Annotated in this window: 439 protein-coding genes, 4 tRNA genes, 8 pseudogenes and 1 riboswitch (2 of these 452 only partly in view); of the genes and pseudogenes, 269 read left to right on the top strand and 182 right to left on the bottom strand. The window is 63.5% G+C overall.

Annotated elements, in window-relative coordinates:
- The 7 genes from nrdR to AB7008_RS29220 all read left to right on the top strand — a co-directional run.
- Window positions 1-275, top strand: partial view of a transcriptional regulator NrdR gene (gene nrdR, locus AB7008_RS29250; RefSeq protein WP_007603426.1) — the 3' portion only. 208 nt of this gene lie to the left of the window's left edge; the window shows 275 of its 483 coding nt (coding positions 209-483); its start codon lies off the left edge, out of view; the stop codon is at window positions 273-275.
- Window positions 272-1,420, top strand: a complete 1,149-nt coding sequence (gene ribD, locus AB7008_RS29245) for a bifunctional diaminohydroxyphosphoribosylaminopyrimidine deaminase/5-amino-6-(5-phosphoribosylamino)uracil reductase RibD (protein WP_441259916.1) — start codon at window positions 272-274, stop codon at window positions 1,418-1,420. Before nrdR ends, ribD begins: the two co-directional genes overlap by 4 nt.
- Window positions 1,420-2,031, top strand: coding sequence for a riboflavin synthase (locus AB7008_RS29240; RefSeq protein WP_028155101.1), 612 nt, complete (start codon window positions 1,420-1,422; stop codon window positions 2,029-2,031). The genes ribD and AB7008_RS29240 overlap by 1 nt, the downstream gene beginning before the upstream one ends.
- An 87-nt stretch (window positions 2,032-2,118) precedes the next feature.
- Window positions 2,119-2,610, top strand: a complete 492-nt coding sequence (gene ribH, locus AB7008_RS29235) for a 6,7-dimethyl-8-ribityllumazine synthase (protein ID WP_441259915.1) — start codon at window positions 2,119-2,121, stop codon at window positions 2,608-2,610.
- Between the two features lie 3 nt (window positions 2,611-2,613).
- On the top strand, window positions 2,614-3,111 hold the full coding sequence (gene nusB, locus AB7008_RS29230) for a transcription antitermination factor NusB (protein ID WP_028155103.1): 498 nt from the start codon (window positions 2,614-2,616) through the stop codon (window positions 3,109-3,111).
- A gap of 175 nt (window positions 3,112-3,286) precedes the next feature.
- Window positions 3,287-4,285, top strand: a complete 999-nt coding sequence (gene thiL, locus AB7008_RS29225) for a thiamine-phosphate kinase (protein WP_441259914.1) — start codon at window positions 3,287-3,289, stop codon at window positions 4,283-4,285.
- Window positions 4,286-4,522: 237 nt separating this feature from the next.
- The gene (locus AB7008_RS29220; RefSeq protein WP_028155105.1) at window positions 4,523-6,643 is read left to right on the top strand and encodes a sodium-translocating pyrophosphatase; all 2,121 of its coding nucleotides are present in this window, start codon (window positions 4,523-4,525) and stop codon (window positions 6,641-6,643) included.
- A 197-nt stretch (window positions 6,644-6,840) separates the two neighbouring features.
- Here AB7008_RS29220 and AB7008_RS29215 read toward each other — a convergent pair whose 3' ends face one another.
- Window positions 6,841-7,842, bottom strand: coding sequence for a Bug family tripartite tricarboxylate transporter substrate binding protein (locus AB7008_RS29215; RefSeq protein ID WP_441259913.1), 1,002 nt, complete (start codon window positions 7,840-7,842; stop codon window positions 6,841-6,843).
- A gap of 117 nt (window positions 7,843-7,959) precedes the next feature.
- Entirely contained in the window at window positions 7,960-8,445 is a 486-nt protein-coding gene (locus tag AB7008_RS29210) for an outer membrane protein assembly factor BamE (protein WP_028155107.1), read from the bottom strand.
- A 98-nt stretch (window positions 8,446-8,543) separates the two neighbouring features.
- Between AB7008_RS29210 and AB7008_RS29205 the strand changes: the two genes are divergently transcribed.
- From AB7008_RS29205 to AB7008_RS29150, 12 genes are all read left to right on the top strand, one after another.
- Window positions 8,544-9,107: a ubiquinol-cytochrome C chaperone family protein gene (locus AB7008_RS29205; protein ID WP_304490110.1), complete on the top strand. Its 564-nt coding sequence runs from the start codon at window positions 8,544-8,546 to the stop codon at window positions 9,105-9,107.
- Entirely contained in the window at window positions 9,104-9,673 is a 570-nt protein-coding gene (locus AB7008_RS29200; RefSeq protein ID WP_304490109.1) for a YceD family protein, read from the top strand. The genes AB7008_RS29205 and AB7008_RS29200 overlap by 4 nt, the downstream gene beginning before the upstream one ends.
- 297 nt (window positions 9,674-9,970) lie before the next feature.
- On the top strand, window positions 9,971-11,032 hold the full coding sequence (plsX, locus tag AB7008_RS29195) for a phosphate acyltransferase PlsX (RefSeq protein WP_304490108.1): 1,062 nt from the start codon (window positions 9,971-9,973) through the stop codon (window positions 11,030-11,032).
- The gene (locus AB7008_RS29190; RefSeq protein WP_014494784.1) at window positions 11,029-12,009 is read left to right on the top strand and encodes a beta-ketoacyl-ACP synthase III; all 981 of its coding nucleotides are present in this window, start codon (window positions 11,029-11,031) and stop codon (window positions 12,007-12,009) included. Before plsX ends, AB7008_RS29190 begins: the two co-directional genes overlap by 4 nt.
- Window positions 12,010-12,143: 134 nt before the next feature.
- Window positions 12,144-12,485 carry an integration host factor subunit alpha gene (locus tag AB7008_RS29185; RefSeq protein WP_028152484.1) on the top strand — a complete coding sequence of 114 codons (342 nt, stop codon included), beginning with the start codon at window positions 12,144-12,146 and terminating at the stop codon, window positions 12,483-12,485.
- 24 nt (window positions 12,486-12,509) lie between these two features.
- A complete protein-coding gene (locus AB7008_RS29180) occupies window positions 12,510-13,091 on the top strand; it encodes a MerR family transcriptional regulator (protein WP_441259912.1) in 582 nt (193 codons plus the stop codon).
- Between the two features lie 110 nt (window positions 13,092-13,201).
- Window positions 13,202-13,279 (top strand) — tRNA-Pro (locus AB7008_RS29175).
- Between the two features lie 248 nt (window positions 13,280-13,527).
- The gene (locus tag AB7008_RS29170; RefSeq protein WP_049808087.1) at window positions 13,528-13,734 is read left to right on the top strand and encodes a helix-turn-helix transcriptional regulator; all 207 of its coding nucleotides are present in this window, start codon (window positions 13,528-13,530) and stop codon (window positions 13,732-13,734) included.
- 53 nt (window positions 13,735-13,787) lie between these two features.
- Window positions 13,788-13,991 (top strand): hypothetical protein, encoded by a 204-nt coding sequence (locus AB7008_RS29165; RefSeq protein WP_304490106.1) that lies wholly within the window; start codon window positions 13,788-13,790, stop codon window positions 13,989-13,991.
- On the top strand, window positions 13,988-14,251 hold the full coding sequence (locus tag AB7008_RS29160) for a hypothetical protein (RefSeq protein WP_304490105.1): 264 nt from the start codon (window positions 13,988-13,990) through the stop codon (window positions 14,249-14,251). The genes AB7008_RS29165 and AB7008_RS29160 overlap by 4 nt, the downstream gene beginning before the upstream one ends.
- Window positions 14,229-16,691, top strand: coding sequence for a DUF3987 domain-containing protein (locus AB7008_RS29155; protein WP_441259911.1), 2,463 nt, complete (start codon window positions 14,229-14,231; stop codon window positions 16,689-16,691). Before AB7008_RS29160 ends, AB7008_RS29155 begins: the two co-directional genes overlap by 23 nt.
- A gap of 1,558 nt (window positions 16,692-18,249) precedes the next feature.
- On the top strand, window positions 18,250-20,622 hold the full coding sequence (locus AB7008_RS29150) for a PAS domain S-box protein (protein ID WP_441259910.1): 2,373 nt from the start codon (window positions 18,250-18,252) through the stop codon (window positions 20,620-20,622).
- A gap of 56 nt (window positions 20,623-20,678) precedes the next feature.
- Here AB7008_RS29150 and AB7008_RS29145 read toward each other — a convergent pair whose 3' ends face one another.
- Window positions 20,679-21,104 carry a hypothetical protein gene (locus tag AB7008_RS29145; RefSeq protein WP_304494788.1) on the bottom strand — a complete coding sequence of 142 codons (426 nt, stop codon included), beginning with the start codon at window positions 21,102-21,104 and terminating at the stop codon, window positions 20,679-20,681.
- Window positions 21,105-21,883: 779 nt separating this feature from the next.
- On the bottom strand, window positions 21,884-22,069 hold the full coding sequence (locus tag AB7008_RS29140; protein WP_441259909.1) for a LuxR C-terminal-related transcriptional regulator: 186 nt from the start codon (window positions 22,067-22,069) through the stop codon (window positions 21,884-21,886).
- 252 nt (window positions 22,070-22,321) lie between these two features.
- Here AB7008_RS29140 and AB7008_RS29135 point away from each other — a divergent pair, with 252 nt between their 5' ends.
- Window positions 22,322-22,483, top strand: a complete 162-nt coding sequence (locus AB7008_RS29135) for a DUF6894 family protein (protein WP_414643529.1) — start codon at window positions 22,322-22,324, stop codon at window positions 22,481-22,483.
- A gap of 331 nt (window positions 22,484-22,814) precedes the next feature.
- On the opposite strand, the gene AB7008_RS29130 is transcribed toward AB7008_RS29135, so the two are convergent.
- Window positions 22,815-23,144, bottom strand: a complete 330-nt coding sequence (locus tag AB7008_RS29130; protein ID WP_038937292.1) for a hypothetical protein — start codon at window positions 23,142-23,144, stop codon at window positions 22,815-22,817.
- Between the two features lie 1,112 nt (window positions 23,145-24,256).
- Here AB7008_RS29130 and AB7008_RS29125 point away from each other — a divergent pair.
- Both AB7008_RS29125 and AB7008_RS29120 read left to right on the top strand, forming a co-directional pair.
- Window positions 24,257-24,757 (top strand): YciE/YciF ferroxidase family protein, encoded by a 501-nt coding sequence (locus AB7008_RS29125; protein ID WP_071911038.1) that lies wholly within the window; start codon window positions 24,257-24,259, stop codon window positions 24,755-24,757.
- 158 nt (window positions 24,758-24,915) lie between these two features.
- Window positions 24,916-25,758, top strand: a complete 843-nt coding sequence (locus tag AB7008_RS29120; RefSeq protein WP_071911040.1) for a ribonuclease HII — start codon at window positions 24,916-24,918, stop codon at window positions 25,756-25,758.
- A gap of 4 nt (window positions 25,759-25,762) precedes the next feature.
- Here AB7008_RS29120 and AB7008_RS29115 read toward each other — a convergent pair whose 3' ends face one another.
- The gene (locus AB7008_RS29115; RefSeq protein ID WP_441259908.1) at window positions 25,763-26,008 is read right to left on the bottom strand and encodes a hypothetical protein; all 246 of its coding nucleotides are present in this window, start codon (window positions 26,006-26,008) and stop codon (window positions 25,763-25,765) included.
- A gap of 322 nt (window positions 26,009-26,330) precedes the next feature.
- Complete coding sequence (locus AB7008_RS29110; RefSeq protein ID WP_245303268.1) at window positions 26,331-27,167, bottom strand: hypothetical protein; 837 nt, start codon at window positions 27,165-27,167, stop codon at window positions 26,331-26,333.
- A 132-nt stretch (window positions 27,168-27,299) separates the two neighbouring features.
- On the opposite strand from AB7008_RS29110, the gene AB7008_RS29105 reads away from it, so the two are divergent.
- The 3 genes from AB7008_RS29105 (at window position 27,300) to AB7008_RS29095 (ending at window position 28,676) form a co-directional block, all read left to right on the top strand.
- Window positions 27,300-27,758: a low affinity iron permease family protein gene (locus AB7008_RS29105; protein ID WP_071911042.1), complete on the top strand. Its 459-nt coding sequence runs from the start codon at window positions 27,300-27,302 to the stop codon at window positions 27,756-27,758.
- On the top strand, window positions 27,758-28,279 hold the full coding sequence (locus AB7008_RS29100; protein ID WP_014494401.1) for a DUF1003 domain-containing protein: 522 nt from the start codon (window positions 27,758-27,760) through the stop codon (window positions 28,277-28,279). Before AB7008_RS29105 ends, AB7008_RS29100 begins: the two co-directional genes overlap by 1 nt.
- Window positions 28,280-28,436: 157 nt before the next feature.
- Window positions 28,437-28,676 (top strand): GlsB/YeaQ/YmgE family stress response membrane protein, encoded by a 240-nt coding sequence (locus AB7008_RS29095; protein ID WP_028170171.1) that lies wholly within the window; start codon window positions 28,437-28,439, stop codon window positions 28,674-28,676.
- 65 nt (window positions 28,677-28,741) lie between these two features.
- Here the strand turns inward: AB7008_RS29095 and AB7008_RS29090 are convergent, their stop codons facing one another.
- The 4 genes from AB7008_RS29090 to AB7008_RS29075 are packed head-to-tail and all read right to left on the bottom strand — an operon-like array spanning window position 28,742 to window position 31,528.
- Window positions 28,742-29,485 (bottom strand): hypothetical protein, encoded by a 744-nt coding sequence (locus tag AB7008_RS29090; RefSeq protein WP_014494403.1) that lies wholly within the window; start codon window positions 29,483-29,485, stop codon window positions 28,742-28,744.
- A complete protein-coding gene (locus AB7008_RS29085; protein ID WP_014494404.1) occupies window positions 29,482-29,898 on the bottom strand; it encodes a phage holin family protein in 417 nt (138 codons plus the stop codon). Before AB7008_RS29085 ends, AB7008_RS29090 begins: the two co-directional genes overlap by 4 nt.
- The gene (locus AB7008_RS29080) at window positions 29,895-30,554 is read right to left on the bottom strand and encodes a hypothetical protein (protein WP_441259907.1); all 660 of its coding nucleotides are present in this window, start codon (window positions 30,552-30,554) and stop codon (window positions 29,895-29,897) included. Before AB7008_RS29080 ends, AB7008_RS29085 begins: the two co-directional genes overlap by 4 nt.
- Before the next feature lie 11 nt (window positions 30,555-30,565).
- The gene (locus AB7008_RS29075; RefSeq protein WP_441259906.1) at window positions 30,566-31,528 is read right to left on the bottom strand and encodes a DUF3618 domain-containing protein; all 963 of its coding nucleotides are present in this window, start codon (window positions 31,526-31,528) and stop codon (window positions 30,566-30,568) included.
- A gap of 992 nt (window positions 31,529-32,520) precedes the next feature.
- On the opposite strand from AB7008_RS29075, the gene AB7008_RS29070 reads away from it, so the two are divergent.
- Entirely contained in the window at window positions 32,521-32,769 is a 249-nt protein-coding gene (locus tag AB7008_RS29070; RefSeq protein ID WP_223153919.1) for a hypothetical protein, read from the top strand.
- Window positions 32,770-33,075: 306 nt separating this feature from the next.
- On the opposite strand, the gene AB7008_RS29065 is transcribed toward AB7008_RS29070, so the two are convergent.
- From AB7008_RS29065 to AB7008_RS29040, 6 genes are all read right to left on the bottom strand, one after another.
- Window positions 33,076-33,285: a response regulator gene (locus AB7008_RS29065; protein ID WP_441259905.1), complete on the bottom strand. Its 210-nt coding sequence runs from the start codon at window positions 33,283-33,285 to the stop codon at window positions 33,076-33,078.
- A 130-nt stretch (window positions 33,286-33,415) separates the two neighbouring features.
- Window positions 33,416-33,640, bottom strand: a complete 225-nt coding sequence (locus tag AB7008_RS29060; RefSeq protein ID WP_071917266.1) for a hypothetical protein — start codon at window positions 33,638-33,640, stop codon at window positions 33,416-33,418.
- Window positions 33,640-33,981 (bottom strand): hypothetical protein, encoded by a 342-nt coding sequence (locus tag AB7008_RS29055; protein WP_441259904.1) that lies wholly within the window; start codon window positions 33,979-33,981, stop codon window positions 33,640-33,642. The genes AB7008_RS29060 and AB7008_RS29055 overlap by 1 nt, the downstream gene beginning before the upstream one ends.
- 72 nt (window positions 33,982-34,053) lie before the next feature.
- Window positions 34,054-34,512 (bottom strand): small heat shock protein HspD, encoded by a 459-nt coding sequence (hspD, locus tag AB7008_RS29050; protein ID WP_014494411.1) that lies wholly within the window; start codon window positions 34,510-34,512, stop codon window positions 34,054-34,056.
- A 182-nt stretch (window positions 34,513-34,694) separates the two neighbouring features.
- Window positions 34,695-35,615, bottom strand: coding sequence for a non-homologous end-joining DNA ligase (ligD, locus tag AB7008_RS29045; RefSeq protein WP_441259903.1), 921 nt, complete (start codon window positions 35,613-35,615; stop codon window positions 34,695-34,697).
- 3 nt (window positions 35,616-35,618) lie between these two features.
- On the bottom strand, window positions 35,619-35,969 hold the full coding sequence (locus AB7008_RS29040) for a hypothetical protein (RefSeq protein WP_014494413.1): 351 nt from the start codon (window positions 35,967-35,969) through the stop codon (window positions 35,619-35,621).
- Between the two features lie 116 nt (window positions 35,970-36,085).
- Here AB7008_RS29040 and AB7008_RS29035 point away from each other — a divergent pair, with 116 nt between their 5' ends.
- Window positions 36,086-36,310 carry a hypothetical protein gene (locus AB7008_RS29035; protein WP_014494414.1) on the top strand — a complete coding sequence of 75 codons (225 nt, stop codon included), beginning with the start codon at window positions 36,086-36,088 and terminating at the stop codon, window positions 36,308-36,310.
- A 58-nt stretch (window positions 36,311-36,368) separates the two neighbouring features.
- On the opposite strand, the gene AB7008_RS29030 is transcribed toward AB7008_RS29035, so the two are convergent.
- Complete coding sequence (locus AB7008_RS29030; RefSeq protein WP_155794997.1) at window positions 36,369-36,521, bottom strand: hypothetical protein; 153 nt, start codon at window positions 36,519-36,521, stop codon at window positions 36,369-36,371.
- Between the two features lie 253 nt (window positions 36,522-36,774).
- Between AB7008_RS29030 and AB7008_RS29025 the strand changes: the two genes are divergently transcribed.
- Complete coding sequence (locus AB7008_RS29025) at window positions 36,775-36,996, top strand: hypothetical protein (protein ID WP_141378549.1); 222 nt, start codon at window positions 36,775-36,777, stop codon at window positions 36,994-36,996.
- Between the two features lie 883 nt (window positions 36,997-37,879).
- Here AB7008_RS29025 and AB7008_RS29020 read toward each other — a convergent pair.
- Both AB7008_RS29020 and AB7008_RS29015 read right to left on the bottom strand, forming a co-directional pair.
- Window positions 37,880-37,990: pseudogene (locus tag AB7008_RS29020) on the bottom strand (DNA ligase); the annotation flags it as partial.
- Between the two features lie 2 nt (window positions 37,991-37,992).
- Complete coding sequence (locus AB7008_RS29015) at window positions 37,993-38,220, bottom strand: hypothetical protein (RefSeq protein ID WP_223153920.1); 228 nt, start codon at window positions 38,218-38,220, stop codon at window positions 37,993-37,995.
- Window positions 38,221-38,455: 235 nt separating this feature from the next.
- Between AB7008_RS29015 and AB7008_RS29010 the strand changes: the two genes are divergently transcribed.
- From AB7008_RS29010 to AB7008_RS28970, 9 genes are all read left to right on the top strand, one after another.
- Window positions 38,456-38,686: a hypothetical protein gene (locus AB7008_RS29010; protein ID WP_038960229.1), complete on the top strand. Its 231-nt coding sequence runs from the start codon at window positions 38,456-38,458 to the stop codon at window positions 38,684-38,686.
- Between the two features lie 435 nt (window positions 38,687-39,121).
- Entirely contained in the window at window positions 39,122-39,508 is a 387-nt protein-coding gene (locus AB7008_RS29005) for a DUF1236 domain-containing protein (RefSeq protein WP_014494417.1), read from the top strand.
- 402 nt (window positions 39,509-39,910) lie between these two features.
- Window positions 39,911-40,117 carry a hypothetical protein gene (locus AB7008_RS29000; RefSeq protein WP_441259902.1) on the top strand — a complete coding sequence of 69 codons (207 nt, stop codon included), beginning with the start codon at window positions 39,911-39,913 and terminating at the stop codon, window positions 40,115-40,117.
- Between the two features lie 38 nt (window positions 40,118-40,155).
- Window positions 40,156-40,401 (top strand): hypothetical protein, encoded by a 246-nt coding sequence (locus tag AB7008_RS28995; protein WP_014494419.1) that lies wholly within the window; start codon window positions 40,156-40,158, stop codon window positions 40,399-40,401.
- Window positions 40,402-40,452: 51 nt separating this feature from the next.
- Window positions 40,453-40,836: a hypothetical protein gene (locus AB7008_RS28990; RefSeq protein WP_014494420.1), complete on the top strand. Its 384-nt coding sequence runs from the start codon at window positions 40,453-40,455 to the stop codon at window positions 40,834-40,836.
- A 92-nt stretch (window positions 40,837-40,928) separates the two neighbouring features.
- Window positions 40,929-41,330 carry a response regulator gene (locus AB7008_RS28985; protein ID WP_441259901.1) on the top strand — a complete coding sequence of 134 codons (402 nt, stop codon included), beginning with the start codon at window positions 40,929-40,931 and terminating at the stop codon, window positions 41,328-41,330.
- A gap of 8 nt (window positions 41,331-41,338) precedes the next feature.
- Window positions 41,339-41,701, top strand: a complete 363-nt coding sequence (locus AB7008_RS28980; RefSeq protein WP_014494422.1) for a response regulator — start codon at window positions 41,339-41,341, stop codon at window positions 41,699-41,701.
- A gap of 607 nt (window positions 41,702-42,308) precedes the next feature.
- Window positions 42,309-42,578: a DUF6894 family protein gene (locus AB7008_RS28975; RefSeq protein ID WP_441259900.1), complete on the top strand. Its 270-nt coding sequence runs from the start codon at window positions 42,309-42,311 to the stop codon at window positions 42,576-42,578.
- Window positions 42,579-43,740: 1,162 nt separating this feature from the next.
- A complete protein-coding gene (locus AB7008_RS28970) occupies window positions 43,741-43,938 on the top strand; it encodes a hypothetical protein (RefSeq protein ID WP_085399401.1) in 198 nt (65 codons plus the stop codon).
- 517 nt (window positions 43,939-44,455) lie between these two features.
- On the opposite strand, the gene AB7008_RS28965 is transcribed toward AB7008_RS28970, so the two are convergent.
- Window positions 44,456-44,872, bottom strand: coding sequence for a PRC-barrel domain-containing protein (locus AB7008_RS28965; RefSeq protein WP_441259899.1), 417 nt, complete (start codon window positions 44,870-44,872; stop codon window positions 44,456-44,458).
- Between the two features lie 124 nt (window positions 44,873-44,996).
- Between AB7008_RS28965 and AB7008_RS28960 the strand changes: the two are divergent.
- Window positions 44,997-45,201, top strand: a pseudogene (locus AB7008_RS28960) (CsbD family protein).
- Between the two features lie 327 nt (window positions 45,202-45,528).
- Entirely contained in the window at window positions 45,529-45,702 is a 174-nt protein-coding gene (locus AB7008_RS28955; RefSeq protein ID WP_166341164.1) for a hypothetical protein, read from the top strand.
- A gap of 275 nt (window positions 45,703-45,977) precedes the next feature.
- Here the strand turns inward: AB7008_RS28955 and AB7008_RS28950 are convergent, their stop codons facing one another.
- Both AB7008_RS28950 and AB7008_RS28945 read right to left on the bottom strand, forming a co-directional pair.
- Window positions 45,978-46,217: a hypothetical protein gene (locus AB7008_RS28950; protein WP_441259898.1), complete on the bottom strand. Its 240-nt coding sequence runs from the start codon at window positions 46,215-46,217 to the stop codon at window positions 45,978-45,980.
- A gap of 98 nt (window positions 46,218-46,315) precedes the next feature.
- A complete protein-coding gene (locus AB7008_RS28945) occupies window positions 46,316-47,026 on the bottom strand; it encodes a Crp/Fnr family transcriptional regulator (RefSeq protein WP_063712130.1) in 711 nt (236 codons plus the stop codon).
- A gap of 538 nt (window positions 47,027-47,564) precedes the next feature.
- On the opposite strand from AB7008_RS28945, the gene AB7008_RS28940 reads away from it, so the two are divergent.
- From AB7008_RS28940 to AB7008_RS28930, 3 genes are all read left to right on the top strand, one after another.
- Entirely contained in the window at window positions 47,565-47,744 is a 180-nt protein-coding gene (locus AB7008_RS28940; protein WP_038958795.1) for a hypothetical protein, read from the top strand.
- 188 nt (window positions 47,745-47,932) lie between these two features.
- Window positions 47,933-48,130: a hypothetical protein gene (locus AB7008_RS28935; protein WP_071910747.1), complete on the top strand. Its 198-nt coding sequence runs from the start codon at window positions 47,933-47,935 to the stop codon at window positions 48,128-48,130.
- Window positions 48,131-48,419: 289 nt separating this feature from the next.
- Window positions 48,420-48,572, top strand: coding sequence for a hypothetical protein (locus tag AB7008_RS28930; RefSeq protein WP_441259897.1), 153 nt, complete (start codon window positions 48,420-48,422; stop codon window positions 48,570-48,572).
- Between the two features lie 372 nt (window positions 48,573-48,944).
- On the opposite strand, the gene AB7008_RS28925 is transcribed toward AB7008_RS28930, so the two are convergent.
- The gene (locus AB7008_RS28925) at window positions 48,945-49,217 is read right to left on the bottom strand and encodes a hypothetical protein (protein ID WP_028156228.1); all 273 of its coding nucleotides are present in this window, start codon (window positions 49,215-49,217) and stop codon (window positions 48,945-48,947) included.
- A 748-nt stretch (window positions 49,218-49,965) separates the two neighbouring features.
- Between AB7008_RS28925 and AB7008_RS28920 the strand changes: the two genes are divergently transcribed.
- Complete coding sequence (locus AB7008_RS28920; protein WP_166341759.1) at window positions 49,966-50,247, top strand: hypothetical protein; 282 nt, start codon at window positions 49,966-49,968, stop codon at window positions 50,245-50,247.
- A 264-nt stretch (window positions 50,248-50,511) separates the two neighbouring features.
- Here AB7008_RS28920 and AB7008_RS28915 read toward each other — a convergent pair whose 3' ends face one another.
- The 4 genes and pseudogenes from AB7008_RS28915 to AB7008_RS28900 all read right to left on the bottom strand — a co-directional run bounded on the left by AB7008_RS28915 (window position 50,512) and on the right by AB7008_RS28900 (window position 54,171).
- Window positions 50,512-50,970, bottom strand: coding sequence for an ATP-dependent DNA ligase (locus AB7008_RS28915; RefSeq protein WP_441259896.1), 459 nt, complete (start codon window positions 50,968-50,970; stop codon window positions 50,512-50,514).
- 100 nt (window positions 50,971-51,070) lie between these two features.
- Window positions 51,071-51,351: pseudogene (locus tag AB7008_RS28910) on the bottom strand (tyrosine-type recombinase/integrase); the annotation flags it as partial.
- A 486-nt stretch (window positions 51,352-51,837) separates the two neighbouring features.
- Entirely contained in the window at window positions 51,838-52,119 is a 282-nt protein-coding gene (locus AB7008_RS28905; protein ID WP_441261257.1) for a c-type cytochrome, read from the bottom strand.
- A 117-nt stretch (window positions 52,120-52,236) separates the two neighbouring features.
- Window positions 52,237-54,171 carry an AI-2E family transporter gene (locus AB7008_RS28900; protein ID WP_231142103.1) on the bottom strand — a complete coding sequence of 645 codons (1,935 nt, stop codon included), beginning with the start codon at window positions 54,169-54,171 and terminating at the stop codon, window positions 52,237-52,239.
- A 483-nt stretch (window positions 54,172-54,654) separates the two neighbouring features.
- Here AB7008_RS28900 and AB7008_RS28895 point away from each other — a divergent pair.
- Window positions 54,655-55,782: pseudogene (locus AB7008_RS28895) on the top strand (TAXI family TRAP transporter solute-binding subunit); the annotation flags it as partial.
- 583 nt (window positions 55,783-56,365) lie between these two features.
- Window positions 56,366-57,490, top strand: a pseudogene (locus tag AB7008_RS28890) (transposase).
- Here AB7008_RS28890 and AB7008_RS28885 read toward each other — a convergent pair.
- The 4 genes from AB7008_RS28885 to AB7008_RS28870 form a co-directional block, all read right to left on the bottom strand.
- Entirely contained in the window at window positions 57,455-58,057 is a 603-nt protein-coding gene (locus AB7008_RS28885) for an ATP-dependent DNA ligase (RefSeq protein WP_441259895.1), read from the bottom strand. The pseudogene AB7008_RS28890 and the gene AB7008_RS28885 sit on opposite strands and share 36 nt — an antisense overlap.
- Before the next feature lie 290 nt (window positions 58,058-58,347).
- A complete protein-coding gene (locus tag AB7008_RS28880; RefSeq protein WP_441259894.1) occupies window positions 58,348-58,587 on the bottom strand; it encodes a hypothetical protein in 240 nt (79 codons plus the stop codon).
- A complete protein-coding gene (locus AB7008_RS28875) occupies window positions 58,587-58,946 on the bottom strand; it encodes a hypothetical protein (protein ID WP_441259893.1) in 360 nt (119 codons plus the stop codon). The genes AB7008_RS28880 and AB7008_RS28875 overlap by 1 nt, the downstream gene beginning before the upstream one ends.
- Window positions 58,947-59,273: 327 nt before the next feature.
- Window positions 59,274-59,450, bottom strand: a complete 177-nt coding sequence (locus AB7008_RS28870) for a hypothetical protein (protein WP_259225300.1) — start codon at window positions 59,448-59,450, stop codon at window positions 59,274-59,276.
- 990 nt (window positions 59,451-60,440) lie between these two features.
- Between AB7008_RS28870 and AB7008_RS28865 the strand changes: the two genes are divergently transcribed.
- The 3 genes from AB7008_RS28865 to AB7008_RS28855 all read left to right on the top strand — a co-directional run bounded on the left by AB7008_RS28865 (window position 60,441) and on the right by AB7008_RS28855 (window position 63,613).
- Window positions 60,441-62,312, top strand: a complete 1,872-nt coding sequence (locus tag AB7008_RS28865) for a S41 family peptidase (RefSeq protein WP_247305619.1) — start codon at window positions 60,441-60,443, stop codon at window positions 62,310-62,312.
- A gap of 660 nt (window positions 62,313-62,972) precedes the next feature.
- A complete protein-coding gene (locus tag AB7008_RS28860) occupies window positions 62,973-63,323 on the top strand; it encodes a hypothetical protein (protein ID WP_259225310.1) in 351 nt (116 codons plus the stop codon).
- A gap of 44 nt (window positions 63,324-63,367) precedes the next feature.
- Window positions 63,368-63,613 (top strand): DUF4142 domain-containing protein, encoded by a 246-nt coding sequence (locus AB7008_RS28855; RefSeq protein ID WP_259225312.1) that lies wholly within the window; start codon window positions 63,368-63,370, stop codon window positions 63,611-63,613.
- Window positions 63,614-64,375: 762 nt separating this feature from the next.
- Here AB7008_RS28855 and AB7008_RS28850 read toward each other — a convergent pair.
- The 3 genes from AB7008_RS28850 to AB7008_RS28840 form a co-directional block, all read right to left on the bottom strand.
- Window positions 64,376-64,552, bottom strand: a complete 177-nt coding sequence (locus AB7008_RS28850) for a hypothetical protein (RefSeq protein WP_354118306.1) — start codon at window positions 64,550-64,552, stop codon at window positions 64,376-64,378.
- Between the two features lie 736 nt (window positions 64,553-65,288).
- Window positions 65,289-67,718, bottom strand: a complete 2,430-nt coding sequence (locus AB7008_RS28845; RefSeq protein ID WP_441259892.1) for a DUF4238 domain-containing protein — start codon at window positions 67,716-67,718, stop codon at window positions 65,289-65,291.
- Window positions 67,719-67,845: 127 nt separating this feature from the next.
- A complete protein-coding gene (locus AB7008_RS28840) occupies window positions 67,846-68,208 on the bottom strand; it encodes a hypothetical protein (protein WP_354077572.1) in 363 nt (120 codons plus the stop codon).
- Between the two features lie 125 nt (window positions 68,209-68,333).
- On the opposite strand from AB7008_RS28840, the gene AB7008_RS28835 reads away from it, so the two are divergent.
- Window positions 68,334-68,573, top strand: a complete 240-nt coding sequence (locus AB7008_RS28835) for a hypothetical protein (RefSeq protein ID WP_354098894.1) — start codon at window positions 68,334-68,336, stop codon at window positions 68,571-68,573.
- Here AB7008_RS28835 and AB7008_RS28830 read toward each other — a convergent pair.
- The 3 genes from AB7008_RS28830 to AB7008_RS28820 form a co-directional block, all read right to left on the bottom strand.
- Entirely contained in the window at window positions 68,563-68,799 is a 237-nt protein-coding gene (locus AB7008_RS28830) for a hypothetical protein (RefSeq protein ID WP_354077576.1), read from the bottom strand. The genes AB7008_RS28835 and AB7008_RS28830 overlap by 11 nt on opposite strands.
- A 4-nt stretch (window positions 68,800-68,803) precedes the next feature.
- A complete protein-coding gene (locus AB7008_RS28825) occupies window positions 68,804-69,136 on the bottom strand; it encodes a hypothetical protein (protein ID WP_354077578.1) in 333 nt (110 codons plus the stop codon).
- Between the two features lie 650 nt (window positions 69,137-69,786).
- Window positions 69,787-70,077: a hypothetical protein gene (locus tag AB7008_RS28820; RefSeq protein ID WP_441259891.1), complete on the bottom strand. Its 291-nt coding sequence runs from the start codon at window positions 70,075-70,077 to the stop codon at window positions 69,787-69,789.
- A 1,252-nt stretch (window positions 70,078-71,329) separates the two neighbouring features.
- Here AB7008_RS28820 and AB7008_RS28815 point away from each other — a divergent pair.
- Both AB7008_RS28815 and AB7008_RS28810 read left to right on the top strand, forming a co-directional pair.
- Window positions 71,330-71,578, top strand: a complete 249-nt coding sequence (locus AB7008_RS28815) for a DUF768 domain-containing protein (RefSeq protein WP_038945191.1) — start codon at window positions 71,330-71,332, stop codon at window positions 71,576-71,578.
- A gap of 373 nt (window positions 71,579-71,951) precedes the next feature.
- Entirely contained in the window at window positions 71,952-72,113 is a 162-nt protein-coding gene (locus tag AB7008_RS28810) for a hypothetical protein (RefSeq protein WP_157790218.1), read from the top strand.
- A gap of 98 nt (window positions 72,114-72,211) precedes the next feature.
- Here AB7008_RS28810 and AB7008_RS28805 read toward each other — a convergent pair whose 3' ends face one another.
- From AB7008_RS28805 to AB7008_RS28790, 4 genes are all read right to left on the bottom strand, one after another.
- Window positions 72,212-72,397 (bottom strand): hypothetical protein, encoded by a 186-nt coding sequence (locus tag AB7008_RS28805; RefSeq protein ID WP_028152632.1) that lies wholly within the window; start codon window positions 72,395-72,397, stop codon window positions 72,212-72,214.
- A gap of 66 nt (window positions 72,398-72,463) precedes the next feature.
- Window positions 72,464-73,705 (bottom strand): tyrosine-type recombinase/integrase, encoded by a 1,242-nt coding sequence (locus AB7008_RS28800; RefSeq protein ID WP_038953071.1) that lies wholly within the window; start codon window positions 73,703-73,705, stop codon window positions 72,464-72,466.
- 1,751 nt (window positions 73,706-75,456) lie between these two features.
- Window positions 75,457-75,732 (bottom strand): hypothetical protein, encoded by a 276-nt coding sequence (locus AB7008_RS28795; RefSeq protein WP_244464211.1) that lies wholly within the window; start codon window positions 75,730-75,732, stop codon window positions 75,457-75,459.
- 94 nt (window positions 75,733-75,826) lie between these two features.
- Window positions 75,827-76,450 carry a TetR/AcrR family transcriptional regulator gene (locus AB7008_RS28790; protein WP_028155882.1) on the bottom strand — a complete coding sequence of 208 codons (624 nt, stop codon included), beginning with the start codon at window positions 76,448-76,450 and terminating at the stop codon, window positions 75,827-75,829.
- A 121-nt stretch (window positions 76,451-76,571) separates the two neighbouring features.
- Here AB7008_RS28790 and AB7008_RS28785 point away from each other — a divergent pair, with 121 nt between their 5' ends.
- A complete protein-coding gene (locus AB7008_RS28785) occupies window positions 76,572-77,546 on the top strand; it encodes an alpha/beta fold hydrolase (RefSeq protein ID WP_441259890.1) in 975 nt (324 codons plus the stop codon).
- 122 nt (window positions 77,547-77,668) lie between these two features.
- Here AB7008_RS28785 and AB7008_RS28780 read toward each other — a convergent pair whose 3' ends face one another.
- Complete coding sequence (locus AB7008_RS28780; RefSeq protein WP_014494790.1) at window positions 77,669-77,908, bottom strand: hypothetical protein; 240 nt, start codon at window positions 77,906-77,908, stop codon at window positions 77,669-77,671.
- A 342-nt stretch (window positions 77,909-78,250) separates the two neighbouring features.
- Between AB7008_RS28780 and AB7008_RS28775 the strand changes: the two genes are divergently transcribed.
- From AB7008_RS28775 to AB7008_RS28765, 3 genes are all read left to right on the top strand, one after another.
- On the top strand, window positions 78,251-79,159 hold the full coding sequence (locus AB7008_RS28775; protein ID WP_028155884.1) for a dihydrodipicolinate synthase family protein: 909 nt from the start codon (window positions 78,251-78,253) through the stop codon (window positions 79,157-79,159).
- Window positions 79,160-79,303: 144 nt separating this feature from the next.
- The gene (locus tag AB7008_RS28770; protein ID WP_304490064.1) at window positions 79,304-80,275 is read left to right on the top strand and encodes an SDR family NAD(P)-dependent oxidoreductase; all 972 of its coding nucleotides are present in this window, start codon (window positions 79,304-79,306) and stop codon (window positions 80,273-80,275) included.
- Between the two features lie 309 nt (window positions 80,276-80,584).
- Window positions 80,585-81,703 carry an alpha/beta hydrolase family protein gene (locus AB7008_RS28765; RefSeq protein WP_304490063.1) on the top strand — a complete coding sequence of 373 codons (1,119 nt, stop codon included), beginning with the start codon at window positions 80,585-80,587 and terminating at the stop codon, window positions 81,701-81,703.
- Window positions 81,704-81,819: 116 nt separating this feature from the next.
- On the opposite strand, the gene AB7008_RS28760 is transcribed toward AB7008_RS28765, so the two are convergent.
- Window positions 81,820-82,326 carry a MarR family winged helix-turn-helix transcriptional regulator gene (locus tag AB7008_RS28760; protein ID WP_028152624.1) on the bottom strand — a complete coding sequence of 169 codons (507 nt, stop codon included), beginning with the start codon at window positions 82,324-82,326 and terminating at the stop codon, window positions 81,820-81,822.
- A 407-nt stretch (window positions 82,327-82,733) separates the two neighbouring features.
- On the opposite strand from AB7008_RS28760, the gene AB7008_RS28755 reads away from it, so the two are divergent.
- Window positions 82,734-84,263, top strand: coding sequence for a porin (locus AB7008_RS28755; RefSeq protein WP_041959508.1), 1,530 nt, complete (start codon window positions 82,734-82,736; stop codon window positions 84,261-84,263).
- 266 nt (window positions 84,264-84,529) lie between these two features.
- On the opposite strand, the gene AB7008_RS28750 is transcribed toward AB7008_RS28755, so the two are convergent.
- The 3 genes from AB7008_RS28750 to AB7008_RS28740 all read right to left on the bottom strand — a co-directional run bounded on the left by AB7008_RS28750 (window position 84,530) and on the right by AB7008_RS28740 (window position 86,445).
- A complete protein-coding gene (locus AB7008_RS28750; protein WP_441259889.1) occupies window positions 84,530-85,033 on the bottom strand; it encodes a GcrA family cell cycle regulator in 504 nt (167 codons plus the stop codon).
- Window positions 85,034-85,105: 72 nt separating this feature from the next.
- Window positions 85,106-85,303, bottom strand: a complete 198-nt coding sequence (locus tag AB7008_RS28745; protein ID WP_007603456.1) for a hypothetical protein — start codon at window positions 85,301-85,303, stop codon at window positions 85,106-85,108.
- Window positions 85,304-85,503: 200 nt separating this feature from the next.
- The gene (locus tag AB7008_RS28740) at window positions 85,504-86,445 is read right to left on the bottom strand and encodes an acetamidase/formamidase family protein (RefSeq protein ID WP_166342046.1); all 942 of its coding nucleotides are present in this window, start codon (window positions 86,443-86,445) and stop codon (window positions 85,504-85,506) included.
- Window positions 86,446-86,677: 232 nt separating this feature from the next.
- Between AB7008_RS28740 and AB7008_RS28735 the strand changes: the two genes are divergently transcribed.
- The 4 genes from AB7008_RS28735 to AB7008_RS28720 are packed head-to-tail and all read left to right on the top strand — an operon-like array spanning window position 86,678 to window position 90,606.
- Complete coding sequence (locus tag AB7008_RS28735) at window positions 86,678-87,394, top strand: YdcF family protein (RefSeq protein WP_304490061.1); 717 nt, start codon at window positions 86,678-86,680, stop codon at window positions 87,392-87,394.
- 60 nt (window positions 87,395-87,454) lie between these two features.
- Complete coding sequence (locus AB7008_RS28730) at window positions 87,455-88,237, top strand: DUF169 domain-containing protein (RefSeq protein WP_028155890.1); 783 nt, start codon at window positions 87,455-87,457, stop codon at window positions 88,235-88,237.
- 9 nt (window positions 88,238-88,246) lie between these two features.
- Window positions 88,247-89,425, top strand: coding sequence for a saccharopine dehydrogenase family protein (locus tag AB7008_RS28725; RefSeq protein ID WP_028155891.1), 1,179 nt, complete (start codon window positions 88,247-88,249; stop codon window positions 89,423-89,425).
- Window positions 89,426-89,430: 5 nt separating this feature from the next.
- Window positions 89,431-90,606 carry a saccharopine dehydrogenase family protein gene (locus tag AB7008_RS28720; protein ID WP_441259888.1) on the top strand — a complete coding sequence of 392 codons (1,176 nt, stop codon included), beginning with the start codon at window positions 89,431-89,433 and terminating at the stop codon, window positions 90,604-90,606.
- 115 nt (window positions 90,607-90,721) lie between these two features.
- On the opposite strand, the gene AB7008_RS28715 is transcribed toward AB7008_RS28720, so the two are convergent.
- Window positions 90,722-91,918: an FAD-dependent monooxygenase gene (locus tag AB7008_RS28715; RefSeq protein WP_304490060.1), complete on the bottom strand. Its 1,197-nt coding sequence runs from the start codon at window positions 91,916-91,918 to the stop codon at window positions 90,722-90,724.
- A gap of 146 nt (window positions 91,919-92,064) precedes the next feature.
- On the opposite strand from AB7008_RS28715, the gene AB7008_RS28710 reads away from it, so the two are divergent.
- Window positions 92,065-92,535, top strand: a complete 471-nt coding sequence (locus AB7008_RS28710) for a MarR family transcriptional regulator (protein ID WP_304494216.1) — start codon at window positions 92,065-92,067, stop codon at window positions 92,533-92,535.
- Here AB7008_RS28710 and AB7008_RS28705 read toward each other — a convergent pair.
- The 3 genes from AB7008_RS28705 to AB7008_RS28695 form a co-directional block, all read right to left on the bottom strand.
- Entirely contained in the window at window positions 92,510-93,763 is a 1,254-nt protein-coding gene (locus AB7008_RS28705; RefSeq protein WP_304490059.1) for an O-antigen ligase family protein, read from the bottom strand. The two genes, AB7008_RS28710 and AB7008_RS28705, sit on opposite strands and share 26 nt — an antisense overlap.
- A 161-nt stretch (window positions 93,764-93,924) precedes the next feature.
- Window positions 93,925-95,475: an undecaprenyl-phosphate glucose phosphotransferase gene (locus AB7008_RS28700; RefSeq protein WP_304490058.1), complete on the bottom strand. Its 1,551-nt coding sequence runs from the start codon at window positions 95,473-95,475 to the stop codon at window positions 93,925-93,927.
- Window positions 95,476-95,595: 120 nt separating this feature from the next.
- Window positions 95,596-96,729, bottom strand: a complete 1,134-nt coding sequence (locus AB7008_RS28695; protein ID WP_304494785.1) for a glycosyltransferase family 4 protein — start codon at window positions 96,727-96,729, stop codon at window positions 95,596-95,598.
- Between the two features lie 201 nt (window positions 96,730-96,930).
- Between AB7008_RS28695 and AB7008_RS28690 the strand changes: the two genes are divergently transcribed.
- The gene (locus AB7008_RS28690) at window positions 96,931-99,207 is read left to right on the top strand and encodes a GumC family protein (RefSeq protein ID WP_441259887.1); all 2,277 of its coding nucleotides are present in this window, start codon (window positions 96,931-96,933) and stop codon (window positions 99,205-99,207) included.
- A 313-nt stretch (window positions 99,208-99,520) separates the two neighbouring features.
- Here the strand turns inward: AB7008_RS28690 and AB7008_RS28685 are convergent, their stop codons facing one another.
- Window positions 99,521-100,702: a GNAT family N-acetyltransferase gene (locus AB7008_RS28685; RefSeq protein WP_304490055.1), complete on the bottom strand. Its 1,182-nt coding sequence runs from the start codon at window positions 100,700-100,702 to the stop codon at window positions 99,521-99,523.
- Between the two features lie 112 nt (window positions 100,703-100,814).
- On the opposite strand from AB7008_RS28685, the gene AB7008_RS28680 reads away from it, so the two are divergent.
- Window positions 100,815-101,858: a polysaccharide deacetylase family protein gene (locus AB7008_RS28680; protein WP_304490054.1), complete on the top strand. Its 1,044-nt coding sequence runs from the start codon at window positions 100,815-100,817 to the stop codon at window positions 101,856-101,858.
- Here AB7008_RS28680 and AB7008_RS28675 read toward each other — a convergent pair.
- Window positions 101,855-102,070, bottom strand: a complete 216-nt coding sequence (locus AB7008_RS28675; RefSeq protein WP_014494810.1) for a DUF2842 domain-containing protein — start codon at window positions 102,068-102,070, stop codon at window positions 101,855-101,857. The two genes, AB7008_RS28680 and AB7008_RS28675, sit on opposite strands and share 4 nt — an antisense overlap.
- A 110-nt stretch (window positions 102,071-102,180) precedes the next feature.
- Here AB7008_RS28675 and AB7008_RS28670 point away from each other — a divergent pair, with 110 nt between their 5' ends.
- On the top strand, window positions 102,181-103,257 hold the full coding sequence (locus AB7008_RS28670) for a COX15/CtaA family protein (RefSeq protein WP_441259886.1): 1,077 nt from the start codon (window positions 102,181-102,183) through the stop codon (window positions 103,255-103,257).
- Window positions 103,258-103,262: 5 nt separating this feature from the next.
- Here the strand turns inward: AB7008_RS28670 and AB7008_RS28665 are convergent, their stop codons facing one another.
- From AB7008_RS28665 to AB7008_RS28650, 4 genes are all read right to left on the bottom strand, one after another.
- Entirely contained in the window at window positions 103,263-103,607 is a 345-nt protein-coding gene (locus AB7008_RS28665) for a hypothetical protein (RefSeq protein ID WP_028155902.1), read from the bottom strand.
- Window positions 103,608-103,788: 181 nt separating this feature from the next.
- A complete protein-coding gene (locus tag AB7008_RS28660) occupies window positions 103,789-105,069 on the bottom strand; it encodes an O-acetylhomoserine aminocarboxypropyltransferase (RefSeq protein ID WP_441259885.1) in 1,281 nt (426 codons plus the stop codon).
- 137 nt (window positions 105,070-105,206) lie between these two features.
- Complete coding sequence (locus AB7008_RS28655) at window positions 105,207-105,791, bottom strand: CoA-binding protein (protein ID WP_441259884.1); 585 nt, start codon at window positions 105,789-105,791, stop codon at window positions 105,207-105,209.
- 111 nt (window positions 105,792-105,902) lie between these two features.
- Window positions 105,903-106,727 carry an enoyl-CoA hydratase gene (locus AB7008_RS28650; RefSeq protein ID WP_041959520.1) on the bottom strand — a complete coding sequence of 275 codons (825 nt, stop codon included), beginning with the start codon at window positions 106,725-106,727 and terminating at the stop codon, window positions 105,903-105,905.
- Window positions 106,728-106,813: 86 nt separating this feature from the next.
- On the opposite strand from AB7008_RS28650, the gene AB7008_RS28645 reads away from it, so the two are divergent.
- The 6 genes from AB7008_RS28645 to AB7008_RS28620 all read left to right on the top strand — a co-directional run bounded on the left by AB7008_RS28645 (window position 106,814) and on the right by AB7008_RS28620 (window position 110,486).
- Complete coding sequence (locus AB7008_RS28645) at window positions 106,814-107,242, top strand: PaaI family thioesterase (protein ID WP_028155906.1); 429 nt, start codon at window positions 106,814-106,816, stop codon at window positions 107,240-107,242.
- 158 nt (window positions 107,243-107,400) lie between these two features.
- Entirely contained in the window at window positions 107,401-107,865 is a 465-nt protein-coding gene (gene rplM / locus AB7008_RS28640) for a 50S ribosomal protein L13 (RefSeq protein ID WP_008137961.1), read from the top strand.
- A gap of 1 nt (window position 107,866) precedes the next feature.
- Complete coding sequence (gene rpsI, locus AB7008_RS28635; protein WP_007611021.1) at window positions 107,867-108,346, top strand: 30S ribosomal protein S9; 480 nt, start codon at window positions 107,867-107,869, stop codon at window positions 108,344-108,346.
- A 229-nt stretch (window positions 108,347-108,575) separates the two neighbouring features.
- The gene (locus tag AB7008_RS28630) at window positions 108,576-109,796 is read left to right on the top strand and encodes a GGDEF domain-containing protein (RefSeq protein WP_028155907.1); all 1,221 of its coding nucleotides are present in this window, start codon (window positions 108,576-108,578) and stop codon (window positions 109,794-109,796) included.
- A gap of 58 nt (window positions 109,797-109,854) precedes the next feature.
- Window positions 109,855-110,091: a hypothetical protein gene (locus AB7008_RS28625; RefSeq protein ID WP_441259883.1), complete on the top strand. Its 237-nt coding sequence runs from the start codon at window positions 109,855-109,857 to the stop codon at window positions 110,089-110,091.
- 98 nt (window positions 110,092-110,189) lie between these two features.
- Window positions 110,190-110,486, top strand: coding sequence for an antibiotic biosynthesis monooxygenase family protein (locus AB7008_RS28620; RefSeq protein WP_014494819.1), 297 nt, complete (start codon window positions 110,190-110,192; stop codon window positions 110,484-110,486).
- A gap of 59 nt (window positions 110,487-110,545) precedes the next feature.
- Here the strand turns inward: AB7008_RS28620 and AB7008_RS28615 are convergent, their stop codons facing one another.
- A complete protein-coding gene (locus tag AB7008_RS28615) occupies window positions 110,546-111,679 on the bottom strand; it encodes an AI-2E family transporter (RefSeq protein WP_441259882.1) in 1,134 nt (377 codons plus the stop codon).
- 138 nt (window positions 111,680-111,817) lie between these two features.
- Here AB7008_RS28615 and AB7008_RS28610 point away from each other — a divergent pair, with 138 nt between their 5' ends.
- Window positions 111,818-112,534: a hypothetical protein gene (locus tag AB7008_RS28610; RefSeq protein ID WP_441259881.1), complete on the top strand. Its 717-nt coding sequence runs from the start codon at window positions 111,818-111,820 to the stop codon at window positions 112,532-112,534.
- Window positions 112,535-112,624: 90 nt separating this feature from the next.
- On the top strand, window positions 112,625-113,398 hold the full coding sequence (locus tag AB7008_RS28605) for a gamma-glutamyl-gamma-aminobutyrate hydrolase family protein (RefSeq protein WP_028155911.1): 774 nt from the start codon (window positions 112,625-112,627) through the stop codon (window positions 113,396-113,398).
- Between the two features lie 50 nt (window positions 113,399-113,448).
- Here AB7008_RS28605 and AB7008_RS28600 read toward each other — a convergent pair whose 3' ends face one another.
- A complete protein-coding gene (locus AB7008_RS28600; RefSeq protein ID WP_441259880.1) occupies window positions 113,449-114,426 on the bottom strand; it encodes a GlxA family transcriptional regulator in 978 nt (325 codons plus the stop codon).
- A gap of 151 nt (window positions 114,427-114,577) precedes the next feature.
- Here AB7008_RS28600 and AB7008_RS28595 point away from each other — a divergent pair, with 151 nt between their 5' ends.
- The 4 genes from AB7008_RS28595 to AB7008_RS28580 all read left to right on the top strand — a co-directional run bounded on the left by AB7008_RS28595 (window position 114,578) and on the right by AB7008_RS28580 (window position 118,383).
- Window positions 114,578-114,835 (top strand): tautomerase family protein, encoded by a 258-nt coding sequence (locus tag AB7008_RS28595; RefSeq protein WP_441259879.1) that lies wholly within the window; start codon window positions 114,578-114,580, stop codon window positions 114,833-114,835.
- A gap of 171 nt (window positions 114,836-115,006) precedes the next feature.
- Window positions 115,007-116,410, top strand: coding sequence for an NfeD family protein (locus AB7008_RS28590; protein WP_248878125.1), 1,404 nt, complete (start codon window positions 115,007-115,009; stop codon window positions 116,408-116,410).
- A complete protein-coding gene (locus tag AB7008_RS28585) occupies window positions 116,407-117,168 on the top strand; it encodes a slipin family protein (RefSeq protein WP_248878123.1) in 762 nt (253 codons plus the stop codon). Before AB7008_RS28590 ends, AB7008_RS28585 begins: the two co-directional genes overlap by 4 nt.
- Before the next feature lie 81 nt (window positions 117,169-117,249).
- Window positions 117,250-118,383 carry an asparaginase gene (locus tag AB7008_RS28580; protein ID WP_441259878.1) on the top strand — a complete coding sequence of 378 codons (1,134 nt, stop codon included), beginning with the start codon at window positions 117,250-117,252 and terminating at the stop codon, window positions 118,381-118,383.
- A 113-nt stretch (window positions 118,384-118,496) separates the two neighbouring features.
- On the opposite strand, the gene glnA (AB7008_RS28575) is transcribed toward AB7008_RS28580, so the two are convergent.
- Window positions 118,497-119,906 (bottom strand): type I glutamate--ammonia ligase, encoded by a 1,410-nt coding sequence (glnA, locus tag AB7008_RS28575; protein ID WP_014494828.1) that lies wholly within the window; start codon window positions 119,904-119,906, stop codon window positions 118,497-118,499.
- Between the two features lie 152 nt (window positions 119,907-120,058).
- The gene (locus tag AB7008_RS28570; protein ID WP_007603495.1) at window positions 120,059-120,397 is read right to left on the bottom strand and encodes a P-II family nitrogen regulator; all 339 of its coding nucleotides are present in this window, start codon (window positions 120,395-120,397) and stop codon (window positions 120,059-120,061) included.
- 383 nt (window positions 120,398-120,780) lie between these two features.
- Here AB7008_RS28570 and AB7008_RS28565 point away from each other — a divergent pair, with 383 nt between their 5' ends.
- Window positions 120,781-122,280, top strand: coding sequence for a bifunctional ADP-dependent NAD(P)H-hydrate dehydratase/NAD(P)H-hydrate epimerase (locus tag AB7008_RS28565; RefSeq protein WP_028155917.1), 1,500 nt, complete (start codon window positions 120,781-120,783; stop codon window positions 122,278-122,280).
- Window positions 122,280-122,714, top strand: coding sequence for a GNAT family N-acetyltransferase (locus AB7008_RS28560; RefSeq protein ID WP_041959536.1), 435 nt, complete (start codon window positions 122,280-122,282; stop codon window positions 122,712-122,714). The genes AB7008_RS28565 and AB7008_RS28560 overlap by 1 nt, the downstream gene beginning before the upstream one ends.
- Window positions 122,715-122,769: 55 nt before the next feature.
- On the opposite strand, the gene AB7008_RS28555 is transcribed toward AB7008_RS28560, so the two are convergent.
- A complete protein-coding gene (locus AB7008_RS28555) occupies window positions 122,770-124,122 on the bottom strand; it encodes a multicopper oxidase domain-containing protein (RefSeq protein ID WP_441259877.1) in 1,353 nt (450 codons plus the stop codon).
- A gap of 153 nt (window positions 124,123-124,275) precedes the next feature.
- Here AB7008_RS28555 and AB7008_RS28550 point away from each other — a divergent pair.
- From AB7008_RS28550 to AB7008_RS28525, 6 genes are all read left to right on the top strand, one after another.
- Window positions 124,276-124,360: transfer RNA gene (locus AB7008_RS28550), tRNA-Leu, on the top strand.
- 173 nt (window positions 124,361-124,533) lie between these two features.
- Window positions 124,534-125,895, top strand: a complete 1,362-nt coding sequence (tig, locus tag AB7008_RS28545; RefSeq protein WP_441259876.1) for a trigger factor — start codon at window positions 124,534-124,536, stop codon at window positions 125,893-125,895.
- A gap of 303 nt (window positions 125,896-126,198) precedes the next feature.
- Complete coding sequence (locus AB7008_RS28540; RefSeq protein ID WP_014494833.1) at window positions 126,199-126,831, top strand: ATP-dependent Clp protease proteolytic subunit; 633 nt, start codon at window positions 126,199-126,201, stop codon at window positions 126,829-126,831.
- A gap of 461 nt (window positions 126,832-127,292) precedes the next feature.
- On the top strand, window positions 127,293-128,564 hold the full coding sequence (clpX, locus tag AB7008_RS28535) for an ATP-dependent Clp protease ATP-binding subunit ClpX (protein WP_014494834.1): 1,272 nt from the start codon (window positions 127,293-127,295) through the stop codon (window positions 128,562-128,564).
- Window positions 128,565-128,888: 324 nt separating this feature from the next.
- A complete protein-coding gene (lon, locus tag AB7008_RS28530) occupies window positions 128,889-131,312 on the top strand; it encodes an endopeptidase La (protein WP_014494835.1) in 2,424 nt (807 codons plus the stop codon).
- Between the two features lie 69 nt (window positions 131,313-131,381).
- Window positions 131,382-131,786 carry a GFA family protein gene (locus AB7008_RS28525; protein ID WP_441259875.1) on the top strand — a complete coding sequence of 135 codons (405 nt, stop codon included), beginning with the start codon at window positions 131,382-131,384 and terminating at the stop codon, window positions 131,784-131,786.
- 91 nt (window positions 131,787-131,877) lie between these two features.
- Here the strand turns inward: AB7008_RS28525 and AB7008_RS28520 are convergent.
- Window positions 131,878-131,954: transfer RNA gene (locus tag AB7008_RS28520), tRNA-Val, on the bottom strand.
- A gap of 235 nt (window positions 131,955-132,189) precedes the next feature.
- Here AB7008_RS28520 and AB7008_RS28515 point away from each other — a divergent pair.
- Window positions 132,190-132,381: a hypothetical protein gene (locus AB7008_RS28515; RefSeq protein WP_014494837.1), complete on the top strand. Its 192-nt coding sequence runs from the start codon at window positions 132,190-132,192 to the stop codon at window positions 132,379-132,381.
- Between the two features lie 171 nt (window positions 132,382-132,552).
- Window positions 132,553-133,413 (top strand): methyltransferase domain-containing protein, encoded by an 861-nt coding sequence (locus AB7008_RS28510; protein WP_441259874.1) that lies wholly within the window; start codon window positions 132,553-132,555, stop codon window positions 133,411-133,413.
- 230 nt (window positions 133,414-133,643) lie between these two features.
- On the opposite strand, the gene AB7008_RS28505 is transcribed toward AB7008_RS28510, so the two are convergent.
- The 7 genes from AB7008_RS28505 to AB7008_RS28475 form a co-directional block, all read right to left on the bottom strand.
- Window positions 133,644-134,618: a cation diffusion facilitator family transporter gene (locus AB7008_RS28505; protein WP_441259873.1), complete on the bottom strand. Its 975-nt coding sequence runs from the start codon at window positions 134,616-134,618 to the stop codon at window positions 133,644-133,646.
- 2 nt (window positions 134,619-134,620) lie between these two features.
- Window positions 134,621-137,839, bottom strand: coding sequence for an efflux RND transporter permease subunit (locus AB7008_RS28500; RefSeq protein WP_441259872.1), 3,219 nt, complete (start codon window positions 137,837-137,839; stop codon window positions 134,621-134,623).
- Window positions 137,832-138,809 carry a divalent metal ion exporter adaptor subunit IhpB gene (gene ihpB, locus AB7008_RS28495; RefSeq protein ID WP_248878101.1) on the bottom strand — a complete coding sequence of 326 codons (978 nt, stop codon included), beginning with the start codon at window positions 138,807-138,809 and terminating at the stop codon, window positions 137,832-137,834. The genes AB7008_RS28500 and ihpB overlap by 8 nt, the downstream gene beginning before the upstream one ends.
- Window positions 138,806-140,080: a divalent metal ion exporter subunit IhpA gene (ihpA, locus tag AB7008_RS28490; protein ID WP_441259871.1), complete on the bottom strand. Its 1,275-nt coding sequence runs from the start codon at window positions 140,078-140,080 to the stop codon at window positions 138,806-138,808. Before ihpA ends, ihpB begins: the two co-directional genes overlap by 4 nt.
- A gap of 55 nt (window positions 140,081-140,135) precedes the next feature.
- Window positions 140,136-140,504, bottom strand: a complete 369-nt coding sequence (locus AB7008_RS28485) for a hypothetical protein (protein ID WP_441259870.1) — start codon at window positions 140,502-140,504, stop codon at window positions 140,136-140,138.
- Window positions 140,505-140,631: 127 nt separating this feature from the next.
- Window positions 140,632-140,838 carry a GDCCVxC domain-containing (seleno)protein gene (locus tag AB7008_RS28480; RefSeq protein WP_248883439.1) on the bottom strand — a complete coding sequence of 69 codons (207 nt, stop codon included), beginning with the start codon at window positions 140,836-140,838 and terminating at the stop codon, window positions 140,632-140,634.
- Between the two features lie 18 nt (window positions 140,839-140,856).
- Window positions 140,857-141,228: a hypothetical protein gene (locus AB7008_RS28475; protein ID WP_441259869.1), complete on the bottom strand. Its 372-nt coding sequence runs from the start codon at window positions 141,226-141,228 to the stop codon at window positions 140,857-140,859.
- A gap of 322 nt (window positions 141,229-141,550) precedes the next feature.
- On the opposite strand from AB7008_RS28475, the gene AB7008_RS28470 reads away from it, so the two are divergent.
- Entirely contained in the window at window positions 141,551-142,267 is a 717-nt protein-coding gene (locus AB7008_RS28470; RefSeq protein ID WP_441259868.1) for a cation transporter, read from the top strand.
- Window positions 142,268-142,443: 176 nt separating this feature from the next.
- Here AB7008_RS28470 and pepT read toward each other — a convergent pair whose 3' ends face one another.
- The 8 genes from pepT to AB7008_RS28430 all read right to left on the bottom strand — a co-directional run bounded on the left by pepT (window position 142,444) and on the right by AB7008_RS28430 (window position 149,840).
- Entirely contained in the window at window positions 142,444-143,694 is a 1,251-nt protein-coding gene (gene pepT / locus AB7008_RS28465) for a peptidase T (protein WP_441259867.1), read from the bottom strand.
- A 117-nt stretch (window positions 143,695-143,811) separates the two neighbouring features.
- The gene (locus AB7008_RS28460) at window positions 143,812-144,141 is read right to left on the bottom strand and encodes an HU family DNA-binding protein (protein ID WP_028155929.1); all 330 of its coding nucleotides are present in this window, start codon (window positions 144,139-144,141) and stop codon (window positions 143,812-143,814) included.
- 204 nt (window positions 144,142-144,345) lie between these two features.
- Window positions 144,346-144,422, bottom strand: a tRNA-Asp gene (locus AB7008_RS28455).
- Window positions 144,423-144,544: 122 nt separating this feature from the next.
- Window positions 144,545-145,141, bottom strand: a complete 597-nt coding sequence (locus AB7008_RS28450) for a hypothetical protein (protein ID WP_441259866.1) — start codon at window positions 145,139-145,141, stop codon at window positions 144,545-144,547.
- Window positions 145,135-146,472, bottom strand: a complete 1,338-nt coding sequence (locus AB7008_RS28445; protein ID WP_441259865.1) for a YadA family autotransporter adhesin — start codon at window positions 146,470-146,472, stop codon at window positions 145,135-145,137. Before AB7008_RS28445 ends, AB7008_RS28450 begins: the two co-directional genes overlap by 7 nt.
- Window positions 146,473-146,887: 415 nt before the next feature.
- Complete coding sequence (locus AB7008_RS28440) at window positions 146,888-147,091, bottom strand: hypothetical protein (RefSeq protein ID WP_028155931.1); 204 nt, start codon at window positions 147,089-147,091, stop codon at window positions 146,888-146,890.
- 142 nt (window positions 147,092-147,233) lie between these two features.
- Window positions 147,234-148,529: a spinster family MFS transporter gene (locus AB7008_RS28435; RefSeq protein WP_028155932.1), complete on the bottom strand. Its 1,296-nt coding sequence runs from the start codon at window positions 148,527-148,529 to the stop codon at window positions 147,234-147,236.
- Between the two features lie 120 nt (window positions 148,530-148,649).
- Window positions 148,650-149,840 carry a Rieske 2Fe-2S domain-containing protein gene (locus AB7008_RS28430; RefSeq protein WP_441259864.1) on the bottom strand — a complete coding sequence of 397 codons (1,191 nt, stop codon included), beginning with the start codon at window positions 149,838-149,840 and terminating at the stop codon, window positions 148,650-148,652.
- Window positions 149,841-150,022: 182 nt separating this feature from the next.
- Between AB7008_RS28430 and AB7008_RS28425 the strand changes: the two genes are divergently transcribed.
- The 26 genes from AB7008_RS28425 to mtnK all read left to right on the top strand — a co-directional run bounded on the left by AB7008_RS28425 (window position 150,023) and on the right by mtnK (window position 175,134).
- A complete protein-coding gene (locus tag AB7008_RS28425) occupies window positions 150,023-150,538 on the top strand; it encodes a MarR family winged helix-turn-helix transcriptional regulator (RefSeq protein WP_028155934.1) in 516 nt (171 codons plus the stop codon).
- Between the two features lie 175 nt (window positions 150,539-150,713).
- On the top strand, window positions 150,714-152,966 hold the full coding sequence (locus AB7008_RS28420) for a TonB-dependent siderophore receptor (RefSeq protein ID WP_441261256.1): 2,253 nt from the start codon (window positions 150,714-150,716) through the stop codon (window positions 152,964-152,966).
- 22 nt (window positions 152,967-152,988) lie between these two features.
- On the top strand, window positions 152,989-154,125 hold the full coding sequence (locus AB7008_RS28415) for a PepSY-associated TM helix domain-containing protein (protein WP_248877946.1): 1,137 nt from the start codon (window positions 152,989-152,991) through the stop codon (window positions 154,123-154,125).
- Window positions 154,125-154,355 carry a hypothetical protein gene (locus AB7008_RS28410; RefSeq protein WP_038958772.1) on the top strand — a complete coding sequence of 77 codons (231 nt, stop codon included), beginning with the start codon at window positions 154,125-154,127 and terminating at the stop codon, window positions 154,353-154,355. Before AB7008_RS28415 ends, AB7008_RS28410 begins: the two co-directional genes overlap by 1 nt.
- 248 nt (window positions 154,356-154,603) lie before the next feature.
- Entirely contained in the window at window positions 154,604-154,969 is a 366-nt protein-coding gene (locus AB7008_RS28405; RefSeq protein WP_007603535.1) for an NADH-quinone oxidoreductase subunit A, read from the top strand.
- Window positions 154,960-155,547 carry a NuoB/complex I 20 kDa subunit family protein gene (locus tag AB7008_RS28400; RefSeq protein WP_014494855.1) on the top strand — a complete coding sequence of 196 codons (588 nt, stop codon included), beginning with the start codon at window positions 154,960-154,962 and terminating at the stop codon, window positions 155,545-155,547. The genes AB7008_RS28405 and AB7008_RS28400 overlap by 10 nt, the downstream gene beginning before the upstream one ends.
- Before the next feature lie 11 nt (window positions 155,548-155,558).
- A complete protein-coding gene (locus tag AB7008_RS28395) occupies window positions 155,559-156,170 on the top strand; it encodes an NADH-quinone oxidoreductase subunit C (protein ID WP_014494856.1) in 612 nt (203 codons plus the stop codon).
- Between the two features lie 2 nt (window positions 156,171-156,172).
- On the top strand, window positions 156,173-157,369 hold the full coding sequence (locus AB7008_RS28390) for an NADH-quinone oxidoreductase subunit D (RefSeq protein WP_014494857.1): 1,197 nt from the start codon (window positions 156,173-156,175) through the stop codon (window positions 157,367-157,369).
- Window positions 157,369-158,331 carry an FkbM family methyltransferase gene (locus tag AB7008_RS28385; RefSeq protein ID WP_028149051.1) on the top strand — a complete coding sequence of 321 codons (963 nt, stop codon included), beginning with the start codon at window positions 157,369-157,371 and terminating at the stop codon, window positions 158,329-158,331. The genes AB7008_RS28390 and AB7008_RS28385 overlap by 1 nt, the downstream gene beginning before the upstream one ends.
- A 10-nt stretch (window positions 158,332-158,341) precedes the next feature.
- Window positions 158,342-158,953 (top strand): NADH-quinone oxidoreductase subunit NuoE, encoded by a 612-nt coding sequence (nuoE, locus tag AB7008_RS28380; protein ID WP_014494859.1) that lies wholly within the window; start codon window positions 158,342-158,344, stop codon window positions 158,951-158,953.
- Window positions 158,953-159,153, top strand: coding sequence for a hypothetical protein (locus tag AB7008_RS28375; protein WP_028149053.1), 201 nt, complete (start codon window positions 158,953-158,955; stop codon window positions 159,151-159,153). Before nuoE ends, AB7008_RS28375 begins: the two co-directional genes overlap by 1 nt.
- A gap of 15 nt (window positions 159,154-159,168) precedes the next feature.
- Complete coding sequence (gene nuoF / locus AB7008_RS28370) at window positions 159,169-160,494, top strand: NADH-quinone oxidoreductase subunit NuoF (protein ID WP_028155937.1); 1,326 nt, start codon at window positions 159,169-159,171, stop codon at window positions 160,492-160,494.
- A 5-nt stretch (window positions 160,495-160,499) separates the two neighbouring features.
- Entirely contained in the window at window positions 160,500-162,575 is a 2,076-nt protein-coding gene (gene nuoG / locus AB7008_RS28365; RefSeq protein WP_028155938.1) for an NADH-quinone oxidoreductase subunit NuoG, read from the top strand.
- A gap of 4 nt (window positions 162,576-162,579) precedes the next feature.
- Window positions 162,580-163,647, top strand: coding sequence for an NADH-quinone oxidoreductase subunit NuoH (gene nuoH, locus AB7008_RS28360; RefSeq protein ID WP_014494863.1), 1,068 nt, complete (start codon window positions 162,580-162,582; stop codon window positions 163,645-163,647).
- An 8-nt stretch (window positions 163,648-163,655) separates the two neighbouring features.
- Window positions 163,656-164,150 (top strand): NADH-quinone oxidoreductase subunit NuoI, encoded by a 495-nt coding sequence (gene nuoI, locus AB7008_RS28355; protein WP_014494864.1) that lies wholly within the window; start codon window positions 163,656-163,658, stop codon window positions 164,148-164,150.
- Window positions 164,151-164,159: 9 nt separating this feature from the next.
- Window positions 164,160-164,798, top strand: a complete 639-nt coding sequence (locus AB7008_RS28350; RefSeq protein ID WP_028155939.1) for an NADH-quinone oxidoreductase subunit J — start codon at window positions 164,160-164,162, stop codon at window positions 164,796-164,798.
- The gene (gene nuoK, locus AB7008_RS28345) at window positions 164,795-165,103 is read left to right on the top strand and encodes an NADH-quinone oxidoreductase subunit NuoK (protein WP_008136131.1); all 309 of its coding nucleotides are present in this window, start codon (window positions 164,795-164,797) and stop codon (window positions 165,101-165,103) included. Before AB7008_RS28350 ends, nuoK begins: the two co-directional genes overlap by 4 nt.
- An 8-nt stretch (window positions 165,104-165,111) precedes the next feature.
- Window positions 165,112-167,184, top strand: a complete 2,073-nt coding sequence (gene nuoL / locus AB7008_RS28340; RefSeq protein WP_028155940.1) for an NADH-quinone oxidoreductase subunit L — start codon at window positions 165,112-165,114, stop codon at window positions 167,182-167,184.
- Entirely contained in the window at window positions 167,185-168,693 is a 1,509-nt protein-coding gene (locus AB7008_RS28335; RefSeq protein WP_264621245.1) for an NADH-quinone oxidoreductase subunit M, read from the top strand.
- Window positions 168,694-168,715: 22 nt separating this feature from the next.
- Window positions 168,716-170,152, top strand: a complete 1,437-nt coding sequence (nuoN, locus tag AB7008_RS28330) for an NADH-quinone oxidoreductase subunit NuoN (RefSeq protein WP_014494868.1) — start codon at window positions 168,716-168,718, stop codon at window positions 170,150-170,152.
- 1 nt (window position 170,153) lies between these two features.
- Window positions 170,154-170,960 (top strand): biotin--[acetyl-CoA-carboxylase] ligase, encoded by an 807-nt coding sequence (locus AB7008_RS28325; protein ID WP_304490029.1) that lies wholly within the window; start codon window positions 170,154-170,156, stop codon window positions 170,958-170,960.
- Window positions 170,960-172,630: a ribonuclease J gene (locus tag AB7008_RS28320; protein WP_441259863.1), complete on the top strand. Its 1,671-nt coding sequence runs from the start codon at window positions 170,960-170,962 to the stop codon at window positions 172,628-172,630. Before AB7008_RS28325 ends, AB7008_RS28320 begins: the two co-directional genes overlap by 1 nt.
- A 41-nt stretch (window positions 172,631-172,671) precedes the next feature.
- A complete protein-coding gene (gene mce / locus AB7008_RS28315; RefSeq protein ID WP_014494871.1) occupies window positions 172,672-173,076 on the top strand; it encodes a methylmalonyl-CoA epimerase in 405 nt (134 codons plus the stop codon).
- An 11-nt stretch (window positions 173,077-173,087) separates the two neighbouring features.
- The gene (locus tag AB7008_RS28310) at window positions 173,088-173,363 is read left to right on the top strand and encodes a DUF1467 family protein (protein WP_014494872.1); all 276 of its coding nucleotides are present in this window, start codon (window positions 173,088-173,090) and stop codon (window positions 173,361-173,363) included.
- A 46-nt stretch (window positions 173,364-173,409) separates the two neighbouring features.
- On the top strand, window positions 173,410-173,757 hold the full coding sequence (locus AB7008_RS28305; protein ID WP_014494873.1) for a hypothetical protein: 348 nt from the start codon (window positions 173,410-173,412) through the stop codon (window positions 173,755-173,757).
- 90 nt (window positions 173,758-173,847) lie between these two features.
- Window positions 173,848-175,134 (top strand): S-methyl-5-thioribose kinase, encoded by a 1,287-nt coding sequence (gene mtnK / locus AB7008_RS28300; RefSeq protein ID WP_304490027.1) that lies wholly within the window; start codon window positions 173,848-173,850, stop codon window positions 175,132-175,134.
- Window positions 175,135-175,147: 13 nt separating this feature from the next.
- Here the strand turns inward: mtnK and AB7008_RS28295 are convergent, their stop codons facing one another.
- Window positions 175,148-176,023: a hypothetical protein gene (locus AB7008_RS28295; protein ID WP_304490026.1), complete on the bottom strand. Its 876-nt coding sequence runs from the start codon at window positions 176,021-176,023 to the stop codon at window positions 175,148-175,150.
- A gap of 210 nt (window positions 176,024-176,233) precedes the next feature.
- Here AB7008_RS28295 and AB7008_RS28290 point away from each other — a divergent pair, with 210 nt between their 5' ends.
- The 5 genes from AB7008_RS28290 to AB7008_RS28270 are packed head-to-tail and all read left to right on the top strand — an operon-like array spanning window position 176,234 to window position 181,647.
- Window positions 176,234-177,823: an ABC transporter substrate-binding protein gene (locus AB7008_RS28290; protein ID WP_439711252.1), complete on the top strand. Its 1,590-nt coding sequence runs from the start codon at window positions 176,234-176,236 to the stop codon at window positions 177,821-177,823.
- Window positions 177,824-177,883: 60 nt separating this feature from the next.
- Complete coding sequence (locus AB7008_RS28285; protein WP_304490025.1) at window positions 177,884-178,807, top strand: ABC transporter permease; 924 nt, start codon at window positions 177,884-177,886, stop codon at window positions 178,805-178,807.
- The gene (locus AB7008_RS28280) at window positions 178,804-179,625 is read left to right on the top strand and encodes an ABC transporter permease (protein WP_038936568.1); all 822 of its coding nucleotides are present in this window, start codon (window positions 178,804-178,806) and stop codon (window positions 179,623-179,625) included. The genes AB7008_RS28285 and AB7008_RS28280 overlap by 4 nt, the downstream gene beginning before the upstream one ends.
- Window positions 179,622-180,602, top strand: coding sequence for an ABC transporter ATP-binding protein (locus AB7008_RS28275; RefSeq protein ID WP_248877926.1), 981 nt, complete (start codon window positions 179,622-179,624; stop codon window positions 180,600-180,602). The genes AB7008_RS28280 and AB7008_RS28275 overlap by 4 nt, the downstream gene beginning before the upstream one ends.
- Window positions 180,595-181,647: an ABC transporter ATP-binding protein gene (locus AB7008_RS28270; protein ID WP_304490024.1), complete on the top strand. Its 1,053-nt coding sequence runs from the start codon at window positions 180,595-180,597 to the stop codon at window positions 181,645-181,647. The genes AB7008_RS28275 and AB7008_RS28270 overlap by 8 nt, the downstream gene beginning before the upstream one ends.
- A 102-nt stretch (window positions 181,648-181,749) precedes the next feature.
- On the opposite strand, the gene AB7008_RS28265 is transcribed toward AB7008_RS28270, so the two are convergent.
- The 4 genes and pseudogenes from AB7008_RS28265 to AB7008_RS28250 all read right to left on the bottom strand — a co-directional run.
- Window positions 181,750-181,941, bottom strand: a complete 192-nt coding sequence (locus tag AB7008_RS28265; RefSeq protein ID WP_152621461.1) for a hypothetical protein — start codon at window positions 181,939-181,941, stop codon at window positions 181,750-181,752.
- A 182-nt stretch (window positions 181,942-182,123) separates the two neighbouring features.
- Window positions 182,124-182,366 (bottom strand): PilZ domain-containing protein, encoded by a 243-nt coding sequence (locus AB7008_RS28260; protein ID WP_080669483.1) that lies wholly within the window; start codon window positions 182,364-182,366, stop codon window positions 182,124-182,126.
- A gap of 606 nt (window positions 182,367-182,972) precedes the next feature.
- Complete coding sequence (locus AB7008_RS28255) at window positions 182,973-185,489, bottom strand: arylsulfatase (protein ID WP_304494211.1); 2,517 nt, start codon at window positions 185,487-185,489, stop codon at window positions 182,973-182,975.
- Between the two features lie 24 nt (window positions 185,490-185,513).
- Window positions 185,514-185,749: pseudogene (locus tag AB7008_RS28250) on the bottom strand (SUMF1/EgtB/PvdO family nonheme iron enzyme); the annotation flags it as partial.
- 562 nt (window positions 185,750-186,311) lie between these two features.
- On the opposite strand from AB7008_RS28250, the pseudogene AB7008_RS28245 reads away from it, so the two are divergent.
- Window positions 186,312-186,497, top strand: a pseudogene (locus tag AB7008_RS28245) (hypothetical protein); the annotation flags it as partial.
- A gap of 134 nt (window positions 186,498-186,631) precedes the next feature.
- Complete coding sequence (locus AB7008_RS28240) at window positions 186,632-186,850, top strand: hypothetical protein (protein WP_248877920.1); 219 nt, start codon at window positions 186,632-186,634, stop codon at window positions 186,848-186,850.
- A gap of 150 nt (window positions 186,851-187,000) precedes the next feature.
- Here the strand turns inward: AB7008_RS28240 and AB7008_RS28235 are convergent, their stop codons facing one another.
- The gene (locus AB7008_RS28235; RefSeq protein ID WP_369525485.1) at window positions 187,001-187,273 is read right to left on the bottom strand and encodes a phosphatase PAP2 family protein; all 273 of its coding nucleotides are present in this window, start codon (window positions 187,271-187,273) and stop codon (window positions 187,001-187,003) included.
- Between the two features lie 118 nt (window positions 187,274-187,391).
- Between AB7008_RS28235 and AB7008_RS28230 the strand changes: the two genes are divergently transcribed.
- Window positions 187,392-187,667, top strand: coding sequence for a hypothetical protein (locus tag AB7008_RS28230; RefSeq protein WP_304490023.1), 276 nt, complete (start codon window positions 187,392-187,394; stop codon window positions 187,665-187,667).
- A 109-nt stretch (window positions 187,668-187,776) separates the two neighbouring features.
- On the opposite strand, the gene AB7008_RS28225 is transcribed toward AB7008_RS28230, so the two are convergent.
- Entirely contained in the window at window positions 187,777-188,403 is a 627-nt protein-coding gene (locus AB7008_RS28225) for a LysR family transcriptional regulator (protein ID WP_441259862.1), read from the bottom strand.
- Window positions 188,404-188,532: 129 nt separating this feature from the next.
- Here AB7008_RS28225 and AB7008_RS28220 point away from each other — a divergent pair, with 129 nt between their 5' ends.
- From AB7008_RS28220 to AB7008_RS28205, 4 genes are all read left to right on the top strand, one after another.
- Window positions 188,533-189,402 carry a VOC family protein gene (locus tag AB7008_RS28220; RefSeq protein WP_441259861.1) on the top strand — a complete coding sequence of 290 codons (870 nt, stop codon included), beginning with the start codon at window positions 188,533-188,535 and terminating at the stop codon, window positions 189,400-189,402.
- Window position 189,403: 1 nt separating this feature from the next.
- Window positions 189,404-189,790, top strand: coding sequence for a RidA family protein (locus AB7008_RS28215; RefSeq protein WP_304490020.1), 387 nt, complete (start codon window positions 189,404-189,406; stop codon window positions 189,788-189,790).
- Window positions 189,791-189,831: 41 nt separating this feature from the next.
- On the top strand, window positions 189,832-190,536 hold the full coding sequence (locus AB7008_RS28210; RefSeq protein WP_304490019.1) for an L-2-amino-thiazoline-4-carboxylic acid hydrolase: 705 nt from the start codon (window positions 189,832-189,834) through the stop codon (window positions 190,534-190,536).
- A 196-nt stretch (window positions 190,537-190,732) separates the two neighbouring features.
- Window positions 190,733-191,776, top strand: coding sequence for a medium chain dehydrogenase/reductase family protein (locus AB7008_RS28205; RefSeq protein ID WP_304490018.1), 1,044 nt, complete (start codon window positions 190,733-190,735; stop codon window positions 191,774-191,776).
- Window positions 191,777-192,018: 242 nt separating this feature from the next.
- Here AB7008_RS28205 and AB7008_RS28200 read toward each other — a convergent pair whose 3' ends face one another.
- The 4 genes from AB7008_RS28200 to AB7008_RS28185 form a co-directional block, all read right to left on the bottom strand.
- Window positions 192,019-193,047: an ABC transporter permease gene (locus AB7008_RS28200; protein ID WP_028149079.1), complete on the bottom strand. Its 1,029-nt coding sequence runs from the start codon at window positions 193,045-193,047 to the stop codon at window positions 192,019-192,021.
- Between the two features lie 12 nt (window positions 193,048-193,059).
- Window positions 193,060-194,562 (bottom strand): sugar ABC transporter ATP-binding protein, encoded by a 1,503-nt coding sequence (locus AB7008_RS28195; protein ID WP_304490017.1) that lies wholly within the window; start codon window positions 194,560-194,562, stop codon window positions 193,060-193,062.
- 6 nt (window positions 194,563-194,568) lie between these two features.
- Complete coding sequence (locus tag AB7008_RS28190) at window positions 194,569-195,591, bottom strand: sugar ABC transporter substrate-binding protein (RefSeq protein ID WP_028155964.1); 1,023 nt, start codon at window positions 195,589-195,591, stop codon at window positions 194,569-194,571.
- Between the two features lie 139 nt (window positions 195,592-195,730).
- Window positions 195,731-196,135 carry a globin gene (locus AB7008_RS28185; RefSeq protein WP_304490016.1) on the bottom strand — a complete coding sequence of 135 codons (405 nt, stop codon included), beginning with the start codon at window positions 196,133-196,135 and terminating at the stop codon, window positions 195,731-195,733.
- A gap of 478 nt (window positions 196,136-196,613) precedes the next feature.
- On the opposite strand from AB7008_RS28185, the gene AB7008_RS28180 reads away from it, so the two are divergent.
- From AB7008_RS28180 to AB7008_RS28130, 11 genes are all read left to right on the top strand, one after another.
- Window positions 196,614-196,988, top strand: coding sequence for a DUF2946 domain-containing protein (locus AB7008_RS28180; RefSeq protein ID WP_028155966.1), 375 nt, complete (start codon window positions 196,614-196,616; stop codon window positions 196,986-196,988).
- Window positions 196,989-197,072: 84 nt separating this feature from the next.
- Complete coding sequence (locus AB7008_RS28175) at window positions 197,073-199,484, top strand: TonB-dependent receptor family protein (protein ID WP_441259860.1); 2,412 nt, start codon at window positions 197,073-197,075, stop codon at window positions 199,482-199,484.
- A 29-nt stretch (window positions 199,485-199,513) separates the two neighbouring features.
- Window positions 199,514-200,728 (top strand): sialidase family protein, encoded by a 1,215-nt coding sequence (locus AB7008_RS28170; RefSeq protein WP_441259859.1) that lies wholly within the window; start codon window positions 199,514-199,516, stop codon window positions 200,726-200,728.
- Window positions 200,725-201,222, top strand: coding sequence for a TlpA family protein disulfide reductase (locus tag AB7008_RS28165; protein WP_441259858.1), 498 nt, complete (start codon window positions 200,725-200,727; stop codon window positions 201,220-201,222). Before AB7008_RS28170 ends, AB7008_RS28165 begins: the two co-directional genes overlap by 4 nt.
- 28 nt (window positions 201,223-201,250) lie before the next feature.
- Window positions 201,251-201,772 (top strand): copper chaperone PCu(A)C, encoded by a 522-nt coding sequence (locus tag AB7008_RS28160; protein WP_304490012.1) that lies wholly within the window; start codon window positions 201,251-201,253, stop codon window positions 201,770-201,772.
- Window positions 201,772-202,206 (top strand): hypothetical protein, encoded by a 435-nt coding sequence (locus AB7008_RS28155; RefSeq protein ID WP_304490011.1) that lies wholly within the window; start codon window positions 201,772-201,774, stop codon window positions 202,204-202,206. Before AB7008_RS28160 ends, AB7008_RS28155 begins: the two co-directional genes overlap by 1 nt.
- 20 nt (window positions 202,207-202,226) lie before the next feature.
- The gene (locus AB7008_RS28150) at window positions 202,227-202,745 is read left to right on the top strand and encodes a YcnI family copper-binding membrane protein (RefSeq protein ID WP_304490010.1); all 519 of its coding nucleotides are present in this window, start codon (window positions 202,227-202,229) and stop codon (window positions 202,743-202,745) included.
- The gene (locus AB7008_RS28145) at window positions 202,745-204,307 is read left to right on the top strand and encodes a copper resistance CopC/CopD family protein (RefSeq protein WP_304490009.1); all 1,563 of its coding nucleotides are present in this window, start codon (window positions 202,745-202,747) and stop codon (window positions 204,305-204,307) included. Before AB7008_RS28150 ends, AB7008_RS28145 begins: the two co-directional genes overlap by 1 nt.
- A 151-nt stretch (window positions 204,308-204,458) precedes the next feature.
- On the top strand, window positions 204,459-205,778 hold the full coding sequence (gene proS, locus AB7008_RS28140; RefSeq protein WP_208087109.1) for a proline--tRNA ligase: 1,320 nt from the start codon (window positions 204,459-204,461) through the stop codon (window positions 205,776-205,778).
- 73 nt (window positions 205,779-205,851) lie between these two features.
- The gene (locus AB7008_RS28135; RefSeq protein WP_028155974.1) at window positions 205,852-207,132 is read left to right on the top strand and encodes a lipoprotein-releasing ABC transporter permease subunit; all 1,281 of its coding nucleotides are present in this window, start codon (window positions 205,852-205,854) and stop codon (window positions 207,130-207,132) included.
- Window positions 207,133-207,139: 7 nt separating this feature from the next.
- Window positions 207,140-207,844 carry an ABC transporter ATP-binding protein gene (locus tag AB7008_RS28130; RefSeq protein WP_248877891.1) on the top strand — a complete coding sequence of 235 codons (705 nt, stop codon included), beginning with the start codon at window positions 207,140-207,142 and terminating at the stop codon, window positions 207,842-207,844.
- Between the two features lie 130 nt (window positions 207,845-207,974).
- Here AB7008_RS28130 and AB7008_RS28125 read toward each other — a convergent pair whose 3' ends face one another.
- Complete coding sequence (locus tag AB7008_RS28125) at window positions 207,975-209,054, bottom strand: alcohol dehydrogenase catalytic domain-containing protein (protein ID WP_441259857.1); 1,080 nt, start codon at window positions 209,052-209,054, stop codon at window positions 207,975-207,977.
- A 110-nt stretch (window positions 209,055-209,164) separates the two neighbouring features.
- Between AB7008_RS28125 and AB7008_RS28120 the strand changes: the two genes are divergently transcribed.
- Window positions 209,165-209,938, top strand: coding sequence for a helix-turn-helix transcriptional regulator (locus AB7008_RS28120; RefSeq protein WP_304490007.1), 774 nt, complete (start codon window positions 209,165-209,167; stop codon window positions 209,936-209,938).
- A gap of 90 nt (window positions 209,939-210,028) precedes the next feature.
- Here the strand turns inward: AB7008_RS28120 and AB7008_RS28115 are convergent, their stop codons facing one another.
- Window positions 210,029-210,328 carry a hypothetical protein gene (locus AB7008_RS28115; protein WP_028155978.1) on the bottom strand — a complete coding sequence of 100 codons (300 nt, stop codon included), beginning with the start codon at window positions 210,326-210,328 and terminating at the stop codon, window positions 210,029-210,031.
- Between the two features lie 525 nt (window positions 210,329-210,853).
- Here AB7008_RS28115 and AB7008_RS28110 point away from each other — a divergent pair.
- The 4 genes from AB7008_RS28110 to AB7008_RS28095 all read left to right on the top strand — a co-directional run bounded on the left by AB7008_RS28110 (window position 210,854) and on the right by AB7008_RS28095 (window position 214,992).
- A complete protein-coding gene (locus AB7008_RS28110; protein ID WP_441259856.1) occupies window positions 210,854-212,287 on the top strand; it encodes a DUF1254 domain-containing protein in 1,434 nt (477 codons plus the stop codon).
- A 489-nt stretch (window positions 212,288-212,776) separates the two neighbouring features.
- Window positions 212,777-213,520: a hypothetical protein gene (locus AB7008_RS28105; protein ID WP_304490005.1), complete on the top strand. Its 744-nt coding sequence runs from the start codon at window positions 212,777-212,779 to the stop codon at window positions 213,518-213,520.
- A gap of 194 nt (window positions 213,521-213,714) precedes the next feature.
- A complete protein-coding gene (locus AB7008_RS28100) occupies window positions 213,715-214,176 on the top strand; it encodes a YybH family protein (protein WP_304490004.1) in 462 nt (153 codons plus the stop codon).
- A gap of 222 nt (window positions 214,177-214,398) precedes the next feature.
- Window positions 214,399-214,992, top strand: coding sequence for a DUF6647 family protein (locus AB7008_RS28095; RefSeq protein ID WP_441259855.1), 594 nt, complete (start codon window positions 214,399-214,401; stop codon window positions 214,990-214,992).
- Window positions 214,993-215,371: 379 nt separating this feature from the next.
- On the opposite strand, the gene AB7008_RS28090 is transcribed toward AB7008_RS28095, so the two are convergent.
- Both AB7008_RS28090 and pdxR read right to left on the bottom strand, forming a co-directional pair.
- Entirely contained in the window at window positions 215,372-216,643 is a 1,272-nt protein-coding gene (locus AB7008_RS28090) for a hypothetical protein (protein WP_441259854.1), read from the bottom strand.
- Window positions 216,644-216,779: 136 nt separating this feature from the next.
- On the bottom strand, window positions 216,780-218,189 hold the full coding sequence (gene pdxR / locus AB7008_RS28085; RefSeq protein ID WP_304490001.1) for a MocR-like pyridoxine biosynthesis transcription factor PdxR: 1,410 nt from the start codon (window positions 218,187-218,189) through the stop codon (window positions 216,780-216,782).
- Between the two features lie 107 nt (window positions 218,190-218,296).
- Here pdxR and AB7008_RS28080 point away from each other — a divergent pair, with 107 nt between their 5' ends.
- Entirely contained in the window at window positions 218,297-218,758 is a 462-nt protein-coding gene (locus tag AB7008_RS28080) for a carboxymuconolactone decarboxylase family protein (protein ID WP_028155985.1), read from the top strand.
- Window positions 218,759-218,807: 49 nt separating this feature from the next.
- The gene (locus AB7008_RS28075; protein WP_304490000.1) at window positions 218,808-219,446 is read left to right on the top strand and encodes an HD domain-containing protein; all 639 of its coding nucleotides are present in this window, start codon (window positions 218,808-218,810) and stop codon (window positions 219,444-219,446) included.
- A gap of 8 nt (window positions 219,447-219,454) precedes the next feature.
- Here the strand turns inward: AB7008_RS28075 and AB7008_RS28070 are convergent, their stop codons facing one another.
- The gene (locus AB7008_RS28070; protein ID WP_441259853.1) at window positions 219,455-220,774 is read right to left on the bottom strand and encodes an MFS transporter; all 1,320 of its coding nucleotides are present in this window, start codon (window positions 220,772-220,774) and stop codon (window positions 219,455-219,457) included.
- A 653-nt stretch (window positions 220,775-221,427) separates the two neighbouring features.
- On the opposite strand from AB7008_RS28070, the gene AB7008_RS28065 reads away from it, so the two are divergent.
- From AB7008_RS28065 to AB7008_RS28050, 4 genes are all read left to right on the top strand, one after another.
- Window positions 221,428-223,305, top strand: a complete 1,878-nt coding sequence (locus tag AB7008_RS28065; RefSeq protein ID WP_441259852.1) for an adenylate/guanylate cyclase domain-containing protein — start codon at window positions 221,428-221,430, stop codon at window positions 223,303-223,305.
- 49 nt (window positions 223,306-223,354) lie between these two features.
- The gene (locus tag AB7008_RS28060) at window positions 223,355-224,200 is read left to right on the top strand and encodes a phosphatase PAP2 family protein (protein WP_441259851.1); all 846 of its coding nucleotides are present in this window, start codon (window positions 223,355-223,357) and stop codon (window positions 224,198-224,200) included.
- A gap of 113 nt (window positions 224,201-224,313) precedes the next feature.
- The gene (locus AB7008_RS28055) at window positions 224,314-224,874 is read left to right on the top strand and encodes a papain-like cysteine protease family protein (protein ID WP_304489996.1); all 561 of its coding nucleotides are present in this window, start codon (window positions 224,314-224,316) and stop codon (window positions 224,872-224,874) included.
- 29 nt (window positions 224,875-224,903) lie between these two features.
- Window positions 224,904-225,554, top strand: a complete 651-nt coding sequence (locus AB7008_RS28050) for a hypothetical protein (protein ID WP_304489995.1) — start codon at window positions 224,904-224,906, stop codon at window positions 225,552-225,554.
- 89 nt (window positions 225,555-225,643) lie between these two features.
- Here the strand turns inward: AB7008_RS28050 and AB7008_RS28045 are convergent, their stop codons facing one another.
- Together AB7008_RS28045 and AB7008_RS28040 are read right to left on the bottom strand one after the other, a co-directional pair.
- Window positions 225,644-225,898, bottom strand: coding sequence for a DUF3551 domain-containing protein (locus AB7008_RS28045; protein WP_038955334.1), 255 nt, complete (start codon window positions 225,896-225,898; stop codon window positions 225,644-225,646).
- A 1-nt stretch (window position 225,899) separates the two neighbouring features.
- The gene (locus tag AB7008_RS28040; protein WP_304489994.1) at window positions 225,900-226,220 is read right to left on the bottom strand and encodes a DUF3551 domain-containing protein; all 321 of its coding nucleotides are present in this window, start codon (window positions 226,218-226,220) and stop codon (window positions 225,900-225,902) included.
- Window positions 226,221-226,474: 254 nt separating this feature from the next.
- Between AB7008_RS28040 and AB7008_RS28035 the strand changes: the two genes are divergently transcribed.
- The 15 genes from AB7008_RS28035 to fabZ all read left to right on the top strand — a co-directional run bounded on the left by AB7008_RS28035 (window position 226,475) and on the right by fabZ (window position 247,114).
- The gene (locus AB7008_RS28035) at window positions 226,475-227,194 is read left to right on the top strand and encodes an outer membrane protein (protein ID WP_014494930.1); all 720 of its coding nucleotides are present in this window, start codon (window positions 226,475-226,477) and stop codon (window positions 227,192-227,194) included.
- 485 nt (window positions 227,195-227,679) lie between these two features.
- Window positions 227,680-231,183 carry a DNA polymerase III subunit alpha gene (dnaE, locus tag AB7008_RS28030; RefSeq protein WP_441259850.1) on the top strand — a complete coding sequence of 1,168 codons (3,504 nt, stop codon included), beginning with the start codon at window positions 227,680-227,682 and terminating at the stop codon, window positions 231,181-231,183.
- Between the two features lie 328 nt (window positions 231,184-231,511).
- Window positions 231,512-232,282 carry a carbonic anhydrase gene (locus AB7008_RS28025; RefSeq protein ID WP_441261255.1) on the top strand — a complete coding sequence of 257 codons (771 nt, stop codon included), beginning with the start codon at window positions 231,512-231,514 and terminating at the stop codon, window positions 232,280-232,282.
- A 175-nt stretch (window positions 232,283-232,457) separates the two neighbouring features.
- Complete coding sequence (locus AB7008_RS28020; protein WP_441259849.1) at window positions 232,458-234,932, top strand: caspase family protein; 2,475 nt, start codon at window positions 232,458-232,460, stop codon at window positions 234,930-234,932.
- A 230-nt stretch (window positions 234,933-235,162) separates the two neighbouring features.
- The gene (locus AB7008_RS28015) at window positions 235,163-236,158 is read left to right on the top strand and encodes a 30S ribosomal protein S2 (RefSeq protein WP_028155996.1); all 996 of its coding nucleotides are present in this window, start codon (window positions 235,163-235,165) and stop codon (window positions 236,156-236,158) included.
- A gap of 134 nt (window positions 236,159-236,292) precedes the next feature.
- On the top strand, window positions 236,293-237,216 hold the full coding sequence (gene tsf, locus AB7008_RS28010) for a translation elongation factor Ts (protein ID WP_028155997.1): 924 nt from the start codon (window positions 236,293-236,295) through the stop codon (window positions 237,214-237,216).
- Window positions 237,217-237,276: 60 nt separating this feature from the next.
- The gene (gene pyrH, locus AB7008_RS28005) at window positions 237,277-237,993 is read left to right on the top strand and encodes a UMP kinase (RefSeq protein WP_028151698.1); all 717 of its coding nucleotides are present in this window, start codon (window positions 237,277-237,279) and stop codon (window positions 237,991-237,993) included.
- A 63-nt stretch (window positions 237,994-238,056) separates the two neighbouring features.
- Window positions 238,057-238,620 carry a ribosome recycling factor gene (gene frr, locus AB7008_RS28000; RefSeq protein WP_014494937.1) on the top strand — a complete coding sequence of 188 codons (564 nt, stop codon included), beginning with the start codon at window positions 238,057-238,059 and terminating at the stop codon, window positions 238,618-238,620.
- Between the two features lie 91 nt (window positions 238,621-238,711).
- Window positions 238,712-239,470 (top strand): isoprenyl transferase, encoded by a 759-nt coding sequence (locus AB7008_RS27995; RefSeq protein ID WP_014494938.1) that lies wholly within the window; start codon window positions 238,712-238,714, stop codon window positions 239,468-239,470.
- Window positions 239,467-240,309 carry a phosphatidate cytidylyltransferase gene (locus AB7008_RS27990; protein ID WP_175627359.1) on the top strand — a complete coding sequence of 281 codons (843 nt, stop codon included), beginning with the start codon at window positions 239,467-239,469 and terminating at the stop codon, window positions 240,307-240,309. The genes AB7008_RS27995 and AB7008_RS27990 overlap by 4 nt, the downstream gene beginning before the upstream one ends.
- Window positions 240,310-240,313: 4 nt before the next feature.
- Complete coding sequence (gene dxr / locus AB7008_RS27985) at window positions 240,314-241,537, top strand: 1-deoxy-D-xylulose-5-phosphate reductoisomerase (protein ID WP_028155999.1); 1,224 nt, start codon at window positions 240,314-240,316, stop codon at window positions 241,535-241,537.
- A gap of 44 nt (window positions 241,538-241,581) precedes the next feature.
- Complete coding sequence (gene rseP, locus AB7008_RS27980; protein WP_028156000.1) at window positions 241,582-242,733, top strand: RIP metalloprotease RseP; 1,152 nt, start codon at window positions 241,582-241,584, stop codon at window positions 242,731-242,733.
- A 174-nt stretch (window positions 242,734-242,907) separates the two neighbouring features.
- Window positions 242,908-245,460, top strand: a complete 2,553-nt coding sequence (gene bamA, locus AB7008_RS27975; RefSeq protein ID WP_028156001.1) for an outer membrane protein assembly factor BamA — start codon at window positions 242,908-242,910, stop codon at window positions 245,458-245,460.
- A 128-nt stretch (window positions 245,461-245,588) separates the two neighbouring features.
- Entirely contained in the window at window positions 245,589-246,656 is a 1,068-nt protein-coding gene (gene lpxD, locus AB7008_RS27970; protein WP_028156002.1) for a UDP-3-O-(3-hydroxymyristoyl)glucosamine N-acyltransferase, read from the top strand.
- Window positions 246,653-247,114, top strand: a complete 462-nt coding sequence (gene fabZ / locus AB7008_RS27965; RefSeq protein ID WP_028156003.1) for a 3-hydroxyacyl-ACP dehydratase FabZ — start codon at window positions 246,653-246,655, stop codon at window positions 247,112-247,114. Before lpxD ends, fabZ begins: the two co-directional genes overlap by 4 nt.
- Before the next feature lie 6 nt (window positions 247,115-247,120).
- Here the strand turns inward: fabZ and AB7008_RS27960 are convergent, their stop codons facing one another.
- Window positions 247,121-247,465, bottom strand: coding sequence for a KTSC domain-containing protein (locus AB7008_RS27960; RefSeq protein ID WP_304489990.1), 345 nt, complete (start codon window positions 247,463-247,465; stop codon window positions 247,121-247,123).
- Between the two features lie 277 nt (window positions 247,466-247,742).
- Here AB7008_RS27960 and lpxA point away from each other — a divergent pair, with 277 nt between their 5' ends.
- Genes lpxA through lpxB form a run of 3 tightly spaced genes read left to right on the top strand, consistent with a single transcriptional unit; the run spans window position 247,743 to window position 250,604 of the window.
- Window positions 247,743-248,537 carry an acyl-ACP--UDP-N-acetylglucosamine O-acyltransferase gene (gene lpxA, locus AB7008_RS27955; protein WP_304489989.1) on the top strand — a complete coding sequence of 265 codons (795 nt, stop codon included), beginning with the start codon at window positions 247,743-247,745 and terminating at the stop codon, window positions 248,535-248,537.
- A 19-nt stretch (window positions 248,538-248,556) separates the two neighbouring features.
- A complete protein-coding gene (locus tag AB7008_RS27950) occupies window positions 248,557-249,414 on the top strand; it encodes an LpxI family protein (RefSeq protein WP_304489988.1) in 858 nt (285 codons plus the stop codon).
- A complete protein-coding gene (lpxB, locus tag AB7008_RS27945) occupies window positions 249,411-250,604 on the top strand; it encodes a lipid-A-disaccharide synthase (protein WP_304489987.1) in 1,194 nt (397 codons plus the stop codon). Before AB7008_RS27950 ends, lpxB begins: the two co-directional genes overlap by 4 nt.
- A gap of 83 nt (window positions 250,605-250,687) precedes the next feature.
- Here the strand turns inward: lpxB and AB7008_RS27940 are convergent, their stop codons facing one another.
- The 9 genes from AB7008_RS27940 to gltX form a co-directional block, all read right to left on the bottom strand.
- A complete protein-coding gene (locus tag AB7008_RS27940; protein WP_304489986.1) occupies window positions 250,688-251,455 on the bottom strand; it encodes an SDR family NAD(P)-dependent oxidoreductase in 768 nt (255 codons plus the stop codon).
- Window positions 251,452-252,561: an ABC transporter ATP-binding protein gene (locus AB7008_RS27935; RefSeq protein ID WP_304489985.1), complete on the bottom strand. Its 1,110-nt coding sequence runs from the start codon at window positions 252,559-252,561 to the stop codon at window positions 251,452-251,454. The genes AB7008_RS27940 and AB7008_RS27935 overlap by 4 nt, the downstream gene beginning before the upstream one ends.
- Before the next feature lie 10 nt (window positions 252,562-252,571).
- Window positions 252,572-253,429 (bottom strand): carbohydrate ABC transporter permease, encoded by an 858-nt coding sequence (locus AB7008_RS27930; protein WP_304489984.1) that lies wholly within the window; start codon window positions 253,427-253,429, stop codon window positions 252,572-252,574.
- The gene (locus AB7008_RS27925; protein WP_028153748.1) at window positions 253,422-254,342 is read right to left on the bottom strand and encodes a carbohydrate ABC transporter permease; all 921 of its coding nucleotides are present in this window, start codon (window positions 254,340-254,342) and stop codon (window positions 253,422-253,424) included. Before AB7008_RS27925 ends, AB7008_RS27930 begins: the two co-directional genes overlap by 8 nt.
- On the bottom strand, window positions 254,339-255,625 hold the full coding sequence (locus AB7008_RS27920; protein ID WP_014494953.1) for an ABC transporter substrate-binding protein: 1,287 nt from the start codon (window positions 255,623-255,625) through the stop codon (window positions 254,339-254,341). The genes AB7008_RS27925 and AB7008_RS27920 overlap by 4 nt, the downstream gene beginning before the upstream one ends.
- A gap of 59 nt (window positions 255,626-255,684) precedes the next feature.
- Entirely contained in the window at window positions 255,685-256,863 is a 1,179-nt protein-coding gene (locus tag AB7008_RS27915; protein WP_304489983.1) for an ROK family transcriptional regulator, read from the bottom strand.
- Between the two features lie 123 nt (window positions 256,864-256,986).
- On the bottom strand, window positions 256,987-257,391 hold the full coding sequence (locus AB7008_RS27910) for a GFA family protein (RefSeq protein WP_304489982.1): 405 nt from the start codon (window positions 257,389-257,391) through the stop codon (window positions 256,987-256,989).
- Window positions 257,392-257,561: 170 nt separating this feature from the next.
- Window positions 257,562-258,866 carry a citrate synthase gene (gene gltA, locus AB7008_RS27905; RefSeq protein WP_028156013.1) on the bottom strand — a complete coding sequence of 435 codons (1,305 nt, stop codon included), beginning with the start codon at window positions 258,864-258,866 and terminating at the stop codon, window positions 257,562-257,564.
- Between the two features lie 157 nt (window positions 258,867-259,023).
- Window positions 259,024-260,451, bottom strand: a complete 1,428-nt coding sequence (gltX, locus tag AB7008_RS27900; RefSeq protein WP_212451093.1) for a glutamate--tRNA ligase — start codon at window positions 260,449-260,451, stop codon at window positions 259,024-259,026.
- A gap of 143 nt (window positions 260,452-260,594) precedes the next feature.
- On the opposite strand from gltX, the gene AB7008_RS27895 reads away from it, so the two are divergent.
- Window positions 260,595-262,271 (top strand): glutamine--tRNA ligase/YqeY domain fusion protein, encoded by a 1,677-nt coding sequence (locus tag AB7008_RS27895; RefSeq protein ID WP_441259848.1) that lies wholly within the window; start codon window positions 260,595-260,597, stop codon window positions 262,269-262,271.
- A gap of 13 nt (window positions 262,272-262,284) precedes the next feature.
- Window positions 262,285-262,671, top strand: a complete 387-nt coding sequence (locus AB7008_RS27890; RefSeq protein WP_304489980.1) for a nuclear transport factor 2 family protein — start codon at window positions 262,285-262,287, stop codon at window positions 262,669-262,671.
- A 75-nt stretch (window positions 262,672-262,746) separates the two neighbouring features.
- Here AB7008_RS27890 and glnA (AB7008_RS27885) read toward each other — a convergent pair whose 3' ends face one another.
- Both glnA (AB7008_RS27885) and AB7008_RS27880 read right to left on the bottom strand, forming a co-directional pair.
- Window positions 262,747-264,177: a type I glutamate--ammonia ligase gene (gene glnA / locus AB7008_RS27885; protein ID WP_304489979.1), complete on the bottom strand. Its 1,431-nt coding sequence runs from the start codon at window positions 264,175-264,177 to the stop codon at window positions 262,747-262,749.
- 162 nt (window positions 264,178-264,339) lie between these two features.
- A complete protein-coding gene (locus tag AB7008_RS27880) occupies window positions 264,340-264,522 on the bottom strand; it encodes a hypothetical protein (RefSeq protein WP_028156018.1) in 183 nt (60 codons plus the stop codon).
- A gap of 250 nt (window positions 264,523-264,772) precedes the next feature.
- Between AB7008_RS27880 and AB7008_RS27875 the strand changes: the two genes are divergently transcribed.
- Window positions 264,773-265,135, top strand: a complete 363-nt coding sequence (locus AB7008_RS27875; RefSeq protein WP_028156019.1) for an SPW repeat protein — start codon at window positions 264,773-264,775, stop codon at window positions 265,133-265,135.
- Between the two features lie 80 nt (window positions 265,136-265,215).
- Here AB7008_RS27875 and AB7008_RS27870 read toward each other — a convergent pair whose 3' ends face one another.
- Window positions 265,216-266,541 (bottom strand): MFS transporter, encoded by a 1,326-nt coding sequence (locus AB7008_RS27870; RefSeq protein ID WP_028156020.1) that lies wholly within the window; start codon window positions 266,539-266,541, stop codon window positions 265,216-265,218.
- A gap of 387 nt (window positions 266,542-266,928) precedes the next feature.
- Between AB7008_RS27870 and AB7008_RS27865 the strand changes: the two genes are divergently transcribed.
- Together AB7008_RS27865 and AB7008_RS27860 are read left to right on the top strand one after the other, a co-directional pair.
- Window positions 266,929-267,162, top strand: coding sequence for a DUF2171 domain-containing protein (locus AB7008_RS27865; RefSeq protein WP_028149639.1), 234 nt, complete (start codon window positions 266,929-266,931; stop codon window positions 267,160-267,162).
- 95 nt (window positions 267,163-267,257) lie between these two features.
- Window positions 267,258-269,552, top strand: a complete 2,295-nt coding sequence (locus AB7008_RS27860; protein WP_441259847.1) for a ComEC/Rec2 family competence protein — start codon at window positions 267,258-267,260, stop codon at window positions 269,550-269,552.
- Window positions 269,553-269,561: 9 nt separating this feature from the next.
- On the opposite strand, the gene AB7008_RS27855 is transcribed toward AB7008_RS27860, so the two are convergent.
- The 8 genes from AB7008_RS27855 to AB7008_RS27820 form a co-directional block, all read right to left on the bottom strand.
- Complete coding sequence (locus AB7008_RS27855) at window positions 269,562-270,503, bottom strand: GAF domain-containing protein (RefSeq protein ID WP_441259846.1); 942 nt, start codon at window positions 270,501-270,503, stop codon at window positions 269,562-269,564.
- 224 nt (window positions 270,504-270,727) lie between these two features.
- Window positions 270,728-271,162: a hypothetical protein gene (locus AB7008_RS27850; protein ID WP_441259845.1), complete on the bottom strand. Its 435-nt coding sequence runs from the start codon at window positions 271,160-271,162 to the stop codon at window positions 270,728-270,730.
- A gap of 75 nt (window positions 271,163-271,237) precedes the next feature.
- Complete coding sequence (locus tag AB7008_RS27845) at window positions 271,238-271,561, bottom strand: hypothetical protein (protein ID WP_441259844.1); 324 nt, start codon at window positions 271,559-271,561, stop codon at window positions 271,238-271,240.
- Between the two features lie 207 nt (window positions 271,562-271,768).
- Window positions 271,769-272,470: a transcriptional repressor LexA gene (gene lexA / locus AB7008_RS27840; RefSeq protein WP_041959687.1), complete on the bottom strand. Its 702-nt coding sequence runs from the start codon at window positions 272,468-272,470 to the stop codon at window positions 271,769-271,771.
- Between the two features lie 176 nt (window positions 272,471-272,646).
- Entirely contained in the window at window positions 272,647-273,858 is a 1,212-nt protein-coding gene (locus AB7008_RS27835; protein ID WP_028156045.1) for a molybdopterin molybdotransferase MoeA, read from the bottom strand.
- A gap of 231 nt (window positions 273,859-274,089) precedes the next feature.
- Complete coding sequence (locus tag AB7008_RS27830; protein WP_028149633.1) at window positions 274,090-274,284, bottom strand: hypothetical protein; 195 nt, start codon at window positions 274,282-274,284, stop codon at window positions 274,090-274,092.
- 154 nt (window positions 274,285-274,438) lie between these two features.
- Window positions 274,439-275,065, bottom strand: coding sequence for an HAD family hydrolase (locus AB7008_RS27825; protein ID WP_441259843.1), 627 nt, complete (start codon window positions 275,063-275,065; stop codon window positions 274,439-274,441).
- Window positions 275,066-275,078: 13 nt separating this feature from the next.
- Window positions 275,079-276,212, bottom strand: a complete 1,134-nt coding sequence (locus tag AB7008_RS27820) for an alpha-hydroxy acid oxidase (RefSeq protein ID WP_028156047.1) — start codon at window positions 276,210-276,212, stop codon at window positions 275,079-275,081.
- Between the two features lie 307 nt (window positions 276,213-276,519).
- Between AB7008_RS27820 and AB7008_RS27815 the strand changes: the two genes are divergently transcribed.
- The gene (locus AB7008_RS27815) at window positions 276,520-277,857 is read left to right on the top strand and encodes a S41 family peptidase (protein ID WP_028156048.1); all 1,338 of its coding nucleotides are present in this window, start codon (window positions 276,520-276,522) and stop codon (window positions 277,855-277,857) included.
- 176 nt (window positions 277,858-278,033) lie between these two features.
- Here AB7008_RS27815 and AB7008_RS27810 read toward each other — a convergent pair whose 3' ends face one another.
- The gene (locus AB7008_RS27810) at window positions 278,034-280,766 is read right to left on the bottom strand and encodes a bifunctional diguanylate cyclase/phosphodiesterase (RefSeq protein WP_441261254.1); all 2,733 of its coding nucleotides are present in this window, start codon (window positions 280,764-280,766) and stop codon (window positions 278,034-278,036) included.
- A 311-nt stretch (window positions 280,767-281,077) separates the two neighbouring features.
- On the opposite strand from AB7008_RS27810, the gene AB7008_RS27805 reads away from it, so the two are divergent.
- Window positions 281,078-281,242, top strand: coding sequence for a Flp family type IVb pilin (locus tag AB7008_RS27805; RefSeq protein ID WP_038955365.1), 165 nt, complete (start codon window positions 281,078-281,080; stop codon window positions 281,240-281,242).
- Here AB7008_RS27805 and AB7008_RS27800 read toward each other — a convergent pair.
- Window positions 281,223-282,479 carry an MFS transporter gene (locus AB7008_RS27800; RefSeq protein ID WP_441259842.1) on the bottom strand — a complete coding sequence of 419 codons (1,257 nt, stop codon included), beginning with the start codon at window positions 282,477-282,479 and terminating at the stop codon, window positions 281,223-281,225. The two genes, AB7008_RS27805 and AB7008_RS27800, sit on opposite strands and share 20 nt — an antisense overlap.
- Window positions 282,476-283,891 carry an amidase gene (locus tag AB7008_RS27795; protein WP_441259841.1) on the bottom strand — a complete coding sequence of 472 codons (1,416 nt, stop codon included), beginning with the start codon at window positions 283,889-283,891 and terminating at the stop codon, window positions 282,476-282,478. The genes AB7008_RS27800 and AB7008_RS27795 overlap by 4 nt, the downstream gene beginning before the upstream one ends.
- 141 nt (window positions 283,892-284,032) lie before the next feature.
- On the opposite strand from AB7008_RS27795, the gene AB7008_RS27790 reads away from it, so the two are divergent.
- Window positions 284,033-284,626 carry a CGNR zinc finger domain-containing protein gene (locus tag AB7008_RS27790; RefSeq protein ID WP_441259840.1) on the top strand — a complete coding sequence of 198 codons (594 nt, stop codon included), beginning with the start codon at window positions 284,033-284,035 and terminating at the stop codon, window positions 284,624-284,626.
- Between the two features lie 12 nt (window positions 284,627-284,638).
- Here AB7008_RS27790 and moaC read toward each other — a convergent pair whose 3' ends face one another.
- From moaC to AB7008_RS27770, 4 genes are read right to left on the bottom strand one after another with little or no spacing between them, the layout of a single operon-like run.
- Window positions 284,639-285,157: a cyclic pyranopterin monophosphate synthase MoaC gene (gene moaC / locus AB7008_RS27785; RefSeq protein WP_441259839.1), complete on the bottom strand. Its 519-nt coding sequence runs from the start codon at window positions 285,155-285,157 to the stop codon at window positions 284,639-284,641.
- Window position 285,158: 1 nt separating this feature from the next.
- On the bottom strand, window positions 285,159-285,980 hold the full coding sequence (gene trpC, locus AB7008_RS27780) for an indole-3-glycerol phosphate synthase TrpC (RefSeq protein WP_441259838.1): 822 nt from the start codon (window positions 285,978-285,980) through the stop codon (window positions 285,159-285,161).
- 7 nt (window positions 285,981-285,987) lie between these two features.
- The gene (gene trpD / locus AB7008_RS27775) at window positions 285,988-287,001 is read right to left on the bottom strand and encodes an anthranilate phosphoribosyltransferase (protein WP_028156056.1); all 1,014 of its coding nucleotides are present in this window, start codon (window positions 286,999-287,001) and stop codon (window positions 285,988-285,990) included.
- A gap of 14 nt (window positions 287,002-287,015) precedes the next feature.
- Window positions 287,016-288,914, bottom strand: a complete 1,899-nt coding sequence (locus AB7008_RS27770) for a SurA N-terminal domain-containing protein (RefSeq protein WP_441259837.1) — start codon at window positions 288,912-288,914, stop codon at window positions 287,016-287,018.
- Window positions 288,915-289,136: 222 nt separating this feature from the next.
- Here AB7008_RS27770 and tpiA point away from each other — a divergent pair, with 222 nt between their 5' ends.
- The 3 genes from tpiA (at window position 289,137) to AB7008_RS27755 (ending at window position 292,217) form a co-directional block, all read left to right on the top strand.
- The gene (tpiA, locus tag AB7008_RS27765) at window positions 289,137-289,892 is read left to right on the top strand and encodes a triose-phosphate isomerase (RefSeq protein WP_441259836.1); all 756 of its coding nucleotides are present in this window, start codon (window positions 289,137-289,139) and stop codon (window positions 289,890-289,892) included.
- A gap of 140 nt (window positions 289,893-290,032) precedes the next feature.
- The gene (gene secG, locus AB7008_RS27760) at window positions 290,033-290,419 is read left to right on the top strand and encodes a preprotein translocase subunit SecG (protein ID WP_014494986.1); all 387 of its coding nucleotides are present in this window, start codon (window positions 290,033-290,035) and stop codon (window positions 290,417-290,419) included.
- A gap of 166 nt (window positions 290,420-290,585) precedes the next feature.
- Complete coding sequence (locus AB7008_RS27755) at window positions 290,586-292,217, top strand: CTP synthase (protein WP_014494987.1); 1,632 nt, start codon at window positions 290,586-290,588, stop codon at window positions 292,215-292,217.
- Window positions 292,218-292,221: 4 nt separating this feature from the next.
- Here AB7008_RS27755 and AB7008_RS27750 read toward each other — a convergent pair whose 3' ends face one another.
- The 3 genes from AB7008_RS27750 to AB7008_RS27740 form a co-directional block, all read right to left on the bottom strand.
- Window positions 292,222-292,884: a class I SAM-dependent methyltransferase gene (locus tag AB7008_RS27750; RefSeq protein ID WP_028156060.1), complete on the bottom strand. Its 663-nt coding sequence runs from the start codon at window positions 292,882-292,884 to the stop codon at window positions 292,222-292,224.
- A gap of 109 nt (window positions 292,885-292,993) precedes the next feature.
- Complete coding sequence (locus AB7008_RS27745) at window positions 292,994-294,370, bottom strand: sensor histidine kinase (RefSeq protein WP_441259835.1); 1,377 nt, start codon at window positions 294,368-294,370, stop codon at window positions 292,994-292,996.
- Window positions 294,367-295,041 carry a response regulator transcription factor gene (locus tag AB7008_RS27740; RefSeq protein WP_063983064.1) on the bottom strand — a complete coding sequence of 225 codons (675 nt, stop codon included), beginning with the start codon at window positions 295,039-295,041 and terminating at the stop codon, window positions 294,367-294,369. The genes AB7008_RS27745 and AB7008_RS27740 overlap by 4 nt, the downstream gene beginning before the upstream one ends.
- Window positions 295,042-295,225: 184 nt before the next feature.
- Here AB7008_RS27740 and AB7008_RS27735 point away from each other — a divergent pair, with 184 nt between their 5' ends.
- From AB7008_RS27735 to AB7008_RS27720, 4 genes are all read left to right on the top strand, one after another.
- Window positions 295,226-295,552 (top strand): NIPSNAP family protein, encoded by a 327-nt coding sequence (locus AB7008_RS27735; protein WP_014494991.1) that lies wholly within the window; start codon window positions 295,226-295,228, stop codon window positions 295,550-295,552.
- Between the two features lie 124 nt (window positions 295,553-295,676).
- A complete protein-coding gene (gene kdsA, locus AB7008_RS27730; RefSeq protein ID WP_014494992.1) occupies window positions 295,677-296,528 on the top strand; it encodes a 3-deoxy-8-phosphooctulonate synthase in 852 nt (283 codons plus the stop codon).
- The gene (locus AB7008_RS27725) at window positions 296,528-297,739 is read left to right on the top strand and encodes an MFS transporter (protein WP_441259834.1); all 1,212 of its coding nucleotides are present in this window, start codon (window positions 296,528-296,530) and stop codon (window positions 297,737-297,739) included. Before kdsA ends, AB7008_RS27725 begins: the two co-directional genes overlap by 1 nt.
- A 142-nt stretch (window positions 297,740-297,881) precedes the next feature.
- Complete coding sequence (locus tag AB7008_RS27720) at window positions 297,882-299,975, top strand: methyl-accepting chemotaxis protein (RefSeq protein ID WP_441259833.1); 2,094 nt, start codon at window positions 297,882-297,884, stop codon at window positions 299,973-299,975.
- Window positions 299,976-300,052: 77 nt separating this feature from the next.
- On the opposite strand, the gene AB7008_RS27715 is transcribed toward AB7008_RS27720, so the two are convergent.
- From AB7008_RS27715 to AB7008_RS27695, 5 genes are read right to left on the bottom strand one after another with little or no spacing between them, the layout of a single operon-like run.
- Window positions 300,053-300,958: an HpcH/HpaI aldolase/citrate lyase family protein gene (locus tag AB7008_RS27715; protein WP_014494995.1), complete on the bottom strand. Its 906-nt coding sequence runs from the start codon at window positions 300,956-300,958 to the stop codon at window positions 300,053-300,055.
- Window positions 300,955-302,217, bottom strand: coding sequence for a CaiB/BaiF CoA transferase family protein (locus tag AB7008_RS27710; protein WP_304489966.1), 1,263 nt, complete (start codon window positions 302,215-302,217; stop codon window positions 300,955-300,957). The genes AB7008_RS27715 and AB7008_RS27710 overlap by 4 nt, the downstream gene beginning before the upstream one ends.
- Entirely contained in the window at window positions 302,201-303,304 is a 1,104-nt protein-coding gene (locus AB7008_RS27705; protein ID WP_304489965.1) for an ABC transporter ATP-binding protein, read from the bottom strand. Before AB7008_RS27705 ends, AB7008_RS27710 begins: the two co-directional genes overlap by 17 nt.
- The gene (locus AB7008_RS27700) at window positions 303,297-305,036 is read right to left on the bottom strand and encodes an ABC transporter permease (RefSeq protein WP_304489964.1); all 1,740 of its coding nucleotides are present in this window, start codon (window positions 305,034-305,036) and stop codon (window positions 303,297-303,299) included. The genes AB7008_RS27705 and AB7008_RS27700 overlap by 8 nt, the downstream gene beginning before the upstream one ends.
- Complete coding sequence (locus tag AB7008_RS27695) at window positions 305,026-306,144, bottom strand: ABC transporter substrate-binding protein (protein ID WP_224517275.1); 1,119 nt, start codon at window positions 306,142-306,144, stop codon at window positions 305,026-305,028. The genes AB7008_RS27700 and AB7008_RS27695 overlap by 11 nt, the downstream gene beginning before the upstream one ends.
- A gap of 132 nt (window positions 306,145-306,276) precedes the next feature.
- On the opposite strand from AB7008_RS27695, the gene AB7008_RS27690 reads away from it, so the two are divergent.
- A complete protein-coding gene (locus AB7008_RS27690) occupies window positions 306,277-306,921 on the top strand; it encodes a GntR family transcriptional regulator (protein WP_248877782.1) in 645 nt (214 codons plus the stop codon).
- 63 nt (window positions 306,922-306,984) lie between these two features.
- Here AB7008_RS27690 and AB7008_RS27685 read toward each other — a convergent pair whose 3' ends face one another.
- The 3 genes from AB7008_RS27685 to AB7008_RS27675 form a co-directional block, all read right to left on the bottom strand.
- Window positions 306,985-307,782: a substrate-binding domain-containing protein gene (locus AB7008_RS27685; RefSeq protein ID WP_441259832.1), complete on the bottom strand. Its 798-nt coding sequence runs from the start codon at window positions 307,780-307,782 to the stop codon at window positions 306,985-306,987.
- A gap of 16 nt (window positions 307,783-307,798) precedes the next feature.
- Window positions 307,799-308,275 (bottom strand): preQ(1) synthase, encoded by a 477-nt coding sequence (gene queF, locus AB7008_RS27680; RefSeq protein WP_041960296.1) that lies wholly within the window; start codon window positions 308,273-308,275, stop codon window positions 307,799-307,801.
- Window positions 308,276-308,408: 133 nt separating this feature from the next.
- The gene (locus tag AB7008_RS27675; protein ID WP_304489963.1) at window positions 308,409-309,386 is read right to left on the bottom strand and encodes a Vgb family protein; all 978 of its coding nucleotides are present in this window, start codon (window positions 309,384-309,386) and stop codon (window positions 308,409-308,411) included.
- Between the two features lie 174 nt (window positions 309,387-309,560).
- On the opposite strand from AB7008_RS27675, the gene eno reads away from it, so the two are divergent.
- The 17 genes from eno (at window position 309,561) to AB7008_RS27590 (ending at window position 327,877) form a co-directional block, all read left to right on the top strand.
- Window positions 309,561-310,844: a phosphopyruvate hydratase gene (gene eno, locus AB7008_RS27670; RefSeq protein WP_028149603.1), complete on the top strand. Its 1,284-nt coding sequence runs from the start codon at window positions 309,561-309,563 to the stop codon at window positions 310,842-310,844.
- Window positions 310,845-310,878: 34 nt separating this feature from the next.
- The gene (locus AB7008_RS27665) at window positions 310,879-312,018 is read left to right on the top strand and encodes a zinc-binding dehydrogenase (protein WP_441259831.1); all 1,140 of its coding nucleotides are present in this window, start codon (window positions 310,879-310,881) and stop codon (window positions 312,016-312,018) included.
- A 110-nt stretch (window positions 312,019-312,128) separates the two neighbouring features.
- Entirely contained in the window at window positions 312,129-313,124 is a 996-nt protein-coding gene (locus AB7008_RS27660; protein WP_304489962.1) for an MBL fold metallo-hydrolase, read from the top strand.
- Between the two features lie 190 nt (window positions 313,125-313,314).
- Complete coding sequence (locus AB7008_RS27655; RefSeq protein WP_248877771.1) at window positions 313,315-313,866, top strand: NADPH-dependent FMN reductase; 552 nt, start codon at window positions 313,315-313,317, stop codon at window positions 313,864-313,866.
- 193 nt (window positions 313,867-314,059) lie between these two features.
- Window positions 314,060-314,377, top strand: a complete 318-nt coding sequence (locus AB7008_RS27650) for an FtsB family cell division protein (RefSeq protein ID WP_028149600.1) — start codon at window positions 314,060-314,062, stop codon at window positions 314,375-314,377.
- Between the two features lie 215 nt (window positions 314,378-314,592).
- Window positions 314,593-315,552, top strand: coding sequence for a GAF domain-containing protein (locus AB7008_RS27645; RefSeq protein ID WP_441259830.1), 960 nt, complete (start codon window positions 314,593-314,595; stop codon window positions 315,550-315,552).
- Window positions 315,553-315,708: 156 nt separating this feature from the next.
- The gene (gene adh, locus AB7008_RS27640) at window positions 315,709-317,226 is read left to right on the top strand and encodes an aldehyde dehydrogenase (RefSeq protein WP_441259829.1); all 1,518 of its coding nucleotides are present in this window, start codon (window positions 315,709-315,711) and stop codon (window positions 317,224-317,226) included.
- Window positions 317,227-317,417: 191 nt separating this feature from the next.
- Complete coding sequence (locus AB7008_RS27635) at window positions 317,418-318,770, top strand: glycerophosphodiester phosphodiesterase family protein (protein ID WP_441259828.1); 1,353 nt, start codon at window positions 317,418-317,420, stop codon at window positions 318,768-318,770.
- 254 nt (window positions 318,771-319,024) lie between these two features.
- Window positions 319,025-320,047 (top strand): pyruvate dehydrogenase (acetyl-transferring) E1 component subunit alpha, encoded by a 1,023-nt coding sequence (pdhA, locus tag AB7008_RS27630; RefSeq protein ID WP_014495012.1) that lies wholly within the window; start codon window positions 319,025-319,027, stop codon window positions 320,045-320,047.
- A gap of 29 nt (window positions 320,048-320,076) precedes the next feature.
- Window positions 320,077-321,477 (top strand): pyruvate dehydrogenase complex E1 component subunit beta, encoded by a 1,401-nt coding sequence (locus tag AB7008_RS27625; RefSeq protein WP_441259827.1) that lies wholly within the window; start codon window positions 320,077-320,079, stop codon window positions 321,475-321,477.
- Between the two features lie 3 nt (window positions 321,478-321,480).
- A complete protein-coding gene (locus AB7008_RS27620) occupies window positions 321,481-321,783 on the top strand; it encodes a DUF5076 domain-containing protein (RefSeq protein WP_028149595.1) in 303 nt (100 codons plus the stop codon).
- Between the two features lie 2 nt (window positions 321,784-321,785).
- Window positions 321,786-322,238, top strand: coding sequence for a nucleoside deaminase (locus tag AB7008_RS27615; RefSeq protein WP_441259826.1), 453 nt, complete (start codon window positions 321,786-321,788; stop codon window positions 322,236-322,238).
- Window positions 322,239-322,295: 57 nt separating this feature from the next.
- Window positions 322,296-323,651 (top strand): pyruvate dehydrogenase complex dihydrolipoamide acetyltransferase, encoded by a 1,356-nt coding sequence (locus AB7008_RS27610; RefSeq protein WP_039148145.1) that lies wholly within the window; start codon window positions 322,296-322,298, stop codon window positions 323,649-323,651.
- 8 nt (window positions 323,652-323,659) lie between these two features.
- Complete coding sequence (locus AB7008_RS27605; protein WP_063983083.1) at window positions 323,660-323,893, top strand: hypothetical protein; 234 nt, start codon at window positions 323,660-323,662, stop codon at window positions 323,891-323,893.
- A gap of 17 nt (window positions 323,894-323,910) precedes the next feature.
- Window positions 323,911-325,332 (top strand): dihydrolipoyl dehydrogenase, encoded by a 1,422-nt coding sequence (gene lpdA / locus AB7008_RS27600; protein ID WP_441259825.1) that lies wholly within the window; start codon window positions 323,911-323,913, stop codon window positions 325,330-325,332.
- A gap of 204 nt (window positions 325,333-325,536) precedes the next feature.
- Window positions 325,537-326,778 (top strand): threonine synthase, encoded by a 1,242-nt coding sequence (locus AB7008_RS27595; protein WP_441259824.1) that lies wholly within the window; start codon window positions 325,537-325,539, stop codon window positions 326,776-326,778.
- A gap of 127 nt (window positions 326,779-326,905) precedes the next feature.
- On the top strand, window positions 326,906-327,877 hold the full coding sequence (locus tag AB7008_RS27590; RefSeq protein WP_304489956.1) for a tripartite tricarboxylate transporter substrate binding protein BugD: 972 nt from the start codon (window positions 326,906-326,908) through the stop codon (window positions 327,875-327,877).
- A gap of 79 nt (window positions 327,878-327,956) precedes the next feature.
- Here the strand turns inward: AB7008_RS27590 and AB7008_RS27585 are convergent, their stop codons facing one another.
- From AB7008_RS27585 to AB7008_RS27575, 3 genes are all read right to left on the bottom strand, one after another.
- Window positions 327,957-328,343 carry a response regulator transcription factor gene (locus tag AB7008_RS27585; RefSeq protein WP_028149588.1) on the bottom strand — a complete coding sequence of 129 codons (387 nt, stop codon included), beginning with the start codon at window positions 328,341-328,343 and terminating at the stop codon, window positions 327,957-327,959.
- An 86-nt stretch (window positions 328,344-328,429) separates the two neighbouring features.
- On the bottom strand, window positions 328,430-329,107 hold the full coding sequence (locus AB7008_RS27580; protein ID WP_441259823.1) for a response regulator transcription factor: 678 nt from the start codon (window positions 329,105-329,107) through the stop codon (window positions 328,430-328,432).
- Window positions 329,104-331,530 carry a PAS domain-containing sensor histidine kinase gene (locus AB7008_RS27575; protein WP_441261253.1) on the bottom strand — a complete coding sequence of 809 codons (2,427 nt, stop codon included), beginning with the start codon at window positions 331,528-331,530 and terminating at the stop codon, window positions 329,104-329,106. The genes AB7008_RS27580 and AB7008_RS27575 overlap by 4 nt, the downstream gene beginning before the upstream one ends.
- A 700-nt stretch (window positions 331,531-332,230) precedes the next feature.
- Here AB7008_RS27575 and AB7008_RS27570 point away from each other — a divergent pair.
- The 3 genes from AB7008_RS27570 to AB7008_RS27560 all read left to right on the top strand — a co-directional run bounded on the left by AB7008_RS27570 (window position 332,231) and on the right by AB7008_RS27560 (window position 333,185).
- Window positions 332,231-332,629 carry a hypothetical protein gene (locus AB7008_RS27570; RefSeq protein WP_244464259.1) on the top strand — a complete coding sequence of 133 codons (399 nt, stop codon included), beginning with the start codon at window positions 332,231-332,233 and terminating at the stop codon, window positions 332,627-332,629.
- Entirely contained in the window at window positions 332,626-332,814 is a 189-nt protein-coding gene (locus AB7008_RS27565; protein ID WP_084795121.1) for a hypothetical protein, read from the top strand. Before AB7008_RS27570 ends, AB7008_RS27565 begins: the two co-directional genes overlap by 4 nt.
- Window positions 332,815-332,882: 68 nt before the next feature.
- Window positions 332,883-333,185, top strand: a complete 303-nt coding sequence (locus AB7008_RS27560) for a hypothetical protein (RefSeq protein ID WP_304494205.1) — start codon at window positions 332,883-332,885, stop codon at window positions 333,183-333,185.
- A 90-nt stretch (window positions 333,186-333,275) separates the two neighbouring features.
- Here the strand turns inward: AB7008_RS27560 and AB7008_RS27555 are convergent, their stop codons facing one another.
- Entirely contained in the window at window positions 333,276-335,462 is a 2,187-nt protein-coding gene (locus tag AB7008_RS27555; RefSeq protein WP_304489954.1) for a lytic transglycosylase domain-containing protein, read from the bottom strand.
- A gap of 324 nt (window positions 335,463-335,786) precedes the next feature.
- On the opposite strand from AB7008_RS27555, the gene AB7008_RS27550 reads away from it, so the two are divergent.
- From AB7008_RS27550 to AB7008_RS27515, 8 genes are all read left to right on the top strand, one after another.
- The gene (locus AB7008_RS27550; protein WP_441259822.1) at window positions 335,787-337,523 is read left to right on the top strand and encodes an adenylate/guanylate cyclase domain-containing protein; all 1,737 of its coding nucleotides are present in this window, start codon (window positions 335,787-335,789) and stop codon (window positions 337,521-337,523) included.
- 126 nt (window positions 337,524-337,649) lie between these two features.
- Entirely contained in the window at window positions 337,650-337,826 is a 177-nt protein-coding gene (locus tag AB7008_RS27545) for a hypothetical protein (protein ID WP_014495028.1), read from the top strand.
- A 152-nt stretch (window positions 337,827-337,978) separates the two neighbouring features.
- Window positions 337,979-338,191 (top strand): hypothetical protein, encoded by a 213-nt coding sequence (locus AB7008_RS27540; RefSeq protein ID WP_441259821.1) that lies wholly within the window; start codon window positions 337,979-337,981, stop codon window positions 338,189-338,191.
- A 102-nt stretch (window positions 338,192-338,293) separates the two neighbouring features.
- Window positions 338,294-338,551, top strand: a complete 258-nt coding sequence (locus AB7008_RS27535) for a hypothetical protein (protein WP_248877749.1) — start codon at window positions 338,294-338,296, stop codon at window positions 338,549-338,551.
- Window positions 338,552-338,679: 128 nt separating this feature from the next.
- Window positions 338,680-338,901, top strand: a complete 222-nt coding sequence (locus AB7008_RS27530) for a hypothetical protein (protein WP_028156094.1) — start codon at window positions 338,680-338,682, stop codon at window positions 338,899-338,901.
- Between the two features lie 75 nt (window positions 338,902-338,976).
- Window positions 338,977-339,190: riboswitch (cobalamin riboswitch) on the top strand.
- Between the two features lie 114 nt (window positions 339,191-339,304).
- Window positions 339,305-341,419, top strand: coding sequence for a TonB-dependent receptor plug domain-containing protein (locus tag AB7008_RS27525; RefSeq protein WP_441259820.1), 2,115 nt, complete (start codon window positions 339,305-339,307; stop codon window positions 341,417-341,419).
- Window positions 341,420-341,436: 17 nt separating this feature from the next.
- A complete protein-coding gene (locus AB7008_RS27520; protein WP_304489950.1) occupies window positions 341,437-342,447 on the top strand; it encodes a DUF6925 family protein in 1,011 nt (336 codons plus the stop codon).
- Between the two features lie 46 nt (window positions 342,448-342,493).
- A complete protein-coding gene (locus AB7008_RS27515) occupies window positions 342,494-343,075 on the top strand; it encodes a hypothetical protein (RefSeq protein WP_304489949.1) in 582 nt (193 codons plus the stop codon).
- A gap of 120 nt (window positions 343,076-343,195) precedes the next feature.
- On the opposite strand, the gene AB7008_RS27510 is transcribed toward AB7008_RS27515, so the two are convergent.
- Together AB7008_RS27510 and AB7008_RS27505 are read right to left on the bottom strand one after the other, a co-directional pair.
- Window positions 343,196-343,411 (bottom strand): hypothetical protein, encoded by a 216-nt coding sequence (locus tag AB7008_RS27510; protein WP_304489948.1) that lies wholly within the window; start codon window positions 343,409-343,411, stop codon window positions 343,196-343,198.
- Window positions 343,411-343,851, bottom strand: coding sequence for a hypothetical protein (locus AB7008_RS27505; protein WP_304489947.1), 441 nt, complete (start codon window positions 343,849-343,851; stop codon window positions 343,411-343,413). The genes AB7008_RS27510 and AB7008_RS27505 overlap by 1 nt, the downstream gene beginning before the upstream one ends.
- A gap of 85 nt (window positions 343,852-343,936) precedes the next feature.
- On the opposite strand from AB7008_RS27505, the gene AB7008_RS27500 reads away from it, so the two are divergent.
- The 5 genes and pseudogenes from AB7008_RS27500 (at window position 343,937) to AB7008_RS27480 (ending at window position 348,041) form a co-directional block, all read left to right on the top strand.
- The gene (locus tag AB7008_RS27500; protein WP_304489946.1) at window positions 343,937-344,347 is read left to right on the top strand and encodes a MerR family transcriptional regulator; all 411 of its coding nucleotides are present in this window, start codon (window positions 343,937-343,939) and stop codon (window positions 344,345-344,347) included.
- 18 nt (window positions 344,348-344,365) lie between these two features.
- Window positions 344,366-344,506, top strand: a pseudogene (locus tag AB7008_RS27495) (ribonucleotide-diphosphate reductase subunit beta); the annotation flags it as partial.
- Between the two features lie 75 nt (window positions 344,507-344,581).
- Window positions 344,582-345,040 carry a GNAT family N-acetyltransferase gene (locus AB7008_RS27490; RefSeq protein WP_304489945.1) on the top strand — a complete coding sequence of 153 codons (459 nt, stop codon included), beginning with the start codon at window positions 344,582-344,584 and terminating at the stop codon, window positions 345,038-345,040.
- Window positions 345,041-345,499: 459 nt separating this feature from the next.
- Entirely contained in the window at window positions 345,500-347,224 is a 1,725-nt protein-coding gene (gene ilvD, locus AB7008_RS27485; protein ID WP_014495038.1) for a dihydroxy-acid dehydratase, read from the top strand.
- The gene (locus AB7008_RS27480) at window positions 347,211-348,041 is read left to right on the top strand and encodes a tetratricopeptide repeat protein (protein WP_028156100.1); all 831 of its coding nucleotides are present in this window, start codon (window positions 347,211-347,213) and stop codon (window positions 348,039-348,041) included. Before ilvD ends, AB7008_RS27480 begins: the two co-directional genes overlap by 14 nt.
- A gap of 82 nt (window positions 348,042-348,123) precedes the next feature.
- Here AB7008_RS27480 and xth read toward each other — a convergent pair whose 3' ends face one another.
- Window positions 348,124-348,921 (bottom strand): exodeoxyribonuclease III, encoded by a 798-nt coding sequence (xth, locus tag AB7008_RS27475; RefSeq protein WP_014495040.1) that lies wholly within the window; start codon window positions 348,919-348,921, stop codon window positions 348,124-348,126.
- A gap of 134 nt (window positions 348,922-349,055) precedes the next feature.
- Between xth and AB7008_RS27470 the strand changes: the two genes are divergently transcribed.
- The gene (locus AB7008_RS27470; RefSeq protein ID WP_441259819.1) at window positions 349,056-351,386 is read left to right on the top strand and encodes an ATP-binding protein; all 2,331 of its coding nucleotides are present in this window, start codon (window positions 349,056-349,058) and stop codon (window positions 351,384-351,386) included.
- A gap of 76 nt (window positions 351,387-351,462) precedes the next feature.
- Here AB7008_RS27470 and AB7008_RS27465 read toward each other — a convergent pair whose 3' ends face one another.
- Window positions 351,463-352,365: a hypothetical protein gene (locus tag AB7008_RS27465; protein ID WP_304489941.1), complete on the bottom strand. Its 903-nt coding sequence runs from the start codon at window positions 352,363-352,365 to the stop codon at window positions 351,463-351,465.
- Between the two features lie 247 nt (window positions 352,366-352,612).
- Window positions 352,613-352,942 (bottom strand): iron-sulfur cluster insertion protein ErpA, encoded by a 330-nt coding sequence (gene erpA / locus AB7008_RS27460; RefSeq protein ID WP_014495044.1) that lies wholly within the window; start codon window positions 352,940-352,942, stop codon window positions 352,613-352,615.
- Between the two features lie 123 nt (window positions 352,943-353,065).
- Here erpA and AB7008_RS27455 point away from each other — a divergent pair, with 123 nt between their 5' ends.
- The 12 genes from AB7008_RS27455 (at window position 353,066) to surE (ending at window position 365,227) form a co-directional block, all read left to right on the top strand.
- Entirely contained in the window at window positions 353,066-354,274 is a 1,209-nt protein-coding gene (locus tag AB7008_RS27455) for a deoxyguanosinetriphosphate triphosphohydrolase (RefSeq protein ID WP_441259818.1), read from the top strand.
- A 9-nt stretch (window positions 354,275-354,283) separates the two neighbouring features.
- Window positions 354,284-356,074, top strand: a complete 1,791-nt coding sequence (gene argS / locus AB7008_RS27450; RefSeq protein ID WP_441259817.1) for an arginine--tRNA ligase — start codon at window positions 354,284-354,286, stop codon at window positions 356,072-356,074.
- A gap of 141 nt (window positions 356,075-356,215) precedes the next feature.
- Entirely contained in the window at window positions 356,216-357,763 is a 1,548-nt protein-coding gene (locus AB7008_RS27445; protein ID WP_441261252.1) for an SPOR domain-containing protein, read from the top strand.
- A 46-nt stretch (window positions 357,764-357,809) separates the two neighbouring features.
- Window positions 357,810-358,838: a beta-N-acetylhexosaminidase gene (gene nagZ / locus AB7008_RS27440; RefSeq protein ID WP_441259816.1), complete on the top strand. Its 1,029-nt coding sequence runs from the start codon at window positions 357,810-357,812 to the stop codon at window positions 358,836-358,838.
- Window positions 358,835-359,674: a segregation and condensation protein A gene (locus AB7008_RS27435; RefSeq protein WP_014495049.1), complete on the top strand. Its 840-nt coding sequence runs from the start codon at window positions 358,835-358,837 to the stop codon at window positions 359,672-359,674. Before nagZ ends, AB7008_RS27435 begins: the two co-directional genes overlap by 4 nt.
- Window positions 359,675-359,695: 21 nt before the next feature.
- Window positions 359,696-360,445, top strand: coding sequence for an SMC-Scp complex subunit ScpB (gene scpB / locus AB7008_RS27430; RefSeq protein WP_014495050.1), 750 nt, complete (start codon window positions 359,696-359,698; stop codon window positions 360,443-360,445).
- Window positions 360,446-360,611: 166 nt separating this feature from the next.
- Window positions 360,612-360,848, top strand: a complete 237-nt coding sequence (locus AB7008_RS27425; protein WP_028156107.1) for a twin-arginine translocase TatA/TatE family subunit — start codon at window positions 360,612-360,614, stop codon at window positions 360,846-360,848.
- Between the two features lie 86 nt (window positions 360,849-360,934).
- A complete protein-coding gene (gene tatB, locus AB7008_RS27420) occupies window positions 360,935-361,462 on the top strand; it encodes a Sec-independent protein translocase protein TatB (protein ID WP_441259815.1) in 528 nt (175 codons plus the stop codon).
- Window positions 361,459-362,271, top strand: a complete 813-nt coding sequence (gene tatC / locus AB7008_RS27415; protein ID WP_014495053.1) for a twin-arginine translocase subunit TatC — start codon at window positions 361,459-361,461, stop codon at window positions 362,269-362,271. The genes tatB and tatC overlap by 4 nt, the downstream gene beginning before the upstream one ends.
- Before the next feature lie 192 nt (window positions 362,272-362,463).
- Window positions 362,464-363,795: a serine--tRNA ligase gene (serS, locus tag AB7008_RS27410; RefSeq protein WP_248877735.1), complete on the top strand. Its 1,332-nt coding sequence runs from the start codon at window positions 362,464-362,466 to the stop codon at window positions 363,793-363,795.
- A 197-nt stretch (window positions 363,796-363,992) separates the two neighbouring features.
- Window positions 363,993-364,355, top strand: coding sequence for a hypothetical protein (locus AB7008_RS27405; protein WP_028152467.1), 363 nt, complete (start codon window positions 363,993-363,995; stop codon window positions 364,353-364,355).
- 104 nt (window positions 364,356-364,459) lie between these two features.
- Window positions 364,460-365,227, top strand: a complete 768-nt coding sequence (surE, locus tag AB7008_RS27400; protein ID WP_014495056.1) for a 5'/3'-nucleotidase SurE — start codon at window positions 364,460-364,462, stop codon at window positions 365,225-365,227.
- Between the two features lie 3 nt (window positions 365,228-365,230).
- On the opposite strand, the gene AB7008_RS27395 is transcribed toward surE, so the two are convergent.
- Window positions 365,231-365,602, bottom strand: coding sequence for a response regulator (locus tag AB7008_RS27395; RefSeq protein WP_028152469.1), 372 nt, complete (start codon window positions 365,600-365,602; stop codon window positions 365,231-365,233).
- Between the two features lie 237 nt (window positions 365,603-365,839).
- Between AB7008_RS27395 and AB7008_RS27390 the strand changes: the two genes are divergently transcribed.
- From AB7008_RS27390 to AB7008_RS27360, 7 genes are all read left to right on the top strand, one after another.
- A complete protein-coding gene (locus tag AB7008_RS27390; RefSeq protein WP_028156109.1) occupies window positions 365,840-366,490 on the top strand; it encodes a protein-L-isoaspartate(D-aspartate) O-methyltransferase in 651 nt (216 codons plus the stop codon).
- A 109-nt stretch (window positions 366,491-366,599) separates the two neighbouring features.
- Window positions 366,600-367,982 (top strand): peptidoglycan DD-metalloendopeptidase family protein, encoded by a 1,383-nt coding sequence (locus tag AB7008_RS27385; protein ID WP_441259814.1) that lies wholly within the window; start codon window positions 366,600-366,602, stop codon window positions 367,980-367,982.
- A gap of 401 nt (window positions 367,983-368,383) precedes the next feature.
- Window positions 368,384-369,379 (top strand): formylglycine-generating enzyme family protein, encoded by a 996-nt coding sequence (locus AB7008_RS27380; protein ID WP_441259813.1) that lies wholly within the window; start codon window positions 368,384-368,386, stop codon window positions 369,377-369,379.
- Between the two features lie 126 nt (window positions 369,380-369,505).
- Window positions 369,506-371,179: an arylsulfatase gene (locus tag AB7008_RS27375; protein WP_441261251.1), complete on the top strand. Its 1,674-nt coding sequence runs from the start codon at window positions 369,506-369,508 to the stop codon at window positions 371,177-371,179.
- 180 nt (window positions 371,180-371,359) lie between these two features.
- Complete coding sequence (locus AB7008_RS27370; protein WP_100214021.1) at window positions 371,360-373,138, top strand: arylsulfatase; 1,779 nt, start codon at window positions 371,360-371,362, stop codon at window positions 373,136-373,138.
- Between the two features lie 150 nt (window positions 373,139-373,288).
- Entirely contained in the window at window positions 373,289-374,998 is a 1,710-nt protein-coding gene (locus tag AB7008_RS27365) for an arylsulfatase (protein WP_441259812.1), read from the top strand.
- Between the two features lie 151 nt (window positions 374,999-375,149).
- Window positions 375,150-376,127 (top strand): HAD family hydrolase, encoded by a 978-nt coding sequence (locus AB7008_RS27360; protein ID WP_441261250.1) that lies wholly within the window; start codon window positions 375,150-375,152, stop codon window positions 376,125-376,127.
- Between the two features lie 238 nt (window positions 376,128-376,365).
- Here the strand turns inward: AB7008_RS27360 and AB7008_RS27355 are convergent, their stop codons facing one another.
- Entirely contained in the window at window positions 376,366-377,805 is a 1,440-nt protein-coding gene (locus AB7008_RS27355; RefSeq protein ID WP_441259811.1) for an outer membrane protein, read from the bottom strand.
- A gap of 160 nt (window positions 377,806-377,965) precedes the next feature.
- Window positions 377,966-378,304 carry a hypothetical protein gene (locus tag AB7008_RS27350; protein ID WP_441259810.1) on the bottom strand — a complete coding sequence of 113 codons (339 nt, stop codon included), beginning with the start codon at window positions 378,302-378,304 and terminating at the stop codon, window positions 377,966-377,968.
- Window positions 378,305-378,700: 396 nt separating this feature from the next.
- Here AB7008_RS27350 and AB7008_RS27345 point away from each other — a divergent pair, with 396 nt between their 5' ends.
- Window positions 378,701-379,819, top strand: a complete 1,119-nt coding sequence (locus tag AB7008_RS27345) for a SphA family protein (protein WP_028156118.1) — start codon at window positions 378,701-378,703, stop codon at window positions 379,817-379,819.
- Between the two features lie 271 nt (window positions 379,820-380,090).
- Here the strand turns inward: AB7008_RS27345 and AB7008_RS27340 are convergent, their stop codons facing one another.
- On the bottom strand, window positions 380,091-381,095 hold the full coding sequence (locus tag AB7008_RS27340) for an ATP-binding protein (protein ID WP_441259809.1): 1,005 nt from the start codon (window positions 381,093-381,095) through the stop codon (window positions 380,091-380,093).
- A gap of 181 nt (window positions 381,096-381,276) precedes the next feature.
- Here AB7008_RS27340 and yajC point away from each other — a divergent pair, with 181 nt between their 5' ends.
- From yajC to AB7008_RS27310, 6 genes are read left to right on the top strand one after another with little or no spacing between them, the layout of a single operon-like run.
- A complete protein-coding gene (gene yajC / locus AB7008_RS27335) occupies window positions 381,277-381,651 on the top strand; it encodes a preprotein translocase subunit YajC (RefSeq protein ID WP_028152339.1) in 375 nt (124 codons plus the stop codon).
- 46 nt (window positions 381,652-381,697) lie between these two features.
- Window positions 381,698-383,302, top strand: coding sequence for a protein translocase subunit SecD (gene secD / locus AB7008_RS27330; RefSeq protein ID WP_028152340.1), 1,605 nt, complete (start codon window positions 381,698-381,700; stop codon window positions 383,300-383,302).
- A gap of 11 nt (window positions 383,303-383,313) precedes the next feature.
- Window positions 383,314-384,333: a protein translocase subunit SecF gene (secF, locus tag AB7008_RS27325; protein WP_028156120.1), complete on the top strand. Its 1,020-nt coding sequence runs from the start codon at window positions 383,314-383,316 to the stop codon at window positions 384,331-384,333.
- Between the two features lie 60 nt (window positions 384,334-384,393).
- Window positions 384,394-384,777, top strand: coding sequence for an Mth938-like domain-containing protein (locus AB7008_RS27320; RefSeq protein ID WP_028152342.1), 384 nt, complete (start codon window positions 384,394-384,396; stop codon window positions 384,775-384,777).
- On the top strand, window positions 384,774-385,637 hold the full coding sequence (locus AB7008_RS27315; protein ID WP_304489929.1) for a phytoene/squalene synthase family protein: 864 nt from the start codon (window positions 384,774-384,776) through the stop codon (window positions 385,635-385,637). Before AB7008_RS27320 ends, AB7008_RS27315 begins: the two co-directional genes overlap by 4 nt.
- A gap of 45 nt (window positions 385,638-385,682) precedes the next feature.
- Window positions 385,683-386,927 carry a threonine ammonia-lyase gene (locus AB7008_RS27310; RefSeq protein WP_248877726.1) on the top strand — a complete coding sequence of 415 codons (1,245 nt, stop codon included), beginning with the start codon at window positions 385,683-385,685 and terminating at the stop codon, window positions 386,925-386,927.
- A gap of 11 nt (window positions 386,928-386,938) precedes the next feature.
- Here the strand turns inward: AB7008_RS27310 and AB7008_RS27305 are convergent, their stop codons facing one another.
- Window positions 386,939-388,117 carry an aminotransferase class V-fold PLP-dependent enzyme gene (locus tag AB7008_RS27305; protein ID WP_304489928.1) on the bottom strand — a complete coding sequence of 393 codons (1,179 nt, stop codon included), beginning with the start codon at window positions 388,115-388,117 and terminating at the stop codon, window positions 386,939-386,941.
- A gap of 229 nt (window positions 388,118-388,346) precedes the next feature.
- Between AB7008_RS27305 and AB7008_RS27300 the strand changes: the two genes are divergently transcribed.
- The 5 genes from AB7008_RS27300 to AB7008_RS27280 all read left to right on the top strand — a co-directional run bounded on the left by AB7008_RS27300 (window position 388,347) and on the right by AB7008_RS27280 (window position 393,490).
- Window positions 388,347-389,276, top strand: coding sequence for a LysR family transcriptional regulator (locus AB7008_RS27300; protein WP_441259808.1), 930 nt, complete (start codon window positions 388,347-388,349; stop codon window positions 389,274-389,276).
- 113 nt (window positions 389,277-389,389) lie between these two features.
- Window positions 389,390-390,583, top strand: a complete 1,194-nt coding sequence (locus tag AB7008_RS27295) for a CaiB/BaiF CoA transferase family protein (protein WP_441259807.1) — start codon at window positions 389,390-389,392, stop codon at window positions 390,581-390,583.
- Window positions 390,580-391,521, top strand: a complete 942-nt coding sequence (locus AB7008_RS27290) for a hydroxymethylglutaryl-CoA lyase (protein WP_304489927.1) — start codon at window positions 390,580-390,582, stop codon at window positions 391,519-391,521. The genes AB7008_RS27295 and AB7008_RS27290 overlap by 4 nt, the downstream gene beginning before the upstream one ends.
- Before the next feature lie 39 nt (window positions 391,522-391,560).
- Window positions 391,561-392,895 carry an MFS transporter gene (locus AB7008_RS27285; RefSeq protein WP_304489926.1) on the top strand — a complete coding sequence of 445 codons (1,335 nt, stop codon included), beginning with the start codon at window positions 391,561-391,563 and terminating at the stop codon, window positions 392,893-392,895.
- 121 nt (window positions 392,896-393,016) lie between these two features.
- Complete coding sequence (locus tag AB7008_RS27280; protein WP_038933037.1) at window positions 393,017-393,490, top strand: VOC family protein; 474 nt, start codon at window positions 393,017-393,019, stop codon at window positions 393,488-393,490.
- Between the two features lie 12 nt (window positions 393,491-393,502).
- On the opposite strand, the gene AB7008_RS27275 is transcribed toward AB7008_RS27280, so the two are convergent.
- The 4 genes from AB7008_RS27275 to AB7008_RS27260 form a co-directional block, all read right to left on the bottom strand.
- Window positions 393,503-394,066, bottom strand: a complete 564-nt coding sequence (locus AB7008_RS27275) for a CAP domain-containing protein (RefSeq protein WP_248883429.1) — start codon at window positions 394,064-394,066, stop codon at window positions 393,503-393,505.
- 91 nt (window positions 394,067-394,157) lie between these two features.
- Window positions 394,158-395,252, bottom strand: coding sequence for an AMP-binding enzyme (locus tag AB7008_RS27270; protein WP_248877718.1), 1,095 nt, complete (start codon window positions 395,250-395,252; stop codon window positions 394,158-394,160).
- Between the two features lie 7 nt (window positions 395,253-395,259).
- A complete protein-coding gene (gene trmFO / locus AB7008_RS27265) occupies window positions 395,260-396,687 on the bottom strand; it encodes a methylenetetrahydrofolate--tRNA-(uracil(54)-C(5))-methyltransferase (FADH(2)-oxidizing) TrmFO (RefSeq protein ID WP_248877717.1) in 1,428 nt (475 codons plus the stop codon).
- A 126-nt stretch (window positions 396,688-396,813) separates the two neighbouring features.
- Window positions 396,814-396,966 carry a DUF1127 domain-containing protein gene (locus AB7008_RS27260; RefSeq protein ID WP_007590701.1) on the bottom strand — a complete coding sequence of 51 codons (153 nt, stop codon included), beginning with the start codon at window positions 396,964-396,966 and terminating at the stop codon, window positions 396,814-396,816.
- A gap of 640 nt (window positions 396,967-397,606) precedes the next feature.
- Here AB7008_RS27260 and AB7008_RS27255 point away from each other — a divergent pair.
- Window positions 397,607-397,933, top strand: a complete 327-nt coding sequence (locus AB7008_RS27255; RefSeq protein WP_014495083.1) for a hypothetical protein — start codon at window positions 397,607-397,609, stop codon at window positions 397,931-397,933.
- A 60-nt stretch (window positions 397,934-397,993) separates the two neighbouring features.
- Here the strand turns inward: AB7008_RS27255 and AB7008_RS27250 are convergent, their stop codons facing one another.
- Window positions 397,994-398,818 (bottom strand): lytic murein transglycosylase, encoded by an 825-nt coding sequence (locus AB7008_RS27250; protein ID WP_028156130.1) that lies wholly within the window; start codon window positions 398,816-398,818, stop codon window positions 397,994-397,996.
- A gap of 127 nt (window positions 398,819-398,945) precedes the next feature.
- The gene (locus AB7008_RS27245; RefSeq protein WP_028156131.1) at window positions 398,946-399,854 is read right to left on the bottom strand and encodes a DUF2189 domain-containing protein; all 909 of its coding nucleotides are present in this window, start codon (window positions 399,852-399,854) and stop codon (window positions 398,946-398,948) included.
- Window positions 399,855-400,186: 332 nt separating this feature from the next.
- Here AB7008_RS27245 and AB7008_RS27240 point away from each other — a divergent pair, with 332 nt between their 5' ends.
- Window positions 400,187-400,585, top strand: a complete 399-nt coding sequence (locus tag AB7008_RS27240) for a DUF3597 domain-containing protein (protein WP_028156132.1) — start codon at window positions 400,187-400,189, stop codon at window positions 400,583-400,585.
- 56 nt (window positions 400,586-400,641) lie between these two features.
- Here AB7008_RS27240 and AB7008_RS27235 read toward each other — a convergent pair whose 3' ends face one another.
- Entirely contained in the window at window positions 400,642-400,911 is a 270-nt protein-coding gene (locus AB7008_RS27235) for a GNAT family N-acetyltransferase (RefSeq protein WP_014495087.1), read from the bottom strand.
- A 104-nt stretch (window positions 400,912-401,015) separates the two neighbouring features.
- Here AB7008_RS27235 and AB7008_RS27230 point away from each other — a divergent pair, with 104 nt between their 5' ends.
- On the top strand, window positions 401,016-401,963 hold the full coding sequence (locus AB7008_RS27230; RefSeq protein WP_304489925.1) for a tetratricopeptide repeat protein: 948 nt from the start codon (window positions 401,016-401,018) through the stop codon (window positions 401,961-401,963).
- A gap of 169 nt (window positions 401,964-402,132) precedes the next feature.
- A complete protein-coding gene (locus tag AB7008_RS27225; RefSeq protein ID WP_028156135.1) occupies window positions 402,133-402,531 on the top strand; it encodes an SPW repeat protein in 399 nt (132 codons plus the stop codon).
- A gap of 49 nt (window positions 402,532-402,580) precedes the next feature.
- Here AB7008_RS27225 and AB7008_RS27220 read toward each other — a convergent pair whose 3' ends face one another.
- The 3 genes from AB7008_RS27220 to AB7008_RS27210 all read right to left on the bottom strand — a co-directional run bounded on the left by AB7008_RS27220 (window position 402,581) and on the right by AB7008_RS27210 (window position 403,837).
- The gene (locus tag AB7008_RS27220; RefSeq protein ID WP_304489923.1) at window positions 402,581-402,856 is read right to left on the bottom strand and encodes a GNAT family N-acetyltransferase; all 276 of its coding nucleotides are present in this window, start codon (window positions 402,854-402,856) and stop codon (window positions 402,581-402,583) included.
- Between the two features lie 11 nt (window positions 402,857-402,867).
- Window positions 402,868-403,383, bottom strand: coding sequence for a DUF3828 domain-containing protein (locus tag AB7008_RS27215; protein WP_304489922.1), 516 nt, complete (start codon window positions 403,381-403,383; stop codon window positions 402,868-402,870).
- Window positions 403,384-403,474: 91 nt separating this feature from the next.
- Entirely contained in the window at window positions 403,475-403,837 is a 363-nt protein-coding gene (locus AB7008_RS27210; RefSeq protein ID WP_248877714.1) for a hypothetical protein, read from the bottom strand.
- 94 nt (window positions 403,838-403,931) lie between these two features.
- On the opposite strand from AB7008_RS27210, the gene AB7008_RS27205 reads away from it, so the two are divergent.
- The 3 genes from AB7008_RS27205 to AB7008_RS27195 all read left to right on the top strand — a co-directional run bounded on the left by AB7008_RS27205 (window position 403,932) and on the right by AB7008_RS27195 (window position 407,012).
- Window positions 403,932-404,429 (top strand): hypothetical protein, encoded by a 498-nt coding sequence (locus AB7008_RS27205; RefSeq protein WP_304489921.1) that lies wholly within the window; start codon window positions 403,932-403,934, stop codon window positions 404,427-404,429.
- A gap of 105 nt (window positions 404,430-404,534) precedes the next feature.
- Complete coding sequence (locus AB7008_RS27200; protein WP_304489920.1) at window positions 404,535-406,142, top strand: acyl-CoA synthetase; 1,608 nt, start codon at window positions 404,535-404,537, stop codon at window positions 406,140-406,142.
- 9 nt (window positions 406,143-406,151) lie between these two features.
- On the top strand, window positions 406,152-407,012 hold the full coding sequence (locus AB7008_RS27195; RefSeq protein ID WP_304489919.1) for a PCC domain-containing protein: 861 nt from the start codon (window positions 406,152-406,154) through the stop codon (window positions 407,010-407,012).
- Between the two features lie 16 nt (window positions 407,013-407,028).
- Here the strand turns inward: AB7008_RS27195 and AB7008_RS27190 are convergent, their stop codons facing one another.
- Window positions 407,029-409,101, bottom strand: a complete 2,073-nt coding sequence (locus AB7008_RS27190) for a DUF1217 domain-containing protein (protein WP_304489918.1) — start codon at window positions 409,099-409,101, stop codon at window positions 407,029-407,031.
- Window positions 409,102-409,344: 243 nt separating this feature from the next.
- Here AB7008_RS27190 and AB7008_RS27185 point away from each other — a divergent pair, with 243 nt between their 5' ends.
- From AB7008_RS27185 to AB7008_RS27175, 3 genes are all read left to right on the top strand, one after another.
- Window positions 409,345-410,112 carry an AAA family ATPase gene (locus tag AB7008_RS27185; RefSeq protein WP_304489917.1) on the top strand — a complete coding sequence of 256 codons (768 nt, stop codon included), beginning with the start codon at window positions 409,345-409,347 and terminating at the stop codon, window positions 410,110-410,112.
- 448 nt (window positions 410,113-410,560) lie between these two features.
- Window positions 410,561-411,130, top strand: a complete 570-nt coding sequence (locus AB7008_RS27180; protein ID WP_014495099.1) for an SRPBCC family protein — start codon at window positions 410,561-410,563, stop codon at window positions 411,128-411,130.
- 2 nt (window positions 411,131-411,132) lie between these two features.
- Window positions 411,133-412,086: a YVTN family beta-propeller repeat protein gene (locus tag AB7008_RS27175; protein WP_441259806.1), complete on the top strand. Its 954-nt coding sequence runs from the start codon at window positions 411,133-411,135 to the stop codon at window positions 412,084-412,086.
- A 95-nt stretch (window positions 412,087-412,181) separates the two neighbouring features.
- Here the strand turns inward: AB7008_RS27175 and AB7008_RS27170 are convergent, their stop codons facing one another.
- From AB7008_RS27170 to AB7008_RS27140, 7 genes are all read right to left on the bottom strand, one after another.
- Window positions 412,182-413,102 carry a nucleoside hydrolase gene (locus AB7008_RS27170; RefSeq protein WP_304489915.1) on the bottom strand — a complete coding sequence of 307 codons (921 nt, stop codon included), beginning with the start codon at window positions 413,100-413,102 and terminating at the stop codon, window positions 412,182-412,184.
- Window positions 413,103-413,137: 35 nt separating this feature from the next.
- Window positions 413,138-413,779 carry an HAD-IA family hydrolase gene (locus AB7008_RS27165; protein WP_304489914.1) on the bottom strand — a complete coding sequence of 214 codons (642 nt, stop codon included), beginning with the start codon at window positions 413,777-413,779 and terminating at the stop codon, window positions 413,138-413,140.
- Window positions 413,780-413,999: 220 nt separating this feature from the next.
- Entirely contained in the window at window positions 414,000-416,978 is a 2,979-nt protein-coding gene (gene uvrA / locus AB7008_RS27160; RefSeq protein ID WP_304489913.1) for an excinuclease ABC subunit UvrA, read from the bottom strand.
- Window positions 416,979-417,279: 301 nt separating this feature from the next.
- A complete protein-coding gene (locus AB7008_RS27155) occupies window positions 417,280-418,038 on the bottom strand; it encodes an outer membrane protein (RefSeq protein WP_248877704.1) in 759 nt (252 codons plus the stop codon).
- Between the two features lie 144 nt (window positions 418,039-418,182).
- Complete coding sequence (locus AB7008_RS27150) at window positions 418,183-418,935, bottom strand: outer membrane protein (RefSeq protein WP_248877703.1); 753 nt, start codon at window positions 418,933-418,935, stop codon at window positions 418,183-418,185.
- 226 nt (window positions 418,936-419,161) lie between these two features.
- Complete coding sequence (locus tag AB7008_RS27145) at window positions 419,162-419,833, bottom strand: outer membrane protein (protein WP_028156149.1); 672 nt, start codon at window positions 419,831-419,833, stop codon at window positions 419,162-419,164.
- Between the two features lie 234 nt (window positions 419,834-420,067).
- Window positions 420,068-420,823: an outer membrane protein gene (locus AB7008_RS27140; protein WP_028156150.1), complete on the bottom strand. Its 756-nt coding sequence runs from the start codon at window positions 420,821-420,823 to the stop codon at window positions 420,068-420,070.
- A 451-nt stretch (window positions 420,824-421,274) separates the two neighbouring features.
- Here AB7008_RS27140 and AB7008_RS27135 point away from each other — a divergent pair, with 451 nt between their 5' ends.
- The 3 genes from AB7008_RS27135 (at window position 421,275) to gyrA (ending at window position 425,270) form a co-directional block, all read left to right on the top strand.
- Window positions 421,275-421,769, top strand: a complete 495-nt coding sequence (locus tag AB7008_RS27135; RefSeq protein ID WP_028156151.1) for a single-stranded DNA-binding protein — start codon at window positions 421,275-421,277, stop codon at window positions 421,767-421,769.
- A 201-nt stretch (window positions 421,770-421,970) separates the two neighbouring features.
- Window positions 421,971-422,369 carry a DUF2306 domain-containing protein gene (locus AB7008_RS27130; protein ID WP_041960270.1) on the top strand — a complete coding sequence of 133 codons (399 nt, stop codon included), beginning with the start codon at window positions 421,971-421,973 and terminating at the stop codon, window positions 422,367-422,369.
- Window positions 422,370-422,537: 168 nt separating this feature from the next.
- Complete coding sequence (gene gyrA, locus AB7008_RS27125) at window positions 422,538-425,270, top strand: DNA gyrase subunit A (RefSeq protein WP_304489912.1); 2,733 nt, start codon at window positions 422,538-422,540, stop codon at window positions 425,268-425,270.
- A 103-nt stretch (window positions 425,271-425,373) separates the two neighbouring features.
- On the opposite strand, the gene AB7008_RS27120 is transcribed toward gyrA, so the two are convergent.
- The 3 genes from AB7008_RS27120 to AB7008_RS27110 all read right to left on the bottom strand — a co-directional run bounded on the left by AB7008_RS27120 (window position 425,374) and on the right by AB7008_RS27110 (window position 428,674).
- On the bottom strand, window positions 425,374-426,126 hold the full coding sequence (locus tag AB7008_RS27120) for a hypothetical protein (RefSeq protein ID WP_441259805.1): 753 nt from the start codon (window positions 426,124-426,126) through the stop codon (window positions 425,374-425,376).
- Between the two features lie 244 nt (window positions 426,127-426,370).
- Window positions 426,371-428,224 (bottom strand): potassium transporter Kup, encoded by a 1,854-nt coding sequence (locus AB7008_RS27115; protein WP_304494201.1) that lies wholly within the window; start codon window positions 428,222-428,224, stop codon window positions 426,371-426,373.
- Window positions 428,225-428,416: 192 nt separating this feature from the next.
- On the bottom strand, window positions 428,417-428,674 hold the full coding sequence (locus tag AB7008_RS27110) for a hypothetical protein (protein WP_014495112.1): 258 nt from the start codon (window positions 428,672-428,674) through the stop codon (window positions 428,417-428,419).
- Between the two features lie 249 nt (window positions 428,675-428,923).
- Here AB7008_RS27110 and coaD point away from each other — a divergent pair, with 249 nt between their 5' ends.
- Genes coaD through AB7008_RS27090 form a run of 4 tightly spaced genes read left to right on the top strand, consistent with a single transcriptional unit; the run spans window position 428,924 to window position 430,916 of the window.
- Window positions 428,924-429,421, top strand: coding sequence for a pantetheine-phosphate adenylyltransferase (coaD, locus tag AB7008_RS27105; RefSeq protein ID WP_014495113.1), 498 nt, complete (start codon window positions 428,924-428,926; stop codon window positions 429,419-429,421).
- Between the two features lie 38 nt (window positions 429,422-429,459).
- On the top strand, window positions 429,460-430,035 hold the full coding sequence (locus AB7008_RS27100) for a peptidylprolyl isomerase (protein ID WP_041960267.1): 576 nt from the start codon (window positions 429,460-429,462) through the stop codon (window positions 430,033-430,035).
- Window positions 430,036-430,044: 9 nt separating this feature from the next.
- Window positions 430,045-430,455 (top strand): hypothetical protein, encoded by a 411-nt coding sequence (locus tag AB7008_RS27095; protein ID WP_304489910.1) that lies wholly within the window; start codon window positions 430,045-430,047, stop codon window positions 430,453-430,455.
- Complete coding sequence (locus tag AB7008_RS27090; RefSeq protein WP_248877691.1) at window positions 430,452-430,916, top strand: peptidylprolyl isomerase; 465 nt, start codon at window positions 430,452-430,454, stop codon at window positions 430,914-430,916. Before AB7008_RS27095 ends, AB7008_RS27090 begins: the two co-directional genes overlap by 4 nt.
- Before the next feature lie 75 nt (window positions 430,917-430,991).
- Here AB7008_RS27090 and AB7008_RS27085 read toward each other — a convergent pair whose 3' ends face one another.
- Window positions 430,992-431,471 carry an ester cyclase gene (locus AB7008_RS27085; RefSeq protein WP_304489909.1) on the bottom strand — a complete coding sequence of 160 codons (480 nt, stop codon included), beginning with the start codon at window positions 431,469-431,471 and terminating at the stop codon, window positions 430,992-430,994.
- 84 nt (window positions 431,472-431,555) lie between these two features.
- On the opposite strand from AB7008_RS27085, the gene AB7008_RS27080 reads away from it, so the two are divergent.
- Both AB7008_RS27080 and queA read left to right on the top strand, forming a co-directional pair.
- Window positions 431,556-432,473, top strand: coding sequence for a LysR family transcriptional regulator (locus tag AB7008_RS27080; RefSeq protein WP_304489908.1), 918 nt, complete (start codon window positions 431,556-431,558; stop codon window positions 432,471-432,473).
- A 13-nt stretch (window positions 432,474-432,486) separates the two neighbouring features.
- Window positions 432,487-433,560 (top strand): tRNA preQ1(34) S-adenosylmethionine ribosyltransferase-isomerase QueA, encoded by a 1,074-nt coding sequence (gene queA, locus AB7008_RS27075; protein WP_028156159.1) that lies wholly within the window; start codon window positions 432,487-432,489, stop codon window positions 433,558-433,560.
- A 96-nt stretch (window positions 433,561-433,656) separates the two neighbouring features.
- Here the strand turns inward: queA and AB7008_RS27070 are convergent, their stop codons facing one another.
- The 4 genes from AB7008_RS27070 to AB7008_RS27055 all read right to left on the bottom strand — a co-directional run bounded on the left by AB7008_RS27070 (window position 433,657) and on the right by AB7008_RS27055 (window position 437,806).
- Window positions 433,657-434,694: an aspartate-semialdehyde dehydrogenase gene (locus tag AB7008_RS27070; RefSeq protein WP_248877682.1), complete on the bottom strand. Its 1,038-nt coding sequence runs from the start codon at window positions 434,692-434,694 to the stop codon at window positions 433,657-433,659.
- 218 nt (window positions 434,695-434,912) lie between these two features.
- Window positions 434,913-435,518, bottom strand: a complete 606-nt coding sequence (locus tag AB7008_RS27065) for a PepSY domain-containing protein (protein WP_248877680.1) — start codon at window positions 435,516-435,518, stop codon at window positions 434,913-434,915.
- 251 nt (window positions 435,519-435,769) lie between these two features.
- Window positions 435,770-436,516 carry a TetR/AcrR family transcriptional regulator gene (locus AB7008_RS27060; RefSeq protein WP_248877678.1) on the bottom strand — a complete coding sequence of 249 codons (747 nt, stop codon included), beginning with the start codon at window positions 436,514-436,516 and terminating at the stop codon, window positions 435,770-435,772.
- Window positions 436,517-436,651: 135 nt separating this feature from the next.
- Entirely contained in the window at window positions 436,652-437,806 is a 1,155-nt protein-coding gene (locus tag AB7008_RS27055) for a patatin-like phospholipase family protein (RefSeq protein WP_441261249.1), read from the bottom strand.
- Window positions 437,807-438,050: 244 nt separating this feature from the next.
- On the opposite strand from AB7008_RS27055, the gene tgt reads away from it, so the two are divergent.
- On the top strand, window positions 438,051-439,199 hold the full coding sequence (tgt, locus tag AB7008_RS27050) for a tRNA guanosine(34) transglycosylase Tgt (protein WP_304489906.1): 1,149 nt from the start codon (window positions 438,051-438,053) through the stop codon (window positions 439,197-439,199).
- Here the strand turns inward: tgt and AB7008_RS27045 are convergent, their stop codons facing one another.
- Window positions 439,200-439,418, bottom strand: a complete 219-nt coding sequence (locus tag AB7008_RS27045) for a hypothetical protein (RefSeq protein ID WP_304489905.1) — start codon at window positions 439,416-439,418, stop codon at window positions 439,200-439,202.
- Between the two features lie 223 nt (window positions 439,419-439,641).
- Here AB7008_RS27045 and cysK point away from each other — a divergent pair, with 223 nt between their 5' ends.
- Together cysK and AB7008_RS27035 are read left to right on the top strand one after the other, a co-directional pair.
- On the top strand, window positions 439,642-440,619 hold the full coding sequence (cysK, locus tag AB7008_RS27040) for a cysteine synthase A (protein WP_304489904.1): 978 nt from the start codon (window positions 439,642-439,644) through the stop codon (window positions 440,617-440,619).
- Between the two features lie 3 nt (window positions 440,620-440,622).
- Window positions 440,623-440,862, top strand: coding sequence for a BrnA antitoxin family protein (locus AB7008_RS27035; protein ID WP_304489903.1), 240 nt, complete (start codon window positions 440,623-440,625; stop codon window positions 440,860-440,862).
- A 42-nt stretch (window positions 440,863-440,904) separates the two neighbouring features.
- Here the strand turns inward: AB7008_RS27035 and AB7008_RS27030 are convergent, their stop codons facing one another.
- The 5 genes from AB7008_RS27030 to solA form a co-directional block, all read right to left on the bottom strand.
- Window positions 440,905-441,657, bottom strand: a complete 753-nt coding sequence (locus AB7008_RS27030) for an amino acid ABC transporter ATP-binding protein (protein ID WP_304489902.1) — start codon at window positions 441,655-441,657, stop codon at window positions 440,905-440,907.
- Between the two features lie 9 nt (window positions 441,658-441,666).
- Complete coding sequence (locus tag AB7008_RS27025; protein ID WP_304489901.1) at window positions 441,667-442,509, bottom strand: amino acid ABC transporter permease; 843 nt, start codon at window positions 442,507-442,509, stop codon at window positions 441,667-441,669.
- Window positions 442,506-443,249 (bottom strand): amino acid ABC transporter permease, encoded by a 744-nt coding sequence (locus AB7008_RS27020; RefSeq protein WP_014495130.1) that lies wholly within the window; start codon window positions 443,247-443,249, stop codon window positions 442,506-442,508. The genes AB7008_RS27025 and AB7008_RS27020 overlap by 4 nt, the downstream gene beginning before the upstream one ends.
- A gap of 98 nt (window positions 443,250-443,347) precedes the next feature.
- Window positions 443,348-444,160, bottom strand: coding sequence for a transporter substrate-binding domain-containing protein (locus AB7008_RS27015; RefSeq protein WP_304489900.1), 813 nt, complete (start codon window positions 444,158-444,160; stop codon window positions 443,348-443,350).
- 76 nt (window positions 444,161-444,236) lie between these two features.
- Window positions 444,237-445,406, bottom strand: a complete 1,170-nt coding sequence (gene solA / locus AB7008_RS27010; RefSeq protein ID WP_304489899.1) for an N-methyl-L-tryptophan oxidase — start codon at window positions 445,404-445,406, stop codon at window positions 444,237-444,239.
- A gap of 125 nt (window positions 445,407-445,531) precedes the next feature.
- Here solA and AB7008_RS27005 point away from each other — a divergent pair, with 125 nt between their 5' ends.
- Window positions 445,532-446,491 (top strand): LysR family transcriptional regulator, encoded by a 960-nt coding sequence (locus tag AB7008_RS27005; protein WP_028156170.1) that lies wholly within the window; start codon window positions 445,532-445,534, stop codon window positions 446,489-446,491.
- Window positions 446,492-446,547: 56 nt separating this feature from the next.
- Here AB7008_RS27005 and AB7008_RS27000 read toward each other — a convergent pair whose 3' ends face one another.
- A protein-coding gene (locus tag AB7008_RS27000) for a caspase family protein (protein ID WP_248877668.1) crosses the window boundary here: on the bottom strand, window positions 446,548-447,515 show its 3' portion. Its footprint extends 460 nt past the window's final position; the window shows 968 of its 1,428 coding nt (coding positions 461-1,428); its start codon lies beyond the right edge, outside the window — the gene reads right to left on this strand; its stop codon occupies window positions 446,548-446,550.

Here is a 447,515-nt window from a genome sequence, read left to right as displayed (position 1 = left end):
TGTCGATCTCCTTGCGCAAGCGGCAGGTCGAGCCGGAGCGGGTCGAGAAGATGGTCTCCACCATCGTCCGCGAGCTCGAGACCGGCGGCGAGGCCGAGATCTCCTCCGAGGTGATCGGCGAGACCGTGATGGAGCATCTGCGCACGCTCGACGACGTCGCCTATGTGCGCTTTGCCTCGGTCTATCGCAATTTCCGCGAGGCCAAGGATTTCGCCGACGTGCTCGGCGAGCTCTCCGGTGAGGAGGAAGCGCGGCTCGCCGCGATCCGCAAATGATCTTCCGGATACTGGAGGATCAGTTCGCGCAGAAGGCCCGCGACTCCAAGGACGCCGATCGCCGCTTCATGCAGCTGGCGCTTGCACTGGGCAAGCGCGGGCAGGGGCGTACCTGGCCCAATCCTGCCGTGGGCGCTGTCATCGTCAAAGACGGGGTCATCATCGGCCGCGGCTGGACGCAGCCAGGCGGGCGACCGCATGGCGAGCCCGAAGCGCTGCGCCGGGCCGGCGAGGCGGCGCGCGGCGCCACGCTCTATGTCACGCTGGAGCCATGCTCGCATTTCGGCAAGTCGCCGCCTTGCGCAGACGCGGTGATCGCCGCCGGCATAACGCGGGTGGTCGCGGCGATCGAGGATCCCAACCCGGAAGTCGCGGGCCAGGGTCATGCGCGCTTGCGCGCCGCCGGCATCAATGTGGATGTAGGTCTGTGCGCGGCGGAGGCCGCATTCGACCATGCCGGGCATTTCCGCCGCATCCGTGACAAGCGCCCGCATGTGATCCTGAAGCTCGCGGTCTCGCCTGACGGCAAGATCGGTGCGGCTGGCGGCAAGCCGCTTGCGATCACGGGCGAGGCCGTGCGCGATCGCGTGCATCTGCTCCGCGCACAGAGCGACGCCATCCTGGTCGGCATCGGCACGGTGCTGGCGGATGATCCGCAGCTCAACTGTCGCCTGCCGGGCATGGAAGCACGTTCTCCGATACGCGTCGTGCTCGACCAGAATCTGCGCATTCCGGCCGCGAGCCAGCTTGGTCGTTCCGCGCGGGAGACGCCGCTCTGGGTGATCGGCTCCGAGCTTGCTGAAGCCGCCGCCGCTACGCGGCTCGGAGCGGCCGGCGCTCAGATCATCCGCGTACCGCCGGGAAACGCTTCCGGGCTTGATCTTTCGGCCGTGCTGCATGTGCTGGCGGAGAAGGGCATCACGCGGCTGATGGTCGAGGGCGGCAGCCATGTCGCGGCGTCCTTCGTCGCGGCCGATCTCGCCGACGAGATCTGGCTGTTCCGCGGAGCGGAAGAGGTCGGCCCGGGCGGCGTCGATGCACTCGATGCATTGCCCCTGTCGAAAATCACGCAGTCGCGGGCCTATAAGGTTCATGCTAGCGAGACATTCGGCAAGGATACTCTCACCATCTACGAGCGCGCGTAATGTTCACTGGCATTGTCACCGATATCGGCGAGATCGTCGGCTTCACGCCAACGGCGCAGGGCCAGTTGCACAGGCTGCGCATCGCTTGCCGCTACGATCAGACCACCATCGCCGACGGCGCCTCGATCGCCTGCAACGGCGTCTGCCTGACGGTGGTTGCTTCCGGCGTCGAAGGCGGCAGAACCTGGTTCGACGTCGATGCCGCCGCGGAGACGCTGGCGCTGACGACAGCGAAGCACTGGAAGGTCGGCACGAGGCTCAATCTCGAGCGCGCGCTCAAGATCGGCGACGAGCTCGGCGGCCATATCGTCGCCGGCCATGCCGACGGTGTCGCCACCCTCGTCAGCCGCGAGGACCTGCCTGACATGGCGCGGTTCGAGCTCTCGACCACGCGGGAGCTCGCGCGCTTCATCGCCACCAAGGGCTCGATCACGCTCGATGGCGTGTCTCTGACGGTCAATACGGTGAGAGACGTGACCTTTTCGGTGCTGATCATCCCGCATACGCTGACGGTCACGACGATCGGCGGCTGGAAAGCGGGCGCCGAGGTGAATATCGAGGTCGACCTGATGGCCCGCTATGCGGCGCGGCTGACGGAAATGACGGTTTAAAACTTGGCTTACCCGCTCGCGGCGACTACATAACGCGCCGACACAAGAGACTAACCAAGAGACGACTTAACTCAACGGATTGAGACGATGGCAGACGCGCGACGCGCACCCCTGAAGGACCAGACCGACATTTCCGGCGCACGCGCGCTGATTGTCGAGGCGCGGTTCTATGACGATCTCCAGGATGCGCTTCTGGACGGCGCGGTGACCGAGCTGAAGGCGGCGGGGCTGACGCATGACGTCATCACGGTTCCCGGCGCGCTGGAAATCCCGGCGGCGGTCGCCATCGCGATCGATGCCGCTGCGGCGAACGGCAAGCCCTATGACGCGGTGATCGCGCTCGGCTGCGTGATCCGCGGCGACACCATCCATTTCGAGATCGTCTCGCAGGAATCCTCGCGCGCGCTGATGGATCTTGCGGTTTCGCGAAAGCTGCCGCTCGGCAACGGTATCCTCACCGTCAATACCGAGGCGCAGGCCTGGGCGCGGGCGCGCGCCAGCGAGCTCAACAAGGGCGGCGATGCCGCGCGCGCCGCGCTCGCGATGTTACGCATAAAACACCGCGTGGCGCAGGCCTGAGCCATGGCTGACAACACCAAGAAACCGGCGGGGCTCACGGAGAAGAAAGCAAACCGGCGCGGTGCCGCGCGGCTCGCGGCCGTGCAGGCGCTGTACCAGATGGACATCGCCGGCGCCGGGATCAACGACATCTTTGCGGAGTTCGAGAGCCACTGGCTCGGCAACGAGGTCGAGGGCGATACCTATCTGCCGGCGGAAGCGGCGTTCTTTCGCGACGTGGTCTCCGGCGTCGTGCGCGACCAGAAGATGCTCGATCCCCTGATCGACGAAGCGCTGTCGAAGGGCTGGCCCCTGAAGCGGATCGAGGCCATCCTGCGCGCGGTGCTGCGGGCAGGGGCCTATGAGCTCCAGCATCGCAAGGACGTGCCGGGCCGCGTCGTGGTGTCCGAATATGTCGACGTCGCGAATGCATTCGTCGACCGCGAGGAGACCGGCATGGTCAACGCCGTGCTCGACCAGATCGGCCGCCAGTTCCGCGGCGACGAGTTCGGGCGGGGGTAGTTATCCACGAGGGCGGTGAAGAGATGCGATGCGGCTGCCCCATACTCCGCCGTCATCACCCGCGAAGGCGGGTGATCCAGTACGCCGCGGCGGTCGTAATTCATCACTGCCGTCTCGGCGTACTGGATCGCCCGGTCAAGCCGGGCGATGACAGCATTGGGTGTGGCTAAGGCCGATGGCAGACCCTCAGAACCCCTCCGCCGAAGACTCCCTCATCGCGCGCTATTTCAAGCCGCTGGCGACCGACCCCGGCGCGTTCGGGCTGGTCGATGATGCCGCGGTCCTGTCCTCGTCCGGCGACGACATCGTCGTCACCACCGACGCCGTCGTCGAGGGCGTGCATTATCTTGCCACCGATCCGCCCGACACCATCGCGCGCAAAGCACTGCGGGTGAACCTGTCCGATCTCGCAGCCAAAGGCGCGGCGCCCGCCGGCTTCGTGCTGACGCTGGCGCTGCGCGGCAAGGAGGATGGCTGGCTCAGGCCGTTCGCCGATGCGCTCGGCGAGGACAGCAGAACTTTCGCGTGCCCGCTGCTTGGCGGCGACACGGTGTCGACGCCGGGGCCACAGATGATCTCGATCACCGCCTTCGGCCGCGTGCCGAAGGGACGGATGGTCGGCCGTACCGGCGCGCGGCCCGGCGACCGCATCCTGGTGACGGGGACAATCGGCGACGCCGCGCTCGGCCTCGACGTGCTCACAGGCGGCGCCGCGGCCGGGGCGCTCGCGTCCGAACCGCAAGCGAAGGAGATGCTGGTCTCGCGCTATCGCGTGCCGCAGCCGCGCAATGTGCTGGCGCAGGCCGTGCGGGACCACGCGACGGCCGCGATGGATGTCTCCGACGGGCTCGCCGGCGATCTGACGAAACTCTGTGCGGCGTCCGGCGTCTCGGCCAGGGTTGACGTCGCGAACCTGCCGCTCTCGGCTGCTGCGGCCGGCCTGGTCGCGGGCAACGTCGTTTGCGTTGAGGCGCTGCTCGCCGGGGGCGACGATTACGAGGTGCTGTGCACGGTGCCGCCGGCGCAAAGCGATGCGCTGATTGCCGCAGGCCAGGCGGCGGGTGTGGCCGTCACGGCGATCGGTACGATCGTCGCGGGCCGCGAGCGGCCGCGCTTCCTGGACGGGCGGGGTCACGAACTGACCTTGAAGCGCCTGTCCTACAGCCACTTCTAGGAATTGCGCCAGGGCGGCGGCCAAGCGCTCGGGATTAGGTCTAAATACTTGCCGAGATCGGCTTTTTCGGCCTCATCCGGCGTTGCACCCTCAATTTGATTTTGGCAAGCTTGTGACCGACCAGGGCCACACCTTCGTGCAAGGGGCGGCCCTGTTCAACATAAGGGCGCCCACCGCATGACGGAAAAACAAAAGGCGCCGGGGGTACGTACATCAAGGATCTGAGGCAAAAATCACATGACAGCATTATGGTTGATAGTGCTCTGCGGAGTGCTTTCCGTCGTCTACGCGATTTGGGCGACGTCTTCGGTGTTGAGTGCGGATGCGGGGTCGCCGCGCATGCAGGAGATCGCGGGAGCGGTGCGTGAGGGCGCACAGGCGTATCTCCGGCGCCAGTACACCACGATCGGCATCGTCGGCATCGTCATCTTCGTGCTGCTTGTCTATTTCCTCGGGCTTTATGTCGCGATCGGTTTTGCCATCGGTGCCATCCTGTCGGGGGCGGCCGGCTTCATCGGCATGAACGTCTCGGTTCGCGCCAATGTGCGCACCGCCCAGGCAGCGACCACGTCGCTTGCCGGCGGGCTCGAGCTCGCCTTCAAGGCAGGCGCCATCACGGGCATGCTGGTGGCGGGTCTCGCGCTGCTCGGCGTGACCCTCTATTTCGGCTTCCTGGTGCACTCGCTGAAACTCGCGCCCGATAGCCGTCTCGTGGTCGACGCCCTGGTGGCGCTCGGCTTCGGTGCCTCGCTGATCTCGATCTTCGCCCGTCTCGGCGGCGGCATCTTCACCAAGGGGGCGGACGTCGGCGGCGACCTCGTCGGCAAGGTCGAGGCCGGCATTCCCGAGGACGATCCGCGCAATCCGGCCACCATCGCCGACAATGTCGGCGACAACGTCGGCGACTGCGCCGGCATGGCCGCCGACCTGTTCGAGACCTATGCGGTGACCGCGGTCGCCACCATGGTGCTCGCGGCGATCTTCTTCGCCAAGACGCCGATCCTCGCCAACATGATGACGCTGCCGCTCGCGATCGGCGGCATCTGCATCATCACCTCGATCATCGGTACCTTCTTCGTGAAGCTCGGGCCGAGCCAGTCGATCATGGGCGCGCTCTACAAGGGCCTGATCGCAACCGGCATCCTGTCGCTGATCGGCATCGCCGGCGTGATCTACTATCTGATCGGTTTCGGCAAGCTCGACGGCGTCGACTACACCGGCATGTCGCTGTTCCAATGCGGCATCGTCGGCCTCGTCGTCACCGCGCTGATCATCTGGATCACCGAATACTATACCGGCACCGACTATCGTCCGGTGAAGTCGATCGCCCAGGCTTCGGTGACCGGTCACGGCACCAACGTGATCCAGGGTCTCGCCGTCTCGATGGAAGCGACCGCGCTGCCTGCGATCGTCATCATCGCCGGCATCCTGGTCACCTACAGCCTGGCCGGCCTGTTCGGCATCGCGATCGCGACTGCCACCATGCTGGCGCTGGCCGGCATGGTCGTCGCCCTCGACGCCTTCGGCCCGGTCACGGACAACGCGGGCGGCATCGCCGAGATGGCGGGCCTGCCGAAGGAGGTGCGCAAATCGACCGACGCGCTCGACGCGGTCGGCAACACCACCAAGGCGGTGACGAAGGGTTACGCGATCGGCTCCGCCGGTCTCGGCGCCCTCGTGCTGTTCGCGGCCTACAACCAGGACCTCAAGTTCTTCGTCGCGGGGTCCGCGCAGCATCCGTACTTCGCCGGCGTCAATCCGGACTTCTCGCTCAACAATCCCTACGTGGTTGTTGGCCTGCTGTTCGGCGGCCTGCTGCCGTACCTGTTCGGTGCGATGGGCATGACGGCGGTGGGCCGTGCGGCCGGCGCGATCGTCGAGGAGGTGCGTCGTCAGTTCCGCGAGAAGCCGGGCATCATGCAGGGCACCGACAAGCCTGATTACGGCAAGGCGGTCGACCTGCTGACCCGCGCGGCGATCAAGGAGATGATCATCCCCTCGCTGCTGCCGGTGCTGTCGCCGATCGTCGTCTACTTCCTGATCTACGTCATCGCGGGCGGCGGCGCGGCAGGCAAGTCGGCGGCGTTCTCGGCCGTCGGTGCGATGCTGCTCGGCGTGATCGTGACGGGCCTGTTCGTCGCGATCTCGATGACCTCGGGCGGCGGCGCCTGGGACAACGCCAAGAAGTACATCGAGGACGGCCATTTCGGCGGCAAGGGCAGCGATGCCCACAAGTCGGCCGTGACCGGCGACACCGTCGGCGATCCCTACAAGGATACGGCGGGACCGGCCGTGAACCCGATGATCAAAATCACGAACATCGTGGCCTTGCTGCTGCTGGCGATCCTCGCGCACTGAACGGCGCAAGCGACACACGAAAAAACCCCGCGGCGCGAGCCGCGGGGTTTTTGTTGGTAGACTTCACTCGACCCGCGTTCCCCGGACGCTGCGCAGCGCGAAGTGGTGCGCTGCAGATCCGGGGTCCATATCCGAGAGGCTGGGTCCCGGCTCAGCGGCGCAGCGTTGCACGCTGCACCGCGTCCGGGACACGAGACCTACTGCACGTCCATCTGCAGGCCTTCCTTCTGGATGATGCCGGCGAACTTCTTCGTCTCGGCGTCCACGAAGTCGGCGAACTGCTGCGGCGTGCCGTAGTCGGCGCGGGCGCCCATGGCGGCGATGTTCTTCTTGATGTCGTCGCGCTCCAGCATCGCCTTGACCTGAAGATTGAGCGCTTCCAGCACGGCGGGCTGCACCCCCTTCGGCAGGAACACCGAGAACCACGACGACACGTCGAAATTGGCCAGCTCCGGCGCGCTCTCGCGCATGGTCGGCAGGTTGGGCGCGAGGTCGCTGCGGTCGGTCGTGGTGACGCAGAGGCCGGTGAGGGGGCCGTTCTGCACCTGCGGCAGGCTCGGATAGAGATTGTCGAACAGGATCTGGATGTCGCCGGCGAGCGCGGCCTGGAGTGCGGGGCCCGCGCCGCGGAACGGGATGTGCGTCATCTTCAGTCCGGTGAGCTGGAGGAACCAGGCGCCCGTGAGGTGAGGGCTCTGGCCGACGCCGGACGAGGCGTAGCTGAGCTTGTCCGGGTTGGTCTTCAGATACGCGATCAGCTCGGCGATCGACTTGATGCCGGTCTTCGGATGCGCCGAGACGATGTTCGGGATCCGGATCATGTTGGAGACCGGTTGGAGCTGGTCCGGCTTGTAGGTGAGGTTCTTGAAGATGCTGTAGGCGATCGCGTTCGGCCCGGGGTTGCCGATCAGGATGGTGTGGCCGTCAGGCTTGGCGCGGACGGCCTCGGCCGTGCCGATCGTACCGCCGCCGCCGGAGCGGTTCTCAACGACCGCCGACTGGCCCCAGGCGGTCTGCAGATGCGCGGCCAGGAGACGGCCCATGACGTCGGTCGAGCCGCCGGCCGCAGCCGGCACGATGATGCGGACGTTTTCGGTGGGCTTCCAGTCCGCCAGGCTCGATCGCGGCAGGATCGCTGCGGCCGAGAGGCCGGCAGCACCGGCGAGTACGCGACGGCGGGACAACAAAGTCTTGGGCACGAATCCACTCCCTGCTTCTTGTTTTGCAGGGAGCGTATGGAACCGAGCGCGCAACGGCAAGCCGCACGCGACGGCAAGTGCCGCGCGGAGGGCGGCACGACGCCGCAGGCTGAAGACTCAGTTAAAGCTGAGCAGCTTGAACAGCGGCGCGAGGTAGCTCATCTCCTGACCCGACGTCGCCGTGGTCCGGCTGATGAAGTCGAAGATCTTGCCGTCCTGAAGGCCGTAATTCGCCAGCCGGCGCACGCGCCGGTTCTTGTCGAAATAGACCGCGATGACGCGCTGGTCGACCACCTTCTGGTTCATGAAGGCGACCATCCGCTCCGAGCGCTGCGAGATGTAGTAAAACACCTCACCGTCGAGGGTTGCGACCGTGGAGGGCGTGCCCATCACGATCAGCACCTGGTCTTGGCTCGCGCCGATCGGAATCTGCTCCAGCGCGCCGGGCGGCAGGATGTAACCCTTCTGGAACTGCTCGCCGGTGCAGCCGGCAAGGGCGGTGCCGACCAGAGCGACGGCCGCGAGCATGCGCAAACCGCGCCAGCGTGCATGGAGGCCGCGCGGCTTGTTGGCGCGCAGGCTGGTCTGGTTCGTTATCGTCATAGTGGAACTGATTCCGTCCCCTTGCGTCGCGCGAGGCGCTGAAGTACCGGGCGGAGACTGCAATTGCAACACGCGCACGCCCGCTTGCGGAACCCACAATGGTTTGGCCGTTCAATCACTTTAGGAAACCCCGGCAAGCCCCGCGCGGCACCATTGAAGCCATCTATGGCATGATCGTGACGCAGGCGCGAGAACCCATATTTTACCGCGACTTGGGCGTGCCCGATACGGTTAACGGGCGTTTCGACCTGTTGCTGCTGCATCTCTGGCTGCTGCTGCGACGCCTGCGCACGGTCCAGAGCGCCAACCAAGGCGCCACGGAACTGTCGCAGGCGCTGTTCGACCGCTTCTGCGAGGACATGGACGACAATCTGCGCGAGATGGGGATCGGCGACCAGACCGTGCCGAAGCGGATGCGCGCTTTCGGCGAGGCGTTTTACGGTCGCGTCCAGGCCTACGACCAGGCCATCGAAGCCGGCGGCGAGGCGCTGGCAGCCGCCATCTGCAAGAATATCCTGAATGGGACCGACATGGACCAGGCGCGGCGGCTCGCAGCCTACGCCCGGGCCACCGAGACCGATCTCGGCCGGACCGACGAGGCCACGCTGCTGCGCGCGTCTTTCAAGTATCCCCCAGCGCTCACGGAGGACATCACGCCATGAGCCGACCGAACGCCGAATCCAGACCCGATCCCTGGCGCTCTCCCGTCATTGTCGCGCAAATCCCCGACACCGGCCTGCATCGCAAGCTCGAGGCCTCCGCCCTCGAGCGGCAGGCCATGGCCGAGGTTGCGGGCTTGCGGGAGGTCCTTTCCGCCCAGGCCGACCTCGAAATCGTGCCGAAAAGCGGCGGCCGCTTCCAGGTCACGGGCAGCGTCCGGGCGCGGATCGGCCAGACCTGCGTCGTCACCCTCGATCCGATCGAGAACGAGATCGAGGAGGAGGTGGACCTGGTGTTCGCCCCCGAAGCCGAGGTTCGGAAGATGGCCGACCTGATCGAGGAGGGGCAGGACGACACGGGGCCGCCAGAGGTGATCGATCCGCCGGAGGCGATCGTCAATGGAATCATCGACCTTGGCCGGATCGCGACCGACGCGCTGTTCCTGGCGGTCGATCCCTATCCGCGCAAGGAGGGAGCCGTATTCGAGGCCGAAGTCACCGCCCTCGATCCGGAGGACCATCCGTTCGCGGCGCTGAAGGCGCTTCAGGACAGGAAGAAAGGCAAATAGCTGGGCATTCCCCGTAAGACCCGCTTTGCTAGGGGTGCGAGGCGCTTGCAGGAGTCGGTTGAAAGGGCGGCTTATCTATCTGATTTCGATATGTTTCTTTTGAAATCGCGCTGTCGCCCGCAGATCGCCCCGAATGCAAAAGGCTGGGGGCAAGAGGTTGTTTCGGGATAACAAAACGCTATTGTCGCGCCCCGGTCCGGGCGCGGCGTGGCGCTAGGCCGGTCGCCATGTCCATGGCGAATCCATTTGCGGCCCCGCTCGTTCAAGACCGCACCAGACCAGGTTTCCAGGACTTTTATGCCAAGCAAGGTTCGCATCGCGCTTGACGCCATGGGGGGCGACATCGGCGCCGCCGTGGTCATTCCAGGCGCCGCCATCTCGCTTCACAGGCATCGCGAGATCGAATTCCTGCTGGTCGGCGACCGCGCCAAGATCGAGCCCGAGCTCGAGAAGCATCCCGCCCTCAAGGCTGCTTCGAAGATCATCCATACCGACGTCGCCGTCAGCATGGAGGACAAGCCGAGCCAGGCGCTGCGGCGCGGGCGCAGAACCTCCTCGATGTGGCTCGCCATCGATGCGGTCAAGAAGGGCGAGGCGGATGTCTCGGTCTCCGCCGGCAATACCGGCGCGCTGATGGCAATGTCGCGCTTCCACCTGCGTACGCTGCCGGGGATCGACCGCCCGGCGATCACCGGAATATGGCCGACCAAGCGTGGCCAGTCTGTCGTGCTTGACCTCGGTGCGACCATCGGCGGCGATGCACACCATCTGGTCTCGCTCGCGCTCATGGGCGCGGCCATGGCGAGCGTGCTGTTCGACAAGAAGCGGCCCACGGTCGGCCTGCTCAATATCGGGACCGAGGAGATCAAGGGGCACGAGGAGATCCGCGAGGCCGGAGAAATCCTGCGTGCCAGAAACCTGCCGGAGCTCGACTATATCGGCTTCGTCGAGGGCGACGGCATCGGCAAGGGGCTCGCCGACGTCATCGTCACCGAAGGTTTCAGCGGCAATATTGCCCTGAAGGCCGCCGAGGGAACCGCCCGGCAGATGGCGGAATTACTCCGTAACGAGATGCAGCGGAGCTGGCTGTCCAAGCTCGGCTATCTCTTTGCACGCAGCGCCTTCCAGGCCCTGCGCGACAAGATGGACCCGAACAAGTCCAATGGCGGCGTGTTCCTGGGTCTGAACGGACTGGTGGTCAAGAGCCACGGCGGAATCAGCGCCGAAGGCTTTGCCTATGCGATCGATGTTGGCTATGAGATGGCTCACTACGATCTCCTGAACAAGATCAATCAGATGCTCAACCGCGAGGGTGGTGCACTTAGTTCCGTGCAGGCCGCGCAGGAGGCTGTTTCGTGACTCAAATTCGTTCGGTCGTGCTGGGCTGCGGCTCTTATCTGCCGGAGCAGGTGGTGACCAACGCCCAGCTGGCGGCGCGCATCGACACGTCCGACGAATGGATCGTGCAGCGCACCGGCATTCGCGAGCGGCATATCGCGGCCGAGGGCGAGTTCACCTCGCATCTGGCGATCAAGGCGGCGCAGGCTGCGCTCAGCGACGCCGGCGTGGATGCACAGTCGATCGAGCTGATCGTGCTGGCGACCTCGACGCCTGACAACACCTTCCCCGCAACCGCGGTCGCGGTGCAGCACGCGCTCGGCATCAACCATGGCGCGGCGTTCGATCTCCAGGCCGTGTGCTCGGGCTTCGTGTTCGCGCTCGCCACCGCCGACAATTTCCTGCGCACCGGCGCCTTCAAGCGCGCGCTGGTGATCGGCGCCGAGACCTTCTCGCGCATCCTCGACTGGAACGATCGCGGTACCTGCGTCCTGTTCGGCGACGGTGCCGGCGCGGTGGTGCTGGAGGCGCAGGAGCAGCCGGGCAATGCCGCGACCGACCGCGGAATCGTGACCACTCACCTGCGCTCCGACGGCCGCCACAAGGCAAAGCTATTCGTCGATGGCGGTCCGTCCTCGACCCAGACGGTCGGCCATCTGCGCATGGAGGGCCGCGAGGTCTTCAAGCACGCGGTCGGCATGATCACCGACGTGATCGTCGACGCCTTCCAGACCACCGGGCTCAATGCCGACAGCATCGACTGGTTCGTGCCGCACCAGGCCAACAAGCGAATCATCGACGCCTCCGCCCACAAGCTCCACATCGCGCCGGAGAAGGTGGTGCTGACGGTGGACCGCCACGGCAACACCTCGGCGGCCTCGATCCCGCTGGCGCTGTCGGTGGCGCGCAAGGACGGCCGCATCAAGCGCGGCGACATGGTTCTGCTGGAGGCGATGGGCGGCGGGTTCACCTGGGGCTCCGCGCTGGTGCGCTGGTAGAGCCACAATCGATAAAATTTTGCCCGAATCAGCCGCGATTATCGATGCGCCTGCATTGATGAGCGCTGTTGACCGCCGTATCGTAACCTCATAATTTCAGACAACAATTGTTCGCCGTGATGTGGGGCAGGGCGATGACCGACCAAAGCAAAACCGTAACGCGTGTTGATCTCTGCGAGGCCGTCTACCAGAAGGTGGGCCTGTCGCGCACGGAATCGTCTGCGTTCGTGGAACTCGTCCTGAAGGAGATCACCGACTGCCTCGAGAAGGGCGAGACGGTGAAATTGTCCTCTTTCGGCTCCTTCATGGTCCGTAAGAAGGGTCAGCGTATCGGCCGCAATCCGAAGACCGGCACCGAGGTGCCGATCTCGCCGCGCCGCGTCATGGTGTTCAAGCCGTCGGCGATCCTGAAGCAGCGGATCAACACCCAGCATCGCGGCAATGGCGACGCCAGCAAGGCTCAACCCGAGGCGTAACCGCCTGCGCGAAGGATTTGGCATTTGGACAAGGCGCCGGATGCGTTCCGAACCATCAGCGAAGTAGCGCAGGAACTCGACATTCCGCAGCACGTGCTGCGGTTCTGGGAGACCCGATTCGCCCAGATCAAGCCGATGAAGCGCAGCGGCGGCCGCCGCTACTACCGCCCCGACGACGTCGACCTGCTCAAGGGCATCCGCCGCCTGCTCTACGGGGAGGGCTACACCATCCGCGGGGTGCAGCGGATCCTCAAGGAGCACGGCGTCAAATCGGTGCAGGGCCTCGCCGACGGCGCGGCCGCGGTCTCGTTCGGAGCCATCGAGGATGCCATCGGCCAGAGCCTGATGGAGCCCGACGACGACGAGGCGCTCATCAAGGGCGTCACGGATGCCGATGAAGACGACTACCAGGGCGACGAGGAGGAAGGCATCGACTTCCGCTTCACGGAGGTCGACGACGAGGACATCCTCACCACCTTCCGCAAGGGCGGCACTCCCGCCGCACCTGCCGGGCCCAGCGCGCTGGACCGGGAGCGGCTCGGACGGGTGCTCGCCGACCTCGTCGCGTGCCGGGAGATGCTGGATCAGGCGCTGAAGGACGGCTAGGGGCGCTTTTCGCGAGCTTGGCCGGCAGTTCCGGGGCTGTGGGCACGGACGCCAAAATGCTGCGACCTCGCCTTGCGCAAAGCGGCGATCCTAGCTAATGGAACGACGTTCGGAGCGTGGCGCAGCCCGGTTAGCGCACTAGTCTGGGAGACTAGGGGTCGGAGGTTCAAATCCTCTCGCTCCGACCATTAAAATCAAAGACTTAGCCGGAGGTCTGAAGAGCTGGCTAAAAGATTTTTAGCCACTATGTAGCCAGCGCCTACCTCCCATGTGTGGAATGGCCCGCGCGATTGACTTCCTCGCCCAAGAGGCGGCAAAAACCCCAGTCGCAATAACGTTTAGTTTCAAAGCGATTGCAATTACGGTTTGTGCCCTATTTGTTCGAATTTGATTTGATATCCATTGTGCTTCCAACGCCAACACACGGAGGCAACTAGTGGCGAACATCAGGGTTCGGGAGGCGGCCGAATATCTCGGCGTTTCGAAATCCTTTCTGGATAAAGCACGCTGCTACGGGACCAGCGGTCCCGCGTTCATGCGTTTCGGCAAAGCCGTAGTCTATTCTACCGAAGCACTCGACGAATGGGCGCGGACCTGCACCATCGCCAACGACAATTCAAAGAGCGGCACCCAAGCCGCCTAGCACGACTGGCCCTTTAGCCAGGTGCACCCGTAACCAAACTAGGAAATCCAAACATGACGGGCACGCCAGATTCCGGCGACAGCAAATCCGCGCGCATTGCTGCCCAAATCGATGCACTGGAGGACGAAATGTTACGGGCCGCGCGGGCGAGTATCCCCGACGCAACGCTGAGCGATTGCAGCGAGTTCGATGTGTGGAAGCACGACCAGTTGTGCGCGGCGTATTTTAAGGCCGTAGAGGAAGACGGGAAACGGTGAAAATCCTATCCATCCGCCCGGCACCGCCTGGAGAGGGAAAGACGTTGGCTCGCTTTGATATTGAGCTGACGCCAGAACTGCGAATGTACGACCTAAGACTCGTGCAGACCGAAAGCGGTCGTCGCCTCACTTACTCACAGAACGCCGCGGGACGGCGTACCGCGACCTTCGTTGGCACCTTTGCCGATGAAATTACGCAACTTGCCAGCAATGCATTTGATGGGGGCTTGAACGCCAGTGACGAGATTCGCCGCAGCTAAGATCACCGACAATACCGATCCGATCCGCACGCACTGCGAAATGCTGCATGGGCTTGCTAAGAGCGTTGACGGCGTGTTCGTTGTGTCTGCGTTCAATGCCAATCTTAAGGGCGACAAGGGCACCATCACGCACCACAGGGTGGGCGACGTTGACGGCATGGTCGAGGCCATCCTGGCGCATCAAGATACGCCTGGCGCGAACGTCTACACCGCCCCCCACATCATGAAGCGGGGCTTGCCGCGCGGTAAACGCGGAACGAAGGCCGACATCGTCGTCGTGGTCGGTTTGACGGCAGACATGGACGCGGACACGGGCAACGCTGGCGACTTGCCGCTCGAGCCCAACTATATCGTCGAAACCAGCCCCGGCAATCAACAGCCATGCTGGTTGTTTGACCGGCCATTGTCTGTGGCCGAGGCTGCGCCGCTCGCGTTGGCCCTGAAGCGCGCAACAGGATCTGATCACGGCACCGCTGATGTCGACCACGTGTGGCGCGTTCCGGGAACAAAGAATTGGCCAAATGAAGCCAAACTGAAGCGCGGTCGATCACCAGATCCAGCTCCGGTGCGCTATCTGCAAGAATGGTGCGGAGATCTGACTAACGTGGATGCCTTCCGCGGGGCGCTGGCGCCTTGGGCATCTCCACCAGCGACGGAGGCAAAGCCCATGGAGCTTGGCGACCTCCCCGATATTGACGGCATCGTGGTGTCGGAAAAGCTGGCGGCGATGCTTGCGGCCAACGATGTTGGCAACCGTTCTGACTACGCGGCAGTGGTCGTCGAGCAGATGGCCTTCGACGGTCACAGTGCTGAGGCCGCGGCGGCTCTCTTCTTATCAGCTAGGGGCAATTGGTTTGCCCGCTATAGCTCTGAAGACCGTGCTCGCGTGGACTTCACGCGCCTCTGGGGCAAATACGGAGAGAGGCATGCGGAGATGCGTGAGGCTGGAGCAGCGCTTGCGTCGTCTCTGACGGCGGCCAATGACAACGTACCTCCGGTGGACCTTTGGCAGCGTCGTGCGCACCCACCGCTTCCCTTTGGGCTTCTTCCGCCAGTCATTGAGGAGTTCGCCTTGGCACAGGGCGAACTGATGGGTGTTGATCCCGGCGGCCTGGCGGCTGCTGCCCTTGCGGTATGTGCAGCTGCAATTCCCGATTCCATTCGGTTGAGGGTTAAGCGCCATGATCCGAATTGGCTGGAATCTGCTCGCCTGTGGGTCGCGCCAATTGGTGACCCATCCACGAAGAAATCCCCGCTGATTTCCGCTGCTGCCGCGCCACTAAAACGGCTCGATCGCGATATGTTTCGTACTTACGAAGAGGCGCGGCGCAAGTATGATTCTCAGTCACCAGCAGACAAGAAGGACGCGCCCGCACCCAAGCATGTTCGTCTGCGCCTAGAAGACACAACGATCGAAGCTGCACAGGAAGTCCTAAAGGATAGTCCTGATGGTGTTCTGTGCCTGCAGGATGAGTTATCGGGCTGGTTTGGGTCTATGGACAAGTACAGTTCCGGCCGTGGCTCTGCGAAGGACCGGGGCTTCTGGCTGCAATCATTCAATGGCGGCCCGTACACGGTGAATCGCATTGGGCGCGGCGCCGTGCTGATTGAGAACCTGTCGGTTTCGCTCTTAGGCGGCATCCAGCCCGAGCCAATCCGCGCTCTCGCTGCCGAAGCCCATGACGATGGTTTGCTTCAGAGGCTATTTCCCATCGTTCTCGGCGCCGCCGGTGCCGGTGTCGATAAGCCCATGCCAGATGCCGCTGCCGCATATGAGGCTACCGTGGCCCGCCTGACGCGATTACGCAGGCCGACAGGAGAGGGTGCGCTCAGTACCTATGTTGAAGTGCCGCTGCAGTTCGATGACGCCGCGCAGGATCTGCGCAGCTCGCTAGCGCAGAAGTACTTCGAGATGCAGTGTGCGTGGGAGGCGGTGAATAAGAAACTTGCTTCGCACCTCGGGAAATATGACGGCCTATTCGCTCGTCTTTGCATCGTGTTTCACTGCATTGAGAGCGACGGTGCGCGACCGGCATCCGTCATCAAGGAAGACACCGCGAGCCGGGCCGCTGCGTTCCTTGAGCAGTTCCTGTTTCCGCACGCTGTCGCGTTCTACGTCGATATCCTCGGACTCTCGGATCGGCATGACATGGTGTTGGCGGCGGCTGGGTTTATTCTAGCGCGCAAGCTGGAGACTATCTCGGTGCGAGACGTCAGGCGAGGTGACCGCATAATGCGGGGGATGGACGTAGACCAGGCCCAGGCGGTTCTGGAGCAGTTGGATGCCTTTGGCTGGCTAGAGCCCGTGCAAACAGGCCGACGCGACTCCTTGACATGGCAGGTGCTGCCATCGGTCCACAAACTGTTCGCTGACCGTGCCGAGGCAGAGAAGGCACGCCGTGAAGAGGTCCGCCGGATTATCTCCGGCTCGTTGCAGTAATAGCAAGTGGCCGCAACTGGCCCTTGCGCGCGCGTCACATAGAGCAAATCCCGTTCTTTTCTATCTTCAAGGGACATTCTCAATCTTACTGACTCGCGCGCGCAATGGACTCTCGCGGCCACTTCACGAAGGGGACGATATCGAAGACGCCGAGGAATGCGATGGCGAGGCGCTGCACGCATATGGGCGCGACGTCGCCACTGGCGAGTGGACATGGGAATGGGTTGCGGTGGAGTCGCTTATGGAGGGTGGCCTCGGCGATCTGCTACCGTGGCTGGCTGCATAGGGGTGGGGCCGACTCAATCTCTCCCACCGTGGGCCTTAACTTCCGCCCGTACAATCCAACGCGTCATCCCGCAGAATTCGAGGAAAATTTTGGCCTGTGTCATTTTTCGAAAACCTGCGGCGTCGCGTCCGCAGGTGCCCATACCGGGATGGTGACGAACCGCCCGAGGGTTTGAAGCCACCCCACCCAACACTCGATCGGCGTGCAGACGTCGACGAAACGAAGAGCCGCACAAACGGCCATATCAGCAAGTCCCGAGAGACCATCCTATGCACCACGCAAACGACAACCAGCCACATACCGCGCCGATCATCACCCGCCTTCGCCGCGCCGGCCGGACAGCGCCGGGTGCAACGCTGTCTGACGGTGAGCGCGGGGTAGAGGCCGTGACGGGGGGTGGGTCAGATCCTTCCGACCTTCGTCCATAGCTACCGGACGCCCCCAAAAATTCGCGCATCTGCAATTCGGAACATTGGGTATCTTAGGTTGCATTGTCTAGCAACGCAGCTGACGAGAGGTCCGCGCCGTGTGAAAGAGAGCGAAGATCAGCGCTCCCGCTCCGAAGTCGAAGAAGAGATCCTTCTGAAGCCACCGGCAATCGATCCGATCGGCCCGGAGCCGTCTCCGTGGATCTCCTCGCGGAGGACATCGGCGCGTTGTTTGGGGGGCACCGAAGAGATGATACCGGCTGCCGCGAGCGGCAATGGCCTGATCCGGCTAATTTCGTGGAGACGGAGGACTTTCTCGTCGCCCATCAGAGCCGAGGGGAATGGGCCGCTGCGGATCGCGCCAACGTTCGTCCTCGAACTAATCTCGGAGCAGGAACGTCGGGTTGCGGGTATCGAGCGGACTCCGAGGCTGGCTGCATGAGCCACGTGGCCGCGGACGAGACGGCTGGCGAGAGCGACGCAGATCCGCAAATTCCCCGAGGGACAAGGCGTAAGGCCGCCTCAGTTGGCGACCTCTATCATCATTGCCACACGTCTTTGCCCGGTGGTGTTTGTGTCGCTGTTGTCGCTGGTCGAGAAGGTGATGCCTGAGCCGGCCAATGTCGCGCGCCGATATGCTCAAATCCGCAGCCAACTATCCGGCGTTCGTTAAACTCGCACCAATCCGCCTTTGGTTGCGAGCTAATGAGCCCACGCCTTACACGCCGTGTGACCCTGGACAAATGCCAGAGGTCAGCTGCATGACCGAAGGCTAGGAACTCAAACGTCTTAGTATTGTTTTACCTCAACCCTCCAGCTATCGGCGGGGCTGGATAGGACCCGAATGGAAAACTCAAACCGCTTCGAAGCTGCGCAATCCAGCGAGGGGCGTTATCGGCTTCTTGTTGAGGCTATCACCGACTACGCGATCTATATGCTGGATCGCGACGGGCATGTCACTAGCTGGAATCCGGGAGCGAAGCGCTTTAAGGGCTATGAGGCTGAGGAGATCATAGGGCACCACTTCTCGACATTCTATACGGAGACCGAGCGGGAGCAGAAAGTGCCTGCGTTGGCGCTGGAGGAGGCGGAGCGAACTGGACGCTTCGAGCGAGAGGGTTGGCGCGTGCGCAAGGACGGCACGCAGTTCTGGGCCCATGTCGTCATTGACGCGATCCGTTCGCCTAAGGGCGAGCTTGTAGGTTTCGCCAAGATCACCCGGGATCTGACCGAGCGAAGGGCGGCCGAGGCCAAATTACGCGAAAGCGAGCAGCAGTTCCGGCTAATGGTCCAAAGTGTGACGGACTACGCCATCTACATGCTGGACGTGGAAGGCAATGTGGCGAGTTGGAACGCTGGGGCCCAGCGCATCAAGGGGTACGGACCCGAAGAGATCATCGGCCGCCACTTCTCCAATTTCTATACGGAAGAGGATCGCGCCGCGGGCCTCCCGCGAACAGGCCTGCAGACCGCATCCCGTGACGGACGGTGGGAGCATGAAGGTCAAAGGGTACGAAAGGACGGCACTCGCTTTTGGGCGCATGTCGTGATCGACGCGATTCGAGACGACGATGGGAAGCTCGTAGGATTCGCCAAAGTGACCCGGGACATTACAGAACGGCGTGAGGCGGAAGCCGCGCTCCAGGCGGCGCAAGCAACGTTGATCCGGTCCCAGAAGCTGGAAGCGATCGGCCAACTTACTGGCGGCGTTGCCCACGACTTCAACAATCTATTGCAGGTGATTAGCGGAAACCTGCAGCTGCTCAGCAAGGACATCGCGGGTAATGCCCGAGCGGAGATGAGAGTCCAGAGCGCTCTTGCCGGCGTCGCGCGGGGATCGAAACTTGCTACCCAGTTGCTCGCCTTCGCGAGGCGCCAGCCGCTGGAGCCGAGGGTGGTGAACGTCGGTCGCCTGATCAAAGGCATGGATGAACTGCTGCGTCGCGCCATCGGCGAGGAGATCGAGGTCGAGACGGTCGTCGGCGGTGGGCTGTGGAACAGCCTCATCGACCCCGATCAACTCGAGAATGCCATTCTCAACCTCGCGATCAACGCCCGCGACGCGATGAACGGCGATGGTCGGCTGACCATCGAGGCCAGCAATGCCTTCTTGGACGACGAGTATGTCCGCCACTACGATGATCTGATTGCGGGGCAATATGTGATGATCGCGGTAACTGACACGGGCATCGGCATTCCGTCAGATATCCTGGAGCGGGTCTATGAGCCCTTCTTCACGACCAAGGCGGAGGGCAAGGGCACTGGCCTTGGCCTTGCCATGGTCTACGGTTTTCTTAAGCAATCCGGCGGACACGTCAAAATTTACAGCGAGATCGGCGCCGGAACGACGGTGAAGCTATACTTCCCGCGAGAAATGGCCATCGAGGATACGCTAGTTAGTGCCACCTCCGGTGACATCAAAGGCGGCGAGGAAACCGTACTGGTGGTCGAGGATGACGATGAAGTGCGCGAGGTCGCGGTGTCGATGCTCTCCGATCTTGGCTACCGCGTGGTGAAGGCGAGAGATGCGGTGGCCGCGCTAGCCATCGTCGACAGCGGCATACCAATCGACCTGATCTTCACCGACGTGATGATGCCCGGCGCCCTGCGCAGCCCGGAGTTGGCGCGGAAAGCCAAGGAACGGCTGCCCAACGTTGCAGTCCTTTTCACATCAGGCTACACGCAGAACGCCATCGTGCACGGAGGACGGCTCGACCCGGGAGTGGAGCTTTTGGCCAAGCCCTATACGCGGGAAGCGCTTGCGCGGAAGATCAGGCATGTGCTTGCCAACCATGCTCAACGGCGTCTCGCGGCTACGGAATCGCGTCAGCCCACAAGCGAAGACGCCGTCAAGGGTGCGACCGTGTTGCTCGTCGAAGACGACGAACTGATCCGCCTGACAGCAACGGAGATGTTGAACGATCTGGGCTGCAAGGTGATGGAGGCCAGCTCCGCCGAAGAGGGGTTGAAAGCCCTGGATCAGGCTGCCGTGGATATCCTCGTGACCGATGTCGGCCTCCCCGGAGTGTCCGGCCTGCAACTCGCAAAGGACGCCCGCTCGCTGCGACCCGACTTGTGCATTGTTGTGGCGACAGGTGACAGCGGGATCCAATCCGAAGCCGAGCTCTTGGACGCGGTGCTCGTCGTGAAGCCCTACGCGCCGGCAACTCTGCGCCGCAGCCTCGAAAATGCGCTGCAGGCAAAATCGCGACCCTAAACAGGGGTCGACAGCGCTTACAGCGGAGGGCGTCCGAGCTGCCAAAATTGCGAAGCTCAATGGAGATTCCCGAAGACTTCGGAACATTGCTTAGCGCATTCTGTATTTGCGCTCGATTGGGGCGACAGGCAGGGCTTTCCGCTGAGGTTAATTGATCCGGGCGGGCTTTCGTAGATTGGCAACTCGCAGCGCATTCGGGGCTCGGTCGGACGATCAACGAGCTCGTTACTGTCTTGCCCGAAGCGCCGCGCGGACATCCTAACCTCGTTCATATTCGACAGCCAAAAAGACACCGCCGCTGGTAGTGCTGCAACCAGTCCTGCCATCATCACGGCAAACGGGTCGATGAAGGGAAATCCAATGCATAAGGCCGCAGCATAGCCGAGAGCGGCTCCCGCGATCGTCGTTGCCAAAAGACGGCTTTGCCACCAATCAACCGCAGCCAACAGCCACGCCGGAAGGATCGCCATCACGTATGCCATTTGCAAAGCGCGTCGACAAATTCTCCGGCATAAGTAGGCAGATGGCGCCGCTGACGCTGCCATCGCCTATTTTACGATTGCACATCCGGCCATGTATTTGCTTCTAGGTGCGGATTGCAAGGAACTAGGTGAACGGCAAAGTGCACATAATGCGGATTGGCTTAGGCCCTGCGACCCGCCACGTAGGCGAAGGTTCTGGTCTCGTCAGACTCACATTGCACCTCTAGTACAATGCCCCAGGGGCACCCCTTATTATCGGCGAGGTGCGGTTCTTGGGGCAATTGTTTGAGTCAATGCTGCCGGAAATGTATTCGACGTTGGTGGAGAGATGCGGCAAACGATCCGGGGCGCGGGGTGGCCGTGAGGTCAGTCGAAACTGATCGACACAGCCTGGTAGCCCGACTGCGCCAAGCTGCCCGTTCCCAGCCCGCAGCGTCTTGCCCCACTGACTCGCCGGGGCTTCCCTCGGCCGCTCCAAAGGCGTACACGCGGTGCAGCAGCAACTCGGCGGTGTCGATCTGGCCGATGTTCAAATCGCGAGATACCGGGGCAGCTTCCTTCAGCCTCAACATGTGGACCTCTTTTTAGGTCACCCCCATTGCAACCTCCCAGATCCGGCTTAATCATTCGTTAACCTTGGGCCAGTGGCAGCGGCGCAGATGATCTTTGATCCTAGCCCAATGAATCGTCTGGTGTGCGCCGACCGTTCCTACAAGAGACGTGCGCTTGGTTTCGCGGGCGAAATTCTACGTGATGCCTCGATAGCCCGGCCACTTCGCTCACTGCTTTGCTGCATCGGCGATCTCGTCGGGCGAATTGATCTGCAATCGCGCAAGCAGCCGGGCTTTCTGCTCTGAGATTTGCTTGGCAGTACCGCCCAGTCGCTCCGCGATCTCCGCGTCAGTCTTTTCGGCAGCCAAGCGCCTCAATAATCGCTTCTCACGCGGACTAAGCAAGTCGCGCATCGTGTGTCCCCACCGCCGACAACCTCGCGCATTTTGTAGCGCCGTTTCGCGGCACGTACATGATCAGCGCGCGACTGCCCCAAGCGTCGCCGGGAGGAGAACAACAAGAGCGGGACGCTGGGGCCGCGAGCGCGCCGCTTGCCCAGCGCACCGAAGTGAGCATGTCCCACCACCGCCTGTTCCATCTGTTCACTTGTGCACCGTAGGCGTCCCGCTTATTCGCGGGATGGTTGATCCAAATCAACGTCCTAAATGCCAGTTCGCCGCGAATTCGTGCCGCGCTATTTCTTCCACGTCACCCACAAACGCCGCGAACTCGACCGCGAAGGCTATGAGCTACCTGACGAGCACGCCGCTTGGAAGGAAGCCACAGTAACGGCTGGGCATATACTCCAAGGCCTCCATGAAAGTTAACGCCCGACCGCGAATGGCGGATCGAAGTCGTGGATGAGTCCCGAAACACGCTCTATGTCCTGCGTATTAATGCCGAGAAGCGAACGTAAGCCCTGGCTCAGTTGGCGGATTCATCGTGCTGTTCTAGTAAAAGAACCACAGCGCGATGATGATGAGCGATCCCAGAAACATCACCGACACCACCGCCGCTCCGAGACAACCACCACTCTGGTTCAATGCCGACCTGCCTTCACGGGAGCAAGCAGGTCGGAGACAAGGAAAACGGCGAGCGAAGCGCCGCTGATTTCAGGCCCCAAGCCGGGCTCGGTATGGCACTGCCGGTCGGGCCAGCTCATTTGCGTTCGAGCAGTTTGGTGAAGGTCAGCCCCGGATTGATCGCCAGCATATTGATGATGTCGGGGAGCGGCATCTCGGGCGCATCCACCATCACCTCGAAATGACAGCCGGGATGCGCGACGTCGAAGTCGCGCAGATGTTGCAGCCACGCCTGTTGCAGGGATTCCGGGACGTGGGCGATGGTGAGGATCTTGACGTCAGCGGGGGCATAGTCGCGCGCTTCGGCATCCTCCGGTGACGGACCTTGCTGGCGATGGACTTCAGCGCCTTGCTTCACTTTCTCCATCCAGCCATCGACCCACGCTTTGAGATCGGGATTCTCCATATGGTCGCCTCCGTTTCATGAAATGGTCTTCGGGGCCGGGCGCACAGAGCGAAACCAGATTGATAAGACGGGCACACCTTGAGCGCACCCGTCCCCTCCAACAGCGCCGGAAGCTTGGGGGCGGCCGTGGAGGCGCGACCCTAACGGATTACGCCGGGTTCTGGTTTCAAATGGGTCGGGGCGGACGTGCCACTACGGGACGCAGGGTTGCCTTCGGCAAGGCCGGCGGCGGTGGCCGTCGAAGCCATGACGTGAGCGCAGAGCTTTTCGAGCGCGCGGCACCTGCGCGAAGCTAACGCAGCGGGCCGAGCGCCTCGTCGGGGAGTGGCCCCTCTCTTAGGAACGACCGGCCAGTTGCAAGGTTTTCCCGAGCCCCCACGAGGGGGCGAACCCGTCGTGACTGGCCTCTCAGCGCACTGTCCGGCAACAGTGCGCTGGGGCCGTTTCCGCCTCGACGGCTTGCGCATCCGCAGCCCCGCCGCGCTCCTGAATGCCGTTGCGAGCTGGCCGATCTTCCCGAGCAGCAGCGCCACGTCCTCATGGTTTGAGGTCGGGCGTCTGAAGCCAGCGATCATTTCGCAGACATTCGCGTGACCGAACTCCACCGCGACGGCCACAGCTATCGCCCAGATTTCGTCTGCAAAGCGGTTGAAGATGCATACCGTATCGCTGGTGTAGCTGATGTGGGGAAAGCCGCAATCCGCTCCGTGCCGCGCAATGTCCCGCGTGTGCCTTGAGGTTCGCGTCGAACCACGACTGAAAGCTCATTGCGCGGATGCGCAGGGACTTGCGTTGGCGGGACCGGTTTGACATTTGAAGCTCCTTCGCTTTCTGAGCCGCCCTGAGTGGCGGTCTCGATGCCTAGCGAAGGCGCGGAACAAGCGGATGCGGAACTTCGCCGCAGGTGAAGCGGCCCGGCTTGCCGGAAGCCGAGGGTTTAGCCCTTGAAGCGTGCGCGCCCCAGCGCAGATTGGCATCCTGAAAGAGACCCCCGGGGGCTCCCGTATCCAGACGGAAGGCGACCGGAATTGGAACGACTCAAAGGCAGCCCCGTTAGCCGCCGAGCTTCACCAGCGGTGATGCGACAACCTCAAAACATTGGAGAAGCGCAAATGGCAAAAGAGCCGAAGACTCTCGACGACCTGTTCCACGATACCCTCAAGGATATCTACTTCGCTGAGAAGAAAATCTTGGCCACCCTGCCGAAGATGGCAAAGGCTGCTCAGAACGAAGAACTGAAAGCAGCATTCGAAAAACATCGCACCGAGACGGAAGGCCAGATCGAGCGGCTGGAGAAGGTGTTCGCCGTGATCGAGAAGAAGCCGCAGGGTAAAACCTGTGCAGCGATCGTCGGCATCACGGATGAGGGCGCCGAGATTATGGAAGAATATAAGGGCTCGCCCGCTCTCGACGCCGGCCTCCTCGCCGCCGCTCAGGCCGTCGAGCACTATGAGATTTCTCGCTACGGCACGATGATTGCCTGGGCCGAAGAGCTTGGCCTCGACGATGCGGTCTCGCTCCTTGAGGAAACCCTCGAAGAGGAAGAGGCGACCGACGAGGCTCTGACTGAAATCGCAAAGATGGCGATCAATCAGGAGGCTAAAGCAGCCTGACACTTACGGTGAGTTAGAAAAATGCCCCGCAATGCGGGGCGTTTTTTTAGGTCCTCCGTCTAAGCGCGGGCGCCTAGTTCCATTTCCTTGACAGTGAATTTCAGACATTCGCCACAAAGCTTGGCGACACCTCCGCCAGTCCCTGCATCGAGGCTGCCGTGACCCGCTATTCACTGGACGAACTACGTCAGCGCTATGTCGTCGAGGGCAGGCCGCTTGAGGCGAGCGTCGAAGAAATCCTGCGCGCTGACAGCCGCGGGGGAGCGCGCGCGATCCTCGTTGCGATTGAAAAGCGGCGCTTTGAAAACCGATCCGAAGGACAGCGGCTTCGCAGGATGCTCCGCTATGAAACGCTTCTCTGGGATCAGGGGCAGGATGCCGTTGCTGGTATCGATGAGGCCGGAATGAGCCCGCTCGCAGGGCCGGTCTCGGCTGCCGCAGTTATCTTGAAGCCCGGCACGCGCATAATCGGTATCGACGATTCGAAAAAGCTCGATGCGAATTCGCGTGAGGCTCTCGCGATCGAGATCAAGGAAAAGGCGGCTTCATGGTCTGTCGCCTTTGTCGAAGTCGAGGAAATCGACACCATCAACATCTACTGGGCCGGTATCCTCGCAATGCGGCGGGCTGTTGAAGGGCTTGGGTTCACCCCGCAGCATCTCCTGATCGACGCGAAACGCCTTAAAGATATCGCGATCCCGCAGCAGCCGATCATCAAAGGGGACACCAAATCCGCGAGCATCGCTGCCGCTTCCATTTTGGCCAAGGTCTCGCGCGATGCGCTGATGCGGACACTCGACATGCGTTACCCAGGCTACGGCTTCGCCGATCACAAAGGCTACCCTGTGCGCGCCCACTATGCCGCCCTAACACGGCTTGGCGCATGTGCCGCGCATAGACGCTCGTTCGGTCCCGTGCGTGAAGTCCTCGGCTTGCCGCCACTGCCGCCGTGGCCCTTGGCATCGGAACGTGTCGATGCCCTGTCAGGGCCCGAGGCTTAACGCCCTATCGGCTGCAGGCACTGGCCATTTCAGACTCTCGAAAATCCCTACTTGGCGGGCGCCCCTGTCGGAGTTGGCTGGACGGCGCGGTCACCGTCACGTCATGGCCCTGCCGGAGCGCGATTGAAGCGGCCGCAATTACGGCCTCGAAGGCGGCTTCCTTCGTGGCGTATTCATTCTCCGCCTTGCCGTCATGACGCACGCGCCACGTGCCGTCGGTACCAAAAATCTCGTATTTCGCGATGCCCATAAGGCGCTCTACTAACCGGCGTCGTCGACTGTTTTCGGCGGCTGGGTGTTGCTTGGCGGATCGGATGCCGGGAAGCTGTCCTTCAATCCCCTTTTCAGCTCGTCATCCGCCTTCTTGTCGCCGGCCGAGCGCTCTTTCGGCGTATCTGCATATTTGTCGGTCGGCCCGGATCGAATTTGTCTGCCATGGCATCTTCTCCGCTCAGCGGCCCCGGTCGCGCGCCGCTGACGCATCCCAATTAACGCAGCAGAAGGATCAGGATGATGAGCGGGATCGGAATTCCAAGGAGCCAGAGTAAAATCGGCATGATGTTTCCTTTCGTTTATCGGCGGCGTTTCCAGGTGCCGTCGCGAAGGCCGCCGCCTTCGGTGGCTGCAAGGCTGGCGCAGAAGGCGCCGAGAAGAAGCGAAGCCGTGATCCAGAATGCGAGCGAAGCGGTTGCTTTGCGTGCGGCATCGATGTCGGCCTTAATCTGCGTGACGACGTCATTGACCCGCTTTTCCGCGTCCTGCTGGCTCAGGCCCGTTCGGGCGGCCACGACCTTGACGGTGTAATCGCGGTCAGGTGCCTTGAGTTCGCCGCCGTTGCGAAAACTTCGCGTGAAAAGGCGGACTACCTCGCCGCGGGCATCGGCGGGGTTAGCGTTTTGTGCTGCGGGATCGCCCCGCAGGATAGTGTCGACATAACCGTCCATCGGACTGCTAGATTGAGCGGCGCTCGTGACCGCCCCCTGGCTTACCCCGGCTGCGGTGCCGCCAATTAGGCTTGTCGCCGGGCTGGCGAGCACGGCGGCGCCGAGTACCGAAGCTAAAGCCCACGCGATAAACCCGTGCGCCGTATCTCGGAAGTAAACTTCATCCGCATGCACGCCCTCCCATGCCGTGCGCAGACGCCCGGCGAGATACCCGCCTATCGACGACGAGATCATGGCGATGACGATCAGATAAAGCCCGGTCGTAATTTTGAAAGTGGTGGCCGAAACGCCTGAGCCTGCCCACGGCGAGATTGCGCTAAGGCCAAGTCCGGTGCCGAAGGCGAGCAGTACGAGGGTCATCGCGCACGCGACGACCGCGCCCGCGATGATGGAAGGCCAGGACACGCCCGTTCCCGGCGAACCCGCGGGCCCTCCCGGTGCAACCACGACAGTATCGATCATCATATTCGCTCCGCAAATGACCGCGCCGCGCGCCGTCTGCCGCAATAATGAGCATGCGAGGGGTTAGTTCCTGGCGAATGGAACTTTAGGGCGCAGTACCGATTTATCCCGGCGGCTGACACAGGGGCGACATTCATGAAGGGCAAAGCAAAAGCTAAAGAGCCGTCCGCGGTTTCGAAGTTTTTCGGCGACCTCGCCAACAAAACTTCGCTGGCGGCAGGCCGGGCTTCAACGTTCATTATCGCGGCCGGCATCGTCATCGTATGGGCGGTAAGCGGACCGCTCTTCGGTTTCTCCGATACGTGGCAGCTGGTGATCAACACAGGAACGACCATCGTCACGTTCCTGATGGTGTTTCTCATCCAGAATTCTCAAAACCGCGATAGCGCCGCGATCCAGGTCAAGCTCGACGAATTGATCCGGGTCGGCGCGGCCCGGAATTCATTGGTCGGTATCGAACATCTGACGGACGACGAGATCGAGGATCTGCGCGGCAAATGCGAGGCGAGGGCGCGCGCTGAAAAATCGGCCGACAAGAGTGTCGACAAAACGCGGAAGTCGGCGCGACGGGCCGCAGAAAAGGTCGCAAATTGATGCGGGCGGGCACTCAGTCAGCGAGGCCCGCCGCCCAAAGCATCGACGCAATCCTTCGCCTTGAAAAGCAGGATGAAGAAACTCTGGCGGTTCATCACCGTCTGTTTCACTGGATCGGCTGGTTCGTCGGCACCATTCAGTTTATCGTTCTTCAATGCGCGTTCGTGATCGGCTGGATCATCCTCAGCCACTTTTTCCCGCATCACGCTTTCGACGAATATCCGTTCCCGCTGCTCGCGACGATCCTCGCGCTCGAAGCCGTTCTCCTCACCTCCTGCGTGCTGATCCGCCAAAGCCTGATCGACCGAACTCTGGAACGGCGCGATCACCTGGAGCTGCAGATCAATCTCCTTGCAGAGAGGGAGGCGACCCAGTCGTTGCGCATATTGCAGCGCATCGCGAAGAAATTGGATGTCGAGGACATCGAGAATGGTAGGCCGGATGAGCTTGCAAGCGAAACGTCGGTTGATCAGATAGCGCAAGACTTGAAAGACCGCCAGGACGAAGACGCGAAGCAGTAGACGGTTACGAGAGGCCACGCTTTCGACCGTTCCCACCCTTCGATCGCGTATCGATGCGCCCTTCTCGGTTTTGGACCACGTCTAAACCGCATTACGTGATGTCAGCTCGATACCGCTCGTTTGTCTTGCGCCTTGGACTGCCGCCTTGGCCTCCGGCATGGAAACGGGTCAGGTGATCTGCTCCATGGTGCACTGTTTCGGTGCCAACGAACCAGCCGGGTTCATCCTAACGACCATCCTCGGGATCGTTGGTGCCTTCGTTGCGACTTACCTTGGGCAAGCCCCTGGCTGGTATCGTCCTGGCGAAGGCACAGGATTGATCGGCGCCGTGGTCGACGCGGTCATCGTGCTGCTTGTCTATGGCTTTGTGGTCGGCAGACAACGGCGCACAATCTGAGAAGACACCTCAGGGGTGCACTCCGCACCTCGCTGCAGATCCACGTGATCACGACCACCGCAACCTTAGCCCGGCTGGGGGGACCCTACTTTGGCGGTGGCTGCCTCGGCGGCATCCATGCCGGTTTGCTTTACCCTATCCAGGGCTTCGGCACCTTTGTCGCCGACTTCTGCGATCACTGTATCTGAGGCTTCACGCAAGGCCTGCGATACCGCGCCGGCGCGACGATTAAGGTCGGCCTTCATTTCGTCGGCGACTTTGCCGATATATTCGTTCTCAATTTCGGAAGCGCGAAACGCGCCTGCGACTGCTGCCCCGATCGCCATGCCCACAATCCCAAGCACCAGGGGTTGTCTTTCAAGCAACTCAGTTAGTGACGATTGCGCACCGGTGAGTGCTTCCTTACCTGGAAGCGCATTGCCGAGCTTGCCAAAGTTCTCCTGCAAGAAGGCGACGCCATCGTCGAACCGATCCTGAACGCTGTCGGCAGCTCCTGAGACTGCATCGGAAGCCGCTGCGGTGGCGCCGCGCAAAGTTTCGCCGACGCCCAGCGATCCCTCGTCGTCCATTTCAGGTGCCGTTGGAGGCGCCACAGTCTGCTTAATAGCCGATGCTGGCGACCTGAGAGGACTCGTTCCAGCATCGGCCACGGGTGAAACTGCATCCACAGCCGAGCGGGTCGCGGTCTTCAGCTTCTGGTCGCCAGCCAACAGCCAAAGCGCTCCACCTCCGATAAGCGCCGCGGCAAGGGGGTTTTCCCGGGCCGCCGTCACCAAATTGTCGATAAAGCCGCTCTTTGTGTTGCTCATCGCACCATTCCTTTCATGGTGTCCTTATCCTTTTCAAGCTGGCCGATCGTTTCTTTAGGTGCCAGATTGCGCATATCAAGTCGTTTGACGCCGACTGCAAAGAGCACGGCAGAGATTACCGCCGCTATGAACGCCGATGCCAGATACGATACCGGTTGTGACCATCCTGCGGAGACCAACGCCGCGGACAGGGCAAACAGTGCCATGACGATCGCCGGAATCACCAGAACGGCACCGCCTGCAATCAAACCCAGCGCGCCACCGAGTTTCTGAAGCTTGTCGACAACCTCCGCCTTGGCCAAGTCTATTTCGTTCTGGAAGAGCTTGGCAAACTGCGACATGGTATCGCCCAACAGCGTCGAGACGGCCCGAAACTCGCCCCGGCTAGTTTTGATATCGTGCTCGATACTCATCGTACGGTGTTGCCCTGTGAGGATGACGTTTGTTGCGAACTCGGACTAGGCCGCGCGGAACTCGCCGAGAACAGGGGGCCATCGGACTTCTGAACGTCTTCCGACGACGATTTATCCGTTGTGCCGCTCCGCTTCGATGATGACGATTGCTCGCCAGATGCTTTTAGGATGCGGACTGCTGCGAATCCTGCCAGCACAGATATTCCGAGAAAGGCCGCGGGCTGACGCTTGGCGAAATCAGTTGCGCCTTCGACGAGATCCCGGAAGCTGCCATCGCGGATCTTCTGGGCGGCTTCTTCGACATAGTCCGCAGCAGAACCGATGCCGCGTGCAGCGAACGGTACGTCGCTCTCGAATGCTCGGCCGGCTTCACGCATGTTGCCTGCGAGGCGCTCAACGAAATCCGCGCCCGACCGCTGCTGCTCGCGGGCTTGGCTCTGGATTTGGTCCACAGTCCCTTCCGTCACCCCTTTGGCCGCATCCGCCGCTTCACTGAACTTGTCCCGCGCGAGATCGGCCGTTGCCTGAAAGGCATCGCCAGCGCGCTGCTTCATCTCTGCGCCGGCTTCACCGATCTGTTCCTTCAGATCCTTCGAGAGTCCCTTGTCTCGGTTCGGCGCGAACTGCGTAATATTGTTCGGGTCCACATCGTTCATGATGGTTTCCTTCAGGTGTTGGTGTTTTGGGAGGGGCTAAAGGCGGCTTTGACGACGTCGTCCGCAGCCTCTTTCAGAATGCCCGCCACATCCTGCGTCATACGACTAGCGTGGGTGCCGAGATCGGCCTCGGCGACCTTCTGCGCCGCCGCGTCGGCTGCCGACGTGGTCGTCTCTTTCGCTGCCTCAAATCCGGATTGGGCCGCAGCGGCCGCAGCCTGCTTCACGCCATCGCTGGCCCGACCCATCACGTTGCCTTCAACCTTGGTCTCGGGAAGAGCCGCAGCGATGATGGCACCGATCGCGATGCCCAGGCCTCCGATCAGAGCAGCATTGTCGCCGATGGTCTGACGGGCCTGGTCCGGCGCGTTCGTCGCCGCATCCTTGGCTGCGTCGATGCCACTCTTGAGCTTTTCACCTGCAAAACTGGCAGCCTTTGTTGCGCCTGTCCGCAGGTCATCCGCAAGGCCGGCGGCCCGATCTTGTGCGTCTTCAGCCATGCCAGCGGCTTGGCTTCGAGCGGAGGATAGCTTTTCTGTCGCGTCGCCCTGCATGGCCTGGGCACCCTCCGTCAACTCCTCGAGCATTTCCCCCGCTCCATCCCTTACCGGACCGGACACGTCCGCAGCGCGATCACGCACTGTCTTCGAGGTCAGGGCAAGCCCGGCGCCGATCATGAGAAGTGGCAACGGGGCACCTCGCGCCAATCGCAGCAGCGGAATTCCTACCGCAGCGCCCGCGGCCACTGCGCGCATGGGATTGCTCATGATCTGCTGCTTGAGCCCTTCAATCCAGCTTTGGGTCTTGTGGCTGACGTATGCGGAGACTTCGGATTTAATGTGCTGCGGCGAGACCTTGTGGCGGATGTCCTCGGCGGTGTCCGATATCTGCTCCCTTAGTCGCCCTACCGTAGCCGCCAGCTCTGCGCGGTTGCGCTCGGACTCACGCCTCAACTCCTCCACTGATCGCGCCATCGCTTTACCTCTTGCTTTATTTCTTGTGCTTTATTTCTTGGATCTAAGGACGAACACACGCTTTGTTGAATCGTTCCTAGCTGAACAAGGATGACGTGCCGCCGGCCAAACTCTCCGCTGCGCGCAAGACTTTAGTACGTGAAAAAATCGGAGCGGCGGTGCCGAGAAGAGAGCTCGGGGAATGTCGCGTCCGATCGAAGGATCTCAGGACTCGCGCTTGAGCAGACGGGCGCAATCGATCCGATAAGATCGGCCGCACCGCCTGCCTTGTTAAAGTTATCGCAGGTCAAATAGAGACATTCTGCCGCGGCTTGCGGAAATGCGTTCGGGCAAATTCGCTTCCCACCTAAGCCGGGGCCCTGTGGTTGTTACCGGGCATTGGTGCGCATGCTCGTTGACCGGTTCGGCGAGTCGGTCGGCGAGCCCCTCAGTCTCGGCAGGTGCGACCGGCTCGCTTTGATCCTCGACCTCCACGGGGAAGTCGTCTGCTGTAAGTGAACCTGCCCGTGCGGTACCTCGACGCGTTTGGTCCTGCTCCAGCTTAGGAACGAAGGTTACAGCGGTCGGTTGCAAGCAAATCATGAAGATTGGCAAGATGGCGCTCGTAGCTGCACTTGTGTTCGGATCGATCGCTGCCGCCTCCGCGCAGGGTGGCGCTGGGGGCGGGGCCGGAGGAGCGGGCGGAGCAGGGGCCGGCGCGGGATCGGGCGGAGCCGGCGGCGCGGGTGCGGGATCAGGGGACGGCGGAGGCGCAGGTGCGGGATCTGGGGGCGGCGGCAATTCTCCAGCCGCGACCAGCGGTCAAGGGGCATCGAGCAGCCCGAGTTCGGCTAACCCGGGGGCGACCATGAATGACCCGAAGATGAAAGGGAAATAGAAGCGAAAGAAATAGCCCGCTGACATGATCGATCGGGCCGTTTTTCATAAAGCTGTCGCGTAGCGATTGAGGCTGCGTTAGGCCGGCCGGGAGGAGACCGGTGGCAAGAACGTTGGTGTCCAAGGCCGATCTCGAACTGATCGCTCTTCAGGAGATCCGGCACGTTCCCGGCGGGGAGCTCGTTATCTCCGTCGAGATTGAACACGACGACGCGGAACCCGATGGCCTGAATTGGCGACTGCTCGTGATTGCTAAAGACGGCGCGAACCTCGATCGCCTCCAAAACGCCGCTACTACAACGAGCCATCGGCTGAAGCGTCGATACCAACTTGTCATCAAGAGCGGCAACTCGGCGGGTGGCTGAGGCTAGAGACTGGCCCCAACACCAACAGAACGGCACCGATTGCCGCAAGGAGAATGCCCGGCCAGTTCGCCCAAGAATCGCACGCCGCGCCGCGTCGGCTCTAGTGTATCGCCAGCGAACCGACTAAGCGATCCTCGCCAAACCAGCGCCAACATGCGGCGCCTGGTGAAGGAGCTCAGCCCGCTCAGCCAACTTAGGACGCGCCTAGCCGTCGGGCGCGTCCCCTAGCCACAACGCACTGCTATGCGCGAATGCGTTGCGTCTGTTTGCAGAAGTCCTCATCCATCGCGCCACTCACACCGAACTTCAGTTGGGCGGCTTCAGCTCACCGGCGAGCCAGCCTACCGCGTCCGTTTTCATCGGATCCACGGCGGAGCGGACCACTTCGGTACGCTCGCAAGTCGAGCACTCGAAGGTGCGCGCATCGAATCCGCGGGGGCCGGGAGAGATGCGCGCCAACGCCATCCGGTGCTTGCACACAGGACACATCGGACGCTCGTTGGTCGAGACAGCCATCCCTGAAATCTCCACCGCCGATGATACGCCGTCCGCAGCTGGAGTCTTCAATATTCGCGCACGAAGAACCTTCCGAGGAGCGCCAAAGAGAACGAACCGGAGCCCGGTCGGCCTGGGTTGACGGTCGTGCTCATGGCATCACCTCTGCAACCGGCAGCGGTCGACCGGGCCCTGGCTCCTTGAAGGCGATCGGGAAGGTCGAAGCAGAAAGGCTTTGCAGAGCGGCCTCCTCCTCGGAAAGCCGCCTTTCGATAAACTGCCGTTCCAAAGGTGAAAGCTTGGTACGCAGGAGCCGGCGGTAGCGGCTGATGTTGTTGTGATGGGCACGAAGGAGGGCCAGGTTCTCGTCCATCATCATCTGGGCCTCCGAACCTCCGCCGCCGCAGCCGCACGTTCGGTCGAACGGAGACGGTAAGGCTTTCCGCCGGGCGGCATCCGGGGGCCACCGTCCAGGGCGCGCAACGCGTCCAAGATCTCGTCGATCGACACCGGCTTCTTGAGGCCCGCGGGTGCGCGCATGGATGGGCAAGAGGCGATCGCGGACGCGTCGGACGCCCATGATGCCAGGATTGCGCGCTTCTCGGCCAACGTCAGGGCCGGATGATCCAGCACGTCTCTCGGTCCTTCAAACACGGTGCCGGGATGAAGAAGAGCGTTGAAATCGAAAACGTTGTCGTCGGCGGTCGTCGGCCGCATGGTCCTCTCCTTTTCATTGACAATGGATGGAGCCGCACGATTTGTCGCGCGGCTCCAATGGCATCTGGGCGGCTAGGCGGCGGCCTTAGCTTCCAGCTTTCGCATGTTGCTGGCCGAGGCATCACCGATGGCAATTCGGCGCGGCTTCATGGCTTCCGGGATCTCGCGAACAAGCTCGATGGTCAGCAAGCCGTTGTCGAACGCGGCGCTTTTTACCTGGACATATTCGGCCAGGTTGAACTGCCGCTTGAAACCGCGGGTCGAGATGCCGCGATAGAGAAAATCGCGCTCGGTCTTGTCGGATTTGCTGCCTTCGACCGTCACCACATTCTGTTCGGCGGTGATGCCAATGTCCTCGGGCGAAAACCCGGCGACCGCGAGCGAGATTTGATAGCGATCGTCAGCCAGCCGTTCGATGTTGTAGGGTGGATAATTGTCCTCGCTGGCCCGCTGAGCCATTTCTGCGAGGTCGAAAAGGCGGTCGAAGCCAATGGTCGAGCGCCAGAGGGGTGCAAAATCGTAGGTGCGCATAGCCAAATCCTCCTGAGAGCAAGATGTCTACGAGCGGCACCGGACACAACCGGTGCCCGTCTCTTGGCCCGGGCCCATGAGGCACCCGGACGCCATCGTTGGATGGCGACAAAAAAATTAGCAAAGCCGGTTTTGGTTTCAAGAGGGGGCTGGAAAAAATTTCGCCACCGATCGCCGCGCCGTTATAGGTCCTCACGCAACCCCTTAAAGAACGGATGTCGCACTTTTCCTTCGGCCGACTTGGCCCGGTACTCGATCTCGGCGAGCAGCTTCGGTTCGACCCAGATGCCCCTGTGCGCGATGCGCTTGGCGTAGGGCTGCGTCGGTCGGATCAACGGCTTCAGGCGCTTTTGGAGTGCAGCGGCCGAGACCTTGTCGAAGCCGTGGTCGACCTTGCCGGCATAGATCAGGTCGTCGCCCCTGCGCCGCGCGAGATAAATGCCGTCCCATTTGCCATCATCGAGCGCGAAGCCGGCAATCGTCAGCGTCTCGCGTTGGGCGCAGGTCTTCTTGACCCAGTTGTTGCCCCGGCCGCTCGCGTAGATGCTGTCACGCACCTTCGAGACCACGCCTTCGAGCCCGACCTTGCAGGCGTGCATGAACATCTCGCGGCCGTCGATCTCGAAGCTTTCGCTAAATTGGACGTCGCTGCCGGCTATGATCTTCTTCAGCGCGGCCTTGCGCTGGAGCAGGGGGACTTTCCGTAGATCCCGGCCGTTGAGATACAGCAGGTCGAAGGCGACGAGCACGATCTTAGTCGAGGTGCCCTTTAGCTCGTTCTGCAAGACGGAGAAATCGGTGCTGCCGCCGGCGGCCGGCACCACGGCCTCGCCGTCGATGATCGCCGAGCTCGCCTTAATGTGCCATGCGTCGTCGGCGACCTTCTTAAAGCGTTTGGTCCAGTCGTGCCCGCGGCGGGTGAAAACGGTGACAGCTTCGTTGGCGAGATGCACTTGGACGCGATATCCGTCGAACTTGATCTCATGAATCCAGCGCTCGCCGGATGGCACGCGGTCGATCGAGGATGCCAGGGCCGCCTCGATGAAGCCGGGGAAGGGTGCCTTGACGCCTAGCGCTTCTGGCTTTTTTCGCTGGAAGGCCACGATCTAGACCAGGCGCAAACTGTACTGCCGGGTGTCCTGGGCAGCGTAGCGATCGACGAATTCCTGGAGATGCGAAGGAACGTCGGTGAGCTGCAGATTGCACCGATGCTGGATCTCGCGAGCAACGTCCTCGGAAACGTCTTCTGACCAGCGCTCGGACGTGTTGAAGGCAATAACCTTGATCGGACGTCGATACTCGCCGGCGAGGAGGTCCTGGATGACCGTCTCGAGGTCTGCCGATTCCATGTCGGTTTCGCGCCAGGCGCTGCCTGCGCGCCCGAAGTCGTCCGCCACTAGATACACGGTCGGTTCATCGGCCGGGACGATGGAAGGGGTCCACCGGGACTGACGCATACGCAACTCCACGCAACAGAACCGGGATTCAATTTGATCCGCGCCGATTTGTTCCTCTGGTTGGAACTGCGAGTTACGCTGCGCTTTTATAGCGAGAGGCAACCAGCGGAGAAAACATGGCAGTCAATAAACCGACCGGCGACAACGCTCGCAAGGGCGCGGTGAAGAAACGCTCGCAGACCAAAACGACAATTGGCGGAGCTACCGGATATACAAAGCGCGACAGAACGTCCGGCGAGTTCATGGCCGTGAAGAAACCGAAAAAGGCGAAGAAAGCTGCCAAGAAATTCAAAGGCGTGCGGGTCGAAAGAGCCAAGAAATCCGCCAAGCGGGGGCGCTAGACGTCGGTGGCCGAGGTTTGATCGTCTGATGGACACCGAGGCCGCCGACTGACGCGGCCTACTCGTCGATTTCGCGGAGCTTGTCTTCCAGTTCCCGAACGAGCGTCTGGATACGCTCATAGGTCTGTGGGTCATGCGCAAAACGTCTGGCTATTTGCCGATAGCGGAGTATCCGCATTTCCAGCTCAACGCGTTCGTTCTTGGACTGCACGGCACCAATTCCATCACCTTTCTTTAAGTATGCCGGAACAGCCGTTTAGTTTCGATTTAGGCCACCGCCCGTTTGCCGAACGCCAAGCCGTCGCGCTTGGGACGAGGCGCTCTGGATATTTAGGAGTACTTCCGCGAAATTATCAGAAGTTGCGCCGAAAGATGATGCAAGGCCGCCTCGGTGGTGGCGCCGCCCGTTAGTCATCGACCTTCGCCCATGTATGTTTACAACCATGAAGGGAAGGGCGATCCTCATGGCAGACCGCTTTGTCGTTCGGTACGAGCATCCCAAGAACGGCCGATTCACAGTGCTGGACACTTCAATAGATCAGCCTGCAGTCACGCCGGACGGGACGCCTTTAACTGGACTCTCTCATTCAACGGCAGAGGTTGTGGCCGAGAACCTGAACAAGGGCGACGCTCCGCCCGCCCTCAATCGTAAAAAAGGCAGCAGGCTGCGCCTGCACATGACTTGAAGAATCAAAAGTTGAGCGCTGCCTGGTCACGCTGCTTGGGCCCCAGCATCGGGCCGGGGGGCTTAATGATGCTGGGGCCTCCGGACAGGCTCTTGTCTCTCAAGGAAACAGTCACCGCAAACACAAGCCGATCACTGACAGAGCGTTCCTAAGTGGGGTTGCTTGACACACTCGTGGATGCAGCTCGTGAAGCAGTCATCGCAGGGTCTCTGGATCAGCGCTTTGCTATCGAGGTCCGCAATGGAATGGGGCCTGTTCTCGAAGTAACGGCCATCTTCAATTCCAGGATTGTTAGAAGGCAATGAAGAGGCCGCCTCAGTTGGCGGCCTCTTCATTCGCGCTGTTGGCTTATTCGCCAACAGCGGCGCAGAAGCCCGACGCTTCATGAAGACCGCTTGGGGCCAAGTGGGGACACGCTGCTAACGCGACGAGCGCGGTTCTAGCGTTCGACTGGCCGGAAAGAGCAAGCACTGTGCTCCGGACCGTGGGCCAAGGCGGGCGGCTTTAATTCATCTTCTCACGGAGTTTTCTTATTATCTCGCGCAGGTCGTTAGCGTACTCCTCAATGATCCGGCGAGCGTCCTCCAAGCGCGTTGGCTTGGGCTCGGGCTTATCGGATTGGGAGGGCTTGTTCATGGCAGAGCCTTGAACCTAGCTCGCCGGCAACCCCATTGAGCTATATCAAAGGACTAATCGCTTTAGCTCTCTCAATAGGCAGTCGCGGTCATCGATGTGGAGGGATTGTCTATCCCTCATCGTCGCCGAACGGCCCCTCGCGCCTTTTGGTATCAGGGTTGTGCCGGACCCTGCGGATCGAATTCGGCAAGCCGTCGCCTACCGAACTGCTCGCCGATTCCTCCGACGATACTGTCAGACTGAATGGGCGTTCGCCGGATGGCACGCGGTCGATCGAGGATGCCAGGGCCGGCTCGATGAAGCCGGGGAAGGGTGCCTTGACGCCTAGCGCTTCCGGCTTTTTTCGCTGGAAGGCCAACGCTACACGAGGCGCAGGCTGAATTGCTGCAGGTCTTGTGGTGAGTAGCGATCCACCAACTCCTGCAGGTACGACGGCACGTCGCTCAGGTGCAGATTGCAACGACGCTGGATCTCTCGGGCGATGTCCTCGGAAACATCTTGCGACCAGCATTCGGCTGTGTTGAAGGCGACTACCCGGATCGGCTTGCGATATTCTCCGGCCAGCAGATCCTGGATGACGGTCTCCACCGCGCTCTCCAGGTCTGCTTGCACCAAGCGCTGCCATTGCGGCCGGAGTTGTCTGCAACCAAGTAGACAGTCTCGTCGCTGTTCGGGGCGATCGACAAAAGCCATCGGAACTGACGCATAAGCAACTCACCCAACGGAACCCGGATTCAATTTGACGCGGACCGATTCGTTCCTGAAGTTAGAAAAGGCACTGCAAGGCAGGATTCGCAAGTCTAAGTTGCCTCAGGGAGGAAACATGGCGGTCAACAAGCCCACCGGCGACAACGCTCGCAAAGGTGCGGTCAAGAAGCGTTCGCAGACGAAGACGACATTGGGTGGAGCTTCCGCCTTCACTAAGCGCGACAAGGCGTCCGGCGAATTCATGGGCGTCAAGAAGCCCGCGAAGGGCAAGAAGGCCGCAAAGAAATTCAAGGGCGTGCGGCTTGAGAAGAAAGCTACCAAAAAGAAAAAGGCAAAGAAGAGCTAGGCGGCTCTTCACGTGCGCCCTGATCTGGACGTTCGCTCAATCCTGATCTCAACATAGCCCGTCAGAGTAACGCGAGCGGACAACGAGTTGCCGGGAGGAATTACCCGAACCCACCCTTCTTCGGATTTGCCGCAGTGGTATTCGATTTGCTACGCGTCGTTCAAGAAAACGCGGATTTCGAATCCGTCGAGCAAAAGATTGCAATAATGCGATAGCCTTCTTCGTCGCAACTTCTTGCAACCGGCCCATGATACTGCGGCTTTCCAATCAAGAGCTACCCGTCTTAGCAACGTATGCCTGACAGCAACGCTGCGCCGCCGCGGCTTGAACTGTTACGCAGTAACATTCTCCAGACGCGCCTTTCATCGGAGGAACCGGAACAATGCTCTGGCCCAGCGGTTGACGGCGCATCAACAACCACTGGAGAGAGTGGACATGAAAACCCGTCTTGCGATTTCATTGGCTGCTGTGTCGCTGCTGGCGGCGTCGAGTACAGCCTTTGCCCAGTCGACGACCGAACAGGGCGCTAGGGACGGCGTGCGTGCGGGTGGCGAAATCGGTGGCCCGGTCGGCGCGATGGTCGGCGGCACCGTCGGTGCGGCCGTTGGCGCCGGCCTCGAAATTCCGAATGCCGTGCTCGGCGGAATCCCGCGCGACGACTCCGTCGTGATCCACGAGCGCGTCGTCGTCGGCGAGCCCTTGCCCCCGACCGTGGTCTTGCGCCCGGTGCCGAACTACACCGAGTATCGCTACGCGGTCGTGAACGACCGCCGTGTCATCGTCGAACCGCGCACGCGCCGGGTCGTGAAAATCATCGACTGATCGGTCAAGGCGTGTAGGCTTTAAGAGGCAAGGCCCCGCGGAGCGTCACTCCGCGGGGCCTTAGTTCGTCATTGCCGAATTGGCGCGAACCGCCGGTGCGGTTGGGAGATCGTCGTTGCGAGAAGGCCGCCAGGCAACTGTGGCGGGCTTCTCGTGCTCGAGGCCGCCGAGCCGGGTGTACGATAATGGCGGAGAGACGGCCCCGGCTGCAGGTGCCGGCGAGCCAGCGACGACTCAAATAATTGCCCGCGCTCGTCGTCCCTATTGGGGCCATTCTTCCAAAAATGGGCACTGGCTTTTGTCCGACCTTAGGCACTGGCCGTACTTATTGGTGCGGGAACAAGTGGCAATTCCACGGGTTTTCGAACCGTCTGTGTTGCATGGTTATGCGCCGAGGCATCGATGAAGACCAAGCGATCCGGGAAGTTGTCGCACTACGATAAGATGGCCGCCTCCGCTCAGCAATTTTTCACGGAGGCGACGGCCTGTCGCGAGGAGGCGGCTCGGAGCCTCGACCAGGTCGATCGAGAAGGCTGGTTGAAGCTTGCGCGCGAATGGACTGAGCTCGCGCTCGCGGCCGAGCAGGGCCAGATTTTCCGCCGGGATTAGTGGGGCCGTCTCACACCGTTGTCATATCGGAGTAACGTATGCGTTCCTCGCCCTCGATCGTGCCGGCCGGCCGCCTCGACCACAACATTGCTGAGTGCCGCGAACATGCGGATCACTACAAGAGACTTTCTGACCACTACAAGAGACTTTCTTCCGCGAGCGGGATCTCCAAGGACCGCGCCACCGCACTGAGAAACATCGCCCGAACCTATGTCGGTTTGGCTGGCCAACTGGATAGACTGGCGTCTCTCGCGAGGAACGAGCAGACAATGGAGGTGAAGTAAGGCGGCACTGGCCTGCTTGCAACTTCACGGGCGCTGTTCGTATTTCAAAATTTGCCAACTTTTCCCGACCGCGGTTACTACCTTTTAGTTGATCGGGAATATAACGGCGGGATCACTTCTGTTTACCCGATGCCCGCAGAAAAAGAGCAAGAAGACCGAAGGGTCACCTTCGAGCATCCGTTGCCAGCGCAAATGATGGCCATCGATGGCACGTGGCGTCGCGCGTGCACGCTTAAGGAGGTCTCAAATGTCGGAGCGACACTTCAAGTTGAGACCTCGATTGAGGGGCTGACCCTGAACGAGTTCTTTCTTCTGCTTTCGTCCACTGGACTTGCCTATCGTCGCTGTCAGCTCGAACGAGTAAACGGCGAAGAGTTGCGGGTCAGCTTCATCCGCGAAAAGGTCAAGGCCAAAAAATCCTCCGACAGGAGCTAGACCCCGGATTTCAAGAGTGCCAGACTTTCCCGGGAACCTTTGGCTTGTGTGCACTTTGTAACCTCCAGTTTGCACGTGCTCGGGGTAGAACTATGACGGAAGTGCTGCCGACGGTTCTTCTGGTAGAAGACGACGATGCGATCCAAGGCATTGTCGAGGATGCATTGAGGGAGGGGGGCTTCGAGTCCACCAGCGCCAAGAGCGGCGAGGAGGCGGTAACTCTGCTCAAGAGTCGGCTCGTTGAATACTGCGCTCTAGTGACTGACATCAATCTGTTAGGAAGCCTCGCCGGCTGGGAGGTCGCGCGGGCTGCGCGCGAGACCGATCCCAATTTGCCCGTGATCTACATATCGGGCGCAGCGGCCCACGACTGGCCGGCGCAAGGCGTTCCCAACAGCATAATTCTTCAGAAACCGTTTGCCCTCGCGCAGCTTACAACGGCGGTCTCTCAGCTCCTTAACGAGCGCTCGGCGGCCGATTTAGGCAAGGCTTGAGGCGAGACATGACGCAGGCGTCAATACTCCTTGTGGAAGATGAGGCGCTTATTCGAATGATGCTTGTCGAGATGGTCGAGGAACTCGGACACAGGGTCATCGCTGAAGTGGGGAATATAGATGATGCGCGATCTATTGCTGAGATCGAAGGATACGATCTCGCGATCCTCGACATCAATTTGCATGGTACGAACGTGGGGCCCGTTGCCGAAGCAATAAGGAGACGAGGGCTGCCGTTCTTTTTCTTGAGCGGATACGGCAGCAGCGGCGTGCCGCACGGATTTGAAGGAACGCCCGTCTTAGTCAAACCGTGCACGCTGGATAAGCTCAAGCACACAATCGATACTGTTTTGCCGAACGGAGAAACTTAAAAGCGCAAGACAACCGTTGCGGTTGCCCTTTGCGAAGCAAGGCCGCCTCAGTTGGCGGGCTACCCCGCCCAGCACCTTTCTATTTGCTCCCCGGGCGGCGTCCCGCTTTCATGCTTCGATAACCAGCGGCTCGATCGCGTATCTGAGCCCGGCGCCAATCCGCTTCAATTCATCTTCTCACGGAGCTTTCGGATGAACTCGCGAAGGTCATTCGCTTACTGGGGCGGAGAGAGGGCCCCGGCTCCGGGGGGCAAGGGGGTTAGGCCGGGGCCGCTCCGCCAGCTCTGGCAGCAAGCCAGCGACGACTCAAATATTCGCCTGCTCTTGTCGTTCCCCTTGAGTCCCTTGTCCCGGAAGAAAAGGGCCCCAGCTCAAATGGGGGATGAGCCGGGGCCTAGAGGTTAACCCTCGGCGAGCCCGAGGGCGTTGGGAAAACTTGGCAAAAACCACGATGTTCCTAGCTCGGTCAGAACCCCGCGGCCAACAAACGGTGGCCTAATTAGGAACGCCGTCCGGTATCTGCTCTTGTCCTCTATCACCGGGACCGATCAAGGCGCCCCCTGACTGAGAAACGCGCTGCGCTCCCCACCCAAACGGAGGACCGCCTATGCCGCGCTATTACTTCCATATTTTGAACGGAAAAATGCTGATCGATGACGTCGGCGTTGAAGTGGCCGATACCGAAGCAGCGAAACTTGAAGCAGTGAAGTACGCGGGTACTGTCCTGACCTCCGAGCATCCCACCGACATGTGGAAGGGGATACCATGGGAGATGAAGGTCACGGACGGCCCTTTCCCAAATGAAGGTCGGACTTTGCTCACCCTCACGCTAACCGCTGAAATCAACTCCAATTTAGGTGTTGTTGTCGGTCGCTAATTTGGAAACTTAACATTCGACAAGGAAAATCAAATCCGCTCCCTACGATTATCCACTCATCACAGAACGGAACTTGGCTTTTATCTGTGACGATAACGCCACTTGCGCTCCCGCCTTCCTCGAACGGGAAAGGAGCATGGCATGTCCCAGCGGCGTCGTTTCAAACAACACCTTCCGCTTCAAGATCGATTGGCCGAATGGGCGAAAGAGGTTCTCAGCATGGCTCAGGTGTTTCCACTTGGTCCCGAGCGAGACGCCCTTATCAGGAAGGCTCGTCAAGCCGACATTGCGAACCATCTGGACGATTGGGCCAAGTCACCGGGCTTGCAGCCGCCGAGGTGAGGGCCATGATCGAACAGCCCCATCTCAATCGGTATTCAGTTCACGCACGCGTCTGCCTTGGCATTGCAGCCTTTGGCGCCGCACTGTTTGTCGCGGCGCTGTTCATGGGCATGCGGTAAGGACGCCTCGGTGGGCTAGTTTGAAAGTAGCGGTGGCCTAGTTTGAACGAATCTGACTTTCGATGGTCCAATAGGGGAGACCGTCGGAATGTCTGTCGTGCCCCATCAAAACGAGCGCGTAGAACTAGCGATGAAGCTTTTGGACTGCCGCCAAAAGCTGCGGCGGACTGGCTGGGACGTGGAACGGGCCAAGAGCTTACGCGACGAGATGGACCGGCTAGAACAGAAGCTCCGCGAGATAGACGAGTAAGGGGCGCCTCAGTTGGCGGCCTCTTTCCTCCTGCTTCGTCCCCACGTGTGATGCCTCCGTGCTGCTTGATCGGGTCCGGTCATCTGCTCCTGGGCGCGCTAATGGGCAAAAATGACGTAGAGGAGTGCACCCCCAGCAAAACTCCCAAAATCGTGTTGGCATCCGGGGCATGCTGGGGCCTCCGGACAGGCTCTTGCCTCGTTAGGGAAGCAGTCACCGCAGACACAAGCCTTCCACCGACAGTCTGTTCCTCGGTGCGTCTACTCTGCGAGCGTGAGCGGCCCAACCGCCTTGAGGGCTGGATAGGACGGAGACGCCAGGACCGCCTCACGCACCGGCTTGCGGCGGCACGCGCAACGAGGATGTTCCGCTAGAAGAGAGCGCCAGATGTAATGTTCCCGGATTGAACAGTTGAAATCCCGAAAGAGTTGGTGTGCGGGAGGATGTTCAAATGAAACGCGACCGGTTCAAACAGGATAGAGCGTTAGGCGAACGGCTCATCGAAGAAGCTAGACAAGCACGGGAAGGGGTAGAGCAGTTGCCCCCGGGGACGGAACGGGAGGACCTTTTGAGGAAGGCCCGCGCAGCCGATATCACCGCCCATATTGACGAATGGCTGAAATCGCCGGACTTGCAGCCACCGAAGTAGTGTCATGCAAGACATGCCTCCGTTCTGACAAGAGCGCAGTCGTCGCACTTGAACAGCCGGCTTTCGGCTTGATCGCCTACGTGCCTCATTGGCTTCATGCAAAGCTCACACCGATGGACGGGGAGAGCGCGGCCGCCATCGCTGAGACGCAGCTTCACTACCAGGCCCCCTGCGCCTTTGCGCATAGGAATTTGATTTGTGCCGAAGTGGAAAATCATCATGCTTCAAGCCCTTCTCGTAATGCGAGGTATTCGGGCGGCGGTGGCGCGTTTGAAGGTCGCCGACGGTTTCTCCCCAGGCAATGCGCCGCCGGCTAAAAATACGCTGTCCCGGCGGCAATGCTCAGACCAGCCCCGAGGTGGAGGGACAAAAATCTCGGATGCTCATTGGTGTAGAACGACGATGCAAAGGTTCAAGGAATGAACCCGATGCGGGCAAACATCATGGAGTAGCGCTAGGCAGCGAGCAGCCGCACACTGCCGAGCTGGCGACTGTCGAGGCCTTTCGACAGAGTTACCTAGTACTTGAACTCTGGCATCGACTTGAGTTGGTCTTTCGTGACGTTGATAACGGCGCGATCGGGAAACCATTCGCGCGCAGTCTGGGACGTCATTCCTTCGGTCGTTTTCCCAGCCTTATTAGCGAATTTGAGGCTGTTCATCGCGACCGGCACATAATGCGTGCCCATTCCCAAAAAGCCGCCTGCCTCGATGACGAGACCCCTCACCCGGCCCTGAGAGTCGATGATGATGTCATAAACGTCTCCGACTTTGTCGTTGGCTTCATTGTAAACGTTGACGCCCTTCATTTTTGCTGCGCTCCAGTCTCCCGCAGCGGCGATTGGCGCGGCTGCTTCGGACGCCGTGTGAGCGGGAGTCTGGGCGAACGCCGCGGAAGCAAAGAGCAGAGCAGTGATGGTGGCCAATGTTCTCACGATATCCTCCCTAGCTGGAACCTAAAAAACAGAAGCGCTCGGCATTCGTTCCTAGTGATGCGCAGGAACGGCTTTCACTAGTATTCGTTGATGCTGCACCGATTAAACCGATCAGCAGGAGGTCATGGATTGGAACCAAGGTCGAGGGAAACTGGAAGCAGGTCAAAGGCAAGATCAAAGAGCAATGGGGAAAGCTCACTGATGACGATCTCGACGTGATCGACGGGAAGCGAGATCAACTCGAAGGCAAAATTCAGGAGCGATACGGCTATCAGAAAGACCAGACGAAGAAAGAGGTCGATGATTGGTACGGACGTCAGACTTGGTGAGCAGTTGATTTGAAGAGGCGGGCCCGGTGAGGTGAGGGCGGAGTGCCCTCCGTCGCGCGTGATGGGCCGCAGGCGCATCCACTGAGTTGCGCCTGGGCCGACGCCGCTACCCTCCGCCAGCTCGGCGGCGAGCCAGCGACGACTCAAACATTCGGCTGCCCTTGTGTTCCTTTATGCTAGCCAACAGGGCGTGTGCCGCGCCGATCGTGCGGAACGTCGGATGCCGACCGAAATAGGCCACTCGCGAACGAGAATTAGGTCCATTGGTAGGAACCAAGGGATTGCTCGCCCTGTTGCATGTTGTTCCTCTCTCTAAGGAACAGCCTTATGGCCGACGACAACAACAAAAATCCAAATGAGAAACAGCCCGGCGAGAATCCGGACGGCAAGTACCATTTCAATCCTGGGAACATGGCCGGGAAGAAGCCCGGGGATTCGGAGCAGACTGCCGAAAACCGTGGCGAGCAGCCGCACGAGGACAAAGAAAAACCCGCCGGCTAGGTGCTGGCCACTCGCAGATGCGAATAGGCCGGGCGAAGGCTGGCGTCATCTTCTTTCGCAGATCGGACATGCCGTCGTGATCCAAACCGCGCGCGAGAAGCACGGTCCCGGGCGTTTCCTCACGTGCCATTGTACAAGGCGATTTTACGATGCCCATCGGGGCGGCGTGATTCCTCCCGCCGCCGCTCTAGAGCGCGAGATTGTTGGGCTTGGTGTCGAAGAAAAGCAGAAGGATAAGGCGCGCGGCGAGTTTTCGAATTTCCCGACCGCGAATCTCATTTGCTCCGGTCTTTTTCAGCCTTGTTAGCGGCGGAAAGCTTGTCTCTTATGTATTTCGTCAGGTCGCCAACTTCGTTGGTCATGGCTTCCTCAGAGATACCTTGACCGCTTGCCCCCTCGACGAGGCGGCGCACGAGATCGTGCACGTTTTGCGATGCGCCGGGAGTCGAATATTGCTCCGCGGCGTTAACGCTGTTCTCAACCCAAAAATCGATGTACTCGCGGACCTTGCTCACCGAACGCCTCGTACTTCTTTCCCGGGCAGACGCTAAAGTTGGGAAGAAGACATAGCAAGGCCGTCTCGGAAGGCGCTGTTACCAGAGACTGCTTCGACCTATCTGCTCAAGCTCTTCGATTGCTCCACCAGCGTCGTGTAACATTCGCAAGATAAACGTTCCAGAATCTGCCGATCGAGGATGCTGATTTCTCCACGGGCGTAGTGAATGGCGCCGGTGTTCTGTATTTTTCTTGCGACCTCTGTGACCGAGGTGCGCCGCACGCCCAGCATCTCGGCCAGGAACTGTTGGGTTAGATTAATGGTGTTGCTTCCTGCGGTGTCAGCCGTTTGGAGGAGCCATCGGCAGAAGCGCGCTTCAATGACATGAACCGCATTGCAAGCGACATTGATCCGGGCTTGGGATAACAGGATTTCGTTGTAGCCTACGCAGAGGTTTCGCAGCGTGGTGCTTTCTCCCGTTGCCTTTCGAAATCGGCTTGCCGGAATTCTTGTCACCTCGGCTTTGAGCTGCACAACGACCCGAACAAGAGAAATATGCGCGCCCAGTCCGGCCATGGCTCCAACAACGCCTTCCCGGCCAACGGTCGCGGTTTCGATCGCCCTGCCGTCCTTCAAGACGGCTAGCAGCGAGAGCATGCCCAGGTGTGGGAAGTAGACGTTTTCCGTCTCGTCTCCGGCTTCGATGAGGATTACACCCTGGTCGAGTTGCTCGACGACCATGTAAGGTGAGAGCAAACTAAATTGAGCGTGCGGCAAAGATCCGAGAAGATTGTTGGTATGTTTCGCCGAAGCGCTGTTTTTGGCCAATGCGGCTCCCGCCCGGTCGGTCGGGCCGATCTCCGCGGGACGGATGCGCTCCGAGAGCACGCAAGCGGGAATAGCTTGTATAGGGAACGTTAGGTCAGCCTGTCGGTCCGATTTCCGTCACAGCGACGCTACAGGTCGGGGAAACTCACGACGGGAAAAACCCTCTACATAGGGCAAAGTCTAGGGCGAGACTTCGTTCCTGGCCGCAGCGAAGTATTTTGGACTCGCTTTTCTTGGTCCGATATCGGACACTCAGGGGGTCATCGCGAGGACATTGGCTGTTATCGGTGATGAGAACGCCGGTTGCGCTCCCGCCCTCTCTCACAGGGAGCAGCGCCATGCAGCAGCAGCGACGCCGTTTCAAACAAATACTCTCACTCGAAGGACGTCTCGCTCAAGAGGCGAAGCGCCTGCGAGAAGAAGCCGAGAGTCTTCCACCTGGCAGGTTACGCGACGAAGCCATTCGCCGAGCGCGCCAAGCGGAGACCGGCTCCCACGTAAGTGAGTGGCTGCTGTCTCCCGGACTTCGCGCGCCCACGTGAAGGATTACCGCGCGTACCTCCTCGATCAGGACGGACACATTTTCAGCGCCCATGGCTTCGATGCTGTGGACGATGAAGAAGCCTTGCAAAAGGCAACGCGCCTCGTCGACGGTCACGACGTCGAGATCTGGCAACTCGCGAGAAAAGTCGGGCAAATCAAGGCCGCGATTGACTAGCTGCTCGTCCTGCTTTGAGTTTGGCAGCTCCAGAGTCTGTTTCATTAACTTTTGGCGTTGGTGCAAAAGTGAACTTATGTCCGGTATCGAACAATGCTAACGTCGGTCATCACCGCACGGTCCTCGGCTCTTATCGGTGATGAGAACGCCATTAGCGCTCCCGCCTTCCTCAGGAATGGAGCAGCGCCATGCAGCGACGCCGTTTCAAGCAAACAGTCCCCCTTGAAGATCGCCTTGCAGATGAGGCGAAGCGCCTTCGTGAGAAGGCTCGCTCGCTTCCGCCAGGTATCGAGCGGGAGCGCGCAATCCGCAAGGCTCGGCAAGTAGAGACCGGCTCTCAAATGAGTGAATGGTTGAGGTCGCCCGGCTTACAGGCCCCGAAATGAGACCGGCCGAAGAGGTACCTGAAGGTACGCCCCTGATTGAAGGCGCTGCACAACTGCTGCGGCGCGCTCGCGAACTTCCCATCGGCGGGGCCAGAAACGAGCTTCGACAAATAGCGAGGGTCATGATCAAACTTCATCGGATCGGTTTTCGCGACTACATAGAGATCATGAGAAAACCCACGATGCATTGAGGCAAATCCGGCGTCGCGCTGCGTCCGCTACCGTACACTGCTGATTCAATTGAACAATTTTGCTTCTCCCTCGTCATATATAAAACGGGGAGAGTAAGGTGGCCATAAAGAACGAGCGCGTCGAACTCGAAGTGAAGATCATGAAGTACCGCGCATTCCTCCGAAAGATGGCATTAGACCCCGAGACAGAGGCGCGCATCCAAGAGCTGATCGCGGATCTGGAAAGCCGGCTGCGATCCATCGACGAGTAAAGCCGCCTTAGTTGGCGGCTTTTTTCGATCATCAGCTTCGTTTTTCCGCATAGGCCAGCGGCCTTAATGGGGTCTCTTGCTTGGAACCGATTGGCAAGCGATCGATTGTCACCGCATCATCGGCCATACTCCGCCTTAGGCGTCGGTGACTGAGAGACCGATTGGGCTCCCGCCTGCGTAGCATGGGAGCGTGCCTTGGTCGAACAGCCCCACATCAATCCGTATTCAGTCCACGCGCGCATCTGCCTTGGCGTTGCAGCCTTTGGCGCCGCACTGTTCGTTGCGGCGCTGTTCATGGGCATGCGGTAGGGCCGGCTGCGCCAGCATGGAAAAGCGGCGCGGCCGTAGAAGTAAAGCCAGGAAGAGACTGGCTTACTTCATGTTACCTGGCGCCACTTTCGTGCCGCCTTGGTCGCTGCCGGGACCAGAGCCGCCCTGGCCGGATGCATCGGGTTTCACCATTCCGCCCTTGGCCATGCCGTCTTTGCTCATGCCGGTGGTGCCTTTGGTCATCGAACCTTTGTCCGTATTGTGCATGCCGGGCTTCTGCATGTTGTCGGACTGCGGAGCGGGCCTGGAATTCTGAGCGAAGGCGGTACCGCACATAAGGCCGAGGGCGGCGGTAGCGATAATGATCTTCTTCATCGAAAACTCCTGTTTGGATTCGTGCGGGGCCAACGGGAGCGCAGAAGCCACGTTCCTAAACCATCCGTTCAGAAGGAAAGAAAATCTGCCAGGGGGTTCTGAAACCAATCTGGGTCGGGACCGTACCGCCCAGGCTTTCGGGAGAGCCACCAGTATTTGCGGGTCAGCAGGTCTTCGCTGGGTGGCATCATTTTCACATACGTGCCGCTCTCGTGCTTCGAAAACTACGCCGCGCTCGATCGCGTGTTTGAGCCCGGCGCCGAACTCGCTGCCACTGCCCTTCAGCTTGAACAAGAAGGGCACGTTGATCCGTTGGCGAGCGCGCCGCTGATCGCAGGTCGGGCGACGCTAATTAGCTTCGACCAAGTGAGGCCCGTCGGTTCACGCTGGCGGGCCTAGTACTCCCGGCGCGCTACGCAATTGGATCGGCTGCCGGGAGCATTGGGGCTGGAGGGCATGCCGTGCCATGGCTGCCTTCTAAATGACAATACGTAGAACGTCGGACTCCGGTAGTTGTCCGGACTCCATTTTCGGAACGGGGTGTTCTACTGAAGGAACACCGGCGCGATTTGAGCACCAAGTTTTTTCGTTATTCCGGGAATGCCGCAGTGGGGCTGGTACCACGCTGCGGCTTTTCCCATTGGACCCCGCGTCACTGATCACGCGGTTGAGGCTGGCAGGCCCACCACATCACACCCGGAGTTTTGCGCTATCCACCGGGGCTGGCGCACGCCGGCTTTTTAACTCAATGGTGCTGCGCTATTTTAAAGCCATGCCGCGTAACACAAACCGTAACCTGCCGAGATCTGCGGACCTATTGGCCGCCAAGGACGAGCTTCTTGCTGGTCGACGGATCGTCATTGCTTCTTTGGCTGGACCGCGTCTTAGCGGTAAGAAAGGCATCGTTCTTGGTCAGGGAGCGACGGCCACTCAGGTCAAGGTGCTCTTAGACGGTGCCAAGGGCTACGTGATTCTCCATGCGCGATACGTTGATCTATTCGAGGATCGATCCGCTACCGAGGGGGTCTAGAATGACCGAAATGAAGGCGCGGTACGTTGTTTGGTATGAGCGACCGGTAACCGGCCGGTGCACCATACTGGATCTTTCACTAGATGTGCCTGCGATCGGAAAAGGCGGGAAGCCTCTGTCTGGCTTGTCGCACTCCACTGCTGAAGCAGAGGCCGATAGACTGAACGCTGCCCGCAGCCGACCGAGGGGCCCAGAAAGGGGATGGACGGAAAGGGGCAATTGAACCGCCGGGCCCGATTGGGCAGGAGGCGCGCGACCGAACGCTCAGAATTCTCGCGTCATTGCCGGATGGGTCCGGTTCTTCACCTTGATCCAGTCTTTCGAGCGGCCGGCGCCATAACGCCGGTCGCGGCGTTTCGAGACCAGGCCCTCGAGGCCCATGCGGCAGGCGGCGGCGAATAGATCCGGACCGATCTCGGCAGCCTCGAACGGCGCGACGAATATGCCATCAGGCCGGCCGTGCTGCAGCCGCGTCAAATTGGTCTTGCGCATCGTCAATGGCAGCTGGCGCAGGTCCTCGCCGCCAAGCGCGAGGATGTCGAACGCATAGAGCTGAACCTCGTGATCATGCTTGCGCGAGTGCAGGGCGTTGAAGTCCGAGGCGCCGTCGACGCCGAGCACCAGGGCCTCGCCGTCGATGGCGAATTGCTGCTCGCGGTTGTTCAGCGCGGCCTCGACGATCCAGGGGAACCACTTCTCTTTTTTGCCTTCGCCGGTATCCACGGGCGATGAAGTGATTGAATGACGCAGCGCGACTTCCGTTTCGGGCCCGCAACCTCCTGTAACGGAGGGGCAGGGCAGGTCGGCTCTGCCAGGGCAGCCAGACGTCCACCTGTTCTGCTATTGCGAGTGCGTCATCGACCTCTATTCCGAGGTAGCGGTGCTCTCGATTTTTGTATGCCCCAACAGGAGCTGCACGGCTCGCAAGTTGCCGGTGCGACGATAGATGAGCGTCGCCTTGGCTCGTCGGAGTGAATGCGTTCCGAACAGGTGAGGGTCCAATCCTATACCGGCCAGCCAGTCCGATCGCAGGCGTGCATACTGCCGTGTCGTCAAGCTGCGGTCCGGCCCTCTGCGGCCCGTGAATAGACGATCTCCTGGCTTCAGAGCGCCAAGGATAACTCCTCAATGACTCGCTCTACGTGCTGTTTAAATCGTGCGGCTGACTTCGCGTCCATAGAACCTCCCGCGGGAACAGGGCCTGCCTTGCAAATGGCAACATACCCGCCTTTGGACCAAGAAGCCTTCCAAATAGCGAGAGCGCGACTGTTCCGCTAATGGCCCGTTTGAGACATGCCGGTCCGATCTGACGAGTCCGCTTATCAGGCTAGAGCGGAAGTCAGCGGCTCGCGGGAAAACCGACAAGATTGACCCAGAACAGACGTCGATTGTTCAGGCAAAGGGACTGTTTGGCTCTTTCAAGGCAGCAAATTGCGTCGCTGACCGCACATGGTGGGTGTACAGTAGACCAATCTTCGGCAGCAGATGGGCGCGCTGCGGACTTCTTGAACTCGACCACACTTTGTCGGTCATCAAGCGCGGAACGTTCGGGATCGCGCGTGCTCCGCGTCGGCGGCGTGTTTTCTGCTGCTACTTGAGTGTCCCGATATAGGCGGCGATATCTGACGCTTCATCCCTGCTGAGCTGCATATTAGGCATCTTCGGGTGTGGATCGAGCAAGAAGAACGCTAGCTTGGCGGGGTCGAAATCCGGCCTCGCTGCGATGGACGCGAACGTTGGAGCGTCGGCTCTCGCGCCCTTCTGATCGGCTGCGACAAGATGGCAGCCTGCGCACCATCGTTTGACGAGATTTTCGCCTTGATCAGGGTTAGCCGCGAAGGCCGAAGTCGTGGTGATTGTCGCGCACACCATCAAGACGCAGCGAATTCGATTAGATTGTTCCACACTCAAATAACCTTTCCAGCATTGGGCATATGCCGACAACGTCTGCCTGATTTCACGACGGGAAATCTGGCCATGAGGGAAACTTCACGCAGCTACTGTTGCGGACATTTCCTGCTTGGAGGCTTCCTGGTCCTTCACTCCCGTCGCCTCGATGCACAGCTTGACCGCCTCACCGAGGCTCGCGGCAACGAGGTCGGCTTTCGCGCCTTCCCGCAACAATTCCAGCGCAGCCGGGTCGATTTCCTTGACCCAACAGCCTAGGATAATGGTTGCCTTCGGTAACTTTCGCCTTAGGCGTCGAACGGAGTAACGCATGTGCGCTGGTCCATTGGCATCGAGATAGACCAGGCATACGATCGCAACGCCGGTGGTATCAAGGCGGAAGACATTCGTCGTGGAGAGCGCTTCCGCCCCTTCCACTCGCGCCGCCAGGCCGTGCGTCGTCGAGAGCTGAGCCAGCATGATCGCGGCCGCCTCATCGATGCGACTGCGCCCCGCCACGCAGAGGACGGGATGTTCACCCTGCCATCCCGGCGGGAGGGATTCCTTGCTGAGAATGGGCAACGTTTCATTTGTCGCATTTTCTGCAACGCTTTCCACCGCGGACGATGCTTCCGCGTCGGTGGTTGAATTGCTTTTCGCCGGCGGCCGGTCCTCCTGATCCGAAAGGTCGCTGGCAAATTCGTTCACCGCGTCTCGAATCTTCGTTAGACGTTCCTGGTCAAGCGCGCCGCGCTCGGCATCGGCTTGCGCTAGCTGCAAACCCTTCAAGGCGACTTCATCATAGTACGAGGCCAGCGAGCGTTCTTTCAGAAATTCTTCGGCCTTTTCGGCGGCTTCCGTCGGATCACCAGCCAGCATCCGCTGGTAAAATATTTCGGGGGGAGAAAGGGCCGGCCGGTCCCCGAACATGACATCAAGAAATTCCAGACGTTCCACATGACGCCCTAGCACGACAAGGCACACCGTCAGCGGCGTCGCGAGGACGAGCCCGATTGGACCCCATAGTGCAGTCCAGAACGTTGCCGACACGACCACGGCAACTGGAGAAAGCCCTGTGCTGTGGCCGTAAACCATCGGCTCGATGACATGGCCCACGACCGGCTCCACAACTAGGAAAAGCGCGAGCGTCCATAGCAGCATCGACCAGCCGGGATCGATGGCTACTGCCAACGCAAGCGGGAACGCGCCCGCGATGACGGCGCCGATGTAGGGAACGAAGCGGAGAGCTGCCGCCAGGATGCCCCAAAGGATCGCGCTTGGAATCCCGATGAGCCACAGACCTATCCCGATCACCACGCCAAATGCGCCGTTCAAGATGAGCTGAGTCAGGAACAGCCGGCTAAGGCGGCTCGCCGCGTCGTCGAGCGCCGCCGTCGTACGTTGGAGATCGGATGACCCCGCCAATCGAATGAGACGATTACGAAGATCTTCGCGTTGAAGCAGAATGAAGATGACGAAAATAATGATGATGCCGGTTGTCGCGAGAGGATGAACCAGCGGCGAGATCAGAGTCCGCAAGCTTTCCAGCGCGCCAGGATCGGGCTGGCGTACTTCTACCGGAACCGGCGTCAGCGGCGCGGGCGTGTTGAAACCAGCGACAGAGCCTGAGCCACGTGCGGATGGCGCATCCTTTGGCTTATCAAGTTCTTTGCTGAGATCCTTCAGCATGTCGGAGGCGCGTTCCAGCGTGCCCCTGCCGGCTTTTGTGTCCCGGAAGGACTGAATTTTTTCGCTTATCGTCGATTGGTAACGCGGGAGGTCTCCCGCGAGTTGCGTCAGTTGCGTGGCGAGGAGACTCCCCATCGCGAAAATCAGCGTGAAGGCAAGTATAACCACGCTCACGACGGCTAATCCGCGGGGGACATGGATACGCTGCAGTATTCCGACCAGCGGCGCCAGCACGAAGCTGAGTAGAATAGCCAAAGCAACGGGCACAAAGATATCCCGGCCAAAATAGAGCATCGAGATAATGATGACCGCAAGAATTGCAGTAGCTACTGCGCTGAGCAGCGCCATAAGTTCTTCGGTGGTACGTGCCCTAAATGGCTGTCTCGCTAAAGGCCTCATCTGCTTTCGTCCCAAACCTCGGAACCTGCTGATGCGCTGATAAGGACACGGCGCGATCTGCATGAAAAAGCCGCTCGGGCATTGCTCCGCGCGGCTTTCTCAGACGGCTGCCGTTTTCCGGTTCCGCCGCTACACATACCAATAGATGAGCAGCGTAAAGGTTTCGTGCCGCGAGAAAGATAAAGCCGCGCTCGGCACTGGCCGGTCTCGGGAAGACTTTTGCTGGTGAGCAAATGTCTCCTGTTGGCCCATCAGCGAAGTGGCGACACGCCTCACTGAGGTCAGCTTAGTGGGGCGTAGCGGACGAGATTGGCTCACGCTGAGTTCTTCGCCTTTTGACCCGGAGCAGAAGTGTTCGACAGTGACATGGGAACGATCAACGATTCGAGAGGTTGTGTCCGTGTGGCAGGTTCCACATGCCAGGAGGATGTTGTGCGTCAACTCCTTGGAATGATTGCCGCGATGATCTTGATGGCTTCTGGATTTGCGGCCCATGCCGGACAGACCGAGTATGACCCGGCCAAGGTTAGTGACAGCCTGAAGGCAGTCTTCCAATTCGGCTCGGTCTCGACCAAGAAGGCAATGAACGCCAACACGGTCACGCTGCTTACTGGTACGATCGGCGGCACCTATGTGCAGTTCGGTGCAGACCTCGCTTCCGTGCTCGACGACGACGGTAAGCTGCGCGTCCTGCCGATCACCGGTCGAGGCTCGGTGCAGAGCATCGCCGACATCCTCTTTCTTAAAGGCGTCGATCTCGGCATCGTGCGCGCCGACACGCTCGACTATCTCGAGAAGAAGGGCTTCGCCAACAACATCAAGAAGCAGTTCACCTATGTGACCAAGCTCTACAATGAGGAGATGCAGGTCATCGCACCGAAGGCAGTCAAGACTCTGAGCGATCTCGAAGGTAAGACGGTGAGCGTCGACCTGCCCAATGGCGGCACGTTTGTGACTGCACTGACAGTTTTCGAGCGGCTCGGGATCAAAGCGAACTTCGTCTATATCGAGCAGCGGATCGCAATGGAAAAGTTGAAGAAGGGCGAGCTAGACGCCGTCATCGTGGTGGGCGGCAAGCCATACCTGTCTGTCACTGCCTTCAAGAATGACGGCCCCTTTCATCTTGCTGCGGTCGCCTATTCGAAGCCCCTGCAGAGCGATTATCTGCCGGCGACGTTGACCTCGAAAGACTATCCGAACCTGATTCCCGAGGGAGAAACGGTGGAAACGATCGCGGTGCCGGCGGTGCTCGCAGCATACAATTGGGCTCCCAACACTGAACGCCGTCGCAAGCTCGCCCTGTTCGTTGACGCCTTCTTCACGAAATTCGCCGCTTTGCAGAACCCGCCCTTTCATCCCAAGTGGAAGGAGGTCTCCCTGACGGCACCACTCGCCGGCTGGAATCGCCTGCCGCTCGCACAGCAATGGCTCGACCAACACGGCCTCGAACCGGTAAAGCGAGAACGCTTTGAGGCATTCCTGCAAGAGACCCCCGCCGTCGCCAACATCCAGTCGGAGGCCGATAAGGAAGCGCTATTCCGGCAATTTCAGACCTGGGAACAAGGGAGAAACGCGCAGGCACGGATGAACTCCCAGGTGGACTCCAAGAAGGTTCGAGACCGGGACTATACCTCCCACTCCGCAATGCAAGCTGCACCTCCACGCCACCCGCCCCGCCGATCACATCCTGCAAGGCGGGCACTCGGTAGCTTGACGGGGCAAGACTCGGTGAGCAAATGCAGCCATCCGGATTTCTGCAATCGCACAAGTGAGGAAGCTTGGCGGAACCCATTCCCCGGCGCCACTCCGCCCCCCAATCGAGGACTCTCAACTTCCGATGATCCGTTTCGGAGCTCCGCTCCGACACAGCCTGTATTCAGATAACGGAAGCCCTCCGATCACGCGCTGATGTTCGTCGACGGGCGCTTGTCGCCAGTTATTGCGCCCTCCTTCAAGACACGCCGCACCGCGCGGCGCGTGACGTTGCCGGAGGTCCGCTGCTCGCCCATCTACGAAGTAGCGGAAGCGTTTCGTTGAGGTCCGCTTAGTATGGCAAGGCGGACGAGATTTGCTCCTGCTGAGTTCTTCGCGTTTTGACCCTGGCTGTGGGAAAACGCCGTGCCTGCTATGATTCCCGCACTGAATCGGCGGGGCTGGCACGACTCGTTTCGTTCAAGGAGCTGATCGCGGGCAATCTACTTTGTTGCCGGAATGCCTGGACGACTGGGTTGCAGATGACAATCCGGTTCGCGTGATCGACGCCTTCGTTGCAGCCCTCGATCTTGCTGAACTTGGGTTTGGTGGCGTTGAGCCTGCCGGCACAGGTAGGCCGTCGTATCATCCGGCCGCGCTCTTAGGGCTCTACATTTACGGTTATCTCAACCGTGTCCATTCGAGCCGCCGGCTTGAGCGTGAAGCTGGCCGCAACGTCGAAGTGATGTGGCTGCTCGCCAGGCTTGCGCCCGATCACAAAACGATTGCCGATTTCCGCAAGAACAATGGTCCCGGCATCAAAAAGGTCTGCGCGCGCTTCGTCGAGGTGTGCCGCAAGATGGGCTTGCTCGCGACAGCCAGCGTTGCCATCGACGGCAGCAAATTCAAAGCAGTCAATAATCGCGATAAGAACTTCACGCGCGGCAAAGTCGAGCGGCGGCGCACGCAATTGGAGGAGAGTGTTGCGCGCTATCTCGCTCAGCTCGATACCACCGACCGGCAGGAGCCGTCGGAAACACTGGAGTTAAAAAAGACGCGGATCGAAGAACGGCTCGAAAATCTGACCGTTGAAATGGCGAAACTCGCAGCGATTGAAAACAGGGGGTTCTGGCGTCGCCCGATCAGCAGATATCGTTCACTGATCCCGACAGCCGTTCGATGGCCACGAGCGGCCGTGGTTCTGGGGTCGTCGGCTACAACGTGCAGACGGCGGTCGATACAGAAAGCCATCTGATCGTCGCGCACGAGGTGACAACAAGCGGCTCAGACCGGTCGTAACTTGCAAACAAAGCCCGGCAAGCCAAAGTGCACGCCGAGCCCACAACGCCGTATCAAGCGATGGGTGTACGAGGACGCTCTCGAACGCGCTCAGGCGCGGCTCGACAAGAATCCAAACGCCATGCGCACACGCCGCGAGACCGTCGAGCATCCGTTCGGCACACTGAAGATGCGCATGGGCGCGACGCACTTCTTGTGCGTGACGCTGCCGAAAGTTGCGACCGAGATGGCGCTGTGCCTTTCAGCCATTTCGCTCTCCGCGAGTTATATGCAGTAGCAGCCTATGGGACAGTCGGTCACAGCTCGCCCCCCATCGCTGGGTGGCTCCGGTTCTCACTTTAATCCAGTGCTTCTGCCGGCCGCGGCGATACGGCCGATCGCGATGCTTTGAGACCAGGCCCTCGACGCCCATGCGGCAAGCGGCACGGTACAGATCCGGACCGATTTCGCCGCGCTCGAATGGCGCCACGGTGATCCCATCCGGCCGTCGCGCAAAAAGCCGTTCAACGTTTGTCTCGCGCAAATGCAGCGGCAGATCGCGCAGGTCGTCGCCGCCCATCGCGAGGACATCGAAGGCATAGAGCTGCACCTCGTGATCATGCTTGCGCGAGTGCAGGGCGTTGAAGTCCGAGGCGCCGTCGACGCCGAGCACCAGGGCCTCGCCGTCGATGGCGAATTGCTGCTCGCGGTTGTCCAGCGCGGCCTCGACGATCCAGGGGTATCGCTTGGTCCAGTCGTGGCCGTTGCGGGTGAAAAATCGCACGGTCTTGCCCTGGCGCTCGACGCGCAGGCGATAGCCGTCATATTTGATTTCGTGGATCCAGTTGGGCCCGGCCGGCACCACCTTGGCGACCGTGGGCAGACAGAACTCAAACGCTTTCGACATAGTCGAGAGATACGCGCGGTTTCATGGATTGCGAATCCGGAACCGTCCTGAATCGATATCGGCTTGACACTGTTAGTGGCGGCGGGTGTAAATAAACACGCGCAGCGTGCTGTTCGCCGGAGGCTACGAAACCGGATGGACTGGATCGCTTATACGGTTATCGGGCTGTTGCTGCTCTTTGTGGCAGGTAAGTTGTTTTGGAAATGGCTCAACCGAGGGATCTGGCGGAGTTAAATTCCGAAACGACGTCAGTGTCGCCAGCCGTCCTTGTCGACCTCCACCTGAAATCCTTCCGGCATGCGCGGCGCTTCCGCTTCGCCAGTAGCGTTGCAGGCCGGGCAGGTCGCGCCAGCGCCGCCACAGGTGCAGGCGCGCGGGCCATCCCAGGGGCGGTCCGGGTGGTTCTCGCAAACCCAGCCGAGATCGTCACAGTTGACGCACGTCGTGGTCGTTGCACCGGCGGCCGCCGGCTTCTCCTCGCTGGACATCAGGCGACCCCGCGCAAGGGTAGCGCGAGCTGCATGTCGAAGCGCATTGTGGCGTTGGCGGCGATGAAGTCTTGCAGTGCAGAGGAGATCTCGGCGTCGGAGTCGGCTGCGCGCTGGGCCAGTGCGTCGGCGACGTCAGAAGTCGCATCCCGCGACCACCCCTCGACGGGATTGAAAGATACAATTCGGACTGGATAGGCGTACTGGCCGGACAAGAGTTGCAGGATCGTCTCGAAGTCGGTGTCAGCTTCATCCGTTTCACGCCAGGCGCAACCGGCGCGCGCGCCGAAGTCTTCAAGCACTAGATAGATGTCGCGGTCGAGGCGGTCAGCCGGCACGATCGAGGGCGAGGAACGCATACGCTACTCCGATACGACAAACGGCGAAGAGACGGCCCCGGCTGCGGGGGGATCAAGGGGGTAGGCCGGGGCCGCTCCGCCGGCTATGGCAGCGAGCCAGCGACGATTCAAATATTCGGCCGCGCTTGTGTTCCTTTATGCTATGCCACTCCGCCATGTGCCTGGCTCCATGCCGGGATACAAACCGACCGACCATTCCCATTGATCGGCGTGCACAGGCACTCCGGCGCGCCGCGCCGATGGTCCCGATGCGGACGTCGCCGGAATAGATGTGCCAAGTCTCGTCATGCGGATTGTCGGCGCGGGGGCGGGTGAGGGCGGTGTTGATCATGGCGACAGGATAGGGGCTAGCCGAGCCTTGAGCCAGCCGCTGGGGCCACCTGTAATTCTGTTCACCGTGATCGCTTCGATTTCCCGATCCGGATAGCGTGCCGCAACAAATGTGTCGCTTATTTCGGTGTCTTTGTAGGTGAAGCCGTCAGCCTTTAGTGTGCGCTTGGTCAAGTCAATCTCAAGCACGACTTCGAAAGCACTGGTATTGTTTTCCGAATATCCGTTCCCGAAAGCAAGAATCCTGAGGGTACCCTTACAAACCAGTCTGACTATGCCTGCACCGCTCGCACTTTTGGCTTGGCTCTCTGGAGCCTGTACCGGCGCTGGAGATGGGCTACGCGGAGCTCCCAGATGAGGCTTGTCAGAGTAGAAATTCCATGCTCGGGTGAGCTTGAGCGAGAAACTGCAGGGCTTCCGGCGAACCCTCATTGCCCCAAAATTCAGCGACGGCTCCATAGGCTGCAGCTCGCGACGCTACCGCCAGAAGGACCGCGATGATAAAACTTGCGATCCGTTTCGAGCCTACTTGCAAGCCCTCATACATGTGGACCCCAGTCAAACGCCGCCCGCTCACAGTTTGCCCTCTCGCTCGCGTTTGACCATCGAGCGCACTGCGCCTTCTGCGAGCTGGATTCAAGGGTGCAATAGTTGCAACTTGGTTTTGTGGATCCGTCCCCTCCTGGGCCTTCTCCCTGATACCGTTTGCGCGATTGCGGGTGTCAAAAAATCAACAGGGCCAAAATAACAATTCCCACTCTCACGGCATCACCCACTCGTTGGTAGGAAAGCGACGATGCTACCTGCGCAGGTGGCGCCGGCAAATGCGACAACTTGGACCAAAATGTCACGAGGCCTGCCTGATCCGTGGCGAGAACCTCAGGGCAAAAACTCGGTGACGACCTCGCGACTTAACTCTTGCAATCGTAGCCAAAGAGGAAATCCCGTTCTGGTCACGTGGATCTAAAGTTCATCGTGTCGTCACCTTAAAGCCGACGTCTTGGGTCGGGCGGGACCGGCGTGCGAGTGTGTTGCGGGGCTTGCAACTGGATTGCCTGTTCGGTATGCTTTCGGCTCACCGCTTAGGGGTGCGATCTACACTGGCCGCATCAACATGACTGACCGCGACCCGGTCGAGTCTGTTGTGCAGAAGGCGAGGTAGAGATGGCCGCGAACCAAGCCGACGGCGGGAATACGTGGACCATTCCGCTCGAAATCAGCGTGCGGGTCGGTGCGGGCATTGAGTTGGTGCAGGTCCAGCCGCCCTCCGCGCCGTATCCCGCGGTGGGACCACTCGCGCCGCCTCCTCCTTCGTCGACAACGGGTTCTGGAACTCTCGACTCTCTCGCCGCGTCCGCGGACGACAGCGTGCGAGGCGTCTTGCAGGGCGGACATGGCCTGCACCACTACCTCGCCGGTATCGACAAGCTCAGCCCCGAGGAACGCATGAGCATTGTCGACCAAGCCATCCTTCTGCTCGACGGATACTATGCGCATCTGCAGCTCAAGAAGGCGATGCACGGAATTGATCCGGTGCAGCGGCTGCGGCTCCTGCGTCGACGGCTCCGCCGCTACGAGTCCGAGATATCTTTCCACAACGAGCTGACCGATATCTTCACCGGCCTGCGCGACCTGCACACCAACTACATACTGCCGGAGTATTTCGCGAAGGCCGCCGCATTCCTGCCGTTCCGATTGAAGCACTGCTACGAGAACGGGAGTCGCGTCTACATCGTCACGGAGACGATGAAGGGCATCGGTGACGCGAACTTCAACAAGGGCGTCAGAATCAACTACTGGAACGCGGTGCCCATCGATCGCGCGGTCGAGATCGCAGCCAACTACCACGCCGGCAGCAACCCGGACGCACGCCATGCCCGCGGCGTAGACGGGCTGACGCAACGCGCTCTGCTGATCTCAGCACCGCCGGACGACGAGTGGGTCATCGTAGGCTACACGGATCTGGCGGGAGTGCAGCGAGAGTTCCGCGCGGAATGGTCGGTGGTGGACGTGCCCCAGCCCGAGGACGAGGGGAGCGTTCAGTCGGCGGGCGCCGCACTGGCGCTCGGCCTCGACCTCGAAGGCGACGTTCGTCGGCGGATAAACGCCCTCCTGTTCTCTCCGGAGAAGCTCGCCGAGCGCAGCCGGATTCGCCGGGCGCGCGCGAGCGCAGGCTACACGACCGCAGGAGGTAGCACGCCCGAGGAGGCTACGGCCATCGCCGCCGCCGCCGCTGTGCAGGGATTGAAGTCGGTGATGCCGGACGTATTCGACGTGCAGATGCTCAATCTGGGAGGAAAGAGGGTCGGCTACCTGCGCATCCGCACCTTCTCCGTCCAGCGCGACGAGCCGTTCGTGAACGAGGTTGTTCGCCTGCTCGAGCATCCGGACTTCCCGAAAGAGCGCATGATCCTCGACGTCCGCGGTAACGGAGGCGGTCTGATCTGGGCCGGCGAGCGGCTGCTCCAGCTCTTCACGGCGAAGCGGATCGAACCGACGCGTGCGCAGTTCGCAGTCACGCCACTGACGGTGGAATTGGCCAAGGCGGACGGGCAGCTCGCGGTGTGGATACCTTCGCTCGAGCGTGCGGTTGAGACAGGTGCGGCCTTCTCCGCCGCCTTTCCGATCACAGATCCCGAGCGTTGCAACGACATCGGCCACCGCTACAAGGGGGCGGTCGTGCTCATCATCGATGCTCGCTGCTACAGCACGACGGACATGTTCGCCGCGGGGTTCAAGGACCATGGCATCGGCAAGATCCTGGGGGTGGACAACAACACGGGCGCCGGCGGGGCCAACGTCTGGACCATCGATCTGTTACGACAGCTGCTGCACGGCGCGGGGGCACTGCAGCCGTTGCCCAAGGGCGGTAGTATGCGTGTCGCGATCCGGCGCACTCTGCGCGTCGGTGCCCAGGCCGGTACCGAAATCGAGGACCTCGGCATCGAGCCCGACAAGATACATGAGCCGACCCTCCAAGATCTGCTGAACAACGACGTGGATTTATTCCAGGCGGCCGCCGAACTGCTACCGTAGGGACCGGCGGCGGTCTGAGAGATGCCCCTGACATCATAGCCCACGCAGTTAGACACACGGCATTACTGGACTCGGTACTGGCCGACGGGAGAAACGCTGCGGATTGGTCCCGTGCACCTCGCGAAGGGCGGCCACACGCTGCCACCACGATCTCAGAAAACCAAAACGAGTCCAACAAATAGAAGTGCCACAAGCCAATTCATGGAGCCCCCGCTTGAGGCCGCCTCAGTTGGCGGCCTATTTCTTATCGGGCAATTTTTGCGGAGTCGCTTGGGTCTCGCAATGAGCAAGCCAAGAAATTTCGACCGCGAAACTATCCTCCACAAAGCCAGACAAGCCGAGACTGGATTACATGTCAGTGAGGGGCTGCGGTTCCCGGGCTCGCAGGCACCGAAATAGCTCGCACAACAAAGCATCCGCCTTGTTCGGATAAGCCACCGGCGGCACTGCAGGGTCTGAACATCCTGAGGCGGCCGGTTCACGACGAAAGGATTGCTCGGCGGTGTGGGGCTATCCGTACAAGCTAGGCCACCTCGTGGCACTCCGGCGCACTGAGATTTCGGCGAGTGATCCACCATCAACGTGGTGGCCTGGAGAGCGCCCTTAGGAACTTTCGGAGGTGCAACTCATTGAGCGGTCATTCAAGTAGAGGACCGCTCTGTGAACCACATCGCCGTTATCTTGATCTTACTCTTTGGCGGCTCGTCGCTCGCATTGGCCCAGAGTACGGGTGGATCGAGCAGTAGCGGCTCGGCGGCGAGTGGAACTGCGGCCACCGGCTCCAAAGGTTATGCGGGCGGCAACCTATCGACCGGGCATACCATAAGCGGCACTGCGGGCTCCTCCAGTCCCAACGTGGGCAACGCGCTCAGCCACGCAGCGACCGGCGACGTGGATGCTTCCTCTGTTAGTCCGGCTCCAACTTCCCACGACAACGCGGTGGATACGCCCGCCGCCGAACGCGCCATTAAGAATTTGGGCAACACCGATATCGGCATTCTCAAGAAGTAGACCATGCTACAAGTCGGCTCGGTCTTGGCGTTGGAGCCAAGGCTATGCAGGCGGCAGGTGACAGCATTGAGCACAGGATAGTCTGTCAGCCGAGCTTTCGGATGAACTCACCAAGCGGACCGAATGCGAAGCAAAAAGCCGAACATGACAAGATGTCAAAGATGTCCGGCGCAGGCTTCGATAAAATGTTCGCGACTCACATGGTCGCAGACCACCAAAAGGATATCGCCGAGTACAAAAGGCATCAAAAAGTAAGGATGCTGCTGGAGAATATGCTTCCGACTAGATAGACGTTGCAAAAGCACCGGGACACCGCAAAATCGTTGAAGACCGGTAATTGATCCGACAGCGGAAGTCTCAAGTAGCTCTTCCAGAATTTGGCCAAACATCCGAGGCCCCATTTGCCGGGGGCGGCTCAGCTTTTTAGTTGAGCCTGCTTCTTTAAGTTGGAATAGCGAGCTTCGACTGATGCCTGGCTACGGCCGAGATCTGCTGCATGTCGCTGAATGACGCTCCGCTCGCCTGCATATGTAAAAGCATTTCTTCGTCCTCTGCGGACCAGATCGTCGAACTTTTGGAGTTCCGGTTCGGACCATTTCCGCCCTGCGCGATCATCCAAAAGGTGGAACGCTTCAGACAAATTATGGCAACCGGCATCCCACAACGACCTCTTACAGGTTGGGCAGTCGTACACGCGCACGCCGGAGGGGGGCAGCAATCCGCTGCGGCCCTTAGACGACCAGTTAGGCCGAACTGGCACATCTTGGTCTTGAACATTGACCGGACACGGCCCCAAGTCCCCGCGGGTTTTAGGAGTACGCGCCCCTGAGCCCGTAATGGCCTATCGTCAAATTTCCTTCGATTTCCTCGTCGCCATCCTCATTTGGTTCGCTGGGGAGTCGAATGATGAGCGAGGAAGAAGCTGATCGCTATCGAACCGAAGCTGAGGAATGCCGCCGTTTGGCCGATAGAGCAATTAGACAGCCGACAATGAAGCCTGGTTGAGGCTGGCCGAAGGCGCCAGCATGCTAGTGGAGCGCAAGGGGTGAGCGCTATCGCCTGCTGAGCGAAACGCCCAGCAATGAGGCCTTCACCATCGTCGCGCCTGGCGTCCGCTTCAGCACTTTTGCAATTTTTGTGGCACCAGCCTTTTGCTTGGCCAGCGACTTCAGTGTTTTCACATCATCTTTCGTCCATTCGCGACGAACAGTTTTCTTCTTCTTGGCCAACTCGGCGCTCCTTCAATGTTGAAGAGCGCCGTCTAACACATGAGGCGTGGCGTGCAAACCCGCGTGAGGAAATTCATTGCCCAACGATCATTTCAACGCGCCTCACTGCTAAACTCAGGCCTTAGGCTCGTCCGGAAAATCGAAGCTGAGAAAAATGAGTGCGAAAGCTCCGACGATCACGAGCGCAACGCATAGCGCCGCGATTCCGTAGGGCCACACCGGCTGATCTCCTTTGGGAAAAACGAAGCCGACGCACCCAGTATGATGGCGCGCCGACTTCGCTAGGCTGAAGCCGGACAGGGCAACTCATCCGGCCATGACAGCGTAACTGCAAAGGCGAGCGGCGCAATCGAAGCCTGAAATTAAGCTTGAACAGTAGAGTAAACTACCGCTGATGGCCCAGGCCGAAACCCAATACGAGAGCCTTCTGGCGGAGCGCGCCCTCGGTTCGCTTGGTCATCTTGGCTATTTTGACCACAGGCGTCCGCGCCTTGGAGTGCGCCTTCAGGTCCTTGATATCTGCAGCGGTCCACTCGCGACGAACAGCTTTCTATTTCTTCTTAGCCAAGACGCGCTCCTTCAGTGTTGATGGCGCGGTCTAGCACACGGAAGGTACGACCGTCACGCGGGATGGTGTGACGCAACGCGCGGTGCACACCTGGCCTGAGGATAGAGCGGGAAGGCCGGTGAGGCCGCGACAAGCGGTGAGGGCGAGGAGGGCGACGCGCAAAGTTGGTCAATCCTGTCGGGAAATTAGGAAAGCCATCGGAACGCTAGAGAGATGGTGCTCGGAGCTAGACATCAGCAGAAGACGATTAACGTTGTTATGTTGTATGCCGCCTGACGGAAACGCGCTGGTGATCTGCGAAGCGATCGGCCATTTCATTTTTTTCCCAAGCGATGTTTGTGCGGTCGAATGCAATCGCGAAAACCGCGCGGCGAGGCGATCTTCCACGTTGGGCTTTGGCATGCCGCTATTGTTCGCTCTGAGTAGATATTTGAAGATATCAGCCATCAGGGCCGGATAGGTCGCGGTAGCTCCTTCATCTATCAAATTTACGGCATCGACTACCGTTGTTGGCATCTGGAACGTGGTGCTTTTGAAGTTGGATGAAAGCTTAGCGAGGCGCGCTTCCTTGCTGGCAATAGCGCCTCTGATCTCGCGCCATCGATACGCGCTGTCGGTAAAAATGCTCGACCCCGTCAGTTGGGCGAGATAAATCGTTATCTCAAAATTCGGCGTCATTTTCATTAGATTGAGCAAGCCCGCGGTTTGCCCCTGACTTGTAGCATCAGCGGCTTGCAGTATCGCCAGCGGGTCGCTTTCTTTTGAGCGCTGGATATGATCGATCACGCTTTCAAGAAGTGGCTCCTTCATGTCAGGCTTAAAGCGCAGCAGTTGCCGGCGCAAAACCTGATCGGGAAATGACAGGATCATCCGTTTGGTGTCTTCCTCCGCCAGCTTCTCGAGCCGCTCCTGCTCGTTACGATCGTAGAGCGGATTTTGCGCATTTCGCATTTCGGCCATATCCATCATCTGACGCCGCAAGTGAGCGTCGAAGATGCAAGGGTCTGGAAAAAGGTTGATGTAGCCGAGATCGATTAGTGGGAAGAGCGTGACGAAGATCAAAATGTCTTTGAGAAACTCCTGGCGGTAGGCGCTTGGATTGTCGACCGGGCTAAACTTTGGTTTTACCGTCCCAGCATGTTGGAACGGGTGCTGCATTAAGACAGTTCCGAAATACAATGCGCCGGTCACGGCCATCGGCGCGATCGTCGTCGGATGAATGAGGCCGGTAAAAATAGATCGTGGTTTGCCGTCTGGCTTAGGTAAAAGGCCGACAAGGTCCGTTTCTAACGGCCAGAGTGCTTGATACAAAAAATAGACGTCTCGGATCTTGTCGTCCGTGATACCGCGGCGCACTTGGGTCCAATCCTTGGCATTTTCCAAATCGAGAATCTTGGTGATGCCAATGTAGAGCCGGATGTTTCGTTCGCGTATGCTGAGTTCTTTCCAAGAGGGGCGCAAGAATGGTGGCTTCTTTTCGCAGCACGCGCCAAAGGGCTTGCCAGAGCCGCAGCCGCAAGGATGCTTTGAGCTTTGTGGAGCTGATAAGTCCTTGAACAGAAAGTCACGCTGTTTTTCGGTTCGACCGAATTGGTCTTGGTAGTAGACCCGGCCGTCAGAAAATTTTGCAAACATCTCTCCGCCGAAGTGCCAAAGCTCGTCTTTGGGCGGCAGCAATGTTTGTGCGATCGCCTCCCACGGCTCTGCGCTTTGGCTTTCCGGGAACAGCCACTCTTTTCGTCCAGCCGCGACGTAGCGTTTCGCTCTAGCTTTGATAACGCGATTCACTCTCAGCACTTCGAAGGAGCGAAGTTTGCGCGCGCGAATAAATGCGTCTGTGCGCACCATCGAATTCCTGAAATTCTTGGCGAACGTCCGCTTTTCAAGCGGGTCAGTTGAGGCGTTCTGCGCGTATTCGAGATTGGTCAGTATCAAGCAATAGTTTCTCGATAGGGGGAAAATGGTCTGGGAAGCCTTCAAAGCAATACTGGGGTCGTCGGGATAGGTGCACAGCAGCGCGTCCGGCGGACAAGCATAGTTGTATACCGTCACAGGGTGGTCGCTGAGGATGAATTTTACATCGCTATCTTCAGCAGACACAATCTCTCGAACGCCTTCGGTCCAGATTGTGCAATGAAGCGCGCGGATCCCTTGCATCTCTAGCATAAGTTCGTTTTGAGACGGCTTCGGGTAATGCCGGCGTAGCCAATCGAGCCCCTTAGGGGTGCGCACCTTCTGGATGTCTATGTATTCGAAGAGAGTTTGAAAGTGACGATGCCACTCGCTTATTTCATTGCCTTGGAAAGCTCGAATTGCCTGAGAGCCCTTGCGATCAATGTCGCCAAACATCTTTCGCTCAATCTCGTCATTGACTGACGTTCCGAAGAACGTCGAGTAAAGATCGCGCTGCATGAAGGCGAGCGAAGTCGGCCGATGTTCAAAAGCATTGAAGGTAATTGTGCGGCCGTCTGCCAGCACCGTTTCGTCTGGTGTCAAATCGAGGTAAGCGAGAACGTTTCGCCTCTCCTCGAAGAACCCTTCTTGGTGCCATTGCGGGACATAGTGATTGTTTCGTGTTTTAGCTGCGCTGGGAATCATCGAACATAAGACTTGATCAGGCTCGCGCAGTAAGGAGCAACGCTCTGCTCTGAGCGAGGATCGGGAAGGCAATAGAGGCAATAGCGCGCCGCATCCTCACCGGAATAATCGGGGTCTGACGCGCCACTCAGCATGATGGTCGCCGTGTTGAATCGCACGTCAAAAATGAAACCTCGCGAACCGACATAGCCCCATAGCTGTTTTTGGAATTCACTGCCCCGCAAACGAACTCACCCTCTTTGGTCTTTACCTTGAAGAGATCGGCCCACTGTGCGGACATGGGGTCTTTTAGTTTGCGCTCTATGACGCCTTTTGCTGCGGTGAATTCAGGGGCCGCGACAACGTTTTTAACGCTATGGGGCTTCTGCGCCACAGGCCGGTCAAAGCACGCCAAGCGCGCCTGTGGATCGGCGATAGATTTGCAGTCGGCTGCATTGGCTGAATTGGCGCACACCGCAAGCAGCGCGAGCGTTGAGAAAAATATCTTCATTGAAATCCCCCAGACCCACCGCAACTTTACGGCGTCAGTACGGGGTTGGGCAACTAGGATTTTGGTCGACCGTGACCTGCGACGGTATCTCCGATAGACTTTCGCCGGAAGCATGGAGTGCCGTGATGGCGAATGAGCGGGATAATTGGGCGGGCCAAATTGCGCGGATCGAAATCGACGAGTCTGCGGCGATCTGCGTTGAGCAAATCGACGACGAAATCACCGTTGCCATCGCGAGTGTTGTCGGCAGTCATTTCCAGGCGACGGCGGATCAGGCGCTTGAGTTGTCTCGGGCCTTAGCTGTAGCCGCTGAAAACGCGGCGAAACCCCGCGTGAGAGTCGGGTTCGTAGTGGCTACTTCTTAATGGAGTGCTCCCACATATAGCGCGCAGCCCTAACGCGCGCTCGTTCCAACATATCCTCCTTCGCTTTAGCGGCGGCTAGGTCTGATTCAAGGCGCTCGAAGTGCGGCAGATAGACTTCACCGCCTTGTGGCGCGCGGCGCATTTCATAGGCCAACCGGTCGAGGCACCGTTCAAGCAGGTCGATTGTGATTGGTTCGTCGGCGGAAAGCGGCTTGTGCCTGCCCATTTTGTTACTCGTTATACAAACTTTCGTACCGCCACTTACACGCCCCGAGGGCCTTCTTGATTTCGTCCATCGGGATTTCGGCGTCTTTTGTAGACCTGTTGGCCTTGAACGTGATTTTTCCGTTCGGATCACCCGGATTCATAGACAAGCTGACTACGGTGCCATCACCGAAGCTCTTTGTAGCGAAGCAGTCGGCTTCAGTGTCCCACGCTTGCCCGAGAACAATCCATCCCTTCACGTCCTTCTTATCGAAGACACTAGCTTTCGAGTGCGCGGAGCCCGTAAGCGCTACAAACATAGCTGCGGCAATCAGCGGAACGCGGTTAACGAAGGGCATGGGCTTCGACAACTTGACGCTATTGGTTCTGGTAATTGAACAGTTCATTTTGATGATCGGTCCCGGAATCGGCCGCCGCTGACGCGATAACTATAGGGAGCCGGGTGGGATGCGAAAGTGCCACGTTGCGAGATCAACCTTGGGAAAAATACGGGTAACGCCCTAACGTGCAACGTCTAGCCGTAAAACCCCACGATAAAACGGATGGCAAAGAACGCCCCAGCGGCGACGGCCATTGTCGCGCCGATCGCAAGCATCACCCTCAAGCTCTCGTCCATGGTACCTCGCATGCAGAACGGCCCCCGCGGGGGCAACGCGGAGGCCGCTGTTAAGGCGCCTCAGGCCGGGGAAACCTGAAGCAAGAGAGAAATCTCTGGCCCGCAGGATGGTTCCTCTGCCTTTGACGGCGAAATGCGAATCAGCTCTCGGCGCTAGGGTATCTTGACGCGCAGGGCAGCGAGGCCTGCTGGCGTGATCCGGTACGCTCCTGCCGTGCTCCCACGTTCAATCCAGCTCTTCGACAGCATGTTTGCGATGGTGCGCTGACCGGTGGGCTCAAGGGCTCTCAGTGTCAGCTCGCGACCCGCGCGTAGTTTTTGCAATGCATCTCGCTCCGAGCTGGTCGGCAGATGACTGGCACGCGCTGGCATCTATTTCTTGGCCTTCAGTCCGATCTCCACCAGCCGGCGGATGGCCTCTGGCCGGCCGGGCAGATCCTCTTGGCGACGGCGCCAGTCGTCTAATTCCTTGGCCATGTCGGGCTGGATACGGACCATAACCGGGGCCCCGGTCACAGCAGGCCGCTTCTGTGGAAGCGTGCGATCATTCGTTGTTTTCTTCATGAAATCATGATGCCACGAAATCATGTCCTCTGAATGCTCGCGGGACGGGGGTAGGGAAATAATACCAATGACTAATCTTAGCGGCGGCGCCACCATCAAAATCGACCCATCCAGACCTTTCTTTGCGAAGACCTTTATTCCGGGCTAAGAGCTAAGGGCTGCGACCCCGTTGTTCACAAGGGCGGTCTTCACGTCCTTCTCAAGGGGGCATCCACAGACAGCCTAAACACGTGGGCCGCGAGCCACGATCGGGACGGTTCGCTCCGGCTAGAACACGCACGCGCTGCGTGGGCGAAGCGAACTTCGGATGATGAGGTGATTCTGCTTGGCGCGCGCCAGTAGGGCCGTTGACCGCGCCGCCGTAGCGCCTCACCCGCGAGGGTGGGCGTTCCCGCTGCAACGCGCATTAACCGGCGGCTGAGCTGAAAAGCTAAGCCGAGGCGGTTTGCGGGTGTTGCGTTCGATGAACGCGAAGCGAGAGCTTCAACTTCGAAGCTTCCACCATGACAGCACCTTCGCTCCGGCCCAGTTTAGCGGCAATCTGGCCAACTGGCATCTTCCCCGCCAGGCTCTTGAGCTCGGAGATATCTTCTTCACTCCACCGCCGATGTGACTCGGGCATCTGCGATACTCCTCCTGGGATACCTCCCTGAAACTCCTTAAAATCGGACTTTAAGAAAGGTTCCGTGCGGAGGCATGCCGCCGTAGCGCCTCACCCCGCAAGGGTGGGGCGCATGCTTCTGTTTTTGAGTTACCAGCCGGCGTAAATTGGACGTCCCCATCCGCCATAGTACCGAGGACCATAGTATCCGCCCCAAGCGTATGGCCTGTAATAAACGCGGGGTCGGTAATAACCCGGGCCATAGTAACCATACCGCGGGCCGTAAGCGGGACCATAGTAGTAGGGAGAGGCCGCAGCTGCGGCGCCAAAGGCGAGTGCTCCAGCGGCGAGACCAAAGCCAAGTCCTGGACCCCAGCCACCGCCGTGCCAACCGCCACGCCAATGGGCTTCGGCGGGAGCGACAGCGGCGACGGAGATCGCGCCGGCAGCCAATGCTGCTAGTGCAATTTTTCGCATTCACATCTCCATGTTCGAATAGGGCGACAAATCAATGCAATGCGATGAGGGCTCGTTCCTACGACTTTCGCCTGCGGCGGGCCTGTCTGTAGGTGGGAGAGCCGGTCGCGCTATAATCGCGCGAGCGCGAGCCGAGCGCGCAGCATGCCGCAGCGCAGGTTGAGGCGGGCTACCGCTTTCCCAGGAGCCTTTCATTTACTCACACGGGAACCGTGATTTCGATTGTCCCTTTTGAGAAGGGCGCGCTAAGCGTGTCCCAGCAGGGGACGTCACATGTCAGACAGGGCCCGCGAGTTTATCGATTTCTGGGTAGAGAACAGCATACATGCTGTCGAACAGGACCATACTGCGGGCGCGTCGCAGGATGTGCCGGAACTCTCGCGACGTCTCATCGAGGCTGCCAAGGGGCAGGGCATTCCGGAGGCCGACTTGCGGGCTGCGATTGGCGACATCGCCGCCTATATCGAAGAGCTTCTGAGGGCAGCGAACAGCGCTGAAAGCGAGCGGCGTACGCCTACGTAGGCGCCCTGCAACCTCTGGACATCACCAGGCTGAAGGTTAAGCTCTTCAAACATTCCCTGCTGCTCTGCGGTGATCGGGACATCTAAAACAGCTGCAGTCCAGCCTTCTGGAACGGCGGCGAGTACCAGGGTCGGCGCCTGGCTCGGCTTAACCAACGCAATCCATATCTCAGTTTTTGCGTCGTCCGAGGCTACCTCAACGACAGTAAAACTGTTGCCGAACGGCTCCGCCATCCACCCCTAATTCCACAGCTCGCTACTCGTTTCTACTTGCGCAGATAAGAAACCGCAGCATGGCCGATTGGCCTGTTGAGTGAGAGTAGCCCCGTTGAACTAATCGGGCCTTCGATGATCCTAATAGGGGACCATCGGAAATGCCCACCGTGCCCCACCAGAACGAGCGCGTAGAACTCGCGATGAAGATTCTGGAGTGTCGCCAAAAATTGCGGCGAGTTGGCTGGGATTTAGAGCAAGCCGAACGCCTGCGCGCCGAGATGGACCGTCTAGAACGCAAGCTCCGCGAGATCGACGAGTAACGTCGCTCCGCACCACCGTAGCTCGTCTAACGCTAGCCGGAAGCACCGCCTCCCTGGCCTCGTTTTTCCGTTCGGCCGGGCTCCAGCGCCGTCGACAACTACAACCCCAGCGACCTTTCGCTGACGTGAGTGCCAGTCTCAGCCTGACGGGCGCGCCGGAGAAGGGCATCTTTCTCGACCCCCGGAGGCATCGCCTTAGCCCGCTCCCGCAGTTCCGCGGCTTGCTCAACCAGACGTTCTTCAGCAGATTGAATTTGTTCGAAGCGGCGGCGGATTTTTCGCATGGGGTTCTCCGTGCAGTTCCAGCCCGGCAGGAATCAAATCTTGCGGGCTGGTTTAGGTTCCTCGGGCTATTTTCCACTCAGCGCAGCGGCGATCTTACCGCCGATGGCCTCAACCGCGCGGCGGGCTGCCTCGTCGGCCAGGTGAGCGTATCGGTTTGTCGTACTCGGATCGGCGTGACCGAGCAGGGTGCCGATCACCGGGAGGCCCATCTGGTCACCGATCCCGACGCTGGCAAAACTGTGCCGCAGATCGTGGATCCTGACACCGGTCACGCCAGCCCGCTTGCAAATGGCTGCCCATGGGCGCTTCAGGTCCGCGCGCGGTTTCTCATTCTTGGTACCGGCCGATTCTCCAGCGATGACGAAAGCACCCAGCTTGGTCAGGCCCTTGATGATGTCGATTGCCGCAGCCGGTAGATAGATCGTCTTTCTGCCAGTCTTCGAGTCGGGCAACCGCAACACACCGCGATCCAGATCAGCTTCGTCCCAGCGCAAGTGCAGGATCTCCCGCAAGCGCGCGCCGGTCAGCATAAGAATCCGGATTGCGGCGGTGGCGTAGGGCGACATTTTCACAAGCTGCCCGACAGGCGCGTGCTTGGCGTCACCGGCCTCAACAGGCAGGCCAACGGTCTCCGCCTCTATCATGGCGTTGCCAATCGCCAGTAGCTCGGCGGTCGTTAAATAGCGCTCGCGGCCTTCCTCTTCGTTCAGCTTCGCGCCGGAGGCAGGGTTCGTACCTTCCGGCACGTGGCCATGCCGCGATCCCCAACCGTACGCCGCAGACACCAGCTTGATTGCCCGGTTAGCGGATATGCGGGCTTCGCGCGTCATTAGAGAGTGCGCGCGTTGTACATCAACTCGGGTCAGCACCACTGCCTTAGTCGAGCCCATCCGAGGCTTGACGTGCTTCTTTAGGAGCATGCGGTAAAGGCCCGCGGTGGACGCTTTTTTGTGCTCGGCGACGTATTCCTCGATGTATTTCGAGACCAATTCCTCAACCGTTAGGCTGGCCCGCTCGTCGCTCCGATTTTGGGCAAGGTCTTTCCCCAATGCGGCGTTCGCGATCGCCTTGCGGGCCGCCTCGCGGGCCTCATTGGCCTTCAGGGTGCCGACCCGGCCCAACTTCAATCGCTTCTTGCTGCCGCCGGCTACGGGGCGGAATTCGGCGAAGTAGGTGCCGGTGCCCGTGGTGGTGCGGTAGAGACCGAAGCCCGCAAGATCGTCGTCGAAATAGTAGGTCGTCTTGTTGGGAACCGCAGACTTCATGAGCGCCGCTACGCTATCGGTCGAAATCCTGATCGTTGCCATGCCCCACCAAATTTATAGCCAGTATGTAGCCAGCAGTCTGGCTATTGGCTCGGAAAAGGCAAGTGGTCTTTGGTTGGATTACGTTTGATTTACAGCGATTTGTTGCGCGCCATCCAACGTCAGGAATGGCTATAAATCAGGTCGTTTATAACTGGGAGACTAGGGGTCGGAGGTTCAAATCCTCTCGCTCCGACCATTTTTTCCAAATCATCGGTGGATTGACCGTCGGCGTGGAGCCTGCTCCCGCTGCGTGACGACCGGTAGCGGGCGGCTGCTTCTGGGGCGGAAAATTAAAATGTCGAAAACAACCCCATGCACAGTAGCGAACCCATTGACGAATTTTATTTTTCCGAATCGATTGGACGCGTCGGGCAAGCCAGAAGCATGATGTCACCATGCCAGCCTGTGGGACGGGGGAATATTCACGACAGCTGCTTCAATGCGTTGCGTCGCAGGGACCTGGGAGGCGCGACGTCCGGAGCGGAGTTGTCTTCTCCCCGCGCCATGATGCGTAACCCGTCCTGGCGGCAAGCAAGTAGCGTCCGCGCCGCGCGCGAGTTTCACGGTAGCCCACCTCCCGGTTGCGAAAGGCGCTCGGCCTAGTGCTTCCAACTTCCGTCCTGAGTGTCGGGGGCGACGCCAGGAGAAGCTACTGAACTAGATCAGACAGCGCGACTTACCGAATGTCCGTGCGTTGGGCCATTGGGTCCTGAAGTTCAACGACGACTTGCGCTGGCGCGAATTCCCTTTGGGACACGATGCCCCGACGGACACAACCCGCTCTCGGAGCCGTTGCGCGCGCGTCGCATGGTCGGTGGGTGCGCCTAATGACCGTCAATGGCTTCGCAGGCATGATCCAACTGAACGGCACCTGCGGACGCGGGGGGCGCTGGGATCGGTAGCTAGTCCGCCACCCTTGGCGAGGTCGCAATCATGTTTAAATGGTTTGGTAAGAATGGAGTCTTGATACTGGGACGGGCCTGGGGACTCACGGGGTCCCTTAGATGGAGCGTTCAGCGCGATCCAAACGAAAAGTAAGTCGAAAGCGCTGGGTTGTTTGTTACGGTAATTTTTCTATTGAATGTCGAGACGAAGAGGGCGCGAAGAGTTTGGCAGCCAAGCTGCATAAGCGCCGATACCGTGTCACAGCCCGGACAGCCGATGGCGTCTCGCCTTCGTGGCGAGTAGAGCCAGACGAAATCGACGCGTGGATATCTTCACCCACGCGCAATAGTCGCTCGCCGCGGGTTCGGCCTACGAAGAATCGATGATTTGCGAAACACTCGAGTTGGATAGTGGCTTCAGCACGTTGGTTTCGCCCGCGTCTAGTTCAACTTCGGACACACTCTAGCCCCGATTTGGCTGCTGGAATGCTGGCTCTCGCGACTCATCTGGAGTTGCAGCCAACCTGGGTCGAGATTGGTTCCGCAGGAGGAATGAGCGCTCCTGCAGCTATCCGGCGATCGGTCTTGCGTGTGATCCATCGCAAGGCCTGTCAAGGCCCCAGTCTTCCCCATTGGCTGGGGCCTTCCTTTTGCGCCAGATCACAAAAATATTGGCATCGCGGCGTCTGAGGAACGACTCTTCAAGGGAGAGATTGAAAAATCGGTCTGTGGCGAATCTGGACCTCCTCAAGGTCTCGCCATCCACCCGGAACGGCCCCACCGTCCGACGCGCGTTTGGCGATGGGCCGGTTTTCGTAGGTATTCACTCAACTCCCGCCGGCTCACAAAGTCGGCGGGGTTTTTGAGCTAGCCGTCTTGGCATCGAACTCCGAAGTCGTCGCAGGTGCGTGCGAAGGCATCTGTAGCATTTGCGTCTTCAAAGCAAAAAAGTGTGCCGACGTCGGCACGATCGATCCACCAGTCGACCTTGTTCGCCTTCGCAATGCGGGAAGCCTCTCCGCGCAGCAGGTCGAGCTGTCTTCCGGCGGCATGGACTATCAGGCAATTTTTCTTGGGCATATGTTTTGTCCTCAATTGGAAAGCTGAATTGATCGCCATCAAAAATGGAAAACTCATGGCCATGGGCTCGGCTCTATGCAGCCCGCAGATCAATCAACTGCTTAGCAGGATGCCCGCTCTCCCGTGTCGAGCGGGCATGAGGCGACGTTTTCGCAAACTACCTCAAATATCCCACCACCATCCGCGTCGTCTCGTCCACCAGCGTCCGCACCATCTTCTCCGACAGCATCTCGGCCGGGTTCAGCACCGTGTTGTGCGCGACTGCCTCGATCGCGCTGACGCACATGAAGGCTGCCAGTCCTGGATCGATCTTGCGCATCTCCTTGCGGTGGTTTTCGAGATAGGTGCGGACGAGGCCGTGGACCTCGTGATTGAAGGCTTCGACCTCGGCGAGCCGGCCGGAGCGTGGAATCTGCTCGGCGAGGACGCGGTGCAGGTCCGGGTCGATGTGATGGGCCTCGATCGCGACGGTGACGAGCCGGCGCACGGCCTTTTCGATCGGCATGTCAGCGACCTCGACGAACGCGGCGCGGACGATTTGCATGATCTCGTCGTTGTGGCGATCGATGACAGCGACAACCAGCGCCTCCTTGCTGGGAAAATACTGGTAGAGCGAGCCGACGCTGACGCCGGCGATTTCGGCGATGCGGTTGGTGCTGGTCTTCTCGAAACCTTCACGGACCAGAATGCGAGCGGTTGCCTCGACTAGCGCGTCGACGGTGGCGCGGGATCGCTCCTGCGACGCATTTTTCCGGGGTTTTGTCGGCGGTTTGCGGGCCACGGCCTTGTGATCTGAATGCGAGTAGGAAAAGCGAGTGAATGCTCGCATTATATCCGCAAGTGACGGCGGGTCGGCAAGCCTCTTTGTCGCCGTGTCGAAAGAGCCAGATGGGGATGTGGCCATGAGCGTTGCCAGAATCGTGTCGGCCTTGCAGTTCTGTCCGGGCGGTTGCGTCTTCGGCGCCCCGGCCCGGCGCGATCCCGCGCCAAGCCTGCAAAGCCGTGCCCTCAACCTGCTCCTGCGGCAGCTTCCGTACAAGCAACAGCTCGCGTCCGCCGACGCCGTGCAGGAGCATGTCCAGAAGCTCGCCTTGCAGGCGGTCTCGTTCGAGCCGCCGAATCTGGGCCGCGGCGTCGAGGTGACATTGACCAAGATGGGCGGATGGCCGGTCTATTACACGGCACCGTCTTCGGGCCATGAGGGCTGCAACCACGTCATGTTCCTGCACGGCGGTGGCTTCATCAACGAGATCGTGCCGGCGCATTGGCGCTTTGTCGCACAGATGACGCGCAAGGCGCGCGTCGTGTGCGTCGTGCCGATTTATCCGCTTGCGCCGCGCGCGACAGCGAAGGATGTCGTGCCGGCGACGGCCGAGCTGTTGCGGATGCTGCTGGAGGATGCCGGGCCCTCAAAGGTGACGGTGGTCGGCAATTCCGCCGGAGCTAGCCTGGCGCTCGCCGCCTGCCAGTGGCTGCGCGACCGCGGGCATCGGCAGCCGGGCCGGCTGATGCTGATCTCGCCGGCGGCCGATGCATCGGTCAGCCGCCCGGAGCAGGTCGAGATCGCGGCGCGCGATCCGATCCAGGACATTCCGGGAATACTTGAGGCAGGGCGGCTCTATGCCGGCGAGCTCGATGTCGGTCATCCCTTTGTCAGCCCGCTCAACGGCGCCTTCCGCGCGCTGGCGCCGATGACGATCTTCTCGGGCACGCGCGACCTTCTCTATCCCGATAGCGTCGATCTCGCGGAGCGGGCGAGGGCGGCGGGCGTGGCGGTCGAGTTGCATCTGCTCCGTGACCAGCCGCACAATTATGCGCTGATGCCGACTCCGGAAGGGCGACGGGCGCGTGCGATCATTCTGCGTGCAGTGGCTTAAAGGGAAGGCGTGATCGTCGTCACAGGCGCGCGCCGCCGCAATGGGGTCTGGCGCTAGCGGTGCCCGCGCGGAGAGACCAGGCGGTCCCCGGGGCGTTTCCTCATCCGTAGTCTTGCGGGGCCTTAGGCGTGGCCCTTGATCTCATAGTGGCCGGGCACGCATTTGTAGCGCTCGAGGCGCCAATTGGCGTGATAGATCGGATGCTCGCCCATCCATTTGGCAAGCGGGGCCTGCGCGCCGATCGCGCACTGCATCATCGATATCTCGGGCGTCATGTTGCTGTCGGTCACGATTTCCTCGATGCAACTGCCTGAGCTGGCTGCGCTCAGCCGGCAGAGCACGGCAACCACGGTCACGAACATTCCTGTCACCTCATCGGTAGTTTCAGACCACGAAGAGGATGCAAGCGGAGTGCCAGAGCCTGTGACACAAACAACACGCTGGCCTGGCCGACCCGCCCCAGCGTCCATCCCCATTTGGCGATTCGGATTGTAAAAAAATTGCCCCTAAACCGAAGCCGGGCAAATACGGGGAATCCACAAGGAAAAGGACGCGGAAGGATCGCAGGAATGAGCGATTGTGGGGGCAGCGCCGCGCGAACCGCCCCTTCACAAGGCCTGCGCAGCCGATAGGCTCGGAAGCGGGCGGATACTCGCCAAAAGAGCGGGACCGCCACAGGACCAAAGGAAACGCGAGGGCAGACCATGAAGGCACGACCGACCGGCGTGATCCCGCCGATGACGACGCCGTTCCGGAAAGACGGCGAGATCGACTTTGGGCTCGTGGCGCCCCAGGTCGACTGGATGATCGGCGCCGGCGCGCATGGCGTAGCGGCCGGCGGCTCGACCGGCGAGGGCCACACGCTCGATCACGAGGAATATCGCGACCTGATGGCCGCGACGGTCGAGGCGGTGAAGGGGCGCATTCCCGTGATCGCCGGCATCATCGTGGACTCCACGCGCGATGCGATCCGCCGCGGCAAGCTCGTGCGCGACATGAATGTCGCAGCACTCCAGGTCACGCCGGTGCATTATCTGTTCAAGCCCGACGACGAGGCGATGGTTGCGCACTTCCGCGCCATGGCGGACGAGACCGGCATGCCCATCATCATCTACAACGTGGTGCCGTGGTCCTATCTGTCGCCGGCACTGCTGGTGCGGATCATGACCGAGGTGCCGCTGGTGGTCGGCGTCAAGCAGAGCGCGGGCGATCTCAAGCTGTTCGCGGATCTCATGATGATGGCGCCGGACAAGCTGATCTACAGCGCGGTCGATGCCCTGATGTATCCGTCCTACACGCTCGGCGCCCACGGCTCGATCGCCGCGATCCTGACTGCGGCACCGCATGCCTCCGTCGCGCTGTGGGATGCGGTGAAGGCGGGCGACCATCCGCGCGCGCTCGACCTGCACAAGAAGCTGTTGACGCTGTGGAACGCCGTTATCGCCGACAATCTGCCGGCCTGCACGCGTTACGCCCAGACGCTCCAGGGCTTGCCCAGGACCTATCCGCGCGCGCCGATGCCGGAGGCCTCGCCGGCGCAGCAGGCCGCCACCCGCAAGGCGCTGGAGGCGCTCGGCGCGTTGAACGGGGTGCGTGTCGAAGCGGCCGAATAGTCCACCAGCCGAAATTATCGATGTCGAATGGCAACGCCGATCCGCTTTTACCTGCGGATGCGGCGCTGCTACATTTTGCGCACGCCGCGATGCGCGGCGCCAGCTGTGAAGAAACATACCGACAAGGGGAGGGACCGAAGTCCCATGAAGGATTTTGCAGGAAAGATCGCCGTCATCACCGGCGGCGGCACGGGGATGGGACGCGAGCTCGCGCGGCAGCTCGTCGCGGAGGGCTGCAATGTCGCGATGTGCGACGTCTCGGAGGCCGCGATGGCCGAGACCAAGCGATTGTGCGAGGTCGAGAAGCTGCCGCAGGGCCTGCGGGTCACGACCCATGTCGCCGACGTTTCGATCGAGGATCATCTCAAGCGGTTTCGCGATGAGATCGCCGAGCAGCAGAAGACCGATCGGATCCATCTCCTGTTCAACAATGCCGGCATCGGTGGCGGCGGCAGCCTGTTCACCAACACGCGCGAGCAGTGGGAGCGTACCTTCAACATCTGCTGGGGCGGCGTCTATCTCGGCGTGCGCACCTTCCTGCCGATGCTGGTGGCGGCGGACGAGGCCCACATCGTCAACACCGCGAGCGTCAACGGCTTCTGGGCCTCGATCGGCATGAACCAGGCGCACACCGCCTACAGCTCGGCCAAGTTCGCGGTGAAAGGATTTACCGAAGCGCTGATCAACGACCTTCGCCTGCACGCACCGCATGTCAAATGCTCGGTGGTGATGCCCGGCCATATCGGCACCTCGATCGTCTCCAATTCGCGCAAGGTGCAGAGCGCCGACGGGTCGGAGCGGCTCAATGCCGACGAGGTCGCGCTGACCCGCAAGCGCATGGTCGCGGCCGGCGTGCCGGATGCTGACAAGATGTCGGACGAGGACATCCAGGCTGCGTTCGCCGAACGCGCCCGCAGCTTCCTCGAGGACGCGCCGACGACGGCTGCGCAGGCCGCGAAGATCATCCTCGACGGGGTCAAGGCGGAGCGGTGGCGCATTCTTGTGGGCGAAGACGCAAAGCGCCTTGACGAACGCGTGCGCGCAACGCCGGAGCAGGCCTATGACCGCGCCTTCTATGAAAGCTTTACGCAGGAAGTTGGCTGGCGGCTCGGTTGAGTCCGATTGGCTGAGACTGTCAACGAGCGTCGGCCTATGTAGGTATGACGATCATCATGGCAAGAGGTGCGGACGTATTATTACGCAGGTAATTTACATGTTACGCAGGTAACTTTACGTGCCACCTCTTGCCATTTTCCGACGCCTTATGACGATTTGGAATGTCACGCATGCGACATGCTCCGTCGTTCAAGTAATGTTCAAGCGATGGTGATGTGAAACGGGTCTCATTGGGCGCACGGCAGCTTGGTTGGTGAACCAAAATAGTTTAGTCAATCAGGGGTAACGCCATCATAAAGCGTAGCTCCGATGATACCCGCATGCCTCTCCGACGACTGGATCCTCTGCCCGGAGAGAGAGGATATTTCCGCTGAATTCACGCGGCTCCTCACCGCGGCGCAGGAGGGTGGCGCCACCATCGCAGAATGCCTGATGATCGCGCGGCAGCTCAAGCAGGGCGGCGAGCAGTCCTGGCACCGCGAGTGGAAGCGGCTGGCGCAAGCCAACCGGCAGCGTGCCGAGGCGGCGTTCGCGGAGGGCCACATGGCGACTGCGCAGCGCAACTGGCTGCGAGCGATGAACTACTACGGCGCGGCCGCGATGCCGCTCGACCAGGCCGACGAGCGCCGCTGGGTCGCCGTGCTCGCCATGCAGGAATGTGCGCGCCGCTTCCTCACTGCGCGCAGTCCGGCTGGCGAGGTCGTCACGATTCCCTGGGCCGACGACGGACACGTTTTGCAAGGCTATTTCCTGCCTGCGTCCCCGGGCAGCAAGCGGGCTCCGACCGTGATCTGCATCGGCGAGCCCGGACACCGCAAGGAGGAATTCCTGTTCAAGCTCGCGCCGCATGCGCGTGAGCGTGGATTGTCGATGCTCGCGCTGGACCTGCTCGGCGACCAGCGTGACGACTATACCGACACGCTCCTGCAGCGCCGCGACCTCGAGAGCTCGATTGCCAGCGTCATGGATTATCTGGAGACGCGCGGCGACGTCGATTTCGATCGCGTTGCCATCGTGGCCGACGGGTGGGGCTCTTCCTTCGTCGCGCGCGCGGTGTTGCAGGAGCCGAGGCTCGCCGCGGCCGTCTGCGACGGCGGTCTGTGGGACCTGCACGAACGATCCTTCTTCGCCAGCCGCTTTGCGATGAGCGATCTCAGCATCGTCCCGGTGCCGTCGGCGCCGTTGATGGCCTCGAGTGCCGACTGTCCGGTGCTGATCACACTCGGCGAGGACGGCTGGCTCAAGGCCGACCGGGCGCGCCAGATCGTGCAGAAGTCGCGACTCGGCAGCTCCGACATCGTGCTGAAGGTGTTCACCGCGCAGGAGACCGGCGCGGCGCAGGCCCACGCGGACAATCCCAGCCTTGCCAACGAATACATCTTCGACTGGCTGGAATCGCAGCTCGGCGCCGCGGGGCGGCGGATCTGAACGCCGCCTGCTGCCTTAAAGCGCGATGAGATTGGGATGAATCGTCATCGCGCTTCAGGTTGTCGTTTGGGCATGATCTTTTCGGAAAACCGCTTCGCACTTTTCCGGATCATGCTTCAGTAGTCGAGGGAGATCCTGACGCAGGCCTTTTCGAGCCGGGTCTTCAGCGTCGCGAGCTTGCCGGTGAATTCGGTCAGTTCGTTCTCGTCGAATTCCTGGAAGACGAATTCGCGAATCGTCTTGTACTGCTCGTTGAGGCTTGCGATGTGCTTCTGCGTCTTCTCGACCAGGGACAGCCGCACCACGCGGGCGTCGGTCGGCGAGGGCCGCCGGCGCAGCAGGCCCTTCTTCTCCAGCAGCTTGGACTGGGTGGTGACGAAGGACGGATCGACGTGGAGCAGCTTGGAGACCACGTTGACGGGCACGCCGTCGTCCTTGTCGAGGTCGGAGATCGCCATCAGGATCAGCCATTGCGGACCGCTGATGCCCAGCGTTCTCGCCCAGAACTGACGCAACTCCTCCAGATACATGTTGATCGACGATATCTCCCAGGTGAAACGCCTGATGATATCGAGATTGCCGATGGAGCGGAGGCGCGCTCCTTCCTTCCTCGTCGCTGACACAGCGTCACTCCCGTGATCTGATTCTTTTCCGGCCGGTGTCTTGCACGGCCATAGTCCACGCAAGTCTGCCCTGACGCAAGTGCAGAGCAGGGTAATTTTGTCACTAAAATTACAAAGATGATCAGCTCAGCATATTCCCCCGCCTGCGGTGTTGCGCGCGGGGCACAGGTTTAGTGAAACAACAAAGCTAACTAAATAAACTATTTTGATTAGCGGAACGGCGCAGGCATATTGGCCCGTGACGGTGGGGGGTACTCAATCGTCCCGTTGCAGGTGGTTCGCTCACGTCCCTCGCGTCGATGCGGGTGTGTCCAAAAGCGCGAAGCGGCCGAGCGGATTTTAAGAGACGGGGATCTGGGGGGCCTCACGGTCCGGTCTCCGTAAAATGAGCAACTTGGAGGTTTTAAATGAAAGTGGTGAAGAGCCTTTTGCTCGGCACTGCGGCGGGTCTGATCGCCGTCGGTGGAGCTCAGGCGGCCGATCTTCCGGTCAAGGCCAAGGCGGTCGAGTACGTGAAGATCTGCACGCTCTACGGCGCGGGTTTCTACTACATCCCGGGCAGCGATACCTGCATCAAGCTCGGCGGCTATCTGCGTGCTGAAGTCGCGCTGAATGCCGGCGGCAACTACAGCGGCTCCTACAACAGCGTTTCCGCCTCGAATAACCGCCTGACCAACTACTACTCGGCGCGCGCTCGCGAAGACCTCAACATCGATACACGTACCGCGACCGAATACGGCGTGGTTCGTACTTATTTTGACGCCGTGTTCACCTGGACGACCGATTTCACGACGGGAAGCGGCACGACACCGGGTGCGACGGTTTACTCACAACTCGGAAGCACCGGGGTGTCTGCGCCGAACAACGCAAACGCGGGCAATATCTCGGGCGGTACGCTCGGCGTCTACTACGCCTTCATCCAGTTCGCCGGCTTCACGATGGGTAAGGCCGTGTCGCAGTTCGACGCGCCCTGGATCAACTATCCCGGCAACAACTTCGACCAGCTGGTCGGCGGCAGCGGCACGACCAACGGCGTTGCCCAGTTCACCTACACCGCTGATTTCGGCCAGGGCGTGACGGCTGCGTTCTCGGCGCAGGATCAGACCCAAGCCTTCCAGACCAACATCTGGAACACCGCGGGCATAACCACCTCCGGCGTTCTCGGCGGCGCTTACGGTTCGAGCGACTTTGGCGGCACCCGGTCTCCCGACCTCGTCGCCATGGTCCGTGTCGACCAGGCCTGGGGCCTGTTCCAGGCGTCGGTGGCCGCGCACGACAACCACGTCGCCTACTACGGCGCGACGGAAGTCACCGGTCATCCGGAAGACAAGTGGGGTTGGGCTGTGCAGCTCGCTCTGCAGATCAAGAACATCCCGACCGGCGCCGGCGACGTGATCAACATCTCGGGCGTCTACACCGAAGGTGCGAGCCGCTACAACTTCCAGGAGCTGGCTGCGACCAGCTACTCGATGTTCGGCGGTTCGGGCAGCGCGTATCAGAGCATCGGCTTTGCCGGCGTGTCTGACGCGGTGTTCGGTCCCAACGGCCAGCTCGAGCTGACCAAGACCTACGGCTTCCGTGGTGCCTACACCCACAACTGGAGCCCGTACTGGAACACGGCGCTCTACGGCGCGTGGGCTGCGGTCAACTACAGCGGCACGGCCAAGTCCATGATCTGCGGCAGCGCCGCGTTCGCGACCCTGACCGGCACCTGCAACCCGGACTTCAACATCGGCCAGATCGGTGTCATCACCCGCTGGACGCCGGTGAAGAACCTGACCTTCTCGGCTGACTTCACCTACAGCCACCTCGACCAGAAGTACTCGGGCGTGATCACCAGCCCGGCGCTGACGTCGGTTGCCAAGCCTGCGGCAACCTACGAGCTGAAGGACCAGGACACCTACAGCCTGCTGCTGCGCGCCCAGCGCAACTGGTAAGCTCAAGTCCGTTCCAATCTGAGAGAGCCCCGGCGGGAAACCGCCGGGGCTTTTTCATGAAAGCTGACTTCGGAAATCCGGCAACGCGTTGCAAGCGACGAAGACGAGCTATGCGATTCGATCGTCCTCAAATTTATTTACTTACCTGAGTTGATCAGCTATCTTGTTTTCAGCCGATTACGAAAGTCGCGGCTCTTAGCTTCATGCTAAGCCTCCAGAAACCTCCGGCGATGCCCCGCCGGAGGTTTTTCGTTTTGGGATTTCCTTCAGCCGCGCATCACGCGGGCGCGCGAGTTCGGCCGGTAGGCTAGGCGGCTGTGGCCGACGCAGTAGGGCTGGCCGTCGGGCGCGGTATTGCCGCAGAAGCAGAAGTCGTCCGCACCTGGCGTCGAGATCGGCCAGCGGCAGCAGTTCTCCGAGAGCTCCAGCAGCGAGCAGCGGTTGGCATCGTCGATTGGACCCGCGACCACAGGTGTGTCGGTGTCGCCGTAGATCGTGGCGAGCATCTCATATTGCAGCCGCGGTACGGCTCGCGTCCCGCGCCGCGGCGCGAGGCTCCGCTCGAGCTTGCGCTCGTCGCTCGTCCTGCCGCGCGTGAGATTGAGCCGGGACAGCTTGCCGATCACCGCGTTGCGGCTGACGCCGATGTCGGCAGCGATCTCGCTGCAGGTGAGGCCGGCCTCGAAGTGCTGCTTCAGAAGTTCAATTCGTTCGTTGGTCCAAGTCGGCGAAGAAGCAGTCGGTGAAGAAGTTGGTGAGAGAACAGGCATTGTAACGGTCCCAGGTTGCAGATGTCGGCCATCCGCCTTGCGAGATCCGTCCGCCTCACGTCCGGCGCGTGCTCAGGTTCTGCCGTTGTCGCGAATCGACAGAAGCCCGTCCTTGATGGCGAGACGGATGCCTTCCTCGATCAGTGTGCGTGCGACGCCGGGAACGCTGGTGCCGTGGGTGCCCTGTCTCACCAGTTTCTCCAGATAGGTGATGGTCGAGAGCGCCAAGGTTACGGGAATGCGGTCAGTCTCGGCTTTTTCGGTGGCCATGGCCCGAACGCTAGCCTCTTACTAAGGTACATAAAAGTAACGATTAAGACTCTATTTAGGTTCAGGGGTCGGAGTCAAATCCGGGCAAGACCGGTGTTTCAGCTCATTGGAATCACTAGGGAAATCAGGCGCAGCTCCGCGCGCCGCGCGGGATGCCGAGCGGCGGCGGAGTGGAGACGGGGCCGGGCAGGCGGGTGCGGCTAGCCGTGCACGATCGCCTTTTCGATCATGCAATGGATGCCCTTGCAGCCGTTGACGGTCTGCGTCACCCGCAGGTCGGCGGCCAGGCTGCACAGCGTGTAGGCGTCCTCGCGCGACAGGTTTCGCGTCTCGCCGAGCAGCACGATCATGTCGCGCAGCGCGCGCACCGCGCACTGGTCGAGGTCGGGGTCCATCGCCATGGTCATGTAATGCGTCGCCGTTTCGGCGCGGGGATAGTCGAACCTGAGATCCTTGCGCAGCGTCAGGCGGAAGCGGCCCTGGAGCGCGGTCTCGATCGCGGTGACGCAGACTTCGCCGTCGCCCTGCACGCCGTGGCCGTCGCCGCAGGAGAACATCGCGCCCGGGACGAATACCGGCAGATAGAGCGTCGCACCGGCCCCGAGCTCCTTGTTGTCGAGATTACCGCCCATCGCGCGCGGCACGAGCGAGGAGATGCGACCCCAGGCCGGCGGCGGCGAGACGCCCATCACGCCGAAGAACGGCTTGAGCGGCAGATCGAGGCCCCAGGGCATGCGGCCGACCATCCGCGACCGGTCGAGCGGGATGTTCAGGATTCGCGTTTCGTGGAAATCGTCGGGCAGGGTGCCGGACAGCGGCTTGATCATGTTCCAGCCCCAATCCTGCCGGAGCTGGACGTCGAGGATCTCGACCGCGAGCACGTCGCCGGGCTCCGCGCCCTCGACTGCGATGGGGCCAGTGAGGATGTGGCCGGGCAGCATGCGCTCGTTCTTGGCGTGAACCTCAAACATCTCCGGCGGAATGTGAAATTTGTTGCGGTCGGGCAGCATGTCGGGTCCGCCGCTGATGGTGTCGACCGTCACCTCATCGCCGCTTTTGACGGTGAGGACGGGCTTGAGCGCGGCTTCGAAGAAGCCCCAATGGCAGGTCTCGGGGCTTGAATGCAGGTGGTGATGGGTCATTGGCCGCGTCCAATCGGTTTCATCAGAACTGGTCATGAGAACCTGTTATGCCCGGGCTTGACCGGGCGATCGATCCTCTTTCAAGAAGATTTCTGAAGATGGACGGGCCGGTCAAGCCCGGCACGATCATTCCAGCGAGGCTCCCCTGTATTTCGTTCTTTCCAAGACCCTCGGCACCGCTCTGCTGCCGATCAATCTCCTGATCGAGCTCGGAATCCTGTCGCTGCTGCTGATGGCGACGCGGTTCGCTGCGGTCGGCCGCAAGCTTGCCGTGACCACGCTGGTGCTGCTGGCGCTGGTCGCGTTCTCGCCGATCGGCAATCTTCTGCTCTATCCGCTGGAGTCGCGTTTCCCGGCGTGGGACCCGTCGCGGGGCGCCCCCGACGGCATCATCGTGCTCGGCGGCTCGATCGACACCGATCTGTCGGCGGCGCATCGCACGCCGGTGGTTGCGCACGCGGCCGATCGCATGCTGGCGCCGGCCGAGCTCGCGCGGCGCTATCCGAACGCGCGTATCGTCTTCACCGGCGGCTCGCCGAACCTGGTCGCGACGGGGGCGAGGGAGGCCGACTACACCGCGCCGATCCTGGAAAGCCTGGGCATACCGAAGGAGCGCCTGATCCTCGAGCGCGACTCCCGCAACACCTGGGAGAACGCGGTCTTCACGAAGCAGCTGGTGACGCCGAAGCCGGGCGAACGCTGGCTTCTGGTCACGTCGGCGTTCCACATGCCGCGCGCAATGGGGATGTTTCGCAAGGCCGGATTCGATGTCGAAGCCTATCCGGTGGATTGGCGGATGGGCGGGCGCCACGGGCTCTTCGCCTTCACCCGCAACGGGGCCGATGGTCTCGGCAAGACCGACGTCGCCGTGCGCGAATGGATCGGCCTTTTGGCGTCTCGCATCATGGGGCGGACCGGCGAGTTGCTTCCGGGACCGGGCAAGGACTAAAACGGGAGCCGCAAAACAAGAACAGAGTACCGGCGCGCGATCGCCGGTCGGGAGGACGCCATGCAGCAGCAGAGCGCAGACAGGATCGATCTTGCCGGCCTCGTCGCCGACCTCAACAGCCTGCTGCGGCTGAAGACGACGGTGATCGGCATGAAGCTGTTCGCGCGCACCGCCGACATGGAGGCGATCCCGAAAATCCGGCGGCCGAACGCGGTCCACACCACCGACCAGATCGTCAGCATGGCTGCACGTCTGGGCTGGACGGTCGGCATCACCGCCGACGATCTTGTCGGTGCGCAGTGTCGCGCCGTGATCGGGCTTGCGCCGCAGGACGAAAAATGGCTCGCCGGCGAAAACTATGTCGGGGTCTGGCACGGCACCGCCGAGGACGCGCGCAAGCGCCAGGAGGCGCTGGACGTGGTTCCGTTCGGGCAGTATCAGGCGCTTGCGGTCAGTCCGCTCGCGAGTGGGCGGCTCGATCCGCCCGACATCTGCCTGGTCTATGCAACGCCCGGGCAGATGATCATCCTGATCAACGGGCTGCAATATACCGGCTACAAGAAGTTCGAATGGGGCGTCGTCGGTGAGACCGCCTGCGCGGATTCCTGGGGGCGGGCGCTGAAAACCGGCGAGCCCAGCCTGTCCTTGCCATGCTATGCCGAACGGCGCTATGGCGGCGTGCCGGACGAGGAGATGCTGATGGCCTTGAAGCCCTCTCATCTCGCCAAGGCGATCGAGGGCATGAAGGCGCTGGCCAAGAACGGCCTGCGCTATCCGATTCCGCCCTATGGGATTCAAAGCGACGTCCGCGCCGGCATGGGCGTGAGCTACGCGAAGAAGTAAAGGTCGACCATGAGCTCAGCGAAATTTGACATCGTCGTCTACGGTGCGACCGGTTTCACCGGCCAGCTCGTCGCCGAATATCTGACTCAGCACTACAAGGGCGACCACACGCTCAAATGGGCGATGGCGGGCCGTAGCCTCGGCAAGCTCAAGTCGGTACGTGACGCGATCGGCGCGCCCGGGAATACGCCGCTGATCGTCGCGGACGCGTCGGACGCGGCCTCGCTGAAGGCGATGGCGGAGCAGACGATGTCGGTGATCACCACCGTCGGCCCGTATCAGCTCTATGGCGAGGAACTGCTCGCGGCCTGCGTCGCCACCGGCACCGATTATTTCGATCTCTGCGGCGAACCGATCTGGATGCGGCAGATGATCGACAAGTACGAGGCGGCCGCCAAAGAGAGCGGCGCGCGGATCGTGTTCTCATGCGGTTTCGATTCCGTGCCGTTCGAGCTCGGTGCGTTCTTCGTGCAGGAAGAGGCCAAGCGCGTGTTCGGCGCTCCGGCCGCGCGTGTGAAAGGCCGCGTGCGCGACATGCGCGGTACGCTCTCGGGCGGCACCGCGGCGAGCGCCAAGGCGACCTTCGATGCGGTCGCAAAGGACATCAGCCTGATCGCGATCCTGAACGATCCGTTCGCGTTGACGCCGGGCTTCACCGGCCCGAAGCAGCCGAAGGGCAACAGGTCGCTGCTCGAGGAGGACCTGCAGTCCTGGGCCGCGCCGTTCATGATGGCGCTGATCAACACGCGCAACGTCCATCGCTCCAACATGCTGATGGGCTTTCCCTACGGTCAGGACTTCGTCTACGACGAGATGGTTCTGACGGGTCCCGGCGAGAAGGGCGAAGCCAACGCGCAGCGCGTGGTGGCCGCCAACGCCGAGAAGACCGGTCCGAACGCGCCGAAGCCGGGCGAGGGGCCCTCGAAGGAAGAGCGGGAGAACGGCCGCTTCGACCTGCTCTATGTCGCGATCGCGCCCGACGGACGCATGGTTCGCGCCGGCGTCACCGGCGACCGCGATCCCGGCTACGGCTCAACCTCGAAGATGATCTCCGAATGCGCGATGTGCCTGTTGCGCGATGTGACAGACGTCCCGGCCGGATTCTGGACGCCGGGCGCGGCGATGCAGCACAAGCTGATCAAGCGCCTGCGGGACAATGCTGGGCTGACGTTCGGAGTGGAAGCGTAAGGTCCGTGTCCGCGAAGTTCGACATCGTCGTTTACGGCGCGACCGGATACACTGGCCAGCTCGTCGCCGAATATCTCGCTGCAAGCTACGCCGGTGACGGCGCGCCGACATGGGCGATGGCCGGGCGCAGCGGGGACAAGCTCGCCTCCGTTCGCGATGCGATCGGCGCACCCGCTGACACGCCGCTGATCGTGGCGGACGCAGCCGATCCGGCTTCGTTGCGCGCGATGGTCGATCAGGCGAAGCTGGTCATAACCACTGTCGGTCCCTACCAGCTCTACGGTTCCGATCTGCTCGCCGCCTGCGTCGCGTCGGGCACCGACTACGTGGATCTCTGCGGTGAGCCGATCTGGCTGAAGCAGATGATCGACAAGCATGAGGCGGCAGCCAGGGCGAGCGGCGCGCGCATCATGTTCTCCTGTGGCTTCGATTCCATCCCGTTCGAGCTCGGTGCGTTCTTCGTGCAGGAGGAAGCCCGGCGCGTGTTCGGAGCGCCGGTGCCGCGCGTCAAGGGGCGCGTCCGCGACCTCAGCTGGAAGTTCTCCGGCGGCACCTCGGCGAGCGCGAGGGTCACCTTCGAAGCAGTCGCGCAGGATCTCAGTCTGGTGTCGATCCTCAAGGACCCCTTCGCATTCACACCCGGCTTCGAGGGGCCGAAACAGCCGCGCGGCAACAAGCCTATTTTCGAGCAAGACCTGCAATCCTGGTCTGCCCCGTTTGCTATGGCGACGCTGAACACGCGCAACGTCCATCGCTCCAACATGCTGATGGGATTCCCATATGGCCGGGATTTCGTCTACGACGAGATGGTGCTGACGGGGACGGGGGACGAAGGGCAGGCCAACGCGAAGCTCGTCATGGCCGCCAATAGCGAAAAGACCAGCCCCAAAGCGCTCAAGCCCGGCGAGGGGCCGTCGAAGCAAGAGCGCGACAACGGTCATTACGACCTGCTCTATGTCGCGATCGCGCCCGACGGCCGTCAGGTTCGCGCGGCGGTGAAGGGCGATCTCGATCCCGGCTATGCCTCAACGGCGAAGATGGTCTCCGAATGCGCGATCTGCCTGCTGCGCGACACGCCTGATGTCCCGGCCGGTCTCTGGACGCCGGGCGCAGCGATGCAGCACAAGCTGATCAAGCGGCTGCGGGAGAATGCAGGGCTGAGGTTCGAGGTGGAAGGCTAGTTCAGCCATCGTAGGGTGGGCAAAGGCGCAACGCGCTGTGCCCACCGTCTCCCCGCGGTTTCACTTCGCAAGTGGTGGGCACGCTCCGCTTTGCCCGCCCTACGGCACCGTGCCTCTACGCCGCCCGCGCATCATACGCGTACATGAACTCCATGCTCTTCGATCCCAGCGGCAACAGCCATTTCATCATCTGATTGCGGACCCATGCGCCGGTGGCGCTGAACTCGCGCTTGCTGTTGCCGTTGCGGCGCGCCATCGCGACGATCTTTTCCGTGCGCGGGCGCCGCTCGGCCTCGAAGGCCTGGAAGGTGGCGCCGAGCTCCTGGCCCTCCTGCATCAGCCGCGCGAGCCGCATCGCATCCTCGAGCGCGAGCGAAGCGCCCTGGCCGGCGTGGGGGCTGGTCGCATGCGCGGCATCGCCGATCAGCAGCGAGCGCTTGCGCGACCAGGTCGGCAAGGTCGCGACGTCGAGCGTGTCGGTGACGACGATGTTCTCGGCCGCGTCGATGATGTCGGGGATCGGATCGTGCCAGCCGTGATGGAAGCCGCGCAGATGCTGCTTCAGCGTCGCGTGGTCGAGCGCGCGGAACATCGCCGCGTCCATGCCGTGCGCGGGCTGCGTGCTCCACCACATCACGCCGTCGTTCGGATCCGGGCTGCAATAGCCATAGCCGAAGAACCCGCTCTTGCCGAACGTGGTCTCGACGTGCCGGCCGATCGGCCTGCCATCGAGGACGGCGTGCGGCACGAAGCCGCCGAACCCGATCAGTCCGGTGTCGAACGGTTGCGGACCGTCCGGTACGACCTGGCGGCGCACGACCGAGTGCACGCCGTCGGCGCCGATCAGGAAGTCGCCTTCGGCCGTGGTGCCGTCGGAGAAGTAGGCGATGATCGGCTGGTCGCCGCGGTCCTCGATCTTGATCAGGCGCTTCTCGAAATAAAGCGAGACGCAAGCGCACCAGGCCTTGTCGATCAGGATTTCGTTCAGCGTGGAGCGGCAGACGTTCACGGCCGGCTGGCCGAAGCGCCGCGCCATGTCGCGGTTGATCGAGCCGAGCCGTTCGCCGCTCTGCGAATAGAAATCGAAGGATTCGGCGATCGAGCCGCGGCTGATCAGCTCGTTCGCGAGCCCGATCTCGTCCATGACATGCATGCCGTTCGGTGCGATCTGGAGGCCGCCGCCGATACCCTTCGAGTAGGGCCAGGCCTCGTAGATCGCGGATTCGATGCCGGCACGGCGCAACAGGATCGCGGTGACGGGCCCGGCGATGCCGGCGCCGACGATCAGGGCCTTGCGGGGACGGTTGGACATGGCTTGCTCCCGACGTTTCCGTGGTGCTAGGAAAATTACGATTGCTAAATCTCTTAGCTACTAAGATATATATCGAGTAAGATAAGGAGCCGACCTTGTCAAGGACGAAGGCGCGCGCGGCGCTGTTGCAGGAGCTCGAAGAGGCGATGCGGCGGTCGTCCGCGCAGGGCGTGCTCTATGGCCAAACGGTTGCGAATGTTGCCGGAATTGCCAATTCCGACCTCGAATGCATGGACATCCTCTATCTGGAGGGCCGCGTCACTGCGGGCCGGCTCGCCGAGGTCACGGGGCTGACGACGGGCGCCATCACCGGCGTCGTGGACCGACTCGAGAGGGCCGGGCTGGTGCGCCGCGAACGGGACGAGAAAGACCGCCGCAAGGTCTTCATTTCCGTCGTGCCCGAGACGGCGATGAAGATCGGCCAGCTCTACGTGCCGATGCAGCAAGCGATGGAGAAGGTGTTTGGCGCCTATTCCGACGAAGAGCTGCGCCTGCTGCTGCGCTTCGCGACCGAGGGCTACAAGGGCGTGCTCGCGGCAACCGAGGCGCTGAAGGGCCTGCTCGACACGCCGCCGGAAAAGCGCCCCGATCTCAAGCTGAAGAAACTTCGTCGCTAGTCTTCTTATAGACCTGCGCAGCCGCGATCATGCCCCACATCGCGCCCAGCATCATCCAGAAGTGGCGCCAGTGGTCGGTGTCGATCACAAAACTCTCGCCGACAGTACCGACGAAGGCGGAGAAGATCGCGAGATAAGCGCGCTGCCAGGGCACACGGACGAAGATGTGCCGGAAGCCCATAATCACCGTGGTGAAGACCAGCGCGGGGTAGCACACGCCGGACAGCCAGCCGCCGGACATGAAGGCGTTGAGATAGGAGTTGTGGGTGTCCTCGGGGAAGTAGCGGTGGAATTGCAGGGGGCCGATGCCGAACGGCAGGTCGAGCGCCATCTCTGCGCCGAGGATGTGTCGGCCGAACCGGCCGAAGCGGCCTTCGTCATAGCTCTGGTCGAAGCTCGCGCGCTGCCTGAACATCTCGGCGGTGGAATCGAACGACAGCAGCACCGCGATCAGCGCGAGGCCCAGCACCGCGGCGACGATCGCCATGACGACGATGCGTGAGCGCTGCGCGTTGGTGCGGCTGGTCAGCACCATCAGCGCCAGCATGAAGGCGGAGGTCAGCACCAATCCGCCCCAGGCGGCACGGGAGAACGCGAGCAGGATCGCCAGCGACATGATGCCGAAGGCGATCACGTTGCGGAACGCCTTGGCCAACTTGTCGGAGACCACGCTCTGGAGCGCGAATAGCGCCGGCAGGATCAGGAAGGCGCCGAGCACGTTCGGGTCCTTGAACGTGCCGCGCGCGCGCCCGTAGAGGGTGAGGAGATCGTCTCCGCCGGGAACCAGATGGAAGTAGCCGGCGACCGCAGACAGCGAGGCTACCATCGCGCCGACCACGAGGCCGCGGCGGAGCATGTCGAGCCGGGCCGCGGTGTCTTCCGAGGTGACCATCGCGAAGAACACGACGGTGACCGCCATGTACCAGGAGGTCGCGATCCAGCTCGCCACCTCGGACTGTTCGAACAGCGGGACCGCGCTGATCGTGTAGCCGACATTGAGCAGGACCAGCATCAGGATCAGTGGCATCAGCACGAGCCGCAGGCGCAGGCCGGTCGCGAAGAAGGCGACGGCAGCCAGCAGCGTCACGATCTCGTAGGGGCTCGGCTCGATAAAGACGATGGCGCCGGAGGCGCCGACCAGCCACACCAGCGCGCGCTGGATGGCCAGCACGCCGGGCGCAGCCGGTGCGGCTAATTTCACTCCACCGGCTGTCGCCGCATACGCCATCACATGCTCATACGCTTACGCAACTTGTACGCCACAAACACGGCGATCATCGCCCGGCTTGACCGGGCGATCCAGTACTCCGCGGCGCCTATTGCGGAAACGGCTGACGCCGCGGAGTACTGGATGCCCCGCCTTCGCGGGGCATGACGGAAGGACAAAACTCAATACGCGTTCTCGTTCTTGGTCAGCAGCGAGACCGGCGTCTTCAGGAGAATGACGAGGTCGAACAGCACCGACCAGTTCTCGATGTAGTAGAGGTCGAATTCGACGCGCTTCTGGATCTTCTCTTCATTGTCGATCTCGCCGCGCCAGCCGTTGATCTGGGCCCAGCCGGTGATGCCGGGCTTGACGCGGTGACGAGCGAAATAGCCGTCGACGGCTTCGTCGAACAGGCGGCTCTGAAGCTTGCCCTGCACCGCATGCGGACGCGGGCCGACCAGGGACAAATTGCCCGAGAACACCACGTTGAAGAGCTGCGGCAGCTCGTCGAGGCTGGTCTTGCGGATGAAGCGGCCGACGCGGGTGACGCGCGGATCGTTCTTGGTCACGACCTTGGAGGCGGTCGGGTCGGCCTGATGGTGGTACATCGAGCGGAATTTGTAGACGTCGATACGCTCGTTGTTGAAGCCGAAGCGCTTCTGACGGAACAGCGCCGGGCCGGGGCTGTCGAGCTTCACCGCCAGCGCCACCAGTCCCATCACCGGCAGGGCTGCGAGCAGCGCGAGGCCGCCGACGATGCGGTCGAACAGCCACTTCATCACCAGGTCCCAGTCGGTGATCGGCGCCTCGAACACGTCGAGCGTCGGCACCTCGCCGAGATAGGAATAGGAGCGGGGACGGAAACGCAGCTTGTTGGTGTGCGCGGAGAGCCGGATGTCGACCGGCAGGACCCAGAGCTTCTTCAGCATCTCCAGGATGCGCGTCTCCGCCGAGATCGGCAGCGCGAACAGCACGAGGTCGACGCGGGTGCGGCGGGCGAATTCGACGATGTCGTCGACCTTGCCGAGCTTGCGCGCGCCGGCGCAGGTGTCGAGCGCGCGACTGTCGTTGCGGTCGTCGAACACGCCGAGCACGTGGATGTCGGAATCCTCCTGGGCATTCAGCGCCTCGACCAGTTGCTCGCCGTTGCTGTCGGAGCCGACGACGATGGTGCGGCGGTCGAGCCGGCCCTGGCGTGCCCAGGCGCGCACCAGCGAGCGCAGCACCAGACGTTGGGAGATGAGCGCGGCGAGCCCGAGGAAGTAGAAGGCGGCGAGCCACAGCCGCGACATTTCGCTGCCGAACTTGGCGAAGAAGGATACGCCGATGAACAGCAAGAAGACGAACGACCAGGAGGAGATCATCCGCGTCATCTGCCGGAGCTGGCCGCGGAACAGCTGGACCTGATAGATGTCGGCGGCCTGGAAGCAGACCACGGCGGCGACCGCGACGGCGATGATCTCTGCGGGATAAACCCAGCTGAAGGAGCCGGCGAGCGGCATGACATAGCCGACATAGAGCGCGATGCCGACGAGGCTCAGCAGCGCGAAATCGGCCAAGCGGACGAATCCGGTGATCACGATCGGCGAATAGGCGCGGGCGACCTTCTGGTTGACGACTTGGAGCGCGGCGGGCGAGAGCCGGCGACGGCGTTCCACAAAGGGTTGATCAGCCGGCTTCGTCGCGGCGCTTGTGGCGGCGTCGAGCATCGAGCGTGCGTTGAGCGGTTCCACGGGCGTCCACGTCCATTCCAAAAAACCCGCGGGTCGCAGCGTTGCGCCCCGGGCGAGCATCCCCTGGCACGTCGATTATCGGACAAATCGGAAGATTCTCTAAAGCGGTCTTAAGGATGGTTAATGATTGGCAAATGCGTCGCGATAACCCGCGAGCACGCCGTCAACCATCGCCTGCTGGGAGAAATGCGCGGAGATGCGCTCGCGCAGGGCGGATGCGCGCTGCGAGGTCGCCTGCGGATCGTCGAGGGCGGCCGCGATCGCTTCCGCCATGGCCTCGGCGTTGCTCGCCGCAAACAGCGCCGGGCTGTCAGGCCCGAAGATCTCGGGGATGCCGCCGACGCGGGCCGCGATCATGGGAACGCCGGCCGCACCGGCCTCGATCACGACATAGGGCATGGAATCGCCGCGCGAGGGCACGACCAGAAGCCGCCCCTTGGAGAATCCGTAGCGCGCCTTGACGTGACCGATGAAGCGGATGGCGTTGGAGAGACCGAGCTTCTCGACCTGCGCCTTCAGCGCCGCAGTCTCCTCGCCGTCGCCGCCGAGCGTGAGCGTGACCTTCTTGCCGCCCTCGTGCAGGCGCGCCACCGCATCGACCAGCAAATCCGCGCCCTTGATGTGCCTGAACTCGCCGACATAGGCGAGATCGGTGGCATCGTCGGCGATGCCAACAGGTTCGAACTCTTCCGGCGTCACGCCATTGAAGACGCAATGCACCACGCCCTTGGGCGTGCCGACGATGCGCTGATAGGTGTCGCGCGCAAACGCGCTCTCGAACAGGAACAGGTCCGTCGCGTCCATCAGCGTGCGTTCGAGCCGCGCGTAAAACTCGCCCTTGAAGGTGTTGAGGGGATAGTGCAGCGAGCCGCCATGCGGAGTATAGATGCGGATGGTGTCGTCGGATCGCCGCCGCATGCGGACGAAGGCGCCGGCCTTGGCTCCGTGGCCGTGCGTGACGTCGGGCTTGAGCGCGGCGATCAGGCGCCGCATCCGCAGCCACACCAGAAAATCGTCAGGCGACGGTTCGCGGCGGATCGCCAGCCGGTGCACGCCGAGCTTCAACCGCGGTGCGAGCTCGGCCAGCGCCTTCTCCGCGCGCTCGCCGCCGGTGAGGCTGTCGGCGAGAATCCCGACGTGATGACCGCGATCGACCTGACCGTTGGCGAGATCGAGGATGTGGCGGAAGATGCCGCCCACGGGAGCGCGCACGGCGTGCAGGATGCGGAGCGGCCGGTCGGGAGAGGGGGGCATGATCAGAACCAGCGCTCGACGGCGAATGCTCGAACAATTCTCGAAATATCGAGATGGATTAAGAGCCCTCGTGGTTAACAAACGGTGTCGGCGCCGTGCGCGCCGGTCGCGGCAGGGCGCGATTAACCCAGCAGCAACCTTAATGGAGTGTAATCGCCCCGGTTGAGGTAGAGTCGCAGCGTTTCCCTGCGGGAGTGTTCGATGCGTTTAGCGTTCTGGCGTGCCGGCAAGGACAAGGCGGTGGTCGAGCGGGCTATTTCGAAGCCCAAGACCGAAGCCAAATCGACCGAAGCCGCGCGAAAGATTGAAGCAGAGCCTGCGCCCGTTGCTGCGAAGCAGGCACAAGCCGAATCCGGCGACATCGATTTGCACGCGCTCGGCGCGGTGCTCGCCCGCAAGCGCGGCTGGATCATCGTGCCGACGGTGCTGGCGCTTGTCGCGTCGATCGCCGCCGTCAATCTCGTCACCCCGCGTTACAAGTCGGAATCCCGCATCCTGATCGACGGCCGCGAGAACGTGTTCCTGCGGCCGAGCAGCGACCGCAGCACCGAAGAGCGGCAGTCGCTCGATCCCGAGGCGGTGACTAGCCAGGTGCAGCTCGTGCTGTCGCGCGATCTCGCGCGCGAGATCATCAAGAAGAACAAGCTCGCGGAGCGCCCCGAATTCGATCCGGTACTGCAAGGCATTTCGCCGCTGAAGTCGCTCGCGGCGCTGATCGGCATCGGCCGCGATCCGTTCTCGATGACGCCGGAAGAGCGGGTGCTGGATGCCTATTACGAGCGGCTCCAGGCCTACGCCGTCGACAAGTCGCGCGTGATCGTGGTCGAATTCCAGTCTGCGGATCCCGACCTTGCCGCGCGCGTCGCCAATTCGATCGCCGACGGCTATCTCGTGCTCCAGCAGAATGCGCGCCAGGACCAGGCCCGCAGCGCCAGCCAGTGGCTTTCGGGCGAAATCGAAAATCTGCGCAAGAAAGTTTCCGACGCCGAAGCCAAGGTCGAGGACTTCCGTTCCAAGTCGTCGCTGTTCGTCGGCACCAACAATACCACGCTCTCGAACCAGCAGATGGGCGAGGTCAATACCCAGCTCAACAACGCACGCTCGATGAAGGCGGATGCTGAATCCAGGGCGCGGCTGATCAAAGAGATGCTCCAGAGCGGCAAGCCGATCGAAGCGTCCGAGGTGGTGAACTCCGAGCTGATGCGGCGGCTGTCTGAGCAGCGGGTGACGTTGCGGGCGCAGCTTGCCGAACAGTCATCGACGCTGCTCGGCAATCACCCGCGGATCAAGGAGCTGAAGGCGCAGCTTGGCGACCTCGACAACCAAATTCGCGACGAAGCGGCCAAGATCTCGCGCTCGCTCGAAAGCGATGCGCGGATTGCCAGTGGCCGGGTCGACGGCCTGACGGCGAGCCTCGAGCAGCTCAAGAAGCAGGCAACCTCGACCAACGGTCAGGACGTCCAGCTCCGCGCGCTCGAGCGCGAAGCCAAGGCCCAGCGCGACCTGCTCGAGACGTATCTTGGGAAGTATCGCGAGGCCAGCACCCGCGAGAGCATCGATACAGCGCCGGCGGAAGGCCGAATCATCTCGCGCGCCATCGTCTCGAATACACCGGCCTATCCGAAGAAGCTGCCGATCGTGCTGATCGCGACGATCGCGACGCTGCTGCTCTCGTCCGGCGTCGTCGTCACCGGCGAGCTGCTGCGCCAGACCGCGCCGCGCGCGGTGGCCGTGTTCACGCCGGCGCAGGCGCCGGTGCGCCAAGAGCCGGTAGTCGAGCCGATGGTCCAGCCGGTGGCCGAACCGATGCTCGATCCGGTTGTGGAGGACCTTGCGCCGCTTCAGCCCGAGATGACGGCCGATGCCGACGTCACTGAATTCGCCGAGATCGAGCATCTCGCCGACAGCCTGCGCACTGCGGGACCGGCGGCGAAGAAGGTCACGGTGCTCGGCACCGCGGCCGGCGAAGCCATCACGCTGTCGACGCTGACGCTGGCCCGGCACCTGGCGCGCGATGCGCGCGTCGTTGTGGTCGATCTCGCCGCATCCTCGCCGACCATCGCCGCGGTGTCCGTCGATGCTTCGGCTCCCGGCCTCGCCGAGCTGATGCAGGGCGAGGCCTCATTCGCGCAAATCATCACCCGGGACAAGCTCTCGCGGCTGCATCTGGTCATGGCCGGCCGTCACGGCTTCGACCGCAGCCTGCTGCAATCGCCACGGGTGACGCTCGCGATCGATGCGCTGCTCCGCGCCTACGACCACGTGCTGGTGGACGCCGGCAGCGCCTCGGACCTTCCGGCGGAACTCTTGACGGCGCATGCCCGCGCCGTCGTGGTGCCCGATGCCTCGATGGCGCCGGATGCTCGCGCGCTGATGTGCGAGCAGCTGAAGGCGGTCGGCTTCAGCGAGGTGACGATGCTGAGCAGGCCGGTGCAGCCGTCGAATGCGGTGGAGACGCCGCGGGTCGTGGCGGCGTAGCTTTTCGTCCCTCTCCCCTTGTGGGAGAGGGTGGCTCGCCGCAAAGCGGCGAGACGGGTGAGGCGTATCTCTCCGCGAGTCCTGAATCGTAGGGTGGGCAAAGGCGCGCTTGCGCCGTGCCCACCATCGATCCAACACCACAGTAGAAGCGGTGGGCACGCTTCGCTTTGCCCACCCTACGATACTGAGTTCGAGGAAAAATACCCCTCATCCGGCGCCATAGCCGAAGCTTCGCTTCGTCGTTCTTAAGAACGGCGGCCGAAGGCCGCCTATGCCACCTTCTCCCACAAGGGGAGAAGGGAAGGGCATCTCGCTACACGAACGCCTGCCGCAGCCGCCGCGCCAGATCGAACAACATCTGGTTCTGCTTCACCAGCCGTTTGCCGTGGCTCAGCGAGGACATCGCCATCGCCGCGAGTTTTCCGCGCGCGGTCAGGGGCACGAAGCTGTCGAAAATGTCGTCATCGTCCTTGCAGAACATGCGCTTGTAATCGTCCGAGCCGATGCCGAGATCGAGCGAGCGGTAGCCGCGTTCGGCGTAGCGGTCGATGATGTAGCGCATCAGGATCAGCCCGGGGCTGTAGCGGGCGTGCTCGGACATCGTGTAGGTGTTGAACATCATCGAGAAGCGCTGGCCGTCGGCGACGCCGGCGAAGATCGCGATCACCTCGTCGTCGCATTCGAGCGCATGAATGTCGATGACGCGGCCTTCGCCGCGCGGCGACAGGCATGCGCTGCGGATGAACGCTTCTACGCCGGGCTCGGCAAAGACGTTGGGCAGTTTCTGTTCGGCCATCCGCGCCGGCTTGACCCGGAAGAACCAGTCGAGCAGGCGGGTGACGTCCGCATCCGTGGTGGCGAGGTGATAACGATAGCCGGCAAGCGCCTGGAGCTTCTTTTCCTTGCTCTTGAGGCGGCGGCGGAACGAGTTGCTGATCCGCGATGCGGGCGGCCCGCCCGGCTCCATCGCCAGGAGGGGGCAGCCGTTGATCGCACTCTGCCGCGGCAGCTGCGCGAACGGGTTGTGCTGGTCGTGCCAGCGCAGCGGCTGCTGTGTCAGCGCGAGCACGTCGGCATGCTCGCGCAGTGTCTCAAGCAGCGCGTCGAGATCGGCGATAGCGACCTGGGCTGCGAACTCGGCGTTCCACAGGCCCATGTTGAAGGTCGTGTGCTTGCCACCCATGAAGCAGGCCGTGCGCACGCCGTGGCCTTGCCGCAGCGAGAGCGGCAGCAGCAGGAGCGGCTGGCGCTCGGTGTCGCGGGCAATGACGATGAAGGGGCTGGCGCCTTCGTGGCTGCCGACCAGCTGCTGCCATGGGCTGAGCAGGTCGAAGCGCTGGTAGGGCGTGAAGAGGTGGCCGCTCTCCTCGAACGCGCGCCAGACCGTCTCGGCCTCGGCCAGATCGGTGACGATATCGACATGCGCGATACGGCTCGCTTTCGACCGCGCTGGCGATTCTGCCGTCCGGCTTTGCATCGCCGCAGCCATGGTCATTCACGAAACCTGTCGAGAAACGAAAAATTTGCGTATTTCGGCCTGTGGCCGACCTTTGCAAAGAAATGTCAACAAAGGGTAATGACAATCAGGCGAACGCGAAGGTGGGATATTGGCATCCGACGACAGATGGCTGGAGCGGTTGCGGCTCGAGCTGGCCTGGTTCACCGGTCAGGCTGTGCTGCGCAGCCGCGGCGCCGGCGCGATCCTGCGGTTTCGGCACGTGCGGCCGCGGCGGCGCAGCGCGTTTCAGCCGCTGCGCGAAAGCGAGATCAGTCCGCAATTCCTCGATCGCGCCATTGGTGCGCTGAAGCAGTGGGGATATGACTTCCTCGGCATGGACGATGTCTGCCGCCGCGCGGTGACGCTGCCGGAGAAGCGGCGCTTCGTGGCGCTCACCTTCGACGGCGCCAACAAGGACCTGATCAGCTTCGCCTATCCGGTGCTGGTGCGCCACGCCGTGCCGTTCACGATCTATGTGCCCACCGCGTTTCCCGATGGAGTCGGAGAGGCCTGGTGGCTCGGGCTCGAGCGGATAATCGCGCGCGAGAGCCGCATCAACCTGATGATGGGCGAGAAAGAGCAGCGCTTCACCGTCACAGGGAACGCCGAGAAGCAGGCGCTGTTTTCGTTCGTCGAGAGCTGGCTGCGCTCGTTGCCGCCGGCGGATGTGTCGGCTGCGATCGCCGATCTCTGCGCGCGCTACCGGATCGACCTCGCTGCGCTCTCGCGCGAAGCGTCGATGGATTGGGAGGATCTGGCAAGGCTTGCGGCGGATCCGCTGGTCACGGTCGGCAGCGCGACCGTGAACTATCCCGTGCTCGCCAACATGAAGGACGCGGCCGCGTTGCGCGAGTTGGCGATGGGCAAGGCGGTCGCGGAAGCGGCCTTCGACCGCGAGATCAGGCATCTGGCCTTTCCGTTCGGCGATCGCTCGTCTTTCCGGCGCAGCCACGTCGTCATGGCGGAGGAGGCCGGCTTTGCCAGCGCCGTTTCGGCCATCCCGGGCATCGTGGATGCGGAGGGGCGCACCAATCTGCGCGCACTGCCGCGGATTTCCTGGGACGGCCGGATAAGATCACTGCGCATGCTGCGCGTGCTGGTGTCCGGTGTTGCTTTCGCGCCGGTGAAACCGACCGGCAGCGTTACGAATTAAGATTTGACCCGATCCGGCCGCTGCATCCAGCTCACGATCGGCATCGCCGGCAGCACCCAGCCCATGCCGACCACCACGTAGTAGATCGCCTGCCGCCAGCCGGATTCGGCGATCCACGGCATCTGCGCCAGCGCCATGCCGAGCAGGGCCCAGACGGTGGCCAGCACCAGGAGCAGGATGGCGCCGAGGAACTTGCGGGTGCGGATCGTCATGGCGGAATGCTGCGGCCTTCGCGTAACTTGCGCTGCGGGAGCGGGGGACTATAAGGGGCACGCAGTCCGGTTCAAGTCTCTTTGCAACAAGGCTTGGTTTTGCCCCTGAAATGACGACGATTTTCGCTCCGACCAACCCGCATCGCGCCGTGCGCTGGTGGTTGATTTCCGTGGCCGCCCTGATCGCGCTGATGGTGCTGGTCGGTGGCGCGACGCGGCTGACGGAATCCGGCCTCTCGATCGTCGAATGGAAGCCGGTCACGGGCAGCGTGCCGCCGCTGTCGGAGGCGCAGTGGACCGAGGCGTTCGAGGCCTACAAGAAGATTCCGCAATATCGCGAGCTCAATGCGGGCATGAGCCTGTCCGAGTTCAAGGAGATTTTCTGGTGGGAATGGAGCCACCGCTTTCTCGGCCGCTTCATCGGCGTGGCCTATCTCTTGCCGTTCCTGTTCTTCCTGTGGCGCGGCGGCCTGTCGGGTGAGTTGAAACGGCGGTTGTGGCTGCTGTTCGCGCTCGGCGGCCTCCAGGGCGCCGTCGGCTGGTGGATGGTGGCCTCGGGTCTCACCGAACGCGTCGAGGTTTCGCAATATAGGCTGGCGACGCATCTGGTGCTCGCGCTCCTGATCTTCGCCGGCATCGTCTGGACGGTCCGGCGGCTCAAGGAGCGGCCGCAGATCATTGCGCCCGCGCGGCTGAGGTTCACGAGCGTGCTGCTGCTCATCGTGACCTTCGTCCAGATCTATTTCGGCGCGCTGGTCGCGGGTCTGCGCGCCGGGCGTGCCTACAACACCTGGCCGCAGATCGACGGCGCGTTCATTCCCGCAGGCGACCGGCTCTGGTTCGAGACGCCGTGGTGGCGCAACATGTTCGACAACGTGCTGACGGTGCAGTTCGAGCACCGCATGACGGCCTATGCGCTGTTCGTGCTGGCGGCGCTGCATGCGCTCGATGCGGTGCGCTCGCGCACGGCGGCCGGCGGTGCGCTCTCGCTGTTCGCCGCGGTCAGCCTGCAGGCTGTGCTCGGGATCCTCACGCTGCTCAACCAGGTGCCGATCGATCTCGCGCTTTCGCACCAAGCGATTGCGATCGTGGTGCTCACGCTTGCAGTGATGCAGGTGGAGCGGCTGGCCTCGCGACAATCTGCACAGGCGCAGCCGCGCGCGGTTCCGGTCGGTCAGGCCGGCTGATCAGGTCAGCAATAGCCGTACACGCCGCAGGCGTAGGGCAGGCGCCAGAAATAGCCGACCTGCGGTCCGCCGTAGTATGGGCCTTGATAATCGTAATCCCAGGGGCGTCCGTAATAGCCCGGCAACGTGTTGGAGCCGGGCAGCAGCGGCGTGCCCGGCAGGTTTCGGATGTAGCTTCCGATGCCGTAGGCCGGCGAGATCAGCGCATCCGGATCCGTCTCGACGTAGACCCTCGGCGGCTCCTGCGGCGGCACGGCAGCGCGCCGTCTCGCTGTGGCCGGCAGATCGGCGGCAACGGCAGCTGAGACCGTCAGCATGGCGGCAAGGGCAGGTACCATCCAGCGCAGCATCGTCGGCTCCGAATCAAAGGGGCGATCCAAGGACGATGTATGCGGCAGATATGGTTAATGACTGTTAACTGACTGCGGCCAAAACCGCCGCCGTCATTCCGGGGCGGTCCGGCAGGACCGAACCCGGAATCTCGAGATTCCGGGTCTGGTCCTTCGGACCATCCCGGAATGACGATGGCAATTACGCCCCCAGCGCCTGCTCCAGATCGGCGATCAGATCTTCCTTGTCCTCGATGCCGATCGAGAGCCGCACCACGTCGGGGCCGGCGCCGGACTTCACCTTGGCGGCGTCGTCGAGCTGGCTGTGCGTGGTCGAGGCCGGGTGGATGACCAGCGAGCGGGTGTCGCCGACATTGGCCAGGTGCGAGAACAGTTGCAGCTTCGACACCAGGCTGACGCCGGCGTCATAGCCGCCCTTCAGGCTGAAGGTGAACACGGCGCCCGCGCCCTTCGGCGCGTATTTCCGCGCGAGCTGGTTGTACTTGTCGCTTGCCAAGCCCGCATAGCTCACCGAGGCCACCGCCGGATGCCCGGCGAGGAATTCGGCAACGGCCTTGGCGTTGTCGCAGTGCCTCTGCATGCGCAGCGGCAGCGTTTCGATGCCGGTCAGGATCATGAAGGCGTTGAACGGCGACAGCGCCGGTCCGAGGTCGCGCAGGCCCAGCACGCGGCAGGCGATCGCGAAAGCGAAATTGCCAAAGGTCTCCTGGAGGCGGATGCCGTGATATTCGGGCCGCGGCTCCGACAGCATCGGATATTTCCCGCCCGTGGACCAGTCGAACGTGCCGGCATCGACGATGATGCCGCCGAGCGAATTGCCGTGGCCGCCGAGGAATTTCGTCAGCGAGTGCACGACGATGTCGGCGCCATGGTCGATCGGGCGGATCAGGTAGGGCGAGGCCAGCGTGTTGTCGACGATCAGCGGCACGCCCGCCTTGCGCGCCACCGTCGAGATCGCCTCGATGTCGGTGATGCTGCCGCCGGGATTGGCGATGGACTCGATGAAGATGGCCTTCGTGCGCGGCGTCACCGCGCGCTCGAAGCTCGCGATGTCATCGGAATCGGCCCACACCACGTTCCAGCCGAAGCTCTTGAACGCATGCGTGAACTGGTTGATCGAGCCGCCATAAAGCTTGCGCGCGGCGATGAACTCGTCGCCGGGCTGGAGCAATTGCTGCAGCACCACGACCTGTGCGGCGTGTCCCGAGGCGACAGCAAGCGCGGCGGTGCCGCCTTCGAGTGCGGCAACACGCTCTTCCAGCACCGCGTTGGTGGGGTTGCCGATGCGGGTGTAGATGTTGCCGAATGCCTGCAGACCGAACAGCGAGGCGGCGTGGTCGGCGTCGTTGAAGACGAATGAGGTGGTTTGATAAATCGGGGTCGCGCGCGCACCGGTGGTGGGATCGGGCTGTGCTCCGGCATGCACGGCGAGGGTTGAAAATCCGGGAAGGCGATCGCTCATTGAGGCGTCCTGTTCTTGTGATCTGAAATCGCGCGGCATGCTGATCGGCGACGCGCCCGCCGTCAAGGCGCCGCGTCACATCGGAACGATCGTGCTACGCACTGTCGCGTGAGCGAAATGAATCCTTCGCGATGGCGTCAGCTTTGTTCGCTCTTGTTTTTGGCGGCGCGATCCGATGCCGCGGTGTCGCCGCCGCCGACACTCATCCGATTGAGGGATAGCCGCATGCCTTGCGTCGGCGCCGGCGGCCGTTTGGAGCTCAGGGTGCGTGAATTGACGCCCATCCAGGAAATCTCGGACGACAAGCGGCCATATTCGATCTTGGGGCAGCGGTTCATCACGACTTTGATACCGACCGATTCCGCTTTCGCGGCTGCCGCGTCGTCACGCGCGCCGAGCTGCATCCAGATCACCTTCGGCAGCGGATCGAGCGTGAGCGCTTCTTCGACAACCGGCATGATGTGGCTGGAGTTACGAAAGATGTCGATCATGTCGACGGGGCGCTCGATGTCGGAGAGCGAGGCGACAAACGGCTTTCCGAGCAGATCTTTGCCGACATGGCCGGGATTGACCGGGATCATGTCATAGCCGCGCTGTGCCAGATATTTGAACGCAAAATAGCTCGGCCGCACATTGACCGGCGAGGCGCCGACCATCGCGATCGACTTCACGCTGTTGAGGATGCCGCGGATGTAATTGTCTGGATAGGCGTCGTGGTTCATCTTTTTCTTTCGTTCGTCATTCCGGGGCGATGCGCAGCATCGAACCCGGAATCTCGAGATTCCGGGTTCGGCTCTACGAGCCGCCCCGGAATGACGGTGTAACAAATTCAGTCATTCATCCCGCCATGTCGGCGTGCGCTTCTCGATGAAGGCGCCGATGCCTTCCTCGGCGTCGCGCGCCATCATGTTCTCGGTCATCACCTCTGCCGCATAGCGATAGGCGTCCGCAAGGCTCATCTCGGCCTGGCGGTAGAACGCCTCCTTGCCGAGCTTGACGGTGTAGGCGGATTTCAGCGCGACCTGTTGCGCGAGCTCGATCGCGGCGCCGAGCTCGCTGCCGGCGGGCACGACGCGGTTGACGAGGCCGATCTCGCGGGCGCGATCGGCGGGGATCGGTTCGCCCGTCAGCAGCATCTCCATCGCCTGCTTGCGCGGCACGTTGCGCGACAGCGCCACCATCGGTGTCGAGCAGAACAGGCCGATGTCGACGCCGGGCGTGGCGAACTTCGCATCCTCCGAGGCGATTGCGAGATCGCAACTGGCGACGAGCTGGCAGCCGGCCGCGGTCGCGATGCCTTGGACGGCGGCGACCACGGGCTTCGGCAGGTGCACGACCGCCTGCATCATCGCGCAGCAGGCGGTCATCATCTCGGCAAAGAAGGCGCGGCCGCGATCCGGGTCAGTGCGGCGCGCGGTGAGCTCCTTCATGTCGTGGCCGGCGGAGAAGGCGGGGCCGTTGGCGGCAATGACGACGCCGCGCACCGCCTTGTCGTCGCGGATCTCGTTCAGCTCGGCATGCAAGGTCGCGATCATCGCGGCCGACAGGCTGTTGCGCGCGGCCGGACGGTTCAGCGTCAGGACCGCGATCGGCCCTAAGGTCTCGCGCAGCAGGATTGGCGGTTGCGGGGAGTGGGCGCGGGCGGCCTGGACGGACATTGACGCGATTTCCGCTGGATGATTGCAATTGGATGACGCAGATAACTTAATGTAACAGGGCCAGTGAAGCGAGGGTGGGGAACAGCATGGCGGCAGCGAAAATGAGCGTGGCGGAGGTCGAGCAGTTTCTCCGCGACGAGTTTCCCCAGGCCTTCAGCGGCGATGACATCACGATCGAGAGCGCCGACGGCCAGACCTGCCTTTTGCGCCAGCGCTACAGCGAAAGGATGCTGCGGCCGGGTGGAACCGTATCCGGCCCGACGCTGATGGCACTGGCCGATTTCGCGATGTACGTGGTGCTGCTGTCCGCGATCGGGCCGATCGGGCTCGCGGTCACCACCAATCTCAACATCAACTTCCTGCGCAAGGGCCAGCCCGGCCAGGATGTGCTGGCGGAGGCACGGCTGCTCAAGCTCGGCAAGCGCCTGGCGGTCGGTGAGGTGAAGCTGCTGTCCGGCACCTCGCCCGATCCGATCGCCCATGTCACCTCGACCTATTCCATTCCAAATGTTTGAGCTTTTTGCAGGTAATATAGCACCATAATTTTAAAATATTGATTTTGCTATTGTAATTCACGTTCTGGGGCATTGACCGTTGCGCGTCTCTTCTCTAGAAAACCGCCAGTCCGACGCGGTGTTCGCGTCGATGTCTCCCCGTCCACGGAAACTCCGATATGAAAACCTTTTCGGCAAAGCCGGCTGAGGTGACGAAGAAATGGGTACTGATCGACGCCAAGGGTCTGGTCGTCGGCCGTCTCGCCACCATCGTCGCCATGCGCCTGCGCGGCAAGCACCTCCCGACCTACACCCCGCACGTTGATTGCGGCGACAACGTCATCATCATCAACGCGCAGCATGCGGTTCTCACCGGTCGCAAGCGCGAGCAGAAGACCTACTACAAGCACACCGGTTACGTCGGCCACGTCAAGGAGCGCACCGCGCGCCAGATCCTTGAGGGCAAGCATCCCGAGCGCGTGCTCGAGAAGGCCGTCGAGCGCATGATCCCGCGTGGTCCGCTCGGTCGCGTCCAGATGGGCAACCTCCGCGTCTATGGCGGCGCCGATCATCCGCACGAGGCCCAGACGCCCGAGAAGATCGACATCGCCAAGTTGAACCGCAAGAACACGAGGGCCGCATAACATGGCCGAATCCATCCAGTCGCTCGACCAGCTCTCGCAGCTCAAGACGGCGGCGGCGCCCGACGCGCCCAAGCACGAGAAGAAGGTCGACAAGTTCAACCGCGCCTATGCCACCGGCAAGCGCAAGGACGCGGTCGCCCGTGTCTGGATCAAGCCGGGCGCCGGCAAGGTCACGGTCAACTCGCGTGAGGTCGAGGTCTATTTCGCCCGTCCCGTGCTGCGCATGATGATCGAGCAGCCGTTCTCCGTGGCCGCGCGTTCCGGCCAGTACGACGTGATCTGCACGGTCGCCGGCGGCGGTCTGTCCGGCCAGGCCGGTGCCGTCCGTCACGGCATCTCCAAGGCGCTCACCTATTTCGAGCCGGAGCTGCGCACCGTGCTCAAGAAGGGCGGCTTCCTCACCCGCGACTCCCGCGTGGTGGAGCGCAAGAAGTACGGCAAGGCCAAGGCCCGCCGGTCCTTCCAGTTCTCGAAGCGTTAATCGCTTCGGTCACATTCGCCGCGAAAGCGGCTTCAATGAGATGCAAAAGGGCGCTGATTTCAGCGCCCTTTTTGTTGTTCGTTTGTATGCAAATTGATGGCGTGTTTCAGGAAAACTTGGCCTCGCATGAAAACCTGAATGGAACTCGCGGGACATAGCGTCGCATCTGGAAGGGCGCGCAAGTCGGCTGGGCCGATCGCGTAACTGCTATGTCTAGAAGGGGGCCGACATGATGTCGCTCGATAGCATCACGCTCTATTTGGTCGCCACCATGGTTGCCGCACTGCTCGGCGCCATGATGGTGTTTTTCGGCAAGCAGGAAAACAGTCCTGCGCTGAAATGGTGGGGCACCGCGTATCTCCTGGGCGCGGCCTCGGTCGCGCTATGGACCGCGGCCGGCGACAAGCTTGGGCCGCACCTCTATCTCGCGTTAAACGCGGTCGGCTTCGTTGCCTGCGGCATGGTGTGGAATGCGGCGCGCGTCTTCCACGGCCGCAAGCCGAATTGGCCGGGCCTGCTCGTCGGCGCGCTCGCCTGGGTCGCCGCCGTCTCCCTGCTCGATCCTTCGGCCGCGATGCTGCGCATGATCGTCGGCGCCGGCATCGTCTCGGTCTATGCGGCACTGACCGCGAGCGAGCTCTGGGTCGAGCGGCGCAAGAGCCTGCAACGGCGCTGGCCGGCCTTCGTGGTGCCGGTGATGCACGGCTGCGTGCTGATGCTGCCGATCGTGCTCGGCAGCTTCCTGCGTCCGAACGATGCCGGCTTCTCCGGCAGCATCTGGGTCACGGTGTTTGCGGTCGAACTCATCCTCTATGCCGTCGGCACCGTGTTCGTGATCTTCATGCTGGTGTCGGAACGCACGGTGACGGCGCACCGGACCGCCGCGTCCACCGATCCCCTGACCGGCATGCTCAACCGCCGCGGCTTCTCGGAAGCCTGCGGGCGCGTGATCGAGCGTGAAGCCAAGGCCGGCCGTCCCGTGACCGTGATGATCTTCGACATCGACCACTTCAAGTCGATCAACGACCGCTTCGGCCATCCCGCCGGCGACGAGATGCTGAAACTGTTCTCGACCGTCGTCGTCAGCAACCTGCGCATGACCGACATGTCGGGCCGTATCGGCGGCGAGGAGTTCGCGGCGCTACTGCCGTGTTCGCTGGAGGAGGGCGTGCTGGTTGCCGAGCGCGTACGCGAGGCGTTCGAGACCTCCGGCGTCGTGGTCGACGAGGGCCCGGTGGACACCACCGTCAGCATCGGCGTCGCCGGCGGTCCGGCCGGCACCGAGCTGGAGGTGCTGCTGGCCTCGGCCGACACCGCGCTCTACCAGGCCAAGCGCGGTGGCCGTAACCGGGTCGAGGCGGCGGAGGAGCTGCCGCTGTCGCTGGAGAACTGGCGCCGCCAGAGCGCGGCGCGGGTCGGTGCGCCGCAGGCGCGTCCGGCCACCGTCTGAGCCGGAGCAAGGCTTGCGGTAATCCGCTGTTTACCATTCGATCCCTACCATTGCGGTCATGGAATCGATCCGTCGACAGAACCCGCAGGCTGCCCTGATGTCGCTCGAAGCCGCTGCGGCCTCCGCACGTGGCGGCTTCGCATGCGTGTTCTCCACTGCGGATGAATACGAGCGCGCGCTGATCACCGAGCGCCCCGCCCAGGGGCGCTACGCGCAAAGCCGTAGCTACTGGCCGCTCGCGCTGTTCATCGGTTGCGCGCTCATCGTGGTAGGCACCGCTCTGCTGTTCGCCTGAGAGCACGCATTTTTGACCGGTCAGGGCGCCGATTCGGTGCCTTTTTCTTCGCTGCGGTCTACGGTAGACACACCCATCAAACAAACAGGTGGAAACCGATGATCACCGAGATTGCGCAAATCGACGTCAAGCCGGGCAGCGAGAAGGACTTTGAGGCGGCCGTCGCCAAGGCCAAGGCCGCCTTCGGCAGCTCCAAGGGCTTTCACGGCTTCGAGCTGCACAAGTCGATCGAGAAGCCGCAGCGCTACCGGCTGATGGTGAAGTGGGCGACGCTGGAGAACCACACCGTCGATTTCCGCGGCTCGGAGAATTTCACCGAATGGCGCGGCCTCGTCGGCCAGTATTTTGCTTCGCCCCCGGAGGTCGAGCACACCGAGACCGTGCTGACGACCTGAGCGACTTCTCGACGCCTTACGCCGCCTCGGCGTCTGAGCATGATCCCTTCGGGTCCGGATCATGCTGCCATGGGCGACGCCTCATACGTCTTGAAATGGTCGATCATGACCTTGGCGATGGCGACCAGTGGCAGCGCCAGCGCCAGGCCCCAGATGCCGAACACGACGCCGAGCACGATCTGGAACGCGAATAGCGTGGCCGGCGGGATGTCCAATGCCTGCCGCTGCAGGATCGGCGTCAGCACATAGCTCTCCATCGCGTGCACGCCCATGAAGAGGAGGAAGGCCGACAGCGCCGGAATCCAGCCCGAGGCGAGGCTCGCGAGCACCACGACGACGCCGGCAATGATGGCGCCGACGGTCGGAATGAAGGCGAGCAGGCCCGCCTGAATCCCCAGGATGAACGAGCCGGGGATGCCGATGATGGCAAGCCCGATCCAGGTCACCACGCCGACCGCAATCATCACGACGATCTGCGCGATCAGCCAGCGTTCCAGCGTCTCGCTGATGCGGTCGATGATCAGGGTGACGCGGGTGCGATGCCTCGCCGGCGCCAGGAACAACAGGCCGTCGTGATAGACCCCGGGCTGGGCGGCGAAGGACAGCCCCAGGAACAGCACGATGAAGATGTTCCCGACGCCGTGAATGGTGCCGAGCAGCAGCTTGAAGGTCTGGCTCACGATCGCGCCACCGCTGGAGGCCAGCGCGCCGGCGCCGGGCAAGGAACCGCGCGGGGGCGCTGCTGGTGAGGACAGCGAGTCCGATGGCGTATTGGCCGAGGCGTCAGACGCCGCGTTGCCGAGATCGAAGAAGCTGGTGTCGATCCCGTGGTTGTCCAGGAAGGTCTTCACGTTGCCGATCTGCGACTTGATGGTCTTGCTCAGCAGCGAGGCCTGCTCGGCAATGGTGGCGCCACCGAGATAGGCGACGCCTGCGAGCAGCAACGCAAGCACGACGCAGACGATCGCGAGCCGGACCGGATGCGGCAGGTGCACGCGGCGGCCGAGCGCGTTGGTCAGTGCGTTGAGGGCGACGCCCAGCAACATGCCGGTGAAGATCAGCAGCAGGGTGGTCGCAAAATACCAGGTGAAGACCAGCATCGCCGTGAACAGTACGACGCCGATGCCGCCGACCGAAATTGCCCAAGCCAGATCGGTGCGGGTCGTGGGGCGTTGGTCTGCGCGGATGGTCACATCATGTCCTTTTCGGCGGCTGCGGGCGGGGCACTGTTTCGGCAAACGCGCTTTCGATCAAGACCGCGTCAACGCGCTGGTTTGACGCTGTCGCGCGAACGGTGCAGAGCGATGAGGAGAAAACAGGTGGGGGGGCGCTTGAGTTTCATCAGCAAGTGGGCCGGTCTGCTCGGGCTTCTGGCCGTGATCGTGATCGGCGACCAGATCCGGATCAACCGGCCGGGCCACAAATACCGCCTCACGGTCGAGGTGACGACGCCTGACGGGATCAAGACGGGGTCCGGCGTACTCGCCGTCGTGCCCGACCGCAACTATAACCGGGGCGGCCGCACCACGATGCGCGGGGAGGCCGTGTTCGTCGATCTCGGCCAAGACGGCGGCAAAGGCAAGAACCTGGTGGCATTGCTGGCGCATCAGCAGGGCGGCAAGCTCGACCTCGATGACATCAACTATGTCGCGCTCCGTGCCTATGGCGCCGCGCGCGGCAACCGCGTCTCGTTCAACGATATCAGCCGGCAGGCCGGCATTGTCCCGGTGCAGGGGGAGCTGATCCCACTGCTTGTGAGCTTTGGCGATCCCAAGGACCCCAAGACCGCGCGCCTTGTCGCCGCCGACCATGCGGATACGGTCCTGGGCGACGGCTACGCCATCGGCGGCCTCACCGCCGAGGTGGTGCCCAATGGGGTTTGGCCGATCGATTTCGGCGGTGTGCTCGGGGAGCCCGTGACGCGCGGAATTGAGGCGAAATTGCCCTGGACGGGCGCGCCCGGTGAGGCGGCGGCGACTGCGCTGAAGGCGGCCGGCCTGCCCCTCGTGGGGACAACTGACGCCCAGGAGGCATTTGCGCGAAAATAGCATTGCCGTCCCGCGATCCCTTCTGTTGAATTTGTTCCATCCCAAGGGCATGTTTGGAGAATCTTCTTACGCGGGAGGTCGGAAGGGGAGATGAGAAAGCCGGTCGTCGGCGTGATCGGGAACGCCCATCGCGTCGAAAATCGATTTCAGGTCCAGATGGTCGGCGAGCGCAATTTGCGCGCCGTGGCCGAGGTCTCGGGTGGCTTGCCGATGATGTTTGCGGGAGCACCAGACATCACCGATATCGGCGCGCTGCTCGACGTGGTCGACGGGATCGTGCTCACCGGCGCCCGCGCCAACGTCCATCCGACCCGCTTCAATGTCGACCCGTGCGAGCGGCACGAGCCCTACGACATCCACCGCGACGAGGTCGCGCTGGCGCTGTCGGTCGCCTGCGTGTCCCGCGGCATTCCGCTGTTCGGCATCTGCCGGGGCCTGCAGGAGATGAACGTCGCCTTCGGCGGCTCGCTGCATCCGGAGATCCGCGAAATCCCCGGCCGCATGAACCACCGCATGCCCCGGCTCGAGAACGGCGAGATTCATCCCGATCCGACCGTGGTGTTCGCCGACCGTCATGACGTCGACCTCACGCCCGGAGGCGCCTTCGCGCAGCTGCTCGGCTGCGAGAAGATCAGGGTCAATTCACTGCACGGCCAGGGCATTCTCGACCCCGGCAAACGGGTGCTGATCGAGGGCATCGCCGAGGACGGCACCATCGAGGCGATCCGCATCGCGGAAGCCCCGACCTTCGCGCTCGGCGTGCAATGGCACGCCGAATACGACCCGCAGCGCAATCCGATCAATCGCAAGCTGTTCGAGGCGTTTGGCGAGGCGATGGTCGTACGCCAGCGTGCGACGGCGTAACAAAGGGCTCGCTCGCAGCTCTCCACTGAACGACGTCTTGGTCTTGCAGCTTACGCCGTCTGCACCATCCGTCTTGCGCGATAGGCCTGCGGTGACATCAAGGTGAGCTTGCGGAAGGCCTTGCGAAAGCTGCTCTCGTCCTCGTAGCCGGCCGTGCGCGCGATGGTCTTGATCGGCTGCGCCGTCGTCTCCAGCAGCGTGCGCGCGTGCTCGACGCGGCGGCGCATGATGAAGGCCTGCGGCGGCTCGCGCGTGAGCTCCTGGAACTTTCGGTTCAGCGTGCGCTCGCTGAGGCCGAGCGCATCGGCGAGGCGCTTGACCGTCATCGGGCTCTTGCCGGTGCGGCGAACCAGGAGGTCGGCCTGGGTCAGCAGCGGGTCCTGCGACAGCAAATAGCCGACGGGCATGAAGATCGATTGGGTGCGTTGCGCGGTGTCGATGACGACGTAGTCCGCACAGAGCTTTGCAATCGCCTTGCCGTCGACCATCTCGATCAGCCTGAGCAGGAGGTCGACCCACGACATCGGTCCGGCCGCGCAGACGATGCGGTCCGCGACGGTGATGACGGCGTCGGCAGCGAGGTCGATGGTGGGGTGGCGCTGCCGCAACTCGCCTTGCAGCCACCAGGTGATGGTGGCGCGGCGGTGGTCGAGCAGGCCGCTGCCTGCAAGCAGGAACACGCCGCTGCAGAACGCGCCGATCAGCCGGCCGCTCGCATGCTGCTGCCGCAGCCAGGCGCCGGCGCGGGCATATTGCGGTTGCAGGCGTTCCGCCGTGACGTGATCGACGAGGTTGCCGGGGACGAGGATCGCGTCGAAGCGCCCGCGTTTGCCGACCGCGCCATCGACGGCGACCATCTGGCCGCCGCCGGCACGCACCGGCTTGCCGTCGAGCGAAAGCACCTCCGAGGCGAAGCGCGTTTTCGCACCGCTCTGCTGCATCACGTGATTGGCGAGCGACAGGATGTCGGCGACCCCGGCGATCGCCGAATGCATGCAGCCTTCCAGCGCCAGAATTGCGAGCTTCATGAGACCTCCGGGACAGGCGCGGCGATCCTAGCCGATCGGCGCGGGGCTGCGTGGCGGAAATTGCCCGATCTCTGTCTCATCCGCCACTGCCTTGCCGGCGCCGTCAGGTCCAGTCTCGTGCCGTCGTCACCCGACATGATTGGAGAGAGACATGCCTTACGTCACCATTTCCACCGTCCGCGGCATCCTGGATGCCGGGCAAAAGAAGACCCTGCTCGAACGCGTCACCGATCTCCTGGTCGAGGTCGAAGGGCAGGGCAACCCGGATTTCCGCCGCAACGTCTGGGTCAGGATCGAGGAGCAGGAGCCGGCGCACTGGTCGCTCGGCGGCATGCAGCCGACGCCTGAGATCATCGTCGGCATGTTCGGCGCGATCGGCGCGGATGGCGTGCGGGTCCCGCGGCCGTAGCAGTGCAGCGTGCGCGGGCGGACCAGCCAAAGGAAGGGTCCGCCACCGCCCTCTCTTCAATCGATCTGCCTGGCGATTTCCATTGCATCGCACAATCACGACCATGGCCCGCACGCGGCCGCATTGAGGTTCGCAAGACGCGCACCATATGCTCTGCAAGGGAGCCCTGCCGTGCAGACCATGAAGGCGGCCCTCGTTGCGGCGATTGGCGTCGTGGCTTTGATCTGCTGCCTCCTTCCCAGTTCAGCGGAGGAGAACGGCCGTCTTGCATTGGTCGTTTCGATCGACGGAGCCATCGGCCCTGCGTCGGCCAGCTACGTCAAGGAGGCTTTGGCCAAGGCAAGCGAACGGCGCGCCGAGGTCGTGCTTCTGAGACTGAACACGCCCGGCGGTCTCAATTCCAGCATGCGCGAAATCATCGCCGATGTGCTGGCCTCGCCGATCCCTGTCGTCGGTTACGTCGCGCCCTCCGGCGCCCACGCGGCGAGCGCGGGGACCTATATCCTCTATGCGACCCACATCGCGGTGATGGCGCCGGGCACCAATATTGGCGCCGCGACGCCGGTGCAGATCGGCGGGCCGCTGCCGGGACTTCCGAGCGGACCAGCGGACAAGGGCGGCAAGGATAAGAAGGACGGTGACCAGCAGGGCGAGTCCAAGGATCAGCCCAAGGATGCCATGACGGCCAAGGCGACCAATGATGCGGTTGCCTTCATCCGCAGCCTTGCGGAGCTGCGCAACCGCAATGCGGACTGGGGAGAGAAGGCGGTCCGTGAGGCAGCCACGCTCTCTGCCAACGCCGCGCTGGAGGCTCATGCCATCGATCTCGTCGCGCGCGATCAGGCTGAATTGCTGCGGCAGCTCGACGGTCGCGTGGTCGAGGTTGCAGGCGGCAAGACGCAGCGCCTGGTGACGAAGGATGCCGTCGTTGAAGCCATCGATCCCGGATCGATATCCCGCTTCCTGGCGGTCATCACCGATCCGAACGTGGCGTTCATTCTCCTGATGGTCGGCATCTACGGCTTGATCTTCGAGTTCATGTCTCCCGGTGCCGTCGCGCCCGGAGTCGTCGGCGCGATCTGCCTGCTGATCGGCCTCTATGCGCTCAATCTGCTGCCGATCAATTATGCCGGCCTCGCCCTGATGCTGGTTGGACTCGTGCTTCTCACCATCGAAGCCTTCAACCCGACCGTGGTGATCGGGCTCGGAGGGATCATCGCTTTCGTGCTGGGAGCGCTGATGCTTTTCAGGGGCGAGGCGCCGGGCTACCACCTGTCGTGGTGGGTGATCGGCATCACTGCGGCAGTGTTCGCCGGCTTTGCGCTCGTCGTGCTCGGTTCGCTTCGGCGCGTCGGCAGGGCGCCTGCACTGGTCGGCGCGCAGGCCATGCGAGGCTTGCCCGCCGAGGTTCTCGACTGGAATGGGAACGAAGGTCATGTCTTCGCCCACGGTGAGCGCTGGCAGGCGCGCGGCGCCGAAACGTTCAAGCCCGGAGAGACGGCCGAAGTCGCCAACGTCGTCGACCTGACGCTGCTGATACGGCGCGCACCAACAGGCGAGGGAGGACCATCATGATGCTGGAATATCTGACCTATGCGGCGCTCGCGTTGCTTGTCATCATGTTCCTGTCCCAGGCTATTCGAATCCTGCGCGAATACGAGCGTGGCGTTATCTTCACGCTCGGCCGCTTTACCGGCGTGAAGGGCCCGGGCCTCATCATCCTCATTCCGATCGTGCAGCAACTCGTGAAGGTGGACCTGCGGGTGATGGTCCAGGTGGTGCCGCCGCAGGACGTGATTTCGCGGGACAACGTCTCCGTCAAGGTCAACGCCGTTCTGTACTTCCGCATCGTCGACCCCGAACGGGCCATCATCAAGGTCGGCGATTACATGGCCGCCACCAGCCAGCTCGCCCAGACCACGTTGCGCTCGGTGCTCGGCAAGCACGAGCTCGACGAGATGCTGGCCGAGCGCGACAGGTTGAACGCAGACATCCAGGAGATCCTCGACAAGCAGACCGACGTCTGGGGCATCAAGGTCACCGGCATCGAGATCAAGGACGTCGATCTCAATGAAACCATGGTGCGCGCGATTGCCAAACAGGCCGAGGCGGAGCGCTTGCGGCGGGCCAAGGTGATCAATGCGACGGGCGAGCAGCAGGCTGCCGAAAAGCTTGTCGAGGCCGGCCGGATTCTCGCACAGGAGCCTCAGGCGATGCAGTTACGTTATTTCGCGGCTTTGCACGACATCGCGGGCGAACGGTCGTCGACCGTCGTCTTTCCACTGCCGACGGGCCTGCTCGACCATTTTTTGCCGCGGCGCGACACCCCGTAGCCATAAGCGGCAGGATGACCCATCTTCGGCCCAAATGGAGGTGTGGAATATCGCTCCCAACTTAAACGGGAGGACAATTCGATGACGAAGCATGCCGCCAGACCAGCAAGCCGCCGCCGAAATCGGACATTGATGCTCACCGTCCCGGTGGTCGCCCTCGCACTTTGGTCGTGGGGGATCGATGCAGCGCGGGCCGCAGAGCCCAAGGACGCGACGGCGGCCGGCCTGCCGCGCATTCTCGTGCTTGCGACGGGAGGCACCATCGCCGGCCAGGCCGACGCGCGCGCGACCGGCGCGTACAAATCCGGCCAGATCACCGGCGAGCAGCTGATGGCGTCGGTGCCGGGCCTCGACAAGCTGGCGAAGCTGAACGCCGAGCAGATTTCGTCGATCGGATCCCAGGACATGAACGACAAGGTCTGGTTTGCCCTGGCCCGCCGAATCCAGGATGCCTTCGACAAGAATGAAGCCGATGGAATCCTCATCACGCACGGCACGGATACGCTTGAGGAGACCGCGTTCTTTCTCGACAATGTCGTGCGCGGTGACAAGCCGGTGGTGATCGTCGGGTCGATGCGCCCGGCCACGGCGGTGAGTGCGGACGGCCCCGGCAATCTGTACGAAGCGGTGCAGGTGGCGGCCGATCCGCGCTCTCGCGGCCGCGGTGTGATGGCCGTGCTGAACGACAAGATCCAGAGCGCCCGCTCGATCACCAAGACCAACACCACAAGCATCGAGACTTTCAGCTCCCCCAATGACGGCCCGATCGGCTATGTCGACACCGCCGGCGGCATCCGTTTCATGACCCAGGCCGCCGGCTTCAAGCGCACGACCTATCCGCTTCCGGCAGGCGAGCAACTGCCGCGCGTCGAGATCGTCTATTCGCATGCCAACATGGACGCCGTTCCGATCGAGGACGCCATTTCCCACGGCGCCAAGGGCATCGTGCTGGCCGGCGTCGGCGACGGCAACACGTCGAAGCAGGCCCTCGATGCGCTCGAAGCGGCAGCGAAGAAGGGCATCATCGTCGTCCGCTCGACGCGGGTTCGATCCGGCTTCGTCACCCGGAATGTCGAGGTTGACGACGACAAGAACGGGTTCGTCGTGTCCGAGGACCTCAATCCGCAGAAGGCCCGTGTTCTCACTCAATTGCTCATCGCGGGCGGCGTGACGGCTCCGGCCGAGCTCCAGCGCGCCTTCACGGCCACGTGGTGATTGGGCAGGTCGCATCCTGCAGGGTGGGGTAGCCGTAACCCAGCCTGCGCTCCCAAAACGAAAAGGCGCTCCTCGCGGAGCGCCTTTTGCTTGTCGCAGAGAGTTCGGGCCGCTTAGCCCGAATAGTACATGTCGAACTCGACCGGGTGCGGGGTCATTTCGAAGCGCTCGACTTCGGTCATCTTCAGCTCGATGTAAGCGTCGATGAAGTCGTCGTCGAACACGCCGCCGTTCTTGAGGAAGCCGCGGTCCTTGTCGAGGTTTTCCAGCGCCTCGCGCAAGCTACCGCACACCGTCGGGATCTGCTTCAGCTCTTCCTTCGGCAGGTCGTAGAGGTCCTTGTCCATCGCCGGACCCGGATCGATCTTGTTCTTGATGCCGTCGAGGCCGGCCATCAGCATCGCGGCGAAGCCGAGATAGGGATTGGCAAGCGGATCGGGGAAGCGCACCTCGACACGCTTGGCCTTCGGCGAAGCGGTGTAGGGGATGCGGCATGAGGCCGAGCGGTTGCGCGCTGAGTAGGCCAGCAGCACCGGGGCCTCATAGCCCGGGACCAGACGCTTGTAGGAGTTGGTCGACGGGTTGGTGAAGGCGTTGATCGCCTTGGCGTGCTTGATGATGCCGCCGATGTAGTGGAGGCAGGTCTCCGACAGGTCGGCATACTTGTTGCCGGCAAACACCGGCTTGCCGTCCTTCCAGATCGACTGGTGCACGTGCATGCCCGAGCCGTTGTCGCCGTAGACCGGCTTCGGCATGAAGGTGGCGGTCTTGCCGTAGATGTGCGCGACCTGATGGATGCAGTACTTGTAGATCTGCAGGTGGTCGGCCATCAGCGTCAGCGTGTCGAACTTCATGCCCAGCTCGTGCTGGGCGGAAGCGACCTCGTGGTGATGCTTCTCGACCTTGACGCCCATCTTGGCCATGGCGCCGAGCATTTCGGAGCGCATGTCCTGCACGGAGTCCTGCGGCGGGACGGGGAAGTAGCCGGCCTTGGTGCGGATGCGGTGGCCGAGATTGCCGCCCTCATATTCGGTGTCGGTGTTGGTCGGCAGCTCCGAGGAGTCGAGCCGGAAACCGGTGTTGTAGGGGCTGGACGAGAAGCGCACGTCGTCGAAGACGAAGAACTCGGCTTCGGGGCCGACGAACACGCTGTCGCCCACGCCCATCGACTTCACCATGGCTTCCGCCTTCTTGGCGATGCCGCGGGGGTCGCGGTTATAGGGCTCGCCGGTGGTCGGCTCGAGCACGTCGCAGGTGATGACCATGGTGGTTTCGGCGAAGAACGGGTCGATCGTCGCGGTCACCGGATCCGGCATCAGGCACATGTCGGACTCGTTGATCGCCTTCCAGCCGGCGATCGAGGAGCCGTCGAACATCGTCCCTTCGGCGAAAATGTCCTCATCGATCATGCTGACGTCGAACGTCACGTGCTGCCACTTGCCGCGCGGATCGGTGAAGCGCAGGTCGACGTATTTGACGTCGTTGTCCTTGATCGATTTCAGGACGTCTTTGGCGGTCTTCATGCATACCCCTTTTGGCTCTGCGGGTCGGTTTCCAGGTGAGCAGGATTGTTCTCGCTTTTGGCGAGTTCGCGCGCGACCGCACAAACGAAATCAGGCCGCCGAAGCAGCCTTTTTCTTGTCGGAGTGTCGCAAAATGCGGGATAGCACCCGGCTCAGATAGCGTCCAGCCCGGATTCGCCGGTCCGGATGCGGATCGCCTCTTCGATGTTGGAGACGAAAATCTTGCCGTCGCCGATGCGCCCGGTCTGCGCGGCGCGGCGGATCGCGTCGATGGCGCGCTCGACCAGATCGTCGCCGATCACGATCTCGATCTTCACCTTGGGCAGGAAGTCGACGATGTATTCTGCGCCGCGGTAAAGCTCGGCGTGACCCTTCTGCCGGCCAAAGCCCTTGGCTTCGGTCACCGTGATGCCTTGAAGGCCGACTTCCTGAAGCGCTTCCTTCACCTCGTCGAGCTTGAATGGCTTGATGATGGCTTCGATTTTTTTCACTGCGCGCCTCCCGGCCTTTCGATCAAATAGCAACGTCTTCGTCAGGATGCGCTTTTCTTAACGCACGATCTTGTCTTCGCTATGCCGGGGTACCTGACCAGCCCGGCAACAACGGCCGGCCACACCCTGATAGATTGCCAGTGAGCACGACGAACCGAAGCGGCTTCCTCGAAAGCAGGGTCTATGCCAAGTTGCAAATGCCCTGATTATTGGAGCGTTATCAGCCTTTTAACGCGCATCTCTGATAGGTGGCGCCGACTAGCTCAAAATACCGCAGACTACGAAATAGGCAATCGGTTCAATATCTGTGCAAATCGTTGTTCTGCGGGGTGGGTCGATACGGAACGTGCCTGTTGAAAAGGCGTTTGGACCAGGGAAGTGGCATGGAAGTTCTGACCAACGCTGAAATGCAACGTGCCGACCAGCTCAGTATTGCGGCAGGCACGCCCGGCTTCAAGCTGATGCTCAGCGCGGGACAGGCGGTCGCGGAGGCCGCCAATGCGCTGGTGGAGGAGGGGCCGATCCTGATCGTGGCCGGTCCCGGCAACAATGGCGGCGACGGTTTTGTCGCAGCCGCCGAGCTCGCCGCGCAAGGGCGCGACGTCTCGGTGATCCTGATGTGCGAGCGCGACCAGCTCCAGGGTGACGCGGCCTCCGCGGCGCGCGGCTGGAAGCACCCGGTGCTGCCGTTCAATCCGCAGGCGATCGGAAAGCCCGCGCTGATCATCGATGCGCTGTTCGGCGCGGGCCTCAGTCGCCCGGTCGACGGCGAGGCGCATGCGATGATCGACGCGATCAACGCCAACGGCGCCCCGGTGCTCGCGGTCGACCTGCCGAGCGGCATCAACGGCACCAGCGCAGCCGTGATGGGCGCGGCGGTGAACGCCACCGAGACCGTCACCTTCTTCCGCAAGAAGCCGGCGCATTTGCTGCTGCCCGGCCGGATGCATTGCGGCCACGTGCGCGTCGCCGATATCGGCATCGACGCGCAGGTGCTGGACGAGATCGCGCCGCGGACCTTCGAGAACGATCCTGATTTCTGGGGCACCGCCTTTCCGGTGCCGCGCATCGACGGCCATAAATACGCGCGGGGCCACGTTCTGGCGGTCTCGGGCGATGCCGCCGCGACCGGCGCGGCGCGGCTCGCGGCCCGTGGCGCTTTGCGGGCCGGAGCGGGCCTCGTGACGCTGGCGACCCCGCGCGATGCGCTTGCGATCAATGCCAGCGCGCTGACCGCGGTGATGGTTCGCGCCTGCGACACCGCGATCGAGTTCGGCGCGTTGCTCGGCGACAAGCGCTACAACACCTGCCTGATCGGCCCCGGCGCGGGCGTCGGCGATCGCACCTGCGATCTGGTCCACACCGCGCTTCACGCGCAGCGGCATCTGGTGCTGGACGCGGATGCGCTGACGAGCTTTGCCGCAAACCCCGAACGGCTGTTTGAATCGATCAAGTCCTCTCAAGACAATGCGGTGGTGCTGACGCCGCACGAGGGTGAGTTTCCGCGCCTGTTCTCCGACCTCAGCAACAAATATCCGGGCCGCTCGAAGCTGGAGCGCGTGCGCGCCGCCGCCGAGCGCTGTGGTGCGGTCGTGCTGCTGAAGGGGCCGGACACGACGATCGCCGCCCCCGACGGCCGCGCCACCATCGCCGCCAACGCGCCGCCCTGGCTCGCCACGGCGGGCGCCGGCGACGTGCTCGCCGGCATCATCGCAGGGCTCCTGGCGCAAGGCGTGCCGGCGTTCGAAGCTGCCAGCATCGGCGTCTGGATGCATGGCGAGGCGGGAAGCGAGGCGGGGCCCGGCCTGATCGCGGAGGACCTGACCGAGACGCTGCCGGCCGTGCACCGGCGAATCTATGATGCGCTCGGGGTGGAGTACTAGTGCTCAGGCAGCTCGCGCTCACCGACATGGGCGCGGCCGCGCAGGTCCATCGGATTGCGTTCGACCAGGCGATGCCGTGGCTGCTTGGACTGCACACGCCGGCGGAGGACCGTTGGTTCTACCGGGAGCGCGTCTTTCCGACATGCCGGGTCTGGGGTCGCTTCAACGATGACGAACTGACCGGGATCATCGCTTTCCGAGACGGCTGGATCGAACAGCTCTACCTGCTTCCCGCGGCCCAGGGCCGCGGCGTCGGCACCGAGCTGCTCGACGTCGCGAAAGCTGCCTACGATCGGCTGGAGCTCTGGACCTTCCAGCGCAACACGCCGGCGCGACGCTTCTACGAGGCACGCGGGTTCACGCTGGTCGAGCAGACCGACGGGGCGCGGAACGAGGAGAGGGAGCCGGACGCCCGCTACGTCTGGACGCGCTGACGCCGACGGGTCGGGTAGGACGGGTTTCGCTGCGCTCTACCCATCCCACAAAGTCTCACTCGACCGCGTACCAGCGCACCAGCCGCGGCGCGGCCCAGTCGGTCACGACGGATTCGATCAGCCAGGGTCCGGGTGAGGTCGCCGCGAACGCGATCCGCTGGGTCTGGCCGGGCTCGATTGCGAGTGTGTCGAGCCAGTAGGGCTTCCAGCCGTCGTCGAGCTTGTCGAGCAGGCGGAAATGATGGCCGTGCAGGTGAAACACGGTCGTGACCGGTCCGGGGTTCTTGAGGGCCAGCACGACGGTGCGGCCGGTCCTGGCGCGGAAGACGGGATTGGAGGAGACGGAGAAGTTCGCAGGCCTTGACCAGCCGGCGACGGGCGCGCCGAGCGCGACATCGAACCGAAGGGCGCCTTTGAGGTCGAGCTTCTCGGGGAGGTCGTTCAGGGGGAGCGGCTGTGGCGGCAACAGCGGCGCGCGCCGCTCGAGCTTGCCTGACATCGTGAGGCTCCCGACTTGGCGCGCCTCCTTGCCGTCATGCAACAGGAATGGGGCCGATGTGGCCGCATCCACGAAGGCGTCGGCGCGTGCGCCGGGGGCGAGCACCAGGGCGCCGTTGCGCGCCGGGAACGGCTCGGCCGGCTGTCCATCCAGGGCCATCACCTGGACCTCGTGGCCTTCCAATTTGATCGCCAGAACAGAACGTTGCGAGCCGTTGATGAAGCGCAGCCGCAGCCGCTCGCCGGCCGCGGCTGAGAGTTCGAATGAAGTCCGGCCATTGAGCGTAAAGAGCGGTTTCGTGTCCCCGGGGGCGCGGCCGGGCGGAAGCGCGGTCCCATCCGGCCGCAGCCGCCATTCCTCGATCAACAGGACCTCGTCGCGGTCGACGGCGACGCGATTTGTCTCGCCGGCGATGATCGGAAGTGGGCGGGCGGGCAGCTTCAAACCGTCTTCGAAGAGGCGGAAGTCGGCTGCCAGAGTTCCTGCATTTGATATTGAAACAATTGAGGTTTCAGTCACATCCGGCGCGGTCGGCGTGCGCCCTCGCAACGGATCGGCTGCGGCCGGGCCATTCAGGCCGTACCAGACTGGCGCAAGCGGGACAGGCAGGTCGTTCCGGAAGACCACCTCGCAGCGGTCACCTCGTTTGAGACGGACGTTCCCGATATGGCTTACGGCGGCCAGCTCCCAGATCGGTGTCGCCGGCTGCCCCGGCCTGAGCGCCAGGGTTGCCTGCCTTGCCTGCAGGGCGAGCTGGGCCGTGACAGCGGGGGCCGCGCCGCCGGCGATCAGCCCGGCCGCGGAGGCCCCAAGTCCGGCTCCAAATCCGGCTCGAAGTCCAGCTCCAAGTCCGGCTCCAAGTCCGGCCAAAACCTCGCGCCGAGTCGGGTCAGAGATCCGCGTTTTCATGGCTCGATGCGGACCATGAAGCGCTGGATAAGTCCAGCCGTCGCGCCTACTTAAAGCCTGCCGCTATCGGGCCATTTTTTTGCTGCGAACAGTCAGGCACATGCTATAAGCCCGGCCGCCCGCGGCATCGCGGCCGGTCTTGATGCAAATTACGCGGGCGTGGCGGAACTGGTAGACGCGCTGGATTTAGGTTCCAGTGACGAAAGTTGTGGGGGTTCGAGTCCCTCCGCCCGCACCAAGCGCTTTCAGCGTTTGCACGGATTACCGAAGGGCTGCTTCCTCACGGAGTTTTCCGGCGGAAGTGGTCCGATGAACCACCGGCGTTGAGGCGTCTTGCCTCGCGCCGGTTCGATTAATGACAGCGTCCCGACGCATGCGTGCCGGGGCCGAGCGAGAAGAAGATTGGACGCCATGCAGGTCACAGAAACCCTCTCGGAAGGTTTGAAGCACGAGTTCAAGATCAGCGTTCCCGCGTCTGATCTCGACGCCAAGGCTGGTGCCAAACTCGTCGATCTCAAGGACAAGGTCCGCATCAACGGCTTCCGCCCCGGCAAGGTGCCGGTCGCTCACCTGAAGAAGGTCTATGGCCGCTCGGTGATGGCCGAGACCATCGACCAGACGATCCGCGACACCAACACGCAGCTGTTCTCCGACCGCGGTTTCCGCCTTGCGACCGAGCCGAAGATCACCATGCCGACCGAGCAGGCCGAGGTCGAGGAGCTGCTCAATGGCAAGACCGATCTGACCTACACGGTCGCGATCGAAGTGGTGCCCGCGATTGCGCTCGCCGATTTCAAGAGCTTCCAGGTCGAGAAGCCCGTCGCTGACGTGTCCGACACCGATGTCGACGAAGCCATCAAGCGCATCGCCGACACCAACCGCGGCTATGCAGCCAAGGCCGAGGGCGCCAAGGCCGAGTCGGGCGACCGCGTCACCATCAACTTCAAGGGCACCATCAACGGCGAAGTCTTCGAGGGCGGCACCGGCGAGGGCATCCAGGTCGCGATCGGTTCCAATACCTTCATCCCCGGCTTCGAGGAGCAGCTGACCGGCATCGGCGCAGGCGAGACGCGCACGCTGAAAGTGTCGTTCCCCAAGAACTACATGAACGACAAGCTCGCCGGCCAGCCGGCCGAGTTCGAGACCACCGCGACCTCGATCGAGGCGCCGCAGGACGTCGTGATCGACGACGAGTTCGCCAAGACGCTTGGTCTCGAATCGCTGGACAAGCTGAAGGAAGCCGCGCGCGAGCGTCTGGCTGCCGAGTTCGCCGGCGCGACGCGCCAGCGCGTCAAGCGTGCGCTGCTCGACCGCCTCGACGAGGCGCATCGCTTCGAAGCGCCGCCGTCGCTCGTCGACGAGGAGTTCAATCTGATGTGGAACTCGGTCAAGGCCGAGATGGACTCCGCCGGCAAGACCTTTGCCGATGAGGACACCACTGAAGACGCCGCCAAGGAAGAGTACCGCAAGATCGCCGACCGCCGCGTGCGGCTCGGCCTCGTGCTCTCCGAGATCGGCGAGAAGAACAAGATCACCGTGACCGACGACGAGGTCGGCCGCGCGGTGATCGAGCGGGCGCGCCAGATGCCGGGCCGCGAGAAGGAAGTCTGGGACTATTACCGCAGCAACGCCCAGGCGCTGGCCCAGCTTCGTGCACCGATCTACGAGGACAAGGTCGTCGACTTCATCCTCGAGCTCGCGAACGTGACCGAGAAGAAGGTCTCGCGCGAGGACCTGTACAAGGACGAGGACGCGGAAAAGACCGCAGCCTGAAGGCTTTGAGAAAGCCTTCCATTAAGGATGATCATCAAAGGGCCCGGCTAGCCATCTGGCTGGCTGGGCCTGTTTGCGAGAATCAGCTTCAAGTGCCCCGTGGATTAAGCCTTAATTCGCTCCGCACTTGTCTGGCGCGAATTGGGCTATATCTGTCGGTACGCCCTGTACCCAAGTCTTATGCCAAGCGTTCTACCTCTACCCACTTCCTGCATCACTGGCGTCCATCGGCCATCCGGCAAAATCCAGCCAAGCTGGCAGCCAAGACTGGCAATGTCCGCCTCCTAAAACCTTAGGTGACTCATGCGCGATCCGGTTGAAACCTACATGAACCTCGTGCCCATGGTGGTCGAGCAGACCAACCGTGGCGAGCGCGCCTACGACATTTTCTCGCGCCTGTTGAAGGAGCGCATCATTTTCCTGACCGGGCCGGTCGAGGACGGCATGTCGACGCTGGTGGTCGCACAGCTCCTGTTCCTTGAAGCGGAAAATCCGAAGAAGGAAATCTCGATGTACATCAACTCGCCGGGCGGCGTGGTGACGTCGGGCCTCGCGATCTACGACACCATGCAGTTCATCCGCCCGCCGGTCTCGACGCTGTGCACGGGCCAGGCCGCCTCGATGGGCTCGCTGCTGCTCGCCGCCGGCGAGAAGGACATGCGCTTCTCGCTGCCGAACGCGCGCATCATGGTGCATCAGCCCTCCGGCGGCTTCCAGGGTCAGGCCACCGACATCATGCTGCACGCGCAGGAAATCCTGAACCTGAAGAAGCGGCTCAACGAGATCTACGTGAAGCACACCGGTCAGACCTACAAGACGATCGAGGACGCGCTGGAGCGCGACAAGTTCCTGACCGCGAACGACGCCAAGGAGTTCGGCCTGGTCGACAAGGTTATCGACAAGCGCGCCGAGGAACCGGCGGCGAAACCGCAGTAACGCGAACGGGGCTGCAACATCGATCCCTGGAGTACCTCTGGGGATTTCCTTGGATCGTCAGGGCGACGTTCACGTTAACGGCGCGCTACGCGGGGACGTAAAAAGCAGTCTTGCGCCCCGCGACAGGCAGAAAGTTCCGCTTTCGTGCTTGTTTTTCGTGGCAATCCAGCAACTCCGGGGCGATTTCGATCACTTCGTCCGTGCCAAGACGTGAAATCACGGTATTGTCACGGGTAGCCAGCGCCCCCTCGATTAGCGAATTCTTGATAGTCGGGTGACAGCATGGTTGGCTACGATCGATCGACTATGATCGCGGAGAATCGAGTGACCGTGATTCGCACGGGATGTAACGCGTAGGGTCTTTTTTGGTACGGAATTTGCTCTATTTGAACTTCATACGGCCTGCGTGCCGGAATGGAGCGATCGAGCGGAGCGGGATCGAACCGCGGACGGAGACATGAATGAGTAAGGTCGGCACGAGCGACTCCAAGAACACGCTGTATTGCTCGTTCTGCGGCAAGAGCCAGCACGAAGTCCGCAAACTGATCGCGGGTCCCACGGTCTTCATTTGCGACGAGTGCGTTGAGCTCTGCATGGACATCATCCGCGAGGAGAACAAATCCTCGCTCGTGAAGTCGCGCGACGGCATTCCGACGCCGAAGGAAATCTGCAAGGTCCTGGACGATTACGTCATCGGCCAGAGCCATGCCAAGAAGGTCCTGTCGGTCGCGGTGCACAATCACTACAAGCGCCTCAACCACCAGACCAAGCACAACGACGTCGAGCTCGCGAAGTCGAACATCCTGCTGATCGGTCCGACCGGTTCGGGCAAGACGCTGCTCGCGCAGACGCTCGCCCGCATCCTGGACGTGCCGTTCACGATGGCCGATGCAACGACGCTGACCGAAGCCGGCTATGTCGGCGAGGACGTCGAGAACATCATCCTGAAGCTGCTCCAGGCCGCCGACTACAATGTCGAGCGCGCCCAGCGCGGCATCGTCTACATCGACGAAATCGACAAGATCAGCCGCAAGTCCGACAATCCCTCGATCACGCGCGACGTGTCGGGTGAGGGCGTGCAGCAGGCGCTGCTGAAGATCATGGAAGGCACGGTGGCTTCGGTCCCGCCGCAGGGCGGCCGCAAGCATCCCCAGCAGGAGTTCCTGCAGGTGGATACCACCAACATCCTTTTCATCTGCGGCGGTGCGTTCGCCGGCCTCGAGAAGATCATCTCGGCGCGCGGGCGGTCGACCTCGATCGGCTTCGCCGCCCAGGTGCTCGCGCCGGAGGATCGCCGTACCGGCGAGATCTTCCGCCACGTCGAGCCTGAGGACCTCCTGAAGTACGGTCTCATCCCCGAATTCGTCGGCCGTCTGCCGGTCGTGGCGACGCTCGAGGATCTGGACGAGACCTCGCTGAAGAAGATCCTCACCGAGCCGAAGAACGCGCTGGTGAAACAGTACCAGCGGCTGTTCGAGATGGAGAACATCGAGCTGACTTTCGCCGACGAGGCGCTTGGCGCGGTCGCCCGCAAGGCGATCGAGCGCAAGACCGGCGCGCGTGGTCTGCGTTCGATCCTCGAGGCGATCCTGCTCGAGACCATGTTCGACCTGCCGGGCCTGGAAGGTGTGGAAGAAGTCGTGATTTCGCGCGAAGTCGTGGAAGGCACGGCCCGTCCGCTCTACATCTACGCCGATCGGTCCGATCGCGCCGTCGAGAACGCCAGCGCCTGATTTTCGGCGCTGGAACGCTCCAATCGTCTTTGATAGTAGCGGCTGCGGAATGGTTCTCCGCAGCCGATGTTGCGTCGCTTATACGCGTGCGTAAGCGCCTGATGGCGCGTGTCTTTCAATGACTTGACACCCCCCCGGTCGATAGCCACCTAATGTCGACGGCGAGCGAGAATTCTCTTCAAGATTCGCCTCAGTTCCGATCCGGCAAGCCCGGTCCAACCTTAGAATGGTAGGCCGGTTTTGTGGATCACCTCGGCACCTTGTGGCGGTTGCGCATGAGCATGGCGGGCTGCGTGCAAGGGGGCAAAGCAAAAGGAAAAGGCCATGACTAATCCAAAACCCCGGCCAACCATCGTCCATGGCGAAACGCACGCCTATCCCGTGCTGCCGCTGCGCGACATCGTCGTCTTCCCGCACATGATCGTTCCGCTCTTCGTCGGTCGCGAGAAGTCGATCCGCGCGCTCGAAGAGGTGATGAAGAACGACGCGCTGATCATGCTCGCGACGCAGAAGAATGCGTCCGACGATGATCCGGCGCCCGACGCCATTTACGAGACCGGTACGCTCGCCAGCGTGCTTCAGCTCTTGAAGCTTCCCGACGGCACCGTGAAGGTGCTGGTCGAAGGGCTCGAGCGTGCGCGCGTGCAGAAATACACCGATCGCAGCGAGTACTACGAAGCGACCGCGATTGCGCTCGCCGACACCGATGCGAAATCGGTCGAGGCCGAGGCACTGTCGCGCTCGGTCGTGTCCGATTTCGAAAGCTATGTGAAGCTCAACAAGAAGATCTCGGCCGAGGTCGTCGGCGTCGTGCAGGCGATCACCGATTTCGCCAAGCTCGCCGACACCGTTGCCTCGCATCTCGCCGTCAAGATCGCGGATCGCCAGGGTATCCTGGAGACGCTGTCCGTCACCACGCGCCTGGAGAAGGTGCTGGGCCTGATGGAGAGCGAGATCTCGGTGCTGCAGGTCGAGAAGCGCATCCGCTCGCGCGTCAAGCGCCAGATGGAGAAGACCCAGCGCGAGTATTATCTCAACGAGCAGATGAAGGCGATCCAGAAGGAGCTCGGCGACGACGACGGTCGCGACGAGCTCGCCGATCTCGAAGAGAAGATCTCCAAGACCAAGCTCTCCAAGGAAGCGCGCGAAAAGGCGCAGCATGAATTGAAGAAGCTGCGCCAGATGTCGCCGATGTCCGCGGAAGCGACCGTCGTGCGCAACTATCTGGATTGGCTGCTGTCGATTCCGTGGAACAAGAAGTCCAAGGTGAAGAAGGATCTGGAATCGGCGCAAGCCATCCTGGACTCCGATCACTACGGGCTCGAGAAGGTCAAGGAACGGATCGTCGAGTATCTCGCGGTGCAGTCGCGCGCCAACAAGCTGACGGGCCCAATCCTGTGCCTCGTCGGACCTCCCGGCGTCGGCAAGACCTCGCTCGGCAAGTCGATCGCGAAGGCGACGGGGCGCGAATTCGTGCGCGTCTCGCTCGGCGGCGTGCGCGACGAGGCCGAGATCCGCGGCCACCGTCGCACCTATATCGGCTCGATGCCCGGCAAGATCATCCAGTCGATGCGGAAGGCGAAGTCTTCCAATCCGCTGTTCCTGCTGGACGAGATCGACAAGATGGGCGCCGATTTCCGCGGCGATCCGTCGTCGGCGCTGCTCGAGGTTCTCGACCCCGAGCAGAACGGGACCTTCAACGACCACTACCTCGAGGTCGACTACGATCTGTCCAACGTGATGTTCATTACGACCGCGAATACGCTCAATATTCCGGGACCGCTGATGGACCGCATGGAGATCATCCGGATCGCGGGCTACACCGAGAACGAGAAGGTCGAGATCGCGCGCAAGCATTTGATCCCGAACGCGGTGTCCAAGCACGGCCTGGACTCCAAGGAGTTCGCGATCGACGACGACGCGCTGCTGCTGTTGATCCGCCGCTACACCCGCGAAGCGGGCGTGCGTAATCTGGAGCGTGAGCTCTCCACACTCGCCCGCAAGGCGGTGAAGGAGCTGATGATCTCCAAGAAGAAGTCGGTCAAGGTCACCGAGAAGACTCTGGAAGAGCTGCTCGGCGTGCCGAAGTACCGCTTCGGCGAGATCGAGAGCGAGCCGCAGGTCGGTATCGTCACGGGCCTGGCCTGGACCGATGTCGGCGGCGAGCTCTTGACCATCGAAGGCGTCATGATGCCCGGCAAGGGCAAGATGACGGTCACGGGCAATCTGCGCGACGTGATGAAGGAGTCGATCTCGGCGGCGGCGTCCTACGTGCGCTCGCGTGCGATCGTCTACGGCATCGAGCCGCCGCTGTTCGACCGGCGCGACATCCACGTGCACGTGCCGGAAGGCGCGACGCCGAAGGACGGTCCGTCGGCGGGCGTGGCGATGGCCACCGCGATCATCTCGGTCATGACCGGCATTCCGGTCCGCCACGATGTCGCGATGACCGGCGAGATCACGCTGCGCGGCCGTGTGCTGCCGATCGGCGGCCTGAAGGAGAAGCTGCTGGCCGCTGCCCGCGGCGGCATCAAGACGGTGCTGATCCCCGAGGACAACGCCAAGGATCTCACGGAGATTTCCGATGCGATCAAGGGCGGCATGGAGATCATCCCGGTGTCGCGTCTGGACGATGTCGTCGCCAAGGCCTTGGTGAAGAAGCCGGTGCCGATCGTCTGGGAAGAAGACACCAAGGTGACGGTGAAGCCGGACGGGGACGAGGCCGCCGGCGGACTGACCGCTCACTAAGGTTCAGCGAAAGATGATAAAACGGCGCCTTCGGGCGCCGTTTTTGTTTTGGGGGCAGGGATCAGGGCGATGCAGATCGACGGGCAGTGCCATTGCGGGCAGATCACCTTTGAGGCCGAGATTGACCTCGAGGCGGTGTCGGTCTGCCATTGCCGCGACTGCCAGACCCTGACGGGATCGCCCTTCCGGGTGACCGTGATCTGCACGAAGGCCGACGTGCGCGTGACCAGCGGCACGCCAAAAGTCTACGGCAAGCGCGGCGACAACGGCCGGATGCGCTTCCAACACTTCTGCGTCGACTGCGGCTCCCCGCTGTTCACCAGCGGGGAGGGTGATCAGGCCGACGATTGGGGTATCCGCTGGGGCAGCATCCGCCAACGCGACAAATTGCGGCCCGGGAGGCAGATATGGTGCCAATCGGCGGCAGTGTGGATCGATGCGGTGCCGCTGTTGCCGGGCCGGCCGCAGGACTAGGCCGGCTTGCCAAGCCGAAGCTCGCCGTAAAAGCCCGCCTTCGCCCGTTGGGATTCGGCGTGGCAGCCTGCGTCGCTGCGCGAGCGCAGGCTGGTGGGCGGTCACGGATTCGAACCGCGGACCCTCTCGGTGTAAACGAGATGCTCTAACCAGCTGAGCTAACCGCCCCAAGGCGCCTCTTTAGCCCTCCCGCGGGTGTTCGAGCAAGGCCCGAACGCATCGCAAATTGGGCCCGAGCAAGACCGCCTTTGGCCGCTGGCGGCTGTCCTGCCTCGTTGCGCCTGGCATCGGACGCCCACGAACCGCCCTCCAAGGGTCCAAAATTGCCCTTTTTCGGTCATCTTTTTGATCGCCATCCGAACCACCGTTACGGCTCCCTGTGGCAGCGTGGAGTATCGCCGTGATGAGTGATCTTCGCATCAAGCTGGAAAGGTACGAGTCGAAAGCCGCCCACTGCATGAAAGCGGCTCAAGAAGCTCCTGATGAGGCCGGTCGGGCCTTCTACGAGGAGCTTGCCAACTATTACGACGAGCTGGCAGCCGACTTTCGCCGCGTCCTCGCCAAGCGAACCGGAGTTTCGCTCGCGGCCGAATGATTCCGGCGTAACGCAGGTCCGCAGTTGAAGACCTCAGCGTCCGTCAACCTCTGACGCCGTGGCGTGCGGCGTGAACGCAAGCTGACAGGTGGACCGAACAGGCCGCCTCAGTTGACGGCGTCCTTGCTTTTCGGCATCGGGGTCTTTCGACCAAGCTGCCGGAGAGGATCCATGGAACAGTCGAGCGGACACGCAGAGAACGCGGATCAGATCGCCTATTGGAACGGTCCGAGCGGGCAGCGCTGGGCCGATCGGCACGCGGCGCAGGAGAGCCTGCTCGGACCCATCGCCGACGTGCTGATCGATCGCGCCAGGCCGAAGCCGGGCGAGCGCGTGCTCGATGTCGGCTGCGGCTCCGGTGCGACGACGTTCGCGTTCGCGAAGGCTGTCGCGCCCGATGGCTTCGCGCTCGGCCTCGACGTTTCCGAGCCGATGCTGTCGCAGGCGCGCGCGTTTGCGCCAAAAGGGCTGCCGCTCGATTTCGTGCTGGCGGATGCGACGGTGCATCCGTTCGAGCCGGCGAGCTTTGACCTGTTGGCATCGCGCTTCGGCGTGATGTTCTTCGCCGATCCCATTGCGTCCTTCGCCAACCTCCGCCGCGCGCTGAAGCCGACCGGACGGCTCGCCTTCGCCTGCTGGCGCGAGCCGAAGGAAAATCCGTGGATGATGGCGCCGCTGATGGCGGTCTACAAACATGTCCCGAAGATGCCGCCGGTCGGGCCGGAAGAGCCGGGCCCGTTCGCCTTCGCCTCGGAAGAGCGCGTGATGCGCATCCTGAAGGGCGCCGGCTTCATGGACGTGGCGATGGAGCCGCACAATCTCGCGATGGATGTCGCCATCGGCGGCGGGCTCGACGCCGCGGTCGACGGTGCGCTCCAGATCGGCCCGGCCAGCCGCGCGCTGCAGGGCCATCCGCCGGAGACATATGCGGCCGCAAAAGCCTCGATCCGTGAGATGCTCACGCCGTTCCTCAAGGGACAGAGCGTGGTGCTCCAGGGCGCAATCTGGATCGTGACGGCGAAGGCGGCGTAGGGTTTGCTACTCAATGCTGTGGCGAAGGTCGCTGCCACACACTCGGTGTCGTCCCCGCCTAGTGCGCAATTGCGCACGGGGCGCGGGGACCCATAGCCACAGGGAGAAGTTGGGGCGCGAAGCCGGTAACTCCGGGCCTTCGCCAAACTACTCCCTTGGTTATGGGTCCCGGATCTGCGCTGCGCTTGTCCGGGACGACAGCGGAGATCGGAGTCGCCACCACGCAGCGCCTACACCACATCATCCGGCGCCAGCGCGCAGCCGTTGTCGGGATGCGTCTCGATCTGGAGCGTGGTGTGGCCGATGCGGAAGGACGCCCTCAGCATCTGCGCCGTCTCCATCAGGAATGCATCGCCGGCCCCGGCGGGCATGACGAGATGGCAGGTCAGCGCCGTTTCGGTGGTCGAGATCGGCCAGACGTGGAGGTCGTGGATTCCCGAGACGCCGGGTCGCTCCAGCAGAAAGATCCTGATCGCGGCGATGTCGGTGCCCTTCGGTGCCGCCGCCATCGACATGTCGATGGAGCTGCGCAGCAGGCTGGTGGTGCTCCACAGGATGGTGGCGCAGATGACGAGGCTGGTGACGGGATCGAGCCAGAGCCAGCCGGTCCAGATGATCAGCGCTGCCGAGATCACGACGCCGAGCGAGACCGCGGCGTCGGCCGCCATGTGCAGATAGGCGCCCTCGATGTTGATGTCGTGCTTGCGTCCGCGCGCGAACAGCATGGCCGTAAAACCATTGATGAGGATGCCGATGCCGGCGACCACCATCACGGTCACGCCTGCGACCGGCTCCGGCTCGCGCAGCCGCAAGATCGCCTCCCAGCCGATCGCCCCTGTTGCGACCAGCAGGAACACCGCGTTCGCCAGCGCCGCCAGGATGGTGGACGCGCGAAAGCCATAGGTGAAGCGGCCGCTCGGCGCGCGCCGTGCCGCGATCGATGCGCACCAGGCCACGACCAGGCCGAGCACGTCGCTGAGGTTATGGCCGGCGTCGGCGAGGAGCGCGGTGGAGTTGCCGATATAGCCGTAGATCGCTTCGGCCACGACCAGCGCGGTGTTGAGCGAAATGCCGATCGCGAATGCCGTGCCGAAATTGGCGGGCGCATGGACATGCGCGTGGCCAGGACCGTGGTTATGCCCGTGATCATGCCCGTGGCCGGCATGATCATGGTGGTGATGTCCGTGATGGTCCTGGCTGCCCAAATCTAGCGCTCCCCGGACGCCGCCAAATCAGGTGCCATTGTAGGCGTTTCGGCAGCCCCGTCACGCCGGAACAGCGCATAGAGCGCCGGCAGCACCAGCAGCGTCAGCACGGTCGAGGAGATGATGCCGCCGATCACCACGGTCGCGAGCGGACGCTGCACCTCGGCGCCGGCGCCGGTGGCGAGCGCCATCGGCACGAAGCCGAGGGAGGCGACCAGGGCGGTCATCAGCACCGGGCGCAGCCGCGTCAGCGCACCCTCGCGCACGGCGTCGGCCACGGGGAGCCCCTCGCTGCGCAGCCGCTCGATGAAGGCGATGATGACGAGGCCGTTGAGAACGGCCACGCCCGACAATGCGATGAAGCCGACACCGGCGCTGATCGACAGCGGGATGTCGCGCAGCAGAAGCGCGGCAACGCCGCCCGTCAAGGCCAGGGGCACGCCGGAGAAAACCAGGGCCGCATCCGCCGCCGATCCCATGCCCATGAACAGCAGCAGGAACACCAGCAGGAGCGCCACCGGCACCACGATCGTCAGCCGCTTGGTCGCCGAGACCAGCTGCTCGAACTGGCCGCCCCAGCCGATCCAATAGCCCGGCGGCAGCTTGACCTTCTCGGCGACGGCCGCTTCCGCCTCGCGCACGAAGGAGCCGAGGTCGCGCGCGCGGACATTGGCGGTCACGACGATGCGCCGCTTGCCGTTCTCGCGGCTGATCTGGTTGGGACCGGGCGTCGCATCGACCGTTGCGACCGACGACAGCGGGACATAGCGCATCTGGGCAAGGGGAGAGGCGGTCAGCGCTGTTCGAACGGCGGTGCCGCCTGCTGCTTCCTCGCTGGGAGGCAGCGGGATCGGGATGGCCCGGATCGCCTCGAGATTGCCGCGCAGATGCTCCGGCAGGCGCACGACGATGTCGAAACGGCGGTCGCCCTCGAACAGCTTGCCTGCCGACTTGCCGCCGACCGCGATCTCGACAATGCCCTGTACCTCACCGATGCTGAGCCCGTAGCGGGCGAGCGCCTGGCGGTCGAGCCGGACGGTGAGGATCGGCAGGCCCGAGACCTGCTCGATCTTGACGTCGCTGGCGCCGCGGATGCCGCGGATTGCGGCCTCGACCTGCTTTGCGGCGCCCTGGAGGATGTCGAGGTCGTCGCCGAAGACCTTGATGCCGACGTCGCTGCGCACGCCCGAGATCAGCTCGTTGACACGGAACTGGATCGGCTGGGAGATTTCATAGGCGCTGCCGGGAATTTCGTCGGCGGCGTGGTTGATGGCCTCGATCACCTCCGATTTCGGCTTGCCCGGGTCGGGCCATTCCGCGCGCGGCTTCAGCATGATGTAGCCGTCTGTCTGCGCCGGCGACATCGGGTCGGTCGCGATCTCGGCGGTGCCGATGCGGGTGAAGAATTCCTTCACCTCGGGAATCTCCTTGATGCGCTTTTCCAGCGCCTTTTGCAGATCCAGCGACTGCGTGAGGCTGGTCCCGGGAATCCGGATCGAGGCCAGCGCGACGTCGCCTTCGTCCAGGCTCGGGATGAACTCGCCGCCCATGCGCGCGGCGGCAATGCCGCTTGCGACCACGATGACGGCGGCCATGACGGTGACCGCGACCCGATTGTCGATCGCGAGGCGGAGCAGGGGGAGATAGATGCGCTTCGCCACCCGCATGAACAGGTTTTCGTGTTCGGACACCTTGCCGGTGACGAAGATGGCAACTGCCGCCGGCACGAAGGTGATGGAGAACAGCACCGCGGCGCCCAGCGCCATCAGTACGGTCAGCGCCATCGGCGTGAACATCTTGCCCTCGACGCCGGTCAGCGTCAGCACGGGCAGGTAGACAACCGCGATGATCAGCGTTCCGAACAGGCTCGGCTTGATGACCTCGCGCGACCCGCGCAGGATCGCGCGCAGCCGTTCGGGGGTGGAGAGCAGGCCGCCTTTCTGGCGCTGCGCCTCGGCCAGCATGCGCAGGCAGTTTTCGACGATGATCACGGCGCCGTCGACGATGATGCCGAAATCGATCGCACCCAGGCTCATCAGGTTCGCGCTGACTTTTGTTTCGACCATGCCGGTGATCGTCATGGCCATGGAGAGCGGAATGACGCAGGCCACCACGAGCGCGGCGCGGATGTTTCCGAGGATCAGGAACAGCACGGCCACGACCAGGGCCGCACCTTCCAGGAGGTTGTTTTCGACCGTGCGGATGGTGGCCTCGACCAGATGGGTGCGGTCGTAGACGGTCCGGGTCACGACGCCCTCAGGCAGCGATTTGGCGATCTCGTCGAGACGGGCTGCGACGCGGCGCGCCACGCTGCGGCTGTTCTCGCCGATCAGCAGCATGGCGGTGCCGAGCACGGTTTCCTCGCCGTCGCGCGTCGCCGCGCCTGTGCGGAGGTCGCGGCCTTCCGTGACGGAGGCGACATCCCTGATCCTGACGGGATTGCCGCCGCGCGAGCCGATCACGATGTCCTGGATCTCGCTGATGCTGCCGACCTGGCCCGGGGAGCGCACCAGATATTGCTCGCCGTTGCGTTCGATATAGCCGGCGCCGACATTGGCGTTGTTGGCGGCCAGCGCCGTCATGACGTCGCGAAAGCCGAGCCGGTAGGCCATCAGCTTGCCGGGGTCCGGCAGCACGTGGAACTGCCGCTCGAAGCCGCCGATGGTGTTGACTTCGATCACCCCGGGCACGTTGCGAAGCTGCGGCCGGATGATCCAGTCCTGCACGGTGCGGAGGTCAGTCAGCGAATAGTCGTGACCGCCCTGCGTCTTCGCGCCCGCCTTTGCCTCGACGGTGTACATGAAGATTTCGCCCAGGCCGGTCGAGACCGGGCCCATCGCGACCTCGACGCCCGCCGGAAGCTGGTCCTTCACCTGCTGGATGCGCTCGCCCACGAGCTGGCGGGCAAAGTAGATGTCGGTGCCGTCCTTGAACACGACCGTCACCTGGCTCAGGCCGTAGCGCGACAGCGAGCGGGTGTAATCGAGCTTCGGCAGGCCGCCCATCGCGGTCTCGACGGGGAAGGTGATGCGCTGCTCGGTTTCGAGCGGCGAGTAGCCGGGCGCGCGGGTGTTGATCTGGACCTGGACGTTGGTGATATCGGGGACGGCGTCGATCGGCAGGCGCTGGAAATTCCACCCTCCGAAAGCGACGGCGCCGAGCGCGAGCAGGAGGACCAGCCAGCGCTGCTGAAGCGAGACGGCGATGAGACGCTCAATCATGCTCGGCCTCGCCCTTGCCCATCTCCGCCTTCACGACAAAGCTGTTCTCCGCGACGTAATGCTCGCCGGCCGAAAGACCCGCCTTGATCTCGACATGGCGCGGATCGGAATCCCCGAGCTCCACGGGACGCGCCTCGATCTTGTCGCCGTCCTCGCGGACGAACACGATGGTCCTGTTCTCCAGCGTCTGGATCGCGCTTCGGCGTACGGCGACAGCGACGTTGCGCGCGGCAAGGATCAGCCGCGCCGTGACGAACAGGCCGGGACGCAAGCGCCCGTCCGGATTTGGCAGCACCACGCGGGCGAGCGCGGTCTGGGTCTCGCTGCTGCCGATCGGCGCCATGTAGGAGATCGTGCCCTTGATCTCGCCGCGGCCGTCGTCGGGATCGATCAGCACCTCGTCGTTGAGGCGGACGCGCCGGAGGTCCTGCCGGTAAATGGAGAGGTCGACCCAGATCGTCGAGAGGTCGGCGACCACGAAGGCCGGCTTCTGCTCGGAGGCGTATTCGCCGAGCGAGATCTGCCGCTCGATGATGGTGCCGGCGATCGGCGCCTTCAGCTCGTAGACGGTCAGGCTCTGGTTGCTCTCGATCGCGGCGAGCAGGTCGTCCTTGCCGACCCTGTCGCCGATGCGCTTCTGGATCGATTTGGCGACCCCCGGAAAGCGCGGCGTCACCTGCACGACGGCTTCCTGGTTGGCGCGCAAGATGCCGTTGAAAGACAGTGTATCGGTCAGCGTCGCGCTTGCAGCTTCCGCCAGCACCACGCCGGCGGCGGCCAGCTTGACGTCGGAGATGCGGATGCGGTCGGCGCCGTGCTCGTCCTGCTCGACATGGTCGCTCGGCTTCTTCTGTTCGGAATGCTCGGCATGCTCCGTCGGCGCGACCTTGGTGGGCGCGAGCTGGGAATAGCCATAAGCGCCGAGTGCTGCGGCCACGATGGCGATCAGGATGGTGGAGGATGTCTTCATCGCGCGCTCTCCCGGGCCAGCGCAAAGGGATTGCCGACGAGGCCTTCGATGGTCGCAACGCCGGCATGGAAGTTCTGCAGCGCCTCCTGCTCGCGCAGCCGCGCCTGGGTGACGCTCGCCTGGGCGTCGAGCACTTCGAGCAGGGAGAAGCGGCCCTGGCCGTAGCCCTGCGCGATCGCCTCCGAGGCTTCCGTGGCTTTCGGAATCGCGGTCTCGCGCAGCACCGCGAGCTCGCGCAGCGAGCCCTGGAGCGAGTCGTAGGCGCGGCCGGCGACCACGATCAGCGTGTTGCGGTTGGCCTCGCGCTCGGCCCTGGTCTTGGCGAGGCTTTCCTGCGCCGAGAGGATGTTGCCCTGGTTCTGGTCGAACACGGGGATCGGCACCGAGACGGTGAGGCGCACCGCGTCGTCATTGGTCTCGTTGAAATGGCGCCATCCCGCCGCGATCCGCACGTCGGGATAGGGCCTTAAGCGCGCCATCAACAGCTCGGCGTTGCGCTGGGCATAGACCGCCGTCCAGCGCACCAGCTGCGGATTGGCATCGATGGCGGCGACGACCGACTGGAACGTCGGCGTCTTTCCCGTGGTGTCGAGCCGGCCGGAGACCTCGCCGAATTTTGCCGCGGGATCCCCCATCAGCACTGCAAGTTCGCGCCTGGCACTCGCCAGCGTTGCCTTGAAGCGCTCGCGGTCGGCCTTCACCAGGGCGGACGCGACCTCGGCGCGGCCGGTCTCGGCCGGCGAGGAGGCGCCTGCCTCGACGCGGCGGCGCAGCAGCGGCGTCAGGCGGTCGATCGCGGCGATCTGCTCGTCGAGGATCTGGATGCGCCGCTGCGCGCCGAGCACGCTGAGGAAGGCGATCGCAGTCTCCGACAGCACCTCCAGCCTGACCGCCTTGCGCTGGATCGCGGCCACCTCGATGCCTGCGGCGCCTGCGGCGATTCGCGCATCACGCTTGCCGAACAGCTCGAAGGCCTGGCTGATCTGGAGCGTGGTCTCGGCCGATCTTGTGCCGCGATAGATGCCCGATCCGAACGAATTGTCCTGTTCATAGGACAGTTCCGGATTGAGCAGCGCACCGGCCTGGATGCGCTGGCCCGTGGCGATGCCGACGTCGCGCTCTGCCGCGGTGAGCCGCGGGCTCGCGGCCAGCGCGCGCGATAGCGCGTTCCGCATCTTCAGCGTCTGGGCGTGCGTGTGCTGCGTCAGCCAGGGGCTGACGAAAATCGCCATCGCGCACGCCAGGCGCGCGGCAGTCCGTCTGCAAGACATGAAGGTGACCTGTGAACAATCGTATCGTGGGCGCACGGGCGCCCGGCTGATCAGTTCAGGTCAGATGTTTGGGGGGCGGAGAGTCGGTGTCAGGCGCAATGCCGAGCAGCGCAGGCTCGCGCTGCGGGATCGGTGCGGCAACGATGTCAGTGGCAGCTCCAGCCAGCAGCGGCTGCGCGACAGCGACCGAGAAGCAGCCGTGGCAGTGATGGCCGCCGAGCGCCTTGTGGTCGCCATGACCCGGAGCAGAACCGTCTTCGACAATCGAGGCGATCTCCGAGCCGCCGGAGGGGCTGGTGACATCGATGTCGTGCGCACCATGGAGCGCGCCGGACAGCAGATACATGACCGCAACGAGCACAGCCACGAGCCCGCGCCAGTTGCGCAGGCGGCTGGATCGATGGGCTCGGCGGATCGCGGTCACGGTATCACTCAGGTTCCCCGGTTCGCTCCGGTAGCATGGCGGCCGCAACGATGTCGACCCGCTACATTGTTACGTGTGGGGAACTTGTTGTCGCGGCCGTCGCGGGAGCGATTGTTCGGTCTGTAAACTAAGTCTGCGAACAGCAATCACCCGCCTGGATTGGCGGACAGGGGGCCGAGCCGAAGGAGCAAAACACGCAGCAGTCGCCTTCCTTCGGCTTCAGCCGCTTGCCGCACCCCGCGCAATCATAGAAGAACCGACACGCGTCCGCCGGCATGGTCTCGACCGTTTGATGGCCGCACTCTGGACAGGTGAGGGTCGATTCAAGCTGGATCATTGCGACTCGGAGCGCTCAATCGTCACTGCGGCCGTAGTAGCTTTTGAGAAGCCGATACTGGCCGCCTCCTGAGAAATACTCTTGATGAAGGCAACCCTCCGCCTTGCAGAACCTTCCGCTCTCGCCACAATGAAGATGTTCGAAATGCAGCCTGATGATGTGCGAGTTGTTCAGATAGGTCGCGAAATAGTGGGCGGCGCGGGCCGAATTTCCACACATATGGGCTACTGCGTTGCGGACTTCGAGCGGCAGGCGATCGATGTGTTCGGGATTCCAGGGGTCGTCGTGTCCGACCTGACTGCCGCGAGCGAGTGCGCCCGGCGCACCGATGAGCAACAGTAGAACTCCGCCTGCAACTACCGGGAACGGAGTACGAAAAATCGACATGCCAGCCTCCATCATCTCGGATGACTCGCGACGCCTTCGAGATCGAGGCTATCACAATCCCCGGCCGGCGTCCTGTTTGAGGCAGGGCTCTCGCAAAGTTGCGTGATCTTTCGCTGTGTTGCGGGAGAGGCCTCCGCCGCAAGGATGCGAAACTGCGTTTGGAACGCTGCGGTCGGAATAGTGAGAACGGCCCGCAATAATGTTACGTGGCGTACTGAAGGTCGTACCCGCATGTGTTCATGTAAATGCGAGCGGCGCCGACCGTTCATCGCCATCGCTACCCGTCGCATGGTAGGATAGGAACGCCGCGAGGGAGCCTGGAATGCCCGAAGAGTCTTGCTGCTCGCACGATGGGTGCTGTGGGGAAGCCGCCAAGCCCCCTGTGGAGGAAGTCGCTGCGTCAGGCTGCGCCGACTGCTGCTCGGCGGGCGTTCCGGTCTTCGATGGGCTCGACCCGCGATACAAGCGTGTGCTGTGGACCGTCATCGCCATCAACGCGACGATGTTCGTCAGTGAAATGGCGGCGGGCCATTTGGCCGGCTCGCAGGCTCTCAAGGCCGACGCTCTCGACTTCCTCGCCGACACCGTCACCTACGGCCTGAGCCTTTCGGTGATCGGCGCGAGCATCAAGACGCGTGCCACCGCCGCGTTGTTCAAGGGGTTGTCGCTCAGTGCCATGGCCGCCTGGGTGTTCGGATCAACGCTCTACCAGACCCTGATCCTCGGACTCCCGCGTGCGGAGCTGATGGGTGCGATGAGCCTGGCCGCGCTGGCAGCGAACCTGACTTCGGTTCTCCTCCTCGCGCGCTACAAGGACGGCGACGCCAACGTGCGCTCGGTTTGGCTCTGCTCGCGCAATGACGCGATCGGCAACGTCATCGTGATGGTTGCCGCCATCGGTGTATTTGGAACCGCGACGGCATGGCCCGATCTGGCTGTCGCCGGCGTGATGGCCGGAATCTTCCTGACCTCTTCGCTGCAAATCTTGCGGCAAGCATGGGCAGAGTATCGCGGCGGGCAAGCTGCCGTGACTGCCTGAGGGTGGCCTTTGCGCGCGATCCAAACGCGGAAAGGCCCCAGCCCGGGGCTGACCGGCTGAGGCCTCATGTGCTCGCATTCTCATCCTTGGGACTTGAGGCGCCAACGCGCCTCGCACTGGATCGTTCCGCAGGGCTCGGAATTATTTTGCCCTGCTGCCGGGAGGTGCGGCGTTTCCTAAGCCTTCTCCTCCCAGATCATCGCGAGATGCACGATCGTCTGCACCGCCTTTTCCATGTCCTGCCGGCTGACCCATTCGAGCCGCGAATGAAACGCGTGCTCGCCGGCGAAGATGTTGGGGCAGGGCAGGCCCATGAAGGACAGGCGCGAGCCGTCGGTGCCGCCGCGGATCGCGGTGCGCATCGGGCGCAGGCCGGCACGGCGGATCGCCTCGATGGCGTATTCGAGGATCTGCGGGTGACGGTCGATCACCTGCTTCATGTTGCGGTACTGCTCCCTGACCTCGAACTTGTAGGTCGAGCGCGGATAGTCCTTCATCACGTCCTTGACGATGTTCTCGAGCAGGACTTCCTTCTCCTTCAGCCCTTCCTCGGTGAAGTCGCGCACGATGAAGGACAGCGTCGCCTGCTCCAGCGCGCCATCGATGCCGATCGGATGCAGAAAGCCCTGCTTGCCTGACGTCGTCTCGGGCGAGCAGCCTTCCTTTGGCAGCCGCTCGACGATGCTAGCTGCGATCTTGATCGCGTGCTCCATCTTGCCCTTGGCGTAGCCTGGATGGGCGCTGACGCCGTTGATGGTGATGGTGGCGCCGTCGGCCGAGAAGGTCTCGTCCTCGACGCTGCCGGCGCTCTCGCCGTCCATGGTGTAGCCGAAATGGGCGCCGAGCTTCTTCAGGTCGACATTGTCGACGCCGCGGCCGATCTCCTCGTCCGGCGTGAACAGGATCTTGATGGTGCCGTGCTTCACATCGGGGTTGTTGATGAAGAAATGCGCGGCATCCATGATCTCGGCGACACCGGCCTTGTTGTCGGCGCCCAGCAGCGTGGTGCCGTCGGTGGTGATGATGTCGTTGCCGATCTGGTTCTTCAGCGCGGGATGTTCAGTGAAGCGGATCACCTGGCTGGTATCGCCCGGCAGGGTGATATCGCCGCCGCGATAGTCCTTCACCAGCTGCGGCTTGACGTCCTTGCCGGTCACGTCGGGCGAGGTGTCCATGTGCGAGCAGAAGCAGATCACCGGAACCTTCTTGGTCGTATTGGCCGGGATCGTTCCGTAGACGTAGCCGAAGTCGTCGAGATGCGCGTCGGCGACGCCCATGGCCTTCAGCTCGGCGGCGAGCACGCGGCCGAGATCTTTCTGCTTCTCGGTCGAGGGCGAGGCCGGGGATTCCGGATCGGACTGGGTGTCGATGGTGACGTAGCGCAGGAAGCGTTCGGTCACGGTGTGCGAAAAGGAGAGGGAGGACATTTCTGGTCAAACCGCCGGGTCTTGGGGAAGGGCTTTGGGGGAAGCAGGCGGTATATCAGAAAAGCGGGCCGTGATGCGGCCGGAACGAAGCGGATCAGGCTCAACGAAACGTAGCTATCAGATCGCTTCCTTGAGCTCCTTGACCGGGCGGAAGGCGACCTTCTTGCTGGCCTTGATGTGGATCGCCTCGCCGGTGGTGGGGTTGCGGCCGGTGCGGGCGGCGCGCTTGCGGACCTGGAGGATGCCGAGACCAACGATGCGGACGCGGTCGCCCTTCTTGAGGTGCTTGGCGATCAGATCGACCATGTCGGTCAGGACGGCCTCGGCGTGCTTCTTCGAGAGGTCCTGGCTCTCCGCGATGTCAGCGGCGAGGTGCTTGAGCGTGATGGTGGCGGGAGCGGCTGCCTTCTTCGCCGAATCCTTCTTGGCCGAATCCTTTTTAGCCATGTCTGGCCTCCTCAATGACAGGGAAGCCCCGGAAAAGCCGGTAAAGCGTGAGGATCCCTCAAAGTCCTCGAAGGCGTAGACGATTCGGGCGCGGGCTGACTATGCCACGAGTTCCCGGCCACGAGTTCCGGCCGCACGCCGGCAATCGCCGACCGTGCCGAGCATCTAGAAGTTCGGGCTAAGACTATGAAGGGATTGCCAAAATGGCGCGAGAGACGGGGCTCGAACCCGCGACCTCCGGCGTGACAGGCCGGCGCTCTAACCAACTGAGCTACTCCCGCGTGGTTCGCTGAAAGCGCGCGGAACGAGGGGGGACTTAAAGGCGGGGCTGGGTGAAGTCAAGGACGTTGCTTCCACGGAGAGCGAACATCCCCATTCGATGGTTTCCGTTCCTGGGAGCAGCCTATTTCGGCGCTGCCGGCGGCGGTGATGCCGGCTTGGCCTCGGGCGGCTTCTTCGCCGCTACCCCGTTCTTGGCGGCAGCGGGCGCTGGCGGGGCCGGAGCTACGGGTGCGGACTGCGCCACGTTCACCGAGAGCCCGAACAACCGCCACTGGCTATCCACAGGCGCAAACAGCAGCTCGAAATTCACCTGCGAGGGGACCGACGGGAAGAAGCCGGCCATGCGCATCATGCCGTTCGGCGCGATCTCGGGCAGCACGCTGAGCTGGGGATCGATCACCGAGACGCCCGACAGGTCGAGCCTGTCGTTGCGCTGCGAGGCAAAGATCTCCGACAGGCGCGCGGCCGTGTTGGCGACCTGAAAGCCGGGTGCGCCGAGGTCGCGCAGGACGGTGTAGTTGCCGGTCTTGTTGGCCTGGTCGAGCGCGAGCAGGGACGAGCGGATCAGCATCAAGACGCCGTTGCGGTCGATGTTGGCGGGCTTCGCGTTCGGCGTCGGCTGCGGTCCCTGTGCCAATGTCACGGCGCAGCCCGCGAGCAGAATCAGGAGCGCGGCACTAACGCGCGGGGCGATGATTGCGAGACGACGGCTTACCACTGGAGGGAAACGGCTCCTCTGCCACCTGCCACGCTGCGTTCGAGGCCCACGCCGCCGCCGACATTGCCGACGATGGCGTATTGCCTGCTGTCATAGAGCAACGCGGTCGCACCGATCGCAAACGCATTGGCCCCCTGGAAATTGCCGTAGCCGGCGGATAGAGCGAATTTGCGGCCCGGCTGCAGCGACGGCATCGATCCGGCCGCGAGCGCGACGGCGGTGCCGGTGCGCGCCTCGAGCCTGTTGTCCGTGATCTGCGACGACAGCGAGTTGATCTGGGTCTGGAAGTTAGCAGGATTGAAGCTCGTCGCCGCGAGGTTGCCGGCAGCGTCGGTCGTCACGAACGAGGTCGGGCCGCTCTGCGCGGCGGTGCTCGCTGCCGACGTGATGCCCGCCATCTTATAGGTGTTGGTCGTGGTGCCGATCGAAACCTGATTCACCGCCGTCGTCGTCGCGCCGGCGCCGATCGCGGTCGAATTGGCGAAACCTGCCGTCGCATTCGGGCCGAGCGCCGTGGCGTTGGCGCCCGTCGCTTGCGATGCGGTGCCGATCGCGATGGCGCTGTCGCCAGCGACCGTGACGCCAGTGCCGATCGCGACGGCATTGGCGCCGTTCACGGTGTTGCCGGTGCCCATCACCGTCGAACCGGATGAGTTCGCGGTCGAGGCCACCGTGTTGTTGGCGCCGATCGCCTGGACGTTGTTACCCCAGCCGGATTGGTTGGTCCCGTTGACGGTGTTGCCGTCACCGAACACGAAGCTGTTGTTGCCATTGACCGTGTTGGGATCGCCGATGGCGAAGCTGCCATTGCCGTTGACGGTCTGTCCCGTGCCGAAGGCTCCGCTGCTATCGCCCGTGACCGAATTGTTCGCGCCGACACTGTAGCTGTTCGTGCCGACCACGGTCTGGCCAGTGCCGAAGGTGCCGCTGCCGATTCCCGTGGCGGAGCTGGAGGAGCCGACCACGGTGCTGTTGACGGTATTGGCGACCGTGCTGGCCCCGATAGCGACGCTCGAATTGCCGACCGCACGCGCGGGGGTCGCGCCGGTCCCGTCGCCGCCGCCAATGGCGACACTGTAGGCGCCCAGCGATTGCACGAAAACGCTGCCGCTGGGATTGGACCCGGCGCCGATCGCGGTGCTGTAAAGTCCGGCCGGGCCGCCGAAGGCATTGGCGTTGGCGCCGATGCTCGTGACGCCGGCGTTGGTGGTCCCGGCTCCGGCAAAGCTGCCGACCGTGGTGGTATTATCGCCGAGGGCGAAGGCGCCGTATCCGACGGCTGTTGCGCCGCCGGACACACCGGTCGTAGCGCCCAAGGCGGCAGCGCTCATGCCGCAGGCTACGTCATGCTGATTTGCGGCGGTGGAGCCGCCGCCCGCTTGAGGTTCGCCCCCGGTAGCACTGCCGCCGCAGACGAACTGCGCGAAAGCTGGACTTACGGGTGCCGAACTCCAGATGAGGCCCACCAGCGCAACAGCCCCTGCGACCCGCCCAAAAGAAAATCGATCAATCAAAAATTGCTTGCCGCTCATGGTGCCCCCATGCTTGCCCACAAGACTTGAGGCACATCATTCACAGTTCGTACTGTTTGGAAATGACGGGTAGTTCATTCGCGACAATGAGTTATTAACCGTGTCCCGCGCGCTACACTGCCGTTTTTTCCCGGCGGTCGCGCGGATTCTCGATGTCGAAACGAAAAGGCCGCCCAAAGGGCGGCCACTTATGCAATCGAAATTGGTCCGAACCTTAGCGAATCTCGGACGTGCCCGCGTTGGTCACCACCACCGGCTTGCCGGCCTTGATCACGTGGGCGGATTGGGCGGTCTGGCTGGAATCGACGTTGGTGCGGGCTGCGATCCCGAAGCCGGCGACCAGGATACCAGCAACCAGCGCCACCACCACGATCTTCAGGTGGGTGCCACGATCAGCCGAGTGAATTGAGTGGTTCATATGAGCCTCCCGACGGGCTTAGCCGCCGTCTATGGGCCCATGTCTTAAGGACCATCTGTTTCCGGATGGTTTCGCGGGTTCCGCAAAATGGTTTCATTAATACGCCCGCTCGGTTTCGCCGGGCTGGTGGCCGGAACGGGTCTCAGGCGGCTGCCCGGCCGATATCGCCCCGGATCGTGCGGGCCGCCCAGACGAACAGCAGGGCGCCCAGCGTGGTCGTGACCGCCGCCGAGAGCAGGGAATAGCGCACGGCATCCGCGCCATAGCTGCCCTTGAGGGCGTCGTTGACCATGCCGACGGCCAGCGGGCCGACGCCCTGGCCGAAGCAGGTGGCGGTCAGCGCGATCAGGGCGGAGGCGAGCGCCCGCATGCTCGGCTTGGCGACCGTCTGCGCGATCGCGAAGATCGGTCCGAGATGGAAGCCGACCAGGAACGAGGTCAGCGCCAGCATGGCGATCATCAACGAGAAATCCTGCGTCAGCATGCATAGCGCGAACACCGGGCCGGCCAGCCCCGAGGTGATCGCCGGCGCCCACAGCTTCCAGCGGTCGTCGCGGCGGCTGATCTGCGCCACCACGAAGCCGCCGAGCAGGGTGCCGGCCATGCCGGCGAGCCCCTTGAAGGTGCCGGCATAGGTGCCGATCTCGGCGCTCGACAGATGGTGCACACGGGCCAGGAACGGCGGGATCCAGGCCGCCGTTGCGTAGTTCGTGTAAGTGGTGAGGCAGAAGCCGACCAGCACGATGATGAAGCTCTGCTGCGAGGCCAGGAAGCGCAGTGTCGGCCCGAGCGGCTCGGGCACGAAACTCTCCTGCATCGCGCCGCGCTTCGGCTCGGAGATCGTCAGCCACAGAATCAATGCGAGCAGGATGCCCGGCAGGCCGGCGACGTAGAACGCCATCCGCCAGCCATAGTGCTGGTTGACGTAGCCGCCGATGAAATAGCCGAGGAAGACGCCGAGATAGGTGCCGATGGCGTAGATGCCGAGCGCGCGCGGACGCTCGTTCTTGGCGAAGAGATCGGCGACGATGGACTGCGAGGCGGGGGAGCCGGCGGATTCGCCGATGCCGACGCCGATGCGCGCCAGCGCCAGCGAGGTCACGCTCGAGGCCGCCCCGCACAACGCCGTCATCGTACTCCAGAACGCAAAGGCCACCGCGACGATGTTGCGCCGGTTGAGCCGGTCGGCGACGCGCGCGATGGGAATGCCGAGCAGGGAATAGAACAGCGCGAAGCCGAAGCCCGCGAGCAGGCCCATCATGGTGTCGCTGAGCTGAAACTCCTTCTTGATCGGCTCGATCAGGACGTTGAAGATCGTGCGGTCGAGGAAGTTCAGCGCATAGATGATGGTCAGCAGGCCCAGCACATAATAGCGGCGCGGCGAGGGGGGCGCCGCCGCGGCCGTTTGCACCGAGACTTGTGACGTCACATCGACCATCGCATCCCCCCAATTTGTCTTTGTTATCGTTGCCGGTCCAGCCCTTCGTGAGGCTGGTCGAGAGCGTTTTCGAGCGAAGTGGATACCGGTCCGCGTGAAGAAAACGCGCCAAACAAAAACTCAGCCTTCGCGGATGTAATTCCCCGCTTCGAATTCGACCGGCGCAGCACTTGTATCGAACGACACGCCGATCGGATCGCGGTCTGCCTCCATCGCCTCCAGTTGCTCGCTCAGCATGCGCCGGATCATCAGGATGCCGCGGTCGCTCTGGCCGAAATGCTCCTCGGAGTGGATGGTCTGCGCGCCCTGGCCGACCTGGGCCTCGTAGTCACCGGGGAATTGCTGGTGCTCGGCTTCCGTCATGTCCCACCAGAATTTTCCGTTGAACTTCGAGCGCATGCGGCCGATGTCGCCGGAAGTCTTGACGCGGCCGGCGACGTAGATGCGGAACGAGGTGTCGTCGATCGGCAGCGTCCAGCCGATCGACTCGACGCGGGCGAATTGCGCCACGCGCGGATTGGGAACGACGCGCAAGGTGGGGAGGGCGGCTTCGGTGACGCGGTAAAACACCTTGCCGTCGTCCTGCTTGCGGATCGAGCGCACGGCGATGCCGCGCGGCGTCTTGTCGAATTTCACCTCCGGCATCGAGGCCATCATGTTGGTGAATTGCGGCCCCGAGAACGAGCCGTGCAGCACCGGCACGTGATAGGGATCGACCACGTTCTCGAAATGCTGAAGCCAGTTGCAGGGGATGATCGCGGGGCCGCCGCCGCCGATCGAGGAATCGTCGGCCTCGACGAACTCGCCTTCGTCCATGTTTTCCAGGCATTCGTAGGCTGGCAGCACCGGGCGTTTCTCGGCCGGGCCCATATAGGCGAAGATCAGCCCGTAGCGCTCCTCGACCGGGTACCAGGGCTGACGCACCTTGTCCTTGAACTGGCCGCCGTCGGGCTCGCAGGGCTGCTCGAGACAGTGGCCTTCGGCGTCGAACTTCCAGCCGTGATAGCAGCAGCGGATGCCGTCTTCCTCCACCTTGCCATAGTAGAGCGTGGTGCCGCGATGGCAGCAGCGCGCGTGCAGCAGGCCGGCGCGGCCATCCTTGTCGCGGAACAGCACCAGATCCTCGCCGAGCGCACGCACCTTCTTCGGCGTGTCGGTGGCGTCGCTGACGAGCCCGACCGGATGCCAGTAGCGGCGCAGCAATTCTCCCATCGGTGTACCGCGCACGACCGAGGTGAGCTCGGTACGCGTATGTGCCGGCTTCATCGCATAGGCGGTGCCGAGATCGCGATCCCGCTGGGTCATCGTCATGCTGTTCCTCCCGCCGCTGGCCTTGGGTGGCCGGGTCGTTTTGATGCGGTGACCCAGTGAAAAATAATTCGATGACAATGTCAACGATATTCCAGAATGCCTCTTAATCGCATTCCGATGTGGTTGGGGAGGTTGCGCTACCAGCGCTTGGCACGCCCCGGCTTTCTTGGCAGAGGTGGATCATGAGCCAGACATCGAGCAGGGACGGGCACGCATCGCCCGATGGGGACGAAAGCCACTCGCCGGCGCCGATCACCGTTATGCTGTCGTCACGGCTGATGGTGCTCGCCAATTTGCTCAAGCGCGGTGCCATCCTGCGCTACAAGCGCCTCGCCGGACTGTCCTCGGTCGAGTTCGGTCTCGTTGCCTCGCTCGGTCGCCGTCCGCCGATGAGCGTGGCGCGGCTCGCCGAAGCCGTCGGCCAGGACAAGGGCCAGATCAGCCGCGCGCTCGCGGAACTCGTCTCGCGCAAGCTGATCTCGAAGTCGGCGAACCCGAAGGACAGCCGCGAGGTGCTGGTCGCGCTGACTGCCGCAGGGCTCGCCGCACATGATGCGATCGTCGAAGGCGCGCAGGAGCGCAATCGGCAATTGCTGGAACAGTTGAGCAAGGACGAGTTCGAGACGCTGCTGGCGCAGATCGACCGTCTCACGGCGACAGCCGAGAAGATGCTCGAGGCTGAGAAAGTTTCACGCTGATCTCTCGGAAATCTCCGGGAATATTGGATCATTTCTAAGAACCCTTCTAAGAGGTTTTCAATTAGGGAATTCGCGCGCGCTCACCTAAGCGTCACTGCAAGCGCCTGCCGTTGGGGGAACGACGGCATGACGCAAGCAAACAGACATGTTGGGGTGCGCGTTGAACAGTCTTCGTATGCTGCGGTCGGTCGTCTTGGCGTCCGCGTCTGCTTTCGCAGTGGTACCGCAGGCATCGCTTGCGCAGTCCTCGGCGCAAGGCGGTGCGCAAAACCTGCCGTCGGTCACCGTCGACGCGCCGGAAACGCGCCGCCGCGCGCCCGCTGCCGCCGTGCGCCGCGCGGCGCGGCCGTCGGTGCAGTCCGCCGCCAGCCGCAGGCCGGTTCAACAGCGCAACGTCGGCTTTGTCGAGACGCCGCGCGGTCCGGTGAACGGCTATGTCGCCAACCGCAGCTCGTCCGGCACCAAGACCAACACGCCGATCATGGAGACGCCGCAGTCGGTGTCGGTGATCGGCGCGGAGCAGATCCGCGACCAGAAGCCGAACAAGCTCGACGAAGTCCTGCGCTACACCGCCGGCGTGCGGGCCGGCACCTTCGGCGCCGACACCCGCAACGACTGGTGGCTGATCCGTGGCTTCAAGTCCGACGACATCGGACTGTTCCTCGACGGCATGCAGCTGTTCTACACCTCCTACGCGAGCTGGAAGCTTCAGCCGTCGAACATGGAGCGCGTCGAGGTGCTGCGCGGCCCGTCGGCGGTGCTCTACGGCGGATCGAGCCCGAGCGGCATCGTCAACGTCATCAGCAAGCTACCGCCGGCCGAGCCGATCCGCTACATCGAGACCGGCGTCAACAATTTCGGCAACGCCTATGTCGGTTTCGATGTCGGCGGTCCTGTCGCGACACAGCCCCAGGACGGCAAGCTGTTCTACCGCGTCGTCGGCCAGGTCCAGAACGGCCCGACGCAGGTCAACTTCACGCCCGACAACAACTACTTCATCGCGCCGTCGTTCACCTGGAAGCCGGATGCCGACACCACGTTCACGGTGCTGGCCTCGGCCTCGAAGCAGGACACGCGCGGCATCAACTTCCTGCCCTATCAGGGCACGGTGACCAACGCGCCATTCGGCAAGATCCCGACCAGCTTCTTCGTCGGCGATCCCAGCGTCGACAAGTTCACGCGCGAGCAGGAGATGCTCGGCTACCAGTTCGAGCGCAATCTCACCGACGATTTGACGTTCCGCCAGAATGCGCGATTTGCGCATATCGACCTGACCTATCGCGGCTATATCGGCAATGGCTGGGACAACATCAATACGGCCACGATGGGCCGCTACAATTGGTATGCGAAGAACACCGCCAATCAGGCCGATCTCGACAACCAGCTCGAGTATCGCTTCAACAGCGGTCCGGTCAGGCACACGATGCTGTTCGGTGTTGATCTGAAGGGCTATCAGATCGACGACTATCAGGCCTTCAACTTCGGCACCGTTCCTCCGATCAATGTGCTCAATCCGGTCTACGGCATTAACATCCCGCTCACAGGCCCGCCGTTCCGAAACTTCCTGATCACGCAGAAGCAGGCCGGCACCTACCTCCAGGACCAGATGAAGCTCGGTAACTTCACGCTGGTGCTGAGCGGCCGCAACGATTGGGTCGAGACGACGCAGGCCGCCCGTGACACTGGGGCGACGCTCGCCAGCAACAATGACAGCCAGTTCAGCGGTCGCGCAGGCTTGATCTACAATTTCGACAACGGCATCGCGCCCTACATCTCCTACGCGACGAGTTTCAACCCGATTATCGGGCTCAACGCGCAAAATCAGCTATTCCAGCCGGAGACCGGCCAGCAGGCCGAAATCGGCGTCAAGGTCGCCCCCAAGGGATTTGATGGCTACTTCACTGCCTCGGTGTTCAACCTGAAGCGCCAGAATGTACCCACTACCGATCCGATCATCACCACGCTGCAGAACCAAACCGGCGAGGTGACCTCGCGTGGCATCGAGCTCGAAGCGGTCGCAAATGCGACGAAGGAGTTAAAGTTCATCGGCGCCTTCACGGCCTATCATCTCTTCACCAGCAGGGATCTCGATCCGGCGCTGGTCGGCAAGACGCCGACCAACACGCCTGAGCTCCTGGTCTCGGGCTGGGCCGACTACACATTCAAGGACGGACCGCTTGCGGGATTCGGCTTTGGCGGCGGCGTGCGCTATGTCGGCGCCTCCTGGGCGGACGTCGCCAACACCCTCGAGGTTCCCGCGGTCGTGCTCGGCGACCTCGCGGTCCACTACGAGTGGCAGAACTGGCGCACGGCAATCAACGTGATCAACCTGACCGACAAGATCTACGTCGCAAGCTGCGCGGCGGCCTCGTCATGCTTCTACGGCGACCGCCGGCGCGTCACCGCCAGCGTCTCCTACAAGTGGTAGGCACCGGCGAGGGGAGGGCCTCGTGAAGGCGCGCACGGTCAGGCTCTGGTCCGTGGTCCACACCTGGACCAGCCTGATCTCGACCGTCTTCTTGCTGCTGCTCTGCCTGACCGGCCTGCCGCTGGTCTTCCATCACGAGATCGATGAGCTCCTGGGCTATGCCCCCCAGCCCGAAGCTCACGCGGGCGCGGCGCGCGCGACGACGCAAGCCGTCGCCGACGCCGCGCTCGCCGCCGATCCCGGCCGGGTGCTGCAATATATCGCCTGGGACAAGGACGAGCCCGGGATCGTGACGGCGTTCACCAACAGCGCCGTCGACGGGCTGCCTGACAACACGACCGTGCGCGCGTTCGATGCGGTGTCGACCAAGCTGCTCGGGCCGGTCGGCATCGGGCCGATGCTGATCATGCTCAAGCTGCATACCGACATGTTTGCCGGCCAGCCCGGAAAACTGTTCCTCGGCGGGATGGGCCTGCTGTTCGCCATCGCCATCATCTCCGGCGTGGTGCTGTACTGGCCGTTCACCCGCCGGCTGCGCTTTGCCACCATTCGCGGTCACGCCTCGCGCCGCGTTCGCTGGCTCGACTGGCACAATCTGATCGGCGTCGTGACGGTGGCCTGGGCGCTGGTGGTTGGCCTCACCGGCGTCGTCAACACCTGGGCCGAGCTGATGCTCAACCAGTGGAAGGCCACCGAGCTTGCCAGCATGGTCGCGCCCTATGCCGGCAAGCCGCCGCCGTCGCATCTGGCTTCGCTCGACGACGTCGTGGCGCGCGCGAGGCAGACGGCGCCCGGGATGGAGGTTGCCTTCATCGCGTTTCCGGGAACGCCGTTCACCTCCTCGCACCACTTCGCCGCCTTCATGCGCGGCGACACGGCGCTGACGGCGCGACTGCTCAAGCCGGTCCTGCTCGATGGCGAAACAGGGGAGGTCGCCGACAGCCGGGCGCTGCCGGTCTATCTCCAGGCGCTCCTGATCTCGCAGCCGCTGCATTTCGGCGATTATGGCGGGATGCCGCTCAAGGTGATCTGGGCCGTGCTCGACATTCTTACAATCGTTGTGATCGGCAGCGGCCTCTATCTCTGGCTGGCACGGCGGCGCAAGCGCGCGCCCGCCCGGAGCGACGCATTCGCCAGACGAACCCCGGTCCCGTCGTGATGCATGGCTCCTCTGACCGCTCGGGCCTGTGGATACGTGTCTTTGCTGCACCCATCCTGCTCGCGGCTGCGACCATCACCGGCCTGCTGGCTGCGCTGCTCTGGGGACCGGTCGGCCAGTATGTCGCCTGGGTGACGGTGGGAGCCCCGGTGCTGGTCATTGTCTGGGTTTGGGTGCGCTGCCGCACCCAGAAAACCGGGCAATTATCGCGGACGACACGCGGCAAATAGCGGCCTCGGCCCGTGTGCCGCAATCCTCGAACGGCTGCCCTGCAAAACTGTGGTTGTTCTTGCTGGGATTGGCGATCTGCTCCATACCAGCCGCGGGGCGATTCCGGGATTTCTATCGTTCTGGGGGCGGCAAAGGGCCTAAAAAGAGCGTGTCTTGCGCCCATTGGTGCACTGCGCTAAGGCTCAGAACAATTCCAAACTGGACGAATCCGTGGCTGTCCCGAGGCTGCGGGAAAAAGGGCTCGTCAATGAGCGGCATTCTGCAGAACTATCTTCCACTCGTCGTCTTTATAGGGGTAGCGGGCCTCATCGGCCTCGTGCTGCTGATCGCGCCCTTCATCGTGGCGTTCCAGCAGCCGGACCCGGAAAAGCTGTCGGCGTATGAGTGCGGTTTCAACGCCTTCGACGACGCTCGCATGAAGTTCGACGTCCGTTTCTATCTGGTCGCCATCCTCTTCATCATCTTCGACCTCGAGGTGGCGTTCCTGTTTCCCTGGGCGGTTGCGTTCGGCAAGCTTGGCGCGACCGGCTTCTGGTCCATGGTGGTGTTCCTCGGCGTGCTGACGGTCGGGTTCGCCTATGAATGGAAGAAGGGAGCACTGGAATGGGATTGAACCCTGCAACGTCCTCGGGCCCGGTCGTAGCGCCGGCCCCCAAGGGCATCCTTGATCCGTCGACCGGCAGGCCGGTTGGCGCCAACGATCCGTTTTTCCTCGAGGTCAACTCCGAGCTGTCCGACAAGGGCTTCTTCGTGGCCGCGACCGACGACCTCATCACCTGGGCCCGTACCGGCTCGCTGATGTGGATGACCTTCGGTCTCGCCTGCTGCGCGGTCGAGATGATGCAGGTCTCGATGCCGCGCTACGACGTCGAGCGCTTCGGCTTCGCCCCGCGTGCCTCGCCGCGCCAGTCCGACGTGATGATCGTCGCCGGCACGCTGACCAACAAGATGGCGCCTGCGCTGCGCAAGGTCTACGACCAGATGCCAGAGCCGCGCTACGTCATCTCGATGGGCTCCTGCGCCAATGGCGGCGGCTACTACCACTATTCCTATTCGGTCGTGCGCGGCTGCGACCGGATCGTGCCGATCGACATCTACGTGCCGGGCTGCCCGCCCACGGCGGAAGCGCTGCTCTACGGCGTGCTGCTGCTGCAGAAGAAGATCCGCCGCACCGGCACGATTGAACGCTAAGGTTTTACGTCATGGACGACGCCAAGCTCGACGCCCTGGGGCAGACGATCGTTAGCGCGCTTCCGGGCGCCGCCATCGGTCATTCGGTTGCCTTCAATCAGCTCACGGTGGATGTCGAGGCCAGCAAGATCGTCGAGGTGGTCAAGTACCTCCGCGACGATCCGAAATGCCGGTTCATCAACTTCACCGACATCACGGCCGCGGACTATCCGTCGCGCGAAAAACGCTTCGACGTGATCTATCACTTCCTGTCTCCGACCCTGAACACGCGGATCCGGCTCAAGGCCCAGGCCGACGAGACCACGCAGGTGCCGTCGCTGATCGACGTGTTCCCGGGCGCCGACTGGTTCGAGCGCGAGGCCTACGACCTCTATGGCGTGTTCTTCGTCGGTCACCCCGACATGCGCCGCCTGCTGACCGATTACGGTTTCGAGGGCCATCCGCTGCGCAAGGATTTCCCGACCACCGGTTTCGTCGAGGTCCGCTACGACGACCAGGAGAAGCGGGTGGTGTACGAGCCCGTCCGGCTCAACCAGGAATTCCGCAAGTTCGATTTCCTCTCGCCGTGGGAAGGGGCGGACTATCCGCTTCCCGGTGACGAGAAGGCGGGACCGAAGGTCTGATCATGAACGAGCAACCCGAACAGCTTCGCAATTTCACCATCAACTTCGGGCCCCAGCATCCGGCTGCGCACGGCGTGCTGCGTCTGGTTCTGGAGCTTGACGGCGAAGTCGTCGCCCGCGTCGATCCCCATATCGGCCTGCTTCACCGCGGCACCGAAAAGCTGATCGAGCAGAAGACCTATCTCCAGGCGATCCCTTATTTCGACCGGCTCGACTACGTCGCGCCGATGAACCAGGAGCATGCCTTCTGTCTCGCCGCTGAAAAGCTGCTCGGCATCGAGGTGCCGCGCCGTGGCCAGTTGATCCGCGTGCTCTATTGCGAGATCGGCCGCATCCTCTCGCACCTCCTCAACGTCACCACGCAGGCGATGGACGTCGGCGCGCTGACCCCGCCGCTGTGGGGCTTCGAAGAGCGCGAGAAGCTGATGGTGTTCTACGAGCGCGCCTCCGGCAGCCGTATGCACGCGGCTTTCTTCCGCGTCGGCGGCGTGCATCAGGACCTGCCGCAGAAGCTGGTCGACGACATCGAGGCCTGGTGCGATCCGTTCCTGAAGGTCGTGGACGACCTTGATCGCCTCCTCACCGCCAACCGCATCTTCAAGCAGCGCAACGTCGACATCGGCGTGGTGCCGTTGAAGGAAGCCTGGGAGTGGGGCTTCTCGGGCGTCATGGTGCGCGGCTCGGGCGCGGCCTGGGATTTGCGCAAGTCGCAGCCCTATGAATGCTACGCCGAGATGGATTTCGACATCCCGATCGGCAAGAACGGCGACTGCTACGATCGCTACCTGATCCGCATGGAAGAGATGCGCCAGTCCGTGCGCATCATGAAGCAGTGCATCCAGAAGCTGAACGCAGCCGACGGGAAGGGGCCTGTCGTCGTCGAGGACAACAAGGTCGCGCCGCCGCGCCGCGGCGAGATGAAGCGCTCGATGGAAGCGCTGATCCACCACTTCAAGCTCTACACCGAAGGCGTCCACGTGCCGGCCGGCGAAGTCTACGCCGCGGTCGAGGCGCCGAAGGGCGAGTTCGGCGTCTATCTGATCTCCGACGGCACCAACAAGCCCTACAAGTGCAAGATCCGCGCGCCGGGCTTCGCGCATCTGCAGGCGATGGACCACATCTGCCGCGGCCATCTGCTTGCCGACGTCTCGGCGATCCTCGGCTCGCTCGACATCGTGTTCGGAGAGGTCGATCGGTGATGGCGCAAGCGCCAATCCAGTTTGACCGTGCCTCGGGGGCCCTTGAAGGGGCCAACCTGTGGGAGCGGACGGCTGCCTTGGCGCTGGTGACGGGATCGAAGATCTCCTCGCACTTCTCGCACATGGGCTACATCGCCTGCGCGAACCTGCTGCGGAAGACGCTGCCCGAGCGCAACATCGCGATCAGGCTCAATCCCGACGCCGTGTTCGAATTCCCCTACGGCGACGGCTACTGGAGCAAGCTGCTCAACCGCTCGTACAACTACGAGGACGAGCTGGAGGTCCTGTTCGCCGACTCCATCGACGTCGACTACACGCTGCTCGATTGCGGCGCCAATTACGGCTACTGGTCGGTGCTGGTGTCGAGCAAGCCGTTCGGATCGCACAAGGCGATTGCGATCGAGCCGTCGGGGCAGAACTATCCGAAGCTTGCCAACAACGCCCGCGTCAACGGCAACCGCTTCGAGACGCTGAAATGCGCGATCGGTGCGGCGCGCGGCACCGCGCGGCTGTCAGGCACCAAGCATGAGGCCTTCAGCATCGCCGGTGCACCGTCGGCGGGCGGCGAGGACGTGCCCGTTCTCGCGCTCGACAATCTCATCGACGACGGCAAGGTGGCGGCCCACGGCAAGTACCTGATCAAGCTCGACGTCGAGGGCGTCGAGATCGAGGCGATCAAGGGCGGCGCACGGCTGCTTGAGACCGACAGCGTCATCATGTGCGAGGAGCACGGCAGCGACCGCTCTCATGCGGTGTCGCGCTTTATCCTCGAACAGACGCCGCTGAAGCTGATCGTGTTCGATCCGCGCAGCAACCGGATGGAGACCGTGACCGAGCTGTCGATCCTCGACCGCATCAAGGTCTCGACCCATGTCGGCTACAACGTTTTCGGCACCGCAAGCGCATTCTGGCAGGACAGGATCGATGCCCTGAATGCGAAAACCGCGCGCCGTATGCAGTGAGAGATAAGAGATGTCCGTTCGCCGATTAGCACCGAAGGAAGTCCAGCCCGCGAGCTTTGCGTTCACGGAGGAGAACCTCGCATTCGCCAGGCAGCAGATCGCGAAATATCCGGCCGGACGCCAGGCCTCCGCGGTGATCGCCATCCTCTGGCGCGTCCAGGAACAGCACGACGGCTGGGTGTCGGAAGCCGCGATCCGCGCCGTCGCCGATCTGCTCGACATGCCCTATATCCGCGTGCTCGAAGTCGCGACCTTCTACACGATGTTCCAGCTCGCTCCCGTCGGCAAGAAGGCCCACGTCCAGGTCTGCGGCACCACGCCGTGCCGTCTGCGCGGCGCCGAGGATCTCATTCACGTCTGTGAGCACCGCATCCACCACGAGCCGTTCCATCTGTCCAAGGACGGCAATTTCAGCTGGGAAGAGGTGGAGTGCCTCGGTGCCTGCGTGAATGCGCCGATGGTGCTGATCGGCAAGGACACCTATGAGGATTTGACCAAGGAAACCTTCGGCAAGGTGCTCGACGGCTTCGCCTCGGGCAATCCGCCGAAGCCCGGTCCGCAGAACGGTCGCCAGTTCTCGGCGCCGACGGGTGGGCCGACCACGCTGAAGGAGATCACCTGATGCGTGATCTCCCCGCAATTGGAGGGAACGAGGCCGTGAACAAATGGGGCTTCGTCGCCATGCACGCCGCGGTCGCGGCCGCCTTCATGTTCCTGCTGCAGCGCTTCGTGATGAACGCGACGCAGGAGAGCAGCCTACTCTGGGCGCTGACTTTCGCCGTCTGCGCCGCCGGACTTGCCTACAAGCAGTCCAATCGTTGATCGGAAAGCACTGAAATGCTCGAGGACAAGGACCGCATCTTCAAGAACCTCTACGGCCTCCACGACTGGGGGCTCGAGGGCGCGCGGCGCCGCGGCGCCTGGGATGGTACGAAGACTATCATCGACAAGGGCCGTGACTGGATCATCAACGAGATGAAGGCTTCGGGCCTGCGCGGGCGCGGTGGCGCCGGCTTCCCGACCGGCCTGAAATGGTCGTTCATGCCGAAGGAATCGACCGACGGCCGGCCGAGCTATCTCGTCGTCAACGCCGACGAATCCGAGCCCGGCACCTGCAAGGATCGCGAGATCATGCGGCACGATCCGCATCTCCTGATCGAAGGCTGCCTGATCGCGAGCTGCGCGATGAACGCGCATGCCTGCTACATCTATGTCCGCGGCGAGTTCATCCGCGAGCGCGAGCATCTCCAGGCCGCGATCGACCAGGCCTATGAGGCGAAGCTCGTCGGCAAGGACAATGTCAACGGCTGGCCGTTCGACATCTACGTCGCGCACGGCGCCGGCGCCTATATCTGCGGCGAGGAGACCGCGCTGCTCGAAAGCCTCGAAGGCAAGAAGGGCCAGCCGCGCCTGAAGCCGCCGTTCCCGGCCAATGTCGGCCTGTTCGGCTGCCCGACCACCGTCAACAACGTCGAGTCGATCGCGGTTGCGCCCGACATCCTGCGGCGCGGCGCGGCCTGGTTCGCCGGCATCGGCCGTCCGAACAATGTCGGCACCAAGCTGTTCTGCATCTCCGGTCATGTCGAGCGGCCCTGCAACGTCGAAGAGGCCATGGGCATTCCGTTCCGTGAGCTGATCGAGAAGCATTGCGGCGGCATCCGCGGCGGCTGGGACAACCTCAAGGCCGTGATCCCCGGCGGCTCGTCGGTGCGCATGGTGCCGGCCGAGCAGATCATCGACACGCCGATGGATTTCGACAGCCTGAGCAAGCTGCGCTCGGGTCTCGGCACCGCGGCCGTGATCGTGATGGACAAGTCGACCGATTTGATCCGCTCCATCGCCCGCATCTCCTATTTCTACAAGCATGAGAGCTGCGGCCAGTGCACGCCGTGCCGCGAGGGCACCGGCTGGATGTGGCGCGTCTTGACCCGCATGGCCGACGGCCGCGCCCACAAGCGCGAGATCGACATGCTGCTCGAAGTCACAAAGCAGGTCGAAGGCCACACCATCTGCGCGCTCGGCGACGCAGCCGCCTGGCCGATCCAGGGCCTGATCGCGCATTTCCGTCACGAGATCGAAGCGCGCATCGACCAGTATTCGCACAAGGCTGACATCGACGATATCGGCGTCCGCGATCCCGTGAACATGGTCGCGGCGGAGTAGAGAGAATGACCAAGCTCATCATCGACGGCAAAGAGATCGATGTCCCCGCCGAGTACACGCTGCTCCAGGCGTGCGAAGCCGCGGGCGCCGAGATTCCGCGCTTCTGCTATCACGAGCGGCTGTCGATCGCCGGCAATTGCCGGATGTGCCTCGTCGAAGTGAAGGGCGGCCCGAAGCCGGTCGCAAGCTGCGCCTGGGGCGTGCGCGATTGCCGTCCGGGCCCCAAGGGCGAGCCGCCGGAAATCTCCACGCGTTCGCCGATGGTGAAGAAGGCGCGAGAAGGCGTGATGGAATTCCTTCTCATCAACCATCCGCTGGACTGCCCGATCTGCGACCAGGGCGGCGAGTGCGACCTGCAGGATCAGGCGATGGGCTATGGTGTCGACACCAGCCGCTTCGCCGAGAACAAGCGCGCCGTCGAGGACAAGTACCTCGGCGCGCTGGTCAAGACCTCGATGAACCGCTGCATCCAGTGCACGCGCTGCGTCCGCTTCTCGGCGGAAGTCGCCGGCGCGCCCGAGATGGGCGCCACCGGCCGCGGCGAGGACATGGAGATCACGACCTATCTCGAGCACGCGCTGACGTCGGAATTGCAGGGCAATCTCGTCGACATCTGCCCGGTCGGCGCGCTGACCTCGAAGCCCTATGCTTTCGCGGCTCGCCCGTGGGAGCTCGGCAAGACCCAGTCGATCGACGTGATGGATGGCATCGGCTCGGCGATCCGCGTCGACACCCGCGGCCGTGAGGTGATGCGCGTGCTGCCGCGCATCAACGAGGCCGTGAACGAGGAGTGGATCTCCGACAAGACACGTCACGTCGTCGACGGCCTGCGCACCCAGCGCCTCGACCGGCCCTATATCCGCGAAGCCGGCAAGCTGCGGGCGGCGAGCTGGCCCGAGGCCTTCGCCGCGATCGCCGCGAAAGCGGCGCGTACCGACGGCAAGCGCATCGGCGCGATCGCCGGCGATCTTGCCGGCGTCGAAGAGATGTTCGCGCTCAAGGACCTGCTCGCCAAATACGGCTCGGGCAATCTGGCGGTGCAGGGCGGCGACGCCTTCGATCCCGCGCTCGGTCGCGGCTCCTACATCTTCAATCCGACGCTGGTCGGCGTCGAGCAGGCCGACGCGCTGCTCATCATCGGCGCCAATCCGCGCAAGGAAGCGGCCGTGTTCAACGCCCGCATCCGCAAGCGCTGGCGTGCCGGCGGCTTCAAGGTCGGCGTGATCGGCGCCAAGGTCGACCTGACCTACGATTATGATCATCTGGGTGCGGGCACCGAGACGCTCGGCGAGCTCGCGGCCGGCAAGCATTCCTTCATGGACGTGCTGAAGAACGCCAAGAACCCGATCATCTTGGTCGGCGCGGGCGCAGCTTCGCGTCACGACGGCGCCGCCATTCTCGCCGCCGCCGCCAAGCTCGCGCTCGATGTCGGCGCGGTGAAGGACGGCTGGAACGGCTTCGGCGTGCTGCACGAGACCGCCTCGCGCGTCGGTGCGCTCGATATCGGCTTCTCCGCCACGGCAGGTGGCCTGAACGCCGCGCAGATGACGACGTTCGGTACGCTCGACCTGCTGTTCCTGCTCGGCGCCGACGAGATCAAGCCGTCGGACGGCACCTTCGTCGTCTATATCGGCACCCATGGCGACCGCGGCGCGCATCGCGCCGACGTCATCCTGCCGGCGGCCGCCTACACCGAGAAGTCCGCGATCTACGTCAACACCGAAGGTCGCGTGCAGATGACCGGCCGTGCCGCGTTCCCGCCGGGCGAAGCCCGCGAGGACTGGGCGATCGTGCGCGCCCTGTCGGAGGCGCTCGGCAAGAAGCTCGGCTACGACTCGCTGTCGGCGCTCCGCCAGGCGATCTTCAAGGCCGTGCCGCACCTGATCCGCCTCGACCAGATCGAGGCCGGCGCCGCCGACCAGATCAAGAAGCTGGCGGGGAAGGGCGGCTCGCCGGAGAAGGCGCCGTTCAAGCCGGCGATCGAGGACTTCTATTTGACCAACCCAATCGCGCGTGCGTCCGCCGTGATGGCGGAATGCTCGCGGCTTGCCTCCGGGCAGATGCTGACCGCAGCGGAGTGAGCCGATGGAATTCTTCGAAAGCGCATTCTGGACCGGTTTCCTCTGGCCGCTGATCATCATGGTCGCGGAGAGCGTCCTGGTGCTCGTCGTCCTGCTGGTCGCGATCGCCTACATCCTGCTCGCCGACCGCAAGATCTGGGCGGCGGTGCAGATCCGCCGTGGTCCGAACGTGGTCGGCCCCTGGGGCCTGCTGCAGTCCTTCGCCGACCTGCTGAAGTTCGTGCTGAAGGAGCCGATCATCCCGTCAGGCGCCAACAAGGGCGTGTTTCTCCTTGCTCCCTTGGTCTCATGCGTGCTCGCGCTCGCCGCCTGGGCGGTGATCCCGACCAATCTCGGCTGGGTGATCTCCGACATCAATGTCGGCATCCTCTTCATCTTCGCGATCTCGTCGCTGTCGATCTACGGCATCATCATGGCCGGCTGGTCGTCGAACTCGAAATACCCGTTCCTGGCGGCGCTGCGCTCGGCGGCGCAGATGGTGTCCTACGAGGTCTCGATCGGCTTCGTCATCATCACCGTGCTGCTCTGCGCCGGCACGCTGAACCTGTCGGCCGTCGTCGAGGCCCAGCATGCGCGTGGCCTCGCCAGCCTGATCGGGTTGCCGCAGCTCACCATCCTGAACTGGTATGTGTGGCCGCTGTTCCCGATGTTCGTGATCTTCTACGTCTCGGCGCTGGCGGAAACCAACCGTCCGCCGTTCGATCTCGTCGAAGCTGAATCCGAGCTCGTCGCCGGCTTCATGGTCGAATACGGCTCGACGCCGTATCTGCTGTTCATGCTCGGCGAATACGTCGCGATCGTCACGATGTGCGCGATGGCCACGATCCTGTTCCTCGGAGGCTGGCTGCCGCCGGTGGACCTGCCGCCCTTCAACTGGGTGCCGGGGATCATCTGGTTCTCGCTCAAAGTGTTCTTCATGTTCTTCCTGTTCGCGATGGCAAAGGCGATCGTGCCGCGCTACCGCTACGACCAACTGATGCGCCTCGGCTGGAAGGTTTTCCTGCCGCTGTCGCTGGCGATGGTGGTCGTGGTGGCCGGCGTGCTGCATTTCGCCGGCATCGCGCCGAAGTGAGGGCCGTCATGGGTATCAATGTCAACGCCACCGCTCGCTCGCTCCTGCTGTCGGAATTCGTCTCGGCGTTCTTCCTCGCCATGCGCTATTTCTTCCAGCCGAAGCCGACGCTGAACTATCCCTTCGAGAAGGGCCCGATCTCGCCGCGCTTCCGCGGCGAGCATGCGCTGCGCCGCTATCCGAACGGCGAAGAACGCTGCATCGCCTGCAAGCTGTGCGAAGCCATTTGCCCGGCGCAGGCCATCACCATCGAGGCCGGCCCGCGCCGCAACGACGGCACCCGCCGCACCGTGCGCTACGACATCGACATGGTGAAGTGCATCTATTGCGGCCTCTGCCAGGAGGCCTGTCCGGTCGACGCCATCGTCGAAGGTCCGAACTTCGAGTTCGCGACCGAGACCCGCGAGGAACTGTTCTATGACAAGGCCAAGCTGCTCGCCAATGGCGACCGCTGGGAACGCGAGATCGCGAAAGCGATCGAGCTCGACGCGCCGTACCGGTGAGATGAGAGCATGATCCTTCCCGCGCTGTTCTTCTATCTGTTCGCCGGCGTCTGCGTCGCCTCGGCGGTGATGGTGATTGTCTCGCGCAATCCCGTGCACTCCGTGCTGTACCTGATCCTGGCCTTCGTCAACGCCTCCGGCCTGTTCGTGCTGATGGGCGCCGAATTCCTCGCGATGATCCTGATCGTCGTCTATGTCGGCGCCGTCGCGGTGCTGTTCCTGTTCGTGATCATGATGCTCGACGTCGACTTCCTCGAGCTGCGCGAGGGCTTCATCGAGTACCTGCCGGTGGGGCTCGTGATCGGCGGCATCTTCCTGTTCGAGCTACTGCTCACCGTCGGCTTCTGGGTCATCAACCCAGGCGTCTCGAAGACGATCACGGCGGCGATCCCGACCAATGTCAGCAACACCGAGGCGCTCGGGCTCGTGCTCTATACGAAGTACATCCACTACTTCCAGCTCTCGGGCATGGTGCTGCTGGTCGCCATGATCGGCGCCATCGTGCTGACGCTGCGCCACAAGGCGAGTGTGAAGCGGCAGGACATCAACGTTCAGAACGCGCGCACGCCCGAAATGGCGATGGCGATGCGCAAGGTGGCGTCGGGGCAGGGGCTCTCCGATGCCGACGCGGCGGAGTGGGTGAAATGACGATCGGGCTCGGACATTATCTGGCGGTCGGCGCGATCCTGTTCACGCTCGGGATCCTCGGCATCTTCCTGAACCGGAAGAACATCATCGTCATCCTGATGTCGATCGAGCTGATCCTGCTCTCGGTCAACGTCAACCTCGTGGCATTCTCGACCTTCCTCGGCGACATCGTCGGCCAGGTCTTCGCATTGCTGGTGCTGACTGTTGCGGCTGCGGAAGCCGCGATCGGTCTCGCCATCCTGGTGGTCTATTTCCGCAACCGCGGCTCGATCGCGGTTGAGGACGTCAATCTGATGAAGGGCTGAGCTCAGTCATGGTTCAGGCGATTGTCTTTCTGCCTCTGCTGGGCGCCATCCTTGCTGGCCTGATCGCGCTGTTCGGCGCGCATGCCCGCAACCCCTCGGGCGACGAGGTCGAGCATCACGGCGATCATGGCCACGGCGACGCGCACGCGGCGGTCGCCCATGATGATCATGGCCACGACGATCACGCGCATGACGATCACGGCCCGGTCGAGCCGCCGGCCGCGGGCTCGCGCGGCGCCGAGCTGATCACGACCGCTCTGCTGTTCGTCTCGGCGGCGCTGTCCTGGATGACGCTGGTCGATGTCGGCTTCATGCACCACGACATGCGCATTCCGCTGTTGCCCTGGATCCTCTCGGGCGACCTCCAGGTCTACTGGACGCTGCGGGTCGACACGCTCACCGCCGTGATGCTGGTGGTGGTGACGACCGTGTCCTCGCTCGTGCACCTCTATTCCATCGGCTACATGGACGAGGATCCGTATCGGCCGCGCTTCTTCGGCTATCTTTCGCTGTTCACCTTCGCCATGCTGATGCTGGTGACGGCCGACAACCTCGTGCAGCTGTTCTTCGGCTGGGAAGGTGTGGGTCTCGCCAGCTATCTCCTGATCGGCTTCTGGTACCAGAAGCCGTCGGCGAACGCGGCGGCGATCAAGGCCTTCGTGGTCAACCGCGTCGGCGATTTCGGCTTCGCGCTCGGCATTTTCGCGATCTTCATGCTGACGAGCTCGACCGATTTCGAGACCATCTTCCATGCGGCGCCGAGCCTGACCGGCAAGACCATCGACTTCCTCGGCTGGCACGCCGACGCGCTGACCCTGACCTGCCTCCTGCTGTTCATGGGCGCGATGGGCAAGTCGGCGCAGTTCCTGCTGCACACCTGGTTGCCGGACGCGATGGAAGGCCCGACCCCGGTCTCCGCGCTGATCCACGCCGCGACCATGGTCACCGCCGGCGTGTTCATGGTGGCGCGCCTGTCGCCGCTGTTCGAGCTCGCCCCGAACGCGCAGGCCGTCGTGATGTTCTTCGGCGCCACCACGGCGTTCTTCGCCGCGACGATCGGCCTCGTCCAGAACGACATCAAGCGCATCGTCGCGTACTCGACCTGTTCGCAGCTCGGCTACATGTTCGTGGCGATGGGAGCAGGGGCCTATTCGGTCGGCATGTTCCACCTGTTCACGCACGCCTTCTTCAAGGCGCTGCTGTTCTTGGGCTCCGGCTCGGTGATCTACGCGATGCACCACGAGCAGGACATCCGCAACATGGGCGGCCTCTGGCGCAAGATCCCCTACACCTATGCGGTGATGGTGATCGGCACCCTGGCGCTCACGGGCTTCCCGCTGACGGCGGGCTATTTCTCCAAGGACGCCATCATCGAGTCCGCCTACGCCTCGCATAATCCGTTCGCGATGTACGGCTTCCTGATGACGGTCGTCGCCGCCGGCCTGACCTCGTTCTACTCCTGGCGCCTGATCTTCAAGACCTTCCACGGCGAGCCCCATGACGAGCATCACTACGAGGCTGCGCACGAGGCACCGCTCTGGATACTGATCCCGATCGGGGTCCTCGCGGTCGGCTCGATCGTCGCGGGCTTCCCGTTCAAGGAGCTGTTCGCCGGTCACGGCGTCGAGGAGTTCTTCCGCGAGTCCGTGAAGATGAACCCGCACATCATCGAGGAGATGCACCACATCCCCGAGACCATCGCCTTCCTGCCGACGGTGATGATGGTGCTGGGCTTCCTGGTGTCGTACCTGTTCTACATCCGCCGGCCGTATCTGCCGGTCGAGCTCGCGAACACCCAGCCGATGCTGTACCAGTTCCTGCTCAACAAATGGTATTTCGACGAGCTCTACGATCTCATCTTCGTCCGTCCGGCGAAGTGGATCGGCTATCAGCTCTGGAAGAAGGGTGATGGCTTCATCATCGACGGCTTCGGCCCCGACGGTATCTCGGCCCGCGTGCTCGACGTCACCCGAAACGTGGTGAAGATCCAGACCGGCTATCTCTATCACTACGCGTTCGCCATGCTGATCGGCGCCGCCGGCCTGATCACCTGGTTCATGTTCGGCTTTGGAGGCCAGTAAATGACAACCTGGCCAATCCTTTCGGTCACGACGTTCCTGCCGCTGGTTGGCGCGCTGATCGTCTATCTCAGCCGCGGCGATGACGAGGCGGCCCGGCGCAATGCGCGCTGGATCGCGCTGTGGACCACGCTGATCACCTTCGCGGTGTCGGTGATCCTGGTGATGCGCTTCGATCCGTCGAGCGCCGACTTCCAGTTCGTCGAGAAGGCGAACTGGCTCGCCACCGGCATCACCTACCACATGGGCGTCGACGGCATCTCGCTGCCGCTGGTGATCCTGACCACCGCCATCATGCCGTTCTGCATCATCGCGAGCTGGAAGGCGATCACCAACCGCGTCCGCGAATACATGATGGCGTTCCTGATCCTGGAAACGCTGATGATCGGCACCTTCTCGGCGCTCGATCTCGTGCTGTTCTACCTGTTCTTCGAGGGCGGCCTGATCCCGATGTTCCTGATCATCGGCGTCTGGGGCGGTCCCCGCCGGGTCTACGCGTCGTTCAAGTTCTTCCTCTACACGCTGCTCGGCTCGGTGCTGATGCTGCTCGCCATCATGGCGCTGTACTGGAACGGCGGCACCACCGACATCCCGACCCTGATGCACACCGCCGTGCCGCGGTCGCTGCAGACCTGGGCGTGGCTCGCCTTCTTCGCCTCGTTCGCGGTGAAGATGCCGATGTGGCCGGTGCACACCTGGCTCCCCGACGCCCACGTCGAGGCGCCGACCGCGGGCTCGGTGGTGCTGGCTGCGATCCTGCTGAAGATGGGCGGCTACGGCTTCCTGCGCTTCTCGCTGCCCATGTTCCCCCTGGCCTCGCACGACTTCGCGCCGCTGATCTTCACGCTTTCGGCCATCGCCATCATCTACACCTCGCTGGTCGCCCTGATGCAGGAGGACATGAAGAAGCTGATTGCGTACTCGTCAGTGGCGCATATGGGCTTCGTCACCATGGGCATCTTCGCCGGCACCATGCAGGGCGTCGCCGGCGGCGTGTTCCAGATGATCTCGCACGGCATCGTCTCCGGCGCGCTGTTCCTCTGCGTCGGCGTCGTCTACGACCGCCTGCACACCCGCGAGATCGCGGCCTATGGCGGCCTCGTCAACCGGATGCCGCTCTACGCGCTGACCTTCATGGTCTTCACCATGGCCAATGTCGGCCTGCCCGGTACCTCCGGCTTCGTCGGCGAGTTCATGACGCTGCTCGGCACCTTCAAGGTCTCGATCCCGACGGCGTTCTTCGCCACGACAGGCGTGATCCTGTCGGCGGGCTATGCGCTGTGGCTCTACCGCAAGGTCGTGTTCGGGGCGCTGGTCAAGCCGTCGCTGGCGAGCATGAAGGATCTCACTTTCCGCGAGTGCGTGACGCTGTTCCCGCTGATCGCGCTGACGATCCTGTTCGGCGTCTATCCGAAGCCGGTGCTCGATATGTCGGCCGTCTCGGTCCAGCAACTCGTCAACAATTACAACACCGCTGTGACGGCCGTGAAGGCCGCCGCACTGCTCCAGTGATCGGGCAGGTCAGGATATCGCCATGAGCTTTGAGACTGCAGGTTATCAACTGGCGCCGGTGCTGCCCGAGATTGTGCTCGCGGTCGGCGCGATGGCACTCTTGATGCTGGGGGCCTATCGCGGGCAGGGGACCACCAGGACCGTCACGACGCTTGCGGTCCTGCTGCTGGTCGTGGTCGGCGTGCTCGTCTACGCACAGCCCGCTGGCAAGCACGTCACCTTTGGCGGCAGCTTCATCGTCGACGATTTTGCCCGCTTCATGAAGATCCTGGCCTTGATCGGCTCGGCGGTGACGCTGGTGCTGTCGACCGAGTTCCTGTCCGACCCGTCGCGCCGGATCTTCGAATACGCGATCCTCGTGCTGCTCTCGACGCTCGGTATGATGGTGCTGATCTCGGCCGGCGACTTGATCTCGCTCTATCTCGGCCTTGAGCTGATGTCGCTCGCGCTCTATGTCGTGGCGGCCTCGAACCGCGACAACGCCAAGTCGACCGAAGCGGGCCTGAAGTACTTCGTGCTCGGCGCGCTGTCGTCGGGCATGCTGCTGTACGGCTCCTCGCTGGTCTATGGCTTTACCGGCACGGTCAGCTTCACCGGCATCGCGGCAGCCGCGACGGTCTCGAATATCGGCTTGGTGTTCGGCCTCGTCTTCCTGCTCGCCGGCCTCTGCTTCAAGGTCTCGGCCGTGCCGTTCCACATGTGGACGCCCGACGTCTACGAGGGCGCTCCGACCCCGGTCACCGCCTTCTTCGCCTCGGCGCCGAAGGTGGCCGCGCTCGCCGTCTTCACCCGCGTCACGCTGACCGCGTTCCCCGGCATCGTCTCGCAGTGGCAGCAGATCCTGGTGTTCGTGGCGATCGCCTCGATGGCGCTGGGCTCTTTCGCCGCGATCGGCCAGACCAACATCAAGCGCCTGATGGCGTATTCCTCGATCGGCCACATGGGCTTTGCCCTGGTTGGCCTCGCCTCCGGCACGGTCGAAGGCGCGCAGGGCGTCCTGATGTACATCGTGATCTATGTGGCGATGACGCTCGGCTCGTTCTCGATCATCCTCGCGATGAAGCGCAACGGCCAGGCCGTGGAGCAGATCAGCGATTTCGCCGGCCTGTCGCGGACCAATCCGCTGCTCGCCTTCATGTTCGCGATGCTGCTGTTCTCGCTCGCGGGTATCCCGCCGCTCGCCGGCTTCTTCGCCAAATGGTACGTCTTCGTCGCCGCCATCAAGGCGAACCTGTTCACGCTCGCCGTCATCGGCGTGCTGACCAGCGTGGTGGGTGCCTACTACTATCTCAGCATCGTCAAGACGATGTATTTCGACGAGCCGGCCGGCCAGGTCGATCCGGTGCGCGTCGAGGTGAAGACGGTGCTGGCGGTCGCGGGCCTGTTCAACATCCTGTTCGCGCTGTTCGCGGGCCCGGTGGTGAGCGTCGCCTCCGCCGCGGCAAAATCGCTGTTTTAGGATGGGGTTCGCGCTCGGTCCTCGCGCACTCTCGGCGGGCTACAAGCTCGCAGCTTTCGAACGGACCGGCTCGACCAACACCGACGCGATCGAGCGCGCACGGGCCGGCGAACCCGGCCCGATGTGGTTCGTGACCTCGGACCAGACCGCCGGCCGCGGCCGCCGCCAGCGCGCCTGGATCGCGCCAAAGGGCAATCTCGCCGCCAGCGTCCTCGAGGTGCTGGATATTGCGCCTGCGGTTGCCGCCACCATCGGGTTTGCGGCGGGGCTTGCCGAAGAGGCTGCCCTGGAGAAGGTCAGCCTCGAGGCCGCGTTGCGGCTTGGTCCCGACCGTCCCAGATACGCCCTGAAATGGCCGAATGACGTCCTCGCGGGCGGCAAGAAGCTGGTTGGCATTGGCCTCGAAGCCGAGGCCGTCGGCGATCGTCTCGCCGTCGTCGTCGGCATCGGCACCAACGTCGTGGCGGCGCCGGAGGGCACGCCGACGCCGGCCGTTTCGTTGGCCGCGCTCGGCGTCCAGATCAGCGCGGAAGAGCTGTTCTCGGCGCTGTCCGACGCCTGGGTCGAGTTCCTCGGCATCTGGGACAATGGCCGCGGCTTTGCGGAGATCCGCAAGCTGTGGCTGGCGCGCGCCTGCGGCCTCGGCGAACGGGTCGCGATCAACACGGGAACGATGACGCTGGAAGGCATTTTCGACACCATCGACGACACCGGCTGCCTGATCGTCCGCACCGTTGACGGCCGACGCCTCCCGGTGGCGGCCGGCGAGGTGTTCTTCGGCTCGGCCGCCTCCGTGGGAGCTGCGTGATGGCGAAGCCTGACGAACTGGTATTTGCGCCGCTCGGCGGGGTCGGCGAGATCGGCATGAATTTGTCGATCTACGGCCTCGGCAACCGCCAGCAGCGCGCCTGGCTGGCGGTCGATCTCGGCGTCTCCTTCGGCGACGAGGAGCATCTGCCGGGCATCGACCTGATCATGCCCGACATCAACTTCCTGGAGAAGGAACGCAAGAACCTGATGGGCCTGGTGCTCACCCACGCCCATGAGGACCATTTCGGCGCCATCATCGACCTCTGGCCGAAGCTGAAATGCCCGATCTATGCCACCCAGTTCAGCGCAGCGCTGTTCGAGGCCAAATGCGCCGCCGAGCGCAACGCGCCGAAAATCCCGGTGACGGTGGTGCCGTCGGGCGGGCGCGTCGATATCGGCCCGTTCAACGTCGAGTTCATTCCCGTCGCGCATTCGATTCCCGAGGCGCACGCGCTGGCGATCCACACTGACGCCGGCACGGTGCTGCACACCGGCGACTGGAAGATCGATCCGACCCCGACGCTCGGGAGCCCGACCGACGAGAAGCGGCTGCGCGAACTGGGCGAGGAGGGCGTGCTCGCCCTGATCGGCGATTCCACCAATGCCGTGCGTGACGGCCGCTCGCCCTCGGAAGCCGAGGTCGCGCGAACCATCATCGATCTGGTCAAGGCCGCCAAGGGCCGCGTCGCGGTGACGACCTTCGCCTCCAACGTCGCGCGCATCAAGGCCGTCGCCGCCGCGGCCAGGGCCGCCGATCGCGAGGTCGTCGTGGTCGGCCGCGCCATGGAGCGCGTGGTGCAGGTCGCGCGCGAGACCGGCTATCTCGACGGCGTGCAGAACTTCCGCTCGCCCGAGGTCTACGGCCATCTTCCACAAGACAAGGTGCTGGCGCTGTGCACCGGCAGCCAGGGCGAGCCGCGCGCGGCACTGGCGCGCATCGCCAATGACGACCATCCCGAGATCACGCTCAACCGCGGCGACAGCGTGATCTTCTCCTCGCGCACCATCCCGGGCAACGAGAAGGCCGTCGGCTCGATCATCAACAATCTGGTGCTGCAGGGCGTCGAGGTCCTTACCGACCGCGACCATCTGGTCCACGTCTCCGGCCATCCCCGCCGCGACGAATTGCGCGACATGATCGCCTGGACCAAGCCGCAGCTCCTGATCCCCGTCCATGGCGAGGCGCTGCACCTGAACGAGCATGCCAAGCTCGCGCGCGCCGCCGGCGTGCCGCGCGTCCTGGTCGTTCGCAACGGCGACCTGATCAAGCTCGGACCGGGCGATCCCGGCATCATCGGCGAGGTGCCCTCCGGCCGTCTCTACAAGGACGGCACGATCCTGGAGGACTCCAAGTCCCGCGCCGTGGTCGAACGCCGCCGCATGGCTTTCTCCGGCTGCGCCTTCGTCGCGGTCGCGATGACTGAGCAGGGCGAGCTTGCCGACGACCCCGAGGTCGATCTCGTCGGCATTCCCGAGAAGAACCGGGACGGCGAGCCCTTCGACGACCTCGTCTTCGACGCGGTGGTCTCCACCATCGAGGGCCTGCCGAAGGCGCGCCGCCGCGACGCGGATGCCCTCGCTGAGTCGGTGCGACGCGCTGTCCGGGCCGTCATCAACGAACATTGGGGCAAGAAGCCCCCCTGTCTGGTACACGTCCTGACGGTGTAGTTGAGCATGGTCTTCGGATCATGCGCTGAGGGAGAAGAAACATGCTGGGTCGCCTCAACCACGTCGCGATCGCGACCAAGGACGCCATCAAGGCTGCGAAGATCTACGGCGCGGCGTTCGGGGCGCAGATCTCGGAGGCGGTCGCGCTGCCCGAGCATGGCGTCACCACCGTGTTCGCGACGCTGCCCAATACCAAGATCGAGTTCATCGAGCCGCTCGGCGAGGGCTCGCCGATCGCGAAGTTCCTCGAGCGCAATGCCGACGGCGGCATCCATCACATCTGCTACGAGGTCGTCGACATCATCGCCTCGCGCGATACGCTGGTGAAGGAGGGCGCGCGGGTGCTTGGCGACGGCGTGCCGAAGATCGGCGCCCACGGCAAGCCGGTGCTGTTCCTGCACCCGAAGGATTTTTCCGGGGCGCTGGTTGAAATCGAGCAGGCGTAGGGCCCCGGATCATGGCCATCCAGATATCGACCGCGCTTGCGATCTACTTCGTCATCTGGTGGATCGCGCTGTTTCTGACGCTGCCGTTCGGCGTGCGCAGCCAGCACGAGGACGGCGTCGGCGCGCCCGGCACCGACCCCGGCGCACCGATCCTGACGCGGATGGGAGGCAAGCTGATCTGGACCACGATCATCTCGGCGATCATCTACGGGATCGGCATCGCGGCCTATCATGCCGGCTATCTTTCGATCGAGCGCTTGTCGAAATTGATGGGAATGCCGTTTTAGGTTTCTTGCGGGGATTTCCTGGTTAAATCGTTGTTGGGGGAAACGAATGACTTTTCAGCGGATCGTCATCGCGCTTCTGGTGCTGATCGTCGCCGGCCTTGGCGCCATCGGCTATTTCGAGTGGAAGATGGCCGTGCAGGTCCGAACGCTGAAGGCGTTCGTCGAGGGGTCTGTCTTCAACGAAGCCGTGATGGCCTGCGAGCAGGCCAAGAGCTCGACGCCGTTCAAGTGGAACGGGGGCAAGAGCACCTCGGTGATCGGCCTGAACTCGGTCAAGCTGGACAAATACACCGTCAGCGCCAGCTACACGCTGGTGGCGGACAGCGTCTATTGTGATTACGATCCCATCAAAAGAAAGGCCGAGATCGGCTCGAGCTTCCTGGAGCGGGAGTAACGATCCGGCCATGCCAAGAGCATGATCCGGAACAGTGCGAAGCGTTTTTTCCGATAAGATCATGCTCAAATACCATGGGGTGGGATCGTCATGGCCGAAGTGGGGGACTACCGGATTCTGCATGAGGCGGCCTTGCGGGACCATCTCGCGGGCATTCCCGACCTGAAGGCACTCATCGGCGGCGAGCCGGCCGCCTGGGGGATCACCGAGGTCGGCGACGGCAATCTCAATCTCGTCTTCATCGTCAAGGGCGCGCGGGGCGGCGTCGCCGTGAAGCAGGCGCTGCCCTATGTCCGCCTCGTCGGCGAGAGCTGGCCGCTGCCGCTGTCGCGGGCCCATTACGAGTATCTCGCCTTGTCGAAGCAGGCCCAGCTCGCGCCCGGCCTCGTGCCGGCCCTGCTGCACCACAACGAGACGCTGGCGCTGACGGTGATGGAGCTGCTCGAGCCCCACATCATCATGCGCAAGGGGATGGTCGCCGCAACGCAATATCCTGGTTTCGTGGACGACATCACCACCTTCATGGGGCGCACCCTGTTCTTCACCTCCGACCTCGCCCTGTCGGCGGCCGAGAAGAAGCAGGGCATCGCCGCCTTTGCCGGCAACCACGCGCTGTGCAAGATCACCGAGGACCTGATCTTCACCGATCCCTACCGCATTGCCGAGCAGAACCGCTGGACCGCGCCTTATCTCGACGGCCTGGCCGCAGAGCTGCGCGATGACATGGAGCTGCATGTCGCGATCTCCCGGCTGAAGCTGAAGTTCATGGCAAGCCCCGAGGCGCTGCTCCACGGCGATCTCCACACCGGCTCGATCATGGTGACGGAGAGCCAGACGCGCGTGATCGATCCCGAATTCGCGTTCTACGGCCCGATGGGATTCGATGTCGGCGCCGTGCTCGCGAACCTCCTGATGGCCTATTTTGCCTCGGCCGGTCACGAGCGCACGCCGGGCGAGCGGCAGGCGTTCGAAAGCTGGGTGCTGGAGACGGTCGAGAAAGTCTGGAGCGAGTTCGCCCGCAAGTTCCTTGATCTCTGGCGCGCTGGCGCCACCGGCGATGCCTATCCGGTCACGCTCTTTGCCGGCGAGAGGGGCGCCGCGCGGCTGGAGGCCGAGCGGCAGGCCTACATGCAGCGGCTGTTCGCCGACACCGTCGGCTTCGCCGCCGCCAAAACCATCCGCCGTATCTTCGGCCTCGCCCACAACATCGACTTCGAACTGATCGAGGACCCCAAGAAGCGCGCGATCAGCGAGGCCCGCGCCGTGCGGCTGGCGAGGGCGATGATGGTGGAGACGGGGGCATTTCGGACGATCGCCGACATCACGGGCGCGGCGCGAAAACTGCGGGACTGGATGCCGGAGTTTACGAACGGCTAGGGGCCGATGCGCTTCAATAAAGCCGCATCGGCAGCAGGACGCCGTCCGTGCCGGCCAGCAGGCCCCAGGTCTCGTTGGCCGCGACCTCGAACTCCCGGCTCTGGGCCATGCCGCCCTCGACCTTGAGGGTGACCTTGTACTTGCCGGGCGGCAGATCGATCTTTTGGCCGTCAGGTATTTCGGCTGCGGCGGAGTCGGAGTGCGCCAGTTTCTCGCCGGCGTGCGCCGCCAGCTCGACGGTCTGGTCGGCGACGGTGATGACCGCCCCCGCGTCCGACTTGTTGCCGAGCATCAGCTTTGCCTGCCTCGGCCTCGGCAGGAGGCCGGCATTCGCGATACCCGGCTTGCGCAGCGAAAGTTCGGCGATTGTCCTGTCGTCCTGACGGGAAAGCCGGAGCAGGACCGGTCCACGGGCCGTCGTGAAGGTGATCACGGCCCGGTCCGGTTCGACCACCGTTTCGATCCAGCCACGCTTGCCGAGCTCGGCGCGATAGAAGCCGAGCACAGACGTGAGATCGCGCGGGGTCTCGGCGTAGACCGACGTGATGAACGGCGAATTCTTCGCCGTAGCGATGCTCCAGCTCTCGGGCAGTGGCAGACCGGTGCCCTGGGAAACCCTGGCTTCGAAACCCGTACCTGCGCCCCGTGCGACCGCTCCGACGGGGATGCTGAGCAGTCGCTCGACGAAATTATCCGGAGTGTCATGGCCCCGGACCGCCCACCACGTTTCGTCAAGATAGTCGTTCACGCCGGTGGTGCGACTCCAGCTGAACCGGATGCTGTCCGCCTCGCTGTACCGGCCGAGGCTGGCCGCGACCGGGCTTGCCAGCACGGCCGTGGCGGCTAGCAGCCCGCCCGCGAGCAAGATACCTAGCGTTCGGCGATTCATTTTTTCCGCGATCCTTGGCGCTCAGATAACGATCCTGAGCTTGGTCGCGTTGATCACGAAAAATGTTCACTGGTTCTGGTCGATCGATGATGCACCGCGTCAATCGATTGCCTCAGGAACCGGCATCGGCTGCCATCAAAACGAAGCTTGCGTTCGATGGGCTACGAATGATCAAATCCCTGATCGGAATGCTTGCTTGTTGGGGGACACATGATGTTCAGGATGATCGCGATCGTCGCTGGTTTGGGGCTGGCGCTCGCCGCCTCGGCGGAGGCCCAGACACCGCGCAAGGGCGGAACCATCCGCATGACGGCGCCCTACGGTTCGAGTTTCACGAGCCTCGACATTCACACCACGCAGCGCGCCCAGGATGAGATCTACGCCAAGGCGCTGCACCGGTCGCTCTACATCTGGAATTCCGCGGAGGGCAAACCGGTTCTGGAGCTTGCCAAGCAGGACGTGGTCTCGGGCGGCGGTCTCGTTCACACCTTCAAGCTGCGCGACGACGCCTATTTCCACAACGGCCGCAAGATGACGGCCGACGACGTCATCTGGTCCTACAACCGCATCATGGACGGCACCAAGGCCTATCCCGGCGCGCGTTTTGTTCGCGTGATCGAGGGCGCGGCCGCGGTCGAGAAGGGCCAGGCCAAGGAGATCTCCGGCCTGAAGAAGATCGACGACTTCACCCTCGAAATGAAGCTGACCGAGAAAGTCGATCCGGGCTTCTACTTCTTCACGGCGCTGACCTCGATCTATCCCGCCGACGAGGCCGCCAAGGAGAGCTTCATCCAGAAGCCGATCGGTCTCGGTCCCTTCAAGTTCGTCGAGCACGTGCCGGGTTCGCGCATCGTCCTGGAGCGGTGGGACCGGTTCTACAAGCCGGGCAAGCCCTACGCCGACAAGGTCATCGTGTCGATCATGGGCGAGGCCGCGGCGCGCGACGTCGCCTTCCGCAACAAGGAGATCGACACGTCGGTGCTGGGACCTGCGCAATACGTCGCCTATCAGTCCGACGCCGACCTCAAGGGCACCATCGTCGAGGTCGCCGAGGTCTTCACGCGCTATATGGGCATGAATCCCGCGTTCAAGCCGTTCACCGACAAGCGCGTCCGGCAGGCGATCAACTACGCGATCGATACCGACCTGATCATCAACAAGTTGGTCAAGGGTAAAGCCTATCGCGCCACCAGCTGGCTGCCGTTGACATCTCCAGCCTACGACAAGGCGATGAAGCCTTACCCCTACGATCCCGCCAAGGCCAAGCAGCTGCTCGCGGAGGCCGGCTATCCCTCCGGCTTCGAATTCGAATGGACCACCAGCCAGAATGAAAGCTGGGGCCTGCCGATCGTCTCGGCCGTGATCCCGATGCTGGACAAGGTCGGCATCAAGGCGAAGGTCAAGCAGGTCGAAACCGCGGTGCTGGCCGAGGTGGTGCGCAGCGGCGACTATCAGGCCTTCATCTATTCCCAGGCGACCGGCCCGGATCCGCAGGCCGCGCTCAAATGCTTCCACTCCTCGACGCCGCAGCCGGCCTGCAACTACATGAACTACAAGAATGCCGACTTCGACAAGCTGATCGATGCGGCAGGGCAGGCCGACGATCCCGCAAAGCGAACCGAGCTGCTGCAAAAAGCCAATGCGCTGCTCTATGAGGAAGCGCCGGTCTGGTTCTTCAACTACAACAAGGCGGTCATGGCGGTGCAGCCGTGGCTCAAGGGCGTTCAGCTCAATGCGACGGAGCTGACCCATCAGAACGTCGAGGACCTCTGGGTCGACGAGACCTCGCCCGCGAAGTGACATGCGCTCTCGCGCTCCCTCCATCGCGACGAGCGGTGGGGGGAGAGAGGAAAAGCCTGGATGCTCTCGTTCCTGCTCCGCCGTCTCCTGCAAACCATTCCGACCGTGCTCGCCGTCGTGCTGCTGGTGTTCGTGCTGTTCAGCGTCGTTCCCGGCAGCATCGTCTCAAGCATGAGCGACGACACCGATCCCCAGGTCGAGCTGCGCATGAAGAAGCAGCTCGGCCTCGACGACCCGGTCTATTGGCGCTTCGGCGCCTACATCGCGAAGCTCGCAACAGGTGATTTCGGCACCTCGTTCCGGACGCGCGAGCCGGTCACCACCATGATCGCCAAACGGGCCTGGCCGACGCTGCAGCTCATCTTCGCAGCGATGGCGTTTGCGATTCTGATCGGGGTTCCCCTTGGTTTCATTGCAGCGCTGAAACCCGGCGGCATCGTCGATACGCTCGCCATGGTCGTGGCGGTATCGGGCCTTTCCATTGCCAAATTCTGGCTCGGGCTGGTGTTGATGTATCTGTTTGCGTTGAAGCTCGGCTGGCTGCCGAGCTTCGGGTATGGCGATGGAGGGCTGAAATATCTGCTCCTGCCGGCCGTGACGCTCGGCGTCTCGCCGATGGCGCTGTTTGCCCGCACGACGCGCGCCGCGGTCCTCGAGATCATGACCGCCGACTTCGTCCGCACCGCGCGCTCGAAGGGCATGAGCGAGACGCGTGTGGTGAAGTGGCATGTGATGCGCAACGCGCTCGTCATCATTCTCACCACCGTCGGCCTTCAGTTCGGCGGGTTGATGGGGCAGGCGGTCGTGGTCGAGAAGCTGTTCTCCTGGCCGGGCATCGGTTCGCTGCTCGTCGACAGTGTGCTCCAGCGCGACATTCCCGCCGTCCAGGGCTCCATTCTCGTGGTGGTGCTGGCCTTTCTCGCGATCAATCTGCTGATCGATGTGCTCTACGGCGTGATCGATCCCAGGATCAGATACGCATGAAGCTCCGCGCCAATCTCATCATCGGTGGCGCGCTGTTCGCGCTCGCGATCCTGGTCGGCCTGCTCGCGCCCTGGCTGGCGCACACCGATCCCGTCCTGGACGCCAACCTCATGAACGCGGAGGAGCCTCCGAGCTGGACCTGGTGGTTCGGCACCGACGACCAGGGCCGCGACATCTATTCCCGTGTCGTCTACGGCGCCCGCGTCTCGCTGACCGTCGGCATCGTCTCGCAGCTCATCAACAGCGTCATCGGCGTCGCGCTCGGCTTGAGCGCGGGCTATTGGGGCGGCTGGTGGGATGATTTCGTCAACGGCCTGACCAATCTGATGCTCGCGATCCCCTCGCTGATCTTCGCGCTCGCCATCATGGCGGTGCTTGGCCCCGGCCTCACGAGCCTGCTGATCGCGCTCGGCCTGACCAACTGGTCCTTTACCTGCCGGATCGCACGGGCCTCGGCGCTGTCGCTGAGAAGCCAGGGCTACGTGCAGGCGGCGACCGTGCTCGGCTACGGCGATCTGCGCATCATGGTCACGCAGCTCTTGCCGAACATGTTAGGGCCGATCGTCGTCATCGGGACGCTCGGCATGGGCAGCGCGGTCCTGTCCGAAGCTGCCTTGTCGTTCCTCGGCCTCGGCGTCCGCCCGCCGTTTCCGAGCTGGGGCAGCATGTTGTCGGATGCGCGCGAGCAGATCACGACGGCGCCGTGGCTCTCGGTCTTTCCGGGCCTTGCCATCTTCCTGACGGTGCTCGGCCTGAACCTGCTCGGCGACGGCCTGCGCGACATTCTCGATCCCCAGTCACGGAGCCGGCGGACATGACCGGCGCGCCGCTGATCGAAGTCGAGGATTTGCGCATCGATCTCGACGACGGAGCGAGGCGCGTCGCGGCCGCCGAGGGCATCTCGTTCCGCATCGATCGAGGCGAGACGTTCGGCCTCGTCGGCGAATCCGGCTGCGGCAAGAGCATCACGGCACTCGCCTTGATCGGCCTGTTGCGGCAGCCGCTGTCGATCGGCGGCGGCGTCATCCGGTTCGAGGGGCGGGAGATCCAGCACCTTTCCGCGGCCAGGCAGCGGGAGCTGCGCGGCAATCGCATAGCCATGATTTTCCAGGAGCCGATGACGGCGCTGAACCCGGTCTCGCCGGTGGGCCGGCAGATCGCCGAGATGTTCGTGCTGCACAAGGGCAAGAGCTGGCGGGAAGCCAACCAACTCGCGGTTGAGGCGCTGGCGAGCGTCCGCGTCCCCGCACCGGAGCGGCGCGTCAACGATTACCCGCACCAGCTGTCCGGCGGCATGCGCCAGCGCGTCATGATCGCCATCGCCCTCGCATGCGGTCCGGACCTCCTGATCGCCGACGAGCCGACCACCGCGCTCGACGTGACCGTGCAGGCGGAAATCATCGAGCTGATGCGCAATCTGTGCGCCGAGAGGGGTACGGCGATCCTGATGATCAGCCACGATCTCGGCCTCGTCGCCAATGTCTGCCGCCGTGTCGCCGTCATGTATGCCGGCCGCATCGTCGAGCAGCGCGGCTCGGCCGATATCTTCCGGGCGCCCTCGCATCCCTATACGCAGGGCCTGGTCGCCTCGCTGCCCCGGCTGGGCAGCCGGGCCGCGCTTGGCCGCACCAGGCTCAAGGAGATCGCGGGCGTGGTTCCAGCCATCACGAATTTCCCGGATGGCTGCCGGTTCAATCCGCGCTGTGCGCAGGCCACCGAGATTTGCCGCACGGTTGCGCCGCAGACGGATTTGCTGGAGGCCGGCGGTTTCGTCCGGTGTTACCACCATGCATGAGCCGCAAGACAGGCGGGGGCAGGCGAGGTCGGACGACGATCTCATTCTCAGCATCGAGGATCTCGCGGTTCATTTTCCGATGGGGGGCGGCTGGCTCGGCCGCAGCCGGCGGGTGCTCCGTGCCGTCGACGGTGTCGATCTCAGCCTGAGACGAGGTGAATGCCTCGGCCTCGTCGGCGAGTCCGGCTCGGGCAAGTCGACCGTCGCGTTGTCAATCCTGGGTCTGTTGACGCCGACGCGCGGCCGCATCGTGCTGGACGGGCAGGTGGTGACGAACAGGCAATCCGGCGACCGAAAGTCGCTGGCCCGCAGCGTGCAGATCGTCTTTCAGGATCCCTACGCCTCGCTCAACCCACGCCAGACCGTCCGCCGCACGCTGGAAGATCCCCTGCGTGTGCACGGCGTGACCGCGAAAAGCGAGATCGAGGACCGTGTTGCAACGATGCTGCGGCATGTCGGCCTGCGGCCGGAACAGGCCGACCGCTATCCGCACGAATTCTCCGGCGGCCAGCGCCAGCGCATCGGGATTGCGCGCGCCCTGATCCTCAATCCCAGGATCGTCATCTGCGACGAGCCGGTATCGGCGCTCGACGTCTCGATCCGCGCCCAGATCATCAATTTGCTGCTGGAATTGAAGGACACGCTCGGTCTCTCCTACATCATGATCAGCCACGACCTCGGGGTCGTCGAGCACATGAGCGACCGCGTCGCCGTCATGTATCTCGGCCGCATCGTCGAGAACGGCCACTGGCGCGAGATTTTTGAGCGCCCGGCGCACCCCTATACGCAGGCCCTGATCGCGGCCATCCCCGATCCGCTGCGTCATGCGCCGTTAGCGACGACAGGCGGCGACCTTCCCAACCCGCTCAATCCGCCGAACGGATGCGCCTTCAGCCCGCGTTGCCGGTACGCGGAGGCCGTGTGTCGCCACGAGCCCGGTCCGGTGCTGGAAACGCGCGCCGATGGACATGAGGTGAGGTGCTGGCGGGCTGACGAGATTGCCGGTCGGACGGCGTTGGCGTCGGCGGAGGGCGAAAATCTCTAGGATGGAGAGCACCTCGTCCAGCTGGACCAGACGGGATTCAAGCTCCGAAACCGGAGCCTCGAATCATACGCTACGAGGAGCCAACGCGGATATGAAGCGAATCTAGCGGTCTGCACTTGTCGGATCGGCAGCGCCTACAGCAGCTTTCCTCAAAGTCGGGCGCGCTCCATGCTCCGCTTCGAGAACGCTCAGGCGCTCGATCCACTCGACGATCCGAATGACGTCGGGGTAAAAGGAAAAATCCTGTTCTCCGTTTGCTAGCCCGAAATGGCAACGACTTTTGTCGTCACGCATGGCTCTCCTCAATCGACGTGCGAAAAGCGCCAGTTGCTCGTTCGACGGCATAGGCGACGCCAAAGGATTGCGTCGATCGCTTCCTGACCTTCTTTCCCCGATGAGCTCCCTCTCCGCACCAGATCGGGTGTCAATGCCGGATCTTCGTTCGCCAGTAGTCATTGTTCGGTCCCCCGATGACGCTAATCGAAAGTTACGCCTATCTTGAAAGCACCTCGCCAGACCACGCGGCACGGTAGCCTCAAATTATCCTCGGGTACGATCAACAGGAACGCGGCAGGAATCGTCGCGCTCCCATCGGAAAGCTGCAGAGCGGCCCCGGTGACAGAGAGATCACGAATTATGCAGGGGGTCTTGTCGCCACCAAACTCAATCTGCGCCGGCTTCGAAACGCGATAGCGGGGCGCACTCCGGGTTTCGACCACGAGAGATCACTCCCAATTCATTCCGTATTCGTCAGTCGTTTGATTGATCCAAAGTAGAGCCGCTCGACTATCCAACCAAACCAGCCGCTCGTCTTCGGAGGCTTCGTCGGAATTCATGTGCAACACGAACTCGTTCTCGGCGACTTTGAAAAGGCTGTCGCACGCCTGACATTCGGTAAGCGTTTGAACGGCGATAAATGAATATTTTCGCGTAGCGACGAGGCGCATGTGAAAATACAAGAATCAGAAAAATGAAATGTCGTATGATCACGGATACAGATTAAGACTCCCTTAAGGGGGGGGCTGTCGCGGCGGTTGTGCAGCAGAAGCGGACCTCCGTTGACCATACGTCAGGCGTAGTGATCAAACTAACTCATGCAATTCGCACCTCACGGTCAAAATCGACCGGCGAAACCGCGAAGGCGGCGAGGGAGGCCATGAACAGGATGGCCACTCCGCGTTCATGGATCCGTACAGCAGTCGAGGCCGAGCCGATGCCACGGCACCCCGTGTTCCTGAGCCGACCTTCGCGAGAACAACTTATGTGAGGCGGTAGGACCTGCGGGCATCCAGTGGAAGATGCTCGCAGATCAGAGGGTATCCAGGCTAGTCCCTCGCTCGTTCAAGCGCGTGCCGCATGGACTTCTGTTCGCTGCTTGTCATCTGCGTCGGGCCGAGATTGAATGTCAGCTTGTCGATCTTCCCGGTGAACTGGAACGGCAGTTTGTAGCTGTCATCCACGCCGGTGCGGCTATCGACGCCGACGTCGAAGGACTCGTCGATGGCCATCAGGAATCCAATCGAGTGCGGGATCGACTGGCGGGCGTACTCCTTGCCATCCACCGAGAGCACCCCGGTGCCACCCTTGGCCGGGCCGGGTCCATCATATTTGAAATCGAACACGATGGTGTGCTTGCCCGGCTTGAGCGCAGTACCCAACCAGTCGCGCGCGCCCACGCCGCCTTCCCAGCGGTATCGTTTCAGATCCAGCATGTTGTAGACGAAGACCGGCTTGCCCTTCAGCAAATAGAGGCCATAGCCGCTGAACCGGCCGCCGAGAGTGACGATCATTCCCTCCGCGCCGCCCGCAGGGACCGTTATCTCGGCGGTGATCTTATAGTCCTTGTTCATGATGCTGGGTGCGTTCTCGGCCGGGATGCCGGGATTAGCTCCCGTGTAGGTGAAAACAGTTTTCCCAGCGGTCGCGCTCGGCCGCGGCGTCACGAGGCGCGTCAAGACGGAGTTGTCCAGCGGCAAGACCTGGTATTTCGCCGCCTCGGTCAGGAAGAGTTCCTTCAGCTCCTGCAACTTGTCAGGATTCTTGGCCGCGACGTCGTTGTTTTGCGAGAAGTCCTCGGCGATCTTGTAGAGCTCCCACTTGTATTCGTTGATCTCAGGCATCTTTGCCGTGCCCATAAGCCAGGGCGCTTCGGGCGGTGTCGTGCAGGCATACCAGCCATCGTGGTAGATGCCGCGGTTGGCGAACATCTCGAAATACTGCGTGTCGCGCTTTGACGGAGCGTTGGCGTTGGCCTGATCAAATGTGTAAGCCATGCTCACGCCCTCGATCGGCCTTTGCGCGATGCCGTTGACCGTCGCTGGCGCCTGAATGCCGGTGGCTTCAAGGATCGTCGGCACGATATCAATGATATGGTGGAACTGACTGCGAATGCCGCCGACATCCTTGATGTGACCGGGCCATGAAATTGCCATTCCTTGGCGGGTGCCACCGAAGTGCGATGCCACCTGCTTGGTCCATTTGAACGGGGTATCGAAAGCCCACGACCAAGCGACCGACATGTGCGGGTAGGTTTTGTCTGATCCCCAATTCTCGTAGTGGAGCATCAGCTCGGCTTCGGGGAGTTTCAGCACGCCGTTGTAGGCGGTCATCTGGTTCGGGGTGCCCTCGAGCGTGCCTTCGGCGCTGGTGCCGTTGTCACCGCTGATATAGATGATCAGGGTGTTGTCGAGCTTGCCCATGTCCTCGACCGCTTTGATGACGCGGCCGATTTCATTATCGGTATAGGCTGCGTAAGCGGCAAACACCTCCGCCTCCCGCGCGTACAGTTTCTTTTGGATCAATGAGAGCGAGTCCCACTTCGGCAAGGTATCAGGCCAGGCGGTGAGTTGGGTATTCACCGGGATGACCCCGAGTCGCTTCTGGTTGGCGAAGATCTGCTCGCGCAGCTTTTCCCAGCCCATGTCGAACTTGCCCTTGAACTTGTCGATCCATTCCTTTTTCGGCTGATGCGGCGAATGGGTGCCGCCGGGCACGTAGTAGAGGAAGAACGGCTTGTCGGGTGCGGCCGCGTTCAGGCTGTTCATGTAGTTGATGGCTTCGTCCGCCATATCGGTGGTGAGGTTGTAGCCGGACTTGCCGATCCACGGAAAAATCTGGGTCGTGTTTTTATAAAGATAGGGCGTCCACTGGTCGGTCTCGCCGCCCATGAACCCGTAGAAGTATTGAAATCCCATTCCGACCGGCCATTGATCGAATGGCCCGGCCGCGCTGTACAGATAGGTTGGCGTGTTATGGTTCTTCCCGAACCATGAGGTGGCGAAGCCGTTGTCACGCAAAATGGTCCCGATCGTGGCGTTCTCGGGTCCGATGACGGAATCGTAGCCGGGGTAGCCGGTGGACAGCTCGCCGATGACGCCGAATCCGACCGAATGGTGGTTGCGGCCGGTGATCAGCGCTGCGCGCGTCGGCGAGCACAGCGCCGTCGAGTGAAACTGCGTGTAGCGAAGACCCGTCTCGGCGATGCGATCCATGTTCGGAGTCGGGATGACTCCACCGAAGGTGCCAGTCACGCCATAACCTTGATCATCGGTCATGATCAGCAGCACGTTTGGCGCGCCTTTGGGCGGCACCACGGATGGTGGCCAGTAGGGCTTGGAGTCCTTCGCGGTTTCCTTGATATCGCCGCCGAACTTGGGAGGCTCGGCCGGAAGCTGCTTGCCATCGAGTGTCATCGTGGCACTGGGCGTACCCGGCGTGCCCGTGATTTGTTGGGCCGCCGCCGGCGCAGCAAGCAGGCCGGGCAACGTGACGAGCAAGGTCGCAAGACCGGTGGCCAACAGCAGTCTTTGCCTCAGTCCAAGCCTGTCTTGTTCATCGATCATGGGATTTCTCCTCTCGTTTGATGCAACGGAACCCAACCCAACGTGACTGGCCGATGTGTCGACCGGCTCGGGATGGCGTGCCGCCGGCCGGTAGCGGCGGCATTAATTGGGCGCGCAGAGATGCGATCCACCTTTCAACACCTTGCGCGAGATCTTGATGTTAGGCGCGCACGGGTCGTAGCTCTGGTCCTTCGACCGCCGTGCGGGTTTTCCGGGATACAGCAGGCTTTCCGCGCATCGGCCTCATACTTGACCACGTACAGACGAAGGTTGCCGATGGAAATCCGATGGAGTGCCGCATAGCGTCGCCTCCTTTAGTGGTACCTATATTCTTGCGGTGGGACCAACTCGGATTAACCACCGGTAAAATCAGAGCACCCCAGCGCCGGCATTTTGATGCTGGCGCGTGTGCTCTCAGAATCGAAACGAGACTTGCGAAAAATGCACGGGACTCCATTCGATATTGTTTGAGCCCTCTCTGCGAGCCAAGTTTTAGCTCAGAGCGATGACCAGCCGAGGCCGTTATTGCATTTGTACTGGATCGGCCGACGACTTCAGGTGTCGTCATCGCTGGCACAAACTGCATAGTGCACAGCAGTCAGCGCCAGTTGCTGTTGGCGTATGCAAGAGAAGGCACGGCATGGCTGCATAAAGCGCGTCTATCCGGGCATGTCCGGCTGCGCCACTGCCTTTGGCGAGAATGCGGGCATGATCGGCCTGCTGCCTCGATCCTCGTGTGGGTCAGTTCCTACACGGCGTATTTGTGAGTCCGGAAGTTAACCGGAGAAAGCCGCGCTAAGATGCGGACGTCCCGGCGCGGACAAGCCCGGTCCGGTGCTGGAAACGCGAGCCGATGGGCACGCGGTGAGGTGCTGGCGGGCTGATGAGATTGCTGGGCAGATGCAATTGGCTTCGACCGAGGGCGGGCATCCCAGGGATGGAAGGCGCGTCCGTCGTGGTCAAAAGCGTCGTTCTAGTGGCCCGCTCGTTACTTCCGGTCTACCCTGACAGGCTGACGATTTTTGGGGCCCGCCCATGGGAATCGCGTGGGGTTGATTTCTTGGGGCGGTCCAATCGCGTATCGCCCTATTTTCATCTGTGCTACCTGATTGGATAGCAAAATGTAGCAGGAAAGGCAGATCATGACTGACGATCAGGTCAATCTCGTCGTTCGGCACCTTTGCGAGCAATTGCACTTGGCGCTCCGATTGAAGGGCAGCGAGGCTCATCCACCAAACGCCAAGGATATTGGATTCGATCCGGTCTCTGTGAGAACCGTATTGCTGACCGGCTTGCGTTCGGCGGGTGTCACGACCCACCACGAGGCGGTCGGGAAGAGTGATGAGCCGCCATGGTCCTAAGCACAAGACGCGGGACAGAAGCCTCGCGCCAATGTCTCAGTCGGGTCCGCAGCAGACAAATCCACTACGGCGTCCATAGGTCCGTTAGGGGCCAAAAGCTGACGTTCAAAGGTGTATCCTAAACCGGACTACTTACGACGGCATGGCCGTTCAAACGCCGCGGCTAAAGGCAGGATCGACCAGCCGACCCGGCTCCGCCGATGCCGACCGCGTCGAGGCCGCCAGCGGGCTTGCAGCGACGACCGCCGTTAGGCATTTCGACAACTGGATCGTCAGCGCAGCCACCGACACGCCGGCGATCACATCCACGAAATAATGCCCCCCAACCAGAGGGGTCGCAACGAGCATTCCCGCATTCAGTGCAGCTAGCGCTGCGGAGCGAAGAAGTTCGCGCCTTGTCAACATGATGCCTGCTGTGAGCATGGAGGCCAACTGGAGCAAGCCGCGCTACGGCGCGGTCGATCCGGCGCGGACAACACCGGTGTTTCTGCTATAGTGCGACCTTCGAACTTGCGGGGTGGCTGCTTCAAGGGTTGAAATCATGCACAGAGCATCTGCATCATTGCTACTTGCCTTCGTTTTTATTCTATTTGCTCCGCAAGTGCGGGCGCAGCAAATTCCGGCCGAAACAGTTCAGGGAATGCTTGCGGCCCAGATTCGCACGCAAGGCTTCACCTGCGAAAAGCCACTCGGCGCAAAGAAGAACACGAAGGAGTCTCGACCTGATCGCGACGTTTGGGTTCTTAAATGCAGCAACGCCACGTACAAGATCACGCGCGTTCCCGATATGGCGGCGAAGGTCGAACCGCTGCCGTGAGCTCGGTGGTCTCTACGGGACCAGCGCCATGATGGACTTGTGCCGGTGTTTTGCCTGACGTCTCAAACGTCCTGGCGGCGAGGGCTCAAGCCATGTTCTTACGGTCGCCTCAACTTCCGCTGATGCCGACCAGACGAGGGCGGCGGTTTGCGAGAGGGTTTTCGGCCGGCAGGGCGCGCAGCCACGCGCGAAAACTGACGATCTCGGGGCAATCCGCGGTGCCTTGAGGCGCGATCAGCCAATCACCGAGGCCTGATCCCTCATTGATCCGGTCGCAGCGATAGCCCGGATGGTGGCCGAGACCGCGGGCGATCAAGAGGTCGACCTTGCCCTCGACCAATTCGTGCAGGCCGGCCGGCTGCAGCACCCGCAAACCGATCTCCGCATGCGCGCTGCGAAACTCCGCCAATTCGAGCCGGCGCAGGTCGAAGCTGCCATGGACCCCCAACTGCAGCAGCACCGCGCCCTCCGGCTTCAATTGCGAGGTCGCCTCCGCAATGTGACGAAAACCTTCGGAGACCCCGGGCAGATAGGCCTGACCGGCCGCGGTGAGAATGAGCTGCTTATGCAGCCGCTCGAACAGCTGCACGCCGAGACGTGCCTCCAGCGCCTTCACCTGCTGTCCCACGGCGGCAGGTGTCACGTGCAGCTCGTGCGCGGCCAGCTTGAAGCTGAGATGCCGGGCGGCGGCCTCAAAAGCGCGGAGCGCGTTGAGCGGGGGAAGGGCGTAGGTCATCGCACCGCAGTTTGACACCGATGGGCCCTGGCCTTGCAATAGATTTTCTTGCGCTGAACCGCAGCAGCAATGCTTTGATCGGCGCCGTCATCGCCGGATACGGTCGGCCTGCAAATTCGGAGACCCCCAATGCCCCGTCATCTAGATCATCTCGTCATTTGCGTCCGCGATCTGGAGCAGGCCGCGCTGGATTGGCAGGCGCTGGGCTTCAACCTCACGCCGACCGGTGTGCACCCGTTCGGAACGAGCAACCGCCTTGCACAGTTCGCCGACAATTTTCTGGAGTTGCTGGCCATCACCGACGATGCGTTGGTGCCGCCAGCCACGCCGGGCCATTTCAGCTTCGCGGCCCACAACCGCGATTTTCTTGCGGCCGCCGAGGGAATGTCGATGCTGGTCCTGCACAGCACCGACGCCCATGCCGATGCCGCGCGTTTCAAGGCCGACCGCATCGGCGATTATGCCCCGTTCGATTTCGGCCGTGACGCGGTGCTCCCGGGCGGGGGCACGGCGCGCGTCGCGTTCTCGCTGGCTTTTGCCACCAATCCCGCCATGCCCGGGATTGCGTTCTTCACCTGCCAGCAGCGTCACCCGCCGGAACTGTTCTGGAAGGCGCAGTATCAGCGTCATCCCAACGGCGCCCTCCGCGTGGTCGAGGTGGTGATGTCGGCGGCGGAGCCGGCGGCGCATCGCGATTTCCTCGAGCGGCTCACGGAAGGCACGGCCGAGCTTGCGCCCGGGCGGCTGACGATTGGTGAGCGCGGCAATCATATCACCCTGCTTGACCCGTCCGAGCTGGCGCGCCGGTTACCGGGCCTCGCGAACGGCGCTTCGCCGCGCTTTTGCGCGGCGCGCCTGGCGGTCGCTGATCTGGATGCGACAAGGCGAACGCTGGAACACAACGGCGTCGGCTTTGCGATGACCGGTGCCGTGCTGTTCGTGCCACCCGCCACCGCGCATGGTCTGGCGCTCGAATTCGTCGAACAGGAGGCAAGCTGACATGGCTCACATCGCCAATCATAATCCCGCAACGGTTCATCCTCCCGCCGGCGGTTACAGCATGGGACTTGAATTGTCGCAGCATCGCCGCCTGTTGTTCATCAGTGGTCAGGTGCCCGAGAAAACCGACGGCACCGTGCCCGAAGGTTTCGAGGCGCAATGCGAGCAGGCCTGGCGCAACGTGATCGCGGTGCTCGCCGCCGCCGGCCTTGGCGTCGGGAATCTGGTCAAGGTCACCACGTTCCTGACTGACCGGACTCAAGTCGTGACCAACCGCACCATTCGCCGCGCTGTGCTCGGGGACCACCAGCCCGCGCTGACGGTCGTGGTCGTCGAGACCGTCGAGAGCAAATGGCTGCTCGAGATCGAGGCGATCGCCGCGGAATGAAGCCGGCGTCGCCAACCTTGCAATGAGCCGTCAGGTGTCCAATAGCTGAGAACATCCATCCCTTCTACGAGACGCATCGGAACGCAATGGAGGCCGCCATGCGCGAGCGGCTCGACCTCGCCGAAGCGATGCTGCGCGAGCGCACGCATCTCACCGACATCGACGGGATCAGGCGGGAGGTGATGGACGAATTTGAGATTGTCCTCACCCAAATGCCCTATGTCGGCGGCGCGGCAAGCCGCATGAGCGATTTCTTCATGCGCCTGACGGGGTTCATGGCCATCAGCCGGGTGCTGCAGCGACACGGCGTGCCGGTGCCTGTGATCGGCGAGATCGAGCGAGAAACCTACAAGGCGCAATTGCTGACCGTATCAGAAGCGGAACGTCTCGCCTCGGGGCGGCAATTCATGTCGCCGGAGAACCACGCCTTGCTGCGCGAGCAGGCGGCAAGGAGCGCTACAAAAGCGCATCAGGAAGAGTTTCCGGAAGACTTCGTCTATGATTTCGTCGAGCCGGGTCCGGACGACAGCTTTACATTCGGCATCAACTACAAGGCCTGCGGCTTCTGCAAGCTCGCAGCGCGCCACGGGGACAAGGACATCCTGCCGAACATCTGCGGGCTCGATTTCGCCGCCTACGCAGCGCGTGGCATCCGCCTGGAGCGCACACAAACATTGGCGGGCGGCGCAAGCCACTGCAATTTCCGCTTCTCGCGGCTCCCGCCGGATGAGGCCGTGAACCCATAAATCGGCCGCGATGACAGCTCGCGAAAGTTCGCTATGCCACGGTAGCCATAAAATGGCGCATCGCATGCTTTGAGCCAGATCAAGGTAGAACTTCAGGCCGGCCATATCCTCAATGCTTGCCGACGTGGCGATGCAAAGTAGTTGCCGAAGTGTGTCCGTCCTTGCGCTGGATCACGACATTGCGTGGAGATCGCCGATGATGGAGCCGCGCAATCGAGTTGTTCAAGTCAGCCTCTTCGGTGATCCCGAGAAGCTGGAGGTGGTCGAGGCTCCCTTGCCGACCGCCGGCCGGGGCGAGCTGCGGGTCCGTGTACTTGCGTCGAGCCTCAACTACACCGAGGTGTTGATCAGGCGCCATCTATACCCGCAGACGATGGGCCTCCGGCCGCCGTTCGTAATGGGCTACGACGTGGTCGGGGCAATCGATCAGCTCGGTGAAGGCGTGCACGACTTTCAGATTGGCGACCGCGTGGCCGACATGACGGTGGTCGGGTCAAACGCCGACTATCGCACGCTTCGCGCGAACGACGTGGCCCGTGTGCCGGAGGGCGTAGACGCGGCGGAGGCGGCCACACTGATCTTGAGCTGGACGACCGCGTACCAGCTTCTGCACCGCGCGGCCCGGGTCCAGCGAGGCCAGCGCGTGCTCGTGCACGGCGCCGCCGGCGCCGTCGGCCAGGCGCTGCTCGTGCTCGGGAGACTGGCCGGCATCGAGCTGTGGGGCACTGCGCGCAGCGAGCACATGGCGCTCGTCCGAGAGCTAGGGGCAACGCCGATCGACTACAAGCATGAGGACTTCACGCAGGTCCTGCCGGGCGGGTTCGACGTTATCGTCGACGGCGTTGGCGAAGACGGCTATCGCCGCTCATACGCGGCGCTCAAGCCAGGCGGCCTGCTCTGTGCCATCGGTTTCTCGGCGAGCGTGCAAGCGCAGCGTCGCATGCTCCCTATCGTGATGGAGATCGCACGCCTTTACCTGTGGAGATTGTTGCCCGGCGGCAAGCGGGCCCGGTTTTACTCGGTAAATGCGATGCGGGCGCGACATCCCACCTGGTTCAAGGAGGACTTGGAGCGGCTGTTCAGGCTTTTGGCAACTGGTGCCATCCGGCCGCACATCGCCGAGCGGATCTCCTTCGATGAGGTCGCCGATGCTCACCGCCGCCTCGAGACTGGTGGCCTCGAGGGCAAGCTCGTGCTGTGCCCGGATCTCTCGTCGCGACACGACCAGCGCGCCGCCTGAGACGGCGCTCCAGATATGTATCCGCGGATAGATTCCTGGATTGCTTCGCTGCGCTCGCAATGACGGAGTTCGGGGCGCGGCCCGAGGCCCATCGGCGCCCGTCGCCATGATGACATCGTGCGCCTGTTTTGCCCGACGTGTCAAAAGCCCTGGAGCGCGGGCTCAAGCCACCTCACGCCAAATTCCTCAATGATTTGTACTGTGCATGGGGTTGTTTTCGCGTTTTTTGTTTTGAGGGCCGTCTACTCCGCCGCTTTTTCCCTGAGCCGCTGCGCGTAGACGTTGATGACCAGCGCCGCCAGCAGGATCAGGCCGCGGATCAGGATCTTCAGGAAGCTGTCGATGTTGACGTGGTCGAGGCCGTTATTCAGGACACCGAGCACGAACAGCCCGACGATGGTGTTGCCGATGCCGCCGCGGCCGCCGAACAGGCTGGTGCCGCCGACGACGACGGCGGCGATGGAGTCGAGCAGATAGGTGTCGAACTCGTTCTGCTGGGCGCTGCCGAAATGGGCTACTCCCAGCATGCCGCCGATGCCCGAGCACACCGCCGAGATCACCATCACGGCGCCAAGGATGAGCTTGACGTTGAGGCCGGAATATTCGGCGGCCTCGCGGTTGCCGCCGACCATGTAGACGTAGCGGCCGAAGCGCGTGTAGGTCAGCACCAGATGGCCGCCGAGCAGCATGATGGCCGCGACGATGACGATCCAGGGGATGCCGCCGATCGAGCCCGAGCCGAGCGTGGTGATCAGGCCGGGCACCTTGTAGGCGATCTGGCCGCGCACCAGCAGCGCCGAGACGCCGGCCGCGATCTGCATCATCGCCAGCGTCATGATGAAGGAGGGGATGCCAATCACGGTCAGGCCGAGCGCGTTGACGAGGCCGAGCAGCGCGCAGAGCAGGATCGACAGGATGATCGCGACCGCGCCGGGCAGGGGGATGTTGGCGATGTTGACGTAGGATTCCTGCAGCGTGAAGTAGGCGACCGCGATGCCGGTGACGTTGGCGATGCTGGCGATCGAGAGGTCGATCTCCGCGCAGAGGATCACGAAGGTGAGGCCGACCGCAATGATGCCGGTGACCGACACCTGCGTCAGGATGTTCCCGAGATTGTCCAGGGTCGCGAAGGAGGGGCTGGCAAAGGCGAAGAAGGCGGAGAGGAAGATCAGGGTGAGGAACGGCGCGATGTTGCGCATCTGCGAGCGCAGGAAGGGCGCAACGCCGCGCGGCCGCCGCCCTGCCGCCAAAGCCGTCTCACTGCTCGCCATGGTGCTTCTCCGTCACGCCGCTTCCAGCAGGCGGTCCTTGCTGACCGGCTCGTTCTTGAATTCCCGCACCAACGCGCCGCGCTTGAGCACGAGGATGCGGTCGGCCAGCGACAGCACCGTTTCCGGTTCGGTCGACAGCACGATGACCGCGAGCCCCTTGGCGCGGAGATCGCGGACGATGTTGATGACGTCGTTCTTGGCGCCGACATCCATGCCCCGGGTCGGCTCGCACAGCACCAGCAGCTTCGGCGGATAGGTCAGCCATTTTGCCAGCGCGACCTTCTGCTGGTTACCGCCGGAGAGCATGCCGAGATCGAGGCCGACCACCGGCGGCCTGATCTGCAGCTGCTCGACCTGGCGCTTGGCGATGTCGCGCTCCTGCGCCGGCTTGAGCAGCAGCGACGAGATGCGGTCGAGAATGCTGATCGAGATGTTCTTGTAGACCGGCTCCTGGTGAAACAGCATGGCGCGCCGGCTCTCCGGCACCAGCGCCACGCCGGCGCGCCGCGCCGCCGCCGTGCTGGCGAAGGTTTTTGGCTTGCCCTCGACGGCGAGCGTGCCGCCGTCCGGCTTCAGCTTGCCGAACAGGATGCGCGACAGCTCCTGCTGGCCGCAGCCCATGAACCCGTAGATGCCGAGCACCTCGCCGGCGCGCGCCTCGAAGGAGATGTCCTTCAGGCTGCGGGCCAGCGACAATTGGTCGACCTTCAGGACCACGGAGCTGTCGCTTGCCCGTGGCAGCATGAGGTCATCGGTGTAGCTGTGCTCGAGCGCTTCGCCGCCGCGGCCGATCATGGCCTCGATCAGCGCGCCCTTGCTGGTCGCAGCCGAGGCAGTCTCGGCGACCTTCCGCCCGTTGCGGAACACGGTCACCGTGTCGGACACAAGCAGGATGTCCTCGATGAAATGCGAGATGAAGACGATAGCGGTGCCTTCCTCGCGCAGCCGCCGCAGCGTCGCGAACAGCCGCTCGACCTCGGGCGGGGAGAGGGCGGAGGTCGGCTCGTCCAGGATGACGATGCGGGCGCCGGAGAACAGCACCCGGGCGATCTCGATCAGCTGCTGGAGCCCGATCGGGAGGTCGCCGAGCCTGGACATCGGATCGACGTCGATGCCGAAGCGGGCGAGCTGCTCGCCGGCCTCGCGCGCCATGCGCCGCCATTGCACAAGGCCGAACCGGTTGGTCGGCTGGTTGCCCAGGAACACGTTCTCGGCGACCGTGAGATCGGGTGCGACGCTCAGCTCCTGATGCACCATGGCGATACCGGCCGCGTGTGCATCGCGGGCGGAGCGGAAATGCGTCTCCTTCCCGTCGATCAGGAAGCGGCCCGAGAATTCGCTGTGCACGCCGGCGATGATCTTCATCAGCGTGCTTTTGCCGGCGCCGTTCTCGCCGACGAGACCGTGGATCTCGCCGGCTGAGAGCGCGAAGTCGACACCACGAAGCGCCTCGACGCCGCCGAAGCTCTTCGTGATGCCTTGCAGTTCCAGGATGGGCGCACGAACCTCAGGCATGGAGGCTCAGATCAGGAAGTGATCCTGCATCCACTGCATCCCGGCGGCGTTGGCCTTGGTCACGACTGGGCCGTCGGTGACGACGTTCTTGGGAATGCCCTGTCCGCTCTTCTCGCCGCCGACCACGGCGGAAACGCCCGCGATGATGGCGCCGCCATGGATGCGGCAGGACGGATTGCGCACGGTCGCGAACATGCGGCCTTCGCTCACCGCCTGGATCGCCGGTGGCATCGCATCGACGCCGCCGATCAGGATGTTGGTGCGATTGCGCGCCTTCATGATGTTGGCGGCGGCAAGCGCCATGTCGTCATTGTGGAAGAACGCCGCGTCGATCTGCGGGTATTTGGTCAGGTAGGTTTCCCAGAGACGCGCAGTTTTCGACACGTCCCAGTCGGCGGGCTGGGTGTCGAGCACCTCGATGTTCGGGAACTGCTTGACGACGGTGTTGAAGCCCTTCGCACGGCCTTGCGCGCCGGTATGGCCGAGCGCGCCTTGCGTCATGATGATCTTGCCCTTGCCGCCCATGGCGTTGCACAGCGCCTGTGTCACCGAGGCGCCCATGAACTCGTTGTCGGGGGCAAGGAAAGAGTGGACGTTGATCTGGTCGAGCGGGGCAATCAGCGTGTCCATGTCGATCACCGGCGTGCCGGCATCGATCATCTTCTGCACGGGCTGGGTGAGGGTGCCGATACCGAAGGCCTGGATCGCGACGAAGTCCCACTTTTGCGAGGCCATGTTGTCGATCGCCGCGCGCTGCTTCACCGCATCGAGCTGGCCGTCGAACCAGGTCACCTCGACATTGAACAGCTTGCCCCAGAATTCCGCCGCCTGCTTGCCCTGGGCGCACCAGGTGGCCTGGAGGCCCGCATTGGAGAAGGCCGCCTTCAGCGGCTTCTCGGATCGTCCGACCTCGGCTGCAAGGGCGGGGTTTATGCCCATACTGCCGAGAAGGGCAGTCGCGGCGCCGGCGGTCGCCGCCGCCTGAAGAAGATCGCGCCTCGTCGTCGAGAAATCTTTCGTCCCGGACATCGCTCGCTCCCATAAAATTTTCGTCGGCGCGTCATTGATTGCGCGACCGATGTTCGAAAGTCTCTCACAAGAGTTCCTGCCACTCAATCTGCAATCGATCGCGAGATCGCCGCAGCTCGTGTTGGTGCAGCGCAAAGCGTCAGGCCGGAATGGTGGCGAAGGCGTCGATCTCGACGAGCAGCTGGTCCCAGGCCTGTGCGATTTCCGGCGACCATTCGTCGCCGAGGAGGTCGCGCAGCGCATCCCTGATGACGGCGAAGAACGCGATGAACAGCTCGCGCGGAGTGCCGTAGCCATCATGCGAGGCGACCTCGCAGGCGATCAGCCTGAAATGGCCCCGACGCTCACCGGCGAAGTCGAGGATCGCCTCGATCGTCAGCGCAAGCATCGACCCCATCACCGGCTCACTGCCCTGCGACCGGAACATGGTCCGCGTTTCGGGATGCTGTTCGAACAGCCGTTGGTAAACGAGTGGCGTGAGATCTGCGCAACGCGAGGCTGCGAGTTCGAAGCTGTTCTCGATTGAATTAAGGGGAGCGCTCATCGGCATCGAAGCCATGCGGGCAAAAAAAGAGCGGGGCCCTGGCCCCGCTCGAAAATTGTGTCGACCCTATTATCCCCGATTCTAAGATTTGCTCTTGATTGACGGGGCGACGCTGCGTTTTGCGCGCCAGGGGCTCCTCCCGAGACTTGGACCACCAGACTTCGACCTCTCGGCCAGCCTGAGCAAGAGGGATGCTAGATCAACTTTTCTCACTTGTCATCATTTTCGGCAACGATTGTTCAAAATTAGAGCAGCTGACGAAATGATCGGGCTGTTTGCCCTGTAAGCATATGACAAATATAGGAAATCTGTGGATGGGGAGGGTTGCCGGACTGCCTCAAATGCCGGACGTCCCAGCCCGTGGGGCGGCGGGACCACAGTTTTCGAGAAATTTGCGCCGGGCCAAGAAGCCCGTGGAACTGACCTCGACTCAGGTCTCGGCGAGGTGTTTAGTTTAGGCGGACGAATGGTTCGGCGGATGCGCGCACGGCTGCAAAAATTCCTACCCCTGGTCCTGCTCGCTTTGGCGATGCAGGTGCTGGCGCCGATTGCCGCCTGTCTGGCGGCCGGCCAGGCCGTGGCCGATCCGTTGTCTGCCGGCGTCATCTGCCACAGCGCGAGCGAGCAGGGCGGTCTGAACGACCAGACCGGCGCGCCGACCGCACATGGCGCCGCGTGCGCGCTGTGCTGCCTGGCGCAGGCGGGCGCATCGCTCGATTCGCCGCCGCACGTCGCGCTCGCCATTCCCTTCCGCCACGCCGCGCGCGTGGTGTGGCATGCGGCGGATGTATCCGCCGTCGCGATCCATAAGGGCACAAGCGCACAGGCGCGCGCACCACCTCAATTTTCCTGACGACCCTCGTGATTGCCGCGGTCCGTCCGCTGGCGATCGATGCTGTCGAATGGCCGGAGAGAAAGCCGGCGTCAGGAATGCCCCATGTTACGTTGTCATGCCCGCCGTGGCGTGAGCGCCGTCGCGGTCCAGGCCGCGCTGCTTGCGTCGTCGAGCGGAGTCTTTGCCCAAAGTACGAACTCGGAGCTGCCGGCGGTGACCGTTGAGGCGCCGCAGACTGCCCGTGCCAAACCAGTCACCCGGCCTTCGCGGCCGCGATCCGGTTCGGCCGGCAGTGCGGCGAGGCCCGTTACGCCGAGTGCGGGCGTCAGCGCATCGACCCCAAACAGGGGAGTGACGGCCAGCGCGGCGCGAGCCGGTCTCAATCAGGCGCCGACCGGCCAGACCGAGACGACCATCTATCGCAGCCAGTTCGACGACCGGCCGGCGGTTACCGTGGCCGACGTGCTACGCGAGAGCCCCGGCATATCGGTGAAGCAGGGCAACGGACCCCGCGATATCGGCATCTCGATCCGCGGCTCCAACGCCCGCAACGGCTTCGGCATCCGCAATCTCGTGATCTTCGACGACGGCTTCCCGGTCACGCAACCGGACGGGCTGTCTCGCAGTGACTTGATCGATCCGCGGGCCTACAGTGCAATCGATGTGATCCGCGGCCCGTCGTCGGCGCTCTACGGCAACTATGCCACCGGCGGCGCGCTCAATTTCCGCACCCGCCCGGGCGGCTCGATCGATGGCGCCGAATATGGCGTCGATGGCGGGAGTTTCGGCTACCTCAACAATTATTTTACCTACGGCAAGAAGGTCGGCAATTTCGAGGGCTCGGTGTTTGCGAGTGACGCCCGCGGCGACGGCTTCATCGGCAATAGCTGGTACAATACCCAAACGGTCAATTTTCTCGGCACGCTGCAGGCCACGCCTGATGATCGCTTTACCGTCAAGTTCATCAACAACAATCTTGATACCCGCCTTCCGATCCGCTCCTCACTGAACCAGTTCTATCAAAACCCTTTCCAGCAGGGCTGCGCGACCGGGGCTACCGCCGCACCGGGATGCGCGACGGTTCTGCTCAATAATAACGGTTTCAACACAGTCGCGGGGACCGACAGGGAAACGGCGCTGCAAGCAGGGCTTGGTCGCAACGACCGCCGGACCATCGTCGGCGGGCGATGGGAGCACGATTTCGACAATACGACGACTTGGCGAAATCAGTTCGTTTTCGACGACCGCAACATCAGTCAGCCCACGGGTGGCACCAGCGCCATCGGCGACTTTCCATCGTACAATTACATGAGCGACATAACCAAGCGCGGTGAAATCTTCGGGATGGATTCGACCACCTATTTCGGTGGCTTTTACAATACTCTGACGGCATCGAGCGACACGAGATTCGTGATGCCGGGTGGTAACGCCACGCTGGGTAGGCTCCAGAGCAATACGTTCAGCGACACCTCGAATTACGGCGTTCGTGCGCGCGAGGAACTCAAGCTGACGCCGCAACTGACCGCTGTTGCCGGGATCGGATGGGAAACCACCATTTTGAAGGGACTAAATACGGCATACATCTACACGGGAGCCGCGGGCATAACGACGACGAATCTCACCGCGACTGACCGGCAATTTCAGAATACGGCTCCCGAACTGGCGCTGGTCTACAAATTGAACTCCGAATGGCAGTTTCGCGGCCGCGTCGCTACGGGCTACGGAACGCCGCAGGTCACCAACTTGTTCATCGTTTCGGACGGCACAGCCGGCAATAACACCCAGCTTCAGACGCAAAAGAATCTCGGCTACGATCTTGGCTTCGATTGGACTCCAAACACCGCGCTCAAATTCAGCGCGACCGGCTTCTACGAGTTTTTCCGTAACGAATTGGTGAGCCAGGCGACACAAGTGGCCGGCGTCAGCTTCATGTTCAACGCGCCACGATCCGAGCATCGCGGTGTCGAGCTTGCCGCCGACTGGAAGTTCCTTCCAGGCTGGCGATTCACGGCGGCGTATACCTATCTCGATCAATTCTACACCGAATATACGGAAAACCTCAGAAGCCCCGGCGTCGGTGGAACGGTCTTCAGCTTCAATCGTGCGGGCAACAAGATTCCCGGGATCTCGCCGAACGAGTTAACCGCGCGACTTGGCTATGACGAGTTTTCGGGGGCGCTTGCCGGCCTCGGCGCGTTCGTCGAAGTGCAGTGGAAGGATTCCTTCTGGATGGACAACGCCAATCTCTTGAAGGCGCCCGGTTACGAACTGGTCAATCTCAACGTGCACTACAAGACAGACCTCCAGTCCGACCACTTCAAGTCACTGAACGTCTATTTTGAAGTCAGGAACGTGTTTGACCGGACCTATGTGGCTTCGGCGAACAATATTGCGAATACGGTGCAAGGCACGGGCATCCAGGACGGAGCGATCGCTTTGGCGAATACGACCAATTCGATCTACGCCGGCTCGCCGCGCGCGTTCTTCGCCGGAATGAAGCTGGCGTTCAAATGATCGAGCAACACTGCAGGAGGAGGAAAGCCATGCGACGAATGAGCCTGCTCGCGACGCTCGTCGTTTCGCTTTGCCAAGACCCAGCTCATGCGCAAATGAGCCATCATCAGCATGCCTCGGAAGCGGCGTGCGAGGAGCCGACGCTGCGCTGCGCAACCAAGGTGACGCCCGCATTCGGACCGGATGGAACGCTGTGGCTCGTCTGGATGGCGGGCGGGCAGGTCTCGGTTGCGAGCTCGCCGGATGCGGGGCGGAGTTTCTCGGCCCCCACTCAGGTCACGACGACGCGGCTGAACCTTGATTGGGGGCCGGATGCCCGGCCCAAGATCGTGGTCGATCGCAAGGGCGGCATCGCGCTCGCATTCTCGATCTTCAGGGATGAAGCATTCAACGGTCAGGTGCTCTACACGCGCTCGGTCGACGGCGGGAAGCGCTTTGCCGAGCTGAAGCCGATCACCGCCAGCAATGAGAGCCAGCGTTTCGAGGCGCTGGCGCTCGATCAGGATGGAACGGTGTTTGCGGCGTGGCTGGACAAGCGCAATCGCGTTTTTGCGAAGGAGGCGGGACAGAAGTACGAGGGAGCGGGGCTGTTCTTCACCTCGTCCAGCGACGGCGGCACCACCTACGCAGAAGCAAAGCTGGCGCGCGAAGGCACCTGCGAATGCTGCCGGTTGGGGCTGACATTCGCGGCGCCCGGGCGGCCGGCCGTGATCTTCAGAAACATTTTTGACGGCGGCGTACGTGACCACGCGGTCATGACCTTCGCCGACGTCTCGACGCCGGGTGAGATCCGTCGGGTCAGCAATGACGACTGGCAGATCAACGCCTGTCCGCATCATGGGCCGAGCCTGACTGTCGCGCCCAACGGGACCTATCACGTCGCCTGGTACACGAACGGGAAGGCGCGCAAGGGATTGTTCTACGCTCACTCGCGCGACGAAGGCCGCACCTTCTCTGCGCCCATGGCGCTGGGGCAGCCCGGCCGCAATCCGACGCGTCCCTACGTGCTCGCAGGCGCGGCGGGAACGGTGATGGTCTGGAAGGAGTTCGACGGCGAGAAGACCTCGGTCCAGATGATGATCTCCCGCGACGACGGCGAGAGCTGGTCGCCGCCGAAGACGATATCGAGCACGACCGACACATCCGATCATCCCATGCTCGTTTCCAATGGCCAACAGGTCTATTTGTCATGGATGACGAAAGCGGATGGCTATCGGCTCACAGCAATCGAGGACCAGCCATGAGACGTCGATTTGCAGGCATTCTGGGTCTGGGTATCCTGATCGCGTCAGCGGCTACGCCGGGAGCAGCGCCGGCCCTGAAATCGTTCGAGCGCGGCACCTGGCAAGGCGTCCTCAGGGGGCATGCGGGCCGCCCGACGCTCGTGCATTTCTGGGGTGTGACCTGCGGGCCCTGCAAGGTCGAGCTGCCGCTGCTCGGGCAGTTTGCGAAGGATCATCCCGGGATCGACGTGGTCACGATCAGCGCCGATCTCGTGCCGAACCTACCGGCGGCAACGCAATCGATGCTTGACAAGGCAGGGCTGTCGTCGACCGAGAACTTCATCTTCGACGATGGTTTTGTCGAACGTTTGAGGTTCGAGATCGATCCCGCCTGGCAGGGCGACATTCCCCGGACCATGCTCATCTCCCGGGACGGGACGATCACGACGATCGAAGGCTCGGCCGAGATGGCCGATCTCGAAAAATGGTCGGGCCAACAGCTCGCCACACACTGACATTCAATCTGCAAACGGGAAGACCGATATGAAGACCATGTTGAAAGATGTGCTGCTCGCAGCGTTCGCTCTCACGCTCTGCGCAGCACCAGCGGCGGCCGAGGACGTCAAGGCCGGCGATCTCGTCATCTCGCAGGCCTGGAGCCGGGCGACGCCGGGCGGCGCCAAGGTGGCCGGCGGCTATCTCACCATCGAGAACAAGGGGGCAACGGCGGACAGGCTGGTCAGCGTTTCCGCCGACATTGCGGGGAAGACCGAGGTCCATGAGATGGCGATGGACAACGGTGTGATGAAGATGCGTCCGCTCGACAAGGGGCTCGTGATCGATGCAGGCAAGACGGTGAAGCTCGCGCCCGGCGGCAATCATCTGATGCTCCAGGAGCTGAAGGGGCCGTTCAAGCAGGGTGACAAGGTCCCGGTGACGCTGGAGTTCGAGAAGGCCGGCAAGGTCGCCGTCTCCCTCGACGTCCAGGGGGTCGGCGCGCAGGCGCCTGGCGACGGCGGGCACATGATGAAGAAAATGCCGGATCATTCGGGAATGAAGATGTGATGAAACAGATCAAGTCTCCGATGACCTCGCGTCGATCCCTCACGGGCCCTGCGCTCGCGATGGCTGCGTTGCTGTCGGTTGCCGCGACACCGCTTGCGGCGGCGACGGACGACGACAGCTTTTTCACGCACCTGCACACCGAGAAGGCCATGGCCAATGTCACGGTCTCGCCGGGCCGGGCCGGCCCGGTCGAGATCGCCATCCAGCTCGAAACCACGGACGAGACGCCGCTCACGGCCAAAGCCGTGTCGGTGACGCTCGTGGACACGCAGTCCGGCCGGAAGCTCGCGCCGGTCGAGGCTTCGCGCGACGGCGAGGACAGCTGGCACGTGAAGGTCGCGCAATTGACGCCCGGACGCTGGATGCTGGGTCTCGGAATTTCGATCTCCGAGGCCGATCATGTCAGCGTGGAATCGCCGATCCTGATTAAATGACGTTGTCGAAGGGGCCAAACATGTCGAAGAAATCCTGCCTGTTCCTGATCGCCGCGCTGGCCGCGTCGCCGGCATCGGCGCATATCACGCTCGAGACCAAGCAGGCGACGGTTGGTTCCTACTACAAGGCCGTCTTCGCCGTGCCGCACGGCTGCGCGGGTTCGCCCACGGTGAAGATCAGGGTGCAGATTCCGGAAGGCGTGATCGCGGTGAAGCCGATGCCAAAGGCGGGCTGGAGCGTCGATGTCGTCGAAGGCAAGTACGCCAATGAATACGACTATCACGGCAACAAGCTTGGCTCCGGCGTCAGGGAGGTGGCCTGGTCCGGCGGCAAGCTGCCGGATCACAATTACGACGAGTTCGTCATCAGCAGCTTCCTGACCAACAATCTGAAGCCGGACACGACGCTGTATTTCCCTGTCGTCCAGGAGTGCGAGACCGGCGTCAGCCGCTGGATCGATATCCCGGCGGACGGGGCGGGGCATTCGCACGAGGGCAAGTCGCCGGCGCCGGGCGTGAAGCTCCTGTCAAAGCCCTGATGCGCCTGCTCGCCGCGCTCGCGACGCTCCTCTGCGTTGTCGGCTTCACGACCGGCGCGTCTGCACATGCGGCGCTCGTCGCGGTCGAGCCGGCGAGCGGCAGCATGCTTGCGAGCGCGCCGAAGGCGGTGGAGTTGCGTTTCAACGAGGCGGTGACGCCGGGCGCAATCCAATTGATCGACGGCGCGGGCAGGGCGCGGGACGATGCGCGCGTCAGCGCGTCGGGCGAAACGATCTCGGTCGCGATGCCGCCAGACCTGCCGCAGGGCACCGCGGTCGTCAGCTATCGCGTGATCTCGCAGGACGGCCATCCCGTCGCGGGATCGGTGATCTTCTCGATCGGCATGCCGACGGGGACGCAACCTCCCGCCAATGCAGATCGCGGGTTGAGCGCGCTGATCTGGCTGGCGCGGGTCGGTCTGTATCTTGGGCTGTTCGTCGGCGTCGGAGGCGTGTTCTTTGCGCGCTGGGTTGCGTGGTCGACGACGGGCATGACCGTTCCACGCGTAGCGCTCGCCATCGGCATTCCGAGCGCCATTGCGTCCGTTGGCGCGTTGGGCCTCGATCTCCTCGGGCTGCCGCCGGCGGCTCTCGCGACGGCCGCCCCGTGGAAAGTCGCGTTCGCGACCAGCGCCGGCCCCGCGCTGCTGGTCGCGATTGCCGCGATGCTGCTCGCGTTGGTGGCGCTGCGCAGCGCATGGTATGCGCGCGCTCTTGCGATCATCGCGCTGGTTGGCGTCGGTCTGTCGCTTGCCATGACCGGGCACGCCGCAACGGCCCCGCCGGAGGCGTTGACCCGGCCGGCGATCTTTCTGCACGGCCTCGGCGTCACCATCTGGATCGGTGCTCTCGCGCCGCTGGTCGCGCTGGTGTCGAAGCCGACGACTGCGACGCTCCCCGTCGTGAACCGCTTCTCCCGCATCGCTGCGCTTGCGGTCGGCGTGCTGGCCTTGACCGGCCTCGCGCTCGCGATCGTTCAGCTCGAAAAGCCGGTCGCGCTGGTCGAGACCCGCTACGGACTCATCCTCTCGATCAAGCTTGCATTGGTCACGGGATTGCTGGCGCTCGCCGCGCTCAATCGGTTCAGGCTGACACCGGCCCTTGCCCGGGACGAGAGTGGGACGCCCGCGCTCAAGCGCTCGATCCTGCTGGAAGGCGCGATCGCACTCGCCATCCTTGCCGTCGTCGCCGGCTGGCGCTTCACCCCACCGCCGCGGACGATCATTCCCGAGACGCCTTTGGCGATCCACATCCACAGCGACAAGGCGATGTTCCAGGTTCTGGTGTCTCCTGGGAAACCCGGCGTCGACGATTTCGTGCTCCAGCTCATGACCGGTGAGGCCGCGCCGCTGATCGCTAAGGAGGTGACGCTGACCCTGAGCCTGCCGGAGCGCGGCATCGAGCCGATGGAGCGGGGCGCCTCGCTCGGGCCCGACGGCTACTGGCACGTGCGCAAGGTCGAGCTTCCCTTCGCCGGCCGGTGGCATGTGCGGATCGACGCGCTGGTGACCGATTTCGAGAAGGTCACGCTGGAGGACGAGCTAGATCTGGGGCTACCTTAAAGCGCGCCGGTACAGTTCATGCTGAACCTGAAGGCAACGGAAAAATGACAGGAATTTCGCCGCCTTAGCGGCTTTTCCTCATTCCCGGTCTTGTGTTTTCGCTCCCAATCCGCTTTCACTGCAGGCGATCACTGATTCCCAGAGTATTGCCATGCGGTTGTCGCGATTCTTTCTGCCCATCCTGAAGGAAAATCCGAAAGAGGCGGAGATCGTCTCGCATCGGCTGATGCTGCGCGCCGGCATGATCCGGCAGGAGGCGGCCGGCATCTATGCCTGGCTGCCGCTCGGCTTCCGCGTGCTGAAGAAGATCGAGCAGATCGTGCGCGAGGAGCAGGACCGCTCCGGTGCGCTGGAACTCTTGATGCCGACGCTCCAGCTCGCGGACCTCTGGCGCGAGAGCGGCCGTTACGACGCCTATGGCCCGGAAATGCTGCGCATCGCCGACCGCCACAAGCGCGAGCTGCTGTACGGGCCGACCAACGAGGAAATGATCACCGAGATCTTCCGCGCCTATGTCAAGTCCTACAAGAACCTGCCGCTCAACCTCTATCATATCCAATGGAAATTCCGCGATGAGCAGCGTCCGCGCTTCGGCGTGATGCGCGGCCGCGAGTTCCTGATGAAGGACGCCTATTCCTTCGACCTCAACGAGGCCGCTGCGCGCGTCGCCTACAACAAGATGTTCGTCGCCTATTTGCGGACCTTCGCGCGGATGGGCCTGAAGGCGATCCCGATGCGCGCCGAGACCGGCCCGATCGGCGGCGATCTCAGCCATGAGTTCATCGTGCTTGCGGAGACCGGTGAATCCGGCGTGTTCATCAATCGCGACGTGCTGGACCTGCCGGTGCCGGGCGAGGACGTCGACTATGACAGCGACCTGACGCCGATCATCAAGCAATGGACCTCGGTCTATGCGGCGACGGAAGACGTCCACGACGCCGCGCGCTTCGAACAGGAAGTGCCTGCCGACAAGCGGGTGAACACCCGCGGCATCGAGGTCGGGCAGATCTTCTATTTCGGCACGAAGTATTCCGACGCGATGAAGGCGCTGGTTGCGGGCCCCGACGGCGTCGACGTGCCGATCCATGGAGGCTCCTACGGCGTCGGTGTCTCGCGCCTGCTAGGTGCCATCATCGAGGCCTGCCATGACGATGCCGGCATCAAATGGCCGGAGGCGGTGGCCCCGTTCCGCGTGTCGATTCTCAACCTCAAGCAGGGCGATGCCGCGGTCGATGCGGCCTGCGAGAAGCTCTACGCCGAGCTCACCGCCAAGGGCGTCGACGTGCTCTACGACGACACCGATCAGCGGGCCGGCGCCAAATTCGCCGCGGCCGACCTGATCGGCATCCCCTGGCAGATCATGATCGGGCCGAAGAGCCTCGCCGAGGGCAAGGTCGAGATCAAGAAGCGCAGTGACGGCTCCCGCGAGACGATGTCACCTGCGGACGCGGTCGCCCGGCTGGTCGGCTGAATATTGTTCATCGCGCGATATCGCGGCCGCCAATCCGGCCACAATTGACCCCGAATCATGGGATTATCGAGCGATGGATGAGACCATGACCGAGACCAAGCAAACCGCGCCTTTTGCGCCATTCGAGTGGATGCTGTCGGCGCGCTATCTGCGGGCGCGCCGCAAGGAGGGATTCATCTCGGTCATCGCCGGGTTCTCCTTCCTCGGCATCATGCTGGGCGTGGCGACGCTGATCATCGTCATGGCGGTCATGAACGGCTTCCGCAAGGAGCTGCTCGACAAGATTTTGGGCCTCAACGGCCACATCCTGGTGCAGCCGCTGGAATCCCCGCTGACCGACTGGAAGGACGTCGCCGACCGCCTCAGCCAGGTCCAGGGCATCCGGCTCGCCGCGCCCGTGGTCGACGGTCAGGCGCTGGCATCCTCGCCGTGGAATGCCTCGGGCGTCCTGGTGCGCGGCATCCGCTCCGAAGACCTCAACAACCTCACCTCGATCGCCAAGAACATCAAGCAGGGCTCGCTCGAGGGCTTTGACGACGGGCAGGGGGTCGCGATCGGCCGCCGCCTCGCCGACCAGCTGTCGTTGCATGCCGGTGACAGCGTGACGCTGGTGGCGCCGAAGGGCGCGGTCACCCCGATGGGCACGACGCCGCGCATAAAACCCTACAAGATCGTGGCGGTGTTCGAGATCGGCATGTCCGAATACGATCTCGGCTTCGTGTTCATGCCGTTGGCCGAAGCACAGGCCTATTTCAACCGCAGCAACGACGTCACCTCGATCGAGGTGTTCACCACCAACCCCGACAAGATCGACGCCTTCCGCAAGGCGGTGACGGAGGCCGCGGGCCGGCCGGTGTTCCTGGTCGACTGGCGGCAGCGCAACTCGACCTTCTTCAACGCGCTCCAGGTCGAGCGCAACGTGATGTTCCTGATCCTGACCATGATCGTGCTGGTCGCCGCACTCAACATCGTCTCCGGCCTGATCATGCTGGTGAAGGACAAGGGCAGCGACATCGCGATCCTGCGCACGATGGGCGCCTCGCAAGGCTCGATCATGCGCGTCTTCCTGATCACGGGCGCCTCGATCGGCGTGGTCGGGACGCTGGTCGGCTTCTTCGTCGGCCTCGTGATCTGCCTCAACATCGAGTCCATCAGGCAATTCCTGTCCTGGCTGACCAGCACCGAGCTGTTCTCGCCGGAGCTCTACTTCCTGTCGAAGCTGCCCGCCGAGATCGACGTCGGCGAGACCACGGCGGTCGTCATCATGGCGCTGACGCTGTCGTTCCTTGCGACGTTGTACCCGTCGTGGCGCGCCGCGCGCCTCGATCCCGTCGAAGCGCTGCGGTACGAGTGAGGGGCTGATGGAGAGCCAGCAGGGGGCGGAAGATGTACCGGTCATTTATCTCCACGAGATAAAGCGGCAGTACTTGCAGGGCGAGATGCCGCTGACGATCCTCGACAACGCCAAGCTCGCGCTGTGGGCCGGGCAGTCGGTCGCGCTGGTCGCGCCGTCGGGCTCGGGCAAATCGACGTTGCTGCACATCGCAGGGCTGCTTGAAGCGCCCGATTCCGGCGAGGTCTACGTCAACGGCGCGCCGACCTCGCAGCTGCCCGATATCGAGCGTACCCAGCTCCGCCGCACCGATATCGGCTTCGTCTACCAGTCGCACCGGCTGCTGCCGGAGTTCTCGGCGCTCGAGAACGTGATGATGCCGCAGATGATCCGTGGCCTGAAGAAGTCGGAGAGCGTCAAGCGCGCCAAGGAGATCCTCGGCTATCTCGGCCTCGGCGACCGCATCACCCATCGGCCCGCGGAACTGTCGGGCGGCGAGCAGCAGCGCGTCGCCATCGCGCGCGCGGTCGCCAACGCGCCGCGCGTGCTGTTCGCGGACGAGCCGACCGGCAACCTCGATCCGCACACGGCCGATCACGTCTTCCAGGCGTTGATGCAGCTGGTCAAGGCGACCAAGGTCTCCATGCTGATCGCGACCCACAACATGGAGCTCGCCGGCCGCATGGACCGGCGCGTGTCGCTGTCGAACGGCCAGGTCGTCGAACTCGAATAGCAAAAATTGCGAAAACAACCCCATGCACAGTAGCCGGCCCGGGCCGGCTGCGATCGGGGTGACGTCTTCCAGCCATTTGACATGTCGGGCCGATCGGCTGCGACGGCGCATCGCCGCAGCGGAGGGGTCGTTACGGCCTGATCACCGTCAATTTGAACGGTCCCGCATTGGCCGCGGCGTGTTCTACCGCCTCGTTGACGTGGTCGAGGTCGAACGCCGTCGCCTCGTATTCGTCCAGCCGTAACAATCCCGCGCGCACCAGCGCGATCAGGCGGCTCGCTGCATCCGGCGGATACATCCAGACGCCGTGGATGCTGATGCAGTTGCGCATGATCCAGGGGTAGGGCAGCTCGAGGCCCGCGCCGCCCGCCATGCCGACGCCGCCCATCAGCACGACGCGGCCGTAAGCGCGCACCGTCATGATCGCCGCGCGTACGACGGTCGTGCCGACCGAGGGCGGCATGATGTCGAACACGCAGTCGATCGGCCCCGGTGCGGCGCGCTTCATGTTTTCGCAGTCGTCGCTCTCGTTGCCGGTGAGTTTCACCGGCTTCACCCGATCGCCGAAGCGGCGGACGAGGTCGGCCAAGATCCTGTCGTTGCGGCCGGGCGCGACCACGCAGGCGGCGCCCATGGCGAGCGCGACCGAGACGGCCGCGCTGCCGAAATTGCCGGTGGCGCCGCTCACCAGCACGGTCTCGCCCGGTTGAAGGTTGGCGGCGAGGAAGCCGCCATAGGGCACCAGCGCCGTCCCCAGCGCACACCATTGCGAGGCTTCCGCGGACGTGATCGCGCCAAGCCGCTTCACATTCTCGGTCGGCACGCGCACCCGCTCGGCATAGGAGCCGTGGCGAAAATGCCGTTGCAGGCGCATACCGCCGGGGCCGGCGGCCGTGAGCCCTTGCAGGGCGATGTCGGGCGCCACGATGTCATCGCGCGAACGCACCGTCGGGTCGCAGAACACCCAGTCGCCAACGGCGAGCTTGGTCGCGTCCGGGCCGATCGCGCGCACCCGGCCGATGCCGCCGGGACCCGGGATGATCGGCAGGTCGAGCGCGTAGTTGCGTTCGCCGCTGAAAACCTCGTTCATGTAGGACAGGACGCGCGTGGCGACGACGTCGACGATGACCTCGCCGGTGCCGAGCACCGGCTCCGGCACATTCTCGATCACCAGCGGCGATCCCAGGGATTTGAGTACGGCGGCTTTCATGTTGTTCACCTCAAAAAGTCGGGTGAACGGCATCTACGCCCGGCTTGAACGGCCAGGAAGGCCTGGTATTATCCTAGTATTACAAAGGCCCTCCATCGAGGACACTCGTCATGGCCGACCCGCGCCGCATCGAATTCGGCGACTTCCTGAGGTCCCGCCGCGAAAAGCTGACGCCGAAGACGGTCGGTCTTCCCGCGGGCAGCCGCCGGCGCACCGCGGGCCTGCGCCGCGAGGAGGTCGCACAGCTCGCCGGCATCGGTGTCGACTGGTACATCCGTCTCGAGCAGGGCCGCACCGTCAGCCCCTCGGTCACCACCGTCGATGCGCTCGCCCGTGCGCTGCGGCTGAGCAGGACCGAGCATGCGCATCTCAAGGCGCTGGCGCGCGACGGCGATAAGCGGGTGTTCACGCGCGAGATCGTGCCGCCGCCGATCCTGCGGCTGATCGAGAGCCTGCCGCATCCGGCCTATATCACCGGGCGGCGCTGGGACGTGCTGGCCTGGAACACAGCCGCCGAGCAGGTTTTTGCGTTCGGCCGGTTGCCGGAGGAGGATCGCAACACGATGCTCCTGATGATGACCAACAAGCAGACGCGCAAGGCTTACGGCGCTGGCTGGGCGGAGGTCGCCAAGCGCATGGTCGCGATGTTTCGCACGACCCACGACGTCTGGGCCGGCGATCCCGCCTTTGCGGAATTGCTGACGCGGCTGCGGCAGGGCAGCCCGGAATTCGTCAAATGGTGGGAAGCCCACGAGATCCGCAGCACCGCCTCGGGCCTCAAGACGATGTCTCATCCAACTCTGGGCGTGCTGCATTTCGAGCACACGAGTTTTCAGGCCAATGACGATCCCGCGCTGAAGCTCGTGATCTACACGCCGGTGTAGGGCGTAGAGCGCAGTCATCAGATCGGGAAGGCCACCGGCCTATGTCCGGCGGCCTCCGCGCTTATTGTGGTTTGCGGGGCGGCGCCCCGACTAGAGGTCGATGCTGACGGCGATGTTACGGCCCTGTAGTTCGGCAATCTTCATTCCATCAGCCTGCAGCTGCGCGAACTCCGGGTCCTTTGACACGGCCTCCTGCACCTTGCCGTAGACTTCCCAATTGGAGTAGCGCGTCGTAACCAGCAACTCTCCTGCCCAGTGACCGGTGTGGAAACGGGAGAGCCGAAGAAATTCGGCACCATGTTTTTCAAAGATCTTCTTTGCCTGCCTGATGATCTGGACCGTTTCCTCGACCTTGTCGGTTTTGAAGCGAGTAAATTGAACGATCGGCATGGGCTACCTCCATAGCTGTGTAAACTGTCCAAGAGGCATGTATCGAGCGACGTTTGAGGAGCGAACCTCCAGTTCAATCTCGATGAAGGTTCGTCTTCGGCGGCCTGATCCAGGTTCAGCCTTCGCAAGTGGAAGCAGCTCTGCCCCTTCTCGGCAGATGGGCTCGCATCGTCGCTGGCGGACGAACCGAGATCACGACCTGCCGCTGCGGGCTTGATGAAGCGGCGACTGCCGCTGCCGGACAGCCGTGGCCAATGGTCGCGATGTTTCGCGCCACAATCGCCAAGCGTCTGCTTCCGAGGGCCGAGCGGGAGCGCTGCGATCCGTCAGGGCAATGCCGCTCGTGACCCAACGGTGGACGTCCTTTGATCTAGATCAACCAGAACGCGGCGCTTCGCTTCTTGGCTGTCTCAGCCACCGTCCGTGCTTGCCTGGGTTGGAAGGTGGGGAAAAGCCCCGCAGCGGGGCACTATCTCATCCGCAGGGACCATTGGTCGCAAGTGCGGGTAATTCGGGAGGACTTTCATGAAATTGCAATTGTCGTCGCTTGCTGCGATCCTGTCAGGTCTGATCTTCATGGCGTCAACATCGGTCCCAAGCGCGGCTCAATCGATTTCCGCGGAAGAGGCGCAAGTCATCGCTGCGGAGGCGTATGTCTACTTCTATCCGCTCGTGACGATGGACCTAACGCGCAAGCAGCTCATCAATTCCGATCCCAAAACCGCAGGAATAGGCGGTCCTCCCAACACGTTCGACAATGTCCAGGCCTACCCGGCTGCAGACATGAAGTCGGTGGTGCGGCCCAATTTCGACACGCTGTATTCGAGCGCCTGGCTCGACCTGACCCGCGAGCCCATGGTCGTTTCGGTTCCCGATACCGGCGGCCGCTACTACCTGCTGCCGATGCTCGACATGTGGACCGATGTGTTCGCGTCGCCGGGATGGCGCACGACAGGCACCAAGGCGGCCAATTTCCTGGTCGTACCGCCGGGCTGGAACGGAAGCGTGCCGACGGGCTTCGCGCGCATCAACGCTCCGACGCCTTATGTCTGGATCATCGGCCGCACCAAGACCGATGGCCCTGCCGACTATGCTGCGGTTCACGAGGTGCAGAAAGGCTACAAGATCACACCGCTGTCTGGATGGGGCAAACCCCCGGTCGCCGTGACACAGACCATCGATCCCACCGTTGACGTCAAGACACCGCCGAAGCGGCAAGTCGACACGATGGCAGGCGATAAATTCTTTGCCTATGCGGCCGAGTTGTCCAAGGTCCACCCGCCACACATTACCGATGAGCCGATCATCGCGCGCATGGCGCGGATAGGGCTCGAACCGGGCAAGAGCTTCGATATTACGAAGGTCGATGCAACGGTTCGGAAAGCTGTCGAAGAGGCGCCGGCGGGAGCGCAAAAGCTGATGGCATGGAAAGTTCCGACGCTGGCGCGCGTCGCAAACAACTGGTCCATGAACACGGACACGATGGGTGTCTACGGGAATTACTACTTGAAGCGCGCTATCGTCTCCCAGCTTGGACTCGGTGCCAATCTGCCGGAGGACGCGGTCTACCCAACCAGCATTGGCGATGAAAACGGCAAGCCGCTCGATGGCGCCAACAAATACATCATCCGCTTTGCCAAGGACGCGGTGCCGCCGGTCGACGCGTTCTGGTCAATCACCCTGTATGACAGTGAAGGCTTCCAGGTTGCCAATCCACTCAATCGCTTTGCGGTGAGCAGCTGGATGCCGTTCAAGCGCGACGCCGACGGGTCGCTCACGCTCTACTTCCAGAATGATAATCCCGGCGGCGATCGCGAAGCGAACTGGCTACCCGCGCCTAAAGGCCCGTTCAACCTCACCATGCGCCTTTATGCGCCAAAGTCGGAGGCATTGACCGGCGTGTGGAATCCACCGGCCATCAAGCGGGTCGAGAGTGAGACCGTTGGCCGGCAGCAATGACAGATGCCAAGGGAGCCTCGCCGAGCCAGGCAAGGGCGGCGCATTTAACGCGCCCGAGGATGGCTCGGCGAATACACTGGCGTCGACGTGCTTCCGATTGTGACCGGCATGGGGATCGTCACTTTGCCCTGTGAAAAACGAAGTGACGATGCAGGTGAGGGCGCGGCCGGCGGGCGCGCGACGGCGCGAGGAATGCGATCGCGGCGAAGCGCGTTGTGCACGCTGGTGGGCGGAGTTGCAGATTGAACCGTCGGACTCGTGGTGCTATTTTTGAGCGACGTCATTCCGTTTTCGGTTTGATGCGACGGGCGATCGGGCTTACGGACTGCCGCCCGCTCATTTGAAATTGGAATAGTTGAGCCAATTGTGCCCCGCCTCCGGCCCCCCTTTTGAGTGCGGTCGGACGATGTTTTTCATTGGCCTCCGTTCTTCCCATTGACTCGGAGGCGGGTTTTTTCAGTCGGACTTTGCAACAAGTCGACCTTCGACATGTGCATTCTGACAAGCCACGCGGATCGTGCCGCACCACATCACCATCCGATCGCGGGACGGGGCAGGCATTGCCTGATTGTTGCATTGCTCTGTGCCGCTTCCCTGTTTCAGGTCACGCCCGAGGCGTGGGGACAATGCTCGGCGCGCGATGTCTTACAGAATCAACTGAAGCTCGGCAAAGTTCGTGCAGTTGATCTGCCGCAAAAACTCATCGGGGCCGCCCGCGATGTCCCGACATGGAAGACGATTGCGGTCGGCACTTTTGGCAACTCCGTTGCATTGCGCAATGCATTGGATGCCGTGGGTTGCAATATCGGCGGGCTGGCCGCGGAAGTTCTGGCTCGGCCGGCCTTTGCCGTCAGTTCCAGCAAGATGGACGTGGCGCTTGTGGCGGTATCCGCGGTCGAGCTCGGCTTTAAAACCGATAGCGTGCCTCTGGCCGTCATTTACGCGCGGGCCCGGCAACTCGGCTTTGAACTTGCTGCAGCGGAGGTCGGTCCGCAATTGCGCCTTCAATATCTCGATCAGCCCACGGGTGAATTCCTCATCGTGGGAATGCAGCCGATCAAGACGTGGAGCGGGGAGCCCGTGGTTCTCAACGTGGCAAATGGCGGAGCCGGATTGATCCTGATCGGCCAGGAAGGCAGAGATGATGCTGAAATACCGGCGACTTCTCGTTTTCTCTTCGTGCGGCCGCCCGACCACAGCGGCGGAATCGCGGCCGCTCTGCTGCCGCCATGAAGACGAACAACCGGGTTTCGAGCAGCGCTGACAGCGGAGAAAATTCCTTGCGTCAGATCAAGCGAGACCTCCTGTCCATGGAGAGCAACGAGGCTGCCGGCTCAAATACAGCGACATCGGGAGTTCACGGGGGATGGAGGTAAGCCTGGTCTCAAGTCTCGTCTGGAGCGGCGTCAACAGTAGGGAGTGACATCATGCGCGGATTCGGAGCTGTATGTATCTCGCTGTTACTATCGGCAATTCCTGCGACTGCGTCAGATCAAAATCTCAAGGAGGAAGTTGGAAAGATAGGTTCAGCATACGAGCGGTACTTCAGCAACAAGGATCCCGCCGGGATTACTTCGCTTTATACCAAGAACTATATGCGCGTGACTGAAGACGGCGTCGTGGACAATACCAAGTACTATGAGAACGCTTTCAAGGCGGGAGTTAGTCGCCTCGAGGTCAAGACGACCGAGGTTCAGTCATTGTCAGAAAGCATGGCTCTGGTCACCGGCGAGTCTCGCGTTACCGGCAACAGCGAGACAGGCGCTCCCATAGACTTCACCGTTGTTTGGACCGCTCTCGATGTTCGTGAGGACGGGCAATGGAAGATCCGCATGCTGACGTCGGTCCCCAAACCGCCGCCGCCCCAGCCGCAACAGGCCGCAAAGTAACTCAAGAAGAGCGGGCGATGGCGCTCTGCTCGCAACGCTGTCAGCTCAGCCGCGTGTTTACGTGTTATGTGCCGTTCAAGACTTGGTGACCGGCGTTGTGAGTTCTTTGGGTGTGAATGGGTTCACAACGACGTCGCCAGGCGAATGCTATGCTCCAGCCATTCAACTGCCGACTTATTTTTTGAAGAGTGTCTTTTTCGAACAGCCTCTGAGGAGAGGGTCATGTTCAAGCAATTCCTCTTGGTCGCGGCGATAGCCTCCCTGACGTTAGCCACATCCACCAAAGCCCATTGCGAACATGTTTTGGAGCGCGGCGTGTCCGCCGAGTCGCGTTCGGTTTCGTTGCATTCTGATGCAGCTCAACTTGCGGAAGCCCTGTTGGATGACATTGTGACTTGGCTCTCATCGAATTTCGACCTGCCTGCCATCAAACAGCGTCCCGTCGTTGAATTTGCGTCGAAGATGGAGCTTGCGAGGTTGCGTGCAAGAGACCGTACCTTTTCGCAAGGTTTCATGGAAAGCGATGGGCGACTAGCTCAGCGCGAAGTTGTCGCACTTTACGACAACGAGACGCGAACGATCCTGCTTCCTGATGATTGGGGTGGCACTTCGCCGGCCGACCAATCGGTCCTGGTACACGAAATGGTCCATCACCTTCAGAATGTTGGAAAGCTCAATTTTGATTGCCCGCAGGCGCGAGAGAAGTTGGCCTACCTGGCTCAGGATAAATGGCTAGAGCGGTTCGGACTTACCCTGGAGAACGAGTTCGACGTCGATATGTTCACGGTGCTGGTTTCTTCAGCATGCATGTATTGATTGTGACCGGTCGATCCCAGCCGCTGTCGAACGATTGCCTTTCCAAAGGAAGGCAAAACTAGATCATCCCGTACGTACCAACAAGATCTTCAGCGGATTTGATTGATGGCCAGACTCTTGGCGGTCCTCGCAATTGCATTGGTGATCCTGGCGATGGCTCGGGGGCAGCAGGATCAGTTTGTACCGCGTCCGACAGGACTAATGCCAGCGGCGCTTGTTCCCTGAGGGCTCCTGAGGTGACGGGCTCATCCATTCAGCCGGTGGCGCACAGGTCCGCTCACGGCCCAAAGCGTATTTCCGAGGTGGCGCAGGCGAACTCGGCAACGGCCCCAGAGTGAAGCTACGTTATGCCGCGGGCCTTCGAATTGCGCTCCTGCGCTTACGGTGACGGCGCCGCCGAAGGCGGTGCGGTGACGTTCGGCAGCGAAATTGCTGGCCCAGGGCTCGCGGGCCAGGGACCGTTCGGCTTGGCCGCGACCGACGAGCACGCCGCCGCAAGCTGAGTTCGCAGCGACGCCAGGCCCGTCAGGTCGATGTCGAATTTCGCGACGTCCACCTTTTCGTCCGGCATCGGCGTGGTCCGGCGGACATGCAGGGAGCGGGACGCCATGATCGCCTTGACCATGTCAGGGTCGATGCTGCCGCTCCACATCTCGTACTTCGCGGCCCGCACCGGAAACCCTCCGGCTTCCTGGTCCTTGTCGGCGTCCGCCGTCATCATGATCGTACCTTTACCGACGCTCGCCTCGTCGATCTCGCCCGCGAACATCAGCGGCACGCGATTCCTGGTTTCGCAAAACATGCGCCATTCCATCGTCCGGAACGAAGGGCCGCTTTCCTTCTTCATGACCGCGATCTTGCTGATGAACGGCCGCGTCGCCTTCTCCAGCCTCCACATCCCTTCGGCAAACGGTCGCGTGTCGATTCCGAAACGATAGAGCTCGGCTCGCGTCAGCATATGCAGGTTTTCGAACTTCACCGTACGGATGAGACCGTCGAGCTCGCGGCTGATCCCCATCGCCGCGATGAACGCAGCGCGGTCGCGGTCGGCGTTCGCGATCCGGCGCTGCCTGTATTCCGCGACCGCCTGCGGCGCCGGATGCCCGTGAAAGACGAGGACCAGCCTGGAGTTATGGACCGCCAGGGCGGCGTCGGGAGCCACCTCGCGTGATGTCGCCCCGAGAAACAGGTAGCCGCAGGCCGAATTGCACATCGCATGATAGGTCGTGAGCTCCGCCTCGACCTCGCCGCCGGCGGCCTTGGTCTTCAGGCATGCGGCGTCCACCTGTGCGCCGGCGGCGCACGCTGTCGCGATCGTCCGGCCCACGCGCGCGACCGCCTTGCGACTGCGCAGCAGCCGGCCGATGACGTAGGACTGCTCCACGTTCCCGCCGGGCGAATGAAGGTAGATCGGACGCTGCGTGTCCTTGACGCCGGCCAGGAAACGGCGAATGCGCTGGCTGGCGTCCCCATCGATCTCGCCCTCGATGGCGATCCAGCGGTCGCAGCCGGGCCCGCACGCGTCCGGTGCCCCCTTGGCAAGGTAGATCGTCAGCCTGCGCGCAAATCCGACTTTTTCGGCGGGCGTTTCCTCGGCATGCAAGGCGCTTGGAAGCAGCACGGCCACGAGAAACAAAATACGGGCAAGCATGTAACGACTGGGCCACGCGCGGTGAAGATAGGGACCGACGTTACATGATGATCGGCGCGCTTACAACTTTCGGTGGCATGCCGTAGCGTCTATTGCGCCGGGCAGGACATCATGCTGTCTCGAAATACTGCGTTCGTCACGTCAGGCGATCGATGATTTCAAAGAGCCTGTCGCAGGAAGCCTCGATCCGCTTTTGCGGCGATGTGGCGATACCCAGCAACAGACCGGGGCGCGCCGAAGCCATCGACGCATACCACAGCGACAGCGGGGTAGGCGCCAGCCCGAACGATGCCGCTTCCCTGGCGATGGCGAGATCGGGCGCTCCATCCGGCAGCCGCAGGACCGCTGCCAATCCGGCAAGCGCAACGTTGGCGGTACGTGTCCGAAGCTGTTTCAGCAATGCATCGCCTTGCGCGGTGTAGACCCGCTTCGTGCGCCGGAGATGCCGCAGATAATGGCCCTCGCGCATAAAATCGGCGGTGGCGAGCTGCACCGCGGGCCCGGGCGCCGGAGCGAGGCAAGCCGCGGCTTCGGCAAATCGCGACGCCAGAGCCGCCGGCGCAACGACAAAGCCGAGCCGCAGGGCAGGGGTGACGGTCTTGCTGAAAGAGCCGATATGGATGACGCGGCCCGCGCGATCGAGCGAGGCGAGTGCCGGCGTGGCCCGGCCCTTGAGCTGAAGCTCGCTGAGATAGTCATCCTCGATCACCCACGCCTTGCGTCGGGTGGCCCAGTCGAGCAGGCGCGAACGCCTCGCCAGCGACAATGTGGATCCGAGTGGCGCCTGCTGTCCGGGCGTCACGACGACAAGCGCGGCGTCAGGAGCATGTTTCAGGCCGTAGTCGACATCGATGCCGTCAGCGTCGACCGGGATCGGCGCGATCGACAGCTTTGCGAGCGCGAGACCGTGCCGCGTGATGGGAAAGCCCGGATTCTCCACCCAGACCTTCGTCTTTGGCTCGGGGCCGAGGACACGGAGCGCCAATCCGAGGCCGCCGCTGAAACCGCTGGTGATGATGATCTGCGACGGCGTGCACGCGATCCCCCGCGCCACCGCGAGGTAGGCTGCGATCTCGCGTCGCAAGTCGAGTTCGCCGCGCGGATCCGGATAGATCGCCGGCGCGCTCATTTCGACGCGAACCGCCTGCGCGCGCATCCTTGCGAGCAGCGTGGCAGGAAACGTCTCTTGCGCAGGCACGCCCATCTGGAAGATCGCCGGCCCCGCCGTGAGCTCCTGGTACATCTCCATGAATGAGCCGGGGGCCGGGGCCTTGTCCTTGCGAACGGGAAAGGACGGCCGATCCACGACATGCGTTCCAGTCGCGCGTGACGCGACGATCAGTTGGGCGGAGGACAGCTTTTCATACGCCGCGCGCACGGTGCCCCGCGCGACGCCAAGCTGGGCTGCCAGATCCTGCCAGGAGGGCAGGCGCGCTCCGGGCGCGAGCACGCCGTTCGCGATGGCGGCCCTGATGCCCCCATGGATCTGCTCGGCCAGCGGCGTCTTCGCAGAGCGATCCAGGTCCAGCCGTAGCGGTTTGGTCATGGCCCTTGGTACACGATTTTCGTGCGTTCTTGGTTCTTTTCTGTGAACCAGGGCAGGGCCATTTATGGCGGAGATCAAGGGGCATCGATTCATCAAGGAGCAGGACAATGACCAGGCGTCTCGACTACGACCGTATCGCGCCGGCAGGCGTGAAAGCGCTGGGCGGCGTCTACGGCTACATCATGCAGAGCAATCTTCCGGCGGGGTTGATCAACCTCGTCTATCTGCGCGTATCCCAGATCAACAACTGCGCCTATTGCCTCGACCTGCACATGCGCGATCTGCTCAAGAGCGGAGTGAAGCTCGAAAAGCTCGCGTTGTTGCAGGCGTGGGAGGAGGCCGGCCATCTGTTCGACGCGCGCGAGCGCGCCGCCCTCGCATGGGCCGAAACGGTGACCCGCGTCGCGGATACCGGCGTACCGGATCAGGCCTATGAAGCCGCGCGCGCGGTGTTCGAGGAGCGCGAGCTCGTCGATCTCACCATCGCGATCGGCCTGATGAACACGTACAATCGCATGGCGATCAGCTTCCGTAAAACGCCGCAGGCCGCCGTCGAGACGGCGGCCTGACGGCCACGAACGGCATCGGCCGTAACAGATGCAAAGCAGGAGCTTGAAAATGACGAACGTGATTTCCGGTGTCAAGATTCCCGACAGCAAGCTGGCGCGCGAAGCCGCCGAGCTGGTGCGCAGTTACGAAGACGAGATGCTGTTCAACCATTCGGTCCGCGTCTACGTGTTCGGCGCGATGAAGGGGCTGCGTCAGAAGCTGAAGTTCGACGCCGAACTGCTCTATGTCGCGGCGCTGTTTCACGACCTCGGCCTCGTCGATCATTACCATACGGCGACGAAGCGATTTGAGGTCGACGGGGCCGACGCCGCGCGCGACTTCCTCCGGGCGCGCGGCATTGCCGAGCCGCAGGCCGATCTGGTGTGGGAAGCGATCGCACTGCATACCACGCCCGGCATCCCGCAATATATGAGGCCGGAAATCGCCCTGACGAACGCAGGCGTCCTGGTGGATGTCGTGGGCGTTGGCTATGACGACTACACGCCGGAGCAGCGCGACCAGGTGATCACGGCGTTTCCGCGCGGCGATTTCAAGAACGAGTTCCTGAAGGTGCAGACCTGTTCAGCGCTGAAGAAGCCCCAGACAACGTTCGGGACGGTGAATTTCGACTACATCGAGGATCACGATCCCAGCTTCCGCAAGCCCAACGCGTGTACGCGCATCCGCAATACGCCCTGGTCAAGCTGAGCTGCCGCTCAAGCCACCGGATCCCGGACGGCATCCGAACGGCTTCGGTCATCCGGCGCCAGCGGTGGCGCCGGCCTCGCGGGAGCGTTCTTCAGCGAAGCTCCGTCGCTTGCTGAAGTGATCTCGACTGGCGTGGGTCCAGTGTCGCGCCAGGCGACGATCCAGATCAGGAAGCCAAGAAGCGCGAGCGCGGCGCCGACGGGACCGGTGGAGGTCCAGCCCAGCCCCTCGCGTATGGCAAGGCCGCCCAGGAACGGGCCGAGCGCATTGGCGGTGTTGAACGCCGAATGGTTGAGCGCAGCAGCGAGCGCCTGCGCGTCTCCTGCGACGTCCATGAGCCGCGTCTGCAGGACGGCGCCGAGCGAGACGCTGGCGCCGATGGCGAAGACGTCCACCGCGAGCAGCCAGGGATTGCCGGCGGCAAGCGGATACAGCAGCAGCGCGACCGCGGCGAACAGCAGGATAGCGCCCGCCGTCGGCATCAAGGCGCGGTCGGCAAAGCGCGGCACGAACAGATTGCCGAGCGTGGCGCCGATGCCGAACACGGCCAGAAAGAACGGAATCACCGCGGGGCTGACCTTGGTGACCTCGATCAGGGTCGTCGCCAGATAGGTGTAGACGGCGAACATGCCGCCGAAGCCGATGGCGCCGATCGCAAGCGTGATCCAGACGCGGCCGCTCCTGAGCGCCGCGAGCTCTCGCCGCGGATCCGATTGGCCGGCCTGGTCGCGCGGCGCGAACAGGGCGCACAGCAGGACCGTGATCAACGCCAGCACCGACACGAGGCCGAAGCTCGCGCGCCAGCCGACCGCCTGGCCGATGAGATTGGCCAGGGGCACGCCGATGATCGTGGCAGAGGTCAGGCCGAGCATCACCTGGCCGATCGCCTGCGAGCGGCGGTGTTGCGGAACGAGCGAGGCCGCGACCAGCGCGGCGATGCCGAAATAGGCACCATGCGGCAATCCCGACAGAAATCGAGCCGCGATCATCCAGCCGAAGCCCGGCGCGAGCGCGGTGAGCGCGTTGCCGAGCGCGAACACGGCCATCAGGGCCAGCAGCTGGGTGCGCCGGGCGAACCGCGCGCCAAGCACGGCGATCAGCGGTGCGCCCAGCACCACGCCGAGCGCGTAGGCACTGATCGCGTGCCCCGCAGAGGGCTCGTCGATCCCGAGGTCGGCAGCGAAGAACGGCAGCAAGCTCATCGATGCGAATTCGGTGGTTCCGATCGCAAAGCCGCCCATCGCGAGCGAGAACAGGACGATGGCGAGGTGAGGGGGCGCTGAGGCCGAGTTCGCTCTTGGCGAGGTCGCGTGAGGCGAGGTCGTCATGTGTCCTGCATTGGTGGCGTCAACGGGAACCAGCCCAGCGAACGTCGCCACCCCTGCAAGATTTGTCGTCGTACTTAAACCCGCACCAGCCCGCGTCAACACCGGAGGCGCGATGCAAGGCGTGCCGCATATCAGCGTCCCGATTTGCGAGTGGCGCCATCCGGACGCGTCGCGCATGACGCCCGATGCCTCATCGGTGCCTTCCCACGACTTTCGCTATCCTCTTAACAGACGGTGCCTGATGGCAAAGCAGTTGCATATCTGCAGCAAAGTGTATTGAAGGTTGAAGCGGTCGGGCGCGACCTTTTGCCATCGGGCCCGGCGCGAGGGCTTTCACTTCGGGGGCCGGTGCAAGTGAGAGTCCGCGAATGCTGTCGAAATTCAAAAGGAATTCATAAGGAATTCAAAAGGAATTCGAAAGGCAGAGTGCTCGGATTGGGGCACCTTATTCCAGCGCGAGCCGCTCATCGCCAAGATGAGGTAATCCGTAGAACCCGTCTTACTCTCCGCCGCCACTTGTTGTGGCGCTGCCGCTCGGAGCCATTCGGGTGATTTTGGTAGCGCCTCAACCGAATTGCGTTTAGCCTGTTACAGATTGGTTCAACGACGAGACTCTGCTCGGCGAGATGCTTTATCCGCCGCTGAGGGGATCAATGAAGTCGGAGCCTACGAGCGTCACCCCGTCGTCGCCGAACACCGCCAACGAGAGTGGTGCGAGGTTGGTTGGTGCTGCCGAACAGGACTTTGATTCCCCGGCAGGTGCCATCCTCAAATTCGAAAGACCTTTCCGCGCCGTCCTCGTGGCGGACGTCGTCAGCTATACCAGACTTATGGAAGCTGCTGAGGTCGAGACGCATAGTCGCTATCGGGCTCTTCGCGTGAGCGTCATCGACCCTACCTTGATCGGTCGACGAGGCGAGATTGTGAAGAACACCGGCGACGGCTTCGTCGCGGTATTCGAGAGCCCGCTCGATGCCCTTCGCTGTGCCTCCGAGTTGCAGCGTGAAGTCACCGGGCTTGAAATCCTGCAACCTCCCGAGCGCCGCATAGCCTTTCGCATCGGCGTCCATTGGGAGCCTGTCATCTTTGATCTGAACGATGTCTACGGCCATGGCGTCAATATCGCGGCACGCTTGCAATCTGTCGCTCCCGCGGGCGGCGTTGTGGTGTCATCGGCCCTTTTGATGGTCGTCGCCGATCTCAGCGAATTCAAGTTTGACGACCTGGGTGAGCTTCATCTCAAGAACCTGTCGCGGCCGGTTCATGCCTTTCTCCTGCTCTCGCCGGGAGTGGACCGCCGCACGGTGATTGGCGCTTCCACCAAATCCTCGAGACGAACCAAACTGCCCTCGATCGCCGTTCTTCCGTTTGCGAACAGCTCCTCGGAGGTCGACGACAGCTATTTTGCCGAAGGCTTCGTCGAAGACATCATTGTCAGCCTGAGCAATATCCAGGAGCTCCTGGTGGTGTCTCGCGGGTCGACGATGCCGTTTCGTCAGCGCGAGATCGATCCCGTCGAAATCGGCGAGAAGCTTGGCGTTCGCTATTACGTCAGCGGTCACGTTCGCCGATCGGGCAAGCGAGTCCGGTTTTCGGTCGAGCTGGTCGATGTTGCGACCGGCTCCGTGGTGTGGGCGGAGAAATACGACACGGAGCTCGCGGACGTTTTCGAAGTCCAGGACGAGATCGCCATTGGTGTCGTTGAGAAGATCGCCGCCTATGTGCGTCGCGCAGAGATCAAGCGGGCGCTGCGAAAGCCGCCCAAGAGCCTCAATGCGTATGACTATCTCCTGCGGGCGCTTGAGCTGCTCTACAAATTCGATTTCGCGAGCTTCTCGCGCGCCAAAGGGCTGCTCGAGAAAGCCAGCGAGGAAGACCCCGAATACGCGGCGCCGTATGCGTTCGCTGCGAAGTGGCACAATTTCAAGATCGCGGAGGGGTGGTCGTCGGATTTCGATGCGGATTCGGCCGACGTGATCCGGCTGTCCAATTGTGCCATCGAAAGAGACCCCCACAATGCTCTCGCGCTCGCGATACAAGGGCACGGCAAGAGCATGTTTTTCCGTGACTACGATAGCGGATTGGACCTGTGTGAGCGGGCTCTTGCCATATCGCCAAGCAATTCGTGGGCATGGGTGTTCGGGAGCGGGACCCCCGGATTCATCGGCGATGCTTCAACAGGAATTGCCCGTGCGGAGCGCGCCATCCGGCTTTCACCACTTGGCCAACAGGCCTTTTTCAATTTCTGCCTGCTCGGCCAAAATCATTATCTGAACGGAACGTTTGACGATGCCATTCGCTGGTCGAAGAAGTCTTTGACCCTCAGCCCGCGTTTTGGAAACGCCGCGCGCGTCCTCGCCGCAAGCCTCGTCGCTGTCGGTCGCCTGGAGGAAGCGCAGCAGGTGTCGTTGCACCATAAGAACATCCTGCCCGGCTTCAGGGTATCGGACTATGCGCGCCGTTGTCCGTTCAAGGAGCCCCAGGGGTCTTTATATGTCGAGCGATTAGGAGCAGCTGGGTTGCCGGATTGATGGGGCCAGGAGCCCGGTTCAAATTATTAGCCCCTCGATGGAGAGCACAATGCCTGGTGTTGCAGGAGGAGGCGGTGGTGGCGGCGGTGGTGGCGGTGGTGGCGGCGGCGGCGGAGGCGGCGGTGGTGGGGGCGGCGGTGGTGGCGGAAACGGCGCAGTTAGCGGCGGCTACGTTGGCGGCGGAATTCCCCCGCGTCCTTTCCCGATCTTCGAGAGTTTCGTCGGAGTCCTGCCCGGTAGCTTGAATTACGGGGCGACATTCCCGCTGTCTGCCTGGCGCCCTGACTTTTTTGCCCAGATCGCATTGCTCGAATTTGCCAGGACCGATTGGCAAACCATCACTGTCGCCGGCCCGCCAACGGATCACGATGTGATTTTCGGGGAGATCGACGAACTCCTTGGGGCGTCGATGGATCGTCGCAAGAGGTTGGCAGATGAGATCGTCGATCAGGACGTGAGGCTTGTCGGCTATTTTGCGCAGGTCCTCATGCTTTCGCCGTCGGCGCATCCAAATACGATAAAGATTCTGGAGATGGCCGATCATGTTGGGCTGATGGTCGCCGTCTACTACAAGCTCAGGTTCAATCGCGGGCGGCCGCAACAGGTGTGGCCGGGGCTTTTCCCAATGGTCGCTTCGCCCTGGCACGCCTCCTATCCGAGCGGACATTCGCTGGAGAGCCACCTGATGGCACTGGCGCTGGGAGAGATTATCCCCGGTGCCAAGAGTGCGCTGAGGGCGCTGGCCGCGCGGATCGGGAAGAATCGCGAGATCGCTGGCGTCCACTACCCGAGTGACACGGCTGCCGGGAAGGCCATTGCTGAAGCCGTGTTTCCGTACCTCCAGCAATGCGGCACCTTCCATGCGGTGACCGAGGCAGCAAAACAAGAGCATTGAACCGTGCCTAATGCCGCAGCCGAGATCGCATCCTTGGATTTTGCAAGGATGCGCTCCGCACGGCCACAAGGAATTGAAGTTGGACCAATCGATCTCAACCACGAGGTATTGCAATGGGTGTGGAAGAAATTTCCGTCATCGAAAGGACGCGGATTCAGTTGGCGCCAGATTTCACGATGCAACATCAGTGTCACATCAATTGGTGCTGGGCAGCCGTCGCTTCCAGCATCTCGCGCTATTACGACGAGACCAGCATTTTCACGCAGTGCCACATCGCCGACCTTGAATTGAACCGGCATGATTGCTGTGATTTCCCTTGCGGCACGCCGGGCCTGGAATTCGATGTGACGCATACTCTTGGATCACCGCTCAACCGAGTTCGCTGCCTCGCCCTGTTGGCCTACGACCAACGAGCGACACGAATGGAGGTGCAGCAGGAGATCAGTGCAGGGCGACCCATTTGTGTTCGCACGGTCTGGTCGGGAGACGAAGATGAGGAGGGACCGGCGCACTTCGTCGCGATCGTCGGATATCTGGAGGATACCGACAGCCTGGTCATCGAGGATCCCCTTTACGGCTCGACACCAGAGATCCAGTTTGATCGATTTTGCTCAAACTATCGGGACGCCAAAGGTGTCTGGACGGACACCTACTTCTCGAAGCCCCCGGTCTAGAACCTCGCCACCGCGAAAGGAGAGAAAAGATGGCAATTCATCCCAGCGATCCTCCGGCGGCTGCGGTCGTAGCTGTGAAGCGAGCGGTGGCCATCCGGGTGGGCAATCCGAAATTCCCGCGATCAAGGCTTTCCACTGCCAACCGCGACGCGGTCTTCATTTCCCTGCCGCATCGCATTGCCTATCTGGCTTTTGGCAAGATCCGTCGCGCAGAAAAACTGCGAGCGGCTGCGACGATAGGCAATTGGAGATTTCTTGTGATTGAAGCGAAGCGGCGCACCACCGCTGATGATGGTGGAGGGGAGGAACAGGAGCCGATCGCTGCTGCGACAATCGTGAAGTCGGCAGCGACGACGTATGAGACGACGTATGAACTGGGTGACCTGAACGAAGGGCCGTTTGTGGCGGCGACGTCGGAGGCGATCCGTCGTGCCGAGAAGCTTCCTGAAGTTCGGGAAGGACGCTTCGAGGCTTTCCTGCTCACCGTGCCGGCGGTCCATGTGACAGCGCTCTGGTTGCAAGATTATCAAGATTGTCATGGCGATGCGGACCTGCTGCTGACGTTACCGCCCTCGGACCAGGCCTTGGAGCCGTATCGGCCGATGGCGTCGGCTGCGTTCTTGGCTGTCGTGCAAGACCTCGCTCGGAAAGTAACTTCCGAATACGCGACGAGGGGGTGAGTGGGCAATGTCGGCGCGATGGAAAAGCTCGCAAGTGCGTTAAGCTCGTAAGGGCGTCAAAGTTGGCAAGTCCCGGCAGAGGAGCACGCCTAGTCCGCCTGCTTCGGCCGTCGGGGAGCCTTTGACCTCTTCTGCGGAAAGTATGGATTCACGGTACAGCTCGCGGAGCGGCCGACGGCGAGAAATCTGCACTGTTCGAGCGAAGTGTAGCGGCAGTCGAAATAGCCGACCGGGCCGTATATCTGCATGCAGACGGGATAGCTGGGATCGTAGGTCTGCGCGTGCGCCGGCACGCCCGAGAAGAGCAGGCCGGTGGCGACGAGCGCGAAGCGGGCGCGGCGCATCTCAGCGCGGCGGGTAGTAGCCGGGTGAATAGCCCGGTGTCTGGGCGCCCGGACGATTCTGATAGGCGTAGGGATCATCGCTCTGGCCAGTGAAATACGGATTCGCGAGGCAGGTCAGCGCGCGGCCCGACGAGCTTGCCTGACACTGTGCGTAACTGTCGAACGTGCAATTGCTCAGCCCCGGCCATTCATCGCCGGTCAGGCAGAACGCGTGATGCGTGCCGAATGCGCGTGCGGGCGCGCTTGCGCTCAGCGTGAGCGCGAATGTGGCGATTGCGAGCGAAAGTGTGGCGACAATGGGGAGGGCAATCTGTCTACGCATCTCAATCTCCAATCACACAATCGTGCGTGCATCAGGTCTCCAAGCACAGATGCAATATACGTCGTGCAGTCGACATTGGAACTCATGAAAACCCTTGTTTCAAAGGGTTTCCCGCGCACGCTGCTAAACATTCATTAACGCAGCACAGCCCTTTGGCTCCGACTGTTGCGTCGGAGTTACAGCAATTCCGTCGAGCGCTGATATGACGACGCCACGGCCCGGGGGCCTAATGACGAAACTGGAACGGGAATCAAATGAACAAGAATCTGTTGCTTGCTGCTGTGAGCCTTGTCGCGCTGAGCGCGACTGCGCCGGCGCTGGCTGCTGACCTCGCTGCGCGGCCTTACACCAAGGCGCCTGCGATGATCGCGACCGTCTATGACTGGAGCGGCTTCTACATCGGCATCAACGGCGGCGGCGGTTCGTCGCACGCGACCTGGGATTTCGTCGGCGTTGGTCGTGAAGGCTCGCACGATGCGACCGGCGGTACGGTCGGTGGTCAGATCGGCTATCGCTGGCAGTCCGGCCAGTGGGTGTTCGGCGTGGAAGGCCAGGGCAACTGGGCCGATTTCTCGGGCGACAACGCCAGCGCGCTGTTCGCCACCCGCAACCGCACCAAGATCGATGCGTTCGGTCTGATCACTGGTCAGGTTGGCTACGCCTGGAACAACGTCCTGGTCTACGTCAAGGGCGGTGCGGCTGTGGTCAGCAACAAGTACGAGATCTCCAACACGGCGGGCGCGCTGCTCTCCTCGTCCAGCGACAGCCGCTGGGGTGGCACGGTCGGTGCCGGCCTCGAGTACGGCTTCGCGCCGAACTGGTCGGTTGGCGTTGAGTACAACCACATCTTCCTGTCCGACAAGGACGTGACCTTCGCTGGCTTCGCCGGTTCGGAGCGCATCCGCCAGGACGTCGACATGGGTCTCGTCCGCCTGAACTACAAGTTCGGCGGCCCGCTGATCGGCCGTTACTAAGAAAACGCCTGAGACTGATCGCTCTGCCTGGAGCGGTTGTCGAAGCCCCGGCCGTTGGCCGGGGCTTTTTTATTGTTTGAATTCAGCGAGTTAACCATCCCATTTCGAGGTGGCCGAGACGGCTTGACTCTCAAGAACGAAATGAGAACAATGTTCTTCATACGTTCTGGTGATGGAGCAAGCCATGTTCAGGATTTTCGTGGAAGAAGCCGCCGCACTCGCCTCGATCTCGCTGTTCGTCGGGATGATCGCAATCTGGGCGCAGGTGATTCCGCAGCTCTAGGCCGCGGCTGGCCAGACCCCCTTGGTCATGCCCTTGGGGAAAAGCGGGACGACGCGGCCGTTTCGTGGCTCCGGCGTGGACTCTGAAGCGGTGACGCCCCACCATTGTGAGGCGAGTCGGCTGGGTGGGCGGAAGATGTCCTCATGATCCCCCTGGAGCCGGCGACCGCTCCATCTCATCTGCAAGAGGCCGTCACGCGACCATGCCGAGCGCCGGATTTGTCCACCTTCACGTTCACTCGGCCTATTCGCTGCTCAAGGGCTCGATCAAGATCGCCAAGCTCGCCGAGCTTGCGAAGAAGGACCACCAGCCCGCACTGGCGCTGACCGACACCGACAACATGTTCGGCGCGCTGGAGTTCTCCGACAAGATGGCGGGCTCCGGCATCCAGCCGATCGTTGGCTGCGAGCTCGCGATCGATTTCGGCGACCAGGATCCCAATGCGCGCAACGCGCTGCTGCCGTCGCGTGTGGTGCTGCTGGCGGCCCAGGAGCGCGGTTATCGCAGCCTGATGCGGCTGAACTCGCGCGCGTTCCTCGAATCGCCTGACAGCCACGCGCCGTTCATCAAGCTCGATTGGCTCGACGGTGAGACCGAAGGCTTGATCGCACTCACGGGCGGCCCCGACGGTCCAATCTCGCTCGCGCTTGCGAGCGGGCAGGCCGAAATTGCGGCGACGCGCTGCGAGCGTCTCGCCGGCCTGTTCGGCGACCGCCTTTATGTCGAATTGCAGCGCCACAACATCGACAAGGAGCGCCGCGTCGAAAGCGGGCTGATCGACATCGCCTACGCGAAAGGCCTGCCGCTGGTTGCGACCAACGAGCCGTATTTCGCTTCGAACGACGATTACGAGGCGCATGATGCACTGCTCTGCATCGCCGGCGGGCGGCTGATCGCCGAGACCGATCGCGTTCAGCTCACGCCCGATCACCGCTTCAAGACCCGCGCCGAGATGGCGGTGCTGTTCGCCGACATTCCGGAGGCGCTGGCCTCGACGGTGGAGATCGCCGAGCGCTGCTCGTTCCGCCCGATGACGCGCAAGCCGATCCTGCCGTTCTTCACGGTCGGCGCCGCCGCCAGCTCCGACGCCGCGTCGGTCGAGGCGGCCGAGCTGAAGCGCCAGGCGGAGGAGGGGCTCGCCAACCGCCTGCGCGTGCACGGCCTGTCGCAGGGCACCACGGAAGAGGACTACAACAAGCGCCTGGCGTTCGAGCTCGACGTCATCATGCGCATGAAGTACGCGGGCTACTTCCTGATCGTGTCGGACTTCATCAAATGGGCGAAGGGCCAAGGGATTCCGGTCGGGCCGGGCCGCGGTTCGGGCGCCGGCTCACTGGTCGCCTGGGCGCTCACCATCACCGACCTCGACCCGATCAAGTTCGGCCTGCTGTTCGAACGCTTCCTCAATCCGGAACGCGTCTCGATGCCGGACTTCGACATCGATTTCTGCCAAGATCGCCGCGGCGAGGTGATCAGGTACGTCCAGGAGCGCTACGGTCGCGACCAGGTCGCGCAGATCATCACCTTCGGTACGCTGCAGGCGCGCGGCGTGCTGCGCGACGTCGGCCGGGTGCTGCAAATGCCCTATGGCCAGGTCGACAAGCTGACCAAGCTCGTGCCGCAGAATCCGGCCGCGCCGGTGACGTTGGCCGCCGCGATCGAGAGCGAGCCGAAGCTTCAGGCGTTCCGCGATGAAGACCCGGTGGTGGCGCGCGCCTTCGACATCGCGCAGCGCCTGGAAGGCCTGACTCGCCACGCCTCGACGCACGCGGCCGGCATCGTGATCGGCGATCGCCCCTTGAGCGAACTCGTGCCGATGTACCGCGATCCCAAGTCGGACATGCCGGTGACCCAGTTCAACATGAAATGGGTCGAGCCGGCCGGGCTCGTGAAGTTCGACTTCCTCGGCCTGAAGACGCTGACCGTGCTCGACGTCGCGGTGAAGCTCCTGAAGCCGCGCAACATCGATATCGATCTCGCGACGCTGCCGATCGACGATGCCGAAAGCTACCAGATGCTGGCGCGGGGCGAGGTGGTCGGCGTGTTCCAGGTTGAAAGCCAGGGCATGCGGCGCGCGCTGGTCGACATGCGCCCCGACCGTTTCGAGGACATCATCGCGCTGGTCGCGCTCTATCGTCCGGGCCCGATGGCGAACATCCCGACCTATTGCTCGCGCAAGCACGGCGACGAGGAGCCGGAATATCTGCATCCGGTGCTGGAGCCGATCCTGAAGGAAACCTTCGGCGTCATCATCTACCAGGAACAGGTGATGCAGATCGCGCAGGTGATGTCGGGCTATTCGCTCGGCGACGCCGACCTGCTTCGCCGCGCCATGGGCAAGAAGATCCGCGCCGAGATGGACAAGCAGCGCGACATCTTCGTCGCCGGCGCGGTCAAGAACGGCGTGCCGCGGGGGCAGGCCGAGACCATCTTCGAGCTGCTCGCGAAGTTCGCCGACTACGGCTTCAACAAGAGCCACGCGGCGGCCTACGCGCTGGTCTCCTACCACACCGCCTATATGAAGGCGCATTACCCGGTGGAGTTCATCGCAGCGTCGATGACGCTCGATCTCAACAACACCGACAAGCTCTCCGAATTCCGTTCCGAGGCGCAGCGCCTCGGCATCAAGGTCGAGCCGCCGAACATCAACCGCTCAGGCCCGACCTTCGAGGTCGGCGAGAAGACGATCTATTACGCGCTCGCCGCGCTCAAGGGCGTCGGCATCCAGGCGATCGAGCAGATCATCGAGGAGCGGACCAGGCGCGGGCTGTTCACCTCGCTCGCTGACTTCGCCGCGCGGGTCAATCCGCGCGCGATCAACAAGCGCATCATCGAAAGCCTCGCCGCTGCGGGCGCCTTCGACACGCTGGAGCCGAACAGGGCGCGGGTCTTTGCCGGCGCGGACTCGATCCTGGCCGCCTGCCAGCGTGCGCATCAGGCCGAGACGATCGGCCAGAACGACATGTTCGGCATGTCGGCGGACGCGCCGACCATCATGCTGCCGCAGATCGAGCCCTGGCTGCCGGCCGAGCGGTTGCGCCGCGAATATGACGCGATCGGATTCTTCCTGTCGGGCCATCCGCTCGACGATTACGCGATGGTGCTGAAGCGCCTGCGGGTGCAGAGCTGGGCCGAATTCTCGCGTGCGGTGAAGACCGGCGCCACCGCAGGCAAGGTCGCGGCCACCGTGGTGTCGCGCATGGAGCGGCGCACCAAGACCGGCAACAAGATGGGTATCATGGGGCTCTCTGATCCCACGGGCCATTTCGAGGCGGTGCTGTTCTCCGAAGGCCTCGCGCAATATCGCGATGTGCTCGAGCCGGGCGCCGCCGTGCTGCTCCAGTTGGGCGCGGAATTGCAGGGCGAGGACGTCCGCGCGCGCGTGCTGCATGCCGAGCCGCTCGATGACGCCGCCGCCAAGACGCAGAAGGGCCTGCGCATCTTCGTGCGCGACACCAAGCCGCTGGAGTCGATCGCCAAGCGACTGGCCGGACCCGACATGGCGGCCTCGAACGGCGCCGCGCCAAAGGTCGGCAGTCCCGGCATCGCGCCGCGTTCGAACGGCGACGGCGAGGTCTCGCTGGTGATGATGCTCGACCTCGAGACCGAGGTCGAGATGAAGCTGCCGGGCCGCTTCAAGGTCTCGCCGCAGATCGCCGGCGCGATCAAGGCGGTCGCGGGCGTGGTGGACGTGCAGCAGCTCTAGGGCGCGACGAGATCTGGAAGAAACGTCATCGTGCCGTGGATCGTTGTTGGAGCCTGATCCAGGCGCAAATGCGTGCCGCGTTTGTCGCAAGGGAAAATTGCTGCGCTTTTTTTCGGGTCAGGCTTTAGCGGCCCGATTGCAAACATACGCAGACGAGCGCAAGTTCGTGCAGTCATTGCGCGGGAAGCAAGCGCCCCCTTCGGCTTTGCAGCATGGTTCGCGGTGCAGCAATCATCAGTTGCATCATTTATCATTGGTGATTTCTTCACATCGGCGGACCTATCCTCGCGACGCTTCCATTCGTCCACTGTACCCGGGGAAACGTCACATGTGCGACCAATGCTCTGAATCTCTGCATCATCAATCTCTGCATCAAGACATCGCGCCGTCACGGCGGTCCGCGATGCTGTTTGGCGCCGCCGCGTTTGGCATGGCTTTCGCCGGCGGAGCCGTCGCCAACGGCGCCCTGGCAAAGGAAGCCAAACAACCGCCGAAGCCGGAGAACGTGCTGTCGCCCGATGCGTCGTTGAAACGACTGATGGAGGGCAACGCGCGCTACGTCTCGGGTGTGGCGCGGCGGCATGATTTCAAGCATGAGCGCGAAGCGCTGGCGGGCGGGCAGAACCCGTTCGCGGCCGTGCTGAGCTGCGCGGACTCGCGCATTGCGCCGGAATATGCCTTCGACTCGGGCCGTGGCGATCTCTTTGTCTGCCGCGTCGCCGGAAACTTTGCTGGGACCGAAACCATCGCCAGCATGGAATATGCGGTCGCCGTGCTCAACGCGCCGCTGATCCTCGTGCTCGGCCATGATGCCTGCGGCGCGGTCGATGCGACGCTGAAGGCGATCAAGGACAACACGTCGCCGCCGGGCCACATTCCCTCGCTGGTCGATGCGATCGCGCCCGCCGCAAAGGCTGCGATGCAGCAGGGTGGGGACGTGCTCAACAAGGCGATCCGGCAGAACGTGATCGACAACGTCGCGAAGCTGAAGTCGGCCGCGCCGATCCTCAACGCGGCCGTGGAGCAGGGCAAGCTGAAGGTCGTCGGCGGTATCTACCGGCTCACGACGGGAACAGTCGATCTGATCGCGCAGGGCTGAGCGAGGCTCGCGCCGCAATGCGGTCGTGAGGCTTACGCGGGCCTGACGCAGGGGTTTGATGGGGCGGGGGCGCCATGCCACCGCCTCAATCCGCGCCTTTCGTTCAAGAGCCATTCAGCCGGCCGCGCGTCTCATATACGGTGGCAGCTCAACAACGATAGCGGGCAAGCAAGCCATGCGTGGGACCTACAAGGCCTTCCTCTGTTTTCTCCTGCCGATCCTGGCCTTCGCTGCGGCCGCGCCCGATCCGGCGCGCGCGCAGCAGCAGGAAAAGCGCATCGCGCTCGTGGTCGGCAACGGCGCCTACGCCAAGTCGCCGCTGGCGACGACCGCGAACGATGCCGGCCTGATCGCGCAGACGCTGCAAGCGGCGGGCTTCGACGTGGTCGGCGCGCGCGACCTCGACGGCGACACGCTGCGCAAGAGTCTTCGCGATTTCATCCAGAAGGCGCAGGCCTCGGGTCCCGGCACCGTCGCGATGGTCTATCTTGCCGGCTATGGCGTGCAGCTTGCCGGCGAGAACTATTTCATCCCGGTCGATTCCAACATCACCCGCGACACCGACATTCCGACCGAAGGTCTGCGCATCAGCGACTACGCCCGCCAGCTCGCCTCCATTCCGCTCAAGGCCAACATCGTCGTGCTCGACGCGGCGCGCGCGCAGCCCTTCATCGAGGGCGGCCAGCCGATCGCGAGCGGACTGGCGCTGGTCGAGCCGGATCCGAACATGCTGATCGCCTTCAACGCCGCGCCCGGCACGGTCGCGCCGGAAGAGCCCGGCCCGTACGGCATTTATGCGCAATCGCTGGCGGAGATGATCCGTACCGGCGGCCTGCCGCTGGCCGAGGTGTTCGACCGCGTCCGTCTGCGCGTCAACGAGGCCAGCAAGGGCGCGCAGGTGCCGTGGAACGAGGCGAAGATATCGGCGCCCTTCTCGTTCTTCGAGCGCGGGCCCGATGCGCCGCCTCCGGAGGCCGCGCCCGACCAGGTTGCCGCGATCCGCAACAAGCCGATCCGCGATCTCGGTGTGCAGGACGCCTATGCGGCCGCGCTCGAGCGCGACACGCTGCCGGCCTACGAAGAGTTTCTCGCGGCCTATCCCGGTGACCCGCTGTCGAAGCGCGTGATGGTGATCGTCGCGGCGCGCCGCGAGGCGATCACCTGGCGGCGGACCTACCGGAACGATACGCCGGAGGCCTATTGGTCCTATCTGCGCCGCTATCCGCGCGGGCCGCACGCGGCCGATGCGCGCCGGCGTCTGGCGATACTCACCGCGCCGCCCGAGCCACCGCCGACCTTCGCGATGATCGACTATGACGTGCCGCCACCGCCGCCGGAGGAGGTGGTCTATGTCGACCGTCCCGTGCTGTATTTCAGCGACCCTGATTTCGGTTTCGCGCCGCCACCGCCGCCGCCGGTCTATTATCTGCCGCCGCCGCCGCCGGATTTCGTCGTGCTCGAGCCGCCGCTGCCTGTGGTCGGCCTGTTCGTGCTGCCGCAGCCGCTGTTCGTGCCGATCCCGGTGTTCGTCAGGCCGCCGATCTATGTTGCGCCGCCGCCGAACAACATCGTCTTCAACAACATCCATAACACCACGGTCATCAACACCGTGATCAACCGGCCGCCCGCCCCGCCCGTGGGAGCGGGAGGAGGGACCGGGCCTGGCAATCTGAGGCCGGCGCTTGCCGACCGCGCCAGCCCGGTCGCGCCAATGTTGCCGCAAGCGGCTACGCAGCGCGCCGCGCTGATCCAGCAGGGCAAGGCACCGATGCCGCCGAGCGCGACGGTCCAGCCGACGGCAAGGCCGGGGACACCTCCCGGGACGCCGGCCAATGTCGCGCCGACCGGCGCACCCCCCGCCGCACCGCCGCCCAAGCTGCCACAGACCAACACGTTGCCGGTTCCCGGCGCCCAAGGCGGGCCGCCAGCGCCGCCGGCCGGGGCAGGGACGCCGCAAGGCGGCAGGCCCTCGGCGCCTACGGCGAATGCACCCGGCGCGCCCCCGCCGACGCATCCGGGGGCGCCGACCACGGCTGCGCCCGGCACAACGCTGCCGCCCCATCCTGGTGCGCCAACGGCCGGCACTCCGACGACCGTTGCGCCCACCGCGAACCCGGCTGCGCCCGGCCAACCGCCGAAACCGCCGGTTGCCCAGACCCCGCCCGGGGGCGGCAAGTCTGCAACCCGCGAGCCGGCCGGCGCGTCGCCTCCGGGCACGCCGCCCGGCACGCCCTCGGGCGCGGCGGGCAAGCCGGTCACGCCGCCGCCCTCGGCGGCGCGCGAACCTATCAAACCGCAGAACTCGCCCGCGACCCCTCCGGCGCAGGCCGCCCGGCCGTCGCCGTCAGCCCCAGCATCGCGGCCGCAGGCTGTGGCGAGGCCGACGCCACCACCGCCCGCCGCTCGCCCGGCACCGCCGCCGCATGTCGCTTCGCCTCCGCCGGCCCGCGCGGCTCCGCCTGTGGCCGTCGCGCGGCCGGCGCCTCCGCCAATGGCGCGGCCCGCGCCGCCACCGCCGGTCGCCCGGCCGGCACCACCGCCGCCGCGGATGGCCGTCGCGCCACCGCCCCCGCAGCGTCCGGCGGCGCCTCCGCCGCACCCAGCGGCGCCGGCGGCGAAAAAGTGCCCGCCGAACCAGCCCAAATGCTAGGTCTTTGCTAGGTCTTTACGGACTGCCGTGGTCTTTACGGAAGAGGGCCTTCGGGGGACGAAAACCGCCCCCGAAAGGCCCTTATTTCCTTGCTTCTGGCCGAAATGGCGCTATATAGCGCCCCATCTCACACGGAAACATGGCTCACAAGGCCGTCCGGTGGCAACCGGGGCGAGAACGCTCCGTTTTGCTCACACGTTTCCGGAGGAACCAACCGGAGAATTGAAACTATGGCGCTACCCGATTTCACCATGCGTCAGCTCCTCGAAGCTGGCGTGCACTTTGGTCACCAGTCTCACCGCTGGAATCCGAAAATGGCTCCGTTCATTTTCGGCGCCCGCAACAACATCCACATCGTCGACCTCGCGCAGACCGTGCCGATGCTGCACACCGCCTTGCAGGCGGTCAGCGACACCGTCGCCAAGGGCGGCCGCATCCTGTTCGTTGGCACCAAGCGCCAGGCGCAGGACGGCGTCGCGGACGCTGCCAAGCGCTGCGCGCAGTATTTCGTCAATTCGCGCTGGCTCGGCGGCACGCTGACCAACTGGAAGACGATCTCGGCCTCGATCAAGCGCCTGCGTCATCTCGATGACGTGCTGTCCGGCGGCGACGCCAGCTCCTACACCAAGAAGGAGCGCCTGACGCTTCAGCGCGAGCGCGACAAGCTCGATCGCTCGCTCGGCGGCATCAAGGACATGGGCGGTCTGCCCGACCTGATCTTCGTGATCGACACCAACAAAGAAGACATCGCGATCCAGGAAGCCCAGCGGCTCAACATCCCGGTCGCCGCGATCGTCGACACCAATTCGGACCCGAAGGGCATCACCTATGTGGTCCCGGGCAATGACGACGCCGGCCGCGCGATCGCGCTGTATTGCGACCTGATCGCACGTGCGGCGATCGACGGCATCTCGCGCGCCCAGGGCGATTCGGGCATCGACATCGGTGCCTCGGCTCGCCCGGTTGCCGAAGATCTGCCGGCTGCCTCCTCGAGCGGTTTCCAGGGCCTTGCCGGTCCGCGCGGCACCGCCGACGACCTCAAGAAGCTCCCGGGCGTGTCGGGCGCGATCGAGAAGAAGTTCAACGACCTCGGCATCTTCCACTTCTGGCAGCTTGCCGAGCTCGATCACGACACCGCGCACAAGATCGGCGAAGAAGTCGGTCTGCCGAGCCGTGCGGATGCCTGGGTGGCCAAGGCCAAGGCGCTGACCGCGGAAGCGGAATAGTCAAAAAGAGCGATGGGTTGGCCGGATATAAGTCCGGCCACCATTTCAGTTGACGCGAATTCCTGAGATGGACCGCGGCGGGGCTGTTTGATGCCACGCCGCGGCAAACCGGCAGGCAAGAAGGATTTTCAACGATGGCAACGATCACAGCTGCGATGGTCAAGGATCTGCGCGAGTCCACCGGCGCAGGCATGATGGACTGCAAGGCCGCGCTCACCGAAAACGACGGCAACATGGAAGCCGCGCAGGACTGGCTGCGCAAGAAGGGCCTGTCGAAGGCCGCCAAGAAGTCCGGCCGCGTCGCCGCGGAGGGCCTGATCGGCGCGCTCACCAAGGGCACCAAGGGCGTCGTGGTCGAGGTCAACTCCGAGACCGACTTCGTCGCGCGCAACGGCCAGTTCCAGGGCCTCGTCAAGATGGTCGCACAGGTTGCATTCGACGTCGGCGCCGATGTCGAGAAGGTTAAGGCCGCCAAGGTCGGCGACGTCACGATCGAAGCCGCGATCAACGATGCGATCGCCACCATCGGCGAGAACATGACGCTGCGTCGCGCAGCTTCGCTCGAAGTGACGCAGGGCGTCGTGTCGAGCTACGTCCACGGCGCCGTCGTCGAAGGCGCCGGCAAGATGGGCGTGATCGTCGCGCTCGAATCGCCCGGCAAGGCCGACGAGCTCGCGGCCCTCGGTCGCCAGATCGCGATGCATGTCGCGGCCACCAACCCGCTCGCGCTCGAGCCGTCCGGCCTCGATCCGGCGGTCGTGAAGCGTGAGAAGGACGTGCTCGCCGACAAATATCGTCAGCAGGGCAAGCCCGAGAACGTGATCGAGAAGATCGTCGAGTCCGGCCTCAAGACCTACTACAAGGAAGTCTGCCTGCTCGAGCAGGCTTTCATCCACGACACCGGCAAGTCGGTGGCGCAGGCGGTGAAGGAAGCCGAAGGCAAGGTCGGCGGCGCGGTGAAGATCGCGGGCTTTGTGCGCTATGCTCTCGGTGAGGGAATCGAGAAGCAGGAAAGCGACTTCGCGGCCGAGGTCGCAGCGGCCAGCGGCAAGAAGTAAGCGCCGGTACGTTCCTTCCGGCTTGCCGCCGGAAGCGGCGCCCGGACGGGGAAAGTGCTCATGACTGATCCGGTCTATCGTCGCGTCGTGATCAAGCTGTCCGGCGAGTATCTCGCAGGACAGCAGGGTTTTGGCATCGATCAGCCGACCCTCGACCGGGTTGCGGACGATCTGATCGCCGCCCGCCAGCTCGGCACCGAGGTCGCGGTGGTGATCGGCGGCGGCAACATCGTGCGCGGCGTCGAAGTGTCCTCGCAAGGGGTGTCGCGCACCACCGGCGACACCATGGGCATGCTCGCCACCATGATGAACTGCCTCGCGCTGGAGGCGACGATCGAGCGCAAGGGCACGCCGGCCCGTACGCTGTCGGCCTTCGTCATGCCCGAGATTTCCGAGCTGTTCACCCGCACCGCGGCGCACAAATACCTCGCCGAGGGCCGGATCGTGCTGCTCGGGGGCGGAACCGGCAATCCGTTCTTCACCACCGACACGACCGCGGTGCTGCGGGCCGCCGAGATCGGGGCCGAGGCTGTGCTGAAGGCGACCAATGTCGACGGCGTCTACTCGGCCGACCCGAAAAAGGATCCGACCGCCACGCGATTCGACCGGCTGACGCATTCGCAGGCGATCGAGGGCGGCTACAAGGTGATGGATGCGACCGCCTTCGCGCTTGCCCGCGAGACGTTGCTGCCTATCATCGTATTCTCGATCGCGGAGCCGGGTTCGATCGGCGCTGTGCTGCGTGGCGGCGGCCACGGAACCGTCGTCGCCGGCTGACGGCTCGTCGGTCGCGCCTGAGGGGCGCGGAGTGGGTCGCCGGGATTTTGAAGGAGAAACGTGATGGCCACGGGTAATTTCGACCTCAACGAAGTGAAGCGTCGCATGCAGGGCGCCGTCCAGGCCCTCAAGCACGAGCTTGGCGGCCTGCGCACGGGGCGCGCGTCGGCCTCGATGCTCGACCCGGTGCAGGTCGAGGCCTACGGCAGCCACATGCCGCTCAACCAGCTTGCCACCGTCAGCGTGCCGGAGCCGCGGCTGATCTCGGTGCAGGTCTGGGACAAGTCGATGGTCAAGCCGGTCGAGAAGGCGATCGTCGATTCCAATCTCGGCCTGTCGCCCGCGACCGAAGGCCAGGTGCTGCGCCTGCGCATCCCCGAGCTCAACGAGGAGCGTCGCAAGGAGCTCGTCAAGGTCGCGCACAAATACGCGGAAGCCGCCAAGGTCGCCGCGCGTCACGTCCGCCGCGACGGCCTCGACGTCCTCAAGAAGCTCGAGAAGAATCACGAGATGTCGGAAGACGATCAGAAGCGTCACGCCGACGAGGTGCAGAAGGCGACCGACGGCACCATCTCCGAGATCGACCAGTTGCTGGCTGCCAAGGAAAAAGAAATCCTCACCGTCTAAAGCGATCATCGCGCTTTAGGTTATTGTTCGCGCATGGTCTTTTCGGAAAACCGCTTCGCACTTGTCCGGATCATGCTTTAGGGCCGCCTTCATGTCCAACGCCGCCGCGCCAGCAACCGAAGGACCCGACCGGTCCGACGCGCCTGCGCATGTCGCCATCATCATGGATGGCAACGGGCGTTGGGCCGCCGCGCGCGGCCTGCCGCGGGCCGAAGGGCATCGCCGCGGCGTCGAGGCGCTGCGCCGGGTGGTGCGTGCCTCGCACGAGCTCGGCATCCGCTATCTCACCATCTTCTCCTTCTCTTCGGAGAACTGGTCGCGCCCGGCGAGCGAGATCGGCGATCTGTTTGGTCTCCTGCGCCGCTTCATCCGCAACGATCTCGCGAGCCTGCACCGCGACGGCGTCAAGGTCCGCATCATCGGCGAGCGTGACGGACTCGATAGCGACATCTGCGCACTCCTCAACGAGGCCGAGGAGCTGACGCGCGACAACACGCGCCTGACGCTGGTCGTCGCCTTCAATTACGGTTCGCGGCAGGAAATCGCGAAAGCCGCCCAGAAGCTCGCGCGGGAAGTCGCAGACGGCAAGCGCGCCCCTGAAACGATCGACGCCGAGACGATCGGGGCTCATCTCGATGCGCCCGACATTCCCGATCCCGATCTCATCATCCGCACCAGCGGCGAGCAGCGGCTGTCCAACTTCCTGATGTGGCAAGCCGCCTACAGCGAACTGGTCTTCGTGCCGATCCACTGGCCCGATTTCGACAAGGCGGCGCTGGAAGGCGCGATCGCCGAATTCGCCAGACGCGAGCGCCGTTTCGGCGGTCTGGTCGCGAAAAACGCCTCGTGAGCGAACCCGACGCCGCATCGGCGGGCGCGAAGCCTGCCCCGAGCAATCTCGTGATGCGAGTCCTCGCGGCGCTGGTGCTGGCGCCGCTCGCCATCGCGCTGGCTTATGCCGGCGGCTGGCTGTGGGCGCTTCTCGTCACGCTGGTGTCGATCGGACTGTTTGCGGAATGGCTGATGGTGGTGGGCGCGGGGTCTGCCGCACTGACCGGGGCAGGGACCATCGTCATTGCGATGATGGGGGCCTGCGTCGCCTTCGGCGCGCTCAAGACCGCAATCATCACCGGCCTCATCGGCGGCGCGATCGTGACGCTGATCGCGCGGGGCAAGTTCATCTGGGCGGCCACCGGCTTCGCCTACGCATCGGCGGCGCTGCTGGCCTCGATCCTGGTGCGGCAGGATCTCGTCAACGGCTTCGCCGCCCTGATGTTCGTGCTGCTCGTGGTGTGGGCGACCGATATCGGCGGCTATTTCGCCGGACGCAGCATTGGCGGGCCGAAACTATGGCCGCGCGTGAGCCCGAAGAAGACCTGGTCAGGGGCGCTCGGCGGCTTTGCGGCGAGCCTTTTGGTTGCGGCCGGCTTTGCGGCGTGCGGGATCGGAAAGGCGGTTCCACTGCTGCTCGTCAGCGCCATCCTGTCGGTGGTATCGCAGGCGGGCGATCTGTTCGAATCCGCGGTCAAGCGGCGGTTTGGCGTCAAGGATTCCAGTCACTTAATTCCCGGCCATGGCGGACTGCTGGACCGTCTGGACGGTTTTGTTGCCGCCATCCTGATGGCATGGATTATCGGCTTTCTCCGCCATGGTGTGCATAGCGCCGGAAGCGGTCTTATGGTTTGGTGAGGATATGAGCGCGGTCCCATTGCGTAACAACAAGGCTGCGGCGTCGAGCGTCCGCAGTGTCACGGTTCTCGGCGCCACCGGCTCGATCGGCGACAGCACGATGGATCTGCTGCGCGCCTCTCCCGGGCGCTATCGCGTCGAAGCTCTGACGGCGAACGGCAATGTCGAAGCGCTGGCCAAGCTCGCCAAGGAGTTTTCCGCGCGCTACGTCGCGATTGCCGACACATCCAAGTTCGCCGAGCTCAAGGCTGCGCTCGCGGGAACGAGCACGGAATGCGGCGCGGGCGAAAGCGCGGTGATCGAAGCCGGCGCGCGTCCGGCCGATTGGGTGATGGCCGCCGTGAGCGGCGCCGCCGGATTGAAGCCGGCTTTGGCCGCGGTCGATCGCGGTGCGCATGTCGCGCTCGCCAACAAGGAATGTCTCGTCTGCGCCGGCGATTTCTTCATGCAGCGCGCGGCGAAAGCGGGCGCCTGCATCCTGCCGGCCGATTCCGAGCACAATGCGCTGTTCCAGGCGCTGGGCTCGGGCAACCGCGACGAACTCGTCCGCGTCATCATCACGGCCTCGGGCGGGCCGTTCCGAACCTGGAAGCCCGCCGATATCGAGCAGGCGACCCTCGAGCAGGCCCTGAAGCATCCGAACTGGAGCATGGGCCAGAAGATCACGATCGATTCCGCCTCGATGATGAACAAGGGCCTCGAGGTGATCGAGGCATCCTATCTGTTCGCGCTCTCGCCCGACGAGATCGACGTTCTCGTGCATCCGCAGTCGATCATCCACGGCATGGTCGAGTTCTCCGACCGTTCGGTGGTGGCCCAGCTCGGTTCTCCCGACATGCGCACGCCGATCGCGCACTGCCTCGGCTGGCCCGATCGCATCAAGGGGCCGGCGGCCAAGCTCGATCTGGCCAAGATCGGCCAGCTGACCTTCGAGGCGCCGGATTTCGAGCGCTTCCCCGGGCTTCGGCTGGCCTTCGATTCGCTCCGGACCGGGAAGGGGGCGACCACCGTCTACAACGCCGCCAACGAGGTTGCGGTCGCCGCCTTCATCGCCGGCAAGATCCGGTTCGGCGCGATCGCGCGGCTAGTCGAGGCGACGCTGGACGACTGGATCCGCGGCGGGAACCAGGCTCCCCTGACGTCCGCCGACGATGCTATCTCTGTTGACCATGTTGCGCGAAATAGAGCTGCCGCCCTATTGCCTCAAATTGCCTTAAAGGCATCCTAGATGGCACGGGGCCAGGGCCTTGCGGCGCTGGATGAGGGAATTCGATGATCGACTTTTTCGTCCATAGTTTCAATACGTTGAGCCATGGGCTCCTTGGCTACGCCGTTCCCTTCCTGTTCGTCCTGACGATCGTCGTGTTCTTCCATGAACTCGGCCATTTCCTTGTCGCGCGCTGGGCGGGCGTTCGGGTGCTGACCTTCTCGCTCGGTTTCGGACCGGAGCTGGTCGGTTTCAACGACCGCCATGGCACCCGCTGGAAGATCTCGGCGATTCCGCTCGGCGGCTACGTCAAGTTCTTCGGCGACGAGAGCGAAGCCTCGACCCCCTCGGCCGAGACGCTTGCGTCCATGACGGCCGAGGAGCGCGCCGGCAGCTTCCATCACAAGAAGGTCGGCCCGCGTGCCGCCATCGTCGCGGCCGGACCGATCGCCAATTTCATCCTGGGCGCGCTGATCTTCGCCGCCATGGCGCTCTATTACGGCAAGCCGAGCACGATCGCCCGCGTTGACGGCGTCGTCGCCGACGGCGCTGCGGCCGCGGCCGGCTTCAAGATCGGCGACGTCGTCGTGCAGATCGACGGCAAGCCGATCGAGAGCTTTGCCGACATGCAGCGAATCGTTGCGATGAATGCCGGTTCGGCGCTTGCCTTCCAGGTCAAGCGGGACGGCACCATCGTCTCCCTGACCGCGACGCCGGCGCTGCTCGAGCGCAAGGATCCCTTCGGCAACAGCCACCGCCTCGGCGTGCTCGGCGTCGAGCACAAGTCGCAGGCCGGCGAGGCCTCGACCACGCCGGTCGGCGTCGGCGAAGCGCTCAAGATCGGGGTCGAGCAGGTCTGGTTCATCATCACCAGCACCTTCAAGTTCCTAGGCTCGCTGTTCGTCGGACAAGGCAATCCCAACGAGGTCAGCGGCGTGCTCGGCATCGCCAAGATGTCCGGGCAGGCGGCCAGCGCCGGGTTCCAGTTCGTGATCAACCTGTGCGCGGTGCTGTCGGTGTCGATCGGGCTGTTGAACCTGTTCCCGATCCCGCTGCTCGATGGCGGTCACCTGATGTTCTACGCGGCGGAAGTGGTCCGGGGCCGGCCCTTGTCCGAGCGGACTCAGGAGATGGGGTTCCGAATCGGGCTCGGTCTGGTGCTGATGTTGATGGTGTTTGCCACCTATAACGACATCTTGCGGATGGCAGCTTCCTGATACGGGCTTTTTTGTGGCGTTGCTCATGAGCAACGTCTTGGAATGAAATTGAAATTGCGGTGTCAGCGGCCGTTTGCGGCATCGGGGAAATTAGCTACAAGCGGCTTTGAACTTGGGGAATCTCCCGGACCGGCGTTGGGGTTGGGTCTGGTACTGATAAGGGCGCGTTGCGCAATGAAGTTTGGACTGCGACTCCGGGGGGGCTTGCTCGCAACCCTGATCTTGTTCGGCGCGCCGGTGCTTGCCCCGGTTGGGGCTGGTTTTGTCTCTTCGTCTGCGCTTGCTCAGACCGTCCAGTCGATTTCCGTCGAAGGAAATCGCCGTGTCGAAGTGGAGACGATCCGCTCTTATTTCAAGCCGGGCCCGGGTGGCCGCCTGGATCAGGGCGCCATCGACGACGGCCTGAAGGCCCTGATCGAGACCGGCCTGTTCCAGGACGTGCGAATCAACCGCGGCTCCGGTGGCCAGATCATCGTCTCCGTCGTGGAAAACCCGGTGATCGGCCGCATCGCGTTCGAGGGCAACAAGAAGATCAAGGACGAGCAGCTCACCGCTGAGGTCCAGTCCAAGGCGCGCGGCACCTTCTCCCGCGCCATGGTGCAGTCCGACACGCTGCGAATCGCCGAAATCTACCGCCGCTCGGGCCGCTATGACGTCCGCGTCACGCCCGAGATCATCGAGCAGCCGAACAACCGCGTCGATCTGGTCTTCACGGTCGAGGAGGGCGCCAAGACCGGCGTCAAGTCGATCGAGTTCGTCGGCAACAACGCGTTCTCCTCCTACCGCCTGCGCGACGTCATCAAGACGCACGAATCCAATCTGCTGAGCTTCCTCGCCAGCAACGACATCTACGATCCCGATCGCGTCGAGGCCGACCGCGACCTGATTCGCCGTTTCTATCTCAAGAACGGTTTCGCCGACGTCCAGGTGGTCGCCGCGCTCACCGAATATGATCCAGAGAAGAAGGGCTTCAACGTCACCTTCAAGATCGAGGAAGGCTCGCAGTACCGCGTCGGCACCGTCGACTTCCGCTCCTCCATTCCGAACTTCGATCCGACCACGATGCGCAACTATTCGCGCGTCAATGTCGGCGCGCTCTACAACGTCGAATCGGTCGAGAAGTCGGTCGAGGAAATGCAGATCGAGGCGTCGCGGCGTGGCTATGCCTTCGCCGTGGTCCGCCCCGGCGGCGACCGCAATTTCGAGGCGCACACCGTCGCCGTCGTCTTCAACATCGACGAAGGCCCGCGCACCTATATCGAGCGCATCAACGTCCGCGGCAACACCCGCACGCGCGACTACGTGATCCGCCGCGAGTTCGACATCTCCGAGGGCGATGCCTACAACCGCGCGCTGGTTGACCGTGCCGAGCGCCGCCTGAAGAACCTCGACTATTTCAAGAGCGTGAAGATCACGACGGAGCCGGGCTCCTCCAGCGACCGCGTGGTCCTGATCGTCGATCTCGAAGAGAAATCGACCGGCGACTTCTCGGTCTCGGGCGGTTACTCGACGACCGACGGCGCGCTCGCCGAAGTCTCGATCTCCGAGCGCAATCTGCTCGGCCGCGGCCTGTTCGCCAAGGCGTCGGTGACCTACGGCCAGTATGCGCGCGGCTATTCGCTGTCGTTCGTCGAGCCGTACCTGCTCGACTACCGCATTGCGCTGGGCCTCGACCTCTATCAGCGCCAGCAGCTGGCCAACAGCTACATCTCCTATGGCACGAAGACGCTCGGCTTCTCGCCGCGCCTCGGCTTCTCCTTGCGTGAAGATCTGGCGCTCCAGCTGCGCTACTCGATCTATCAGCAGGAAATCACGCTGCCGTCCTACTTGGCGAACTGTAACAACGTGCAGACCCTGCCCGACGGTAGCGCGAATCCGTTGTTCAACCCAAGCCCGGCCTTTGCCAATGCCAATGGTCTTAGCCTCGCGTCGACCAATGGCCTCGGCTGCTACCTCGACGGCGAAGCCTCGCTGCCGGTCCGCAAGGAGCTTGCCGGCGGCAAGACCCTGACTTCGGCGCTGGGCTATACGTTGACCTACAACACGCTGGACAACAACAAGAACCCCACCGACGGTCTGCTCGTCGACTTCCGTCAGGACTTCGCCGGCGTCGGCGGCGACGTCTCCTACCTGAAGTCCGTCGTCGATGCGAAGTACTACACTCCGCTGGTGTCCGACATCGTCGGCCTCGTCCACCTTCAGGGCGGCATGCTGAACAAGATCGGCAACAACGAGATCCGCATGCTGGATCAGTTCCAGATGGGCCCGAATCTCGTCCGCGGCTTTGCCCCGAACGGCATCGGCCCGCGCGATTTGAATCCCTTTGGCACGCAGGACGCGCTTGGCGGCACCAAATATTGGGGCGCTTCGTTCGAATTGCAGATGCCGTTCTGGTTCCTGCCGAAGGAAGTGGGTCTGAAGGGCGCCGTCTATGCCGACGCCGGTGGTCTCTTCGACTATCAGGGCCCGACGACATGGGCTTTGACCAACGAGGTGACCACGACCAGGAACTCGAACTGCACGGCGTCGACCATCAACCCGCCCACGGCTGGAACCTGTACCGGCCTGGTGTATGACAACGGCAACGTCGTCCGTTCGTCGGTTGGTGTTGGCCTGATCTGGCAGTCGCCATTCGGACCGCTGCGCTTCGACTACGCCGTGCCGCTCACCAAGGGCAAGTACGACCGTACCCAGGAGTTCCGGTTCGGCGGCGGCACCTCGTTCTAGTTCGATCAGCAGGGCATGAGCCGGCCCCTTGTTGGGGTCGGTTTCCAAAAAGATCGTGCTCAATCCGTGAGATAAGGCATGATGCGGCCTGACCGCTTCATGCCGAAGCCGGACCGCGATGGGGTGGAATGGCGCAGCCGACCTTCTTCAAAAAGCCGCCGGCCTCAGCGCTGGCTGACATTGCAGCGCTGACCAAGGCGCAGCTCGTCGACCCTGCCAGGGGCGGTCACGTCATTACCGGTCTTGCTTCGCTCGACGAAGCCGGCCCGATGCATCTGGCGTTCTTCGACAACCTCAAATACGCCGACGAGCTCAAGGCGACCAAGGCCGGGGCTTGCCTGGTGAGTCCGCGCTTCGAGGCCCAGGTGCCCGCGCATGTTGCCGTGCTGCGGGTGGCGCAGCCGTTCCGCGCCTTTGTCGGGCTTGCCCGGGAATGGCACGGCGATGCGCTGCGCCCGCAGTCCTGGGTCGGCAATAACGGCATCTCGCCGTCGGCCATCATCGATCCCTCGGCCCGGCTGGAGGACGACGTCATCGTCGACCCCCTGACCGTCATCGGCCCTGACGTCGAGATCGGCAGCGGCACCGTGATCGGGGCCGGCGTGGTCATCGGTCCCGGCGTCAAGATCGGCCGGGACTGCAATGTCGGCGCCCGCACGGCCATCCAGTGCGCGCTGATCGGCAACAACGTCCTGATCCACCCCGGCTGCTCGATCGGCCAGGACGGCTATGGCTTCATCTTCTTCGGCCCCGAGGGCCATCTCAAGGTGCCCCAGACCGGCCGCGTGCTGATCCAGAACAATGTGGAAGTCGGTGCCGGCACCACCATCGATCGCGGCTCCCTGCGCGACACCGTGATCGGGGAGGGCACCAAAATCGACAACCAGGTCCAGATCGGCCACAATGTGACCATCGGTCGGAACTGCCTGCTGGCGGCCCAGATCGGGCTCGCGGGCAGCCTGACGATCGGCGACAACGTGGCGCTGGGAGCAAAGGTTGGCATCAACAACCACCTCAAGATCGGCGATGGGGCCCAGGTCACCGCGATGAGCGGCGTCAAGGACGACATCCCGCCGAACGGACGCTGGGGCGGCTTTTTCGCCAAGCCGACCAAGCAATGGTTCAAGGAAATTATCGCGGTGGAGCGCCTGGTACGCGACAGCAGGGCCGATCCGAAGAACGAGGGACGGGAATGACGGAGGAATCACCGATCAAATTCGAGCTGGTGGATATCAACGCGATCCTCCGGACGCTGCCGCACCGTTTTCCGATGCTGTTGATCGACCGGGTGATCAATATCCGCGCCGATTACAGCGGCATTGGCATCAAGAACGTCACCTTCAACGAGCCGGCCTTCCAGGGGCATTTCCCGGAGCGTCCGGTCTATCCCGGCGTGATGATGATCGAAGCGATGGCGCAGACCGCGGGCGTGATCGGCATCACCTCGGTCGAGGGCACCGAGAAGCCGCGCGCGGTGTATTTCCTCACCATCGACAAGTGCAAGTTCCGCAAGCCGGTGCTGCCCGGCGACACCATCGAATACCACATGCGTTCGATCGGACGCCGCAAGACGATGTGGTGGTTTCACGGCGACGCCAAGGTCAACGGCCAGATCGTTGCCGAGGCCGACGTCGGCGCCATGCTGACGGACTGAGCGGGATCAGCTCTTCTGCATGCGTTCGCGCGCCGGGCAGGCGTAACGGCCGGCTGTGACATCTCGCTTGATATTTTGGTTGAAGAATTGGCCCATGGACGGTGCGTCCAGGAGGCGCTCGGCCGTGTCGGCCGTCACGCCGCAATAGCGGTCATAGGCGCCGTTCACCGCGACGATGAGGTCCTGCCGCGCGCGGTCGTAGCAGACCCGCTGAAGCACCGTGCTGCGGGTGATGTCGCGGCACTCGAACGTCCCGAGATCGACGAAGCGGCGTTCGCCGGTCTCGACCGTCTCGGAGACGATCGGGGCGGCCGCGAGCTGTGCGAGCAGAACTGCCAGGGCCCTGACCACGATGACTTCAAGCTCCACATGAAGGCGCTGAAAGGCTAGAGCATGATCCGGAAAAGCGTGCAGTGGTTTTCCGAAAGGATCATGCTCGAACAATAGCCTGAAGCGCGATGACGATTCATCCCAATCCCATCGTGCTTTAGGACGGCCGGCTCATCCGGCGCCTGAAACAGGCCGAGATGATACGTCACTGGACAGATCGGGCATAGTCGCGCTAACCACCGGAAAACTGAGCGACTTCAACACATAATCAGACCTTCTTGATGAGTCAGATTGCTTGATGAGTAAGATTGATCCCACCGCACGGGTCGCGGACGGCGCCGTGATCGGCGAGGGTACCGAAATCGGACCCTTCTGCATCATCGGTCCGAATGCCGTGATCGGCGCGAACTGCAAGCTGATCGGACAAGTCACGGTCATCGGCCACACCTCGATCGGCGACGGCTGCGTGATTTCGCCCTTCGCGGTGCTGGGCGGCGCACCCCAGGATCTCAGCTACAAGGGCGAGCCGACCACGCTCGACATCGGTTCCGGCAACACCATCCGCGAGGGTGCGACGATGAATGTCGGCACCGTCAAGGGCGGGGGAAAGACGCGCGTCGGCAACGACGGCTACTTCATGAACAACAGCCATATCGGCCATGACTGCGTGGTCGGCAACAACGCGATCTTCGCGACCTCGGCGACGCTCGGCGGCCACTGCGAGATCGGCGATTTCGTCTATATCGGCGGCCTGTCGGCGGTGCATCAGCTCACGCGCATCGGCTCCTATGTGATGGTCGGCGGCCTCTCGGGCGTGCGCGACGACATCATTCCGTTCGGCCTCGCCAACGGCCAGTATGCGGCGCTGGAAGGCCTCAATCTCATCGGCATGAAGCGGCGGCAGTTCACCAAGCAGCGGCGCGCGACCGTGCAATCGTTCTACCAAAAACTCTTCCACGGCCCCGGCACGTTCGCCGAGCGGCTCGCGGCGGCCCAACCGCTCGCGAGTGAAGACCCCGCGATTGCCGAGATCCTCGACTTCATCGGCAAGCGCAAGCATCGCCCGATCTGTCTTCCCGCCATCGAGAAGTGATTTCGGGATGGCCGCGGGCATGACATCGGCGGCTTCGGGGATTTCATCGCCGGTCGGCGTGGTCGCCGGCGGCGGGGCCATGCCGTTCGCGGTCGCCGACTCGCTTGCCGCGCGCGGCATCACCCCGGTGCTGTTCCCGCTGCGTGGCGCCTGCGATCCGACGCGGGTGGAGCAATTCCGCCATCGCTGGATCTCGGTCGGCCAGCTCGGCCGCGCCATGCGGCTGTTCCGCGAGGAGGGCTGCCGCGATCTGATCTTCATCGGCACTTTGGTGCGGCCCGCGCTGTCCGAAATAAGGTTCGACGTCACGACACTGCGCCTGCTCGGCAACGTCATCCGCGCCTTCCGCGGCGGCGACGATCATCTGTTGTCCGGCGTAGGGCGCATTCTCGAGCAAGGCGGCTTTCGTATGGTCGGCATCAAGGATGTCGCGCCGGATCTGCTGATGCCCGAGGGCTGCATCAGCCGCGCCTGGCCGAACGACAACAGCAACGCCGATATCGAGCGCGGCCGCGCGGTGCTGACCGCGCTCGGCCCGTTCGACATCGGCCAGGCTGCGGTCGTGATCGACGGCCATGTGGTGGCGATCGAGGATATCGAGGGCACCGACGCGCTGCTCGCGCGCGTGGCCCGCCTGCGCGAGGAAGGTCGCATCCGCGCTGCGACAGGACGCGGGGTGCTGGTGAAGGTACCGAAGAGCGGGCAGGATTTGCGCTTCGACCTGCCGACGATCGGCCCGCGTACCCTGGAGGGCGTCGCTCGCGCCGGACTGGCCGGCATCGCCGTCGTCGCCGGCAACACCATCGCCGCCGAGCCGCAGGCGATGATCTCACTCGCCGACGCCAAATATCTCTTCGTCATCGGCCTGACGGCGTGATGCAGAGCCGCGATCCCAAGCGAAAGATCTTCCTGATCGCGACGGAGGAATCCGGCGACCGGCTCGGCAGTGCCCTGATGAAGGTGTTGCGCCAGCGGCTCGGCGACGGCGTGCAGTTCGTGGGCGTCGGCGGCCGGACAATGGCGCGCGAGGGGCTCGAGACGCTGTTTCCGATCGAGGAGCTGTCGATCGTCGGCTTCGCCGCCGTGGCGCAGCAATTGCCGAAGATATTGCGGCTGATCCGCCAGACCGTGGACGCCGTGCTGGAGGCTGCGCCCGACGCGCTCGTCATCATCGACAGCCCCGATTTCACCCATCGCGTTGCCCGCCGCGTGCGCGCGAAGAATCCCGCGATCCCGGTCGTCGACTATGTCTCGCCGCAGCTCTGGGCCTGGCGGCCCGGGCGGGCGCGGACCATGCTCGGCTATGTCGATCATGTGCTTGGCCTGTTGCCGTTCGAGCCGGAGGAATACCGCAAGCTCGGCGGGCCGCCATGCAGCTATGTCGGCCATCCCCTGATCGAGCAATTGCCGTCGCTGCGGCCAAACGAGGAGGAGCAGCGGCGCCGCGACGGCGAGCCGCCGGTTCTGCTGGTGCTGCCCGGCAGCCGCCGCAGCGAGATCAGGCACCATCTCGACGTGTTTGGCGCGACACTCGGACGGCTCCAGGCCGAAGGCCGCGCCTTCGAACTGAAGCTGCCGACCATGCCGCACCTCGAAGCCACCATCCGCGAAGGCATCGCGGGCTGGCCGGTCAAGCCGCAAATCGTGGTCGGCGAGACCGAGAGGCGCGCCGCGTTCCGAACCGCGCGCGCGGCGCTGGCCAAATCCGGCACCGTGACGCTGGAGCTCGCGCTATCAGGCATTCCGATGGTCACCGCCTATCGCGTCGGCGCGATCGAAGCCTTCATCCTGCGCCGCGCGATCCGCGTCTCCTCGGTAATCCTCGCCAATCTCGTGATCGGCGAGGATGTCATTCCGGAGTTCTTGCAGGAGGACTGCGTCCCGGAGAAGCTGGCGCCGGCACTGTCGGAGCTGCTCACGGACACGCCGCTGCGCAAACGACAGGTCGAAGCCTTCGCCCGGCTCGACACCATCATGTCCACCGGCAACACGTCGCCGAGCGTGCTCGCCGCCGACATCGTGCTCGCGACGATGCGCAAGGGGCGGCGGCAACAGACGGCTTCGTAGGGCAAAGCGAAAGCGTGCCCACGATTTCCTTCTCGGTTGCGGAAAGATGATGGGCGCGCTTTCGCTTTGCCCACCCTACAGTCCTAGGCGAGGCCGCCGTCGACCCGAAAACACTGGCTGGTGATACGCTGGCTCTCGTCGGATGCGAGAAACAGCGCCATGCTGGCGATGTCCTCCGGCGTCACCGCATCGGGAACCGCCTGGCGGGTGCGCAGCTCGGAGATCTTCTGCTCGTCCGGAAACCAGAGCCGGCGCTGGCGCTCGGTGATCACCATGCCGGGCGCGATCGCGTTGACGCGAATGCGGTCGGGGCCGACCGACCTGGCCAGCGAGTTGGTGAAGCCGACGATCGCCGCCTTCGCCGCGGCATAGACCGGCAGCGCCGGCGCACCGCGGATCCAGGCCACCGACGACATGTTGATGATCGAGCCGCCGCCGCGCGCCTGCATCTGCGGCACCACCGCCTGGGCCGCAAAGAAGACGTGCTTGAGATTGACGCCGATCGTCCAGTCGAATTCGGTCGGGGTCACCTCGGCCAGCACCTGACGCTGGTCGTTGGCGGCATTGTTGACGAGGACTGCGGCATCGCCGAGCGATCCGTGCACCCGCGCCATCGCAGCGCGCAAGGCGTCGATGTCGAGGAGGTCGCAGGGCACAAACAGGGGCGCGGCGCCGGATGTGGCCGCGATGTCCCGTACCAGCGCTTCGCCGGCGCTCGCATCGATGTCGAGGAAGGCGACGCGGGCGCCCTGGGTCGCGAAGGCGCGTACGAGGGCGGCACCGATGCCGCTGGCGCCACCGGTGATCAACACAACGCGGCCGGCAAGGCTGGGATAGATGGTCCGGGTCATGCGATCAGCCGCTCCGTCTCGGGGTCGAACAGGCAAATGCGCCGCGTGTCGAGCGCGAAGGTGGCGGTCGCGCCGGGCGCGGGTCGGATATCCGGGGTGATGCGCGCCAGCGCGGTCTCGCCGCCGAGACGCAGCAGCACGATTGTCTCGGCGCCGGTCGGCTCGATCATCTCGACCGGCGCGTCGACGAGGACGGGCACCTCGCTGGAAAAGACGCGGCTGGCCTCAGCGATGCATTCCGGCCTGATGCCGACGACCACGTCGCGGCCGACATAAGAAGCCGCCGCGTCGTGTCCATGCAGGCGCAGACGAACCTCGTCCGGTCGCCCCGCGCCGATCACGGCCACAGGTCCGCCGCTACCGGCCTCGAGCCGCCCCGGCATGGTGTTCATCGGCGGCGAACCCATGAAGCGGGCGACGAACAGATTGGCCGGATAACGGTAGACGGTGTCCGGATCGGCGAACTGCTGCACCACGCCCCGATGCATCACGGCGATGCGCGTTGCCATCGTCATCGCCTCGATCTGGTCGTGGGTGACATAGATGATGGTGGCGCCGATGCGTTGGTGCAGCCGCTTGATCTCCATCCGCATCTCGACGCGCAGCTTCGCATCGAGATTGGAGAGCGGCTCGTCGAACAGGAAGAGCAGGGGATCGCGCACCAGCGCCCGGCCCATCGCCACGCGCTGGCGCTGCCCGCCGGACAATTGCGACGGCTTGCGGCCGAGCAAGGGCTCGATCTGGAGGAGGCGAGCCACATTCGCCAGCGCCTTCTCCTGCTCCGCCTTCGGAACGTGACGGCATTCCATGCCGAAGGTGATGTTCTGGCGCACCGTCATCGACGGATAGAGCGCGTAGGATTGGAACACCATGGCGATGTCGCGATCCTTGGGCGGGACGTCGTTGACGACGCGTCCGCCGATCTCGATCGTTCCGTCACTCGGACGATCGAGCCCGGCGACGATGTTGAGCAGGGTGGACTTGCCACAGCCGGATGGCCCGACCAGCACGGTGAACTCGCCGCTCTCGATCTCGAGGTTGATGCCCTTCAGCACCTCCAGATTGGCGTAGCGCTTGGACAGGGTGCGAATGCTCAGTGCTGCCATGACGACCCCATCATTTCACTGCGCCGGCGGTCAGGCCGCGCACGAAGTACCGTCCGCCGAGGAGATAGATCAGCAAAGTAGGCAGCGCTGCGATGATCACCGCGGCGCTCTGCACGCCATGCTGCGGAATGTCCGCAATTGCGGCAGAGAGCGCGATGAGCGCGGCCGTGACGGGCTGCTGCTGGCCGGTGGTGAATGTCACGCCATAGAGGAACTCGTTCCAGATATGCGTGAACTGCCAGATCACGGTGACGATCAGGATAGGAGCCGAGAGCGGCAGGATGATGCGCCAGAAAATGCGAAAGAAGCCGGCGCCATCGATGCGTGCGGCCCTGATCAACTCGTGTGGAATGGCGACATAGTAGTTTCGGCAGAACAGCGTGGTGAAGGAGAGCCCCTGGATCGTGTGAATCAGCACGAGTCCCGTCAGCGTGTTGATGAGACCGGTGTCCCGCAGCACGATGGTCCAGGGAAGCAGGCGCATCTGCTGGGGAAGGAAGAGGCCGAGGGTCACGATGCCGTAGATCCAGCCATCGCCGCGAAAGCGCCAGAGCGACACGGCGTAACCGGCGACAGCGCCGAGCAGGGTCGAGAAAATCGTCGCCGGGATGGTGACGAGCGCGGAGTTCAGCATGTACGGCCGGATGCCGGCGCATGTCTCGGCGACGCAGAAACCGCTCCAGGCCTTGGCGTAGTTGCTCCAGGCCAAATGTTGCGGCCAGCCGATCATCGAACCCTGCGCGATCTCCTCGTTGGTGCGGAGAGAGTTCAGGACGACAACAACCAGTGGCGCGAGATAGGCCGCAGCGAACAATGTCACGACGAGATAGATCAGAATTCGGCTCGGTGCGAAGCTGCGGTCACGCATGGGTGGCCTGCCTGCGCTGGACATAACGCCACGCCGCATAAGGTAGCAGCACCGCGAGCAGAATGAGCAGCATGAGCACCGCCGCCGCGGCGCCCCGGCCGAGCTGGCTGCGCTGGAACATGAGGTCGTAGACGACAAGGGCCGGCAGCTGGGTCGCGATTCCCGGCCCGCCATTGGTGAGCGCACGGACGAGGTCGAAGGCCGAGATCGCGAACTGCAACTGGACGACGACGACGGTGATGGTGATCGGCCAGAGCGTCGGCAGAATGACCCGCCAATAGGTTCGGACCGGTCCGGCGCCGTCGATCTGGGCGGCCTTGATGATGTCGGAATCGACGGAGCGAAGGCCGGCGAGGAAGAGCGCCATGGCGAAGCCGGAGGATTGCCAGATCGCGGCAATCACGATCGTCCAGATCGCCATGTCGCGGTCGATCAGCCAGTCGAACCGGAAGGAGGTCCAGCCGAGGTCATGGACGAGCTTCTGGATCCCGATGCCGGGATTGAGTAGCCAGCTCCAGACCGTGCCGGTGACGACGAACGAGACCGCAAGCGGATACAGGAAGATGGATCGCAGCACATTCTCGCCGCGAATGCGCTGATCGAGCAGGATCGCAAGCATAAGGCCGGTGATCAAACTCAGCAGCACGAAAGCACTGCCAAACAGCAGCAGATTGTCGAAGGCAATCTGCCAGTTCCGCGATGCCAGGACCGCGTTGTAGTTGCGCAAACCCACCCAGCCCGTAACAGGAACAAGCGTGGAAGGCGTGAACGAAATCCAGATCGTCCACAGCGAAAACGAAATGAGATGCGCAGCCGACAACAGCAGTGGCACCCAGATCATCAGATATTCGGGCAGCCGGCGCACGAGATCAGACGTCGCCGGCCGCGTTGCTGTGGAGACGGTGTCGGTCAACGCGAACCCTCGACGGCCTCGGCGAGGCGGGTGACCGCCTGCTCCGGCGTGATCGTCTTGTTCTTCACATACTCCGTGAGCACGTCGATCATCGCGGCGGTGAGGCCGTTTTCCTGCGCCATGTTGTGCGCAAGACTCAGGACGGCCTGATTGTTGGCGACAGCGTCCTTGAGCGCGGCCGCGGTTCGCCGTTGACCATCCGACCAGCCCTCACCGGAGAGGTCGACATCGGTGCGCACCGGGATCGATCCCGTGATCTGTGAGTACATGGTCTGGATCGCCGGATCCATGACGAGCTGGGCCATCAACGTCTGACCGGCCTGGAGGTCCGGCTCCTTGCGCTGCCAGAAGATGAAGGCGTCGGCATTCAACAGGAAGACCGGCTTGCCATTGTCGCTCGGGCCCGGCGTGATCATGAAGTCGTCGAACTTGAAACCGGCGTTGCGCAACACGCCCTGCGCCCAGCCGCCCATGATCATCATGCCCATGTCGCCGTCGACGAAGCGCTTCAAATTGGTGGCGTAGGGTTGCGCGCCGACGTTGGGGTCCATCCAGTTGGCGATCTTGCGGACCTGGACGAAGGCAGCCTTGATCTCGGGGCCCTCCAGGGCCTTCTTGTCGAGATTCATGATGGCCGCACGGTATGCCGTGGGACTGATGCCGGCCAAGGAGGCCTCGAATTTCTGCCCGTCATCGGGGCGGGTGCCGCCGTTGGCGATGGGGTAGGTGATGCCGCCCGCCTTCATCTTGTCGGCGAGATCGTTGAAGTCGGCCCAGGTGACCGGGACCTTGTCGGCCTTGGCCTTGTCCATCGCGCGCTTGGAGAGAAACAGCATGTTGGTGCTGTAGATCTGCAACGGCAGCGCAATCCACTTGCCACCCGGCTTGTGCAATTTTGCGAGGTCCGGAGCGACGACCTTTTCGTAGCCGGCGGCCGCGACGAGGGCGTCGAGATCGACGGTCGGGGCAATCTTGGACCAGGCCGCAATCTCGGGGCCCTTCAACTGCGAACAGGCCGGTGGATCGCCGGCGATGATCTGAGCGCGCAGCTTGTTCATCATCTCGGTGGTGAAGCCGGGGACGGGCGAATGCTGCCAGACGCCGCCTTTCTCCTCGAATTTCTTGCCGAGTGCGGTGATCGCCGCCCCATCGCTGCCTGCGGACCATTGCGAGATCGCGGTCAGGCGCGGCTTGGCCGCGCCTTGCGCGCGGGCGAATGCCGGTAATGCGAGTGCGGCCGCAGACCCAGCGAGCAGACGGCGCCTTGTTGTCGTGATCGGCATGGCAGTTCCTCCCGGTGTGAAACTTTCTTGGCGTGTTGAGCCACGCGGCTTAGGGCATGTCAGGCGGCCTCCGTCGAAGCCGAGGGCATCCCGCCGCGGCTGGCGAGACGAAAGGCGGCGAAGGCGAGAGCTGCTTGCGGATCGTTGCCGTTCGAGGGCGGCACGAAGGCGAGCGACACCTGCGCCAGTTTCCGCCCGCCGAGAAGGCAGGCGTCGATCCCATCGACCACCGCTTTCCGATCCTCTTCGGAGAGCAGCGACGGCCAGCCGCTGATCGCGACGCCGTTGCACGGTTTCACGTTCAGCGTGTTGCCGATCGAAAGGCCCAGCCGGAACAAGCGCTGGCGCAACTCCTGGCGCATGCGCGACGAGCGCGGGATCGTGCTCACCCACTCGCTGCCGAGCTGGAGCAATTCGGCCTCGGTGACGCCGAGGAGCTCGGCGAGGGCCGGAAGCGACGTATAGGCCTCGACGCAGCCATAGTGACCGCAGCGGCAGCGCGGCCCGTCGGCGTTGAATACCATATGGCCGAGCTCGACCGGCTGCAGCGCATCGGCCTCAAGCGGATCGTCCATCCAGGCGCCGGCAACGCCCTGGCCGACGAAGACGAAGAGATGTGCGCCGCTGAAGGGATAGTCCTGCGTGCGGCAGCGGTGAAACGTGGCGTGTGCGACCACCGAGTTGGTGAACTCGACCGGCACGCCGGCGAACATCCCGCCGAGCATGTCGCTGATGCGTTCGACGTCGCACGGAATAATCGGATTGCCCGCGGCGCTCAGGCGGCCGAGGCCGGGAATGGTGATGCCGATCTGCGCGAGACTGATGCGGCGGCGGCGCGTCCAGTCGCGCAGCAAGGTGAGGGCTTCGCGGAACACTCGGCCGACGGTCTCGACGGTCGGCTTCTTCAGCAACGGAACACGCTCGGTGTAGTGCATTTCGCCCGACATGCCGCCAACGCCCACGCTGAGCCACTGGCCGGTCAGCTCGAGGGCCGCGAGCGCCACGGAGCCATCGAGCGACACGAGCCCTGTCGGACCGCCGACATAAGGGGCAGGGCGCCGCACTTCCTCGATCAGGCCTTCGGCTTTCAGGTCAAACAGGATGCGCGACAGGCTTGCTTCCGACAGGCGCACGGCCTTGGCCAGCGGCGGCCGGAACGAGCCGCCGGACTGGAGCAAGTGAGTCAAAATGGCAGCGCGCGTCTGCCGCCGACTTCTCGGCTGCTCCGGCATTTCCATCCCTGTCGTCATTCTTACTTAGTGTAAGAATTTGCGCGCGGAGCGTTTCAACTGTCAAGCGATTGCGGACGCGATGAGTCGACTTGTTGTTGTGCGTGGCAGCAAGATGAGGCGAAGAACCGATCAGGCTTTTGGTGCGGTGCCTTCGGCCCACTCCGGTAATTCGGCCTTCGGGTCGTACCAGTTGGCGGAATCCGATCGCCAGATGTGCATCTCGGGCCGTTCTGCGATCGGTGTATCGAGGCAGCCCATCCGCAGCAAGACCGTGTTCTTGCCCTTGCGCGAGGCGACGATGTGCGATCCGCATTGCGAGCAGAAATAGCGGGTTTTGCCGGGCGAAGATTCGAAGCCGCGCAGCAGGTCCTCGCCCTTGGTCCAGCGGAAGCGATCGCGCGGCACGTTGGTGACGGTGGAGAAGGCCGATCCGTGCGTCTTGCGGCAGGTCTGGCAATGGCAGTGCATGATGGTGCCCGGGGTCGCATCGACCTCGTAGGCAACGCCTCCGCAGAGGCAGCTTCCGGTCAGCATCGGATTCTCCGTATCGTAGGGTGGGCAAAGCGCAGCGTGCCCACTATTTCTGGCTCGGTCTCGGAGAGGTGGTGGGCACGCTGCGCTTTGCCCACCCTACAAATGTCGCCCGCAAACAAAAACGGCGCCATCGCAGGATGGCGCCGTTTCGAAAGCCGTAATGGCCGATCTTATTTCCGATCCTTGATCGCGACGTAGTCGCGGCGGGTGACGCCGGTGTAGAGCTGGCGCGGGCGGCCGATCTTCTGCTGCGGATCCTCGATCATCTCGCTCCACTGGCTGATCCAGCCGACGGTGCGGGCGACCGCGAACAGCACGGTGAACATCGAGACCGGGAAGCCCATCGCCTTCAGCGTGATGCCCGAATAGAAGTCGACGTTCGGGTAGAGCTTGCGGTCGATGAAGTACTGGTCGCTGAGCGCGATCTTCTCGAGCTCGAGCGCCACCTTCAGCATCGGATCGTCGCCATGGCCGGTCTCCTTGAGAACGGCATGACACATCTTCTGCATGATCTTGGCGCGCGGATCGTAGTTCTTGTAGACGCGGTGGCCGAAGCCCATCAGGCGGACTTCGCTGTTCTTGTCCTTCACCTTGGCGATGAATTCCGGAATCTTGTCGACCGAGCCAATCTCGGCGAGCATCGCGAGCGCGGCTTCGTTGGCGCCGCCATGCGCCGGGCCCCAGAGGCAGGCGATGCCGGCGGCGATGCAGGCGAACGGGTTGGCGCCGGAGGAGCCGGCGATGCGCACCGTCGACGTGGAGGCGTTCTGCTCGTGATCGGCGTGCAGGATGAAGATCTTGTCCAGCGCGTCAGCCAGCACCGGGTTGATCTTGTACTCCTCACAGGGCACGGCGAAGCACATGTGCAGGAAGTTCTCGGCGAACTTCAGCGAGTTCTTCGGATACACGAAGGGCTGGCCGATCGTGTATTTGTAGGCCATCGCCGCCAGCGTCGGGATCTTTGCGATCATCCGCATCGAAGCGATCATGCGCTGCTTCGGATCGTTGATGTCGGTGGAGTCGTGGTAGAACGCGGCGAGCGCGCCGACGGAAGCCACCATCACCGCCATCGGATGGGCGTCGCGGCGGAAGCCCTGGAAGAAGCGGGCCATCTGCTCGTGCACCATCGTGTGATGGATCACGCGGTCGTCGAAATCCTTTTTCTGCGCGGCGGTCGGCAGGTTCCCGTAGAGCAGCAGATAGCAGGTCTCGAGGAAGTCACCGTTCTCGGCGAGCTGCTCGATCGGATAGCCGCGGTATTCCAGCACGCCCGCATCACCGTCGATATAGGTGATCTTGGACTGGCAGCTTGCGGTCGAGGTGAAGCCGGGATCGTAGGTGAACAGCCCGGACTGGCCGTAGAGCTTACCGATATCGATGACATCAGGCCCGACGCTGCCGCTGTGGATCGGGAGATCGTAGTTCTTGTTTCCGACCGTCAGCGTGGCGGTCTTATTGCTTGCTTTTGCGTCCATCAGAGGTCCCCGATGTGTGGTGAAACGGGCCGGACCCGGAAGACCCCAATGACATGGTGGGGCAGGCCGGATATTCCAGAAGGTACGGGTGAGATGGGTATATTATTGCTGTGTGCGCTGCAAGATCGCCGCACGCATGGTCGACTTACGTCGTAGCCTAGTCCTTGGCCTGGTCCTTAAGCCGGCCCAGGCTTTCCTGGCGTCCCAGCACGTCCAAAACCTCAAAAATACCAGGCGATGTCGACCGTCCCGTCAGCGCCGCCCGCAGCGGCTGGGCGACGGCGCCGAGCTTGAGACTATTTTCCTCGGCAAAAGCACGTAGCGCGGCCTCTGCATTCGCCGCACTCCATGTCTCGACTTTCTCCAGCGCGGAATGAAGCTGGCCGATCAGCTTGCGGTTCTCGGGCGTCAGCAGCGCTGCGGCCTTGGGATCGAGCTCCAGCGGGCGGTCGGCGAAGATGAAATAGGCGCTGTCGATCAGCTCGATCAGCGTCTTGGCGCGCTCCTTCAGGGCCGGCATGGCCTTGAGAAGCTGCGCGCGCGTGGTGTCGTTTAACTTGGCCTTAAGCTCGTTGCGGCTGGGCACGACGTGGTCGAGCACGTCCTCGAACATCTTCACGAGTGATTGATCGTCGGCGTGGCGGATGTAGTGGCCGTTGAGGTTTTCGAGCTTGGCGAAATCGAAGCGGGCGGCGGCGCGGCCGACGCTGGCGAGGTCGAACGCGGCGATCATCTCCTCGGTCGAGAAGATCTCCTGGTCGCCGTGGCTCCACCCGAGCCGGACGAGGTAGTTGCGGAGCGCCGCCGGGAGGTATCCCATGGCACGGTAGGCATCGACGCCGAGCGCGCCGTGCCGCTTGGACAGCTTTGAGCCGTCCGGACCGTGGATCAGGGGGATGTGGGACATGCTCGGCAGCGCCCAGCCCATGGCGTCGTAGATCTGCTTCTGGCGGGCGGCGTTGATCAGATGGTCGTCGCCGCGGATGACATGGGTGACGCCCATGTCGTGGTCGTCGACCACCACCGCGAGCATGTAGGTCGGATTGCCATCGCCGCGCAGCAGGACGAGGTCGTCGAGGTTCTCGTTCTGCCAGACCACACGGCCCTGGACCTGGTCCTCGATCACGGTCTCGCCGGTCTGCGGCGCGCGAAGGCGGATGGTGGGCTTGACGTCGGACGGTGCGGTCGCCGGATCACGGTCGCGCCACATGCCATCATAGAGGCGGGTGCGGCCCTCGCTGCGCGCCTTCTCGCGCATGGCGGTGAGCTCCTCTGCGGTCGCGTAGCAGCGATAGGCCTTGCCGTCGGCGAGCAGCTGCTCGGCGACCTCGCGGTGACGGGCGGCGCGGCTGAACTGGTAGATGACGTCGCCATCCCAGCCGAGCTCCAGCCATTTGAGGCCGTCGAGGATGGCGCCGATCGCGGCCTCGGTGGAGCGCTCCCGGTCGGTGTCCTCGATCCGGAGCAGCATCTTGCCGCCGTGCTTCTTCGCATAGAGCCAGTTGAACAGGGCCGTGCGGGCGCCCCCGATATGGAGGAAGCCGGTCGGGGAGGGAGCAAAGCGGGTGACGACGGAATCGGTCATTCTTGGCAGGGCCTATGCATTGGAGGCGGTGGTATATAACAGGACCGGAGCATAACTAAAGCCCGGCAGCGGGCCGCTAAGCTCTTGGCTCAGCCAAGCGAATTTGGCAGAAGGGCCGCTGATTTCCCTACAGGATTTTCGTAATGACAGAACCGGTGGCGACTGAGGTTGGGCGCGATTTCATTCGTGACATCATCCAGGCCGACCTCGATCAGGGCAAATACAGGGAGATCGTGACCCGGTTCCCGCCGGAGCCGAACGGCTACCTGCATATCGGCCACGCCAAGTCGATCGCGCTCAATTTCGGCATCGCCCAGGAGTTTCCGGGCCGCTGCCACCTGCGTTTCGACGACACCAACCCGGTCAAGGAAGAGCAGGAATATATCGATTCCATCCAGGCCGACGTGCACTGGCTCGGCTTCGACTGGGGCAAGAACCTGTTCTTCGCCTCGGACTATTTCGACCGCCTGTACGAATGGGCGGAGAACCTGATCCGCGACGGGCTCGCCTATGTCGACGACCAGACCCAGGAGGAGATCCGGCTCGCGCGCGGCACGCTGACCGAGCCCGGCAAGAACTCGCCGTTCCGCGACCGCAGCGTGGACGAGAATCTCGACCTGTTCCGCCGCATGAAGGCCGGTGAATTCCCGAACGGCGCGCGCGTGCTGCGGGCCAAGATCGACATGTCCGCGGGCAACATCAACCTGCGCGACCCCGTGCTGTACCGCATCCTGCATGCGCACCATCCGCGCACCGGCACCAAATGGTCGATTTATCCGAGCTACGATTATGCGCACGGCCAGTCGGACGCGATCGAGGGCATCACGCACTCGATCTGCACGCTGGAGTTCGAAGACCATCGGCCGCTCTACGACTGGTTCATCGAAAAGCTGCCGGTGCCGTCCAAGCCGCACCAGTACGAAATGGCGCGGCTCAACCTGACCTACACGCTGCTGTCCAAGCGCGTGCTGACCCAGCTCGTCCGTGATGGCCATGTCGCGGGCTGGGACGATCCGCGCATGCCGACTGTCGCGGGGATGCGCCGCCGCGGCGTGCCGCCGGCAGCCTTGCGCGAATTCGTCAAGCGCATCGGCGTCGCCAAGGCCAACAGCGTCGTCGACGTCGGTATGCTGGAGTTCTGCATCCGCGAGGAGCTGAACCGCACGTCGCAGCGGCGCATGGGCGTGCTGCGGCCGCTCAAGGTGGTGATCGAGAACTATCCGGAAGGGCAGACCGAAGAGCTCGAGGCGATCAACCATCCCGACGATCCCTCGGCCGGCACGCGCAAGATCACGTTCGGCCGCGAGCTCTATATCGAGCAGGACGACTTCATGGAGAACCCGCCGAAGAAGTTCTTCCGCCTGTCGCCCGGCAACGAGGTGCGGCTGCGCTACGCCTATTTCGTCAAGTGCACCGGCGTGATCAAGAACGACGCGGGCGAAGTGGTGGAGCTGCGCTGCACCTACGATCCCACGACCAAGGGCGGCAACGCGCCGGACGGCCGCAAGGTCAAGGCGACCATGCACTGGCTGCCGGCGGCAACGTCGGTGCCGGCGGAGATCCGCGTCTACAACCAGCTGTTCTCCAATCCGAGCCCGGACGCCTCGAACTTCACGGCCGATCTCAATCCGCAGTCGCTGGAGATCCTCTCCGACGCGCGGATCGAGGCATCGGTTGCCGAAAGCAATTCGACCGAGCCGATGCAGTTCGAGCGTCAGGGCTATTTCGTGCGCGACAAGGACTCGACGCCGGGCAAGCCGGTGTTTTCGCGCACCATCGGCCTGCGCGACACGTTCGCGAAGGAAGTCGCCAAGGGCTGAGGGGATTGGGCCTATGAGCAGTGAAGCCGACGCGATCGTTTCCGCCATCATCGCGAAATGGTGCGCCGGTTTCGCGACGCTCGATGCGGCCACGCTGTCGTCGCTCTATGCGAAGAACGCGTTCTTCTTCGGCTCGAATCCAAGACTCTATCGGGGCAGGAACGGCGTCGCCGACTACTTCAACGGCCTGCCGCGCTGGCGTTCTCCGAGCGCGGTCTTTTCTGAAGTGCGGGCGGCGCAAGCAGGTCCTGACCTGATCAACATGGCCGCGACAATCTCGTTCGACCTCGCAGGTGAACGAGACGATCTCGTCGTCAAGATGAGCTGGGTCGTCATGCGTGAGGACGGCGACTGGAAGATCGTCAATCACCATGCCTCGTCGCAAGCTCCGCTGATCTGACTGGCTCCTGTCGCATACCGCTCACCGTGAGGGGCCAATCCTTCACGCCCGCGAGCCATCGCCTTCGGCGGTCGGTCAGATGTCGTAGTACAGATGGAACTCGTAAGGATGCGGTCGCAGCCGGATCGCATCGACCTCCTTCTTGCGCTTGTAGTCGAGCCAGGTTTCGACCACGTCGGCGGTGAAGACATCGCCGCGCAGCAGGAAGGCGTGATCGCGCTCGAGCGCGTCGAGCGCCTGGTCCAGCGATCCCGGCGTCGACTTCACCTCCTTCGCTTCGGCGGGCGGGAGGTCGTAGAGATTCTTGTCGATCGGGCTACCGGGGTCAATCCGCCTGTCGATACCGTCGAGGCCGGCCATCAGCATTGCGGCAAAGGCGAGATAGGGATTGCAGGAGGGATCCGGTGAGCGAAACTCGACGCGCTTTGCCCGCGGGTTCGGCGAATACATCGGAATCCGGCAGCAGGCCGAGCGATTGCGCCGGGAATAGACGAGGTTGATCGGAGCCTCGTAGCCCGGCACCAGGCGCCGGTAGGAGTTCGTGGTGGGAGCGCAGAGCCCGCACAATGCCCAGGCGTGGGTGAGCAGCCCGCCGACGTAGTAGCGGGCGAGTTCGCTCAATTCGGCGTAGTCGCCTTTGTCGTAGAACAGATTCGTCTCGCCCTTCCACAGCGACTGATGAACGTGCATTCCTGAAGCGTTGTCCTCGAACAGCGGTTTCGGCATGAAGGTTGCGGTCTTGCCATGCTGGTGCGCGGTGTTCTTCACCACGTATTTGTAGATCATCAAATTGTCGGCCATACGGGTGAGGGTGGTGAAGCGCATGTCGATTTCGTTCTGGCCGCCGGTTGCCACCTCATGGTGATGAGCTTCGATCTGGATCCCCAGCTGTTCCATCGTCAGCACCATCTCGGTGCGTAGCGCCTGCATGCTATCGGTCGGGGGAACGGGAAAGTATCCCTCTTTCGGTCGCGGCTTGTGAGCCAGGTTCGGCTCCTCATTGCTGGCCGTGTTCCAGCTGCCTTCGCAGGAATCGATTTCATGCATGGCGTAGTTGATGCCCTGACCATAACGCACGTCGTCGAATACGAAGAACTCCGCCTCCGGGCCGAAGTAGCTGATATCGGCGCGCCCCGTGCCCCTGAGATAGGTTTCGGCCTTCTGGGCGATGTAGCGGGCATCCCGGCTATAGGACTGGCCGGTCACGGGATCGCGGATGTTGCAGATGAGGACCAGCGTCTTGGCCGGACTGTAGGGATCGACGAAGGCCGTCGTCGGATCGGCGACGACCAGCATGTCGCTCTCGTGGATTTCCTGGAAGCCGCGGATCGATGAGCCGTCGAATCCAATGCCCTCCTCGAGGGCATCGACGTTCACTGCGCTCGGCGGGACGGAAAAATGTTGCCATACCCCCGGCAAATCGGTGAATCGCAGATCGATCATCTGGACCTTCTCGTCCTTGATCGCCTTCACAAGATCTTCGGCGCTCGCGCAGTTCCGGACCATGGCTTCGCTCCCTTGGTGGAGATCGGCATCCCGCACATCTGGCTTCCGTTCGCTTCGCAGGCGGCCTGCGACGGACAATGATCCGCCTTTCCACCGCTGCAGCCTCAAGTCCGGCATGGCGGCATTCGCAGTCAGGGAGTCTCGTTTGCGGCGCCCGCAGCGTCAGCTTTGGTGCGGGCCGCGCATGAGCTTCATGGCGTCTTCAATATGTCGCCAGGTTCTGGCCAGCTCGAGTTCGCCCTTCGACTCGAGGTCGATGGCATTCTGGGCTGCTTCCGCAATGGCCTTGGGGCCATGTGCTTCCAGCAACTGCCGCGCATAGTCGTGGATTTCGATTTCTCGCATGGCGCCACCCTTCTCCTCTTCCGGGCGCCACCCGTGAATGGATGGGGCCGAGGACTGCAGGCGTTGACACCGTCAAGCAACGGATAATCTGCATCCTTGCGCAGAGCATTTGCAAGAGCCCTTTTGGGGCATGGGCGGCCAGGATTGGGCGCCGGTGGTGGACCGGCAGTCGCGGCAACACAACGCAGGCCGGATGGATACATTTCGCAGGTGGCGCCACCATATGAATGGGAGAGAGGAGGTGAGCATCATGCGCATCCAACATTGGCAAGACGCTGCCAGCCTGTTGGTGGGCGTGTGGCTGGTCCTGTCGCCCTTCGTCCTCGGCTCGTCCGGGGCGGCTGTCTGGATCACCATCGCGCTCGGGCTCGGCGTCGTGTTGTTTGCCGTAGAAGCGTTTGTCATCCCGTCCTATCTGGAGGAGTGGGGAGAAATGCTGCTGGGCCTGGCTCTGGTGCTGGCGCCCTGGGCCATTGGCTATGACACGACGTCAGCCACGGTCAGCAGCGTACTGTCAGGCATCCTGGTGATCCTGTTCGGTGGCTGGGAGCTGATAACCGATCGCGATTTCTCCACCTGGTGGCACGATCGCTGGCATCACCGGGCCGGCTGACGAGAGCGGTTAGCCGAGCTTTCGATGCGGACTATCGACGACGGTGCAGGGCCTTTGGTCCTGCACCGTGAGGGTCGCCTCTATGCGGCTCTGGGCTCGATCGGCTGCCAGATGCTGATCTTGCGCGTCTCCGGCATCAGGAAGACGGCAAGCACGAAGCACACCGCGGGAACCACGATCGGGTAGATCAGTGCGTAGCCGATGCTGCCGGTCGCGGCGAATGCCGCTGAGGTGATGAACGGCACCAATCCGCCGCCCCAGCCATTGCCGATGTGATACGGCACGGAGACCGACGTGTACCTGATCCTGCCGGGAAAGAACTCCGCCAGGAACGCGCCGACCGGCCCGTACACCATCCCGACGTAGCAGACGAGGATGAAGATGATGAAGATCGCGGTCGGATAGTTGATGTTTCCGGGCTGCGTGACCGATCCCAGCCACAGATACAGCGGATAGTACGTGATCGCGGCGAGCAGCATGCCTCCAAGAATCACCGGCTTGCGGCCGATCTGATCCGACAGCCAGCCAAAGAAGATCAGGCTCGGCGTTGCAATGAGCAGCGCGGCTCCCACGATGTAGGCCGAGGTCAGCGGGTCCACCTTGGAGACCTGCTGCAGAAAGTAGAGCGCCCAGAATTGACCACTGTACCAGACCACGCCCTGTCCGATCAGGACCACGACGGCGATTCCGATGTATTTGATGTTCGAACTGAGGAAGGCCTCCTTCCACGGATTCCTCGTCATCTGTCCGCGGGCCTTGATCTCCTGGAAGACCGGCGTCTCCTGGAGCTGGAGGCGGATATAGATCGCGATGGCCACCAGCAGGAAGGACACCAGGAACGGAACGCGCCACGCCCATTCGTCGAAGGCCTGATTGCCGAACCAGGTCCGTGTCAGGATGATCACGGCCAGGGACACCACGATGCCGAGAGTTGGCGAGGTCTGCAGCCAACCGGTGTAGTAGCCGCGCTTCTCGTCCGGAACATGCTCTGCCACATAGGTGATGGCGCCGCCATACTCGCCGCCCAGACACAGACCCTGGATCATGCGCAAGCCGAATAGAAGGAATGCCGCCGTCAGACCGATGGACTGGTAGGTCGGGATCAACCCGATTGCCCCCGTACCCAGTCCCATTCCGCTCAGCGTGATGAGGAACGTATATTTTCGCCCGACCCGGTCGCCCATCCATCCAAAGAGGAAAGCTCCCAGCGGACGGATCAGGAAGCCTGCAGTGAACAGCGCGATCGTGCTGAGGAGGGCTGCAACCGGGTGGGACTGCTCGAAGAACTTGACCGACAGAACTGCGGCCAGGCTGCCAAAGATATAGAAATCATACCATTCGATGACGTTTCCCACCGATGCAGCAACAATCACGCGGCGAAAATCGCTCGGAATTTGCATGGGCATTTGCAACTCCTATGGTTTCAAGATGTCTCCTCGCGTGTTTCAGCGGTCGATCTTCTCGCGGAGTGCGTGATGCGCGGCGTTGCATACGCCTGCTATCGAGTTGCGTCGGCAACGCCTGACCTCAGGGGAGCTTTGGACCACCTGAGGTGAGCTCCAGCGGCTTTAGAACCGCGAGCCACCGCCGCCTTGCCCGTTTGCCGGGGAGGCGGGGAACCGTAGTGTAGTCCCGCCAGGGGCGGGCACCTTATGAGACTTTCGGCGCAATCGGCGCGCGGGCCGGGGCGTTTGCGACGGAGGCCGCACGAGCTCAAATTCTCCGTGACATCTGGCGGGCAGCGAACGGAAGGTCGTCCCAGGCGTTGTGTGGGGTCTATCAGAGGATCCCCCATGCAGAACATCGCAGAGCATATGGAAGTCATCGGCGCCGATGGCGTCCACATCGGCACGGTCGACAAGGTCGAGGGCCATCGCATCAAGCTGACCAAGAAGGACAGCGGCGAGGGCAGCCACAAGGGCCACCATCATTTCATCGACAAGGGCCTCGTCGCCGGCGTCGAGGGCAACAAGGTTCGGCTCTCGGCCAAGGCGGACGTCGCCGTGACGATGGAAGAGGAAAAGTAGGGGGCCGTTCGCTCCGTTCCTGATCCGTACCGCTATTCGCCTGCCTGCACGTTCCGGTAGCCTCCAGGCCTGTCGCGTATCGTAAGGTGCAGGGAATGGCGGAGCCGGGCCGGCCAGTTCGGTCCCAGGGGATTGCGGGGGCTCGGATTGCGGGGACTTGGCCCGTCGGCCGAGCTGCATCCGCGGGCGGCCTCGCGCCGGCAGGGTTCGACCTCTCGACGTCGCTGGCCGAGACCCTGCGCCACTGGGCACGCGCCGAGGCCGGCGCCGGGCGATTATTGCCGTGGGTGCCGGTCGCGTTCGGCGGCGGCATCGCGCTCTACTTTGCCGCCGATCATGAACCGGTGCTGTGGGTCGTTGCCGCAACGGCCATTGCACTCATGCTCGGCGCCGTGCTGTTGCGGCGGAGCCGGTTGTTTGCGCCGGCGATCATGATCGCGGCGGTCGCGGCCGGTCTTGCCACGGCGACCTGGAAGACCGCGCGGATCGCGCACATGGTGCTGGCAAAGCCGCTCTATTCGGTCTCGCTGTCGGGCTTCGTCGAGACCCGCGACATCCGTGAGCGCACCGACCGCTTCGTGCTGCGCGTCACCGCGATGGAGGCGCAGCGCAGCGACGTCAAGCTCGAGCGCGTGCGCCTCTCCGTGCGCAAGGGGACGGCGCCCGCGGTCGGCAGCTTCGTGCAGTTGAAGGCGCGGCTGTTGCCGCCGTTGTCGCCGGTGCGCCCCGGCAGCTACGACTTTTCGCGCGACATGTTCTTCCAGGGCATCGGTGCCTCCGGCTTCGTGATGGGCACGATTGCGGCATCAGCGCCGCCGGATGCCGGTGGCTTGCGGCTGCGCTATGCCGCCTTCATGCAGGGGCTGCGCGATGCGATCGACGCGCGCATCCGCGCCACGCTCGAGGGCGACAACCGGGCGATTGCGACCGCGCTGCTCACGGGCCGGCGCGATGCGATTACCACGCCCGTCAACGACGCCATGTTCATCTCGGGGCTCGGCCATGTGCTCTCGATTTCCGGCTATCACATGGCGGTCGTCGCCGGCGTGGTCTTCTTCGCGGTGCGCGCGCTGCTGGCGTTGATCCCTGGAATGGCGGCCGGCTTTGCCATCAAGAAATGGTCGGCGGCCGCCGCCCTGGTCGCAGCCGCGTTCTATCTGCTGCTGTCGGGCGCTGAGGTCGCGACGCAACGCTCGTTCTTCATGACCGCGGTGGTGTTGATCGCGGTCATGGTCGATCGCCGTGCCATCACCTTCCGCACGCTGGCGGTGGCCGCGCTGATCGTGCTCGCGGTCGCGCCGGAAGCGCTGGTGCATCCGAGTTTTCAAATGTCCTTCGCCGCGACGCTCGGACTGGTCGCGCTGGTGCAGATCGGCATGCCGAACCTGTTTGCTTCGCCCGATCATTCCGCGACCGCGCGGATTGCAATGTGGGGCGGGCGCGAGATCGCGATGCTGTTCCTGGCCTCGCTGATCGCGGGGCTCGCGACCACGCCCTATGCCGCCTTCCATTTTCACCGCGTCACCCCGTTCGGCGTGCTCGCCAACCTCGGGGCGATGCCGGTGGTCTCGGCCCTGGTGATGCCTGCGGGCCTGTTGGGTTTGATTGCAGCGCCGTTCGGACTTGATGGTCCGTTCTGGTGGCTGATGGGGATCGGCATCGACTGGATGGTTGCGGTGTCGCGCTGGGTGGCCGGTTTGCCGGGCGCAGTCGGCCGCATCTCGGCTTTCGGCATCGCAGCGCTGATCGCTGCAAGCTTGGGGATCATCGTGATGGGCTTGTTGCGCACCCCGTTGCGCTGGGCCGGCGCCGTGGTGTTGTTGGCCGCGATCCTCTGGGGACTGTGCGCGCGGCAGCCCGATATCCTGATCGCCGGTGACGGCCAGAGCGTCGCGGTGCGGGGCAGGGATGGGCACCTGCATCTGATCAGGTCGAGCAAGGACAGTTTTCTTCTGAAGGAATGGCTCGCCGCCGACGCCGATCCGCGCGACGCCGGCAGTGCCTCACTGGCCGCCGGCGTGTCGTGTGACGATGCCGGTTGCGTGACGCCGCTCGCCGACGGGCGCCTGGTCGCGCTGGCCTTGCGCATCGATTCACTGGCTGACGATTGCAGCCGTGCTGCGCTGGTGGTGACGGCACGGCCGGCGCCGCCGGATTGCGCGGCGATGGTTGTCGACCGCCAGCGTCTCGCAAGGCAGGGCGCGCTGGCGCTGACGCGAAGCGGCGACGGCTTTGCGGTTCAGGCGGCGAAGACGAGGGGGACAGACCGTCCGTGGTCGCCGGCAGCGGCCGGCGAGGCGGATTTCGGCGCGAGCCTTGCGCCGCAGGCGGCGGTCCCCCGCAACCGCGATGCGACGCCATCGGAAGCCGACCTGCAGGCCGAGGATTGAGCGGACGGGTTACAGATACCAGGCCAGCACGGCGTCGAGCCCGGCATTGCCGATCACCGGCAGGACAACCATCTGGCTCAGTCCAGAGGCGCTGGCCTGCGAGGCTGCGACCGAGCCGTCACGCGCGAGATCGTCGTTGAGTGCGGGCATGCCGGTGGCCCAGGCCCCCCCGATGCTGCCTTCGCCTTTGGCGATGGATTTCGTCGCGTAGAGCGCGGCGAGGTCGGTCTGCGCGCTGCAATCGCCGGCGCGGAAGACCAGCGCCGAACGGGCCTCGTCCGGGACCCAGATCTCGAAGCGTCGCGCAATCGGGGTCGCCTGCGCGGAGAGGAATGTCAGCACCCAGGTCTGATCGGTGCCGGTCCGGTAGGGGACGCCGACGCCGAGATTGATGCCGACCTTGGCGGCGTCCTCCCAGCGCAGAAAACTCCTGGCATCGTGCAGGTCCTTGATGATCAGCGGCAGGCCGGCTTTCCAGATCCGGCCGGGCAGGCCGAAGCCACGCGGAAATCTGGTGTGGCGGGAGTTGAATTCGAACATGTCGGCGGTGCCGTAATAGCCGTCGACGAGCCCCATCTCGTGGGAGGTTTCGGCATCGTTGTGCCAGAGCTCGATCGCGCCGACATGGGCCTCGTCGTCGCCGCAGAATAGCACGATGACGGCTTGCAGGAATTCGCCTGAGAACACCGGCACCGCCACGCCGCAGGTCAGCCCGGCGGCGATGGCCTGATCGGTGCGCTTGAAATAGGAATCGGCGAATTTGGTGAGGATCACGGGGTGGCCGCTTGCCCAGGCCTTGCCGGGAAGCCCCTCGTCATATCCGAAGTGCAGATCTTCGCTCACGGCCTTGAACGCGGACAATCCTTCGCCGTAGAGGCCGCCGCCGAATTCCAGCCGCATGCGCGTGCGGTCAGGCACCCAGAGTTCAACGACGCGAATGAAGGTCTTCATCGAACGTGTCCGCCGTCTCAAGCCGCACCAAGCATCGGCCATTTGGCTGCGGAACGGACGTTCAAAATTCAGGCAGGACAGCGCAAACTTCGTGCGGTGGGAGGCGCAACGGCTAGGTCCGCCCGATGGCATTTCGCGGGACACGAACGACACCATCTCGCCGGCCTCGGCCGGCGATGGCGATTTTCGATCCTGACCCGACCTGCCGGCCGGGAATGGCTATGTCAGCCGATCGGCAGGCGGGTGATGGTCGGCCGGCTGTCGGTGATGATCTGCGACTTGTGCTCGCGCTCGCCGAGCGGCTGGGTCACTGGTAGTTGCAGCACGGTCGCGCGCTGGCCTTCGACCAGCTGCGTCACCAGCACGGATTTGCCGTCGGGGAATTCGATCGCATCATGATGGCGATCCGGAATGTGCGGATCGATCTTGCCGAACTTGCCGACGCGCGAATTGACGGTGCGCGTCCAGATCCAGCGATTGTCGTAACGGACGTTGTCGGCGAAGGCGAGCTCCGTTCCTGGCAGCAGGCAGACCGCGACGGTCGGATCGGCCGCGGAGGCAAAGCCGCGCGTCGAGGTGCCGCGGAAGGTTGTCGTGACGATCGTCTCGCCAACTTCGGCGGGACGCGACGCGACGGCATGCAGGCTGTAGTCACACATCGGGTGCTCCTCAATCAGGATAGCAACCCGCGCCTCTTCTGAGGCGCTGGCCTCTATCAGAGTGGAAGCTTGCAATTATATGCGATGTTGAGGGCAAATCTGCGACTTGAGTCCGCAGACTGCCATCACAAAATCTTTTTCAAATGCAGTGGGAACAAAGCCCGCCCCCGTGGATTCTGTGAGCGTCAGCGTCCCGCGGGCACGGACCACCCCCGAATATTGCCAGGCTGGCTGCGACGGTTGGTTGACTGCGTCGCGGGCCTCGCGGGCTTGCTCGCTCACCGTGTCCTTGCGGACATGGGGCCGGGATTGCGCGGCCAAGGCTTCCGCGGCCAAGGCTTGCGACGCTGATGCTGCGATCAGTGCCACTGCAACTGTGCTCAGAACGATCTGGCGCACGACTTCTCCTCGAACCTGAAGGCCGCGAAGCAGGGCTGCTTCGTGCGGCGTGCCGAGGATGTACCGCCGGGGAAGGGGCCGGATAATCTGCGCAAAACCAGAAAGACTATCCAGCGGAAGCGGACAATCGTCCGCTCCAATCTCGGATCGGCGGTGCCGATCGAAAGCGCGCGAGGCGCCAAATAACCGATACCGGCGCGTCCGGTATCAGTACTTCCGGTACAGCCCGATCAGCTTGCCCTGGATCTTCACCCGGTTGGGCGGCAGGATGCGGACCTCATAGGCCGCATTGGCGGGCTCGAGCGCGATCGAGGCGCCGCGGCGGCGGAAACGCTTCAGGGTTGCTTCCTCGTCGTCGATCAGCGCCACCACGATATCGCCGGTGTCGGCGCTCTCGTTGCGCTGGATCAGCGCCATGTCGCCGTCGAGAATTCCGGCCTCGACCATGGAATCGCCGCGCACTTCGAGCGCGTAGTGTTCGCCCGAGCCGAGCATGTCAGGCGGTACGCTGATGGTGTGGCTGCGGGTCTGCAAGGCCTCGATCGGCGTGCCGGCCGCGATGCGGCCCATCACGGGGACTGCGACGGGGCGCTCGCCCTCATCCGCCGGCGGGCTCGAAGTCGTGCGGACCTTGCCGAGATTGCCTTCGATGACGCTCGGCGTGAAGCCGCGGCGGCCGCCGGCGGCGGCCTGAAGCTCGGGCAGCTTGATCACCTCGATGGCGCGGGCGCGGTTGGGCAGGCGCCGGATGAAGCCGCGCTCCTCGAGCGCGGTGATCAGGCGATGGATGCCCGATTTCGAGCGCAGGTCGAGCGCGTCCTTCATCTCGTCGAAGGAGGGCGGCACGCCGCTTTCCTTCAACCGTTCGCTGATGAACCGCAGGAGCTCGTATTGTTTGCGCGTTAACATCTCGACCAAAATCCCCCGGTTGATGTCGTTCGATTCCGAGACGCTGAATTCAGCAGTAAGCCGCTACATGCTCGAAACAAATCATGAACGGACACTATATGTTCGATACATGTTCCGCAACTGCTTAATTTACCGTGAACGCGACAAAGTTCGCGGAACGCACGCGAACGAAGCGCTCAGACGGGCAGCCGCAAGACCTCGCAAGGCGTGCCGGCTTCGGCCTTCGGCGCGAATGGCGCGCGCACGAGAAGTGCCTGTGCCGCAGCGAGATTCGCAAGCAGCGAGGAATCCTGGTGATTGACCGGAAGGGCGAGGAGTGTGCCGTCGTCGCGCAGCTCGAGGCGCGCGCGCAGGTAATCCTCGCGCTGGTCGTTGGCGCCGACGTCGCGGCCGAGCACCGCGCGTTCGCGGCGGTGATGAATCATCGAACGGCCCGAAAGCGCGCGAATCAACGGCACCATGAACAGGAAGCCGCAAACGTAGGATGACACGGGATTGCCGGGCAGGCCGATCACGCGCATCGCGCCGAGCCGCCCGTTCATCATCGGCTTGCCCGGCCGCATCGCGATCTTCCAGAACGCCATCGAGATACCTTCGTCCCTCAGCGCCTGCTGGACCAGATCGTGGTCGCCGACAGAGGCGCCGCCGGTCGTGATCAGGATGTCGGCACCGCTCTCCCGCGCGCGGCCGATGCCGGCGGTGGTGGCCTCCAGCGTATCGGCGGCAACGCCGAGGTCGATGGTATCCGCGCCTTCGCTGCGGGCGAGCGCGTGCAGGGCGTAGCCGTTGGAATAGACGATCTGGCCAGGACCGGGCGTGGTGCCCGGCATCACCAACTCGTCGCCGGTCGCGAGGATCGCGACCTTCGGGCGTCGTCGGACCGGCAGTTGCGGGTAATTCATGCCGGCGGCGAGCGCGAGGTCGCGCTCGGTGAGCCGGGCTCCCTTGCGCAGCAGCACGTCGCCTTCCGAGAAGTCGACGCCGGCGGGGCGGATGTGCCGCCCCGTTACGGCGGCTTCCTTGACCGTGATGCGCTTGCCGTCCGCGACCGTATCCTCCTGGATCACGACCGTATCCGCGCCATCGGGAACGACACCGCCGGTAAAGATACGCACGGCCTCGCCGGCGCCGACCGATCCCGCAAACGGACGGCCCGCCGCAACCTCGCCGATCAGGGTGAGCTGGGAGTCGATCTTCGCCGCATCGGCCGCGCGCACCGCATAGCCGTCCATTGCCGACATCGCCTGCGGCGGCTGCGTGCGCCGCGCGGCGACATCGCGCGCGAGCACGCGGTGAAAGGCCGCGTCGAGCGCGATCATCTCTTCAGGCAGCGGCTCTGCGCCCGCCAGCACCGCGGCGAGCGCGTCGGAAACCGGCATCAGGGCCACGGGTGAAAACTCCTGCTGGGCCCGTTCGGGCAAATCGGCGGCGAGAGTTCTAGCCGAGTGCAGGCGCAGAGGCAAAACAGCGGCCGAGCAGGATGATTTATGCTGCGTCATCCGCAATGCGATGAAGGGGGCGCATCAAGTCCGTCGCGGCATGATCCGGAAGGCGAGACAGACCGGTACGAGGATGGCCATGGCGAGGACGAGAAGGACGAGAGCCACGGCCAGCATCGGTCAACTCCCAGACGGCTTGTACGGACTGACGTCCGGCGCTGCGGGGCCCTGATCCTTGTCGGGCAGCGGGTCGGCCTGGGATTTTAGGTCGGCGGCCTTGCTGATCAGCTTGGCGGAAAGCTCAGAATCCGATGTGGTCCTGGCGAATTTCATCAGCAGAGAGGCCTGCTTGGTAAGGTAGGTTTTGCCCAACACGACGATAAGCCCGACGTAGAATTCCCAACGGACTCATGAGTCCCGAGAGGGTTAATCGTTCCGGGAACTCCGTATAAAAATGCACAAAGGGATTTGGTTCCTCGCCCCCGGGCAAAATAGTTCCATTCGCGGCCCGTCGGCTTGCCGGCCAGAGTCAGATTCCGAGCGCCTTGAGGGCGTTCCCGACGTCGTGGGGCGAGGTCACGTGGACCGTGGTCAGGCCGCGCGACCGCGCTCCTTCGATGTTCTCGGCAAGGTCGTCGAAGAACACGATACGGTTCGCGGGCACGCCGATCGCGGCCACGACATGGTCGAAGGCCTCCACATCCGGTTTGCGCAGGCCGATGCTGGACGACAGATACAGCTCGCGGAAATGGCCGAGCAGGCCGGCATATTCCTTCGAGAAATGGTCGACATGCGGCCGGTTGGTGTTGGAGAAGGCGTAGAGCGGCAACTGCTTTGCCGCACGCGGCAGCAGCTCGGCGATGTCGGGCATCTCGCCGGCGAAGATCGCGTTCCAGCCCTCCAGGAACTGCGCGTCCGAAATGCCGATCCCGAGCGAGGCGCGCAGCGAGTCAAAATAGACCTCGTCGCTGATCTTGCCGACCTCGTGCAGCCGGTAGGCTTCGCTGTCCCGCACATAGCGCGCGACGATGGCTTCCGGCTTGCAGCCGGCATGTCCCGCCCAGCAGGCGATCGCCTTGGAGAAATCGATGTCGAGCACGACGCGCCCGAGATCGAACAGGAGCGCGTCCGCGCTGCCGGGAGAGAGCGAGCTCATTGCATCCTTTCACTCAATATCGATAGGGGTCGTGGTCGAACAGCGGGAACGCGCTGAATACGCTCGGCGCATTCGTTGCGGTCGCCTGGTGCAGGCAGGACTTGTCGACCTCGGCGAACGAGGTGGCGCCCAAGAGGCCGAGGCAGCGCAGCACCTCGTCCTCGAGCAGCTCCAGCATTCGCCTCACGCCGGCTTCGCCGGCGGCCGCCAATGCCCAGCATTGCAGCCGGCCGATGCCGACCATGTCCGCGCCCGCCGCGATCGCCTTGACGATGTCGGTGCCGCGGCAGAAGCCGCCGTCGACCATGATCTTGGCGCGTCCCTTCACGGCCTCGACGATCTCGGGCAGCACATGCATGGCGCCGCGGCCGTGATCGAGCTGGCGGCCGCCATGGTTGGAGACGTAGATCCACTCGACGCCGTGATCGACCGCGATCCGGGCGTCCTCGGCGGTGGCGATGCCCTTCAGGATGAGCGGGATCTTGAACTTGTCCTTGATCATCTTCACGGTCCGCCACTCCAGGCCCTTCTGGTAATCGCCGCCGGTGGCGCGCAGGCGGCTCTCGCGAACATAGCGCTTGGCAATGTCACGTTCGCGACGGCTGTAATGGGCGGTGTCAACGGTCAGGCAGAAGGCGGCGTAGGCATTCTTCTCGCTCCGGCTGACGACATCGGCGACGAAGTCGTCGTCGCCGCGCACATAGAGTTGATAGAGCCGCAGCGCATCAGGGGCGGCCTCGGCGGTCTTCTCCAGGCCGGGCTCGGACACCGAGCTCAGCATGTGCGCCGCGCCGAAGGTGCCGCAGGCGCGGGCGACGCTCGCTGCGCCATCCGGATCGAATATCTCCAGTGCGCCGACAGGGGCCAGCACCACCGGCAGCCGCATCCTGCGCCCGAATAGCTCGACCGAGCCGTCGACCTCGCGGACGTCGCGCAGCACGCGCGGCCGGAAGGCGATCTCGTCGAGCGCCATGCGGTTGCGGCGCATCGTGGTCTCGGTCTCGGCGGCGCCGACGATGTAGTCCCAGGCGTTCTGGTTGAGGTTGGCGCGCGCCTTGCGGATGAATTCGTGCAGGTTCTGGAATGGCTCGGCGCTGGCGCCGAGTTCGACGTTCCGTTCCGGCCGGTTGCGGGGCGCGTCGTTCATTGTTGTCCTCCCGAGAATTTGAAGCGTTATTGTCATCGCGTATCGTGTCCGGCAATCCAAAACCATCCTAAAATCGCATAGCTGCGAAGCGTGGGCCGGCCGGCCGATTCTCGCCTTGCGCGAAACGGTTTCGGAACGTTGCCAAAAGTTTAGGCCCGGGCGAAGGGATTTTTACGATGTACCCGCCGGCGTGGCGTCCCGGCCTTGAAGAAACCAGAATGGTATTGTGAACAGCGGGCTGGATCGCCATTTGCATGGCGCCTGCCAAGCCCAAAGCAAAGCTCCAAGCAAGAAGGCCAGCCTATCCATGCGGAAAAACCTGCTGTTCCCCCTGGGCGCACTCACGGGAGCGTGTCTAACCCTTCTGGTCGCCAGCCCGCACGGTGGAGTATGGGCGGCACGGGCGGCAGCAAGCGCGGATGATGCCTATTCCCGGCTGAATCTGTTCGGCGAAGTGTTCGAGCGGGTGAAGGCGAGCTATGTCGAGAAGCCCGACAATTCCAAGCTGATCGAAGGCGCGATCACCGGTATGGTGACCTCGCTCGATCCGCATTCACGCTACATGAACGACAAGGCCTGGACCGAGATGCAGGAGACCACCTCCGGCGAGTTCGGCGGGCTCGGCATCGAGGTCACGATGGAGGACGGCCTGGTCAAGGTCGTCTCGCCGATCGACGACACGCCGGCGTCCAAGGCCGGGATCATGTCCGGCGACCTCATCAGCAAGATCGACGGCGATGCCGTGCAGGGCATGACGCTCGAGCAGGCCGTCAACAAGATGAAGGGGCCGGTCGATACCCAGACCAAGCTCACCATCGTGCGAAAGGGCGCCGACGCCCCGCTCGACGTCGCGATCAAGCGCGAGATCATCCATGTGCGTCCGGTGCGCTTCCACGTCGAGAACGGCGACATCGGCTACATCCGCGTCACCTCGTTCAACGAGCAGACCACCGACGGCCTGAAGAAGGCGATCGCGTCGATCTCCAAGGAGGTCCCGCCGGAGAAGCTGGTCGGCTACGTGATGGACCTGCGCAACAATCCAGGCGGCTTGCTCGACCAGGCCGTCTCGGTGTCGAGCGCCTTCCTTCAGCGCGGCGAGGTCGTCTCGACCCGCGGCCGCAATCCCGAAGAGACCCAGCGCTTCACCGCGCATGGCGGCGACCTCACCAAGGGCAAGCCGCTGGTGATTCTGGTCAATGGCGGCTCGGCTTCCGCCTCGGAGATCGTCGCAGGCGCGCTGCATGACCACAAGCGGGCCACGATCATCGGCACGCGCTCGTTCGGCAAGGGCTCGGTGCAGACCATCATTCCGCTCGGCGCCGGCAATGGCGCGCTGGCGCTGACCACGGCGCGCTACTACACGCCGTCGGGCCGCTCGATCCAGGCCCAGGGCATCGCGCCCGACATCGAGATCCTCCAGGATGTGCCGCCCGAGCTGAAGGGCCGGATTGACACCATGGCGGAGTCCCAGATGCGCGGGCACCTGTCGGCCGCCGACGGCACCGAGCAGACCGGATCGCAGTCCTACGTCCCGCCGGAAGAGAAGGACGACAAGGCCCTGCATGCGGCCTACGACTTCCTGCACGGCGTGACCGCGAATGCGGTCGCCGCCAAGCCTGCGCCGAAGGCGGCGGTACCGAACTAAGCCTTATGACGTTCAGATATCGCCCGGGAGCGGATGACCGCTCCCGGGCGAATTCGTTTTGCGGGCGCTGTCTCAGTAATCCGTAGCCCGGATGGAGCGAAGCGCAATCCGGGTCCCTGCCTCTGCGAGCGATCGGCCCCGGATTGCGCTGCGCTCCATCCGGGCTACGTTCGGATCTAGCTGGCCTCGCGGCGCCGGCTTTCCTCGCCGCCGCGCTGAGCGAGGCGGCTGCGATGCAGCGCAAACAGCTCCAGCACTTTGTCGGCCGGTTTTGCGGCACTGAACAGATAGCCCTGCATCTCCGAGCAGCCGAGCGCACGGAGCAGGCGCTGCTGCTCCTCGGTCTCGACGCCTTCGGCCGTGGTGGTCATGCGGCGGGCGGCAGCCAGGTTGACGACGGCCTGCACGATGCTGGCGGAGCCGTCGGGACCGGCGATGTCGCTGACGAAGCAGCGGTCGATCTTGATCTTGTCGAACGGGAAGCGGTGCAGATAGCTCAGCGAGGAGTAGCCGGTGCCGAAATCGTCGAGCGCGATGCGCACGCCGATGGCGCGGAGCTGGTGCAGGATCGCAAGCGCGGTGTCGTCGTCGCGGATCAGCACGGCCTCGGTGATCTCGAGCTCGAGCCGGCTCGCCGGCAAATTGGAGGCGGCAAGGGCCGCCATGATCTTCAGCGCCAGCGTGCCGCTCTTGAACTGCACCGGCGAGACGTTGACGGCAAGGCGGATGTCGTCGGGCCAGTTGGCGGCATCGCGGCAGGCCGTGGCCAGCACCCATTCGCCGATCTCGTTGATCAGGCCGGTGTCTTCGGCGATCGGGATGAATTCGGCGGGCGAGACCATGCCGCGCTCGGGATGGCGCCAGCGCACCAGCGCTTCGCAGCCGGTGATGCGGTCGTCCTTCAGGGCGAGGCAAGGCTGGTAGTAGACCTCGAGTCCGCCTTCGAGCCCACCTTGGGCGATGGCGTGGCGCAGATCGATCTCGAGCTGCCGCCGCTCGCGGACCTTGGCGTCCATCTCCGGCTGGAAGAAGCGATAGGTGCGGCGTCCGGCGGCCTTGGCGGCATACATCGCCATGTCCGCGTTCTTCAGGATCTGGTCCAGCGCGGTGCCGTGTCGTGGCGCCAGCGCGATGCCGATACTGGCGTCCGTGGTGAGATGATGGCCCATGCAGTCGAACGGCGCGCGGATGGCCTGGAAGACCCGCGCGACGAGCTCGTCGACCTGCTCGAGCGACGTCACCGCGCTCTGTACGATGGCGAATTCGTCGCCGCCGAGCCGCGCCACGAAGTCCTGCGGACCCGCGCAGCGGCTGAGGCTCGTCGCGATCGATTTCAACAGCTCGTCGCCGACGAGATGGCCAAGCGCGTCGTTCACGCCCTTGAACTCGTCGATGTCGATGTAATGCACCGCGATCTCTTCACCGCCGGCGATGGCGGCGAGCTCCGCGCGCAGATGCTCGTGGAACATGGTGCGGTTGGGCAGGTCGGTCAGCGCGTCGTAGTGGGCGAGGTGGGTGATGCGCTCCTCGATGCGCCGGCGCTCGGTGACGTCTTCGTGGGTCGCCACCCAGCCGCCGTCCGCGAGCGGCTCGTTGAGGATGTGGATCGAGCGCCCGTCGGAGGTGTCGATCACCATGGAGTTGCGCACATGGATGTCGCGCAGCACACGGACGACATAGTCGCCGATGTCGCCACTGAACGAGCCGGTCGCCTTGCGGTGGGCGATGATGTCGTGGAAGCTGGAGCCGGGCTTCACTACTTCGGCTGACAGGCCGTACATCTCGATGTAGCGCTGGTTGCAGATCACCAGCCGCCGCTCGGCGTCGAACAGCAGCAGGCCCTGCGTCATGTTGTTGACGGCGCGGTCGAGGCGCTGCTTCTCCAGCGTCAGCCGCTCGCGGGAGGCGCGGTGCTGCTCCAGCAGCTTGCGCACGATCGCGATCAGGACGCCTGCGATGGCGAGCGCGGAGGCGCCCGCAACCGAGATCAGGATGCCGATCTGCTCGCGCCAGTCCGTCAGCGCCGCCGCGCGCGTCGTGGTGGCCATCATCAGGATCGGAAAGTGGGGCAGGGCGCGCGAGGAGATCAGACGGTCTTCTCCGTCGACGGGGCTCATGATGCGGCCGGCGAAGTGATCGAGCCCGAAGATCCTCTGCTGCTCGAACGGGCCGGTCTTGAAATTCCTGCCCATCTGCTCGCTGGAATGGGGATAGCGAGCGAGCAGCGTGCCGTCGCGATGCAGCATCGAGATCGAGGCGCCTTCGCCGAGCACGACGGAGGCGAAGAACTTCTCGAAATTGGCCGGTTCGATGCCGCGTCCGACCACGCCCATGAACTCGCCGTTCGGTCCCACGATCTTGCGCACGATCAGGATGGTCCAGGCGCCGGAGACGCGGCTGTGCACCGGCTCGATCAGCACGTTCGGCGAGTAAGGATCGTATTTGAACGTGCGAAAATAGGCGCGATCGGCGACGTTCACTTTGGGGGCCGGCCACGCCGTCGAGGAGTTGATCAGATTGCCTTCGGCATCGATGATGTTGACGCCGCCCATGTAGGGCAGCGCCTCGATCTTCGAGCGCAGCATCCGGTGGACGTCCTCGCCGGAGAGGCGTTTGCGATAGTCCTCGGCGCTTGCGATGCCGGTTGCGCGGACGTGGTCGACGAAATCCTTCTGGATGACCGCGAAATCCTGCAACTGCTGATCGAAATGATGAGCGAGCAGAAGGACGGTGTTTTCCAGCTCGCGCCCGCTGTTGCGCAGCGCGCGCTCTCGGAAATTCTGCGCCATCAGGACCGAGCCAATGGCGATGGCCGCGATCAGCAGCGTGCCGCCCACCACCAGCCAGCGGATCGGTCCGCTGCGCACGAAGACCTGGTCAAAGAGGCGACTGCCGTAGTTCGTCATCATGTCGATCGTTGCCGCGCACACGTCAGGATCGCTTCTTGATCCCCAGAACATCCGTTGGTTTACGGAAACGGTGTGGAGGCGAAGTTAGGAAGCGCGGTTAATGCGACATGAACGGCCGCGTACAAAAGCAATCGATGCGCGCGACGCAAGACGTGCAGGAATTGCCGGAAGCTCTCGCGATGCCGGTCAATTCCTGCCGGTCGTGCCACGGTCAACCAAGGCTTAACCATCTAAGGTGTTGGCGATCCACACGTCGGCATTGGCACGTGATTTGCGAACATGCCTGCCAACGACACAGAGAGGACGCGACGATGACAAACACCTTGAAGAAGTTCCTCGCCGACGAGCGTGGGGCGACCGCGATCGAATACGGTCTGATTGCCGCCGGCATCGCGCTGGCCATCATTTCCGTCGTGAACGGCATGGGCTCCAAGCTCAACGCCAAATTCGGGTCGATCAGCTCTTCGCTGCGCTGATCGCGTGGGCTCCGCCGCGCGCCAATATCGCCGCCACGATCAGCGCCGCGACGACGTTCGCGGCAGCACTGATCAGGATCGGCAACGTATAGCTGTGGTTGACGTCATAGGCGAAGCCGGCCGCACTCGGGCCAACCAGCGTGCCGAACGCCACACTGGTGTAGAGAATACCGATGATTCCGCTGACGTTGCGTCCGCCAAAATAGTCCATGACCACAGCGGGCAGCACCGCGACCCAGCCGCCGTAGAACACGCCGTAGACGAAGGCAAAAGCGGCGAGGGTCCAGACATCGGCGGCGATGGCCCAGATCGCCATCGCGAACGCCATTCCGACCAGGACCATGATGAGCGAGCGGTCGCGGCCCATCCGGTCGGCGAGCGCGCCGAGAAAGAAGCGGCCCGCGGTGCTGCCGGCCCCGATCACGCCGAGCAGCAGCACCGCAGAGGACGCCGCGACCCCGTGGTCGCGTGCGTAAGGCACGAGATGGACGAACGGGACGAAGGCGCCGAACGAGCAGATCAGACACGACACGTAGAGCGCGACAAACCGCGTCGACCGGACGGCTTCGCGCACAGAAGCGCCACCGGCATTGGTTGCGCCCGCGGCCTCGCGAGGCGGATCTCCGTCGGGTCCGAGGCCGCGGTGCTTCGGATCGTTCTCGATCAGCAGCGACGCTCCGCCGCCGAGCACCAGCGCGATCGCGCCCAGCACCAGATAGGCGCCGCGCCAGCCCACCGATGCGATCAACAATGAGGCGAGCGGCGGCATCGCCAGCGTACCGAGCCCGATGCCGCTCACCGCGAGCCCGGAGGCGAAGCCGCGGCGCTTGACGAACCAGCGTTGCACCGCGCCGATCGCGGGAACATAGGCGCAGCCGAGACCGAGGCCGACGCCCAGCCCGTAGGCGAGATAGACCTCGACAAGGGAGCGTGCCGCGCTCGCGGCCGCAAGTCCGACCGCGATCAGGATCATGCCGACGACGGCCAGCGGACGCGAGCCGAGCCGATCGGCGAGGGGACCGCTGACGAGCCCGAACGCGAAGTACAGAAAGCCCGCAATCGAAAACACCAGCGAGATCGAACCGCGCGAGGCGCCGAAATCGCGCTGGAGTGGCTCCAGAAATGCGCTGAACGTGTAGGCGGAGCCGAAGCCGACGAACATGACGGCAAACGCCGCCGCGACGACGAACCAGCCATGGAAAATGCTGCGCTGAGCGAGCGTGGATTGAACGGTCAATGCTGCCTCCGCGAGCTGAGGGAAGGATGGCGACGATGCCAGGACGTGGCCCGCTGGAACGCCGCGCCGGCGCGCACAAGCATGGCCTCGTCGAGATGAGCGGCGACGAGCTGGAACGCGATCGGCAGTCCGTCCGCCGATGCACCACCCGGTAGCGTGATCGTGGGATGACCGGTCATGTCGAACGGGCAGGTGTAGCGCTGCAGCTTCGCGATCAGATCCGGCTGCTCGCCGAGCGTCTGGATCATGGCGAGCGTCACCGGCGGGAACGGGTGTACCGGGATCAGCAGCAGATCAATGGTCTCGAACAGCGCGGTGACACGCCCGCGCAGGGCCAGCCGCCGCAGCAGGATCTTCTGATAATCGAGAGCGGAGAGCGCGCGACCAGCTTCGATCAGCGAGGCGAGCATCGGACCATACTCGTTCTTGCGGGCAGGATAGGTCGCCTCGTGCGCGACCGCAGCTTCCACCGCACAATTCGGTGTCCAGTCGGCAATCGCCTGCATGACGTCGGGAAATCTGACATCGACGATGCCGGCGCCGAGCGCGCGGAACGCATCGATGGCGTCTGCCAGCACGCGCTGCGTCGTAACGTCCACGTCGTCGCTGTTCCAGGCGGCATCGACGCCGATCCGCAAGCCCCGCACGTCCTGCGCGGCTGCGGCGAGATAGTCGGGCACCGGATTGAACACCGAGGTGGGGTCGTTGGGGTCGTGTCCGGCAATGACGCCGAGCAGCGCGGCCGCATCGGCCGCGCTGCGGCCGATGGGTCCGACATGGTCGAGCGTCGCGGCCAGCTCAAACGCGCCGTGGCGGCTGACGCGACCCCAGCTCGGCTTCAATCCGGTCAGCCCGTTGGCGGCGGAGGGCCAGCGGACCGAGCCGCCGGTGTCGGAGCCGAGCGAGCCGAAGCAAAGCCCGGCAGCGGTTGCGACCGCCGAGCCACTGGACGAAATGCCCGGCCAGTAACTCGCATTCCACGGATTCTTCGGTGGCGTCACCAACGGATGGTGATCGGAATAGGCGCCCTCGGTGAGTTGCAGCTTGCCGAGTATCACGGCGCCCGCGTCCTTGAGCCGGCGCACGACGGTTGCGTCTTCGCTGGGACGAAAGTCGCGATGAAGCGTGGTGCCGGCCGCGGTCGGAATGCCCTTGGTCCAGAACAGGTCCTTGAGCGCAATCGGCACGCCATGCAGCGGGCCCCGATACCGGCCCCGTGCGATCTCGGCGTCCGCGGCCTTTGCCTCGGCGATGGCCGTTTCCGCCATCACGTGAACGTAGCTGCCGAGATCCCGGTCCATGGCGTCGATACGGTCGAGTTGCGCGCGCGTCACGTCCAGCGCGGAGATGTCGCGCGCCTTGAGGCGTGCTGCGAGCGCGGTGAGTTCGAGATAGTGCAGGGCATCAGCCATCGGCGCGAGTTCTCCGTTCTGGTGATCGCAATGGGCGGGCTCGATCCCGAAGGATTCGACACCGGTATAATTAGGATACAGGTGTCGCTTGCAGTCAACCAGTAAATCTGTTTTACTGGTGTTCCAATCTTTGGTGTCCCGATGTCGAAAGAGTCGCGCAAATTCCAGGTTCCCGACACGCTGGCGAACGTCTACGATTTCGCCAACACGCTCGATGTTCGCCACTTCACGCATTTCGGCGTGGAGCACCCGGAGAGCGATGAGCTTGGCGGGCCGAAGGAACTTGCGGACTGGATGCGGGAACGCGGCCTTGGCGCCGAGGGCGGGCGTGTCACGCCCGCGATGTTTGAGACCGCGCTAAGGCTGCGCGGCGCCTTGCGCGCCTATCTGCAATGCGCGCCCGCCGAGCGGCCCCGGAACAGGAGCGTTCTCGGCACTCTCAATGAGGCGCTCGCGCCGTTTCCGTTGCGGGTGGAGGCGCGCGCAGGCCGTGGCGCGATGCTGTCGGCAGCGCGCGAGGATGCGCTCGCAGGCCTGTCGGCCATCGCGATCGAGCTTCATGACGCCACGCTTGTGGGAACCCTGGATCGGCTGAAGATGTGCGCGTCGGAGGAATGCCGCCGGGTGTTCTTCGACCGCTCGAAACCATCGACGCGGCGGTGGTGCATGTCGACGCTGTGCGGCAACCGGATGAAGACGCGCGCCTATCGCGAGCGGCAGCGCGAGGCGAAATAAGGCACGCGGCGCTCAGGCGCGGTAGTGGCCCGACTTGCCGCCGAGCTTCTCGACCAGGTGGATGCCCTCGATGCGCACGCCGCGTTCGACCGCCTTGATCATGTCGTAGATGGTGAGGCAGGCGAGCGACACCGCCGTGAGCGCCTCCATCTCGACGCCGGTCGGGCCCGTCACCTTCACGCTGGCGCGGACGAGGCAGCCTGGCAATTTCGGGTCGGGCTCGATGTCGACCGTGACCTTCGACAGCGCGAGGGGATGACAGAGCGGGATCAGCTCCGAGGTGCGCTTGGCCGCCATGATGCCGGCGATGCGCGCGGTGCCGAGCACGTCGCCCTTCTTGGCGTTGCCCGAGACGATGAGATCAAGCGTCGCCTTGGTCATGACGACGTGGCCTTCGGCGACCGCGAGCCGTTCGGTCGCGGGCTTGTCCGACACGTCCACCATCCGCGCCTCGCCGGAGGCGCCGATATGGGTGAGGGCAGGGCCGGCTTTCGTCCTGGATTGCCTGGCCTTGGCGGGCTTGCGCGCCATGTCAGCGCGTACCCGTCGCGCGCGGCGCGTTCTCGCGCGAGAGCAGCGTGCGGGTGGCAGCGGTCACGTCGGCCTGGCGCATCAGGCTCTCGCCGACCAGGAAGGTCGACATGCCGACGCGTTCGAGCCGGGCGAGATCGGCGGGCGTGAAGATGCCGCTCTCGCCGACCATCAGCCGTTCCGCCGGGATCAGCGGCGCCAGCGTCTCGCTGGTCGCGAGCGTGGTTTCAAAGGTACGCAAATTGCGGTTGTTGACGCCGATCATCGGCGAACGCAGCTTCAGCGCGCGGTCGAGCTCCGTGCGGTCGTGGATTTCGATCAGCACGTCCATGCCGTAGGCGAGGGCGGCGTCCTCGAGGTCCTTGGCGGTGGCATCGTCGAGCGCGGCCATGATGATCAGGATGCAGTCGGCGCCATGCGCGCGCGCCTCAATCACCTGATAGGTGTCGAACATGAAATCCTTGCGCAGCACCGGGAGCGACGTCGCCGCGCGCGCCGCCACCATGAAGTCGAGATGGCCCTGGAACGAGGGCGTGTCGGTCAGCACCGACAGGCAGGCCGCACCGCCGGCCTCATAGGCCCTGGCGAGCAGCGGCGGATCGAAATCGGCGCGGATCAGCCCCTTCGACGGCGAGGCTTTCTTGATCTCGGCAATCAGCGCGTAGTCGCCGTTGGCGTGCTTGGCCTTGATCGCGCGCACGAAGCCGCGTGGCACTCCTTGCGCCTTCGCCCTGGCCTCGACTTCCGAGAGCGGCTGCGCGCGCTTGGCGGCTGCGATCTCTTCGCGCTTGTAGGCTTCGATCTTGGTCAGGATGTCCGACATGTGAGGCTCAGCCGTTCGAGACCGCGATCAGATGTTTCAGCCGCGCGCTCGCCGCGCCGCTGTCGAGCGACTTCGCACCGATCGCAACGCCCTCCTTGAGGTCCTTGGCGCGCCCGGCCACGACCAGCGCAGCGGCGGCGTTCATCAGCGCGACGTCACGATAGGGGCTCGGCTTGCCGTCGAGCACGCTCTGCAAGGCGATCGCATTGGCGTCGGCGTCACCGCCCCTGAGCGCACCGGGATCGCAGCGCGGCAGGCCGGCGTCCTCCGGCGTCACCTCGAAATTCCGGATCTCGCCATTCTGGAGCGCGGAGACGAAGGTCGGGCCGGTGAGGGTGATCTCGTCGAGGCCGTCGGAGCCATGCACCACCCAGGCGGATTCCGAGCCGAGGTTTTTCAGCACCTGCGCCAGCGGCTGCACCCATTGCCGCGAGAACACGCCGACCATCTGGCGCTTGACGCCGGCCGGGTTCGACAAGGGGCCGAGCAGATTGAAGATCGTGCGTGTCGCAAGCTCGACCCGGGTCGGGCCGACGTTCTTCATCGCCGGATGGTGGGCAGGGGCGAACATGAAGCCGATGCCGCATTCGCGCACACAGCGGCCGACCTGCTCGGGCCTGAGGTCGATCTTGACGCCAAGCGACGCCAGCACGTCGGCGGCGCCCGAGCGCGACGACAGCGCACGGTTGCCGTGCTTGGCCACCGGCAGGCCGGTGCCCGAGACGATGAAGGACGCGCAGGTCGAGACGTTGACCGAGCCGGAGCCGTCACCACCGGTGCCGACGATGTCGACGGCGTCCGCGGGCGCGTCGACCGTGAGCATCTTGGAGCGCATCGCCGAGACCGCGCCGGTGATTTCGTCCACGGTCTCGCCGCGCACCCGCAGCGCCATCAGGAGGCCACCCATCTGTGAGGGCGTGGCCTCGCCGGACATCATGGCGTCGAAGGCGGAAGCCGCTTCGTCACGCGACAGGCTGGCGCCGGTCGCCACTTTTCCAATGATCGATTTCAGGTCGTCCATCGCGTGCTTTCAACTCACTGGTTCGCGCCGGTCACCTGCGCGAAGGCGGCCTGATTAATGGTGGTCCCGATGTCGGTTTCAAGCTTGTTGACGTAGGAGGCGACCTGCTCGTCGGTCAGCGCGCGGTCGAGGCTGTCCTTCAGCTTCTTCACCGCGTCGGACGCGGCGTCGACCGCGGGTTCGACGATGTCGGTGACGCGGAACACGATCACCTCGCTGCCGCCGCTCACGGCGGTCTGTCCGACCCCGTCCTTGGCGGTGCGGAAGGCGGCCGCAACGACGTTGGCGGGCACGCCGGCGGGCGAGTCGTCGCGCTTGAAGCCGGAGGCGGTCTCGACCTTGACGTTGATCGCGGCGGCCTCGTCGGCGAGCTTGCCGCCCTGTTCGAGCTTCTGCACCATCTCGGTCGCCTTGGTCTTCAGCTTGGCGGCGATCTGGTCCTGGCGCCAGCGCGCCTCGACCTGGTCGCGCACCTCGTCGAGATTGCGGTCGCGCGAGGGCGTGATGGCGAGCACGTCGTACCAGACATAGCCGCCCTTGAACGAGATCGCGTCGTTGTCGACGCCGACATCGGTGTTGAAGGCCTGCGACACCACGTCGAGGCCCTGCGGGATACTGGTGACGGGCTGGCCGTTCGGGGCACGGCCGGAGCGATCGACGGCGTCGATGGTCACGGCCGTGAGGCCGAGCTTCTGCGCCGCGTCGATCACGCTGGCGCCGCCGCCGCGCTCGTCTTCCATCTTGTCGCGGAGATCGTTGACCTTGACGCGGGCGCGCTCGGTAGCGATCTCGCGCTTGATGTCGCCGACGAGGCTGGCGTAGTTCGCTTCACTGCCCGGTTCGATCTTGTCGACCTTGACGATGGACGTGCCGAGACGGCCCTGGATCGGCTGGCTGATCTCGCCCGCGGGAAGCGCGAAGGCGGCATCGCCGACCGCGGGGTCGAGCGACGATTTGGTCACGAGCCCGAGGTCGACATCGGCGCTGCTCAGCCCGCGCTCCTTGCCGAGGTCCTCGAACGACATTCCGCCGGCGAGCCGCTCGCGTGCGGCCTGCGCCTCGGCGACGTTGGGGAATACGATCTGATGGATCTGGCGCTTCTCCGGCGTGCCGAGCCGGTCCTTGCGCTGGTCGAACACCTTCTTGGCGTCCTCGTCGGAGACCTCGCTCCATTTGCCGATCTCTTCCGGCGAGACCACGACGAAGGAAATCTTGCGATATTCGGGCGCGCGGAACTGGACCTTGTGGTCCTCGAAATAGGCGGCGAGGGCTTCGGGCGAGGGAGCGTCGATGGTGCCGGCCTGCGCGGCGTCGAGCCTGACGAATTCGATCGCACGCTGCTCGTTCTGGAAGCGCGTCAGCACGTCGATCATGGTCTTCGGCGGTTCGAGGCCGGCGCCGATCGTGCCGGTGATCTGCCGCCGCAGCGACACCTTGCGCTGCTCGGAGACGTAGCGCTGCTCGGTATAGCCGAAATTGCGGATCACGGCCTGGAAGCGGTTCGGATCGAAGCTGCCGCCGACGCCCTTGAAGTTGGGGTCGTTCATGATGACCTGGCGGATCTGTTCGTCGGACTGGCCGAGCCCGAGCCGGCGGGCTTCTTCGTCGAGGGCGGCTTCCGCGATCGTCTGCTGGAGCACCTGGCGGTCGAGGCCGAAGGCACGCGCCTGGTCAGGCGTCAGCGGCCGGCCGAACTGGCGGCTGATCTGTTGCAGCCGGTCGGTATAGGTCTGCCGGAACTCGTTCAACGAAATCTCGGTGCTGCCGACCTTGGCCACCGTGGACTGCCCGAAGCCTTTGAAGATGTCTGCGATGCCCCAAACGCCGAAACTGATGATCAACACGCCCATCACCACGGCCATAATGGTCTTGCCGAGCCAGTTTGATGAGGCCTTGCGCATTCCTCGAAGCATTTGGTCCAACTTGTTTGGCAGGAGGGGAACGGGAGCGCGTCTTAATGCAGATTCCGCAAAAGCGCGTCACCAAATTGATCAATCATCATAAAGTGGCGGCTTTCCCCCCGCAACCTCGGGCCACGCGGTCCCTCGACGCTGCGGTTAAAGCCCTCAGCTCTCTGGAACTGCCGCGACAGCTCTGCTAGCGCATGCACAAACCTCATTTTGCTGGAAATTGACATGACCGACGCCATCCGACCTCTGATCGCCGGCAATTGGAAAATGAACGGCCTCAAGGGCTCGGCTGCCGAATTCGACGCCATGCTCAAGGGGACGGCAGAGGTGGCCGCCAAGGCCGACCTGCTGGTCTGCCCGCCGGCGACCCTGGTCACGGCCTTCGCCGACAAAGCGCGCGGCAGCAAGGTCGCGGTGGGGGCGCAGGATTGCCACCCCAAGGCCTCCGGCGCCCATACCGGCGATATCGCTGCCGAAATGCTGGCCGATGCCGGTGCGACCGCCATCATTGTCGGCCATTCCGAGCGTCGCGCCGACCACGGCGAGGGCGATGCCCTGATCCGACAGAAGGCCGAGGCCGCCCGGCGCGCCGGCATTACCGCGATCGTCTGCGTCGGTGAGACGCAAGGCCAGCGCGATGCCGGCCAGACCCTCGACATCCTGCGCGGCCAGCTCGACGGCTCACTGCCGGACGGCTCGACCGCCGCCAACCTGGTCGTGGCCTATGAGCCGGTCTGGGCGATCGGCACCGGCCTGACCCCGACGGCCCAGGATGTTGAGCAGATTCATGGCTTTATCCGGGAACTCCTGACCTCCCGGTTCAGGGCGGACGGGGCCAGGATGCGCATCCTCTATGGCGGCTCGGTCAAGCCGTCGAACGCGGCCGAGCTGATGTCGGTGAAAAACGTCAACGGCGCGCTGGTCGGCGGCGCCAGCCTGAAGGCGGCCGATTTCCTTGCGATTGCGAAGGGCTGCCCCTAGCTAATCTCAAAGCGCGGCCGTGGCCGATCGGGGGGTGGCAATGCCCCTTCCGATCGTGTAACACCGCGCAACTTCAGGAAAACCCGCGAAGCGCGATCGGCCGCCGTCTCGGCGCTGTCGGCTTGTGACGGAAGGACACTATGCAGACCGTTGTCATCGTCATTCACCTCATGATCGTCGCCGTCATGATCGGCGCCGTCCTGCTCCAGAAGTCGGAAGGCGGCGGCCTCGGCATGGGCGGAGGCGCGGGCTTCATGTCGAGCCGCGGCACCGCGAACCTTTTGACGCGGACTACCGCGATTCTGGCCGCGGGCTTCTTCCTCACCAGCCTGTTCCTGTCCTGGCATGCCGGCTACAGCCGTGCGCCTACGTCGATCATCGGCGCGCCGGCGTCCCAGACCCAGCCGGCCGGAGGCGCTCCGATCGCGCCGCCGACCTCGGGCGGCATCCTGGATTCGCTGAAGAAGGCCGACGAGCAGCAGCAGAACCAGGCGCCAGCCGGCCCGCAGGTACCGCGCTCGCAATAAAGCAGGGGGGCCATGCAGGGCGGCTTCTACCGTCCTGCATCAAAAATCCCCATCAAGGCTTTGTCACCACTCTTAGTTTTGGCTCACCCACAGGCCCGCAGATTATTTGGGGCGGAATACGAATCGCTTTGGCGAATCGAATTCGAGGGATTAGAGGTTAAGTCCCATGGCGCGGTACATATTCATCACCGGCGGCGTGGTCTCTTCGCTCGGCAAGGGTCTGGCTTCAGCGGCACTCGGTGCCCTGTTGCAAGCCCGGGGCTACAAGGTCCGCCTCCGCAAGCTCGATCCCTATCTCAACCTCGATCCCGGAACGATGTCGCCGTATCAGCACGGCGAAGTGTTCGTGACCGATGACGGCGCGGAGACCGATCTCGATCTCGGTCACTACGAGCGCTTCACCGGCCGGCCTGCGACCAAGCAGGACAACATCACCACCGGGCGCATCTACCAGGACATCATCTCCAAGGAGCGGCGCGGCGATTATCTCGGCGCGACCATCCAGGTGGTTCCGCACGTCACCAACGCGATCAAGGAATTCGTCCTCTCCGGCAATGACGATTACGACTTCGTGCTGGTCGAGATCGGCGGCACCGTCGGCGACATCGAGGGCCTGCCTTTCTTCGAGGCGATTCGTCAGCTCAAGAACGAGCTGCCGCGCGACCATGCCGTCTACATCCATCTGACGCTGCTGCCTTACATCCCGAGCGCGGGCGAGCTGAAGACCAAGCCGACGCAGCACTCGGTGAAGGAGCTGCGCTCGATCGGCATCCAGCCGGACATCCTGCTCTGCCGCACCGACCGCGAGATCCCGAAGGAAGAGCGGCGCAAGCTGGGGCTGTTCTGCAACGTGCGCGAAAGCGCCGTGATCGAGGCCCGCGACGTCGACAACATCTACGCCGTGCCCGAGGCCTATCACAATGCGGGCCTGGACGACGAAGTGCTCGCCGCCTTCGGTATCGGCTCGCGGATTCCGCCGGAGCTGCGAAGCTGGCAGCAGATCAACGAGCGCGTCCGCAATCCCGAAGGCAACGTCACCATCGCCATCGTCGGCAAATATACCGGCATGAAGGATGCGTATAAGTCGCTGATCGAGGCGCTCTCGCATGGCGGTATCGCCAACAAGGTGAAGGTCAATCTCGACTGGATCGAGAGCGAGATCTTCGAGAAGGAAGATCCCGCGCCGTTCCTCGAACACGTCAACGGCATTCTGGTGCCGGGCGGCTTCGGCCAGCGCGGCGCCGAAGGCAAGATCCGCGCGGCGCAGTTCGCGCGCGAGCGCGACGTGCCGTATTTCGGCATCTGCTTCGGCATGCAGATGGCGGTGATCGAGGCCGCGCGAAACCTCGTCGGCATCGAGGACGCCAACTCCACCGAGTTCGGTCCGACCAAGGAGCCGCTGGTCGGCCTGATGACCGAATGGCTGCGCGGCAACGAGCTCGAGAAGCGCTCCAAGGCCGGCGATCTCGGCGGCACGATGCGTCTGGGCGCCTATCCCGCGGCGCTCAACCGCGGCAGTCGCGTCTCGCAGGTCTATGGCGGCGCGACCGAGATTTCCGAGCGCCACCGCCACCGCTACGAGGTCAACACCGCCTACAAGGACCGCCTCGAGCAGCACGGGCTGAAATTCTCCGGCCTCTCGCCCGACGGCGTGCTGCCGGAGATCGTCGAGTACGAGGATCATCCCTGGTTCATCGGCGTCCAGTTCCACCCCGAGCTGAAGTCGCGGCCCTTCGAGCCTCATCCTCTCTTCGCCTCGTTCATTCAGGCGGCGATGGTGCAGTCGCGGCTGGTATGATGCCTCAGGGCGCGGCGGTGTAGTCGCGCACGAGGTGCATCGGCGCCGTCGCGACCGGTATTGAGGCATCAGGCGCAGGCGTTTCCGTGACGATCTTCATCTGCGGCCGTCGCGTCAGCTTGTAGACGGCGGCCGGCGGCACGTTCAGCAAGGCGCGATCCACCAGCTTTGCCCGCAAGCCCAGCCGGTCGAGCACCGGCCGCGGCACGGGGCAGCTCATCCCGTAGGTGAACTGATAGAACGCGCCTCCCGGGCGGACGTAACGGAACGCACCGCCGATGATGGAGACGACCTTGCGCGTCGACATGTTGAGCAGCGGCAGGCCGCTGACCACGGCGCCCACCGGCGCGCCGTCATAGAGCGGCTCCGTCGTGAGCCGTCCTGCATCCATCCACAACACGCGCGCGCCGGGAAAACGGATTTGCAGGAGCTTCGTGAAGTCCGAACCGTATTCGATCAGCGTGAGGTCCTGCTGGCGCACGCCGCGTTTCAGGAGCTTGTAGGTGAAAGCGCCGGTGCCGGGGCCGAGCTCAAGGACCGGGCCGGTCGTTGCGGTGATCTCGCGGGTGATGAGATCGGCCAGGGCAGCGCCCGAGGGCGCGATCGCGCCGACCCGCCGCGGGGCCGACATCCAGGACAGGAAGAATGAGAGGAAATCGTTGGGCATGCGCACTCCGGCATTTCGATTGCGCCTCGCAAATCAGAGGTGAGGCGGTCGAAGAGTCGCCTGAGCGCATTGCGACAGCATTGCGCTTGGGACGCAGGGACGAATTGAATCAGCCCTGTTGCAGGGGTGGCAGCGTCATCCTGAAGCACGCACCGCCGTTCGGTCCGTCCAGGACCGAAACGTGGCCGCTATGCAGGAGCATGATCTCGTGCACCATGTTGAGACCGAGGCCAGCGCCGCGATCGAGCGGCGTGAGCCGGTAGAACGGCTCGAAGATCAGCTCGCGCTGATCGGCCGGAATGCCCGCGCCCTCGTCGGTGACCTCGATGCTGGCGGGACGGCTGACGCGAATGACGATCGTGCCGCGGCGAGGGCCGTGCTGGATGGCATTCTGCACGAGGTTGGTCAGCGCGCGTTCAAGCGCGGCCGCGTCGCCGAGCACGTCGATCCGCGCCGCAGGTGCGTCGAAGGACAGCTCATAGCCAGCCGCAATCGCCAGCGGTGCGAGGTCGGCGGCAACGCCTTGCGCGACGGAGACCAGGTCGACCGGCATGAATGGATGCCCGCAACGGTCGAGCCGCTGGATATCCAGCAATTGCTCGGCAAGCGTCGCGAGCCGCGCCGCATCCTCGATCAGGCGGGTCTTGTCCGGTCCCGACGGCAATGACTCCAGCCGCGTGTTCAGGATCGCGATCGGCGTCCGCAGCTCGTGCGCGGCGTCGGCAACGAAGCGCTTGTGGCGGGCGTAACCCTGATCGAGCCGCGCGAGAGCGTCATTGACCGCGGCCACGAGCGGCACGACCTCGAGCGGAATCTGCTCCACCGACAGCCGCGCGCCGCGCTGATGGATATCGATCCGCCGGGCCTGGTCTGCCGTCGCGTCCAGTCCTTTGAAAGCACGCTGCACGACCATCGGCGTCGCGATGAACGTCGCGGTCCCCATCAACAGCAGGCCGGGGAGCGCGATGCCCAGCAACACCAGCGACGTCGTGAACACTGCCTTGGCCCCGCTGAGCTTGCCCTGCGTCGCCGTGATGACCTGCACGTTGCCGGCGGCCGTGTCGATTCGTTTCAACCGCGCCGCCGGCTTGCGTGGGTCGTCCTCGAGGAGCTGCCAGCCGAGCCGCGCCTGGCTGATCTGGTCGAGGGCGCCGCCGATCCCGGCGAATTCCGCCGGCACGGAACCTTCACTGAGCGAATGGCCCTGCCTGTCGCGAACCAGCAACCAGAGGTCGGGGGTCTCCTCGCGCAAGGTTTTCAGCTCGGCCGTCGGCCGCAGCGTCAGGCCGCCGGCTGCGTCGCGCGCGAGCGCGCTCTGCACGACGTCGATCACGCGGTCTTCGTCCCGTTGGACCAGCACGAAGCCTGTAGCGCACAGCGCGCCGATGATGACGACGACCAAGGCGACCAACAGCGCGGCCTGGAGCGAAAGCAGGCGCCAGCTCAACCGAGAGCGCAGGCAATATGGGTCGGCGTGCCTGCTCACGGCAGTTTCTTCAGGAGATAGCCGACGCCGCGGATGCCGTGGATCTCCACGTGCGCGTCGGCTTCGGCAAGCTTGCGGCGCAGCCGCGAGACATGCGTATCGAGTGCGTTCGACTGGATCTCGTCGTCGAAACTGTAGACCGCTTCCTCCAGCGCCGATCGCAGCACGGTCCGGCCCATGCGGCGGACCAGGGCTTCGAGCACAAGGAGCTCCCGCCGCGGCAGTTCGAGCGGAGCCCCGTCGACGCTCGCCTCGCGATGGCCGAAGTCGAAGGCGAGGCGGCCGGCGCGGATGATATCGGGCTGAACCCCGGCGGGCCGGCGCAACACCGCGCGCAGGCGCGCCAGCAATTCCTCCACCGCGAATGGTTTTGCCAGATAATCATCCGCCCCGCTGTCGAGCCCGGCGACGCGGTCGGCGAGCTCGCCGCGTGCCGTCAACACGATGATCGGCACACCGTCGGCGCGCGCTCTCAGTTTCGGAATCAGGGCAAGACCGTCGCCGTCGGGCAGCTGGCGATCGAGCAGCACGGCGGCGTGCACATCGGCGGAAATGGCCTCTTCGGCCTCGGCAAGCGTTGGCACGTGATCGACGATCATGTCGTACCGCTTGAGCGCCGAGGCCAGCGCTCCGGCCATCTCCGCTTCATCCTCGACGAGCAAAATCCGCATGATCCGCACCTGAGCCTCAACCGAGGCGTTGTAGCGGCAGTATCATTGCGGCAGCATTACGGGAACCGGGGGCGATCGGGGCCGGCAAGCCATGCGCCAGACGCCGCGGGCGGTATCGGGCAGGGCCGAAGACACCGTCACGGGCAGCCGTTATAACCCCCGACGTCATCAGGGAGGAACAAGAATGATCTATGAAATGCGCATCTACCGTTGCGTGCCCGGCCGCCTGCCGGCGCTCCTGAAGCGGTTCGAGACGGTCACGCTGAAGCTCTGGGAGAAGCACGGCATCAAGCAGGCCGGGTTCTTCACCACGCTGATCGGCGAATCCAACCAGGAGCTGACCTATTTCCTGGCCTGGGACTCGCTCGCCGACCGCGAGGCGAAGTGGGGCAAGTTCATGACCGACCCGGACTGGATGAAGGCACGCGCCGAGAGCGAAGCGGACGGCCAGATCGTCGGCAACATCGTCAGCCAGATCCTGACGCCGACCGCCTTCTCGTCGGTCAAGTAGCGGCTCCCGCGCGGCGCGCGCCGGGGCCCCCCGGCGCAACCCTGATATTCTGACAGCCTAGTCCGAATGGGGTTGATCCGCCCCTCATCGCCGCTATGGTCGCGGCGAAACGAGGGAATTCGCCTTGAGCTCTTCGAATTCAGCAGCGCCGGTCGTCACCATTGGCACGGTCAAGTTCGGCAATGATCTGCCGATTTCGATCATTGCTGGGCCGTGCCAGCTCGAAAGCCGCCAGCACGCGCTGGAGGTGGCCTCCGCGCTGAAGGAGATCGCCGCGCGGCTGAAGATCGGCCTCGTCTACAAGACCTCGTTCGACAAGGCCAACCGCACCAGCGCGTCGGCAGCGCGTGGTCTCGGGCTCGCACAGTCGCTGCCGATCTTCGCCGAGATCCGCGCCTCCCTCGGCTTGCCGGTCCTGACCGACGTGCATGACGCCGCGCAGTGCGCCGAGGTGGCGCAAGCCGTGGACATCCTCCAGATCCCGGCCTTCCTGTGCCGGCAGACCGACCTGCTGCTGGCCGCCGCTGCGACGGGCAAGGTCGTCAACGTCAAGAAGGGGCAATTCCTCGCGCCCTGGGACATGGCCAATGTCGTGACCAAGATCACGACCGCAAACAATCCCAACGTGCTCGTCACCGAGCGCGGCGCCTCGTTCGGCTACAACACGCTGGTCTCCGACATGCGCGCGCTGCCGATCCTGGCGCGCACCACCGGCGCGCCCGTGATCTTCGACGCCACCCATTCGGTGCAGCAGCCCGGCGGGAAGGGGACGTCCTCGGGCGGCGAGCGTGAATTCGTGCCGGTGCTGGCGCGCGCAGCCGTCGCGGTCGGCGTTGCCGGCGTCTTCATCGAGACCCATCCCGACCCTGATCGCGCGCCCTCGGACGGGCCCAACATGGTGCCGCTGCGCGAGTTCGAAGGGCTGATCCGCACGCTGATGGCATTCGACGCGGTGACGAAAAGCACAACGCGCTGATGTCCCAGCCTGCGACCGGGCCGTCGTCCGACCAGAAGTTTCCGCCCGCGATCAATATCATCGCGCTCGCGAGCTTCTCGGCGGCGTTGTCCACGCGCGCGCTTGATCCCGTCCTGCCGCATGTCGCTGAGGATTTTTCGATCAGTATCACGACGGCCGCCAGCATCGCGGCCGGCTACGCCTTGATCTACGCGCTGGTTCAGCCGGTGATCGGAGCGGCCGCCGATCTGTTCGGCAAGGCGCGGTTGATGACGCTGTGCCTGGCGTTGCTTGGCGTCTCCTGCATTCTTGGCGCGGTCGCGACCACCTTCTCGGGCCTGTTCGCGAGCCGGATCCTCGCCGGGATCGCCTCCGGTGGCGTGTTTCCGGTCGCTCTCGGCCTGACCGCCGACCTCGTTGCACCCGCCAAGCGGCAAGTCGCGATCGGCCGCACGCTTGCGGGTTCGATGACCGGCAATCTGCTCGGTGCGACCGCCTCCGGCATCATCGGTGAACTCATCGGCTGGCGCGGTGTGCTCATGATGCTCGGCGCGCTCGGCCTGATCGCGGCCGTTGCGGTGGCTGCGGGCTTTCGCGGTGCCGCGCTGACGGCGCCGCCGAAGACCGATCTGAAGGCCTTGCGGCAGGGCTACCGGACCATCTTCGCCAACCCCAACACGCGCTACTGCTACTCGGCGGTCTTTGTCGAGGGCTGCTGCGTATTCGGCCTGTTTCCGTTCATCGCCGCGCTGCTGTTCGATCTCGGCGAGAAGTCGCCGTCGATCGCGGGCATCGTGATCGCGGGCTTCGCGATCGGCGGACTGTTCTACACTTTCACGGTCTCACGCTTCCTGCCGTGGCTCGGCGTCAGGGGCATGATGATTGCGGGCGCGGGCCTCGTCGGACTGCAGCTCGGCGTGCTCGCCTTCGGTCCCGGATGGAAACTGCAATTCGCCAGCATGCTGGCGATGGGCTGGGGTTTCTACATGATCCACGGCTGCCTGCAGGTGTTTGCCAGCGAGCTGTCGATCGGGGCGCGGGCAACGGCGATGTCGCTGCATTCGTTCTTCTTCTTCATGGGGCAGACCGTTGGCCCGATCGCCTATGGGCTTGGCCTCCAGCACGGTGGCAAGGTCCCGACCCTGCTCGCGAGCGCGGCGATCATGGTGATGCTGGGGCTCGCCTGCGCCCGGCTGCTCAAGTCGCGGGCACCGGCGGACGCACGGGCCTGACGGAAGGATCGACTTACCGGACTCCGTATTTCTCCGGGAAAAAACGGTAGCCAATTCCTTTCGATCTTAAATCAAATCTCACCGTTCGCTCCGTAGATTGCCCGCGAACCGCAACTTGGCGGCAACATCTGTGGATCAGTCGATGCAAAAGCAGCGTTCGGTCGCCCGCATCCTCGGGGCGGTGGTTGGGTCTCTCGGTCTCGTCCTCGTCGTCATCTGTGCCTATGCGTTGAAGCTCGCGGTTACCCGCTACTCGGACAGCAACCGCATCGTCTCGCTCGCGGTTGCCAGCCGCGACCTGACCAATACACTCGTGATTTTCCGCCTGGAGCGCGGTGACACGCTGAGCTATCTGGCGTCGGCTGCCCCCGCGCCCGACAGAGTGATGAGCAGTCTCGCCGAGCAGCGAGCCACGGTGCAGAAGAATTACGCGGAGGCCTTGCAGAGCCTCGCCTCCGCCGAGGCGCCCGGTCTTGCCGAAAAGCTCGATAAGCTCCGCGGCATCTGGGCGCAGCTCGAGGAGCTGCGGCCGCGCGCGGTCACTGCCCTGAAGCAGGAGAAGGCGGCACGTGACGCGAATCTGCAACCGAGCTGGGCCAAGATCAGCGACGCCTATATGGACGCGATCGGTGACGTCACCGCCCATGTCGACAACGCGATGACACTGATCGATCCCGTGGTCGATCGCCTCCTGATCGCCAAGCAGGCCTCCTGGCAGGCCCGCGCCAATGCCGGCCAGACCATTCTCATCCAGTTCTCCTCGATCCTCGCCAACAAGACCTGGACCGCCGCCGATGGCGTCACCTTCGCCGATCTGCGCGGCCGCATCCAGCAGTCCTGGGTGGTCGTGCGCGATCTCAGCCCGAATGTGGCCTCGCCCGAGCTGTTGCAGGCGATCCGTAACGCCGAGCCGGAAATCTCCGGCGCGCTCAGCGACGAACGCAACGCCATTGCGACCAAGCTGCTCGCCGGCGAGCCCGCCGGCGTCGCAGGCATCGACTACCGCGATCGTCAGCTCGTCGGCGCCAACAATGTCGTCATCGTCACGCAAACCGCGCTCGCCAACATGATCTCGCGGGCCGAGGAGGGCGCCTCGCGCGCCCGCTTCAGCCTGATCCTGTTCGGCCTGCTGGTGCCGGCCTCGCTGGCGCTGACGATCGGCGGGCTGATGCTGATGCGCAACCGCGTTACCCGGCCGCTGACCGCGATCACCAGTGTCATGACCCGTTTCGCGGCGCATGATTTCGCCGGCGAGGTGCCGGGCCTCGGCCGCAACGACGAAATCGGCCGCATGGCCGCGGCGCTCCAGGTGTTCAAGGAGGCCATGATCAACGCCGAGCGCCTGTCCGGCGACCAGGCCGCCGAGCGCGCCGACAAGGAGAAGCGTGCATCCGAATTGTCCGGTCTCGTGCGGCAATTCGAGAGCCGCATCGGCCAGATGGTCCAGACGCTGTCGAGCGCCTCGGGCGAGCTGGAGACGACCGCGCGCTCGATGTCGGGCACGGCAGCCGAGGCCCAGACCCAGGCCGGCTCGGCCTCGACGCTTGCCGACCAGGTCGGCGGCGGCGTGCAGACCGTGGCGGCTGCAGCGGAGGAGCTCAACGCCTCGATCCGCGAGATCAACCGCCAGGTCGAACAGGCGACGCGCGCTACCGAGCAGGCAGTCGTCACCGTCAAGGAAACCGACGGCACCATGCGCGCGCTTGCCGACGGCGCCGATCGCATCGGCGAGGTCATCGGCCTCATCACCTCGATCGCCGGCCAGACCAACCTACTGGCGCTGAACGCGACGATCGAGGCAGCCCGAGCCGGCGAGTCCGGCCGGGGGTTTGCGGTGGTGGCGAGCGAGGTGAAGAACCTGGCCTCCCAGACGGCGAAGGCGACCGAAGAGATCAGCGCCCAGATCACGGAGATCCAGGGGGCGACGCAGAAGGCGGTCTCGGCGATCGACGGCATCGTCAAGACCATCGAGGAGGTCTCGAGCATCAACCGCGTCATCGCCGCCGCCATCGAGGAGCAGAACAAGGCGACTGCCGAGATCGCCAACACCGTGCAGCATACCGCGGAAGCGACCTCGACCGTTACCCGCAACATCGCAACCGTGTCGTCAGCCGCGAACGAGACCGGCCGCGCCGCGTCCGGCGTGTTGAAGGCCGCGGCCAACCTGTCGAGCCAGTCGACCTCGCTGACGTCGGAGGTCGACGGCTTCATCAGCAAGGTGAGGGCGGTGGCATAAGGGCTGCCGCGCGCACTCTATCGATTAGTCCTCGATCCCCAGACGCAGCTCTGCGCGCCGCGCTGGGGCCAACACAATCAACGAGGCCGATGCGCCCGAGCGGCGATCGCTTGCGCGCGTTCGAGCAGCGCTTCGGCTCGCTGCACGATCGGAATATCAATCATTTTGCCGTCGATGGCGAAGGATGCGCGTCCCTCGGCAGCCGCTTGCTTGTTGAGCGCGACGACGCGCTCGGCGTCCGCCACCTCCTTGGCGGAGGGGCTGAAACCCTCGTTGAGGATCGGCACCAGCGACGGATGGATACAGGCAGAGCCCACGAAGCCAAAGTCCGCAGAGCGCCTGACGATCCTTGTGTATCCTTCCAGATCGGAGAAATCGGCGACCGAGCCGATGGTGCCGAGCGGCATGATGCCTGCGGCTCGTGCCGCCTGCACGACCTGCTGCTTCGGCATCAACAGGGTTTCTTCCGTCGGCTTGGCGCCGATGGCGGTGGCATAATCTTCCGCACCCAGTGAAATGCCGGCCAGCCGCGGGATCGATCGCGCGATCTCGTGAGCCCTGGAGAGAGGACCGGGCGCCTCGATCAGACCGACAAACCAGATCTTGCCGATAGGCAATCCGCGCTCGATCTCCAGTCTGGTCACCATCTCGTCGAGCAGGCGCAGGTGTTCGGCGCCTTCGACCTTGGTGATCTTGATCGCGTCCACGCCGGCGATGACGGCCGCTTCCAGATCGGGCACCGCCAATTCGAGCGGTTGGTTGATCCGCACCATGACATCCGAACTTCCGGTGTCGCGAAAGCGCTTCACGATGCCCGGGATCAGCTTTCGAGCGTTCGCCTTTTCGGCCAGCGGCACGCTGTCCTCGAGATCGATGATCAGCGCGTCCGCGCCGCGCTCGACGGCCTTGACCACGAACCGCTCGACGTTTGCGGGGACGAACAGCGCAGAGCGCCAAACCGGGAATTTTCGTTCAACTGTCATGTGCTGGTTTCCTTCACAACGCCCGAGGCGAGGGCGGCATCGATGTCGTCAGGGCTGAGGCCTGCTTCGGCCAGGATGGTGCGGCTGTGCTGACCGAGGCGTGGCGCAGGCGTCCGGATGCTTCCGGGCGTCTCGGACAGGCGTACCGGGACGGCGTGCATCGGGAACGTTCCCATGTCCTCGTCGGGATAGTCGGCCAGCAGTCCCCGGGCCTGCACGTGGCGATCATTCATCAAGCGGACGGTGTCATTGACCGGACCGATCGTGACCTCGGCCGCCTCGAAGAAGGCAACGTTGTCGTCGACCGTTCGTGTCGCGATGAAATCACCGATGATCTTGTCGAGTTCGGCAACATGGACAAGCCTCTGCTCGTTGGTCTTGAACTTTGGATCCTCGCAGAGCTCCGGGCGGCCGATCGAACGCAGCACCCGCATCGCCATGCCTTGCGTCGACGCCGACAGGCAAACCCAGCCGCCATCGAGCGTGCGGTAGACATTGCGCGGTACCGAGCCGCTCGAGCGGCTCCCGCTGCGCGGTTTGACCACGCCGGTCAAACGGTAATTTGCCGCCTGAGGCCCGAGCGAGTTCACGATCGGGTCGAGCAGCGGCAGATCAATCACCTGTCCCTTTCCGCTGTTGATCTCGACCTCCCGAAGGGCCGCCATCGCAGCGAACGCTCCGGTGAGACCGGACAGGGCATCGGCCAGATACATCGGCGGCAACACCGGCTCGCGATCGGGGAAGCCGTTCATCTCGGCAAAGCCGGAGAAGCCTTCCACCAATGTCCCGAAGCCGGGCCGGCGATGATAGGGGCCGGTCTGCCCCCATCCCGATATGCGAACGATCACGAGCTTGGGCTCCAGCCGCAGCAGTTCCTCCGGCGAGAGCCCCATCTGCTCAAGTGTGCCGGGACGGAAACTCTCGACCAGCATCGCGGCGCCGGGAATCATCTTGCGGATCAGCGGCACCGCTTCGTCGTGACGGAATTCCAGGCAGATGCTGCGCTTGTTGCGCGAATGGATCTTCCAGTTGGTTTCGACACCCTTGGTGCGCCAGCCGCGCAGCGTATCGCCTTCGCGCGGCTCGACCTTGATGACGTCGGCGCCGAAGTCGGCGAGATGCTGGGTGAGCAGATTGCCTGCGACCAGCCTCGAGAGGTCGATGACGCGGAGCCCTGTCAGCGGGCCGCGGACACCGGGAGTGTAGTCGGCCTGATGCAGTCCGCTTTCGGGAGAGGTGGCGTCAGTGGGATTTGCCATGGTTCCGTTCTGTAAACAGGATGCCGCCGGTGACAGGCAGCCACAGGCGCAACTGGCGGTCAGTCGTTGCCTCCTGGGTTTCGATGCGGATCTGATTTCCGCTCACGCTCAATCCGATTTGCCATCGGCCGCCAACATAGGAATGGCTGACCACGTCGGCTTCAACGATCGAACCTCCGATCGCCTGATCGCTGGCCGCCGCCAGGCGTATCTGTTCGGGGCGATAGGCAAACGTGACCTTGTCGCCCAGGGATGGACGTCTGTCGGACTTGATCAGAACGCGCTGACCATCGGCGAGACCGACCAGTGTCTGTCCATCGCCGTCGGGCGCCCCGACCACGTCGCCGTTCAGGAAATTGGTCGTTCCGATGAAGTCGGCGACGAAACTGTCCGCCGGCCGCGTGTAGATTTCCTGGGGCGAGCCAATCTGGCTGATGCGGCCGCCATTCATGACCACGATGCGGTCGGACAGGGCCAGCGCTTCGACCTGGTCGTGCGTCACGTAGATCGTCGTCAAGCCGAGGCGCGTGCGCAGTTCGGCAAGCCAGGTCCGGGCACGATCGCGCAGCTTTGCGTCGAGATTCGACAGGGGCTCGTCGAGCAGGAGGATTTCGGGCTGGTAGACCAACGTTCGCGCCAGCGCGACACGCTGTTGCTGGCCGCCCGAGAGCTGATGCGGATAGCGGTCCTGAAAGCGCTCCATCTCGACGAGAGCGAGACTCTCCTCGACGCGGCGCTTGCAGTCGGCGGTCGATACCTTGCGCAGCTTGAGCGGAAACACGACGTTGTCATAGACCGTCATGTGCGGCCACAAAGCGTAGCTCTGGAACACGAGCCCGCAATGGCGCGCTTCCGGCGGCAGGAAGATTCCCTTTTCTCCGTCGAAATAGGTCTTGTTGCCGACGCGGATGCGCCCGCTCGTCGGTTGATCCAGTCCGGCAATGGCGCCGAGCGTTGTTGACTTGCCGCATCCTGACGGCCCCAGCAGCGTGACGAACTCGCCATCGGCAACGTGGATGTTGACGTCGTCGATCGCTTTGACCGGTCCGTATCGCTTGTGCAGGTTCTCGATCAGCAACTCAGCCATAAAGCTTCACTCCGAGAAAAGCGCGCGCCGCCGTGACACAGACGCCGATGACCAGGATCTGGATGGTCGCCAGGGCGGACACCAGACCGACCTCGCCCTGCGTCCATGCCTGGAGCAGCGTGGTCCCGATCACTTCGCTGCCGGGTGCGAACAGGAAGATCGCTGTCGTGTATTCCTTGAAGAACGTGATGAAGAGGATGATGAAGCAGGCCACCAGCGCCGGGCGCAGCAAGGGCAAAACGATGCACCGGCTCGTCGTCCACCAGTCCGCGCCCTGCGTACGGGCGGCGCGATCGAAATCCGGGCTCATCTGCAACAACATCGGAGCAACCGCACCGAGCCCCACAGGAATGAAGTGCATCGTGAAGGCGGCAACCAGAATCCAGATCGTGTTTCGGAGGCCGCCCAGGCCAGGCACGAGCGCAAACGCATAGAAGAAACCGATGCCGGCGACGACGCCGGGCACGGCACGGGGAAACAGCGCGACGTAGTGTAGCGCGCCACGCCAGCGGAAGTCGGACCGCAGCACGATGATGGCGATCAGGGCGACCATCGCGGTGGCCACGACGCCACCGACCGAACTGACGATCAGCGAGTTCCAGATCGAACGCGGGTAGACCGGGTATTCGAGCATGTTGGTGAAGTTGCCGAGCGTCAGCACCTCGCTGATCGGCACCATCGGCGACAGCAGGCTGGTGAAGGCGCGCAGCAGCAGCGCGCCGATCGGCATCACGACAGTTGCGGTGATGTAGATCGCCGAGACGATGCAAAGCGGCCAGCGCAGGTTGCTCAGGCGGAAAGGGCGCGGTCGCGTGGCCTTGCCGCCGAGCGTGACGAAGCGCCTTGTATTGCCGAGCAGGCGTCCTTGCAGCCACACCAGCACGCAGACGACGGCAAGCATCAGCACGGCAGCCGTTGCCACCAGCCCGTGATCGGGGCGGGCCGACGCCACGCCGTTGTTGTAGAGGAACGTGGTCAGCACAGTGATGCCGGCGGGATCTCCGAATACCAGCGGAATTGCGAGGAGCTCCAGTCCCACAGTGAAATTGAGCACTGCGCTGTAGGCGATCGCCGGCATCAGGAGCGGCAGCGTGATCCGCCACAAGGTCCTCAAGGTACCGGCGCCGGTCACGCGCGCGGCTTCCTCCAAAGTCGGATCGGTGATCGAGGCCGACGACATGCAGTAGATGTAGGCGACCGGCGCTTGCGAGACGCCCGCGATCATCGCCATGCCCGGCAGAGAGTAGAGATTCCAGGGCGCGCCGTCGAAGATCGACTGAACCAGAAGCGTGAGGTAGCCGGCCGGCCCGTAGATCGTGTACCAGCCGAACGACAGCACCAGCGCCGAGAGATAGATCGGCCACAGGAAGAGCTCGCCGAACAACCGCGCAAACGGCATGTCGGTGCGGCCGAACAGCACCGCCGCCAGCGTGCCCAGCGTCTGCGAAATCACGGTGGTGAGGGTGGCGAACACGAACGTGTTCCAGATGACGAGCGCGAAGCCGTCGGTGCGAAGCAGGCGCCCGAAATTGCCCAGCGTCAGTTGCTGGCCGGAATCGTAGAGCGCACGATCCAGGAAAGACTGATAGAGAACGGGAAGGAGAGGCGCTGCGATCAGGACAACTGTCAGCAGCGCCATGCCGTACTGGATGACGGTATCGCGGCCGGGCAGCGGCTTCGGCAAGGCGTCCGCGGCCGACGACCCCAGCGCGCTGCTTGCGTCAAGCGACATTGAAGGTCTTTTTCCAGCGCGCCAGGAAGCTGTCGTAGTCCCGCACCGCGTCCCGATCGTAGCCGATGTAGCAGATGTTCTGCTCGCCGACGGCTTCCACGATCGACGAGTAGGTGTGGCGGATTCCGTCGCCCGGCTTCACACCGGGGCGTGCCGGCGTCAGGCCGCCCCGTCCGAATGCGCGCTGACCGTCCTCCGAGACGACGTAGTCGAGCATCAGTTTTGCTGCGTTGACGTTCTTCGATCCCTTCGGAATCGCGATGCCACGCAGCACGACCGGTTGACCGTCTCCGATGAAGCTCCAGCCGAGGATCTTTGCCCGCGCCGGATCGTTCAGGCGCGGCCAGAAGGTGATGGCCGAAACGAAGAAGCCCATGGTGTATTCGCCGGAGGTGACCTTCTCGGTCATCGGCCCGCCGGAACGCTCGAATCGGGGCGAAAGCTTTGCAAGCTGGGCGAACCAGTCCCAGGCCTTCTCGCCGTGCTTCTTCACGAACGCGTAGCTGATGCCGTAGCCGAAAGTTGTTTGATGCACGCCGTAGCTGGTGATGCGGTTGCGCCAGGTCTTCTCGTTTGCGACCGCAAGCTCGACGAACTCGGCAAGTGTCTTGGGACGCTTGCCGTCGGCCACCAGCGTGTTGTTCCAGATCAGCGCCATGGGGTCGGACGAGACCGTGTAGACGCCGGGAAACGGCTTTGACCAATCCGGCCAGGCCTTCGCTTCAGGCGATACGTAGTCGAGGACTTCACCGCGCTCCTGGAAATCGATCCATCCGCCGGGATCGGCCGTCGCGATGAGGTCGCAGGTGCGGCTGTTGGTGCTCCGCTCGGCCAGATATCGCTCGAAGCTCTCGCGGGAGGCGGGGAGATCCAGGGTCTCGACCTTGATCTTCGGGTAGAGCTTGTTGAAGCCCTCGATCACGGGACGCCAGTTTTCCGGCGACATAATCGAGTAGATGAGGAGGCTGCCCTCGTTATGGGCGTCGTCGATGATCTTCTGATAATTCTCGGGATATCCGTTCGGCGCCGCCTGGGCCGTGCCCCGAAGCCCCATCGTGGCGCCGAGGACCGACATCACCATTAAGCTTCTACGATCGATGCCTGACATCTACTGTTCCTCCGGCCGCCGCGATTTGTTATGCACATTTATTGGCGCCAATTTGTGCGCAATAGTTTTGGCAAGTCAAGCGCTCCGAAAAGGGAAGCAGCCATGAAAGTACGGAAGGAGCAGAAGAGGCTGTTGGCGGCGGAAATCGGTGCCGCCATCCTGCAAGGCGACTACCGACCGGGCGAATGGCTGCGCCAGATCGACCTGGAGGAAGCCTTCGCTGCCAAACGGTTTGACGTCCGGAGTGCGCTGACCCAGCTTGCCGCAAGCGGGATGGTGACGCATGTCGAAAATCGCGGATACCGGGTCGCGCAACCCGACTTGAATGTCGTTCGCGAGATATTGGCGATCCGCACGCTGCTCGAGGTTGAAGCGGCCACGCAGGCGCTACCGAATATCGGCCCCGACGAACTCAAGAAGATCAAGCAGGCTCAGCAAATCTTCGAAGATGCCGTGGCGCGCGGCAGCAAGGCGGATCAGGCAAATACCAACGCAGCCTTTCACGACGAGATCTATCGCCATGCAGCGAACCAATCGCTCGCCAGCCTCATCGTGGAAATCAGAAATCGCGCCAGACCAGGGCCGATTGCTTTGTGGCCCTCGAACGCCGAGCTGCAGAGAAGTGCTGCGCATCATGTCGAGATCGTCGATGCGATCGAGGCTCGCGATCTCGCCGCGCTCGTTGCAGCAGTGCGGCGACACATCGTCGAATCCGGCGCCAACTATCCGGCGCGAGATCTCGGTCCGGTCAAGAAGGCCTCAGCAGCCTCCGATTGACCAAGGGTGGCGAAGCCAATCTGTTGAGGGCGTATCAGGACCCGCGCGTGGAGTAGGCCTGCCTCAATTCGCACCCCCAGCCGGGATCGGCTCCATCCCGCTTGCGATGATCGCTTCGCGCGCGGCGGGGGAGGCGAGGAATTTTATGAGGGCACGCCCGGCCTCGGGCTCCTTCGAGCCGGCCGCGATTCCGGCCGAGAAGATCGTGATCTTTTGCAATTCGTTCGGCAGCGGTCCCACGATATCGATGCCCTTCACGGGCTTCAGCTCGCTGATCTGCTGGAAGCCGAGCTCGGCCTCGCCGTGCGCGACGATCTCGCCGACGGGTGTTGCCGGAATCTTGCGCGCCTTGTCCTTCATGACGTCGGCGATGCCAAGCTTGTCGAACATCTCGGTCGAGACGTAGACGCCGCTGGCGCTATCGGAATAGGCGATCGTTTTCGCCGCCAAGAGCGCGCGCTTGACCGCCTCCACCGAGCCGATGTCCGGCTTCGGCGCACCCGATTTCACGGCAACGCCGATCGGCGATCTGGTGAGGTCGACCTGGCTGCCGGCCACGACCTTGCCCTTGCCGGCGAGGTCGGTGAGGGCATAGCCCACCAGGATCAGGACATCGGCCGGTTCGCCGCGCTCCAGCCGGACCGGGATCGCATTGGTGGTCGTCCCCATCGACGGCCCATATTCCGTCAGCACTTTGTTGCCGGTGGCCTTCTCGAATTCCGGCACGAGCGCCTTGTAGGCAGCCGTCAATCCGCCCGAGATCATCACATGGACCTCGGCAGCTTCGGCCGCGCCGGTCAGCCACAGGACGGTTAGAACGCCGAAGGCAATGTTGCGGAATGTTACTGATATCGATGTCATCGTCATTCGTCTCCAACTAACCCCGTCCGCGATACGGCGCGACGCCTTGCTCTGGCACCCACAATCCCTTCGGCACGCGGCCGGTCTGCCAGAACACGTCGATCGGGATGCCGCCGCGCGGATACCAGTAGCCGCCGATGCGCAAGAACTTCGGCTTGATCTCGCTCGCGATGCGCTTGCCGATCATCACGGTGCAGTCCTCGTGGAATGCGCCGTGATTGCGGAAGCTCGCGATGTAGAGCTTGAGCGACTTCGACTCCAGCAGCCACGGGCCGGGCGCGTAGTCAATCATCAGATGCGCGAAATCCGGTTGTCCCGTGACCGGGCACAGCGACGTGAATTCCGGCACGGTGAAGCGCACCAGATAGTCCGTGCCCTTTTGCGGATTGGGCACGCGGTCGAGCTGGGCTTCTTCCGGTGTGTGCGGCCATTCGACCGCGCGGCCGAGCTGGAGGGATTTCTTCGCCATCGTCGTCACATCCTGTTCGAGCATGATCCGGACCCGGAGGGCCGCGTTAGCGCAAAGTGGGCACCGGTTTTTCGAAAGATCATGCTCAACTCAAAAACCGGAGCGCGATAAGATCGCGCTCCAGAGGGTGCCGGGATGGACGCAAATGTCGCCGTCGTCAACCGGCCGCGATCGTCTGGATCATGACGATCCGGTCGTTGCCGGACTCGCAGCCCCAGAGCTCGCCCGGGCGGCCGTCGAGCTGGCGCACATTGGCATTGGCCTTGTCGCTGGCGAAAACGTTGAACCGCTCGGTCGTGGGATCGAAGCGGACGATGGCATTGGCGGAGAAATCGGTGAGCCAGACCTTGTCCTTGTCGTCGACATAGACGGCATAGGTGCGGGGGTGATCGCCCGGCAGCTTCCAGGTTTTCCAGGAGCCGTTGGCGGGATCGTGCACCGAAACGTGACCGCTGTTCCACTCGCTGACCCAGATCCGGCTTTGCGAATCCGACCAGACCCGACGCGCCCCCTGGCTCGGCGTTGGCGGCTCGACAACGGCGGCATTGCCGGTCGCAAGGTCAATCTTCGCGATGTAGCTGCTGGCCAGCGAGGCGTACCAGACCTCGCCCTTGGGCGTCACCGCGATGCCGTAGGGGCCAACACCCTTGGACGCCCTGAACACGTCCATCTCGCCCGATCCCGGCTTGAGCCGGCCGTAATAGCCGGACTGGCCGGTGAACCAGTAGGTGCCTTCCTTGTCGAACACGCCGGTGTTGAGATTGGCGTAAGCGAATTTTTCGGGCAGTCGGAACAGCGTGACCTTGAGATCGCCGGGATCGACCCGGGCGATCGCGTTCTGGCCGCCCTCGGTGATCCAGGGGGCACCGTCGGGGCCGATCGTCACGCCGTGCGGCGCGGCGCCCTGGCCGAGGCTGACTGTCTTGAAACTGCCATCGCGGGGGTCGAGCCTGCCCAGCATGCCCTTGCCCTGCGCCGTGAACCAGACCGTGCCGTCGCGAGCGGGGGCGAGGTCGTGCAGGCCGATGCCGGCGCTGATGGGGAAATATTTTGTCCGGAACAGGCCCTCCTGCGCGAAACTTGGGCGGACGGCGAGGAGGGAAGCGCTGGAGGCAAGAAACTGGCGGCGGTTCATGGCGTTACCCCGACTGTTTCAGATTGAGGTTGGACGCGCAGAGCAGGCGACCTCAAGGATAGTCCGAGCCCCTTCACGCGTCAGTCGAAGCACGCCGTCCAAGCGTTCACATTTGCTTGCGGCCCGTGTAAGACCCCCGGCACCGATCAGCCCTAACGAACGGAATTGCACATCATGACCGCCATCATCGACATCATCGGCCGCGAAATTCTCGACAGCCGTGGCAATCCCACCGTCGAGGTCGACGTCGTGCTGGAAGATGGTGCGCTCGGCCGTGCCGCGGTGCCGTCCGGCGCCTCCACCGGCGCCCATGAGGCGGTGGAACTGCGTGATGGCGACAAGGCCCGCTATCTCGGCAAAGGCGTCACCAAGGCCGTCGGCGCCGTCAATGGCGAGATCTTCGAGGCCCTGAGCGGCCTCGATGTCGAGCAGCAGGCCCAGATCGACCAGATCATGATCGACCTCGACGGCACGCCGAACAAGAGCCGGCTGGGCGCCAATGCCATCCTCGGCGTCTCGCTCGCCTGCGCCAAGGCAGCCGCGAACTCGCTCGACATGCCGCTCTATCGTTACGTCGGCGGCACCTCGGCGCGTCTCTTGCCGGTGCCGATGATGAACATCATCAATGGCGGTGTGCATGCCGACAATCCGATCGACTTCCAGGAGTTCATGATCCTCCCCGTGGGCGCGTCGTCCTTTGCCGAGGGCCTGCGCTACGGCGCGGAGGTGTTCCACACCCTGAAGTCGGAATTGAAGAAGGCCGGCCACAACACCAATGTCGGCGACGAGGGCGGTTTCGCTCCGAACCTGCCGTCGGCTGACGCCGCGCTCGAATTCGTCATGAACGCGATCGGCAAGGCCGGCTACAAGGCCGGCACCGACATCGTGATCGGCCTCGACTGCGCCTCGACCGAGTTCTTCAAGGACGGCAAGTACGTCTATGAAGGCGAGGGCAAGACCCGCTCGATCTCGGAGCAGGCCAAGTACCTCGCAGACCTGGTGTCGCGCTATCCGATCGTGACCATTGAGGACGGCATGTCGGAAGACGACATGGACGGCTGGAAGGAACTCACCGACCTCATCGGCAAGAAGTGCCAGCTGGTCGGCGACGATCTCTTCGTCACCAACGTCAAGCGCCTGGCCGAAGGCATCAAGGCCGGCCGCGCCAATTCGATCCTGATCAAGGTCAACCAGATCGGTACGCTGACCGAGACGCTCGCCGCCGTCGAGATGGCGCACAAGGCCGGCTATACCTCAGTGATGTCGCACCGCTCCGGCGAGACCGAGGATTCCACCATCGCCGACCTCGCGGTCGCCACCAATTGCGGGCAGATCAAGACCGGCTCCCTTGCGCGTTCCGACCGCACCGCCAAATACAATCAGCTCCTGCGCATCGAGCAACAGCTCGGCAAGCAGGCGCTCTACGGCGGCAAGGCGGCACTGAAGGCGCTGGCATAAGCCGGCGTTCTGGCAAGGACAGGGGAGGATCGACATGAGCGACGGCAAGACCGGACTGCAACTGCGTTCGCTGATCAAGACCAGCGGAGAGCTCGAAATCTCGCTCGTCGACGTGCCGACCCCCGAGCCCGCCGCGGACGAGGTCGTCGTCCGCGTCGAGGCGGCGCCGATCAACCCGTCCGACCTCGGCCTCCTCGTCGGCGCCGCCGATATGAGTACGGCGAAGGCGTCCGGCGCCAAGGACGCTCCCGTCATCACCGCGAAGGTGCCGGAGGGCGCGATGCGGGCGATGGCCGGCCGGCTCGACGAGTCCATGCCGGTCGGTAACGAAGGCGCCGGCGTCGTCATCAAGACCGGCTCGTCCGATGCCGCGAAAGCATTGATGGGCAAGACCGTCGCGATGATCGGCGGCGCGATGTACGCGCAGTACCGCACGCTGAAAGTGCGCGAGTGCCTGCCGCTGCCGGCGGGCACCACGCCGGCCGAAGGCGCCTCCTGCTTCGTCAATCCGCTCACGGCGCTCGGCATGACCGAGACCATGCGGCGCGAGGGGCACAAGGCGCTGGTGCACACCGCGGCCGCCTCCAATCTCGGCCAGATGCTGAACAAGATCTGCATCAAGGACGGCATTCCGCTGGTCAATATCGTGCGCAGCAAGGAGCAGGCCGACATCCTGCACAAGATCGGCGCCAAATACGTCGTCGATTCCACCGCACCGAGCTTCCTCGGCGATCTCACCAATGCGCTGGTCGAGACCGGCGCCACCATCGCCTTCGATGCCATCGGCGGCGGCAAGCTGGCCGGCGACATCCTCAACTGCATGGAAGCCGCGATCAACAAGACCGCCAAGGAATACAGCCGCTACGGCTCCAACGTGCACAAGCAGGTCTACGTCTACGGCGCGCTCGACATCCGCCCGATCGAGCTGCCGCGCGGCTTCGGTATGGCCTGGGGCGTTGGCGGCTGGCTGCTGTTTCCGTTCCTGATGAAGATCGGGCAGGCGGACGGAGCCAGGCTGCGCCAGCGCGTCGTCGACGAATTGAAGACGACCTTCGCCAGCCACTACACCAAGGTGGTGTCGCTTCAGGAGGCGCTCGATCCCGCCAACATCGCGGTCTACGCCAAACGGGCCACCGGCGAAAAATTCCTCATCAACCCAAATAAATCTTCGTGATGTGCCACGGCACACCATCCAAAGAAGGACTTGCCTTCTGAGCGAAGCGGGAGAACATTCGCGCCGCAATTGAAGGCGGGGCAACCGCAAGCATAGAAGGGGACACTTCCATGACTGATCTGAATCGCCGCGACCTGCTCGCGGGCGCGGCCGCTATTGGCGCGGCGGCCGTGACCGGACTTGGACCGACCACTGCCAGTGCCTCGGTGCCGCAAAGCGGGGCGCAGGCGCCCGGCTTCTATCGCTACAAGGTCGGCAGCTACGAGTGCACCTCGATCAATGACGGCGCGCGCACCTTCCCGATGCCGGACAAGTTCGTGGTCAACCTGCCGAAGGAGGAAGCGCTGGCCGCGGGCGAGGCGGCGTACATGCCGAAGGGCATGGTCACGGTGCCGTTCAATCCGCAACTCATCAACACCGGCTCGAAGCTGGTCCTGATCGACACCGGCAACGGCGTTGCCAATCTCGAGCCGAGCAAGGGCGCGGTCGGCCGTACGCTGCAGAACCTCGCCGCTGCGGGCGTCGACCCGAAGAACATCGACGTCGTGCTGCTGTCGCATCTCCATCCTGATCACACCAACGGCATTCGTCTCGCCGACGGCGCGCTCGCGTTCCCGAATGCGGAGATCATGGTGCCGGCGAAGGATTGGGAGTTCTGGGCGAGCGACGAGAACGCGGCCAAGGCTCCGAACGACATGACGAAGAACTACTTCGCCAACGTGAAGAAGACCTTTGCCGGTCTCGAATCCAAGGTCACGAAGTATGAGTGGGGCAAGGAGGTCGCCCCGGGCATCACCTCGATCGCGACGCCCGGCCATACGCCGGGGCACACCTCGTTCGCGGTGGCCTCTGGCGACAAGAAGGTGCTGATCCAGTCTGACGTCACCAACATTCCGGAGTTCTTCCTGCGCAATCCGGATTGGCACGTGGCGTTCGACAACGACGCCGCGCTGGCGCAGGCCACCCGCCACAAATTCTACGACATGGCGGCGGCCGAGAAGGCGACGGTGATCGGCTTCCACTTCACCTTCCCCTCGGTGGGGCATGTCGAGAAGGACGGCGCGAAATACCGCCTGATCCCGTCGGCCTGGAATCCGACGATCTGAACCGGGCCAGGGGTTCGCGAGAAACATCAGGCCGCCTTCGGGCGGCCTGATTGTTTTTGGATCGTAGCGACCATCTGCTTTCGGGAAACTCAGCGTTTCCAAACGGGACCGGTTCATGCACTTGCATCGATCGGGCTGGATCGCTTAAGTGCCGCCCCGGAACTTCCGCTCAAGCCCCCAAGGACAATCCATGGCCTACAACATCGTCGTGATCGCCGGCAGCCTGCGCAAGGACAGCTTTTCGCTGAAGGTCGCCAACGCGCTCGCAAAACTCGCGCCGGCCTCGCTCAAGCTCGAGGTCATCACGCTGGCAGGCATCTCGTTCTTCAACCAGGATCTCGAGGGCGCACCGCCCGCGGACTGGCTGGCTTTCCGCGAGAAGCTGCAGAAGTCGGACGGCGTCATTTTCGTCACCCCCGAATACAACCGCGCCATCCCGGGCGTGCTGAAGAACGCCATCGACGTCGCTTCGCGCCCCTATGGCAAGAGCTCGTTCAACGGCAAGCCGGTCGGCATCATCTCGAACTCGCCGGGCCCGCTCGGCGGCGTCAGCGCGGCCAAGACGCTGCAGAACATCCTGCCGGGCATTGCCGGCCCGATCCTGCAGCAGCCGGAGACCTATCTGAACGCGGTCGGCGATGCCTTCGATGCGGAGGGGAACCTGACCAAGGAATCTCTGAAGCCCGTCCTCCAGGCCTATGTCGACGCCTTTGCCGCGCACGTGGCCAAGCACCACGGCTGAGGTCTTCTTCGTGATGGCCGGGCAAAAGCGCGAAGCGCGTCTTCGCGCTAGATGTCCCGGCCATCCACGTCTTGGCTCGTGGTGACGAAGAACGTGGATGCCCGGCACAAGGCCGGGCATGACGGCTGGGGTAGGGAACGCGAAGGGGGAAACGATTAGCACTCCCTTAACCAACCTGCCGCATCTTCCCAAGATGGTCTCCCGCGCGCGCCTGAAATCGATCCTGACCGGCCTTGCCCTCTATGCGATGGCGGCCGCTATCGTCGGCTATTTCGGCGTCAACGCTTACACTGGCAAATACGGTCTCAACGCTCGTCAGGAACTCGACCAGGAGATCATCGCGCTGACGAGCGAGCTGGCTCAGCTCAAGCGCGAGCGCGCGAAGAGCGAGCAGCGCGTGTCGCTGCTGCGGACGTCGCGGATCGATCCTGACATGCTGGACGAGCGGGCGCGCTATCAGCTTGACTATGTCAATCCGCACGATCTCGTTCGGATGATCCCGGCGAAGTAGCGCTTTCCGCAGCATTCGAAACCGGCATCGAAAGCCGCTGCCGAAATCCGACAACCGTGTAGCAATTCTACCGAAAGTCTTAGGCTTGGAACCGGGCTGCCGCCTTGACGGCAACGCAGTAACGGCCCCATGGCTTCTGCCGCCGTCTGCCCGAGTTGACGCAGATCAACCGGGCCGTGTCGGCGCAGCCTAGACTGCCACCGGAGGAAACAGTGATGAATGGGCCAATGTCCCGGCATCACGCGGCCCGCGTCGAGGCCGCCATTGCGTCAGGCCAGGCCGCGCGCTCCGCGCTGGTGGCCTCATGGCGCCGTTCGTCCCGATTGTATCATCTCGATCCCGCCGGCCGCAGCGCGCCGATGCGGCTGAGTGATGTCGAGTTGCGGCAGGCGCGCGAGCGCGTCGCGCCGCTGCTCGCCGCCGCGCAAGGCGCGATGGACCGGCTGTATCAGGCGGTCGGCGCGAGCGGCTGCTGCGTGCTGCTCGCAGACGGCGCGGGCGTGCCGGTCGACCGCCGCGGCACGGCGGTGGACGATGCGACGTTCCAATCCTGGGGCCTGTGGACCGGCGCGCTCTGGAGCGAGGAGCATGAAGGCACCAACGGCATCGGCACCTGCGTCGTCGAGCAGCGCCCGCTGACGATCGACCGCGACCAGCATTTCTTCACCCGCAACACACTTCTGAGTTGCACCGCCGTTCCGATCTACGATCACGAGGCGGCGTTTGCGGGCGTGCTCGATGTCTCCTCCTGCCGCGCCGACCGGACCGATGCGTTTTTGAATCTGATCGCGCTCGCGGCAGGTGAGGCGGCGAGGCGCATCGAAGCTGATCTGTTTCGCCGCGCCTTCGCCCATGCCCGCATCGTGCTGACGCAAGGCGCCGACGGCCAAGCCGGCGGCCTCGTCGCGGTCGATGCGGATGATCTCGTGATCGGCGCGACCCGGTCCGCGCGCGTGGGACTCGGGATTGCGCCCGGCCGTCCCTTGCAGCCGGTGCCCGCGGCCGATCTGCTCGGCGGCGAACCCGCGCACGACCATCTCGCCGGCGGCCAGCGCGCGGTGCTGCAACGGGCGCTGCTGCGGGCCGGCGGCAATGTGTCGGCCGCCGCAAAAGCGCTCGGCGTCAGTCGCGCCACGCTGCACCGGAAGCTGAAGCGGTTCGAGCTGAAGCACTGAGGGCGCTTGCCTCGCCCGTGACTGTCGCAGAACTGCGACAGGTTACCCCGGCCATCGCTCCCGCCCGGGCTGACAGGAAAACGCTCCCGCGACATCGTCGGCGCAAGTCGTGAACACGCGGCGAATTGCGCAAACAGCAAACATCGGGAGCGATCAATGAACAAGGTGGAATTCCTCGGCGTCACCCAGGTTCCATTTGCCGAACGCTATGACAATTTCATCGGCGGCAAATTCGTCGCGCCAATCTCCGGCAAGTACTTTGACAACGCCTCGCCGGTGAACGGCCAGATCGTCTGCAAGATTGCGCGTTCCGATGCGCAGGACGTCGAGGCCGCCCTCGATGCGGCGCATGCCGCCAAGGCCGCCTGGGGACGCACCAGCGTCGCCGAGCGCGCCGCGATCCTGAACCGGATCGCCGACCGGATGGAAGAGAATCTGGAGCGCCTTGCGATTGCCGAGACCTGGGACAACGGCAAGCCGATCCGCGAGACCCGCGCCGCCGACCTGCCACTCGCGATCGATCATTTCCGCTATTTCGCCGGCGTGGTGCGTGCACAGGAGGGCTCGATCGGCGAGATCGACCACGACACCATCGCCTATCATTTCCACGAACCGCTCGGCGTGGTCGGCCAGATCATCCCCTGGAACTTCCCGCTGCTGATGGCGTGCTGGAAGCTCGCGCCGGCGCTCGCCGCCGGTAATTGCGTCGTGCTCAAGCCGGCCGAGCAGACCCCGGCCTCGATCATGGTCTGGGCCGAGATCATCGGCGACCTCCTGCCGCCCGGCGTCCTCAACATCGTCAACGGCTTTGGCCTCGAAGCTGGCAAGCCGCTCGCATCCAGCCCGCGGATCGCGAAAATCGCCTTCACCGGCGAGACCACGACGGGCCGGCTGATCATGCAATATGCCAGCCAGAACCTGATCCCGGTCACGCTCGAGCTCGGCGGCAAGTCGCCGAACATCTTCTTCAACGACGTCACCGCCGAGGACGACGACTTCTTCGACAAGGCGATCGAAGGTTTTGTGATGTTCGCGCTGAACCAGGGCGAGGTCTGCACCTGTCCGAGCCGGGCGCTGGTCCACGCCGACATCTACGACCGCTTCATGGAGCGGGCATTGGAGCGCGTCGCCGCGATCAAGCAGGGCGATCCGCGTGCGGCCGACACCATGATCGGCGCGCAGGCATCCAGCGAGCAGCTCGCCAAGATCCTCTCCTATATCGACATCGGCAAGCAGGAGGGTGCCAGGGTGCTGGCCGGCGGCGGTCGTGCCGAGCTCGGGGGCGATCTGTCCGGCGGCTTCTACGTCCAGCCGACGGTGTTCGAGGGCCACAACAAGATGCGAATCTTCCAGGAGGAGATCTTTGGTCCCGTCGTCTCGGTCACGACCTTCAAGACCGATGACGAAGCGCTCGCGATCGCCAACGACACGCTCTACGGCCTGGGAGCCGGCGTCTGGAGTCGCGATGCCAACCGCTGCTACCGCTTCGGCCGGGCCATCCAGGCCGGCCGGGTCTGGACCAACTGCTACCATGCGTATCCTGCGCATGCCGCGTTCGGCGGCTACAAGCAATCGGGCGTCGGTCGCGAGACCCACAAGATGATGCTCGATCACTACCAGCAGACCAAGAATCTCCTGGTCAGCTACAGCCCGAAGAAGCTTGGCTTCTTCTGATCGGGCAAGATCTGATTGAGTAGGAGAGGGCGGAGCAACCTTGCGCCGCCCTCTCCGTCGTCATCCGTCTGTCAGAGTCTTGAGACAATACGACAGCGCCGACCGTATTCGGTTCGGCGCCCGCGGCATTCGAAGCGATGCCGGGCAAAGACGGAGGCTTGGTGATGCGGAACAGTCGTTCAGGACGGACAATGGGTGTCGCAGCGGTGCTGTTCGGCGCGGCGGTGCTGCCGCTGTCGATGGCCCTTGCACAGTCCGGCCCGGCGCCAGCCGGCGCCAAGCCCTTCCTGACCGTCGATGGAAAGGCGCCGCTGGTCCTTGGCCATCGCGGCCTGCCGGGCCTGGTACCAGAAGAGACCGAGGCGTCGTACGACCTCGCCGCGGCACTCGGGACCGATGCGCTCGAAGAGGATTTGCACCTGACCAAGGATTGCGTTCTGGTCGTGCGTCATAACCCCTGGCTGAGCGACAACACCAACATTGTCGAGGTGGCAAAGACCAATGCGGCCGTCGCCGCCCGCAAGCGCACCGTGCCCGGTGTGCGCGTCAAGGCCCCGTCGGCCACCGGCGTGCCTGCCGATTACCTGACGGATCTCAGCGACCCGGCCGATCCCAAATCGGTGCTGAAGTCGCTGATCGTCGACGGCGAGGATCATACCAACGATTGGTCGATCAGCGATTTCACCATGGCCGAGCTGAAGCAATGGATCGGCGGCACCACCTATGACGCGGCCAACGAGCGGCCGAAAGTCTTCAACGGCAAGCTCCCGATCATCAGCTTCCAGGACGTCATCGACATCGCCAAGGTCAAGAGCAAGGAGACCGGGCGGTCCATCCTCGTCTATCCCGAAACCAAGAACCCGACCTGGAACAATGCCCAGGCGATCGCCAATGGCTGCGGCGCGGCCGGCAGCCGTCCGCTCGAAGATGCCCTGATCAAGATCATTGGCGATAACGGCCTCAATACCAAGGACGCTCCGATTCTGGTCCAGAGCTTCGAACCTGGCAGCCTGAAATATATGCGCAGCCACGGCCTCCAGGCGCGGCAGGTCCAGCTCGTCGACGGCAACGGAATCGACTTCAAAACCGGCAAGGTTCTCCTCAACAACATCACGAATTCGCGCCCGTTCGACTGGACCGTTGCGGGCGATGCGCGCTTGTACGATGCGATGCTGACGCCCGAGGGGCTTGCCGAGATCAAGACCTATGCCGAGGGCATCGGTCCGTGGAAGGCCTACATCGTTCCGCTCAAGATCGCGCCGTGGAAGGACACTAACGCCGATGGCACGCCCTACAAGGGATCGACGCCGGAGGCTTCGACGCAGGACGCGACCAGCCTCGTCGCGGACGCGCACAAGCTCGGTCTTTTCGTCCATGTCTTCACTTTTCGGAACGAGAAGAAATATCTCGCCGCCGACTATCGCGGCGACCCGAGCCTTGAATATCTCAAATTCTACCGGCTCGGTGTCGATGGGGTCTTCAGCGACTTCACGCATACCGGCGTTGCCGCCCGCTCAGCGTATTTGCGCGAGTTGGGCTGGTAAGGCTGGCACGGCGAATCGGACGCGCGTGGGATTTCGGATACAAAACACCGCGTCCGATTTCTCTGCGTTGGCGGCTCACGCTCCCTTCGCTGACCGGTGAGCTAAAGTTGCCCGATCGGCGCCAAAGGTTTTGCAAAGTTTCGGCCACGTTGCAGTGCGGCATAATGAAAGTCGAGCCATGCCGCCGCGGTCCTTTCCAAGGGCGTTTGACTTGGGTTAGAGAGGGCTGAAGTTTTCTCTGACCCGGAATTCCCATGGCCGCACCCAAGAAAGCCGCCGCAAGCACTCCACAAGACAAGACCGACGGCGGTTCGCCCCCGGAATTCACCAGAGAGCAGGAGCTCAAAGCGCTCCGCGACATGCTCCTGATCCGGCGGTTCGAGGAAAAGGCCGGCCAGCTCTACGGCATGGGCGCGATCGGCGGCTTCTGCCACCTCTATATCGGCCAGGAGGCCGTGGTGGTCGGCATGCAGATGGCCCTGAAGCAGGGCGATCAGGTCATCACCGGCTATCGCGATCACGGTCATATGCTTGCCACCGGCATGGAGGCCAACGGCGTCATGGCCGAGCTCACCGGCCGGCGCGGTGGCTATTCCAAGGGCAAGGGCGGCTCCATGCACATGTTCAGCAAGGAGAAGCACTTCTACGGCGGTCACGGCATCGTCGGCGCCCAGGTCTCGCTCGGCACGGGTCTGGCCTTCGCCAACCATTATCGTGGTAACGACAATGTCAGCGTCACCTATTTCGGCGACGGCGCGGCCAATCAGGGCCAGGTCTATGAGAGCTTCAACATGGCGGAGCTCTGGAAGCTGCCGGTGATCTACGTCATCGAGAACAACCGCTACGCCATGGGCACCGCGGTGTCGCGCGCTTCGGCGCAGCAGGATTTCTCCAAGCGCGGTGCGTCCTTCAACATCCCCGGCATGCAGGTCGACGGCATGGACGTCCGCGCCGTGAAGGCCGCGGGCGAGGAGGCGGCGGCCTGGTGCCGCGCCGGCAAGGGCCCCTTCATCCTGGAGATGCAGACCTACCGCTATCGCGGCCACTCGATGTCCGACCCCGCCAAGTACAGAACGCGCGAAGAGGTCGAAAAAGTCCGCCACGACCAGGACCCGATCGAGCAGGTGCGCAACCGCCTGCTCGCAGCCAAGGTGAGCGAGGCCGATCTCAAGGCGATCGACGCCGAGGTCCGCGACATCGTCAATGCGTCCGCCGACTTCGCCCAGCATGATCCCGAGCCGGATGCCGCCGAGCTCTGGACCGACATTTATCGCTGAACGCGCGCAAGCTTTCTTTTGGAGTCGATATGCCAATTCAAGTGCTGATGCCCGCGTTGTCGCCCACGATGGAGAAGGGCAACCTTGCCAAGTGGCTGAAGAAAGAGGGCGAGACCATCAAATCCGGCGACGTCATCGCCGAGATCGAGACCGACAAGGCGACCATGGAGGTCGAGGCGACCGACGAGGGGACGCTCGGCAAGATCCTGATCCCCGAGGGCACCGCCGACGTTGCCGTGAACACGCCGATCGCGACCATCCTCGCCGATGGCGAGAGCGCCGCCGATCTCGCCAAGGCGCCGGCCGCGCCCGCGCCGAGCGTCGCGCAGGAAGTCGCCGAATCCCGCTCGCCGGTCGGCGAAGGCAAGCCGATGATCTCGGCGCCCAAGGCTGCGCCCGCACCCCAGGCCGTCGCCGAACCCGATCCTGAATTGCCCGCCGGCACCGAGATGGTGACGCAGACCATCCGCGAAGCGCTGCGCGACGCAATGGCCGAAGAGATGCGCCGCGACGCCGACGTCTTCGTGATGGGCGAAGAGGTCGCCGAATACCAGGGCGCCTACAAGGTGACGCAGGGCCTGCTCCAGGAGTTCGGCGCCAGGCGCGTCATCGACACGCCGATCACCGAGCACGGCTTTGCCGGCATAGGCGTCGGTGCCGCGATGACCGGGCTGAAGCCGATCGTCGAGTTCATGACCTTCAACTTCGCCATGCAGGCGATCGACCAGATCATCAACTCGGCGGCCAAGACGCTTTACATGTCCGGCGGCCAGATGGGCTGCTCGATCGTGTTCCGCGGCCCGAACGGCGCCGCCGCGCGTGTCGCCGCCCAGCACAGCCAGGACTACTCGTCCTGGTATTCCAACGTCCCGGGTCTCAAGGTGGTCGCGCCGTTCTCCGCAGCGGACTACAAGGGCCTGCTCAAGGCTGCGATCCGCGATCCCAATCCGGTGATCTTCCTCGAGAACGAGGTGCTCTACGGCCATACCGGCGAAGTGCCGAAGCTCGATGACTTCGTGATCCCGATCGGTAAGGCGCGCATCGTGCGTTCGGGCGGCCACGTCACCATCATCTCCTGGTCGAACGGCATGACCTATGCGCTGAAAGCCGCCGACGAACTCGCCAAGGACGGTATCGAGGCCGAGGTGATCGACCTGCGCACGCTACGGCCGATGGACACCGAGACCATCGTCAACTCGGTCAAGAAGACCGGTCGTGCGGTCACGGTGGAAGAGGGCTGGGCGCAGAGCGGCGTCGGCGCCGAGATCGCCGCGCGCATCATGGAGAACGCGTTCGACTATCTGGATGCGCCGGTCGCGCGCGTCTCCGGCAAGGACGTCCCGATGCCTTATGCCGCGAACCTGGAGAAGCTCGCGCTGCCGTCGGCAGCCGAAGTGGTCGAGGCCGCCAAAGCCGTCTGCTACAGGTAGATCATGGCGGGCCCGAAGGAGCAGCCATTACCACCCGACGTCCTCGCCCGCGACGATGCGGTCGAGATCCTGCGCGTATTCGTGCTGGACGGCGGGCTGTCGATGGCGTTCCAGCGCGCTTTCGAGGAGCCCGATATGTGGGGCCTCCTGCTCGTCGATCTCGCCCGCCACGCGGCGCGCGCCTATGCGCGCGAGAGCGAATACACCGAGGAGGACGCGCTGAGCCGGATCCTCGAGATGTTCCAGGCGGAGATTGAGCGGCCGACCGATACGGGCACGACGACACCGCGCGGGAAGGGGCACTGATCGTGGCGATCGAAGCCCTTCATTTCGATTTCATGCTGGAGGCGATCCGTAAGGCGGAGGCTTCGATCGCGCAGGGCGGCCTGCCGATAGGCGCCGTGCTGACGCGCGGCAACGAGATCATCGCCCGCGGCCACAACAACCGTGTGCAGGAAAAGAATGTCATCCTCCACGGCGAGATGAGCTGCCTGCGCGAGGCCGGCGTGATCTCGTTCCACGATACCGTCATGTACACCACGCTGTCGCCATGCTCGATGTGCGCCGGCGCGCTCGCTCTGTTCAAGGTGAAGCTGGTGGTGATCGGAGAATCCGTCACCTTCCCGGGCTCCAAGGACATCCTCGACAAGTTCGGCATCCCCTGGATCGACCTTGCCGACGACCGCTCCATCACCATGATGAAGAATTGGCGTTCCATCCCTGCCAACGAGCGCCTGTGGCAGGGCGACATCGGCAACTAAACCTGGTCGTCTTCGCTGTCGGAGACGACGTATTGAAAAGTTCTTCTTGAGGTCAGCATGCCCATCAACATCCTGATGCCCGCTCTCTCGCCGACAATGGAGAAGGGCAACCTCGCCAAGTGGCTGAAGAAGGAAGGCGACAAGGTCAAATCCGGCGACGTCATCGCCGAGATCGAGACCGACAAGGCGACCATGGAGGTCGAGGCGATCGACGAAGGCACGATCGCCAAGATCCTCGTGCCCGAGGGCACGCAGGACGTCCCGGTCAACGACGTGATCGCGGTGCTGGCCGGCGAAGGCGAGGACGTGAAGGCGGCTGGTGCCGCCAAGCCCAGCGCCTCGGCCGCACCTCCGAAAGCTGCTGAAGCGCCCGCCGCTGCGCCGGCTCCCGCAGCTGCGCCTGCCGCGCCCAAGGCTGCGCCGCCGCCTGCCGCTGCACCGGCGCCGCAGGCCGCAGCTCCGGCCGCGCAGAGCAACGGCCATGGCGGCCGCGTGTTCTCATCACCGCTCGCGCGCCGTCTTGCCAAGGACGCCGGCATCGACGTGTCGATGGTGACCGGTACCGGCCCGCACGGCCGCGTGGTCGCCCGCGACGTCGAGCAGGCCAAGTCCGGCAAGGGCCTGAAGGCGCCTGCCGCTGCGCCGTCCGGGGCGCCCTCGATCGCGCCGACCATGTCGGACAAGCAGATCCTGTCGCTGTTCGAGCCCGGCTCCTACGAGATCGTGCCGCATGACGGCATGCGCCGCACGATCGCGCAACGCCTGACTGCGTCGATCCAGAACGTCCCGCACTTCTACCTCACCATCGACTGCGACATCGGCAAGCTGCTCGCCGCGCGCGAGGAGATCAATGCGGCTGCTCCCAAGGACAAGGAGAAGAAGCCGCTCTACAAGATCTCGGTCAACGACTTCGTCATCAAGGCGATGGCCGTTGCGCTCCAGAGGATCCCGAACTGCAACGTCAGCTGGACCGAAAGCGGCATGGTCAAGCATCACCATTCCGACGTCGGCGTCGCCGTGGCGATGCCCGGTGGCCTGATCACGCCGATCATCCGTAAGGCCGAGACCAAGACGCTCTCGACCATCTCCAACGAGATGAAGGATTTCGCCGCGCGCGCCCGCTCGCGCAAGCTGAAGCCCGAGGAATACCAGGGCGGGACCACCGCGGTCTCCAACCTCGGCATGTTCGGCATCAGCCACTTCACCGCCGTGATCAACCCGCCGCATGCGACCATTCTGGCGGTCGGCACCAGCGAGGAGCGGCCGGTCGTGCGTGGCGGCAAGATCGAGATCGCGCACATGATGAGCGTGACCTTGTCCTGCGATCACCGCGCCATCGACGGCGCGCTTGGCGCCGAGCTGATCGGCGCGTTCAAGCAGTTGATCGAAAATCCCGTCATGATGATGGTCTGAGATGGCGCATGAGGACGCGCTGGCCCTGGATCTCGATGCTGGTCTCGCTGATCCTCACGCTGAGCCCGCTCGGCCGCGACATCGTTGACTCCGCCTTCTTCGCCGGCGAAGCGCTGTCGCGTAACATCTGGGCGCCGATCGCGCTCACCATCTTCGCCGTCATGGCGGCCGCCATTCTCTCGGAATGGCTGATCAGAACCTACATCCGCAATCGCCGCGCCCGCGGCGCAACGACCGCTTGAGTTGAACGGGAGCCGCCATGGCCGATACATCCTTCGACGTCATCATCATCGGCTCTGGCCCCGGCGGCTATGTCACCGCGATCCGCGCCGCCCAGCTCGGCTTCAAGGTTGCCATCGTCGAGAAATCCTATCTCGGCGGCATCTGCCTGAACTGGGGCTGCATCCCGACCAAGGCGCTGCTGCGCTCCGCCGAGATCTATCACTACATGCAGCACGCCAAGGATTACGGCCTGTCGGCGGAGAAGGTCTCGTTCGACCCGAAGGCCGTGGTGCAGCGTTCGCGCGGCGTCTCGAAGCGGCTGAACGACGGCGTCGGCTTCCTGATGAAGAAGAACAAGGTCAGCGTGATCTGGGGCGCGGCCTCGATCGATGCGCCCGGCAAGGTCACCGTGAAGAAGTCCGACGTCGAGGGCCCGAAGGGCGCGCTGGGCGAGGGGAGCTACCAAGCCAAGCACATCATTATTGCAACCGGTGCGCGGCCGCGCGTGCTGCCCGGCCTTGAGCCCGACAAGAAGCTGATCTGGACCTATTTCGAGGCGATGGTCCCGGATACGATGCCGAAGTCGCTGCTGGTCGTCGGGTCGGGCGCGATCGGCATCGAGTTCGCCTCGTTCTTCCACACCATGGGCTCCGACGTCACCGTGGTCGAGGTTCTGCCGCAGATCCTGCCCGTCGAGGACGCCGAGATTGCAGGCCTCGCCCGCAAGCGCCTGGAGAAGCAGGGCATCAAGATCATGTCCTCGACCAAGGTCACGAAGCTGGAGAAGAAGGCCGACAGCGTCGTCGCCACCATCGACGACGGCAAGGGCAAGCCCGTCACCACCGAGTTCGAGCGCGTAATCTCGGCGGTCGGCGTCGTCGGCAATATCGAGAATCTCGGCCTCGAAAAGCTCGGCGTGAAGACCGACCGCGGCTGTATCGTCATCGACGGCTACGGCAAGACCAACGTCCCCGGCATCTATGCCATCGGCGACGTCGCCGGTCCCCCGATGCTGGCGCACAAGGCCGAGCATGAAGGCGTGATCTGCGTCGAGGCCATCAAGGGCCTGCATCCGCATCCCATGGACAAGAACCTGATCCCGGGCTGCACCTATTGCCAGCCGCAGGTCGCCTCCGTCGGCCTCACCGAAGCCAAGGCCAAGGAAAGTGGCCGAGAGATCCGCGTCGGCCGTTTCCCGTTCGTCGGCAACGGCAAGGCGATTGCGCTCGGCGAAGACCAGGGCCTGGTCAAGGTGATCTTCGACAAGAAGACCGGCCAGCTCCTCGGCGCCCACATGGTCGGTGCTGAAGTCACCGAACTGATCCAGGGCTACGTCGTCGCCATGAACCTGGAGACGACCGAAGAAGAGCTGATGCACACGGTGTTCCCGCATCCGACCCTGTCGGAGATGATGAAGGAAGCCGTGCTGGATGCGTATGGAAGGGTGTTGAATATTTGAGGATTGGGCGGCGGCGCCGTGCCCGATCCGTCATCCTGAGGTGCGAGCCTTGCGGCGCAATTGCGCCGTTGGGCGAGCCTCAAAGGGTGAACGGCCGAGATGCAGCAGCCGGGCTCGTCGCCCTTCGAGGCCTCCGCTTCGCTCCGGCACCTCAGGGTGACGAGTTCAATAGCAACCAAGTAGAACAACAAGAGGGGTCAACCCATGCATGATAACGACAATCTGACCATCGAACGCCCGACCTTCGTCACGCATCTCGAATGCGCGATGGAGGGCGATCATTACGCCGCCGACCAGGTCCACAATCTCTCCAAGGCCGGCAAGCCGCTTTTGGTGCGCTACGACCTCGCGGGCGTGAAGAAGGTGCTGACCAAGGACGCGCTTGCCCAGCGTCCTGGCGACATGTGGCGCTACCGCGAGCTCTTGCCCGTGCGCAAATGCAAGGACATCGTCTCGCTCGGCGAGGTCACGACGCCGCTGATCCGGCTGCCGAAGCTCGGCGCCAAGCTTGGCGGCGGCGAGATCATCGTCAAGGACGAGGGACGCCTGCCGACCGGCTCGTTCAAGGCGCGGGGCCTCGTGATGGCGGTGTCGATGGGCAAGGCGCTCGGCATCAAGCACATGGCGATGCCGACCAACGGCAATGCCGGTGCGGCGCTTGCGGCCTACGCGACCTCCTGCGGCATCAAGACCACGATCTTCTGCCCGGCCGACACGCCGGAAGTGAACGTGAGCGAGATCGAGCTTCAAGGCGCGACCGTCTATCGCGTCAACGGCTATATCGACGATTGCGGCAAGATCGTCGGCGAAGGCAAGGCGAAGGTTGGCTGGTTCGACACGTCCACGCTCAAGGAGCCGTACCGTATCGAGGGCAAGAAGACGATGGGCCTGGAGCTCGCCGAGCAGCTCGGCTGGGACGTGCCCGACGTGATCTTCTATCCGACCGGCGGCGGCACCGGCCTGATCGGCATGTGGAAGGCTTTCGACGAGCTGGAGAAGATCGGGTTCATCGGCTCCAAGCGCCCGCGCATGGTCGCGGTGCAGGCGTCGGGCTGCGCGCCGATGGTGCGGGCCTATGACGCCGGTACCGAGCATGCGACGCGCTGGGAAGACGCCCACACGATTGCGTCGGGCATCCGCGTGCCGCAGGCGATCGGCGATTTCCTGATCCTGCGCGCGGTGCGCGAGAGCAAGGGTTTTGCCATCGCGGTGGACGACGACAAGATCTCGGCGGCGCTGAACGAGGTCGCGCGCGAGGAGGGGCTGCTGCTCTGTCCCGAGGGCGCCGCGACCTACGCCGCCTACAAGGACAGCCTCGCCGACGGCCGCGTCAGCAAGACCGACCGCGTGATGCTGTTCAACTGCGCGACCGGCCTGAAATACCCGCTGCCGCCGGTCACCCGCACGCTCGATCGCCACAAGCCGATCGACTACACGCAGTTCTAGGCACGATCAGACCGCCGGAGCGCGATGATCGCGCCCCGGCGCGTCATTTCGTCTCTTCACGACCGATCCCTCTTCCCGTACGCGGGAGGGCACAAAAAACAACAAAGACATCGCTGGGGAGAAGACAATGAAGAAGGCCATCTTAGCCGGGCTGATCGGTGTTCTCGCTGTGGCCGGCGCCGCGCGCGCCGACGACTATCCCTCACATCCCATCACCGTCATCGTTCCCTTCGCCGCCGGCGGCCCGTCGGATGCGATGGCGCGCGTGCTCGCCGAGCGCATGCGGGTGACGCTCGGCCAGCCGCTGGTGATCGAGAATGTCACCGGTGCGGGCGGCTCGATCGGCGTCGGTCGCGCCGTGCAATCGGCGCCGGACGGCTACACCATCTCCTTCGGCCATCTCGGCACCCATGTTGCCAACGGCGCCGTCTACAAGCTCAAATACGACCTCGTCGCCGACCTCGAGCCGGTAGTGCTGCTGCCGAGCAATCCGATGATCGTGGTGAGCAAGAATGCGGTGCCCGCGACCTCGCTGAAGGAGCTCACCGAGTGGCTGAAGTCGCGGCCGTCGCCGCCGACCGCCGGCACTGCGGGCGCAGGCTCCGGCAGCCATATCGCCGGTGTCTATTTCGAGAGCGTCAGCGGCATCAAGCTGCAATATGTGCCGTATCGCGGCACTGCGCCCGCGCTGAACGATCTCATCGCCGGCCAGATCGACGTCATCATCGATCAGACCTCCAACTCCATCAACCAGGTCCGCGCCGGCACGATCCGCGCCTATGCCATCACCGACGACAAGCGGCTCTCGTCGGCGCCGGACATTCCGACGGCAGCCGAGGCGGGGCTGAAAGGCTTCAACATGACGTTGTGGTCGGGCCTGTGGGTGCCGAAGGGCACGCCGAAGGAGATCGTCACCAAGCTCAATGCGGCCGCGGTGGAAGCGCTGAACGATCCCGCCGTGAAGAAGCAGCTCGAGAGCCAGGGCCTCGAGATGACGCCCAAGGATCAGCTCACGCCCGAAGCGCTCGGCGCCCGCCAGAAGGCGGAAATCGCAAAATGGTGGCCGATTATCAAGGCCGCCGACATCAAGGTGGATTGAGGCGGCCTGCCTCTTCGGATGCGGCCACAACGTCAAGTCGCCGCACCCTGTGGAGCAATCAGGTTCACGCGGCGCCGCGTTACGTCTTGGCTTCGCTGTGCTTCGACAGGGCCTTCTCCAGGCAATTGATCAGGGCCGGCGTTGAAAACGGCTTTGCGAGAAAGCAGATGGCGCCAGCTTTCAGCGCGCGGTCGCGCACGGCATCGTCGGGAAAGGCGGTCATGAAGATGAACGGTGTGCGATGACCAAGGCCGCGCATATGCATCAGAAGATCAACCCCGCCCATGACGGACATCTGCACATCCGCGATCACGCAGGACGTCGTCTTCAGTTCGGCCGACTGGAGAAATTCGAGAGCGGAGCCAAAGATGCAGACGGTGTAGCCCCGCGACGTCAGGAGATTGTTCGTCGCAAGGCGGACTGATGGATCATCGTCAATGATGGAAATGACCGAGAGGACTGACAAGATGATCGCTCCTGATCGGGGAGCCGCCGATCATGGTACAGCACCCACCGGAGGGTGGGCCCTCGGGGCGAGCTTGGAAAGCATACTTAGGTTTGCACTTTTCCCCCCGGGCGTGGGATTCCGAGCGTCTCGGTCATTCTGACGAGATCGGCCAATGACTTCGCGCCCATTTTCCGCATGATCTGCCCGCGATAGATCTTGACGGTAATCTCAGCCAATCCGAGCTCGGCAGCGACTTGCTTGTTCATCAGGCCTGACGCAACCAGGACGAGAATGTCGCGCTGACGCGCCGTCAGGCCTTCGAAGCGAGCGCGCACGCTTGACACCGACTTCTCGGCATCGCGCCGCCTGCGATCCCGTTCAATCGCAGCCTGGACTGCATCCAGCATGTCCTGGTCGCGCACCGGCTTGGTCAGAAAATCGATGGCGCCGCTCTTCATGGCCCTGACGGTCATCGGGATATCGCCATGACCGGTGATGAAGATGATGGGCGTGCGAATGTCGGCCTTCACGAGGTCCGCTTGGAGGTCGAAGCCGCTCGAGCCGGGCAGGCGAATATCGAGCACGAGGCAACTGGGGACCACCGGCGGCTTGGCTTCCAAGACCTCCGCCGCCGAGCCGAAGGCCTCCACCCTGAGGCCGACCGATTGGAAGAGATTGGTGAGCGCACGCCGCATCGACGGATCGTCATCGACGATCAGGACGATCGGATCGTCGGCCCCTGCCTGTGCCTGCATCTGTGTTGGCTTGGCCTGGTCAGTCACGACGCGGCCTCTTGCGGGAAGGGCAGGGCAATCTGGAATGTTGCGCCGCTCCCCTCGTTTGGAAATGCAGAAAGCCGGCCCGCGTGAGCCTCGATGATCGATCGGCAGATCGATAGTCCCATCCCCAGGCCGCTCGCCTTTGTGGTGAAGAACGGCATGAAGATGCGGTTCGTCACGTCGCGGTCAAGGCCGACACCGCGATCTGTCACGGTAAGGAGCAGGTGCCCGTCGCCGTCCCGACTGGAGCGGATCGCCAGCTCGCGCGGGAGCTCGACATTGGCTTGCATCGCCTCGATCCCGTTCATGACGAGGTTGATCAGCACCTGCTGGAGCTGGATCCGATCGCCGCAAATGTTGGGCAGGCCGGACGACAACTCCATCCGCACCGACACGGCATGGGTGGCGAGCTCGCGCCGCACGAGGGCCATCACCTCCCTCACGACCTGATTGATATCGAGTGGGACCATCTCGATCTCGGTCTTTTTCGCGAGCGCCCGAATTCGGCGGATCACCTCGCTGGCCCGATTGGCGTCCTCGACGATCCATTCCACGGAACGGCGCGCAGCATCCAGATCGGCCGGGTCGCGGCCGAGCCAGCCGATGCAGGCGTCCGCATTGGAAATGACGGCAGCAAGAGGCTGGTTGATTTCGTGGGCAATCGAGGTGGTGAGCTCGCCGAGCGTCGTGATGCGCGTGACGTGAGCGAGCTCGGCTTGCGCTTTGCGCAGGGCATCTTCGGCCTGCTCGGTGCGGATCGCCGCCGTCACATCGCTGCTGACGCCCCTGTAGCCGAGGAAGTTACCATTCTCGTCATGGAAGGGCTTGCCGCTGGTGCGCACGTAAATCGGAGATCCGCTGCGATCCTTGCTGCGGTAAACCAGGTCGCGGAACGGAAGGTGGGCATCGAGCGCCGCGCGATGCTGCTCCCACTTCTCGGGCTCGAACTCGGCATCGGGCGGAATGTCCCAACGGGTCAGCCCGATCAAGCCGGTCGGCACCGGACTGGCCGTGTCGGCGTGTTCCGATATCCGGGTGATGCGGTGGTCCGGCCCGGTCTCCCAAAACCAGTCCGATGCGGTTTCGGCATAATCGCGGAAGCGCTGCTCGGATTGCTTGAGCTCGTCAAAGGCCTTTTGCAGTGCTTCCTTTGCGACGAACTGCTCGGTGACGTCCACGTGCGTGCCGATGATTTCCATCACATCGCCATCGCCGCCTTTGACAGGATGTCCCTCCGTATGGACCCGTCGTATCGAGCCGTCCGGACGCGCAATCCGAAAGTCGATTTCGAAGGGCTCCCCCTGCTGGATTGCGCGACGTTCCATGTCGGCAATTCGTTGAAAGTCATCGGCGAGGATCCGTTGCTGGAAAGCCCGCGCCGGGACATCGGTCTGGTCCGGCTCAAATCCGAACAGGCGGTAGAGTTCAGCCGATCGGTAGGCAAACTCCTGACGACGCACGTCCCAGGCCCAGCTGCTCGTATGGCTGAGGCGTTGGGCTTCGGCCAGATAGGCCTCACTGCGGCGCAGCCTCTGTTCTGTTTCCTTTGCAATCGTGACATCGGTGACAGCGCCGGCGAACTCGACGCAGCCGGATGCACGTCTCACCGCGCGTGCCACGGAATGGAGATATTTGATCGATCCATCCGGCATCAACAGGCGATATTCATGGTCGAAATCCTCCGCTTCGCGGAAGGCCCGATCGAGGGTCTTGCGGACCGCATCGCGGTCCTCCGGATGGATGCGCTGAAAAACGAAGCCGAGGTTCGGCTGCATTGCCGGGTCACATTGGAAAATGCGAAAGGTTTCCCTCGACCAGAAGATCTCGCCGGTCGCGGGGCTCAAGCCGAAGCTGCCCGTGCGGCTCAGTTCCTGAGCCTGGGCGAGGTAGGCCTCGCTCTGCCGCAGCGCATCCTCCGCCTCCTTGCGCTGGGTGATGTTTTCGCAGGCGACCAGCACGACCGGCGTGCCGTCGCCGCGCAGCATCGCCTTGGCGTTTTCACGGACCCAGAGAACCGAGCCGTCTTTGCGGATCTTGCGAATCTCCCAGGTATGCGACTGGTCCACGGTTTCCAGGCACAACCCGACGCATTGACGGACGAAGTCGCGGTCTTCCTCGAAAAAGACGTTCAGCACGGATTGGCCGGTCAACTCGGCCGCCGTGTAGCCCAATTGTGCGGCGCCAAACGTGTTCACGTTGAGCACCGTTCCGGCCGGATCGACCATGAAGTACATGACCGGATTGTGCTCGAACACCTCGCGCCACTGCTTCACGGCGTCGCGTAGATCGCGGATGTCCTGTCGCGAGTCATCACCGACTGCGGGACTGTCCTTCTCGCCGGCGCCGAAAGATCGAAGCGCCGCGAGGCCGCCGAGCAGCAATTGTGCGGCCGAATTCCCAAATTTCGCGATTTGGCCAGGCATCATCGCGGGCGTCCCGGCTCGCAGGGTCGAAGCAAGTAGAGCACTTTGCAACCAGGGGAGCAATTCCCTCCGACCAAGGTAGAACTGCGCGCCGAAACTCGCGGCAGCCGTGCAGCCTGCCGCCCTTGCGCCGTCTCGTTGCGAAGGTGCGGCGAAGCCCGAAAAACTACGGGACAAACCTACGTATAGCTCGCGCATCCCAAGTCATAGCGCACATTTACTTCCGTACAATTGAGTCGTCCGTTGCATGCGGATTAGTCTCACAACCATCGAAGGGACGCGATGTGCAAGGCCACAAGCCGGCGATTAGCTCGATGTGCTGCCGATAGCTCTGCGTCCATTGCCCGACCTGCCGCACGATTGGCGGGTCGCGATTGAGAGGCCGCATTTCAGTAACGAGCGTGGATGGTCGGGCGTCAGCGTACGCGCGAAGCCACGACCATGAGAGCCGGGAGGAGAGCATGATGTGCGATACGCCTGAACACTCCGAGCGTGGTCCTGCTGTAAAAGCCTGCGCTGTCTGTAGCGGCAAGTTTGGTCTGATCCGATATTATTCGTGGCGAACGCCGCTCTGCTCCAGAAAATGTCTCGATCGCTTCAGGGCGCGCCGCGAACGCGACCGCCGATGGTTGTTTCGGTTCCAGGCGGCCTGAGGATTAGCCCTTCGATCGGCTCCATTCGGCAATTCTGAACCGGAGGCTGCGTGCTGAACCGTGCTTGCAAGCTCCTCTTGATGATCGCGCTGCCGCTTCCGTTGATAACGGGAGTGAAGGCCGACGAACTCGGGCAGGATGGTGCACATCGTCATCATCCGCTCCAGGATCAGCTCCTGCACGAGAAGTTCTATTCCAGCTGGCACATGCCCGACAATCCCGTGCTCAGCTGCTGCAACAGCGCGGATTGCTACCCGACCGAGGTGCGATACGTCGACGGCAGGATCTACGCGCGGCGCCGGGAGGACGGGAAGTACATCCTCATTCCATCCCAGAAGGTAGAGCGAAACAGGGACAATCCCGACGGCCGCAACCATCTTTGCGCGCCGCCGCCGTCCGCCTCTCTGGTCGACACGGTCTACTGCTTCGCGTTGGGAGGTGCCACGTGAGATTCATATTGGTGAACGGCAGGACCCCCTTCCGCAAAACATTCTGTCTATGGTGCTGCGAGGAGATCAGCGGCGGTTATCTGCGCGACGCGAAGACGCTGCTGCCCTATTGCGGCTACGAGTGTTACGCGCTCCATCACGAAGCGGCGCCGTTGATCGAGAGGCGAGCGCAAGCGGCGTCATGAGCTGACGGGTGGGCGAGGCGCATCGGCCGATGCGGCGGCCGACAGGGGAGGACAGGACGTTGAAATTCATGCTCGTCAACCAGGACCAACCGCGCCATGGCGTCACCTGCAGCGCGTGCGCCCGGCCGCTGGGCTCGAGTTACGTCCGGCATGTGTCCACGCAACGGCAGTACTGCGAGTATGATTGCTACCGCCGGTATCAGCAGACGAGCATGGAAGCGCTCTGGCCTTACCGCAGTTCGCTCGAGATGGTCACGGTCTTAGCGGCCATTTCGAGCTGGAGCTGGATGATGCAATTCGGCGCGCTCTCGGGCGCGCTGACGGAAGCATTTCTGCGCGCGCACGAACCTTCTGAGCACGGAAGGAGGTGACGGCTAGCGTACCGATGCGGGCCGCGCAGAGTGGTCGGCCGCAGTCACTGCATCCAGCTTCGCGCCGCGTCCAGCCCCGGCGTTGCGAAGCTAGGGCGCGGCGGCTGCGGCCGCTGCCGTGGGTGCCGCGCTGACTGCGTGCGTCGTGACGCGTTGCTCGGACTTCGCCGTGGCTGTGCCGCTGCCCTCGAACCGGGCGCGGTAGACCAGCACGTTCTCCATCACGCGCTGGACGTAGTTGCGTGTCTCCGACAGCGGGATGCGCTCGACCCAGTCGACCGGATCGACCTTGGGGTCGCGCGGGTCGCCGCGCGCCTGCACCCATTCGCGCACCCGGCCGCGGCCGGCATTGTAGCCGGCGAAGGTCATGATCTGGTCGCCGCGATATTCCGACAGCAGCGCGCTGAGCTCGGCCGCGCCCATCTGCGTGTTGTAGACGGGATCGGACACCATCCTGTCCCAGTCATAGGTCAGGCCAAAGCGCTTTGCGGTATCGCGGCCCGCCTCCGGTGTGACCTGCATGAGGCCGACCGCGTTGGCGGGGGACTTGTCGCGCTGGTCGAACGAGCTTTCGGTGCGCGCGACCGAATAGATCACGCTGGTCTCGATTGCGGGCGCGACCTGCTTGTGCTCGGGAATGCCGATGGTCGGGAAGGCGTAATGGTCGAGCGCAAGCCCGCGCGCCAGCGCCGACTTGCCGACCTCCAGCATCACGCGCGCGTCGTTGCGCTGCCCGGCGAGCTCGCCGAGCGCTTCCAGCGCTGCGACGTCGGTGCTCTCCTTGGCGAAATCCTCGGCGTAGTAGAACACCATGTCGCGCTCGCCGATGCCGTAGAGCATCTCGGCGGCGCGGACGCGCTCGTCCGCGGGCGGAGTGTCGGCCGCGGCCAGCACGGGCGAGGGCGGGCGCAGCTCGATCCCGTCGAGACCGAGCCTGGCGCGTGCGAGCTGGCCGTAATAGGCGGTCGGATAGCGCGCCGCGGCCTGATAGCTCATGCGCGCATCCGCGGTCGCCCCCATCGCCTCGGCCGCGCGGCCGCGCCAGTAATGCGCACGCGACAGCGCGATCGGATTGGCCGAGCCTTCGTCGATCGCGGCGAAATGCACCATCGCCGCCTTTGGATCGTCGAGATAGCGCAGTGCGATCCAGCCGCACATGAAGTGGTAGTCGACGCGATAGACTTCCATCGCGGGCACCACGGCCGCGCGCACCACGTCGTAGGCGGTCTTGAACTTGCCTTGGTCGAGCAGCTTTCGCGCGAGCAGGCGCCGCTCGCGCCACCAGGCATCGGTGTCCTGGGCCGCCATCATGTCGGGCGCGGCGGCGAGGATCACCTCGGCGGCGTCGTCGATGCGGTCGTTCTGGAGATGCCACTGCGCGCGGCAGAGGACGTAGCCGAGATCGCGGCGTGCTTCGGTCGAGACGTCCTCGAGATAATCCTTGGCCTTGTTGGCCTTGCCGGTGACAGCCGAGCAGGCCTTGACGATCGCGAGCGCATCTTCGCCAAGCCGTTTTGCGGCGCGCCTTGCACCGGCGTAGTCCTTGGCGCCGAGGCGCTTGTCCATACGGGCGCGATGATCGTCCGCGGTCAGGAGATCGTGGAACGCCTCGTAGGAATCCTCCTCGCTGCGCTCGGACAATTCGTCCGTGCGCCAGGCCTCGCGCACCAGACGCGTAGCCCTGTCATTGTCGCCTTCACTCAGGAGCACGCGGGCGAGCGCGAACTTGCCCTTGGCGCTGGTCGGCCGGTCCATCGTGAACTTGTGTACGGTCGCCGCGTCGCTCTTCTCCTGCCACAGCCGCGCTTCGGCGCGGCGGCGGAGCAGGGCGCTGCTCGGCCAGTCCGGGTTGGCGGCGAGGAAGGCGGCGTAGCGCTTGAAAGGTGCCGTGCTCTCGGAATGGCGCAGCATGAACCAGTCGGCGAGCTTCTGTCCGGCAGGGTCGGCAATGCGGTCGCGCGCCGCGCTGGCGTCGTCGGTCTTGCCCTTGCGCGCGAGATCGATGGCGTCCTTCAGCGCGGCGAGGTCGCCGGTGAGCGGCGGAGGTTTCGGCTTGTCCGAATCGTCGTCGTCCTTCTTGGACTTGCGCTTGGCCTCGGCATGCTTGCCGTGGCGCGACTTCGCGGCAGCGTGACGCTGCTTGCCGCCGGCTTTCGTCTCATGCGTTTTCTTCGACGCCGACGATTTGTGACCGCTCTTCGCTGCCAGCTCGGCAGGAAGAAGGGCCAATGCGGCCACGGCAATGACACACGCGAGCGAGCGTAGGCACTGGTTCATTCGATGGTCCCCCTGCGAAACCACTACAAACCAAGGTCCGCGACGACATGCGGCTTGAGAATCAAAGACGACACCCAAAACGATGCCACGACACCGTTTCGCAGTCCTCACGCTCCTTCAACAATGCGGCAAAATACCGATGGGAACTCGGGAACTTCCGAAATGGCGGAAAGGGTATCGTCTTTAATCCTCGTTAACGAATAGGGCTCGCGCGACGGTTGAGCGCGGTCGGGGCGTCGCAAGGGCCAGATTGCGCGTGTTCCCGCCGCCAAAACCGGTGTATTGAGTTCCCAACCGGTCCTTTCAGCTCTAACCCCACCGCTCATGCCACTTTTCAACCAGTCGATCAGGCGCAAGATCGTCGGGATCGCCCTCGGATTGATCGTCCTGATGCTGGTCACCTCGATTCTTTCGATGGTGATGTCGAGCCAGGTCGGCGTCCTCCTGGACGAGCTGACCAACCGCTACATCCCGGCCTATGGCGATCTGGCGCGCGCCAATATCCGCTCGCTGGAGCGGTCGGTGGCGCTGCGGCGCATGGTCATGATGAAGATGCAGGAAGCCCCGGACGAGGAGGCGTACGCTGCACGGCTGAAAGAGTTCGACGAGGCCGACCGCAAGATCGAGGCGGAGACCTCGGACGCGCGCAGCCACATCAACGCGATCATCGACGATTCCAGGACGCCCTCGGACAATGCCGCGCTGGCGCGGATCGACACCCGTATCGAGACCGCCGTCACAGAGCTGCGCCAGGGCATGAACGAGGCGCACGCCAAGCTCCTCAAGCAGATCGATGCCAAGCAGATGCCTGAGGCGCGCGGCACGCTGGAGCATCTCGACGCGCTGCGCGACCAGTTCAACCAGAGGATCGACGGCATTCGTGCCGACATGCTCAAGCAGGTCTATGCCTCGACGTCGACCGTGGTCGGCCAACAGCGGAAGGCGATCATCATCTCCGGCATCGTCACCATCCTCGCAGCGGTGGTCGGATTTGCCTTTGCGTTGCTGGTCTCGAGCGGCATCACGCGGCCGGTGCGCCTGCTGCTCGCCGGTACCCGCGAGGTCGAGGCCGGTCGCTTCGACAGGCCGATCACGGTCTCGACCCAGGACGAGATCGGCGAACTGGCCGCCGCCTTCAACCGCATGGTCGAGCAACTCAGGCACAATGAGCGCATCCGCGAGACCTTTGGCCGCTACATCGATCCCAAGGTGGTGCAGGGGCTGATCGACCGGCCGGAGGTCGCCATCGACGGCCAGCGCCGGGTGATGACCATCATGTTCTGCGACATGAGCGGCTTCACCTCGATGAGCGAAGGCATGACCCCGCGCGGCCTCGTCAAGGTGATGAACCACTATTTCACGGTGATGTCCGGTCCCATCAGGAACAATCGCGGCGTCATCGACAAGTATATCGGCGATGCCATCATGGCCTATTGGGGGCCTCCCTTCATCGAGGAGGACGAGCCGGCGCTGCTCGCCTGCTTCGCCGCCATCGACATGGCCGATCAGGTGCCCGCGCTCCAGAAGCAGTTGCCGGACCTGCTCGGCATCCGCGCCATGCCGGCGCCGTGCGATCTGCGGATCGGCATCGCCACCGGCGAGGTCCTGACCGGCAGCATCGGCTCCGAGCTGATGATGAGCTTCACCGTGATGGGCGACGCTGTGAACCTGGCTTCACGGCTGGAGGCCGTCAACAAGACCTACGGCACCCGCATCCTGATCTCGCAGGCCAGTGCGGACGCGATCGGCTCGAGCTGCGAGCTGCGCGAGATCGATCGTCTCGCGGTGGCCGGGCAGAGTGCGCCACAAGCCATTTTCGAGGTGATGAGCAAGGCGCACGGGCTCAGCGTCCCGCAGCAGAGCCTGCGCACGCATTATGCCGAAGGCCTCGCCGCCTATCGCGCCCGGCGCTTCGACGAGGCTCGCGCCGCCTTCAACACGGCGCTCGAAGCCGTGCCCGGCGACGGTCCCTCGCGCACGCTGCTCGGCCGCATCGCGCAGTTCGAGGCCAATCCGCCGGACGCCAATTGGGACGGCGCATGGCGGCTCGAGCAGAAATAGTCGTCCGTGCCGGGCCGGCACCGCCCTTGCCGGAAAAAACGCTTCTACTTGATAACGATGTTCGCAGTGACCTAATTCCCGGGCTTAGGTTAGTCGTCCCTTGAGGCGTTTGATGGGGACACGCCGATGACAGAACTTCAGGACAGGCTGGAACGGTTCGAGACGCTCACCGCCGAATGCGAGCTGATCGCCAAGCTCGCGACCGACAGCACCAAGCGCGAGTTCTATCTGAAACTCTCGGAGCAATACCGTCAGTTGGCGGTTGATATGCGGAAGGTGATCGCGACCAAAGCCGCGGCCTGACGCCGACCGCAAGCCGTTCTTAATGTTTGGCGCGCATCTTCCGGGATGCGGGCGTCGCGATCCATGATTGCTCGCGGTGGGAATGCCGAGATCCGTTGCTGTGCAGCGCACCTCGCCGACGTCGCTTTGCCGCTCCCTACCAGGGCAATCCCATGCGCCTTGTTGCAGTCCTCATCTTCGCGCTCATGATGGCCGCCTGCAATCAGGAGCAGGACATCACCGGCTCGACCCCGGTCTGTGCGATGCGGAGCTACAGCTCCTACAATCCCCGCGACATGAACCAGTGCGTTGCCGCCTGCAAGGCGTGCGACCACGGCAACACCGTCACCTGCACCACGTCATGCACCCTCAAGGGCGCCCACTGAGCGGCGGCGCTGCCTGGAGCTAGGGGGGACGGTGCTCGGGCACCGGAACGATTCACATGGGTCAGTCATTGAAGGGGCAGGCAGGACGCGGAGTCCTATGGAATGGGTATGCTCGATCCCGGTCGGTTCCTGGTGTCGTGCTCGCATTGCGATGCATGGCCGATGGCGGCCAACGTCAAACGTTCGAGCTGGTCTTCGTCGCCGCACGAGGTCCGCTTCGTATGCCCGCGCTGTCGCCGCGAGGAGACCGCCATCATCTCGGCCTCCGGTGAGCTGACCCCGATCCGGCGCAGCGACGCCCCGCTGCGCGACGTCGGCGCGGCCTGGGCTCAGGCCCAGCGGCCAAGAGGGCGGGCGTAACCCGCCTGTCACAGAACCAAGAGATTGGGCGCAATCAGCTCTGCGCAACACCTTGCGCGGTCCGTTTTTGGAACCCGGCCTAGGCCGACGCGTTTCCGCTCCGACATCAACGCATCGAGGCCCTGCGAATGATCAGCGAGCATTTCGACACCCGCACCCGGATCAACATGAAGCTGGCGCTGGATCGGGTCTGCCGCAATCGCCCAATCGGTGAGGACCATTGCTTTCGCAGGTCCGTTGCCGAGAACATCATCCGCTGCGCGCTCACGGGCCGCACCGGCATCGGCCAGCTCGTCGATGCCGGCGAGCGGGCGGTGATCAGGACGCATTCGGAACGGGAGCCGGCCTGATTGCGCCGGCTCAATCTCCGGTGCGGTGCTTTGACCGTGATGCAACCGGCCGATTGACTCTCCGCTTGCCCGCCCCCTAGATTGGCCGGTGACGGTTCTCCTCACGGAGATCAAAAGGGAACGTGGTGCGAGATTTTCCCGATACCGGGATATTCTCAACGCCACGGCTGCCCCCGCAACTGTAAGCGGTGAATCTTTCGTCATATGCCACTGGGAATCTCGGTCCTGGGAAGGCGACGTAAGGTAACGACCCGCGAGCCAGGAGACCTGCCGTCAGCCGTGGTCACACGCGAAGATGTCGGTCGGGGAGTACAGACATTAGCTTCACCGGAGCAATCGAACGCTCCGCCGTGAAACATCGTTCGCTGTGACGTGCCACTGACGTCATACCGAGGTTACAAGAGTGTCCCGTATTGTCTTTGCCGCCAGGCGCTTCCGCGCCGGCCTTGTCGTGCTCGTTTCCCTGTCTTCGCTCGATCTGTCCATTGCCCAGGCCCAGCAATCGGCATCGCCCGATCTGCTGCCGCCGGTCGAGGTCGCGCCGACCGCGCGTGCGGCCAAGCCGCAAGTCGCGCGGCTTGCGCCCGACAAGCCCGAGCGGCGCTTCGCTCGGGTCCCTAAGCCCGAGCTGGTGCCGGCGTCGCCCCCGGTTGCCGGGGTATCCGCGGCCAACCTGTTTCCGACGGTCGTCGTCAGCCCGACGGGCGTTGTCACGCCGACCAATCTGGTTGCGAGCTCGGTGACGGTTCTGACCGCCAGAGACATCGAGCGCGATCAGCGCCGGACCGCATCCGATGCGCTGAGCGTGGTTCCTGGCTTGAACCTCGTGCAGACCGGCGGTCCCGGCGGACAGACGTCGATCTTCATGCGCGGAACGAATTCCAACCACACCAAGGTCCTGATCGACGGCATCGACGTCAGCGATCCCGGCAACCCGAACCGTTCGTTTGATTTCGGCCAGTTGCTCACCTCCGATATTCAGCAGATCGAAGTCCTGCGCGGTCCGCAGGGCGGTCTCTACGGCGCAGACGCGCTGGGGGGCGTGATCTCCATCGTGACGAAGAAGGGCGACGGTCCCGCCCGCGCGACCGGCTCGGTCGAGGGAGGCTCGTTCGGAACGTTCAATCAAACCGCAGGCCTGAGCGGTTCACAGGACCACTTCAACTATGCCTTCAACGTTGCGCATTTCCACGCGAACGACGTGCCGGTGACGCCGGTCGAATTGCTGCCGCCGGGGCAGAAGGCGATCGGCAACAACTACGACAACATGACTTATTCGACGAAGCTTGGCGCCGAATTGAGCGAACGCCTGACGCTCAACGGCGTGGCGCGGTACACTGACGCCACCCTCCGCTTTACCGGAGACACCTTCGATCTCGTCACATTCGCGAGCTTTCCCGCGGCCGCGCAAAGCACGCAGACGGTGCACCAGCTCTTCACGCGCGGGGAGGCGGTCTGGTCTGCTCTCGACGACCGGATGACGAGCTATTTCGGCGTCAACTACACCAACCACTGGAACTACAACATCTCGCCCGGCAACGCGATGGCCACGATCACGACCGGCGACCGCGTCAAGTATGATTGGCACACCACGACCCAGCTCGCGCCCAACAGCAATGTCATCCTTGGCGCGGAGCATGAGACCGAAACACTGCAAACGGCGATGCTCTCGGCGCAAAACGTCAACAAGGCCGGCTATATGGAGCTGCAGTCCCAGTTCCGGGATCGCGTCTTCTTCACGGCCAACGTCCGGCAGGACGACAACGAGCGGTTTGGAGAGCATCCGACCTTTCGTCTGGCGTCTGCCGTGATCGTGCCGGTCACGGATACGAAGTTCAAGGGAAGCTACGGCACGGGGTTCAAGGCGCCGACGCTCAACCAGCTTTACGTGAGCTTTCCCGCGTTCTTCTTCTTTGCAAATCCCAACCTCAGGCCCGAGGAAAGCGTCGGATACGACGCGGGCTTCGAGCAACCCTTGTTTGGCGATCGCGTTCGCTTCGGGTCGACCTACTTCCGCAACAACATCACGGACCTGATCCAGAGCACGTTCGATCCCGTGACATTCACGAGCACCAACACCAATATCGGCAAGGCGATCACGGAGGGCACGGAGAGCTTCGTCGCGGCGGCGATCACCGACCGGCTTCGCGTTCGTGCCGACTACACTTTTACCCGCGCGGTCGATGTGACAGCGGGACTGGAGCTGCTGAGGCGTCCGAAGGAGAAGTGGAGCGCGAATGTCATCTGGAATCCGATCGACCCGCTCACATTGTCCGCAACCGTGTTGCACGTCGGGAGTTTCGTCGATGGCAACCGTGACTTCAGCATTCCGCGTCTGCTGGCTTCGGCCTACACCATCGTCAACGTCGCAGCCGAATATCTGGTCACCGACCAGGTGAAGGTGTTTGGCCGGGTCGATAATCTCGCCAATGTGCACTATCAAAATCCGACCGGCTTTCTGCAGCCGGCACTGGGCGTCTATGGCGGCATTCGCCTGGCGAATTACGACGTCAGATAGCGAGGGAGAGAAGCCTCATGACGACGGCCGATCCGCTCATGGACCTGATCGCAAGCCAGCTTGCCGACGCTGAGGCCGGCTGGAGCGTCGGCACGTTCGGTGCCATTGCCGAGTTCACGCGCGAGCCCGGCGAAGCCTTCGATATCGAGCAGTCGCGCAACCGGATCAGCGTCGTGGCGCAGAAGGGTGGGATACGCGTTGTCTCCCACCCGGATCTGCGCCTGATCGCGTCGGAATCGCCGACCACGGAGAGCTGGAGCCACCGCATCGCGCTGTGTCTTCCGCATGAAGCGAGCGTCATGAGTGGTCGTACCGTGCTGACCGAGCTCGGCCCGGATATCGAGTCGCTCCAGAGGAGGGATCGCAGCGGCATCCTGTTCGACCTTGGCCTCGGAGCGTTGCAGATCGACGCCTGCATCCGCGTCAGCGATGCCGACGCCATTGCCGCACTCAGGAGCCGCACGGGCCAATCCGTGTTCGCGCCCGAAAGCGACGCCATGCGGATCATTCTGGCTGCCAATCCGCACCGCGTCTTCATCAGCCGCATCGGGCGCGCCGAGGTATTCCAGCCGATCCCGCCGCCGGGCGGGCGAAGCCCTGACGGCCCGCACACCCACGTCCTGCCAAAGCTGCTCGCGCATGGCCGTACCCATGCCGCCACCGAGCCGCTGCCCGAGGGATGGATCCCCTGCGCGCATCTCTATCCGGCCCATCCGCTGCGCGATCAGCTCGGCCGCAAGCGCGCTTTCCGGCCGGATCATCACGCAGCCTTCCAGGCGCTGCTCGAACTCTATGGGCTGCCGGAGCTAATGGCGTGCAAGAGGGCCGTGGTCGAGGCGGTCGCGGAGGGGCGGGGACCTGAGACGGTGACGCTTCCATCCGATCGCACGGCGCGCGCCACCGTTCGCGTGGCCTTGCGCCAATTGGCGGCCATGGAGCCGCACACCGTGACACTCGCCGCCTGGCTTGCCGCCTACGACCGGCGCGATCCAGCCGAGACTGAAGATCCCATGGAGGCTCTTCACTGAGTCAGACGTCAAAAATGTGCTACAAATCCCACAAGGAGATCGTTCCATGACTGTCACCATCCTGCCGCCCCACGCCGATCGTTTCCGCCTTCATCCGGTCGCCTCGCGCCTTGCGCCGATGTTCTGCTTTGCGCTGCTGACCGTGTCATGCGCGCTCGCGAGCCTCGCGCTTGCCTGCGCGACGCCGTTTGCGGCGTTCGCCGTCGTCGCCGCCGCGATGCTGCCGATGCGTCCGGCGCTGCTCGTCGTCACCGGCGCCTGGCTCGTGAACCAGACCATCGGCTTCGGCGTCCTGCATTATCCCATTGACGGCAGCACCATCGCTTGGGGCTTTGTGATCGGCGCGGCTGCGTTGCTGTCGACCGCAACGGCATCGACCGTCCTCCGCCTGCTGCCGCAGGGCCGCACGCCGCTGATGCTGGCCATCGCGCTCGTCGCCGCCTACGCCGCCTACGAGCTCGCGCTGCTCGCCGCGACGCCGTTCCTGGGCGGAGAGGGCGCGTTCACTGCGGCCATCGTGACGCGCATCGGGCTGACCAGCGCCGTCTGGCTCGCCGGCCTCGTCGCGGCCTGCGAGATCGTCCGCCTGGTCGATCCGTTCGGGCGCAAGGGCGCAATGTCGGCCTGAGTGGCTGACTGGTATCCTGGATGGAGCGAAGCGAAATCCGGGGCTGCCCGCCCGGCATGCGCAGCTTTCCCGGATTGCGCTGCGCTCCATCCGGGCTACGAGACGAGAGTCCGGTCATGTCTATGACCGGACCTTCGCCCACCGCCGCAAGGCGACCGCCGTCCACACCGTCTCGACAAACCCGAACGGCCAGGCGCCCTGGAGAAAGCCGTAGGCGCTGCTGAGCGCGCACGCCGCCGCGAAGGCCAGCACATAGCGAGGCCCGCGCGGCTCAAGCGCGTAGAACAGCAGCATCGCGCTGACCGACAGCAGTCCGAAGATCGTCAGCGTATCCATCAGCCCGCTGGCGCTTTCGGCCTCTTGGCGACCCCGAGCGCGTGAAAAGCGGCGGGCTCCATCACCGGCCACAGCGCGGCCGTCGCGGTCAGGACGGTTGCCACGCACATCGCGGCCAGCACCGACGATCGGATTTTCAGGCCTGATGTCCGCGATCGCCACACGATCCAGCCCCATGCGCAGAGCACGATTGCGATCGACAACTTCGTCATGAGGCCGTGCGCGTGATCGAGCGCGGCGATCAGGCTTCCGGCGCTGGCGAGCACGACAGCGGGCAATGTGAAGGGCAGCACACAGCACGCCGTGCAGGCCGCCGCGGCGACCGCAGTCGCAACCGCCGTGCCTGCGGCCTTGCCGCCGCTCGGCTCTGCCTTCGCCGCGCAGCCGCATCCCGGCAAGGTCTCGGACGGAAGATTGCAGGACGGTCCAATAACGCTCATGTGATTCTCCTCATGCTTGTGCGTCGCGGACCCGATCGCTACGCCCTCAAGCCACTTGAGGTTCAAGCGAAAAGTGAGAGCTTCCATGCGAATTGGCGTCCTCGCCAAAGCGGCCGGCGTCTCGGTCCCCACCATCCGCTATTACGAGAGCATCGGCCTGTTGATGCCGCCGGCGCGGCAAGGCGGCCAGCGCGTCTATGGCGAACAGGCTCTCGGTGCGATCCGCCTCATCAGGCACTGCCGCGATCTCGATTTCTCGATCGACGAGACGCGCGAACTTCTCGCATCGGTGCAGCGATGCGTGCCCTGCAGCGAAACGAGGACCTTTGCGGAGAAGCACCTCGGTGCAATCAGGGCGAAGATTGCGGAGCTGCGTGTGCTGGAAGCGACAGTGGCGTCGCTGGTGAGCGGCTGCGAGGCGACATGCAGCGGCAGCGTCGCGCCGGACTGCGTGATCCTGCAGGCGGGATGTGGACCTCATAGCGCGCCAAGTTGAGGCGCGCTCCAGGATTGAATCGGACTCGCATTCGCTTTCGCCGAGGTCGACAATCCATTCCCGTGGATGTCGGAAGCGATGGATCTGAAGAAGGAGAAGAACTTCTTCGAGACGAGGGTCATCGCGTACCAGAACGGCGGTGCGCTGACTTGGGAATAGCATCGATAACGGCTACGCCGCGGGCGTGCCACCTGTGCTTAAACGGTGGCACGCGTGCGACAGCAGGGGGATGAGGTGGAGATCAGACGAGACGATCCGACGGCGCCCTATGTCGCTGACTTGTTGGCACATCATCTCGAGGAGCTGCGCAGCGTCATGGCCGAGCGTGCGTTCGCTCTCGATGCCGCCGGCCTTTCGGCTGACACCGTGACCTTCTGGACGGCTTGGCAGGACGATGTCCTGCTCGGGTTCGGTGCGCTGAAGGAGCTGGATCATACGCATGGCGAGGTGAAGTCGATGCGTGCCGCGCCGGCTGCGCGGGGCACCGGGGTAGGGCGCGCACTGCTGAGCCATATCATCGCTGAAGCCCGCAGGCGGGGTTACGTGCACCTCAACCTGGAGACAGGTACGGCAGCCCTGCACGCGCCCGCCATCTCGCTCTACCGCAGCGCCGGTTTTGTCTCCTGCGCGCCGTTCGCCGACTATGAGGCAAGCCCGCACAACCAGTTTATGCGGCTCGACCTGACGGATTGAGCTGCCTTCGCCTGCGGCGCATTTGCGGGTCGACTATTGTGACGGGTCCGCTCGGCCATTGGTTGCCCGACGGGCAGAATACCCGAGGCGTATCGCCGACGAAGGAGGGCGGAACGACTCACCTAAGTGCGCCTCGTCATCGAGCTGAAGTCAGGCGCGCCACGCCTGCGGAACGATCTTGAGTTGTGAATTGTCATCTTGGCGAGGTATCTCAGTAGTCCCGCGCGTGTCCTTCGAGCCACGATTGTGCTGTCTCTGCAACACTCATCTTGGATTAAACCCTTATCTCCGTCCGTTCGCATCAGCGCCGCTTTTTAGCCACACCCGAACATGAATAAAATCGCTCTAAAGTTTGAAGGGCATCGGCGGTCTTCGAAGGTCGGGAAATCCCAAGGTCGATTCAAATCTTGGCTCTGATTTTTCGGGTCTGAAAGGGTTGGCCGGGGAAACTGGTTTGCGATGGACGCGAAGACCGACATCAAGCAGAGGCTGCCGAGCCGTCACGTGACGGAAGGCCCTGCGCGCGCGCCGCACCGGTCCTACTTCTACGCCATGGGTCTGACCACCGAGCAGATCCACCAGCCCTTCGTCGGCGTCGCCTCCTGCTGGAACGAGGCCGCTCCCTGCAACATCGCCCTGATGCGCCAGGCGCAGGCGGTGAAGAAGGGCGTGGCATCGGCCGGCGGCACCCCCCGTGAATTCTGCACCATCACCGTTACCGACGGCATCGCCATGGGCCATGACGGCATGCGCTCGTCGCTGCCGTCGCGCGAGTGCATCGCCGATTCCGTCGAGCTGACCGTGCGTGGCCACGCCTATGATGCGCTCGTGGGTCTTGCCGGTTGCGACAAGTCGCTGCCGGGCATGATGATGGCGATGGTCCGCCTCAACGTGCCCTCGATCTTCATCTACGGCGGCTCGATCCTGCCCGGCAATTTCCGCGGACAGCAGGTCACCGTGCAGGACATGTTCGAGGCGGTCGGCAAGCACTCGGTCGGCGCCATGTCGGACGAGGACCTCGACGAGATCGAGCGCGTGGCGTGCCCCTCGGCGGGCGCCTGCGGCGCGCAGTTCACCGCCAACACCATGGCGACCGTCTCCGAGGCGATCGGCCTGGCACTGCCGTACTCGGCCGGCGCCCCGGCACCGTATGAAATCCGCGACGCTTTCTGCATGACCGCGGGCGAGAAGGTCATGGACCTGATCGCCTCCAACCTCCGGCCGCGCGACATCGTGACACGGAAGGCGCTTGAGAACGCCGCCGCCGTGGTCGCGGCGTCCGGTGGCTCGACCAATGCTGCACTGCACCTGCCGGCGATCGCGCATGAGTGCGGCATCAAGTTCGACCTGTTCGACGTCGCCGAAATCTTCAAAAAGACACCATATGTCGCGGATTTGAAGCCGGGCGGCCGTTATGTCGCCAAAGACATGTTTGAAGTAGGTGGCATACCGCTTCTGATGAAGACGCTGCTCGACAACGGATTTCTCCACGGCGACTGCATTACGGTCACCGGTCGAACGATCGCCGAAAACCTCAAAAGCGTGAAGTGGAATCCGCACCAGGATGTGGTGCACCCGGCAGACAAGCCGATCACCGTCACTGGTGGTGTGGTTGGTCTGAAGGGTAATTTGGCGCCAGAAGGTGCGATCGTGAAAGTCGCGGGAATGTCTAACCTGAGGTTCACCGGTCCGGCGCGATGCTTCGACCGGGAGGAGGACGCCTTCGAGGCCGTCCAGAACCGCACCTACAGGGAAGGCGAAGTCATCGTGATCCGCTACGAGGGCCCCAAGGGCGGTCCCGGCATGCGGGAAATGCTTCAGACCACCGCAGCGCTGACTGGCCAGGGCATGGGCGGCAAGATCGCGCTCATCACCGACGGCCGCTTCTCCGGCGCCACCCGTGGCTTCTGCATCGGGCATGTCGGGCCGGAAGCCGCCATCGGCGGCCCGATCGGGTTGCTCGAGGATGGCGACATCATCGAGATCGACGCGGTCGTGGGTACCCTTAACGTAAAATTGAGCGATCAAGAGCTCGCCCAGCGCAAGACCAAATGGAGCGCTCGCGCGACTAACCACACGTCGGGTGCGCTCTGGAAGTATGCTCAGCAGGTTGGACCAGCGGTCGGTGGGGCAGTAACCCATCCGGGCGGCGCGCACGAGAAACAGTGCTATGCGGACATCTAGGCGTGCCATAGTTGCGTTTGTGTTGGGGGCCGGAGCGCTGGCCGCGCCGGCGCTCGCCTTTGACGGTTCGGCCAGCAAGGACGCGGCCCTCCCGGTCGTGACCGCTTTGCCGGGCGCCGCGGGTGCCGTGCGCAGCAAGGTGACGGCACCGGCGACCACGCCCCAGGAAACCTCGCTCAGCGCCCTGCAATATGCCGCCGAAGGCGGTCATCCCGGCGCTCAGTTCAAGCTCGGCCGCATGTATGCCAATGGCGACGGCGTCGCTCAGGACGACGTGCGCGCCTTCGAATATTTCAGCCGCATCGCCAATGCGCATGCCGAGGACAGCCCGTCGGCGCCGCAGGCGCAGGTCGTGGCCAACGCCTTCGTCGCGCTCGGCCGCTACTATCTGAGCGGTATCCCGAACTCGAAGATCACGCCGGATCCGGATCGGGCGCGGGAGATGTTCTCCTATGCGGCCTCCTATTTCGGCAATGCGGATGCGCAGTACGATCTCGCCCGGCTGTATCTGAAGACCCCGGACGCCTCGCGCGAGGATTTCCGCTATGGCGCGCGCTGGCTCGGTCTTGCCGCCCAGAAGGGCCAGCATGAGGCGCAGGCGCTGCTCGGCCAGATGCTGTTCAATGGCGACCGCCTGCCGCGGCAGGCCGCGCGCGGCCTGATGTGGCTGACGCTGGCGCGTGACAGCGCCGGTATCGAGGAAACCTGGATCAAGGAAAGCTACAACCGCGCTTTCGCCAAGGCCTCGGACGACGACCGCGCCATGTGCCTGCAGATGCTGGAACAGTGGGTGCAGGGCGTTCAGGGCCGCCGGTAGTAGGTACCCCCACCGGGTAGGTTAGCCCGCGGCTGCGCGAAGCGCAGTCCGCCGGCGCCATCCAGCACCTGCAGGCATCGGCTCAAGCCGCCTCCAGATCCAGATCCGCCCATACCGGCACGTGGTCCGACGGCTTCTCCCAAGCCCGCACATAGCTGTCGATGCCGACATTGGCGAGCCGGTCGCTGGCCTGCGGCGACAGCAGCAGATGGTCGATCCTCAAGCCATGGTTCTTCTGCCAGGCGCCGGCCTGGTAGTCCCAGAAGGTATAGAGTCCGGGCTCGTCGGTGACCGCGCGCAGGGCGTCGGTGAGGCCGAGGCCGAGCAGGGACTGAAAGCTCTCCCGCGTCTCGGCCTTGAACAGGGCGTCCTCGGTCCAGGCGGCGGGATTATGGACGTCGCGGGCATGCGGGATGACGTTGAAGTCGCCTGCGAGGATCAGCGGCTCCTCGGCCTTGAGGCGCTCCCTCGAATACTCAAGAAGCCGCGACATCCATTTGAGCTTGTAGGGATATTTCTCGGTCCCGACCGGATTGCCATTGGGCAGATAGAGGCAGGCGATGCGCAGCACGCCGTGCTTGAGCGTGACCACACCCTCGAGGAAGCGGGCATGGGCGTCCTCGTCGTCGCCGGCGAGGCCCGACTTGGTCTCGTCGAAGCGGAGCTTCGACAGCAAAGCGACGCCGTTGAAGGTCTTCTGACCGTGGGTGACCACGTTGTAGCCCAGCGCCTCGATCTCCAGCCGCGGGAAGGCCTCGTCAACGCATTTGATCTCCTGCAGGCAGACGATGTCCGGCTGGCACTCCTTCAGCCAGGTCAACAGCAGGTCGATCCGCTGCCGGACCGAGTTCACGTTCCAGGTGGCTACTCTTATGGGCATGTCGGCGGGCTCCGGGCAGGGGCCATGGTTAGAACAAACTGCAAACGCGCCCGTCAAGGACGCCGCAAAATCTCCCACAAAATTAACCCGGCTTAAGCCGGGCTCGGGCCATTGATACCGAAAAGGTTTTTCGAATGGGATGGCCGGACAAATCCATGAAGCAAGCTGAGCCGCGCGACGGCCTGATCGGCGCGTTCCTGTACTGGCTCGGCGGCTTCGAGATCGAGGACGGCCTGACCGCCGATCTCAGCGAGCGCGAGCTGCGCCGCATCCGCGCCAAGCAGATCGACGCGGTGATGCGCGCGATCCCGGTGACTATGGCCGTCACCATGCTCAACGTCGCCATCGTGCTGATCCTGTTCTGGGGCAGGGGCTGGAACGATTTCCTCGCGATCTGGGGCATGACCCTTGCCGTCACCGCCTCGCTTGCCGTGCGCGCGTGGCGGCGGTCGCATCAAAACCCGCCGCAGGAAGCGTCACCGCGCGCCGCGCGGCAGATGCTGCGGCAGGCGTTCTTCCTCGCGGCGATCTGGGGCACGCTGCCGCTCGCGCTGTTCAGCCGGGTCGAGCCGACCAGTCAGCTCATCCTGGCCTGCCTGATGGTCGGCATGATGTCAGGCGGCGCCTTCACGCTGTCGACCTTCCCGCGCGCGGGCCTCGTCTATCTCGCGACCGTGACGATGGCCTGTGCCGGCGCGCTGTTCCTGTGCGGCACCGGGCCATATCTGCTGACCGCGGTATTCTTGCTGCTGTTCGCGTTCTTCATGGCGCGCAACATAGTCTCGCAGGGCAATCTGTTCCTCGGCAATCTCAAGGCCCGGCTCGAGCTCGAACGTCAGACCGAGATCATCTCGCTGCTGCTGAAGGACTTTCAGGAGAACGCCAGCGACTGGCTGTGGCAGACCGACGCCGAAGGGCATCTCGTCGACGTGCCCCAACGCTTCGCCGACGTCGCACAGCTTCCGCTTCCGCTGCTGAAGGGCTCGCATTTCGTCGACCTGCTCGACATGCTCTGTCCCGAGGACAAGAGTGCAGCCTACAACGTCGTCGGCCTGATGGAGCAGAGCGAGCCGCTGCACGAGATGAACCTCAAGGTCGTCGCCGGCGGCGAAGCGCGGCTGTGGTCGCTCACCGCGAAGCCGGCCTACGACCGCGACGGTCAGTTCCTCGGCTATCGCGGCTTCGGCCGCGACGTCACCGAGCGCTGGCGCGCGGAAAAGGCGGAGGCCGAGAGCCGCGCCAAATCCAACTTCCTGGCGGTGATGAGCCACGAGATCCGCACGCCCATGAACGGCGTGCTCGGGCTTGCAAGCATGCTGCTGGAAACCAAGCTCGATCCGGAGCAGCACGAGGCCGTCACCTCGATCCGCGAGTCCGGCGACAATCTCCAGCGCATCCTCAACGATATCCTCGATCTGTCCAAGCTCGAGGCCGGACGCTTCGCGTTCGAGGCGATCGACTTCGCCCCGCAGGCGCTGGTCGAGACGGTTGCGACCGTCGTGCGCGCAGGCGCCAAGAGCAAGGGGCTCGCCGTCAACGTCGAGCTCGATCCGAACCTGCCGCCGACGCTGCGCGGTGATGTCGCGCGGATCCGGCAGGTGCTGCTCAACCTCGCCTCCAACGCGGTAAAGTTCACCGACAAAGGCGAGGTGACGATCAAGGCTACCTGCCAGGCGCGCCGCGATCTGCTTGCGACGGTCGAATGGACCGTGACCGACAGCGGCATCGGCATTGCGCCCGAGAAGCTCGGGGAGCTGTTCTCCGACTTCGCGCAGGCCGACGCCTCGATCAGCCGCCGCTTCGGCGGCACCGGGCTTGGGCTTGCGATCTCCCGGCGCATCATCGAGCAGATGGGCGGCACCATCGGCGTCACCTCGACGCCGGGCGAGGGGTCGACCTTCCGCTTCACGCTGGTGCTGCCCTGGAGCCAGGCGCAGGCCTCCGACCAGGCGGCGGGCAGCGATGAAGCCGACGAGCTCAAGGCGCGGATCGCGGGGCTTGACCGGCCGCTGAAGGTGCTGGTGGCCGAGGACGATGCCGTCAACCGCATGGTCGTGACCAAGATGTTGGGCGCGTTCGAGGTCGAGCTGCGCGTCGTCACCGACGGCGTCCAGGCGGTCGAGGCTGCCTCGGAGAGCGATTACGATGTCGTGCTGATGGACGTGCGCATGCCGGACATGGACGGCCTTGCCGCGACGCGGGCGATCCGCGCGCAAGGCGGGCGCTTCGAAGCCTTGCCGATCGTCGCGCTGACCGCCAACGCCTTCCCCGAGGACGTCAAGATCTGCCGCGAGGCGGGCATGTCGGATTTTTTGGCAAAGCCGTTGCGTAAGCCCGCACTCGTCGCCGCCTTGCTGCGCGCGCTCGACGGCCACATGATGTCGGAGGGCGCGCCGCTTCAGCCGGAGCTGACGCCGCTTGCTGTCGAGTGGACGGATGAGGAACGGCAGATGACCGGCGTCTAGCCCGTCAGATCGAGAAGCTGGTCCGCAGGCGCAGGACGGCTACGGGCGCGTGCGCCGGCAATGTAACGCGGCGCCGTTACAGTTTTCCATAGACGCGCCCGGCGACCGCCCTCAGGCGCTCGACCGAGCCGGACTCGGGATGCGGCTTGACCGGCGCGAACAGGATCGAAGCCTGCCTGCCGTTCTTCCAGACATAGATGTTGACGGCGTTGCCGTTGCCCTTGGTGCAGGAATGCTCGCCGAACGCTTCACTGCCGAGCTCGGGTATCGTCACGTGTTTGCACGGGCCGGTGCGCTTCATCATGCCGATGACCGTGTCGCGCGACATCGCGATCACCGCGACGGTCATGGCGTTGGCCTCGCGATCGAACATCATGCAGCTGCCGGCGCCGGTCCGCTGAACCGTCAGCGTGCTGTTGTCGAGAAAGCCGTTGGCATCCGCGGCCGTGAGCCACTCGCAATTGCCGAACCGCTCGCTGCTCTTGCTCACGTTGGCGACGGCAACGCGTGCGGCATCTGTGATCGGTCCGAGCAGCGCGTCGTCGGCACGCCGGCCGATCGGATAGACGCTGATCTGCAGAATGTAATCGCCGGACAAGGCGACGACCGAAGCCTCCTGGCGTTCCGCGCCGGCGGCGCTCGTACCGCCCTGGCCTTCGTCGCCGATCCCCGCGACGGCGTTAAGCGGCATGCGCTCGCCAAGCGTCTTGACGAAGGTCGCGTATAATTCCCTGGCGCGGTCCTTGTCGGGATTGCGGAACACGGTCAGCATCATCGTGTCGCCGCGCCCGCCCTGGTAGATGCAGCCGCGGCCGTCCTGATTTGAAATCAGTGACCATTTAAGCGCAGGCATCGCGCGGGCGAGCTCTTGGGCACTAATGAACGGGCAGGTTTCGGCCGCGCGCGCGGGAAGCACCGGGACGGCTGCGATTGCAAGGAATAGAGCGAGGCAAGAGAACAGACGATCAATAATGCGCATTGGATAATTTAATACCGCTATTGGCGCCGCTGACGAGATTCGAACTTTCTAGAATGATTGGACTGCGGCAGGGGGCCGCTTCGGCGTCAGACTGTCGCGGAGCCGCGAGCCCCCCTTGGGACCTCGCGATGATCACAAGTTACCCCTGATTTGCCCGACGCGTCAAATTGTTTTCGTAAAAGCCGAAATGCATCGTGCCGGCTCCCGGCTACTTTGCATGGGGTTGTTTTTCAGATTTTAGGTCGGGCTAGATCGAGAAGCTGGTCCCGCAGCCGCAGGACGCCGTCGCGTTGGGATTGTTGACGCGGAACGAGGCGCCGATCAGATCGTCGACGAAATCGACCTGCGAGCCCGCCAGGAACGGCTGGGAGGCGGAATCGACCAGCACAACCGCATTCTCCTGCTCGATCACGAGATCGTCGTCGGTGCGGTCGCGGTCGATGTCGAACTTGTACTGGAAGCCCGAGCAGCCGCCGCCCTCGACGGAGATGCGCAGCATCGCGCCAGAACCTTCGCCCTTGAGGATCTCCCCAATCCGGCGTGCGGCGCGGTCACTGATGGTCACGTCAGTCGTCATAGCTCGTCTCCGATAGTCCCGCGGTCATACCAGGTTCACTTGCCCAATTCATTTGGTATCCCGCGTCAGCCATAGTTAAGTGCAACCATACGCAGAATCAAATGGATAGGGACTAAATTCGTCGTGTCCGTCGGAATGGCAGCCCCTCATGCGCCCTATGCCTGCGACCCCGACCGCAGCCGCGGCCGGCTGGTCGCGGAGCCGCCGAGCCGGACCCGCAGCCCGTTCCGGCGGGATTGCGACCGGGTGATCCACTCCACCGCGTTCCGCCGCCTGAAGTACAAGACCCAGGTCTTCGTGTTCCACGAGGGCGACCACTACCGCACTCGGCTGACCCATTCGCTGGAGGTGGCGCAGATCGCTCGTGCCCTGGCCCGGCAACTCGGGCTGGACGAGGACCTCACGGAAACGTTGGCGCTGGCTCATGATCTCGGCCATCCGCCGTTCGGGCACGCCGGCGAGCGGGCGCTGGATGCCTGCCTGAAGGATTTCGGCGGCTTCGACCACAACGCCCAGACCTTGCGCGTCGTCGCGTCGCTCGAGCACCGCTATCCGGAGTTCGACGGTCTCAACCTGACCTGGGAGTCGCTGGAGGGCATCGTCAAGCACAACGGTCCGCTGACGGATCGCAGCGGCGCGCCGGTCGGGCGCTATCGCGAGCATGGCATTCCCGTCGGCATCGCCGACTACATCAAGACCTACGATCTCGAATTGTGGAGCTTCGCGTCGCTGGAGGCGCAGGTCGCCGCGATCGCCGACGACATCGCCTATGATGCCCACGACATCGATGACGGTCTGCGCGCCGGCCTGTTCCATCTCGATGATCTCAAGGTGATGCCGCTGACGGCGGAGATCATCGCCGAGACCTCAGCGCATTATCCCGATCTCGAAGACGTCAGGCGCGGCGCCGAGCTGGTGCGCGAGCTGATCTCGCACCTGATCGGTGCGGTGTATTCGGAGGCGCAGAAGAACCTCGCGGCGGTGAAACCGCAGTCGGCCCAGGATGTGCGCCAGCAGAGCCGGGCGCTGGTCACGTTCCCGACGGCGGTTGCCGAGGAGGAGGCCGCCATCAAGCAGTTTCTCTATCAGCACATGTACCGTCACAAGCGGGTGATGCGGGTGATGGGGGAGGCGGAACAGATCCTGTTCGACCTGTTCGCAAAATACCTGACATCGCCCGGTGAGCTGCCTCCGGAATGGCTGCTGGGGGCGGAGGCGGACAATGAGGGCGACCGGGCCCGCCGGATCGGCAATTTCATTGCCGGAATGACCGACCGTTTCGCCCTGACCGAGCACCAGCGGCTCTTTGACTCGACACCGGATTTGCGTTAGGCGGCGGCCATGCCCGATACATCCTCAGCACTGCACCTGTTCGCCGACGTGCTCGCACGCGTGCACGCCGCCTGCCGCGCGCTCGCGGCGGACGCCAAATGGCCCGAGGGTATCGATTTCTCGCGCGTGGTGGTCGAGCCGCCACGCGACGCCTCCCATGGCGACATGGCGACCAACGCCGCCATGGTGCTTGCGAAAGAGGCAAAGGCAAAGCCCCGCGACCTCGCCGAGCAGATTGCCGAGCGGATCCGTGCCGACGCGCTGATTGCCAAGGTCGACGTCGCTGGTCCCGGCTTCATCAACCTGACGCTGAAGCCGGCCGCCTGGGCCGAGGCGCTGCGGACGGTGCTGCGCGAGGGGGCTGACTACGGCCGCGTCCGCGGTGGCACCAAGGTCAATGTCGAATACGTCTCGGCGAACCCGACCGGACCGATGCATGTTGGCCATTGCCGCGGAGCCGTGTTTGGCGACGCGCTCGCAAGCCTGCTCCAGTTCGGCGGCCACGACGTCACCCGCGAATACTACATCAACGATGCCGGTGCGCAGGTCGACGTGCTCGCGCGTTCTGCCTTCCTGCGGTACCGCGAGGCACTCGGCGAGAACATCGGCGCGATCCCGGAAGGGCTGTATCCCGGCGATTATCTTAAGCCGGTGGGCGCGGCGCTGGCGAAAGAGCACGGCGACAAGCTCCTCGCGATCAGCGAGGCCGAGTGGTTGCCGACGGTTCGCGCGAAAGCGATCGCGATGATGATGGACGAGATCAAGGACGATCTCGCCGCCCTCAACATCCGCCACGACGTGTTTTTCTCCGAGCGCTCGCTGATCGAGACCGGCAACAACAAGGTTGCCGAGACCATCGATTTCCTGAAGGCGAAGGGCGACATCTACGAGGGCCGCCTGCCGCCACCGAAGGGCGCGCCGGTCGAGGACTGGGAAGACCGCGAGCAGCTGCTGTTCAAGGCGACGGCCTACGGCGACGATGTCGATCGTCCGCTGATCAAGTCGGACAATTCCTATACCTACTTCGCCTCCGATATCGCCTACCACAAGAACAAGTTCGACCGCGGCTTCGCCGAGATGATCGACGTCTGGGGCGCCGACCATGGCGGCTACATCAAGCGGATGCAGGCGGCGGTGAAGGCGACGACATCAGGCAAGGGCGCGCTCGACGTCAAGATCGTCCAGCTCGTGAAGTTGCTGCGCAACGGCGAGCCGGTGAAAATGTCGAAGCGGAGCGGGGACTTCGTCACCTTGCGTGAGGTGGTGGATGAGGTCGGCCAGGACGCCGTCCGCTTCATGATGCTCTACCGCAAGAACGACGCGGTGCTCGACTTCGACCTCGCCAAGGTCATGGAGCAGTCGCGCGACAACCCGGTGTTCTACGTCCAGTACGGCCACGCCCGCGGCCACTCGATCTTCCGCAACGCCCGGGCCGAAGTGTTCCCGGAACTGCCGGAGGATACCGGCGAGCGCACCGCGTGGCTCGGCGAGTCGGCGGTGGAACGGCTGTCGGACCCGGTCGAACTCGAGCTGCTCAAGCGCCTCGCAATTTTTCCGCGCATGCTGGAGGCCGCCGCCGCGGCCCATGAGCCGCACCGAATTGCCTTCTATCTCTATGATTTAGCCAGCGAATTTCATGCGCTTTGGACGAAGGGGCGCGATTTGCCCTATTTACGCTTCATTATCAATAATGATGCAGATCTTACAAAGGCGCGACTGGCCATGGTCCAGGGCGTCGTCTCTGTCCTGGCATCGGGCCTCGCCATCCTCGGCGTCCATGCTCCGGACGAGATGCGGTAGTTTGGGGCGAACTACTTAAGGGGAATTTTGGGGGGAACCGGCAGAAGCCGGACCGCTTAGACTTGGTTGAATGCCTTGTGGGTCGAAAGCCGCGCCTTGGTCGAGGGGCGCGCGGCTTTCCCGAAGGGACGCATCATCACGATGGCCGAACGATATCAGGACAGAACGTTTCCTTCCGATGGCTATGGTCGCGCTGGCGATCAGCACGGGAAGGCGGACAACGATCCCTTGGCCGAACTCGCCCGCCTGATCGGACAGACCGATCCATTCGCAGCGCAGGTGCGACCGAGCGCGCAGCCGCCGGCACCGCCAGCCCAGAGCTATCAGGACCACGACTATCCGCAGGACGACTATCGGCAGGACTTTGCCGAGCAGGCGCCGCCGGCTCCGCCCGGGCCGCCCTCATGGATGCGGCGCGCCAACGTGCAGCCGCAGCCGGCGCCCGAGCCCGACTATCCCGTTTCTGTGAACCCGGTTCATCCATTGCACCGCTATTCAGCCCAGCCGACCGCGCCCGAGCCTGATTTCCATCAGCCGCAGGCCTATCAGGGCCACGCTTACCAGGATCAGGCCTATCAAGCGCAGGCCTATCAAGAGCAAGCCTATCAGGAGCCGCATCAGCCACCCGATCCGGCACGCTACGACGACGCGCTCTATGGACGGCTGGAGGGGGGCGAGCAGGATTATCAGCGCGATCCCGCCTATCCGGATGATCCTTACGCATTCCAGAGCGACTATCCCGAGGCCGATCTCGACGAGCCGAAGAAGCCGCGCGGCGGCATGATGACGGTCGCGGCGATCCTCGCGCTTGCCGTGGTCGGCACTGGCGCGGCCTTTGCCTACAAGACCTATGTCGGTTCGCCCCGCAGCGGTGAGCCGCCGATCATCAAGGCCGACAACACGCCGACCAAGATCGTGCCAGCGCCGACCGACTCCTCGGCCAAGGTGCCGGATCGCATGGCGAGCGGCGACGGCTCCGAGAAGATCGTGCCGCGCGAAGAGGCGCCTGTCGACGTCGCTGCCAAGGCGGGCGGCCCCCGCGTGGTGTTCCCGCCACTGAATCAGAACGCGAACCCGCCGTCGGTGGCGAGCGTTGCACCGTCCACGATCCCGGCGCCAAGCGCGGGTCCAATTCCGAGCAACGGCACGCTGCCGGCCAACACGCCGCGCGCGATCAGGACCGTGGCCGTGAGGGGCGATCAGACCGATAGCACCACGCCGCAATCCGCAGCCGCCAAGCCGGCGGCAGCGGTGCCGAAGCCCGTTGCCGTGCCCGCCGCACCGCCTGCGCCGCGTAATCCGCCGACTTCGGCCAATGCCAGCGCCAACCAGCCGCTCTCGCTCGCGCCGCAATCGACGCCGGTTGCGGAGGTGCCGCAGCGGGTGGCTGCGACCAACCCGACGCAACTCACGCCCGCCAGCAATGGTGGTAGCGGCTACGTCGTGCAGGTCTCCTCGCAGCAGAGCGAGGACAGCGCGGCCGCGTCCTACCGGGTGCTTCAGAGCAAATATGGCAGCGTGCTTGGATCGCGCTCGCCGGTGATCAAGCGGGTTGATCTGACCGACAAGGGCAAGGGGATCGTCTATCGCGCTTTCGCCGGACCCTATGGTTCGGCCGAGGAAGCGACGCAGGCTTGCAACAGCCTGAAGTCCGCTGGCCTGTCCGCCTGCTTCGTCCAGAGGAATTAACGGCCGTTTCCTTGACCCCCTCGCGGGGCAGGGTTAATCGGCCGTTATGAGCACGCGGGCCTTCATTACCGGTGTATCCGGAACGGAACTAACCGCCGTCGAGCGGGAGTTTATCCGTGCCGAACGCCCATGGGGCTTCATCCTCTTCAAGCGCAATGTCGATACGCCGGCTCAAGTTGCTGCGCTGGTTGCGGAATTGCGGGCGGTTGCGGGTGCGGCTGACGGGCCTGTCCTGATCGACCAGGAGGGTGGGCGGGTGCAGCGGCTGGGCCCGCCGCACTGGCCGGTCTATCCGCCGGGCGCCATTTTCTCGACCTTGTACGACACTGATTCGGTACTTGGACTGACGGCTGCGCGCCTCAGCGCCCGGCTGATTGCGTCTGATCTTGCCGATCTCGGCATTACCGTGGATTGCCTGCCGCTGGCTGACGTGCCGGTGCCGGGTGCCGATGCCGTCATTGGGAACAGGGCCTACGGCACCGAGCCGGGCAAGGTCGCCGCGATCGCGCGCGCGGTCACCGAGGGCCTGGAGCAGGGCGGCGTGCTGCCGGTTCTCAAGCACATTCCGGGCCATGGACGCGCCACCGCCGACACCCATTTCAAGCTGCCGACGGTCGATGCTCCGAGGGACGAGCTCGACCGAACCGACTTTGCGGCATTCCAGCCGCTGGCCGACCTGCCGATGGCCATGACTGCACATGTTGTGTTTAGCGCGGTCGACCCCGCCCATCCGGCGACGACTTCTGCGACAATGATCACTCAGGTGATTCGCGGCGTGATCGGGTTCCAGGGTTTGTTAATGAGTGATGACGTGTCGATGAACGCGCTGTCGGGGAATATCGCCGAACGGACCCGCGCCATCTTCGCGGCCGGCTGCGACATGGCCCTGCATTGCAACGGCAACATCGAGGAGATGCGCGAGGTCGCCGGCCAGACACCTGAGCTGTCCGGCACGGCGATGGCGCGGGCGAAAGCTGCACTTGCGTCGCGCAAGGCACCGCAGCCGTTCGACCGGGCGGCCGCACGCGCCGAACTGGACGCATTGATCGCACGGGCAAACACGGCATCCGCATGACCGCAGAAATTCTATCGTTTGAAACCGGGCGGCCCGCAGAGCTCGCCGAGGGTGAGCCGGCGTTGGTGGTGGACGTCGAAGGCTATGAAGGCCCGCTCGACTTGCTGCTCGCGCTGGCGCGGCAGCAGAAGGTCGATCTCGCCAAGATCTCGATCCTGGCGCTGGCCGACCAGTACCTCCACTTCATCGAAGCCGCGCGAAAGATCCGGCTCGAGCTTGCCGCCGATTATCTCGTGATGGCGGCCTGGCTTGCCTTCCTGAAGTCGCGCCTGCTGTTGCCGGAGCCGCCGAGTGCGGAAGGCCCGAGCGCAGAAGAGATGGCGACCGCGCTCGCCAACCGCCTGCGCCGGCTGGAAGCCATTCGCGAAGCCGCCAACCGGCTGATGAACAGGCCGCAATTGCAGCGCGACATCTTCCCGCGCGGCGAGCCCGAGCACATCGCCGAGATCAAGCACCCGAAATACACCGCGACGCTGTACGACCTGCTCACTGCCTATGCCGCGCAGCGCCAGTCGCGCGTGCTGGCGAGCGTGCATCTGGCCAAGCGCACGGTGTGGTCGCTCGCCGAGGCGCGCGCCACGCTGGAGCGGCTGGTCGGCAGCATCAGCGAACAGGACGACTGGGGCGTTCTCGACGACTTCCTGGTCCGCCACGTCGCCGATCCGACGCAGCGCGCGACGGTGTTCGCTTCGAGCTTTGCCGCCGCGCTCGAGCTCGTGCGCGAAGGTCAGCTCGAGCTGAACCAGAAAGAGGCGTTCGCGCCGATCTATTTCCGGAAGGGGCGCCCGAAACCGGTCGTGGACGCAGCTCCTGCGCCTGATGCGCCGGTCGGTTAAGTGCAAGAAGGAGAAGCTGCCATGGCAAGCCTGGCTGAAGTGCGGGTAGAAGAGGCCGAGCCGATGGAGAACGAGTCCCAGGCACGTCCTGAAGAGCTGCGGCTGCTGGAAGCGCTGCTGTTTGCTTCGAATGAGCCGCTGGACACCGCGACGCTGGCCAAGCGCATGCCTGATGGCGTGGACGTCAAGGCTGCGCTCGAGCAGCTCCAGGCCGACTATGCCTTGCGCGGCGTCAATCTCGTGCGCGTCGCCAACAAATGGACCTTCCGTACCGCCGGCGATCTCGCCTGGCTGATGACGCGGGAGAGCACCGAGACCCGCCGCCTGTCGCGCGCCGCGATCGAGGTGCTGGCGATCATCGCCTATCACCAGCCGGTGACGCGCGCCGAGATCGAAGAGATCCGCGGCGTCGTCACCTCGAAGGGCACGCTCGACGTGCTGCTGGAGACCGGCTGGATCAAGCCGCGCGGTCGTCGCAAGACGCCCGGCCGCCCCTTGACCTTCGGAACCACCGAGGACTTCCTGTCGCAGTTCACGCTGGAACAGCTTGGCGATCTGCCGGGCCTGGAAGAGCTGAAGGGCACCGGCCTGCTGGATTCGCGCCTGCCGACCGGATTCAGCGTGCCGACCCCGTCGGATGACCCGCAACTGCGCGAGGACGAGGATCCGTTGGAACCGGGCGAGGACCTGGATCTGGCGCTGGCGCCTGCGGTCGAGCCCGAGACGCCGGAAGGCGGCAATGCGGGCGGCGAGGGTGGCAGCGAGGACTGACGTCCCGGCCGTTCAGAGGCTCCCTGCGACCAGTTAACACTGGCAAGATTACGTAGCGCCAACAGCGAATTGGCGCTGCCTTGGTCCTTGTTTTTGAGGCCTGCCAAGCCTAGGTTTCGGGGAAGATCGGCCGGGTCCCCGGCCATGGTGTTTGGAGGGTTGCAGGATGGGTTCGCTTAGCATTTGGCACTGGATCCTGGTGATCGCAGTCGTCCTGCTGCTGTTCGGCCGCGGCAAGATTTCGGATCTGATGGGCGACGTGGCCCAGGGCATCAAGGCCTTCAAGAAGGGCATGCAGGACGACGACAAGGTCGCCGACAAGCCCGAGCCGGCCAAGTCGATCGAGCACGCCGCCGCGCCGCCGACCGCGGCCCGGTCCGACGTCGGCAGCAAGGCCGTCTGAGTAAGCGTACGCGAGACGCGGGTGACGGCGCCGATCCTAAGCGCGAAGGATTGGGCCGGTCGCGGCTGGCGTGAACGGAAGACCTCATGTTCGACATCGGGTGGAGTGAACTGGTCCTGATCGGGGTCGTGGCCCTGGTTGCCATCGGCCCGAAAGAGCTGCCGGGCGTGCTGCGCATGGTCGGGCAGTGGATGGGCAAGGCCCGCAAGATGGCGGCCGAATTCCAGGGCCAGTTCCAGGAAGCGATGCGCGAGGCCGAAATGGCCGACCTCAAGAAGAGCTTCGACGAGGTCAAGGAAGCCGCTTCCGGCTTTGCCGGCAACAATCTGATGACCTCACTCCAGAAGGACGTCAGCGACGCACTCCGCGTCGATGCGCTGGACAAGCCGGCCGACACCGCCGTCGAAGCGACTTCAAGTGAAGCGCTGGCGATTTCAAGCGAAGCGCCGGCGACACCGACCACGCCGGAAGCGCCGACGCCCGAGACCTTCGTAGAAGCCGAGGCGCATGCGGCCGTGAACGAGCCGCTCGCGATCACCCGGGAGGTCGAGCAGGCCCAGGTCATTCAAGACACTGCGCCACCTGAGGCGATCAAGGACGTCAAAGCGTCATGAGCGACGCCGATATCGAGGCCAGCAAAGCCCCTCTGATGGACCACCTGATCGAGCTGCGGTCGCGGCTGATCAAGGCGCTGCTTGGCTTTGGCGTGGCCTTCATCTTCTGCTTCTTCTTCGCCAAGCAGATCTACAACGTGCTGGTCTGGCCGTTCGTGTGGGTCGCGGGTCCCGAGAATTCGAAGTTCATCTACACGGCGCTGCTGGAATATTTCATCACCCAGCTCAAGCTCGCGTTGTTCGGCGCCGGCTTCATCTCGTTCCCGATCGTCGCGACGCAGATCTACAAGTTCGTCGCGCCCGGGCTCTACAAGCACGAGAAGCAGGCCTTCCTGCCGTATCTGGTCGCGACCCCGTTCTTCTTCGTGCTCGGTGCCGCGCTGGTCTATTTCGTGGTGCTGCCGATGCTGGTCCGCTTCTCGCTCGGCATGCAGCAGGCCGGCAGCGACGAGACCGCGCAGATCCAGCTGCTGCCCAAGGTCGGCGAATATCTGTCGCTGATGATGTCGCTGATCTTCGCCTTCGGCATCGCCTTCCAGCTACCGGTGATCCTGACGCTGCTTGGCCGCATTGGGATCGTCACCTCGAAAATGCTGCGCGAGAAGCGCCGCTACTTCATCGTCATCGCCTTCGTCATCGCAGCCGTGCTGACGCCACCGGACGTGCTCAGCCAGTGCTCGCTCGCGATCCCGTTGCTGGCGCTCTACGAGGGCTCGATCATCGCGGTCGGGATGGTGGAGAAGAAGGCGGCGGCGTCGCAGGCCGCCACCGGGACCGACGTGTCGACACCGCCCAATCCGGCGGAGTAGGGCTAGGATTCGCTGTCATTCCCCGCGGAAGCGGGGAATCCAGTACGCCGAGGCCCCTCGGAGAATCACTGCTGTCTCTGGAATACTGGATCGCCCGCTTTCGCGGGCGATGACGCCTGTGGTAGTGGGAAGCGCGATGCAAGCTTCCGACATACCGCGTTGGCTGTTGCGCGCTGATCCAGGACCACCGCCATGCACGACATCAAATCGATCCGCGACAATCCGCAAGCCTTCGACGCAGGCCTCGCCAGGCGTGGCCTGAAGCCGTTGTCGGCGTCGCTGCTCGCGATCGACGAGAAGCGCCGGGCGGCAATCCTGGCCTCGGAGCAGGCGCAGGCGCGGCGCAATGCGGCCTCCAAGGAGATCGGCGACGCCAAGAAGGCGAAGGACGACGCGCGCGCTGCCAAGCTCATGGCGGAGGTCGCTGAGCTCAAGACCACGATGCCGCAGCTCGAAGCGGTTGCGAAAGCCGCCGACGAGGAGCTTGCCACGGCGCTGTCGGCGATCCCCAATCTGCCGCTCGGCGAAGTGCCCGACGGCGTCGACGAGCACGGCAACGTGCAACGCCATGTCTTCGGCAACCGGCGCAACTACGCGTTTGCGCCCAAACCCCATGATGATCTCGGCGGCGCGCTCGGTGACATGGATTTCGAGACGGCGGCAAAGCTCTCCGGCGCGCGCTTCGTCGTGCTGAAGAAGGGGCTGGCGCGGCTCGAACGCGCGCTCGGCCAGTTCATGCTGAATCTGCACGTCGACGAGCACGGCTATACCGAGATCAATCCGCCGCTGCTGGTCCGCAACGAGATCATGTTCGGTACGGGACAATTGCCGAAATTCGAGGACGACCAGTTCTGGGCGATCAAGGGCGAATTGCTCGCGGCACCCGATCTGGAGCGGCTGCGGACGGAGCGTCTCGGCATCATTCCGACAGCGGAGGTGGCGCTGACCAACCTCGTTCGAGAATCCATCCTCGATGAGAAGCAGCTGCCCATGCGGTTGACTGCGCTGACGCCGTGTTTTCGCGCGGAGGCGGGCGCCGCAGGGCGTGATACCCGAGGCATGATCCGCCAGCACCAGTTCACCAAGGTCGAGCTGGTGTCGATCACGACCCCGGAGACCAGCAAGGACGAGCATGAGCGGATGCTGGCATGCGCCGAGGAAGTGCTGCGCCGGCTCGATCTGCATTACCGCGTGATGACGCTGTGCACCGGAGACATGGGCTTTTCGTCGCAAAAGACCTATGACATCGAGGTCTGGATGCCCGGGCAGGGCGAGGGCGGCGCGTTCCGCGAGATCTCGAGTTGCTCGGTCTGCGGTGACTTCCAGGCCCGCCGCATGGACGCCCGCTCGCGCGGTCCGGACGGCAAGCCACGATTCGTGCATACGCTGAACGGCTCCGGCACCGCGCTCGGCCGCGCGCTGATCGCCGTGATGGAGACTTATCAACAGGAGGACGGCTCGATCGCAGTCCCCGACGTGCTCCAGCCCTATATGGGCGGGCTGAAGGTCGTCGCGCGCGAGTAGCGCGTTTTCGAGCGAAGTCGATACCGGTTCACGTCAGGAAAACACGTCAAACAAGATAAAAATCTGGACTCCCGTTCTGATTCTATCGGAACGGGAGTCCAGGGCGTGTTGCCCGGCTGTCACGCAGAAACGTTTGGTTGCGAAGATCGGGCGGCTGGTTATGCTGCCGGCCACCCGACAATGCGAACTCACTGTTCATGGCCTTGCACCGCGACATCTTCTGGGTCGGCAGACAATGGGCGGTGACAGGTGCCGGTATCCAGGCTGTCGATCAGCGTTTGCGTGGTGTGCTCGACATCGCGATCGCGCGGCTCTGGGATGATGATCTCGTGTGCAGCCGGCGGGCCAAGCCCGGCGTGAATGCTGCGGATTTCGACAAGGCGCTGACCGTGGCGCGCGAACGCTTTCCGCAGACGCCGGAGCCGGACCCGATCCTCGCGCAATTGGAGGCGCTCGGGGTGATCGAGGCTCCCGTCGTGAGCCTGGTGGTGCCGGCGATGAAGCTGCGTGCGGAAGGCAGGCTCGCACGCTTCCTGCCGCAATGGCGCATCCGCAGGTAGCAGGACCAGGCTGGGAACCCGCCGCCGGACCCAGTCGGCCGGTTTGCCTGATCGGCCTCGGCCGGATAAGACGGCTCAGACCCGCTTCAGGAACGATTTTTAATATGCGCATTCTCTGCACCAATGACGACGGCATTCACGCCCCCGGCCTCAAGGTCGTGGAGGAGATCGCGCGCGCATTGTCCGACGACGTCTGGGTCGTGGCGCCCGAGCTCGACCAGTCCGGCGTGTCGCATTCGCTCTCGCTGAACGATCCGCTGCGCCTGCGCGAGGTCGGACCAAGGCACTTCGCCGTGCGCGGCACGCCGACCGACTGCGTCATCATGGGCGCGCGCCATATCCTCGGCACCAAGCCACCGGACCTCGTCCTGTCCGGCGTCAACAAGGGCCGCAACGTCGCCGAGGACGTGGTCTATTCCGGCACCATCGCCGGCGCGCTGGAGGGCACCATCCTGGGGCTGCCGTCTTTCGCCCTGTCGCAGGAGTTCAGCGTCGAGACGCGCGAGCGCCCGCTTTGGGACACCGCGCTCAAATTTGGCCCCGACATCCTGCGCAAGGTGATCGCCGCCGGCATCCCGAAGGACACCGTCATCAACGTCAATTTCCCGGCCTGTACGCCGGAAGAGGTGCTCGGCATTCGCGTCACGCGCCAGGGCAAGCGCAATCTCGGCTTCCTCAGGATCGACGAGCGCAGGGACGGCCGCAATAATCCCTATTTCTGGATCGGCTTCGAGCGCGCCGCGATGATGGATACGCCTGCCGAAGGCACCGATCTGGCGGCGCTGCGCGAGCGCTATGTCTCCGTCACGCCGCTCCGGCTCGACCGCACCAATGAGGCGTTTTCCGAAGCGCTGAGCGCGACGCTGAAGTAATCGCTAGCCGCCGCGAAGGGCGGCTTCGATGGTCTTGCCGAGCGCGTCGAGCTGGAACGGCTTCTGCAGCGCCGGCCGGTCGCGGTACTGCTCGGGCAGGCCGGAGGAGCCGTAGCCAGTGGCGAAGATGAACGGGCAGCCCTTCGCCCTGATGACATCGGCGACCGGAGAGATGACCTTGCCGTTGACGTTGACGTCGAGGATGGCGATGTCGAACTCGGTCGCCTGGGCGAGCCGCAGGGCCTCTGTGATATCGCCGGCCTCGGCGGCCACCTTGTAGCCGAGCTCTTCGAGCATATCCGCGACCATCATCCTGATCATCACCTCGTCCTCGACGAGGAATACAGAGCGGCCCGAAGGCCCGGTCGCAGTCATAGTCGTTGAGTCCTTGCCCATTTGCGGAAAACGTTCGCAGATAACGCGAATCGACGCAATGCGCGTTTCGGCGAGCGGACACCTGAAAATGGTCTTTGCAGCCAACCCGCTGCAAGCCGATTTATGGTCCAATACCGCGTCCGAAAGGCTATCATGGGTTCCTGGGTAGGAACAGGATTCCTGCCCCGGGTCTTAACGAGACACGTGGCCCCGGACCCGACGAGACGATAAGCAGCGATGACCTCCGATCAGCACCCGCCGGAAAAGATGATGTTTCAGCTCTCGCTGAGGCGCCGGGGCATCAGCGATCAGGCGGTGCTGCGAACCATGGAGGAGGTGCCGCGCGATCTGTTCGTCGAGGAGAGCGATCGCGACGCCGCCTATCGTGACAGCGCGCTGCCGATCGCCTGCGGGCAGACTATCAGCCAGCCCTTCGTTGTCGCCTACATGACCGAGCAGTTGCAGCTCCAGAAGAAGCACCGCGTGCTCGAGATCGGCGCCGGCTCGGGCTATCAGGCCGCCGTGCTGTCGCGGCTCGCAGGCCAGGTGCTGACCGTCGAGCGCTACCGCAAGCTCGCGGAGGCGGCGCGCGCCCGGCTCGAAAAGCTCGGCTGTCACAATGTCGAGGTGATGCTCGGCGACGGCCTCAACCTGCCGGCCAATATCGGCCCGTTCGACCGCATCATCGTGACCGCCGCGATGGAGCAGCTTCCGGAGAACCTGGTCGAGCGGTTGGAGGTCGGCGGCATCCTGATCGCGCCCATCGGCCCGCACCATGGTGTGCAGACGCTGGTCCGCTTCAGCCGGACCGAAGCCGGGATCGAGCGCAAGGAACTCGTCGAGGTCCGCTTCGTGCCGGCGCTGCCCGGGGTGGCGCGGGAGCTGTAGATCTCCGGATCGGCAGTGCCGCCAACATCTTATTGGGAGGGTTAAGGCGTTATTTACTCGCGACGTGTTTACTTAAAAGACCAGTTCTGTTGCGTACGAGTGAGTAACCATGTCTATCGTCGCCGAGTTGCTTTACTCGCGCCGCGTACCGCAGATCGCGGTGCTGGCGCTGATCTCCTTCAGCTTCGCAGGGTGCAGCGCCGACATGCAGTCGCGGCTGTCCCAGTCGAATTTCTCCAACCCCTTCTCGTCTGATCAGACCGGTACGGTGCAGCAGGCACCGCCGCCGCAGCGTGAGCTGCCGCAATATTCGCGGCCGCAGACGCAGCCCGGTTATTATCAGTCGCAGCCCTTGCCGCCGCCGGCGGTCTCCGCGCCGCAATCTTACCCCGTCACTGGGGGTGGTGGCGTGTCCGGGGGCGGCCGTGGCGTCAGTTCCTACGCGCCCCCGGCGCAGCCGCATCTTGAAACCACGGCCACCGTGCCGCCGCGCTCGGTCGCGGCCGCCCAGCCGGCCGGCGGGACCAAGATCATCGTCGGCACCAGCGACACGCTCGACGTGCTCGCCAAGCGCTATCGCGTCACGCCGCAGGCGATCCTCGCCGCCAACGGCTACAAGGGCCCGCGCGCGCTCTCGCCCGGTCAGCAACTGATCATCCCACATCCGGCCACAGCCGCTGCGCCCGCACCGGCGATGGCTCCTGTCGCGGCGGCTCCCGCGATGGCGCCTGCTGCGAAGCCGGTTGCAGCTGTCGTCGCGCCGTCGAGTACACACTTCGTTAACCGCGGCGACACGCTCGCCAGCATTGCCCGCAAGAACCACATCTCGTCGGCTGAGCTGGCCCGTGCCAACGGCCTCGATCCGTCGGCCAAGCTCAAGCTCGGCACCAGGCTGACCGTGCCAGGCGCAAAGACCGCCGCCGTCGCAGCGCCGGTTGCTGCGGCCCCTGTCGCGGGGACGCTGCAGCCCGTTGCGGTCGCTCCCGCACCCGCCACCAAGATGGCCGCTGTCGCCGCACCCGTGCAAAGCGCGCGTCTGGCCCAGGCCACGACCAATGTCGAAGAGAAGGCCGCAGAGGCTCCGGCGAAAGCTGCGGAGACCATCAGCGCGCTGCCGACATTCCGCTGGCCAGTGCGTGGCAAGGTGGTCACGAGCTATGGCGCCAAGACCAATGGCAAGTCCAACGACGGCATCAATCTCGCGGTGCCCGAGGGGACGCCGGTCAAGGCGGCAGAAGACGGCGTCGTCGCCTATTCAGGCAACGAGCTCAAAGGTTACGGCAATCTGGTCCTGGTTCGGCACTCCAACGGCTACGTCACCGCATATGCCCATGCGAGTGAGCTGATGGTGAAGCGCGGCGATACCATCAAGCGCGGTCAGGTCATTGCCAAGTCGGGTCAATCCGGGGAGGTGGCGTCGCCGCAGCTCCACTTCGAGATCCGTAAGGGATCGAGTCCGGTTGACCCGCTTCAATTCCTGAATGGCGCATGAGGCGCGGGCCCACAGAGTAGGGCACGCAATCACCACGAGTATGCTGTCATCGCCCGCCTTGTGCGCATTGCGCACTGGTGCGGGCGATCCAGTATTCCAGAGGCGGCGGTCGCCGCGCCGAGAAGCTGCCTCACACCGTGGCGTATTCAGGCTTTTGTGTCCGGACAATCAATTTTCGAAAAACAACCCCATGCAAAGTAGCCGATGGCTGTCGGTGGGATGTCCTACTGTTCTGAATCTGCTTCGGTTTTGATGACGCAGCGGACATGGCAAGGCTTGCTGGCGACCCAGCGCCATCGTGAATGACCCAACCGGGAGCCTTTGATCTAGATCAATCTCGAAGAGTGGCATTCCGTTTCCGTAGCGGCGCAGGCCAATGACGCTCGGGTCCGGAGATCGGCATGAAGCTGGCTGATGCGAAATCGTCGCCTGATTCCGGACAATCGGTCCAGCATCCAGCAGGCGAGGGGATGCTGTACGTGCCGGGCGGCACGTTTCGCATGGGTTCGGATCGGCACTATCCGGAGGAAGCGCCGGTCCACCGGGTCACCGTGGATGCGTTCTGGATGGATTGCCATCCAGTGACAAACCGGCAATTCAAGGCGTTCGTCAAGACGACCGGCCACGTCACCGTTGCCGAGATTCCGCCCGATCCAAAGGACTATCCCGGAATACTCCCGCACATGGTCTATGCGGGCTCCCTGATGTTCTCTCCGCCCGCGTATCCGGTCAGTCTCCGGGACTTCAGCCAGTGGTGGACCTTTGCCAAAGGCGCGGACTGGCGGCACCCCTACGGGCCGGGCAGCGACATCCGTGGGCTGGACGATCATCCCGTCGTGCATGTGGCCTTCAGCGATGCGCTCGCCTACGCAAGATGGGCCGGCAAGGATTTGCCAACCGAAGCGGAATGGGAGTTCGCAGCGCGCGGCGGGCTGGATGGCGCCGAGTTCGCATGGGGAGATGAATTTGCGCCCGAGGGCCGTCACATGGCCAACACGTGGCAGGGCGAATTTCCACGCCAGAACACCGGGGACGACGGGTACGAACGGACATCGCCGGTTACCGCATTCCCGCCGAACGGTTACGGGCTGCACGATCTGATCGGCAACGTCTGGGAGTGGACGTCCGACTGGTACTCGCCTCGGCATGAGGCCGACGCTGCAAAAGCCTGCTGCATTCCAGAGAACCCGCGCGGCGGCCGCGAGGCCGATAGCTACGACCCCAGAACGATCAACGTCAAGATTCCACGCAAGGTCATCAAAGGCGGCTCGCATTTGTGCGCGCCGAATTACTGCCGACGCTACCGGCCGGCTGCGCGGCATGCGGAGCCGATCGATACATCCACGAGCCACCTTGGATTTCGGTGCATCAGGCGAGGTGTCTCTAACGCATCATAACGGGAGAGCGAGGCCATGTTGAATTGCATATTCAATAACAAGCCGCCGATTGCCGCAATTCCACCGTTCAAGACGTCCAGTTGCCACAAGAGGTCCTGCGCCTCGCTGCTTGGCGCGACCATGTTGATGTCACTGTCCGGGGCAGTCAGCACACCGGCGGTGGCGCAGCAACCGCCACAGAAACCCAATATCCTTTTCATCATGGGGGACGACATCGGCCTCTACCAGCCGAGCATCTACCATCGCGGCCTGATGGTCGGCGAGACGCCCAACATCGATCGCATCGGCAATGAAGGCGCGATATTCACGCATTACTATGCCGAGCAGAGCTGCACGGCCGGTCGTAACGCTTTCTTCACCGGCATGCATCCGCTGCGCACCGGCATGATTCCTCCGCAACTGCCCGGCAGCCCGTCCTACCTGCGGCCCGGCACCCCGGCGATTGCCAGATTCCTGCTCGATCTCGGCTACAACACCGGCGAGTTCGGCAAGAACCATCTCGGCGACCACACGGACGCGCTACCAACCGCGCACGGCTTCCAGGAATACTGGGGCTACCTGTACCATCTCGACGCCATGCAGGGCGTGAGCTTCCCGGACATCAACAAGACCCCCACCCAGCAGACGGTTGCCCCGCCATGCAAGAATACGCCGATCCCCGGCATTCCGGAGGTGCCGGGCGCGGTCGATCCGAAAACGGCGGTTTGCCTGACGCCTCCGCGCAACATCCTGTCGTGCAAGTCCGATGGTACAGGCAGGACTCAGCAGTGCGTCGACCAGGGCCCGCTGACGCTCGAGCGATCGAAGGGTGTCGATGAGGAAATCTCAGCCAAGGTCATCGACTTCCTCGATCGCAACGATCCGAAGAAGACGAGCAAGCCTTTCTTCGTCTGGTACAACCCTGCGCGTATGCACATCACGACCGTGCTGAACGACAAGTACGCGGCGATGGTCGGCGAGCCCGGCGGCAAGGACTGGGGCCTCAACGAGGCCGGCATGAAGCAGCTGGATGACAACATCGGCTATGTGCTGAAGAAGCTCCAGGACATGGGCCAGCTCGACAACACGATCGTGGTGTTCACGACCGACAACGGTGCCGAAACCATCACCTTTCCGGACGGCGGCACCACGCCGTTCAAGGGTGGCAAGCTGAGCACCTGGGAAGGCGGCATGCGCGCTCCGGCGCTCGTTCGCTGGCCGGGGGTCATCAAGCCCGGCACCATCAAGAACGACATCTTCGCGTCACTCGACTGGCTGCCGACGTTTGTCAACATCGGGGGCGGCGCAAAGGGAGACGAGTTGAAGAAGCGCATCGAGGCCGGCCAATATCCCGGCATCGTGAAGACAACGCTCGATGGCGTCGATCAGACCGAATACCTTTCCGGGCGTTCGGAAAAGTCGGCGCGCGATACCTTCTTCTACTATTCGGGCAAGGATCCGTCGGCGGTCCGCTACAAGAACTGGAAGATCTACTTCACGATGGTGTCTGACGCGCCGCAGGGCTTTATTTCCGGAGCGCTTCCCTATCACTGGGCCCAGGTCGTCAATATCAAGCGAGACCCGTTCGAGACCTCGATCGGTTCACAATTCAAGACACTCATCGGCGTGGGCGGCTCGATCGGCTCCCCGTCTACAGCCTACGTCTATGATTGGAACATGCTGCCCATCGGCCAGGCGCTGTGGCTGAAGGAACTCGAGACCTATATTCCATTCCCGCCGTTGCAGGACCCGGCGAGCTACAACCTCGAGCAGGTGCTGCAACAGGTCAAGCAGGCCAAAGTTGCCGGTCGCAGCGACTAGCGGCGTGCGACGAGTGTGATCCGACGAAGCGGGCGCCCCACGACGGGCGCCCGCCAACGGAATGGCAAGCAAGTGATCAAGGAGGCCGCGCCGGGCCGGTTGACACCTCCACGAGCGACGTCGGCTTCCGATGCATCAAGCGAACAGAGCCAATTGCATCAACACAGAGAGGAGCACGTCATGAGTAACAAGCTTCCGCCAGAAGAATCCCACGACGTTGCGCCGCAATCGGGCGCCGGAATGAAACGACGCGATCTGCTGCTGAGCGGCAGTTCGCTTGTCGCGGCTTCGGCGCTCTCGGCTGTCGGGCTGACAACCACAGCGCAAGCACAACAACAGGCCGCACCCGCTGCGGCCGGTCGGAGGCCGAACATCGTCGTCATCATGGGCGACGATGTCGGTTGGTTCAACATCGGCGCCTACCATCGGGGAATCATGTCGGGGAAGACACCGAACCTCGACAAGCTGGCGTCTGAAGGCATGATGTTCACGGACTATTACGCCGAAGCCAGCTGTACGGCGGGCCGGGCCAACTTCATCACCGGCGAGTTGCCGATCCGAACCGGGCTGACGACCGTGGGCCAGGCCGGTGCCGACGTCGGCATCCCGGCACAGGCGGCGACGCTTGCGACTGCCCTGAAGGCGCAAGGCTATGCCACCGGGCAGTTCGGCAAAAACCACCTCGGTGACCTCAACAAGTATCTCCCGACCCTGCATGGTTTCGATGAGTTCTTCGGATACCTGTACCACCTCGACGCGATGTCGGACCCGTATTGGTACTCGTTCCCCATCGACGAGAAATACTACAACACCTACGGCCCGCGCAGCGTGATCCACAGCTATGCCACCGACACGGAGGATTCGACCGAGATGCCGCGTTGGGGCAAAATCGGCAAGCAGAGGATCGTCGATGAAGGCCCTCTGCCGCCGTTCCCGGACATGTCGAACGTGCCGAACATGCACGACTTGCCGTTCCTGAAGCCAAAATACGACATGACGACCTTCGACGAGGTGTTGGTCAAGGCTTCCACTGACTTCATGTCCAAAGCCAAGAGGGACGGCAAGCCGTTCTTCGTCTGGCACAATACCACGCGCATGCACGTCTGGACGTTTCTCTCCAAGAAGTACAGTTCGATGCAGAACAGCCAGACGAACTACGGTCTTGAGGAAGCCGGCATGACGCAGATGGATGACAGCATCGGCGCACTGATGAAGCATCTCGACGACATCGGCGAGGCCAACAACACCATCTTGATCTTCACGACCGACAACGGCGCGGAAGTATTCACGTGGCCGGATGGCGGCATGACGCCATTCAAGAACACCAAGGGCACCGTCGGGGAAGGCGGCTTCCGCGTACCTTGCATTATCCGGTGGCCAGGCCAGATCAAGCCGGGCACGGTCGAGAACGGAATCTTCTCCGGCCTCGATTGGTTCCCCACCCTGATGGCCGCGGCGGGCAACCCTGACATCACCACTCAGTTGCTGAGGGGCGTGAAGCTCGGCGAGCGGACCTACAAGAATCATCTCGATGGCTACAACCAGATGGATCTCCTTACCGGCAAGGGACCATCCAAACGCCAGGAGATTTTTTACTTCGGCGGCCCGCATCTGGGCGCGGTTCGCTTGGACGATATGAAGTTTACGTTCTTCGTGCAGCCTTGGGGTTGGCCGGGTGAAAAAGTCACCACGGACATGCCGCTCCTGACCAATCTCAGACAGGATCCATTCGAGAGGTTGTCGATCATGCGTGGCGAGTCGCTGAACACCGGGTCCCCTGGCTACATGAACGAGTTCTTCGCCCGTGAGTTCTGGCGCTTCGTCCTGGTGCAGCAATATGTCGAGAAGCTCGCGTTGACGGCGGTCGACTATCCGCCGATGCAGGACCCGGCTTCCTTCAACCTCGATGCAGTCAAAAAGAAGATCGATGAGATGATCAAGCACCGCGAGGGCCAGTAAGCCACTCGCAACGCTGGAGGTCGTCAAGGTGCAGGTCGAGAGGGCCATGCTGACGGCCGCGGTAGGGGCGTCGGCAGCAGGTGCCTGTCCTGCTATGGCGCCGCCTGCGGGTAATACCCGTACCCACCCTGCTACTGAGGAGGATACATCATGAGCAATGATGAGAACTCGAGGAACTTGGAGAGCATTGCGGAGAAAACCGGCGGAGGATTGAAGCGTCGCGATCTATTATTGAGCGGCAGTTCGCTCGTCGCCGCTTCGGCGCTCACGGCTGTCGGGCTGACAACCACAGCGCAAGCACAGCAACCCGCGGCACCTGCGCCCGCTGCGGCCGGCCAGCGGCCGAACATCGTCTTCATCATGGGTGACGACATCGGCTGGTTCAACATAGGCGCCTACCACCAGGGCATCATGGCAAGCCGGACACCGAACCTCGACAAGCTCGCAGCGGAAGGCATGCGATTCACCGACTACTACGCTGAAGCGAGTTGCACGGCGGGTCGCGCCAACTTCATCACCGGCGAACTGCCGATCCGTACCGGGCTTACCACGGTCGGCCAGGCTGGCTCCCCGATCGGAATGCCTGCGCAGGCGCCGACGATCGCGACCGCGCTGAAATCCATGGGGTACGCCACGGGGCAGTTCGGCAAGAACCACCTCGGTGACCTCAACGAATTCCTGCCGACCATGCACGGCTTCGATGAGTTCTTTGGCTACCTGTATCACCTCGACGCGATGGAAGATCCGGCCCACCGCAACTACCCCCAAGCGCTCTTGGCGACAGTCGGTCCCCGCAACATGGTTCATTCCTGGGCGACCAACGTTGACGATCCGACGGTGCAGACGCGCTGGGGCAAGATCGGCAAGCAAAAGATTGAGGACGCCGGCACGCTTTATCCAAAGCGGATGGAGACGGTGGATGATGAAATCCTGAAAATCACATTCGACTTCATCGACAAGGCCAAGCGGGACAACAAGCCGTTCTTCGTCTGGCTCAACCCGACGCGCATGCACGTGGTCACCCACCTCTCGGAGAAATACGAGAACATGCGCAACTCTGACAACGGTTGGTCGGTTTCCGAGGGCGGGTTCGCCCAACTGGACGATATCGTCGGCGCCGTCATGAAGAAGCTCAAGGACGAGGGCTTCGACGACAACACGATCGTCGTGTTCACGACCGACAACGGCGCGGAGAACTTCACGTGGCCGGATGGCGGACAGACGCCGTTCGCGGGAGGCAAGGGAACTGCGCTGGAAGGCGGCTTCCGTGTGCCCTGCATGATCCGCTGGCCGGGCAGGGTACCGGCGGGAAAGGTCGAGAACGGCATTATGTCCGGACTCGACTGGTTCCCGACCTTCCTCGCCGCCGTCGGCAATCCGAATATCGCGGAAGAGCTGCGGAAAGGAAAGCAGCTCGGCGACAAGACCTACAAAGTCTACCTCGACGGCTACAACCAGATGGACCTGATTACCGGGAAAGGCCCGTCTGCCCGCCACTCGATCTTCTATTTCACGGAGGGCACGCTGAGCGCGGTGCGCCTCGACGACTTCAAGTATCGCTTTACTGATCAGCCGGGCGGCTGGTTGGGTGGCACGGTCAAGGTTGATTGGCCGATCCTCACCAATCTCCGCCTTGATCCCTTCGAACGCACGAACTTGCCCAGCGGCGATAAGGGGTCGTGGGCATTCTATAACTGGTTTGCCTACGAGTTCTGGCGATTCCAGTTCGTGCAGCAGGAGGTCGGCAAGCTCGCCCAAACTGCGATCGAGTTTCCACCGATGCAGAAGGGCGCGAGCTTCAACCTGGAAGCTGTCAAGGAGCAGATCGAGAAGGCCATGCACTCGCCCGCTGGCAAATAGCAAATAAATGTGCGGTGAGCGGGCGCTCCGCGTTGGAGCGCCCGTTTCTGGCCTTCACAATCCCTGCTCTCATTGTTGAAAGGGACCAGCCATGGCGATGCCTCGGGCTTTGTTCGGCGTCAACCGCCGCATCCTGCTGTCGTCGCCGGCGATGCTTCCGTTGCTCTCTGCCTCGCTTCGCTCGACCACGGCGGAGGCTCAAGTGCAGCGCGATCCGCTTCCGTCCTGGAACGACGGCGCGACCAAATCGTCAATCCTCGACTTCGTCGCGCGTGTCACGACGCAAGGCGGGCCCTATTTCGTACCGCCTGATCAGCGCATCGCAACCTTCGACAACGACGGAACGCTCTGGGTCGAACAGCCGATGTATGTGCAACTGGCCTTCGTACTCGACCGCGTAAAGGCTATGGCGCCAATGAATCCGGAATGGAAGACCAAGCAACCGTTCGCGGGGGTGCTGGACGGCGATCTGAAGGCGGTGATGGCATCCGGCGAAAAGGGATTGGTCGAACTGATTGCGGTGACGCATGCTGGCATGACCACGGCGGAGTTCGAGAAGATTGTCACGGATTGGCTGGCGACCGCGCGCGATCACCGCTTCAAGCGGCCGTATACCGAACTGGTCTATCAGCCGATGCTCGAACTGCTCGCCTATCTCCGGGCCGGCGGCTTCAAGACCTTCATTGTGTCAGGCGGCGGCATCGAATTCATGCGGCCCTGGACCGAGCGGATCTACGGGATACCGCCGGAGCAGGTTGTCGGATCGTCGATCAAGACCCGATTTGAGATCAAGGACGGTGCGCCAACGCTCTTCCGGCTGCCCGACATCAACTTCATCGATGACAAGTCCGGCAAGCCGATCGGCATCAACGAGCACATCGGCCGCCGTCCCATTGCCGCGTTCGGCAACTCCGACGGCGATCTCGAAATGCTGCAATGGACGACGCTCGGCGCCAGCGGCGCGCGGTTCGGCCTGATCGTTCACCATACCGATGCGGAACGTGAATATGCCTACGATCGCCAATCACATTTCGGCAAGCTTGATGTCGCTCTCGATGCTGCAGCGCTGAACAGGTGGACCGTCGTGGACATGAAGAAGGACTGGAAGCGCGTCTTTGCCTTCGACTGACATCCTCTAAGGACCCATAAGTGCCATCTGGACGGCCATAGCCCTTGGGCATCGTTACCGGCAAGACGCACCCAACGCATTCCGGACTTGCACACCGACCATCCTTGTCGCCTGCGGCATTGCGCTCACAAACGCAGGCTATTCGTTTTGATCGAAGTCGAGTTTGCCCGGTTAGCCGACGCAAACGCCCCTCTGCGGACACCGGGGCGCACGTCTGATTGTGCGTCAGGCCGCCACGTCATTTAACCGGGAATAGCAACGCGACAGTAGTTCGCAGTGACCAAGCCGGAGCGCCAGTCGGACGTATCACGTTGTAATAGGCTTGAATCGATGCGTTGACCGGTTGATCACCCACTCTGAAAACCCGACCGATACCGCCGCCGACCGGCACTGTCCACCGCTCCCCCGACGCCGCGAGCCAATCCGCGGTGATGATGGGTGATGTGTTCAGGTACCAGCCGTGCGGCATGTTGTAGTTGGCGAAGGGTTGGGCAAGGAAGGCGTTGACGGGCGGTCGCAGTGGATTGCCGCCGACCGACCACTGGTTATTGAGCAATACACCGATCACCCAATGTGGCGGCGTGACCACTAACACGGCCGTTGGACCGACCAAGAATTTACCGGTCCCGAGGATGGGATCGTTTGCGGACGGAACGGTGAAGACTGGTCCCACGCCCCAGATCAGCGGCCCGGGGTGGACGGGGGACAAAAACAACGATTGAGTAATGTCGCCAATCCCGTTGGTGTTGCTGTCGAAGAACGGACTCGGCTGGCTCACCAACGGAATGATGGTACGTGAGATTACGTTCCAGTCATCGTTTAAATGCATGGGCACGACGGGTTGAATGTTGAGTACTTCCTGGGTGCGATTGAATGGTCCGGTATTGAAATTGGTGTTGCTCTGAAACGGCACGCTGACCAAATCCGCGATCGGGTTTTGTGATTTCTTCTGTAGATCTTCGTCGTCTGAAGGCTCGTGGGAATGCTTCGGCGCCTCGGCCTCCGCGGGAAGGCCGCTTTCGAATTTATAGTTGATGCCAGCTTTGACCATTTGAAGGTCGCGGTTCAAAGCGACCGAGGGGAGGGTGGGAGAACGCCAGTTCGATAGCCCAAGATAATCGTATTCGAGTTTGACGGTCCAATGCGACTTGAAGCCGTATTCGATGCCAGCGCCCGCCAACCAGCCGGTGTTCGTGCTGGTCCCGTTCCAGGCGGCGCCGGGAAGGTTCACAGTCGCGCTGCTGTTGACCCAGCCGCCGCCAAGCTTGGCGAATACGAGCCATCGATCATCCACGAGGCCGACACGGCCCGCCACGGTGCCGATCCAGTGCTGGTCTACAAGGGCTAATGTCGGAGCAGGAAGGACCGGATGACCGAAGTCGGCTCCATCGAACTCACCTTCGACACCAAACAGAAAGTGACCCGCCTGGAAGTTATAGCCCGCCTGCACGCCTCCAACGAATTCGGTCAGGCCGCCATACAGATTGTTGCCGGGAATGTTCAGGCTGCCGTTGGCCCATCCCCCACCGAAGTTGGCACCAACATAAAACCCTCCCCAATTATACAATGGTGCCGCGATTGGTGCTTTGTATATCGGAGCTTTGACAGGCAGGTCGGACGCAAGAGCGGGGCCGCTCAACAATCCTGCCGCGATGCAAATGAGGAAAACTTTCTGCACTGTCGCCTCCTCAAGGTCGGCCACAACTCGCAAACATATGACCAAGGAGGTCTCTGACCAATCAACTTGTTTGATCTGCATCAAGCCTAGCTTGCTATGTCGATGCCGGTGACATTTCGGCCACAACGAAATTGAGGGTCTTCGTGCCGCTTCGTGTTCTTTAAGTGAACATTGCTGTCTGACTGACTTTGCGACCGTCTCCCGTTTGAGAATGCGCCGGGCGATCTGGCAGTGAAGCATTGGAATTTGTGGCCATAGCGGGCATCAGCATCGCGGCAGCACTATCTTGCTGCATGCCGTGGCTCGCCACATACATTAACCCAGGATTGAATTTGACTGCGGCGTCACCATCATTGGCCGGCGGACGAATAAGGCGCGGGGCCTTGGCGTGATCGCCTCTGGCGTGAGCATCGACGGCATCCTCGAATGGGCCAGCGGCCACAGGTGCGGCGAAGACTGACGCTGGAACGACGCCGACGAGCGTGAGCCTGAGGTTCATCGTCTGGCAAACTTTGCACTCGGTCACACTCGATTACCAATAGGCAGTTGTGAGGTTCAGTATGCGACTTAACGACGGCTGGCATCGCGTTGCAGCAAGAGACGCCGGCGAACGGCAACGCGAGCTTGCTTTTTTCTCACTCGTTGGTGTGGGGCCGAAAATAGAATCAGTGGCACAAACTGCATACTCAACATTTCCAGCCATGAGAGGGTTGCAGTAGGTCTGCCGTGGCGCCCGATCGGACTTGGGTTACCGAATGTGGCTCTTTGGTCGCAGCATTGATCTTTCTTGCGACAGCTCTATCCCCGTTGAATTTTACATGATGAGCCCCGGTCGCCTCAGGGGTACGCTGTCGCCGGATTCTATTCGGAGGCAACACTTCTTACGAGGCGCGACATGACGGGGAGCATTGCACTGGCTGCGGGGCAGAGTGAGCGACCGAAATCAGCACGTCGACGCAGACTTGGCGTTGCTGCATTCGTCTTGACGTCCGCGATCATTGGTTTTTCCCATTGTGCGTCGGCCGATGAAAACGGCATCAGCTTCTGGGTCCCCGGCTTCTTTGGAAGTCTCGCCGCCACGCCGCAGCAGCCGGGTTGGTCGCTGGCAAACATCTACTATCACACCTCTGTCTCCGCCGGCGCCGACGTCGCGCGTGCGCGCGAGTTCACGCTCAACAGGGTTCCGGCCAATGTTACCCTCAATGCAAATCTGAATTTGAACGTCAATGCCACGGGCGATCTTGGCTTTGTGATCCCAACCTATGTATTCGCGACGCCGGTGCTCGGCGGCCAGGCGTCGGTGTCCATGGTGGCGGCCTATGGCGTCGTCGGCACCAGCCTGGCGGGAACCTTGTCAGGCGTGGCCACGGGGCCGTTCGGCAACAGCGTCCCCTTCGCACGGTCCGACACCATCAGCGACACGACCTGGGGCTTTGGCGATCTGATACCGCTATTCTCATTGCGCTGGAACGCCGGCGTCCACAACTACATGACCTATATCACCGGCGACATCCCGGTTGGCGCTTACCAATCCAACCGCCTGTCGAACCTGGGCATCGGACACAGCGCGATCGATGCGGGCGGCGGCTACACCTATTTCAATCCGCAGACCGGCCACGAATTCTCCGGCGTGCTTGGCTTCACCTACAATACCAAGAATACAACAACGCAGTATCAGAGCGGCGTCGACATGCACTTCGACTGGGGTGCATCGCAGTTCCTGTCGAAGCAGGTCATGGTTGGCCTCGTGGGCTATGTCTACAAGGAGCTCGGCTGCGACAGCGGTTCAGGCGACCGTGTCGGCTGCTTCCAGTCCCAGGTGGTTAGCGTCGGTCCCCAGGTCGGATTCCTTTTTCCGGTCGGCGACATGCAGGGCTATCTCAACTTGAAGGCTTACGGAGAGTTTGCCGCAGAGAATCGTCCCCGTGGCTGGAATACCTGGGTCACCTTCTCTATCTCGCCGCCCACGCCCGGAGCACCTCCGACGACAAAGCCCATCGTCAGAAAGTATTAGCAGCAATCAAGCTGCGGCTTGTCAGTTTGCTGGTCATTCTTTGCAACACGCGGGCAACCGGTGGCACCTGGTCTCCGTCGAAGCTCTTTCCGCTGACCACCACCGAGGCCGTAGTGCCGGCGCGTAGCAGGCGTCGCCTTCGCGCGCGATTCCTTTGCGATCTTGCCCGCCGCGCCTGAAAGTACCGTCACGCCGACCCGGCACATGGTGACAAAGCAAGGCACGCGCCCTTCGGGGAAGGGCGGCACGTCGCCGGGTGGCGATCCGACCGCTAATTCACCGTCAGCTTTACACCGAGCCGTCCCGCGAGCTCCTGCACGAACTGCCAGGCGACCCGGCCTGAGCGGGAGCCGCGCGTGGTCGACCATTCCAGCGCCTCGCGCTCCAGCGCCTCGTCGTCGACCTCAATGCCGAAATGGCTGCAATAGCCCCGCACCATGGCCAGATATTCGTCCTGGCTGCACCGGTGGAAGCCGAGCCACAGTCCGAAGCGATCCGACAACGAGACCTTCTCCTCGACCGCTTCGCCGGGATTGATCGCGGTCGAGCGCTCGTTCTCGATCATCTCGCGCGCGAGCAGATGGCGGCGATTTGAGGTGGCGTAGAGGATGACGTTCTCGGGGCGACCCTCGATGCCGCCTTCGAGCACCGCCTTGAGCGACTTGTAGGACGCATCATTGCCGTCGAAGGACAGGTCGTCGCAGAACACGATGAAGCGGAAGGACGAGGCGCGAAGCTGTTCCATCAGCGCGGGCAGGCTCTCGATGTCCTCGCGGTGGATCTCGATCAGCTTCAGCTTGTCGGACGGTTTGCGCTCCGCGTTGATGCTGGCATGCGCCGCCTTCACCAGCGACGACTTGCCCATGCCGCGCGCGCCCCACAGCAGGGCATTGTTGGCCGGCAGGCCGTTGGCGAAACGCTCGGTGTTCTCCATCAGGATGTCGCGCATCCGGTCGACGCCCTTCAGCAGGAACAGCTCGACGCGGCTGACCCGTGGCACCGCAGCGAGGCGGCCGTCGGGGTGCCAGACATAGGCGTCCGCCCGCTCGAACGATTCGCGTTCGACGGCCGGCTTGCCCTGGGCGGCGAGGTGCGCCGCGATCGTCTCCAGCGCGCGGACGATACGATCCTGGGAGAGGTCCGGGGCTGCCTTGGCGACTGCCTCATCGACTGCCTTGGGGGGGGCCTTGGGACGTTTTGCCGCGACGCGGGCAGGCATCCTGGCAGGGGTACGGGGGCCTTTGCCGGCCGGGCTTTTGCTTGGTTTTTTGGGCATGTCCGAAGTTCCTGAGAATGCAGCCTTATCGGGCCTGAGGGCGCGCCGCAAGGCGGCCAAATCGCCGGTCTGGCAGCGTTGCAATTGGGGCAATGGCCGCTATAGTCCGCGCGAATTTGACCGAACCGGTCGCCTTTGAGGGCCTGACCGGTTTTCCCCCGTTTCCACGAGGATCGTCCGAATGTTCATTACCCCTGCGTTTGCCCAGGCCGCGGGCGCCGGCGACACCAACAGCATGTTGATGTCGCTGCTGCCGTTCGCCCTGATCTTCGTGATCATGTACTTCCTGATTCTGCGTCCGCAGCAGAAGAAGGTGCGCGACCATGCCGACCTCGTGAAGAACATCCGCCGCGGCGACACCGTCGTGACCTCGGGCGGCCTCGTCGGCAAGGTCACCAAGGTCGTCGACGACGACCAGATCGAGTTCGAGATTTCCGACGGCGTGCGCGTGCGGCAGATGCGCCAGATGATCTCCGGCGTGCGCGCCAAGGGCGAGCCGGCCAAGGAATCCAAGGATAGCAAGGAAGCCGCCAAGGACGACGCCGCGTCGAAGTGAGCGCTTCCGCGAGCATCCCAATCTCCTGATCTGACAGGTCCAGTCGATGTTGTATTTCACGCGGTGGAAGGCGCTCGGGATTATCCTGACGGCGCTGATCGTGTGCCTCTGCGCGGTGCCGAACTTCTTCCCCGAAGCGCAGGTCAAGACCTGGCCAGCCTGGGCGCAGCGCCGGCTCGTGCTCGGCCTCGACCTCCAGGGCGGCTCCTATCTGCTGCTCGAGGTCGATTCCAGCTACGTGAAGAAGGAGAGGCTGGACCAGGTCCGCGACGACGTCCGCCGGACGCTGCGTGATGCCAAGATCGGATTCACCGGCGGCGTGACCGTACGCAACGACGCGGCCGAGGTTCGCATCACCAAGGAATCCGACGTGCAGCCGGCGCTCGCCAAGCTGCGCGAGCTGTCCCAGCCGCTGGGCGGACTGATGGGATCCAGCGGTCAGCGCGACCTTGAGGTGACCGATGCCGGTGGCGGCGTGATCCGCCTGACGATCCCGCAGGCTGCGATGCTCGACCGCATGCGCAAGACCATCGAGCAGTCGATCCAGATCGTCGAGCGCCGCGTCAACGAGCTCGGCACCGTCGAGCCCGTCATCCAGCGACAGGGCAACGACCGCATCCTGGTGCAGGTCCCCGGTCTTCAGGATCCGACCCGCCTGAAGGAATTGCTCGGCAAGACCGCGAAGATGGAATTCCGCATGGTCGATGCGTCCGTGCCGCCGGATCAGGCGCAGCAGGGACGGTTGCCGCCGGAATCCGAGCTGCTGATGAGCGCCTCGCCGCCGCCCACGCCCTATGTGGTCAAGAAGCAGGTGCTGGTCGCCGGTGGGGACCTGACCGACGCCCAGGCGAGCTTCGACCAGCGCACGGGTGAGCCGGTCGTCAGCTTCAAGTTCAACACCTCGGGCGCGCGCAAGTTCGCGCAGGCCACGCAGGAAAACGTCGGGCTGCCCTTCGCGATCGTGCTCGACAACAAGGTGATCTCGGCGCCCGTCATCCGCGAGCCCATCACCGGTGGTCAGGGCCAGATCTCCGGCAATTTCACGGTGCAATCGGCCAACGATCTCGCGATCCTCTTGCGCGCCGGCGCACTGCCGGCGCCGCTCACGGTGGTCGAGGAACGCACCGTCGGTCCGGGCCTCGGCCAGGACTCGATCGAGAAGGGTGAGCTTGCGGCCTATGTCGGCTCGATCCTGGTCATCATCTTCATGCTGCTGACCTACCGGCTGTTCGGGGTGTTCGCGAACATCGCGGTGGCGATCAACGTCGCCATGATCTTCGGCCTGTTGTCGCTGCTCAACGCCACGCTGACGTTGCCGGGCATCGCCGGCATCGTGCTCACCGTCGGCATCGCGGTCGACTCCAACGTGCTGATCTACGAGCGCATCCGTGAGGAGCTGCGGGGCGGCCGCAATGCGATTTCGGCGATCGACGCCGGATTCAAGCGGGCGCTTGCGACCATCCTCGATTCCAACATCACCACCTTCATTGCCGCCGCCGTGCTGTTCTACATCGGCACCGGCCCGGTGCGCGGCTTTGCCGTGACGCTCGGTATCGGCATCATCACCACGGTGTTCACCGCCTTCACGCTGACCCGGCTGATCGTGGCCTGGTGGGTGCGGTGGAAGCGGCCGCAGAGCGTGCCGATCTAGGAGCTAAGACCGTGACTCACTACGTTCTCATCGGGCTTGGCATTCTCATTGCCGTTCTCACCGTGGTCGCAGCGCTCGGGCTGCTGCCTTCGCTGCGCATCGTCCCGGACGATACGCATTTCGACTTCACGCGCTTCCGCCGGATCAGCTTCCCGATCTCGGCGGCGCTGTCGATCGTCGCGATCACGCTGTTCTTTACCCATGGCCTGAATTTCGGCATCGATTTCCGCGGCGGCACGCTGCTGGAAGTGCAGGCCAAGTCCGGCGTCGCCGACATCGCCGCGATGCGCACGACGCTCGATGGCCTGCATCTCGGCGAGGTCCAGCTGCAGCAGTTCGGCGGCCCCGAGAACGTCCTGATCCGCGTCGCGGAGCAGCCGGGCGGCGACGCCGCCCAGCAGGAAGCCGTGCAGAAGGTGCGCGGTGCGCTCGGCGATTCCGTCGAATATCGCCGCGTCGAGGTGGTGGGACCGCGCGTTTCCGGCGAGCTGCTGGCCTACGGCATGCTCGGCCTGATGCTCGCGATCGTCTCGATCCTGATCTACCTCTGGTTCCGTTTCGAATGGCAGTTCGCGCTCGGCGCCATGATCGCCAACGTGCACGACATCGTGCTGACGATCGGCTTCATGTCGATCAGCCAGGTCGATTTCGACCTGACCAGCATTGCGGCCCTTCTGACCATTCTGGGCTACTCGCTCAACGACACCGTCGTCATCTACGACCGTATCCGCGAAATGCTGCGCCGCTACAAGAAGATGCCGATGCCGCAGCTGCTCAACGAGTCGATCAATTCGACCCTGTCGCGCTCGATCATCACCCACTTCACCGTGACACTGGCGCTGCTGGCTCTGCTGCTGTTCGGCGGCCATGCCATCCACAGCTTCACCGCGGTGATGATGTTCGGCGTGGTGCTGGTCGGCACCTATACCTCGATCTTCATCGCGGCCCCGATCCTGATCTATCTCGGCGTCGGCGAGCATCGCGAAGATGCGCCCGATACGGCTACGCCGGCGAAGAAAAACAAGGCATGATCCGAACCGCATGCCCTCGCAGGCGTTTGCGAGGGCGGTAAGCTCATTCGGACGAAGCACATGGCCGGCGATCCCAACGCACCGCATTTTCCCCGCTCGGCGCCGATCGAAGCCTATGGCAAGGGCGGCTTCGCCTTTGCCGGCATGTCGCATCGGGGATCGCTGCTCTGCCTGCCCGACGCGATCTGGGCCTGGGACGTGACGGACCCGACGAAGATCGACCGCTATTCGCTGGATCGCGTCTTCACCGCGGCCAACAGCATCGACACGCTTCTGATCGGCACCGGAACCGGCGTCTGGCTGCCGCCGCCGGACCTGCGGCAGGCGCTGAAGGCGGTGAGGGTGGTGCTGGATACGATGCAGACCGGTCCCGCCGTGCGCACCTACAACATCATGATCGGCGAGCGGCGCCGCGTCGCGGCCGCGCTGATCGCCGTGCCATGAGCAGCGCTGCGCCTCCGGCCGATTCCGTCGCCTTCTGCGCCGGCCTCGTGCGCAGCCATGACTTTCCGCGCTATGCCGCAACGCTGTTTGCGCCGGCCGCCGAGCGCCAGGCGCTGCTGGCTCTCTATGCCTTCAATGTCGAGATCGTCCGCGTCCGCGACCAGGTGAGCCAGCCCTTGCCCGGCGAAATCCGCCTGCAATGGTGGACCGACATGCTGTCGGGCCACGTCCACGGCAGCGCCGAGGGCAATCCGGTGGCGGCAGAGTTATTGCGCGCGATCCGCGATTTCGACCTGCCGGTCGAGCCGTTGTCGCTACTCGCCGACGAGCATCAGTTCGATCTCTACAACGATCCGATGCCGACCATGGCGGCTCTGGAGGGCTATCTGGACGCGACCTGTTCGGCATTGTTTGGCCTCGCAGCGCGGGTCATGGCGCCACCTTCGGAGGCGGCCGAGCATGTCGCAAGGCATGCCGGGCTCGCCCAGGGCATCGCGCAGGTGATTGCGAATCTGCCGCGCGACTCGGCGCACCGGCAACTGTTCCTGCCGCAGCAGCTGCTGGCGGCCCATGGCTGCCAGATGGAAGACGTGTTCGCCGGCAAGGAGACCCCAAATCTGCATGCGGTGCTGGGCCAGCTCGTGGGCGAAGCCGAGCAGCATTTGACGACGGCCTTGTCGTTGTTGCCGGAGGTGCCGGCGCCGGCACGGCCAGCGTTCCTGCTGCTGAGCCAGGTGCGGGGTGACCTCAAGCGCCTGTCGCAACCGGGGCGCAATCCGTTTGCGCCGCAGCCCCCGTCGCGGCTGCACACGCTATGGACGTTGTGGCGCGCTTCACGTTCCCGGGAATTTACCAAATAGCGGCCGGCTTATCGCCTCGAACGGCCAAATGCTCTATGCTGTCCTATGGCTGAGTTGTCCCAAAACATGTCCCCCGATCTCAGCGGCTTGCCGGTCGCTCTGGGCGACATTCGTGCCGCCGCCGACACCATCCGTGGCGCCGTCGTCGAGACGCCCTGCAGCTACAGTCGCACGCTGAGCAACATCTGCGGCTGCGACATCTGGCTGAAATTCGAAAACCTCCAGTTCACCTCCTCGTTCAAGGAGCGGGGGGCGCTGAACCGGCTCACCGCGCTGACTCCGGAGGAGCGTGCGCGCGGCGTCATCGCGATGTCGGCGGGCAACCACGCGCAGGGCGTCGCCTATCATGCCAAGCGGCTCGGCATTCCCGCCACCATCGTGATGCCGGTCGGCACGCCCATGGTGAAGGTCGAGAATACCAAGCACCATGGCGCCGAGGTGGTGGTGACGGGCGCAACGCTGGAGGAGGCGGCCGCCTATGCGCGCAGCCATGGCGAGGCCCGCGGCATGATCTTCGTCCACCCCTACGACGACCCGCTCGTCATCGCGGGGCAGGGCACTGTCGGGCTCGAGATGCTGAAGGCGGTGCCGGAGCTCGACACGCTGGTGGTCCCGATCGGCGGCGGCGGCCTGATCAGCGGCATCGGCATTGCCGCGAAATCGATCAAGCCGACGGTGCGGATTCTTGGCGTCGAGGCCTGGCTCTACCCCTCGATGTACAACGCCATCCATGACGGCAATCTGCCCGCGCGCGGCGACACGCTCGCCGAAGGTATCGCCGTGAAATCGCCGGGCAAGATCACGACCGAGATCGTCCGCCGCCTCGTCGACGACATCGCGCTGGTGAACGAAGCCGAGCTCGAGCGTGCGGTCGCGACCCTGATCTCGATCGAGAAGACCGTCGTCGAGGGCGCCGGCGCCGCCGGACTTGCCGCGCTGATGTCCGATACGTCCCGCTTTGCCGGCCAGAAGGTCGGCCTCGTCCTGAGCGGCGGCAACATCGACACGCGGCTGATCGCCTCCGTCCTGACGCGTGAGCTGGCGCGCGAGGGTCGGCTCACCCAGCTGTCGCTCGATATCCCCGACAGGCCCGGGCAATTGGCTGCCGTCGCCTCACTGCTGGCCGAGGCCGGCGCCAACATCATCGAGGTCTCGCATCAGCGGACCTTCTCCGATCTGCCGGCCAAGGCGACGCTGCTTCAGCTCGTCATCGAGACCCGCGACAGCGCGCATCTCGACGAGGTCATGGCCAAGCTCGGTGCATCCGGCTTGAGCGCGCGCTGCACCTGAGCGGCGCGTCACTATCGCGGCGCCAAACCCGCGAGGTGGCCGATCAGCCGGTCGATCTCGGCTTCCGTATTGTAGTAATGCGGGGAGGCCCGCACGACCGGCGGCAGCGAGCGGATCTCGGCATCGATGCGGGTGCTCGCCGGATCTGAAGCGCCGATGGTGATGCCCGCTGCAGCGGCGCTGCTGACGATGGCGTCCGCCTCATACCCATCCATCGTGAAGCTGACGATGGCGCCCGGTGCGCGTCCGAGGTCGCGAATGGTCACGCCGCGAACGGAGGCGAGGCCGCCGCGAAGGCGGTCCGCAAGCAGCCGGCAGCGCTGTTCGATCGGGCCGAGGCCGATCGCGAGCGCGTAATCGACGGCGGCTCCGAGACCGAGCCGCGCTGCGTAATTGTTCTCCCAGGTCTCGAAACGGCGCGCGTCGTCACGCAACCGATATTCATCGCGCGAGACCCAGGGCGCGGCGAAGTGATCGATCATCGGTGGCTCGAGCCGTTGCAGCAGCTCGCGACGGACGTAGAGAAAGCCCGTGCCGCGCGGGCCGCGAAGGAATTTGCGCCCCGTCGCCGACAGCATGTCACAGCCGATGGCGTCGACGTCGACCGTCATCTGGCCGACCGCCTGGCAGGCGTCGAGCAGATAAGGAATCCCGTGCGCCCGCGCGATTTTGCCGATCGCCGCCGCGGGATTGACCAATCCACCATTGGTCGGAACCCAGGTGATGGCGATCAGCTTCACGCGCTCGTCGATCATGCGCTCGAGCGCGTGGACGTCGAGCTCGCCGCTGGCATCGCTCGGCACGACATCGATGATCGCGCCCGTGCGCCTTGCGACCTGAAGGAACGCGACGTAGTTGGCAGCGTATTCCGCTTCGGCGGTCAGGATCCGATCGCCCTGGCGAAACGGAAGCGCGTAGAACGCCATCTGCCAGGCAATGGTCGCGTTCTCCATGAGGGCGATCTCATCGGGCGCGGCATTCAGAAGGCGCGCTACGGAGCCATAGACCGCATCGAGCCGATCGGACTCGCGGTCGGCAGCGGCATAACCTCCGATCTCGCCCTCCAGGTCGATGTGGTCCTTCATTGCCGCGATGACGGCAGTTGGCATGAGGGCCGCGCCGGCATTGTGGAGATAAGCGAGGCGGGAGGCGGCCGGGGTGTCGGAACGTATCCGGTCGATGTCGATCAAGTGCTGGTCTCCGCCTCTGCTGTCCCGATCCCATGAATTAGGCGCGTTGACGAGCGCGAGCAAGCTTATGTGAAGCTTGGAACAAAATGGCTAATTATTGCCTCATCTTGGTATTGGATTCCAGATCGGCGGCCATTCCCCCCGGATTTTGGGAAACCCGGTGACTTCGAACGCTATATCTTCCCGGATCGGGAAACAGACCATGCAAGAGAAAACGCAATCCCGCTCAATGACCGGGACGCCCAGGACCAACATCACCCGACGGATCGACCTCACGACCCTCAGGCTGTTCATCGCCATTTGTGAGGAAGGCAATTTGACGCGCGCCTCGCAGCGCGAGGCGATCGCGCCCTCTGCTGTCAGCAAACGCATGCATGACCTCGAGGAGGTGCTCGAGGTCGCGCTGTTCGAGCGGCATCCCAACGGCATGGCGCTGACGCCGGCCGGTGAATCGCTGCTTCATCATGCGCGCGTGACGCTGCTCAACGTCGAGAAGATCGCCGTCGACATGGCCGAGCATGCGCGCGGCGTGCGCGGGCATGTGCGGATGCTGGCCAATTTGTCGTCGATCGTCGAGTTCCTTCCCGACGATCTGCCCGGCTTCTTTCGCTCCCACGAGCTGGTGCGGCTCGATCTGCAGGAGCGTCCGAGCGCCGATGTGGTTCGCGGCGTCGAGGAGGGCGTGGCCGAAATCGGCATCTGCTCGGCCGACGTGTCGACGCGCGGGCTGGAGCGGTTCTCCTATCGGCGGGACCGCCTCGTCATCGTGGTGCGATCCGATCATCCGCTCGCGTCGGCAAGAGACGTTTCGTTCGCCGACACACTCGACTACGACCATGTCGGCCTGTTTGCGACCAGCTCGATCTATCTGCGCTCGCAATACACCGCGCAGCAGATCGGAAAGTCGATCCGATTGCGGGTCCACGTCCCGGGTTTTGATGCGGTGTGCCGGATGGTGCAGGCCGGCATGGGTATCGGCCTCATTCCCGACCGTGCGTTCCAGGTCCTCAGTCACGGCATGAACCTGACGGCCGTCGAGTTGAGCGACGACTGGGCCGATCGCGAACTGGTGCTGGTGGCCAGGGATCCCGCGGGACTGTCGGCGACGAGCCAGTTGATGCTCGATCATCTGCGATCGCCCGGAACCAAGCCTCACTGACTGCGGCCTTCGTGTCGTTCGTCATCCGCGAACGCGTGTTCATCAAAGGATATTGGACTTAGGGCCCTGCGCTCGGCGACACCACGATCAAAGACGATCGAGGAGCGCCAGACGTGGACGGACCATTATCCGGAATACGAGTCGTCGAACTCGGAACTTTGATCGCGGCACCATTTGCCGCGCGGCTCTTTGCTGAGTTCGGCGCCGAAGTCATCAAGATCGAGCAGCCTGGCAGTGGCGATCCCCTGCGCAGATGGCGCAAGCTGCATCAGGGCACCTCGCTTTGGTGGTACCTGCAATCCCGCAACAAGAAGTCGATCGCGATCGATCTGAAATCGCCTGACGGCCGCGACGTCGCGCTGCGGCTGGCCGCGCAAGCCGATGTCGTGATCGAGAATTTCAAGCCAGGGAGCCTTGAGAAGCTCGGCCTCGGTTGGGACGTGCTCTCAAAGCTCAATCCGGACCTGACACTGGTCCGCATCTCCGGCTACGGGCAGACCGGCCCTTATCGCGACCGCTCCGGGTTCGGCGCGATCGGCGAAGCTATGGGCGGGCTGCGCTTCACCACCGGCGATCCCGACAGCCCGCCGGCCCGGGTCGGCATCAGCATCGGCGACAGCCTTGCGTCGCTTCATGGCGTGATCGGCGCGCTGATGTCGCTGCTTCGTGTCAAGACGGGGCAGGGGCGAGGGCAGGTGGTCGACGTCTCGCTCTATGAGAGCGTGTTCAACCTGATGGAGAGTCTCGTCCCCGAATATGACCTCATGGGTCATGTCAGGACCCGCACCGGCGGCGCCCTGCCGGGCATCAGTCCATCCAATACATATACCAGCTGCGACGGGCGCCATGTCGTGATCGCCGGCAACAGTGACGCGATCTTCAAGCGCTTGATGCTGGTCATCGGGCGGCCGGACCTTGCCGACGATCCGGCCCTTGCCAGCAATGACGGACGTGTCCGCAGCAACGCCTTGCTCGATGCTGCCATCACCGCATGGACCTCGGAGCGAACGATGGACGAGATCCTCGCTCACCTCGATGTGGCCGATGTTCCAGCGGGCCGGATCTATTCCGTAGCTGATATTGTCGACGATCCCCATTACGCCGCCCGCGAGATGATCCTGCCGACCGAGCTGCCGGGCGACGTCACCGTAAAGATGCCGGGCATCGCGCCAAAGCTCTCCGACACCCCGGGCGCCGTCAAATGGCCTGGCCCGACGCTGGGGCAGCATACCGACGAGGTGCTCGCGGGCCTCGGCATGCAGGCGGGTGACATCGCGCAGCTGCGCCGGAGCGGAGCGGTGCAATGACGGCAACGCCACCGGACATCCTGATCCAGGAGGTCGCTCCGCGCGACGGCCTTCAGATCGAAGCGAAGTGGGTCGAGACCAGCGAAAAAATCCGCTTGATCGATTCGCTCTCTGCGATCGGCTTCGGCCGCATTGAGGTCTCGTCATTCGTGTCAGCGGCGGCCGTGCCGTCGCTGCGCGATGCCGCGGACGTCTTCGCCGCCATCGAGCGACGGCCCGGCACGATCTATACGGCGCTGATCCCGAACCGGAAGGGTTCCGAGCTGGCGCTGGCCGCACGTGCGGACGAGCTCAATTTCGTGATGTCGGCGAGCGAGACGCACAACCGTGCCAACATGAACATGACGCATGCGGTGTCGCTGGCGTCGCTCGGCGAGATCGTGAAGCCGGCCCATTCAGGCGGCGCGTTGGTCAACGCGACGGTTGCGACCGCGTTCGGCTGTCCGTTCGAAGGCCTGCAGCCTCTCGAGAGGGTGCTCGATATCGTCAAGCGCTATCTCGATCTCGGGGTCGACGGCGTCACGCTTGCCGATACCACGGGCATGGCCAATCCCAATCAGGTTTCGCAGCTGGTTGCCGAGGTCTTGATGCTGGTCCCTGCGGACATGCTCACGCTTCACTTCCACAACACGCGCGGTCTCGGGCTGGTTAACGTCCTCGCGGCCTATGACACCGGCGCGCGCCGCTTTGACGCTGCGCTGGGCGGCCTCGGCGGATGTCCATTTGCGCCGGGCGCCACCGGCAATGTCTGTACCGAAGATCTCGTCAATCTCTGCGACGAGACGGGCTTGCGAACCGGTCTCGATTTGCAGCGCTTGATCGATCTCTCGTTCCGGTTGCCTGGACTGGTCGGACACGAGGTGCCGGGACAGGTCGCCAAGGCCGGCCGTCCCCTCGATCTGCATCCCATACCCGAGCGGCTGCGACGCTCGGGCTGAGCGACCACGATCAAAATTCAAAACACATTGGAGGAAACCATGACGATTGCCACGGCGGCGACTGCCGACCTCGATACTGAACTCACAGAGCATCAGGTCATCAAGAAGATTGCGTGGCGGCTGATGCCGCTGATCATCGTCTGCTACTTCTTTGCGTTCTTCGACCGCGTCAACATCAGCTTTGCCAAGGCTGCGCTGCAGGCCGATCTCGGCCTCAGCAACACAGCCTACGGATTTGGCGCCAGCCTGTTCGTCGTTGGTTACGTCCTGCTGGAAGTGCCGAGCAACATGCTGCTCTATCGTTTCGGCGCGCGGCGCTGGATCGCCCGCATCATGATTTCCTGGGGGCTGGCGACGGCGGCGATGGTCTTCGTTCACAGCGAGTGGCAGTTCTATGCGCTGCGCTTCGTGATCGGCGCCATGGAGGCGGGATTTGCGCCCGGCATTCTCTATTACCTGACACTCTGGTTTCCAAAATCGCATCGCGGCCGCATGACGTCCGTGTTCTTTCTCGCCACTGCATTCTCGGGGATCATCGGCGCGCCGATCTCGGGTCTCATCCTCAACTATCTGAACGGGCTGCACGGTCTGGCCGGTTGGCAATGGCTGTTTCTGGCTGGCGGCATTCCCTGCGTTGCGCTTGGCTTCGTCGTGCTGCTGCGCTTCGACGACGGGATCGAGCAGGCCGAATGGTTGAGCGACGACGAGCGCCGGTTGATCTCGGTTCAATTGGACCGCCAGAAGAGCGAGATCGGCGAGCATTCGGCATGGCGCTCGCTGCTCATGCCCGGCGTGCTGCTGCTCGGATTCATCTACTTCCTGATCCAGATCGCCTCCTACGGCCTCAATTTCTGGGCGCCTGACCTGATCAAAGCGGCCGGCGGAGGCAGTGCAGCCGCGATCGGGTTCCTGACCGCCGTACCCTATATCTGCGGCGCCATCTGCATGATCGTCGTAGGCCGATTGTCGGATGCATCAGGCGAACGCCCGAAATTTGTCGCAGCCTTGGTTCTGACCGCGGCCGTGGGCTTCTTCGCGTCCGGTGCATTCGACAGGAATGTTGTCACCCTGGTTGGCGCGCTTGCCATCCTGGGGGCCGGCGTGGTTGCGGCCATTCCGACATTCTGGACGCTGCCTCCGAAGATCCTCACCGGCGCGGGCGCAGCCAGCGGAATTGCGCTCATCAACACGCTGGGGCAGGTCGGCGGCATCGTCAGCCCGGTCATGGTCGGCTCGGTCAAGGATGTGACCGGCAGCACGACGCCGGCGCTCTATGTCATCGGCGGCTTGTGCGTGCTCTGCGCGGTGTTGTTGCTGACGGTGCTTCCGCGAGACCTGAAAGCCAGGGACGTGGCGGAACCCCGGGTCACATAGGCCGCGGCATTGGGCGCCTTGGTGAGGCGCATTCAAGAGGGTATCTAGGCGAATGACATCGCACCGCCGTCCATTCTCAATGGATGGCGGTGTGATGGCCTGGAACCGAAGGGGACGCGCAATGGCGAAGAACACGATTTGCCTCTGGTACGACAAGGACGCCGAGGCGGCCGCCCGCTTCTACGCCGAGACGTTCCCCGACAGCGCAGTGAGCGCCATTCACCGCGCGCCCAGCGACTACCCGTCGGGTAAGGCCGGCGACGTGCTCACCGTCGAGTTCACCGTGGCCGGCGTCGCCTGTCTCGGCCTCAACGGCGGTCCGATCTTCAAGCACAACGAGGCTTTCTCGTTCCAGATCGCGACTGACGATCAGGAAGAGACCGACCGCTACTGGAACGCCATCATCGGCAATGGCGGGCAGGAGAGCGCCTGTGGCTGGTGCAAGGACAGATGGGGCCTCTCCTGGCAGATCACGCCGCGGGTGTTGACTGAGGCACTGGCGGCCGGTGGCGCCGAGGCAAAGCGCGCCTTCGATGCGATGATGGGGATGACGAAGATCGACGTCGCCGCGATCGAGGCCGCCCGCCGCGGCTGAAATCATCTCGCCTCAGATGCAGAGGCCGAGCAGCTTGACGTGGCAGCCGCTGGATTTGGGCTTGCTGGCGGGGGCGGCCTCGCGCTTCACGGCAACCAGCGGCTCCCCGTCGTTCTTGCCTTTACCTTTGCCCTTGCCCTTCGGCTCGTAGTCGCCCGCGATCACCATGGCCCAATAGGTTCGCTTGCCGCTGGCATTTTTGGCGCTTGCGATGCCGACGCGGGAGGCGTTGTGCAGCAGCAGGTTCTTGCGATGCCCGGACGAGTCGATCCACTGTCCGAGCGTCTTCTCGAAATTGTCGTAGCCGTAGGCGATGTTCTCGGCTGCGCGGCCCGCGCCGGCCGGTGCGACGCGCCGGTTGAACGGGCCGAGCGCGTCGTGGCTGAGGTCGTCCTTCGCCGCCATCGCGCGGGCCTGGTCCATGGCGATGCGGTCGAGGGTCGAATCGCGGACGACGCGGACCTCACCGTGCTTGAGGCGAAAGCTGGAGATCAGCTCGGCCGGGGAGTCGGCCATCGCGGGCGCGGCCGCGAGCAGCACAAGGCCAGCGATCACGCCGCCAACCACACGATGCATCATCATCCCCCGAATGCCCATGACCCGCCGCCCGAATGATCCGATCGCTTCTCTATCGCCAATGTGGACGCTTCAAGGCGCGAGCACCCCGTCAGCTCGCCGACAGGTCGGCCTCGAAGTTGAAACGGTCCCGCAGGTTCTTCCGCTGTTCCAGGATGTCCTTGAGGAAGGCACGGTCCTGGTCGTTCTTCATCATCGGCTCGATCAGGTCGAGCTGGTTCATGGCGACCAGTTGCAGGATCTCGGTCCGCGGCTTGCCGCTGGTATCGCGGGGCAGCGCGTGTACGACCTGGATGTGCTCCGGCGGCTTTGGACCCTTGGCGGCCGAAAGTTCGCTGCGAAGCTCGCCTTCAAGCGTGGCCTGATCGGCCTCGACGAAGGCATAGAGCCCGACGCCGGAGCGGCGGTCGGCGAAGGCGACGATGGCGGTGTCGCGCACGGCCGGGTTCTTGCGGATCAGCTCGGCCAGCACCGGCGCGTCGTTGACCAGCCGGCGGCCGCCACCCTCGCGGTCGGTGAAGTTGAACAGGCCGCGCGTGATCGCGCGATAGACCTTCTTGCCGGTCGCGAGCCACAGGCTGGCGGCGAATGACTTCTTCGCCAGGATTTTTCGCTCGCGTGGCGTCAGCGCCTCGGGTGCGTAGGAACGCTTGTGCTTGAGCAGATGCCGAAGGTCCTCGTAGGCGAGGATGCGGTAGAGCCGGCCACGTCGGTTGAAGCAGGCCGCGAGCTGGAAGTCGGTCACGTAGGCGCGGCCGTCGCGGCCGACCAGCCAGTTCTGCTCCTTGGCGAGATCGTTGTGGCAGATGCCGGCACGGCGCAGCCGGCGTAGCGCCGCCTTGGCCGAGCGGAAATAGGCGAGGTCGCCATGCGGCTTGGCAAGATGCAGCGCGACGCCGTCCACGAAGCCGCGGACAAGCGCGCGGCGTCCGGCCCAGAGTAGCTCAGGGCCGACGTTCAGCCCCTTGGCGAGGGCCAGCGCATGCTTCTCGCGGGCGAACAGATGACGCGCCAGCACGAAGGACCACCACGGCACTTCGTCGAGCCGGCGCAGCACGGCGTCGACCTCGCCGCTGTCGCCGCGGAAGCGGCCGCGCTCGACGGTCGAGAACACGTCGCGCTTGAGCAGCACGCCCTCGGTCCAGCGCGCCGACAGAGTTGCGGCGTCGTCTTTGGGAAGACTCATCGAAAACTCACGCGGCTGTTGCGATGCGCAGATGATCGGCGATCCAGCGATCGAGATCGGCGAGCGCCAGCGCGCTCATCGCCTGTTTCTTGGCCACCGTTTTCTCGTTGCCGCGGAGGCGGGTGCCGTCGGGCTTCTTCGTCGGAGCATTCGCAAGCGGCGGGAACAGGCCGAAATTGATGTTCATCGGCTGGAACGAGCGCGTACCGGGCTCGATGGTCTCGATATGCCCGCCGGTGATGTGACCGAGCAGCGAACCCAGTGCCGTCGTAGCAGGCGGGCTCGCCAGCGTCTCGCCGCGCGCATCCGCTGCCGCATAGAGACCGGCGATCAGGCCGACGCTGGCGGATTCCACGTAGCCCTCGCAACCGGTCATCTGACCGGCGAAGCGCAGCCGCGGCTGCGCGCGCAGGCGCAGCTGGCCGTCGAGCAGCTTTGGCGAATTGAGGAAGGTGTTGCGATGCAGGCCGCCGAGGCGGGCGAATTCGGCCTTCTCCAGCCCCGGAATGCTGCGGAAGATGCGCTGCTGCTCGCCGTATTTCAGCTTCGTCTGGAAGCCGACGATGTTGTACAGCGTGCCGAGCTTGTTGTCCTGGCGCAGCTGCACGATGGCGTAGGCCTTCGTGGCGGGATCGTGCGGATTGGTGAGGCCGACCGGCTTCATCGGGCCGTGGCGCAACGTCTCGGGGCCGCGCTCCGCCATCACCTCGATCGGCAGGCAGCCGTCGAAATAGGGCGTGTTGGTCTCCCATTCCTTGAACTCGGTCTTCTCGCCAGCGATCAGCGCGGCGACGAAGCCGTCATACTGCTCCTTGGTCATGGGGCAGTTGATGTAGTCGGCGCCGGTGCCGCCGGGGCCGACCTTGTCATAGCGCGACTGGAACCAGGCCACCGACATGTCGATGGACTCGCGATGCACGATCGGCGCGATCGCGTCGAAGAAGGCGAGCGCGTTCTCGTCGGTAAGCTCGCGAATGGCGTCGGCGAGTGGGGCGGAGGTGAGGGGGCCGGTCGCAACGATGACGTTGCTCCAGTCGGCCGGTGGCAGGCCTGAAACCTCGCCGCGGGCGATCTCGATCAGGGGGTGGTCGTTGAGCGCCTTTGTGACGGCCGCCGAGAAGCCGTCGCGGTCGACCGCGAGCGCGCCGCCGGCGGGCACTTGGTTGGCGTCGGCCGCGCGCATGATCAGCGAGCCGAGCCGGCGCATTTCAGCGTGCAGCAGGCCGACGGCGTTGTTGGCGGCGTCGTCCGAGCGGAACGAATTGGAGCAGACGAGCTCGGCGAGCCCATCAGTGCGGTGCGCCTCGGTCATGCGGTCCGGCCGCATCTCGTGCAGCACCACGGGCACGCCGGATTTGGCGACCTGCCAGGCGGCTTCGGAACCGGCAAGGCCGGCGCCGATCACGTGCACAATGTTGGATTGGGGTCCTGTCATGGGGCGGACAGGTAGCGCTTTTCGGCGGTCAGTGGAATCGCCGAGATGGAGTTTTCTGCCATCAGAAACGACAACGCCCGCACGAGGCGGGCGCTATCGGTTCGTCCGGTGAAGGGCTGAACGAAATCAGCCCTGATACTGACCGGCGGCAACGCGCGGGATGTCCGAGCGATCGAGGCCGATGTCGGCCAGTTCGCGATCGCTGAGCTGGGACAGCTCGGCAACATTGCGCTGATAGTCCCGGAAAGCCTGGATCATGCGGATGAGCGAGAGCAGCATTGGTAGTCTCCTGTAGTTCGATTCAGCCCTTGCCCGGGCCTCATCGTTGAAATGAATATAGGTGAGAGTGGTGCAGTGCGAAAGTTCCGATGTTGCGATGCAGCTAAGCGCAAGGTGCATGGCGGCGGTAACGGACGATTAACCCGGGAGCACTCTCGCCCAAAGGGTAGGCGAAATAGCGAATGCTTTGCCATAAATCACCGTGAATTCACGGGTTTACTGCAAACAATCTCGTTACCGGTGAAATGGAAATAGGTAGGGTTCCAACTGTTCTCAAGGCGATCAGTCAGCGTCTGCGCCCAAGTCTCGCATGCGCGAATCGCATGATGGTGGAACTATAAATATGAATTTAAGTTCATTTATATGAAAGATGCCACGCGACCGGGTCCGGGCGATCCGACTCGCTCTGGGCTGGCGTATCGCCAGACGAGCGGGCAAGGAGCCTGCCGAAACTCATCCTGACGCATTTCAGACCGCAACCGCCTCGTTGGTGCGGTGCACACACGCCGAACGTGTGGCGTTCATTACGAGGGTGTAATGAAAATCAGAAACTTCGCATGGTGCCTCTGCGCTGCGCGCAACATCACGCAATTCTCGCGAGAAATTTATTGCGGCAAGTTGCCGCGCCCGGAGAAAAGTCATGTCGCAGATTCCGGCAATGTCGCTGGCTCTGTCCCAAGAAGAAGAGAAGGAAAGTAACATCATGACGAAGTTACTCGGGGTTATCGCAATTGCCGCCGTCGCGTTCGCCGTCGCGCCGGCTCAGGCCGCCAAGCACGCCATGGGCGGTTGCAGCTCGGCCAATCTGGAGAAGACGGAGACTGCGATCGAGAACATGGCGGACGGCGACAGCAAGTTCGTGGCGCAGAAGGAGATCGCGGCTGCGCAGGACGCGCTGCTCAACGGCAAAATGGGTGTGTGCGGCGCGCACCTGAACAAGGCGATGAACGCCACCATGGGTAAGTAAACGCACCAAGAGAGGGCCGATCGCCGGGCGATCGGCCCTACGCGTCCTCTCGGGCGCTATTTAAGGGGCGCGGGCGAGCTGGGTCGCGAAATAGGCGACGGTCTTGGAGTAGACTTCGCTCTTGTTCCACTGCTGCAATACCGCAAAATTCGGACTGCCCGGCTGCCAATCCTTGCCGCGCTGCCAGCCGTAGCCGGCGAGATAATTGGCGGTGGAGGCGAGCACGTCGGGCGCGTTGTGCAAGAGGTCGCGCTTGCCATTGCCGTCGAAATCGACGGCGTATTTCATCCAGGACGACGGCATGAACTGGGTCTGGCCGAGCTCGCCCGCCCATGCGCCCTTCATGTCGGCGGGGGCGAGGTCGCCGCGCTGGACGATGCGCAGCGCATCCAGCAGTTCGGCACGAAACTGTTCGGAGCGGCGGCAATCATAGGCCAGCGTTGCCAGCGAGCGGATGGTGGCGAACTTGCCGGTGTTGACGCCGAAATCGGTCTCGAGACCCCAGATCGCGACCAGCACCTCGCCGGGCACGCCATAGGTCTGTTCGATGCGGGACAGCACCGAGCCGTACTGCTTCATCATGTTGGAGCCGCGCTGCATGCGCGGCGGCACCATGCGGCCGGAGAACTCCTCGAAGCTCTGGGTGAAGACTTTTTGCGAGCGGTCCCGGTTGAGCACGCTCTGATCGAGTGTCACGCCGGCAAGCCCGGCGGCAACAGCCTGCTGCGAGACGCCCTTGGCCGTGGCGTCGGCTTTGAAGTCCGCGAGCCAGGCATCGAAATTGCCCGAGCCGCAGGCAACAGCGGCGAGGGTTGGCTGGGCGGTTAGGATTGACGCGGAGAGGGCGAGGGCTGCGAGAGCGAGACGAGAAATCGTCGGGGTCATCAGATGAAATGGATTCCGTGAAGTGATCTAACGCAATTTCGATTGTAACCGCGGCCAAAGCAAGGCGTATGACAGCGCGCGATCCTGCCCGAGCCGAGCCCGGGCAGGATCGCGTGTCACGATATCGTCAGGCGTCCGTCCGATTGCGCCAGGGGAAGAGGTTGGCGGGGAAGTCGGCGGCCGGCTTGCGCGGGCGATGCGGCGGTGGCGGCACCGGACGTGCACCGGGCTCCGAGACGATCACCTTGCGGTAGAGGTGCCAGGTGGCATGGCCGAGCAGGGGGATCACCACGGCAAGGCCAAGGAACGCCGGAATCGTACCGAGCGCCAGCAGCACCGCCACGATCAGGCCCCAGGCCGCCATCGGCACCGGGTTCTTGGCGACGACGCGTAGCGACGTCACCATCGCCTCGAACGCGCCGGCATGGCGGTCGAGCATCAAGGGAAACGACACGGCGCTGATGCAGAGCGCGGCAAGCGCAAACAGGAAGCCGGTGCCGCAGCCGACCACGATCAGCCACCAGCCTTGCTGGGTGGTCAGCACGCGCGTCATGAAATCAGAGATCCCGGTCACGCCCTCATAACCGAACGCCGCGACATAGATCGCCTGAGCGGTCGCAACCCAGGTCACGAACAGAGCGAGCAGCAGGGTGCCGAGACCGAGCATGGCGCCGAACGAAGGCGAGCGCAGCACCTCCATGGCATCCCAGGCGCTGGCCTCCTCATAACGTTCGCGCCGGCTGGAGAGCTCATAGAGACCGAGCGCGGCGAACGGGCCGATCAGCGCGAAGCCTGCGGCCAGCGGGAACAACAGCGGCAACACCGAATGGCCCATCACCACGCGGGCGAGCACGAGGCCCAGTACCGGATAGATCACGCAGAGGATGATGGCGTGGCTCGGCACCGCCTTGAAATCTTCCCAGCCGCGCCTGAGCGCGTCGTGCAGATCGGACAGTTGGATGGTTCGGATCACCGGTCCAGCCGCATCCGCGGTCTGGGCCACAGTGGGGACATTGCCCGGGTAGAGTGTGGCCATGGTCGCTAGCTCCCTTGCCATGCAGCCGAATTCGGCGCCGGCAACGGCGCAAGCGGCCGCTCTTCTGAGTTTCGCGATTCCGGCCAGACGCGAATTCCGGACGTCATCGCGAGCTGAAAGTGGAGCGTACGCCCATTTCCGAGTCCTGTCCCACACGCTTGGTTGAGATTCGATGCCGCACCGCAACCTCAACGATGTCATTCGGTCGTCATTTCGCCGCAGATAAGCTGATGCTGGTTGTCGGTTCGCAGAACTTCGCGGGCGTAACGCAGTAACTTCGTCTATAAGTGGCACTCAAGGCCCTTCCAACGGATCCTTTTCGGGGAGAAGACATGAGCATTTTCGGGAAAATCATGGGCGCGATCTTCGGCAGCCATCCGGCTTCCGCCGCACCCGCAGGTGGCGCACCCTCGGGTAGCGCGCCCGCCAGCGCCGCGCCGGGCGGATCGGCGCCTGCTGCCGCGCCGATGGCAACCGTGGACGTTGCGGCCATCGTCGACAAGCTGGTCGCCGCCCAGAAGGAGAAGCTGGAATGGCGCACCTCGATCGTCGACCTCATGAAGGCGCTCGACATCGACTCCAGCCTTGCCGCGCGTAAAGACCTCGCCAAGGAACTCGGCTACAGCGGTGACATGAACGACTCGGCGAGCATGAACGTCTGGCTGCACAAGCAGGTGATGTCCAAGCTCGCCGCCAATGGCGGCAAGCTGCCGCCGGAGATCAAGCACTGACCGATTGCTCGGTCGTAAGCCAGGGGGGCCTGCGATCTCGCGGGCCCCTTTTGCATTCAGGCGACGAGGTCAGCTTCCTCCGGATGCCTGTCGAGATAGTCGACGACGAAGCCGCAGCCGGCGATCACTTTCTTGCCGTCACGGCGGATCAAGTCCAGCGCGCCCTTGACCAGCTCGGATGCAATGCCGCGGCCGCGTAGCGCGCGCGGCGTCTCGGTATGAGTGATGATCACGGCCGACGGCGTCAGCCGGTAATTGGCGAAGGCGATTTCGTTGCCCGCATCGAGCTCGAAGCGACTCCTGTCCTTGTTGTCCCGTACCGCCATGCCAGATCCCTTCGAAGCGCTGCGTGTTCTCTGATCTAGGCGCCTGAACCGGCCCTTGCCAAGGTGCGACCAAGGGAGGTTGCCGCAGGGGAGATATCCGGAAAATGCGTGTCCCGTTCAGGCTCATGGCGCTGCTCGCGGCGCTCGCCTCGACCGCGCCGGTGTCGGCTGCGGCCGAAGGCGGTCCGGCCTGGGAGGCCTGCGTCGGGCTGGCCAGTACGCCGGACGAGCGCATCAAAGGCTGCTCGGCGGTGATCGATACCAGGAGCGAGAGCGGGCAGAGGCTCGCCGGTGTCTATTGCCATCGCGGCCATGGGCTCACCGAGAAACGCGAGCTCGACGCCGCGTTGTCCGATCTCGACGAGGCGGTCCGGCTCGATCCCGGCTATGCCTGCGCCTACAACAATCGCGGCCGCGTCTACAGCTTCAAGCGCGACTATGATCGTGCCATCGCCGAATACGACCAGGCCATCAAGCTGGATCCGTCGCTGGCGCTGGCCTACAGCAACCGCGGGGATTCCCGTTTCAACAAGGGCGACCTCGACGGCGCCATTGCCGATTTCGACGCGGCAATCGAGCGCGATCCCAACTATGTCACCGCCTACGCCAACCGCGGCTTTGTCTACGCCCGCAAGCACGACACGGCGCATGCGCTCGCCGACTACAGCATGCGGATCAAGCTGGCACCGGATCTGATCGCCTATATCGACCGCGGCAATGTCTACCGCGACAGCGAGCAGCTCGACCGGGCCGCCGCCGACTACGGCGAGGCGATCCGCCTCGCGCCGACCGACGCGCGCGGCTGGCGCAATCGCGGCCTGATCCGGCTCTTCCAGGGCGACCACAAGGGTGGCATCGCCGATTACGACAAGGCGCTGCAATACGATCCCTCCGACGCGTTCTCCTGGAACAATCGCGGACAGGCCAGGATGCGGCTCGGCGACAGGCAGGGCGCGATTGCCGATTTCCGGAAGGCGCTGGAATTGCGTCCGGGCCTGCCGTCCGCCCATGATGCACTGCAGAAGCTCGGGGCGCTCACGCGAGAGCGATAATTGGCTCGCTGTTTTGCTTGCAAAAAACGCTGGTCAGTCTTGCAATCGTGCACCGGTTCCCCAAGTGTTGTTCAGGACATACGCTCGAATGCGGCCGGCAAGGTCGCTAGACGTTCGGAGTGTCATGATTGCCAGCCGCCGACGTATGCCTCTTTTGCAGGAGGGTACGATGTCGGACTTTAGTTTCTTCAAGACTCATCGAACGTGGGAAGATTGGTGCGGGATGCTGCTCGGTGCGCTGATTGTCGCGTCGCCGTGGTTCCCCATCCAGGATCACGCGCCGGTCATCGAACGCCAGGTGATGGTCCTGAACACCGTCGCGATCGGCCTCGTGGTATTCGGCCTCAGCCAGCTTGAATATGTCGCATTGCAGCGCTGGCAGGAGGTGGCGACGATCCTGGTCGGGCTCTGGCTCATCGTCTCGCCCTATGTGTTCGGTTATTCCGGCGAAGGTTTTCTCCGGATCTACCATACCAGTCTGGGAGCGGTGGCGGTGATCCTCGGCGTGCTCCAGCTGTGGCAGGACTGGAATCTGAGTGACCAGGATATGCTGAAGCATGGGCAATAGGCGGTGGATTTGAGCAGGCCCGCCGCGCGCACGGTGGGCCTGCGCTCGCTTAACTCTTCACCAAATCCGCATACTCCGGATGTTTCTCGATCCACGCCTTCACGAACGGACATTGTGGGATCAGTTTCAAGCCGGCCGCGCGGACCTGATCGAGCGCGCCTTGCACCAGCTTCGAGCCGACGCCCTTGCCACCGAGCTCCTTCGGGACGTCGGTATGCTCGAAGGTGATGACGTTGCCGTCGAGCTTGTAGTGTTCGGTCGCGAGATGGCCCTCCACCTCCAGCTCGAAGCGATGATCGCCCTTGTTGTCGATGACGTCGCTCATGGTGTCTCCCGTCAGGTCTTCAACGAGTCCGTCAGCATCTTGCGGATCGACCAGGCCTCGCCGTCGGGCGAGCCCTTGATGTCGTCGATCCGCCAGCTATTGGCCTCGCGCACGAAGTCATAGCGCACGATCTGGTCGGCGGGTTTGCGGTCGTTGCGGTGGCCGGTGAGGGTCACCGCGATCGTCGCCTTGTCGGCCTCCACCTTCTCCGCGTCAACCTTGAAGGATTTCACGTCCGGTTCCTGCGAGTTGGTGACGGGATCGAAATCGACCGGCCCGACATCGCCCTTCGGCGTATGCGCATCCGCCTTGGCCCACAGCGCGACCAGCGCCCTGGAGAGATATTTTGTTTTGGCCGCCTTGTTCTCGATGACGAAGGCGCCGCCGCCATCACCTTTGCCTTTGGCCGCGCGCGTGTAGATGGCGGTCAGGATCGCGACGGGGTCGCCGGAGACAGGCATCACGGCGAATGCCGGGGAGGCGGTGGCAAGCAGAGAGGCGGCGACGAAGGTCCGACGGGTGAGCATGAAATGTCCCTGAGATATGACGTGCGACCGCAGGGCCGCAGCGGCCGGCGTCAGCGCGTATCTCTGTAGACCGATGAAGCGGCCGCTCGGTTCAATCGGTCGCTTTGGCGAGCCTGGAATCTTCAGATTGCGGCTGCGGGCGGAGGCAACCCTGGCAGATGACGAGGGAGCGGGTGACCTTGGCGTCCTGCTCGGCCTCGGTGCCGTCCTGGGCCTGCCACCATTCCTTCGAATAGGGCTGAAGTCCGGCCTGCGACCTGTTGCGCTCGGAGCCGGCGTCGGCGCGTGCGGCACGCGGAGCCCCGGAACGTGGCTGGTTGGGATCCTCGCCGGCGCCGTCCCAGGCATAGCGCGCAGGCTTGAAGGCGGGGTCGGCGGAGAGGTGCGCCTGAGGCGCCACGGCACATCCGGCGAGCGCCAGCGACAACAGGAGGAAGGCGGGCGCTTTGACCATGATGCGGCACTCTGTACGCGAGAACTGGCTGAGGTTGCGCCGATCATGTTTAAAATTCCCTGAACGGTCGCGGCTGCGCCGGCGACAAACGCGAATGCGATATCTGATCCTCCTGCTCACACTGCTCGCCACCGCTGCGCGCGCCGATGATGCAAAACCGTTCAATCCCTCCGATTATCCGCCCGCCGTGCAGACGGCATTGCGCTACGCCAATGAGGAATGCGACGGCCAGGATGGTGGGCTGGTGACCTTCGCGCTGGACACCGTGCGCAAGATCGACCTGACCGGGGATGGCCGTGAGGACTACATCGTCGATTTTCGCGACACCAAATGCGGCGAGCGCGAGACCACCTATTGCGGAACCGGCGGCTGCGTCATGAACGTCCTGGTGACTCTGCCCGATGGCAGCGTGCGCCCCGTGTTCGACGGCTATGTCCGCAGCTACAGGATTTTGCCGCCGCCGATGAAGCGTGGCGCAGCGCGCACCATTCGCTTCGATCTGCACGGCAGCTATTGCGGCGGTTTCGGTGCGCAGGCCTGCTGGAAGGAGAAGGCCATCACGGCGACGCCGTTTGCGTTCAAGCAGCCGTAGGGCAGATGCGCGACCGGCGGCCTTGCTACGCCGCGTTCGATGGCGATAAATGGGCTGCAAGGAGCGGACGGCTCGTGCGCCGTCCGCCGTCGAAGAGGAAGCCCGATGCAGCCCCTGCGCATGTCCCGCCGCGTCATGAATCTCGCTCACATGCTGACCCAGAATGCGCGGCGGCATGGGTCGCGTCCTGGTTTCGTCTGGGGTGACAAATCCTGGACCTGGCGCGAGATCGATGCGCAGGTCTCGGCGCTGGCCGCCGCACTGGCCGCGCGCGGCATCGCCAAGGGCGACCGCATCCTCGTCCATTCCAAGAACGGCGACGAGATGTTCCTCTCGATGTTCGCCGCGTTCCGGCTCGGTGCGGTCTGGGTGCCCACCAATTTCCGTCTGATGCCGGATGAAGTCACCTATCTCGCGGAGGCCTCCGGCGCGAAGGCGTTCCTGTGCCACGTCGATTTTCCCGAGCACGCTGCAGCCGTGAAGGGCGGTGCGCTGGAGTTCACCTGGAGCGTCGACGGCAAGAGCTCGTTCGGCGAGCGCTCGGTGGCGGAAGCCATCGCCTCGCAGGCCGGTGCAAGCGTTGCGAACGTCGCCGTCGAGCACGACGATCCCTGCTGGTTCTTCTTCACCTCCGGCACCACCGGCCGCTCCAAGGCCGCGGTGCTGACCCACGGCCAGATGGGTTTTGTCGTCACCAACCATCTCGCCGATCTCACCCCCGGCGTCACGGAAGCGGATGCGTCGCTGGTGGTGGCGCCGCTGTCGCATGGCGCCGGCGTGCATCAGCTGGTGCAGACCGCGCGCGGCGTGTGCACCGTGCTGCTGCCGACGGAGAAATTCGACATCGACGAAGCGTTCCGCCTGATCGAAGCGCATCGGGTCAGCAATCTCTTCACGGTGCCGACGATCCTGAAGATGATGGTCGAGCATCCCGCCGCCGACAAATACGACCATTCCTCGCTGCGTCACGTGATCTATGCCGGCGCGCCGATGTACCGCGAGGACCAGAAGGCTGCGCTGAAGAAGCTCGGCAAGGTCATCGTGCAGTATTTCGGCCTCGGCGAGGTCACCGGCAACATCACCGTGCTGCCGGCGGCGCTGCATGATCCCGAGGACGGGCCCTATGCGAAGATCGGCACCTGCGGCTTCGAGCGCACGGCCATGCAGGTCTCGATCCAGGACGACGAGGGCCGCGAGCTGGCCGCCAACCAGAGCGGCGAGATCTGCGTGATCGGGCCTGCCGTGCTCGCCGGCTACTACGACAACCCCGAGGCCAATGCGAAGGCGTTCCGCAACGGCTGGTTCCGCACCGGCGACCTCGGCCACATGGACGAGGAGGGGTTCGTCTACATCACGGGACGCGCCTCCGACATGTACATCTCCGGGGGCTCCAATATCTATCCGCGCGAGATCGAGGAGAAGATCTTGACGCATCCCGCGGTCGGCGAGGTCGCCGTGCTCGGCGTGCCCGATGCGACCTGGGGCGAGGTCGGCGTCGCCGTCTGCGTCGCGCGCGAAGGCGAGAAGCCGGTGAGCGAAGCCGAGATGGCGGCGTTCCTCCTGCCGAAGGTGCCGCGCTACAAGATGCCGAAGCGGTTCTTCTTCTGGGAGGCCTTGCCGAAGTCCGGCTATGGCAAGATCCCGAAGCGCATGGTGCGCGATGAGCTCGAGGCGCGCGGGCTGCTCGATCTCGACAACAAGCAGGCGGGCTGAGCAGACGCGATGCGAAGTATCAAGCAGCCGGGCGCGCCTGTCGCCGAACGCATCCAATGGGTCGAGGCCAGGGGGCGCGCGTTCTCGTTCAGGCTCGAAGCGGGTCTACCGCTGCTCGAAGCCGCGCGGCGTGGTTTTGCGGCGGAGGGATTTGCCGGTGGCGTGCTGAGTTTCGGCAGCGCTGCGCTCGGACCATTCGCATACGTGATGCCGGCGCTGTCGAAGACAGGTGAGAACGCAGCGTTCTACAGTGACACTTTTCGCCCCAGCGGCGTGACGCGGACGAAACTCGGCCGCATGACGCTCGGCATGCGCGACGGCGCGCCGTTCTTTCATTGCCACGGGCTCTGGACGGAGGCGGACGGCAAGGCAAGCGGCGGGCACATGCTGCCGGACGAGACTGTTGTCGCCGAGCCGTTCGAGGTCGAGGCCTTCGGCATCGACGGCGCGATGTTCACCGCGGAGCCCGATCCCGAGACCAATTTCAAGCTGTTCGGACCGGTGCTCGCTGCGAGCATCGGCGCGCGCACCACAAGCCGCGCCTTCGCACTGCGGTTGCGGCCCAACCAGGATTTTGCCGGCTGCCTCGAAGGCTTTTGCCGCGCTAACGGCATCGCGCGTGCGAAGATCCACGGCGGCGTCGGCTCGACCATCGGCGCGCGCTTCACCCATGGCGGGGTGACCGAGCCGTTCGCGACCGAGCTCGCAATAACGGCCGGTGCGATCACGCTCGGCCCTTCTGACGGGCTGGAAGCCACGCTCGATGTTGCACTGATCGACTACACCGGGGGCGTCGCCGAAGGCCGCTTAGTCCGCGGCGATAATCCCGTGCTGATGACGATGGAGCTGGTGCTCGAGGTATTGGGCTAGTATCGGCGAGCGATCGTCAGTGAGCACGTAGCTTGGCGATGGCCAAGAACGTGGATTCGCTTATCCCTGATATGCCCGAGCTCGATCCTTGAAAGAGGTTGAGCAAGGGAGATTGACCCTGGTCGATGCTCTGGCTGTTTCTGACGTCATACATGGCGGAGAATCGGCTCAACAGTTTTGCAACCTTCGCCGGATCGGAAAGATCCTTGATCTTCATGAATTTGTCCACGACCTTGGCTTGCTGATCGATCTGCATCGAGGCCATCGAGTCAGGCAAATCGAAGGTGGTCCTGAACACCTCCGAAAGAGCCTTGTCGGCGAGGATGTCGTATGCGGACGTGATTTCTCCCGCCTTTCGCTGGAAATAGAGCGCAAGGCGTACGCCGGGATTCGTATCACCCTGCTGCTGCTCCAGGCTTTGCTGGAGATAGTTCGCCTGTGTTTCCCGGAACTGATCTCGCTTCTGAGGACCCATCATCGGGAGGCGCGCGACGTTACCCTTGCTGTCGAAGTTGAACGACGCAACGATGTCGGCAAAGCGAGGATCGCTCTGCGTGTTCGCGAAGCTCTTTGGGTTGTTCAGGTCGGAGCTGAAGATCTTCTTGAGAAAATCGGTGCTGACCTTCTTGGGGTCCAAGCCCTTGGCCACGAGAATGAAATCGACCATCGGCCTGTTTGCGAGAAGGTCGGAAACGCTGTCGATGCCTGCGATTGCCTCTTGATAAGCCGTTGCATCCTTCGTGGCTTGTGCCCGAACGGCCGTCTGCTGCTGAGGGCTTGCCTGTTTCAGCGCTGCAATGACGTAGTTCTTCGCGATCTCGACGACTTCAGCCGAGTCCTGAGCCACCAGGGGGGTCGTCAGGTTGCCCTTTGCGTCGAAGTTGAAAGCGCGTGCGAGCTCTACGTACCGGTTGTCCTTGAGGGTATAGACGAAGCTCTTGGGGTCACTGAGGTCGCTTTCGAGGACGGCCTTGACGGTGGCCTCCGAGACCCCCTTGGGATCGAGGCCGACGGCGCCCAGCGCAAAATCATACACGGCTGGTGTTGATACGAACGCCTGGACTGAATTGATCTTGAGGATGGCCGTTCTGAATTGCCTGGCTGCAAAGGCCTCGTTAAGCGGGCTTGCCGCCGAATAGACGGCGGCCTTGCTGTCGTCGAACCGCTTCTGCGTGATCGTGACGTTTGCAGCAGTCTGGGCGGACACGCCGGACGGAAGCGACCCGTCGGACGAAAACTCGAACGCGCCGGCCAGATCTACAAACCCGCCAATCGTCGTGATCTGGTCGCCGAGGCTGGAAATGCTCTTCGTGTATGACTCCAGGTGACTTTTTTCGACCAGGATCTGGATGTTCAACTGGGTCACGTCGGCGCCCGGTTGCGATAGTTGGGCCTTGTAATCGGCTATCTTTAAATCAGCGGCGCTGGCATCCGATTTGGCTTGGGCAAGCTGGGCGTTGAGGCCGGTCAACTGAGAAGCGAAGGTGGTGTTGACGTAGCTGTTCGGATCGGACGGATCGCTGCGCAAGACCTGACTTATCGTGTCACGCGGCCACTTGCTTTCATCGATCCCATATGCCGAATAGACATAGTTGCGAAGACGGTCGTTGTTCAGGAGCTGGTCTGCACTGCTGATGTTGCCGATTTGAGCGCTGTAGTACTTCGAGTCGTCGGCAAGTGCATCGACCTGGCTCTTCTTGGTCGCCGTGTACAGATCGATCATCTCATCGATCTGGTTCTCCGTTTGCGCAACCGGCGTTGCACCTCCGTTGAAGGAGAATGCCGCGGCAAACTCCTGGTAGCGTTTGTCCACCAGCTTGTTGACGAAGCTCTTTGGGTCGGAGAGGTCGCTCTCCAGCACTTTTTTCATGAAGGCCTTGGCGTAGGCCATGTCTTCCAGACCATACGCCTTCATCGCGTAATGATACAGGCGATAGTCCTTCATGAAATCATCGACGGTCTTCACCTTGCCGATGTTGGCTTTGTAGTAAGCCTCCTCGCGCGCGACATCCGTTTGCTGTTCGACCCGCGCCAGTGACTGCTTGAGATTGCGCGTGATGTAGCTGTAACTGAAATACGTCGATACCATCGCGCACTCCTCGCGGCTTTACGGTCCCGGACGTCCGTCAATCATTGCCGGGGTCGCGAGGTGGGAGCCGGCCTCATGCCGGCAACTGTCTCGTAGCTACGTTTTCTTAATTCGCCCCCGGATGGCGGATGGCGGGTTTGTTTCAATTTGTTTCCATTTGTTTCTCAGATGCAGCTTTCGCGAGGATTGTGTTCCTGATATGTTCTTATTAAGTTAATGGGTCAGACGGGTTGGAAGCCGGGCATGAGCCGAAGAAGCAATCGCACGATCAACCTGCCGGCGCCGTATCTGAAACGGGTCTGGCTCGACCCGACGCAAGTTCGTGATCGCGAGGCTTATCCGTTTTGCCTGCCCATCTTTCCGGATGATTTCGAGCTCAACTTCGACGCGGCCATCACGATCATCGTCGGAGAGAATGGCACCGGGAAGTCGACGATCCTCGAGGGGATCGCAGCGCTTGCCGGCTACGACGATGCCGGTGGAGGCAAGGGCTACATGCCCGTCGACCATTCCGAAGCGCGGGAGAAGATGGGCGGCCAGCTTTCCCGGGCTTTGCGCGCAAGCTGGCTGCCGAAGATCACCAACGGCTGGTTTTTTCGCGCCGAGAGTTTCTTCTCGGTGGCGCGATATCTCGACAAGGCCGCACGTGATGCCGGCCAGGCCGGCCCCGACTTCCTGTCGCATTCCCATGGCGAAGGTTTTCTGCGCTTCTTCGAAGAACGCTGCCAGCGCCAGGGCATCTTCATCTTCGACGAGCCGGAATCGGCGCTGTCGCCGGCGCGTCAGATCGAATTCCTGAAGCTCTTGCGACGCATGGACGATTCCCGCATCTGCCAGGTTATCATGGCAACCCACGCGCCTCTGCTGATGGCTTATCCCAACGCGAGACTGTTGCGGTTGGGCAAATACGGCCTGGAGCCGACGACGGTGGAGCAAACCGATCATTACCGGGTGATGCGCGAATTCTGTGACGATCCGCGCGGGTTCGTGGAGGCGACACTGGCGGAGTAGGCGAGGGCGCCCTCCCACGGCACTCGCTCTCTCCGTCGTCATTGCGAGCGGAGGCAGCAGCGGCATTCTCCGCTCTCGTGTCCCGGACGCGACGCAGCGCGCAGCGGTGCGGCGCAGAGCCGGGACCCAGGAGGCCGCGCAGCGTGCCGCCGCATAGGCCCCGGCTCTGCAGCGCACCGCCGAAGGGGCGCTGCGCTGCGTCCGGGGCAAGAGAGCCGTTCTATACGATAATCCGAAATACGGATAAAGAGAATTATTTCTGCATGGTTTGGTTGACCCGCCCATTGGGTGTTTTGCCCGCCGGGCAGCGCAATGGGTGGTTGTGGGACGCGCGAGCGCGCGCCGCAACGCCGCCATGAACAGGTCTCCCCTCGGCCGCAAAATGCGTTACCATGATCCCAGCGCGCCTCAAGTCGCGCACGATCCACGAGACGCATGAGGAAACGAGATGAGGGTGACGATTGGACGGCGCACGGTCATGGGCGCGGTGCTGACTGCCGCGGGCGCGGTGGCTTTGACGGCGGCGTTTGGCCCGGCCTGGGCGCATGGGCCGACCCGGCAGAAGGTGCGCGAATCCATCGAGATCAACGCAGCCCCGGCCAAGGTGTGGGCCGCGATCGGCAATTTCCAGGACATGAGCTGGCTGCCGCCTGTCACCAAGACCGAGGGCGAGAAGGGCAATGAGATCGAAGCGACGCGGCGGCTGACCCTGACGGGAGGCGCCACCGTTGATGAGGAGCTCTACAAGTTCGACGCTGCCGCGATGACCTATTCCTACCGGATCACCAAGGTGGACGTGAAGGTGCTGCCGGTCACCAATTATTCCTCGACGCTGACGGTGACGCCGAGCGCCGACGGCAAGGGCGCGACGCTGGAATGGGCGGGCGCGTTCTACCGCGGCTTCCCCAACAACGATCCGCCGCCTGAGCTGAGCGACGAGGCCGCGGTGAAGGCAGTGAAGGGGCTTTATCAGGCCGGGCTCGAAGCGCTGAAGAAGAAGATCGAGAGCGGAAGCTGACCGTGCGGTCGCGGGTCCTGGCGGCGCTCGCCGCCAGCCTTTGCGCTGCCAGCATTGGCAGCGCGTCCGCAGAAGAGGCGTTCGTCACCAACCAGCTCAGCGACGATCTGATGGTCGTGGACCTCGCGACGTCGCGCAGCGTTGCGACCATCCCGATCGGCGGCAAGCCGGCCGGCGTGGCCGTCAGCGCGGATAGGCGCTTTGCCTATGTCACGAGTCCGGACGCCAAGGCAGTGACCGTGGTCGACGCGGCAACGCGGCAGGTCTCGGGGCGGATCGAGGTCGGCGGCGGGCCGCTCGGCATTGCCGTGACGCCCGATGGCAAGACGGTCTACGTCGCGGACTGGTATGCCGCCGCGGTGCGGGTGATCGATACGGCCTCGCGCAGCGTCACGGCCAGCATCGCGGTCGGCGCTTCGCCGTCCGGCCTCGCGGTGACGCCCGACGGCAGGCTGCTGCTCTCGGCGGACCGCGACGACGACAACGTCTCGGTGGTCGACACCGCAACGCGTGAGCGCAAAACGACCATCAAGGTCGGCACCCGTCCGTTCGGCGTCACCATCGATGCCGAGGGAAAACGCGCCTACACTGCCAATGTCGGCTCCAACGACGTCTCGGTGATCGACATCGCCGCGAGCCAAGAGATCGGCCGCGTGCCGGTCGGGATGCGTCCCTATGCCGTGGCGCTGACGCAAGGGCGCGGCTTCGTCACCGACCAATATGGCGGCACCGTCAGCGTGTTCGATCTGGCGGCGCTGAAGCCGATCAAGCGGATCAATGTCGGCGACTATCCCGAAGGCATCAATGCGACCGCCGACGGCAAGCGCGTCATCGTCGCCTGCTGGGAGAGCAACACATTGAGCATCATCGATGCCACCGAGCTGAAGGTGATCGGCGAGGTCAAGACCGGCGACGGCCCGCGGGCGTTCGGGACGTTTCTCAGGCGGACGGAGTAGGGGACGGGGGCATCCGTAGCCTGCATGGAGCGAAGCGGAATGCGGGGACACTTTCCCGGATTGCGCTTTGCTCCATCCGGGCTACGGCACCAAGCCTATTTCGATCCGGCAAACGCCTTCAACTTCAGGAAAAAGTCCTTCAGGATCGGGTTGCGATCCACATAGGTCACATAGCGGATCGGATGCCGCCGGCGGTCGACGCTCCACGTGATCTGATCCGTGAGAACCGGGGCCGGGATGATCACGCTCGGCGCCCAATCGGGATTGAGAAGCCAGCCGACCGGCGCCATGTCCCAGATCTCCTTGGCCCAGCCCAGATGATCAGATGAGTATTCCTTGAAGCGCATGGCGAGGAACGCGCCGATGCTGCCATGCGGTTCGACGTAGCGCTCGATCTCCGGTACCGTGCTGTGAAGGTGCGAGGTGACGCCCTTGCATGGCACGAGCACGAGCGGCACGCCGCTGTCGAACAGCACCTGCGCGCCGCCGACATCCTGCTTGAGATTGAACTCGATCGTGTGCGGCCATTCCAGCGCGTGACCGCCAAGCCAGACCACCACCACGCGGTCGATGATGTCGGGGGCCTTGAGCAGCGCCGAGGCGACATTGCTGATGGCACCGATGGCAATGACGTAGAGCGGATTGTCAGGGGAGCCCGCGCGCCCCCGGGCCACGAGGTCGTCGACGGCGGGCGCCGCCTGCGCCGTCTTGCCGGGGCCGACATAGTCCGTGACGCCGCGATGGACGAGGCCGTCCGGCGCGATGTTGAGGCGCTCGAGCAGGCGAAGGATTTCCTGGTAGCTCAGCTCCATGCCGTGGCCGGGACTGTCGGCGCGTGTATTGAAGAACGGCGCGGCGTAGATCGCCTCGACGTCGAACCGCTCCTTCGACAGCAGCATCTGCACCAGCGCGAACTGATCGTCGATCTCGTTGTAGGTGTCGGTGTCGAGCACCACGCGCACCTTGCCGACCGGTGGCTCCAGAAGTTTGAGGCGGGCTGCGTCCGAGAGTGTCATCACCGTCTCCTTGGGCCGGGCGTGCCGATTGCGGATCAGGCCTTGAGCGAAATCGGGCAGACCACGTCTGCGATCTCGTCCATCTGCGCGAACATGTGATCGGGCGCAAGCGCTCGCAGCGCCGCCGGCGCGGCGTAGCCCCAACTCACCGCGCCGCAGGCAATCCCCACCGCGCGCGCCGCCTCGATGTCGCGGACCTCGTCACCGATCGCGATCACGCGGCCTGGCTCCACGCCTTCGCCCCGGATGACGCGGCGGAATTTCGCGGGCTTGCCGAACACAGAGGCGGCGCAGTCGAAATGCGAGAACAGGGCGGCCGCCCCGCCCAGCTTCTGACGCGCATTGGCTTCGTCGTCCGACGTCACCAGCGCGAGCTGAACGCCATTGCCGGCCAGCGTCTGCAGCATGGTCTCGACGCCGGCGAACAGCGAGATCTCGCCCGCAGCCTCCGCCTTCAGCCGCCGCGCATACCGCGCGATCGCCGGCAGCTTCCACACGGGCACCTCGAGCCGGCTGAGGATTTCGCGCGTCGAGGCATGTCGCAGCGCCTCGACATCCTTATCCGCGACGCGGCGAAAGCCGAAGCGGTCGGCGACGTCGTTGATGGTGCGCAGGAACCAGGGGAAGCTGTCGACGAGCGTGCCGTCGAGATCGAAAATGGCGAGGGAGTAGGGCATCGACGGCTTGTTTGGCGGGGTCACACGGCAAGAGTTGTAAGGCTATCGCCAATGCAAGCTGGCCGCGACAACCTTTAAGAACAAATCCGCGCTCGGAATGAACAATAGGAGGTACCCCACGAGGCAAAGAACCAGGAGGCGGCCAGTCACCTCGCCAAATGCCAAATCTCAGAAGGCATCAGCTCGCGGCCCGTCGGATGAGGAGGGACATCAAGCAATCTCACTCCGCCGCCTCGCTCGTGCTCCGCCGCTTCGGCTTCCGTGCCTTCTTCAGCACGGGCTCCAAAAACTTCCCCGTGTAGCTCCTTGGCGCTTTCGCGATATCCTCCGGCGGGCCCCAGGCGACGATTTCGCCGCCGCCGTCGCCGCCTTCGGGGCCGAGGTCGATGACCCAGTCGGCGGTCTTGATGACTTCGAGATTGTGCTCGATGACGACGACCGTGTTGCCCTGGGCGACCAGCTCGTGCAGCACTTCCAAGAGCTTCTTGACGTCGTGGAAGTGCAGGCCAGTGGTCGGCTCGTCCAGGATGTAGAGCGTGCGGCCGGTGGCGCGCTTGGACAGTTCCTTGGCGAGCTTGACGCGCTGGGCTTCGCCGCCGGAGAGCGTGGTCGCCTGCTGGCCAACATGGATATAGTCGAGGCCGACGCGGTGCAGCGTCTGGAAAGTCTCGCGCACGCGCGGCACCGCCTTGAAGAACTCGGCGGCTTCCTCGACGGTCATGTCGAGCACGTCGGCGATGCTCTTGCCCTTGAACAGGACCTCCAGCGTCTCGCGGTTGTAGCGCTTGCCCTTGCAGACGTCGCAGGTGACGTAGACGTCGGGCAGGAAGTGCATCTCGATCTTGATGACGCCGTCGCCCTGGCAGGCCTCGCAGCGGCCGCCCTTGACGTTGAAGGAGAAGCGGCCGGGCTCGTAGCCGCGCGCCTTCGCTTCGGGCAGGCCGGCGAACCATTCGCGGATCGGCGTGAAAGCGCCGGTATAGGTCGCGGGGTTGGAGCGTGGCGTGCGGCCGATCGGCGACTGGTCGATGTCGATGATCTTGTCGATATGCTCCAGGCCCTCGATGCGATCGTGGGGTGCGGCGCCTTCGCTGGCGCCGTTCAACTTGCGCGCGATGGACTTGTAGAGCGTGTCGATCAGCAGCGTCGACTTGCCGCCGCCGGAGACGCCGGTGACGGCCGTGAACAGGCCGAGCGGAATTTCCGCCGTGACGTTCTTGAGGTTATTGCCACGCGCGTTGACCACCTTGATGGTGCGGCGATGGTTCGGCGGGCGCCGCTCCGGCACCTCGACCTCGAGCTCGCCGGTCAGATATTTGCCGGTGAGCGATTTCGGGTTGCGCATGATCTCGGCGGGCGTGCCCTCGGCGACGATGTTGCCGCCGTGCATGCCGGCGCCGGGCCCGATGTCGAGGACGTAGTCGGCGAGCAGGATCGCGTCCTCGTCATGCTCGACCACGATCACGGTGTTGCCGAGGTCGCGCAGGCGCTTGAGGGTGTCGAGCAGGCGCGCATTGTCGCGCTGGTGCAGGCCGATCGAGGGCTCGTCCAGCACGTAGAGCACGCCCGTCAGTCCCGAGCCGATCTGCGAGGCGAGGCGGATGCGCTGGCTCTCGCCGCCGGACAGCGTGCCGGAGGAGCGGGACAGGGTGAGATAGTTGAGGCCGACATCGAGCAGGAAGGTGAGACGCTCGCGGATCTCCTTGAGGATGCGGCCCGCGATCTCGTTCTGCTGCGCGTTCAGCGCCTCGGGCACGGTCTCGAACCATTCGCCGGCCTTCCTGACCGACAGCTCCGAAATCTCGCCGATATGCTTGCCGCCGATCTTGACGCAGAGCGCCTCGGGCTTCAGCCGGAAACCCTTGCAGCCCTCGCAGGGGACGTCGTGGAAATATTTCGCCAGCTCCTCGCGCGCCCACTCGCTCTCGGTCTCGCGATAGCGGCGGTTGATGTTGGTGATGACGCCTTCGAACGGCTTCTTGGTGTCGTAGGAGCGGACGCCGTCTTCGTAGGAGAACTTGATCTCGTCCTCGCCGGAGCCAAGGAGGATCGCGTTCTGCGTCTTCTTCGGCAGATCCTTCCATTTGGTGGTCAGCGTGAACTTGTAGTGCTTGCCGAGCGCCGTCAGCGTCTGCACGTAGTAGGGCGATGACGACTTGGCCCAGGGCGCGATCGCGCCCTTGCCGATGGCGAGCTCCTTGTCGGGGATGACGAGGTCCTCGTCGACATGCTGCTCGACGCCGAGGCCGCCGCAGGCCGGGCAGGCGCCGTAGGGATTGTTGAACGAGAACAGGCGCGGCTCGATCTCCGGAATCGTGAAGCCGGAGACGGGGCAGGCGAATTTTTCCGAGAACAGGATGCGCTCGGGCCCGCTCTTGTCGTGGATCTTTGCGGTCTTCTTCTTTTCTTCGGCTGGTGCAGCCGCTGCAGGCGCATCGGCGAACTCGACGACGGCGAGGCCCTCCGCGAGCTTCAGCGCGGTCTCGAAGCTTTCGGCGAGGCGCTGGCCGATGTCGGCGCGCACCACGATGCGGTCGACCACGACGTCGATGTCGTGCGGAAATTTCTTGTCGAGCGTCGGCGCCTCCGCGAGCTCATGGAAGGTGCCGTCGATCTTGACGCGCTGAAAGCCCTTCTTGAGCCATTCGGCGAGCTCCTTGCGGTACTCACCCTTGCGGCCGCGCACGACGGGGGCGAGCAGATAGAGGCGGGTGCCTTCGGGCAGCGCCAGCACGCGGTCGACCATCTGCGAGACGGTCTGGCTCTCGATCGGCAGGCCCGTGGCGGGCGAATAGGGTACGCCGACGCGCGCCCAGAGCAGGCGCATGTAGTCGTAGATCTCGGTGACGGTGCCGACGGTCGAGCGCGGGTTCTTCGAGGTCGTCTTCTGCTCGATCGAGATCGCCGGCGACAGGCCGTCGATCTGGTCGACATCAGGCTTCTGCATCATCTCCAGGAACTGGCGCGCATAGGCCGAAAGCGATTCGACATAACGGCGCTGACCCTCGGCATAGATGGTGTCGAAGGCGAGCGAGGATTTGCCGGAGCCTGACAACCCCGTGAACACCACCAGCTTGTCGCGGGGAATCTCGACGTCGACATTCTTGAGGTTGTGCTCGCGCGCGCCACGGATCGTAATTGCGCGCAGGCTCGAGCCCGCGTTCTGCTGTTGGCGCTTCGCCTTGATCACTTCATCCATCCGAGTTGCCCTCAATCCCAAAGGTGCGCGATCGCGCCAACAAAAAAGGCGCGCGTCGCCCGGAACCGGGATCGGCGCCGATGGGTATGCCAGCGAACGTAGGAAGAACGGGGACGGATTTCCAGTGGCGTGTGCGAATCGTCAACGGATTGTTGGCGCGCTGGCGGCATCTGGCAGGAGCGGGGCAGGTCGGAACATGCGAAGGGCCGGCGCGAGGCCAGCCCTTCGTTCGCGTTTGAATGTGGATTTGGGGCAATCCGCACATGATCAGGACTTGGAGGTTCCTGAGGGAAGCTTCGTCTCAGTATTTGGCGACGACCGGGCCGCCCCAGCGGTAATTGATACGGATCAGGCCCATGTCGATATCCTGGCCGATCCGGTCGGTGCGCGGGGCGAAGCCGCCGACGAGAGTTGCGAAGTCGGCGCTGTGATGGCCGAGGAAGACATGGTCGTACTCGCCGCCGACCGACCAGTTCTCGGCAAAACCCCATTCCACGCCGATGCCGATCGTGTAGCCCCAGCGGGTCTGGTTGACGCTGTTGAACGTCGCCGCCGCTGGCGCGCCCGGAAAGAAGGTGTCGTATTTGTCGTGAGCCACGGCTGCGCCGGCCTTGCCGTAGAGCAGCAGATTGTTCACGGCGTAGCCGAGCTGGCCCGTGAACAGACCGAAGCTGTCGATCTTGGTCTGGTTCGTGATCGGCGCCAACGCCACGCTGACATTGCTGCCCTTGAAGTCGGCCCAGTTGCCCTGGCCCTCGATGCCGAACACCCAGCGCGATTTCTGCCAGCGATAGCCGAACTGTCCGCCGACCGTGCCACCGGCCGCATTGTGACAGCCTTCGCCTACGGCCGGATCGACAGCGATGCCGAGCGCGCGGGTCACGCCCCAGCAGGCATGGGCCAAGCCGCCGCCGCCATTGATGCCGGCATAGATGCCGCTCCAGTCGTAGACGGGAACGGCGGCCGCCGGCGCCTTGTAAAGCGGGAGATCGGCGGCGGTAGCCGGCGCGACCGCGCCGAGTGCGAACAGGCTGACCGCAGCCAGCATCCACGTCTTCATGTCACGTCCCCAACTCGCCAAAGCCATTCGCGGGCGCCTTGCGCGCGCCTCACGATTCCAAGACGGTTGGGTGCACCCTCGCGCGAAAACAAAAAGGCCGGCGCAAGGCCGGCCTTTCGTAACGCGATGCGATGGAGGCGAAGCTTAGTACTTCGCCACGACCGGGCCGCCGAACGTATAGTTCACGCGAACGGTGCCCATGTCGACGTCCTGCTTGATACGGTCGATGCGATCGTTGATGCCGAGAAATGTGAACGAGTTGTTGCGCTGGCCCATGAACAGATGGTCGTACTCGATCGCAACGGACCAGCCCGGCGCGAAACCGAATTCGAGGCCGGTGCCGACCGCACCGCCCCAGCGCGTCTCGCTTGCGCTGTCGAGGACAACGCCGCCGATTAGACCGTTGTACTTGGCGTGCGTGACGGCCGCGCCACCCTTCACGTACCAGAGCACGTTGTTCCAGGCATAGCCGACCTGGCCGGTGAACAAGCCAATCCCATCGATCTTGGTCTGGTTGACCAGCGGGGGCGGGGCAAGCACCAAGCTCGTATTCGAGCCCTTCAGGTTGGCCCAGTCGCCCTGGGCTTCAAGGCCGAACACCCAGTTGGCCGACTGCCAGCGATAACCGACCTGGCCACCGACGACGCCGCCTGTCGCATTGTGACAGCCTTCAGCCGTGTCCGGACCCGCAATGCCGAAGATGTTGTTGACATCCCAGCAGTTGCGGCTCGAAGCGCCGCCGCCGTTGATGCCGAGGTAGAAGCCGGACCAGTTGTAGATCGAGGCCACGGCAATGGGCGCCTTGGTGTAGGGGCGGGCCGCCAAATCGGCCGCAGAAGCGGGAGCCAACGCGCTGAGTGCGAACAGACTGGCCGAGGCCAGCAAAATCTTCTTCATTTCAAATTCCCCAGTTTCGTTTCTCTTTGTCGGCGAAAAACGGCAGACCCAATGACCCAACCGATGTGATTGCTCTACACCATTGAAGCCAAAGGTTGTGTCACCGGGAGGCCACAGCTCTCCCCGAAAACGTTGGGAAACGGTTGGCCTGGATCCGGACGCGCAAAAACAAAAAGGCCGGCGCGAGGCCGGCCTTTCGTGACGATGTGACGTCGGTAGGCGAAGATCAGTACTTGGCGACGATCGGGCCGCTGAAGTGATAATTCACGCCGACCTGCACGGTGTGGAAGCTGTCCGTGCCCGTGTTGAACGGGAGACCGATGCCGGAGAAGTACGTCTCGCCGCTGAAGCTGCGATAGAGGTACTCGCCCTTGACCGACCACTGGGGTGCAAAGAACGCTTCGACGCCCGCACCGACGGTCCAGCCGGAGCGCAGCTTGGTGTCGGAAACGCTCGCGCCGAGGGCGCTGAGGGTCAGCTTGTTGTCGATCCAGGCGTAACCACCGGTGCCGTAGAACAGGACATTGTTGACGGCCCAGCCGATGCGGCCGCGCACGGTGCCGAGCGCGTCGATCTTGTTGCTCAGGGTAACGCCAAGCGTCGTCACTGAAGCATTGACGTCAGCCCAGGAACCGTCGGCTTCAAGGCCGAACACGACGTTACCGGTCTGCCAGTTGTAGCCGGCGGTGCCACCGACGAAGCCACCCTGCGTCTTCGCGCCGATCGAGGAGTCTTCCCAGGCGCCGCCGCCGACGATACCGAGGTAGAAGCCGGTCCAGTTGTAGACCGAGGCCACCGCCACCGGAGCCTTGGTATAGGGGCGCGCCGCAAGATCAGCGGCCGAAGCCGGAGCAGCGAGAGCGAACAAACAGGCCGAAGCCAACAAAACCTTCTTCATTTTCAAACTAAATCCCAGTCCCGGTTTCTGTTTTTGCCTTCCGTGCGTTCGGAAGGACATCGGACGCCATGGTCCAACTGACGTCGTGCTTACACCAGCAAAGCCGCAAGTTGTGTCTCCCGAAAGCCACAATAATCGCAAAACGTAATGATGACTGACCTATCATTCCCGTTGCCCACGCAAAAAGGCCGGCGCGGGGCCGGCCTTTGATTTCCAAGCGATCTCAGATGGATATCAGTATCTTGCGATCAGCGGGCCGCCCCAGCGATAGTTCACGCGGACGAGGCCGATATCGACGTCCTGGCTGATGCGATCGGAGCGTGTGGCAACCCCGAGCGGGGCGATGACGAAATTGCCGGATCCGGTGAAGCCGACGGTACGGTTGCCCATGAAGATGTGGTCGTACTCGAAGCCCACGGTCCAGTTCGGCGCGAATCCGAACTCGACGCCCGCACCCACGGTGCCGCCCCAACGGGTCTCGTTGGCCCGGTCGACTTCGAGGCCGCTGGCGAGGTCGAAGCTGCGGTAGCGATCGCTGACAACGGCGCCGCCGCCCTTCACGTAGAGCAGGACGTTGTTCCAGGCGTAGCCGACCTGACCGGTGATCAGGCCGAAGGCGTTGATCTTCGAACGATCGCGCAAGCCGGTGATCGCGCTGATGTTGTCACCCGAGAAATCGGCCCAGTTGCCCTGGCCTTCGAAACCGAACACCCAGTTGGCTGACTGCCAGCGGTACCCGACCTGGCCACCGACCGTGCCGCCGGTCGCGTTGTGGCAGCCTTCGCCAACGAAAACGCCGCCGCCGAAATCTGCGTCCCAGCACTTGTGGCTGGTGCCGCCGCCGCCGTTGATGCCGATGTAGAAGCCGCTCCAGTCGTAGATGGTCGCGATCATCGGCGCCGGGGCCTTGGTGTAGAGATCTGCCGCGCTTGCGGGAGCCGACAGCCCCAACGCAATTACACCAATAGTACCAATCAAAATCCTATTCATTGCAGTCTCCCCAGTTTCGATCCGCTTTTCGAAGTCCCCGAAGCGGCCGATCAGGCGCGACGCCCATAAGAATCCAATTCCGCGGCAAGCGTAACTTAGGCGGGAGGCGGAGTCCGTCTCCGGAATGCAACAGTCAGGCGGCATCTGGACTGCTTCTAACTTGATGAATGTTAGGCTGTTTTCGTCGTCCTCGGGGAATTCGGGAAAGCTCTATTTGGCGCAGGCCGTCTTTGTGCAGCGCGGTCTCGTCGTGCCCACGCAACAACGTGAGGGATGTCGAAAGAACAAATCTGGAACGAACCGGCCGCGGGTGCTATATGTGGGGATAAGTGGAGGGGTGACGGGCCGATCCGTCCGCGCAAGCGTATAGGGTCGCGTCAACAGGTTGCAGAGGACGCGGGCGCGTCCCGGGCCTTTTGAAATTCAGTGGCATTCGGAGTGGAGAGCGGCGATGGCGGGAAGCGTCAACAAGGTCATTCTGGTTGGAAATCTCGGCAAGGATCCCGAAATCCGCCGTACCCAGGACGGGCGGCCGATCGCGAATTTGAGCATCGCCACCTCGGAGACCTGGCGCGACAAGAACAGCGGCGAGCGCAAGGAAAAGACCGAGTGGCATCGCGTGGTGATCTTCAATGAAGGGCTCTGCAAGGTCGCCGAGCAGTACCTGAAGAAGGGCGCGAAGGTTTACATCGAGGGCGCGCTCCAGACCCGCAAATGGACCGACCAGAGCGGCGCCGAGAAGTACTCCACCGAGGTCGTGCTCCAGGGCTTCAACTCGACCCTGACGATGCTCGACGGCCGCGGCGGCGGCGGTGGAGGCGGCAGCTTTGGCGACGAGCCGGGCGGCGATTTCGGCTCCTCCGGTCCCGTCAGCAGCGCGCCGCGCCGTGCCGTTGCCGCCGGCGGTGGCCGCAACAGCGACATGGACGACGATATCCCGTTCTGAGGCGGGCGGGGGCGCTTCGCCTCTGATGTCACCTTGCTCGCGTAGAGCGACAGGATTCCTTACCAATTGGCGGGCAAAGCTCGGTTTTTCCGGGCTTGCCTCATGTGCTGCCTCAAGCCTTTGACGGGGCATGATGTGAATGGTATTAACTTGATGTTAATCCTATTCACATGGTCGGCCGTCGATCGGAGGGAGCCTTGCATGAGCGTTGCGCCGCTGCTCGAGGCCGCTCCAGCGATCCCGCTGCACGCCTTTGCCGCCATGGCCGCCTTCGTGCTCGGCCTCGTTCAGTTTGCCGCCCCCAAGGGCACGCTGCCGCACCGGACGATCGGCTGGATCTGGGTGGGGCTCATGGCGGTCGTGGCGGCATCGTCGTTCTGGATCCACCAGATCCGCCTGGTCGGGCCGTTCAGCCCGATTCATCTCCTATCGATCTTCACGCTGGTGATGCTGCCGCTCGCGGTGTGGCGCGCGCACACCCACCGGGTCGCCGATCACCGGCGCATCATGATCATGACGTTCGTCGGCGCGCTCGTCATTGCCGGACTGTTCACGCTCATGCCTGGACGGATCATGCATCGGGTGATTTTCGGAGCCTAGGACGTGGTTCCGGGCGGCTCATTCCGGCTCCGCTCGAGGCGGTGGCGCTGAGCTCGTAAGTCTCTGGAAAAACAGTCGGAAAAACCGCTTCCCCAGACCTCGCAAGGGTGGTTATCAGGGGGGCGATGCGCTATATGATTCCCAGATAAAATCTCACCGGATTTCCCCTTGGCTGACGACGACAACAAGCCCGGCGACCAGCCGGCGCAACCCTCGGACATTCGTCCCGTTTCCATCTACGAGGAGATGAAGAAGTCCTACCTCGATTACGCGATGAGCGTGATCGTGGCGCGTGCGCTGCCCGATGCGCGCGACGGGTTGAAGCCGGTTCATCGCCGCATCCTCTACTCGATGAACGAGCAGGGGCACACGCCCGACAAGAAGTACGTCAAGTCGGCGCGCGTGGTCGGTGACGTCATCGGTAAATATCATCCGCATGGCGACCAGTCGATTTACGACGCCATGGTCCGGATGGCGCAGGACTTCTCGATGCGCGTGCCGCTCATCGACGGCCAGGGCAATTTCGGCTCGGTCGACGGTGATCCCCCGGCGGCCTATCGGTACACCGAAGCGCGACTGACGAAGGCGGCGCTGGCTCTTCTGGCCGACATCGACAAGGACACCGTCGACTTCCAGCCGAACTACGACAACAACGAAACCGAGCCGTCGGTCCTGCCGGCCAAGTTCCCGAACCTCCTGGTCAACGGGGCGGGCGGCATCGCGGTCGGCATGGCGACCAACATCCCGCCGCACAATCTCGGCGAGGTCATCGACGCCTGCGTCGCGTTGATCGATAACCCCGCGCTCACAATCGACGAACTCATCAACATCGTTCCGGGACCGGATTTCCCTACCGGCGGCGTCATTCTCGGACGCGCGGGCATCCGCGCCGCCTATCACCTCGGCCGCGGCTCGATCGTCATGCGCGGCAAGGTCGCGATCGAGACCATCCGCAAGGAGCGCGAGGCGATCATCATCACCGAGATTCCCTACCAGGTGAACAAGGCGACGATGGTCGAGCGCATCGCCGAGCTGGTCAAGGAAAAGAAGATCGAGGGCATCGGCGACCTGCGCGATGAATCCGACCGCGACGGCTACCGCGTCGTCATCGAATTGAAGCGCGACGCCGTGCCGGATGTGGTGCTGAATCAGCTGTACCGATTCACGCCGCTGCAGACGAGCTTCGGCGTCAACATGGTGGCGCTCGACAGCGGCCGTCCGCGGATCATGCATCTGAAGGACCTGCTGGCGATCTTCGTCGACTTCCGCGAGCGGGTCGTCACGCGGCGCACCAAATACCTGCTGGCCAAGGCGCGCGATCGCGCCCACATCCTGGTCGGTCTGGCGATCGCGGTCGCCAATATCGACGAGATGATCCGCGTTATCCGGACTTCGCCCGACCCGACCACTGCCCGTGACACCCTGATGGCGCGCGACTGGCCGGCACGGGACGTCGAGGACATGCTGACGCTGATCGACGATCCGCGCCACCGCATCAGCGAGGACGGCACGATCCGGCTGTCGATGGAGCAGGCGAGGGCCATTCTCGATCTGCGCCTTCAGCGCCTCACCGCGCTCGGCCGCGACGAAATCCGCGACGAGCTCGACAAGCTCGCCGGCGAGATCGCCGACTATCTCGACATCCTGCGCTCGCGCGCCCGCGTGCTGGGCATCATCAAGACCGAGCTCGCCGAGGTGAAGGCCGAGTTCGCGACCCCGCGCCGCACCGTGATCATCGAGCAGGAGGGCGAGGTCGAGGACGAGGACCTGATCCAGCGCGAGGACATGGTCGTCACCGTCTCCCACGCCGGCTACGTCAAGCGCGTGCCGCTGTCTGCCTACCGGGCGCAACGCCGCGGCGGCAAAGGCCGCGCCGGGATGCAGACCCGCGACGAGGATTTCGTCAGCCGCCTGTTCGTGGCGTCGACGCACACGCCGGTGCTGTTCTTCTCGTCGCGCGGCCAGGTCTACAAGGAGAAGGTCTGGCGCCTGCCGATGGCTGCGCCGAACGCGCGCGGCAAGGCGCTGATCAACATCCTGCCGCTGGAGCAGGGCGAGCGCATCACCACCATCATGCCGCTGCCGGAGGATGAATCGACCTGGGGCAACCTCGACGTGATGTTCGCCACCACCGGCGGCAACGTCCGGCGCAACAAGCTGTCCGACTTCGTCGACGTCCGCCGCTCCGGCATCATCGCCATGAAGCTCGATGAGAATGAAGCGATCGTGGACGTGCAGATCTGCACCGAGCGCGACGACGTGCTTTTGACCGGCGCCGGCGGCCAGTGCATCCGCTTCCCCGTCACCGACGTGCGCGTCTTCACCGGGCGCACCTCGATGGGCGTCCGCGGCATTGCACTCGGCGAGGGCGACAAGGTGATCTCGCTGGCGATCCTGCGCCATGTCGAGACGACGTCGGATGAGCGTTCGGCCTATCTGAAGATGCGCCGCGCGGTCGCCGGCGAGGCCGCGACCGAGGAGCCCGCACTGGATGCCGAGGCCGAGGAGACCTCCGGCAGCTTCCAGCTTCCGCAGGAGCGCTATGTCGAGATGTCGGCGGCCGAGCAGGTCGTGCTCACCGTCTCCGTCAACGGCTACGGCAAGCGGACCTCGTCCTACGAGTACCGCACCACGGGCCGCGGCGGCAAAGGCATCGTCGCCATGAGCGTCAACAACCGCAACGGCAATCTGGTGGCGTCCTTCCCCGTGGAGGATGCTGATCAAATCATGCTGGTCACCGACAAGGGCCAGCTGATCCGCTGCCCGGTCGAAGGCATCCGCATCGCCGGCCGCTCGACCCAGGGCGTGATCGTGTTCGACACCGCCGAGGACGAGCACGTCGTCTCGGTCGAGCACATCACGGAAGAGGCCGAGAGCGGGAACGGGGAGAACGGGGTGTAGGTCTGTCCGTCGCTCGAATGGAGCGAAGCGAAAGCCGGCGATGCGCTCTGTCAAGCGCCTAGAATTCCGGATTGCGCTTCGCCGAGAACCTTGTCCGTTCGATTTATGCGGGTAGCCTCCTGCCATAGTGGAATTCTCCAAGCCACATCAGGAAGAATGCCGCCATGTAGGCCAGCGTCTTCAGGGTATAGATAATCCAGATGTAGGCATGCGGAATTTTGTGTGCGTAGAATACATCAAGCGCGTACATTGCAAACGAGAACAAGAGCGCGCACATCGCGCCAATGACACACCAGTCGATCAACCGTTGAATGCCGTCTTGAGATTGCTGCAAGCTCTTCCAAGACAGATAGCCAACAACAAGGACCGCTCCAATTCCATAGAGAAAGAGCGGAGTGTTGCGTAGCCACGAACTGTAGTTGGGCTGTCCTTGCGGGAGCATCATGCTGAACCAGACATTCTCTGGATTATAGTGCAGTACAAGACGGATCACAAAGAAGGCGATGATGAGAAGGAGGAGCACGTCCCAAGCTCCGCCGCCAAATCGTTCTCGGTAGTAAAAGCCGAGATAGGCGTAATAGACTGACATCGTCAGCGAAGTTGTGAACACGCCAAGCAGAAGTAACTGCATCAGTTTCTGTGACGCTTCTGGTGAGCTGAATGCATCTGGAAATAGATAGGCTGTCAGAAAGGCGATAAACATTGCCGTATCGCCGGCGGCGAGAAAGATGTTCGCGCGGCAGAAGTATTTTGCGAATTTGCGTCGGTCTGGAGCGAGCTGGCCTTCGGTTAGCAACATCGCTACGTTGAACGACCAGATGGTGCCCAGATAGAAGATGTAGAACAGATCACCCACAGCGAAACGCCAATGCCCCCTTTAGCGGCGCGTTGGGCGGGGTCCAAGCTCTTTACAGCATCGGTAAGCAATAGGTCTGAAAGCGTACCTGCTTCGACCGTTGTCGCTCCGAATATGAGCGCGATGACCGTCAATAGAATGCGAGCAAACATCTGGCTCCCCCGAAAAAGATAGGCGAGGGATGTTATCAACCAAAGCGTGCATTGGGAATGCGAAATCTTACGTTGAGATAGAGGTCCCGGTGCTAAATCTCCAGCTCCGTGCCGAACTCCACCACCTGCCTGGTCGGCACGCCGAAGAACGCGGCGGAGCGTTCGGCGTTGCGCTGGAGGAAGGCGAACAGGCCTTCGCGCCAGACCCACATGCCCGGGATGTCCTCGCTCGGAATGATGGTCTCGCGGCCGACATAATAGGTGATGTCGGAGAGGTCGATGCCGGGCAGCTTGCCCTGGCGGCAGGCGAGCGTCAGGCCTGCATAGATCGTCGGATTCTGCATGAAGCCGTAGTGCAGGACCACGCGGGTGATACCGGGGATGATCTCGATCACCTCGGCGCGGTCTTCATCGGCGATGTGCGGGGATTCCTCGATCAGCACGGTGACGAGGACGATGCGCTCATGCAGCACGTGGTTGTGCTTGACGAATTGGGTCAGCGCCAGCGGCACGCCGCGCGGCGCGGACGCCAGGAAGACGGCGGTCCCGGGGAGTCTGGCGCGGCACTTGTTGACCGCGGTCTCGATCAGGTCCTCCTCGGGCTGACGCAGCTTCGCGCGCGCCGCCTCGACCAGCTTCACGCCGCTGCGCCAGGTCAGCATCATGAAGGCGACGAGGGCCGCGAGCAGCAGCGGAAACCAGCCGCCCTCGAACAGCTTGATCGAATTGGCGGAGAAGAAGATCACGTCGATCACGAAGAAGAAGCCGTTGACGGCGACCACGATCCACGGCGAATAGCCCCACTGGATCGCGACCAGGGCCGCGAGCAGCGTGGTGATCGCCATCAGCAGCGACACCGCTATGCCGTAAGCGCCGGCAAGCGCTTCCGAGGTGCCGAAGCTCAGAACCGCGCCAAGCGTTGCTGCCGCCAGCAGCCAGTTCACCAGCGGCACGTAGATCTGGCCCATCGCATGGCTCGTGGTGTGGCGGATCTGCATGCGCGGCAGGAAGCCGAGCTGGATCGACTGCTGCGTTAGCGAGAACACGCCGGAGATGATCGCTTGCGAGGCGATCACGGTCGCAACAGCGGAGAATGCGACCAGCGGATAGTGCAGGGCGTCGGGGCAGAGCTGGAAGAACGGGTTCTCGATCATCGCGGGATCGGTGATCAGCAGCGCGGCCTGGCCAAAATAGTTCAGCACCAGCGCGGGCAGGCAGATCGCGAACCAGGCGAGCCGGATCGGGAAGCGGCCGAAGTGCCCCATGTCGGCGTACATGGCTTCGCCGCCGGTCACCGCCAGGAAGGCGGCGCCGAGGATCGCGAAGGAGATGTGGAAGTCCTGGTGGATCAGGAAGTTGAAGGCATAGAGCGGGCTCAGTGCCGCGAGCACAGCCGGCGCCTTGACGATGCCGTGGACGCCGAGCGCGGCGAGCACGAAGAACCAGGCCAGCATCACCGGCCCGAAGATGCGGCCGATGAAGCCCGTGCCCTGCTTCTGGATCATGAACAGCCCGATCAGGATGGCGACGGTGATGGGCACGACGACCGGCGCGAGCGAGGGCGCATCGACCTTGAGGCCTTCGATGGCTGAGAGCACCGAGATCGCCGGGGTGATCGCGCCGTCGCCATAAAGGAGAGCCGCGCCGACGAGGCCGACCACCAGGAGATGCGCGCGCCAGGTGCCGGACTGGGCGTGGCGGGCATGCAGCAGCGCCAGCAGCGCGACGATGCCGCCTTCGCCGCGATTGTCCGCGCGCAGGATCAGCAGCGCATATTTCAGCGAGATGATCAGCAGCAGGGCCCAGAGGATCAGCGAGGCAACGCCCAGGACAGCTTCGGGAGTCACCGTCGCGCCATGGGCGGCCGCCTTGGCGGCTTCCTTCAGGGCGTAGAGGGGGCTGGTGCCGATATCGCCATAGACAACCCCGAGGGCGCCCATGGTCATGGCAATCGGCAGAGGGTCAGGGTGATGGCCGGAAACGACTGCGGGCGTACTGGACAAGGTCGACCCCCCGATGGGATCGCGCCCGCCGGGCCATTCCGACGGGCGCGAGTATCAGACAGTCTGCGACGAGACGTCGCAAATATCCATGGGATTTATCTCGGGGTTTATGTGACGCGAAGCTGACAGCCTCGACTACGGGGTCCGGTCGGCGGTCACGAGGCGCGCCTCGCGGATATTGGCCTTGGTGCCGGCCTGACGCAGGCAGGACGCCTCGAAGTTCGGCCAGGCCTGCTGCGAGCAGTCCTTGCCGATGGTGCGGATATCGAGGCGGTCGCTCTTGGCCAGCGGCTGCGGGACGCTTGCTTCGACGGTCGGAGCGAAACCGGGGAGGACGGTGAGAGCGGCGGCAACGAACGCAGCAATGGCGATGGCCGAGATGGTCTTGATCATTGACGGTCCCCTGTGATGCGGCCGCTACGCCCAGTTGTGCGGCCCGTCATTTGTTGGGTGGATCAGTAACCATGGCCAGTTTCCGGACGTCTTCGCGGACGCCCGAAATGGTTTCGTTCCCACTCCGTTTTGTTTCATGGCCGCTCCGAGGACGAAACAATTCGGGTGATTCCGACACGGCGCCGCCGAAAAACCGGCAGGGAACCCGTCTGGCTTGCCGGGCCGGGCCGGGCGCGGTAGGACGAGGTCATGCCGCGCATTGCCTTCTATCCGGGTTCCTTTGACCCCATCACCAACGGCCATCTGGACGTGGTCCGGAACAGTGTCCCCCTGTGCGATCGGCTCGTGGTCGCGATCGGGGTGCATCCTGGCAAGAAGCCGCTGTTCTCGACCGAGGAGCGGCTCAAGATGCTCCATGACGTCTGCGGGCCGGTTGCGGCCCAGGTCGGCTGCACGCTTGATGCCGTGACCTACGACGATCTTGCGGTCACCGCGGCACGCAGGCACGGCGCGACTGTCATGATTCGGGGCCTGCGCGATGGCACCGACCTCGACTACGAGATGCAGCTCGCCGGGATGAACGGCGCCATGGCGCCCGACGTCCAAACCGTGTTCCTGCCGGCCTCTCCGGCCGTCCGCCCAATTACCGGCACGTTGGTGCGTCAAATCGCGGCCATGGGCGGAGATATCTCGACCTTCGTGCCGCCGCTCGTCGCCAACCTGCTCAAGGCCAAATTCGCCGGATAACGGCGGCAATTCTTCATCCTACCTGATCCGGAGTTCTCATGATCCGTCGTCTCGCAGTTCTTGCCACGATCTTTGCCGCGCTCTTCAGTGCGCTCCCGGCGGTGGCGCAGCAATTGCCGGCCAATCTCGACAAGGCCAACGCCATCGTCATCGACACCACCAAGGGCCGCATCGTCATCAAGCTGCGGACCGACATTGCGCCTCAGCATGCCGAGCGCATCAAGCAGCTCGCGCGCGAGGGCTTCTACAACAACGTGCCGTTCCACCGCGTGATGGACGGCTTCATGGCGCAGACCGGCGACGGCGAGAAATTCAACGGCACCGGCGGCTCGAAATATCCGAACCTGAAGCAGGAATTCTCCAAGGTTCATTTCGCCCGCGGCATCGTCGGGATGGCGCGGCGCGGCGACAGCGTCGATAGCGCCAACTCGCAGTTCTTCATCATGTTCGCGGACGGCGGCAGCCTCGATAACCAGTACACGGTGATCGGCGAGGTCGTGCAGGGCATGGACGTCGTCGACAAGCTGAAGAAGGCACCGCCCGGTTCGGCCGGCGGTGCCGTCACCGATCCCGACAAGATGGTGAAGGTCCAGGTGGCCTCCGACATCAAATAGGATGGGACCATGGCGCGCTGTGGCACTAGGCTTTTGCTGACTGCCGCGCTGCTGCTGCTCGGCGTTTCCGGCGCGGCCGCCGAGGACGCGCAGGTCAACACCATCCAGGACATCTTCCAGCACCTGCGGACCTGCTGGAAGCCGCCGCCGCCCAGCAAGGCTCGCCCTATCGACATCACCGTCGTCGTGAGCTTTAACCGAGCCGGAAACATTCTGGGCCATCCGAGGATTACCTATGAATCCGCGGAGGCCTCCGACAATGACCGGCTGCAATACCGGGTCGCGGTGATGGAGGCGCTGCAACGCTGCACGCCGATGCCATTTACCGATGCAATGGCCGGCGCCGCCGCGGGACGTCCATTCGCGATCCAGTTCCGTAACCGGAAGACTTCACCCCCAACGCAAGAGAGACGAGCATGAGCGTCACCGAAAACACCCTGATCCTCGAGACCACGCAGGGCCCCGTCACCATCGAGATGCGGCCCGATCTCGCGCCCGGCCACGTCGCGCGCATCAAGGAACTGGTCCGCGAGGGCTTCTACGACGGCATCGTGTTCCACCGCGTGATCGATGGCTTCATGGCGCAGACCGGCTGCCCGCAGGGCACCGGCACCGGCGGCTCCGGCAAGAAGCTGAAGGCCGAGTTCAACAAGGAGCCGCATGTGCGCGGCACCACCTCGATGGCCCGCGCCGCCAGCCCGGATTCCGGCGACAGCCAGTTCTTCATCTGCTTCGACGACGCCCGCTTCCTCGACAACCAGTACACGGTGTGGGGCAAGGTCACCGACGGCATGGAGAACGTCGACAAGATCAAGCGCGGCGAGCCCGTCCAGAACCCCGACAAGATCGTCAAGGCGCGGATGGCCGCGGACGCGGCCTGACATCGCGCATTCGTCGTGAAGCTTCTGGAACGGGATGACGGTCATCGTCATCCCGTTCTGATTCCTGGCTGAGCGCTAATTCGTGGTGAGCTGACGGACGGCGCCGATCCAGTCCTCGATGTGATAGGAGCGGACCATCTTGCCGCCCTCGAGCGTATGCACGTCGATCGACATCACCTTGAACGATTTGCCGCTATGCGGTGCGCCCATGAAGTCGGCCGCGGGCGTGCCCGTCGCTTCACCGCGGATCGTGACCTGGTTGCCGGAGACGAGCACGTCCTTGATCTCCCATTTCAGGTCGGGAACGGATTTGAGGCGCTGGCCGATGCCCGCGATGACCTCGTCACGCGTGTTGCAGACATTGTTGCCGCGGCAGGATACCCAGTCCGCGGCCGTCGACTGTCTGATCAAATCGGGGCTGTCCTTGGCGAATTCGGCGTTCAGCGCCTTGTAGAACGGCGCGACGCTGGCGCGAGCCGCATCCGTGCTGATCTCGGCGGCGGCCGGGCAGGCCGACAGGGCAATGATGGCGCAGGCCGCAAAAATCCATTTCATGGCGGTTCCAGTGATTTGTTTGAGAGGCGGGCGGTGCTATGAACCAGCCTGGATAATTAATCCAATGAGTAATGATGCCTCCTCATGAATGAAATCGATTTACGCCGGTTCGACCTCAACCTGCTGGTCGTGTTCGATGTTCTGATGGTCGAGCGCAGCGTTACCCGCGCGGCCGAGCGACTGGGGCGGACGCAGTCGGCGATCAGCCACTCCCTGTCCCGGCTGCGCAGCCAGTTCGGCGACCCGCTGCTGGTCAAGGGCGGGGTGCGGATGCAGCCGACGGCGTTCGCGCTCGATCTGATCGAGCAGGCGCGGCCGATGCTGAGCGGCATTCAGCGCGTGCTGTCGCCGACGCAGGTGTTCGATCCGGCGGATTCACAGCGCGTGTTCAGGCTCGCGGTGCCTGATTTTGCGCTCGCGCTGTTTGCCGAACTACTCGCGCGGGTGCGCAAGGAGGCGCCGTTGGTGTCGGTCGAGTGGACCACGCCACGCGCGCCGACCCTGCTTGACGTCGCGGAGGGCCAGATCGACCTCGCGATCGTGCCGTCGGAACTGCAATGGCCACGGAGCGTGGCGGGCGAGGCGATCGGGGCGCTGGGTTGGCGCTGCTTCGGCCGGCGCGATCATCCGGCATTCTCGGAATGGGGGCCCGCGAACTGGGCGCGCTGGCCGCATCTTGCGGTGCGGATCGGCGACAATGTGAGAAGCCCGGTCAACGTTGCCGCCGCAGCCGCCGGCCTGACGCGGACGATTGCCGGATGGGTGCCGCATTTTCCTGCGATCGCGCCGATCCTGGCCCGGTCCGATCTGTTGGCGACGCTGCCGTCGGCGGCCATGGCGGACGTGGTCGACGCTTACGATCTTGCGAGCATGGAGGTTCCGTTTGCGATTGCGCCGCTGCCGCATGCGATGGTGTGGTGCAGCGGCCGCAGCCGCGATCCCGGCATGATCTGGTTGCGCGATCGGCTCCGTCCGATCGCCAGACGCACTTTCGCCGTTTAGAAGCACAGGACACATGCGTACTGATCTCTTCGATTTCGATCTGCCCGCCGAGCGCATCGCGTTGCGCCCGGCGATCCCGCGCGACTCCGCGAAGATGCTGGTCGTGGAAGGTGGCGCGCTGCGCGACCAGCTCATTTCCGAGCTGCCGCAATGGCTGAAGCCGGGCGACCAGCTCGTCGTCAACGATACCAAGGTGATCGCGGCACAACTCAAGGGCCGCCGCATCGGCCGCGAGACCGAACCCAAGATCGAGGCGACGCTGATCAAGCGCCTCGACGGCTCGCGCTGGCAGGCGCTGGTCAAGCCGGCGAAGAAACTCGTCGCCGGTGACCGCATCCGCTTCGGCAACGAGGGCAAGGTCTGCCTGCTCGGCCATCTCGACGCCGAGGTCGAGGCCAAGGGCACCGATGGTGAAGTGACACTGTCATTCTCGTTTCACGGCCCGGCGCTGGATCAGGCGATCGAAGATCTCGGCAGCCCGCCGCTGCCGCCCTATATCGCCTCCAAGCGCACGCCCGATGATCAGGACCTCGCGGACTACCAGACCATGTTCGCGGCGAACGAAGGCGCCGTCGCGGCGCCTACCGCGGGCCTGCATTTCACCCCGGCGCTGGAGCAGGCGCTGCGCGACCGCGGCGTCGGCATCAACCGCATCACGTTGCACGTCGGGGCAGGGACCTTTCTGCCGGTGAAGGTGGACGACACCGAAGGCCACAAGATGCATGCCGAATGGGGCACGATCTCCGCCGAGACGGCGGAGCGGCTCAACACCGCACGGCAGAATGGCGGCCGCATCATCGCCGTCGGCACGACGTCACTGCGGCTGCTCGAAAGCGCGGCCAGCGAGGACGGCACCATCCAGCCGTTCGCGGCCGAGACGTCGATCTTCATCACCCCCGGCTATCGCTTCCGTGCCGTCGATATCCTGCTGACGAATTTCCATTTGCCGAAGTCGACGCTGTTCATGCTGGTGTCGGCGTTCTCCGGGCTCGAAGCGATGCAGCAGGCCTACGCGCACGCGATTGCGGAGGGGTACCGGTTCTATTCGTACGGGGATGCGTGTTTGTTGTTTCGGGCGGAGCCGTAGGGTGGGCAAAGGCGCGTAGCGCCGTGCCCACCCTCTATCCGCATATTTCAGGTCGATTGGTGGGCACGCTTGGCTTTGCCCACCCTACGACACCGGTTACGCCATCACGCGCTGCGGCAATAACTCCGCGATCTGCACCGCGTTCAGCGCGGCGCCCTTGAGCAGCTGGTCCGCCGCCACGAACATCGAGATCGAATGCCCTGAGGGATCGCTGAGATCCTTGCGGATGCGGCCGACCAGGACGTCGTCCTGGCCCGAAGCGTCGATCGGCATCGGGAAGTAGTTCTTCACGCGGTCGTCGACGAGCTTCACGCCGGGCGCCTGCGCCATGATGGCACGGACCTGGTCCTCGTTGATCGGCTTCTCGCATTCGAAGGTGATGGCCTCGCAATGGGCGCGCAGCACCGGCACGCGGACGCAGGTGACGCCGATCGCGATCTTTTCGTCCTCGAAGATCTTGCGGGTTTCCTTGATGACCTTGGTCTCTTCGTCGTTGTAGCCGGTCTCGGGATCGACGGCGGTGTTGTGGTTGAAGAGATTGAAGGCGTAGGGGTGCGGCATCACCTTGGGCGTATAGACCTGCCCGTTGAGATTGGCGCGGGTGGACTCGACGAGCTCGTCCATCGCGGCAGCACCGGCGCCCGAGGCCGCCTGGTAGGTCGAGATGATGACGCGCTTGATGCGGTTCTTCTGGTGGATCGGCCAGAGCGGCACCAGCGCGGTGATCGCGGCGCAGTTCGGGTTCGCAATGATGCCCTTGTGGTCGCGGATCCGGTTGGCGTTGATCTCGGGGATCACCAGCGGGACGTTGGGGTCCATGCGGAAGGCGGAGGAGTTGTCGACCACGACGGCGCCGGCCTTGACGGCGATTGGCGCGAACTTCTTGGAGATGCTGCCGCCGGCCGAGAACAGCGCGATGTCGACGCCCTCGAAGGCGCGCTCGGTGAGCTCCTCGATGACGACGTCCTGGCCGCGGAACGACACCGTCTTGCCGGCCGAGCGGGCGCTGGCGAGTGCCTTGAGCTTGCCGACGCGAAAGCCGCGCTTGTCCATGGTGGCGATGAATTCGGCGCCCACCGCACCGGTGACGCCGACAATCGCGACGACGGGATCGTTACTCACATTCTCCTCCATTGCATTGAGCTGAAGACAACAAAAAAGCCCCGGACCAGCGGTCGGAGCTTCGGTAGAGTGGATTGCGTTTAAGTCGACGACCTACGCGCGCACGCCTCCCCGGGCCCCGAAGGCCGTGGTGGTTTTAGTCGTGCGTTTGGTGGTCGTGAACATGGCGGCGACTTATGCGGGAGAGTTTCGCGTCCGTCAATGGCTTTTCGGCGGGATTGTGGCCGCCGCTATTTCGCCCGGGCGCCCGGTGGCTCCAGGATGACCTCCTTGAGGTTGTCGCCGCTGATGACGACGATCGCGAAATTCAGCCGGCCGCGTTCGCGCACCAGTCCGCCGCTGATCGCCTTGCCCGAGGCCGCACGTTCGGCGACGTGCACGGCATCCGCAAGGCGGTGCTTGATGGCACCGAGCGCCGCGAGGTTGCTGCGGTCGTCGAGATCGAGCTCGGCGAGGGGGAGGGCGGCTTCACCGCCGACGAGCTCGCCGGTGGCAGCGTTGATGGTGTGGCGCCAGATACGGTCGTTGTGCAGGGTCTTCACCCGGTAGACCGGCACACCGGAGGCTCCGTCGAAACTCACATCCGCCGTCGTGGCGCCGGCATGACGGGCTTCCGCAATCGCCATGGCCTGGCTGATCGAGATCGACGAGCTACGGAATCGTTCGATTTCGCGACTGACCGCTTGGCGGTCTGCTTCGGCATCACCATCTGTGTCGCCGTGAAGCGCGGTCGGCGTGCCCGCGGCCACCGTCGCCTGCGTCGGCGCCGCGGCAAGGAGCAGCGCGGGCAAGGCGATCGCAAGCAATCGCGAGGTCAATCGTTTGGCTGTCGTCATGCTCGAAACCCTCGGCCAGCGAGTGTGCCGGATGATCGTAAAGAATTCGCGGCCGACCTTGGGCATTGGCCGGCCGCGGAGCGTCGCAGCGGGCTGGACCCGGCACGGCGATCTTGGGCGGTACGGACCACTTTGGGGCTGGTGAAAAAGCGGTCCGTATCGCTTATAACTAAACCATACCGTATCGTTTTGTTTTGGTCAATGACGCGGGCGTAACCTCGAAGGGGAAACGTCGCTACCTCACGGAATTGTCAGCGGGACGGGCGCCGCCGCTGTGTGCCCTTTGCGGCGCTCTGGACGCGGTCCGCGGGTCCCAGCGCGCCGGCCAGGAACAACTTGATCGCCGCGCGCATGCGCTTCTCGGCGGCCTTCAACTCCAGCGCCGTGCCGAACGTCGCCAGGCGGTGGGTGTGACCGACGACGACGTCGAGGAACACTTCCGCCGCGATCGTGGTGTCGTCGACGTCGAGTGCGCCCTGCGCCACCAGATGGTCGAAGAAGCGGGCCGTGGTGGCGACGGCCTTCAGCCAACCTTCCTCCTTGCCGAGCTTGGCGATGTCGGGGAAGTTGATGGCCTGTGACGTCATCATGCGGCTGAAGGCGACGGCATCGGGCCCGCAGGTGAAGGTCAGCATCTCGCGCCCGATCTCGACCAGCCGCTGCTCGACCGAAATGTCCGAGACGCTGGAGAGCTGGGTCTCGGCGGCTGCCGATAGCGGCGCAAGCCAGCGCGCGATTTCGCGCCTCAGCACGGCGGCAAACAGGCCGCGCTTGTCCCCGTAACGGGAATAGACGGTGGGTTTGCTGACCCGAGCGGCTTCCGCGACCGCGTCGAGCGAGGTCGCGTCGAAGCCGCGATCCAGGAACAGGCGGGTGGCAACCTCGATCAGCCGCTGATCGCGCTCGATCGCAGCGGTTTTCGTCGGACGGCCGCCGCGTGATTTCGGCACCTCGCGCCGTGGCGCCGCCGGTTTTGTCCTGGTCGCAGTCAATCCCATGCCCAATGATTCCTGCGCGCTTCTAATCGTCGTCATTTGCTCTATATCGCGCAGGAGCGGGGGCGTCATCGCGAATCTGGCCGAATTGGCCATATCGTCAACGGTTTCGGCACTGTCTCGTTCCGTCACGAGGGATCACGGCAGCTTTGAAGTCCAGGCCTGGCCGGAGGCAGCCTTCTCATATCCGTACTGATATAGCGCCCGCATATAGGCGGTGTCGAACCCTTCCGAAGGCGGCGCGGGATAATCGCGCGCGATGTAGGAGAGGTGGAAGCCGAGATTGTTGCGCTTGGCGAAATCATAGGTCGAGAAGATGATCGAGCGCGTCTGCGACTGGGTGATCGACGACAGGCTGCGCGAGGCGACGTCGATGGTGCTGTTGGACACGAGCTCGAAATTGCGTTCGATCTTCTTGTTGACGAGGATGTAGATGTTCATCCGCGCGTTGCCGGGCAGGCGGTCCTGGGAGAGCAGGGCTTCCGGCAGCGTCAGCACCGGCGCCGTCACGCCGCCGTCGACATGCATCTCCTGAAATCTGCGGCCCTGGCCTTCGGCGTCGATCATGATGGGTGGAAACACCAGGGGAATGCTGGCGGAGGCCGCCATCACGTCGCGAAACAGTTTGAGCGCCTCGGGTGTTCCGACCGCTGCGATCTTGCCCATGTCCCAGATGGCGGTCCGCTGGGTGTCGAGATCGGTGGTCACCACCAGCAGCTTTCGGCCCTTGGCATTTTCACGCGCGACCTGCGCCATGATCTCCGGCCCGACATAGCGGGCGACGAGCTCGCGCAGCCGCGTGTTGCCGAATAGGCCGGATCCGAACAGCACGCGCATGATGCTGGGATCGTTCAGGAGGCTCTCGGCGATGCCGCTGGTGTAAACCTCCCTCAGCGTGTCGTCATATTGCGAGCCGAGGAACGCAAAGGGCGCGATCAGGCCGCCGGTGCTCACGCCCGAGACGACCGAGAAGGTGGGACGGGTCCTGGCAGCGGTCCAACCGCTCAGCACGCCGACGCCGTAGGCGCCGTCGGCGCCGCCGCCGGAGAGCGCCAGATAGGACTTCGTCGCGGTGCTGGTGTCCTTGTCGAAGCTGAATTTCGTGACGGGCTCGTCCGCGTAGCGCCTGAGACCGTCGATATCGAGCACGCGCGACGTGCTGGCCTCGGCGGCCGTATAGGGCGTGCGGGGCAGGGAGGTGCAGGCGCCGAGTGCCAGGCTGCACGCCAGAACCAGGAATCCGGTCAGGCGGACGCCTGTCTGTCTGATCCAGCCGCGCGAGGAGCCGAACATTTCGGTCGAACATGAAGCGGAGGGCATTGTCGGTGGCTGGCGATCACGCAAATACTGCCGCCGGCAAAATTCACCGCGGCATCTCGTCCAGCCCCAGCGTAAAAACTATACTGTATCGTTTTGTTTGGCAAGCGCGCCAGGCGATCAAGTCGGCGTCAAATATGTCCCGGTCTGAACCACAAGCCGGCTCTGGCGTGGCCCGGGCGGGTTGATCAGCCTCTTCCGACACGCAATAAGCACGACCATGAATCTTCCCGACACCGCTCTACCCAATCATTTCGAACTGCTCGCCACCGATGGCGCCGCACGCACCGGGCGCCTGACCACGCCGCATGGTGTGGTGCGGACGCCGGCCTTCATGCCGGTCGGAACCGCCGGCGCCATGAAGGGCATGCACTGGCGCGAGGTGCGTGAGGCCGGCGCCGACATCGTGCTCGGCAACACCTATCATCTGATGCTACGCCCCGGCGCCGAGCGGATCTCGGCGCTCGGCGGCCTGCAGCGATTCACCGGCTGGAACGGGCCGATGTTGACGGATTCGGGCGGCTTCCAGGTGATGTCGCTGTCGGACCTGCGCAAGGTCACCGAGAACGCCGTCACATTCCGTTCGCATATCGACGGCGCCAAGGTCGAGCTGTCACCGGAGCGCTCGATCGAGGTGCAGCGCTTCCTCGGCTCCGACATCGCCATGCAGATGGACGAATGCGTGCGGCTGCCGGCCGAGCGCGACGACATCGAGCGGGCGATGCGGCTGTCGCTGCGCTGGGCCGAGCGAAGCAAGCGCGCATTCGAGAGTGCACCCGACGGTTACATGCTGTTCGGCATCGTGCAGGGCGGCGACGTGCCGCAGCTTCGCCACGCCAGCGCCGAAGGCCTCGTCGCAATCGGCTTCCACGGCTATGCGATCGGCGGCCTCGCCGTCGGCGAGCCGCAGGCGGTGATGCTGGCGATGATCGACGAGACCGCACCGATGCTGCCGAGGGAGCGGCCGCGCTATTTGATGGGCGTCGGCACGCCGGACGACATCCTCGAAGCGGTCAAGCGCGGCATCGACATGTTCGATTGCGTGATGCCGACACGCAATGGCCGGCATGGCGTCGCCTTCACGCGCTTCGGCCAGGTCAATTTGCGCAACGCGCGCCACGCCGACGATCCGCGTCCGCTCGACGAAGAGAGTTCCTGGCCGTCGGCGCGCAACTACGCGCGCGCCTACCTGCATCATCTCGTCAAGGCGGGCGAGACGCTGGGCGCCATGCTGCTTTCCGAGATCAATATCGCCTACTACCAGTTCCTGATGCAGGGCATCAGGAACGCGATCGCAAACGGGACGTTCGACGAGTTCTACCAGCGCACGCGCCAGGACTGGGCGAGGGGCGACATCGCCCCGCGCTAGTCAATTGCAGACGATCCGCTGCTTGACGGCGTGCTTGGTCACGAAGCCGTAGCCGCAATTGTCGCAGGTCCAGAGATAGCTGATCATGTGGTCAGAGATGTAGGCGGATGCTTCGGCGGCGACCATCGAGTCGGCGCAAACGGGGCAGGTCGGCAACTCGCTGCAACGCGGGTCGCGGTGATATGCGACGGTCGACAACACTTCAGCAACTGCTGACATCGCGGTGACCTCTCTGCTCTGAGACCTAAGTCTAACATAGACCGAATCAGTTGACGAGGTCGCAACACAAATACGTTGGTTTTCTGATAATTACGGCTCACGCGATTTTGCGATGCAGCGTATTTAACATGTGCCGCATTGTCGCTTGCGTGTCATCCCAAGCTGTCCGTTACTGCGCAAGAGACGCTGCAGAAGCAGAAATTGTCGTCACAGGGAGTTCATCATGGACGCATCGTCCAACACGGGTGCAGCGCACCAGCCCGGCCGCGGCCGGATCTACTCTTCGATCGTCGAGGCCTTTGGCGACACGCCGATCGTGCGCTTGCAGCGGCTGCCGGGCATGCACGGCGTCAGCGCGACGATTTTGGCAAAACTTGAATATTTCAATCCGGCCGCGAGCGTGAAGGATCGCATCGGCGCGGCCATGATCATCGCGATGGAGAAGGCCGGCATCGTCAAGCCTGACACCGTGCTGATCGAGCCGACCTCGGGCAACACCGGCATCGCGCTCGCCTTCGTCGCGGCCTCGCGCGGTTACCGGCTCAAGCTGGTGATGCCGGAATCGATGTCGATCGAGCGGCGCAAGATGCTGGCCTTTCTCGGCGCAGAGCTGGTGCTCACGCCGGCGGCACAGGGCATGAAGGGCGCGATCGCGACCGCCGAGGAGCTCCTGAAGACGACGCCGAACTCGGTCATGCCGCAGCAGTTCAAGAACCTCGCCAATCCCGAGGTGCACCGCCGCACCACCGCCGAGGAGATCTGGAACGACACCGGCGGCAACGTCGATGTCTTCGTCGCCGGCGTCGGCACCGGCGGCACGATCACCGGCGTCGGCCAGGTGCTCAAGCCGCGCAAGCCGTCCTTGCGGGTGGTGGCGGTCGAGCCGGAGGAAAGTCCGGTGCTCTCAGGCGGCCAGCACACGCCGCACAAGATCCAGGGCATCGGCGCCGGCTTCGTGCCCGACATCCTCGACCGCTCGGTGATTGACGAGATCGTGAAGATCAACTCGACGACCGCGATCGAGACCGCGCGGGCGCTGGCGCGGCATGAGGGCATTCCCGGCGGCATCTCCTCGGGCGCGGCGATCGCGGCTGCGCTCCAGATCGGCAAGCGGCCGGAAGCTGCGGGAAAAACCATTCTGGCTATAGTGCCGTCCTTCTCCGAGCGGTATCTTTCGACGGCTCTGTTTGAGGGAATCTAGGACATGACGGATCAACCGAGGCGGCCGCGCACGCTTGGCGATGCGCGGTCGGAGGCCGAGGCGGCGTTCAAGAAGGTGACCGCCAAGGTCGCCGTGGCGCCATCGAAGCCGAACGTGGCGCCGGGAATCAGGGAGCAGGTCACGCTGCGCATCGACCAGGACGTGCTGGAGTTCTTCCAGCAGGGCGGGCCGGGCTGGCAGGACCGCATCAACGAGGCGCTGCGCAAGGCGGCGGGGAAGTAGCGCCTCCTGCCAGGGGCGCCGAAGGGCGGCGCGCCGGCGAACTCAGAGGACCTGCGACAGAAACCGCTGCGTTCGCTCGTCCTTTGCTGCCGTAAACAGGGCCTCCGGCGGCCCGTGCTCGACGATCACACCGCGGTCGGTGAAGTAGACGTGATCGGCGACCTCACGCGCGAAGTTCATTTCATGGGTGACGAGGAGGCATGTCATGCCATCCTCGGCCAGCTCCCGGATGGTGACCAGGACCTCCTTGACCGTTTCCGGATCGAGGGCGGCCGTAACTTCGTCGAACAGCATGATGTCCGGTCGCATCGCCAGCGAGCGGGCGATGGCCACGCGCTGCTGCTGTCCGCCGGAGAGTTCGCCGGGATAGGTATCCTCCTTCCCCGCGAGCCGCACCTTGGCAAGCAGCGCCCGGGCGCGCGCTTCGACCTCGGCACGTTTCTGGCCGAGAACATGGATCGGCGCCATCATCACGTTCTGGAGCGCCGTCCTGTGCGGGAAAAGATTGTACTGCTGAAACACCATCCCGACCTTGCGGCGCAGCGCCAGCTTGTCGAGCCTGGGATCGGACACCTCGATGCCTTCGATCTGAATGCTGCCGGACGAGATCGGCTGCAGCGCATTGATGCAGCGGATCAGCGTGGATTTTCCTGATCCGGACGGGCCGATGATACAGATCACCTCACTCTTTTTGACCGACAGGCTGATGCCTTTCAGAACCTCGAGAGCTCCGAACGACTTTCTGACGTCGACGCATTGGACGATGGGCTGATCCGGAGTCCAGCTCGTGGCCATGCTCTGCCCTCAGCGTATGCGGAACCGACGCTCGAGACGAGCGGTCCAGAGGTTGATCGGATAACAGTAGAGAAAGAAACACAGCAGCGCGAAACCATAGAGCGGCGCGAACAGCTCCGGCCTGCCGCCTTCGGCGGCATGCACCTGCGCCGTCAGGGTGAGCATCTCCGAAACACCGACGATCGATGCCAGCACCGTCGACATCGCAACCAGCGCATAGACGTTCATCCAGGGCGGCAGCATGCGCTTGATGCACTGTGGCAGCATGATCAGCCACATCGTCTGGCGCCGCGTGAACGAGAGCGATTCCGCCGCCTCCCATTGCGTCGACGGAATGGAGCGGACGGCGCCGCGCACGACCTCGGCGACGTTCGCCATGACCGGCAATGCGAAGCCCACCGTCGCCTTGATCCAGTCCGGCAACGGGATGGTCGTCTTGAAGAGGGTGACCTGGAAGGGCACCAGAAACATGACGAAGAACAGCAGCACCAGCCAGGGTGCGTTGCGGAAGAATTGAGTCAGGAGCCAGCTGACGGCGGCGAGCGGTCGAAACTCCGACAACAACCCCAGACCCAGGCCAAGCCCGGCGATGGTCCCCAGCAGCATGGCCAGCAGGGAGATCAGGATGTTGAAGGCGAACCCGCGCAGCAGCAGCGGCGACCACTTCACGATGACTTGCAGCGGGGACAGCACCGCCGGTCCGGTCTGCGCCCACGCGGTGGACGCGGCCATGATGGCGCAGAAACAAATGATCGCGGCCGTCAGCGGGCCAATCCGAACGGACATCCGGGCCGGCGCGGGACGGTACGGCAGAAGGACGGCAAGCCGGTGCTCGGGCTGGGCGTCCTTCATCGGGCATATCCCGGGATGCGCATCGCCCGCTCCCAGCGATGCATCAGCCAGACGAGGACGCCGACAAGGATGCCGTAGGTCGCCAGCAATACGACCATCATTTCGAAGACGTTCTGGGATTCCGACCAGATCTGCTTGACCGCATACAGCGTCTCGGGAACGGCGATCGCGTAGGCGAGGGTGGTCGTCTTGAGCAGGTTGACGAGGTTGTTGTTCAGTGCGGGAAGGCAGACGCGAATGGCCAGCGGAAGGACGATATGGATGTAAGCCTTGAGGCGCGTGTATCCGAGCGCCTCCGCGGCTTCCAGCGTCGTCCTCGGCACCGCCTCGATGCCGGAGCGGAAGATTTCGACGTTGAAGGCGGCCGCGAACAGTGACAGCGAAATGATGGCCCACTGGACGTTGCTCAGCAGCGGAACGCGCATGCCCGCCGCCTCGACGGCCGGGAGCATGGTGCCGAGGCCGAAATAGAAAAAGAAGATCTGGACCAGCGGCGGCGTGTTGCGGAACACCACCACGAAAGCATTGACGGGCAACCGCAACAGCATCGACGGACTGCCCTGCAGCAAGGCGCCCACCGCGCCGATGATGAGACTCAGCAGGATGGTCGTGACGCTCAGAAGCAACGTCATCTTGAGCCCGCCGAAATAGCGGTCCCAATCGTAGGCATCGTAGAATACGGAGAAATTCAGCCCCGTCGTTTCGTAGAGCCGTTGAAACCAGTCGCCGATTGCGTGCATTTTACGCGACACCAAACTGTTGAGGCGATGCCTCGTATCAGTGCATTGGCTCGACCTGTTCGGAGCGCAAGACGTATCTCGCGCTCCGCTCTGCGCGTCTATTTGTCCTTGTATTGCTCGTGCATGAGCAGCGAATACTCGGTCGGCGTAATGCCCCACTTCTTTTCCGCTGCCACGATGAAGCCGGTCTTCATCCAGTCCTTTGTCGTATCTTCGAGCAGCTTCTGAAGGCTGGCATTATCGAGCGCGACAGCGATCATCCATGGCGATGGCAAAATACCTTTCAGGGGCAAGTCGTAGTCCGCCTTCCACTCGTCCTCGAGCAGCTTGCCCTGCAGGAAGGTCTGATCGTAGACATAGCCGATGCAGTTGCCCTGCTTCATGGCGAACAGAGGCTTCTCCGAGCCGTCAAACGCAACGATTTCGGGGCCGTAGGATTTGGCAACGTCCTTGTTGTACCAGGCCCCCGACGTGGCACAGACGGGTTTTCCCTTGAGCTCGGCCCAGTCCTTGATGCCGGACTTCTTGTTGAGAAGGATGTTCACATAGTCCGAGTAGTACAGCGGTTCGATGGCTTGAACCACGCGACGGCGCTCCGGCCTGTCCGACATGGTCGCGATCAGCAGGTCGACCTTTCCCTGCTGAAGAAATTCGATCCTGTTGGAGGCCGCGACCGGAACGAGTTCGAGCTTGACGCCGAGGCGCTTGGCAATGTCTGCGGCGAGATCCGGCTCGATGCCGACCACGTTTCCCGTGGGGTCGCGGAAGCCGAAGGGCTTGTAGTCAGCCTTGACGCCCACATTCAACGTACCGCGCTGCTTGATGGCATCGACGCCGTCGGCGGCTTGAGCGCTGCCAAGGATCAGCAGCGCCGCGATGCCTGTCATCATGGAACGGACAATGTCTCTCATCGGATGACGCCTCCAGGATTGTGATCACGACGCGCGTTGCGCGCGTTAGTTCAAGATACAAGGCTCGTGCCAAACGTCACGAAAATCGGGAGATGGAGAATGGGCTGAGGTCGATCGCGCTTCGACCGTCGGTCACCATCCCGGCCACGACATTGCCGATACCTGCCGAGTGCTTGAAGCCGTGGCCCGAGCACGCCGAGACGACACAGATTCTGTCATGGTCGGGATGGCGGTCGATGATGAAGCCCCGATCGGGCGTCACCGTGTAGATGCAGGCGGCCGCCTGCGCGACGCGCGGCGTGGCGCCGGCGAGTCGCCCTGCGACGTGCTTCCGGTACATTTCAGCCGATTCCGCGGGATCGACGGTGCGGTCGATGGTGTCGGCCGTCGTGCTGGTCTCGTACTGCTCGGTCGCGACCTTGAGGCGACGATCGCCAGGCAGCGGCGGGAAGCCGTAGAGGTAGTCGACATCGGTCGCGCCGTGCATCCAGATGAACACAGGCGAATTGGCGCGATACGCGCTGGTATCGTCGAGCTCGTACCAATGCAGCACCTGCCGCTTCACCGTGAGCACGCGGTCAAACGGCGCGCCGAGCAGGTGAGCATTCCAACCGCCGGCCGACACCACCACCTGGTCGGCCTCGAATGTGCCCGAGGACGTTTCCACCCGAACGGCGGAGCCGCGCTGCGCGATCGAGAGAACCTCGACTCCCGTGCGGATCGTTGCTCCGAGCTGCTCCGCACGCGTCAGCTGCGCCTTGATGCAGCGCTCCGGAAAAACGTATCCTCCGCCGGGCTCGTAATAGGCCTTCTCGTTACCCTGGAGATTCAGGAACTGCGGGAAGCGATGAGCCACCTCTCGCCCGTCGATCACTTCATGCGCGATGCCGAAGTCACGCGCCGCTCCGATCGAGCGCGCGACGAAATCCGGCTTGCCGTGGTGCGACGTCTCGCCGACGCCGGGCGCCATGACGACGAGGCCGCATGGGTTCATCAGCTCGGCAGACGTCTCGGCCTCGAGCTCACGCCAGATCCGGTGGGTGTCCAGCACGAGCGGCACGTAATCGCGGCCTTCGCCGACCGCCTGCCGGGTGATGCGGGTTTCGCCGTGGCTGGATCCCATCGTGTGGGGCGGGGCGAAGCGGTCGAGGCCGACCACCTTTACCCCTCGCTTGGCCAGTTGATAGAGCGCCGCGCTGCCCATGGCACCGAGGCCGATCACCAGAATATCCGCTTGCTCGCTCATGGATCGGGACTGCTTAATTGTTAGGACAGAACGAATTCTGCTTTCAGATACGGCTCTTCGACAAGGATAATTCATGGAATGAAGAGAATTTGCATCCCTGTATGACTTCTGCTTAAGTCATCGAGATGCAGCCACCCGTTCCAGACCTGCGAAGCCTGCAGATTGTCGCTGCCGTTGCGGACTCCGGCAGCATGCTCGAGGCGTCGCGCCAGTTCGGGATGACGCAATCCGCCGTGTCCCAGGCAGTGAGGCGTGCCGAAGCCGCCGTCGGCGTCGCCTTCTTCAACCGGAGCCGCAGGCCGCTGACGCCGACCCGGGCAGGGCGCATCCTCGCAGACCGAGTTCTCGATCTGAATCGCGACTTCGACGTGCTTCTCAGCACGCTCCGGGCTGCGGCGGAACAGTCTGCACGTGTCGATCTCAGGCTCGGCCTCGTCGATTCCTACGCGGGCACGGTCGGCGCGCACCTCGTCAAGGAGCTCATGACGGGGTCGATCGCGCTAAGCCTGTCGGCATGGTCGGGGCTTGCACATTCTCATGCGGAGGCCCTGGTTCGTCGCATGATCGACGCGGCGATCACATGCGATGCGATGGACGACCTGTATGATGTCGAGCGCTTCCCGTTCTACCGCGAGCCGTATCTGCTCGTGGTGCCACGCGGACTGGAAGCCGAATTCGCCGACCTTGATTTGCGCGAGATCCTCGCCCGGCATCGTCTGGTCCGGCATAGCGAACGCTCCTATGTCGGCGCTCAGGTCGAGCGCCATCTGAGCCGCTTGGGCATTCGCCCGCCACGGGCCTTCGAGTTTGACACCTCGGACAGCCTGGTAGCCATGGTCGCGACAGGGATGGGCGTGGCGATCACCACGCCGCTGTGCCTGTTGCAGGGGCTTGCCCACGCGGCCCAGGTCAGCGCTCTCCCGCTGCCGGGCCCTGGATTCTTTCGTGAGCTGCTTCTGGTGACCCGCCGTGGAGATCTTTCGTCATTGGCGCCGCGCATTGCCGAGATGGCGCGAATGAGCATTACGACGCAGGCGATGCCGCGCGTCCGGACGCTCGTGCCCTGGTTCACCCAGGATTACTAGCAACGAAAAAGCCCGGCTGGCGCCGGGCTTTTCTGCTTGAGTTCTGGCCTTGCGCCTCAGCGGCGGAACATGCCGCCCATCATGCCGCCGACGACACCGCCGACAAAGGCTGCGCCGGCATCGCCGCCGCCGCTGTTGCGATGCTGAACCGGTGCGCTGCTCTGGGCCTGGGCCGGGGCAGCACGCCGGGCCGGCTTCGCGCTATCGTCGCTCGCGGTGGCCGGCGCGGCCGCCACGATCTCGGACAGCAGGGCCTTGTGCTGGAGCTTGTTGAGGTAGCCGGTCGAGGGATAACCGCGGGCGGCCTGCCAGCGCTTCAGCACCGAGCGGGTCTCGTCGGTGAACGCACCGGTCACCTTGGTGTCGAAGCCGAGCCCGGTCAGGCGGCGCTGCACGTCGCGGCGCTGGCCCTTGTCGAGGCCGATCTGGTCTTCGGTGAGCTGGCTGGCGTCATCGGTGAAGGTCGCGGGATCGATCCCGGAGTTCAGATTGCGGGTCGCCGTGGACGGGCCGCTCTTGATCGCCGCAAGCCGCGCCAGCGCCAGCGCCTTGAACTGGCCGTTCGGATAGGCCGAGAGATAGGCGTTGAGCTCTTCCGGCTTGTTGGATTCCTTGACCGAGCGCCAGTACTCGAGCTCGACACCGTCGGAGCTGCTCGCTGCTGCCGGCACGTTTCCAGAAGCGGTCGGCGCTGCGTTTGCAACCTGCGTCTGCTGCGACGGGTTGAGATAGACCGCGCCGATCAGGTTGGTGTGGCCCCAGGGAAGCTGGCCCTTGCGGGTCTCTTCGTTGACCTGGGCGCGCACCGACGTCATCGCCTGCTGGATCTCGACGCCGGGCTTGGTGATGTTGTCGATTAGCGCGCGGGTGAACGGGCTGTTGTTGCCCTCCTGGCCGTCGAGCGCGGTCTGGCCCGGGCCAGTGGCGAACGCGATCAGCGTGCCTTCGCCCGACTTCATCTCGGCAAGACCGCTCTGCACGTTGACGCTGCGCGTTGCCGAGTTCGACTTGATCTTGGCGGCGA

Origin of the sequence: Bradyrhizobium sp. 521_C7_N1_3, assembly GCF_052075975.1 — a bacterium.
GTDB lineage: Bacteria > Pseudomonadota > Alphaproteobacteria > Rhizobiales > Xanthobacteraceae > Bradyrhizobium > Bradyrhizobium japonicum.
Note: the sequence above shows the minus strand (reverse complement) of the source record. Positions and strands in the feature narration are given on the sequence as shown.

What these genes read in the sequence shown, in the direction of transcription:
- scpB (WP_014495050.1), top strand. Translation starts at nt 359,696, where the DNA reads ATGGCAAGCCTGGCTGAAGTGCGGGTAGAAGAGGCCGAGCCGATGGAG.
- AB7008_RS28405 (WP_007603535.1), top strand. Translation starts at nt 154,604, where the DNA reads ATGAGCGGCATTCTGCAGAACTATCTTCCACTCGTCGTCTTTATAGGG.
- secG (WP_014494986.1), top strand. Translation starts at nt 290,033, where the DNA reads ATGCAGACCGTTGTCATCGTCATTCACCTCATGATCGTCGCCGTCATG.
- AB7008_RS28180 (WP_028155966.1), top strand. Translation starts at nt 196,614, where the DNA reads ATGCGCGCACGGCTGCAAAAATTCCTACCCCTGGTCCTGCTCGCTTTG.
- AB7008_RS28240 (WP_248877920.1), top strand. Translation starts at nt 186,632, where the DNA reads ATGACTGACGATCAGGTCAATCTCGTCGTTCGGCACCTTTGCGAGCAA.
- AB7008_RS27865 (WP_028149639.1), top strand. Translation starts at nt 266,929, where the DNA reads ATGCAGAACATCGCAGAGCATATGGAAGTCATCGGCGCCGATGGCGTC.
- xth (WP_014495040.1), bottom strand. Translation starts at nt 348,921, where the DNA reads ATGCCCATAAGAGTAGCCACCTGGAACGTGAACTCGGTCCGGCAGCGG.
- AB7008_RS28510 (WP_441259874.1), top strand. Translation starts at nt 132,553, where the DNA reads ATGGAACAGTCGAGCGGACACGCAGAGAACGCGGATCAGATCGCCTAT.
- AB7008_RS28200 (WP_028149079.1), bottom strand. Translation starts at nt 193,047, where the DNA reads ATGGCGAGCAGTGAGACGGCTTTGGCGGCAGGGCGGCGGCCGCGCGGC.
- AB7008_RS29210 (WP_028155107.1), bottom strand. Translation starts at nt 8,445, where the DNA reads ATGACGATAACGAACCAGACCAGCCTGCGCGCCAACAAGCCGCGCGGC.
- AB7008_RS27880 (WP_028156018.1), bottom strand. Translation starts at nt 264,522, where the DNA reads ATGCGAGAAATCGAAATCCACGACTATGCGCGGCAGTTGCTGGAAGCA.
- AB7008_RS28255 (WP_304494211.1), bottom strand. Translation starts at nt 185,489, where the DNA reads ATGATCGATGAACAAGACAGGCTTGGACTGAGGCAAAGACTGCTGTTG.
- AB7008_RS28665 (WP_028155902.1), bottom strand. Translation starts at nt 103,607, where the DNA reads ATGCTGCGCTGGATGGTACCTGCCCTTGCCGCCATGCTGACGGTCTCA.
- AB7008_RS29025 (WP_141378549.1), top strand. Translation starts at nt 36,775, where the DNA reads ATGGCAGACCGCTTTGTCGTTCGGTACGAGCATCCCAAGAACGGCCGA.
- AB7008_RS27315 (WP_304489929.1), top strand. Translation starts at nt 384,774, where the DNA reads ATGAGCAGCGCTGCGCCTCCGGCCGATTCCGTCGCCTTCTGCGCCGGC.
- queA (WP_028156159.1), top strand. Translation starts at nt 432,487, where the DNA reads ATGCGTACTGATCTCTTCGATTTCGATCTGCCCGCCGAGCGCATCGCG.
- AB7008_RS28225 (WP_441259862.1), bottom strand. Translation starts at nt 188,403, where the DNA reads ATGACCTACGCCCTTCCCCCGCTCAACGCGCTCCGCGCTTTTGAGGCC.
- AB7008_RS28835 (WP_354098894.1), top strand. Translation starts at nt 68,334, where the DNA reads ATGGCGAATGAGCGGGATAATTGGGCGGGCCAAATTGCGCGGATCGAA.
- AB7008_RS28730 (WP_028155890.1), top strand. Translation starts at nt 87,455, where the DNA reads ATGCAGCAGCAGAGCGCAGACAGGATCGATCTTGCCGGCCTCGTCGCC.
- AB7008_RS27545 (WP_014495028.1), top strand. Translation starts at nt 337,650, where the DNA reads ATGACAGAACTTCAGGACAGGCTGGAACGGTTCGAGACGCTCACCGCC.
- AB7008_RS27995 (WP_014494938.1), top strand. Translation starts at nt 238,712, where the DNA reads ATGTCCAACGCCGCCGCGCCAGCAACCGAAGGACCCGACCGGTCCGAC.
- AB7008_RS29240 (WP_028155101.1), top strand. Translation starts at nt 1,420, where the DNA reads ATGTTCACTGGCATTGTCACCGATATCGGCGAGATCGTCGGCTTCACG.
- AB7008_RS28470 (WP_441259868.1), top strand. Translation starts at nt 141,551, where the DNA reads ATGCCCGAAGAGTCTTGCTGCTCGCACGATGGGTGCTGTGGGGAAGCC.
- AB7008_RS27340 (WP_441259809.1), bottom strand. Translation starts at nt 381,095, where the DNA reads ATGCCCAAAAAACCAAGCAAAAGCCCGGCCGGCAAAGGCCCCCGTACC.
- AB7008_RS27285 (WP_304489926.1), top strand. Translation starts at nt 391,561, where the DNA reads ATGACGATTGCCACGGCGGCGACTGCCGACCTCGATACTGAACTCACA.
- AB7008_RS27520 (WP_304489950.1), top strand. Translation starts at nt 341,437, where the DNA reads ATGACGACGGCCGATCCGCTCATGGACCTGATCGCAAGCCAGCTTGCC.
- AB7008_RS27395 (WP_028152469.1), bottom strand. Translation starts at nt 365,602, where the DNA reads ATGACTGCGACCGGGCCTTCGGGCCGCTCTGTATTCCTCGTCGAGGAC.
- AB7008_RS29035 (WP_014494414.1), top strand. Translation starts at nt 36,086, where the DNA reads ATGGCAGTCAATAAACCGACCGGCGACAACGCTCGCAAGGGCGCGGTG.
- AB7008_RS28670 (WP_441259886.1), top strand. Translation starts at nt 102,181, where the DNA reads ATGACGACGATTTTCGCTCCGACCAACCCGCATCGCGCCGTGCGCTGG.
- AB7008_RS27725 (WP_441259834.1), top strand. Translation starts at nt 296,528, where the DNA reads ATGTCCCAGCCTGCGACCGGGCCGTCGTCCGACCAGAAGTTTCCGCCC.
- ribH (WP_441259915.1), top strand. Translation starts at nt 2,119, where the DNA reads ATGGCAGACGCGCGACGCGCACCCCTGAAGGACCAGACCGACATTTCC.
- AB7008_RS27405 (WP_028152467.1), top strand. Translation starts at nt 363,993, where the DNA reads ATGGCCTTGCACCGCGACATCTTCTGGGTCGGCAGACAATGGGCGGTG.
- AB7008_RS28685 (WP_304490055.1), bottom strand. Translation starts at nt 100,702, where the DNA reads ATGACCATGGCTGCGGCGATGCAAAGCCGGACGGCAGAATCGCCAGCG.
- AB7008_RS28335 (WP_264621245.1), top strand. Translation starts at nt 167,185, where the DNA reads ATGACAACCTGGCCAATCCTTTCGGTCACGACGTTCCTGCCGCTGGTT.
- AB7008_RS27930 (WP_304489984.1), bottom strand. Translation starts at nt 253,429, where the DNA reads ATGCGTGACCGCAGCTTCGCACCGAGCCGAATTCTGATCTATCTCGTC.
- AB7008_RS28815 (WP_038945191.1), top strand. Translation starts at nt 71,330, where the DNA reads ATGTCAGACAGGGCCCGCGAGTTTATCGATTTCTGGGTAGAGAACAGC.
- dxr (WP_028155999.1), top strand. Translation starts at nt 240,314, where the DNA reads ATGAGCGCGGTCCCATTGCGTAACAACAAGGCTGCGGCGTCGAGCGTC.
- AB7008_RS27860 (WP_441259847.1), top strand. Translation starts at nt 267,258, where the DNA reads ATGGCGGAGCCGGGCCGGCCAGTTCGGTCCCAGGGGATTGCGGGGGCT.
- AB7008_RS27240 (WP_028156132.1), top strand. Translation starts at nt 400,187, where the DNA reads ATGAGCATTTTCGGGAAAATCATGGGCGCGATCTTCGGCAGCCATCCG.
- surE (WP_014495056.1), top strand. Translation starts at nt 364,460, where the DNA reads ATGCGCATTCTCTGCACCAATGACGACGGCATTCACGCCCCCGGCCTC.
- AB7008_RS27275 (WP_248883429.1), bottom strand. Translation starts at nt 394,066, where the DNA reads ATGCATCGTGTGGTTGGCGGCGTGATCGCTGGCCTTGTGCTGCTCGCG.
- nuoK (WP_008136131.1), top strand. Translation starts at nt 164,795, where the DNA reads ATGACGATCGGGCTCGGACATTATCTGGCGGTCGGCGCGATCCTGTTC.
- AB7008_RS28625 (WP_441259883.1), top strand. Translation starts at nt 109,855, where the DNA reads ATGGAATCGATCCGTCGACAGAACCCGCAGGCTGCCCTGATGTCGCTC.
- AB7008_RS27130 (WP_041960270.1), top strand. Translation starts at nt 421,971, where the DNA reads ATGAGCGTTGCGCCGCTGCTCGAGGCCGCTCCAGCGATCCCGCTGCAC.
- AB7008_RS29060 (WP_071917266.1), bottom strand. Translation starts at nt 33,640, where the DNA reads ATGATGGACGAGAACCTGGCCCTCCTTCGTGCCCATCACAACAACATC.
- AB7008_RS28600 (WP_441259880.1), bottom strand. Translation starts at nt 114,426, where the DNA reads ATGAAGCTCGCAATTCTGGCGCTGGAAGGCTGCATGCATTCGGCGATC.
- AB7008_RS27350 (WP_441259810.1), bottom strand. Translation starts at nt 378,304, where the DNA reads ATGAACCTCAGGCTCACGCTCGTCGGCGTCGTTCCAGCGTCAGTCTTC.
- AB7008_RS27080 (WP_304489908.1), top strand. Translation starts at nt 431,556, where the DNA reads ATGAATGAAATCGATTTACGCCGGTTCGACCTCAACCTGCTGGTCGTG.
- hspD (WP_014494411.1), bottom strand. Translation starts at nt 34,512, where the DNA reads ATGCGCACCTACGATTTTGCACCCCTCTGGCGCTCGACCATTGGCTTC.
- AB7008_RS27375 (WP_441261251.1), top strand. Translation starts at nt 369,506, where the DNA reads ATGTCACTGTCCGGGGCAGTCAGCACACCGGCGGTGGCGCAGCAACCG.
- AB7008_RS27895 (WP_441259848.1), top strand. Translation starts at nt 260,595, where the DNA reads ATGACAGAACCGGTGGCGACTGAGGTTGGGCGCGATTTCATTCGTGAC.
- AB7008_RS27940 (WP_304489986.1), bottom strand. Translation starts at nt 251,455, where the DNA reads ATGACCCGGACCATCTATCCCAGCCTTGCCGGCCGCGTTGTGTTGATC.
- AB7008_RS27150 (WP_248877703.1), bottom strand. Translation starts at nt 418,935, where the DNA reads ATGAAGAAGATTTTGCTGGCCTCGGCCAGTCTGTTCGCACTCAGCGCG.
- nuoH (WP_014494863.1), top strand. Translation starts at nt 162,580, where the DNA reads ATGGAATTCTTCGAAAGCGCATTCTGGACCGGTTTCCTCTGGCCGCTG.
- glnA (WP_304489979.1), bottom strand. Translation starts at nt 264,177, where the DNA reads ATGGTCCGGAACTGCGCGAGCGCCGAAGATCTTGTGAAGGCGATCAAG.
- AB7008_RS29115 (WP_441259908.1), bottom strand. Translation starts at nt 26,008, where the DNA reads ATGGGCATCGCGAAATACGAGATTTTTGGTACCGACGGCACGTGGCGC.
- AB7008_RS27920 (WP_014494953.1), bottom strand. Translation starts at nt 255,625, where the DNA reads ATGCCGATCACGACAACAAGGCGCCGTCTGCTCGCTGGGTCTGCGGCC.
- AB7008_RS27445 (WP_441261252.1), top strand. Translation starts at nt 356,216, where the DNA reads ATGGCCGAACGATATCAGGACAGAACGTTTCCTTCCGATGGCTATGGT.
- AB7008_RS27820 (WP_028156047.1), bottom strand. Translation starts at nt 276,212, where the DNA reads ATGAACGACGCGCCCCGCAACCGGCCGGAACGGAACGTCGAACTCGGC.
- AB7008_RS28155 (WP_304490011.1), top strand. Translation starts at nt 201,772, where the DNA reads ATGAAACAGATCAAGTCTCCGATGACCTCGCGTCGATCCCTCACGGGC.
- moaC (WP_441259839.1), bottom strand. Translation starts at nt 285,157, where the DNA reads ATGGCGCGCAAGCCCGCCAAGGCCAGGCAATCCAGGACGAAAGCCGGC.
- AB7008_RS27195 (WP_304489919.1), top strand. Translation starts at nt 406,152, where the DNA reads ATGCGAAGTATCAAGCAGCCGGGCGCGCCTGTCGCCGAACGCATCCAA.
- AB7008_RS28270 (WP_304490024.1), top strand. Translation starts at nt 180,595, where the DNA reads ATGCATGAGCCGCAAGACAGGCGGGGGCAGGCGAGGTCGGACGACGAT.
- AB7008_RS27270 (WP_248877718.1), bottom strand. Translation starts at nt 395,252, where the DNA reads ATGAGTCTTCCCAAAGACGACGCCGCAACTCTGTCGGCGCGCTGGACC.
- AB7008_RS27530 (WP_028156094.1), top strand. Translation starts at nt 338,680, where the DNA reads ATGATCAGCGAGCATTTCGACACCCGCACCCGGATCAACATGAAGCTG.
- AB7008_RS28440 (WP_028155931.1), bottom strand. Translation starts at nt 147,091, where the DNA reads ATGAACCACTCAATTCACTCGGCTGATCGTGGCACCCACCTGAAGATC.
- AB7008_RS28055 (WP_304489996.1), top strand. Translation starts at nt 224,314, where the DNA reads ATGGGTGTGGAAGAAATTTCCGTCATCGAAAGGACGCGGATTCAGTTG.
- AB7008_RS28325 (WP_304490029.1), top strand. Translation starts at nt 170,154, where the DNA reads ATGGGGTTCGCGCTCGGTCCTCGCGCACTCTCGGCGGGCTACAAGCTC.
- AB7008_RS27675 (WP_304489963.1), bottom strand. Translation starts at nt 309,386, where the DNA reads ATGAACCGCCGCCAGTTTCTTGCCTCCAGCGCTTCCCTCCTCGCCGTC.
- AB7008_RS27735 (WP_014494991.1), top strand. Translation starts at nt 295,226, where the DNA reads ATGATCTATGAAATGCGCATCTACCGTTGCGTGCCCGGCCGCCTGCCG.
- AB7008_RS27515 (WP_304489949.1), top strand. Translation starts at nt 342,494, where the DNA reads ATGACTGTCACCATCCTGCCGCCCCACGCCGATCGTTTCCGCCTTCAT.
- AB7008_RS29095 (WP_028170171.1), top strand. Translation starts at nt 28,437, where the DNA reads ATGGAAACGGGTCAGGTGATCTGCTCCATGGTGCACTGTTTCGGTGCC.
- AB7008_RS27625 (WP_441259827.1), top strand. Translation starts at nt 320,077, where the DNA reads ATGCCAATTCAAGTGCTGATGCCCGCGTTGTCGCCCACGATGGAGAAG.
- AB7008_RS27310 (WP_248877726.1), top strand. Translation starts at nt 385,683, where the DNA reads ATGGCTGAGTTGTCCCAAAACATGTCCCCCGATCTCAGCGGCTTGCCG.
- pyrH (WP_028151698.1), top strand. Translation starts at nt 237,277, where the DNA reads ATGACTGATCCGGTCTATCGTCGCGTCGTGATCAAGCTGTCCGGCGAG.
- AB7008_RS28765 (WP_304490063.1), top strand. Translation starts at nt 80,585, where the DNA reads ATGATACCCGCATGCCTCTCCGACGACTGGATCCTCTGCCCGGAGAGA.
- AB7008_RS28740 (WP_166342046.1), bottom strand. Translation starts at nt 86,445, where the DNA reads ATGACCCATCACCACCTGCATTCAAGCCCCGAGACCTGCCATTGGGGC.
- AB7008_RS29075 (WP_441259906.1), bottom strand. Translation starts at nt 31,528, where the DNA reads ATGGCGCGATCAGTGGAGGAGTTGAGGCGTGAGTCCGAGCGCAACCGC.
- AB7008_RS27170 (WP_304489915.1), bottom strand. Translation starts at nt 413,102, where the DNA reads ATGACACTCTCGGACGCAGCCCGCCTCAAACTTCTGGAGCCACCGGTC.
- AB7008_RS28190 (WP_028155964.1), bottom strand. Translation starts at nt 195,591, where the DNA reads ATGTCCGGGACGAAAGATTTCTCGACGACGAGGCGCGATCTTCTTCAG.
- pdxR (WP_304490001.1), bottom strand. Translation starts at nt 218,189, where the DNA reads ATGACCAAACCGCTACGGCTGGACCTGGATCGCTCTGCGAAGACGCCG.
- AB7008_RS28460 (WP_028155929.1), bottom strand. Translation starts at nt 144,141, where the DNA reads ATGGCTAAAAAGGATTCGGCCAAGAAGGATTCGGCGAAGAAGGCAGCC.
- AB7008_RS28745 (WP_007603456.1), bottom strand. Translation starts at nt 85,303, where the DNA reads ATGGCCACCGAAAAAGCCGAGACTGACCGCATTCCCGTAACCTTGGCG.
- AB7008_RS28320 (WP_441259863.1), top strand. Translation starts at nt 170,960, where the DNA reads ATGGCGAAGCCTGACGAACTGGTATTTGCGCCGCTCGGCGGGGTCGGC.
- AB7008_RS27370 (WP_100214021.1), top strand. Translation starts at nt 371,360, where the DNA reads ATGAGTAACAAGCTTCCGCCAGAAGAATCCCACGACGTTGCGCCGCAA.
- trpD (WP_028156056.1), bottom strand. Translation starts at nt 287,001, where the DNA reads ATGGACGACCTGAAATCGATCATTGGAAAAGTGGCGACCGGCGCCAGC.
- AB7008_RS27550 (WP_441259822.1), top strand. Translation starts at nt 335,787, where the DNA reads ATGCCACTTTTCAACCAGTCGATCAGGCGCAAGATCGTCGGGATCGCC.
- AB7008_RS28050 (WP_304489995.1), top strand. Translation starts at nt 224,904, where the DNA reads ATGGCAATTCATCCCAGCGATCCTCCGGCGGCTGCGGTCGTAGCTGTG.
- AB7008_RS28110 (WP_441259856.1), top strand. Translation starts at nt 210,854, where the DNA reads ATGAAATTGCAATTGTCGTCGCTTGCTGCGATCCTGTCAGGTCTGATC.
- AB7008_RS27815 (WP_028156048.1), top strand. Translation starts at nt 276,520, where the DNA reads ATGCGGAAAAACCTGCTGTTCCCCCTGGGCGCACTCACGGGAGCGTGT.
- AB7008_RS29140 (WP_441259909.1), bottom strand. Translation starts at nt 22,069, where the DNA reads ATGCGCGACTTGCTTAGTCCGCGTGAGAAGCGATTATTGAGGCGCTTG.
- AB7008_RS27620 (WP_028149595.1), top strand. Translation starts at nt 321,481, where the DNA reads ATGGCGGGCCCGAAGGAGCAGCCATTACCACCCGACGTCCTCGCCCGC.
- AB7008_RS27650 (WP_028149600.1), top strand. Translation starts at nt 314,060, where the DNA reads ATGGTCTCCCGCGCGCGCCTGAAATCGATCCTGACCGGCCTTGCCCTC.
- AB7008_RS28160 (WP_304490012.1), top strand. Translation starts at nt 201,251, where the DNA reads ATGAAGACCATGTTGAAAGATGTGCTGCTCGCAGCGTTCGCTCTCACG.
- AB7008_RS28170 (WP_441259859.1), top strand. Translation starts at nt 199,514, where the DNA reads ATGCGACGAATGAGCCTGCTCGCGACGCTCGTCGTTTCGCTTTGCCAA.
- AB7008_RS27290 (WP_304489927.1), top strand. Translation starts at nt 390,580, where the DNA reads ATGACGGCAACGCCACCGGACATCCTGATCCAGGAGGTCGCTCCGCGC.
- AB7008_RS27870 (WP_028156020.1), bottom strand. Translation starts at nt 266,541, where the DNA reads ATGCCCATGCAAATTCCGAGCGATTTTCGCCGCGTGATTGTTGCTGCA.
- AB7008_RS27740 (WP_063983064.1), bottom strand. Translation starts at nt 295,041, where the DNA reads ATGCGGATTTTGCTCGTCGAGGATGAAGCGGAGATGGCCGGAGCGCTG.
- AB7008_RS27045 (WP_304489905.1), bottom strand. Translation starts at nt 439,418, where the DNA reads ATGTCAGCAGTTGCTGAAGTGTTGTCGACCGTCGCATATCACCGCGAC.
- AB7008_RS27810 (WP_441261254.1), bottom strand. Translation starts at nt 280,766, where the DNA reads ATGATGACGAACTACGGCAGTCGCCTCTTTGACCAGGTCTTCGTGCGC.
- AB7008_RS27575 (WP_441261253.1), bottom strand. Translation starts at nt 331,530, where the DNA reads ATGATGCCTGGCCAAATCGCGAAATTTGGGAATTCGGCCGCACAATTG.
- AB7008_RS28135 (WP_028155974.1), top strand. Translation starts at nt 205,852, where the DNA reads ATGGATGAGACCATGACCGAGACCAAGCAAACCGCGCCTTTTGCGCCA.
- AB7008_RS28645 (WP_028155906.1), top strand. Translation starts at nt 106,814, where the DNA reads ATGGCGGCAGCGAAAATGAGCGTGGCGGAGGTCGAGCAGTTTCTCCGC.
- AB7008_RS27685 (WP_441259832.1), bottom strand. Translation starts at nt 307,782, where the DNA reads ATGACATCGATATCAGTAACATTCCGCAACATTGCCTTCGGCGTTCTA.
- AB7008_RS28475 (WP_441259869.1), bottom strand. Translation starts at nt 141,228, where the DNA reads ATGTCGATTTTTCGTACTCCGTTCCCGGTAGTTGCAGGCGGAGTTCTA.
- pepT (WP_441259867.1), bottom strand. Translation starts at nt 143,694, where the DNA reads ATGTCCTCCCTCTCCTTTTCGCACACCGTGACCGAACGCTTCCTGCGC.
- AB7008_RS28780 (WP_014494790.1), bottom strand. Translation starts at nt 77,908, where the DNA reads ATGTTCGTGACCGTGGTTGCCGTGCTCTGCCGGCTGAGCGCAGCCAGC.
- AB7008_RS27595 (WP_441259824.1), top strand. Translation starts at nt 325,537, where the DNA reads ATGCATGATAACGACAATCTGACCATCGAACGCCCGACCTTCGTCACG.
- AB7008_RS28755 (WP_041959508.1), top strand. Translation starts at nt 82,734, where the DNA reads ATGAAAGTGGTGAAGAGCCTTTTGCTCGGCACTGCGGCGGGTCTGATC.
- AB7008_RS27380 (WP_441259813.1), top strand. Translation starts at nt 368,384, where the DNA reads ATGAAGCTGGCTGATGCGAAATCGTCGCCTGATTCCGGACAATCGGTC.
- trpC (WP_441259838.1), bottom strand. Translation starts at nt 285,980, where the DNA reads ATGTCGGACATCCTGACCAAGATCGAAGCCTACAAGCGCGAAGAGATC.
- AB7008_RS27135 (WP_028156151.1), top strand. Translation starts at nt 421,275, where the DNA reads ATGGCGGGAAGCGTCAACAAGGTCATTCTGGTTGGAAATCTCGGCAAG.
- AB7008_RS28825 (WP_354077578.1), bottom strand. Translation starts at nt 69,136, where the DNA reads ATGCCCTTCGTTAACCGCGTTCCGCTGATTGCCGCAGCTATGTTTGTA.
- AB7008_RS28095 (WP_441259855.1), top strand. Translation starts at nt 214,399, where the DNA reads ATGTTCAAGCAATTCCTCTTGGTCGCGGCGATAGCCTCCCTGACGTTA.
- AB7008_RS27695 (WP_224517275.1), bottom strand. Translation starts at nt 306,144, where the DNA reads ATGTCAGGCATCGATCGTAGAAGCTTAATGGTGATGTCGGTCCTCGGC.
- AB7008_RS29150 (WP_441259910.1), top strand. Translation starts at nt 18,250, where the DNA reads ATGGAAAACTCAAACCGCTTCGAAGCTGCGCAATCCAGCGAGGGGCGT.
- AB7008_RS27180 (WP_014495099.1), top strand. Translation starts at nt 410,561, where the DNA reads ATGAGGGTGACGATTGGACGGCGCACGGTCATGGGCGCGGTGCTGACT.
- AB7008_RS28525 (WP_441259875.1), top strand. Translation starts at nt 131,382, where the DNA reads ATGCAGATCGACGGGCAGTGCCATTGCGGGCAGATCACCTTTGAGGCC.
- AB7008_RS28805 (WP_028152632.1), bottom strand. Translation starts at nt 72,397, where the DNA reads ATGCGAAAAATCCGCCGCCGCTTCGAACAAATTCAATCTGCTGAAGAA.
- AB7008_RS29165 (WP_304490106.1), top strand. Translation starts at nt 13,788, where the DNA reads ATGACGGGCACGCCAGATTCCGGCGACAGCAAATCCGCGCGCATTGCT.
- AB7008_RS28410 (WP_038958772.1), top strand. Translation starts at nt 154,125, where the DNA reads ATGCATGGCTCCTCTGACCGCTCGGGCCTGTGGATACGTGTCTTTGCT.
- AB7008_RS27220 (WP_304489923.1), bottom strand. Translation starts at nt 402,856, where the DNA reads ATGAGCGACGTCATCGACAACAAGGGCGATCATCGCTTCGAGCTGGAG.
- AB7008_RS27210 (WP_248877714.1), bottom strand. Translation starts at nt 403,837, where the DNA reads ATGGTCAAAGCGCCCGCCTTCCTCCTGTTGTCGCTGGCGCTCGCCGGA.
- nagZ (WP_441259816.1), top strand. Translation starts at nt 357,810, where the DNA reads ATGAGCACGCGGGCCTTCATTACCGGTGTATCCGGAACGGAACTAACC.
- AB7008_RS27470 (WP_441259819.1), top strand. Translation starts at nt 349,056, where the DNA reads ATGGGATGGCCGGACAAATCCATGAAGCAAGCTGAGCCGCGCGACGGC.
- ihpA (WP_441259871.1), bottom strand. Translation starts at nt 140,080, where the DNA reads ATGTCTTGCAGACGGACTGCCGCGCGCCTGGCGTGCGCGATGGCGATT.
- AB7008_RS29065 (WP_441259905.1), bottom strand. Translation starts at nt 33,285, where the DNA reads ATGGCTGTCTCGACCAACGAGCGTCCGATGTGTCCTGTGTGCAAGCAC.
- cysK (WP_304489904.1), top strand. Translation starts at nt 439,642, where the DNA reads ATGGACGCATCGTCCAACACGGGTGCAGCGCACCAGCCCGGCCGCGGC.
- AB7008_RS28280 (WP_038936568.1), top strand. Translation starts at nt 178,804, where the DNA reads ATGAAGCTCCGCGCCAATCTCATCATCGGTGGCGCGCTGTTCGCGCTC.
- AB7008_RS28775 (WP_028155884.1), top strand. Translation starts at nt 78,251, where the DNA reads ATGAAGGCACGACCGACCGGCGTGATCCCGCCGATGACGACGCCGTTC.
- AB7008_RS28425 (WP_028155934.1), top strand. Translation starts at nt 150,023, where the DNA reads ATGAGCCAGACATCGAGCAGGGACGGGCACGCATCGCCCGATGGGGAC.
- AB7008_RS27230 (WP_304489925.1), top strand. Translation starts at nt 401,016, where the DNA reads ATGCGTGTCCCGTTCAGGCTCATGGCGCTGCTCGCGGCGCTCGCCTCG.
- tatB (WP_441259815.1), top strand. Translation starts at nt 360,935, where the DNA reads ATGTTCGACATCGGGTGGAGTGAACTGGTCCTGATCGGGGTCGTGGCC.
- AB7008_RS28165 (WP_441259858.1), top strand. Translation starts at nt 200,725, where the DNA reads ATGAGACGTCGATTTGCAGGCATTCTGGGTCTGGGTATCCTGATCGCG.
- AB7008_RS28675 (WP_014494810.1), bottom strand. Translation starts at nt 102,070, where the DNA reads ATGACGATCCGCACCCGCAAGTTCCTCGGCGCCATCCTGCTCCTGGTG.
- AB7008_RS29200 (WP_304490109.1), top strand. Translation starts at nt 9,104, where the DNA reads ATGAGCCGACCGAACGCCGAATCCAGACCCGATCCCTGGCGCTCTCCC.
- AB7008_RS29000 (WP_441259902.1), top strand. Translation starts at nt 39,911, where the DNA reads ATGAAGACCAAGCGATCCGGGAAGTTGTCGCACTACGATAAGATGGCC.
- AB7008_RS27770 (WP_441259837.1), bottom strand. Translation starts at nt 288,914, where the DNA reads ATGCTTCGAGGAATGCGCAAGGCCTCATCAAACTGGCTCGGCAAGACC.
- nuoE (WP_014494859.1), top strand. Translation starts at nt 158,342, where the DNA reads ATGTCCGTTCGCCGATTAGCACCGAAGGAAGTCCAGCCCGCGAGCTTT.
- AB7008_RS28045 (WP_038955334.1), bottom strand. Translation starts at nt 225,898, where the DNA reads ATGCGCCGCGCCCGCTTCGCGCTCGTCGCCACCGGCCTGCTCTTCTCG.
- AB7008_RS28875 (WP_441259893.1), bottom strand. Translation starts at nt 58,946, where the DNA reads ATGCGTTCCTCGCCCTCGATCGTGCCGGCTGACCGCCTCGACCGCGAC.
- AB7008_RS27795 (WP_441259841.1), bottom strand. Translation starts at nt 283,891, where the DNA reads ATGGCTGATGCCCTGCACTATCTCGAACTCACCGCGCTCGCAGCACGC.
- AB7008_RS28715 (WP_304490060.1), bottom strand. Translation starts at nt 91,918, where the DNA reads ATGTCCAACCGTCCCCGCAAGGCCCTGATCGTCGGCGCCGGCATCGCC.
- AB7008_RS27215 (WP_304489922.1), bottom strand. Translation starts at nt 403,383, where the DNA reads ATGCTCACCCGTCGGACCTTCGTCGCCGCCTCTCTGCTTGCCACCGCC.
- AB7008_RS28585 (WP_248878123.1), top strand. Translation starts at nt 116,407, where the DNA reads ATGATGCTGGAATATCTGACCTATGCGGCGCTCGCGTTGCTTGTCATC.
- AB7008_RS27910 (WP_304489982.1), bottom strand. Translation starts at nt 257,391, where the DNA reads ATGCTGACCGGAAGCTGCCTCTGCGGAGGCGTTGCCTACGAGGTCGAT.
- queF (WP_041960296.1), bottom strand. Translation starts at nt 308,275, where the DNA reads ATGCTCGAACAGGATGTGACGACGATGGCGAAGAAATCCCTCCAGCTC.
- AB7008_RS27365 (WP_441259812.1), top strand. Translation starts at nt 373,289, where the DNA reads ATGAGCAATGATGAGAACTCGAGGAACTTGGAGAGCATTGCGGAGAAA.
- AB7008_RS27060 (WP_248877678.1), bottom strand. Translation starts at nt 436,516, where the DNA reads ATGGGATTGACTGCGACCAGGACAAAACCGGCGGCGCCACGGCGCGAG.
- AB7008_RS28375 (WP_028149053.1), top strand. Translation starts at nt 158,953, where the DNA reads ATGCGTGATCTCCCCGCAATTGGAGGGAACGAGGCCGTGAACAAATGG.
- AB7008_RS28075 (WP_304490000.1), top strand. Translation starts at nt 218,808, where the DNA reads ATGACGAACGTGATTTCCGGTGTCAAGATTCCCGACAGCAAGCTGGCG.
- ihpB (WP_248878101.1), bottom strand. Translation starts at nt 138,809, where the DNA reads ATGAAGACATCCTCCACCATCCTGATCGCCATCGTGGCCGCAGCACTC.
- uvrA (WP_304489913.1), bottom strand. Translation starts at nt 416,978, where the DNA reads ATGGATGAAGTGATCAAGGCGAAGCGCCAACAGCAGAACGCGGGCTCG.
- AB7008_RS28750 (WP_441259889.1), bottom strand. Translation starts at nt 85,033, where the DNA reads ATGCCTGTTCTCTCACCAACTTCTTCACCGACTGCTTCTTCGCCGACT.
- AB7008_RS27035 (WP_304489903.1), top strand. Translation starts at nt 440,623, where the DNA reads ATGACGGATCAACCGAGGCGGCCGCGCACGCTTGGCGATGCGCGGTCG.
- rpsI (WP_007611021.1), top strand. Translation starts at nt 107,867, where the DNA reads ATGGCCGAATCCATCCAGTCGCTCGACCAGCTCTCGCAGCTCAAGACG.
- AB7008_RS27850 (WP_441259845.1), bottom strand. Translation starts at nt 271,162, where the DNA reads ATGTGTGACTACAGCCTGCATGCCGTCGCGTCGCGTCCCGCCGAAGTT.
- AB7008_RS28595 (WP_441259879.1), top strand. Translation starts at nt 114,578, where the DNA reads ATGCCTTACGTCACCATTTCCACCGTCCGCGGCATCCTGGATGCCGGG.
- mtnK (WP_304490027.1), top strand. Translation starts at nt 173,848, where the DNA reads ATGGCCGAAGTGGGGGACTACCGGATTCTGCATGAGGCGGCCTTGCGG.
- AB7008_RS28150 (WP_304490010.1), top strand. Translation starts at nt 202,227, where the DNA reads ATGTCGAAGAAATCCTGCCTGTTCCTGATCGCCGCGCTGGCCGCGTCG.
- AB7008_RS28540 (WP_014494833.1), top strand. Translation starts at nt 126,199, where the DNA reads ATGCGCGATCCGGTTGAAACCTACATGAACCTCGTGCCCATGGTGGTC.
- AB7008_RS28900 (WP_231142103.1), bottom strand. Translation starts at nt 54,171, where the DNA reads ATGGCGCTGCTCAGCGCAGTAGCTACTGCAATTCTTGCGGTCATCATT.
- lexA (WP_041959687.1), bottom strand. Translation starts at nt 272,470, where the DNA reads ATGTTAACGCGCAAACAATACGAGCTCCTGCGGTTCATCAGCGAACGG.
- AB7008_RS27390 (WP_028156109.1), top strand. Translation starts at nt 365,840, where the DNA reads ATGACCTCCGATCAGCACCCGCCGGAAAAGATGATGTTTCAGCTCTCG.
- AB7008_RS28925 (WP_028156228.1), bottom strand. Translation starts at nt 49,217, where the DNA reads ATGAAGAAGATCATTATCGCTACCGCCGCCCTCGGCCTTATGTGCGGT.
- AB7008_RS28725 (WP_028155891.1), top strand. Translation starts at nt 88,247, where the DNA reads ATGAGCTCAGCGAAATTTGACATCGTCGTCTACGGTGCGACCGGTTTC.
- AB7008_RS28650 (WP_041959520.1), bottom strand. Translation starts at nt 106,727, where the DNA reads ATGTCCGTCCAGGCCGCCCGCGCCCACTCCCCGCAACCGCCAATCCTG.
- AB7008_RS28125 (WP_441259857.1), bottom strand. Translation starts at nt 209,054, where the DNA reads ATGAAAGCCGCCGTACTCAAATCCCTGGGATCGCCGCTGGTGATCGAG.
- AB7008_RS27185 (WP_304489917.1), top strand. Translation starts at nt 409,345, where the DNA reads ATGAGCCGAAGAAGCAATCGCACGATCAACCTGCCGGCGCCGTATCTG.
- AB7008_RS27890 (WP_304489980.1), top strand. Translation starts at nt 262,285, where the DNA reads ATGAGCAGTGAAGCCGACGCGATCGTTTCCGCCATCATCGCGAAATGG.
- AB7008_RS28810 (WP_157790218.1), top strand. Translation starts at nt 71,952, where the DNA reads ATGCCCACCGTGCCCCACCAGAACGAGCGCGTAGAACTCGCGATGAAG.
- AB7008_RS27710 (WP_304489966.1), bottom strand. Translation starts at nt 302,217, where the DNA reads ATGGCAAATCCCACTGACGCCACCTCTCCCGAAAGCGGACTGCATCAG.
- AB7008_RS27030 (WP_304489902.1), bottom strand. Translation starts at nt 441,657, where the DNA reads ATGGCCACGAGCTGGACTCCGGATCAGCCCATCGTCCAATGCGTCGAC.
- AB7008_RS28175 (WP_441259860.1), top strand. Translation starts at nt 197,073, where the DNA reads ATGTTACGTTGTCATGCCCGCCGTGGCGTGAGCGCCGTCGCGGTCCAG.
- AB7008_RS27190 (WP_304489918.1), bottom strand. Translation starts at nt 409,101, where the DNA reads ATGGTATCGACGTATTTCAGTTACAGCTACATCACGCGCAATCTCAAG.
- yajC (WP_028152339.1), top strand. Translation starts at nt 381,277, where the DNA reads ATGTTCATTACCCCTGCGTTTGCCCAGGCCGCGGGCGCCGGCGACACC.
- AB7008_RS28840 (WP_354077572.1), bottom strand. Translation starts at nt 68,208, where the DNA reads ATGAAGATATTTTTCTCAACGCTCGCGCTGCTTGCGGTGTGCGCCAAT.
- AB7008_RS28710 (WP_304494216.1), top strand. Translation starts at nt 92,065, where the DNA reads ATGCGGCGGTCGTCCGCGCAGGGCGTGCTCTATGGCCAAACGGTTGCG.
- AB7008_RS28955 (WP_166341164.1), top strand. Translation starts at nt 45,529, where the DNA reads ATGGCCGACGACAACAACAAAAATCCAAATGAGAAACAGCCCGGCGAG.
- AB7008_RS27805 (WP_038955365.1), top strand. Translation starts at nt 281,078, where the DNA reads ATGACAAACACCTTGAAGAAGTTCCTCGCCGACGAGCGTGGGGCGACC.
- pdhA (WP_014495012.1), top strand. Translation starts at nt 319,025, where the DNA reads ATGGCCGCACCCAAGAAAGCCGCCGCAAGCACTCCACAAGACAAGACC.
- AB7008_RS28420 (WP_441261256.1), top strand. Translation starts at nt 150,714, where the DNA reads ATGCTGCGGTCGGTCGTCTTGGCGTCCGCGTCTGCTTTCGCAGTGGTA.
- AB7008_RS28690 (WP_441259887.1), top strand. Translation starts at nt 96,931, where the DNA reads ATGCGTTTAGCGTTCTGGCGTGCCGGCAAGGACAAGGCGGTGGTCGAG.
- AB7008_RS29055 (WP_441259904.1), bottom strand. Translation starts at nt 33,981, where the DNA reads ATGCGGCCGACGACCGCCGACGACAACGTTTTCGATTTCAACGCTCTT.
- AB7008_RS28065 (WP_441259852.1), top strand. Translation starts at nt 221,428, where the DNA reads ATGAAGTCGGAGCCTACGAGCGTCACCCCGTCGTCGCCGAACACCGCC.
- frr (WP_014494937.1), top strand. Translation starts at nt 238,057, where the DNA reads ATGGCCACGGGTAATTTCGACCTCAACGAAGTGAAGCGTCGCATGCAG.
- AB7008_RS27020 (WP_014495130.1), bottom strand. Translation starts at nt 443,249, where the DNA reads ATGCACGCAATCGGCGACTGGTTTCAACGGCTCTACGAAACGACGGGG.
- AB7008_RS27095 (WP_304489910.1), top strand. Translation starts at nt 430,045, where the DNA reads ATGGCGCGCTGTGGCACTAGGCTTTTGCTGACTGCCGCGCTGCTGCTG.
- AB7008_RS27510 (WP_304489948.1), bottom strand. Translation starts at nt 343,411, where the DNA reads ATGGATACGCTGACGATCTTCGGACTGCTGTCGGTCAGCGCGATGCTG.
- fabZ (WP_028156003.1), top strand. Translation starts at nt 246,653, where the DNA reads ATGACGGAGGAATCACCGATCAAATTCGAGCTGGTGGATATCAACGCG.
- AB7008_RS28145 (WP_304490009.1), top strand. Translation starts at nt 202,745, where the DNA reads ATGCGCCTGCTCGCCGCGCTCGCGACGCTCCTCTGCGTTGTCGGCTTC.
- AB7008_RS28350 (WP_028155939.1), top strand. Translation starts at nt 164,160, where the DNA reads ATGATCCTTCCCGCGCTGTTCTTCTATCTGTTCGCCGGCGTCTGCGTC.
- nuoF (WP_028155937.1), top strand. Translation starts at nt 159,169, where the DNA reads ATGCTCGAGGACAAGGACCGCATCTTCAAGAACCTCTACGGCCTCCAC.
- AB7008_RS27825 (WP_441259843.1), bottom strand. Translation starts at nt 275,065, where the DNA reads ATGAGCTCGCTCTCTCCCGGCAGCGCGGACGCGCTCCTGTTCGATCTC.
- AB7008_RS27235 (WP_014495087.1), bottom strand. Translation starts at nt 400,911, where the DNA reads ATGGCGGTACGGGACAACAAGGACAGGAGTCGCTTCGAGCTCGATGCG.
- AB7008_RS27465 (WP_304489941.1), bottom strand. Translation starts at nt 352,365, where the DNA reads ATGCGCATTATTGATCGTCTGTTCTCTTGCCTCGCTCTATTCCTTGCA.
- AB7008_RS27320 (WP_028152342.1), top strand. Translation starts at nt 384,394, where the DNA reads ATGGCCGGCGATCCCAACGCACCGCATTTTCCCCGCTCGGCGCCGATC.
- glnA (WP_014494828.1), bottom strand. Translation starts at nt 119,906, where the DNA reads ATGAAGACCGCCAAAGACGTCCTGAAATCGATCAAGGACAACGACGTC.
- AB7008_RS28430 (WP_441259864.1), bottom strand. Translation starts at nt 149,840, where the DNA reads ATGACGATGACCCAGCGGGATCGCGATCTCGGCACCGCCTATGCGATG.
- AB7008_RS29010 (WP_038960229.1), top strand. Translation starts at nt 38,456, where the DNA reads ATGGCGGTCAACAAGCCCACCGGCGACAACGCTCGCAAAGGTGCGGTC.
- AB7008_RS28070 (WP_441259853.1), bottom strand. Translation starts at nt 220,774, where the DNA reads ATGACGACCTCGCCTCACGCGACCTCGCCAAGAGCGAACTCGGCCTCA.
- AB7008_RS28830 (WP_354077576.1), bottom strand. Translation starts at nt 68,799, where the DNA reads ATGGGCAGGCACAAGCCGCTTTCCGCCGACGAACCAATCACAATCGAC.
- AB7008_RS28105 (WP_304490005.1), top strand. Translation starts at nt 212,777, where the DNA reads ATGTGCATTCTGACAAGCCACGCGGATCGTGCCGCACCACATCACCAT.
- AB7008_RS27300 (WP_441259808.1), top strand. Translation starts at nt 388,347, where the DNA reads ATGACCGGGACGCCCAGGACCAACATCACCCGACGGATCGACCTCACG.
- AB7008_RS28555 (WP_441259877.1), bottom strand. Translation starts at nt 124,122, where the DNA reads ATGAAAACGCGGATCTCTGACCCGACTCGGCGCGAGGTTTTGGCCGGA.
- AB7008_RS28060 (WP_441259851.1), top strand. Translation starts at nt 223,355, where the DNA reads ATGCCTGGTGTTGCAGGAGGAGGCGGTGGTGGCGGCGGTGGTGGCGGT.
- AB7008_RS28025 (WP_441261255.1), top strand. Translation starts at nt 231,512, where the DNA reads ATGTGCGACCAATGCTCTGAATCTCTGCATCATCAATCTCTGCATCAA.
- gltX (WP_212451093.1), bottom strand. Translation starts at nt 260,451, where the DNA reads ATGACCGATTCCGTCGTCACCCGCTTTGCTCCCTCCCCGACCGGCTTC.
- AB7008_RS27560 (WP_304494205.1), top strand. Translation starts at nt 332,883, where the DNA reads ATGCTCGTCAACCAGGACCAACCGCGCCATGGCGTCACCTGCAGCGCG.
- AB7008_RS28295 (WP_304490026.1), bottom strand. Translation starts at nt 176,023, where the DNA reads ATGAATCGCCGAACGCTAGGTATCTTGCTCGCGGGCGGGCTGCTAGCC.
- AB7008_RS28195 (WP_304490017.1), bottom strand. Translation starts at nt 194,562, where the DNA reads ATGCCTGAGGTTCGTGCGCCCATCCTGGAACTGCAAGGCATCACGAAG.
- AB7008_RS27250 (WP_028156130.1), bottom strand. Translation starts at nt 398,818, where the DNA reads ATGACCCCGACGATTTCTCGTCTCGCTCTCGCAGCCCTCGCCCTCTCC.
- AB7008_RS27700 (WP_304489964.1), bottom strand. Translation starts at nt 305,036, where the DNA reads ATGTCGCTTGACGCAAGCAGCGCGCTGGGGTCGTCGGCCGCGGACGCC.
- AB7008_RS28230 (WP_304490023.1), top strand. Translation starts at nt 187,392, where the DNA reads ATGCACAGAGCATCTGCATCATTGCTACTTGCCTTCGTTTTTATTCTA.
- lpxA (WP_304489989.1), top strand. Translation starts at nt 247,743, where the DNA reads ATGAGTAAGATTGATCCCACCGCACGGGTCGCGGACGGCGCCGTGATC.
- AB7008_RS27790 (WP_441259840.1), top strand. Translation starts at nt 284,033, where the DNA reads ATGTCGAAAGAGTCGCGCAAATTCCAGGTTCCCGACACGCTGGCGAAC.
- AB7008_RS28855 (WP_259225312.1), top strand. Translation starts at nt 63,368, where the DNA reads ATGCAGGCGGCAGGTGACAGCATTGAGCACAGGATAGTCTGTCAGCCG.
- bamA (WP_028156001.1), top strand. Translation starts at nt 242,908, where the DNA reads ATGAAGTTTGGACTGCGACTCCGGGGGGGCTTGCTCGCAACCCTGATC.
- AB7008_RS28290 (WP_439711252.1), top strand. Translation starts at nt 176,234, where the DNA reads ATGATGTTCAGGATGATCGCGATCGTCGCTGGTTTGGGGCTGGCGCTC.
- AB7008_RS27100 (WP_041960267.1), top strand. Translation starts at nt 429,460, where the DNA reads ATGATCCGTCGTCTCGCAGTTCTTGCCACGATCTTTGCCGCGCTCTTC.
- AB7008_RS29080 (WP_441259907.1), bottom strand. Translation starts at nt 30,554, where the DNA reads ATGAACGATGTGGACCCGAACAATATTACGCAGTTCGCGCCGAACCGA.
- AB7008_RS27360 (WP_441261250.1), top strand. Translation starts at nt 375,150, where the DNA reads ATGCTTCCGTTGCTCTCTGCCTCGCTTCGCTCGACCACGGCGGAGGCT.
- tpiA (WP_441259836.1), top strand. Translation starts at nt 289,137, where the DNA reads ATGACCGACGCCATCCGACCTCTGATCGCCGGCAATTGGAAAATGAAC.
- AB7008_RS28235 (WP_369525485.1), bottom strand. Translation starts at nt 187,273, where the DNA reads ATGCTCACAGCAGGCATCATGTTGACAAGGCGCGAACTTCTTCGCTCC.
- AB7008_RS28935 (WP_071910747.1), top strand. Translation starts at nt 47,933, where the DNA reads ATGCAGCGACGCCGTTTCAAGCAAACAGTCCCCCTTGAAGATCGCCTT.
- lpdA (WP_441259825.1), top strand. Translation starts at nt 323,911, where the DNA reads ATGGCCGATACATCCTTCGACGTCATCATCATCGGCTCTGGCCCCGGC.
- nuoN (WP_014494868.1), top strand. Translation starts at nt 168,716, where the DNA reads ATGAGCTTTGAGACTGCAGGTTATCAACTGGCGCCGGTGCTGCCCGAG.
- AB7008_RS27280 (WP_038933037.1), top strand. Translation starts at nt 393,017, where the DNA reads ATGGCGAAGAACACGATTTGCCTCTGGTACGACAAGGACGCCGAGGCG.
- AB7008_RS28100 (WP_304490004.1), top strand. Translation starts at nt 213,715, where the DNA reads ATGCGCGGATTCGGAGCTGTATGTATCTCGCTGTTACTATCGGCAATT.
- AB7008_RS27385 (WP_441259814.1), top strand. Translation starts at nt 366,600, where the DNA reads ATGTCTATCGTCGCCGAGTTGCTTTACTCGCGCCGCGTACCGCAGATC.
- AB7008_RS28695 (WP_304494785.1), bottom strand. Translation starts at nt 96,729, where the DNA reads ATGCCCCCCTCTCCCGACCGGCCGCTCCGCATCCTGCACGCCGTGCGC.
- serS (WP_248877735.1), top strand. Translation starts at nt 362,464, where the DNA reads ATGCACGACATCAAATCGATCCGCGACAATCCGCAAGCCTTCGACGCA.
- AB7008_RS27935 (WP_304489985.1), bottom strand. Translation starts at nt 252,561, where the DNA reads ATGGCAGCACTGAGCATTCGCACCCTGTCCAAGCGCTACGCCAATCTG.
- AB7008_RS28770 (WP_304490064.1), top strand. Translation starts at nt 79,304, where the DNA reads ATGAAGGATTTTGCAGGAAAGATCGCCGTCATCACCGGCGGCGGCACG.
- AB7008_RS28015 (WP_028155996.1), top strand. Translation starts at nt 235,163, where the DNA reads ATGGCGCTACCCGATTTCACCATGCGTCAGCTCCTCGAAGCTGGCGTG.
- AB7008_RS28185 (WP_304490016.1), bottom strand. Translation starts at nt 196,135, where the DNA reads ATGAGCGCTCCCCTTAATTCAATCGAGAACAGCTTCGAACTCGCAGCC.
- AB7008_RS27140 (WP_028156150.1), bottom strand. Translation starts at nt 420,823, where the DNA reads ATGAATAGGATTTTGATTGGTACTATTGGTGTAATTGCGTTGGGGCTG.
- AB7008_RS27855 (WP_441259846.1), bottom strand. Translation starts at nt 270,503, where the DNA reads ATGAAGACCTTCATTCGCGTCGTTGAACTCTGGGTGCCTGACCGCACG.
- AB7008_RS28090 (WP_441259854.1), bottom strand. Translation starts at nt 216,643, where the DNA reads ATGCTTGCCCGTATTTTGTTTCTCGTGGCCGTGCTGCTTCCAAGCGCC.
- AB7008_RS27665 (WP_441259831.1), top strand. Translation starts at nt 310,879, where the DNA reads ATGAGCGACGGCAAGACCGGACTGCAACTGCGTTCGCTGATCAAGACC.
- AB7008_RS28655 (WP_441259884.1), bottom strand. Translation starts at nt 105,791, where the DNA reads ATGAACCACGACGCCTATCCAGACAATTACATCCGCGGCATCCTCAAC.
- AB7008_RS27540 (WP_441259821.1), top strand. Translation starts at nt 337,979, where the DNA reads ATGCGCCTTGTTGCAGTCCTCATCTTCGCGCTCATGATGGCCGCCTGC.
- AB7008_RS27145 (WP_028156149.1), bottom strand. Translation starts at nt 419,833, where the DNA reads ATGAAGAAGGTTTTGTTGGCTTCGGCCTGTTTGTTCGCTCTCGCTGCT.
- AB7008_RS27165 (WP_304489914.1), bottom strand. Translation starts at nt 413,779, where the DNA reads ATGCCCTACTCCCTCGCCATTTTCGATCTCGACGGCACGCTCGTCGAC.
- AB7008_RS27025 (WP_304489901.1), bottom strand. Translation starts at nt 442,509, where the DNA reads ATGAAGGACGCCCAGCCCGAGCACCGGCTTGCCGTCCTTCTGCCGTAC.
- AB7008_RS29135 (WP_414643529.1), top strand. Translation starts at nt 22,322, where the DNA reads ATGCCAGTTCGCCGCGAATTCGTGCCGCGCTATTTCTTCCACGTCACC.
- AB7008_RS28630 (WP_028155907.1), top strand. Translation starts at nt 108,576, where the DNA reads ATGATGTCGCTCGATAGCATCACGCTCTATTTGGTCGCCACCATGGTT.
- AB7008_RS27875 (WP_028156019.1), top strand. Translation starts at nt 264,773, where the DNA reads ATGCGCATCCAACATTGGCAAGACGCTGCCAGCCTGTTGGTGGGCGTG.
- secD (WP_028152340.1), top strand. Translation starts at nt 381,698, where the DNA reads ATGTTGTATTTCACGCGGTGGAAGGCGCTCGGGATTATCCTGACGGCG.
- AB7008_RS27715 (WP_014494995.1), bottom strand. Translation starts at nt 300,958, where the DNA reads ATGACAGTTGAACGAAAATTCCCGGTTTGGCGCTCTGCGCTGTTCGTC.
- AB7008_RS28130 (WP_248877891.1), top strand. Translation starts at nt 207,140, where the DNA reads ATGGAGAGCCAGCAGGGGGCGGAAGATGTACCGGTCATTTATCTCCAC.
- AB7008_RS28880 (WP_441259894.1), bottom strand. Translation starts at nt 58,587, where the DNA reads ATGTCCAGCGAGGAGAAGCCGGCGGCCGCCGGTGCAACGACCACGACG.
- AB7008_RS28400 (WP_014494855.1), top strand. Translation starts at nt 154,960, where the DNA reads ATGGGATTGAACCCTGCAACGTCCTCGGGCCCGGTCGTAGCGCCGGCC.
- coaD (WP_014495113.1), top strand. Translation starts at nt 428,924, where the DNA reads ATGCCGCGCATTGCCTTCTATCCGGGTTCCTTTGACCCCATCACCAAC.
- AB7008_RS27705 (WP_304489965.1), bottom strand. Translation starts at nt 303,304, where the DNA reads ATGGCTGAGTTGCTGATCGAGAACCTGCACAAGCGATACGGACCGGTC.
- AB7008_RS28865 (WP_247305619.1), top strand. Translation starts at nt 60,441, where the DNA reads ATGGCCGCGAACCAAGCCGACGGCGGGAATACGTGGACCATTCCGCTC.
- AB7008_RS27005 (WP_028156170.1), top strand. Translation starts at nt 445,532, where the DNA reads ATGCAGCCACCCGTTCCAGACCTGCGAAGCCTGCAGATTGTCGCTGCC.
- AB7008_RS28500 (WP_441259872.1), bottom strand. Translation starts at nt 137,839, where the DNA reads ATGATTGAGCGTCTCATCGCCGTCTCGCTTCAGCAGCGCTGGCTGGTC.
- AB7008_RS28905 (WP_441261257.1), bottom strand. Translation starts at nt 52,119, where the DNA reads ATGGTGTGCGCGACAATCACCACGACTTCGGCCTTCGCGGCTAACCCT.
- AB7008_RS29005 (WP_014494417.1), top strand. Translation starts at nt 39,122, where the DNA reads ATGAAAACCCGTCTTGCGATTTCATTGGCTGCTGTGTCGCTGCTGGCG.
- AB7008_RS29130 (WP_038937292.1), bottom strand. Translation starts at nt 23,144, where the DNA reads ATGGAGAATCCCGATCTCAAAGCGTGGGTCGATGGCTGGATGGAGAAA.
- AB7008_RS28660 (WP_441259885.1), bottom strand. Translation starts at nt 105,069, where the DNA reads ATGAGCGATCGCCTTCCCGGATTTTCAACCCTCGCCGTGCATGCCGGA.
- argS (WP_441259817.1), top strand. Translation starts at nt 354,284, where the DNA reads ATGCCCGATACATCCTCAGCACTGCACCTGTTCGCCGACGTGCTCGCA.
- AB7008_RS27255 (WP_014495083.1), top strand. Translation starts at nt 397,607, where the DNA reads ATGTCGCAGATTCCGGCAATGTCGCTGGCTCTGTCCCAAGAAGAAGAG.
- AB7008_RS28565 (WP_028155917.1), top strand. Translation starts at nt 120,781, where the DNA reads ATGGAAGTTCTGACCAACGCTGAAATGCAACGTGCCGACCAGCTCAGT.
- ilvD (WP_014495038.1), top strand. Translation starts at nt 345,500, where the DNA reads ATGGACGCGAAGACCGACATCAAGCAGAGGCTGCCGAGCCGTCACGTG.
- AB7008_RS29090 (WP_014494403.1), bottom strand. Translation starts at nt 29,485, where the DNA reads ATGAGCAACACAAAGAGCGGCTTTATCGACAATTTGGTGACGGCGGCC.
- lon (WP_014494835.1), top strand. Translation starts at nt 128,889, where the DNA reads ATGACTAATCCAAAACCCCGGCCAACCATCGTCCATGGCGAAACGCAC.
- nuoL (WP_028155940.1), top strand. Translation starts at nt 165,112, where the DNA reads ATGGTTCAGGCGATTGTCTTTCTGCCTCTGCTGGGCGCCATCCTTGCT.
- AB7008_RS27065 (WP_248877680.1), bottom strand. Translation starts at nt 435,518, where the DNA reads ATGACGACAGCCAAACGATTGACCTCGCGATTGCTTGCGATCGCCTTG.
- AB7008_RS29105 (WP_071911042.1), top strand. Translation starts at nt 27,300, where the DNA reads ATGAAGGGCAAAGCAAAAGCTAAAGAGCCGTCCGCGGTTTCGAAGTTT.
- AB7008_RS28310 (WP_014494872.1), top strand. Translation starts at nt 173,088, where the DNA reads ATGGCCATCCAGATATCGACCGCGCTTGCGATCTACTTCGTCATCTGG.
- AB7008_RS27015 (WP_304489900.1), bottom strand. Translation starts at nt 444,160, where the DNA reads ATGAGAGACATTGTCCGTTCCATGATGACAGGCATCGCGGCGCTGCTG.
- dnaE (WP_441259850.1), top strand. Translation starts at nt 227,680, where the DNA reads ATGCCGAGCGCCGGATTTGTCCACCTTCACGTTCACTCGGCCTATTCG.
- AB7008_RS28435 (WP_028155932.1), bottom strand. Translation starts at nt 148,529, where the DNA reads ATGGTCGATGTGACGTCACAAGTCTCGGTGCAAACGGCCGCGGCGGCG.
- AB7008_RS28115 (WP_028155978.1), bottom strand. Translation starts at nt 210,328, where the DNA reads ATGCCGATCGTTCAATTTACTCGCTTCAAAACCGACAAGGTCGAGGAA.
- AB7008_RS29125 (WP_071911038.1), top strand. Translation starts at nt 24,257, where the DNA reads ATGGCAAAAGAGCCGAAGACTCTCGACGACCTGTTCCACGATACCCTC.
- AB7008_RS28305 (WP_014494873.1), top strand. Translation starts at nt 173,410, where the DNA reads ATGACTTTTCAGCGGATCGTCATCGCGCTTCTGGTGCTGATCGTCGCC.
- AB7008_RS28620 (WP_014494819.1), top strand. Translation starts at nt 110,190, where the DNA reads ATGATCACCGAGATTGCGCAAATCGACGTCAAGCCGGGCAGCGAGAAG.
- ribD (WP_441259916.1), top strand. Translation starts at nt 272, where the DNA reads ATGATCTTCCGGATACTGGAGGATCAGTTCGCGCAGAAGGCCCGCGAC.
- AB7008_RS27610 (WP_039148145.1), top strand. Translation starts at nt 322,296, where the DNA reads ATGCCCATCAACATCCTGATGCCCGCTCTCTCGCCGACAATGGAGAAG.
- AB7008_RS27070 (WP_248877682.1), bottom strand. Translation starts at nt 434,694, where the DNA reads ATGGAGGAGAATGTGAGTAACGATCCCGTCGTCGCGATTGTCGGCGTC.
- AB7008_RS28020 (WP_441259849.1), top strand. Translation starts at nt 232,458, where the DNA reads ATGCGTGGGACCTACAAGGCCTTCCTCTGTTTTCTCCTGCCGATCCTG.
- AB7008_RS27055 (WP_441261249.1), bottom strand. Translation starts at nt 437,806, where the DNA reads ATGTTCGGCTCCTCGCGCGGCTGGATCAGACAGACAGGCGTCCGCCTG.
- AB7008_RS28080 (WP_028155985.1), top strand. Translation starts at nt 218,297, where the DNA reads ATGACCAGGCGTCTCGACTACGACCGTATCGCGCCGGCAGGCGTGAAA.
- AB7008_RS28385 (WP_028149051.1), top strand. Translation starts at nt 157,369, where the DNA reads ATGGCGCAAGCGCCAATCCAGTTTGACCGTGCCTCGGGGGCCCTTGAA.
- thiL (WP_441259914.1), top strand. Translation starts at nt 3,287, where the DNA reads ATGGCAGACCCTCAGAACCCCTCCGCCGAAGACTCCCTCATCGCGCGC.
- AB7008_RS27505 (WP_304489947.1), bottom strand. Translation starts at nt 343,851, where the DNA reads ATGAGCGTTATTGGACCGTCCTGCAATCTTCCGTCCGAGACCTTGCCG.
- AB7008_RS28205 (WP_304490018.1), top strand. Translation starts at nt 190,733, where the DNA reads ATGATGGAGCCGCGCAATCGAGTTGTTCAAGTCAGCCTCTTCGGTGAT.
- AB7008_RS28980 (WP_014494422.1), top strand. Translation starts at nt 41,339, where the DNA reads ATGACGCAGGCGTCAATACTCCTTGTGGAAGATGAGGCGCTTATTCGA.
- AB7008_RS28795 (WP_244464211.1), bottom strand. Translation starts at nt 75,732, where the DNA reads ATGGCCATGAGTTTTCCATTTTTGATGGCGATCAATTCAGCTTTCCAA.
- AB7008_RS27205 (WP_304489921.1), top strand. Translation starts at nt 403,932, where the DNA reads ATGCGATATCTGATCCTCCTGCTCACACTGCTCGCCACCGCTGCGCGC.
- AB7008_RS27655 (WP_248877771.1), top strand. Translation starts at nt 313,315, where the DNA reads ATGGCCTACAACATCGTCGTGATCGCCGGCAGCCTGCGCAAGGACAGC.
- AB7008_RS29100 (WP_014494401.1), top strand. Translation starts at nt 27,758, where the DNA reads ATGCGGGCGGGCACTCAGTCAGCGAGGCCCGCCGCCCAAAGCATCGAC.
- AB7008_RS28920 (WP_166341759.1), top strand. Translation starts at nt 49,966, where the DNA reads ATGGTGCTGCGCTATTTTAAAGCCATGCCGCGTAACACAAACCGTAAC.
- AB7008_RS28040 (WP_304489994.1), bottom strand. Translation starts at nt 226,220, where the DNA reads ATGCGTAGACAGATTGCCCTCCCCATTGTCGCCACACTTTCGCTCGCA.
- AB7008_RS29220 (WP_028155105.1), top strand. Translation starts at nt 4,523, where the DNA reads ATGACAGCATTATGGTTGATAGTGCTCTGCGGAGTGCTTTCCGTCGTC.
- tsf (WP_028155997.1), top strand. Translation starts at nt 236,293, where the DNA reads ATGGCAACGATCACAGCTGCGATGGTCAAGGATCTGCGCGAGTCCACC.
- AB7008_RS27345 (WP_028156118.1), top strand. Translation starts at nt 378,701, where the DNA reads ATGACGGGGAGCATTGCACTGGCTGCGGGGCAGAGTGAGCGACCGAAA.
- nusB (WP_028155103.1), top strand. Translation starts at nt 2,614, where the DNA reads ATGGCTGACAACACCAAGAAACCGGCGGGGCTCACGGAGAAGAAAGCA.
- clpX (WP_014494834.1), top strand. Translation starts at nt 127,293, where the DNA reads ATGAGTAAGGTCGGCACGAGCGACTCCAAGAACACGCTGTATTGCTCG.
- AB7008_RS29205 (WP_304490110.1), top strand. Translation starts at nt 8,544, where the DNA reads ATGGTTTGGCCGTTCAATCACTTTAGGAAACCCCGGCAAGCCCCGCGC.
- AB7008_RS27115 (WP_304494201.1), bottom strand. Translation starts at nt 428,224, where the DNA reads ATGACCATGGGCGCCCTCGGGGTTGTCTATGGCGATATCGGCACCAGC.
- AB7008_RS28975 (WP_441259900.1), top strand. Translation starts at nt 42,309, where the DNA reads ATGCCGCGCTATTACTTCCATATTTTGAACGGAAAAATGCTGATCGAT.
- AB7008_RS27535 (WP_248877749.1), top strand. Translation starts at nt 338,294, where the DNA reads ATGGGTATGCTCGATCCCGGTCGGTTCCTGGTGTCGTGCTCGCATTGC.
- AB7008_RS27605 (WP_063983083.1), top strand. Translation starts at nt 323,660, where the DNA reads ATGAGGACGCGCTGGCCCTGGATCTCGATGCTGGTCTCGCTGATCCTC.
- AB7008_RS27590 (WP_304489956.1), top strand. Translation starts at nt 326,906, where the DNA reads ATGAAGAAGGCCATCTTAGCCGGGCTGATCGGTGTTCTCGCTGTGGCC.
- AB7008_RS28445 (WP_441259865.1), bottom strand. Translation starts at nt 146,472, where the DNA reads ATGAGCGCTGCCGCCTTGGGCGCTACGACCGGTGTGTCCGGCGGCGCA.
- AB7008_RS28285 (WP_304490025.1), top strand. Translation starts at nt 177,884, where the DNA reads ATGCTCTCGTTCCTGCTCCGCCGTCTCCTGCAAACCATTCCGACCGTG.
- AB7008_RS28705 (WP_304490059.1), bottom strand. Translation starts at nt 93,763, where the DNA reads ATGGCGTATGCGGCGACAGCCGGTGGAGTGAAATTAGCCGCACCGGCT.
- AB7008_RS28985 (WP_441259901.1), top strand. Translation starts at nt 40,929, where the DNA reads ATGACGGAAGTGCTGCCGACGGTTCTTCTGGTAGAAGACGACGATGCG.
- rseP (WP_028156000.1), top strand. Translation starts at nt 241,582, where the DNA reads ATGATCGACTTTTTCGTCCATAGTTTCAATACGTTGAGCCATGGGCTC.
- AB7008_RS29040 (WP_014494413.1), bottom strand. Translation starts at nt 35,969, where the DNA reads ATGCGTCAGTCCCGGTGGACCCCTTCCATCGTCCCGGCCGATGAACCG.
- tatC (WP_014495053.1), top strand. Translation starts at nt 361,459, where the DNA reads ATGAGCGACGCCGATATCGAGGCCAGCAAAGCCCCTCTGATGGACCAC.
- AB7008_RS27200 (WP_304489920.1), top strand. Translation starts at nt 404,535, where the DNA reads ATGCAGCCCCTGCGCATGTCCCGCCGCGTCATGAATCTCGCTCACATG.
- AB7008_RS28845 (WP_441259892.1), bottom strand. Translation starts at nt 67,718, where the DNA reads ATGATTCCCAGCGCAGCTAAAACACGAAACAATCACTATGTCCCGCAA.
- AB7008_RS29185 (WP_028152484.1), top strand. Translation starts at nt 12,144, where the DNA reads ATGACCGACCAAAGCAAAACCGTAACGCGTGTTGATCTCTGCGAGGCC.
- AB7008_RS28220 (WP_441259861.1), top strand. Translation starts at nt 188,533, where the DNA reads ATGCCCCGTCATCTAGATCATCTCGTCATTTGCGTCCGCGATCTGGAG.
- AB7008_RS27915 (WP_304489983.1), bottom strand. Translation starts at nt 256,863, where the DNA reads ATGGAAATGCCGGAGCAGCCGAGAAGTCGGCGGCAGACGCGCGCTGCC.
- AB7008_RS28515 (WP_014494837.1), top strand. Translation starts at nt 132,190, where the DNA reads ATGAGTGATCTTCGCATCAAGCTGGAAAGGTACGAGTCGAAAGCCGCC.
- AB7008_RS27950 (WP_304489988.1), top strand. Translation starts at nt 248,557, where the DNA reads ATGACATCGGCGGCTTCGGGGATTTCATCGCCGGTCGGCGTGGTCGCC.
- AB7008_RS29110 (WP_245303268.1), bottom strand. Translation starts at nt 27,167, where the DNA reads ATGATGATCGATACTGTCGTGGTTGCACCGGGAGGGCCCGCGGGTTCG.
- AB7008_RS27660 (WP_304489962.1), top strand. Translation starts at nt 312,129, where the DNA reads ATGACTGATCTGAATCGCCGCGACCTGCTCGCGGGCGCGGCCGCTATT.
- AB7008_RS27260 (WP_007590701.1), bottom strand. Translation starts at nt 396,966, where the DNA reads ATGCTGCTCTCGCTCATCCGCATGATCCAGGCTTTCCGGGACTATCAG.
- solA (WP_304489899.1), bottom strand. Translation starts at nt 445,406, where the DNA reads ATGAGCGAGCAAGCGGATATTCTGGTGATCGGCCTCGGTGCCATGGGC.
- AB7008_RS27090 (WP_248877691.1), top strand. Translation starts at nt 430,452, where the DNA reads ATGAGCGTCACCGAAAACACCCTGATCCTCGAGACCACGCAGGGCCCC.
- AB7008_RS27480 (WP_028156100.1), top strand. Translation starts at nt 347,211, where the DNA reads ATGCGGACATCTAGGCGTGCCATAGTTGCGTTTGTGTTGGGGGCCGGA.
- AB7008_RS27085 (WP_304489909.1), bottom strand. Translation starts at nt 431,471, where the DNA reads ATGAAATGGATTTTTGCGGCCTGCGCCATCATTGCCCTGTCGGCCTGC.
- AB7008_RS27225 (WP_028156135.1), top strand. Translation starts at nt 402,133, where the DNA reads ATGTCGGACTTTAGTTTCTTCAAGACTCATCGAACGTGGGAAGATTGG.
- nuoG (WP_028155938.1), top strand. Translation starts at nt 160,500, where the DNA reads ATGACCAAGCTCATCATCGACGGCAAAGAGATCGATGTCCCCGCCGAG.
- AB7008_RS28120 (WP_304490007.1), top strand. Translation starts at nt 209,165, where the DNA reads ATGGCCGACCCGCGCCGCATCGAATTCGGCGACTTCCTGAGGTCCCGC.
- AB7008_RS28265 (WP_152621461.1), bottom strand. Translation starts at nt 181,941, where the DNA reads ATGCGTGACGACAAAAGTCGTTGCCATTTCGGGCTAGCAAACGGAGAA.
- trmFO (WP_248877717.1), bottom strand. Translation starts at nt 396,687, where the DNA reads ATGACAGGACCCCAATCCAACATTGTGCACGTGATCGGCGCCGGCCTT.
- AB7008_RS28785 (WP_441259890.1), top strand. Translation starts at nt 76,572, where the DNA reads ATGAGCGTTGCCAGAATCGTGTCGGCCTTGCAGTTCTGTCCGGGCGGT.
- AB7008_RS28035 (WP_014494930.1), top strand. Translation starts at nt 226,475, where the DNA reads ATGAACAAGAATCTGTTGCTTGCTGCTGTGAGCCTTGTCGCGCTGAGC.
- AB7008_RS27500 (WP_304489946.1), top strand. Translation starts at nt 343,937, where the DNA reads ATGCGAATTGGCGTCCTCGCCAAAGCGGCCGGCGTCTCGGTCCCCACC.
- AB7008_RS29085 (WP_014494404.1), bottom strand. Translation starts at nt 29,898, where the DNA reads ATGAGTATCGAGCACGATATCAAAACTAGCCGGGGCGAGTTTCGGGCC.
- AB7008_RS28275 (WP_248877926.1), top strand. Translation starts at nt 179,622, where the DNA reads ATGACCGGCGCGCCGCTGATCGAAGTCGAGGATTTGCGCATCGATCTC.
- AB7008_RS28605 (WP_028155911.1), top strand. Translation starts at nt 112,625, where the DNA reads ATGAGAAAGCCGGTCGTCGGCGTGATCGGGAACGCCCATCGCGTCGAA.
- AB7008_RS27635 (WP_441259828.1), top strand. Translation starts at nt 317,418, where the DNA reads ATGGGTGTCGCAGCGGTGCTGTTCGGCGCGGCGGTGCTGCCGCTGTCG.
- AB7008_RS28735 (WP_304490061.1), top strand. Translation starts at nt 86,678, where the DNA reads ATGGCGACGCGGTTCGCTGCGGTCGGCCGCAAGCTTGCCGTGACCACG.
- AB7008_RS28580 (WP_441259878.1), top strand. Translation starts at nt 117,250, where the DNA reads ATGACGAAGCATGCCGCCAGACCAGCAAGCCGCCGCCGAAATCGGACA.
- eno (WP_028149603.1), top strand. Translation starts at nt 309,561, where the DNA reads ATGACCGCCATCATCGACATCATCGGCCGCGAAATTCTCGACAGCCGT.
- mce (WP_014494871.1), top strand. Translation starts at nt 172,672, where the DNA reads ATGCTGGGTCGCCTCAACCACGTCGCGATCGCGACCAAGGACGCCATC.
- AB7008_RS27110 (WP_014495112.1), bottom strand. Translation starts at nt 428,674, where the DNA reads ATGATCAAGACCATCTCGGCCATCGCCATTGCTGCGTTCGTTGCCGCC.
- AB7008_RS27755 (WP_014494987.1), top strand. Translation starts at nt 290,586, where the DNA reads ATGGCGCGGTACATATTCATCACCGGCGGCGTGGTCTCTTCGCTCGGC.
- plsX (WP_304490108.1), top strand. Translation starts at nt 9,971, where the DNA reads ATGCCAAGCAAGGTTCGCATCGCGCTTGACGCCATGGGGGGCGACATC.
- AB7008_RS27425 (WP_028156107.1), top strand. Translation starts at nt 360,612, where the DNA reads ATGGGTTCGCTTAGCATTTGGCACTGGATCCTGGTGATCGCAGTCGTC.
- AB7008_RS28970 (WP_085399401.1), top strand. Translation starts at nt 43,741, where the DNA reads ATGAAACGCGACCGGTTCAAACAGGATAGAGCGTTAGGCGAACGGCTC.
- AB7008_RS28995 (WP_014494419.1), top strand. Translation starts at nt 40,156, where the DNA reads ATGCGTTCCTCGCCCTCGATCGTGCCGGCCGGCCGCCTCGACCACAAC.
- AB7008_RS28390 (WP_014494857.1), top strand. Translation starts at nt 156,173, where the DNA reads ATGAACGAGCAACCCGAACAGCTTCGCAATTTCACCATCAACTTCGGG.
- tgt (WP_304489906.1), top strand. Translation starts at nt 438,051, where the DNA reads ATGAATCTTCCCGACACCGCTCTACCCAATCATTTCGAACTGCTCGCC.
- AB7008_RS29145 (WP_304494788.1), bottom strand. Translation starts at nt 21,104, where the DNA reads ATGGCATACGTGATGGCGATCCTTCCGGCGTGGCTGTTGGCTGCGGTT.
- AB7008_RS27720 (WP_441259833.1), top strand. Translation starts at nt 297,882, where the DNA reads ATGCAAAAGCAGCGTTCGGTCGCCCGCATCCTCGGGGCGGTGGTTGGG.
- AB7008_RS27555 (WP_304489954.1), bottom strand. Translation starts at nt 335,462, where the DNA reads ATGAACCAGTGCCTACGCTCGCTCGCGTGTGTCATTGCCGTGGCCGCA.
- AB7008_RS28215 (WP_304490020.1), top strand. Translation starts at nt 189,404, where the DNA reads ATGGCTCACATCGCCAATCATAATCCCGCAACGGTTCATCCTCCCGCC.
- rplM (WP_008137961.1), top strand. Translation starts at nt 107,401, where the DNA reads ATGAAAACCTTTTCGGCAAAGCCGGCTGAGGTGACGAAGAAATGGGTA.
- gltA (WP_028156013.1), bottom strand. Translation starts at nt 258,866, where the DNA reads ATGGACGCAAAAGCAAGCAATAAGACCGCCACGCTGACGGTCGGAAAC.
- tig (WP_441259876.1), top strand. Translation starts at nt 124,534, where the DNA reads ATGCAGGTCACAGAAACCCTCTCGGAAGGTTTGAAGCACGAGTTCAAG.
- AB7008_RS27435 (WP_014495049.1), top strand. Translation starts at nt 358,835, where the DNA reads ATGACCGCAGAAATTCTATCGTTTGAAACCGGGCGGCCCGCAGAGCTC.
- AB7008_RS27245 (WP_028156131.1), bottom strand. Translation starts at nt 399,854, where the DNA reads ATGGCCACACTCTACCCGGGCAATGTCCCCACTGTGGCCCAGACCGCG.
- AB7008_RS27645 (WP_441259830.1), top strand. Translation starts at nt 314,593, where the DNA reads ATGAATGGGCCAATGTCCCGGCATCACGCGGCCCGCGTCGAGGCCGCC.
- lpxD (WP_028156002.1), top strand. Translation starts at nt 245,589, where the DNA reads ATGGCGCAGCCGACCTTCTTCAAAAAGCCGCCGGCCTCAGCGCTGGCT.
- nuoI (WP_014494864.1), top strand. Translation starts at nt 163,656, where the DNA reads ATGGGTATCAATGTCAACGCCACCGCTCGCTCGCTCCTGCTGTCGGAA.
- AB7008_RS28800 (WP_038953071.1), bottom strand. Translation starts at nt 73,705, where the DNA reads ATGGCAACGATCAGGATTTCGACCGATAGCGTAGCGGCGCTCATGAAG.
- proS (WP_208087109.1), top strand. Translation starts at nt 204,459, where the DNA reads ATGCGGTTGTCGCGATTCTTTCTGCCCATCCTGAAGGAAAATCCGAAA.
- AB7008_RS28395 (WP_014494856.1), top strand. Translation starts at nt 155,559, where the DNA reads ATGGACGACGCCAAGCTCGACGCCCTGGGGCAGACGATCGTTAGCGCG.
- erpA (WP_014495044.1), bottom strand. Translation starts at nt 352,942, where the DNA reads ATGACGACTGACGTGACCATCAGTGACCGCGCCGCACGCCGGATTGGG.
- adh (WP_441259829.1), top strand. Translation starts at nt 315,709, where the DNA reads ATGAACAAGGTGGAATTCCTCGGCGTCACCCAGGTTCCATTTGCCGAA.
- AB7008_RS27155 (WP_248877704.1), bottom strand. Translation starts at nt 418,038, where the DNA reads ATGAAGACGTGGATGCTGGCTGCGGTCAGCCTGTTCGCACTCGGCGCG.
- AB7008_RS27750 (WP_028156060.1), bottom strand. Translation starts at nt 292,884, where the DNA reads ATGCCCAACGATTTCCTCTCATTCTTCCTGTCCTGGATGTCGGCCCCG.